We start from the raw sequence: 461,373 nt of genomic DNA, 5'->3' as shown, positions 1-461,373 counted from the left end.
GTCGGCGTTTGCGGCCTTCGGCGCGCGGCCGGAGCCGTTATAGGCGATGATCTTGCCCTCGCCGCGCGGCTGGACCAGTGCGAAGCAGTCACCGCCGATGCCGGTCGATTGCGGCTCGATCACGCCGAGCACGGCCGAGCCGGCCACCGCCGCGTCCACCGCCGTGCCACCCTCGCGCAGCACCTCGATCGCCGCGAGCGAGGCCTGCGGGTGCGAGGTCGCAACCATCGCGTTGGTGGCGTGGACCGTGGACCGGCCGGGAAAATGGAAGTTTCTCATCGAATTTCTTGCTCTCTTGGCCGTGGGCGCAGGTGGCGCGCCATCTCGGAAAAACCGGGTCTACATGACACATTCCCGCCCGCAGGGGCAATGCTGGCATGCCAGTGAAATGGCTGCCATCCGCTGGGCGTATAGACCTTCGGGGCAGGCGGCTCATGCGGGTTTTCCAGGCCGCACGCGCCTGCTAAACGAGCCGCCATGTCTGATCCGAATTCGGTCACCAAGGTCGCCGCCTTCTACCAATTTGCCGCCCTCCCGGATTACCGCGAGCTGCGCCAGCCCCTGCGCGCGTTCTGCGACGGCCTCAAGCTGAAGGGCAGCGTGCTGCTGGCGCAGGAGGGCATCAACGGCACGCTCGCCGGTGCGCCGGGCGCGATCGACGCCCTCGCCCATGAGCTCGTGCACGGCGACATGTTCGGCGGCAGGCTGAACAATCTCGAATTGAAATTCTCGGCTGCCGAAGCGATGCCGTTCGGACGGCTCAAGGTGCGGCTGAAGAAGGAGATCGTCACGCTCGGCGATGCGGCTGCCGATCCGACCCGCCAGGTCGGCACCTATGTCGATGCAAGCGAATGGAACGCCCTGATCTCGGCGCCCGACACGCTGCTGCTCGACACCCGCAACGCCTTCGAGGTGGCGATGGGAACGTTCGAAGGCGCCGTCGACCCCGGCATCGGGAGCTTCGGCCAGTTCAAGGATTTCGCCGCCGAGCGGCTCGATCCGGCCAGGCATCGCAGGATCGCGATGTTCTGCACCGGGGGCATCCGCTGCGAGAAAGCGAGCGCGCATCTGCTCGCGCGCGGCTTTGCCGAGGTCTATCACCTCAAGGGCGGCATTCTCAAATATCTGGAAGAGGTGCCGGAGGCACAGAGCCGCTGGCGCGGCGAATGTTTCGTGTTCGACGAGCGTGTCGCGCTTGGCCATGGCTTGCGCGAACGGAACAAGGACGCAACGCGTGACGAATGACATCAAGACGCTGGGCGAGCGCATCGACACGCTGGAAACACGCATCGCCTATCAGGACGACACGATCGAGACGCTGAACCAGACCATCACGGCGCAGTGGAAGCAGATCGATCTGTTGACGCGGAAGATCGCGGAGCTCGGCGAGCGGCTGCAGGACGCCGAGGCCCATGCGCCGGGACCCGCCAACGAGCCTCCGCCGCATTATTGAGCTGTCCTACTGGCCGGACGCCTTCGGCAGCAGGTTCATGAGCTCGCCGGACATCATCAAGCGGTCGCGGCCGGCGTCCTTGGCGGCGTAGAGCGCCCGGTCGGCCGCTTCAACCAGCGAGGCCACTCCGGCCGTGCGCTCCAGCGCCGGCCGGCAGGTCGCACCGCCGACCGAGACGGTGACGCATCCGGCTCCCTGATTGCTGCTATGACCGAGGCCGGCCTCGTGAATGGCCTGGCGGATCCGTTCGCCGACCTGGGCGCAGCCGGCGGCATCGGTGTTCGGCAGCAGCATGGCGAATTCCTCGCCGCCATAGCGCGCGGCCAGATCGCCGGCGCGCTGCGTCTCGGCGGCGATGATCTTCGCGACCAGGCGCAGGCAGGCATCGCCCGCGGGGTGACCGTATTCGTCGTTATAGGCCTTGAAGTGATCGACATCGATCATCAGCAAAGCGAGGCTGGAGCGGTCGCGATAGGCGCGCGCCCATTCTTCCTTCAACCGATCGTCGAAGCGGCGGCGATTGGCAAGTCCGGTGAGGCTGTCCTCGATCGCCAGCGTCTCGAGCCTGGTTTCCAGCTTCTTGTGCTCGGTGATGTCGCGGGAGATCGCGACCACGCCGTCGACGCGGCCATTGTCCTTGCGCGTCACCCGCATGGTCGATTCCAGCCAGACTTCGCCGTTCTGCCGGTGCGAGTTGCGGTAGATGAGGCGCGCCTCCTCCCGCTCGCCACGCTTCATGGCGTCGACGATGGCCTGGACCTCCGGCAGGTCCTCCGGATTGATGCCTGCCAGCGCCGGCGTGCCGATCAATTGATTGGCGCGCCAGCCGACGACGCGCACGGACGAGGGCGAGACATAGCGCAGCCGCTCGTCGAGCCCGATGCGGGTCACCATGTCGCTGGAGCCTTCGGCGAGCAGGCGGAAATGCGCCTCCTTCTCGACCAGGGCGGCGGCCATGCGCTGGCCGCGCTGCAGTTGCCGCACCAGCACGGCGCCGATGACCGCAATCAGCACCACCAGTGCCATGACGTAGAGCATGCGGGAGATTGCCGCGGCGCGCCAGGGCGCGAGCAGTTCCTCCTTGTCGAGCGTCGCCAGCAGAACCAGCGGATAGCGGCCAGAGCGCTTGAAGGAGCTGACGCGCTCGGCGCCGTCCAGCGGCGACTTGAAATGATAGGCGCCGCTCGGCCGCTGCAGACTGGCGTCGCGGAAGAGCGGAGTGTCGGCGACGCTGCGGCCGACGAACTTATCGTTGCTGGGATTGCGCGCGATGATCAATCCGTCGCCATGCACCAGCGTCGCGGAGCTGTTGCGGCCGATCTCGAACTGCTCGTAGAAGTGCGCGAGATATCCGGAGTTGATGGTCGCGAGCACCACGCCGCCGAAGCTGCCGTCCGGCTTGTTGAAGCGGCGCGACAGCGTGACCACCCATTGGCCCTCGAGGAGGCTCTTCACGGGATGGCCGACATAGGGCTCCCGTTTCGGCGAGAGCTGATGATGGCGGAAGAACGCATCGTCGCTGAGCGTCGAGCCGGTCGTGCCCGGCGAGGTCAGCCAATTGCCTTGGTCGTCGATGATGGCGAGGCTGTGGATGCGCGGGACGGCCTTCTTGCGCGCCTCCAGGACGTTGCCGAGCTTGGCGATGGTGGTGGGACCGGTACCATCCATCTCGAGGCGGCTGACGACGCCGACGACGCCGGAATCGAGGAGATCGAGGCTGTCTTCCGCATGCTGGGTCAGCGAGCGGGCGACGTTCGCCATCTCGGTCTCGGCACCCCTGAGCACCGCATCGCGCGCCGCCCATTCGCGCCAGCCGCTGACGCCGAGGATGGCCACGCAGGTCAGCACGACGAACGCCGCCGCGCGCAGCGGCAGGCGGCTCCATCCAGCTCGTTGGTTAGCAGCGCTCATGCGGCAGAGGTCTCCGATGTTTCGGAACCTCTGCCGCTTCTGTTAGTGAACTCTGAAGTCGCCACCGGGATACCCGGTAATCTGGCCCGGTTCCAGTAGTCCTACGGAGGCCGCAATCGGCGCATTGCTAACAGGATATTAGCAAGCCGATCGGAATCCGGCGTGCCTGCCCGCTAGCTGAAGATCGCCTTGACCTTGTCCCAGAGCGAGGGACTGTCGGCCTCCGCGTCGGCCTTTGAGGGCGTCGGCTGCGCCGCGCTCACGGGATCAGACGCTGGGAAGGTATCCTTCAGCCCGGCGTCGAGCTTGGACTGCCGGTCGGCAGCGAGCGCTTCGTGCAGATCGTCAGCGTGCTTGTCATGCGGCGCGGGATTGAATGTCTCAGCCATGATCTTCCTCCATTGGCTGGTCAACGCGGCCCTGTTGCGCTGGTTCCCCTGTTCCGCTGGGGGCCGAGCCGGTGTATCAGGGGCCATCACCCTGTTCAGGACCGTTCGTGCCCCAATCTGCAAAAATGCCCTTCATCGACGTGCTCTCCGGCCAGCGCCAGAGCATCCCGCCCATGTGGATGATGCGGCAGGCCGGCCGCTATCTGCCGGAATACCGCGAGGTGCGCGCCAAGGCCGGCGGCTTCCTCGATCTCTGCTTCAACCCGGAGCTGGCGGCCGAGGTGACGCTGCAGCCGATCCGCAGGTTCGGCTTCGACGCAGCGATCATCTTCTCGGACATTCTGGTGATCCCCTATGCGCTCGGGCGCTCGGTCCGGTTCGAGGTCGGCGAGGGCCCGCGGCTGGAGCCGCTGGATGATCCCGCCAAGGTCGCAACGCTGGCGCCGCGCGCCGATCTCGGCAAGCTCGCGCCGGTGTTCGAGGCGCTCAAGCTCGTGCGCAGCGCGCTCGACCCCAAGACCGCGCTGATCGGCTTCTGCGGCGCGCCGTGGACGGTCGCGACCTACATGGTCGCCGGCCAGGGCACGCCCGACCAGGGGCCGGCACGGATGATGGCCTACCGGCATCCGGAGGCATTTGCTGAGATCATCGACGTGCTGGTCGAGAGCTCGATCGAGTATCTGCTCGCGCAACTCGCAGCCGGCGCCAATGCCCTGCAGATCTTCGACACCTGGGCCGGCGTGCTGCCGCCGGCCGAATTCGCGCGTTGGTCGGTCGAGCCGACGCGGCGCATCGTCGAGGGCGTGCGGGCCAAGGTGCCGGATGCCAAGATCATCGGCTTCCCGCGTGGCGCCGGCGCGCTGCTGCCGGGTTACGTCGAGGCAACCGGCGTCAATGCGGTCAGCATCGACTGGACCGCGGAGCCGGCCTTCATCCGTGAGCGCGTGCAGAGCAAGGTCGCGGTGCAAGGCAATCTCGATCCGCTGGTGCTGATCACGGGCGGCGCCGCGCTCGATCGCGCGGTCGACGACGTGCTGGCCAATTTTGCGCCAGGGCGCTTCATCTTCAATCTCGGCCACGGCATCCAGCCGGAGACGCCGATCGCCCATGTCGAGCAGATGATCAAGCGCGTGCGGGGCTAGCTCCGCCCCGCCCCCGAGGGGGCGGACTTAAAAACGCGAAAACAACCCCATGCACAGTAGACAAGTCGTTGAAAAGGCTGGGCTGCCATGAGGCGGCTTGGACGCGCTTTTGACGCGTCGGGCAAAACAGGCGCGGCGTTTCGCAGCGAGGCTCAGCGCGGCCGGCTGCGCTCGATGATCTCGGCGGCGCCCTTGGTCAGCAGATCGAGACCCACCGCACGGCCGAGCTCGCGCGGGCGATTGGCCGGGCCTTGGCGCGAAGCCTCGATGATGGTGTTGCCGGAGATGTCGAGCACGGATGCGGTGAGCGACATCTGATCGCCTGATATGGTCGAGAAGCCCGCCACCGGCGAATTGCAGTGGCCGTTCAGCACCCACAACACCTCGCGCTCGGCATCCGCAGAGGCATGCGCGGCGGGATCGTCGATCGATGACAGGATTTGTCGCGTCTGCCAGTCCTGCGCCGCGCATTCGACGGCGACGATGCCCTGCCCCGCGGCGGGCAGCATCTCCGCGGCCGTGAATTCGTAGGCGAGGCGATGAGAAAGGCCGACACGATCGAGTCCGGAACGCGCCATGATCAGTGCATCTGCCGGTCCGACCTCACCGCCGTCAGGCAGCCGCTGCTTCGTCTGATTGTCGAGCTTTCGCACGCGCGTGTCGGCGGCACCGCGGAAATGAATGATCTCCGCTTCTGGAAATAACCGTCGGGCATACGCCGCCCGCCGCACGGCGTTGGTGCCGATCTTGAATCCCTTGCCACCGAATTGGCGGAAGGCATCGAGCGAAACTCCATCACGCAGCACCAGCGCGTCACTGGACGGATCGCGCGACAGCGTGGCACCGATGACGAGGCCCGGCGTGTCCTCGTTGCCCGGCATGTCCTTCAGCGAGTGCATCGCCGCCTGCAATTCGCCCGAGAGCACGGCGGCCCGGATCTGCGCCACGAAGGCGCCGCCCTTGCCGCCATGCGGCAGCAGCTTGCTGATCTGGTCGGTATCGCCCGTGGTGTCGAACTTGACGATCTCGACGTCGAGACCGGGCACGGCGGCGGTCAGGCGGCGCGCGATCTCTTCCGTCTGTGCCAGCGCCATCGCGCTCTTGCGTGTGCCGATCTTCAATCGCGTAGCCAAGTCCTGTCCTTTCGAGAGGCGTTCGTTTTGAGCATGATCTTATCGGAAAACCGGTCCCCACTTTGCGCTAACGCGGCCCTCCGGGTCCGGATCATGCTCTACCGCGCATCCTCCAATATCATGTCGGAGGCCTTTTCGGCGATCATGATGATCGGCGCGTTGGTGTTTCCCGACACGAGGTCCGGCATGATCGAGCCGTCGACGACCCGGATGCCTTCGAGCCCCCTCACCTTCAACCGCTGATCGACCACCGCGAGCGCGTCGTTGCCCATACGACAGGTCGAGGTCGGATGGTAGATGGTGCTGCCGCGCTCGCGGCAATAATCCAGAATTTCGGCATCCGTGGATACCTTCGTGCCGGGATCGTATTCGCTGACCACGAACGGCTTCAGGGCCGGCGCATTCAGGATCCTGCGCAGGATCTTGATGCCCTCGACATTGGTGGTGCGGTCGGTCTCGGTCGACATGTAGTTGATGCGAATTTCCGGCGGCGCCGCAGGGTCGGCACTCCGGATGCGCAGGGAACCGCGACTCTCGGGGCGGAGCTGGCACACCGAGGCCGTAAAACCGGAGAAGTCGTGCAGTTTCTCGCCCATCTTGTCGGTCGAGAACGGCAGGAAGTGCACCTGGATGTCGGGCGAGGCGAGGCGCGGATTGGTCTTGAAGAACGCGCCCGCGGTGCCGGCCGCGATCGTCAGCCAGCCCTTCCGGAACAGCGCATAGCGCGCGCCGGCGAGTGTGCGGCGGAGCGGATGGTTGACCGTGTCGTTCAGCGTGATCTTCTGCGAGCAGCGCATGACGATGCGGACCTGCATGTGGTCCTGGAGATCGTGGCCGACGCCCGGCGCGTCCAGCACGACGTCGATGCCGTGCTTGCGCAGGAGATCGGCGGGACCGACGCCGGAGAGCTGGAGCAGCTGCGGCGAATTGTAGGCGCCGCTCGACAGCACGATCTCTCTTCGCACGCGGGCGCGACGGATTCGCGCGCCTTGCCGATATTCGACGCCAACGGCGCGGCGGCCCTCGAACAGCACGCGCTGGCCGAGCGCCTCGGTCTCAATCCTGAGATTGCCGCGTGCCTTGGCGGGGCCGAGATAAGCGACCGAGGTCGAGGCGCGGCGGCCGTTGCGCGTCGTGGTCTGGAACAGGCCGACGCCTTCCTGCGTGGCACCGTTGAAGTCGGGGTTATAGGGCAGACCGGTCTCGACCGCGGCGTCGATGAAGGCTTTCGACAGCGGGTCAGTCACCACCATGTTGGAGACCGGCAGCGGACCGCCCGTGCCGTGATACTGATCGGCGCCGCGCGACTGTTTCTCGGCCTTCTTGAAGTAGGGCAGCACGTCGTCATAGCCCCAGCCGGTATTGCCGAGCTGGCGCCAGCGATCGTAATCCTCGTGCTGGCCGCGGACATAGAGCAGACCGTTGATCGAGCTCGAGCCGCCCAGCGTCTTGCCGCGCGGCTGGAACACCTGGCGGCCCTTCAGCTCCGGCTCGGGCTCGGTCTGGTACATCCAGTTGACGGTCTTCTCCTTGAAGAGCTTGCCGTAGCCGAGCGGCACATGGATCCAGATGTTGGAATCCTTCGGCCCGGCCTCGAGCAGCAGCACGCTGTGCTTGCCGTTCGCGGAAAGCCGGTTGGCGAGCACGCAGCCGGCGGAGCCTGCGCCGACGATAATGTAGTCGAACTCAGGGTCGGACGGCGTGAGGGAGGAGTTTGCGTTCATGCGCTACGGTTCTTCTTGTTGTGAGGGCGTTTCCATTTCGTCACTAGCACGATCATGGCTTGGCGCGCAGCGCCTCGACCAGCGACTTGAACGCACGGGCATATTCCGCGCCCGCTCTTGCGATATCGGCCCGGCCGGCGCAGGCGACGGCGGCTTCGGTCACCGCGCCGAGCAGCAGCCGCGCCAGTGGCTCGACCGGCTGCTTTGCAATGAGACCGGCCTCCATCGCCGCCGCCAGCGCGCGCGGCATCTTGCCGCCAAAGTGTCTTGCGTCGATCTCGCGCCAGCGCTCCCAGCCGAGCACCGCCGGGCCGTCGCGCAAAATGATCTGGCCGGTCGGTCCCTTCGCGGTGGCGGCGAAGTAATGCTGAGTGCCGGCGACCATCGCGGCCAGCACATCCTTCTCCGCGCGCGCGGCACCGTCGATCTCGACGACGAGGTCGCGCGAGACCTCGTCGAACACGGCTTCGAACACCGCCTCCTTGGTCTTGAAGTGATGATAGACCGCGCCCTTGGCGATGCGGGCTGCCTCAGCGATCTCGTCCATGGTGGTAGCGGCAAAGCCTTGCGTCCCGAACAGGCGGCGTGCCGCCGTCAGGATCGCCTCCGATGTCGCCGCCCGCCGTTCCGCCTGCTTGGCCATGGGTCTCGTCTAATCCAATCGTAGGCGGGCCGCCAGTTGACTTTTCGACCATCGGTCGGTATTTACCGACCATCAGTCGGTTTTATCACAGGATGCATCATGCCGAGCCGTGACATCGTCGAAGCTTTTGCCAAGCGCCTGGAGGACGGAGATTTCGTCGGCGCGATCGAGCACTTTTATACGCCCGACGCCGCGACCTACGAGAACAACGCCGCCCCGACCGTCGGGCGGGAAAATTTGGTCGCGAAGGAGCGCGGCGTGCTGGCCGCGACCAAGGAGGTCAAGGCCGTTCGCGTCGGACCGAGCCTGATCGAGGGAGACCATGTCGCGACCCGCTGGACCTTCAGCTTCACGAATGCCGAAGGCGTCACACGAACGCTGGACGAGATCGCATGGCAGACCTGGCGCGGCGACAAGCTGATCGAGGAGCGGTTCTACTACGATCCGAAGCAGCTGGGGCGCTGAGCAGGATCGGACCTACCGGTACACCAGGACCACGACCATGCCGACCAGAGGCGCAAGAAACCGAACGGCCTGCCACCGAGATCCGTCGATCGACCAGCGTCCGTAGACGATGGTGCCGCAATGCTGGGAGGGCGAGCCCGGTTGATCCCGAAACGCCTTCCAGCGCGCCTCGGCAGGCCCGAGAAAATCTTCCGGCTTGACCGTCATGTCGGCGCTGTTCAGCACCACCTGCATCATCTCGCCTTTCGGCTGGAACATGGCTTCGGCCCCGGGTGGCGCGAAAAAGCTGCGCTTCGGAGCGATGTGCCGCTCATGGAAATCCCGACCGACCGTGACGGCCGCGGCATATGGACTTACGAACGGCACGCCCGAGATGCCGGGAACGACGAGATGGCCCACCCCACGCACCTCCTGCCAGGGAATGAAGAGACCCTTGAGCCACGGCCTATGAAACCGGATGCCCGCGGCAGACATCGAGACGACTGCCCGATCCGCATAGAGGTGCCGGTAAGCTGAGAACAGGATCCATCCGAAACCCAGATAGAGCAACATCCAGCCGAAGACGTTCAGCGATGGATTGACGAGGTGGCTCCAGTAGAGACCGCGCATGACGCCGACATAGCTGGAGCGGCCATTTGGTCCACCGACCAACACGCTGATGAAACCGATCAGGCCGGAAACGACGATCAGGACAAGGACGCCGATCAACAATTCAAGAAGCAATGGCAGGCCGGACCGTCCGATCAGCGTCGTCAGTGCATAGGCTGCGAACGCCAGACCCAGGAGAGCAAGATAGACGGCGGCCAAAACCGCTCCGCTCTGGGCGCGGCTCTCGGCGTGGAGGGCAATCGCAAGCCCGGCGACGCAGGCCCACATGGCCCAGGGAAGGCGGTCCATCCGCCATTTATCCATCGTGTATTCGACCGTCGCCGAAACATCGGCGGAAGGCTCGCTCATGGCCAGGCCCTCGGGATCGCAAATGCATCCGTTGCCGACGCGGCGCACGGGAGCCTCGTCGATGCACGAAACGTATCACGCCGAAAAGCGGCGGCGTACTGGATGCCCCGCTTTCGCGGAGCATGACAGCGGGAATTGGCGCCACCATTCCCCTCCCATCCCGCATTTGTATCGATTTGTTATCGATACCCTCGCTTGAACACGCAGAAGTGGTCACGCCGCCAGCCGCAAACGGGGATAATTCATAGTTCGTCAAAGGTTTGCAGCGAATTCTCCGGACCGAGCTGGACGAACGCCCCCTTGTGCTAGGCTCTGGAATGCGGACTCAACTGACCACCTATTTCGCGCGGCTGTTTGCCGGCGATCTGTCGGCGTTCGGCGGTCCCGTGACGGACGAAGCCGTGGCCGGCCATATCCGTGCCGAACAGATGGCGCTGGTGCTCGGCTATTCGGTCGGCATCATGCTCGCCAATGCCTGCAACGCCCTCGTGCTCGCCATCGCGCTGTGGCAGTCGCCCGACAGGATACCCGCCCTGGTCTGGGCCGCCGCCGTGGCCAGCGCCGCGATCGCGTTCGGTCTGCAATCCCGCGCCGCGCGCCGCATCACCAAGCCGCAATTCGTCTCCCGCCGCACCATGCACCGCCTGGTGCGCAATGCCTTCGTCCTCGGTGCCGCCTGGGGCATCGTCCCCGTCGCCTTCTTCACCGATGCTTCGACCGGCGGCCAGCTCGTCATCACCTGCCTGTGCTCGGGCATGCTGGCCGGCGGTGCGCTCGCCTTTGCCACCATCCCGATCGCGGCCATCGCCTTCACGGCCCCGATCTTCGTCGGGATCGCCATCTGCCTCGGCAGGAACGGCGATCTGGCCTTTCTCCTGATCGCCTTCCTCGTCGTGGTCTATGGCAGCGTGCTGATCCGCGGCGTGTTCGTCAATTCGTTCTCGTTCGCGCGGCGCGTCACGCAGCAGATCGAGGCGGAGCGCACGGTGCGCCTTGATCCCCTGACCCACCTGCCCAACCGCGTCGCCTTCAACGAGACGCTCGAGGCTGCGCTGAAGCGACTGGCGCTCTCCGGCGAGGAGTTTGCGGTGCTCCTGCTCGATCTCGATCGCTTCAAGGAGGTCAATGACAAGTTCGGCCATCCCGCCGGCGACGAATTCCTGGTCCAGGTCGCAAGCCGCCTGCAACGCTGCACCCGCGCCGCCGAGCATGTCGCGCGCATCGGCGGCGACGAATTCGCGCTGGTGATGGCCAATCTGGCGCGCCCCGAAGATGCCCTCGAGATCGCCGAACGCTTCGTCGCGGCCTTCGAGGAGCCGTTCCGCATCGAGGGCCGCCAGGTCGTGGGCGCAACCAGCGTCGGCATCGTGCTGGCGCCGCGCGACGGCACCACGCCGCTCGACATCATGAAGAATGCCGATGCAGCGCTCTACCGCGCCAAGAAGGCTGGCCCCGGCACGATCCGCTTCTTCGAGGAAGCCGACGACAGGGTGTCACGCGATCGCAAGGCACTGCAATCGGACCTCGAGGGCGCGATCGCGCGAAACGAGCTGTTCCTCGTCTTCCAGCCGTTCCTCGATCTCGACCAAAGCCGGATCACCGGCTTCGAGGCGCTGCTGCGCTGGCAACATCCCGAGCGCGGACTGGTGCCGCCGAGCGAATTCATCCCGATCGCGGAAGAGACGGGACTGATCCACGAGATCGGCGAATGGGTCATCCGCCGCGCCTGCGCGACGGTTGCCAAATGGCCTGACGAGATCAGGGTCGCCGTGAACTTCTCCGCGGCGCAGTTTCACAACGCCGGCATCCTCCAGATCATCGTGCAGGCGCTCAGCGACGCCAAGATCGCCCCGCACCGGCTCGAGATCGAGATCACGGAATCGATGCTGCTGTCGAAATACGGCTCGGCCGAGCCCGTGCTGAACGCGCTGCTGCAGCTCGGCGTCACCGTGGCGCTCGACGATTTCGGGACTGGCTTCTCCTCCCTCACCTATTTGCGCAAGCTTCCGTTCAGCCGCATCAAGGTCGACCAGTCCTTCATCCGCGACATGCTGGTGCAGCCCGACTGCGCGGCCATCGTGAAGTCGGTGGTCTCGCTTGCGCGCGACCTCGACATCGGCGTGGTCGCCGAGGGCGTCGAGACCGCCGACCAGCTCGAATATCTCAGGCAGATCAATTGCGACGAGGTTCAGGGCTATTTGATCAGCCGCCCGGTGTCGGCGGACGGCGTGCTGGCGCTGCTGGAGACCAAGAAGTATCGAGCGACGTTCGCGGCGTAGGTTTTCCCGCACGGCCATCCTTTGGGACGAAGTAGCCCGGATGGAGCGAAGCGCAATCCGGGACAGCGCGCGACGGAGCAAGACCGCCCCCGGATTTCGCTTCGCTCCATCCGGGCTACGATCCTTCCTACCTCATATCGCATCCGCCCGCAGCAGCGTATCCACGGTGATGGTGCCCCGCGCACGGGAGACGCAGGCGCAGATCTTCTGGTTGCTCTCTTTCTGATGGTCGCTGAAGAAGACGTCGCGATGGTCGATCTCGCCGTCGACCTCGACCACGTCGATCGCGCACAGGCCGCATTCGCCGCGCTTGCAGTCGTACATCACGTCGTGACCGCCGGCATTGAGCACATCCAGCATCGAGCGCTCGCGCGGGATCTCCAGCTCCACATTGGAGCCCTTCAGGCGCACACGGAACGTTTCGGTCGGGAGCGCGCCGCTGGAGCCAAAGGTCTCGTAGCGGAGATCGGGCAGCGCATGGCCGGCACCGATCCAGGAATGGCGCGCGGCATCGAGCATGCGCATCGGGCCGCAGAACAGCGCGAGCGCGCTTTTGGGCACCGAGGCGAACAGCGCGTCGAGATCGAGCCGCTTGCCTTCGTCGCCGGCATGAACGACCAGGCGATCGCCGAGCAGCGCTGCGAGGTCATCAAGATAGGCGGCCTCTGCCCGGGAGCGCACCGCATAATGCAGCGCGACGTCGGCGCCGCGGCGCGCCAGCGCCTGCGCGGCGCCGAGGATCGGCGTGATGCCGATGCCGCCGGCGATCAGGCAATAGCTTTCGCGCGACCAGTCCACGGCAAGGAGCGAGGCCGGCTGCGTGATGTCGAGCCGCGCGCCCGGCGCGAGCTGCCACATGTAGCGCGAACCGCCGCGGGAATCCTCGGCGCGGCGCACGGCGATCTTGAAGCCGGCCGGGGAGGCCTCGCCCACCAGCGAATAAGACCGCGTCTCCGGCAGGCCGTCGATGGTCACGCTGACGTTGATGTGGCTGCCGACCGGATAGGCGACGCCGTCATACTGATCCGGCCGGATCAGAAATTCGCGGATGCCGGGAGCGAGATCGCGCGTCGACACGAGCGTTGCCGGAGTCCAGGTTTCGATGAAGCGCATGGTGATGGCCCTCAGTCGGCTGCAGACTTGATCAGCGCGAGCGCCGGCAAGAGGTCCAGATGGGTCCGGTTGCGCAGCGCGAGCCGCAAGTTGCGCACGGCGAGCCGCGCGTGCTCGCGCATGATCGCCTCGGCGCGCGCGCCTTCGCGGTTCTCGATCGCGTCGATCACGACGCGATGGTGGTCCTGCCCGATGATCAGGATCTGCTGCGCCTCGGGCAGCGCGGATTGCGCCATCACGAAGCCGCTGGGCGAGGCAAACGGCAGAGCCGAGGCGCGGTCGATCTGGCGGATCAGCGGCGGACTGCGCGACAGTTCCGTGAGCAGGGCGTGGAAGCGCGCGTTCAGCGTGACGTAGGACGAGAAGGCTTCGATCGAGATCGGCACCTGGCGCAGCAATTCGTCGATCGCGGCCAGGCACTCCTTCAGGGGCTCGAGCTCGCGCGCGGAGACGCCGCGCTCGGCCGCAAAGCGCGCGGCGAGGCCTTCGAGCGTGCCGCGCAGCTCGATGGAGTCGGAGATGTCGCGCTCCGAAAACGCCTTCACCATGAAGCCGCCGGAGGGGATCGCCTCCAGGAGGCCCTCCTCCTCCAGCCGCACCAGCGCCATGCGCACCGGTGTGCGCGAGGCGCCGGTGGTCTCCACCGCCTGGAGTTCGGAGATGCGCTCGCCCGGACGCAAAGTGCCCGACAGGATCTGGTCGCGCAATGCGAGCTGCGCCTTCACGGTTTGCGAGACGGAACGGTCGACCTCACGCTCGGCCATGGCCGGTTACTCCGCGGCCTGGAGGCGCTGCGGCGCGGTTTCCTTCGCCACCATCTTGTCGATCAGCTTGCGCGACCACATCGCGCCGGCGTCGATGTTGAGGTTGTAGAAGATGCGGTCCGGGTTCTCGTCCATGGCGCGCTGCTGCGCTTCGAGGATCAACTCGTCCTCGTGGAAGATGCCGGAGACGCCCTCGCGGATCTCGGAGGTGATGCGCTGCTCACCGAGCTGATAGTTGCGCACGAAGGCCCAGAAATAATGGCAGGTCTTCTCGGTTTCCGGCGTGATGGTGTTGAGCACGAAGCCGTTGACGCCCTGGGAGCGGTCGCCTTCCGGCGCGCCGGTGCCCGTCGGCGCCACGCCGACGTCGATCGCGATGGTGCATGGCGCTTCGAAACGGATGATCTGCCAGCGATCGACGAGACCGGGCTTGCCGAGCTGCTTGGCCCAGAACGGCGGCGGCTCGATGCCGCGCATCCAGCGCGTCACCGTCACCGTCTTCTCGCCATGGGTGACGTCGAACGGCGCTTCGGTGACTGCTTCGTTGCCGATCGAGGAACCGTGCACGAAGGTCTCGTGGGTGAGATCCATGAGATTGTCGAGCACGAGGCGATAGTCGCATTTGACGTGGATGGTCTTGCCGTCGCCGGCCCAGGCCGGATCGTGATTCCAGTGCATGTCCGGAACGAGCGCGGGATCGGCCAGCGCGGGATCGCCCATCCAGAGCCAGATGTAGCGGTGACGCTCGACCACGGGATAGGAGCGCACGCAGGCCGACGGGTTGATGGTCTCCTGCGAGGGCATGAAGGTGCAGCGGCCCTGCGCGTTGAACTTGAGGCCGTGATAGCCGCAAACGACGGTGTCGCCTTCGAGCCGGCCCTTGGACAGCGGCACCAGGCGATGCCAGCAGGCATCCTCCAGCGCAGCCACCGAACCGTCGGCCTTGCGGTACATCACGACATGCTTGCCGCAGATCGTCCGCGGCAACAGCGCCGGCTTGACGTCGGCATCCCAGGCGGCGGCGTACCAGGCATTCATCGGGAAGGGTTTTGTCATCGGTCTCACTCCCACGGATCATGTATGCGTTATGTATACAATAACAGGGAGGTCGCGTCATTCAAGCCTTATTTATGACTACCATAGTACCTATATGACAATTTATGTATACACACCGCGCCCAGGTCGTTTCCTCTCAGATGATGGCGCGCATTACCCTCCCCTAGAGGGGAAGGGCCACTGCGCATGAAGCGAAGCAAGATGCGGAGCGGGTGGGGTGATCCCTCCCCTCGGGCACTGTTAGTCGCGGAGGAACCTTCACCTCCCCCCGCTCGCGCTAACGCGCGATCGACCCTCCCCCTCGAGGGGAGGGTAAGAGAGGCTAGCGGCTACAGCGCAAACACCTTCGCCAGGCCGGCCTGCGCCTCTTGCTGGATCCGCTTCAGGTGCTCGGGGCTGCGGAAGCTTTCGGCGTAGATCTTGTAGACGTCCTCGGTGCCGGACGGCCGAGCCGCGAACCAGCCGAAATCGGTCTCGACCTTGATGCCGCCGAAGGGCTGGCCGTTGCCGGGCGCCTTGCTCAGGGTGGCACGGACGGGATCGCCGGCGAGCTCCTTCAAGCCGAGCTGCTCCGGCGTGACGGACTTCAGGATGGTCTTCTGCGGCCCGGTCGCGGCGACGTCGATGCGGGCGTAATGGGGCATGCCGAACTCGGCGGTGAGATCGCCGAACAGCTGGCTGGGATCGCGGCCGGTCTTCGCCATGATCTCGGCGGCAAGCAGACCGAGGATGATTCCGTCCTTGTCGGTGGTCCAGACCCCGCCGTCGCGGCGCAGGAATGAGGCCCCCGCACTCTCCTCGCCGCCGAAGCCGAAGCCGCCCGTGAGCAGGCCGTCGACGAACCATTTGAAGCCGACCGGCGTCTCGACCAGCTTGCGTCCGAGCTTCTTGGCGACGCGGTCGATGATCGAGCTCGACACCACGGTCTTGCCGATCGCGGCATCCTTGCTCCAGTTCGGGCGGTGCGCGAACAAGTAAGATATCGCGGTCGCCAGATAATGGTTCGGATTCATCAGGCCGCCGGTGCGCGTGACGATGCCGTGCCGGTCGGCGTCGGTGTCGTTGGCAAACGCGACGTCGAAGCGGTCGCGCATCCCGATCAGGCTCGCCATCGCGTAAGGAGACGAGCAGTCCATGCGGATCTTGCCGTCCCAGTCCACCGTCATGAAGCGGAAGGTCGGGTCGATCGCCTCGTTCACCACGGTGGCCTTCAAGCCGTAGCGCTCGATGATCGGATGCCAGTAGTGCACGGCGGCGCCGCCGAGCGGATCGATGCCGATGTTGATGCCGGCGGATTTGACCAGCTCGAGGTCGACGACGTTGCCGAGATCGGCGACGTAGGGCGTGACGAAGTCGGTCGGATGGACGTTCGATGATTTCAGCGCCCTGGCATAGTCCACGCGCTTCACGCCCTCGAGGCCGTCGGCGAGGTAGGCATTGGCGCGCTTCTCGACGACGCCGGTGACATCGGTGTCGGCCGGGCCGCCATGCGGCGGATTATATTTGTAGCCGCCGTCTTCCGGCGGGTTGTGCGATGGCGTGATGACGACGCCGTCGGCAAGGCCGCTCGTGCGCCCTTTGTTGTAGGTGAGGATCGCGTGCGAGATCACGGGCGTCGGCGTATAGCCGCCGTCCTTGTCGATCATGATGTCGATGCCGTTGGCGGCGAACACCTCGACCGCGCTCACCAGCGCCGGCTCGGCCAGCGCGTGGGTGTCGATGCCGATGAAGAGCGGGCCGGTCAGCCCCTTTTCCTTCCGGTAGTCGCAGATCGCCTGGGTGGTCGCGAGGATATGGCCTTCGTTGAACGTGTTCTTGACAGAGGTGCCGCGATGGCCGGAGGTGCCGAACGCCACGCGCTGCGCGGGATCCGCTACATCGGGCTTGCCGGCGAAATAAGCCGTCACCAGCCGCGGAATATTGGTGAGCGCGTCCGGCGAAGCCTGCTTGCCTGCCGCGGGATGAACATCAGCCACTGAACTATCCTCGTCGTTGTCGAATTGAGGCCCTGCCGCACCATAGCATTGGGCTTGCACACGCCAACTCAAAAGCCATCGGCCGACGCCGGCAACAAATGGCCGCATTTGGGTCCATGAATGGGGACATGACCATTCTCGCAACGGCCCTGCTGCTCGCCAGTTCCTTGGTGCTGTCGTCTCCCGGATACGTCGAGCAAACCGGTATCGAACTCAACCCGATGCTGCGCAACGCAGCCGTGGATCATGACCTCGCCAAGGTGAAGCGCCGGTTCGAGCGGGAGCTCCGTAGCGACAGCACGGACAGCCCCGGCGCATCCACCGGGCGCTAGCGCCGCGCGTCGTACTGTCGGCACCGCAATGCAAATTGCGGGATCATGCTATGGTCGAGGTCTTCCGGCTGTTCGAATCGCCTCATGGCTGTCCTGCGCAAGCTGCTCCCCCTGCTGATCGCCTGGCTGATCCCGGCGGGCGGGCCGTCGTCTGCGGTGGCGGCGGAGTTTTACACCGAGGATCTCCGCATCCCCATGGCGGAGGCCGGGCCGCAGGGTCTGGAGGCCTTTCTGGTCCGCCCGGCCGGCGCGAAGCGCTATCCGCTCGCGCTGCTCAGCCACGGTTCGCCGCGCAGCTTCGACGACCGCGCGAGCATGTCCGCGCACCGATATTACGGCATCGCGCTGGAATATGCCCGGCGCGGCTTTGCGGCACTGATTGTGATGCGGCGCGGCTACGGCACCTCGCCCGGCGGACGCGTCGACAGCGTCGGCGGTTGCGCCAAGGCCGCTTACCTCCCCGCCGCCACGGTCGCGGTGGCTGATTTGCGCGCCGCGATCGATGCGATGGCGCGGCGGAGCGACGTCACGACATCAGGCATGATCGCGGCCGGCCATTCCGCCGGCGGGCTCGCGACCATCGCGCTGACGGCGCAGGCGCCGCCTGGTCTCATTGCCGCGATCAATTTCGCCGGCGGCCGCGGCTCGCGCGACGATGACGACGTCTGCAACGAGGATGGGCTGGCGCAGGCTTTCGCCACCTTCGGCAAGACCTCGCGCGTGCCGACACTGTGGGTCTACGCGACCAACGATTCCTATTTCGGCCCTGACCTCGCGCGCCGCCTCCATGACGGGTTTCGCGCCGGTGGCGGCAACGCGACATTCATCGCTGCGCCGCCCTTCGGCGACGACGGTCACTATCTCTATTCGGTGGCGAGCCGTCCGCAATGGACGCCCTATGTCGACGCCTTCCTGCGCGAGCGCGGCCTCCTCGGTCGCGACATCCTGGGCTTGCCCGAGACCTTACCGCCGCCGCGCCAGCTCAACGAGGCCGCCAGGGGCGAGTTCGCGCGCTATCTCGCCAGCATGCTGCCGCACAAGGCTTTCGCGGTCTCGCCGAACGGCGGCTATGGCTGGCGCGCGGGACGCGTCACGGCCGAGGAGGCCCAGCGCGACTCGCTGGCTGCCTGCCTGAAATGGTCGCAGACCTGCACGCTCTATGCGATCGACGACCATCTGGCCGGGCCGTTGCAAGCGCCCCCCACCGATCAGAGCGCCCGCGCGCGGCAGTGACCGCGCGGGAAGCCGGTTGTTAACTCCGGCGATTTATGACGGAGCAATGCTGTGGGATCGGGCACGCTTCAATCTCGGCGCAACGTGGAGACACGTGGCGGTCGTCCTGCTGTTGTCGGCCCCGCTCGGCGCGCACGCCGCAGACGGCGCCACGGAGCTCGGCGCCGGCGAGACGCCGTCATCCCGGGCCCTGATCCGGAAGATCATCGAGCGAGAAACCGCGAAGACCGACTTACCGGCCGACATCGCCGAAGCGGTCGTCTTCGTCGAAAGCGGCTACAATTCGGCCGTCATCGGCAGCGTCGGCGAGATCGGCCTGATGCAGGTGCGGCCCGAGACGGCGGCGATGCTGGGCTTCCGGGGCAGCGATGCGGAACTCGCCGAACCCGACATCAACATCCATTATGGGGTGCTTTATCTCAGCCAGGCCTGGCGTCTGGCCGGCGGGGACATCTGCCGCGCCCTCATGAAATACCGGGCAGGCCATGGCGAGGAAGCCATGACGCCGCGGTCGCAGGTTTATTGCAACCGGGCCCGCAACCGTCTCGCCGCCTTGAACTCGAAGGCGCCCGAGGCCGCGGTCGCGACCGTACCGGAGCCGGCGCCGGCGCCCCGCCCCACTCCCGCCGCGCCCGCAGCGGTCCCGGCAAAACGGGTGAACACATCGAAGGTCGCGGCGCAGCCCAAAACCGTCTATGCCCGCTATCGTCAGGGCACCGCGGCGGCCAGCCGCGCCTATTGGGCTGCTCACGAGGCCAGGGTCAGCCGGATCAAGGCGCGCATCGAGGCGAAATGGAAGCGGGTCGCTTCGCGCTGACGAGGTTGCGTTACAGCCGCTCGCTGAGCGCGAGCTTGTAGCCGACCCCGGTGACGGTCGCGATCACCGGCGTGCCGCTGCCGACGAGCTTGCGGCGCAGCCGCGCCACCAGCGCGTCGACCGTGCGGATGTCGACCTCGGCCTGGCGGTTGCTGACGACTTCGATCAGATAGTCACGGCTGAGCGGCCGTCCGTCGGCGCCGACCAGCGCCGCGAGCAGGTCGAACTCGGCACGCGTCAGCGCCACCGGCTTGCCATCGCTGCCGAGCAGCTCGCGCCGGGTCAGGTCGATGATCCAGTCCCCGAAGGCGATCGAATTGTGGTTGCGCGCCGCCTTGCGGTCGAGCGAGCGCCGCCGCAGCACGCTGCGGGCGCGCGCCAGCAGATCGCGCAGATTGATCGGCTTGGTGACGTAGTGGTCGCCGGCGATCTCGAGGCCGAGGATGCGATCGACGTCGGTGTCGCGGCGCGTCACGAAGATGATGCCCGCGTTGCTGGTCGTCTGGATCTCCTTGGCGAGCTCGAAGCCGTCGCCGTCGGGCAGCTGCAGGTCGAGGAAGACGAGATCGGTGCGCGCGCGCAGCGCCTGACGGCATTCCGCGCAGGAGCCGGCGCCGACCACGTCGAAATTGTTGTCGCTGAAATAGCCGACCAGCATCGTCCGCGTCACCGGATCGTCCTCGACGACGATCAGCCGCTCGCGGCCGGCGGGACGCAATTCCCGAAGTGCGGAATCAACCACGGTCTTGGGTGTCCTGTTTGCCTGCGGCCCGCCTTGCAAATTCAAGCCGCCGCGCAATGCGCTGTCATGTGAACGGACATTCACGACTTGTTCGAGCCCCCGAAATTAGCCGCCGCAATAATAGGCGCGTTGCGACGCGCAAACAATATTGCTCATGGTCTCCACACATTAAGTATGAAGTGGCCCACAATTCTCATCGCGCGCATCAATGTGCAGGGTGGGCCCTGTCGCCGGCATTGCACCCAGCCTCGGCCACCGATCCCGAACATTCGAAACCGGGCTCAACCCCCGGTTAAGGTAAAAAAGGCGTTCGGCTTCGGAAAGCCCGGCGCCGCCACTATGGTCGCGCCAGCACAAAACCACGGAGCAGGCGTGATGCAGGGGCAGGCCCGGTTGGCTGCCGGTCGAACCGAGCAAGGCACAGTGCCGTTCGCTCGTTCACACACGCTCGATGTCCTGCGCGGCCTCGCCATCGCCGGCGTGATGGCGATCCATGTCTCGCAGGCATTTCCGTCGAATATCCGCGCCATCGATTTCGCCTTCATGTGCGGCTGGACCGGCGTCAACGTGTTCTATTTCGTCAGCGCCATGACGATGTGCTTGATGTGGACGCAGCGCACCGAAACCAGTCCGACGCGCAAGTTCTATATCCGCCGCTTCCTGCGTATCGCGCCGCTGTTCTGGCTCGCGATCCCGATCTATCTCATCATCAACGGCACCGGACCAAGCGACAATGCGCCCAATGGTATCGGGCCGCTTCAGGTGATCCTGACCGCGACCTTCCTGCACGGCTTCTGGCCGGACAGCGTCAACAGCGTGGTGCCCGGCGACTGGTCGATCGCAGCGGAGATGACCTTCTATCTCGTCTTCCCGCTTCTGATCACCGCATTCGGGTCGCGCCGTCATCGCTATCTCGCGCTGGCGATCGTGCTGCATCTCGTCAATGTCTTCCTGTTCAAGCCGTGGGCCTTCGCGCTGTTCTCGGCCTATTACGGCCCCGGCCACGGGGCGTTCGTCTGGACCACGCTCCACCTCAGCTTCCTGAACCAGCTTCCGGTCTTTCTGGTCGGATGCGCTCTGTTCTTCTCGCTGCGCGACGGCTTTGCCAAGTCGGACGCCGCGATCTATGCCGTCTTCATCGCGCTGTCCTTCATCGCCGACCGCGTCACGGGCTCACACGAGTTCAACTATCTCATGATCAACCTCGTGCTCGGCGCGCTGGTTGCCGGTTGCATCAAGCTTGCCATCCGCTTCCAGCCGCTCGAGGCGCTCGGCCGCAATTCCTATTCGATGTACCTGTCGCATTTCGCGGTGGTCTACGGCCTGCGTCAGCTCTGGCCGCTCGCGGACGGGCTGGTTTCGCTGCTCATCGCCTATGTCGCCACCGCCGCGCTGAGCTATCTGATCGCACGCGCCACATGGCATCTGGTCGAACGGCGCGCGCAGGACCTGGCGCATCGCCTGACATCAACGGGATCGGACCGGTCAAGCCTCCGGCCAACCGTCGCCGCCACGGCGACCAGCATGCGCTGAACGACCACCACCCGCTCCCCGCCGATCAGGTGCGGCTTGCTTCATTGCCGCCTTCGACTCTACTGTGAAGACTCTTCACACGGGAGTGGGCACCATGGAGGTCATACTGCTCGGCACCGGCGGCCCGCGCCCGGACCCGCGGCGCATGGCGACGACCACGCTGATCAGGCTCGGCGACGAGAACATCCTGTTCGACGCCGGCCGCGGCGTCGTGGTGCAGCTCAGCAAGGCCGGCGTTCCACTCGGCGCGATCAACACGGTCTTTCTCACGCACCATCACTTCGACCACATCGGCGACCTCTACGACGTGATGCTGAATTCATGGATGCACGGACGCAAGGACGCGTTGCGCGTCCATGGTCCCCCGGATACCGAACGGCTCGTCAACACGCTGATCACGCAGGTCTACGACAAGGACATCGCCTGGCGCGATCAGGGCGAGCCGAGCCTCGGCGGCTGGAAACCCGTCGTCGCAGCCGACATCATACCGGGTCCCGTTCTCGACACCGGACGCTGGAAGATCAGCGCCGAGCTGGTCGAGCATGGCGACGGTCTCGACATGCAGCCGGCCTTCCTCGCGCGGTGGATGTGCCTCGGCTACCGCTTCGAAGCCGAGGGCAAGGTCATTGCGATTTCCGGCGACACCGTCCCCTGCCCCGGGCTCGAGCGGCTGGCACAGGGAGCCGACCTGCTCGTCCAGTGCTGTTTCCTCGCAACGCCGGAGATCACCAACGAGCACCTTCGCCGTCTTGCGAAATTCACGATCGCCTGCGGCGACACCGTCGGCAAGGTGGCGGCCAAGGCCGGCGTCAAGAAGCTCGCGTTGACCCATCATCGGCCGCGTACCAACGACGCCATGCTGAACGCACTGCTCGAAGATGTCAGGCAGGACTATTCGGGTCCTGTCGTGCTCGGCGAGGATCTCACGCGGATCGAACTCTGAGGGCCGTCGCCCGGCCCGCAACGGGATGTGCGCGCAGGCCTTCCGGCATCAGGACGATCCGACCTCGATCCGGAACGACAATTGCTCTTCCGCGCCTGCTGCGATGTGCATCAGGCCGGGCTTGTCGCTGAACTCGCCGTCGAACCCGGCTGGACTGGCGTAACCGCGCCAGGGCTCGATGCAGAGGAAGGGTGCGCCGGATGGTTTCGACCAGACGCCAAGCTCGCGAAAGCCGCGCCAGGACATTGTGAGCCAGGGACCGGTGGGCGCGGCATAGCGGACCGCGTTGCTCTCGATCCGGTCGAAGATGACGGCATCGTCGGTGAAAAGGGATTCGGACAAGGGGAGCACCGCACCTTTGACCGGGCTCGGCTCCGTTGCCGGGCGCAGCAATCCGCCATCGAGACGGCGGACGGGAGACGATTCCGCGCTCGCGAAAGTCAGCGAATAGCTCTCCTTGGCAAGCCCCGGCTGGAGCGGCCAGTTGAACGCGGGATGACCGCCGATCGAAGCCGGCAATGTCTCCTTGCCTTTGTTGGCGATCGTGAGAGTCAGATCGAGGCCGGCGCTGTCGAGCGTATAAGTTGCGGTCAGCCGGAATGCGAACGGGTAGAGCGCACGCGTCGTCTCGCTGTCTTCGAGCACCAGCACGCAGCGGCTCTCGCCGCGCTCCCTCCACGCAAAACGGTTGTCGCGCGCAAAGCCGTGCTGGGTCAGCCGGTAGGTCTTGCCCCGGTGCCGCAATTCGTCCCTGGCGAGGCGCCCGACGATCGGAAACAGCAATGGCGCATGGCGCAGCCATTCCGGCCCCGCCTGCCAGACGAATTCGGTGGTGCCGTCCTTCAACGAGCACAGCTCGGCGCCATGCGCCTTGATGGTCGAGACAAGTCCGCCGCTGCGGAGAGTGTGGGTATCGTCACTCATGGCCGACATCTACACTGCGCCTCCAACCGCAGCAAGGCGGGCACCAGCCATGCGCGGAGCGTCGGCACCGTGCAGAGCTGCGTCATATTTCTGTACCTAACGGTTGCTCCTTTACGGGTTCGTCCACCGCCTGCGTCTCGCAGCCCGGGCGAATTCCGATCAACCATTGTGGTAGCCAATTGAAATTCTTCATCAACGGCCGCTTTTTATCGCAAAAACTCACCGGCGTTCAGCGCTACGCTGCCGAGATCGTCAAGGCGATCGACGCGCAGCTGGCATCGGAGCAAACGCCGGCGTCGCTGCGAAATGCAGACTGGCAATTGCTGACGCCCGTGGATGCAAGCGAGGACCTTCACCTCGAGCGAATCAAGGTCCGCAACGTCGGCCGCTTGCGCGGGCACGCCTGGGATCAAATCGATCTGGCGCGGGCCGCGGCGGGAGGCCGCTTGATCAGCCTGGCCAATGCCGGCCCGGTGTTCCATCGCGACCACATTGTCGTGATCCACGACGCGCAGGTTTTTCGCAGGCCCGACTTCTTCAATTGGCGTTATCTGGCCGTTCACCGCACGATGGGCCGGCTGCTGGCCCGACATGCAAGCATCGCAACCGTATCCGCTTTTTCGCGCAAGGAGCTTGCCGAAGTGCTGAATCTGTCGGCAACCGCGATCCCGGTTTTTCCCAACAGCGCAGAGCATTTCGCCAAGACGAAGCCTGATCCGGACATCATTGCCCGACTCGGCCTCCAGCCCCGGAAGTTCTTTCTCTATGTGGGCTCGCGGACCAAGAACAAGAATCTTTCCGTCGCGATCCGAGCGGTCCAGCTGCTCGATCGGGCCGACGTTCCGCTGGTCATCGTCGGAGGCGATAACAGCAAGGTCTTTCAGGACAATTCAGGCGATGGAGCCTCCGGCCTGCTGCTGGCCGGGCGTCTCACGGACAGCGAGATCGCGGCGCTCTATGCGCACGCGTCGGCGTTCGTATTCCCTTCGCTCTATGAGGGTTTTGGCGTGCCGCCACTCGAAGCCATGATCTTCGGTTGCCCGGTCATTGCCTCGACGGCCGATGCCGTCGTGGAGACATGCGGCGACGCCGCTGCGTATTTTAGCGCCAGCGATGCCGAAGCGCTGAAGCAGCTCATGCTCGAAAGACTGGCAACGGGTGCCGTCTCCGATCAGGAACGCATGCGGCAGCACGATCGCGTTGCATTCTATTCGTGGAAGAAATCGGCGAAGGCCCTGCTCGATCATCTCGCAGGCCCGGCAAACGTCGCCAGCGCTGCTTGAAATTCGACACGACTCGCCCGTTGCGCGCAATGGTTCCTGCACAAACCTTTTGCAACTTGCTGCCTGATGCATGGTTCCATGACATTTCTTTCGCTTTTACAGCGATCGCACGCACGCGAATGATCATGGCGCAACATCACCACATCGCTGCCCCATTATCGCTACGTATTCGAGGAACTGTGTTTCGCACTAGCGAACACAGAACAGGGATACACGATGTCCGGCTCTCCGACGCAGCCTTATGCGAGGCAAACGATGAAAGTGCTGCACATCGCCGAGACGATTCGGGGCGGGATTGCGAGCTACCTGAACGAGTTGCATCCCCAGCAACAGGCAAGCTTCGGCGCGGACAATGTGCATTATGTCGTGCCGTCGGATCATCGTCGCGATCTTCCAGGGGTCGATGACAATCACATTACGACGTTCGAACGACCCAGCCGCGGCGTCGCCGGACTCTTCCAGATGCTGCGCGCGAGCATGCAGGCCCTGGATGCCTTCCGTCCTGATGTCGTGCACCTGCATTCCTCGTTCGCGGGCCTCGTGCTCCGCCCTGCGCTTGCGGCCCGCTCGGACGGACCGCGCGTCGTCTATTGTCCGCACGGCTGGGCGTTTTCGCGCCAGACCGGCCGGCTCAGTCACGTGGTGACGAAGGCGGCGGAGAACCTGCTCGCACGAACGTCGGACCGAATCATCTGCATCTCCGGCGACGAGTTCAACGAAGCCGTCCGGGCGGGAATTCCCGCCGACCGCCTCACGCTCGTCCATAACGGCATCTCGAAGACGCGCTCGCCGCAGCCCGTCGCGGCAGACTGGACCTCCAAGAAGGTCAAGGTTCTCTTCATCGGGCGCCTGGACCGTCAGAAGGGCTTCGATCTCCTGATCGAGGCGGCGCGCGAACTCGAAGACGTACTTGATGTCCGTATGATCGGCGCCTCCGTCGTCAACAAATATGAAGGCCCGAGCGTCCCGCCTAACGTGTCCCTGCTGGGCTGGCTCGACCGCCCGACCATCGAGACCCAGCTCGAGGCTGCCGATCTCGTCGTGATCCCGTCACGATGGGAGGCCTTCGGCCTCGTTGCCCTGGAAGCGATGCGCGCAGCAAAACCCATCCTGGCGTTCCGCAGCGGAGCATTGCCCGAGATCGTCGTCGACGGCGTCACCGGCGTGCTTTGCGAGCCCGTCGCCGTTCAGCCGCTCGTCGACGGTTTTCGGCGGGCGCTCGATTTCGATCTCAAGGTGCTGGGACAGCGCGGCTACGACCGGTTCAAGCAACTCTATGACGTTCAGAAGACGCATGGGCAGTTGCAGCAGGTCTATCTCGAGCTGCTCCAGAACGAAGGGACGCCGGTCGCGGCGAAGGCGGGACTGCAATCGGATCTCTCCAAGAATTTCTGATGGCTCGACTATTCGCACGCACCTTGGTTCGCGACAGTCTCCGCCTCGCGAGCCTCATCGCATCCGTTTTCCTGCCGGTCTCCGTCTGCGCACAGCAGGCGCAGCCGCTCGATGCCCGATTCCTGCTGGGGGTCGGCACGCATCAGGGCCTGGGTGGCCCGGTGAGCCCGCGCGGATACGTGCCTGCGGAGAACGTCACCCAGATCAAGCAGCTTGGCCTCAACGCCTTCCGCGACGATTTTCCCTGGTCCGATTTCGAGGTGGGGGGACGCCGGATGGGGTTCACGCCCAGGCTCAGCCGGCTGGAATCGCAAGTCAGGTCCGGCGTCGCCCGCCCCCTTCTGATCCTTGCGTTCGGCCATCATCTGGTCCCGAATTCCACGCCGCCGACGACCGATGAGGCGCGGCAGCGGTTCGCCGATTATGCGGCGGCGGCGGCGCAATCGGTCCTGCCGCAGCACCCACTCTTCGAACTCTGGAACGAATGGAATCTGGCGGCGAAGAAAGACGCCGCGTTCTCGCCGGAGAACTATCTGGCGCTCGCGCAAGTCGCGCGGCCGGCGGTCAAGCGGGTTGCACCGAATGCGCCTTTCCTGGTCGGCGCGCTCGGCGACGATCCGGGCTGGACATGGACGGAGAAGATGCTGCGAACCGGCATCCTTCAATATGCCGACGGCGCTTCGATCCATCTCTACAATTTCTGCATGGGCCCGAGCAAACGCACCTCGGCCGAGATCATCGACCGGCTCACGGCGTTTCACCGCCTCGTCGGCCAGGCAAGCGGAAACCCCAACTTCCCGATCTATGTCACCGAGACGGGCTGGACCACAGCCAGCAACAAATGCGGCGTCAGTGAGCAGGCCCAGGCCGACAATACAGCGCAGCTCATCCTGTGGGCGTCGACCGCGGCCCGCTGGCTCAAGGGCATGTGGCTCTATGAGCTCAAGGACAGTGGAAAGAATCCGTCCGAGCTGGAGGACAATTTCGGGCTCTATCGTTTCGACAATTCGCCAAAGCCGGTCGCCTGCGCGGCTCAAGGCGCCTGGGCCTTCATTCGCTCCAGCCTGAGTGCCGAGCGACGCGAGCTCGCCAGCGGCGTCGTGTCGATCAATGCATCGACGGCCTCCGGCGGCAGAATTGCCGTCTGGTCCGAGGCTCCGGACCGGCGCTACGAAATTCGGCTCAAGGGAGATCAGCAAGGCGCAAGCTTTGCGATGCCATGCGACCAGGCGGCGAAGCCTGCGTCCGGGGTCTGGATTCCCGTCTCGAGCACACCTGTTCTGATTGCAGCCAATGACAGTGCCGTTCCCACCCTGGAGATCAGGCCGGCGCGGTAGAGCCGATTTTGCAGACATGAGGTTGACGCGATGAAAGTTCTTTTGACATCCACGCTTTATCCGACGCCTCAGGCACCCAAGATCGTCGGCGGCGCGGAGATCTTCGCCCGCCGTTTCGCCGAAGGCCTGGTGCAACGCGGTGACGAGGTGGAAGTGATCCGGGCCGCATCCACCCCCGAGCAGGCCCCGGAAACCTGCGACGGCATCAACATCTACTCCGCTCCGGTGCGGAACGTGTATCTGCCCTTCACGGAGCAGAAGAACATCGCATTGCGCAGCATCTGGCACGCAATCGACGACTGGCAGATGCAGGCACCCTTGATCGCGGAACGTATCCGGGCCTTCAAGCCGGACGTGCTGCACTCCAACAATCTGTCGGGCCTCACCACCGCGATCTGGCGCGTCGCCGCCCAGCTCGGCGTTCCCGTGCTTCATACGCTTCACGACTATTACCTGACCTGTCCGCGCTGCTCCCGCTTCGACCACGGACGATCCTGCGAGCACACCTGCACGAGCTGCGGAATTCTGACCTTTCATCGCAAGCGTGCCACGCACTGGCTCAGCGCCGTGGTCGGCGTGAGCGAGCGCGTCCTGTCCATTCATACCGATATGGGCATGTTCGCGGAGACGCCGATCCGCACCGTGATCCGCAATGCCTCGACCGAGCCGCCGCAGTCGCCCTATCCCCGTCCGATTTGCACCACCGAGGTGACGTTCGGATTCATCGGCCGCCTCACCGAGGAAAAAGGCATCGACAATTTGATGCGAGCTCTGGCGCTGCTGCCCCCGGATCGCATCCGCATGATGATCGCCGGCCGAGTCAGCGACGAGGAGCAGCGACGCCTCAGGACGCTCGCGCCGGATGCGCGAATCGAGTTCATGGGCTTCGTGGCGCCGGACGATTTCTACAAGCAGGTCGACGTGGTGGTCGCGCCCTCCATCTGGCACGACCCCGGTCCCCTGGTCGTCGCAGATGCCAAGGCGGCCGGCAGGCCGCTGCTCGGAACGCGCTTCGGCGGCATGCCCGAGGTCATCCAGCACGGGGTGACCGGCTGGCTGACCGAAGCCGATCCGCAATCCCTGGCCAAGAGCATGCTCGCGGTCGCAGCCGACCCGCACAAGATCGACGAGATCAGCCGGCGCCTGATCGCCGATACCAACAAGTGGATCTTCTCGGACGTGCTGTCTTCATACAAGAACCTGTATGAACAATTGCGCGAGCAGCGGATGTCGCAGGTGCGCGCAGCAACGGCCGAAGCGCCGCAGGGAGCGGCGATCGTCGGTAAGGAGCGCCTCATTCCGCGATGACACGCCTGTTCGCGATGGCGGGCTACGTCTATCAGAGCGCCGCGGCGATCATCCTGATCTTCGCGATCAGCCATCTGCTGCCCGCCGCCGACTACACCAACTTTTCCCTCGCGCTGGCCTCGAGCCAATTGCTCTGCGTGCTGATGTTCGAATGGCTGCAGCTGGCCGGACTGCGTTTTCTGGCGGCAGCCAAGGAGGACGAGGCGGCCCGGCTGAGGTGGTCGCTGCTTGCGGCCGGCCTGACGAGCGCGGCCGCGCTCGTCGTGGTCGGGAGCTGCGCGTCGCTGACCAGCGTGCTGCCGAGAGGGATTATCGCGCTGGGCCTGAGCATCTCCGTCCTCCAGGGACTGACGGATCTCTATTTCCTGTCGATCCGCCTGTCCGACCGGCTCGGCATCGCCTCCGTGCTTCTGGCGCTGCGTGCCACCGCCCTTCTGGCCGGTGCCGTCGCCGGAGGCGTGATCTCGGGAACGGCCGAAGCGGCGCTGCTCGGCATCGCGTCGGGGCACGCCCTGGGCCTCCTCGCCGGCCTTGCCGCCTATCGCACGCCGATGGAGCGCGTGTCGTTGCAGAGGATGCTGGCCGACTGGAAGGAATTCTCCCGCTACGGCATGCTTGCGGCGGGCGCGTCCGTCATCCATTTGTCGGTGCCGGTGCTGCTCCGTGTCATCGTCATCGGCCGGCTGGGCGCGACGGGGGCCGGGGCCGGATTTTCGATGGCGCTCGACCTGCTGCAACGTCCCTTCTGGGTTCTCAATGCGGCGATCCACACCGTGAGCTATCCCGAGGTGGTCCACGATTTCGAGCACGCAAGCGGCGCAAAATCGGTGCAGTCGGCGCGGCGGATGTTCGAATTCATGATCTGCACCACCCTGGTGCTGCTCGGCGGACTGATTGGATTCATTCCAGATGCAGCCCATATCCTGGTGCCGCAGGCGAGCCTGGCCGGCTTTCTCGAGACGGCGCCAATGGTCGCCGCCTTCTATTTCCTGCACACCCATCTGCAGGCGACGATCGCGGTCGTCCCCCATCTCGAGAAGCTGGCGACCAGGCTGGTCCTCGTCGCGGCCGGCCAGCTCGCTCTTGTCGTCGCCTTCGCGCTGGTTGCGACCTCGGTCGGCCTGTCCCCGCGCGGCGCAGTCGGCTGCGCTGCGGTCGCCACGCTCGCGACCATGCTGGTCGCACTCGGTCCGACCCTGCGCTTTGAGGCATTCCCGCGCTGGCCGCTCGTCATGCAGGCCCTGGTGGCCGCGATCCTGATCGGATCGCTCGGCTCGATGCCGACGGAGCCCGCGACATGGCTCGCCGGCAAGATCGTGATCGCAGCGATTGCGACCGCGGTCATTGGATGGCGCGGGGACTTTCTGATGCCGGCCCGCCGCGGCTGATCCTCGCACCTCTTGCGATGCAGATCGGGTTCCGGTGCGGAACGGGCCCTCAGCAACGCGCTCCTGCCGCATCCCTGAGCATCCACAACTCCTACGGGTAAATCATGGGGTTTAACCGCCCATGGAAGCGGCATCCACGAACTTCCCGTGCAGGACAGAGTGCGAGCTGCGCGAAAGCACGAGGCGAAGATACTCCGAACGGCGGACACGAGCGCCACATCGCGGCGTCGCAACACCCGTCGTACGAAATCCTTCGCGCCGCCTGCGCATACATTCAGCAGTGCAAATCGCGAAAATCTTGAAAGCGCCTTCCTCGCGCCACGCTGAACCGGCATCGCATCGATATTCTGCTGCTGCCGAGCAAGTCTGTTCCTGCACAAGGAACCGCGTTTCGCTCGCGATTTGCAGCTTCGTTTTTATCTGAAATTCACACTCGACAGAGAAGCTTGAACGCAAATCCTGCGAGCAATTTCGTTCGCGCTGAAATCGAGTGTGCAATGTCCGATCAAACCATCCTGTCCGCCAGCGGCTTCATCAACTCCATTGGCGTCAACACCCACGCCGGCTTCGGGTGGACCGGCTACAACAATCTCGCGCTGATGGTCGACGACCTCGAGTATCTCGGCGTCACCCACCTCCGCGACGCGATGGGGACCAGCCCGGCTGCGCAACCCGTCGTCGATGGCCTGGCCGCCGCCGGCTACAAGTTCGACTTCCTGGTGTCGTCCGCCCTGCCCCAGACCGGCACAACCGGACTGCAGAACTACATCGCCTCGCTCGAGAAGTTCGCGGTGAGCCATCCGGGCAGCATCAGCGCCATCGAAGGGCTCAACGAGGCCAATCACCAGCCCTTCAGCTACAATGGCAGCTCGAGCCTCAGCGCCGCGGCCCAGTTCCAGAGCGCGCTCTACCAGGCCGTCAATGCCAACGCCACGCTCGGCAGCATCCCCGTCTACAATCTGTCACTGGCCTACAACGATCCGCAAGGCTACAGCCAGCTCGGCAACATGTCGGGCTCGGTCGACTACGCCAACGCCCATGCCTATGTCAGCACCAGCCTGACGACCGGCAGCTCGATTTCGGCAACGCTGAGCGCCGTCATGACCGCGGCGCCGGGCAAGCCCGTCGTCATCACCGAGACCGGCTACACCACCCAGGCCAACACCCAATATCTCGGCGTCGACGAGACGGTGCAGGCCAAATCGATCCTCAACACCCTGGTCGATGCCTACAAGGCCGGCGTGAGCGCCACCTATCTCTACGAGCTGTTCGATCGCGACTCGTCCGCCGGCAATACCAATCCCGAGGCCAATTTCGGATTGTTCAATTCCGACGGCTCGCCGAAGCTCGCCGCCACCGCCATCCACAATTTGACGACCATTCTGGCCGACGACGGCAAGGGCAGCCTGCAGCCGACTGATCCGTTGAACTACACCCTGAGCAACATGCCGGCGACCGGCAACAGCATGGTGCTCGGCAAGAGCAACGGCGCCTACGAGCTCGTCGTGTGGGCGGAGCCGAAGCTCTGGAACGATTCCACCGATAGCGAGGTGTCAAACACCGCCCAGACGGTCACCGTGAATCTCGGCGGCGTGCATCATTCGGTGAAGGTGTACGACACCCTGACGGGAACCACGGCGATCGCCAGCTACACCGACGTCAGCTCGATCACGATTCCGGTCAGCGACCACCCGCTGATCATCGAGATCGACGCGCCCCCGGCCACGTCGACTCCGCCGGACACGAGGACCACCGTCAGCGGCTCGGCCGCCGAGATCGTGCCGCAACTGTCCGACCTCAGCGAGTCGACGGCACTGCAGACCATCACGCTGACCGGCTCGCACGTCCTGCCCGTCGCCTCCAAGGCGACCATGGACTACATCATTGCCCATTACGGCAGCGCCCTCTCCAAGATCCAGGGCGGCTACTCGTTCTCGGTGACGAACTCGGCCGCGACCTGGAGCAGCACGAAGACTTATAGTTCCAGCGGAGCGCTCGTGTCGAAGTCGGATACCGGCCTGAATTCGAGCGGGCAGCCGACCTCGACCACCGTGGCCTACACCGACGGCTCCAAGGACCTGATCAGCTACACGGGCGGCGTGAAGACGAAGTTCGTTCACGTCGGCACCGACGCAACCAGGACCACCGACACCTACAACACCGCCGGCACCCTTCTGAGCGAAGTCGTCCAGAAGTCCGACGGCTATTACTCCACCACGCTCTACACGAGCGGCGTGAAGACCGCCGCCTATGTCAAGAATGCCGACGGGACGCAGGACAATTACACCTACGGCATCACGGGCAAGAGCTTCACCACCCAGGTTCAGCATCTCGACGCCTCGGGCAAGGTCACCTCGGTGACCCGCAGCCATGCCGACGGCTCGCTGGACTCGACGCAGGTCTACAACAGCGACGGCAGCAGCGTGATCACCACCTACAGCGCTGCCGGCGTGAAGCTGGTCGAGACGGCCTATCACGCCGACCACAGCAAGGATGTCTGGACCTACAACATCACGGACCAGAACTACACGACCGAGCACGACGTCTACAGCGCCACCGGCTTCCTCACCAGCCTGACGCGCCTGCACAGCGACGGCAGCCTCGCCTTCAAGCTCACTCAGACCACGGACGGCACCAAGACGACCGATTGGTACAATGCCGCCGGCAGCCTCACCAGCGAGGTGGTGCAGAAGGCGGACGGCACTACGTCGACCACGACCTACAGCAACGGCGTCAAGACCAATACCTATGTGAAGAATGCCGACGGCAGCCAGGACAATTACGCCTTTGGCATCACCGGCCAGAGCTACACCACGCTGATCCAGCACGTCGATCCCTCGGGCAAGGTCACGGCCGTGACCCGCAAGCATGCCGACGGCACGCTCGACTACACCCAGATCATCTACGCCGACGGCGGCAGCGTCGTCACCAATTACGACGCTGCGGGGACGCGGACCAAGGAAACCGACTTCCATGCCGATGGCAGCAAGGACGTTTTCCTCTTCAACATCACTGGCCAGAGCTACACGACCGAGCACGACATCTACGATGCGACCGGCTTCCTCACCACGCTGATCCGCAAGCACGCCGACGGCAGCATGGCCTTCAAGCTGGTGCAGACCGCCGATGGGACCAAGACGACCGACTGGTACGACGCCAACGGCGTCCTCACCAGCGAGGTGTTCCAGAAGCCGAGCGGTTACAGCTCGACGACGGTGTACACCAACGGCGTCAAGACAGCGGCCTACATCACCAATGCCGACCAGAGCCACGACAATTACAGCTACAACATCACCGGTCAGAGCTACACCACGCAATACCAGCACCTCGACCCCACAGGCCAGACGACCGAGGTGACCCGCTGGCATGCGGACAACTCGCTCGACTACACCCAGATCATCAACAGCGACGGCAGCAGCGTGGTCACCAACTACGATGCGTCGGGCGTCAAGAAGACGGAGACCGACTACCACGCCGACGGGTCGAAGGACGTCTTCCAGTTCAACGTCGTCGGCCAGACCTACGCGAACGAGCACGACACCTACGATTCGACCGGCTTCCTCACCAACATCGTTCGCACCCACGCCGACAACAGCCTGGCCTTCACACTGGAGCAGAGCGCCAACGGCACCAAGACCTCCGACTGGTACGACGCCCACGGCGTCATCACCAGCGAGGTGACCACGAAGCTCGACGGTTACAGCTCCACGACGGTCTATACCGGCGGCGTGAAGACCGCCGCCTATATCAAGAATGCCGATGGCACGTCGGATAACTGGAACTACAACGTCACCGGGCAGTCCTACACCACCCAGCATCAGCACCTCGATGCCTCCGGCAAGCTGGTCGACCTCACCCGGACCCACGCCGACGGCACCCTGGACTATACCCAGGTCATCCACGACGACGGCAGCAAGCTGACCGATATCTATAGCAGCGCGGGCGTGAAGACCCAGGAGATCGCCAACAACACCGACGGCTCGAAGGACGTCTTCCTGTTCAACTTCAACGGACAGACCGGCACCACGCAGCACGAGAACTACAACAGCGCCAGCGCGCTGCAGTACTTCGATCAGACCAAGACCGACGGTACCCACAATGTCACGGCCGTCGCCAGCGGCGTGACGATCCAGGGCGGGGCCGGCAACGACGTGTTCTCGGCCTCACCGAACGCGACCACCATTGCCTACGACCACGGCCAGGACCAGATCCTCAACTTCCAGGCCGGCGACGGCACGACTCACGACGTGGTCCAGATCTCGAAACTGCTGGCGGCGGACTACAGCCACCTGCAAATCACGCAGTCCGGCACCAACGCGCTCATCACGTTCTCCGCCACCGACTCGATCCTGCTGAAGAACGTCTACGTCTCCAGCCTGACGAGCCACGACTTCCTGTTCGTCTGAGCACGGCGAATTCGAGCCCAGAGGGCCGGGACCATGTCGGTCCCGGCCCCGTCGTTTGTTGGGCGCCTGCCTGATCGATGAGCAGTACGCCGGCTGCCATTCGCAATGGGATGGCTCCCATGAATGCGGGCGAGCTGCCCCGATTGCGCCGCATCGGCCAACGCGCAGCGAACTTGCGTCACAATTCGCCGTTAGAAACGGAGACGAACCGCGCAAGGACTCCGAGGCCCGATGGAAGCCAGTGAAGCAAGACGTTTCGTCGTTCTCGACTTCTACCGCTTCGTCGCCGCGCTCGGGGTCTTCATCTTCCACCTGAAGCTGATCGACACGGGCATCTCGCCGGCGTGGAACGGGTCCTATGGCCTGTTCGTGGACATGTTCTTCATTCTGTCCGGCTTCGTAATCTCCTACTCTTACCCGTCCGACGCGCGCGGTGTGGCCGCCTATTCCCGCTTCATGATCCGGCGTATTGCGCGGATCTATCCGCTGCACCTCTTGAGCCTGCTCGTCTTCGTGGTGCTCATCGGCGTCGGGCTGGAACGCACGGCCCGCTCGACCCCGCTGGACTTCCTGTACAATATCCTGCTGCTACAGGCCTGGGGCGTCACCGATCACCTCAGCTTCAACTCGCCGTCCTGGTCGATCAGCGCGGAGTTCTTCTGCTATCTGGTGTTTCCGCCCTTGATGCTGTTCGCGCGCAAGGTCCAGCCGATCGTGCTCGCTGCGATCGTTGCGGCGCTCTATCTGGTTCTCGCCCACGGCCATCTGCCGATCTGGCAGGAGCGGTCGCAGATGTATGGCGCCAATTTCGACTACGGAATGCTCCGCGCACTGCCGAGCTTCCTGAACGGCATCCTGCTCGCCATACTGTTCCGGATGTCGCATCCTTACCGGAACAAGCGGATGATCTTCGCCGGCATCGGCATGTTCGGCGTCTCGGTGCTCGTCCTCAACGTCTTCGCCAAGCCCGACCTCGCCATCCTGCTGTTCTCCTGCGCCATCCTGCTCACGGCGGTCGGCGAAAGCGCCTTCAAGCAGTTTCCGGGCGCCCGCCTGCTCGGCCGGCTCGGCAACACCTCATATGCGATCTACATGCTGCACGACGCCGTTCTCATTGCCGTGTTCAAGCCGCTCTGGACCTGGCTCGGACTGCGGCCCGATCAGTTCGGCCTGTTCGCCCTGGCGTGCTGCGTGGTCCTGACCGTCATCGCGGACCGCACCTACGCTTATTTCGAGAATCCCGCGCGGCGCCTCATCAATCGCTGGGCCGACACCGGCGCTCCCTCCTCGCGCAAGGTCCAGACGGCCACCGCCGAGACACCCATGCGTTTCGACAACACCGAGCGGGCAGTCAACTGACTGCCCTGCCGATGACGTGAGCGGCGTTCAGGCGACCTTACCGTCGGCCGCCGGCACAATCCGCATCGCGCTCTCGCCCAGCAGCGGCGCGACATTGGCGCGGGACAATTCCATGACGCCAGGCAGAGCCTGACGGACCTGCTGGCCGACGGCTTCGTGCGCGCCGAGGAAATGCTGCAGAAACGTCTCGAAGCTGTCGCCGACGAGAAACTGCGCGGGCGACAGCAACAGCTGTTCGCTGACGCCGAAATGCGCGAACAGGCCCTGGAATTTGTCCTGATAGGTAATCGCTGCGACGGGCGTTCCCTGCCCGAGCGCCGCAATCGCCAGATGCATGCGGCCGGTGATCACGCCATCGACCAGACCGACGACGGCCTTGATCTCGCCAGCCGACAGCACCTGATCGACGTGATGCACGCGGTCGCCCAGCGCGGGCTTGAGACGGGCGGCCAGCGGCCGGAGGCAATTGTCGTCGGCGATCTCCGGGCGGTAGTCGTGCGCCAGCAACAACCAGCTTGCATTGTGCTCGCGAGACAGAAGCTCCATGGCGCCCGCCGCGCGGTCTATCATTTGCCGCAACTTGGCCGGCTCCGGCTTCTTGAACAGCATCGGATGGATGTTGAAGACGAAGACCTTGCGGCCCTGCTCGCGCTGCCGCGCGATCGCGGCCGCGATCTGCTTCACTGCGGCCGTATCCGTCCGCGGCGTCAGCATGAATGCGGCGTCAGCGACCAGATGGGCGCGCTTGCGGGCGAAATCGTCGAAGCGCCGAAGGGAGATCGCATCACGCAGATTCAGGACCACGCCCGGATCGAGCAGCCGGAATACCTCGCGTAGCGCTTTCGCCGGGCGGGAGTTGAAGCTGAAGCCGAGCACGCTGACCTTGGCGCCGAACGCCGCCATCAGATCGGCAACCAGCAGCATGCGCGCGGCATCCACCGGAGAATAGTAGCCGTCGAGCACGTCGGCGCCCAGGACCAGCCCGAAATCCGGCCTGGTGAGCGACAGCTCCTGCGCCACCGTCTCATAGGAGAACGGCTGCCTCCAGAGCTCGAGCGGCTCGAAGCCCATCGCGCGCACGTCCGCGCTCGCCGTTGCGGTCGCTGTGATGATGTAGACCTCGAGGTTGGGATAGGCCCGCCTCATCTCCCCGGCCGCCGCTTCGATCATGGCCTCGTCGCCGCGCGACTGATGAACGCTCCAGGGATCGGAGGGAAGCACGACCAGCCGGCGAGGATTGTTGCGCGGCGCGCCGTTGACGCCGACGTCCTTGCGGGCGATCTGCCACCTGCGCAGCTCGAGCAGATCGAGTGCCAACGGCGTATTCTTCGCGCTGTTGAGCCAGCCTCGGAGCTGCCGGCGTACGGGCACGGGGATCAATTGCTTCACGACATCCTCCTCGTCTTCATCAGGCGGTCGCACCGCGCTTCACGACGAACTCGATCAGGGAAAGGACCTGCTTCCGCCAGAACAGCAGAAGGCCGGTCAGATAGGTCACGCCAAAACAGGACGACAGCAATCCCATCCGCAAATAGGGATTCATGCCGGGCGTCGCCTCGCGGCACAGCGCGACCGCGCCGTAAGCCAGGACGATGGCGCACAGGCAGCCCGCAATCGGACGCAGGAACTGGCCCCAGCTCAAGCCCAGCAGCCGGAGCGCCAGCGTGAACGTCACGGGTGTCACCACGAGCTGGGAGAACGCGAAGATCGTGGCCAATTGGCCGATGTCGCGCGACGGAAGCAGGAACATCGCCGGCACGACCGTACAGAACTTCAGGATGTTGAGTACAAAGACGTAGTTTGGTTTGCCCAGAGCGCCGAAATAAGCGCTGTTGACGAACTGTACCGTCTGCACCGCCCCGATCAGCATCAGCGGCCGCATCACCGCTTCGCTGCCGCCCCACTTGGCACCGAACAACAGCAGGGAAAACTCCGGCGCGATCGCCGCGAGGAGCACGAAGACCGGAGATCCGATCAGCGCACCAAGGCTGACGCTGCGAAGATAGGCGCCTGCGATGCGGTCTCGCTCATGTGCAATCTTGGACAATGCACTGAGCGCGACGTCCATGACCGCCTGGGTGAGCAGCTGCATCAGGATGATGTAGACCCGCGCACCGACCGTGTAGATGCCGAGCGCCGCGACGCCATAGAGCGACAGGATGATCATGTCGATCGTCCGCACGATGGCGAAATCCAGCAGCCTGTTCAGCACGACATGGATGCTGTAGCCCGAGAGCTCGCGAAAACTTGTCATGTCGTGGCCGCGCATCGGCAGCCATCGCGGCTGGCTCCAGAGCCACAAGCCGCTGATCGCGCTCTGGACGACGACCTGGATCACGAGGCTGAGAGCGCCAAACCCGGCATAGGCGCAGGCGATGCCCACGACGCCGGACACGGCGGTTGCCACCATAGTCCTGACCGCGAGCACGCGAAAATCCATCTGGCGCTTGTAGAGCGCCTCCTGGAACAGGGTGGCGGTGCCGATCGGCAGCGCGAGAGAGGCAGCTGTCAACAGCGGCGCGAGCCCCTTCACGTCGAGCCAACGCTCGATGTCGGTTGCGAGCAGCGCAATCAGGACGGCCAGAAGCGCCGAGGCTGCAAACGAGCAGAAAAAAGGCAGCGTCACGTCGGCGGGCTCGAGCGTCCGCCGCTGAATCAGCGCGTCACCGAAGCCGAATTCGGCGATCGAGCTCAGAAGCAGCAGGATGAAGGCGACCAGCGCGGCAAGGCCGAAATCGGCAGGATTGAGCAGCCGCGCCAATACCAGGAACAGCACGAACGACAGTGCGCGGCCGCCCCAATTCTGTGCGAGCGACCAAAACAACGCCACCACGACCTGATGTTGTTTGCCCTGCGTGACGTTCATCAACAATTCGACCCAATTCCGACAGATCCAACCACAATCGCAGACTAGACGACGTGGCACGATGCGGCCGTGACGTCACCATCTCCGATCACGGCGGAGTACTGATTGCTCGCTACGTTACGACGGAGTGATGGCAATCAGATGAGTGCCGTCACGTTTCCGATTTAGAGTGGAAGTGAGTTCAAATCGTGGACTACACTCCAATCAACCTTTGCAAAGTGATGCAAAATGGATGCCTTGATGAATTCGCCTGCCCAGCGTTCTCTCCGCAACTCCAGGCGCTTGCGTGTAGCGATCTACGCACCGCATTTTGCGGAATATTCCTACCGGCTCGCATCGGGATTGGCGCATCATTGCGACGTTCGCCTCGTGCTCAACCGCAAGGATGCCAACCAGCAATGGGAACTGGCCGATATCGCCGTGGCGGCGCCATTTCAGACCCGGATTCGCGACCTGAGCCTGCGCCGTGGTGGCGCGATCGGCATCCCGGCCTCGTTCCTCGACATAATTTCGTTTCGTCCGGACGTGATTCATTGTCACGAAGTTCCGGAGATCTACACGTCCAAGCTGATCCAGTTCCTTCGTCCCCTCGGCATCCCTCTCGTGTTGACGGTTCACGATGCGATTCCGCATTCGGAAGGCGGCTCCGGCACCTCGCCACGCGAGGACAGCTGGCGTGAACGCATGCGCGCCGCCGCGTCGGTCGTTACGACGCACGGCGAGAGCTGCATTGCAGATTTCCGCCGCGCGTCACCCGACTTCAAGGGCGAGACGGTTTCCAGCATGCACGGCGTGCTCATGGTTCCGCCGGCCAGGGGTACGATCACCGCGCCCGAATCCACGCGCATCCTGTTTTTTGGACGGATGTGGGCCTACAAGGGCCTGGACGTCTTCATCGACGCGATCGACATCTTGGCCCGGCGCGGCGTGGCGCACGAGGCGATCGTTGCCGGCCGCGGTCCCGAGATGACGCGGCTCGGCGCGCGGATGGCGGCGATGCCGACGGTCAAGACCATCAATGCCTACATTTCACCTGCCGATACCGGGCGACTGTTTCAATCCGCCGCCGTAGTCGCCTTGCCGTACAAGGATGCGACGCAGAGCGGCGTGCTTGCATCGGCTTACGGCAATGCGCGTCCCGTCGTCGCCAGCGCCACCGGCGGCATTCCCGACGTCGTCACCGACGGTGTCAACGGGCTGCTTGTTCCTCCCGGCGATGCCACGGCACTGGCAGATGCGCTCGAACGCGTGCTGACCTCGAAACCTCTTGCCGCGACATTGACCGACGGCGCGCGGCAGACCGCGGCCGGCATCTTGAACTGGGACCGCATCGCCGAAGGATTGCTGGGCTCCTATCACAAGCTCGCGGGTCGTACCGTGAGCTGACCGCGACGGCACCGCGGTGTCTCAAACCGATTGTCCGACCTTCAGCGGCCGAAAGAACATGCCCCGGATCGCACCGTCGAGCAGGCGCCGCAGCCTGACCTCGATCAGCTCATAGCTGATCGCGCTCGCCACCAACGACATCACCAGCCCAAGCGCGATGAAAGCGGCCCACAACAGCCAGCGATCGACACCGACGGCGACCAGCTTGAGGCCGATCACCTGCAAGGGGAACAGCACGAAGGGATGCACGAGATAGAGGCTGTAGCTGATCTTGCCGACATATTGCAGCGCCGGCGCACTCAGGGCCCTGCCGAGGCCTGACTCCGGGGCAAGCACCATGCCGAACAGCAGGAAGCCGGGAAGCAGCGCCACGAACGGGTGAAACAGCACAAGGCTCGCATACATCGCCACTCCGCAGGCTAGCCCCACGACCAAGCCGAGACGCCCCGGAATCGCGATGCGAAAGCCGGTGGCGCTGAAGAGCATGCCGATGCAGAAGAAGGCCGTGATCGGCCAATGCAGCAGACAGGCGACGCCCAGCAGGATCAGAGGCGCTGCCAACATCTTGCCGCCGATGCGCAGCATCGAGAACGTCGCGGCAAACCAGATGTAGAATGCCCATTCATAGGTCAGCGTCCAGGCGTTCTGCTGGGCAATGGGCAAGCCGAGCGCGTCCTGCACGAAGAACAGGTTGGCCGCGAATATCCCGAGATAGCTCGGCAGATCGATCCCACGGAAGAACTTGTAAGCGACGATCGGACCTATCGCGAACAGCGCGAGATGCAGGACGACGAATACCGGCATGATGCGCAGGACGCGATCGAAGAAGAACCGCGGCAGCGATCCGTGCCGTACCAGGCTGGCCGGGATCAGGAAGCCGCTGATCATGAAGAACAGCTCGACGCCATGCCCGCCGACATTGATCACCGATTGCAGCCAGGTCCAGAGCGGCGGCAGGAATCCGGGATCCGGAATGTCGTACATGCCGCCCTTCGGCATGTCGTAGAAATGATCCATCAGCACGCTCAGCGCCGCAATGCCGCGAAGCCCCTGCACCGACGGAACGAACGATCCGTCATAGGCGACGCCCGGCTGGTGCGGAAGCTTGGTCACTCTGCGGCGCCCTGGGTGCTGAGCGCAGGCTCGAGAACCACTTTCTTTCGTCGCGCCGAGCGGAACCGTTGTCCAAAGGCGATGCTGGGCTTCTCGACGAACGTGAACGTCATCCAGCTGACGATAAGTGACAGCGCCAGGATCAGCGCCAGGAAGATCGACCATCCCAGCGGCCCATCGCCGAACCAGACGAGGCGATGGATGAAGACGATCACGAAGGGCGACATCAGGTAGACCGAATAGCTGATCACGCCGACGAATGCCATCGGGCGCCACGCCATTCGCTCGCCGAACACGGCGAAGCCGATGAAGACCAGCGCGGCGCCGACATAAGCCGATCCGATCGAATAGCTGTAGAAGAAATTCTCGTGATACACGCCGCCGAAGCGCCGGTCGGACAGGGTGATGGCGAAGATCGCATACAGCAGCGTGCAGACCGCCACGTGGGTCCATCGCAGCTTTCCGCCGATGACGGTATCGCGGATGATCTTGCCCAGGAACATCGCCGACAGGTTCAACCCCACCTCCATCACCGAGGAAACGGTCCTGTTCTCCGCCAGAAGTGCAGCGGTCGTTCCGACCAGCGCGGCGGCAATGACGATCGCCACGGCCGTGAAGCGCTGGTTCAGCAGCCCCATCGCAAACAGGATGGTGCATCCGACATAGAACAGCAGCTCGATCGCCAGCGTCCAGTAGAACACCCAGAGGTTCGGGATGTTCACGAAGGTCTGCAGCATCGTCACGTTCGCAGCAACCTGCCCCAGCGGATAGACCTTCGAGTCCATCAGCTGCATCGTCACGAGACCGATCACGAGCGAGGTCCAGTAGGCCGGATAGAGCCGGAAGAAGCGGCTGATCGCGAAATCCCGAACCGGCGTGGCGCTGTCCGGAAAGCTGAACGGAATGACGAAGCCGCTGACGAAGAAGAACAGCACGACGCCGAACCGGCCGAAATTCATATAGTAGCCGAACACGTCATGGAAGGGCCAGTAATAGGCACCCGTCGGATGCTTTTCGACGATGATCTCGAATACGTGCTGGACCAGGACCGACAGCACGGCAATGCCGCGCAGCGTGTCGATGAATGCAAGCCGTTTATGCATCGTTCGTTCTCACCTGCTTCCGCTCGCCGCCGGTATATCCGGGCGGAAGCCTTCCAATGACGGCACCGGCGGCCGCATGACGATTGGCACTGCGTCTCCCGCCCGCGCGGAGGCCGCACGGCGCGAGAACACCTCGCTGAAGCTCAATGCGATGATCAGCAGGCCGGACGCCGGGCCGTAATTCAGCACCGTGATCGTGAACAGATTGACGACGAAGATCAGCGTCAGCTTGTAGACGTCGGTCGCTCCGAATGTCGCCCGGAATACCATCACCATGAATGCGGCGAACGGGAGACCGAACATCAGGTAAGTCCCGATGTAGAAATTGTCGACGGGCACCCAGAAATGCGCGAGCGGCGAGAACAGCTTCTGCGGATAGTTGAAGCAGCCCGCGCCGCAACCGGTCACCAGACCGATCGGCATGAGCTGGTTCATGTAGACGAACGGCAGCTGCCAGCTGTTGTTGATGCGATCGACGATGCTGAACAGGGTCGAGTGCGGCACCGCGGCGGTCCCCGATGCCACCACGATCATGAAGAACGGCACGAAGATCGCGGCGAAGGACCATTGCGCGATCAATCGGATTGCGGGGAAGCGCGATTTCTCCGGCAGCATCCGCACGAAGACCAGCAGAACAAGATAGAGCACGAGGACGATCATGGTCGTCTTGCTCGTGGTCAGCTTGATGGCATAGATCGCGATGGAACCAAATATGAGGCACCAACTGGTGCTCATGCGAATGGACGTGATCGCGAACGACACCAGGATGAAGAAGGCCGCCATGGTGTTGTCGGCGGCAAAGCCCATGAGGCGCTGGTCGTCGCCGCCATAGGCCCACCACAACCGGCCGGCCTCGCGCACCGCGCCGAAGGATTCGTATTTATAGCCCACCCAGGGCATCAAATAGAACTTGGTCAGGAAAACGCCGATCACGGAGAGATAGAAGGTCACCGCGATGACCGACAGCAGCTTTCGGTACGAACCAAGACTGGAATCGCAGAAGCAGAACCCCACGAACACCGGGAGCATCATCTTGAACGACGAGATCGCCGCGTTCATCGTTCCCATGAAGAGGTAGCCGAGCACGAGCGACAGCATGATCTGGACCAGCACCAGCAGCGCGAGGGTGCTACGATTGCGCAGGATGCAATGCACGAAGAACTGGGCCAGGCACAAAAGCGCGACGCCGTCAGGCAGGTACCAGAGCGGATCCACGTGATAGATGCTGGTGTAATAACGGATCACGCCGCCGAAGGCGTCGCGGACCAGATAGACCCCGAGCGCGATCGCCTCGATGTTGAGGCTGATCAGCGTGATCCGGGGACGATGCAGCGCAAGGATCGTCATGCCGGGCTCAGTTCGTCTGCCGCGCGGGGGACGCCGAGAAATCGGGCCGGCTTCCGAGCGCGTTCCGCATGAGCTTTCCGCCTGGGATTTCGACGTAGAGATAGGTGAAGTGGGAGACCGCCAGCACGGCGGCCAACGAGACCACGAGATTCAGCGAGGCCGGCAGACCGGCCCAGACCGAATCCAGCGCGGCGATGCGCCCCGCCCCGACCGCCCGCACAAAATACTCGGCCAGCAGCACCACGAGGGCGTGCACCATATAGATCGAGTAGGAACGTTTCCCGAGCCAGACCAGCGGCTTGGCCACCAGAATCCGCGGCACCAGCAGCGCATCCGGAAAGGCGAGCAGGCTGCCGAGGAAGATCGCAAACGTCACGGGCGCGAGGAAGGTCGACGCAGGACTGGTCTCCGCCAGGGACACCAGCACGATGCTGGCGATCATGGCGACGAATTGCAGCGCGCCCTGCACGGCAGGGCCCGGCTTGGCCGGCAGGCGGTCAACGATCCTGACCGTCAACACGCCCAGAAAGAAGCTCACGAAGCAGCGCAGGATGCCGAAATCGGTCTGAAGCCCGAGGCTCCTCTTGTCGAGCCCGAAGATGATGAAGACCAGGCTTGCGACCGCAAGCGCGCCGCAGAGCACGTAGAACCAGAGCAGGGACCGCATGCGCTGGGCAAAGAGGACGATCAGGCCAAACACCAGATAGGTGTAGAATTCGACGCTGATGCTCCAGCTTGGCGCGTTCCAGCTGAGATAGTCGATGAACCCCATCGAATGCAGCAGCAGGACGTTGAGACCGAAGGAATAGGCATTGTTCACTTCGAAGGCGGCCGGCGCGGCCACGACGACGCCCGCCATGACCAGGCTGATGCGCAGGAGGCGAAACAACAGATTGGCCATCAGCATGACGATGTGCAACGGATAGACCCTCGCCAGGCGCCGCACCATGAACTCACGCAGCGAAAAGCGGCCGAAGTCGCTCTCGACGTAGCTGAGCGACATGACGATCCCGCTGAGAACGAAGAACAAATCGACCAGCAGCCAGGAGCTTCTGAAGAAGGAGCAGTTGATCCACGCATTGTGCGGGAACGCTGCGAGGAACGTCGGCATCAGCAGCAGATGGTGAATCACCACCGACGTCGCAGCGATGCCCCTGATGCTGTCGAGCGGCAGGACATGCGCCTTCTCACGATGAACCAACTCCGTCACATCAACATTCCCAACTATTGCACCGCAGCAGTGTGTATCAGGACTCGCGCGTGTTCAATCTCCGCGATCGCGGACTCGCATTCGACGCATGACGATCGACGATATTTTCAAAGCTCGCAGTCATTCGGACATGCGAGCGCCAAGTTCACGCCATTATTTGCTTGAGATCGCCGCGCGTCGGCGCGCAAATCAATTCGGGCATGATGATTGCGATTTGCGTGCAAAGTGTGCGCGAAATTCGGCGCTGTTGCGATGATGGCGACGACAACGGCGCTGATATCTCGATGCGCACCTGTCGCAAATGTCGCGACGATAATTTTCCGCGGGTCGGGAACCAATGTCGCACGCGGCGACTTGTGTCGGTTTTGCGACGCTGTCTTGCGACTCCTGAACGTGCGAACGCCTCATATGTTTTCAAGTTGCAACATTCCTGGGCGCCAGCATGCCGATCTCGCAGGCATTGCATATCGTCATTTTGCAACCGATCGGAAAACAGGCAATGCATCGGTTGTCATCGACGACGCGCACTCGGCTTTTGCGTCGCACAAAAATTGACACAGTTACCTGTCAGGTTTCGCGTGTTCTCCTAATGCAACAGGAAGCAAGGGACACGGATGGGCTGCGGACCAATGATTCGTCATGCAAGGCTACGATGGCTACCGATCGTCTTGGCAGGCTTTGCCTTGGTCGTGTCGAGCATCGATGTTTGCCGCGCTCAGTGCGTCGAATTTTCGGATCGTGCCTCGCAGCTCGAGCTCGACACGTTCGTCAAGTCGCCCTCCTCGCTTCTGGAACGACTGCGCAATGACAAGGAGAAGCTGAGATACCGGCTCTCCACCCTTATTGCGACCAATCCGTCGGTGTTGCCCTCCGTGCAGACCCTGATTTCGGCCTCGGCGGCAACCGACCGTTCGGCCATCGGCGCCGCGCTGAAGATTGCCGAAGGGCGATGCACCTCGACGAAGCCGGACGCGGCGCGCAAGATCAGGGATTTCACGCAGCGGATCGGCGATCTCAACGTGCAATCAGGCTATGCCGCCGCGGGCGACGACGCCTCCGGCATCCAGGCTCAATCGCAAGCCAAGAGTTCGACGCAGCCGTCCCGAGGCGGGGCGCTGCTCGAAGGCGAATGGAAGACCAAGCTGGCCAATCCTTTCAAACCCGTCCCCCTTCCGAACTGATCAGCCATCGTCAGAGGCAGCGAAGCAACCAATGTACCAACCCAGAGAACATTTCCAGTCGGGACACAGATTCGGCATCGAGTTTGGCGGAGCGGTCCTCAGCTTCGAGCGTGTGGCCGACGTGCTGCGCCGGCAGTGGCCGATCATCGCGGCGTGCACCGGCGCTGCGCTGGCCCTCGTCATGATCTATCTGTTGACGGCGCAACCGATGTATACGGCGAATGCCCGTATCATGATGGATACGCGTCAGGCGCAGGTGCTGGACAAGGACAGCAACGCCAACAGCGCCCTCATCGATACCGGCTACGTCGACAGCCAGGTCGAGGTCATCAATTCGGACGACCTGATTCTCTCGGTCGTCCGTCGCCTGAAGCTAACGGACGATCCGGAATTCAATGGCTCCAGTCCGGGCCTGCTGTCCGTCGTCCTCGGCAAGGTCATGTCGCTGTTCAGCTCCGGCGAAGCTGCGTCCCAGGAGCGTCTCGAGCACGCCGTGGTGGAGCAGGTTCAGAAGAACCTGAGAACGGAACGCGTCCTGACGACGTATGTCTTGTCGATGAACTATCGCTCGCGGAGCCCTGACAAGGCGGCCAAGATCGTCAACGCCATCGCCAATGCCTATCTCGTCGGCGCGCTGGAAGCCAAATATCAGTCCACCAAGCGGGCAACCGAATGGCTGCAGCAGCGCAGCTTCGAGCTGAGCGAGCAGGCAACCGCCAGCGACCGCGCCGTGCAGACCTTCAAGGCCGAAAACAACATCGTCGGGACCAGCCGCGGCCTGATGTCCGAGCAGCAATTGTCGGACCTCAACACCCAGCTGGTTCAAGCGCGGGCATCGACGGCCGAAGCCAAGGCCCGGCTCGACCGGATCAACGCGATTTCAGACCAGGACGTCGCACAATCGACGGTGACCGACGCTCTTAACAACTCGGTCATCACCCGCCTGCGCGCGCAATATCTAGACCTCCAGGCCCAGTATGCCGATTGGTCGAGGCGCTATGGCAAGCAACATCTTGCGGCGGTCAATCTGGCCAACAAGATGGAGGAGCTGCGCAAGAATATCGCCGACGAGCTGCATCGGATCGGCGATGCCTATCGCAGCGACTATGAGATCGCAAAGAGCCGGGAAGCCTCGCTCGAGAAGAACGTGAAAGAGCTCGTCGCCCAGGCCGGCGATACCGGCCAGGCCGCGGTCAAGCTGCGCGACCTCGAAAGCGCCGCGGACACCTACCGAAACCTCTACAACAGCTTCCTCGAGAAGCTGCAGAGCGCGACGCAGAATCAGAGCTTTCCGCTCAGCGAGGCGCGCCTGATCAGCACCGCCACCAAGCCGGATCGCAAGAGCTCGCCGCGCACGGTGCTGGCGCTGGTGGGAGGCCTGGTCGGCGGCCTCTGCCTCGGCTTCGGCGTCGCATTCGGACGCGAACTGCTCAGCGACGTCCTGCGGACCCCCGGCGAGGTCGAGGACGAGCTCGGCGTCAAGTGCCTCGGGGTCCTGCCCGACATTCGCCCGCCAACGACGACCGGCGCGTTGCTTTCGTCGACGTCGGCCAAGACGAGCTCAGCGGATCTGTCGCGCTACGTGGTCGATCATCCGTTCTCGCGGTTTGCCGAGACGTTGCGCAACATCAAGGTGTCGATCGACGTTGCGCGGCTGACCCGCGAGATCAAGGTGATCGGCATCGTATCTTCCCTTCCCAAGGAAGGAAAGACGACGGTGGCGGCCAACTTCGCGCAGCTGATCGCCCTCACCGGGCATCGTACGGTCCTGATCGACGGCGACCTGCACACGCGCTCGCTCACCCGCGAGCTCGCCCCCAATGCCAAGAGCGGATTGGTGGAGGCTCTCAGCGATCCGGCGAGCCTCGGCTACCATGTGCAGCGAAGCAAGGAGACGGGCCTGGACTTCCTGCCCTCCGTGGTGGCGTCCCGCATGGTCAATTCGGCCGACGTCATCGGATCGAAGGCAATGGCCGAGTTGCTCAAGGTGCTGAGAGAGCACTACGAGTACATCGTGATCGACCTTGCCCCGGTAATGCCGGTGGCGGACTCGAAGGCCGTCAGCATGCTGATCGACGCGATGGTCTACGTGATCGAATGGGGGCAGACGACACGAAGCGCGCTCCAGGAATCGATTTCCGGGTCGGAAGTCCTCCAGAAGAAGCTGCTCGGTGCCGTGCTCAACCGCGCCAACCCGAAGATGCTCAAGCGCATCGAGGCGTATAAGGGCAAGCATCACAACAGCTACTACGTCGAGCACGCCTAGGCCGAGGCGCGGCGCAGCGCCCAGCCGAACAGACACGAATTCGGGCCCGTTGCCATTTGGCAGCGGGCCTTTTTCATGCTTTGCGGAACTGTCGTCTGAAGGCGATCACGTGCGCCTTCGCATCGGGCCGGAGATTGCGCCAAGCCGCCCCCAAGCCACACGCAAGCCACACCCCGATGGCTCAGGCCTCCGTATTCGCCCGGAATCCACAACTTGCAGCTATTGCTCTAGCCAAAAGCAAGGATTGACGAGGACGACGATGGCTAGGACAGTGCGCCGATTGGCAACCATCGAGCGATAAGACGAGACAATCCGGTCTTCGACGCCTCAAACAGCCGAAACTTTGGGCATCTTTCTTTCCGGGTTCCCCGAGGCTAAGCTCGGCGCATATTTGTAGTTCTTTTCCGGCGGGCTCGGAATGCTGATCGTCCTGACGATTTTGACTATTTGGGTTCTGCTCAACATCCTGTTCGTGTTGATCGTGGTTCCTCCGCGCAAGGTGCGTCGGCAGCCGATGGCGACCACGCTCTCGCCGGCGCCCATCGACCCGAGCCGACGGGACATCGAGCAGGACGAACCTTTCTCGATCCGCCATGTCATCGTTTCCGTTGCGATGGGGGCATTCTTCGTGCTGGTACCGCCGTTGCTCGCCTTGCGCGCCGCAATCATGCGGCTCTTCGGCAGGTCGTCGCGAGATGGAACCTGACCTCTCGCGCTCGCAATTTCAGATCATCGGGAAATTGGACGGTCAGTAGGCTTCCTGGAACATCACGGCGGACGCCGTGCGGGCCATGATCTTCAGGTCGAGCCAGATACTCCAATTGCTGACGTACCAGACGTCGTACTCGACCCGTTTTTCCATCAGATCGATCGTCGGCGTCTCCCCTCTGAACCCGTTCACCTGGGCCCAGCCCGTCAGCCCCGGCTTCATGTGGTGCCGGTAAACGTACTTGCTGATCAGCTCGTCATAATAATTGTCATGGGCCAGCGCATGCGGCCGCGGGCCGACCAGCGACATATCACCGCGCAGCACGTTCCAGAGCTGCGGCAGCTCGTCGATGCTCGTCATGCGAAGGAAGCGCCCGATCTTGGTGACCCGGGCATCCCGTTTGGTCGCCTGGGCAATCGTTTCGCCGTTCTCGCAAACGGTCATGCTCCGGAACTTCCAGATCTCGAACGGCCTACCGTTGAAGCCGCGGCGCGACTGGCGGAATATGACGGCTCCCGGGGAATCCAGCTTGATCAGCACCGCGACGGTCAGCAGCAGCGGTGTCAGCATCACAAGTGCGAACAGGGCCACGCCAATGTCGAAACAGCGCTTTTGCAGCCGCTCGAGAATGGTGAGAGGCGGCCGCTGGATTTCGACCGCGACGGTTCCACTGACCGGCAGAAACGGACGGGCTACGAGATCTGCGACCGGGTCGTCCGGCAGCAGGCGTATGGGCTGCGGGACGGCGCGTAAGTAAGGCCCCAGCTTGCGGAGCATCGGCAATTCGTTCCAGTCGATCGCAAGCAGATATTCATCGACGTCAGCCGAGCGCGATTGACGGATCACGTCGCGAATCTGCCGCTCCCAGTGGCCGTCATCCCGATCGTCTCCGAGCACGAAATGGCGCATCACGTCGAAGCCATTCCTCCGCAGGTCCTTGAAGCGGCTCGAGGTGAAGTCGAGCGGCTTGAGGCTGAGCAGGATCACCTTGCGATCGACCAGCCGGCTTCTCGCAAAGCTCGTGCCGAACACCGCCTGCCAGACGAAGCGGAGGCTGATCAAGCCAAGTCCGCCGATCACAGCGAACACGATGACGGTGCCGCGGGATAGATTGTCCGTCGATTTCAGCAAGAAGGCCGCAACGGCAAGGATCGTCAGGGACGTCAGCCAGATAAACACCGCCTTACGCAGCTGCCAGACGATGTTGAGCAGACGGTGCGTGGCATAGACGTCCCGGAAATAGGCGACCGCCACGAACACCACACCGACGAACAACCCCGCTCCCACCGAAGCCCCGTCATTGGGCGAAGCGACGGCAGCACCGTACAGCGAGGCCCCGGCGGCATAGCTCAACAAGATCAGCAGAAAGTCAGCCGCCATGACGACGATCTGAAATGGCCTCTGAAGAGCACTACCGCGCGTCGACGACAGCGTGTGAGCGTTTTCAGAACCATAAGTTGCAACAGCCATTCGAACCTCTGCCTATCGAGAGAGTGTCTGACGCTCATCGTGATGCTGAAGACTCGTCACTTCCCCGCGCGGAAGGTGTTGCGTGATCGCAGCGACATTGTGGCGCTGCACGCAAAACTTTTGCGGCGCACGGATCATGCGCCGCGTTGAAATGCGCAGCGAATTTCGTTGCGCTGAAAATGTCGTCACAGTGATGACATATGAGCGAGCGCGTTGCCCTATTTTGAATCAAGTTCCACGTCGAGCGCGATGCGTGATCGTCGCGCGAGCGCTTTGTCGCTCATCTTTCGGGCGACGCGATTGCGCGATGAAGGGTGATGAAATCATTTGCGAGAATTCCGACGGATTTCTATCTGGGCGTGCGTCCGGAAAAATTGACTCAGGCATGCAACTTTGCCGCCCTCCCGCACTCAGCAATGCAATCGTGCGGACCGACCGAGGCGCTGCCAGTCGCACAACCAGGTAGGCAAAAAATGCAGCGCCCTTCTTTTGGCGTGATCGAGCCGGAGAACAAGCACGCTCCCTCGCCGAATTCGCTTTGTTCGTGTTGGATGGAAGCTCTCCGGTGCCGGCGACTTGGGGAAATTTTTCGACCACCCGATCGATTGAGCGCCATGATATCTCTCGCCCGACCCCGCCCACCCATTCCCAAACCGCAATTGCCGGAGGGAGTCCGCATCTATGCGATCTCGGATATTCACGGATGCGCGCATCTGCTCGAGCCCATGTTGCGGGTGATCGACGCCGACGTGACCCGGAGCCGGCCGCGCTATGCGATCGAGGTCTTCATGGGCGATTACATCGATCGCGGCCCGGACACGCGCGCCACCCTCGACGTCCTGGTCGAACGGAGCCGGCGGGGAAACGCGGTCTTCCTCAAGGGAAACCACGAGGCGTTTCTCGTGAGGGTGTTCGAGGACCCCTCATTGTTCGAGGATTGGATTGCCGTCGGCGGAGCCCAGACGTTGATGTCCTACGGGCTCGCCCCGCCGGACCTGAAGCGCGACGAGCCGGCGTCGATCATGCGCGATTTGATTCGGGCAATGCCTACCGAACATCTGGAATTCCTCGACGATTTGCGGCTGAGCTTCAGTTGCGGGGACTTCTTCTTCGTTCACGCCGGCGTTCGCCCGGGCGTTCCACTTGCCGAGCAGACCGAGCGCGATCTGCTCTGGATTCGCGAAGAATTCCTGCGGAGCGAGGAGCAGTTCGGCAAATATATCGTGCATGGTCATACGCCGGTCCGCAGTGCGGAATTCATGGCGAACCGGGTCAACATCGACACCGGCGCCTATGCGACCGGCAACCTTACCCTGATGAGTATCCAGGGCAGCCGCATGCTCGCAGTGTGAGGTGACGACGGCCTGCCGCTGACGCGCGAGTCGGTCGCACTGGCGTAGACTGGTTGTACGCCGCTCCGGGCAAGCCCTAGTTGAGCAATTGCGGATTCTCCGGCCGCGCACGCGTCTGCGCCATCCAGTCGCTCCACGCTCGCTCGTGCTTGACGTAGAGCTCCAGCCAACGCTCTCCGTGCCGGGCCTGACGGACACGCCCCATTTCGCCGATCAAGTCGGCGTCAGGCTTGTCCAACGCTTCGAACTCGATGGTCTCCGAGATCGTCAGACCAACGAGCACGCGCTGTCCGGCGCCATCCGCAATGTAGCGTCGTGGAGCGTCCTTCTTGGGCTCGCTCATGTCATCATGCCCCTTCGTTTCAGCGTGAAGTTGGATGCCGACAGAGAACTAGACGGCATCTAAAACGCTCGTCGGGCGTGGCCGAAGGTTGTGGTGGGAGTCGGCCCGGCCGTTCGACGCGAGGCGCCACGGGATGAGTTCGCAGGACTTCGTTGGACGCGCCAAGCGCGCAACGCGTATCCCGAGATGAGGCCAGCGCTGAAAATCAAAGTGGAGACGAATGCAGAAGTCATGGGAGTTGCCTTGGATAGTCCGCGACCTATCAAGAGCGAGCAGTGTGTCGACATCATGATTCTTTCCGACTGTGGGCGCCGAAAGATTGTTCATGCCTGACCTCTGGCGTGCATGCAGCGCAGTCTCGCGTGCATCGATCGCAGCGATCAGGATTTTTCCATGAGACGCACTCTATATAGAGAAATGTTCTCGCAGATCCGGACCCGCCAAGCCGGTTGCAGTCGGCAAGCCCGACGGCCTTCCCTCACACGAGAAATTTCGGGCAACCGGCCAGCCCACGCCCTTGCAACCGTCCGGCAGCCGTCGCATTATTTCGCATCTCATTTCAGAGGGATTCAAATCCAATGAACTTCCGCGCCCTTATTCCATCCATTGCCCTCGCCGCCATTGGCCTCGGCGTAACGGGCTCCGTCGCGCCGGCCGCCGAGCTCGCGCTTGCTCCGTCACACCGGGCGGCCGCCGTCCAGGGCGGCGTCGTGCTGTGGGATGATGTTTACCCGCCCGCGATCTATGGTCCCCAGCTCCGTCCGGTCGAAGAAGTTGCAGCCATGAAGGCGCAGGCACGGCCCGTATCCCATCGCTGGTGGGGATATTGGTACGTCCGCTGAGTTCGACTGCGCCCCGCTGAGCTAAGCCTAACAACTGCCGCCCCACCGGCCAACGGGGGCGGCGGTTTTGTTTGAGAGAGGCGATCCGCCGCGGCCCTCGAGAGCACCCACGCGTTTGGGCTCCAGGGCTGGAAGCGCCGGCCCCGGAGCCAGATGGACCGGGGCCCTCCAAGGTCGATGGCCGCTAGCTGACCAAGAAGTTCCCATTGTGCAGCGTGCCGCTGGCATTCTGCAGGTTCACGTCCATGTCACTCGTTCCATCGCCATCGATATCGATCTGGAGATAGTCGTTACCCGGCCCGAAGCTCTGCAAATGGGCCGAAGCCTGGTTTCCGCCGAGCAGGGCCGCCCCGTCCACATACTCGATGTGACCGCCGGCGACGCTGATGCCCGAGAACGTAAAGCTGTCATTGCCCGCGTCGAAATTGTGGATGGTGTCGGCAGCACCGGCGGCGGAGTCTGCTGTGCTGACGAAGCGGAAGTTGTCATGGCCCGCGCTGGCGTAAATCTCGTCCGCACCTGCGCCGGCCGTAACCGTCGTGTTGCCCGACGTGTTGCCGATCGTGATCCGGTCGAAATTCGCGGCGGCATTGACGGTTTCGACATTGGTCACGGTGATGTCGTAGACATTCGAATTGAAGTTCAGAGTGTCGTTGCCGTCGCCGAGATCGATCACGTTCGCCGGGCTGCCCTGCAGCGTCAGAACGTCATCCGACGAACTGCCGTTGAGCAGGTTCACGTTCCACAGATTGTCGAACGAATTGCTGCCCTCGGCGAGATTGAGGACGTTGGCCGTCCCTTCTCCGAGATTGACCGTCACGCCGGACACGGTGTTCAGCAGTGTGACCATATCGTCCGACGGATGGAGATTGCCGGTAAAGTCGCTGCCGTTGAGGTTCTCGACGCCATTGATGCTGAGCGAATTGACGCCATTGGCGAGGGACACCAAATCGGTTCCGCCGCCCATATCGATGGCGATGCCGTTGACGTTGTTCGTCAGGCTGACCGAATTGTCGCCTGCATTGCCGATGATGTGCTCGATGCCCATCGCGGCGAAGGACGCGAAGTTTCCGTTGAAGGCGACCGTATCATCGCCATCGCCGAGGTCGATCGCGACGCCGTTGGCCGCGCCGATCGCACCGGTAACGGTCAGGATGTCGTCACCCGCCATGCCGTTCACGTGGTTGACATCGTAGATGTTCACGAACGAATTGGCGCCGGCAGCGAGGTTCATCGTGTTGTCGCCGTTGCCGAGGCTGATGTTCAGGCCCGTGACGGTCGTCGACAGGGTGAGCACGTCGTTGACGCCGGGCGTCGCTCCGAAATCCGTTCCCGCGATTCCGTCGACGCCGATCAGGCTGAGCGTATTTGCCCCGCCCGCGAGATTGAGCTGATCATTGCCGCCGCCGAGGTCGACGACCAGGCCGTTGGCATTCATCGTGAGGTTGACGAACTCGTCGTTGCCGGTGCCGACGAGGTTTTCGACCCCCGCGAGATTGAGCGTGTAACCGTTACCAAAGGTGCCGTTGAGCAGGACGGTGTCTGCAGTCCCCGCTCCCAGATTGAGCTGGTGCCCGAAGATGTTGGCTCCGACGCGAAGATAATCGTCTCCGGCCGTTCCGATCACGGGCGCCGAGTTGGAGAATTGCTGCGCGGAAAGATCGATCGGACTCCCCGATGTGCCCGAGGACAGCAGCACGATGCCATCGCTGAACTGCAGCACTTCGACATTGGTCAAGGTGTCGGTGCCGTCGCGGCCCGCAACTGTATCTTGAACCTGGATGGTTGAGGCCATGGTGACGTTGTATTGCGATTGCGCACCCGAGAAGATCACCATGTCGGTGCCGGCGCCGCCGTCGATCACATCGTCGCCGCCCTGGCCGGTGATGCCGTCGTTTCCACCACCCGCGTTGATGGTGTCGCCACCGCCGCCGCCGAAGAAGAACTCGTTATTTGAGCCACCGACCAGCGTATCGACCTGGTTCGAACCCTGCACGCTGTTGACGCCGCCCGTGATGACGTCGGCGCCAGCCGCACCGCTCACAATTCCGGTCGACAGGTCGACGGAGACGCCGCTGCCACTCGCCTGGGAATACGAGACCCGCGTATTGCCGTTACCGGTGATGGTGTCGTTGCCGAGCAGCCCCTCGAACAGGTTGAAGGTGCCGAACGATCCGGCCGAGGTCACGCCGGTGAAGCCTGTGGCATTGTAAGTGTCGTTCAGGTTGCTACCGGTGGCACTGTTGACGCCGACATAGCTGTCGGTGCCGATCGAGCTGCCGCCGGTCGCCGTCCCCGCCTGCAGGTTGATGGTGACTGCATCGGTCGCGCTGGAATAAATGATACGGGTGTTACCGTTGCCGGTGATCGTATCATTGCCGGCCAAACCTTCGAACTGGTTGAAATTGCCGTTGTTGCCGACGTTGTTGGTCGCGGCATTCTGGAAGCCGACGGCGCCGAAATTCGTGGCCGTGAAGACATCGTTGAAGTTGGTGCCCTGGGCCCCCTCGATCCCGCGGAGCGTATCGTTGCCGATCGAGGCGTCGCCGGTCGCGGTGCCCACCGTGAAGTCGATGGTGACAGGTCCGGTCGAGAAGTAGAGGTTGTTGTAGCTGGCGATGTCGAATCCGCCGCGGCCGTCGATGAAATCGTCGCCGGCAAAGCCGGTGAACGTCTCCGTTGCCGTTGTAATGTTGCTGCCGCGGATGGTGTCGTTGAACATCGACCCCATCACGGCGTTGACGCCGCTGAACGTATCGTTGCCCGTGGAGAGGTCGCCACTCGCGGTGCCTGCCAGCAGATCGACGATCACCCCGCCGGTTGCGTTGGTGAAGGCAATGCGCGTGTTTCCGTTGCCAATAATGTTGTCGTCACCTCCCATGCCGATGAATTCGTTGAAGGTCCCGTTGGACCCGGCATTTGTGCTGCCCGCACCGAAGCCGACGGCATTGAACGTGTCGGCTTTGGTCGAGCCGCGCACGGATTCGACCGATCGCAGCGTGTCGGTGCCGACCGTCGCGGCGTCACCGGTCACAATTCCCAAGGCCAGCTGAACGTTGATCCCGCCCACTGCGTCCGGGTCGAGCGCGTAATCCGCCCGGTCGAAGCCAGCCCTGCCGTCGATGAAGTCGTCGCCGGCGCGGCCTTCGAAGATCTCCACGGTGCCGGGGCCATTGCTGCTGCCGAGCAGCTGGTCGGCAAATCCGGAACCCACAACACCGCCAAAGCCCGAACCGACCAACGTATCGGTGCCGACCGAACCATCTCCGATCGCCGAATGGGCCGCCAGATCGACGGTCACGCTGCCCGTTGCGCTGGCGTAGGAGATGCGCGTCAGCAGAGCACCCAGGCTGTTGGTCGCGCCCGTGATGCTGTCGTTCCCGCCACGGCCCTCGAACTCGTTGAAGCCCACATTGGTGCCGGCAATGCCGGTATCGCCCGCAAAGCCGGTCGCGTTGAACGTGTCGGCATAGTCGCTGCCCACGATGGCCTCGACGTTCACCAGCGTGTCAGTGCCGACGCCTGGTCCGGTCACGGAGCCTGCCGCGAGATTTGCGGTAATGCCTCCGGTTGCCGCGACATAGTCGGCGCGGTCGAAGCCGAGGCCGCCATCGAGCAGATCATTGCCGTCGAGGCCCTTCAGGCGGTCGTTGCCGGCGAGACCACTCAGGTTGTCGGCATAGGCGGTGCCGACCAGCGTATTTGCGCCGGCGTCGCCGGTGAGATGCACGCCCTGGCCGAGGATGAAGTCGGCAGCCGTGAGGTTCGACAGCGTCACGTTCAGCAGCGTGAGGGTGTCGCCATTGCCGAAGTCGATGACCGTATTCGGTCCCTGCTGTGTGGCGAGCGCCTGAATGTCCGCGAGGGTCGAGATGCCGGGCACCCCCGTGAGGTCGATCTTGTCGGCGTCCGCCTGCAGGAAGTCGCCGATGACATCGGCGCCGCCACCGGTGGTATAGACAAAGGTGTCCGCACCAATGCCGCCGTTCAGGGCGTCGTTGCCGGCACCGCCGCTGAGCAGGTCGCTGCCGCCGTTGCCGAACAGCTGATCGTTGCCGCTGGACCCGGTGATCGTGTCGTTGAAGTTCGAGCCGGAAACGTTGGTCACCCCTCCCACGATGGTGTCGTGACCCACCGAAGCGTCACCGTCCGCGGTCCCGTTCGCGAGGTTGACGATCACGCCGGCGGTCGCATTCGCGAAAAGGATCTGCGTGCTGCCGTTGCCGGTGATGGTGTCGTTACCACCCTGGCCCTGGAAGGAATTGAAGCCGATGAAGCCGGTCGCGTCGTAAGTGTCGGCGAAATTGCTGCCATAGACGCTGTTGACGCCTGCGAAGGAGTCATGCCCGACCGACACGTCACCCGTGACCGAGCCGGCATTCAAGCCGACCGTGACGCCGCCGGTGGCGTTCGTATAGAGCAGGCGTGTGCTGCCGTTACCGGTGATCTGATCGTCACCGCCCAGGCCCTCGAACTGGTTGAAGCCACCGTTGTTGCCGATATTGAGCGCACCGGCCTGTCCGTAGCCTGTCGCCACATAGCTGTCGGCATAGCTGGTGCCCTGAATGCCCTCGATCGAGCGCAGCGTGTCGGTCCCGATCGAGGCATCGCCGGTTGCCGTGCCCGCCGCCATGTCGATGGTGACGCCACCCGTGACCGTGCTGAGGCTGTTGTAGATCGCGGTGTCGAAGCCGCCGCGGCCGTCGATGTAGTCGTCGCCGCCAAGACCCGTGAAGTTGTTGCTGAAGCTGCTGCCGAGCAGCGTGTCGGAGAAGGTCGAGCCCTGCACCGCATTGACGCCGGTGAAGCTGTCGGTGCCCTCGGTCGCGCCGACCGCACTGCCGGCAACGGTGAGCGCCGTGGTGGTTCCCACGACGCTGGTCTCGAGGTCGACGCTGACGCTCGAGGCCGCGATCTGGTAGTTCAGGCGGGTGGAGCCGTTGCCGATGATGGTGTCGTTGCCGCCGGCCCCGGCGAAGTCGTTGAAGCCGCCGGACGAGCCGACATTGGTCGCCCCGGCCAGACCGAATCCGGTCGCGTCGAACGTGTCGTCGAAATTGGTGCCGCGGGCGGCCTCGACGTTGCGGATCGTGTCGGTGCCGACGGTCGCATCGCCGTTCACGGTGCCCGCGGCGAGGTGAACATAGATGCCTGAGGTGGTCGTCGTATCGGAGTTATAGGTGACCTGGTCGTAGCCGCCCCGGCCATCGATATAGTCGTCGCCGCCGCGCCCCTCATAGGTCTCGTAGGTGAAGGCAGCATTGTCGCTGCCGTAGAACGTGTCGTTGGAGGCCGAGCCCCAGATCGTCGAGACGTTGGAGAAGGTGTCGTGACCGACGGAGGCATCGCCATCCGCGGTCCCCGCGCCGATGTCGACACTGACCGCACCGGTTGCGCTCAGATAGGACAGCCGGGTTACCGCCTGCCCCAGAGGGTTGAGATCGCCGACGACGACGTCATCACCGCCGCGCCCTTCGAACTCGCTCTGGCCGGCGGCGACGCCCGGCAGGCCGGTCGAGCCGGTGAACCCGGCCGCGTTGAACATGTCGGCATAGTTGCTGCCGAGGATACCCTCGATATTCGTCAACGCGTCGGTTCCAACACCCGGGCCGGTCACCGAACCGGCCGCGAGATTGGCAGTAATGCCTCCCGTCGCATCACCATAATCGGCGCGATCGAAGCCTTGGCCGCCGTCGAGCAGGTCGTTGCCGCCGAGGCCTTGCAGGACGTCGTTGCCGCCAAGGCCGCTCAAATTGTCGGCATAGACCGTGCCGACCAGCGTGTTCGCATTGGCATCGCCGATCAAGTGAACGCCGGGCGCGAAGATGAAATCCGCAGCCGTGAGGTTCGCCAGATTGACGTTCTGCAGCGTCAGGCTATCACCATTGCCGAAATTGATGAAGGTGTTCGACCCCTGCTGCGAGGCGATCGCCTGAACGTCGGCGAGATTGTAGATGCCAGCGCCCGAAAGGTCGATCTTGTCGGCTTGCCCATGCGAGAAGTCGCCGATGAAATCCGCACCGCCGCCGCTCACATACACGAAGGTGTCGGCGCCGCCGTTGCCGAGCAGATTGTCGGCGCCGCTGCCGCCCTTCAGCGTGTCGTTGAAGCCCGAGCCGGACACGCTGTTCACGCCACCGGTGATGGTGTCATGTCCGACCGAGGCATCCCCGCTAACAGTGCCGCTGGCGAGATCGACGACAACGCCACCGGTGGCGTTGGCGAACAGCAGCTGCGTGCTGCCGTTGCCGGTGATGGTGTCGTTACCACCCTGGCCCTGGAAGGAATTGAAGCCGATGAAGCCGGTCGCGTCGTAAGTGTCGGCGAAATTGCTGCCATAGACGCTGTTGACGCCTGCGAAGGAGTCATGCCCGACCGACACGTCCCCCGTGACCGAGCCGGCATTCAAGCTGACCGTGACGCCGCCGGTGGCGTTCGTGTAGAGCAGGCGTGTGCTGCCGTTACCGGTGATCTGATCGTCGCCGCCGAGGCCCTCGAACTGGTTGAAGCCGCCGTTGTTGCCGATATTGAGCGCACCGGCCTGTCCGTAGCCTGTCGCCACATAGCTGTCGGCGTAGGCCGTGCCCTGAATGCCCTCGATCGAGCGCAGCGTGTCGGTGCCGATCGAAGCATCGCCGCTCGCCGTGCCCGCCGCCATGTCGATGGTGACGCCACCCGTGACCGTGCTGAGGCTGTTGTAGATCGCGGTGTCAAACCCTCCGCGGCCGTCGATATAATCGTCGCCGCCGAGCCCCGTGAAGTTGTTGCTGAAGCTGCTGCCCAGCAGCGTGTCGGAGAAGGTCGAGCCCTGCACCGCATTGACGCCGGTGAAGCTGTCGGTGCCTTCGGTCGCACCGCTCGCGCTGCCGGCAACGGTGAGCGCCGTGGTGGTTCCCACGGGGCTGGTCTCGAGGTCGACGCTGACGCTCGAGGCGGCGATCTGGTAGTTCAGGCGGGTGGAGCCGTTGCCGATGATGGTGTCGTTGCCGCCGGCGCCGGCGAAGTCGTTGAAGGCGCCGGACGAGCCGACATTGGTCGCCCCGGCCAGACCGAATCCGGTCGCGTCGAACGTGTCGTCGAAATTGGTGCCGCGGGCGGCCTCGACGTTGCGGATCGTGTCGGTGCCGACGGTCGCATCGCCGTTCACGGTGCCCGCGGCGAGGTGAACATAGATGCCTGAGGTGGTCGTCGTGTCGGAGTTATAGGTGACCTGGTCGTAGCCGCCCCGGCCATCGATATAGTCGTCGCCGCCGCGACCCTCATAGGTCTCGTAGGTGAAGGCCGCATTGTCGCTGCCGTAGAACGTGTCGTTGGAGGCCGAGCCCCAGATCGTCGAGACGTTGGAGAAGCTGTCATGACCGACGGAGGCATCGCCATCTGCGGTCCCCGCGCCGATGTCGACCGTGACTGCGCTGCTCGCGCTCAGATAGGACAGCCGCGTGACCGCCTGCCCCAGGGCATTGAGATCACCGACGACGACGTCATCACCGCCGCGCCCTTCGAACTCGCTCTGCCCGGCGGCGACGCCGGGCAGACCGGTCGAGCCGGTGAATCCGGCCGCGCTGAACGTGTCTGCAAAATTGCTGCCGACAGCGCCCTCGATGTTGACGAGCGTATCCGTGCCGACCCCCGGTCCCGAGGCGGTGCCAGCCGCGAGGTTGACGGCGATGCCGCCGGTCGCGTCAGTATAGATGGCACGGTCGAAGCCTGAGCCGCCATCGAGGAGATCGCTGCCGCCGAGGCCCTGGAGGCGGTCGTTGCCGCCGAGACCGCTGATGGTTTCGGCATTGGCGGTGCCGACGAGGTCGTTCGCGTTGCCGTCGCCGACGATCGGCGCGGCCGGCGTGCCGAACAGGAAGTCGCTCGCCGTCAGGCTGCTCAGATTGACGTTCTGAAGCGTGAGGCGATCGACCGAGCTGAACGTGATGACCGTGTTGGGACCGCTCTGAACTGCATGTGATTGCAAATCGGTAAGGCTGAAGATGCCGTAGACGCCGGTCAGATCGATCTTGTCCTGGCCATGGACGAAGTCCTGGACGAAATCGAAGCCGCCGCCGGTCGCGTAGACGAAGATGTCCGCGCCGGCGCCGCCGCTGAGGAAGTCGTTGCCGGCACGGCCGTCCAGGGTGTCATTGCCGTTGCTGCCGGAGAGACTGTCGTTGCTGCCGCTGCCGATAATGGTGTCGTTGAAGTTGGACCCGAGGACGTTGAACACGCCTCCGGTGATGGTGTCATGGCCGACCGAGCCGTCGCCGTCGACCGTGCCTGCAGTGAGGTTGACGCTCACACCGCCGGTCGCGTTGCCAAACTGGATCTGCGTATTGCCGTTGCCGGAGATGACGTCGTTGCCGCCGTTGCCCTGGAATGAATTGAAGTTCGCGTTGGGGCCGGTGAACCCCGTCGCGTCGTAAACGTCGGCAAAATTGCCGCCGAGCGCGCTGTTGACACCCGTGAAGGTGTCCTGACCGGTCGAGCCGTCGCCGGTCGCGGTGCCGCCCGCGAGGTTGATGGTCACCCCGCCGGTCGCATTGGCGAAGATGAGGCGCGTGTTGCCGTTACCGGTGATGACGTCGTCCCCACCGAGGCCTTCGAACTGGTTGAAGGTTCCGTTGTTGCCGGTATTGGCGCCGGTCACGCCGTAACCGGTCGCATCGTAGGTATCGTTGAAGTTGGTGCCCTGAATGCCCTCGATCGACCGAAGTGTATCCGTGCCGTTCGACGCATCTCCGGTGACGATACCGGCCGCCATATCGACGGTGATGCTTCCCGTGATGAAGAAGATGTTGTTGTAGGACGAGACGTCGAAGCCACCACGGCCGTCAATGTAATCGTTGCCCGCAAGGCCGGTGAACGTGTCGTTGGTCGCACCGCCCAGCAGCGTGTCGTCGAACATCGACGCCTGGACGGCGTTGACGCCGGTGAATTGGTCGGTGCCGACGGATGAATCGCCGGTGGCAATGCCGGTGACGAAGTCGACCTGGACCCCGGCGGTCGCGTTGTTGAACCCGAGCCGCGTGAAGCCGTTGCCGGTGATGGTGTCGTCACCGCCGTTGCCGGTGAACTCGTTGAACGTCCCGCTCGAGCCGGCATTGATGCTGCCTGAGCCGAAGCCGGTGGCATTGTAGGTATCAGCAAAGTTGGTGCCGCGGATCGCCTCGATCCCGCGCAACGTATCGGATCCGATGGTCGCATCGCCGGTCACCGATCCGGCGGCGAGATTGACCGTAATTCCCGTCGTGGTGTTCGGATCGACGTTGTAATCCACGCGGTCATAGCCGCCGCGGCCGTCGATGTAGTCGTTGCCCGCAAGGCCCGCGTAGACCTCAGCGGTGAACATCGGATTGTTGCTGCCCAGAATCGTGTCGTTGTAGGCGGATCCCCAGGCGCCGTTGAAGCCGGACCCGACCAAGGTGTCGTGGCCCACCGACGCATCACCTTGCGCATAACCGGCGGCGAGATCCACCGTTACCGCCCCGGTGGCGCTGACATAGGAGACGCGCGTCAGCTCCGCTCCCTGGCTGTTGGTGTTGCTGATGATGGTGTCATCGCCGCCTTTGCCTTCGAACTCGTTGTAGCCGACGGGGCTACCCGGGACATGGGCGTCGCCGGTGAAGCCGGCTCCGTTGAACGTATCGTCAAAATTGCTGCCGATGGCTGCTTCGATGTTGACGAGTGTGTCTGTGCCCACGCCTGCGCCGGACGCTGTTCCCGCTGCGAGATCGATCGTGACGCCGCCGGTTGCGTCGGTATAGACGGCGCGGTCGAAGCCCGGGCCGCCGTCGAGAATATCGTCACCCGAGCCGCCGCTGAGATAGTCCCTGCCGGCGCCGCCGAAGAGGATGTCGTTTCCGTCACCGCCGTTGAGACGATCGTTTCCGTCCTGCCCGTCGATCAGATCGTTGCCGATTCCGCCCGAAAGGACGTCGTCGCCGAGCGAGCCGAACACGGCGTTCCCAACCGGGGTCAGCACGGCATTCGAAACCTCCGTGTCGAGATTGTCGACAAAGCGGTCCGTCAGCAGATCGATGGAACCTTGATCCGAAAAATTGGTCGCAGCCAGTTGGTCGGCGGCAGCGCCTTGGGCGACCTGGCCGGCTTGCGCCAGCTCGGTGACGTTGGTGGCCGACTGAATGCTGTCGTTCGCGGCAGCAACGACCTCCACAACCGTCGCGGCGGCGGCCGCACTGACGCCGGCCGACGAGACGACGCTCTCCACCGTTTCCTGCGAGCTGAGATTGAAGGGCAGCGGATTGTCCGGATCGGCCTGAGCGGTCGCAACGGCGTCCGCGATCGCGGCGATCACCGCGTCCGGCGCGACCCCGACAGCCGCGATCTGCGCCACCGTGCTCTGGACCTGGATGGCCGCCGCAAGCACCGCGGTCGCGGTCGCATCGCCCCCCACCGCGGCGGGCACCGGGTCGTACGACAGCAAGTCAATGGGATTTTGGGGATCAGCGGCGAGATCGACGTTGAACGCGGCCGCAATGGCGTTGATGGCCTGGTCCACCGTCAGCGGGTGCTCATCATTTGCCGTGCTGTCGACCAGTGCGACGATCAAGGTCGTGAGCGGCGTGATGACGGTGGACCCTTCCGGCGCCCTCAGCACGCCGGCGACCTGCAATCCCGTCGAAATGTCGACACCGCCGATACTCACGAGCGGACCGGATCCGCCCGCCAAAGTAAAGCTGCCGTCAGCCCGCGTCGTCGTGAACGCCTCGCCCGCGTCGAGTATTCCATTGTTGTTGGCGTCGGCAAACACGGTCGCGCCGCCGATATAGCCGTCGATATCCAGCGCGTTGATCTCGTTGGCACCGGGTGTCACGCTCAGCGAGAGCTCGGCCGAGCTCACCGCCTGATGAACGCCGTCGTCGGAGATGGCGGTGACGTGCAGGGTGAACGGATCGGGGCTGCCGACGGCATGGCTCGGGATCAGGACGACGTTCTGAATCGAATCGCCGGTCAACAGCCAGGTGCCGTCGCCGAGCGCTGCGCCGTTCTGAACCGCAAAGCTCGACGGCACACCCTCGATCTTCAGCGACAAGGTGCTGCTTTGGTCGATCTTGGCCGCCGCGATATTCAGCGTGATGTTGCCGTCCGCAGCGCCCGATGAGTCCTGAACGTTCAGAACCGGCGCGTCCTGCGCGCCGTGGATGTCGAAGCTGATGTTCTTGGTCGTGCCGTCGACGGAGGTGACCGTGAAAGTCTCCGTCTTGACGTCGTTGGCGCCGAGATACTGGATCACGGAATTGTCGACGGAATAACTGTAGTGGCCATCGGCCTGCAGCGTCACCTTGCCGAGGTTGCCGGCTGCCGTGATCTCATCGGCCTGGAACGCGGCCTGGTTCTGGTCGGCATCGCTGATAGATAGCTGGCCGGATGCGGTTAGCTGGCCGTCCTCAGTGACGTCATGCTGGGTCGGGCCACCGATGGCCGCCGCATCGTTCACGCCGTGGATCGTGAACGTCACGTTCTTGGTCGTGCCGTCCAGAGCCTTGACTGTGAAGGTCTCGTCGCGGGTCTCGCCCTGGCCGAGATATTGAACGGAGCCGTTGGCGACCGAATAGCTGTAGTCCCCGTTGGCGCCGATCATCAGCGACCCGAGATTGCCGGGCCCCGAAGCGACAACGGTTTGGAACGAATTCTGGTTCTGATCGACATCGTTGATCGACAGCGTGCCGGACGCCGTCAGGACGCCGTCCTCAGTGACATCGTGTTGAACGAGATTGCCTATCACGGCGGCATCGTTGGTGCCCGTGATGTTCACCACGATGTCGCGGGTGGCGGTGCCGTCGGCGGAGACGACCGTCAGGGTGTCGGTGACCTGCTGCCCTGCGGTCAGCGGGTTCGACTTCACGGGATCGAGCGTATAGGTCCACGCGCCCGTCGCCGCATTGAATGTGAAATTGCCATAGGTGCCGGCGAGCGAGGCCGGGACCGCGAAATGGGCTTGGCCGCTGTCGACATCGTTCACCGCAAGCTGGCCCGACGCGTTGGGATCGCCGACACCGCTCCCGGCCTCGGTCACTGAAATATCCTGGCTCCCCGATACTGTGATCGTGGCCGCGTCGTTGCTGCCCGTGATGGCCACCGTGAGCGTCGACGAGCCCGTTCCACCGTGATTGTCGGCATTCGTGTAGGTGAACTGCTCCATCGCCTGCTGGCCCGCAGCGAGCGCTTGCACGGCGGCGCTGGAATTGTTCAGCGTGTAGGTGTAGGCGCCGGTCGCCTTGGTGACCACCAGCGTTCCATAGGTACCGGCGACGGTGATCGTGGTGCCGTTGTCCGTGCCCCCTGCTACGGCCGACACGGTGTGGGTATCACCGGCATCGGCGTCCGTGTCGTTTGCGAGCAGATTGCCGCTGGCAACCGTCGTCACGTCCTCCTTGACGGAGGCGGTGTCCGCGACTGCGACCGGCACGTGATTGGTCGGGCCCTCGATGACGATTTCGACCTTTTCGATCGAGGCGACGGCGAGGTCGAAGCTCCTGAACGCATAGTCCGCGCTGCCATAGCGCGCGATGAGGGCCTGGATGGCCGCAAGATCGGACCTGAACGAAGCCGAGTTCGCCATCGCTTGCGTGACAACGAGGCGGAGCGTGTCCTGGCCCTTGCCGCCATCGTAGATGTCGACAGAGCCCACGTTTTCCGACACGCGGTAGATCAGGATGTCGTTGCCATTGCCGCCGCTGATGATGTCGGTGCCGGCGCCGCCGTCGATGATATCGTCGCCGTTGTCGCCGGAGATCAGATCGTTGCCCGCCCCACCGAGCAGCGTATCGTTGCCGTTGCCGCCGAAAATGATGTCGTTACCGGTGCCGCCATCCACGGTGTCGTTGCCATTTCCGGCGTCGACGATGTCGTTGCCCGCACCGGCATTGATGTTGTCATTGCCGTTGCCGCCCTGAACGAGATCATTCCCTGCCCCAGCGCCGACGGTATCGTCGCCGTTCTTCGCATTGATGATATCGGTCGAGCTGGTGCCGGCGATCTGATCGTTTGCATTGGTGCCGTTAATGATCATGGCAATTCATCTTTCTCGATATGGCAACAGGCATTGTTCGCGAGCGCGCGGAAGCGGCGTCGCGTTGTGCGGATGGAGAGATCTTCAATCGTCGAAAGCAGAACGCGATATGGACCAGACGCGTGACGTCGTGCGGTCGCTCATGGTGAGCCCCCTCCCGTAACCTTTTTGATTTCTTGGGTTCGCCGTCAGCCCAACGGCGTGAGTTTGAAATGACGTGGTCTTGTTATCGTTCGACGCTTCGCTCCGTTGCTCGGCGTCGCCTGAATTCTCGAAATTGCTATTTCCGAACGTCGAAAAAGCTTTTCTGATAATTGCAAATTGTTTCCACTGTTGCGTGACTGCGTCAAGACAGCACAGCGGCTAACCTTAAGAGGAGTGTGGACTGGACAGCGCAGCTTGGAATGCGCGCGCACCCTACCGGCGGTCGCGCCCGATTTCAGCAAAACGGGGAATCGAAGCTTTCCCGGACTACAGCACAATAAGGGCTGGAACGAAGCGATCGCCCTTCGCGTCGCGACCGGCGCGAGGAGATCGCCCAAGATGCCGAGCAAATGAGCTACCACCGCTGATGGCGCCGGGATGCGAGGCTCGCCCTGTCCCCCTGCGGTGCCTGCGACACTCTGCCGCACCCAGATCTCACTGCGGATCGACGCTGCAGGCGGAGAACCTGCACCGAAATAAATCTGGTTCGAGCAGAGCAACGTCATTCTCAATTCCCGGGACGAAAGCTTTCCTGCTCCATGGAATACCCCCGCACGTCTTGGCGCATGACCCGAATGGGTCATCCCGGTGCAGGGGGACAGCGCCTCGGCAGACATTATCCGCTAGACTTTGGTCGGACGCCGTTTTCAGGAAAAACAAGCAAAGGGGCTTGCGTCGGGCCGCCTCCTCACGAAGCATGACGCGGGGTGTCTGCACGGAATGCAGCAAGAAAGGATGCGCGCCGGCTCGCAGCGAATGCCCCGGGGCTCAGCGGAGGGGGGACCGCTCGTGAAGACCAATGGAATCGACAATGAGGAGCTGTCGAAGGTCCTCAATCGACTTGGCGAGGCTGCCGTGAATCCGGAAGCCTGGCGCGGCATCATGGATGACATCTGCAAGGCCGTCGGAGCGTCGGCGGCCCTGCTTCTTCAGAGCGATATCAGAACCCCGGACGTTCCCCGCACGGATTCGATTGCCGAAGCCACCGATCTCTACTTCAGGAACAACTGGCATTTGAGAGACCCGCGCGCCAGGGGCTTTCCCCGCATGATGGCGGGCGAGGTCGTGACCGACTTCGATGTGATGACGCCTGAGCAGATTCGTGCCGATCCCATGTACAACGAGGTACTGTTCCCGTTCGGATACCGGTGGTTTGCCGGCATCGGCTTCTGGGCCGACAGCGCGGCGTGGGCATTGACGCTCCAACGGACCGGCCGCGAAGGCACGTTCGAAGCGCGCGACAAGCAACTGCTTGCCCAATTGGCGCCGCGCCTGACCGAGACCGCCACGCTCGCGACGGCGGTTGGACGAGCCGCGTTGAGCTCGATGACCGACGTCCTGGACCGGGTTCGACAACCCGCCCTGGTCCTCAATCGGGAAGGCATGGTTCTGCGCACGAACCAGATGGCCGATCACGGCTTCGACGCCGAGATCCGCATCAGGGGGCGGCGCCTCCTTCTTCGCGACAAGCATGCGATGACGCGATTCGATCAGCTGGTCAGCATGATCCGATCAACGCCGGATGCCGCCGCCATCGCCGCCTCGCCAATCCTTGTCCGCCGGACGACCAAGCCACCGGTCGTGTTACGGCTCCTGCCAGTGGACGGCGCGGCGCGCTCCGTTTTCCTCGGAGCGCGCGCCCTGCTCATCCTGTCCAATCTCTCCCCGCGCCCTGCGCCGGACCCCGCGCTGATCGGCCAGGCCTTCGATCTCACCCCGGCGGAATCCCGACTGGCTGCCCTGCTCGCGACCGGCACATCGATCGCCGACGCCGCCGACCATCTGCGCATCTCGCGCGAAACCGCCCGCAACCACCTGAAGTCGATCTTCTCGAAAACAGGTATCCACCGCCAGTCGGAGCTGGTCACGCTGGTTTCGCAGTTGGGGTGACATCCGGCTTGTGTCCATCGGCACCCCCAAATTTCCTCCGAGCACGAAGCAGCACTTCAGCGCCTTATGCGCGCGCCCCCCTCACTTCCGGCTCCGAGCCGCCACGGACACGTTCATCAGCAAGAGAAACAACGCGCTTGTCGCCTGATATCTCGCCACCACGCGTTTCCTCGCTCGTCCTCGCATGATGGCCTTTCCGTCGCGTGAGCCAATACGCCACGCCCAGCCCCGTGACCGCTTGCGCATCTCGAGCTCGAAGAACGAAAAGTCATCGAGATCCACCAGATTGTCTCCCAACGGTTTGACGTCGCTTCGCGACTTGACGACCGGCCCGCACGCATCCCAAACCAACGCAAAAACGCTGCCGAGAAACGGACCGTCGCGTAAGGCGATAGGCCACCCGCTTCGGGTGCGCCTCCCCCAAATGGGCTATGTCGGGAGAAAACATGCCCCCCAAGGAGGCGAGGCGTCCATCGCTGGCCGCAGGGAATTTTCGAAGATCGTGCCGAAGAACAGGCATGGCTTGCCGGTTCTGGAAGCTGCCAATGAAAATAGAGCCCTGTTTGCCGCGGGTCATGCATCGAGAAGGACACTTTCCTGATCGTGCAAAAAACAGGCAGCGAACAGGGAAATTGCTTGCCCCATACCTGCACGGAGCCAGCAAAGAACAGGCGACAGATTGAGTGAGGGCTCTTCCCACCGGCCGCTCGTAGTCGGCAACGGCTGCCATGCAGAGCTTCGCAGCTGTGCAGAAGCCGTTTGCGGTGTCTTTTTCCTGACTTTCGGTCCGCAAGGTGAACGGCATGAGACCAGACAGTTGACCGGCTGCGCTATCGCAGCTCTCCATCGCTTACCGCCTGGCCAACGACCTTACGCCCGATCCCCGCAACGCTCGGACTCATTCGAAACGTCAGATCGAGCAGGGCGAAACACGACCCTTCGGAAAGCGACGCAACCGTAGGAGCCGCTCTCGCTGTAGATTAATTTGACTCTGCCTGAAGTTAAATTTATATATTATTTGTTATTTAATTTTTATTTTGACTGCCTAACTCTTCGAAAGAGGCGTGACTATGCGCCCAATCGATACTGCGCCAAGGGATGGTGAATTCATCTGGGTTGAAGGTGCGGCGGGGGCTGTTGAGGCCGTCCGGTGGTCGTCAGACATGGACGGATGGGTTTGGAAAGACGGCACGCCAATCGATATTGCTCCGACTCATTGGTATCCAGCAGCCGAGTATGGCGATCCGGACGACGAACCATCAGGCAGCTCGGCCGCAGCCGCCCTCATCCTGATCCCTGCAATTTTCCTTGGAGCAGTCCTGCTCGCCGCGTTCGACCCATTTAGTTCGGGAGCGGGTCAAGACGCGGTCTGGAGCGATGGCAGAACTATTTTTGGCCTCCATCGACAAGCCGAGATCGAAACCGGCTCTCAAGCGGCACTTCAGCAGGAAACGACCGCAGCGTCGATGTTGGCGGTGCCGCCAGGCTTTGGGCGGCAGCAATTCGATGAAGAGCAAGCACTCGCCAGCGGGTTGGCTGGCGCCCGGAACGAGTTCGATATCACGGTCCCGCGCGCGCAGGCGGCAGAAGCGGCCGCGGAACGGCTGCGGCAGTCGCTTCGACAGGAGCAAGCAGGCAAGGACGCGCTCACGGTAGAACTTGCCAGATCTCGCCGCGAGCTCGAGACCCGTGACGAAGACTCGCGCAATGCCGCCGATGTCGCCGAGCAGCAGAGGAAGGCAATGGCTCACGAAATCGCGGAATTGCAGCAGTCTCTCCAAGAGGAGCGAGACAAGAACGCCGAGCTCGTCGCAGAGGCCAAAGCTGCGCGGGCTGAAACGGCGAATGCCGAACAACAAAGTCGTGCGGTACAAGATACCCGAGCGCATGCGGCCGCGTTGGCCTCGGAACTTGCGGAAGCGCGGCGTGAGATCGAAGCCCGGAACATTCAATTGCGCGATGCGAATGATGCGATCGCGCAGCAAAAACAGGCGGCGAGCCGAGAAATAGCCGAACTGCGACAGGCGCTGCGACAGCAGCGGAGCGGGACGGAGGCTCAGGCAGGAGACCGTAAAGCGTCCTCAAGCCTCACTGAGGACGTTTCGACCGCTCCGGCCACTGAACGCTTGGTCCCGCCAACGACGCAGAACGGGGGGACGATGGTAGCGGAAGGACCCGTAGCCGCACGTCAAAGCGAGGCAGAGACTCGACTCATTCCGCGGGCCAGGGCCTTGCTCGATCAGGGGGATATTGGAGCAGCGCGGATTGTGCTTGAGCTCGCGGCTGAGAAGGACGTCCCGCAGGCAAGTTTCATGCTCGCCGAGACCTACGATCCGGCCGTGCTGTCCGCCTTAGGAACCTACGGAACGCGCAGTGAAGTGGCGAGGGCGCGCGAGCTGTATGCCAAGGCTCAAAAGGGCGGCATTCGCGGCGCCCAGGAACGGCTTGATGCACTGCCTCGCTGAAAAGGGACTCGTCGCAGTCCTGCTCGAGAAGGGATCGACATGAAGAAGGTGCCAAGGTCACACTCGTTGCTGCTGCTCGCTGGATTCATGCCAGTCGCGATGATGCTGCAGACGGCCTGCCTTGAGGCCCAAAGCGCGAAGAGCACCAAAGCTGATGTCCAGGTGATCCGACGGTCGCTCCCTCAGGAGAGTGAGAAGGACCGCGTCAATGCCTGGACCGTCGGGCTCGCCGGCGGCCTGCTTGAAGGCGCACCGATCCGTCTCGCCTCGGAAATGGCACGCGTCGTCGATGACGGCGCAGATCTGCATCTCCTACCGATTGTCACGCGCGGGGCCACCGACAATTTGAACGCGTTGCTCTATTTGCGCGGCGTCGACACGGCGATCATCAATTCCGACGCGTTCGAGGAATACAAAATTCAGGCACCTCAGGTCCGAAGCCGCATCACATATCTGCTCAACCTCTTCCCGTCCGAGCTGCATGTTTTCGTGCGGCCGGAGATCACAAATCTGCAAGATCTTGCCGGTAAGAGAGTCAACTTCAACACCTTGGGCACCGCAGCCGCCTACTCCGGACCGCTGATCTTCAGCCGCCTCGGCATCGAGGCCGACAAGACATTTATTCCGCATCAGGTTGCCTTGGAACAGATGCGCAAAGGGGAGATATCGGCCGTCGTATTCATTACGTCAAAGCCGGTCGACGCCTTCGTCCGCGGTCGCTGGGAGGCGGGCTTCAAATTTCTTCCGGTTCACTATGACAGTAGATTCGAGGACTATTACCTACCGGCGACATTGGAGCCAAATGAGTACCCAAACCTCATCAAGCCGGGTGAGCGAGTTTCAACGATCGCGGTTTCGACAGCGTTGGTTGCTTTCAATTGGCCGCCACGCTCAAACCGCTATCAACGCGTGGCTCGCCTCGTCGAGTATCTGTTCTCGCGTATTGATCGGCTTCAGGCGCCGGGCTTTGACGCGAAGTGGAGGTCGATCAATCTAGCAGCCACCGTTCCTGGTCTCACCCGTTTTCACGCCGCCCAGGAATGGCTAGATCGCAACTCGCGGAGAGCAGAGTCACCATGAATCATGCGGCCGCTCCTCTGGTCGTAGCCGTCAGCTTCGCCTGCCAAATCGCGCACGCGCAAAGTGCGAAGGACCCCATGGGGATAGCTCGAGCGTGTTCGGTGGCGGAGGGGTCAGGGCGGCGAGACTGCCTGCATAATTCGCCACGCGAGGCTCCATCGCTCGGCCGACAAGCATCAGACAACCGATGGCTTGTGAGCGAGACTACGTCACCGATCGACTATTCCCCAGTCGTCGCCGCTACCACCTCCTCGGTCAGCGCTGCCGATGGCGCCGCCATGCAACTCTCGATTCACTGCCGAGCCGGTCGCACAGAAGTTACGGTCGCAGGAGCTTTGCTCTCACGCAGCGCCAAGGAATATGTAATTTCGTATCAAGTCAACGCGGATCCGCCAGTTCAACTCGCGGCCGCCTCGCCGTCGTTCGGGTCCGGCGTCTCTTTCGGCGGCGATGCCATTCAATGGCTGAAGGCACTACCGGACGACGGCAATATTGTTGTGCGTCTTTCGCCTCGCATCGGCGCGGTACAGGAAGGACATTTCCAGCTCGATGGATTCGGGCACGTGCGCGAGAAACTGGCGGCGGCATGCAAATGGCCACATAGCGTCGCCAGACCAGGAGGGTGATGGTCATAGAAACGGGCAAGGAACAAGATGAGCAAATTGAAGTCGGCAATGGCAGCCATCATCAGCGGCCTGGCGATGATAGCCCTGGTTAGCGCGAACGTCCGTGCCGAGATAGACAACCATGTGATCTCACAAGCGAATGATAGCTCAGCAAATTCTCAGACGCAGAGCAGATTGAAGCCGGCGAGAAAGCAGGGCCAGCACCAAACAAGGCACCCCGCCGCTCGGGCTGAGCCGATGCTGGCTCAGGCGACAAAAGCCGCCTCCGCCGCGAAGTCGCATAGGCTGATCCTACAGGTGAACTCCAATGAGCCTGCCATGATGAATCTGGTGCTCAACAATGCGACCAACGTCGCGCAATATTACAACGATCGGGGCGAGCCCGTGTCCATCGAGGTTGTCACCTTCGGCCCTGGCCTTCACATGTTGCGCGACGACACCTCGCCGGTAAAGCCTCGCATCGAGGTGCTCGCGATGAGCCATCCGGAAATATCTTTCAGGGCCTGCGCGAACACCCAGGAAAACATGCGTAAGGCGGAAAGCAAGGACATTAAGTTGATTCCGCAGGCCACGGTTGTTGAATCCGGCGTCGTCCGCGTTATGGAGCTGCAAGAGCAGGGCTGGAGTTACGTAAAACCCTGACTTCGTGGGCGGCTAGATCATCAATGGACCGTAGCTCGGCGCGGCGCGAATTACCGATGACATTCGTGCGGTCGCCCCCAAGAGCCGTTATTGGAGTAGCAAGCTTGACACACTAGGGGCCTATCGCGGCGCCGGACTGAGCAAGCCATCCAAAGCCCGACTTACGATAATGGCGGTCCATGCGCAGGTCGCCACGGTCCAAAACGGGGGACTGAAAGCGCCGATCTCCACGTCATGCTCGTACTTTCGAAGTGCAAAACGTTCTTGGACGTCCGCCGACCCTCACCAAGCGCAGCAGCCTTTTACGTTTGTGCGGCACGATTGTGCAGCACGATGCGCCGATCGTGGAGACGACCTACTCCAATACTAACACCTAAGAGGCGGCCCCGGCTTTGGGGCGGCTGTTGAGGTGGCCGGGGCCGCTCTGCCAGCTCCGCGGTAAGCTGGCGACTCTCAAGCTAAGAAAGCCCGCCTTGTTCCTCCAGCGGCTCCGCCTTGGCAAAAGAAAGCGAACGATGCAATAACGGCACAGATGGTATATTCTCCACCATCCAGGCTTCGTTTGGATGCCGGGTCATCGCGGTCACTCCGTTAAGCGACGCAAATGCCTTCATAGTCGGCGAAACTCGGCTACCCGCTGCTTCAGCGAAACTCTGGCCTCAAAGCCTGCGAGCAGCCAGGCCATAGACTGCGTGTGACCTTTGCGCGATGTCTGATTTCCCCACCACGCGCTGAACCTGGAGGCTGACGGCGGCAATGGTCGACGAAGAATGTCTTCGATTTCCGAGAAGCTGAGGCGGATCGTTTCTGCCTTGCGGCGCTGCAGCTCCTTCCGCAGGGGGTCGTAAACGGACATCAAATCCAGCTCGTCACGGCATCACGGGAAAACACAGGTTTCCCATTTCAATCTTCTCAAAACGAAATATGATTACGACATAATCATTTTAATTCCTCATTCGGGAAAAAGCTAGTTTAAATTGCCATCGCGTCCGTCAATGCACGGGCAGCTGAGGCACGGTCCGCAAATTATCTTCGAAGTCCTATGTCTATTCTAGGTCAAAAGCTTTGAAGGCCTCTCAAGTTCAGTACCACTCTTGCGGGTGCGAGCGTGTACATTGGGGAGAATAGACGGTTGTGATTGTGCTCAGCGCGCTTGAGCGCGAAAGGCGCGAAATTGTGTCTGTCCGAAGCGAGCTTCAACTAACGCCAGTCGGATTTCTTTCAACCATTTGGAGCGTCTTACCATGGCGATGGGGACGGTTAAGTGGTTCAACGTGACGAAGGGTTACGGTTTCATCCAGCCTGACGCTGGCGGGCCGGATGTATTTGTGCATATTAGCGCGGTGCAAAAGGCCGGTCATGATGTATTGCGCGAAGGAGCGCGTGTCAGCTACGAGCTTAGAACGGGTCGATCCGGGAAAATGGCTGCCGAGGATCTGCGCGTTGATTGAAACGCTACATGCAAAGCCCGGCCTGTGCCTAGCAGAACGAAAGAAGCCGCCCTTAGGCGGCTAGTTTCAGTGGTCTCTTCCTCTACTTATTCTCGCGAGCGCGTCGGCAGTGTCTCGCGCGGCGTCCTTCACGTCTCCTTTCCTTAAAGATTGGCCGTAGCAGCAACGGATTCGGCTCTCAAATCGGTGGCAAACAGGTGTGCTGAGGCGCTCCAACGGGCAAAATGCCGCCCTAGAGGACAAGCCTCGATGCAAACCAGAGGACGACACAAAAGCAGATGCCGATTCCCACATAGGGCAAAACAAGGCGCATCGCTCCCTCCTTAGCTCTGAGACGCTACGACCATCGAACTGTGACGAGCAATCGCGGGCTAGCCGCGGGACGGTTGCGATTCTCTGCGTTACGCACGACGCTGGGCTGAGATGGGACGGGGACGAGAATCCTCCTTAGGCCGCGGCAGAGCTGAGAAGTGCTGCGGCCGTTCAGGCCGCATCGTCAGATTAGCAGGCTCATCGCTAAACTCCTCAGAACATCGATTTAAAATATTAATTCCCTTGATTTAAAACGTGATTTATATATGGCAACGAAGCGTTGTAGATGTTCACCGCGCATCTTCACGTGAAGCATAATAAACGGAGGGGCCCATGGCGGTTCTATTCGGCGATACGACTGGGTCGCTCACGGGACGACAGCATGGCGGAAGCCAAACTCTGATTGGTTCTGAACCGATGAACCTATTATTCGGGGACGCGGGTTTGAACTTACTCGACCACGCAATTGGCGGTAACGACACATTGGTAACTTCCGGCGCAGGAAGTCTGTTCGGCGACGCAGGCGGTAATATTTCCGATCATGCACGGGGCGGCGACGATACGTTGTCAGCGCAGGTGCTCGCGTCTGTTGTCACCATTGGTGAGGCTTTCATCCTGAATATGTACGGCGATGCTGGCGGTGATATCTCGGCTTGGGCTATTGCCGGCGATGACACCCTTAATCTCGAACTGCCCCCGACCTTTACACCCGGGGTGAAGGTGAATGCCTACGGCGATGCCGGCGGAATCTTGTCCGGTCACGCCCGTGGTGGCGACGACCATTTTAGCGTTTCCGGTGGTGGGCATCAGACCGTCACCGTATACGGAGACGCTGGCGGCAACTTAATCAATTGGGCGGCGGGGGGCAACGACACGTTCGTTGGCCACGTCGGACCGGACAGTAATGTAGTGTTCTTTGGCGACACGGGCGGTAGCTTGCTCGGGCTTAGCCGTGGCGGTGATGACAGCTTCACTGTGAGCGGATCTGAGTACAACAGTTGTCTCTATGGCGATGCCGGCGGCGACATGGCTGGTCATGCGGCTGGCGGCAACGATAGCTTCGCCGTGAGCGGAGCCAATCCGTTCAATTTTGTCTTTGGCGATGCCGGTGGAAACATGTCCGCCTTCGCCGCCGGTGGGAATGACACCTTCAATGACTCAAGCGATGTAACCCTGACCGATCGAAATGTCTTCGCCGGCGACGCTGGCGGGAACATGTCCGGTTCCGCCCGAGGCGGGGATGACACCTTCAACAAGACCGGCCTAGGGGGAAGTACATTCTATGGCGACGCCGCAGGCGATATGTCCGACCGTGCCCACGGCGGCGACGACATTTTCCAGGCCTCAAACACCCAAGACCAAGATATCTTTTATGGCGATGCCGGCGGCAATATGGGTGATCGAGCTGTTGGCGGCGACGACATCTATATCGGTGGCAACGTATTCCCCGGGCTGGTCAATCAGGCGTATGGGGATGCGTCGGTCATGTCCGGCCACGCCGACGGCGGTAATGACACGCTGGTTGGTGGCGATGATCCGAATCCGCATCCGGCGGGCAGCTACGAGACCATTCTCGTCGGCGATGCCCGATCCATGTCCGACCACGCATGCGGCGGCGACGATAAACTAGTAAGCGGCACCGGAAATGATGATATCTGGGGCGATGCCCAGGTGATGCTTGGCTTGGCCAAAGGTGGCAACGACACGTTTGTGTTCAATTTCGACAACGGCCACGATAAGGTCGAGGATTTCGGGCAGAGCCTCTCGAATTTGGGAGCCGATCACATCGATGTCTCCGCGCTTCACATAGCGACCTTCGGTGATCTGAGTATCTCGCTATTTGATCCTGTAACACACGAGAGCACGATCACGTTTGGTCTGGGAAACGACGTGGTGGTGCATAGCGAGGAAGCCCTCAGCCCTCAGGATTTTATCTTCACGCCCCATCAGGAGGGTTTGTTGGTCTGAGCCGACGCTCACGGCCACCCGCGCACGCGACAAATAACCTCGTGCTCAGGGCGACGAGGTCATCGAGTAGTCTTCGGCTGCCCCGGACGCGCGGGGGAACTATCCGGGCCGTATTACACTTCGGAAGCTGTGGAGGCCCCTCGTGAGTAAAGAGTGGAATAGCCACCGCACCTCAGTCGTACTTTTCGCTAGTGCGGTAATCGTTGCGATCCTCGCGGCGCTCGTCACGACACTCGATGGGGTCGACACAAGGACGGCGAGCAACGAAACGCGGCCCGGTACGACGGGCCTCGCAAGGCCACATCCGCCACTGGACCTAGCACCAGGCGAGCCGGTACTTGGCAACAGGAAGCTGCCGCATATCCCGCCTACCCGATGATCGGATTGAACCGGCAGCTCGTAAGAGATCAGCGCTCCGTCTGCCGCAGGCTGAAGGTTGGCGAGTTGCGCAGTCGGAGATGCGTTCAAACGGTTTTCCAGTACGCGAGCCGAGCTTTCGCAACACGATCGCTTTCATGCCGCCGCATCCGCAGCGAATCACAGCCTGCTTCTGCGTTTCGAAGGGCAGTCGAGCCAACCAAGCGGTACAGCCAACGCCTCAAAGGACAAATCGTCACTCACGTGCCCGGAAGGCGGCGCGGGAGGTCCCCCAACCAATGAATACCAACTGAAGGCGACACCTAACTTGCCTCGGGTCGCATTCTCGTGATCACACCATCAGTGAACTTATTTAATTTGATTTAATTCTATTTAGGCGCTTTAATCCTTCAGCCGGCGCGGAGGACATCATGCCCGAGGAAGATGACGACCGTCGCGAGTTTCTGAAGACCTGCGGAAAGTTCGCGGTGGTGACGCCACCCGCGATCACAGCCTTGCTTTCGACCTCTCTGACCAGCACAGCCATCGCCCATTCCGGCGGCGGCTTGGTGCACCACCGCGGCAACAATGGTTGGGGCAATGGTGGCGGAGATGGCAGCCCTAACGGCAAGGACGACAGGGGCCGTTGAGGTTCTACTAGTTCGACCGCGGGCGTGGACCGATTGGCCGATGGGCTAGGTTCGCATGCTCTTCGGCGAAGTCTGATCAAGCTGCCTTGGCCCCCCGGCCAGCTGGATCAGGCCCCAGCTCCAGGCCGCCCTGGAGCTGGGGCTTTTGTAGTGATGCCTTGACGGCAGTGTGCCTCTGCCCTGAAGGGAGCAAACTTCGCTGGTCCGCTTACGCAATGCAGCTTGAGCAACAGAGCGGCTGTTCATTCGGCATTTTCGTTGGTGGCCTAACCAACCAAATCCTGCGTCATCACCTTATCGCCTGTGGAGACCAGGCCGGCCATAGTGTCACAGCCAGAGTGGCCATCGTCGCCCTTCCGGCGATCTACGAACGGGCTCCGCGTGACTGTCCTGAAAATTGAAGCCTGCTGCAATCAAAGCATGCGATCTCGAAACAGGGAAATTTCCGCGCAGCGTTAGCAGGCAACTGGCAAGTGTTCGTCTCGTCACCTGCTTGTGCTCTCGTAAGCACCGCGAAAAGAGGCGCGCCCTCCGCCTATAAACCTAATTTTGGCCGACCCGGAACGCGTCGGGGGGAGACAATTGTCCGTCGCCCGACCTGCGCCTTGGCGTCCAGCACCTTGTCTCCAGCTCGTGCAGCGCGCGGAAGGCTGATCTGGTCCGAAAGGCTCGTGCCTCTCCCTGAGAGACCTTCTGAATCAACATTGGTGTTTCCTTGGGCCTGTGTTGCTGGCCCGGATCTATTTCGGGAAGACGCTAGGCCGATGGCCATTTGGTCCTCCTTGCTCGTGCCGCTCCCGACCGCACCGATCGGCAGGCCATTTTGCGCGTGGCCAGCCCCTGCATTTCGTGCGGCCTGGGCTGCCGCCCGCGACCTCGCCCGCGTGGCGGGCTGAACGTTCGAATTGCTCGGCTCGGCGTTGATGCCTGGATTTCCGCTGGTGACAGTATCTTTCGTTCCCATTCCCGGAGTTGCTGACGAACCAGCGTTACCTGCACCCGTCCCCATTCCAGAGGGTGCCGACGGGCCAGCGCTGGCGCTACTCGGGCCTGTCCCGGTGCCTGCGCCTCCGGACCCGGCATTAGCCATGCCGTCTGACGCGAGGACCACTAGAAATGAGCTTGCGACGATGGCGGCAATTAATTGCGGCTTGGCGGGCATCTGACGATCTCCTTCGCCAAATTTGCATTAACCCCCACGCCGCAATCCAGTTCCTGTTGATGCAACACACACTCGTCCTCGAGCCACGCACTTCTCCACCGGTAATTGACCTAGTTCGCCGAGACGAGCGGTATATGCTGACTCGTCAGCGCAGCTGGGCCAAGACCAGCCTTTTTCTCAAGACCACTCTTTTAAAGGCGGATGCCCATTTCGGTTGAGGTCGCCCACGAGGGCGCGTACTCATTAATTTCGACCTGTCTGCTTCGCTCCGAAAGCGGCCGAGATCATGCGGTGGCGCAATATGTCGCACATCGCATGCGCAGACATTAACTGCAATTAGCGAGCTCGCTCCACGCCTGTGCCATTGGATCGAAAACGGCAGGGTTTTTCCGTACGGTGACTGACCATACTGGCATCGTGAACGTGGGGTCTAGGTTCGAGACACGTTCGGCGGCCGATCTCGCCTCTTCGATTCGACCGAGCCGGACCAGGGCAATCGTTTGAAGGACGTGCGGCACACTGAATGAAGGATTGGCTTCGACTGCGCGAGCCGCTGCCTTCAGAGCTTCATCAAACCGATTGGCATAGAGCTCAGTCACCGCGATCGCCATATGAGCAATCAGTGTATCGAAAGGACTTACCTCGAGCGCGTGTTGCGCCAGTTCAAGCGCACTTTGGCGGTCGCCCATGAACGCATGCGCGAATGCACTATTCCCCAAGGCAACGACATTTGAAGGACTGATCGACAGAGCCCGGCGAAACACCTCGAACGCGTCACTGAAGTCAGGGTCAGCGAACCAGATCACCAGACCGGCAGCACCGAGTGCGGTCGCGTCATCACTTCTCGTCGCAGCGCGAGCATAGCGGACGGCGGTGGCGCGATCGGCCTCGCTCAGTCCACCGCGGCTGAATCTGATCTGAAAACATCGCGCCAGCTGTGCCTGAGCAGCCGAATAATCGGGCTCCAGCTCCAATGCCTTCTGCAAAAGTGGAATGGCTTCCCCAGCGCCCGTCGGCATGGTCGTGCGCATTGATGAGATCGCCCGCAAGACGAGATCATAGGCATCGAGACTGTTGGGACGCTCTCGTCGGACGCGGCCGATTTCGACCTTGCGCAGATTCGGTTCGAGTGCCCCGATCAGGCTCATCGCAATGGCGTCTTGAACTTCGAAAATATCGTCAAACCGGCGATCGTACCGCTCGGCCCACAATGCAGCACCCGTGTCAGATTCAACCAGCCTCGCCGTGATCCTTATGCGATTGTCGGCCTTGCGCACGCTCCCCTGCACGAGATAGCGGCACCCCAGCTTCCGCCCGATACTTGCCAGGTCGCCGGTGCCGGCTTCGAACAGCAAACTCGACGTGCTGCCGACCACCGATAGACCGGTGATACGGGATAGTCCCGTGATGATGTCCTCTACGATACCATCGGCGAAGTAATCCTGGCTGGAATCCCCACTAAGATTGGCGAACCGCAGCACGGCGACCGTAGTCCCGCGCGCCGGGATGTCTCCAGAGCCCGAATACGCCAGCATGTCTGGACCATTCTTGACTCCCACGAGGCGATAGCCTCGTCCCGGAACGGTAACGACGTAGCTCTGACCGTCACTTCCGAGTTCAAGTGCCTTGCGCAAGGCGGACACGTGCACCTGGATCGCGTTCTCCTCCACCACGCGGCCCGCCCCAGATTTTTTCCATCAGGCGATCCTTGCTCACAACCTCGCCTTGGACCGAAGCCAATTCGCAGAGGATATCGAGCGCGCGGCTTGGGAGCTTGACGGGCTGTCCCGAAAAGGTCAGCCGCCGCTCGACAAGATCCAGCACAAACTTTCCAAATCGAACAGTGTCTCGATCCGGTTTCGGATTGACCGCCATGCCTGTTCAGAACTCTTCAGACCCTGAAACAAGGACCTTAAGGGTATCGCTCCGTAGTGTCCATCGAGCCCGACAAACCGCCGTGCCGGCGATCGGGACGAGGAGATTCCGTCATGCGCACCACGCATTTAGCTTTGGGACTGCTGACAACGATCGCTCTTTCGTTTGCCGCGCTTCCGGGCAACGCCCAGTCGTGGCCAACCCAAGTCGTGAAGATCATCACGCCATTTCCGCCTGGCAGCGGTGGCGACGTCACGGCGCGTCCGTTCGCCGAAAAGCTTGCGGAGCGGTGGGGGAAGCCCGTCATCGTCGAAAATCGTCCAGGCGCCGACGGCATCATCGCCGCGACCGCGGTGCTCAACTCGAACGATGGTCATACTCTCCTCTATACGAACGGGGGACCGCTCACGAGCAACCTGCTCGCGCACGCGGGCAGCCTTCCGTACAATCCCGATGATCTGCTGCCGGTTGCGGCGGCCGCTGAAGTCTACGTAGCGATAGGGGTGCCTGCTTCCCTGGCGACAAGCTCGCTGTCCGAATTTGTGGCGCAGGCACGCCTCAAGCGGGGCCAGTTCAATTGGAGCGGAACTCCCGGCAGTCTGGACTATCTAGTGCCGGGGTTTTTGAAGCGCGCCGGCATCGATCTCCCGCGTGTCCCATACCGAGAGGTGAGCATGGCGATGCAGGACCTCTCGGAAGATCGACTCCAATTCTATGCTGCTGCCCTCGCGACCCAGTTGCCGATGGCGCAAACCGGTAAGATCAAGATTATCGCGATCACGAATAGTCAACGATCCCCCTTCTTACCGGACGTTCCCACGGCGCGCGAGTCGAGTTTTCCGGAGCTTGAGTACGAAGCGTTCCTGGGCTTTTTCGCGCCCCGCGGGATGTCGGCGGAGCTGCGTGAACGCATCGGTGCCGACCTGCACGCGATCGGCGCAGGCGCGGACTTGGCGGGACGCTTCAATGCGATCGGCATGCGGGTACGAGTCACCTCTCCGGCAGAACTGCAAAAGATCGTCATGGACGAGCGCGACGCGCTCGCCCGTTACACCCAGGCGCCGCCGAAATAGGGACGCGCAAAGCACCGAGACAGGAGAAATGTCCCATGACCCGCGAACATCCGCGTACCGATCGGCTTTTCGAGATCGGCAGCGCCTATCGACAGGCGAAAGTTCTATTGAGCGCGGTCGAACTCGGAGTTTTTTCCGAGCTCGCAGCCGGCCCGCTCGATGCGAGGGATCTCGCCAGCCGCATTCGGGTCCACGGTCGCTCAGCTCGCGACTTCTTCGATGCACTCGTCGCCACTGGTCTTCTGACGCGAGATGACGAAGGGCGATATCGCAACACCGAGGAGAGCGATTTTTATCTAGACCGAGCGAAGCCGACGTATCTCGGCGCCAGCTTCGATCAGTACAACCGCCGCGAATACGTCTTATGGGGGTCGCTGACGCAGTCGCTGCAGACCGGCAACCCGGCGGCCGAAACGCATGGCCATGATCATTTTGGGTCTTTGTACAACGACGCAGCGAGATTCCGGACCTTCGTCACCGCGATGACGTCCGGCAGCTTGCTCGCCGCTCAAGGTATCGCTCACCAGTTCCCCTGGGAGAACTATCAGACACTTTGCGACGTAGGCACCGCTCAAGGTTGCCTACCGGTCCAGGTTGCTTTGGTTCATCCTCACGTCCGCGCGATCGGATTCGATCTCCCGATGCTGTGCTCGGCATTCGAGGAGTACGCGGTCAAACGCAACGTCGCTGATAGGGTGAGTTTCGCGGGAGGCGATTTCTTCAAGGATCCGTTGCCTCAGGCCGAGGTCATCGTGTTGGGTCGCGTCCTCCACAATTGGGACCTTGAAGCCAAGAAGATGTTGCTGGACAAGGCGTATCGATCGATCCAGACCGGCGGGGCTGTCATCGTCTATGATATGCTGATCGATGACGACCGGCGCACAAGCACAACTGGCTTGCTCTCCTCTCTCAACATGCTCCTTTGGACGGCGGGTGGGTTTGGATATACGGCAACGGATTGCACCGGTTGGATGCGTTCGGCCGGGTTCACAAAGACGATGGTTCGCCACCTTCCAGGTGGAAACTCCATGATCATCGGCGAAAAATAGACGGCGCCATATCTTCCGGTGCGGACACAGGATCATTTTGACTGATCCAGCCGGACAGTCCCTTGGTTGATGTCCGCTCCGCTCAAAAAGCAGCAGTGACGGTGGACAAATTAGGCGCATTATGTTTGGTCGGATGCCTGTGATTCAAGCTGTCAAAATGGAGCTTCGAATCATGCGCTATGAACTTGCCGATTTTGAATGGGCGGCCCTCAAGCCGATGTTGCCCAACAAGCCGCGTGGCGTTCCTCGGGTAAACGATCGTCGTGTCCTAAACGGCATCTTTTGGGTCTTGAGATCGTGAGCACCCTGGCGCGATCTGCCTGAGGCGTTCGGCCCGTACACCACTTGATATAACCGCTTCGTTCGCTGGCGGAGGGCTGGGGTCTGGAGCCGTATCATAGACGCACTTGCCGCTGCTCATGATGCCGCTGTCCAAATGATCGACACCTCGATTGTCCGCGTGCATCAGCATGGAGCCTGCATCATGCGAAACCAGCGCCAATCGATGGGGCGGTCACGCGGCGGCTTGACGAGTAAACTTCATGCGGTGGTCGATAGCAATGGTCTGCCGGTACGGCTGGCGTTGAGTCCTGGCGAGGCCCACGACGTTCGACTTGCGGGAAAACTGCTGTCTCGTCTGAAGTCCGGGTCAATGTTGCTTGCCGACCGTGGCTATGACGCCGGCTGGATCAGAGCGCTTGCCATGAAGAAGGGCGCGTGGGCCAACATCCCGCCGAAAAGCAATCGCAGCGATCCTATCTGCTTCAGTCCCTACCTCTACCGGGCTCGTAACCGGGTCGAGCGGCTCTTCAACAGGATCAAACAACGTCGCCGGGTGGCGACGCGCTACGACAGGCTCGCCGCCAACTACCTTGCCTTCGTTCAACCCACGTCAATCAGGCTATGGCTGCGCCTTTAATGAGTCCGCGTACGAGATGCGGCTCGAGGCAGCCGATCCTTCCGAGATCCGCATCGTGCAGCTCGTGTCGGCAGCGAGCCCTGCTTCACGAGCCTGCGGCTGCTTCCGCCAGACCACTGCGCCGGCCCCGGTCTTGAGACGATCCAAGCAGATTGCAACAACCCCTCTTAAAGGGCTGGCCACCCGTAAATTTCCCAAGTGTCAACCACCAAGCTCGCTGGTTTACTGGTTCGAGCCGAGTGCTCGCAGCATGAAAACACCGAAGCCAAAGCAATGGGCTAAAGAGGAGACCCAACGATTGGGAAGGCTTGCCCGGCAGGGAGTTGGCGCCGGCAGGATCGCCGCCGAACTCGGCCGCTACGCGGGGTCCGTGAGGCGAATGGCCCGGAAGTTGGGGCTGTTACTGAAGAAATAGCATCGAGCGAGAACCGGTCTGCCACGCCAATGTGTCGCGCGGCCGAAAGTTACAGCTCAACGGTTCAGCCGATTTCCCGCAACAAACGCGGCCTCGATGTGGCGACCACAGAAGACCGCGCGGTCCAGCCGAGAAAAGATGGTCATTTCAAATAGCGGGATGACAATCCCTCCAAGCACGGTTCTAGACCGGAATTCGATGAGGCTTTGAAGCAATGATCCCAGCCGCAGGATGGATCACCGCCGTCGCCAGCATACTCATTCCAGATGTCGCAACCGCCGTTGAATTCGCCTAGCGCTTTTGCACTGAAGCCCGCTCGATTAGGAAATCGTCTAACTTCCGACCGCCTCGGAGCTGCGGCTGCAGCCACCGCGGCAGCCTGCCACGACCGGACCATGTCTCCGACGGGTTCGTGGGATTGCGGTATTTGGGACGAACGGGCGGGTATGGACGGCGTTTACGATCGAACCGTGTAGCATTCTCGGCTAGCCCAATCCTGTGAAGTCGTTCCTCCAAATGTGCTTTTTGCACCAAGAGTTTCTGAGTAAGCCTGGCAGTGACCTGCTGGTGAAACATCCAGAGCTCATCAAGGGAGAGCGAATTGAAATGCGCGGTGTCCATGGCGAGATCCGAGGTTTAGGGACGAAAGCCTAGGCACAAAAGTCTGAGATGAAGAAGCAGGCAAGGCATCAGACCGATGATAATCGCACAATCCACATTTAAATGCGGGATGCGGCGCGGAGAATGGCATGACAGCGGTAACATCATGGCAGGGCATTTAATTGATCATCGACGCAACGCTCGCTCGCCGCAACCAAAGCGAGATTATCCAAGAAACTCGCTCGTCAGCTTCGCCCCCAGCTTGGCCAATTGAGCTAACCCTGATGCAACCGACGCGAGCTGGATAGGTATTTTAATTCCACTGACCAGGAACACATTTAATTCATTGCCCTGCCGGATTTTAGTCGTATCGGGGCCAATATCGCCGCGAAGTCTCGGGTGGGGCACATCACCGAGAGTTTTCGATGTCCGATCATTTGCGATGTCGTTTCGCCAGCTTGGTTCTCCTTGGAGATCTTGCGGCGACACCTGCGCTCTCCGCCCCGTTTACTGACTTGTTTCATCCTGCACCTCGCGAACCTGCTACAAGCTCGTCAGCGCGACCGGAATGCTTGGCACAGCCCGGCAACCCGCCCGGCACCAGCCAGCGCTGGGTGTATCGGCGGGAAGGCCGCAGCAAATGCTGGTTCTTGGCCGAGGGAGTCGCGACGGCGCGACAACCGGGTCATCGTCGCATCGCTACCCGCACCGTCAGGCCCGACGAGAACGAGAACATGCGGCAAAGGCGGAGCCCGGTAAGCGATGCGCACGCGGAGTTACCAAGCTCTGCGAAGGCTGACGAGCCTCAACCGATGCCGCCGGCACGCGAAATGAAGGTGGCGAATGCTGCTTCTGTGTTCGATTCCGGCACGTCGACCCCAATTACGGCGGCTCCCCTCTCTGATCTTCCCAGCGGCCAGCTCACGGCCGAGCATTCCGTGCCGTCCCAAGCTGAGGTTGAGAAGCTTTCCGCTGCCGCGCGAGGCGACTTATCTCTTGTTATGCCGACGGCTGCGCGCGACGAACAGGCGCCGGGCGAGGTGCGCAGCCGAGCGGTAACCTGGCTCGGTGCGGCATTGATGATGCTGGGAGGCTTCTCGATACTAAGCGCGACTCGGGCACTTCGGCACGCGGTGAGATTTCGCCACTGAAAACATGCTGGTAGATCACCCAAAGGCTCGGTGAGTTTCTGGCGCGCTGGATCTACCGGATTGCAACACTTATAATGTTCCACGCGCCTGCACTTCATCTCATACTGCCTCAGCCCAACATTCGATTATGATGCAGTCCTCTCTTGAGTTTGGGACTGCCATCGTGCGGTACAGAGTGTTCATGGTGGACGGGAATCGGCGAGTGATCTGCGCTGCAAAGCTCGATTGCATTGACGAGCAAGCGGCGAGACGTCGAGCCCAGCAGATGAACGGCCAGCACGACGTGGAGCTTTGGGAACGCGATCGACTTGTTGCAGTGTTCCGAAGTGTAACGAATGAGACTCTGGGGCGAGCCCGCAATCCTGAATAGAGGCCCGGGCTTCGCCGCTGAGTGTTCTAAAGAATAGCGAGGTACGTCGCAGTGGCTGGCGGGCTGTGCGTCGCAGAGACATACTCGCGGAGGTTATTCCCCCGCGGGACGAACGGCGACCTCCCCACTTAGTTGGGGATTCGAATATCAAGCTTCGGACCAGGCGAGTCTCGAGCCTAAAGGGCTCTCGCTTTGCCGTCCGCCCTGATCCGACGTCTTCGGCTGATTGCTCTCGCTTCTACATGGCGGAGCTTACTTCGGAGCTTCTCCACCTCTCTAAGCTCCGTCACCAGCGCCTGCAGCCGCGCTCTCAGAACGGCACAAGTATAAGTCTGGGTACGCAACATCACATGCCTCGGAAAATGAATTGAACTAAAAAACCGCCGAAAAAGAGAAACACGAACAATCACTCGACCGAAGCTCAATGAGCTAAAGCCGCAGCCGCCAGATGCTCCCAGTACTCCGCCTCTGCAAGCAGCTGCCAGCTTCTGCCCGGTTGAAGCGCGGCAGTCTGTCGACAAAGCAATGCCATGGCGCGAAAGCGGCGAGCAGCTTCCATTGCAACCTCCCATTTTCTCCAAGCATATTTTTCATTTTTGCGATGGAGTCATCATAATTATATATTATAACAAAATTTGTCATTAAATCGCGAGCTTTTAAAGTTCCATTCGCGCTTATGAGCAACGGCTTTCGGTTTAGGCTTCGCAAGGGTTTCGAATGCTGGTCGTCGGCGCTCTATTGCGCGTCAAAACGCACGAAGAACGTGCGGCACACCACACGAGACGCGAAGCTCGGATATCGCGCTCCCAGCTTCTCGACCGCCTGGCTGCACAAGGGGCTCTTGGTCGTCGCGCTCCGGGGCCACCTGCGCCGGCTAAGCAGCGGCAATCACCGGAGCCCGAACCAGTTTGAGCTAGCCACACCTCGTTTTAAATAGATGAACTAAATATTTTGGTCGCGACAAAGTCTCGACAGGACCGTCGAAGGCAACCAATACAATCCGCGGCGCTCTTGGCTTAGGGCTGAGTAGATTACGAGCATTGACCTAGGTGAACGAAAGTAATTTTTGCAACTTTTTCCCGTGCGAAGTCGGCAACCTAGATCTTATTGGGATTTTATTTTCAGGGATATTGCGATGGGAAAACCTGTCGTTCCCGTGAGGCATTCCGCGGGTTATTCGCATTTTTCGCAGCGAAAGCTCATCACGACCATGAGTCGGCGGGCGAACAGTGCTTGCTCAGACTGTTCGAATCCGTGAAAGACATTCCCGATCGTCTACTGCAGCAGCGGTCGGACAGAGTTGAACTTCTGGGCCCCGAAACCGTGGGCCGGATAATGGAGCCGCAAGCCCACCAGGTCAGAAGCGGCAACGCGCAATACGACCATGCCAGCGATTTTCTTCACGCGGTGCTGAAAGATCTCGGACGGAAAGTCCCGTAATCAAAATTGCCCGTTGTGCCGGTGCAACCATCCGAGATGTAAATATTCTGGGCTGCTAGCTCACTCCTAGATGGCCCCTGCAGGAGCTTATGGGTAGCCATAGCAAGACCACTCCGCAGTACACGGTTGTGTGTACGAAGCCATATTGGCGCCAAAGCGAAACAATACTGAAACACTTCCGTCCGATGCTGAGGCGAGTGAGGAAGGTTCAAATGGCCAGCGTATTTTCCGGAGTTGTGTTCATAGCACTCGCAGTGATCGGCTTTTCCTCGTTCATTTCGACCGCCCTTTCAGCATCGCGGGATGCGAGGTCCGCAACGTTATCAGTGCGGTCCGCGCCCGCACCCAACGTTCCCACCTGCACTTTGCCCCTACGCCGCGGCCCGTCTCGAGTGTGAGTTCATAACCGGCTGCCTTCCGTACCAATCAGTATTCCGCTGTTCGAACAGGTGCGGCTCGCGCGGCCGACATGGAGAAACTGCACGCGGGATAAATCCGGACTGGCTGTTGTTGGGATGCCCTGCCTTTAGGTCAACGGATCTGTATTTTCCGAATCAACGTTTCATGGCCCTCACTCATGCGTCGATTTGCGGGTATAGGTGTGAGTCAGTTTCTATCGATGCACCGTTAACAACAGCAGTAATTTTAACTGTTTGCTCGGAGTGCGGCCTGGCGTCTCTCTGACGAGAGGGACGACGCCACTGGCCAGATCGCACACCAGGCCTATGGGTGGAGAGGGACGCCGGCCAAATAATTGCGGTTGCACTCACTGGCATGGTTCTTGCGCCTCAAGCCACATCTCCGTCGGTCCTGGCAGGGAGCCGTTTCGCGATGAGGCAGAAATCTCGAGTCCGAAAACTGCGCAAACCCACTCTGGCACACATCGTCTCCGAATTGACGAGATTGCTTAAAGCAATGGAAGACCTAGAGAGGCTTAGAGAGAAGGTCTGGCTGGCTGAGAACAACCAGAGACGCCGTTGACTCGAAACGGTGTATGAGTTCGAAGCAGGCTAGTGATGTCCCCGGCCCCGGCTATGGAGGAAGGCTGGGCAGGGGTGCCGCGGCGGCCACTCGGTCCGTTCCGGAAGAACCACGCATCACCAATTTTACCGTGGAGACCGACGTCTTAGCCCGCTCGCTTCAGCGCAAGCTTCCCCTGACCAGTATCGAACGGAGCTCGCTTCATACACTGCTGTGTCATCCGCCCGAGTGAGGCTGTTCGTTTGTCGCTCCTCCTAGGTGTTACCTTCAACTCCAGTCCCATCGCGGTCAGCACGGCCAGGACTGTCGAAAAATCGGAAAGCGCGGTGGAAGCTTGTATACGCTGACTGAGGGAGCTTGGCTCAAAAGTTGGTGGGCCGACGGCGCGCCTCCTGAGCAAGTTGGAGGCGTCAAGTCCTTGATAAACGCAACGCCGCTTCCAAAGACTGACGGGACTCGTCGATGCGGATAGACGCAATCAACCGTCATTCCCGCTGCTAATCATTCGTGAATTGCCGCCGTGATGCGCTTGCGAATACTACCAGGGTATGGTGGTAGGGCTTTTGATTACTGGCTGCGTCGGCATCTTAGCCGTGGGGGCCACATTCGCGGCGATCATCTACTACGATGCTCGGTCTGAGCGCCGGCGATAGCAGATAGCTACGAAAGCGCAACGGGTTTGCGATGCTATGCGGGCGATCTACCAATCGAACGAAGCCTTCGTTGGTCCCCAGCTCCATTTGCCCGGCAGGTAAGGATCAGCGTCCCCCTCCGCCTTGATAGCTTCCGCGAAATGCACGCCGGACGGATGAGGAGTCGCCTGAGAATTGACCTTTGAGTGGTCTTCGTCTCGTTCTGGTCTGTGAGCGATATCGGCTGACATGCTGCGCCTCCGTTGCCCCAGAACTGCTTAGCAACGCTCTTCGGCAAATGCTGTAACCGAAGTGTTACATCCCAGATCGATGTTCCGAAGTGGCGCAGGTGGACGCCGCTCCGCATTAGCTGCCCGAGCAAACGGCCCCCCTGGATGACATATTCACGCCCGGATGTAACCTATTGCACGGGCGGAGCTTGATTCGTCATGCTGGAAGCTATTCTCATGCTGTTGGGAATTGGAGCCGTGGCCCTTCTGCTAATAGCGTTTTGGGGGCTGCATAAGCATGTGTAAGCGGGTCGGCGCCTTGTAAGGGCAGCCCGAGGGTCATACGGGCCCACGCACGAAGGCCGCAGCGGAGGTTCATTTCGCTGCGGCCCGCGCCGTGCCAAAAAATCCGGGTGAAAAGTTCTAGGGGAAATATGAAGCCAGCCCCGGTGAGCAGGAGCCTATTCGGGACAAATCGGTAAAGCGAATCATTTTTCGTAAGTTCCGAAAATGAAACCGGGCTCGCGCTGGCGCCGTCACACCGGGCCGCCGCCGTCCGGGGCGGCGTTGTGCTGTGGGATGACGTTTATTCGCCCGCGATCTATGGTCCCCAGCTTCGCCCGGTCGAGGAAGTCGCCGCCCTGAAGGCGCAGGCGCGGCCGGTGTCACAGCGCTGGTGGGGATATTGGTACGTGCCGTGACGAACTGAAGCGCTTCACTAACCACTCAAATCGACGACAGCCCGCCGCAATGCTGAGCAATCAGCAGCGGCGGTTTTTCTATGAGTCGATGAGACGATTCTCACCAGGCAGCAAGAGGGCTTAGAGGGTGAGGTCACGTCCTCATGCACCTGATCTGCCTGATAAATATGCGCGATATCGTCGCTGGCGGGCAACATGCAGGAGAAAATGCCCAAATCTGAGCAGTTTATGAGCCACCTGCACCGCCAAGGGGACGCCAGTAACAGGATCAAGAACAGGAGATGATCAGGGTCGTTACAGGGATCGAACAGGGCTGCTTCAGGTCCACCGTCTAGCGGGGGGCGACATGGAGATGCAGAAAAGGGGTGCATCGCACTCGAGCGGCGAGGATGCTTGAGAGCATCGACTAGGCCTCGTGTACAGAAGCCTGACTAGCCCGCGCCGTGGCGGAGCCTTGCCCGTTCAGTCTTCATAAGCGGCCCTCAGCAGGCATCGCCGTGAAGGTCAGCTACGGGCCGATTCTGTTGAAAAAGGCGGCGGTTGCGACGCAGAGGGATCAATGATTCAGTCAGTCTAATTGGCAGGACTGAAGATCATGATGGGACATCGGCAAGTCGAGCAGGCCGCGTTGTTCTATGAGTTCTCGCTGGAAAGGCATATCCCGGCCGACCACTTGCTCCGGTCGATCGATAGATTTGTCGACCTTGAAGAGGTCAGACAGGACCTGGCGCCTTTCTACAGTAGTATCGGTCGACCTTCGATCGATCCCGAGCTGATGATCCGGATGCTGCTGATCGGTTACTGCTTCGGCATTCGATCGGAGCGGCGCCTGTGCGATGAGGTCCACCTTAACTTGGCCTACCGATGGTTCTGCCGGCTTGGTCTAGATGGCGCAGTACCTGATCACTCGACGTTCTCCAAGAACAGGCATGGCCGCTTCCGACAGAGCGACCTCTTCCGGTGCGTGTTCGAGAGCGTTTTGCGTCGCTGTATCGAGGAGCGGCTGGTCGGTGGTGAAGGATTCGCCGTCGATGCGAGCCTGATCAAGGCCGATGCCAATCGGCAGAAGGGGATCGAAGGCGACAAGGGACTTCCACCGGAGGCGGCCGGCCGAGCGATCGACGAGTATCTGGCTGTCCTCGATGATGCCGCGTTCGGAGCAGCCACCGAAGTGACCCCGAAGTTCGTGTCGCCCTCCGACCCAGCGGCGCGCTGGACGGGAGCGCACGGCGGCCAAGCCTTCTTTGCCTACTCGACGAACTACCTGATCGACATCGAGAACGCGATCATCGTCGATGTTGAGGCGACGACGGCAATCCGGCAGGCGGAGGTATTGGCTGCCAAGCGCATGATTGAGCGCTCGCTGGAGCGGTTTGATCTCTATCCGAGCCGGCTCCTCGGCGACAGCGGCTATGGCTCGGCCGAGATGCTCGCCTGGCTGGTCTATGAGCATGGCATCGAGCCGAACGTTACAGTCTTCGACAAGTCGGCTCGCACAGACGGGATCTTCTCGCGCGACGACTTCACCTATGACCACGCCGGGGACGTTTATCGTTGCCCCGGCGGCAAAGTTCTTACCACGACCGGAACGCTGGTGAATGATGGCGCCACCATGCTTTACCTCGCCAGCAAGCGTGACTGTGATCGCTGCGCATTGAAGTCCCGATGCTGCCCCAAGCAGCCATCACGGAGGGTGCCACGCTCGATCTACGAGGGCGCTCGCGACATGGCGCGCCAGATCGCAAGATCATGGGAGGGCCGCACCTCGCGTCGGCTCCGCAAGAAGATCGAGATGCTGTTCGCGCACCTCAAGCGCATCCTCAAACTCGACCGTCTACGCTTACGAGGTCCAAACGGTGCGCGTGACGAGTTCATCCTGGCGGCCACCGCCCAGAACCTAAGAAAGATGGCCAAGCTGATCCCGATGTCCACCCCGAGGCTCGCATAGCGATCGGTAGAGCAGTTCGGCCACATCGCGACCGAGCCATTACAAGGAAATACTGCCCGCCTTTTTCAACGGAATCGGCCAAAACCGGAAATAGCCGCGCGTCCTACTGGGGTCTTCGCGGGTCTTCAGAAGGGTTGAGATAGTCAATACCGGTTGGTCCCACGCCTGTAATCTGAAACACGACCTCTTCTCCCCTCGTTTCCGCAAACTGCCAAACCTTTGGCGGCACATGAGAGAAGGTACCAGCGGGAAACGCCATCAACGCAGAATTATCGACCTTGTCACCAATGGCTGAATAGTAAGTACCGGCAATGATTGTGCGCACACGTTCATCTGGATGAGAATGCACGGGGAGCTTAAAATTCGCAGGCAATTTGACCCGGATCGTAAAAAGGCCGGGCTTCCCGGGACTGCCATGTAGCACCGCAACCTGTGCCCCTTTTGGCATCGAGGGTAATGGCGTCCACATCAAATCGTCGGGCAGAACGCGGGCATACGCTGGCGATTGTGCATGCGCCGTTGGTGATGCAAAGAAAACAATGAATGAAACGAAACCAGTCATCAGCTTCAAGGGCGACATCGTTGTGCTCCCGCCGGATGTGGTGACGTGATGTTATGCCAAGCTGCTCGAGTTCGCTAGGGGTCAAACGCCGCCCTCGGGAGCTCCGACGACAGAGTTCCGCTCAGCCCCTAGAAGCGGACTGTGCAAGGCCAAGAGGGGAAGTCAGCCACGGCCCATGAGGATGGGCCTATTTTGGTCAGTGTTCTAAAGTTTGCCGTCGAACCCCAGACTGGCATGGGTAAACTCGCGCCCATCAGGCATGGCTGTACCTCTATGAGTGCGCATCCCAACATTCGGCAGTGAGAAGAAACAGAGGAAAAAGAGGAGTACGATGATTTACTCCTCCTTCTCGTCAGCCCGAAAAACGGCTGTTGGCGTTAGAACCGGCTAAAGCGGATAGTAGTGCTTATCTATGCTCTGCTTCAGCAACCTCAGCGCCTTCTTGAATTCATCTGTTACGTCTTCCGGAAACTGGCGCAAGCGGTCTTCACTTTCGACAATGACACGCAGATTCTCGAGCTGCCGGTTAACGTATTCGAATACAAATCGATCCTTGCGCTTATAGTACTGGGCCATGGCGCGCGGATCGCCGGACGCTGCCTTAGAAATCAGCTGCCTGTCTATCACGACACGCGCTGGGACCATCTCGCGCCTATTTCCAATAACAATGGGGACCAACATTTCGTCGGCTTCGAAGAAGTCGCGGCGAACCTGATCATCGCAGATCGGATGCGGCTGCTTCCGCGGGCGTCCCTTTGGATTGCCCGACGTGCCCTTTGGAAACTGTCCCTTTGGATTGCGGTTCATAACTCTACTCCTCGAAAGTGGGTTCAAGGAGGTCACCCAAAATGAGAATGGCGTGGCCTCCGGGTTCGCCAAATCCCTGCAAGCAGAGATTCAGACCCATCAGGCGTCACGCCATCATTTCCGTACTACATGCCAGGTTTGTGCATCACGCAAAGTCCCAAACAGGACCCAACCCGGCTCTCGCACGAGGCAAGAGCTTTCTACCGCAAACTGCAATCTCGAACAAGCTCAGCGTGCCTACACGGCGATCGTCTCATTGCCTGCTTCAATCCCACCGAATGCCGACGTCACCGGCGGTCGAGTGTGCACGACGCGACCTTGAAGTAACGACTATCAAGTACCGCTGGCAACAACGACATCCGTATGGACGAAATCATCGCCCTTAAACAGCAAAGGCTCACCAGTGCTCTTGGCGAGTGCGTAGGCAAAGCAGTCACCGAAATTCAGCTTAGCAGCATGACCGCTGCCCTTGCCGAAATCCCGATAGGCCTCTCGGGCAATTTGCGCCTGGATTTCAGTTACGGGCTCGATCGAAATCTGCGCTTCCTTCATCAACTCATCGAAACGGCGGCTGGCGATTGGATCCCGGCTAGCATCGATCACAACAGCGGCCTCGACGAAATTTGCAGCGGACATCCGTCGAATGGGATGAGTTTCAATCGCAAGCGCGCAACGCTGTGCCTCTGGCTCGTTCCGCAGGATCGCAATGAGCGCGGATGTATCGACAATCATCGAGGCAGTCCGCGTTCATCGTAGAGCAGATCGCCGTGATCAGCCGATCGGTAGGGCTCTTTCAAGTGTTTGGCGCAGTCCTCACCGATCTTCAGCAAACGATCCGATAGACGTGCGCCCTGTTCGCGGCGAACCCGCTCGAGCCGCTCACGAACGGCAGTCGTAACCGCCGCAGTCAACGACTCCCCGGTCCGCTTTGCTAGCTCGCTCGCCAATTCATGGGCTTCGGAATTCTTGATGTTTAAACTCATTTTCTACCTCTCTACCTTATAGTTATACCGTTCTACCATATCGCTCAAGCCCTCCATATGACCGAATTTTTCGAGCGCTCTACTGCAACGGATCAGCCCGGCGCTGCTCGACTTCCGCAAAAGTCTCACCCGTTAGCGCCATAGTCGCGGCCTGCCCGGAATAAGTCTGCCAGCGGCGGATCGCGACGTCGACATAGAGCGGATCCAGCTCAATGGCGCGCGCCCGCCTGCGGGACTTCTGGGCGGCCATGATGGTCGTCCCCGATCCAGAGAAGGGGTCGAGCACGATATCGCCACGGCGCGAACAATCCTTGATGGCGTCGATCACAAGCGAGGTCGGCTTCACCGTCGGGTGCATCTCGAGCTCGCTCGCACGGCTCGCGCCAAAGCTGTTGATGCCGGCATAGTCCCAGACATTGGTGCGGTAGCGGCCGTGCTTGCCGAGCTCGATCGTGTTCACGTGCGGCCCCTGCCCCACCTTGTAGACGAACACAAGCTCATGCTTGGAGCGGTAGAACGAGCCCATGCCGCCGTTGCTCTTGTTCCAGACGCACAAATTCTTCAACTCGGAATACACCCCGCCGGCTGCCTTCAAGACCTCGTCCATATGCCGCCAATCCATGCACACGAAATGGATCGCCCCATCCACGCTCATCTGAGCCATGTTGCCGAAAACCACACTCAAGAAGCCGGCGAACTCCAAGGAGCTCATCTCGCCGGAGGCCATCTTGAACTCGCGGTGCTTGACGGCGCCCAGCCCGCTGACATGTCCGTCGATCGGCACGTTGTAGGGCGGGTCGGTGAACACTAGGCGCGCCTGTTCGCCATCCATCACATCGGCGAAAGAGGCGGCATCGCAGGCGTCCCCGCAGAGCAGGCGATGCTCCCCCAGCACCCAGAGGTCACCGAGCCGCGAGACCGGATCTGCCCCCACCGTCGGAACCAGATCGCTCTTGTCAGGCTTCTCGCGCGCCGCTTCGCCATCGACCAACAGATCAATTTCGGCGGTCTCAAAGCCGGTCACCTCCACATCGAAATTGATCTCGACGCCCATAAGCTCGCGCCAAAGCTCGCGCAGCTGGTCCATGTCCCAGTCCGAGTTCAGCGCGATCTTGTTGTCGGCGAGCGAGAACGCGATCTTCTGCGCCGCCGTGAGATGGCCCACCCGCAGCACCGGCACTCGCTCCAATCCCGCCATCCGCGCGCCCTCGACACGGCCATGACCGACCAGGATCATGCCGTCCTCATCGATCACAACGATGCTGTTGAAGCCGAACTCGCGGATCGAGGCGGCGATCTGATGCAGCTGCTTGCGCGAATGCCGCCTGGCATTGGCTGGATTCGGTTTCAACTCGGCAATGGGCAGGTGGTCAACGCGGAAATCACTCATCAGACCTCTCCAGCAGGACAGGCCAAAACTATATCATGATCTATGGATATAGTTCAAAGATACTCGCTCGATAGACGGCTGCAATCGCGCCATTGGTTAATCCGTCACCCCTTGATCGTGATCTCGATATCTTCCGGCCGCACGCCGAAAGTGACCGCCAACGCCTTCTTCGCCTCGGCGATGGTTAGCCCTCCCCTCGACGCATGGGAGCCGGTCGGCCGCGCCTCCGCCACCGGTTGAAACGTCAGCCGCTTGAGTGGGATCCCGAGCTGCTTCAGACCAGCATAGGCGACAGGGTTGCGCAGCTCCTTGCGCCAGACCTCCGCAACGGCGATGTCGGCGAAGTCCGAGATTCCGATGTGAAATCGAGCTTGCCCTCGCGAGTTCTTGGTCTCATCGAGCGGCGTGAGCGATAAAATCCGGCCGACCAGGAATGCAGCCCGGGGAGGAATGCCCTCCGCCTTGTTGTTCCAGTCCTGCCGCCTGCAGCAAACAAGGTAATGGGAGTGCTCGACGCTCTTGCGACTGAGGACCCAGCCCCGCGATCCCCCGAGCGACAGAATCTGCTGCCGTGTCTCGGAGGTAAAGACGACCACTGCGGCGTCATCTGTCGTGCTCATGGTCAATCTCAATCCAGATCGGGGGCTTCGTCGATCGCGGGCCTGGCAGCGGCCCCATGCGCAAGAATAAGCTCTAGTCCAGTCTTCTTTAGCACACGACTCGGAGTTAAGCGCCCGTAAGCCCCCCGTTCGTTGCGCGCGCCGTGCACCAGTAAAAGCAGCTTGTCCGCGAGCTCGAGAGGATCGCGCAAGCCCGCAGCCCGACACAGTCCAACCACGCGACGCCTCTCCGCCTGCCAATATTCCTCGATCTCCCGCAGAAGCGGCTGCTGCTGCCTGCGAGGCTCAAACAATTCCGCCGCCGTGCGCGAGAGCAACACGCGCGGCTGGATCATGTAGCCGTCTTGATCCTCTTCGAATGCTAGCCACCACCGCAGCTGCGCCTCAGGATCGTTCGGATACTCTGCAGCAAGAGAGCGCCAATAGTCCTCGCACTGCTCAATCAGCGTCTTGATGAAACGACCCACCAAGGAATCACCATGACCGAAATATTTAGCGAAGGTGTCCATGCTCGTATGCGCCTCGTGAGCGATCGAGATTGGAGCAACCCTGACCCCGAGCAAACGAAACAGCTCATCCGCCTTTTCGATCAAGCGCTCCCTGGCGGGCTTCTCGAACTGGGAAGGAGGCTGTACCTTTTTGGGAAGCTGCTGCATCGAATTGGCTCCGCGATGATGTATGAGCCAACTATAGCATGACTTGTGCCACTTGGGGCATCGCGGCAGGCGGCAACGAGGCTCCTATTTGACGATTACCTCCGCTGAACAGAGCCGTGACCACCTTTGCGGCAGCAATTTAAGCTATTGTTTTTGCTAGAGATTATTCACAAGGGCAAGCGACGGCCGCGGCTCAAAAAGCTGGAATTTGAAGGATTCCGGACCTGTCGGAGTGCGGACAGGAGGCAAATCTCCTCCACGGCCTTCCCTGGGCCTTGGAGAGCCTATCGACTTTTTCGCTCTTGTTTGCCCTCCGTGGCTCGAAGAGCTCTGGCCTAGTCTCAGGGCCCGAGCCGTCCCTTCAGAGCACGAGCGGCCGCTCCCACAAACCGCGGATGGCTGGCCGCTCCTCTCTCTCGGCTCCCTACCCGAACAACCTGGTCAGCAGCTCTTCCGCGCTATCGAGCTGCTGGAAGCAGGCCTTGCCGAGGTCCCGGTGCATGGGGCGCTCGAGCTTCTGCCCACTGCTGTCCGCGCGCGTATGCCGGCTGACCTTCACGCCCAGGTCGGGCAGCCGCGCTCCGGGCTCGCCGCCGAACCAGAAGAAGCGTTCGAGGGCAAGCGTGCGCTGGTCGACCTCCAGCCAAATGACACAGCCGCTGGGCTTTTCCAGCAACCGGGTACTGACGGTGACGTGGCGGACGCTGGATCCGGAAAACGTCGACTTCAGCTGGACGTGCCGGAGGATGCCGTTGGCCTCGAGCACGATGTCGTAGCCGCGCCGGTCCACCTCGCTCGTCAGCACCTCGATGTCGTGACGGCCCTGCTGCCAGCGCGCCGCCATGAGCTGGCCGAGAAGGAGATGGAGAAGCGCCTGCTCCCGAATATTGGAGGCGCGGGAGTGGGATGTAAGCGGGTCCTGGTGCAGTTCAACGAGCATTGTAAGTCTCCTTTTGGGGTTGGTCATACCCCGCCATTGCGCTCCGCTGGCCGCACAAGTCCAGCACAACCGAGCGCCTCACCAGCCAGCTTCGCACATGAGAGTTAATTCGATCCTATTTTGGGATAATCCCGATTCAGGATCAGATTGGCTGCCGTCGATTCGAAACTCGCCCGGCGGCAATGGAAAAATCCCTCAAATCCGCCGAATATGCCCGCCTCATTGCCCTTCTCGTTGCAACCCGACAGAAGGCAGGCATTCGCCAGCAGGAACTCGCCCAAAAGCTCCGTAAACCGCAATCGTTCGTTGCCAAGTACGAAGGTGGCGAGCGGCGCCTTGACGTTATCGAATTCATCGCTATTGCCGAGGCCCTTGGAGCCGATCCGCTGAAATTGCTTCGGCGGTTCGTGCGTGAAAGAGGGTAATAGCGCCGGTCCTTTTAGCGAAACTCGGCCCTGGCAAGGCCATGACTGCGTTCATAGCCTTGCCGCTCTATCCGGTTCGGTGGTCCCGGGCTCCCGCAAGTTTAGAGTGAGGCGCTTTCAGGCGGGCAGGCCCTCTCACGAGGGCGTTCTGCACCGAGCAGCCGCGCCCCCAACCCCGTAAGCTCGGTCGTGGACCCTACGCATGCCATGACGCCGCCACCGCGTTTTGGAGCGTGGTGTCGTTCGGCAAAGCCTGGATACTCGGATTCGACGGGTCGAACCCTGTGTTGTTCGCCGAATACGTAGCCATGGCCTGCACAAGCTGCGAGATCTGGCCGTCGATCTTGAGGCCTCCGGCCGTGATCTCCTGCAACGCAGCCGCGCTGCCGGAGAACCAGTTGCTGATCGTCGTGCTGGTGCTGGTCCCAAGGAGGTCGATCTTCAGATCGTTGCCGGCCTGCTCGAACCACAGGTTCTGGTCGGTGATGCCACTGAGGAAATCGACCTCATTCTTCGAGCCGGTCGCAGACGATAGATTGATCTGAGATTGGCCGGTACTCGTGGTGATCTGGTACACATTGCTTCTGGCGCCGCCGTAGGCCGACTCCGCCCCCGAGCCGAGCTGGAAGATGTTCGCGCCGTAGTCGTTGCCGGTGAGCGTGGCGTTCGTGGCACTCCCAACCCAGGTGAAGGTCGACGTGGCATCGGTCAGATTTGATCTGTTCCAACTGCTTCCATCGGCAAAGATCAGCGTCTCGATGCCCCAATTCGCGGTTTGCGAGTAGAACTGTTCGTCGAACGTAATCGTTTGGCCATTGGCGTTGACGGTAGCGACCAGATGCACTCCCACCCGGCTGAAGGTTAGATCGCTAGCGTTCAAGTCAGTCAGGCGCAACACGTCCACATCCACCGTCGAGCCGGACTCGTCGTCGATATAGTCGTTGCCATCGCCCCGCGCATAGACGTAGGTATCGCTCCCCGCGCCGCTGTTGAAACGGTCATCTCCAAGACCTCCCCAGAAGACGTCGTTCCAATCTGAGCCGCCAATCGTATCGTTCGCGCTGGTGCCGCGGATCCACGCATGGGAGTTGATCGTGGCCAAGTCCCAGTTCGTGCCATCTGCAAACTCGATCCGTTCAATTCCCCAGTTCGCCGTTTTTGAATAGAACTGCTCGTCGAACGTAATCGTTTGGCCATTGGCGTTGACGGTAGCAACCAGGTTCGCCCCCACCCGGCTGAAGGTTAAATCGCTAGCGTTCAAGTCAATCAGGCGCAACACGTCCACATCCACCGTCGAGCCGGACTCGTCGTCGATGTAGTCGTTGCCATCGCCCCGCGCATAGACGTAGGTATCACTCCCCGCGCCGCTGTTGAAACGATCGTCTCCAAGACCTCCCCAGAAGACGTCGTTCCCATTTGAGCCGCCGATCGTATCATTGCCGCTGGTGCCACGAATCCAGGCGTTCGCCCAGATCGTCGGCAGGTCCCAGCTATCGCCGTTGGCGAACAGCAACTTCTCGATGCCCCAATTCGCGGTCTGAGAGTAGAATTGATCGTCGATCGTAATCACCGCGCCCGTCGCATTGATCGTGACGCGCAGGGCATTGCCCGATCGGCCGACGGTCACGTCGCTTGCGTTGAGATCAGCGAACTTCAACGTATCGATGTCGGTCACCGAGCCCGACCGGTCGGCGATCTCGTCGTTTCCGTCGCCCAATCGGTAGATGTACGTGTCGGAGCCATCGTTGCCCTGCAGGTAGTCATTACCTTGGTCGCCGAAGAGGGTATCCGCCGAGGAACTCGCAGACAGCGAATCATTGCCCGACGTCCCGCGGAACCAGGCATTCGCCCAGATCGTCGGCAGGTCCCAGCTGTCACCATTGGCGAACAGCAGTTTCTCGACGCCCCAATTCGCGGTCTGCGAGTAAAACTGATCGTCGACCGTGATCACCGCGCCCGCCGCATTGACTTTGACCAGCAGCGCGTTGCCGGACCGGCTGAGCGTAACATCGCTGGCGTTCAGATCGGCTAACTTCAGCGTATCGACATCGGTCACGGAGTCCGACCGATCAGCGATCTCATCGTTACCATCGCCCGATCTGTAGAGGTACGTATCTGAGCCACCGTTGCCCTGCAGGTAGTCGTTGCCGAGCCCGCCGAAAAGAATATCTGCCGAAGAAGCCCCATACAGCGACTCGTTGCCCGACGTGCCGCGGATCCAGGCGTTTGCGTTGATGGTCGGGAGATCCCAGGTCTCGCCGTTGGCGAACTCCAGCTTCTCGATGCCCCAGTTGGCGGTCTGCGAGTAGAATTGGTAGTCAATCTTGATCGTCTGCCCCGTCGAGTTGACCCCAACAAGCAGATCGTTGCCTGACCGACTGAGCGTCACATCGCTGGCGTTCAGATCGGTCAGCTTCAGCGTATCGACCTCGACAGTGGAGTTCGATTCATCATCGATCTCGTCATTACCATCGCCAGATCGGTAGACGTAGGTGTCCGATCCGCCATTGCCGCGAAGATAGTCGTTGCCTTGAAGGCCGAAAAGGTAGTCGTTAGATGCCGCCCCAGAGAGCGAGTCGTTGACCGCCGTGCCGCGGATCCAGGCGTTTGACGCAATAGCGGATCGGTCCCATACCGTTCCGTCAGCAAACTGAATATGCGTCAGGCCCTGGATTTGGCTACCGTCCCCCCAGAATTGGAAGTTCACGGTAAAGCTGTCGCCCGTTGCCGACACCTTGAGGATCATGGCGTCGCCAACGCGGCTCAACTCGACATCTGACGGATTCAGGTCCTTCAGAACCAAAGTATCGTCGCGGTTATAGCCCGAACCGGGGTTGGTGAGGACATCGTGCCCATAGCCGCTGCCAAAAATGATGCGGTCCGATCCGTTGCCGGAGACCGAGATCGTGTCATCGCCAGCGCCCGCATCGACCGTAACGCCTGTGGCCGGAAGCCCGATAGAGTCGTTTCCTGAGCTTCCACGGAGAAACGCGTTCGCGGTGATCGCCGTGCGGTCCCAGATGGTGCCGTCCGCAAAATGGATACTACCGAGCCCGTAGCTATTACCGTTGAACTGCAGGAGGACGGTGAAACTGTCTCCGGTTGACGGCACACTGACGACGAGCTGATTGCCTGATCTCGTGAGCTGCACTTCCGATGGAAGAATATCCGTGAGATCGAGAACGTCGGCCCTCACGTATCCTGTGCCCGGGTTGTTGAGCGTGTCGTGGCCTGCGCCTTTATAGAAGACGATCCGATCGGCGCCATTCCCGCTGACGCTGAGGGTGTCGTCGCCTACGCCTGGATCGATGGTCGCGCCATCGGCCGGCAGCGTGATAATATCGTTGCCGCCCGTTCCCACTAATTGGGATGCATTAGCAATCTGCGCGCGATCCCACCGCGTCCCGTCAGCGAACAGAACTTGCTCAATACCATTTGTCCCGTTGAACTGCCCCTGAATCCTCAGAACTTCGGCCGAAGATTTAATCTGGATGAATAAATCATCGCCGCCCTGGCCAAAGCTCACGTCGGAAGCGTTGAGGCCCACGAGCTTCACCACGTCCGTGCCAGAGTCCGTACCGCTCTCCTGGATGACGTCGTTGCCAGAGCCCGCACGGTAGATGTAAGTGTCATCACCGTCGCCGCCAACAAGCACGTCCGCACCAGCCCCGCCGTCCAGCGTATCGGCAGTCGCAAAACCGTTCAGCGTCTCCGCCGCACTGGTGCCGCGGATCCATGCTGCAGCGACAATCGCGCTGCGGTCCCATACCGTGCCGTCGGAGAATTGGATCTGCTCGAGGCCCCAGTAATCGCTTGTCGACGTGAACTGCCCCTGTACGGTGATGACGTCGCCGCTTCCCGGAATCGCGATCGAGAGATCTGATCCCTGTCGCGAGAAGATGACGTCGCCGGGCCTGAGATCGACGAGCTTGAGGACATCGATCTGAGAAGCGGAATTGTATCCGTCGTTGATGGTGTCGCTGCCATCGCCGAGAGCATAGATGACGGTGTCGCTACCGGCCCCGCCCTGGATCAAGTCGTTTCCTGCTCCGGGCTGGAAGGTATCGTCCTCCGAGGTCCCCTGGATCGTATAGTTTCCGGCGGCGTTCGGCAGCACGGCGTGTGCTGCGATCTGGGTCTTGTCCCACACGGTTCCGTCAGCGAATGCGACCTGCTCGACACCGGTTGGTGCATAGCTGAACTCGTTGGTGATCGTCGTGGTGTGACCGTTTGCCTTGTTCTTGACGATGAGGTCGGCGCCGCGCCGGATGAGCGTAACATCGGCGGCATTGAGGCCAACGAGCTCCAGCCGATCCGTGCCGTCCTCCGCATCCTCGGAGATGATCACGTTGCCGGCGCCGGCGCCCACCCGGTAGGTGTCGTTGCCGCCGTACCCGACCAAGGTTTCGGCGTCACTTCCGGCAATGAAGACGTCGGATGTGCCCGAGCCCGCCGCAGTCTGGTTGCTTGCGCTGCCAATGAACAGGTGGCTGTCCAGCCGAGCGAGCAGATCGGATCGGCTCCACACCGCGCCATTGGCGAAGACGATCTGCTCGACGCCTGCCCCGGCCGATGCCGAGAGCTGATCCTGCAGCACGATGGTGTCGCCGCTCGCGAGCTGCAGCACGATGTCGGAATTATCGATCGACGACCGGCCTACCGTGATCGCGGCGGGATCGATTCCACTCCCGAGCACGAGGCGATCTGTATCGGCATTGCCGCCGCTGTCGGCGATGCGGTCTCCGCCATCGCCAAGATTGTAACGATATTCGTCCGAGCCGCTGCCGCCATTGAGACGATCATTGCCGGCGCCGCCGATCAAGATATCGGAGCCCGCTCCGCCGGCAAGAACGTCGTTACCCGCCGTACCCGCAACCGTCTCGACCTGGTCCGTGATGCCGATCACGATCGTCGAAGTGACGGACATGCCGTCATCGTCGACCGCCTTGACGGTCAGCGTGTGCTGCGGCCGCGTCTCGAAGTCGAGGACGGCGCCGTTCTTGACGCGGATCTCGTTGCCGACGATCTCGAACAAATCATCCGTGCCGACGATGCTGAAGCTATGCGCGCCGGCGTCCCCGGCATCAACCGCCGCCAGCGTCGCCACGACCGTTCCGCCTGCGGCGTTCTCCTGCACGGAGCCGCCGGTCGCTGTAATCCCGGTAGGAGCCTCGTTGTCGAGCCGCCGGAGCTCGAAATTGTCCGCGGTCAGCGCCGCACGATCGACATTCTGCAGGGTGAGGCTGTCGCCGTTCCCGAGGGAGATGACGACATCGCTGCCGACCTGCGCGGCGGCCGCCATCACCGAGGCGAAATCGGCAAACATGGTGCGGTCGAACCGCACGATGTCGTGGTCCGTTCCGCTTCCTGCGGTGAAATCCGTGACCGCGTCCGACCCATCGCCGACGCCGACCACAAATATGTCGCCGCCAGTGCCGCCCGTTGCGACATCATTGCCGGCTCCGCCGATCAAGATATCGCTGTCGAGCCCACCATTCAGGATATCGGCGCCGATGCCGCCGTCGAGCTTGTCCTTGCCCATGCCGCCGGTCAGTGTGTCGTCACCGCTGCCGCCGGAGACGACGTCGTCGCCGGAGCGCGCATCGATCAAGTCGTTCCCCGCGCCACCGACAATCAGATTGTTGCCGGCGTCGCCGGCGATCTGATCGGAGAACGCGGTACCGATCATGTTTTCAACCCGCTCGACCTGGGCCATGTCACGCCAGGTCCCGCTGGCGAGATCGCTCTGGTCGGTCGTACGCACCTCGGCACCGTTGGTGACGAGATCGACCCACACCGCAGACCCGAACCCGCTGAGGTCCAGCGTATCGGTTCCCGCGCCGCCATTGATGGTGGCGACATCACCGGGGGCGGCGACGCTCAGCACAAGCGTATCATTGCCAAGCCCGCCATAGAGGAGATCGTTGCCGCCCTGGCCTTCGATCCGGTCGTCGCCGGCCTCACCGTAAAAGTTCTGATTGGCGCTCGAACCAACCAGCACGTCGTCGCCTCGCGTGCCCGCGAAAAAAGGCGCGTTGCTGGTCGCGATCCCATAAATGGTTGAGCGGCCCCACTGGTCGCCGTTGGCGAAGCGAATGTATTCGATGCCGGAATCCGGGGTGTCCGTAGCATCGCCGAACTGGCCGACGATCGTGATCGTCTCGTTGGTCGGCAGGATGTGAATCAGGAGATTATCGCCAGAGCGGGTCAGGTTCACCTCGGTGGCCTGGATGTCCTTGAGCAAAAGGACGTCGGTGTCGGTCGAGGTGAACGAGCGCCAGGTGTTCTCGTAGATGGTGTCGTTGCCGTCGCCCTTCGAGTAGATGAAGGTGTCGTTGCCGCTGACGCTCTGCAGGCCGGAATAGATGATGTCGTCGCCCTTGCCGGCTTCGATCGTATCGTCCCAACGGCTGATCCGGGCGTCGATGACATCGCGCCCGTCGGTTCCACGGAACCAGGCGTTCTGCTGAATATCGGCTCGATTCCAGACCTCGCCGTTCGCAAACTGGATGGTTTCGAGACCCATGCCCGGGGCGTCCACGGTCTCGCCGAACTGTCTCACGACCGTGATCGTCTCGTTCGTCGAGATGATCTTGATCAGCAGGTCCTCGCCAGACCGGGTCAGCCGGACGTCTGAGCTGCCAATGTCCGTAAACTTCAGAACGTCGGTCTCGGTTGGACCGGAGGAGCGCCAACTCTGTTCACTGATGGTATCGTTGCCATCTCCCCTCGCGTAGACGAACGTGTCGCTGCCACTCCCGCTTTGATAGCCGGAATAGATGACATCGTCGCCCTTGCCGCCTTGAAACGTTTGACCGAGAAAATGATCCGAAAGCGTCTGGGTGCCGTCCAGGATATCCCGGCCGTCCGTGCCACGTATCCAGGACGCCTGCTGAATTTGATCGCGGCCCCACTGAACATCCGCAAACCGGATATATTCGAGCCCCGCACCAGGCGCGTTGAGACCGACGAAATGACTCGCGACGATGATGACCTCGCCGGTCGCCTTGATTTTGATCAGGAGGTCATCGGCAGATTGCGACAGCTCGACGTCATATGAATTGATATCTGCAAGGATCAGGACGTCCGTTTCCGCCGTACTTCCCTCGACGATGAGATCGTTACCGTCTCCCTTGGCGTAAAGATAGGTATCATTGCCGCTGCCGGCGCCATTGTTGTTATAGATGATATCGTCACCCTTGCCGCCGATGATGATGTCATCACCATCGTTCGCCAAGATGTAATCCTTCCCGTCCCCACCCGAGATGAAATCGTTGCCGAGCCAGCCATCGAGGTAGTCCGAGCCGCCGCCGCCGTAGAGGACATCATTGCCACCTCCTCCGAGGAGGACGTCATTGCCGCCTACCGTGTCCGACCCGACTTCATCTCCGTAGAGGACGTCGTCGCCGCCGAAGCCGTCCAGGACGTCAGCGCCAAGGCCACCTGCCATGATGTCGACGCGACCGCTACCATTCAGTCTGTTGTTGCCGCCGCCGTGGAATGGATTCGGCTGCAATGCATCCGGGACACCCAGCGTTCCACCCAAACCGCCATAGCTCGAGGCGTTCCAGATATCGTCGATGCCTGGAGACGCACCGGCAACGATGTTTCCTTCATGACCGAACTCGTCCCAGTAGGTCTGCCAGATGATCAACCCCTGCTCGACCATGGTGACGACCACGGGATCCCAGCCGAGATAGTCGCGGCCGGCATTGTAGGTGATCTGTGCCCGGTCGATCACCGAGCCATCCTGAAACTTGATCTGGTCGATGCCGACCCAGTTGCCGGCATTGCCGTCGAGCAGACTTGTGACGCCCGAGAAGAAGTCGTTGACCCTGATGATCTCGCCGGTCGGGTTGATCGTGATCAGGAGCGTGCCACCCTGATAGGAATAGCTCACCTCTCCCGCTGAGACGTCCTGCAGCCACAGCGTATCGATGTCGTTGTTGCTTGGATTGCCGATCTTCGAAGAGAAATCGGAGATCTCGTCGTTGCCGTCGCCCTTCTTCCAGACGTAGGTATCGCTGCCGTTCCAGCCCTGAAGGAAATCGTCGCCCTTGCCGCCGTAGATCGTCTCGTTGAGATCGGAACCAATAGCGAGGGTGTCCATCCCGTCCGTGCCGCGAACCCAGGCCTGCTGCATGATCTGCGCACGGTCCCAACTCGTTCCATCCGCGAACTTGATGATGTCGACGTTCTTGGTCGTCCAGTCGGCGCTGTTGTTTGGGAAGAAATTGTCAAAGTCGATATATTCCCCGGTCGACTTGACCTTCAGCAGAAGGTGACCACCCACCCGCGAGAGCTCGATGTCGCTGGCGTTCAGATCGGTCAGGACAAGGGTATCGTGCTCGCTGATACGATCCAGCGTGTCGTGCACGATGTCATATCCGTCCCCTTTGCTATAGAGGATCGTGTCATTGCCTCCGCTGATCCTGATATAATCGTCGCCCTTGCCGCCGCGAATGACGTCATGCGAGCCCGAGTCGGAGATGACGTTGTTGTGCCCATCTCCACGAAACACGCTGGCGCCTGCAAGCTGCGAACGGTCCCACTCGGTGCCATCGGCGAAGCGCAGGACATCGATGCCCTGATTGGCGAAGAAGCTATCGATGACGACAGTTTTGCCCGTTGCCGTGACGCGCATCAGAAGATCGTCACCGATTCGGTCGAAGGAGACATCGGTGGAATTCAGATCGGTGAGGACGAGCCGATCGGTATCGGCCGCAGCACCGTCATCCCTGATCCAGAGATCGCCGTCCTGCTTGTTGTAGACGTAGATATCGCTGCCGCTGCCGCCGCTGAGCAGATCGCCGCCGCCCCCGCCGATGAAGACGTCCTGCGCGGACGTGCCGTTGATGCCTTCACTGCCAGTAGAACCGAAACGAGCCACCCCGGCGACAATTTGAGCCGCAATCTCTCGAGTAGTATAGTCGGGAATACGGGAAAGATAAGGAGCTATCTCGATTTGATATCCCGAGCGAATACCTTCAAAGGCGATATCGATCATGCCCTCTAGGCCACTCAGCGCCTTGACCAAATAGCTTACGGCATCACCATCGGACGAGGGCATCGCCTTGATGATCAAGTCTAAGACTACCCCAAGATTTCCAGGACTCTCTTCAGGAAGCGCGTCCGGCCCTCTTGGAATGAAGTCCAACAAACCGTAGAAGAAATATGGATTATTCTGTGCGCTCGCGAGCTGATCTATCCCTCGCATGAGTCCGCTTGTCGTTACTTGCGCAAGGAAGGCCGTCCTGTATATCGCCAGAATTTGCTGAAATGATGCCTCGACTCTGTCGCCGAACTGTTGAGTGCTGGGAAAAGTCCTCAATTCTTGGTCGACCTGTACCTCCCGATAGGTTTGTCCAAAGAACTTCTCTACGAACGCAAGGTGACGTCCATCGACGAACGGTCCGCGCGAATCAATATCTACGCTGTCTACCCCTGCCCAACGCAAAAGGAGATCTTCGAAGTTCTCCTGAAACTCCGCGGGACTTAAGGCGAGGACATTATCGGTTAAGTCCCTCCAGTCGGCCCGAAACAGCGCATTGTTTGTCGCTTCATACGAGATACTATGAATCAATCCCGAGCCTGGCAACTGAGGCAACCAGTGTACCTCGGGATCTTCCGTAAAAGTCGGCGTTGAGTCCGAGATAGAGTTCTGGCCGTCCGTCTGGAAGTATATTGTTTGAGCGACACCTGCGCTTCCGTCCGTACGCAAGAATCCAGCCTGATAGCCGAGATTGTGCCCGGAATTGCTTCCAGTGAGCTTGTCTCTCACGAGAGAGATGGAGACTATTCCGGCTTCGGCGAGTGTCTGCAGCTCACCAGCGTCTGTTACACCATTCTGATTTAGGTCGCGCCATACCCTCAGTTTTCCAAAATCCGCGTCCTGGGCATCAATCTTGCCATCTCCATTTGTATCCAGCGTCTCGAGGACCGAGAATCCATCTTGAGCAGATGAACCGAACAGCTCCAGTCCATTGTCGATCAGACCATTTCCATTTTTGTCGATCGCTAAGATACCGTCGTTCGGAGAGACCCATCCCGTCAGCTCCGCGAACCCGTCGCCCGCAAAGTCAAAATGAACGCTTGAATCTTCAATACTCGTCAGTTGTATACCGTTCCCATCGAGGTCAAGCACAATGGGATCTTTGAACCAATTTATGAGCGGCATGATAATGTGCTTATCCAGCCAGCTTCCGGTGTCCCAATAGAGTTGATTGATCCGCTCATGCAGGTCGGGAACGAGATCTTTCAGAAGGTCGACGACTTTCCCACGAACGAACTTACCCACAAAAGGCGCCAGGGCGCCTAATAGAGGCCCAAGAAGCACCCCGAGACGGACAGCGACGAAAGCCCCAAGAACGGTTGGAGCACCGATGACCGTGATAGGCAAAAGCCAGTATATGGTGCTCACGCCAATCGCAAGCCCCAGCCCGAGGAGGCCATCCGAAACGACCTCCACACCCGCCGCGGCTGCAGCTTGAGTAGAGAGATTTGGCGGAGGACTGGCCCACTCTCCATCCTTAAGTGATTGACCAAGCCAAACTAGAGCAGCATCCACCAATGCTGATTGAGGATCACCAGTCCCGGGAGTCGCGGACCCGCCGCTACCTAGTTGAAGTAAAAGATCTCCCAAAGCGGCACGCGCTTCGGATGGAAGAGAATTGGCGTAATTGGTGAAAGCTGCGGCGACGTCCTCGAACGGAACCTGATCAGGAAACCTAAGCGAGGCTGCATCCAACATTTTGGCCTTCCTTCGTGTTGTAATCGTCGTGAGCTTCGCCGAAATTAGGACGTGATATCGGGAGGACGACGACGTATCGCCTGCCTTGCACGTCTACCAAGAATGATGCTGTGCCAAACAAACGCAGCGACAGTAATCGCGACGACGCACAGCCCGATCACCCATCGTCCGCCAGCAAAGAGAGCAATGCACAATATCCAGATCACAAACGCGACGATCGTCCATAAGAGTGCAAAGCCCATATAGGTCTTTCCTGTCGGAACCGTAGACTTCACGTTTGAATCTCCGTTTAGCGCTGCCTCACGAACCGAGCCGCGATTCACGTGCCAGCGCCTTCAACCTTGCTCGACACTACCGCTCTCTCAAACTCTCCTGCCGATACCTCAACAACGGCGACATCACATACTCGATGATCCTTCGCCGCCCCGTCTTGATCTCCACCGTCACGGCCATGCCCGGCGCAAGGTTCACCATCTTGTCCTCGACCTGCATCTGCGTGCCGTCGAGCGACACGCGCGCGGCGTAGAGAAGCTCCTGTCCTGCAGGCTCGCTTGATTCTGCGAGTGCGCCGCCCTGCTTCGCTGCGGCCGGCCCGCCCGGCGGCTTGTCCTTGATGATCGCGTCGCGCGACACGCTGATGACCTTGCCGTGTAGCAGGCCGTAGCGCGTGAAATTGAACGTATCGATCTTGATCTCGGCGTCCTGGCCGTGCTCGACGAAGCCGATGTCGCGATTGGAGATCATCGCCTCGACCTCGATGCTGGAGCCGCGCGGCACGATCATCATCAGCTGCTGCGCCGGAGAGACCACGCCGCCGACGGTGTGGATCGCGAGCTGCTGCACCGTGCCGTCGATCGGCGCGCGCAGCAGCTGCTCGTCGGTCTTCCGCTGCGTCTTGATGGCGTCCTGCTGGAACTCGTCGGCCTTCTTCTGGGCATCGGAGAGGTCGCTCAGGACCTGACGTTCGAAGCCGGATCGGGTCTGGGCCAGCTGCTGCTCGAGCGCGCGGCGCGCGGCCTCGATCTCGATCAGCTTGCGCTCCTGCACGATGCGCTCGTTCTGCTGGTCGATCAGCCGGGTCTGAGCGTCGATCCAGGCGATGCGGTTGCCATACTGGATGTCCATCGCCTTCTTGCGGATGGTGAGGGTCTCCTCCAGCAGCGGCAGCGTGGCGTCGATCTTGGCGATCGCGGCCGTCACCGACTGGGCCTCGGCACGCTTCTGGTCGATCTGCTGCATGACGGCGGCAAGCTTGGCGTGCTGCTCGGCGGCCTGTGCCAACATGGCGGACCGGGCCCGCGCAATCTCCACCTCGGATGCGCCGGCGGGTTCCTCGATGTCGAGGGGTGCCGCGAGGTCGCCAAAGCTTCGGCGCAGCGCGGAGAGGCGCGCGACGTCGAGCAGGCTCGCGATCAGGTCCTGCCCCACCCGCTTGCGCTCGGCCTGCGTCACCGTGCGGTCGAGCTCGATCAGCACCTGGCCGGCGGTCACCCTGTCGCCGTCGTGGACGTGGATCGCCGAGACGATACCCGTCTCCAGCGGCTGGATCGTCTTGGTGCGGCCGGTCGGCACCACCTTGCCGGTGGCGGTCGCTATGATGTCGACATGGCCGAAGGTCGCCCAGCCGATCGCGAGCGCAAAGAAGAGGATGATGGTGAGGCCGACCGCCCTCCCGACGGGCGAGGCCGGCGTCTCCAGGATCTCCAGGGCGGCGGGCAGGAACTCGCGTGCGTCGCGCTGGCGGCGCCAGAACGCGCGGCTCTTGCGCTCGATCAATTCAGCCGACGACATGGAGCCCCGCCTGGATCTGGTGCAGCATGGCGTAGCGCCCGGCCTTCTTGATCAGCTCGTCATGGCTGCCGTCCTCGACCAGACGGCCGGCCTCGATGGTGATGATGCGATCGGCGTGACGCACGGCCGACAGCCGGTGCGCAATGATGAAGACGGTCCGGCCGGCGCAGATCTTGCGCATGTTGCGCTGGATGATGTTCTCGCTCTCATAGTCGAGCGCGCTGGTGGCCTCGTCGAAGATCAGGACGCGGGGGTTGGTGACGAGCGCCCGCGCGATCGCAATGCGCTGGCGCTGGCCGCCGGACAGGCTGGCGCCGCGCTCGCCGACGACGGTGTTGTAGCCGTCGGGCAGCGCCAGGATGAACTCGTGCGCGCCGGCGAGCTCGGCCGCAGCGATCACCCGCTCCATCGCCATGCCGGGATCGGCGAGCGCGATGTTCTCGCGGATGGTGCGGTTGAACAGCACGTTCTCCTGCAGCACCGTGCCGATCTGGCGCCGCAGCCAGGCGACGTCCGCCACGGTGAGGTCGATGCCGTCGATCAGGATGCGGCCGGCCTCCGGCACGTAGAGCCGCTGGATCAGCTTCGTGAGCGTCGACTTGCCGGAGCCGGAGGGACCGACGATGCCGATCACCTGCCCCGGCAGCACCTTCAGCGAGACGTCCTGCAGCGCCAGCGACATGTCGGGACGGTAGCGGAAGTTGACATGGTCGAAAGTCACCTCGCCCTTGATCGGCGGCAGCGTCGCCCGCGAGGGGTCGAACATCGGCTCGGGCGCGGTGTTCAGGATATCGCCCAGCCGGGCGATCGAGACCCGCGCCTGGTGGAAATCCTGCCAGAGCTGGGCAAGCCGCAGCACGGGTTGCGCCACACGCCCGGCCAGCATGTTGAAGGCGATCAGCTCGCCGACCGAGAGGTTGCCCTCGATGACGAGGTGCGCACCGAAATAGAGCGTCAGCGCCGTGACGAGCTTGCTGATGAACTGCACCGACTGGCTCGCCCAATTCCCGAGCGAGAGCACGTCGAAGCTGGCGCTGACGTAGCCGGCGAGCTGCTCCTCCCAGCGCCGCTGCATCTGCGGCTCGATCGCCATCGCCTTCAGGGTCTGGATCGCGCCGACGCTCTCGACCAGGAAGGCCTGGTTCTCCGCGCCGCGGTCGAACTTCTTGTCCAGCCGCTCGCGGAAGATCGGGGTGACACCGGCGGAGATCGCGATGTAGAACGGGAACGAGCCCACCACGATCCAGCTCAGGAACGGCGAGTAGTAGAACATCACGGCGAGGAAGACGAAGGTGAAGCCGAGGTCGATCACCAGCGTCAGGGCCGAGCTGGTGAGGAAATTGCGGATATTTTCCAGCTCGCGCACACGCGCCACGGAGTCGCCGGCCCGCCGCGCCTCGAAATAGGCGATCGGCAGTGCGATCAGGTGCCGGAACAGGCGCGCGCCAAGCTCGACGTCGATTCGGTTGGTGGTGTGGGAAAAGACGTAGGTGCGGAGTGCGCCGAGAACGGTCTCGAAGATCGACACGACGATGAGGCCGAACACCAGCACGTCGAGCGTCGTGTAGCCGCGATGCGCCAGCACTTTGTCGGTTACCACCTGGAAGAACAGAGGTGTAACAAGCGCAAAAATTTGCAGGAAAAACGATGCAACAAGCACTTCGCCGAGCAGTCGGCGGTACTTGTGCATGGCCTGGAGAAACCAGGTGATGTCAAACTTGCGCGCCAGATCGGAAAGAGACGCCCGCCGCGTCATCAGCACGACCCGGCCCGTCCAGCCCTGCTCAAATTCGGCGCGCTTGATCACCTGCGGACGGTTGACCGCGGGATCATGAATGAGCACGTCTTCGGTACCGGCCTTACCCAGAATCGCGAAGGACCCGTCTCGCCGCTCGACGATGGCGGGAAGTGAAAGCTTCGCAATGCCGGACCAGCTTTCGCGGATCGCTCGCGTTTTCAACTTGAGCTGCTTGGCGCAACGGAGCATCTCCTCAACGCCGACCGGTGAGCCGGCGAACTGGTGCGCAATCTGTGCGGGATCAACAGCGATCTGATGAAATCGCAGCAACAGCGCAAGGCACTGCAGCCCCGTATCCTGACGTACGGCTTCCAAAGTCGCCCCTGCCACTACTTCCGGTCGTCATCTTGTGTATTGCACGTTTGTTTCTGGGACGCAAAACGAAATCTCGCTGAGGTTGTGGAGGAACTTTCATCAAATTGTTATTGAACCGGCAAAAATGGGAATTGGCAGAATCTTCCAGCGAGCCATCGAGGACAATCTGTGAGCCGCCGGCAGGAAGCCGGGCGAAATCCCCCGAACTCACAACGTGCCCCGATGGGTCCACGATCAGCCGGAAGATTGTTCGAAAATGACTGGACTTCATCATTGATTAGAGCGTGCATCCCGGCGCTCAAATGTCCCAACAGGAAACCGCGACTGTGGAAGCACAAGCCATCGAACTTGTTATCAAAGCCTGCATCGCAGAATTAATACCAAGCTGAAAGCTGCCGAACAGATCGCCAAGGCGGCCCAGGCGTGCGCGGAAGCAGGCGGTGTGACGGAAGCGGTTCGGGTCTCAATGGATATTGAGCAGCTGATCTACGAAGCTGGACGGCTTCATGGCGCCGCCACGCTGCTTGCTCGACTGGCGCAGGATGTGAAAGCCTGAGAGGCCCACTTTCGCAAGCCCAGAAACTCCGGAATCGCAACCCATCCGGCCGGCTCTTTGTCAGCCCTGCTTTACCCAGCGCTTCAGGAAACGCCGCTGCGCGGTCCGGGCCGGCCTCTCATAGCGCTCCAACCCCACGAGGCGACGGGCCAGCTTCGGGCTCGGGTGTTCCAGCAGGGCGACCAGCAACTCGTAGCGGGCTTGCCGAATCCGACCCAACCTTCGATTAGCTCGGACAAGATCATCTACTTCGACCCAGTTCTGTTGCTGCTTGCATTTCCCCGCGATCGCGGAGTGGCCATGTGAGCTGGATAAGCTGACCTCGTCCATACCAGGACTCGAGAGCCCGTGTTGACGAGCATTGCGGCTCGACTTTACCTTTCCCACTTCTGTTTTGGGCCCAGTGCTTCGCTTGGCGTTCCGACGATTCGCTCCGATCTTCCGTTCTGAGGCCATACACTGCGCTCTAAGTTTAAGCCCCGCACGATTCCTCCATCCGGCAAAGCACGCAACTGTCGCAGCCCTGCGCGGCCCGCGGATCAGAAATGCCGGCGGTGTCGCTACACAACTGCTCATCCCGCAGGCTCGTATGATTGGCTTCGATTTGTCACTTTGTGGGAGCGAGGCATGCTGAGCGGCCGACGGCCGAAAGTCCCGCAACAAGCAACAAGATTGCTGCAGAAAGGACTGGCATTCCCCTGCAATTGGAGCGTTACTGAGTCGGCCGGGCGCTAGGGGCGGCGCCGGTATCTCACCTCGCGGATGCGGGGTTTCAGGCAGTGCGGCGAAGACCGCCGCTGATCTTGAAGTGGGAGATACCAGTGCGTAGCGTACAGAGTGACGGCCATGTCGAGCCACAGCATCAAATCATCAGGTTCAATGCGAACGACCGCCGCCATTTCATCGGCGGTTCAGACGCCCGCATCATCATGGGGGATGACCAGGAGAGCCTCATCCGACTTTGGCGCGAAAAGCGCGGTCAAGCGGAGCCGCAGGATCTCTCGGACAATCTTATTGTTCAGCTCGGCACGGTGACAGAGGTCCTGAACCGCGCCTGGTATCAGCGGGCAAGCGGTCACACCGTCAAAGACATCCAGAAGCGTGTTCGCCACCCGGTGCACAAATGGATGGCGGCAACGCTGGACGGGGTCGTCGAGCAGACCGGGGCGGTGTTCGAGGCCAAGTTCATGCTGCCCTGGGCCTTCTCCGAAGAAGCCGCGGCCGACAAACACATGGCGCAACTGCAGCACAATATGTGGGTAACCGCATCGCGCAGCGCAGTTCTCTCGATCATCACCGGCGGCGGCAAATGGGTCGAGATCGATCTCCACGCCGATCCGCTCTACCAGCACCTCCTCCTCACCGCCGAGAAGAAGTTCTGGCGCTGCGTCCAGAGCGGCGAGCCGCCTGTTCTATTCAACATCGAGACGCCGCGCCCGCGGCTGGAAGCCGTGAAAATCGTCGACATGTCGTCGTCCAATCAGTGGGCGGAGCTTGCGGCCACTTACTTACAAACCCGAGACGCGCACGGGCAACATGAGGCAGCAAAGGTCGATCTGAAGGCGCTCATGCCCGAAGACGCCAAGGAGGCGACGGGCCACGGCCTCCGGGCCAAGCGCTCCAAGTCTGGCGCGATCAGCTTCGAGGCTCAGGCGACGGAGGAGCCCCATGCACCGGTCCAGTGAGCGCATCGGCATCATCGCAGCCGCCCTCGCCCGGGCCCAGGCCGAGCTGACCAACCCCGAGAAGACCCAGACGGCCGTGATCCGCTCGCCGTTCCCGCGGGAGGATGACCGAACCTTTCGCTACGCGTCCCTCGCCTCTGGCCTCGATATCGTCCGCAAGTCCCTTAGCCAGCAGGAGATCGCCACCATCCAGACCACCCGGATTGAGCAGGTCACGGGTCAGATTTATCTCACCACCCTGCTTGCCCACGCCTCCGGGGAATGGATCTCCTCGGACCTGCCGGTCTGCGCCTCCAAGGAGGTCGAAGCCCCGCACCGGATGGGGGCGGCCCTCACCTACGTGCGTCGGTACGCCCTGTTTGCACTGGTCGGGATAGCCGGAGAGGACGATCTGGACGCGCCTGACGTCGTTGCAGGGCCTCCCGCCGCCACCGAGCCGCAAGCCGCCCCAGGGCCAAAAGGAAAGTCCCCTAAGGGCCTCCTGAACCGGCCACCGGTCCTGCCTCCCGAGCGCTCCGCCGAGCTTCTCGATAGGCTCTTGGGCGAGCTCGCTAGTAAGCAGGGCGGCGAGGAGCTGCTTGCGTGGACCAAGATCAGTCTCCCGCTCAAGAACACCCTTCTGGAGGCAGACGCCCGTGTTCTCGAGGCCGCCTACCAGAAGAGGTTCGAGGAAGCCGCCCTTCCAGATATCAATGTAGCAGACCAACAGCCTATGTCAGCGGCTGGACGGTCTCTACTTGAGGAACATCCTTCGCAGATCTCCGGCGACGCTCACGCACTTGCCAATGCCTCTCCCGGAGAGCAGACCGGTCTTGCTTTTCCGAAAGAGCCGCCTAGGCGACGGAGCAAGGATCACCTCGCTTTTATCCGCAGCCAGGGCTGTCTGGTTTGTCAGAAGACACCTGCTGATGCGCATCACCTGAAATTTGCTCAACCGCGCACCTTGGGACGCAAAGTTAGCGACGAGTTCACTGTGCCGCTCTGCCGATCGCATCATCAATCCCTTCACCGACACGGAGACGAAAGAGCTTGGTGGACCGATCTGCAAATTTCCCCGCTGCCGATCGCAAAGCAGCTTTGGGATGACAGCCCCGTCCATCTGCCGGACGGAGCGACACTTACTGCACCGCGTTTGCGTCCGTTATCCAAGGCGCAAGGTCAATGAATGGTCCGGTCAGCCTACCTCAGCCGCGGTTTGCAAGCGCGCTACCGTCCGAGTTCGAGGCGCTCTGTCCTCCGCCGCAACTTCTGCCCGGGGAGAATATCGACCATTATCACGCGATCCAGGCCGCAATCTTCCGCGACCTTGCTCCTCAATCAGCGATCGAATGGCTACTCGCCATCGACATCGCCGAGCTCTCATGGGAGATGCAGCGCTACAGGGTACTGCGGCATAGAGTCCTGAACACCTTCCGGCAAAAGGCTATCGAGATGACGCTCCGCCGCGTCGACCTTGCCGGCATTGCCCCGGACTTTCAGGATGTAGGCGAAATCTATACCATCAATAACGCCCTGGACTGGCAACTCGATGCTTCCGCTGCGCTCGATATCGAAGTGCGTCTTCAATCATACGGCTTCGATCAACACGCTATCAGCATGGAAGTTTACGTTCAGGCTCGCGATATCCTTGCCCTGTTTGAATCGCTCCTGAATGCGGCACAGCTTCGACGACTAATGTTGCTGAAGGAGATCAACAACTTTCGACGTTCAAAGGTGGCAGACCTTGCCAAGGTTGCTGGGGCGTAAAAGTCAGCCAAGGCCGCCGAATTCCACCAATAACTCTGAGAGATGAACCTCCGCATGCCCGATGGAGAACGACTTGCCGATAGCCTACCTCAGAACGTCGCACTGACTCTTTTGAGCTGCGATGGGTACCGCTTCGATTAAATTGCGACCCGTCCCATTGTCTCATTGGTGTTACTCAAGGCGGTCGTATTGATCAAGATCACTGGTAACATGATGCATCTTCGACAAAGCGGGACCCTGCTTCTCGTTCGAGATTCGCTCGATCTTTGTGCCTAGCCGCTTACGCCGCGGCCCGCGCTTCATTTTATATTGAAAGCGAGGCTATTCTGATTGAGGGCTGGAACTTGATGGGCACGACATGGCTGGACGCGGACCGGACTTTCAAGCCGTCACGAACGAAACGAGTTCAGCGAAACATCGGACCGGACGGCTGACCATTGCACAGCTGCGATCCTCGGGATGTGCTCCTCGTGGACTCTTGGCTAGAAGGCATTCAATGCCCATAGACGGCTGGACCACGGGGGTAGATCGGATCGCAGCCAGCACAGAGTTTTGGTGCTGATCACCCGTTGGTTTAACCATCCATTAACCAATTTCCATCAAGTTCCCCTAGCGGAACCGGGTGCCTTGTGCCGCTTGCATTGGGGCCCGAATGTCTCGGCGATTTCTCATGACGGCTATTGGTGCCGCCTGTTTGCTCACAGGCTGCGCAACTGCGCCATTAAAGCCGAACTGTGCGATTGCCTGGGACGGATTGGGCCGCAATCCCAATCTACCTTACACGGCGCGGCGCGTGACCAGTTCTCCGATTGCATACGAACACAACAAGGAACGAGAGACAGTATTACTCGCCCTTCGTCCTCATTCGGAGGCGTGGTGGGCCGTGCACGACGAGATTGAAGCGGAAAACGATCGGCGGCTCAGCAGGAAGTTGGTGATCTGTCATGGCTGTCTTACTCCATCCGATTCAACCGGATCTGTTTCCAAGCAACAATCGACCAAGTGAGGCGGCACGCTACCAATTCGGCCTGCTCGAGCGATCCCACTCGGGGGCCGCCGAACCGAAGAACGACATTTCGACAAAGCCCTGACAACTGACGCACCTAGTCGTCGAGCGTGCGCCCTTGCCGCTAACCTTCAGGCATCTTCCTCGTTGAGCCAAATTGAGAGGTCAAGCCATGCAACAAGTGATGAACCGTGTCGACACCTTCGCCCGGGTTTTCGATGATTTTGGTACTTGCAGCACCGACGACATAGGTGTCGTCCGCGGAGCCGCCGACAAGGGTGTTACCCGCCGGCCTTGGGATTGTCGACCATGGCGGTGCCATAGGCGTACTGATCAGCGGCGGTGCCGCTCCAACGCGTCCTGTTTGAATCGCTCATGAACTAAGCACAGCTTCGACGCCTGACGCTACTAAAGGAGATCAGCAACGTCCGACGTTCAAGAGTTCCAAAAGCTGGCAATATTGCTGGGCGCACAAATCGGCCAAGCCACAGTCATCTTTAAACAGACAGGCTTAGGGATAGATCTCGCAAAAACTAAGGGCTGCGGAGACGCAAGCGGCCCATCGAGATCGAGCGTATCGCTGCTTCCCGATTGTGCATCGATTGCCTCACAATTGTCGTAGCGCTTCCGCTGCATCGCAATATACTTCGCCTAGCAATCAAGAAATTTCAGGCGAACTTTCGATGATCCGACATGCGGCCCGCATGCTGGCCATAGTGTATTACGTTTGCGGCCAACCCGCCTATTCGAACTACGAATCCAAAGCGGTGACGCCACCGCTGTCATTTTCACAGTTCTGCATTCAATATCCTGAGGATTGCCAGCATCGCGATGATCGCAGAATCCGAGATTTCCGCTCCTCAATTCAACGTTGGCGAGAGCTTGCGCAGGTCAATTCAACGGTCAATTTCGGCATAGCGCCCAAAGATCCGCTCGCAAGCCGGCGTGACGCGGAGTGGCAGATATTTCCTTACGAAGGCAATTGCGGCGACTACGCCGTCACCAAGCGCCATCTGCTCCTACGGTCCGGCTGGCCCAGCTCGGCTCTCCTTCTCGCTGAGGTCGTCATCCGAGCAACCGGAGAGCATCACCTTGTGCTGCTCGTGCGCGAGGGACGAGCGGTTCTCGTGCTCGATAATTTGAGCCCGGTGGTGACGCCGCTTGTCGATGCCTTGGATCGATTCACAATCGTGCGGGCAGAGTCAGGTACTGATCCTCAGCGCTGGACGCGGGAAGTCAGCGCCTTTTAGCTCTGACGGCATGCTCACGTCAGTTGATTGGGTTGAAGATAGCCGCTGGTGTGGCGCGGCGCTTACGGATATGAAATTCAACAAAATCAGCTAGTTAAAGCTCGATTGCCGCGCTATTCTTAATTCTCTATATCCCTCAACTAGAGGCACGCCCTTAGGGACTCGGCAAGTCCAGGAGCGGCGAAGGACCTTTTATTCCCAATCTGAGGCCAAATTGACCGACCATCGACTTAAGCAGCGGATCGCCCTCATAACGGGCGTAACGGGCCAGGACGGGGCCTATCTGGCCGAACATTTGCTATCCCTTGGCTACATCGTGCACGGCATCAAGCGGCGCTCGTCCTCGTTCAACACCGCGCGCGTCGATCATCTCTACCAGGATCCGCATCTCGGGAACGTGCCGTTCCTGATGCACTATGGCGACATGACGGATTCGACCAACCTGATCCGCCTGGTGCAGCAGATCCGACCGACGGAGATCTATAATCTCGCAGCCCAAAGCCATGTCGCGGTCAGCTTCGAGAGCCCGGAATACACCGCCAACGCCGACGCACTGGGCGTGCTGCGCCTCCTGGAGGCGATCCGAATCCTCGGCATGGAGAAGGAGACCCGGTTCTACCAAGCCTCGACCTCCGAACTCTACGGACTGGTGCAGGAGATCCCGCAAAAGGAGACCACGCCGTTCTACCCTCGCTCGCCTTACGGCGTCGCCAAGCTCTACGGCTATTGGATCACGGTGAACTATCGCGAAGCCTATGGCATGTTCGCCAGCAACGGCATCCTTTTCAACCATGAGAGTCCGATCCGCGGCGAAACCTTTGTCACTCGCAAGATCACCCGCGGCGTCGCGCGCATCGAGGTCGGGCTTGAGGACACGCTCTATCTCGGAAATCTGTCGGCGAAACGCGACTGGGGGCATGCACGGGATTACGTCGAGGGAATGCACATGATCCTCCAGGCGGACAAGCCTGGCGACTTCGTGCTCGCCACCGGCGAGACGCGCTCGGTGCGGGAGATGGTCGAGCTCGCCTTCGCGCAGGTCGGCCGCCGCATCGAATGGCGCGGCGAGGGGGTCGAGGAAATCGGGGTCGATGCGAAGAGCGGCAAGACTATGGTGAAGGTTGATCCCACCTATTTTCGGCCGACAGAGGTTGACCTCCTCGTGGGAGATGCCAGCAAGGCGCGTGAGAAGCTCGGCTGGAGGCCAAAGCGGACCTTCGCCCAACTTGTCGAGGAAATGGTAACGAGCGATTTGAGCGAGGCGAAACGGGACGTGGCACATGGCACGCGTGCCGTTTGAGCTTAAGGGTAAGAGCGTTTACGTCGCAGGCCATCGCGGGATGGTCGGCAGCGCGCTCGTGCGCCGCTTGGCGCGTGAGGACGTGAAGATCGTCACGGTGGAGCGGAACGAGGTTGATCTCCGCAACCAGGCTGCCGTATTGGACTGGTTCTCCAGAACGCGACCGCAGGTCGTGTTTCTCGCCGCCGCAAAAGTCGGCGGCATCGTCGCCAACGACACGTTGCGCGCTGAGTTCATCTACGACAACATTGCGATAGCCACCAATGTGATCCATGCTGCGCATCTGAGCGGCGCAGAGAAACTGATGTTTCTAGGCTCCTCCTGCATCTATCCGAAGCTGGCGCCGCAGCCGCTGCGTGAGGACACAGTGTTATCGGGCCCGCTGGAACCCACCAATGAGCCGTACGCGATCGCCAAGATCGCAGGCATCAAGATGGCGGAGGCCTATCGCAACCAGTACGGATGCGACTTCATTAGCGTGATGCCGACCAATCTCTACGGTCCCGGCGACAATTATCATCCCGAGCATAGTCACGTGGTTGCCGCCCTGATCCGCCGCTTCCACGAGGCGAAGATCACGGGCGCAACGAGCGTGGCCGTTTGGGGCACCGGCGCACCGCGGCGCGAATTCCTTTATGTCGATGACATGGCGGATGCTTGCGTGCATCTGATGAGGAGCTATTCAAGCCCGGAGCTAATCAACATCGGCACCGGGGAGGACATCACCATCGCCGAGTTTGCACAAGTTGTGGCCGATACGGTCGGATACGTTGGAAGGATCACCTTCGACACTTCGCGTCCGGATGGAACGCCCCGCAAGCTGCTCGAGGTCAGCCGACTTGCTCGCCTGGGCTGGCGGGCGGCAACGCCACTCAGAGACGGAATAAGGTCAGCATATAATAGTTACTTAGTAGGTCCATAAAACGCACTGACCAGGATAGGCGTGATCGGCGAGAAGCCTGCGAAGCAGCAGCCTCCATAAACGCGACGCGAAGCACTACCTAGCGAGAATCTAGTACATTTAGAGGTACGTGTTGCGCACAACGTAGCAGCGTAAATCTGCCTTGCGCAAATCGAGCATCGCTTAGCCGCGGGATACTCCGAGAAATTTCGAAGAACCGATCATCGACGGCAGGTCAGTAGGCCCGCCTCAGGACGGGGCCAGTCGGCGCACAAACCCGGTCCATGTACCAGCCATAAGGCGTCTCGACTCGCACCAATGGGCAACGGCGCCACGGCACATAGCGATATGGATACGGCTGCGCCCAGAACGTAGCAGGCGTCACTTGGCTCTCGCCCATGAGCAGGGCGGCCGGCGCGGGCATCTGCATTGTGGCGCTGGCTCCGCTCGCTGCGCATAGGGAAACCGTCGCAGCCAACAGTCCAACTCGCATCGATGTCTTAAGCATCCCATAAGCTCCTCGCCCGGCGGACTTGGGCCGTCGTCAAATCCCACAGCGCCAACGTCACGGAGCCACCCCGCGACTGACCGGAATTGTGAAGCGATTTTACCAAGGCGACGGGCGGAAAAGCAACTGATGCCGGCGGGTGACCGCCCAGTCTGAGTTAATATGGCGCACGAGTGTGGCTTCTCGGTCCTATTTCTCAACGCCCAAGACGCCGGGGGCGGAAAGGTCAGGTGAACGGCGGTACACATCCCGTAAGAATCGGTAGTTGACCGTCTGAGCTATAGGCACATCTTCCTGGCCGAGCTTCGCAAAAATGAGGATATCCCGCAGCGTGCGCCAGCGACTTTCGTCGTAGTCACCAATGCGGCCGCCCGTTGGCAACACAAGCTCGCGCTGCTGCTGTAAGTCGTATCTCAGCCGCCCGGAGTTCAGCCCGGCCGGGCTGGCGCCAGCGAGAACGGGCACGCTCTTTTCATAGTCAGCGTAAACGAATTGCCAACCTCGAATGAGGCCCTGGAGGACATCGGCAATCAAGGACGGCTGGTCGAGGATGAGATCATTGCTCGCAAAATAGACCTGACCTGGGACATGGATGCCGTAGTCCTGCGGTTTGATGACGTTCAGCTTCAAGGTCCAGCTGGAGGCATCGGGCTGCTCATCAATCGCAGCAACGATCGCATCCACTTCCCCGGCCCGCAGTGCTTCGAAGCTATTGCGGTCGTGGACCTCGGTTATCTGACTTCGGGGAAGCCCGAGCTGCGCCATCATGGCGTCCAAAACGACGCCCCCCTCAGTCGCTCTGCGGTATCCAATTCGCTTTCCGATCAGATCCCCCGGCTGCCGCAGTCCCGAGCTTTCGAGCGTGAAGATCGCGACCGAGGTATCAAGGAAGCTTGCAGCGAAGGCAGTTACGGGCACGCCGCGCCAGCTTGCCAGCAGGAAGTTTTGGCCGCTCGTCACGCCGATGGCATGTCGGCGTGCAATGGTTTGGACGAACTCAGGCTCGTCGGGCTGAGCCGACACCTCAATACGGGGGGAGAAATAGCCCTGCCTCGATGCAGCGAGTTCGCCGGCAAACCGAGCACTATATCGCCCGTCAAGGAGGAGCTTGACTGACCCAGCTTTGGAAGGTGTCGGCGATCGCATGGGGGTCGCTTCAGGACGAAGAAGGACAAGCAGGGTACCCACTAAAGCGATGGCGGCAAGGCCAGTAGCAAGGTACCGCCTCCCCCTCCGTCGGGTCCGCCTCCGGGCCTGGGTTGACAACAAGAACTTCCTGACGGGCTGAAAATTTGACATATCACTCGCGGCGAGATGAGCTACAATCCGCCTTGGAGATTAGGGTTAATTTTTCGTTCACCTTGTTTTAGCAGCGCTTTTGACCGATAGCACAGCTTGTTCGGGTAAATAAATTTGGCGTCAATGGGTTTTGCAGGATGACAAATATTACTACTCGACCCGTGCGCGTTCTTGATTCTGCGACGGGATCTCCCGCGGTCGAGCAGACCGCTTTCGCATCTACAAGCTTTTCGTCGAACTGGCTGCGCCCTATGGTTGTTGAACGTTCAATGGCCGCGGTTGATGCGATCTTGATCTTGGTCAGTGGGATTGGCTGCGCGGTCGGTTATCTCTTGTCCACTACGAGCTTCGTCGGCAAAGCAGACGTCTATGCGGCGGCTAGTGTCCTCGTCGCAATCAATTTTGTCCTACTGACCGTAGTGCAGCAGGGCTATCGACTCCGAACCATCACGGACCTGCCACGCACATTGCGAATGACAACCGCAACTTGGACCGGCCTGTTCGGTGCGCTGCTAGCGATCGCCTTCACCATGAAGGTCACCGAGGAGTTCTCCCGAGGAACCACGATCTCGTTCTACCTGGTCGGCCTTGCCGCCCTGCTCGCCTGGAAGACCGTGGCGGCGCGGTGGACTGCGAATTCCTTGCGCACCGGCGCCTTCGCCAACGGAAGAGCGATCATGATCGCCGAGTTCGGCCTTGCCACTTCGTCCAATGCGGTCGACGAGCTCGGCCAGCACGGCTATCGCCTGATGCGTATCATGGAGATCCCTGCAAGGCAGCTGGCTTCGCCGCTATTGCTCTCCTCGCTCGCACCGCGCTTCGAAGAGCTGATCGCCTACGCGCGCGAGAACCGGGTCGAGCACATCTTTCTGCTTATGAATTGGAGCCGGCAGCATGCGATCGAGAGCATTCTGGACGTGCTGCAGATCCTGCCGCTCCCCGTGCATCTGGTGCCGGACGCCACCACGGCCCGCTTTTTGCGCTATCCGCTCTCCGGCACCGGCAACACCTTCACCGCCGAACTGCGCCGCGCCCCGCTGGCCCCCAGCGAGCGCGCGCTCAAGCGCACGCTCGACGTCCTTGGCGCGAGCCTGGGGCTGTTGGTTTTCGCGCCGGTGATGCTGGTGACCGCACTCCTCATCAAGCTAACCTCGCAGGGGCCGGTGTTCTTCCTCCAGACCCGCCACGGTTTCGGCGGCCGCGCGTTCAAGATCTTCAAATTCCGCACCATGCGCGTGCTCGAGGACGGCCCGACAATCGCGCAAGCGCAGAAGAACGACCCTCGCGTCACGCCGATCGGCAAATGGCTGCGCAAGACCTCGATCGACGAGCTGCCGCAGCTCCTCAACGTGCTCAAGGGCGACATGTCGCTGGTCGGCCCGCGACCGCACGCCGCCGCCCACAACACCGAATATGAGCAGATCATCGGCAACTACTCCTTCCGCCATCACGTCAAGCCCGGCATCACCGGTTGGGCGCAAGTTAATGGTTACCGCGGAGAAATCCGCGCGATCGAGTTGATGCAGAAGAGAGTCGAGCTCGACATCTGGTATATCAATAACTGGGCCGTCAGACTTGATCTTAAGATCCTACTTCTGACGGCTGTTACGAGCTTGCGCGATCCAAACGCATATTGAAAAGCAATTGATGCTGCGGCTGAGGGGCCAATGGAAAGAAGCATTCTAGTCTTTGGTGGATCCGGTTTTGTCGGAACCCATCTGTTACGTCGATTGCGAAAGACCGTCGCAGCCAAGATTGTGAGTGTTGATTTGCGCGCGCCCACCGCACCTATTTCTGGTGTCGAGTACAAGATCGGTGATGTGCGCGCTCTCGGCAACTTTGATGTGCCCGACGCAATAGAAACCATCTACAACCTTGCCGCGGTACACCGCACGCCTGGACATCCTGACCACGAGTACTATGAGACCAACGTCGGCGGAGCCATCGAGATCGCGGCGCTGGCAAGACGCAAGCATGTGCCGCAAATCGTCTTCACGAGTTCGATCTCCGTGTACGGCCCTGGCGAAGATACGAAGCTGGAAGAGACGCCCCCTGCGCCCAGCTCTAGTTACGGCAGATCGAAGCTCTTGGCCGAACAGGTGTTTCGAGACTGGGCGACGGAGAATCAAGAACGCAAGTTAGTCATCACGCGCCCCGCGGTTGTTTTCGGGCCTGGAGAAAACGGAAATTTCACTCGGCTAGCTACTCTACTGCAAAAAGGCTTCTTTATTTATCCGGGTCGGCGCGACACGATCAAGGGCTGCTTCTATGTCGAAGACCTGATCAATGCCATCGAATTTGCTCGTTCGTGCCCGGAGCGTTTCGTCTTGTTCAATGCGTGTTACCCAGATCGCTATACGATTGAGGACATCGTTACCGCGTTCCGGGCGAGTTACTTTCCCAATGCGCGAGAGCTTCTGCTTCCTGAATCTGCGGTGAAAGCGGCAGCAACTATTCTCAAGCCGTTCTCGGCGGTCGGCGTTGGCATTCATCCGGATCGCGTTATGAAGCTCGTCAAGTCTACCAATGTCGTTCCTGGTTGGCTACAATCCAAGGGTCAAGCGCCACTCGGGCAACTCCAATCGGCCCTGTTGCGCTGGCGAAACGATTCGTCTGGATGCTTCACCTAATGCCGCGACATGGGTCTGTGTGAATTGTTCGGGCAGGTGAACAGCCCGGCCAAGCTTTTGATGATCGAGAGGTCGGTTGATGGGGGCGCATCTTTTGTGTTTAGCGCGTTCGGAGTTTACGTTTGCGACTAGTAATTTGACAGAGGCAGGTGTTTGAGCGTTGCTGACGCATTCTCGTCGTTAGGCGCAGCGGCTCTTTGAAAGCGGGCGGAGCAAGCTATTCGTGGACGAATTGCGGTCGATCGACCCGGACTCCACTTATCCATAGGCCGAAGGCCATGCTTCACGATGACGAAAACATTCATCCTGATACTTCACATAGTGCTTGGAACATCACAACACAAAGAGCAACGACACTTAGCCTGCGAAACCCGATTATACGGTGAGTTGCGCCTCTGATATCGACCGAAGGTTACCGCATCCTCTCTTCTCGCATGAGGAACGAAGCGTGAGTAACGAGCTTATTGAGGCGAGCCGCATCGATGGCCTCTTCCGGTTGCTAAAGAAACTCGGATAATCATTTGCAAATCGACGACAGTATTGACGTTATCCAGGCCGGCCGGTGGGACTGCTCATCTGTTTGTTGCCACGACGAGCATCTCACTCGTTTCGAACGTCTGCTTGCCCAGGCAGATTCTATCAAACCGAGGATCGTGCGATCTGCGTTGGCCGAGAGTGCGCGCGCGGCCAGATTAAGGAGCTACCCCGTCACCTCGCATCAACGTACTATTGCCGAAATATCCGCGGGTGTTAGCGCCGTGATGCTTCTCGCATACGTGGTTTGGATATTAGCGCGTGCACGAGCGAGCGGCGTCAAAAGTCTGTATTTTCTTGCGCGGGACGGCCAGATCTTACTGAAGATGGCTCGTAAGATCATAAGGCACTCTGGATTGGATCTAGACGCAAGATATTTGTTTGTTTCTCGTCAAAGCTTGCACCTTCCCGGAATCCAGGACCTTTCCGAGGACGACATCAAGTCACTGGGGTTTCACACCGATCAAACCGTCGGCGAAATCTTAACGAGGCTTGATCTGAGCGATGATTCTACTGCTCTGAAGCTGCTGGCCGATGCTGGCTTCAAATCCCCCTTGGCCAAGCTAACGGCTCAACAATTCTCCGATCTAACATCCACATTGCGGTCCCGCCATCTGGAACATGTGATCGAGAACGCAGCACGGCAACGAGCGGTGCTCGTCGATTATCTAAGGCAGGAAGGATTCTTCTGCGAGGAAAAGATCGGCATCGTCGATTTGGGCTGGAAAGGCGGCCTACAGCGGTCTCTGTACGCTGCAGTCCAGTCGCATGATCCAACTTTCGTCAACCGCGTTCACGGGTTCTATTATCGGCTGCTCAGCCGCCCCGTCGGCGTGGGCACTCTTGAGTCCTACGTCAACGAGGGGCGCGCAGCGTCGCTGGCTCCCTTTATACGCGCCTCACTGTTCGAAGCGATCTGCGCCGCGCAGCACGGGACGACCATTTCCCATGAGAGAGAAGCAAATGGCACCGCCCGGCCAGTCCGTGCTCCGTACGCGGAGAATGATCCGGCGAGAGTCTGGGGAGTTGGGCTACAGCAGGATACCATTAAGGCGTTCACAGACGAAGTATTAGCTAATTTGGGCACAGCGGGTCAGAACATCTTGGAATTGGGCCCAGACCTGACAGAAGCCTCCTTTCTCGTTCTTCGTGCCTTGGTTAGTCGCCCGACTTTGAAAGAAGCCGAGGCGATGGGCTCATTCCCCCACGCAGCCAGCCAGTTTCATCGTGAGTTTTCGGAAATCGCCCCTCGTCTTCGACTCGACCAGTTGCTCTTGGCCCTCACCAGCAACAAAAACTCAGTTGTATCTGAGTGGCTCGAAGGATCGATAGCCCGCAGCTTTCCAGGCCCGATTGCTTCGCTTCTACTTGCGGTTCTTGCACCGATCAGGCGATCGCCCCTTTATCCAAGCAACAAACGCCTTTGAACGAACCTAGCAGTCCCTCAGCTAAGAACGTTAGTTCTGAGGAGTAGGTGACTTTGGCTTTGCCTCCGTTCGCCCCGCCCGATCTAGCCGCCGGGCGCACCGCCGATCGCCGAAAGCGTCAGATGAAGCTGAAGTCGGACGCATGAAGGTTCGACAATGCGACGTGACTCAAGGTCACGCTGTCCGCCTTGTCGACGGTAATGATCACGTCGCTTCCCACCTGACGGGCGTCGGCGAGCAGCTGAGCGAAGTCCGCCACCATCGCGCGGCTGAAAACGATGTGATCGCCCTGCGTCGTCGCAGTGCTGGGGGCAAAGTCGGTGATCACCTCCGTGCCAAAGCCCTTGTTGAAGACGAAAACGTCCGAGCCGGCCCCGCCGGTCAGCTTGTCCCCGCTGCCGCCGATGAGCACGTCCGAGCCCGCTCCGCCCGTCAGAGTCTGCTTGCTCTGGTTGGAGTAGAGGGTGACCCCAAGAGCGCTCCCTGTGTTTCCGGCGGCGTCCGTCGCGGTCTCGGTTAGGGTGTGTGTGGCTGAACCCGACAATTTGGTGGTCAGGCTCCACGAGCCGTTCGTGGAGGACGCCGTCCCAATCAGCTTGCCATTGTCGTATACTGAAACGCTCGAGTCGGTTGTGCTGATGCCGCTGATCGTGACCGAGTTCGACCCGGTCGGCACGACGTTGACGATACCCGGGACCGGTGCAATGGTGTCGACTATGAAGTTGAGAGCGGCGCTGGCCGCGCTCATTTGGCCGGATGCATTCGAGGCGACGGCTGTCATTTGGTGAGAACCGTCCGACAATGCGCCCAAGACGAAGCTCCAGGCACCATTGGCATCCGCAGCGGTAGAACCCAAGGCGAACGAATTGTCGTAAACTGTCACTATAGCGCCGGCTTGGGCGATCCCAGTAATAGCTTGTTGCGCCGTGTTGTGCACCGCATTGACGTAACCGTTCACGATGTTGGGATCACTCAGGGCCTGGGGCGCAGCCGGCGGAGCGGGCGGCGTCGTGCTAGATTGCTCGATCTCGATGATGATCGGATCTGCCGATAAGCCAACGGTTATGCTGCTCACGTTGGAAACGGTCTGAATGGCGGTAGTCCCTTTAATGGGGTCGAAAATCTTGATGCTTGAGACCGCGCTGGGCAAGCTGATCGTTACTTCCGATGTTGGCGGCGTCACGACGCTGGTGCCGTTGTAAAGTGTCGCATTGCCATTCCAGAGAACGATGTCGAAAGCACCGCTCGACTTTTCCAAGAGCATCGAAGACGCGGTGCTTGGCAGACCGGTGATGTTGTAGGCCAGTGTTCCGGGCGATGTGAGTGCCGGACCATTGTCCTGCAAAATATGCGTGAGGTTGCTGATGTCGACCGCGGCTGGCTTCGGGGTCCCGTCAGCGTTGAAGAGGCCGAAGTGCTGCTCCTGGACATTCGACGCACCAGGCTCGTCCATCAACTCATACAGGAACGTGATAGCGGCTCCCGCCTTGTAACCGTCCAACAGAGCATTGGTGTCGATGATGCCCTGGGTGTAGGCGTCTGCCACGCCCCCGCCCCAGGTCGAGGTGTTGAAGCCCGAGCTGGAGATGCCGGTTTCCGTTATATAGACCGGTTTGCCGGGATTTGACGCCTGAGCAGCTGCGACCCAGGCATTGATACCATCCTGCAATTGCTGGCCGATGCCTCCATAGACATGGACGTTAGAAGCATCGGCAAATGTCCCAAAGGAGGGAATCGCGGTTGTGCTGCACTCGGAGGCCGCGATCAAGCTGACACCGGCCATTAGCGGGTCTGCTCGCATCGCCGCCTGCAACGCGGCGTCGTCGGCCGCGCCCCAGCTCAGATTCCCGTGAGAGGAAATTCCGTTGAGATAGTAGGTGTTGGTCGTGTATTCATTCGATCCTTCCAGCGCGATGATGCTGCCGGGCACGGCTATTTCGAGAGCATCTGCGCGCAAAACGTCGGCTGTCGCATTCACCTGCCCCGCCGTGCTCGGGTAAAAGGCGTTCGACTCGAGAAGAACAAAATGGACTCCGGCCTCGGCCGCCGCGACATACGTAGAAAGCGCGTCAGCGGACGGGATACCGTCCCGGACGTTCCAAATCCCAAGATATGAGAGCTCGCTCAGGATGTACGTCGGACCGTAAGATGCAAGGTGAGTGGCGACACCAATGGAATCGATAAAGCTTGTCGTGCTCGTTGCGGTGTTGATCGTATAGCCTGCAGTTGAAGTGGACACCGTGGGCGCTCCTCAAAGTGGATGCGCACACCGTAGACGGCAGGAATGCAATTCCGCTTAAGGACACCGAGCACTCTTTAATTGATGTGCTTAATTTGACGTTTAGCCAATTTAGCTCGCCGGGGGCCTCTCAATTTTCCTTGCGCCGAGCGCGCCGACCCGCTCCATGATGAAGGCAGTGCGGGGGGCCCGAGTTTTTCGGTAACCTTGCTCTGCGCTTAATCCATTTTGAGGTTCTGCCTGGGTCGGACGAGTAGCGCGGAGCCGGCGCGCGCGAGCTTGAGCTTTCTACGGGCTGCTGTCCGCGCCATCGATGGAGCGCTGCAGGGTGCTTCCTGAGCGTTCCGCCTTACTTCGAGATGTAGTCACGGCTTCTTTCGAGTAAGAATCACGAGCTCCCAGGAGATCCAAATAGAGCTGCTTTGTCCGGTCAGCCATTGATCGGGCCGTGTAGTGCATTTTAAACCGTCGATGAGCGTTTTGAGCGAAGCTTCGCAATTCCTCAGTGCTAGTGGCACGTATCGCATTCGCGATATCCCGCGGTTGCAAGCTCTTCAGGAGGCGTCCGGTCGCTCCATCTTCAACAAGCTCCGGAAGCCCTCCTACTGAGGAGGAGAATATCGGAAGACCAGCTCGCATCGCTTCGATCGCGATCATGGGCAATCCCTCCCAGCGAGAAGGCATCAGGAGCAGGTCAGCCGAAACCAAGCTCTCCTCGACCTGTGACCGAGTCCTCCAACCGAGGAGCTCGACATTCTCGGGAATTTCTAGAGCGGTAGTGGCATCGGTAACGAAGTCACCGATCGCAAAGCCCTGAGCCAAGTCGCCAAGCACGGACATGACCTCGAGAAACACGTCAAATCCCTTTTGTCGATCGAAACGACCTACGAAAAGAATTTTGAGAGGCCTCCCAAGGCCTGACGCCGAGTTCGCTGACGGCACCGCCTCGTCTGCGATGCCATTTAGAATCACAACACATTTCGAAACAGGAATGCCGGCTGAAGCAGCCGCTTCGCGCTCGGAGGAAGATACGCATACGACACCGTCGCACAAGCGCGACAATGCCGCCTCAAGCCACGCATATAGCCGGTTCGCCTTTGTGTCCCGCAGGAATGCCCAACCATGAGGACAATACACAATGATTGGGCGGCGCTTCGGCAGGAAAGCAACTGGACGCACAAGAAGTCCAGCAAACGTAGAGTGGACATGAACGACATCGGGCTCAAAGCGTTGGATCAGCGCCCCGGCGGCAAAGGGGACTCTGATCAGGGACCGTATCGATCGCCCAACGTATGGATACGACTTGATGACAAGCTTTGGATGAGCCAGCTTTGATAGAGCCTCGTCATTTATATCGGGACCGAAAACCACAATTTGGGAGATTGCAGAATCTTTGATTTGCTCCGCAATCAATTCCTGCAAATGCGCAAGGACCCCTCCCAACGGCGCTTCCGTGAAGTGCGCGACCTTCAAGTTAAGATTGTCTGATTTTGACACTTTAACCGCCTTTACGCCGTTGCATCCTGAGAAGGTCGCGCGCGATAACAAAAGAAGCAGGAACTATAAAAAAGGCACACAGGCCGAAGCTATTTCCCCAGAACAGCCCAACTCCCCCCAACGCTTTTGCCAAAGCGACCTTAGCTGCAAAACAGCATATCCCAGACAAACTCGCCAGTTTCAGTTGCATAGGTAGCAGCGATGGCACGCTCATGAGTGACGTGAGCACCGCGTTCACGGCGAAAACCGGAATCCAGATCGCAACACCAATGATCAGGTCATTTGGAAGCGATATCCTGCCACGGGTCCAAAGACGCGTGACATCATCTCCAAACAGGAGAGTCGCCGTCGAGACAGAACCCGCAATAAGCAAGGCCAATGAAAAAGCGGAGACCAAAAGTCCACACGCGCCGCGCGCATTTTGCTCCGCGGTTGCAGCTCGAAACTGAGGCCAAAACGGAGTCAGGCCAATCGAAAGCAACGTCTGGACCGCGATGGCCATTTTCTGCGCAACCCCGAATCGCGCCGCCTGTTCGGCATCCAAGAGATGTAGTGCCAAGACAGAATCGAAGGAAAAGCTGATGGCGCTGATCGCGTTTACGAGCAGGAACGGAGCGCCGGCTTTCAGCACTGTTGCCAGCTTCCCCGCACTTGCTAGCGAAAGACGCGGCTTCAGGTCGGGGCGCCGCCGAAGCAATAGAGTGCCGTTGAGGCAATGAACGACTAGAGGCACCGCGCAGAAAGAAGCTACTACGGCGACGATACCTGCATTGAACTGGAGGCTGACAACGATCGCGCAAAACGTGGCGAGGGAGGCAAATGCGTCCCAAATGCTTTGAATTGCGGTTTCACCTAGACCAAGTCTGGTTTTCCAAACAAGGCTCAGGGGCGACACGATACAAAGTGTCAGACACGTCACAAAAAATGCTTCCCAAGCTCCAGTACCTTGAAAATGAACGAAGCTACTACCCGTCCGATTCAAAAAGAACGTCAGACATACCACCGTCGTACTGACGACTGAGAACAACGTAAGAGCCACAAGCGCATTTGAAAGGTATGTTCGCGCGGTACTGTAGGCTCCCTTCGAGACTGCGATGTGATTGACTAGACCCGATCCAATTCCCAAATCGATGAACGAAAAAGCGCCCATCAAGGAACTCGCGGCGAGCCACACGGCGAATTGCTCGGAGCCCAGGTGACTCAGCAGGATAGGCACGAGAGCCAGCGTGGATCCCATTTGAATGACCCGCGCTGCCAACCCAGCCGCGGCGCCAAACAATGGATGCGATCGCAATCTGCTCCAAACTTCCGCGCGCTCATTCACGGGAGTTGCAACCGAATACAAGGCATAATCCGACTACCGCCCTGAGCCAGCTTACCCGCATCAGGTTCAGACCATGCGTCAGCCCAACGTGTCTCAGATCCTCGACGGAATCGGTTACTGTGATAGGCCATTTTCCCGATCAGCTGCGCGAGGACGTGAGATAGGTCTGGCTCGGAATTGGACGGGTGGATGGTCTGAGGGCGCCGCCAGCAAGTTGCCCCACCCGTGCACTAAAGGCTGCGCCTGCGCCCAGGGTGATCCAGATCATCGGGGTTCGAAAGGTATCCGTGGTCAGCCCGGTTACGATAACATCGGCACAGTTCATGATGATCGGGTATGCAACCACCGGCACATTCCGACCCAAATTCGCGTAGATCAACCCCGCCGCGCGCACCGAAACGATGAGCGCGATCCAGATTGAGATCCATCCGAAAAGGCCGATCAAGCCGAGTTCAGCGGCAAGCCTGGCGTAAAGCGAGTACGTGTTAGGCCAGGGCGCGTCGTTAAATCGGAGGGACGCCTTGACCTCCGAACTTAGGAACCCCCAGTCCGGCATATATGACATAGCCTTGAAGGCGAACTGACCCAACCCAACCCCCAATATCGGGTACTCAGAAAACATTCTAATCGATGTAACTTGATAGGCCAAACGCGACAGATCGGAAACAGAAGTCCCCACAACGGCCTCGCGAATAACCTCGTCGAAGCTCGCCGCGTAAAATATGATCACTGCAACCACTGCAAACAGCAGTAGTGCCCCAATGGAGGTCGCCGACTTCGATACGCGTCCATCCGGGGGCAGAAACAGAAATTTCAGTAGACCGAAAGCGGCAACGTTGGTTGCCAAGAGCAACCATCCCGTCCGGGCCTGAGAACCAACAATCAAGGCTGTGAAAGCCAAAAGCAAGAAAATATGGAGGGCCTTCCTAATGCCCCGGGTTATGAATATGGCAGCGAAAAGCCAAGGCCATGCAAGTCCGGCAAAGTTCCCGAACGATGGAGGCTCGAACGAAACGGTACGAAGGCGTTTATCCCATCCCTCGATAAGCCTCAAATTCAAGGTGCCGTCCCACGATTGAACAGTGTGATCCGAGCCCGCGTGCAGCAAGGAGTTCACAGTCTGATAGAGTGGAAGACTCATCCCAGCTCGATCGAGAGCCTCGAGCATGCCGAAGCCGACGCACAGTGCCGCGCTGACACAAATGGGCAGTATTAGGTACGCATACCATCGCCCCAAAACCACTGCACGAGTCAACAATGCGAGGGCTAAGCCGTAGATTACCACGGTCGCGGAGGTGACCAATTTCGCGAGCCCATCGCGACCATGAAACGTCGCCGCGCTGATTTCAGCCGCATTCCAGAGGGCCGAAATCGCTATAACGATTACGATGGCGGCACCGGTTCGCCAGACAAGGGTCCCGCCTGGCCGCTCGTCAAGCTCACCAGCTACGCTAGCGCCGGCAGCGTTGATCCCATACAGCCCCATGGCCAACGCAAAGAGGTAGAAAGAACTCTCGTTGCCGAGTTCTCCGAAGGATTTAAGTCCTGCGATCGCGTCGAAGGGAATCGCGATCACGGCCAACGCGAATATCGAGTCAATCAGTTTAACGCGCATGACCATGTCCGTCATCTTCAGCCCCGTCGCCAGGGACGATCACAGGGTAGTTGCTTAGGACGACCGCCTTTCCGGCTATCTTGGCAACGGCGGTTCGAGCAGAGTCGGACCTTAGCCAGGCAACGATCTGACTTGTTTTCCCTTCCTCGAACAAAAGGAGTTGCACCTGAGGGTCCACGGCTCGCAGTCGGCGAACGAACCTCATATTCGTTAATCGCCGAATTAATCCGTCATCCGGCTCAACCTTGAAAATACCCTGCGCCGTCTGAAGTCCAAAATGAGACTCGGGATTGGCAGGCTCGTCCCTTGAGTCCTTCCATTCGTACCATACCATTGCCTGAACGCCACTGGCGACGTTCGCAAGATAGGCGCGAGCCAAATATGCTCGCTGGGTTGCACGGCCAACGGTCGAACTGGGATATCCCCATTCAGTGCACAGCATGGGCACGTCACGCCATCGACCGGACAGGCGCTCAAGTAGTGCGCGACTGGCCAGGTTCTCAGCTTCCACGCTCTCCGGATCCGGCCGTCGCCCGCCGCTTATGCGATAACTATGCATACTCAAGCCATCGAGACACCCTGCCGCATCGGTCTTCGCCAGAGCCCCATAGAGTGCGGGCGCCCGGATCGGCAGGCTGGCAGTTGCCGGCGCAAGCACCATTGCCTTTGGAGCAGCCATCTTGATTGCGCTGCAAGTCATTGCGGCGAGTTGCGCATAGGCATCTGGCTTTGGTTTGGGCGGCCAGAATATGGGCAAGTCCGGCTCATTCCAGACCTCCCAGGTAACTGACTCGTCAGCGTACCGCTTCGCGGCAGCGGCAGCGAAGCGGCTAAAGGCCGCCATCGCAGCCTCACTCTCTGGTGGTGCCGCAACTTTCCTCTCTCGCACGCCCGGATCTGCCGGCAGTTCTAGCCAGCGGCTATAAAAATGGTTTCCAGTCGCCAGAATCACAATGGAGGAAAGACCCGAATGTCTGACTTTCGTGAAAAATGCGTCTGTCGTTGCCCAGTCGAACTCTCCTGGATTTTTCTCGATTGCTTCCCACGACATACCCCATCGTACAAAGCTGAAGCCAAAATTTCGGATACGTTCCAAGTCGCCAGTGTCAATCTGCCATACCTGCACGTGAACACCCAAGCCTGAGGGGAGGCCATTGGCCATCACACCCCGATTCGGCGTCACTAACTGAAAGAGCAGCAGAAAAAGCTGCAGCGGCCATCTGCTCCTGCGGAACAACCTCTTATGTGGGGCGAAGCGGCTTTTGTGAGGAGTTTCGACCATTATCGGATGCTCGGCTAGCGACGAATGTTGACAACCTCAAACGATCGACATCCAACGACCGTCTGTGCGGATCAAGCCGCTGTCAACCAACCCACGACTTGAGGTGTAACGGACACTTTCCGCGCCTAGCAGCGACAAATTAGGATTTGCTGCCAGGAGTTCACCGTACCGGCGGTATTCTATTGCGCCGCCGTAGTGTTCTCCGTGTGCAAGAGAATCTTCGATGCGTTTGCCGAAGTCCTGAAAATACTTGAAGTGCAGCAGAGCGCCTGTAACGGGCGAAAGCTTAACGGCGTTAAGCCGATGGCTATTAACAAACGCGTTTCCGCTTCGCCATTTGACCAACGGAACCTTATATGCCTGCGTTGCGACGACCTGAGCTCGTTTTTGACGGAAAAATCCAGCCTTGTGCGCGATCGCTAAGGCTCGCCTCGCCAATTTTGGCTTCAGACGAGGCCAGATCGCAGGCGTATTCTGATCTCCAAAACAAAGGCGCAGACGAGGCCCACCAATGTGCTCGAAGGGCGGGAAAGCAGACGGGAAGCCGTATCGGCGCACGACAACATAGCTGCTGTCATGGTAGGGGCATGTCGCTCTAAAGTCTTCGCCTTGCCGATAGTTGACCTCTCGGATAGGGAGCGAGCTGTACATGTCGAGCAGAAGAGCGTACACCGCCTCATAACCGAGCTGATCCAGCCAGTTGCAAAATTTCGGCAGTTCTACATTTTCACAACCGGGAAAGACAAACAATTCGTCGGCGTCCGCGAGAAGAATCCAGTGTGATGTGCCATAAGCATCCAGCAACGAGTTCAGCCAACTAACACCGGCGCGACTCTTTCCGTACGACCCTTCCGTGAAAAACACGTGACAATCTGATTGATCGAGCAAAAACTGCCCCGACCCATCGTTGGATCCATTGTCGATTACAAAGAATCGGGATACGCCGAGTTGGCGATAATAGTTTAGAAAGTAGGGCAGGCGTAACATTTCATCGCGCAGCACCGCGAAGAGGCGGATTTCACTTCTATCGTCGGGGATGTCTCTTCGATCTCGCCGAACGAGTTCAGGATGGAGCTTGTTCATATGATCCCGTTAAAATCGGTAAACTGTAGGGTTGAGGACCCGCTAGGCAAATCATCTGCTGGCCAATTACGATTCTACAAGCACTACCCGACCGTTAAGCGCGCGCTCACGGTGACGAGAATACCCGAACTTCCCTCTGATCACGAAGCATGTGATATCAATTGAGCTTCCAGTATTCGCCGCGTTGCCTATCCCGCCTCGCCGGTAGTTGTCCATAGGTCGACCTAAATGCATTCGTTTAATCATTAATGCTGGCGCACTGGACCAGACTGACCATTCGGCAAGTGCGCGTGAATGAATGTCGAAACGTACTGATCCTTAGCGCCAGTATCTCTCGTCCTGCTCAATCCCAGGTATACTCACCCTCACTCCGTCGCTCGCCAATCTCTTGGCGAAGATTTCGCGCGACGCAACATCCAATTTCTTCAGGTTCTCCAACAAACGCTCGCGCTCAACCCAACCTACGCCGGTCAAGTTGATCGCGGCTTCCTCAATGAAGCCGCTATTGATGAGAGCTGCAAATTCAGCGACGACTTCGTCTTGACGAGATTTGCTTAGCAGCGAGAAGATCGCAAGCGCCAATTGGTTGCGTCGGAGCACCACCCAGCCTTCGTTCGGTCCCAAGGCATAGGACCGTTCCAGATAGCCGATATTGTCAAAGTCGAATCCGCTGCGCCTCGTCACAACCGAATAGAGCATCAGCCAAAGAAATGAGTCGGTTGGGATGACCTGGAGCGCCGACCGCAATTCGCCCTCGCTCGCTTCCATTGCGCGATCACCCTCGTCGGAGTTCTTACGATGCATCGCTTCTTCGGCGGTTCGCAGCGTCACTAGCGCGAGTGCATATTGAAGCTCAGGTTGGACTACAACCGGTCGGTCATTCGCTTTCAAGCGGACCAGCATGTCTGCCAAAACACCAGGCCTAAACAGGCCATCGGCCATGATCCGTAGCGACGCCTCGCGGATAGGTGCCGTCAACCAGAAGGAGGGAACGGCAGCCATCGGCCATAGCGTGCCGAACAGCGCCACAAACAGCAGCATCACACGCACAAATGCCTTCGGCATTGGGCGAGCTAGTCCACGTATCCATACCTTGCGTAATATTTCTCGTAATATTGGCGACCATAGTAGGCTTCGTAGCGTGCAATTAGCCTTGTCTCGGCCTTGTTCAGGACGGCTCCCAACAGCTTGCCTTGGATTTCCGGCGCCCCGCGCAGATTGTGGCGCGCCACGTCCGTGTTCGTCTTTCCCCACTCTACCACAAATAAGTAAGAATCGACGAAGGGCGCGGTGACGCGCGCGTCGACTACAGGCGCCATTGGCGGCAAGTCCAGCACAACGTACTCGAATTTCGAGCGCAACAACGTGACAAGATTGTGCATCGCTTTAGACGCAAGGATCTCGTTCGTGTGTAGGAGCTTCGAGGACGTAGTCGCCGGCAGTATCGAGAGCTTGGTCTCAGGATCGACTACTAACGTATCCTCCAGCCGCGCACTCTGCGCGACAACATCGACCAGACCGACGCGCGCGTCCGGCACCAGCGCGCGCGACAGTGAGGGGTTACGCAGGTCAGCATCGATCAGAATCACCCGGGCGCCACCGTGTGCCATAAGCTGAGCGAGGTTGGCGGAAAGCGTGCTCTTTCCCTCGTTCGGAAGAGTAGAAGTGACCGCCAGCACACGATTCTCACGCACCATTGAGTTGAGATCCATGGCCACCTTCAGGGTTCGCACGGCCTCGGAGTAGCGGGACAGAGGATTTTCGACGACATAGCGCAAGAGGTCCGGATCGGGGCTGCCTGACTTGTCGGTAAACCTGTCCGCAACCGAGCCAGGAAGCAGCGACAGCGGCCGTGTGGCGGAGCTGCCCACCGTGGGGAGGATCGCGAGGCAGCTTGTGCCCAGGACTTCTTCAACTTGCTGGGTCGTACGGAAGACGCGGTCGGTAAGCTCGCGAGCCATGGCGACACCAAAGCTCAGCATGAGGCCACTGAAGAGCCCTACTGCCAAAACGATCAGAGACTTCGGAGAGCTCTTCTTCAGCGGCATCGTCGCCGCGCTGATGACACGCGCTTCAGTGATCGGAAAGGACTGCTGCTGCACGCTTTCCATATAGCGTTGCAGAAAATTGTCGTACATCGCTTGGTAGGATTGGGCGGTGCTCTCGAGCTCGCGCAACTGGATCTGCGCCTGGTTGGTGAGCTGCGATTCAGAGACAGCCGCATTCAGGCTCGTCTTGATGCTCTCCTCGCGGGTGGCTGCGATATCATAGTCGCTCTTGTACGATTCCTGGATGCGCTTGAGCTCGTCGGTGATGTTCTTTCTGATCTCGTCCATCTGCCGCCGAAGGTTTACAGCGGCTAGATGGTCGTGGCCATACTTCGACGCCCAAATGGCCTCTTTGGAGGCCATGTCGACATATTGAGCGCGCAACTTTACGATCGTCTCGTTCTTCAGCGCATCAGCAACAGAGGCATCCGGGATCTCCTGCTTGAGGATGCTGGTCATGCGGTCAAGCCGCGCCTTAGCTTCTGCGGTCGCCGCATGCGCCAGCACGAGCTGGCTGTTCACTTCGGCGAGTTGCTGCTCGTTCATCAGCCGTCCGCCGGTATTGATGATGTGGTTCGCAATCTTGAAATCGACCACCGCCTTCTGCGCACCGGTCGCCTGGGCGCGCAGCTCCTTTATGCGATCCTGCAGCCAGACACTGGCGCGGCGGGTCGCCTGATACTTCGCCTCGAGCTGGTCCACGATATAGGCGTCCGCGATAGCATTGGCGATCTTCGCCGCTTTCGCGGGATCGCGCGAGGTGAAGCCAATCTCCATCACGTAGGTGGTGCCAAGACGCTTGATGACTCGATTCCTAGCGAACTCCTCCAGCGCCTTTCGGGTCAATTCGAATTCGGAAGCTGGGCTGCTCGAGGAAACCAGCCTAGCAACGGCGCCAAGCAGGGCGCCACCAGTACCGGTGAATTCGGGATCGTCGATCAGGTGAAGGTCGCGGATGACCGCAAGGCTGATGTTTTCGGATTTCAGGATTTCGACCTGCGTTTCGACGGTCGCGGAATCGACTGCGACGTCCCCAAGCACCGACTGCTGCTGGAACAGTTGCACTTTCCGCGTGTCGATCACCATCGACGCGGTCGAGGTGTATTGCGGGGCAGCAGTAAAGAGATACAACAGCGCAACGATCACGCAGGCCGAGAGGATTGCGATCATCGTCGGGAACTGCCGGCGGATAATGCTGAGATACGAGGCGAGCGATTCGGACTGTGAGCCTTGCATCTCGACGAATTCGCGATTGATCTCCGCGGCCGGCTTGTTCACCTGTAACATCTATAGATTCCTGAAAATGGATCGATGTGTGTTCTTGGGATCAATGCTGGCCAAAAGCCTAATGGCATCCGGAGCAAACCCGATGCCAAAACCCGCGCTGCTTTGAAAACTAACACAAACCCGCCTGCAATTGAACGCAGTGAATGCAGTGCACAGGGCGCCTGGTGCGACTTTTTACAGAAAGCTTAACGGCGCAAACGCAAAGCGGCGCCCGGTGGCGCCGCTGCCGTGAGGTCTGATGGGCCCGGCCGAAGGGCCGATTTCGGTCAGCGCGCGCTGACGCTGTTGCCGGCGCTGCCGACGCCGCCGTTGCCGCCGTTGGGCGCGTTGTTGTTCGTGGTGTTGTTGCCGAACCTGACGGCCCCTCCGCCACCGCCGCCGTTGGCAAAGCCGCTATTACCGGTCGGCCCGCCTGCGCCGGTACCGCCGCCACCCGCGCCGCCCCCGGTCGCAGCGATTGCGACGTCACCGGTGGCGGCCTGATAGGCGGTAATCACCTCGGGATTGCCGGTGCCGGCGATCGCGGCCTGAATCTCATTGGCATAAGCTTGATCCTGCTGCGCGGCCATGCGGGCGACCTGGGCGAGGCCAGCGATGATCGCGCGCATCTGATCCTTGGTGGTCGCGGGGTCCTTCAGCAGCGCGATCAGGCCCGGCAGCGTGGTCGGGTCGGAGGCGCCGAGGTCGCGCACGCGCGAGATCAGCTGCGGGCCGGCAGTCGGATATTGCTGCAACAGGCTGTTGGGAGCGGCCTTGAACTCGGAAATAACGGTGGCCGGCAGCTGGCGCTGCGGGGGGTAAATGGCAGCGCTGGCGGCCGAATTGATGGTCGCGGCCAGGGCCGCCGCAGCAGCCATGCGAAGCGCGATTCTGATAACGCTCATAAATCAACCTCCAAAAAAAATCAGCTGCCTCGATTGCTTCCTCGGCCCGGGCAATGGCTGTGCAGGAACCTAACCGAAGAGAAAAGGACTGTCCATTTATTCTAAAGGCTTCGTAAACGGCGCAACTGCTTCAAATCTAGACACTTTTGTAAGCTCTGGCTTCAGGCGCGGGGTTGTGGCGCCGGTTGCCGAGCGGCCTTCGCTTCGCGGCGCGGTGGTGACGGCATCCGCCGCGGGCCGCCCCTCCCGGCTGGAGAACGACTGCGCCAGGCCCGCGCCAAAAAGCGCAAAGAACGGAATGCTGTAGCCGGGCACCTGCAGCGTGAAATCCAGACTTGAGTGCAGCAGCGACAGCATCGCGGTCGCCGCGGCCGCCAACGGGATGATGACGTCGCGCCGGCGGCTGAACACGCCCCGCGCCAACACCACCAGCATGACGGCCCAGCCGAGCGCCACCAGCAGCGCCATTGGGATGCCTACCTCGGAGGCAAGCTCCAGCGGCGTGGAATGCGCCGCATCCCAAACGCCGCGAATCGAGATGTTGGGGCTCCGGTATGGCGGGAAGGCCCATTGGAAGGTGCCCATGCCGGTGCCGAACCACGGGCTGTCGCCGATGATCCGAAGCGTCGATTTCCAGGCCTCGATGCGGCCCTCGTCAACCAGGCCCTGGCTGTCGAAGCGGCTGGAGACGCGGCCGCCGAGCAGTTGCAACAGCCCCAGCGAAACGGCGATGCCCGAACCGAGCGAGATCCAGATGCCGGTGCGCGGCGGCAGGTCCTTGCGCAGGAAGAGCGTGAACGCGACGATCATCGCGAGCAACGACAGGCCGACGCCAGCGCGTGAGATCGTCATGAACATCGCCATCAGGCAGATCAGGAGGCATGCGAGCTGCGGTAGGATCTCTCTTGGCGGGATTGCGCGCAGGTCGAGCGACAGCCGCCGCCATTCGATGTGCCGCTCCGGCAGGCGGCGGCGCACGTCCTCCAGGATCAGCAGCATCCAGATCACCGCCGCCGAGCCGAAATAGGCCGCCGCCGTGTTGCGGTTGATGAAGGTGCCGGTGACGCTGCCGAGATAGGCCGTTTTGTCCCGCCACAGGATCATGGTTGGCTCGATCAGGAACGAGGCGACGCCATAGAGTGCGTAAGCCGCGCCCGAGATCGCGATCACCCAGAGCAGCCGGCGAGCACGCAGCCGATCGGCGCCGACGGTGATGCCCAGCACGATGGCGAGGATGTTGGCGAGCGGCGCGCCGAGCGCGAAGAACGCCTCGTTCTTGACGATCGAGGCAGATGGGGCGATCGGCACGCCCAGGAGATCCGATGCCTGCTTCCAGATCGGCTGGAACGGCGCGACCCAGGGGTGGTCGGACAGCTGCTCATGCAGCACGAAGGCATAACCGGCAACGATCACGCCGATGCCCGCAAGCAGCCACAGATGCGGCGGGCGCAGATCGCGCGTCGGGGCGAAGATCACCGCGATTCCGAGACACAGGCACCAGAACGCGATCGACAGATCATTGGTCGAGCCGAACGGAAACGGCGCGCCGGCAGCCACGAAGAACAGGATGAAGACAGCCGGAAGACTCCACGACCAGCGAAAGTTGGACCAGCTTATGGTGGGAGGCCAAAGGCGCATCGTCGTTCTGGAGCAGGCTTTCTTCGCGCGAGCTTTGCTTGAAGCTTAGAGGAAGCAATCGATCGGATAGATCTTCAGATCCACGTTGAGGCGGCTGTTCCGGCTCTGCGCCCGGAACGCGTAGAATAGCCCAAAGCTATCACTTCCCTGCTCGAGTTTTATTCCGGGGGTTAATTCGTCCGGCGGGACCAGAACGCCGATGTGCCGGTTGATGGCGGAAATCTCGATCCGCCCCTCGCCTTCGGCAAAATGCCCACTGAGCTGGGTCACTGTGACCTTCGGCAGGCCGCGGCGCTGATGGCAGACGTCCTCCTCCCACAGCTTGGTCTGCTGCACCAGCGGCTTGCCCGGGCCATCGGGCACGACGATGTCGAGGAAGGACGGGCGCAACATGCCGAAGAACTTGTTCTCCCTGGAGTTCGCCGAGAGGCGGACGGTGAAGGACAGCTCGCCCTTGGCGCCCTTGAGGCGCGACAGGACGGGAGCGTCGGGCTCGGCGGAAACCATCACGTCGATGCGGTGGCGGACGCCCATCTCCGCGCCGAAGACCGGCCCGCCCGGTGTAAGGACCAAGGCGAGCGGGACGAGAGCCAGAGGACGGCAAAATCTTCGAAAGCGCATGAAGCCCCTTGGGAGATGAATGGCTGGCGCGTCCTGCACGGTGACGCCTTAATCCGAAGCTTCCCGCCGGCCTGGCGACAATAGCGATTGGATCGCTAAACGAAAATGGCACCGGGACAAAGCCCCGGTGCCATCGTATTTGGTCGATCAAGTCGGCCTTTACGGCGCCAGCTTGACGTTGTTGCGGAAGATCAGGGCGTCGTTGGATAGATTCACCGCATCCGAGCCGGTGGCCATGATCACGCGCAGGAACTGCAGGAATTTCGTAACTTCGACGTTGCGCGAGTTCGAGACGTAGATCACGTCGCCGTTCTTCATCATGACCTTGGTGGTCAGGAAGAAGCCACCGGGATCGCGAAGGTTCACGTTGAAGATGACCGGGATCGTCTCCGAGGTGTACTTGCTCACGTCGATGCCGAGCTGGGCCGCAACCTCGCGCGGCTCGCGGCGATAAAGATACACGGCAGCCGGATCGGCCTGGCCGTCCAGGAGACCGCCGGCCTTGCCGACCGCTTCGCCGAGGTTGATGCGCCAGGCATCGAAGTTGAACTCGCCGCTCTGGCCGCTGGCGCCGAACGCCAGGAACTTCTGCTGCTCGCGATAGACGTAGATGCTATCGTCAGGCCTCACATAGACGTTGTTCTCGGGCGCCATCACGAGATTTTCGAACGGCACGGTGGCCCGCCGTCCGCCGCGCTCAAGCATGACCCAGGTCTCGAAACCCTGGCCCTTGATGCCGCCGGCGCGGGTGATCGCATCGAGCACGCGATCCTTCGCACCCGCCGCGCTCGCCGGATAACGCGCCGGCGAATTGACCTCGCCGAGCACGCTGATCAGCTGGGTACGCTGCGAGGACATCGCCACGATCGCCTGCGGCTCGATGGCGCGGTTGCCGATCTTTTCGATGATCGAGCGCTGAATCTCGACCGCCGTGCGGCCCGCGGCCTTGATTTGGCCGGCATAGGGCACGGTGATGAAGCCGTCATTGTCGACCGACTGATCCGGGATCGTCACATAGTTACCCGGACGGACGCCGGCTTCGGCCGGGATGAACAGACCGCCTGCCGCGGCTTCGAAGATGGTGACGCTCACGACGTCGCCGATGCCGAACACGATGCTGGCCGGCGGGCGGCGGTCGGTGAAGACGCCGGCGAGGCCCTTGGGCTCGTGGGTGTGCAGGATTTTTACGGTGGCCGGATTGAGCGGCACCAGCTCGTAGGCGGGTGCGTTTTCGGTCTGGATCTTGTTGTTGACGTCGTCGGTGAGCGGTCCCGACCCCGGATTGGTCGAGCAGGCCCCCAGCGCCAAAGCGATCGCCAGAAACGCCGGCTTCAACACATAGGTCTTGGCAATATAGGTCTTGGCAATAGATGACATGAATCGCGCCCGAGGGTCCCCAATTGACGTAAATTGGTACGGCCTAGGGGGTGGTGCGACAAGTGTTCCCGGTAGTTAACGGAGCAATCGGTCGGCCACTGTTGCGTGTGGGCCACTCTTTGGGGCTTAGTTTAACCCTTTGTGACCATTTGTTGTATTTCGTGTGCCCGGTTGGTGAGCAGATCGCCCCAGCCGTGGGGGCGGTGTGTCGAGCGCAGGGCTTCTTGACCTCTCGGCCGTCTGCTAAGTCTGGGCTGTTAAGGATAGGAACTCCCCGTGTCTGGCCTCCTTCTGATCCCGCTATTGGCGGGCTCCCTCCTTGGCGCCGCCGATCGCGGATGGGGCCCCGCCGTCGCTTGCCCTGGCAGCGCCGGGGGGTGGTGTCGCGGTGCGGCCGTGGTCGCGGTTGCCGGGTCTGTGTCCACGTCCGTTTGGAAATTCACCCGGACGCAAGGGGCCAAGGACGGCGAGAGCTTCGCCGCGATCATGAAGACCGCGGACACGACCCAATCGGACCCGGACTTCGCCGGCCTGATCGTCCGCTGCGCCCCGAAGGGCAAGATCGACGTGCTGGTGGCCTTGATCCGGCCCTTCCCGCCTAGGAGCCGCCCCAAGGTGACCCTTGCGGCGAGCGGCGGCGGCACCTTGAGCTTCGAGGGCAGCATGGCGGCCGCGGGTGCCGCGGTGCTGTTGCCCGACGAGGTCTCGGCCTTTGCCGCGGGGAAGTGGCAGACCACGGCCTCATTGTCGGTGGTGGTCAAGGAAAGCGACAGCGAGATCAAGGGTATGGTGGCATTGAACGGCTTGCGCGAAGCCTACCATTCGCTGCTGGCAAATTGCGGCCAATAGGCCAAATTTAGCCATACAACTTAAGGGTCTTTTTAAGGTCGGGAACCTAGGGTCCGAAGCACGGGGGAGTGTTTCGGATGACCGCCTTTTTGATTTTCAGCTTTCTCACAGGTGCCGTGCTGGGCCAGCGCTTTCGCGTGTTCGTGCTCCTGCCGATCACATTTGCGCTGGTGCTCACCATGCTGCCGGTCAGCATGATGACCAGCCTTGGCTTCCTTGAAGGCATGAAGGCTGCGGCCTTCGCGGCTATCGCCCTCCAGGGCGGTTACCTCTTCGGTTCAGGGGCCCGCTTTGCCCTTGCCGCCGCACGCGCCACCCGCGTCTTCGGTCGAGCGGTTAAGGCCACGCGCTGATCACGGCGTAGGCCTCTGTTTGAAAACCACCCGCTCGCTTGTATGGTGACCTGATCGTTTCAGGAATCCGTATCGAGCGCGCCGTTTGTCCCTCGCTTATTTTGCCCTCATCGTTTCCATCGTTTCCGCATCCGCTCTCGAAATCGCCGGCGCCAAGTTCGGTGCGCAGCTCGGGATGATGGCTGCCGCGCTGAGCTTGCTGGCAGCCACGCTCAGCGCGCGAAAAGCCGACTACGACCACTATGTCCGCGCGACCTCCTGGGCCCGCTGGATCCTGATCGCCATTCCGCTGCTGATCGCCGCGCAACTGATGCCGCTTCCGCTGGGCTTCGGGCATCCGATCTGGGCGAGCGCTCGCGACGCACTTGGTGGCCTCCCGTTCGGGCCGGTCACCGCCGATCTTGGCTTGACCCTGAACGCGCTGATGCTGGCGCTGGCAGCAACCGCGCTGCTCGGCGTAACCATTGTGGTCGTCCGCGATCGCGGCCGCGCCGAGCTTGTCCTGTTTGTCCTCGCTGGCATCACAGCGGTCTCCGCCTTGACCCTGGATCTGCACCGGCTCTTGCCGGCCATTGCGGGGGCGACCGCAACGTCCGAGTTCGCGACGACCCTGGCAGGGTTCGGCCTCGTCCTGAATCTTGCCGTGATGCAGCTTGCCGCGGAGCGGGCCGAAACGCATCACTCGCTGCTTCGCTCGATCATGCTTGGCCTGCTCGGCCTTGCCGGAGCCCTGATCAGCGCAGCCGCGGTGTTCGGCCTTTCCGGGACCAACGACGCGATCGCCGCGGGCTTCGGCGTCGTATTGATCCTTCTGATCCTCGTCATCCGCCGGCTTGATCTGTCGCCCTTGGCGGCGAGCGCGCTCGCCGCCGCCGCGCTGATCGGATCGGCCATTGTCTTGACCTTCCTGTTCGAACAGAGCTCCGGGCCGATCCTCCTGCGGCTCAATCCCGACATCGGCGCGGAAACGCGGGCTGCGCTGGAGCGGATGTTGGCGGACACACGCTGGTTCGGCGCGGGCGCAGGGACGTTTTCGGCGGTCGGCAGGATCTATCAGAGCGATGCCGGAGCGGCCTTGGCGGCGCCGTCGACGGCAACAGCGATCTTCGCCGGCATGGGAGCGATCGGTCTTGCTCTTGCGGTGCTGGCAGCCCTGATCGCTTTGGTACGGCTGTTCTTCGGTGCTTTGCAGCGCGGACGTGACTCGTTCTTCCCTGCGGCCGCCGCGGCCTGTGTTCTGTTTGCGCTGGTTCAGAGCTTCGCAGGTCCCGGATTGCTGCGGCCCGCAGCAATCCTGTGTCTTGCGGTGATCGTGGGACTGGGCCTGTCGCAGAGCGTCGGCCAGTCCGGATCACGATAGAGCGCGGGTGATCAGACCGCGCGATCGCCGAGGGACGCCCAGTAGTTCGGGTTCTTGGGCGACTGAATGCGGACCCAGCGATAGGGCTTCTTCGACCACGGCAGGATGTGACCGGAGAGATTGTCGAGCACGAGATCGCCGGAGAAAGTCCGCACCACGACCACGAGATGATGCTCGCCCCAGGTGGTCACGACCTCGCTGAGCAGCACGGAGCGCGCCGGAAAGCCCATGGCGATCAACTCGTGGCGTTTTGTCACAGCGTAGTCGTTGCAGTCGCCGCTGGTCGGATGCAGCAGCCATTTCTCGCCGCGCAACCCTTCGAGATTGGCCTCCGGACGAATGGCGGTATTGACCTGCCGGTTGACCTCTTGCATTTGCGCCATCCGCTCCGCCGTGAGCTTCAGCCGGCCGCCACGGAACACGATCTGCTGCGGCCGCGGCTTGCACTCGTCCTTGTACTTCAGGCAAAACAGCGTGTAGGCCATCGGCGCCAGCGTCGGCTGGTCGAACTTGATGTACTGGATGGCGCCGCGCAGCCCCAAGGGCGCACCGACGAAAGCGGCTTCAGCACGCTGCTGCACCCCTGCAGCACCGACGATCGCGGCCACGGCCGCCAGGAACTTTACAATCTTGCGCATGTCGCGCTCCCCGTTCTTGTTGAGGAGACGCTACGCGAGACGTCTTGAAATACGGCTCAAAGGCCGCACGATCCTTTAATCAAAATGCGGATGACTTGGTCGGAAACAATTAAGAATACCGATGTGTAACTTGTTCTGCTAAGAGCGGTCACGACGTTCCGCTCGTGACGCTGGATGCGATTCGACCGACCTGATGGGCCTTTCCTCGCGCTTTCGAAAGAAAACCAAGCCTCGGCTCCCCGATGGCATTCGCGTCTATGCAATCGGCGACGTGCACGGCCGCGCCGATCTGCTTCAATCGCTGTTAACCGTCATCGACGCCGATCTTGCCCGCTCCGCCCCCGAGCGGGCCATTCAGGTCTTTCTCGGCGACTATGTCGACCGCGGCCCGGACTCCCGCGCCGTTCTCGATCTATTGATCGCGCGCTCGAAATCGCACGAGACGGTTTGCCTGAAGGGCAACCACGAGGTCTTCCTGCTCGAGGTCCTCAAGGACCCCGCCCGCCTCCAAGAGTGGCGCCACTATGGCGGCCTGCTGACGCTGGTCTCTTACGGCATCACGCCGACCATGAACCCGTCCGCGGAGCAGCAGGTCGAGTTGATCGACGGACTGAAGCGCGCGCTGCCGCCGGAGCACCTGACCTTCCTGCAGCAACTGCCCTCGTCCTTTACCTGCGGCGACTTCTTCTTCGTCCATGCCGGCGTCAAGCCCGGCGTCGCGCTCGAGCGCCAGAAGGATGAAGACATGCTCTGGATCCGCGAGGAGTTCCTGGCGTCCGAGGAGCGCTTCGGCAAATATATCGTCCACGGTCATACGCCGGTCAGCGTGCCCGACATTCGCCCGAACCGCATCAACATCGACACCGGCGCCTACGCGACCGGCAACTTGACGCTGTTGACGATCCAGGGCGATAGTCTGATGGCAATTTAAGGTCCCCGCTTTCCCTTGAATCCCGTATTTGCTTTGCCCTCACAGGCCGCGTCGATTCCACCATGAACCGCATGATCCTGCTTCGCGTCATCGGCATTTGCGCCGCGATCCTGCTGGCGCTTCATGCCGCCATGGCCTTCTACGGCGATTTCGTCCGACCGGATTTTCGCGCCAGCGATTTGTTCTCGGGCGAGATCCCGCCCGAGAAGGCGAAGCTGGCGGCCGGCGGTGCTTTGGCATCGTTTTCGCTGGATGGGGACCTGCTCGCGAACTACGCGGCCGCGAAGGCTGCTGACGTTCTTCATCGGCCCGCAGTCGATGCGGACGGACGAGCCCGCGAGAACAAGGCCGCCCAGGCCGCCGTGGTCTCGGCCTTGAAGGTCTCGCCGATCAGGCCCGCGCTCTGGCTCACGCTCGGCACGCTGCAGGCCCAAGCCGGCGAAGCGGCAACGCCGGCGGTGAAGATGTCCTATTTGACCGGATCGGTGCCGATCGACGTCGCCTTCGCCCGCGTCCGGACCGTGACCTCGGGCGCCGCCGCGACGGATGAGGAGATCAAGCTGCTGGCGCAATCCGACATCCGCTCCGCGCTGGCCAATCGCTCCCGTTACGAGCCGCTGCTGATCGCGGCCTATGTGCAGGCCACGCCGCAAGGCAAGTCGCTGCTGCTCGACACCACGAAAATGACCGATCCCAAGTTCAACGAGATCCTGCGGCGGTACTGAAGTTCAGCGCACCGATTTCGGGTTGACCGGCACAAAATCCTGATCGCGGCGCGGCTGATCGGATCGCCCCTGGTAGACGAACATGCCCTTCTTGGTCGTGACGATGTCGCCTCGCTGCAGGCTGTCGTCGCGGAGCAGACGTTCGGTCGCGACGAGGTCCTGATCTTCCGGGACAGGCTTGTAGAGCTCCGGATGCTCCCGCCGCTCGCGCGAGACCTCCCTGGCGCGGCGGCGTGCGTCCTCAATGCGTTGCCGCCACTCGTCGCGCGTCACTTCCGGCTCGCTTGGCGGAAGATAGTCGTTGACCGACGGCTCCGGCTCGCTCTGTGCCTGACACGAGAGCGGACAGGCAACTTGCACGGCAAGTCCAACAGCGGTGGCCACGATCGCCTTGAGCGGCGCTTTCTCCAGCAGCCGGCGATGGGATACGGACTTGCGGCGAATCGATTGCACTCCGAAGACTCCACAGAAGGACCACAATGGTCAAAGGCCGCGACAGCTTCAGCTCATCGGGCTCCCGATTGCAAGAATGTGGATTCGCAAAGTCAGCCGCATGAGCCCTTGGGAGCTTCGGCGGCCCCCTCCCTCAAAATCGAAAAATAACCCCATGCACGGTAGCCCGGCGCCAGCCATTTCAATCAGCTACGTCTTTCCCGAATCCGGTTTGATCCTTCGGGCAAAACTGAGGTAGGATGGCGTGATCTGGAGAGAGCCGACCGGATGACCGCGCTTTCTGAACGTATGATGAGCGGCTCGAAGGCAAACAGCTGCGTTTCAAGACCTCGTTAAATCGCGCCGGATCTCGGCACAAGCTGGTGGAGTTGCTGAGAATGCGTACACGACCGGTAGTGCTGTCAGGTGTTGTCGTCGCGGCGTCCGCCATGTCTGGCCTCGCGGTGCAGGCAAGCCCACTCTGCATCAAGGAACGGACGCCGTTTGCCTTGTCGCACGATACGGTGAGGTGGACGATGTCGATCGCGCCCGGCGCGGAGTGCATCCAGGGCCTGCGCTGGTCTTACATGCAGATTTTCAAGGTATCGGTCGTCAGCGGGCCATCACGGGGTCAATTGGCGGTGGTGGGATCCGGCTTCCGCTATTCGGCAGAAGCCGAGGCGCCCGGCAGCGACAAGTTCACGCTGCTGATCTCGGGCAAGAACCGACAGGTTGCAGGAACATCGACACTCGAGGTCGAGGTCAATCCGCAATAGCCGGCCCTGCGTCTTGGCGGGTGTTCAGCGCGACTAACGGCGGCTCGAGCCACTGCCCCGGGTTCTATTCCCATGATAGGGTCGGGCGTATCCGCCCCTGGTCACAGGCGGCTCGATACGGCTCGGGATATTCGGCGTCGCGTTGGGGGGCGCCGGCTGCGACGGATTGACGATGGTCACGTTGCGGTTGGGCGTCGACGGGTCATTGACGCCCTGGGCCCAGGCAGCGGCGGGCACAAGCAACGCAATGGCGATCAGAACTGGTCGTTTCATATGATATCTCCCGAGCGTGAACGTCAGGGAGGCGATCACCGTTCCTTCACGCTTCGTTGGGTCGCAGCCTCAGCGGGGAACGGCGACCAGCTTGCCGTCGCGCCAGACGCCTTGCGCCGACTTTCCGGCCGGAAGCCCCGTCACATGCCGGACCGCGGTCGGCCGGGACGCCGCCTGGGTGGTTTGCGCCTTCTTCGTCGGCGTCGTGATGATGCTGGAGCTCGTGGTGTTGGCCTGATCCTTGATCCCCTGCGCAACGGCAGGCGAGGCCAGGAAGGTCAAGACCGAGAGGACTGTCAGAACGCCGCGCATGGTTGAACACCGGAAAGAGGAGCTTGGCGAAATGTCACAGGTTTTCCCCTAAAAGCAAGCGCCTTCAAGGGACCGAGAGGGACGTCGGCAGACCCGTTCATCCGCGGGAGAGCTGCCTCGATCGCGAGGTTTCAGGCGGAAAAACCTAGCGAAATGGCCTTATCCGGGCTACTTGATCGCCTTGATGACCGACTCCGGTGAAACTGCGGCCAACGCCCCCTCGGCGCAACAGATCAAAGCCGGGTTTATCCGTCTCCTGTCGAGCCGCATCCGCGCCGTATCCGACGATCCCCAGCAGATGCGGGAGATCGTCTATGAGTTGGCGCGCGTCAAGCTGCTGGAGCAATTCACCCACACCGAGGCGCGGGAATCCCGCGAGCTCCAGCAGGTCCTCGAACGTGCCATCAAGGAGGTCGAACGTTCCTTCGAGCGCAGCGCCGCGGCGGAACAGCAGAAACTGGTCGCGGCAACCACCGCTCCGGTGACCCCGGCGGTCCAAACTTCGACTCCCCCACCCGTTCCGGTGCCGTCACCGGTTTCGGCTGCGCCGTCCAGCCCGAAGGACACGGGAGCACCGCGCCGTCCTGCGGATTCGCTCGACCGACCCAAACGAAGCGGCGCCTTCAAGTCTCTGGTTCGACTGGCAATCATCCTCCTGCTCATTGGCGGGGGCGCGACCGCGGCTGTCTATTGGCCTCGGCTGAAGTCACAACTGACCAACTTGTCGCAGACGGTGCCGCCGCCCGAGCGAGCACCGAACGGCCCGCAATCTCAGCCGGGCGCCAGTCCGCCTCCCGCCGTGAGCGAGGCTGTTGAACGGACCCCGGATAGTCAGAAGGAGCCGGCGCAGGCTGCACAACCTTCGATGCCTCTGCCGACGACGTTCGGCGTCTACGCCTTGAGCGAGGGCCAGCTCCATGAGCTCAAGTCGGTACCGGGCAAGATTCCGGACCGCCGCGTCGCGATCTCGGCGGCCATCAACACGCCGAGCGCGACCACGCTGATGGACGGCGACGTCAAGTTCATCGTGTTCAGGCCCGACGGTGGTGTCGATGCAAGCGGGACCGAAGTTCGGGTCGTGGCGAAAGTCTCACGCGCCATGGGGGTCGATGCCACCGGGAAAGCCGCGATGGTCAGCGCGGGCGATTCCTGGGTCATTCGCAGCATGTCCTATCCCTACAAGGTGGGACCGGTCGAGGATCAGCAGAGGATGCTGTTGCTGCAACCGGAGCAGGACGGCTTTACGCTCACTCCCGGCCGCTACGTCGTGGTGATCAAGGGCATGGGCTACGACTTCACGGTGGCTGGAACGGTCACCGATCCCAATCAATGTGTCGAACGCATCAATGCTGCGAACGGCGCGTTCTACTCGCCCTGTCCGCCACCGCGGCGCTAGCCGAACCCTGATTTCTCACTTTGACGGCTTGCTGTCCTTGGGCGCGTCCGCCGGAGCGTCATCGACCTTGCCGTTGTTCGCGACGCATTTCTCAAAATATTGGCGCCGGTCCTTGGAGGTACCCTTGGTGCTGCCGGCCGCCGGGTTGCCAATTTGCTTGGGCGGAAAGGCCTTGGCCACCGCCGCATCGCATGCGCGCGCCACTTCCGCGGTGATGGCCGATGCCGTTGCCGGCGCAGCCAGGGTCAACACGCACGCCAATCCAACCAACCTCTGTATATTTCTGACCGGCACCTTGTTGCTCCCATGAACCGTGAACGTTTGCCGGAACCATAGCAAAAAGGATCGAGGCGCCAAGCGGCAAAGCGGCGCCGAATTGTCACGCGGTCAACTTTGCTTGCGGAGACATCGCATACAGCAGCACCGCGGACAGCGTCGAGATACTTGAGACACCCCAACATGGGTGCGCTGGTTCGACACCGCAGAGGGTTTGGTCCGATGACGAACTATTGCAGCTAGGGGACTACGATGAAAGTGCGACTGCCGGAAAATGCCTCGATCTGAGAAGCAATGGTCAAATCAACACTTTTCACCCCGTCCTGGATGTAGACGTCGAAATCCAGAAATGTGTTGGTGGGCGCGGGCGCGAATCGAACAATATAGTTTGTGACGATCGTCTTCGACGTCATGTCTGCCGGGTTGATCTGCCAGAACTGCGGATCGAAGCTTGATGCCAGCGACTGTTCCCGGTCAACAAACGCGTGCCATGGTCGAATGAGGCCCGGGATATTTCGAAGCTCTTTCGGACCAGAACCGTTTGCATGCGCGCTATTCCACTGTTCAATGGTCCCCCGGAAGGGATCTCCCCTTGTCTCGGGGACCGGCTGGACCTCTGTGTCTGAAGTTGTCGGATAGCCAAACCATCCCGGCGTTCGCACCAGCGAGACATGAGTGGTTTGATCCAGAGAAAGCGTACGCTTCGATTTTACCGAGTAGAAAGCTGCGGCCGTGTCAGCATTCCGGAAATTGTTCATGAAGCCAAGCTTGAGCCTCGAGCCGAACTGACGTCGGCTAATCCTCACACAGGGATCAAGGACGTAATAGCGTCCAGAGGCACTCAGTAACAACGTCCCCAGGTTTACCGTTCTCGCATCCTCGATCGGCTTGGGCGACGAAAAACATTCGCCCCACGCTTCAGAACACAAAGCGAAGAGGAGCGACGCAAGAATCACGTACTTCTTCATGCTGACGCTCCCGGGTCCACAGCCTTGTCGCTCAAGGCGCTCAGCGCAATTTGCGAGATGATGAGGGTCCAAAGAATGGGAAGAACGGCCGACATCGCCGACACGATCGGATTCACGTTTTCGGTAGGAATGTGGAGGGCGCCAATCGCGTCGATCAAGACTGATGCCAGCTGGGCATTGGCAAGCGAAATCGCGAACACGGCGGAGGTGCCCACTAAAAAATAGCGATGCCAGCGATTTGCTATCTTGGTCACGTGCCGAAAATAGAGGGGGCTGAGGCAAAGAATGACGAGGAAGCTAATGACGACCGGGTAATTCTGCTGCTCAGGAGCCTGGAAGGCACTCCCCAAACTAGCCTTGGTGCTGATGAATGCCGCTGTCACGTCGGCAGGCAACATTTTGCTAAATCGATCTAACCCGGTATCGGACGACTGAATTGGGGCCGGCATCAATATCTCCTACGCGAGCGCCAGACCAATGGCTCGTTGAATGATGTCGGCAATCGCTGCTGCCGCCTCGACGTTCTCCTGGAACTCTTTCGCGGAATTGATCTCGCTTTGGATATCCGCATTTGCTGATTTGAGGTCGGCAATTGCCCGTTTGAGTTCTTCCGATTCATCAGCGGCCTGAAGTTGGGCGTTCTGCAGTCCGAACAAATATTCGCGGAGCCGCCTTATGGCGGTTGCCATTGCCGCCCTTGTCTCGGGCGGCGCCACGTTTTGGTTTTGGTAGTCCGCCTCGAGCAGATTGATGTAGTTTTGGAGGCTCGGAATGATTAGAGTTCCGGCTTGAGCGAATTGCTGGCTGTTTGCCATCATCAAGCGCCCTTCTTCACGGCCGCATCCAGCGCCTGTGCCTTCTCAAGGAAGTCGAGCAGCAGACCGGCAGCATCGGTAAACGAATAGGTCGGATCCTTAGCCGCGCGGACGACGGCTCTGTGAGCCAAAAGAAGGGCTCTGAACGGGACGCGCGAATCCGCCGTTGCCAGTTCGTTCAGGCTTTTCTCTTGAAGGCTTAGCTCGTTGGTCAATCGCGCCTGCTCGGCAGGATCCGTGGACCTCCTAAGGGCTTCAGCCTGCTCTTGAAGATATCCCCTCTCAACACCGATAACGATGCCTTGAAGCTGATAGGACGTAGCCCCCAAGGACGTTATCGCATTCTCGATACGATATCGGTTTCTGATGATCGCCGCTCTTAGAGCCTCGACACGCTGCGCCTCAATAACCTCGCTTGCTACAAATCCTACAAGATCTAGCGCCGCAAGCACTGTAGCGGACTGCCGGACTTGCGATCCGAATGATTTGACGCCCGCGCGCGCCGCGGAGTCGATTTTTCCGACGGCTTTCTGGATCGCTTCGGTATCTTTGGCAGCGGCCAGCTCTGCAAGCCCGTTGCTGTAAGCAGTTACTTGCGCCATGTAGAGAAGAGCATTTGGTATGGTCGACTTCGGTGGCGGAAGCCCTTCGAACGTGCAGCCTCTTCCTATTTCGCAAGTCCCAATTCTAAGATTCTTGAGCTGCGCTCGGATCTGGATTCTGCGCTTTATCTCATTGTTGCGTTCATCAAGCTTAGCGAGTGCCGACTGGCTCGCGACGACCCCCTTCGCGAAAGTACTGATCGATTCTTTGTAAGGCTCTGTGGTGCAAGCTCCGAGCCACAGCGTGCAAACAACGGCTACCGCGCAACGCACGGAACGCATCGGCCCCTCTCCCCATCCAGCTCCTGAATCGAGTTGATCACGCAAATTTCTGACAATCAATCAGATTGTGCTGTGAGATAAACACCACCACCAATGTCGGGCGACCGCACCAAGTGGTCAGGGTAAGGCGCCTGCACCCTCGGTCATTTGTGCGGCGCATTATTTCGTCCGATGAAAACGTCGAGTGAAACGCCCACCTGAAAAATCCAGGGCTGGATCCGCTAGTTTCGTGAGGACTGATAGGCCGAGGCGGTTGCGCCAACTGCTAGGACTGTCTCCGAAAAACCTGGGACGGGCTCGGAATAGCCTCGTTATGAACTGCCGCGGGTTTGCCGAGGCTCCAACTCTTGGGCGGATGGAGCCATGATAAGCAAGACGACGAACAATTTTGTCTGAAGGTCTGGGCCGGATAATTCTGGATCGCGCCAACAAGCTCCCGTCGCGGTGGGCGGCGGCGACCTCGCGGCCAAGATCCGCTGCGCGCCGCAGACGCTGCGTGACTGGGCCAAGAAGGTCGAGTGGTTCAGGCCTCTCGACTTTGACCGATCGACTCCAAAAGCCAATCCGCTCTAGCTATTGAGCTGCGGCGGCTTGAAGTCCGGGAAGCGCGTCAGCATTGCGGTCTTGACGAACTTCAGGTGCGCAATGCTGGTCGCCAATTCCTTGAGCCGGCGCTGGCCGTTCGAGATGTCGGCCGCAAAAAGGTCCTGGTGGTGATTGTCGAGCGCCTCGCGCTCGAGATACTCGTCGGTGCCGTTTCCGAAGGTGACGGATGCACGCGCAAGTGCGTCGTCGACACGCCGGTTGAGGCCGGCCTGCTCTCTCTCCGCTTCCTGCAACGCCGTTTCGATCGCCGCCATGACCGCACCGATCCGCGTGCGGTCGGTCTCCGCGTCACGCTCCGCGGAGCGGGCCTTGAAACCCTTGTCCTCGCGGCGGGAGCCGAGAAGATTGTGTGCGCGCGCTCTCAGGAACAGCTGAAACATTTGGGCCATCCCCACATTCGAGATTTAGGCGGCTACCATCGGTCAGACATAGTTAACAAAGCCTAAATCAGGCGTCCGCTCCGCCTGGCTCCGTGCGATCCACACCCGCCAGGCGCCTTCGTGCTTGGAGTAGAGCTCAAGCCATCGAACGTCGTCAACCGCGGCGGCAGCCTTGCCCATGCCGGTCTCGGTCACGATTTGCGGCCTCTCTGCTGCGACATCCAGCGCTTCGAATTCCGCCGTCTCCTGCAGCGACAGGCCGATCAGAACACGATGCCCTTGCGCGTCGACGAAATACCTGCGGGGGGCGTTGTGCCGTTGATCAATCATTTGAATGACCCTCGTTCATGATCCACGGACCCGGAAGATCTTTCAGACGCCGGCCATAGCTGCAAACAAACGCAATCGAAATGAGGACGCAGATCGTCGCGCCCAGCAACGCAATGAGATACGTCATCTATGCCCACCTGCGCGCCCCGGAAAAATGGAGCGGCCAAACTTTCGCTATCAATTGTTCCGTCTTAGGCTGCCTTTCCAAAGCGCTCAAGGACGGCGACGGATTAACCTAACCGCCCATGGTTATTTCGGCGTCGTCCCGACGTCCATTCATCGGGGTGGCATGCCCTGATTACGATGGCCTCTGAGCTCGACCGGCCTCCATCGAGGCCGGAGTATAGGGTGCGTAAAGACGATATCGTGCCGATCGCCTCCACGAGCGCCACGCCCGCACACCATAGCCGCAGCAAAAGCCCGCTGCGAAAATCGAAATCAAAACCAAGACAGCCAACATCTGGAATGTTCCCACGTTTGCCGGAACGCTCCTCCCGCGCTCATTTCATCTTTTCGGTGTGTCGACTTCAAGCTCAGCACCGCTGAAACTTTTGTCAGACGAACATGAAGTTTGTGCAACGTGGTGCTTGAAGATTGGTCGGCACGCGAGGGCACCAAGCGCGGAGAAGAGGCTCTCTTTCTTCTTTTTACCAGAACTCGACGCGGCGACGCCATGAACCCTCGTTCATGACGCACATGATGACGACCGTCTTCAGCGGGCTCCAGACAGCCCGCGGCGACTGACGGAAAGCCTCCGTCGTCGGTGCGACTTCGTCGGCTCCAACCATCGCCACCGGCAGCGCAGTGCATCGGATTCGCCACGAAATACCGTGGTTATACGGGGCGTCCCGTGCCGACTTCATCGCAGTAAGGTTGAGCAGTTAGCTTAATCCGCGTTGCTTGTTGCGAAGTCTCGCCGATCGCATATCCATCTTCGCACCAGGCTCCCCCAAGCCTGGCCCCACCCAAGCAAAGCCGTCGAGCGAACATGGGTCGCTTGGCGGCTTTGTCATTGTGTCGAAGAGGATGGTTTCGGTTATGGCGCGCAAGCCCTGGTCGTTCAAGGAAGACCGCCGGCTCATGGAGCTGGCCAAGTCTTCAGCCTCGCTGGAGGAGGCGGCGAAACTTCTCGGCCGTTCGCCGGATGCGATTAAGCGCATGGCCTTGCGGCTTGGTCTTTCGTTAAAGTCGAAGACGGGAAAGAAGACGTAGGCCTCGGCAATGCGGCCACGCTCGCCGTGAGCCTTGCAGAACGATTTCCCGCGTGGCGGTGATGACGAACGACCTCAACGACAAGACCGGCAGGTCACCCCGGAGGCCTACGGTCACCTCGCAGATGCAACAATACTTTCCGGCGCCGTTACCTCGGCGGGACGGAACCAAACCCACGCTTGGAGGTTGATTCCGGTCCCACAGCGAGGTCTGGCAGTGCTCCACTTTGCCATTTCCGCGGTCCTGGTCTGGCTGGCGATCAACATCGCCTTCGTGGTGCTCCGGTTGCGGGCCACCCACCGCCCCGGCCCCTACATCCACAATTCCAGCGCCACCTATCCGGAGGCGATCCCCCTGAGCCACCGGCCCGGACGGTGAGACTCGATCGGCCGCTTTGCAGCCGATCAGCCGGCGCCTCAGGCTAGTTGCGCGTCTTCTTCTGGGACCCCATCCCGGGGCTGGTTCCATAGTTGGGGGTCCCTGTCCCCTTGAAAGCACCACCCATGCTGTCCGAACCGGAATTCGTCGCCGTGCCGCTGCGTGTGGTGGGCTGATTGCCCGCGGGCTGGTCTTTGGTCCCCTGCGCCAAGGCCACGGAGCTTCCGACGACCAACGACAGGAGGAGGAGGCTTAACGTCCTGATCATACTGCTCAACTTTCATGCTCGGGCCGCGTGACCATTGGTCAGGCAACCACTCGGTCGCCCATCCGCGCCGGTCGGCCCGTTAAACCCTATCTTAGCCCCCGCTGGCTAGGATCAATTCCCAAGATAGCGCTCAAGATAGTTCTCAAGATAATTCGCTAGCCTAGTCCCCTGCCTCTCCTGAATTCCGCCCGGACCGGATGAGACACCAGCGACCGAACCTTCCGTTTGTAGCGCTCGTGCTTGCGAGCATGATGGCGTTTGGGCTGGCGGGCCATTTTGCGGCAGAGGCAGTCATTCGCCACCAGCAGGCGCACCAGCTGAACGAGCTGACCGAGGTGGTTCTGCGCCGCTCCGAACTCGCTGTCGATTTTGCAGCGGCGAGCCTCGACGAACTCGCCAAGCGCGATCTTGCCAGCTGCGCACCGGCAGCGCTGCAAGCCATCCGGCTCCACGTCTACCAGCGCTCGGCGATCAAGGACGTCCGTCTCGTCAATCCGGACGGATCGGTGATCTGTTCGGCCTATTCCGAGACGCTCGAGTTCGACAAGGGATGGGCGGATCGTCGCGACATGCTGCCCTCGCAGGACAAGAAGCTTTCCCTGTTTCGCGTGGAGCAGTTCGGCGGCGACGCCTTGGGCGTGCTCAGGGACGTCAATCGCAGCTCCGCGCTGGTTGCCATCGTCGGCATCAACGCCAATCTGTTCGATCTCATGCCCGCCGAGCTGCGCGCGCACAGCGAGGTGATCCTCGCCTTGAGCAATGGCGAGAAGCTCGGTGAATTCCGGCTCGATGCCGACAGGCCCCTGCCAGGGCCGATCAGCTTCGAGCGGCATTCCACGCGGTTGCCGCTTCATGCCACGATCCGGCTCGAGCACGCAGTGCTCTCGAGCTGGAACAACGAGGCTTACTGGCCGGCACTCGCGGTGGCCCTTGGACTTGGTGCACTCTTCGGCATCCTGCTGGCACGCAGCCGCCGGATGGAGGGGCCGGTCGCCGATCTCGACCGCGCTCTCGCAGCCGGCGAATTCAGACCCTATTACCAGCCCATCTTCGATCTCAGGACGGGCCGGATCACGGGCTGCGAGATTCTGGCGCGCTGGGTTCGTCGAGACGGCTCGGTGGTGCCGTCCATGAATTTCATTCCGCTGGCCGAATCCAGCGGGCGCATCCAGGTGATGACCTGGCAGATCCTGGGATCCGCGCTCTCCGACCTGAAGGCCGTGCTGAGGGCGGACAAGACCTTCAAGATGTCCGTGAACGTCGTGCCCAAGCACCTGCTGAGTGCCGGCTTCATCGAAACGCTGCGCCGCACGGTCCTGGCGGCGAGAATCTCCACGCGCCAGATCGTGGTCGAAGTGACCGAACGCGACGAGCTCGACGATCTCGCACGCGCCGCTTCCGTCGTGGCCGAGCTGCGTGACCACGGCTTCCGCGTCGCCATCGACGACGTCGGTGTGGGTCATAGCGGACTGTCGCGGCTGAAGGGGCTCGGCGCCAACACGATCAAGATCGACAAGTTCTTCGTCGACACCATCACCGTGGATGCATCGACCACGACGATCGTCGAGATGCTGGTCGCGCTCGCCAAGGACTTCCGGATGACGGTCGTCGCCGAAGGCATCGAAACCGACGAGCAGCGCCGTGCGCTGATCGCCTCCGGCGTCGAAGAAGGACAAGGCTATCTCGTCGCCGCACCGCTTCCCTTCGCCAAATTCAACGAGCTCGTCGCGTCACGCCGCCATACCGCGTCCGCGGCGCCGGCCGGCGATGTCCTGGTCGCCTGACCGGATCCCGCCGGGGATGCTTTAACGATATTCTCGTCTTTCAAAGCGGGATCGCAGCCGAGGGGCTATGCTGGGCCATGCGCCGAAATCACCTCATCGCAGCCGCGGGAATCTGCCTCGCCCTTATCGTCTATGCCACCCTGGCAAGACTGGCGGGACGGCCGGCGCTGATGGGGCATAGCGAAGCCTACTGGATCGTCGTGATCGAGCGCTTCAGCGCCTATGGCCTGCTCGGCTTCCTGCTGTCCTTCCTGTTGCCCGGCCGGCTCGCTTTGGCCTGCTCGCTCGTCGTGGCCGTCGCAATGGGGCTGGAAGTCCTGCAAGCGCTGACCCCCGATCGCGATCCGGGCTTCCTCGACGTGCTGCAAAAGGCGGCGGGCGGGACCGTCGGCGTCATCCTCGCCCAGACGATCCTGGCCTTCCTGCCCCGGCCGCCAGCCTGACAATCACGGCGCTGACAATTTGTTCAGCGCCGCGGGGACATCATCCCTACTTCATCATCTGCCCGCGCAGCTCGCCGCCCGGGTTCGCAGCCGTATGGATGTTCGCGTACCATTTCCCGGCCAACAGATCGGCTGCCTGAGCGTCGGTCAGCGTGGCGCTGCCCTGGATCGGGCTTTGGACCGTCTTGAACGGCAAAGCGATGCCGGCGTTCTTGCCCGCTTCGCTCGGACCATGGAAATGAGCTCCCATCGCCGGACCAGAGAGATCGGCATAGGTGACCGTGTAGGTCAGGACTTTCGTCTGGGTATCGAATGCGGCCTCGGCCTTGCCTGAACCCGTGGAGTTGTTCGGAGGCACTTCATTGCTGCCCTTGAGGTCGGCCTGCAGCTTGACGACATCCGCATGTGACGGCGCGGCTGTGACGATCAGCAGCCCACCGAGCATCGCCATTCCCAACGAAGTCACGCCGATCCGATACTTGGCTTTCCTCATGGCATTCTCCTGCGGGCACCAAGACCCGTCTCGGTTGAAACCCCGGCTCCGGCGATATCTTCCGGAAGACGAGACTATGCCTGATTCGCGATGAGCTATCGGAGTTCCGAGCGCGAAGCGCTTATGCCGCCCCGCGCTCGCGGAACCCGGTCGGTGCCAGCAGCTCGGCCATCTGCCGGTGTGTGCTCTGGAGCGCGGCGATGGCACCGTCGAGATCGAAATCCGCGTCGCGGATCGATGCGAAGAACTTCGCCGTCAGCGCCAGGTCGAGCTTGACGCGCGTTGCGCCGTCGCGGCTCTTGCGGCGGTCGAGCGACAAATGCAGGGCGCGCATCCTGGCTTCTGCCGGCGTGCAGCCGCTGAGTGTCGCCAGCTCGTCGTAGGTCATCCAGATCTGAGGCATGTTTTCGTCCGTCCTTTACAGCGGCCTCATGCTAGCCTCGTGCACCTGAATGCTACGTTGCCGCGCCGCACGCACGGCCCGTTTCACGCGACAGCGTCAACGCAAGACTAAGATGCGGAAGGCTTCGAAGGTGCCGGGAACTGGCGCGGCCGCGAACGGCTGTCGAGGCCCTTGGGCAATTTGTCGTTGAGCTTCACGACGGCGCCGCGAGCCTCCGCGGCCGGCACCTCGTCCTGGCTGTAGATCAGCGTCACCTCGAACATCACGTCGGGCGCCTGCCTGGCCGTTCCGGAACAGGTCGCCATCGCACCGCTGCACACGCCCGCGAGCTCGACCTCGACCTCGTCCAGACCGAACACGGTCGGCGGACCATCAGCGTGGCGCCGCGTGGTCAGAACCGCCGTGAAGCGCTGCTCGTCATCGAACCGATAGGAGCCGCCATAGGTGAAGAAGCTGTCGCTGCCGGAGATCCGCCCTTCCGTCAGATGCACGATGCCCGTGCCCTGCGCGCGCGGGGTCCTGAACCAGGCCGCGTATTTGCCGTCTCTCATCATGGAAACATCCACCGTAGAATTGACCGGTATTTGCAGCCAACTGTGCGGCGCGACAATGACCGATGCGGCGAGCATTCCGCCACGGTTAACGCCCTGCAAAACCAACACATCAAATTGCCGCCGCCGCGCGAGGCGGTGCCGGCGGCGCCGTCAGAACAATTCTATGCCGTCGTCCGCAGTCTCGACGGCCTCGACCCGGCGCGAGGCGGCGGCCGATACCAGTCCGAGCGCGTGCAGGAATTCGCGATGAACGTCACGCTCGCGCTCCATCGTGTAGCGCGCGAAGAGATCGTCCAGGATCGCCTGATCCTGCAGCTCCACCTGGAGCCGCTGCGCACCCGCACTCGCCGTCTCGAGCCGCGCGGCGACCGCAGGCAAGGCCGCCGAGCTTTCGCCGAGCGTGGTCATCTGCCCTTGCGCCGAATTCATCAGCCGCTCGAATTCCGCCCCTTCGTTCACGAGCCGGCTCATCAGCTTGCCGAGCCGTTCATTGCCGGCCTCGACCTCGCGCAGCGCCACAAGGATCTGCGGCTCGAGCTTGGCAAGCTGCGTGGGGTCACCCTGCACGCGCAGCTCCTTCAGCTCATTGGCCGAGCGCTCGATGCCGTCGAGCACCGGCCGCAGGCGCCCGGCGCCCGCCGAGACCTGGTCGGCGGTCGCCTTGAGCTCGTTGGCGATAACGACGAAGGCGCTGCCACGACTGCCGAGATGGCTCGCCTTGAGGCCGGCATTCATTCCGATCAGCGTGATGTCGACCGTCGCCTCGGCAAGCCCGGCGATGGCCTGGCGAAATTTTGCCAGCGTGTCCTCGACGATCGCGAGCGCCTCGTCGACCGAGCGGCCCGCACTTTCGCAGGTGGCGATCAGGTTCGAGGCGTGCGCCAGCGTCTGCTTGATGCGCGTCAGGAACGACGAGCCGTCCTCCTCGCCGCCGAACAGCGTGCGGCCGTGGCCGGCGACGCTGCCCGCGTCGCGCAGGATGGCGGTCAGCGCGCCGACGATCCGGCCGATGTCGCCGCCGAACTCGCGCTGGGCATCCCTCAGCTGCGCGGCCTGCAAATGGCAGATCACGCGCATGCCGTGATCGCTCGTCACGGGTTCGGGGACGAGGCTCGGCGCGGTGGCCGACGCGAGGCCGAGACCGTGAGACACGTGTTCGAGACGCTGACGCGTGCTGTCGCCGGCCTGCAGCGAGATGATCGCGCTGCCGACCGCCTCGGCGATCTTCCTGGTGCTGGAGCTGGCGCGATCGGCCAGATGGCTGCTCTTGCTGCGCTGGTCGCGCAGCCCGGAATAGGCCGCGCCGAGTTCGTCGCTCTCCGACATCAATTGGGCCCGGTAGCGGCTCTCGAAGTCCTTCTGCCGGCCGGAGGCGGTGGCGACCGCTTCCGACAGGCGCTGCTGGTCGCGCGCGCAGCCTTCGATCGAGCGCTGCACCGCCTTGCCGAGATCATAGGCTTCCTGCGTGAAGGCGAGAAAGCCTTCGCGGTCGCCGTCGAGCGAGGCCGCCTCGATCCTCGCGCTGCGCGCGATGATGGTGATCATCTGGATGTGCTTGAACAGCGGCTTGAGCAGCGAAGACGCTTCCGCCGTGCTCTTGCCGATCGTCTGCAGCAGCGCGCTTTCCGCCGGCAACGCCCGCTCCAGCTCGCTCAGCCGCGCGGCGATCTCCTGCAGCGCGGTCGCGGCGCCTTCGATCTCGGCGCCAGAGAGCTCGCCCGAGAGCGTCGCCAAGCCCTGGTTCAGCTCCTGGAAGATGAGGTGACCGCGCCCGAGTTCGTGACCGACGCGCGCGAAGACGTCCTCGATGCGCGAGGAGACGTCCTCGATCGCCGCGGTCGCCTCAGCGAGCATGTTGGCCGGAACGGTGGACATGGCCATCAACCCGCCACCGCGGCGTGGCCGGCCTGATACCAGAGCATGATCTCGCGCGGGATCTGATGCAGCGAGACGACCTTTTCGACGCCGCCATGGGCGATGGCTTCCTTGGGCATGCCGAACACCACGCAGCTCTCTTCGTCCTGGGCCCGCGTCGAGGCGCCGAGCTTGCGCATCTCCAGCATCCCGCGCGCGCCGTCATCGCCCATGCCGGTCATGATGACACCGAGCGCGTTGGCGCCGGCGTGCTGGGCCGCCGAGCGGAACAACACGTCGACGGAGGGGCGATGCCGCGACACCGGCGGGCCGTCCTTGATCGCGATCTGGTAGCGCAGACCGATGCGCTGGAGCAGCATGTGCCGGGCGCCGGGCGCGATATAGGCGCAGCCCGGCAGCACCGGCTCGCCATCCTCGGCCTCCTTGACCCTGATCTGGCAGAGGCCGTCGAGCCGTTTGGCGAACGCGGCGGTGAAGCCTGCCGGCATGTGCTGGACGATGACGATCGGCGGGGAATGCGCCGGCAGCATCTCCAGAACGTCGTTGAGCGCTTCGGTCCCGCCGGTCGACGCGCCGATGCAAACGATGCGCTCCGTCGTCGGCCGGACCCTGCCCTGCACCGGCGGCGGGATGATGGCGTCGGCGGTCAGCTTCTTCTCGATGGCGCGACGTTCCGCGCGTGGGCGCACCCGCGCGCGCGCCGCCGACTTCACGGCCTCGCGCAGCCGCGTCGAGCATTCGAGCAGCGCCTGCCGCGTGTCGATCTTCGGCTTCGGCACGATGTCGACCGCACCGGCTTCGAACGCCTCGAACATCACGTTCGAGCCTTCCTCGGTCAGCGACGAGCAGATGATCACCGGGATCGGTCGCTGCGCCATGATCTTGCGCAGGAACGTCATGCCGTCCATGCGCGGCATCTCGAGGTCGAGGATGATGACGTCGGGAATCTCGTCCTGGAGACGACGCGCCGCCACGAACGGATCGGAGGCCGTCGCCATCACCTCGATATCAGGGTCGTCGTTGAGGATCGTCTGCAGGATTTGGCGCACCGACGCCGAATCGTCCACGATCAGTACGCGAACTTTCTCCTTCGGCATCTGGTGTGGCTCCAATCAGACCTGGAAAATCGTCGGCTGAACTTGCTTCAGATCCGGGACGGAACTGTGAATCATCGATTCCGAATGCCCGACCAGCAAATATCCACCCGGCCGCAAATGGCTGCAGAGCTGCTGGACGACCTTGCGCTGGGTCGGCTTGTCGAAATAGATCAGGACATTGCGGCAGAAGATGATGTCGACGTCACGATCGACGGGATAGGACGCGTCCATGAGGTTCATCCTCATGAAATGAGTCATGCGCCGCAATTCCGGCACCACCCTCACCTCGCCGCGCGACTTGTCCCGCGACGACAGGAAATATCGCTTCACGAAGGGCTCCGGCACCGGGGCGACCACGTCCCTTGTGTAGATGGCAGTCTTGGCGAGGCGCAGCACGGCGGTCGAGATGTCGGTGCCGAGGACGCGGTACTGAAAGCGCGAGCCGTTCCGCGTCATGTCGTCCAGCACCATCGCGGTCGTGTAGGCTTCCATGCCGGTGGAGCTTGCCGAGCTCCAGATCTTCAGGTTCGCATTCTTGCGTCCATGGGACTTGAGCAAGGCGGGGATCGCGACATCGCGCAAGAAGGTGAAGTGCTGCGGCTCCCGGAAGAAGTCGGTCTTGTTGGTCGTCACCACATCGATGAGATGCGTGAGCTCGGTGTCGAAATGATCGGCCTCAAACAGGTTCTCGACATATTCGTTGAGGTCGGAGAAATTCAGCGCGCGCACGCGCTTGTGCAGCCGCCCCTCCAGCATCAGCCGCTTGCCCTGCGGCAGCTTGATGCCGACCTGCCCCTCGATGAGCTCGGCGATGGTCCGGAAGTGCCGGTCCGACAGATGGACGGCGGTATCCTGCACGGCGGGCATCATGGATGCCGGCTCCAGTCACCAACGGTCGCTTGCACTGAATGTCGGGCCATCCTGGCCATCTGCAATCCTACGCTTCTACTGGAAGAACGGGGGCGGATCGGCAGGCTCTTGGCTGCGCGCCGATCCGCCGCGACACGTCAGCGCTGGAAGTCGGCGTCCCGATCGTCCTCGCCGTCGTTCATGTCGAAGGCAAAGCCACCGCCGCCGGCGACCTTCACGGCGCGCGCCGGCTTGGCCGGCACGACCTTCTTCGCCGGACGCTCGGCAGCCGCCATGGTCACCGCCTTGGCGCGCAGCTGGCTCACCGCCCGGTCGATCTGCGCCGGCGCCTGGCTCCTCGCGCCCTGCTCGATGCGGAAATAGGCGATCGTGGACTGCAGCTGCTCGGCCTGCGAGGCGAGCTCTTCCGAGGTCGAGGACACCTGCTCGGACGCGCTGGCGTTCTGCTGGCCGACCTTGTCGAGCTGCTGGATCGCCTGGTTGATCTGAGCCGAGCCGACGTCCTGCTCGCGGCAGGCCGCGGTGATCTCCTCGACGAGCTCGGCGGTCTTCTTGATGTCGGGAACCAGCTTGGAGAGCATCGCGCCGGCCTCCTGCGCCACCTTGACGGTGTCGGTCGACAGCGTGCCGATCTCGGCCGCCGCAGCCTGGCTGCGTTCGGCGAGCTTGCGCACCTCCGAGGCAACCACGGCAAAGCCCTTGCCATGCTCGCCGGCACGCGCGGCCTCGACCGCCGCGTTGAGCGCCAGCAGGTCGGTCTGGCGCGCGATCTCCTGCACGATCGTGATCTTCTCGGCGATGGTCTGCATCGCGTTGACGGCCCGGCCGACGGCTGCGCCGGAGGCTTCGGCATCCTTGGCCGATTGCGCGGCGATCTTCTCGGTCTGGTTGGCGTTGTCGGCGTTCTGCTTCACGTTGGAAGCCATCTCCTCCATCGAGGAGGACGCTTCTTCGGCGGACGAAGCCTGCTCGGTCGCGCCTTGCGAGAGCTGCTCGGCGCTGGCGGAGAGCTCCTGGCTGCCGGCCGAGACGTTCTGCGCCGCCGTCAGCGCTTCCGACACGATCTGGCGGAGCTTCACAACCATGCTCTCGAGCGCAAGGCCGAGCGTGTCCTTGTCCGAGAGCGGCTTGGCTTCAACCGTGAGGTTGCCCTGCGCGATCTCGTTGGCGAGGGCCGCGGTTTGATTGAGGTTCACCGTCATCGCATTCAGCGACTTGATCAGATCTCCGATCTCGTCATTGCTGGATGAATCGATCTTCTTGCTGAGATCGCCGATCGCGACGGCATCGGCCAGCCCGACAGCGTGCGCCAGCGCCCGGCTGATATTGAGGGCGATCCAGACCGCGGCGACCACGGCGATGACCAGAGATGCGGCCACCAGCGCCAGCAGCATGGTGATCGCCTTGCTGCCTTCGTGCCGCGCCTCGGCGCTCTCCTCGGCCATCGCCTTCTTGACGTAGTTGATGTAGTCGTTCGCCGCGTTCAGGGCCAGCGTCGTCGACTTCAGCCCCTCGTTCATCGAGTGCTCGGCGGCCTTGACCTTATCCTGCTTGACCATCCTGATGGTTTCGTCCTGCACCTTGTTCGACGCGGCATAGGTGCTGGCGAAGGTATCGATCATCTTCCTGCCGGCCTCGCTCGCGCCGGCATAGACCTCATCCTTGATCTTCAAGGCAGTCTCGCGAAGCTGCGCGATCTGGCTGACGAACTTTTCCTGGTCCGCTTCGGTCGCCGCGAGGATCGTGTTCTTCTCCGCGCGGACCTGAAGAAGCACGCTCTGCTGCAGGTCGCCGACCTTGGCGAGACGGGCTGCCCGCGCCGACAGGTGCTCGGTTGTATTGACCGTATCGTTGAGCTTCAGATAGGCGACCGCGCCGGCGATCATCGAGAGCAGGATGACGACGCCGAATGCGCTTGCGAGCTTGGCCTTGACAGTGAATCTCATGGTCTATCTCATCGGTTCTAATCGGGTTTATTCACTTGGCAACGCATTACGCTCTTCAATTCACGCGGCGCGGAATGCATCCGCATCGCTTCCTTCCGGGATCTCGTCATGTGCCATCAACTTGGCGAGATCGAAAATGATGACGAACTTTTCACCCTTGCGTCCGATGCCGGCCGCATAGTCGGACTGCCACTTGCCACCGACCTCCGGCACGGGCTCGATCGCCTGCTCGTCGATGTCGGTGACTTCGAAGACGCAATCGGCGACGAAACCGACGCCAACCAGACGGCCCTTCATCGGCACATCGAGAATGATGATGCGGGTCGCCTCGGTGGCCGACACGCTGGGCAGGCCGAGCTTGGTCCTGAGATCGACGATCGGATAGCCGCTGCCGCGGACGTCGATCATGCCGAGCAGGAAATCCGGCGCGTGCGGCAGCCGTGAGATCGGCCGCATGTCCAGGATTTCCCGGACATTGCGAATGCTGATGCCGAACGTCTCGCCGGCGAGACCGAGCGTCAGGTATTGCGAGGTTGCGGCCATGGTGCGTTCCACTCGGTCGGGTGTGTCCGGGACGTTGGTCCGGCGTCGGCCGGACCAGCTGGTTAGCGCTGGAATTCGGCGTCGCGATCGTCGTCGGCTTCGTCCATATCGAAAGCGAAACCGCCCCCACCACCCGCGACCTTCAGACCGCGCGCCGGCTTGGATGCGGGCCTTCTGTTGCCGTGGTCGGCCGCTGCCATCTTCGCCGCCTTGGCGCGGAGCTGGCCGACAGCGTGGTCGACCTGCTGCGGCGCGGCCTTGGCGCTGCGCGAGGCCTGCTCGATCCGGAAGTACGAGATGGTCGATTGGAGCTGCTCGGCCTGCGAGGCGAGTTCCTCGGAGGTCGAGGACACCTGCTCGGAGGCGCTGGCATTCTGCTGGCCGACCTTGTCGAGCTGCTGGATCGCCTGGTTGATCTGGGCCGCACCGACATCCTGCTCGCGGCAGGCCGCGGTAATCTCCTGAACGAGGTCGGCGGTCTTCTTGATATCGGGCACCAGCTTGGAGAGCATGCCGCCCGCTTCCTGGGCGACCTTCACGGTCTCGGCCGACAACGTGCCGATTTCGGCCGCTGCCGCCTGGCTGCGCTCGGCAAGCTTCCGCACTTCGGAAGCCACGACGGCAAAGCCCTTGCCATGCTCGCCGGCGCGCGCGGCTTCGACCGCGGCGTTGAGAGCGAGCAGGTCGGTCTGGCGCGCGATCTCCTGGACGATGGTGATCTTCTCGGCGATCGTCTGCATCGCCTGGACCGCACGGCCGACGGCAGCGCCGCTGGCCTCGGCGTCCTTGGCCGACTGCGCCGCGATCTGCTCGGTCTGATTGGCGTTGTCAGCATTCTGCTTCACATTGGAAGCCATCTCCTCCATCGACGAGGAGGCCTCCTCCGCGGACGAAGCCTGCTCGGTCGCCCCTTGCGAGAGCTGCTCGGCGCTGGCGGAGAGCTCCTGGCTCCCGGCCGAGACGTTCTGCGCCGCGGTCAGGGCCTCGGAAACGATCTGCCGGAGCCTCTGCACCATGGTTTCGAGGGCAATGCCGAGCTTGTCCTTGTCGGAGAGGCGCTTGGCCTCGACCGTGAGATTGCCGCGCGCGATCTCGTTGGCAACTTCTGCGCTGGCGTTCAGGCTCGCGATCATGCGCTCGAGGGCGATTCCCAAAGTGTCCTTGTCGGAAAGCGGCTTGGCCTCGACGGCCAGATTGCCTTGCGCGACCTCGTTGGCGATCGCCGCAGTCGCGTTGAGATTCGCGGTCATTGCATTCAGCGACTTGACGAGGTCGCCGACCTCGTCGTTGCTCTGGACCTCGATGGTCTGGCTGAGGTCGCCGATCGCGACCGCGTTGGAAAGACCCACCGCGCGGCCGAGCGAACGGCTGATCGAGATCGAAATCCAGACGGCAGCTCCGACCGCGATGACCAGCGACACGCCGATCAGCGTCATCAGCATGAACTGTGCCTGGTGCCCTTCCTCTTTCGAATGAGCGGCCTGCTCGGCCATCTGCGTCTTGGTGTTCTCGACATAGACGCCCATCGACTCCATGGCGTCCGCGACCACCTTGCGACCCTCGTTCATCGAACGCTCGGTCGCTTTCGCCTTGTCGGTCTTCGCGAGCCGGATGGTCTCTTCCTGATACGCGTTCATCTTGGCGTAGACGCCGGCGAAGCTATCGAGCAGCTTTCTGCCGGCCTCGCTCGCCAGAGCATGGACTTCATCCCGCGTCTTCGTCGCGTGCTCGCGACGCTTGGCGGCGTCGGCGGCGAACTGTTCCGCTTCGGCCTCGGTCCCCAGAATGGCATTCTTCTCCGCCCGGAGCTGGAGCAGGATGTCCTTCTCGATCTGGGTGGCCTTTTCCATGCGCTTGGCGCGCAGGACCATGCTATCGGCCGTCGCCATCATGTCGCCGAGCTTCATGTACGCAACGCCGCCGGCGATCATGGACAGGACGATGACCAGACCGAATGCGCTGGCCAGCTTTGCTTTAACTGTGAATCTCATCCTCGAAGTCCTTCGCGTTCGGCCCGGCGTGATCTCGGGAGAAGCGCTTCACTGCGCTTCTCCCCAGGAAGAATGTTAGCGTTGAAACTCGGCGTCGCGGTCGTCGCCGCTGTCATCCATATCGAAGGCGAAGCCGCCGCCGCCGGCGGCCTTCAGGGCCCGTGCCGGCTTCGCTACCGGCGCTTTGCCGCGACGATCGACCGTGGCCATCCTGGCCGCCTTGGCGCGAAGCTGAACAACGGCCCGATCGACTTCCTGGGGAGCGGCCACCGACTTGCGTGCGGCCTCGTCGATACGGAAGAAGGAGATCGTCGACTGCAGCTGCTCGGCCTGGGAGGCCAGCTCCTCGGAGGTCGAGGAGACCTGCTCGGATGCGCTGGCGTTCTGCTGGCCGACCTTGTCGAGCTGCTGGATCGCCTGGTTGATCTGCGCGGAACCCACGTCCTGCTCGCGGCAGGCCGCCGTGATCTCCTGAACCAGCTCCGCCGTCTTCTTGATGTCCGGCACCAGCTTGGAGAGCATCTCTCCGGCTTCCTGAGCTACCTTGACGGTCTCGGTCGACAGCGTGCCGATTTCGGCGGCGGCGGCCTGGCTGCGCTCGGCGAGCTTGCGCACTTCGGAGGCGACCACCGCAAAGCCCTTGCCATGCTCGCCGGCGCGGGCGGCTTCGACGGCCGCGTTGAGCGCGAGCAGGTCGGTCTGCCGCGCGATCTCCTGCACGATCGTGATCTTCTCGGCGATGGTCTGCATCGCGTGAACGGCACGCCCGACGGCGCTGCCGCTGGATTCGGCGTCGCGCGCCGACTGCGCGGCAATCTTCTCGGTCTGGTTGGCGTTGTCGGCGTTCTGCTTCACGTTGGACGCCATCTCTTCCATGGACGACGAGGCTTCTTCCGCCGAGGAAGCCTGCTCCGTCGCGCCTTGTGACAGCTGTTCGGCGCTGGCGGACAGCTCCTGGCTGCCGGCAGATACGTTCTGGGCGGCGGTAAGCGCTTCCGACACCACCTGACGGAGCTTCTCGACCATTGCATTCAGCGAGCGAACGAGGTCGCCGATCTCGTCGTTGCTCTTGACGGCGATCGTCTGGCTCAGATCGCCATTTGCGACGGAACCGGCAAGATTGACCGCGCGAGACAGGCCGCGGCTGATGCTGAGGGCCATCATGATCGCCGACGTCGCGCCAAGCAGCAGCGACAATCCGATGACGCTGATCAGCAGGATCTTGGCCCGACCGGCTTCCTGCACGGAGGCCGCCGACATCTCCGTCATCTGCTTCTTCACGAGCGAGATGTACTCGCCCGAGGTCGCGATGGCCTCCGCAGCGTTCGCCTTTCCTTCGGTTGCCGCCATCGCCGTCGCTTTGATATTGCCGCCGTCCTTGACGATCTCGACCGCACGCGAGACGACATTGAAGAGACGGTCCGTCTGAGTGACAATGCTCGTCGGCGATAGGCCGACCGCGGAAAGGGGAGCGACAGCCTGCTTGACCGCGGCCTTGAGCGCGTCGTCCTCCTGCGCGATCGCCTTGATCGCGGCGTTCAGCTCTTCCATGCTCGAGGCCGAAAACGACAAGGCGACCTGCCGCTGCAGGCGGACACCTTCCAGCCTGATGGCGTTGTTCGCCAGAAGCGCGCTGCTCTTCTCGGTCGATGGCGGCAAACGGTTCAACTCGACGAGGGACGCATCGAGAGCGTCGTTCCACTGCTTCAGAACCGGCACGCCGTCGGACGACCACAATTGGGCGCCGCGATAGTTCGAGTTCTTCAGGGCATGGACGAGCATCGCATCCTCGCCGGCGTTCATCTTGTCGTAGGCCGCCGAAAACTTGTCCAGCAACTGCCTGCCGAAATCGGACGCGGTGGCCTTGATCTCGCTGAGGAGACGATTGGCATCGGAGCGATATTTCTTGATGTCGTCGACCAGCTTCAGCATTTCCGCGTCAGTGGAGGCGAGGATGATGTCGCGCTCCGCCCTGGTCTGATAGAGCACGTTGTTCTGCAGCTCGCCGGCCTTGTCGATGCGCGCGGCGCGCACGACGAAATCCGCGGACACCTCGACCTGATCCGCGAGTTTCAGATAGGCCAGCCCGCCCGTAAAACCCGACAACACGATGATCGCGCCGAACGCGCACGCCAGCTTCGCCTTGATCGTAAATCGCATTTGAGCCCCCAAGCCCACGGTCCTCGAGACCGATTTTCAGTTCAAGATGCGTTCCATGTTCGGAACGATGACAAACTCTTCACGCCACTTCGCAATGAAGCGAATGAACTCCGGCTTCCAGTGCATGCCGACGCGCGGCGTCTGCTGTACGTCGGTCTGCGAGATTTCGGTGACCTCGTAGACCTTGTCGGCGGTGACCCCGACCAGAACCGGCTCACCGTCCAGCTCGAGCTCGATGACGACGATGCGCGTGTCGGCGGAGTCGTCGAGCTGCGGCATGCCGAAGCGGATGCGCAGGTCCGCGAGCGGAATGACGTTGCCGCGCACGTTGATCACGCTGGGAACGAAGGCCCGCGCGCCGGCGACCTTGGTCACGGGAACGGGGTCGATGATCTCGCGGACGAGGCCGGCATCGAGAGCGAATTTTTCCTCGCCGAGACCGATCATCACGACCTGCATCGCGCCCGTCTGACGCTCGCCAGTCAAACCATCGTTCATCACGCCGCCTCGCTGATGTGCTGCTTTTCGACCTTCGACTGCGCCAACGCGACGAGCTGGGCGACGTCGAGGATCAGCGCCGCCGTGCCGTCACCCAGGATCGTCGCGCCGGAGAAGATCGTGACGTCCGAGTGCAGCTTGGAGAGCGACTTGATCACGGTCTGGTGGTTGCCGATGATCTGGTCGACGACGAGACCGACGTGGGTCTCGCCGGTCGAGATGATGATGGTCTTCTGGTGCTGGTCGGGCGCACCGGAGGCGGTCATGATCTCGCGCAGCCGGAGGAAGGGCACGAGATTGCCGCGCACGTTGAGGAAATTGCGGCCGCGCGAGCGTTCGTCCTCGGCGGTCAGCTCGATGCATTCCTCGACCGCGGACAGCGGGATGATGTAGCGGCCCTCGCCGACGCGGATCAGGAGGCCCTCGATGATCGCGAGCGTCAACGGCAGGCGCAGCGTCACCGTGGTGCCCTGGCCGGGCCTCGTCGAGAGGTCGATCGAACCGCGCATGTTCTCGATGGTGCGCTTGACCACGTCCATGCCGACGCCGCGGCCGGACAAGGCCGAGATGGTTTGCGCCGTCGAGAAGCCGGGGTGGAACAGGAATTGATGGATCTCGTGATCGGTGAGCACGGCGCCAGCGGCGATCAGCCCCTGCTCTTCCGCTTTCGCACGGATGCGCGCGGTATTGAGGCCGCCGCCATTGTCCTTCACGGTGACGAGCACCTGCGCGCCGGAGTGAACGGCGGCCAGCTCGATGCGGCCCTGCTCGGTCTTGCCGTTGGCGGAGCGCGTGGCCGTATCCTCGATGCCGTGATCGATGGCGTTGCGGATCAGGTGGACCAGGGGATCGGCGAGACACTCGATCATGGTCTTGTCGAGCTCGGTGTCCTCGCCCGTGGTGACGAATTCGACCGGCTTCGAAAGATCGCGCGACAGGTCGTGCACCAGGCGGCGGAAGCGGCCGAACAGCGAGCCGATCGGCACCATGCGCGCACCCATCGTGGTATCGCGCAGGGACGAGGCGAGACGTTCGATTTCCTCGGCGATCATCTTGATCGAGAGGTCGGAGCCGGACGAAGCGAGCTGGCTCAGGCGCGCCTGCGCGATGACAAGCTCGCCCACGCGGTCCATCAACTCGTCGAGGCGCTCGGCCTGGACGCGGACGGTGGCAATGCCGCGATCCTGCTTGGCCTCCTCGCGGCGCGCGGGCGCCGCCTCACGCTTGATCTCGGGTTTCGATTCGGATGCGGCTTCGGATTCCGTCTTTGCGGCGGGCTGTTCGACGACGGGCGCGGGCTCGACCACCGGCGCAGCCATCTCGGAGACGAGCGGCTCCTCGTCGAGCAACTGGAACAGCGGCGTAGGCGCGGGCGCCTCGGCCTGCGCGAGCGGCGAGAGCGTCAGCTTCATCTCGTCCTGGACGAACATGAAGACGTCGTCGATCGCGTCCTTGTCGCAGACCGCGTGCAGCTTGACGTCCCACTTCAGATAGCAGTCTTCCGGCTCCATCTCGTCGAGCAGCGGAATGCCGTCGGTGACGGGCACGACGAAACAGGGACCGAGCTTGCAGAGATCTTCCAGCAGGTCGAGCGGGTTCGAGCCGTTGCGCAGGATGTGTGATTCGAATTCCAGGTACAGGTGCCAGCCGGCCTGCTTGCTCTCGGCCGGGGCCAGCGGCGGCGCCTCGGCGATCGCGACGACCGCAGCGGCAGGCTGGTCGGCCGTGACGAAGCGCTTGAGGTCGTCGAGGATGGCCTCGCCGATGACGTCGTCGGTCGACTGGGGATCCTCGATCAGCGCGCGGATATAGTCCTTGGCGGCGAGCGCGACCGAGATCAGCTCCTGCGTCGGCTTGATCTCGCCCTTGCGGACGCGGTCGAACGCGGTCTCGAATTCGTGGGTGAAGGAGGCGACCTTGTCGAAGCCGAACATGGCGCCCGAGCCCTTGATCGTATGCAGGGCGCGGAATGCGGAATCGACCAGTTCGCGGTCGTCGGGACGCAGGCCGAGATCGAGCAGGGCTCCTTCAAGAACTTCGAAGAGCTCGGCGGCTTCCTGACGGAAGATCTCGGTCGGGTCCATCGCGCTCATGCGCGCACCAGCTTGCCGACCACGGCCAGCAATTGCTCGGGCTTGAAGGGCTTGGTGATCCAGCCGGTGGCGCCGGCGCTCTTGGCTTCCTGCTTCACCGTGTCGTTGGATTCGGTCGTCAGGAACACGATGGGCATGCCGACCGCGCTCGGCAGCTTGCGCAGCGCCCGGATCAGCTCCAGCCCGTTCATGACGGGCATGTTGAGGTCGGTGATCACGAGATCGAGCTTGCCGGCCTGCGCCTTGGCGAGCCCTTGCGCACCGTCGCCGGCCTCGATCACGCTATGACCGGCCGGCTCGAGCACGACCTTGATCATTTGCCGGATGCTTGGGGAATCGTCGACCGTGAGAATCGTGGCCATTAGGTGCCATCTTTCTTTTGCGGGAAATGCTGATCGATCATCGCCTCGCTGGCGAAGCCGGCGCGGCGAAGGGTGTTACGCAGAGACTGGGAGAAGGAGGTGAGGACCACCGGGCGGCCTTGGGCCTCGCCCGTCTTGGCGGTCGACAGCAGAAGCTGGATCGAGGTGACGTCGGCCTTGTCGACGTTCGAGCAGTCGATCTCGAGCCGCTGCTGGCGGCCGAACGCCTCGCGAATGAGATCATAGACACTGCGAATGGCCGCTATGCTGCAATCGGCGGGCAACCGCAACGACCACTTCGGCTCCGTCGGATTGAGCGCCATCGCTGCCCCGCCTCTGCTAAATTCCGATACACGTTTGACGTGAATCAAATGAGCAAACTCCTAACGGAGTGGTCCGTACAACTACGGGTCACATTCTCTCGGAATTCGCGCAAGTGCATGCAGACGTGCACAGCTCCGTGAAACTACGTGCGCGCTGTGGCGAGTGATGCGCCGCGTGCCGCGCATTTGCTTCGCGTTAAATTGGCACGCGTATGCATGAGTTCCTGCCTTTGCCAGCGAAGAGAGCCCGGCCCCTTCATGCTGACCCAAGCGCTCCTGGTTGACGACAGCCGCTCCGTCCTCAACTTCCTGAAACGTCACATCGAGGCCGAAGGTCTGGTCGAAGCCACGACCTTCCTCGATCCCGTGGAAGCGCTGACCTGCGCGCGTGAGCGCGTTTTCGACCTCGTGCTGGTCGACTACGAGATGCCGCATATGGACGGCATCAGCTTCATCCGCGTCTTCCGGTCCCTGCCCGGCTGTGCCGACATCCCGATCGCGATGATCACCTCGCGACAGACCGACGACGTCAAGATGGAAGCGCTGCAGGCCGGTGCAACCGATTTCCTGCCCAAGGCGCCGCAAAGCGTCGAGATGACGGTGCGCCTGCGGAATTTGGTTCAGCTTGGTGCAGCCGTACGCAAGCTCAGCGATCGTGCCGCGCACCTGGCGAGTGAAGTCGCAGCAGCGACACGAAAGCTCGGCGAGCGCGAGGAGGAGATCATCCTGCGGCTCGCGCTCGCGGTCGAATACCGCGACAACGACACCGGCGAGCACACGCTGCGGGTCGCCCGCTACAGCCGCATCATCGCCGAGCAGCTCGGCCTGCCGGCCCGGCTCTGCCGCGACATCTATCTCGCCGCGCCGCTGCACGACGTCGGCAAGGTCGCGATTCCCGACAATATCCTGCTCAAGCCCGGCAAGCTCACCGACGCGGAGATGGCGGTGATCCGGACGCATGCGACGATCGGCGAACGGATTTTGGCGGATTCCGGCTGCGAGCTGATCCAGCTCGGTGCGCAAATTGCCGCAGGTCATCATGAACGCTGGGACGGCGCGGGCTATCCGAACGGCCTCAAGGCGAACGAGATCCCGGTTGCCGCACGTGTCGTCGCGGTCGCCGACGTGTTCGACGCCCTGACGACGCGACGCCCCTACAAGGAGCCGATGCCGCTCGAGACGGCGCGCCATTACCTGATCGAGAATCAGGGGCGGCAATTCGACCCGGCCTGCGTGGATGCGTTCCTGTCGCGCTGGAGCGAGGTGGTGGAGATCGCCGCGGGGCAACGGGCGACGCCGTTTCAGACGGCGGAAGCCGCGCCCGTTGCCGATATAGAGAGGGCAGCGGAGAGCGATCCGGCCGAAGCCGTCCCGGCCGCCTGACTGTTCGACCAACGGCTTGCCGCGGCTCCGGTTTCTCCGGTCGCCGGGTTGAACCTGTTCCTGCTAGAGTGGCACCAACGAAAAAGAGTGATTCTGGTCACACTTGCCTGGACGCCGTGCTGCTAAGCATCGAACCAGGACGGGGACCGGTCATACGTCGGTCGAACTGGATGAGAATTCCCATGAAGAGCCTGATCGGCGCCGCTGTCGGCGCATTCTGTGTTGCGGCCCCCGCCCTGGCGGAGACCCCTGCGGCGATCGTCGAGGATGTGCAAGGCAAGGTCGACGGCATCGAATTCATGGACTATGTCGCGGCGGGCAAGATCATCAAGCTCGGACCCAAGGCCAGCATTACGCTCAGCTATCTCAAATCCTGCCTGCGCGAGACGATCAGCGAAGGCGTCGTACTGGTCGGCGCCGAGCAAAGCACCGTGCAGCTCGGCGACGTGCAACGCGCCAAGGTGCCCTGCGACACCAAGGCGGCCCAGCTCTCCGAACGCGAAGCGAATCAGAGTGCCGCAACCACGTTCCGGACCATGCGGTCCGACGCCAAGGCCGCTCCGTCCAAATTGCCGACGATCTACGGCGTTGCGCCGATCGTTCAGGCCAAGAGCGGCAGCACCCTGGTGATCGAGCGCACCGACGGCAAGGAGCCCACGATCAGCGTACCGCTCAAGAGCGACGTCATGACCCGTGGCAAGTTCTATGATTTCGCCAAGGCCGGGAAATCACTGACCCCGGGCGGCAGCTATCTCGCAAGCCTCGGCGCCAAGCGCTACACCTTCCAGGTCGACGCCAGCGCCACGGCATCGCCGACCCCGATCATCGGCCGCCTGCTGCGGCTCGAATAGCGGCCTAGCGACGGGGCGATGCGGCGGATCGGGGGACGGGACATCGTTGCAGCGGTTCTGATTGCGCTCGTTGCGGGCGCGATCTTCACGTCCCCGCCGCTTCAGGTCCTGCAAGGCCTCTCGCTCGACATCCTCACGGCGCTGCGCGGCAGGATCATCGGCGACCGCCGCGATCCCGCGACATCGCCCGTCGTCGTCGTCGCAATCGACAATGAGACCTACGAGACACCGCCCTTTCAGGGATCGCCGACGCAGACCTGGACCCGCGAGATCGGCCGGGTGCTCAACAGCATCACCGAAGGCGGCGCCAAGGTGATCGGCTTCGACGTCATCTTCAAGAACTCGATCGAGCAGTCGGAGATTCCCTTTGGCGACACCGCCCTCGGCGGCCGCATGAAAGGTTTCGATCGGGATTATCTGATCGCGCTGCGGCAAATCTCCGACGGCGGCAAATTGGTGCTCGGCGAAATCCTCAGCAACGACCATCCGGAAGTGCCCTACCGCGCCCAGCAAGTGGCCGTGCGCAACACCGTCCGGGCGCTCAACGTCCACACCGACCACGACGACGTCATCCGGCGCATGCCGCTGAGCTTTGCCATCGAAGGGCGGCCGGTCCCCGCGATGGCGGTCGAGCTCGCTGCGCGCGCCACCGGTGCAAAGCCCGAGATTGCGCCTTCCGGCGCGACGGAATTGTCCGGCTACGCGATCCCGAGCGCAGTGCCGAATACGATGGCGCTCAATTTCCGAGGGCTGGGACGCGACATCCCGACCTTCTCCTTCGCTGACCTGCGCGCCTGCGTTGAAAAGGGCGACCGCGATTTCTTCCGCCGCGCGTTCGACGGCAAGGTCGTGCTGCTTGGGACGGTGCTGAATTTCGAGGACCGCAAGCTCACTTCGATGCGCCTGTCCGGCGGCTATGATGGAACGCCGGCCGCACGATGCGCCCTGCCCGCGCCGGCAAGCGCGCCGCAGAAAGCCCGCAGCGACGTCGCAGGCGTGTTCGTCCACGCGACCGCGGTCCGGAACCTGATGGAGCACGACGCCGTCACCGAGCTCGGCTTTCCGATGCGGACCATTCTCACGATCGTGTTCGCCGCACTCATTGCCTGCGCAGCCTCGATTCTCGTGCCGACCGGTGCGCTGGCCGTCTGGCTCGTCCTCACCGCCGTTTACACCGCAATGGCCGTTGGCGTCTTCGTTCATGCGACGGCGCTGCCGCTCGCCGAGCCTGCGCTCGCGAGCCTTGCAGCCCTCGCCTCGATGATCGGCTACCGCTTCGTGCTGGCCGATCGCGACGAGCGCTTCCTGCGCAGGAGCTTTGCCTATTATCTCGCGCCCGAAGTCATCGAGACCATGGTCGCATCCGGCAAGATGCCGGCGCTCGGCGGCGAGATGCGCAGCGTCACCATGTTCTTCTCCGACCTCAGCGGCTTCTCGTCCATCGCCGAGGCGATGACGCCGGTCGAACTGGTGACGCTGATGAACGAATATCTGTCGGCCATGACCGACGTCATCCAAAGCCACGGCGGCTATGTCGACAAATATATCGGCGATTCCATCGTCGCCATGTTCGGCGCGCCGGCCGACGATCCCGCCCACGCCACGAACGCGGTTCGTGCTGCGCTGAGGTGCCACGAGACGCTGGCGGAGCTCAATGCCGGCCACCCTGCCTTCGCCGGCCACGGCTTGTCGCATCGCATCGGGCTGAACAGCGGCGAGGCCGTCGTCGGCAATATCGGCTCGCGCCGCCGCTTCAATTATACCGTGATGAGCGACACCGTGAACGTCGCCTCGCGGCTCGAGGGCGCCAACAAATATTACGGCACCGCGATCATGGCCTCCGAAACGACGATGGTGCAGACCGGCGATACATTCGCCTGGCGCGAGCTCGACGCGATCAGGGTGCTCGGCCGCGGCGAGGCGATCAAGGTGTTCGAGCCGTTGGCGGCCAGGGGCGCGGAGAGCACCGATCAGACGAAGCTGGCCGCCGCCTATGCCGAGGGGCTCGCCTGCTGGCGCGCGCGGGATTTTGCGAAAGCGGCTGACGCATTCGGGCGGATGGCGGAGACCGATCCGGCGTCGGCGCTGTTTGCCAGGCGCGCGCAGGCGTTCGCCGCTAGTCCGCCGCCAACAGATTGGACACCGGTCAATACGCTGGAAGGGAAGTGACGTAGCCAGCCAAGCGCGCCGACGCCATTACCCTAGAACGGCAGCCCCACATAGTTCTCCGCGAGCAGACGCTGCGCCGTCTCGGAGGAGAGCAGATAGTCCAGCTCGGTCTGCTGCAGCCGATCGTCGTAGTCGAGCCGGTCGGGAAAGCGGTGCAGGAGCATCGTCATCCACCAGGAGAAGCGCTGCGCCTTCCAGATCCGCGCCAGCGCCTTGGCCGAATAGCCTTTGAGGCCGGCATCATCGCCGCTCTGATAATGTGCGAGCAGAGCATGATAGAGATAGTAGATGTCGGACGCGGCGCTGTTCAGCCCGCGTGCGCCTGTCGGCGGCACGATGTGGGCGGCATCGCCGGCGAGGAACAGCCGGCCATAGCTCATCGGCTCGGCGACGAAGCTGCGCAGCGGTGCGATGCTCTTCTCGATCGACGGCCCCGTGATCAGATTGCCGGCGACCTCGCCCGGCAGGCGGCGCTTCAGCTCGGTCCAGAATGCATCGTCGCTCCAGTCCTCGACCTTGTCGGTCAAAGGCACCTGGATGTAGTAGCGGCTGAGCACCTGGGAGCGCAGCGAACACAGCGCAAAGCCGCGCTCGTGCTTCGCATAGATCAGCTCGGGCGACACCGGCTTGGTGCGTGACAGCACGCCCAGCCAGCCGAACGGATAGACCTTCTCATATTCGCGCAGAACGTCCTTCGGGATCGACTTGCGGCTGACGCCGTGAAATCCGTCGGCGCCGACGATGTAGTCGCAATCGATGCGGATCGTCGCGCCGTTCGACTGGTAGGTTACGTAGGGCCGGTCCGACGTCAGATCGTGCGGCATCACGTCTTCCGCATTGTGCACGACCTTGCCGCCGAGGCGGTCCCGCGCCTCGTAGAGGTCGCGCGTCAGCTCGGTCTGGCCGTAGACCAGCACCGAATTGCCGCCGGAATGCTTGTGCAGGTCGATCTTGGACAGCACGCCGTCATGGGCGATCTCGAAGCCGGTATGAATCTCGCCCTCGCGGTCCATCCGCTCGCCGCACTGCGCCTCGCGCATCAACTTTGCGAAGCCATGCTCGAGCACGCCGGCGCGGATCCGGGCGAGCACATGGTCGCGGCTGTATTTCTCCAGCACGATCGTGTCGATGCCCTTGAGGTGCAGGAGCTGGGACAACAATAGCCCGGACGGCCCGCCGCCGATGATACAGACCTGAACCTTCATTTTTGCGTCCTCCCGTCGGCACTTTTTTGCAGATTTGGTGCCGCGGACCGATGGAGGGTTTCGCCATTGTCTTGTACTATTCGAACATGAGAGCCGCAGCCCCCGCGATCCGAATCTACAACCTGTTCGGCGAGTCCGGCGATTTGCCCGACGTCGTGCATTGCGAGACCATCGCGTCCCGCTCGGTGCTGCACGATTGGACCCTGGCCGTGCATCGGCATGCCCGGCTGCACCAGGTGCTGCTGATCGAGCGCGGCGGCGGCGAGGCGACGCTGGATGGACACGTGGTGCCGTTGAAGCCGATGCAGATCGTCAACGTGCCCGTCGGCCACGTCCACGGCTTCCGCTTCGTGCCCGATACGCAAGGATGGGTGCTGACCATCGCCGCGGAAATTCTGGACGAGGCGCTGCTCGCCGCTGAGGGCCTGCGCGCCGCGCTGTCGCGCTCGGCCGTGGTCCGCGGCACGCCGCAGATCCGCACCACCATGAAGCAGATCTTCGCCGAACATGCCGCGCGCGATTTCGGCCGCGCGCATGTGCTGCGCGCGCTGTCGTCCGCCATGATCGGGCTGGTGGCGCGCGCGCTCACCAGCGAGAGCGGCGGCAATGGCACGGTCGAATCAAGTCTGTTCCGCCGCTTCGAGGCGCTGCTGGAGCAGCATCATCTGGAGCGCTGGAGCGTGGCGGACTACGCCGAGGCGCTGGCGGTGACACCGACGCATCTCAATCGGATCACGCGGGCAGCGACCGGCGACACCGCCTCGCACCTCATCCTCAACCGGCTGATCCGCGAGGCGCGGCGCAACCTCGTCTATACCAATCTGCCAGTGTCGACGATCGCCTACACGCTCGGCTTCGAGGACCCCGCCTATTTCAGCCGGGTCTACACTGCCGCTACGGGCGTGTCGCCGCGCGCCTTCCGCGCGCACCTCCATGGCGAAGAGACCTAGCGGCCTCACACGTCGAAGAACACCGTCTCCTCCGGCCCCTGCAGATTGATCGTGAACGAATACACGATCTTGCCGCCGCGCTCGGTCCGTTTTGCGATCAGGGTCTGGCGCCGGGACGGCTGTTCGATCAAATTGAGTACGGGGTCGGCGGCGTTGGCCGCCTCTTCATCCGAGAAATAGAGCCGCGTGTTGAGACCGATATTGATGCCGCGTGCGACGATCCAGACATTGACATGCGGCGCGCATTTGCGTCCCGCTCTGTCGGTGATCGCGCCCGGCTTGATGGTCTCGAACGTCACGAGGCCGCTCTCGAAATCGGAGCCGGCGCGGCCCCAGCCGCGAAACTCCTCACTCAGCGCGCCGGCCGAACGATCGGCCGGATGATTGTAGCGGCCGCTCGCATTGGCCTGCCAGATCTCGAGCAGCACGTCGCGCAGCGGCGTGCCGGTGCCGTCGAGCACCCTGCCTTCCAGCGTGATGCGCTCACCTTCGGTGCTCGGCGTCGTCAGCACGTTCGAGAAGTTCTTCTCGAAAATGTCGAAGCCGGCCATCGCCGGGATCAGTCCGATATGGACATAGGGACCCGCGGTCTGCGAGGCGGTTTCCTTGAGATAGTTGAGCGGCTGCGGCATGGCTCAGTTCCCCGCGGTGCGATTTTCAAAATAGGTGGAGCGCTGGCCGCGCAGCACGATGTCGAAGCGGTAGGCGAGCGAGTCGAACGGCGTCGAGGCGTTGAGATCGAGCGGCGCCACGAGACGGTCGAGCGCATCCTTGTCCGGTATCGTCGTCAGGATCGGACAGATCGGGATCAGGGGATCGCCCTCGAAATACATCTGGGTGATCAGCCGCTGCGCAAAGCCCGAACCGAATACGGAGAAATGGATGTGGGCGGGGCGCCAGCTGTTGACGTAGTTGCGCCAGGGATAGGGCCCCGGCTTCACGGTGCGGAAATAGTAATAGCCGGTGTCGTCGGTCAGTGCGCGGCCGCAGCCGCCGAAATTCGGATCGATCGGCGCCAGATAGGTGTCCTTCTTGTGCCGGTAGCGGCCGCCGGCATTGGCCTGCCAGAACTCGACCAGCGTGTTCGGCACGCCGCGGCCGGTCTCGTCGACCACGCGGCCGTGCACGACGATGCGCTCGCCGACGGGATCGCCGTCCTTGGCGTAGTTGCGGATCAAATCGTTGTCGAGCGGACCGAGATCGTTGTGGCCGAACACCGGCCCGGTGATCTCCGAGACCGAGTTTTCGAGCGACAGCAGCGCCTGGCGCGGCGAGCGCAGCACCGAGGATTTGTAGCCCGGCGCGTGCGCGGGCGGATGGATGGAACGGTCGCGCTGGAAGAAGCCGCCGTCCCCGAGCGGCGGGGTCAGGGGCTCGGGACGGTTGAGGCGGGGATCCCGCAAGGCTGGCGCCTGGGCATTCATCGTGTCTCTCCCTTAGGCGCCCAATCCGGACGCGCGGCTTATCGGGAGATCATGGTCCGGTCTATTCCCCGGATAAATAGATCGATTATAATATATTGCATGAAAGAAATCGATCATTTGGCGCTCGACGGCCACGCGCTCGAACTGTTCCTCGCCGTGCTGGAGGAGGGATCGGTCACCGCGGCGGCAACGCGGCTCGGCCTGACACAATCGGCGGTCAGCCACGCCCTGAACAAGCTGCGGCGGATCGCAGGCGATCCGCTGTTCGCGAAATCCGGCCGCGGCATCGTCGCCACCGCGCATGCGCAGGCCCTCGCCGCAAAGGCACGCGCGCTGATCGACGAGATGCGGAGCTTTGCCGGCGGCGTCACGTTCGAGCCGCCACGCGCCCAGCTTTCGCTGACGATCGCCGCCAACGACTTCCAGCGCGACCTGCTGCTGCCACGGTTCTTCGACCATGTCGCCGCACAGGTGAAGAGCCTGAACCTGCGCGTGATCCCCTCGCAATCGCCCTCGCCCGCGATGCTGCGCGAGAACCGCTGTGATCTCCTGATCACCCCGCTGCCGCCATCCGGCGTCGACATCGTGCAGAAGCGCCTCTTGAGCGATCATTACGTCTGCTACTACGATCCCAAATCGCGCGCCGCGCCCACCAGCCGCGGCGCCTATCTCGCGGCGCGCCACATTACCGTCGTCTATACCGACAATGAGCGGCTCGACTTCGACCGCCGGCTGGCGGCTGGCGGCCTTCACCGCGACATCGCGATCTCGGTGCCGAGCTTTTCCGGCGTGCCGTCCTTCCTGCGCGGCTCGCAGATGCTGGCGAGCATGCCGAGCCTGCTGGCGTCCGGGATCATGCGCGATTTCGCGCAAACACGCATTCCGCTGGCGTCCCGCACGCGCACGCTGGCCGAGCTGCCGATGTTCATGGTGTGGCACCAGCGCTATCAGAAAGATCCGGCCCATCGCTGGGTCAGGAGCCAGCTCGAGACGGTCGCAGCAACAGCCGCCAGGGCCTGATAACGATACCGTCTTTCGGAAGACCAGCCTTCGCCAAATCCACTGGTTGCGCGCGGGCCGCCACGCTAGAATTCCCCCATGACAGTGACCGACATTGCGAGCCGGACCTACAATCACAGCTGGCGGCTGGATCCCATCATCCGCAGCCTGCTTGATACCGACTTCTACAAACTATTGATGTTGCAAATGATTCGGGAAGACTACCCGGATCAGCAGGTGACCTTCTCGGTCATCAACCGCTCGCGCCATGTGCGGCTCGCCGAGATCATCGACGAGGGCGAGCTGCGCGCCCAGCTCGACCATGCCCGCACCATCCGCTTCAGCAAGAAGGAGCTGATCTGGCTGGCCGGTAACACCTTCTACGGCAAGACCCACATGTTCTCGGCGGATTTCATCCGCTGGCTGGCCGAATTCCGCCTTCCCGAATACGAACTGCGCAAGGTCGAAGGCCAGTACGAATTGCACTTCCACGGACCGTGGACCCACACCTCGATGTGGGAGATTCCGGCGCTCGCGATCCTCAACGAGCTGCGCTCGCGCGCCGCGATCAAGGGCCGCGGCCGCTTCGAGCTCGACGTGCTCTATGCCCGCGCCAAGGCCAAGCTCTGGACCAAGGTGGAGCGTCTTCGCAAGCTGGAGAACCTCCGGCTCTCGGACTTCGGCACCCGCCGCCGTCACGGCTTCCTCTGGCAGCGCTGGTGCGTCGAGGCGGTGAAGGAAGGGCTGGGGTCGTCCTTCATCGGCACCTCCAACGTGCTGCTGGCGATGGACAATGATCTCGAGGCCATCGGCACAAATGCGCATGAGCTGCCGATGGTCGCGGCCGCGCTCGCCAAGGACGACGAGGAACTGCGCTGGGCGCCCTATCGCATTCTCGACCAATGGCGCCAGACCTATGGCGGCAACCTCCTGATCGCACTGCCCGATGCCTTCGGCACAAAAGCCTTCCTGCGCGATGCACCGGAATGGGTCGCCGATTGGACCGGCTTCCGGCCCGACAGCGCGCCGCCGATCCAGGCCGGCGAGGAGATCATCGCCTGGTGGGAAAAGAAGGGTCGCAACCCCAGGGACAAGCTGCTGGTCTTTTCCGATGCGATGGATGTCGGCTCGATCGAGGAGACCTATCATCACTTCACCGGTCGCGTCAGGCTCTCCTTCGGCTGGGGCACCAACCTCACCAACGACTTCGTCGGCTGCACGCCGGACGGCTCGTTCAACCTCGATCCGATCTCGTTGGTCTGCAAGGTGTCGTCGGTCGACGGCCGCCCCGCGGTCAAGCTCTCCGACAATCCGGAGAAGGCGACCGGCATGCCCTCGGAGATCGAGCGATATCTGCGCGTGTTCGGCGACGCCGGCCGCGTGCGCAAGCCGGTGCTGGTCTAGTCGCGGCCCCCGCTCTTGATCGAGTAAACCGGGCACGACGAATGCGAGGTATTGGTTTTCCGATACCGCGCCAGTTCCGGTTTACCGGCATTTGAAGCGATCTGCAGGCATTCATTTCACGACGCCTTCACCCTGCGATTCAGACTTTCGCGCTTTTCAGGTCGAGTTAAGCAACCGTCGCTTCTACTTCGCGTTGCAGGCGTAGCGCTCCGCTGGGGGCTTTGCGCGATTTGGGGAACGGCAGGGTGTTTCGCAAAACAGCGACGTCGAGGAAGGGAGGCAGCTTCCTTCACGTCATCAAGCTCGTCTCGCCTTTCGTGATGGTCGTCGTGCTCCAGGCGGCGATCGCGGGATTCAGCCTCGAGGTGATGTCTTCGGTCCGCGCCTATGTCGCGGGCGAAGCGCTGTGGTCGCGTTCGCAAAAGAACGCCGTCTATTTCCTCAATCTCTATCTGCATTCCGGCGACGCCAGCCAGTTCACGCAGTATCAGGCCTCGCTCGCCGTTCCCATCGGCGACGAGTTCGCACGCTGGGCCCTCGAGCGCGATCCGGTCGACCTCGAGGCCGCGCGCATCGGCTTCCTGCAAGGCGGCAATCATCCCGACGACGTTCCGGGATTGATCTGGCTGTTTCGCTATTTCAACCGCGTCAGCTTCCTGCAGGAAGCGATCCGCGAGTGGACGGCGACCGATCCCATGCTGCTGGAGCTCAGCGTCTTCGGCGAGGTCATCCGGTCCGAGTGGAAGAACGGTCCGGTTCGGGACGCGGGCCGCCTGCAAGTGCTGTCGTCACGCCTCTCCGAGCTCAACGCCCAGTTCACGGTGCATGCCAACCGGTTCTCGACCGTCCTCGGCGAAGGCTCCCGCGCCATCAAGCTGACGCTGACCGGCATCAACATCGTCACCGCGGCGACGCTGATCCTGCTCCTGGTCTGGCACACAAGACGGTTGGTGCTGCAACGACAAGCATTCGAAGACGCATTGCATCAAGAGAAGGAACGCCTGGCGTGGCAGGCGTCGCACGACTGGCTGACCGGCCTGTCCAACCGCCGCGCCTTCGAGGCGCGGCTGCAAAGCGAGCTCGACGTTGCCGCGGCCGATTCGCTCAGCCTGATCCTGCTCGACCTCGACCAGTTCAAGAACGTCAACGACAGCTGCGGTCACCTTGCCGGCGACCGCCTGCTCTGCCAGATCTCGTGTCTCCTGCAACAGGACCGGCGTCCGCACGATTTGGTGGCGCGCCTGGGCGGCGACGAATTCGGCCTGATCCTGCCGCAGTGCCCGCCCGCGAGCGCGGTCGATATCGCCGAACGGCTGCGGCGAGCGCTGGAGCTGTTCACCTTCGCCTGGGACGATCGTTGCTTTGCGGTGACCGCCAGCATCGGTGTCGCCTGCATCGCCGACAGCGCCACCACGCTCGAGGACGCAATGCGCCGCGCGGATGCCTCGTGTTATCGCGCCAAGGAGAAGGGACGCAACCGCGTTCAGGTCGACGGCGGAAAACCGGACGTCGTCCTCGTTGCAGCCCGGCCGCGCGAAGCGGCTCGGGCCTGAGGCTGGCCGCCCCTCACCGCACAGACGGAATCCCGAGACCCGCGAGATGCACGTCGATGAACTGCTCGACCTGCTGACGAAGCATTTGCGGCGGCACGGCCACCATGCGCTCCTCGAGGCCGAGCGAGATGATGCCGTGCACGGCGGAGAACAGCGTGCGCGACAGCAGCGCGATCTTCACGTCGTCCGCATCCGGCAATAGCCGCACCAGGGGCGGATGCATCAGCGCGAAAGCATCCATCACCATCTGCAGGATGTCGTCGGGATAAGGACGATCGTCCTCCATCCGGTGCTCGAACAATGAGCGCAGCAGATTGGCGTGCTCGGCGAAGAACTCGAGATAGGTGCCGGCAAGTCCGTACAATTGCCGCACCGGGTCCTCGTCCGGAACCTCGCGGAGCCGGGCCGTGAGCGCCTGAACGGTCTCCCGATTGACGGTCAGGATCACGCCGTCGAAGTCGCCGAACTCGTTATAGACGCTGCCGACGGAACAGCCGGCGGCCTCCGCAACATCGCGAACCTTTAATGATCTCAGGCCTTTAGTCGCGATGATGCCGCGGGCGATCTCCAGTATCTGGAGCCGCCGCCGATTCTTTTTGCGGTCTCGCAGCGATTCTTCTTGAACATTGTTCATTTTCAAGCTACTCATGTGAACATTGTTCAAATTAACCCGGAGACCTGCAAAATGCAAACCCTTGCTGTTGATATCGCCACCACCTTCGTCGATGACGCTGCCGCCCTCGTGACTGGCTCCGGCCGGGCCCTGCTGCGGTTCGCCATGGGCCCGATCAATCGCATCGCCAACGCCTGCGACGTCGCCGGCGTGCTCGCGGAACGTCGGGCAGCCTTCCGGATGTGGCGGGCCAGCCGCGATCGTACGCGTCTCGAAGGGCGCAAGTTCAGCCTTCTTGGCCGCTGCTCGCCGTTTCGCCGCCTCTCCCATCTGACCTGAGACGCGTGCAGCCAGGAACCCTAGGTTCAGCCCGAATCCCGGATCAGGTCGCAAGGAAGGACTCACCATGTCCCGACATTCGCGGTCGATCCCGCTGGCCACCGTGATGCGGTTCAGGTTTTCATCATGGCCCGGGCCATATCCGGCCCAGCGCGGCCGACGCGGCCGCGATCAGATAATTGCGAACCTAACGAGACCAATTGGAGACCAACAGGATCGGAGGAACCGAGGGGACAAAGCCGGCCGGCGACATCCTCGCCGTGCAATTTGCTTAACCCCATGCGCTTCCGGTCGTGACGCCTCACCGGCAACGTAACAACCTCAGGCTGCCTTTCCAAAACAGGACTAGTCATGATCAGGGAATTGATGTCGTCACGCCGCTTTGCGCCGCTGTTCTGGGCGCAATTCTTCTCGGCGCTCAATGACAATGTGCTCAAGAACGCGCTTGTCATCATTCTGCTCTACAGTGCCGCGACCGGCCACGGCGATGCGCTGGTGACGGTGGCCGGCGCCGTCTTCATCTTCCCCTATTTCATCCTGTCCGGGCTCGGCGGCCAGCTCGCCGACAAATATGTCAAATCCGTCGTCGCAAGGCGGCTCAAATTCGCCGAGATCTTCGCAGCGGGCTTTGCCGCCGCCGGCTTCTTCATGCACTCGGTGCCGCTCCTGTTCGCGGCACTCGCCCTGTTCGGCGTCATCGCCGCGCTGTTCGGGCCGGTGAAATACGCCATGCTGCCGGACCAGCTCGATCTCGGCGAGCTCGCGACCGGCAACGCGCTGGTCGAGGGCGCGACCTTCATGGCCATCCTGCTCGGCACCGTCGCCGGCGGCCAGTTCGTCGCCGGCTCCGCGCATATGGGCTGGGTCGCATCGGCCGTGGTCGTGCTGGCCCTGCTGTCCTGGGCGTTCGCGTCCCGCATTCCGCAGACCACGCCCTCCGCGCCCGATCTGCCCGTCGATGCCAATCCCTGGACCTCGACGGTGAGCCTGCTCAGGACATTGCACGCCGACCATCGGCTGTGGGACGGCACCGTGATCGTCTCCTGGTTCTGGCTGGTCGGCGCCATCGTGCTGTCGCTGCTGCCGGCGCTGGTCAAGGAGGTCGTCGGCGGCACCGAGGGCGTGGTGACGCTGTGCCTTGCGATCTTCGCGATCGGCATCGCCATCGGCTCGCTGTTCGCAGCCAGCCTCAGCCACGTTCGCCCGAACCTCGCGCTGGTGCCGATCGGCGCGATCATCATGGGCTTTGCCGGCCTCGACCTCGCCTTCGCGATCGCCGTGACCGCCAAGGGCCAGGACATCACCGCGTCCGGTTTCGCGACCTCGTTCGCGGGCCTGCGCATGCTGGCCGATTTCGTCGCCTTCGCATTCGGCGGCGGCCTGTTCGTCGTCCCCTCCTTCGCCGCCGTGCAGGCCTGGTCGGCGCCCAACGAGCGCGCCCGTATCATCGCCGCCGGCAATGTGCTGCAGGCTGCGTTCATGGTGGTCGGCTCGCTGTTCGTCGCGCTGCTGCAGGCGGCCGGCCTTCATGTCGGCTGGATCTTCTTCGGCCTCGGCGTCGCCAGCTTCGGCGCGGTGTGGTTCGTGCTGACCAAATGGGGCAAGGAAGGCGTGCGCGATTTCGGCGGCCTCCTGTTCCGCGCGCTGTTCCGCACCGAGGTCCGCGGCCTCGAAAACCTGCCGCCCCCGGGCACGCGGATGCTGATCGCGCCGAACCATGTCAGCCTGATCGATGGTCCGCTGCTGCACGCCGTGCTGCCGATCGATGCCAGCTTCGCGGTCGATACCGGCATCGCCAAGGCCTGGTGGGCCAAGCCATTCCTGCGCGTCGTCAAGCACTACACCATGGATCCGACCAAGCCGCTGGCCGCCCGCGACCTGATCAAGCTCGTCGCCGCCGGCGAGCCCGTGGTGATCTTCCCGGAAGGACGCATCACCGTCTCGGGCTCGCTGATGAAGGTCTATGACGGCACCGCGATGATCGCGGACAAGGCCGACGCCGTGGTCGTGCCGGTGCGCATCGAAGGCGCGCAGCGCTCGCATCTCAGCTACCTCAATTCCAGCCAGATCAAGCGCTCGTGGTTTCCGCGGGTGACGGTGACGATCCTGCCGCCGGTCAAGCTTCCGGTCGATGCCGCGCTGAAGGGCAAGGCGCGCCGCAATGCCGCCGGTGCCGCGCTCCAGGACGTGATGATCGATGCCATGGTGAAGAACGCCATGCTCGACCACTCGCTGTTCGAGGCGCTCGGTCACGCCTATCGCGACCGCGACACCGGCAAGGTCATCATCGAGGATGCGCTCGGCACCAAGCTGACCTATCGCAAGCTGATCCTCGGCGCGCAGGTCCTCGGCCGCAAGCTGGACAACGGGACTGCCGTCGGCGAGAATGTCGGCGTGCTGCTGCCGAATTCCGCCGGCGTCGCCGTCGTCTTCATGGCGCTGCAGAACATCGGCCGGGTGCCGGCGATGCTCAACTTCTCCGCCGGCCCGGTCAACGTGCTCGCCGCCATGAAGGCCGCGCAGGTCAAGACCGTGCTGACCTCGAAGGCGTTTATCGAGAAGGGCAAGCTCGACAAGCTGATGGCCGCGATCTCCGCGGAAGCGCGGGTGGTCTATCTCGAAGACGTCCGCGCCTCGATCGGCCTGGCCGACAAGATCAAGGGCCTGCTCGCCGGCACGACGCCCCGCGTCGTCCGCCAGGCCAACGATCCCGCCGTCGTGCTGTTCACGTCGGGTTCGGAAGGCACGCCCAAGGGCGTGGTGCTGTCCCACCGCAACATCCTCGCCAACGCGGCGCAGGCGCTGGCGCGGGTCGATGCCAACGCCAATGACAAGGTGTTCAACGTGCTGCCCGTGTTCCACTCGTTCGGCCTCACGGGCGGAATGATGATGCCGATGCTCGCGGGCATTCCGATCTACATGTACCCTTCGCCGCTGCACTACCGGATCGTGCCCGAGCTGATTTACCAGACCGGCGCCACCATCCTGTTCGGCACCGATACGTTCCTTACCGGCTATGCCCGCTCGGCGCATGCCTACGACTTCCGCACGCTGCGCCTCGTGATCGCCGGCGCCGAAGCGGTCAAGGATCGCACCCGGCAAGTGTTCATGGAGCGCTACGGCATCCGCATCCTCGAAGGCTATGGCGTCACCGAGACGGCGCCGGTGCTGGCGATGAACACGCCGTTGGCCAATCGCCCCGGTACCGTCGGTCGCCTCTCGCCGCTGATGGAAAGCCGCCTCGATCCGGTCCCCGGCATCGAGGAAGGCGGCCGCCTCTCGGTGCGCGGGCCGAACGTTATGCTTGGTTACCTCAGGGCCGAGAATCCCGGCGTGCTCGAAAAGCTTCCCGAGGGCTGGCACGACACCGGCGACATCGTGGCGATCGACGCCGCCGGCTTTATCACCATCAAGGGCCGCGCCAAGCGCTTTGCCAAGATCGCAGGCGAGATGGTCTCGCTGTCCGCGGTCGAAGCCATCGCGGCCACGCTGTGGCCGCAGGCCGGATCGGTCGCCGTGTCGATCCCCGACCAGCGCAAGGGCGAGCGCATCGTGCTGCTGACGACGGAGAAGGGTGCCGAGCGCAGCGCGATGCAGGGCCAGGCCAAGGCGATCGGCGCGTCCGAGCTGACCGTGCCCGCGGCGATCATGGTGGTCGACAAGGTGCCGCTGCTCGGCACGGGCAAGACCGACTATGTCACCGCAACGACGATGGCACGCGAGCAAGCCTCCGCGCCGGAGCGGGAGGTGGCGTAGGAGAGATGCACGAGGCGCCGCGATCAGGCGATGCGCGATGCCCGGGAGTGGTTCTGCTTCACGGCATCGCGCGGACCTCGGCATCCCTGAAGAGGCTGGAACGGGCGCTCCGTGCAACCGGCTTCGCAACGCTGAATATCGACTATTCCAGCCGCAAGAAGCCGATCGCGGCGCTTGCTGACGACATCCACCCGGCGATCGCCCGCTTCGCCGAGCGCGACGCACCGCTGCACTTCGTCGCGCATTCGATGGGCGGCCTCGTGGCGCGCGCCTATATCGCAAGACACCGGCCGGCCCAGCTTGCCGGCGTCGTGATGCTGGGTACGCCGAACGGCGGCAGCGAGGTCGCCGATGTCCTCAGCGGATCCCGGCTCTACCGCGCATTCTATGGGCCCGCCGGGCTCGAGCTCACGACAGCGACCCGGCCGGACGCCCTGCCAGCCGTGGACTATCCCGTCGGCGTGATTGCGGGGAGCCGTTTCATCGATCCCGTCGCCGGACTGTTGATTCTGCCGAGGCCGAATGACGGGCGGGTGTCGGTCCAGAGCTCAATGCTGGCCGGCATGGCCGATCATATCGTCATCAGGGCATCGCATACCCGGCTTCCACGTGACGCCGGCGCGATCGAACAGACCATCGCCTTCCTGCGCGACGGCCGCTTCCGGGCCCGCTAACCGTCACGCCGCCGTCCGTCGCTCCTGCGCATAGCGCACCAGCGCAGCGAAGCGATAGATGCCGTGCACGAATTTGCCGTAGGGCATGGTGACGAACAGCGCGAACACCGCGCCGAGATGCAGGGCGAGCAGCGGGCCCATGGCGGCGGTCTCGCGCAGGACGAGGAGCAGCATGCCGGTGAGCCCGGTCAGGAACAGCATGGCGATGAAGCCGACATCCATGCCGTAACTGAACTCGTCGAGCAACGCTGGATCGCGCTGCATCTTGGCCGTGAACAGACCGATCGGGCCAACGATCAATCCGATGCCGCCGAGCGTGCCCAGCACCACCGGCAGGTCCCACCACGGATACGGCGCCTCGCGGCCGAGCAGATAGTGATAAAGCGTCGCCGCCGACGTCGCGGCAAAGCACAGGATGAAGCCGTAGAACGTCAGGTGGTGATAGAGCTTGCGCCGGTCGGTCGGCTTGTCGTCCTCGTTGTAGCAGCCGACGCCGCCGCCATGGAGATAGCGCAGCTCACCGGCGTCGCGGATCGCCTGGAAGATCGAGCCGCCGTCGGCGCGGCCGCCGATAGGCGGACCGATATCGCGCCAGAAGGCGCGCACGCTCATGCCCAGGGCAAGAACAGCATAGAGGAAGGCAGCGCTGAACAATGCGGCCATCGCGTTGTGCGGCATCAGTCTGTAGAACGCACCGGGACCGGTGTGCACACCGAACAGCACGTTGCGATCATTCAGGGCAGCGAAGCCGAGGATGAAGGCCGCCATGCTGAGCGCAGCGATGATGCTGATAACGAGCCCGTTGCGGGCGAAAGCGCCGGACAGCGCGCCCGGCCAGGCATAGGCCGCATAGGATTCGGCGCGCGCGACCGCGAGCGTCATCGGCACGTTGACATTGAATTCGTGCGGCGGGGAGAACTGGCAGTCGACATAGCAGGCGCCGCAGCCATGGCAGAGATTGGCGAGATAATTGAGGTCGCCGTCGGAGAAGGCGCGGCGCATCTCCATGGCGGGAAACACAGCGCAAAGTCCCTCGCAATAGCGGCAGGAATTGCAGACCGTCATCAGGCGGTCGGTTTCGTCCAGAATTCTGGTTCCGTGCATGGCGCTACTTCGTCAGGCCTTTGCCCTCGAGCCATTTCTGGATCAGGGCGGCGACCTCGAGGTTGTTCTTGTCCATCATCACCATGTGCGAATTGCCCTTGATGCCGGCCTGCGGGAGGTCGACGACGTCGATGCTGCCGCCGGCCGCCTTGATGGCATCGGCAAAGGCGATACCGTTGCCGCGGATCTTAGGCCAGCGCGAATCGCGCTCGATATAGTCGCCGTAGATGATGAGGGTCGGAATGGACTTCAGCACATCCGCCTTGGCGGGATCGCCGATGCCGGCCGGCTCGATCGCGATCAGCGCCTTGACCTTGTCGGGCCGGGCCTGCGCCACCTTGAAGCCGAAGCTGCCGGCCTGGCTGTGGAACAGGATCACCGAGGGGCCGACACGATCGAGCTCGGCGATATAGGCGGCGACGGTCGCGTCATCCGTCGTGGTCCAGCGCGGCACGTTCTGCTTGACGAAGTTCTCATAGCCCTCGACCGGAAACTGGTTGCCCGGCAACAGCTTTCGCTTGGCGGGATCGGGATCGTAGGAGCCCGGACCCTCGCCGATGCGGAAGCGCTCGAATGGATTGGCCGTGGTGAGGAAGACCGGCTCGCCCTTGAAGATGTCAGGGTATTGCGCCCAGCCCGCGCGTCCCCGCTCCACCGCGTCGGAATTGTAGACCGCCCAGCCCTTGCGCAAGAAGTAGTTCAGCCAACCCTCGCGCCCGTCCGGCGTGGTCTCGTAGGTGACGCCGGTCAGTCCGCCGCCGTGCCACATCAGCAGCGGATAGGCGCCCTTCTCGTTGGCCGGCAGGAAATATTGCACGTAAATCTGCTCGACCTGGTAGGTGCCGTTTGGATCGACCTTGGCCGGCACGCCGCCGGGCGTGAACACGACCTCCCTCACGGGCTTGCCGGAGATTTCGACAAGCCGCCCGCCGACATGGAACGAACCCATGTCGCGCAGGGTAATCGGCTCGGCGGCGTGGGCGTGACCTGCGATCAGCAGCGCCGAGAGCGAAGCGATGACAATGCGCGACATGGTTCCTCCCTGACTTTTCTTCGTTCTAGTTTTTCGCATGACGTGCCGCTTCCCGGCCTGCGATCCGTCCGAACACACTGCCGATGGTCATGCCCATGCCGGCGGCATAGCCCTTGCCGAGCACGTTGCCGGCCATGATCTCACCGGCAGCGAACATGTTGGCGGAGGGCTTGCCGTCAGCCATCAGCATCCGCGCTTCTTTGGTTACGCGCGTGCCGAGATAGGTGAAGGTGATGCCAGGCCGCACCGGATAAGCGAGATAAGGCGGCGTCTCGATCTTGCGCGCCCAGTGGGTCTTGGGTGGCGTGATGCCCTCGGTCACGCAATCATCCAGGATGGTGTGGTCGAAGGTGCCGGGCCGCACCGCGGCGTTGAATTCTGTGATGGTCTTTTCCAGCGCAGCCGGATCGAGCTCGAGCTTGCCGGCAAGCTCGGCAATTGTTTGCCCGGCGATCGGCGGGAACAAGGTCGGCATGAAACTGGTGACGACCGTGGAATCGAAGATGATGTAGGCGATCTGATCGGGCTGCGCCGCGACCAGCCGGCCCCAGATCGCATAGCGCTTCGGCCAGATGTCCTCGCCTTCGTCGTAGAATCGCTGCGCGTGCTTGTTGACGACGATGCCGAACACGACGGAGTCGTGCCGCGTGATGATGCCGCCGTCGAATTTCGGCGCGCGGGCATCGATCGCGACCGCATGACACTGGGTGGGATCGCCAACCTCCTGCACGCCCTTGTCGAGCAGCATCTTCAGGATCGAGCCGCGGTTATAGGGCGTGCCGCGGATCAGGAAATTGTCGGCGGCCTCGCCCCAATATTGCTTCAGCCATTCGATGTTGGCTTCGAACCCGCCGGCGGCAGCGACCAACGAAGTCGCGCGGATCTCGGTCGCACCCTTGACCGGCCGCTTGAGGCGCGCGGCCAGGAACATGCCGTCCTCGATCACGAGATCGGTGACCTCGGCATCGTATTCGACGTCGACACCGAGCCGCTCCGCGGTCAGGTACAGCGCGTTCAGCATCGCGCGGCCGCCGCCGAGGAAGAAGGAGTTGGTCCGGCCGAGGCTCAGCGTGCCGCCGAGTGAGGGCTGCCAACGCACACCTTGCTCCACGATCCAGTTCAGGATGTCCTTGGACTCCCGGATCATGTGGCGGGCGAGCACCTCGTCGGTCTGCCCGCCGGTGACGCGCAGCAGATCCTCCCAAAACTCCTCTTCGGTGTAAGGGCCGGTCAGGATTTCGGTGGCGGCGTCGTGGGCGCAGCGCATATTGCGGGTATGGCGCGTGTTGCCGCCACGGTAGAACTTTGGCGCGCCTTCGAGCACCAGCACGGACGCGCCGCCGCGCCGCGCCGCGATCGCCGCGCACAGCGCCGCGTTGCCGCCGCCGATCACCAGCACGTCGTATTTGCTGTTCATGCCGTCTGCCCGATGCGACGAAGTTGGAAATATTCTGCGCGCCGGCGGCCGCGGTCAACCAGGCCGCCATTGCGTACTTTTGTATACAAAGATATACATTGGCGGGACAAGCGCCATCTTCGCATGGGCAGGATGCACTTTGCGTTCCGAGGACAAATGGCCAGACGACCGGCAAAGGCAGGCGGATCAATCACGCGTGGCGGGGGCGTCGCGCTGGGTGAAGCCGTGTTCCGCTCGCTCTGCGAGGCTCTCCAGGCCGGCAGCTACCGTGCCGGCGACCGATTGCGCGAGGAAGAGGTCGCCCAGCGGCTGAAGGTCAGCCGCACGCCGGTTCGCGAAGCGTTGGGCCGGCTCGCCGCACGCGGCTTTGTCGAGCCCGCCGGCGGCCGCGGCGTGATCGTCCGCAACCTGGACATCTCGGAGGTGCTCGAGCTCTACGCCATGCGCGAGATCATGGAAGGCGCCGCCGCGCGCCTCGCCGCCGAACATGCCTCAACGCCGGAGATCGACGCGCTCAGCGATATCGAGCAGGCTTTCGTCGAGGCCTCCGCGACCGACGCCGCGGAGATGGCAGGAGACATGGCAAGGCTGAACCGCGCCTTACACGAGGCGATCTGCCGCGCCGCGCGCAACCGCTATCTCGACAACGCCTCGCGCGAATTACAGGACTGGATCGCCCTGCTCGGTCCGACCACCTTCACCGTATCGGGCCGTCCCTCGACCAGCCATGGCGAGCACCAGGCGATCATCGACGCCATCGCAGCACGCGACGGCGACAAGGCGGAGCAGCTCGCACGCGCCCATATCCGCGAGGCGCTGCGCTGCCGGCTAAAACTGTTGCAGAAGCAGTAGGCGCGAGCCGCCTCAGGCCAGCACGTCCGCGACGACCGCTTTGACAACGTCCCTTACATCGGCAGGCTTGAGCCGCACCTGCAGGCTGCGCTGGCCACCATTGAGATAGACGAGATCATGCGCGAGCGCGCTCTGCTCCATCACGGTCAGTACCTGCTTGCGCTGCCCGAACGGGCTGATGCCGCCGACCTTGTAGCCGGTGACACGTTCGGCCTCGGCCGGCTTCATCATCTGCGCCGACTTGCCGCCCGCGGCCCCCGCGAGCTTCTTCATCGAGACTTCCTGGTCGGACGGAACGACGACGCAGACCGGCTTGCCGTCGACCAGCGCCATCAGCGTCTTGAGGACGCGCCGCGGGTCTTCACCGAGCGCGGCGGCGGCCTGGAGGCCGATGCTCTCGGCGTCAGGATCGTAGTCGTAGGCGTGGACGGTGAAGGCGACACCGGCAGCGGTGAGCGCGCGGGTGGCTGGAGTAACTTTGGACATAGCTGATGTCTACCATCGTCATCGCGGGGAGCGAAGCGGCGAAGCAATCCAGACTGTCTCCGCGGAGGGATTCTGGATTGCTTCGCTGCGAAGCAATGACGACGTGGGCACATTTGCCCACCGCGCCCTCGGCGTCGTCCCCGCGCACGCGGGGACCCATAACTACAGGAAGTAGTTTTGCGAAGACCAATTGTTCGGGACCAAGACCGTCCACAACCGCGAGATCACGCAGTATGGGTCCCGGCGTTCGCCGGGACGACACCAGTTGTTTGGCGGCACCGAGCCGCCAACTAACGCCTTCCCCTACTCCGCCGCGTCCCGCATCTCCGCCCGCTCGGCTCTCGCCGCGCAGAACTTGAACTCCGGAATCTTGCCGAACGGATCTAGCGCCGGGTTGGTGAGCAGGTTCGCCGCTGCCTCCGCGTAGCAGAACGGCATGAACACCATGTTCTCGGGCACGTCGCGGTCGGAGCGCACCTTGACCTCGACCGCGCCGCGGCGGGTCTCCAGGCGAATGAAATCGCCGGGCGCGAGCTTCTTCTTGCGCATGTCCTTCGGCGACATGAAGGCCACCGCCTCGGGCTCGATCTGGTCGAGCACCTGGGCGCGGCGCGTCATCGAGCCGGTGTGCCAGTGCTCCAGCACGCGGCCGGTCGACAGCACCATGGGATATTCGTCGTCCGGAATCTCGTCCGGCGGGATCACCTTGGCCGGCACGATCTTGCCGCGGCCGCTCGCGGTGGGGAAGCCCGTGGTGAAGATGATCTCGTTGCCGGGCTTGTCCAGAGCATCGACCGGATAGGTGACCGCGCCTTCGCGCACCAACCGCTCCCAAGTGATGTTCTTCAGCGACGGCATCAGCTGTGCCATTTCGGTGAAGACGTCGCCGGGGCCGGCATAATTCCACGGCAGGCCCATGCGCTTGCCGATCTCCTGGATGATCCAGAGATCCTGCCGCGCATCGCCCGGCGGCTTGATCACCTGGCGCGCGAGCTGCACGCGGCGATCGGTGTTGGTGAAGGAGCCCTCCTTCTCTGCGAACGCCGAGGCCGGCAGGATCACGTCGGCGTGGAACGCGGTCTCGGTGACGAAGAGATCCTGCACCACGAGATGATCGAGCATGGCGAGCGCGTGTCGCGCGTGCTGCAGATCCGGATCGGACATCGCGGGGTTCTCGCCCTCGATATACATGCCCTTGATCTCGCCGGCATGGATCGCGTTCATGATCTCGACCACGGTCAGGCCGCGGACGGGATCGAGATCCTGCTGCCAGAGTTTTTCGAAGCTGCCGCGCAGATCGTCGCGGCCGACGGGCTGATAATCCGGCAGGAACATCGGGATCAGGCCGGCGTCGGACGCTCCTTGCACGTTGTTCTGGCCACGCAGCGGATGCAGGCCGGTGCCGGGACGGCCGACCTGGCCGGTGATCAGCGCCAGCGCGATCAGGCAGCGCGCGTTGTCGGTGCCGTGGACATGCTGGCTGATGCCCATGCCCCAGAAGATGATCGACGACTTCGCGCGCGCATAGGTGCGCGCCACTTCGCGCAGCGTCTGCGCCGGGATGCCGCAGATCGCCTCCATCTTCTCCGGCGTGAACTCCTTGATCTTCTCCTTGAGGTCCTCGAAGCCTTCGGTGTAGCCGGCGATGTACTGGTCGTCGGTCAGGCCTTCGGTGATGATCGTGTTGATCATCGCGTTCAGCATGGCGACGTCGGAGCCGGGCTTGAACTGCAGATGCTTGGTCGCGTGCCGCGACAGCGTCTGCCGGCGCGGATCCATCACGAACAGTTTTGCGCCGTTTTGCTTCACGGCGTTCTTGATGAAGGTCGCGGCCACCGGGTGGTTCACGGTCGGATTGGCGCCGATCACGATGATCACTTCGGCATCCATCGCAGCTGCGAACGGCGCCGACACCGCGCCCGAGCTCAGGCCTTCGAACAGCGCCGCCACCGAAGAGGCGTGGCACAGACGGGTGCAATGATCGACATTGTTCGAGCCGAAGCCGGTGCGCACCAGCTTCTGGAACAAATAAGCCTCTTCGTTCGAGCCCTTGGCCGAACCGAAGCCGGCCAGCGCCTTCACGCCCTTCTCGTCGCGGATCTTGACGAGGCCCTTGGCGGCGATGTCGAGCGCTTCTTCCCAGCTCGCTTCGCGGAAATGGGTGAAGGGATTGGCCGGATCGACCTGGTCGTTGGCATCCTTCTTCGCATTCGGCAGCCGCACCAGCGGCTTCGTCAGGCGATGCGGATGGTGGATGTAGTCGAAGCCGAAGCGGCCCTTGACGCAAAGACGGTTGTGATTGGCGGGGCCGTCCCGGCCTTCCGCATAGATCACCTTCTCGTCCTTGACCTCGTAGGTCACCTGGCAGCCGACGCCGCAGAACGGGCAGAGCGAGTCCACCTTCTTGTCCGCGTAAGTCACGCGGGTCTGCTTGTCGTCCAGCATCACGGCCGGCATCAGGGCGCCGGTCGGGCAGGCCTGCACGCATTCACCGCAAGCGACGCACGTGGACTCGCCCATGGGATCGTCGAAATCGAACACGATCTTCGAGCCGTGGCTGCGATAGGCCATGCCGATGACGTCGTTGACCTGGACCTCGCGGCAGGCGCGCACGCACAGGCCGCACTGGATGCAGGCATCGAGGTTGACGCGCATCGCCGGATGGCTGGCGTCGGTCGCCCAGCGCTCGGCGGCGGGGAAGCGGCTCTCGGTGACGCCGGTCGCCTCGGCCCAGTGCCAGAACTTCGAATCCGGATCGTGCGAGGTCTCGCGCGCCGGCTGGTCGGCGACGAGCAGCTCCATCACCATCTTCTGCGCAGCCGTCGCCCGCGCGCTCTCGGTCTTGACCTTCATGCCGACCGACGGCGTACGCTTGCAGGATGCAGCGAGCACGCGTTCGCCCTCGATCTCGACCATGCAGGCGCGGCAATTGCCGTCCGGGCGATAGTCGGGCGCCGGCGAATAACAGAGATGCGGAATGTCCCGCCCCTGCCGCTTGGCGACTTGCCAGATGGTCTCGCCGGGTTTGGCTTCGACCTGCTTGCCGTCGAGCTCGAACGTAATCTTGGTCATTCGGCCGCTTCCTTGAACTCGTCAGGGAAATATTTGATCACGGTGGCCAGCGGATTCGATGCCGCCTGTCCAAGCCCGCAGATCGAGGCATCGCGCATCGCCTGGCTCAATTCCTCCAGGAGAGCGCGGTTCCAGACCGGCTTCTGCATCAGCTGCGCCGCTTTCTGGGTTCCGACGCGGCACGGCGTGCACTGGCCGCAACTCTCGTCCTCGAAGAATTTCATCAGGTTCAGCGCCGCCGCGCGCACGCTATCCTTCTGCGACAGGACCACGATCGCGGCCGATCCGATGAAGCAGCCGTATTTCTCCAGCGTGCCGAAATCGAGCGGAATGTCGTCCATCGACGCCGGCAGGATGCCGCCGGAGGCGCCGCCTGGCAGGTAAGCATAGAACTGATGGCCGTCGGCCATGCCGCCGCAATATTCGTCGATCAGCTCGCGAATGGTGATTCCGGCTGGCGCCAGCTTCATGCCGGGATTTTTCACGCGGCCCGAGACCGAGAAGCTGCGCAGCCCATGCCGTTCATGACGGCCATGGCCCTTCCACCACTCGGCGCCCTTCTCGACGATGTCGCGCACCCACCACAGCGTCTCGATGTTGTTGATCAGCGTCGGCAGGCCGAACAGGCCGACCTGGAACGGGTAAGGCGGCTTGTGCCGGGGCAGGCCGCGCTTGCCCTCGATGCTTTCCAGCAGCGAGGATTCCTCGCCGCAGATATAGGCGCCGGCGCCGCGGCGCATGTGCAACGTCGGACCGCCCGGCGGGAGCTTCGCGATCTCGCGCTCCAGGATCTCGCGCGAGGCCGGATATTCGTCGCGCAGATAGATGTAGACATCGGAGGCCTGCACCACATGCGCGCCGATCAGCATGCCTTCGATGAAGCGGTGCGGATCGCTTTCGAGATAGACCCGGTCCTTGAACGTGCCGGGCTCGCCCTCGTCGCCGTTGATCGCCATCAGCCGCGGACCGGGCTCGCCGAGCACGGCGCGCCATTTACGGCCCGTGGGGAAGCCGGCGCCGCCGAGGCCGCGCAGCGAAGCGTTGTCGAGCGCCTTCAGGAGATCGTCGGTCGACAGTTCTCCCGAGCGCAGGCGACCCAGCAACTTGTAGCCCCCATCGGCGAGATAGGCGTCGTAGCCGATATATTTGGGCAGATGGGCGTGGGTATCACCGGCCTTCGCGGCCGCCATCACGTTGGAGACGGTCGCGTGATCGACGAAATTGTGCCCGACTTCCGCGGCAGGCGCAGTGTCGCAGCGGCCGACGCAGGGTGCCCGGACGACACGGATGCCGGGACCGCCAGCACTTTGCAGATCCTCGAGCAGCTTCTCGCCGCCGAGCATCGCACAGGTCAGGGAGTCGCAGACGCGGATCGTCAGCGGCGCGATGTCGGGCTCGCCCTCCTTCACCACGTCGAAATGCGCGTAGAACGTCGCGGTCTCGAACACTTCGGCGAAGGCGAGCTTCATCTCGTCGGCGAGCGCGGCGAGATGCGCGGCCGAGATCTGGTGATATTTGTCCTGGATCAGGTGCAGATATTCGATCAGCAGATCGCGCCGCCGCGGCCTGTCGCCGAGCAGTTGTTCGATCTCGTGCGCGGCGGTGGGGTCGACCTGGCGCCCCTTGGGCGTGGCCTTGGCTCGCTTGCGTCCCTCGCCCGGGTGTTCGAACGAGCGGACCTGATGCACGTCATGGCTCATCGATGAATCTCGTAGCCCTTCTTTAGAACAAGTCCAACCTTAGCCTTTGGCATACCAGATGCCAAGAAAATTCTGGCGTTCCAATAAGCGTTTAAGGGGCACGCGGCCAACGAGCCCCATGCCCCCATCGAACGGGATAGTGCCCCTTCTCAGCTCTTGTTCATGCACTCTTCGATGTAGAACCAGCGGTCGTCGCCAGCGAGGCCCTTGGACTTCACCTCGGCGCGGCAGGCCTTCAGCTTCGGCTTGTTGGCCGCCCACTTGGCCTTCATGTCCTTCAGCTTTTGCATGGAGAGCTTGATCTTTCCCGGCTTGGCCTCGGTCGTAGCAGCGGGTGCAGCGGGCGCGGTCTGTGCAGATGCGGTGTGGAGGCCCGCGGCCAGCAGCATGGCGGCGAGGCAGATACGAGTGCGAAACATGAAAATCCCCCTAGGTCCCATTCTCGATGATTCTTGAAAGACGAATGTCGCGGGACGCCGACCATCGGCATCCCGCGACCGTGTCGACTGCGATCAGAAAATCTTGACCGCGCTCTCCAGCGTCTTCCAGACTCCCCAAGCCAGGGGAATGCCGACGAAGGCCCAGAACATCGCCGCCTTTGCGTCGAGGCCGCCAAAGCCGATACCGTAAGAGCCGTGCGGCCCCGCGGCTGCAGCGCTGGCGCTCGCCGCCTGCAGCTTGGCGACATCGGCCTCCTTCATGTGCCACTTCGAATCGACCGGCTTGATCAGGTAGTTGCAGATCAGGCCCGCGATCAGCATCGCGCAGAGGATGTACATGGTGGTGTTGTAGAGCTGGTCGCGCGGCACGCCGGCCGCGAGCTGGAACTCGCGGATGTAGTTCACCACGACGGGGCCGATGATGCCCGCCGTCGACCACGCCGTCAGCAGCCGCCCGTGGATGGCGCCGACGAACTGGGTACCGAACATGTCGGCGAGATAGGCCGGCACGGTGGCGAAGCCGCCGCCATACATCGACAGGATGATGCCGAAGCCGAGCACGAACAGCAGCTTCGAGCCCATCGCCGCGAAGGTCGGCGCCAGCGCGTAGAGCGCGATGCCGAGGATGAAGAACGTGTAGTAGGTGTTCTTCCGTCCGATCTTGTCCGACAACGAAGCCCAGAAGAAGCGGCCGCCGATGTTGAACAGCGACAGCAATCCAGCGAAGCCCGCGGCGATCGCGGCGATCTGCGCCTTCTGTCCGGCATCGAGCGCGTTGAAGCCGACATCAGGCAGGCCGATCAGCTTGCCCGCGAAGATCTCCTGCAGCATCGGCGAGGCCATACCGATCACGCCGATACCCGCCGAGACGTTCAGGCAGAGCACCCACCAGATCAGCCAGAACTGCGGCGTCTTGTGCGCGTCGTTGAGATGGACGTTGTTCTTCGAAATCATCGCGTTGGCCTTGACCGGCGGGGTCCAGCCCTCGGGCTGCCAGCCGGGCGGCGGCAGGCGATAGCGGAACGCGCCGATCATCATGAACACGAAGTAGATGACGCCCATCGCGACGAAGGTTTCCCAGACGCCGACCGAGGTCGGGCTCTTGAAGTAGTTCATCAGCAGGTTCGCCAGCGGCGCGCCGATCATGGCGCCACCGCCGAAGCCCATGATCGCCATGCCGGTCGCCATGCCGCGACGATCGGGGAACCATTTGACGAGCGTCGACACCGGGGAGATGTAGCCGAGGCCGAGACCGATACCGCCGATCACGCCCGAACCCAGCCACAACAGCCAAAGCTGATGGGTGTAGACGCCGATCGCACCGAGGAAGAGACCGCCGCACCAGCAGAGCGCCGAGACGAAGCCCGCCTTGCGCGGCCCGACGCGCTCCAGCCAGCCGCCCCAGACCGCAGCCGCGATACCGAGCAGCACGAAGAACAGGGTGTACATCCATCCCATGCTGGCGACCTTCCAGTCGCAGCTGGTCGTGAACAGTTCCTGCCACAGCGACATGTCCGGACAGGCCTTCGGCGCAGTCAAACCGATCGCGCGCGACAGCGGCAGCCAGAACACCGAGAAGCCGTAGGCCATGCCGATGCAGAGATGGATGCACAGCGCCGCCGGCGGCACCAGCCAGCGATTGAAGCCGGCGGTCGCGATGGTCCGCTCGCGATCAAGAAAACCCGCGCCAGCACCTGAAAGTGTCCCAGCGCCTTCGATTGCAGTCATGCATTCCTCCCCTCAGCCACCCTTCTGAGCAGCCTGCCGCTACTATCCTGTTCCTCAGCTCGCTGCGGTGCAGACAATTGCCCCTGCTGCCCCGCACCATCATCCGACGCGCGCCAGGATCGTCACGCGCATCCTTAGTGTTAAACCCCTCGCGCGGGGCGCTATGCCCGATACGACGTGCAGGCTTCGTGAGCGGCCCGTTGATCCGCGTATCGCAGACAAGACTCAACCTCCGCGCCTGCACGGAGAAAGTCAATTTGGGCAGAAGCCATGATCGATGTCGATAGACAAAAGGTCGGTATCAGTGAGGTAACGCTCACGAATGCGGTGCACCATTGGCGCCACCTATCGAGCCATTTGCTTTTTCTATCAAGAACACGATGCGCGCGTCGTTGCGCTCGGTGATCTCCACCGTGTCGCCGGTCTCGCGAATCAGGTTCGGAATGTCAATCACCGACAAGGGATCGGTGCAGTGAACCTCGAGCTGATCGCCCGGTTGCAACGGCTTGAGCGCCTTGCGCGTCTTCAGCGCAGGCAGCGGGCATTTCAGTCCGGTGAGGTCGAGCGTCGTTCTGGTCATGGGCGCAACATGGCGAGGTGAGGCAACGACGTCAACGCAGCCGCTCAGAGCAGATCGGCATAGGACAAGAAACCTACGCTGTGCCCCGGCTCAACGCCCGTGACGCTCTCACCGAGCTCGACCAGGCCATCAGTCTCGACCAGCGAGGACAGCAGCCCCGCCCCTTCGCGTGGAAACTTGATGGCCTCGAGCCGGCCGTCCTGCGCACGCCGCAGGGATACACGAACGTATTCGCGCCGACCTGCCTTCTTCTTGTAGGTAAACGCCGCGCGCAACGGGATCGGTGTCAACGGCTCCGGCAGGCCGCCCGCCAGCGCCAGCACCGTCGGCCGCACCACGTGGACGAACGTCACGAAGCTCGCGACGGGATTGCCGGGCAGTCCGATCAGCGGCGTGCCGTCGATGATGCCCATCGCCACCGGCCGGCCGGGCTTGATCGCCATCCGCCACAGCACCAGCGAGCCGATGCTCTCGACCGCGGCCTTGACGTGGTCCTCCTCGCCGGTCGAGACGCCGCCGGTGGTGAGGACCAGATCGTGGCGCCCTGCAACCTGCTTCAAGCCGTTCGCGAGCGAAGTCCGCTCGTCGCGGAGAATGCCGAGATCGCTGACCTCGCAGCCGAGACGGCGCAGCATCGCCATCAGCATGAAGCGGTTGGAATCGAACAGCTGCGCGGCGGCGCGTGTCTCGCCGGGGGACGCCAGCTCGTCACCGGTCGAGAACACGGCGACACGGATGCGCCGGACGACGTCCAGTCTTGTGAGGCCGAACGCGGCGGCGAGAGCAACATGCTGCGGCCGCAGGCGCTGGCCGGCGTGCAGCGCGATCTGTCCCTGAGGGATGTCCTCGCCGGCGGGGCGCACATTCGCGCCCGGCTTCAGCCCCGGCGGCAGCACGATCCGACCGGAATCGTCGATGCGGACGTCCTCCTGCATGAAGACGGTTTCGGCCTCCGGCGGCATCGGCGCGCCCGTGAAGATGCGCGCGGTGTGGCCGGGCTTGATCGGTGCCTGCGCGAGCCCGCCGGCCGGGATGCGACCGTCAAGCGGGAGCGCTTGCTCGGCGCGATCGGGAACATCGGCATTGCGCACGGCATAGCCGTCGACGGCCGAGTTGGTGAAGGGCGGCAGCGGCAGCGGCGCCGCGACATCGCGCGCCAGCACGCGACCGTCTGCATCGACGAGAGACACCGTCTCCAGATCGGCGATCGCGTTGACGCGCGTCGTGATGAGACCAACGGCCTCGTCGACCGACATCATCGGGCCGCCGAAGGCAAAGCAATCGTCCGAGAGTTGCGCCATGGTGCCTCGTCAGCGTATCGCGGCGCTCTTCGCAACCGCTTCCTCGACCGGCATCGCCGCGCGCAGCAGCAACGCCGCGGCCGCCTCGATGTCGTCGAGATGGACAGTCGGCAGCCGGGTGTCAATGGCGGTGTCGGCCGCGATGCCGGCAATGCCGGGATCGTCGGGAAACAGCAGCGGTTTGCCGTTCGCCGCGCGATGCACCTCGATCTTGCGATGCGGCTCGCGCTTGAAACCCTCGACCACGACGAGATCGACCGCGGACAGCTTGCCCAACAGTTCCGGCAGCCGCGGCTCCGCCGCCCCGCGCAATTCGTGCATCAGGGCCCAGCGGTTCGACGACGCCACCAGCACCTCGGAGGCGCCGGCCTCGCGATGGCGCCAGGAATCCTTGCCGGGCACGTCGACGTCGAACTGGTGGTGCGCATGCTTGATCACCGAGACGCGCAGGCCTTGCGCGTTGAAATGCGGGATCAGCCGCGCCAACAGCGTGGTCTTGCCCGCACCGCTCCAGCCTGCAAGGCCGATGACTTTCATTCCAGCTCTCTTTTCGCAACCAACGACCGCTGACGGAACCTCCGGCTCCACCCCGTCATTGCGAGTGCGGCGAAGTAATCCAGACCATCTCCGCGGATGTATTTCTGGATTGCTTCGCTGCGCTCGCAATGACGCCGAGGCAGCATTTCGCTCTTTCGCCGCCATGCTTATATCGGCTTGGCCCGAATGTCATGCTAACCTCGCCGCCATGATGCAAATGGACAAAGCCCCGGTGCCCCTGATCATCCCTGACCCGGACGACCCGCGCCTGACCCAGAGCGTGACCGGGACCGACCAGACCGGCGCCAGGGTCGAGATCAAGGTGCCGATGGAGCGGCCGCTGACGCTCTATTTGAATTCCCAGGAGATCGTCACCATGATGACGATCGGCGACTACCCCGAATATCTGGCGCTCGGCTATCTGCTGAACCAGAACATGCTGAAATATAATGACGCCGTCACCGAGGTCGAATACGACGACGATCTCCAAGTGGTCGTGGTGCGCACCGAGCATCACACCAATTTCGAAGCCAAGCTGAAGAAGCGCACGCAGACTTCGGGCTGCGCGCAGGGCACGGCTTTCGGCGACCTGCTGGAGGCAGTCGAGAGCGTCGCGCTGCCGAAGGCGGAGCTGCGCACATCCTGGCTGTACCAGATGACGCAGACCATCAACACCATGCCCTCGCTCTATCTCGAGGCCGGCGCGATCCACGGCTGCGTGCTGTGCAAGGAGGGCACTCCGCTCTGCTACACCGAGGACGTCGGGCGTCACAACGCCGTCGACAAGATCGCGGGCTGGATGTATCGCCACCGCGTCGATGCTTCCGACAAGATCCTCTACACCACGGGGCGCCTCACCTCGGAGATGGTGATCAAGACGGTTCGCATGGGCATTCCGATCCTGGTGTCGCGCTCCGGCTTCACCGCCTGGGGCGTCGATCTCGCGCGTCAGGTCGGGCTGACGCTGGTCGGCCGCACCCGCGGCAAGCGCTTCATCGTCCTCGCGGGCGAAGAGCGCATCGTCTACGACCAGGACCTCGCTTACGTCGAGGAGGAATCGGCCAAGCACAAGCGCAAGGGTGAAGGTGGTGACGACTGAATTTCCAGCCACGACTATTCCGCCAACTCTTGGCGTGCTGCTCGCCGGCGGCCTCGCGCGGCGCATGGGTGGCGGCGACAAGCCGATGCGCACCATCGGCGGCCGCACCATTTTGGAGCGCGTGATCGCGCGCCTGAAACCTCAATGCACCGGACTGATCCTGAATGCCAACGGAGAGCCCGCGCGCTTCGCTTCCTTCGGCCTGCAGGTCGTCCCCGACGACGTGCCCGGCTTTCCCGGCCCGCTCGCCGGCATTTTGGCCGCGCTCGATTGGACCGCGGCGAACCGGCCGGACGTCGACTGGGTGCTCAGCGCCGCCGGCGATTGCCCGTTCCTGCCGCGCGATCTGGTGGCCCGGCTGCATGACGCACGCGAACGCCAGAACGCGCAGCTCGCGGTCGCCGCATCCGGCGAGCAGTCGCATCCCGTGATCGGCCTGTGGCGGGTCGCCTTGCGCGGCGAGCTGCGTCACGCGCTGGTCGTCGAAGACCTCCGCAAGATCGACCGCTGGACCGCACGCTATCCACTCGCGACCGTGACGTGGCCGGCCGAGCCGCTCGATCCGTTCTTCAACGCCAACACGGTCGAGGACATCGCCGAAGCCGAGCGGTTGGCCGCGCTGGACGACGCGGCCTGAGGGTCTCTCCTGGCCGGTGAACCGGACCAAGGAAGGCAGCGACCAATATTGGGACGCTGCCCCGGATGAGCCATGGCCGACTCTCTCTTGGACATCATTTTCGATGTCGTCGACGTCGCGTTCGATGTCTCGGACGTGATCGATCGCACGAAGCAGCTGAGCAAGCCTGACACCGTCGAGGTCCCGCAGGATCCAAAGCCGTTGCCACCCGCCGCACAGCGCGCGCTGGCGGAAGCCGAAGAGCGGCAGCGCAGGCGCGAGCAGGTCGATCAAGCCGCCATCGGCACTGACCCGGTATCGTAGCGGAAAGCCCGGTGCGCGCGCTCGAACGGCGCGAGGACATTCTAAGCAGGTCGAAATCCAGCCCGCTCCAGCGCTGTGCGCGCCTCGTCCGAACCAAGGGCATCGAGAAAAGCCTGCACGGCCGGACGCTGTTTGCGCGCCGTCACCAGCGCAAAATCATAATGCTCTTCCGCGAACGGAATGAAACCGAGGCCGACCGCGTGGGCGACCGGCGCAATGGTCATGCCCCAGTCGGCGCGGTGCTGCGCGACGGCCGCCGCGACTGCGTTGTGCGACCGCGGCTGGTTCCAATAGCCTTCCGGCCGCGCCCCGCCGAGCAGCCGGTCGATCAGGATGCGCGTGCCGGCACCCTGATTGCGGTTGACCATGATGCAGGCGGAATCAGCGAGCGCGGCAGCGACGGCCTGCTTCGCATCGAGGCCGTCGAAACGCCTGTCGCCTTTGCGGAAGACGATGCCCTGCATCCGCCGCCAGCCGGGCACGAGTTCGAGCCCCTCGACGAGATAGGGCGAATTGTAGGTCTCGCTCTTGTCGTCGAACAGATGGATCGGCGCGAGATCGCATTCGCCGCGCTTCGCCGCGGCAAGCCCACCGAGGCTGCCGACCGCGATCGAGCGCACGGCGAGGCCGGCATGCGCAAGCTGCGCCGTGACGAGATCCAGACCTGTGCAATGGCTGCCGACGATGACGACATCGGGGACCCGCACATGAGGTGTGAACAGCGTCACCTCGGCTTCGGTCCCGGCCGGCATCTGGTCGGCGAGCGCATCGATGCGCAGGAAACCATCGGCCTGCGCGAAGGACGTAATCGCGCCAGACCCCTTGCCGGAGGGATAGGCGATCAGGCCATCCCTGCCCTCGACCAGCGAGACCATGACGAATTCGGTGCGACCGAGCTCGGACGCAATGCGCACCGGCACGGTCGCGTTGACCCTGGCATCGGCGCGCGGCGGCAGGCCGGCCAGCTTGCGCAGCACCGGCACGATCATGTCGTGGAAGGTGAACATCGCCGAGGTCGGAAAGCCCGGCAGGATCACCACCGGCTTGCCGTCGCACACCGCAAGACACAGCGGCTTGCCGGGCTTGAGCGCAACGCCATGCGCGATGATGCCGGGCGCGCCGAGCCGGCCGATGATGCGATGGGACAGGTCGCCCGCGCCTTTGGACGTGCCGCCTGACAGCACCAGCATGTCGGCATCGGCGAGCGCGGCACGCATGGCAGCTTCGAGCTTGGCTTCATCGTCGGGAATCGCGCCCAGGAAGATCGCCTCGCCGCCGTTCTCGTCGATCGCGGCCGCGACGATGGCGCCGTTGGTGTCGTAGATCCCGGCAGGCGCGAGCCTCTGGCCCGGCTGCACCAATTCATCGCCGGTCGAGATCACGGCCACACGTGGCTTGCGCGCGACCTTCACCTCGGCGATGCCGCACGCGGCCAGCATGCCGATCTCGCGCGAGCCGATGACGGTGCCGGCACGCAGCAGCGCCTCGCCGCGCGCGATGTCGGATCCGGCATAGGAGACGAATTGCCCGGGAGACGTGGCGCGACGAACCTCGATGGCATCCGCCCCCGCCGGCTGGGTGTGCTCGACCATGACGACGGCATCGGCGCCACGCGGCAGCGGGCCGCCGGTGGCAATCGCCGTTGCGGTTCCAGCCGCCACTTGCAGCGCCGGCGCGGTGCCGCAGTGGATGGTTTCGCCGTTCAGCCCAAGACGCACCGGCTTGCCTTCGCCGGCCGCAACGAGATCCCCCGAACGCACGGCAAAGCCGTCGACATTGGAACGGTCGAACGGGGGAACATCGATCGGCGCCGTGACGTCTTCGGCGAGCGCCGCGCCAAGCGCAGCACCAAGCTTGCGCGTTTCGCACGGCAGCGCGCGCGGGAACAGCGCCGCCTCGAAGCGCGCCAGCGCCTCCTCGCGCGAGAGGATCTTGAGGAACTGCTCCTGTTCGAGCGCGCTGCGGTCTGGTGGCTTCGGGATCATCGTCATGCCGGAACCCATATCACTCCCGCATCAGATAGGCATCGACAGGCTCACCTGCCGCAAATCCCTCGTGATTGCCTGATATGAGCAACCAGGCATCCGCGCCGGCCATCGCCTGAAACGGCCATTCGCCCACGGCAAGCGGCCTCCACGCCTTGTGTTCCTCAGCCAGCAGCGCGATCTCGGCGATGCCGACGCTGGAGGCAATCTTGCGTGATAGCGGCAAGGTGATCTGACGTCGCCGTTGTCGCGCCGACAGGCGATCGACGAGCGGCAGCACGAGCGCGAGCCAGGCCGCGAGCGCTGCATCGGGCGAGCCGGGCAAGGCGACGGCGGGAACATTGCCGAGGCGCGCAACCGCGGCGGTGAGCCCGGGCCGAAGCGCGAGACCATGAGCAAGCACCTCGCCGCGCTCGGCCAGCGCCGTGACGGCTGCGTCGTGGCGGCCGACACCGCTGCCGCCGATCGTCACGACGAGATCGCAGGCGTCATCGGTGACGGCCTCCGCGATCGATGCAGCAGCACGCGCACCGGCTTCATGCATCTCAACATGCAGTCCCGCGGCACGCGCGATCTCGGCAATCAAATGCGTCGTCGCCGTCGCACCGGGCACGTTGACGAGACGCAGCCGCGGTCGGCGCACGCTCAGCTTCCCGACACCTGCAACGCGCGCGAGCAACAGAGTGGCGGGGGTGACCGGGCGCCCCGCGACCACAACGGCCGTATGTTCTCCGATGTCGCCGCCGGCGCGCCTGACGCCCTGCCCCGGCACGCCCTCCGCCAGCACCTGCACGAGCGGGCCCGATACCTCCACCGCGTCGGCATCGAGCACACAGTCGCATCCTGCCGGCATCGCTTCGCCGGCCTCGACCCATTGCGGCTCTTTCGTCAGAGGCGGCGGCGAATAAGAGGACGCGCCGACGAGATCATTGGCACAGAGCGCCCAGCCGTCCGCGGCGGCAATGTCGTGCGGCGGATGGGCGGTAAATAGCGCAGTGCCCGCCGCGATGCAGCCGGCCGCGTCGGACAGCGGCAACTCCACCGGTGCAAGCGGCTCGAGCCCGTTCAGCAACGCGGCGAGCGCGATCTCGAGCGGCGTGAGCGAGGATGGCAGGCGCTGGGTCATGCGCCATGGTGGACCATGCATCGGCTGCTTTGGCAACCGCCGGGACTGCGGGCCGTCAGCCGCCGGACCTGTCCGAGTTCGGAAAGAACAGCTGCTGCCCATCGACCTTGTAGCCGGCGATCGCCGCCTGCCCCTCCGGCGAGGTCAGCCAATCGATGAAGATCTGCGCGAGATCCTTCTTCACGTTCGGAAACTTCTCGGGATTCACCAGCATCACGCCATACTGATTGAGCAGCCGCCGGTCGCCTTCGACGACGATGTCGAGATCGCCGCGGTCCCTGAACGAAATCCAGCTGCCGCGATCCGACAGCACATAGGCATTCGCGGCGCGCGCGGCGTCGAGAGCCGAGGCCATGCCGCGCTCCGCCTCGCGATACCAGGCGCCCTTGGCGCTCGCGATGTCGATGCCGGCGACGATCCAGAGCGCGAGCTCCGCGGCGTGGGTGCCCGAGCGATCGCCCCGCGTCACGAACGGCGCGCCCTTGGCTTCGATCGCCTTCAGCGCAGTCACGATATCCTTGCCCTTCACGCCCGCCGGATCGCTCTTCGGCCCGATCAGCACATAGTCGTTGTACATCACGTCGAAACGCTTCACGCCAAATCCGTCGGCGACGAATTTCTCCTCCTGCGGCCGCGCATGCATCAGCACGACGTCGGCCTCGCCTCTTCGCGGCCCATTGAGCACCTCGTCGGCGCGCCGCGCGATCACGGTCACCTCGATGCCGGTCTTGTCGCGGAAGATCGGCAGCAGATTGTCGAGCAGGCCGGACTCCTGTGTCGCTGTGGTCGAGGCCAGCACGATCGCGTGGTCCTCCGCGGATGACGCCACAACGCCCGCGGTGAGACCGCAGAGGAGCGCGAATGCAACGGACAGGCGGCGCATGGATCAGGTTCCCATTGGCTATGACGCGATCATGATGATCGATTGCGCCGCACTCGTGACGCGCTTGCATCGATGCGTCCTCCAAATCGGGAAATTTCGGCAAGGCTCAGCACCCGTTGAGATCGTTCACCAAAGCAGGAATCGCCTGCGAGGATGTGTTGCAAAGCAGCGAGATGATCGGGCATGGTTCCCGCTCACACGACAATTGAAGTGCAGATTCCACCTGCGTCGAACGTCAAAAAGAAGCAAGAATTTGCATAGGAATGCAGGATGGAATTCCTGACGACCAGCGAAGCCGCCGACTATCTTCGGCTCGGCGAACGCAAGCTCTACGAACTCGTCACCACCGGCGCGATCCCCTGCACCAAGGTGACGGGGAAATGGCTCTTCCCTCGGCACGAGCTCGATCTCTGGGTGCTGTCGGGCCTCGCGCGTCCGGCCGGCATGCTGATCGCGGAGCCGCCGCCGGTGGTGGGCGGCAGCCAGGACGAGCTGCTGGATTGGAGCCTGCGCGAATCCGGCTCGGGCCTGGGATCGATGAGCGAGGGCAGCATGCGCGGGCTCGAGCGCCTGCAGCGCAACGAGGTGATGGCGGCGGCGGTGCACTTCCACGGCCTGGATGCTGCCGGCGATCTCGCGGGCGATGCCAGCGTCGAAGCGCTGCGCGCGGCGCCCGACCTGCATGATGCGGTGCTGGTCGCATTCGTGCGCCGCGAGCAGGGGCTCGTGCTGCCGCAGGGCAATCCCAAGCAGCTGCACGGCCTGACCGACGTGCTCGCGCTCGGCGCCAGGATGGCGATGCGGCAGCAGGGCACCGGCGCGCAGATGCTGCTCGACGTGCTGTTGAAGCGTGCCGGCGCCTCGACGCGCGATCTGCGCCGGGTCGAGCCGCCGGCTTTGACCGGGCCGGATCTCGCCGAGATCGTCCGCGCCGGCCAGGCCGATTGCGGCATCGCGACGCGCGCCGCCGCGCGCTCGGCGGGTCTGGATTTCGTGCCGCTGGTCTGGGAGAATTTCGACCTTGCGATGCGGCAGCGCAGCTATTTCCGCCCCGCCATGCAGGCCCTGCTGCGGTTTCTCAGCGAAAGGCGGCTGCGCCAGCGCGCCGAGGAGCTGACCGGCTATGATCCCTCGGCCGCGGGGCAGATCCGGTTCGCAGCCTGACATTGACGCCCGCCCCCAAATAGTTGCAAAAGAAACCAATTCAGCCGGGGGCACACCCGGGGCAACACCGGCCAACGCGCCGGATCAGGGGAGGACAAGCGTGAATCCAACGAGATTTGGACTGCCGGTCGCGGCCGGCTTTGCGGCAACCGTCTTGGCGGCGACGCTGACGTCGGGTGCCGCCATGGCGCAGCTTTCCGACGACGTCGTCAAGATCGGCGTGCTCACCGACATGAACGGCCCGGCCTCCGCGCCGACCGGCCAGGGCTCGGTGACGGCGGCGCAGATGGCGATCGACGATTTCGGCGGCACGGTGCTCGGCAAGCCGATCAGCGTCGTGGTCGGCGATCATCAGCTCAAGGCCGACATCGGCGCCTCGCTCGCGCGGCGCTGGTTCGACGTCGAGCAGGTCGACCTGATCGTCGACGTTCCGGTCTCGGCGGTCGGGCTCGCGGTGCAGAACATCGCCAACGAGAAGAAGCGGCTGTTCATCACCCACTCGACCGGCACCGCGGATTTCCACGGCAAGTTCTGCTCGCCTTACGCGATCCAGTGGGTGTTCGACACCCGCGCGCTCGCGGTCGGTACCGCGGACGCGGTGGTCAAGCGTGGCGGCGACAGCTGGTTCTTCATCACCGACGACTACGCCTTCGGCCATTCGCTGGAGCGCGACGCCTCCGCGGTCGTCACCGCCAATGGCGGCAAGGTGCTGGGCTCGGTGCGGCCGCCGCTGGCAACGCCCGATCTCTCCTCCTTCGTGCTGCAGGCGCAGGCCTCCAAGGCCAAGATCATCGGCATCGCAGCCGGCCCGCCCAACAACATGAACGAGATCAAGACCGGCTCGGAGTTCGGCGTGTTCAAGGGCGGCCAGCAGATGGCTGCATTGCTGGCGCTGATCACCGACATCCACGGCCTCGGCCTGCAGGCCGCGCAAGGCCTGCTCCTGACGACCTCGTTCTATTGGGACATGGACGACAAGACCCGCGAATGGTCGAAGCGCTACTTCGCCAAGATGAACAAGATGCCCTCGATGTGGCAGGCCGGCGTCTATTCGAGCGTGATGCACTATCTCAACGCCATCAAGGAAGCCGGCACCGACGACCCGCTCAAGGTCGCCGCCAAGATGCGGGAGAAGCCGATCGAGGATTTCTTCGCCCGCAACGGCAAACTGCGCGAGGACAATCTGATGGTGCACGACCTCTGGCTGGTGCAGGTGAAGACGCCGGAGGAGAGCAAATATCCGTGGGACTATTACAAGATCCTCACCACGATCTCCGGCGACAAGGCGTTCGGCCCGCCGGACCAGGCGTGCCCGCTGGTGAAGAAGTGACGATGTAGCTGCGCTGACGATCCACCCTCGCCCCTTGTGGGAGAGGGTGGCTGCGCGAAGCGCAGCCGGGTGAGGGGTTCTCTCCGCGAGTCGAACTCTCAATTTGTACGCGCGGAGAGAACCCCTCATCCGGCGCTTCGCGCCACCTTCTTCCACAAGGGAGAAGGAAGAAAGCGCATTCGCTACTTCACCACCCCGATCTCGCGAAAATACTTCATCACGCCGGGATGGATCAGTTCCGGCCTCGGCGCCGCGGCGACCGTGTTCGACGCGGTGGTCTCGCAGGCCTGGGCGAGCTTCTTGCAGAAATTCGCTTCAACGCCGTGCAGCGCCTTCGCCAGCCGATAGGCGACGTCGTCAGGCAGATCCTCGCGTGTCAGCACGAAGCTCCACGAGCCCAGCGAAGCGATCGGCGCGTCCTGTTTCGGATAGCTGTTCGCGGGCACCAGCAGCGGCTTCAGGAAGGTATGCTTGGCGCGGATGCGCGTCATCTCGTCCACGCTGGGGGCAATGAAGCGCGCACCGGACGCGCTCGATGCCACCGCGGCAAAGCCGGGCCAGCCGATGCCGGCCCCCCACAGCGCGGCGACGCGGCCGTCCTCGACCATCGCGGGGCCGTCGCCGGCGCGGTCGAGATAGATCGCCTTGAAATCCTCGTCCTGCTTGAGCCCGAGCCCATCGAGCACATAGCGCGCCAGGATCGGCAGGCCCGAGCCCTTGGCGCCGAACGCGACGGGCTGGCCGACGAGATCGCGGATGGTCCTGTAGGGACTGTCTGCGCGCACCACGAACATGCCGGGATTGGAATAGATCGCCGTCAGGATCTTCAGCGATACCTTCGCGCGGCCGATGCCGGCGAAGGCCTCATAGGCCGGCTCGCCCGCGACCAGCGCGAGATCGAGCTCGCACTTCTCCAGCAGCGGAATGTTCTCATTGCTGCCCTTGGTGTTGCGCGGCGCGATCGTGACTTGCGGATCGGCCGCATTCATCACCTCGGCAAAGGCGTTGCCATAGAGCGGAAAGCCGCCGCCGGGCGTCGCGGTGCCGAGACTGATAGTATGGCTGATCGTATGTGGCGTGGTCGGAATGGCGTTGCCTCCGGTTTGAGCCGCAGCGGGGCTCAGGAGCAGCGCTGCGCCGAGAACGATGATCGCGAATCTCATGGTCATTTCCAACAGGCCTGCGTCAACACCGACTTGCGGCGATGTAGGCAGCCGTCCGTTTTTGTGAAAGCATGCCCGCAACGACAATAATGCAATGGGAGGCGTCATGTTGCGAATTTTGCGGTGCGGTGTGTTCGGGCTCGCAGTCCTCACAGGTCTGTTCAGCGCCACGCCTCGCGCCTCCGCCGCCTATCCCGACCGTCCCGTGCACTGGCTGATCGGCTTTGCCGCGGGCGGCCCGGTCGACATCGTCGCGCGGATCATGGCGCAGTGGCTGTCGGACCGGCTCGGCCAGCAATTCATCGTCGAGAACCGCACCGGCTCCGGCGGCAACATCGCCGCCGCCGCCGCGATCAACTCACCGCCGGACGGCTACACGCTGCTGTTCGTCGCGCCCAACAACGCGATCTCGACCTCGCTCTACAAGAAGCTGCCGTTCGACTTCATCCGCGACACCACCCCGGTCGCGAGCATCATGCAGCTCACCAACATGCTGGTCGTCTCCAACGCGTTTCCGGCGAAGACGGTCCAGGAGTTCGTCGACTATTGCAAGGCCAACCCCGGCAAGATCTCCTTTGCTTCGTCCGGCAACGGCACCTCGGTGCACATGTCGGCCGAGCTGTTCAAGGTGCTGACCAAATGCGACATGGTGCACGTGCCCTATCGCGGCTCGGCGATCGCCTTCCCGGACATCATCTCCAACAAGGTGCAGCTGATCTTCGACAACCTCCCCTCGGCCATGGAGCAGGCCAAGGGCGGCAATGTCCGCGCGCTGGGCGTGACCTCGCCGCAGCGCTGGCCGACCGTGCCTGACGTGCCCGCGATCGCCGAGACCGTGCCTGGCTTCGAATCGGTCGGCTTCTACGGCATCTCCGCGCCGAAGGGCACGCCGCCCGAAGTGGTCGAGACGCTCAACAAGGCCGTCGGCGAAGCGCTGAAGGACCCCAAGCTGGTGGCCAGGCTCACGGAGACCGGCGGCATCCCCAAGCCGATGACGCCGGCCGAGTTCGGCAAGCTGGTCGCTGACGAGACCGAGAAGTGGCGCAAGGTGGTGGAGTTCGCCGGGGTCTCGGTGGATTAGCGGGGCTCGGCCACACGGCGGTTACGGCATTGGAGGGGGCGGTTGGTCCCCCTCCATACCCAAAAGTCGCAAAACAACCCCATGCACAGTAGACGAGGCTAGCAAATTCAATGGGTTACGGGAGCCGAAAACCGGGCCTCCGCAGCTCCGCTGCTTCCCAAGGCGGTTTGCTTCGTCGGGCAAAACAGGGTATACATGCATCATCGGAAAATTCGGTTATTCGAAATGACGGGCGTTGCCGCGCCGACGTTCCCGCCCGCCCGCGCCAGCATTGCACCCCCGCCGCCATCCCTGTAAACGAACCGCGCACCGTTGCCGGCCGCGTTCCCGCGAGCTGCCTCGCGGCGGGGCCTGTAGCTCAATGGTTAGAGCCGGCCGCTCATAACGGTCTGGTTGCAGGTTCGAGTCCTGCCGGGCCCACCACGCTTCGCCCTGCGGGCTACGCGTGGCGCTGCCAAGCGGAGAACGCAGGGCGAAGCGTGGTGTCCGGCGTAGCTGGAACAAAGTGAAAGCGAAGACGGACTGCTTCGCGAACTTCGGCGAGCAAGCCAGTGCCATGAACTCCATGAACTCCCAGCGAGGTCAGTGAGGTCTCCCGCCCCGAAGCGCAGCGCCAAGGCGGGCTGCAGCCGACCGCTGCGCATCGCTTAGCCACGCATGCCTGAAGAGCGAAGTATTTCCAACTTAGCTTGAACACGCCGGATGCGAAGAGAAATTGCACACGCCGAGACTCACTACCGAGTCCCTGCTCAGCCCACCTGAGTTTTGTGCACTGTCACCGCAATCCCCAAAAAATTGTATGCTGGGAGCGACTCGCTTATAGGAAAACAATGGCCGACTGGATGCCGGTTTTCCTAATCCCGAACCTCCGTGTAGCTCATGAGGTTATCTCGGAGGAGGTGGCGATTGTGCCTTGCACAGACGACCGCCTCAAAGCCTATGAATCCATCCACCCTGAATTCAAAAAATTCGTTCAGAAATTCACCGACCCGTTCGGGGCACGTGTCTCTCCGGGCGTTCTTTTGCTTCGGTCTGACGCTCCTAAGACCTTTAGATCGATCGAAGCCGTCTCAAGCTTTCGGGACCTCCTCGCGCTGTCTGTCATTCCGCTTCAGCGCGCCAGAGGCATCGTGCATGACGGCTCTCACTACATCCAATATTCGGATTACTTTGATTTCTACCCATGGGTATATCACGAGAAGCATAAGCACCTAGTCTGCCACACGCCGGGCCAGGTCGCACTACATGAGGTTTGCGTTTTTCGTGGTCAGACTTCCCCGATTCTGTCGGCGCTAGACTTCGACCATATGGATACGGACAATCCTCTCCTGACGGCCCTGATTCAGCGCTGGCGGCAGCGATACAGTACCAAGCGTCCCCTGTGGACTGACCGGGCCCTCTTCCGGTCTCTCAACATGGCAGCGGCGGCGTCAAAGATGCCCGCGGGCGCGGACCTCACGACCTTCTCACTCGGTCGCAATATCGGACTTTGGGTCAGCGCGTTCGAAATCTTGACCCACACCGGTCAGGACAAGGTCCGCTTGTGGGACGTGTACGACCGCCTTGGTGCTGCGCCATGGAGGCACAAGAAAATGAAGGCTCGGAGGTTCAAGCCGACAAGCTCGAAGACGAAGCGCAACCTCGGCTGCTGGATTTATGGCGAAATCTACCGAGTTCGAAACGATTTCCTGCACGGGAATCCAGTCGACGAAAAAAGCCTGATCGTGAAGCGCTCCGGCCGTAACCTCTTCTCGTACGCCAGCATCCTTTATCGAATGGCTCTAACAGGCTTCCTCGACCTGAAGCCGCCGGACCCGACAACCCCTTCTGAATGGTCACGTGCAAGGTTCGACTTCTACTCCAACCAAGGAGATGTTGAAGAAGCCCTGTTGTCCGTTCTTGTATCTGATGCAGCGTTCAAGGCCGAACGCGCCGCCAGGCTGGCGCGGGTGCGCATGGTATCGCGTCGAGCTATCCGTGAAGGTTGATCGTGCACATCTTCATTGACGAGACTGGTACCTTTACGGGGGTAGGCCAACCGCTCAGCATATCCATGATCGGCGCGTTGATCGTGCCCAACGCTCGCAAGCGAAGCCTAGAGCGGGAATACGGGAAGCTCCGAAAATACCTCCCCATTGAGAAAGGCGAAGTCAAAGGCAAGCGCCTGTCAGAAAGTGACATCGCAAAGCTGATGCCGATCCTTAGGCATCACGACGTTATCTTCGAAGTGGCGGCCATCGATCTAGGAATTCATACCGAGGAAGGCATTCGGCGCAACCAGGCCGCCCGAGCCGAGGGAATGACTTCGAGCCTAACGGACAAGCACCACCAGTCTCTGATCGATGCCATTTGGAAGGCCCGGAGAGAGCTGGAGGCTTACAGCTTACAGCTCAACATCCAGAGTGCCGTGATCTTCGAATTGATCGACCGCGTCATCGAGCATGGGACAATGTATTATTCCCAGCGTCGCCCGGAGGAGCTTGCCAACTTCCATTGGGTCATCGACGCCAAAGGCGACAATTCGATTCCAACACCTTGGGAGACCTGGTGGACGATTTTCATCAAGCCAGCCCTCCAAAGCAAGATGGCCCGCGATCCCATGCGATCCATCAAGATTGGTGATTACTCGCACATGAGGCGCTTTGAGTTCGACGAAATTTCCGACTTTATGAAGAACCTGCTCAAACCAAAACCTGACGGGCCGAAACCCATGAACCTCGGTCTCGTGCTTTCGGAGAGCCTGAGATTTTCTACCGCCCCCGAGCCGGGACTGGAACTCGTCGACATACTGACCAATGCCACACGCCGAGCTTTGCGGGGAAACCTCCAGGCCGAGGGTTGGCGAGAGATTCCGTCGATTATGATCGCTCGAAATCCAAACACCATCCAGATGCTGTCGCTAGATACCAACATCCCAGAAAGTATGAAACTGCCCTACGGAAAAACGGTCATGGCGTTTCACAAGGGAGCCAAGTCAATGCTCACGGCGAAGAACCGTAAGGCAGATTGGTGACCGACGAGACTCAGTGTGTTGCTAGTGTTGCGGTGACTGTGCACTCAATTCTGCGTCCGCCCTGCGGATACCGAATGAATTAAGCACACTGTTACCGCAGCGCTCCACCTGCCACGGTTGTGATTTCACTCGCAGCGAGTGCCATGCCGGTTATACTACGCATATTGCAATTACCTGCGCGTTCAGACCATGAAACCGATTACACCGATGCAATGGAGCTTTCTTAAGCGCTATCAAGGCGCCCTAGATAGCAAAGAGTGTCTGTCCAAGCGTTTTGGTGGGGACGGCTGCGATGGAAGAATCGTTCACGCACACATGATCCCTCGCTCGCAGCTCGCACAAATTGCCGTGCAAGGTCACGTCCACGCCGTTCCTACTCGCCTTTCACCTATTGCGCAGATGAAACGATCCGGCTTTCAAGCGGAAGATATCGGTATCGGCAATTTCTCAACATTGCAGTGCTTCTGCGCACGTCATGATAAGAATCTCTTTGCGCCTTTGGAGGACGCAGCCCTCACCTTCACACGAGAACAACTTACCTTGCTGCATTATAGAGCGATGGCAGCAGAAGTTTATATTCGAGGAAACGCGGAGGATGCAGCCGCGAACGAGGCAAGAAAGTACCTAAGCAGTGATCCACGACGCGAACCATTTTACCAAGCGTTTCAGATCCATTCACTCGCCGCGATTGCAGCGGAAGAAAACTTCAAACGCACCGAGAACATGATCAACCTGTCCGGGTATGACGAAATCCGGGCCGCGATTATCCGATTTGATGCGACGCCTGTTCTGCTGTCTGTTGGCGCCTTTCGTCCACTTTACAACGTTGTCGGAACGAAGCTTCAGAATTTCTCTGAAGAAGCTGCCTACATCGGAATGCATATTCTGACCGCCGACAAAATGCCAGTCGCTATATTCACATGGCTGAAGGGCGAAAGGCCAAGCAAGCGTTTTGCCAAATCATTTTGCTTGCAACCATACAAGGAGCTCACAACGCTCGCGGTTCAAATCGCGTTTGAATACGCAGAGCACACCTGTATGCGCCGTGATTGGTGGATGTCGATCTCGAAAAGATGGCGAGCGCTCCTGCTGAATCGAGTTGAGACGGCCAACAGAGCGGCTTGGGTGCCCGATGAGGACTTCTTATCGTTTGAATCTCTGCTCGATGATTGGAAATGCCGGAGTATTGATTTCGTTAACTAGCGCAGTGGCACAGGAGAGCATCCAAAAACCGCTACCGTTGTCCCCAGCGAGCAGCGATACCCAAGTTCGCAAAGACTTCCATGAGATTTGGCTCGAATCCAGCGTTCTCCGCCAAGCGTCACAACACGCAGACCCCTCCGCCCATCCCTCGCACTCTCCACAGCCCCCGGGAACACGGGGACAAGCCCGGCCCTGCCGTTTGGGAATCCCTGCCCCGTGCTAAGCGCTGGGAACAAGCGGGGGCGGCGCGGATTCGTCCCGGCGAGGAGCGATCTCGATGCTGATGACGAAGGACAGGCGGCCGGCGATCCGCACGCTGCGTGGATGGGCGCTCCACGTGCTGCAGGAGGCTGGCGCCATCCACGAATGCGAGGAGCATGGCTGGGCCAGGGATCGGGCCGACCCGCACGCGCGCGATCACGCGCTCGCGCTTGCGCGGCAGCATCCGCCGGAGGGCGTCTCCGCCGATCAGGCGGACGCGGAGATCAACGACGTCCTCGATTCGATCGGCGAGACGTGTCCGGAGTGTCCTGACGAGGGCCTTTGACGCTTGCGGCAAACACCTTCGCGTACCAGGCGGCATAAGGCGTGTTCTTCGCCATATGGCGATTGAGGTCCGGCGCGCCGTCTTTCCACCAGACCGGCCCCCGCTCGCCCAGCGCGCGCTTGATCTCGTCCACTTCGCGATGCGCGGCAGCCTCTAGCTCCGGGGCCTGGTCCGCCTTGGCGTCGCGGACCGCGCGCCGTGCCGCCATCAGCCGCTTCACCAGGCTTGCGCGCTCGTCGTCCGAGAGATCAGGATTGGCCATCCGCCACAGGCGACCGCGGACGACGAAGTAGCGGCCGTCCGCCGTCACCGGATGCTTCATGCCGATTTCCGCCGCGCCCCTGACGCCTGCTTCTTCGCGGACGTCTCCTTGGCCGCCTTCTTGCCCGCGATCGGCATCAGCATCTCCTTCTGTCCGGCCGCCGCCTTCTTCGGCTTCCTGGCGGGTTTGCCGGCCTTCGCAGGCGCGGCCTCCTTCCTGGCCTCCTTGCCGACGCTGCGGCGCAGCGCCTCCATGAGGTCGACGACGTTCTCGCCCTTCGGCCGCTCCTTCGACTGGATGACCTTGCCGGCGCGCTTTTCGTTGATCAGCTCGATCAGCGCGGTCTCGTAATGGTCCTCGAACTTCTCGGGCTCGAAGCGGCCGGCCTTCTGGTTGACGATGTGCCGGGCGAGATCGAGCATGTCCTTGGTGACCTTCACGTCCTGGATATCGTCGAAATAGTCCTGCTCGCTGCGCACCTCGTAGGGGTAGCGCAGAAGCGTGCCGACGAGGCCCTTGTCCATCGGCTCCAGCGCGATGATGTGCTCGCGGCTGGTCAGCACCACGCGCCCGATCGCGACCTTGTCCATCTCGCGGATGGTCTCGCGGATCACCGCGAACGCGTCGTGGCCGACCTTGCCGTCGGGGCGGATGTAGTAGGGGCGGATCAGGTAGCGCGGGTCGATGTCCGACCGGGCGACAAACTCGTCGATCTCGATGGTGCGCGTGGACTCCAGCGCGATCTCCTCAAGCTCTTCCTTGGACACCTCGATGTACTGGCCCTTGTCCAGCTCAAAGCCCTTGACGATGTCCTCGTTTGGCACCTCGTCGCCGGTCTCGGCGTCCACCTTCAGATATTTGACGCGGTGGCCGGTCTGCCGGTTGAGCTGGTTGAACGAGATCTTCTCGCTCTCGGACGTGGCCGGATAGAGCGCCACGGGACAGGTGACGAGGGACAGTCTCAGGAAGCCTTTCCAGTTGGCGCGGGGGGCCATTTACGCAGAACTCCGGTTCGAGGCGGCTCGGATTCAAGACGAACGGCGGCCCTGGGTTCCGACATGGCTTGTGGAGAAAAAGGCAGCGTAAGTGTAGGATTAATGTCGCATCGCTCCGCCCCTTCGCCGAGCACCCCCTTCGGGGCCGCCGTTGGGCGGCAGGAGAATGTCATGACCAGTGAAAAAGGCCCGAATATCAAGAAGAAGCAGAAATGCAAGAATTGTGAGGGCAAAGGCTTGGTCAAGAAAGGCGACAAGGTGCTGAAGTGCCAGCGCTGCAAAGGCACGGGCGTGCGCTGACCTTGCGCTGATGACCCTGCCGCATGCGGTTTCTCGGCAACGAGAAGGCTGCAAGCGGCATCAATCGGGAGAAAGCAACCATCCGTCGATGAGCTCGCGGACGAGCCGGCGGTCGTGATCGAGGTCCGTCGAGCGATACTGCTTGGCATCCCTGCTGACCAGGGAATCGGCCACGCGCGCACCGGATGGTGTTCGCTCCAGGCGAAGCGCAAATATCATGAACCTGGTCCAGCTCCGGCAGAAATACACCCAGTCGCCGTCGCAGCAGACGGACCATTTCTGCTCCATCTCGTCTGGCTGGAAGCCGCGCAGGATCAATTCATGCTCGGCCGCGGTGAAGTCGGCCTGGAAGCCGAGCGGCTCGATCTCTGCGGGCGGACGACAGTGCTTGCACGGCCGACCGGTCGATATGGCGCAAGTCATCGTCATCTCCTGCCGCGGATTGCGGGCAATTTGAGCGCGCTACGGGACAGGTCGCGTCAGCATCATTCATCGACGGCGGCCGACCAACATGACCCAAAGGGGTCATTCAACGCTCGCTTCGGCGTGATATATTGCCCGCCGCCTCGCGGGCCCCGCAAGCGTCATGTCGGCTGCGAGTCGAGATCGATCCCCCCCGATGGCCGAGGGGTGGTGCTCGAGGGCGAACGAACCATCGCGGCAGTCCCCTTTGCCTCACCCACCTTGTCTGTCCAAACAGCCCCGCTATTCTGGCGGCATTGCCCCACTGAAGGACATTTGCATGCGTGCCCGCGCCCTCTGCCTCTTACTCGCCCTTGCCGCCAATCTCGCCCCGGCCGCGGCGCGCGACACCAAGCGCTGTCCGCCGGACTTCAGTGTGGAGCACCGCCTGGACGCCGAGCAGAAGGCGGCCCTCAATCTCAATGCCCGCGAGCGCGCCGCCATCGAGGACCTCAAATACGCCACCATGGCGCCGATCAGGGAGAAGTACGACAAGCGGGAGATCGATCGCGACGAGTACAACCGCATCACCAAGCAGCGCGACGACGCGCTGCGCTGCATCGACGCCGACAACAACCTGAAGGACCAGCAGTCCTACTACACCGAGCAGACCAAGCTGATCGAGGCCGGCTGCAGCAAAGCTCCGGTCGACAAGATGTATGTCGGCTGGCTGAAGGAGGGCGAAGAGCGCAAGGCCAAGGCCTGCGCCAAGGCCGATCTCGAATATCTGGCCCAGATGGTCAAGCAGCTCAAGGAGATCCAGGCCGACAAGCTCGCCAAGGAGGAGAAGTCGACCCCCGCCGTCAAGACCGTCGATGCCAGCCAGAAGAACGCGCCGTTCTGCGAACAGATTCGCGCCGTGGCGGGCCACGCGGCCGACCTGTTCGCCGGCATCACGAAGGAAAAGAAAGAGAAGTGGTTCATCGAGCCGGGCACCCTCGGCAGCAAGGGCGTCAAGATCAGCGACATGGCGGCGATCGACGAATACGCCACCCCGATCACCGTCTCGCAGGACTTTCTTGCATCCAAGCCGGAATGCGCCATCGAAGTCGGCACCGAAAAGGACATCACGCTCCGCATCGTTCCGACCTATGAATGCGATTGGCGATACGACAAGACCAACCGCCGCGAGCTCGAGCAGCGCACCGACCGCCTGCTCAATCTCGTCCGCGGCTGCTTCGGATCGATCAAGGAGGACGGCGAGTTCTACCGGCACCAGTTCGTCGGCGACGAGATGGTCGCCGTGTCGGGGGATCTTCATTTTGGCGAGGGCAAGCCGTCCCGCATCTATCTGAAGATCGCCAAGCACACGCCGGCCGAGGACCGGGCCTGCATCAACTACGGCTTCCAGCACAAGGAGCAGGACAAGAAGCTCTGCATGTCCCGGCTGAAGCCCTGAAAGCGGGCGAACGATTGAAGGCATCGGACAGAGGATGAGCGGGTGAAGTCGATCATTTCGCTCGCGACGGTCCTCCAACAGGAGGAGGCGCGGCGCGAGCGATGTGCTATCGTCCGCACAGCCCCTCACCGGAGACCCCCCCATGCCCACCAGCGTCAAGCAAATGCTCGAAGCCGCCAACGCGGCGGTGCCCAAGATCACGTCGGAGCAGGCCGCCGAGATGATCAGGAACGGCAACACGCTCGTCGTCGACGTTCGCGACGCGCCGGAGGTCGCCGCCAGCGGCAAGATCGAAGGCGCAGTGCACGTCTCGCGCGGGATGCTGGAGTTTCGCGCGGATCCGGAATTGCCCTCTCATGACAAGGCGTTCGACAAGAGCAAGAGCGTCATTCTCTATTGCGCGTCCGGCGGACGGTCTGCGCTGGCCGGCAAGCTGCTGAAGGATCTGGGCTACGAGAAGGTCTACAACCTCGGAGGCTTCAAGGACTGGACGGGGCCGGTCGAGAAATAGCGGATCACGCGCCGCGGTTCGTGGCAACGATTGGCCTTCAGGCGTGTTGTTCCCCAGGAGAGAGGGACGCAGCGAGGCGCGCCATGACCAAACCTACCATGACCAAGCCTATCGCCAAGGATACCGGACTGACACCCGACGACTTCCCGATCGAAGCCGACAAGGACAAGCTCAGGACGCACAAGGGCGATCCGGTCGCCTCGGCCGAGTCGGAGGAGATCGCCGACCAGATCGCCGAACGGCTCAACGAGCACGCGCACCGGGAAGAGCAGGACCGCTGGTCGGCGTAAAGCGCGCCGAGGGCAACGGACAAGAATAGGAACAGAGCCGCGCGCCAGGCATTGAGCCGCGCCGGGTTTTTGGAATCCCGGTAAACGGCAGCCTCGGCGCGAAGTCCCGCCCCCTAACCAGCCGCCGAGGCCGCCTGATCCCAGGCACAGGAGCGGAGCGGCAGACGCAAGGCGGCCCACAGGCCGTGCCGGGCTCCGGTTCGACGGGCGCAAACCGCAAATAGGAGATTCGGTCGGCCTGCGCGTTGCGCCCAGCCGCGCCCTACTCCATCGACATCGTCTGCCGCCGGCGCAGCTCGGACGGGCTGTGGCCGAACTTCCGGCGAAACACCGTGCTGAAATGCGACGAGCTGCTGAAGCCGAGGCGATAGGCGATCTCGGTCACCGACAGCGCGCGCAGCTCCGGGCGCATCAGCGCGTCGTAGCAGCGCTGCAGGCGGCGGTTCAAAATCCATTCCGACACCGACATCTCGGTCGATCGAAACAGATAATGCAGATGTCGGAGCGAGACGCCGTTGGCCCTGGCGATCTTCTCCAGCGACAGGTCAGGCTCGGTCAGGTGCTCCTCGATCCAGGCCTTGACGGAACGCAGCCGCGCGTTCCGCGCCGTCGCATCTTCCGAGAACTCGTCCTTGTCGCCCATGTCGAGCGCGAGCGCCAGAACGTCCATCAGCTCGTGACCGAGCCGGCCTCGCGCAGCCTCCTCCAGGCTTGAAGCCTCCGCGGCAAGCAGCGCGCAGAACTCGGCGGCGATCCGCCCCAGGCCCCGCCCCGTCGCGATCGTCGCCACGAGCGGCATCTTGCCTTCGGCGAAGCGCGACGAAAATTCCTTGCGCGGGATTTCCAGGTACAGCGACCGAAACTGGTTCGAGCATTCGAGATCGTAGGCATCGGACGCCGAAAAGATCGCGCCGATGCCCGGGCTGGTCACGAGGGTCTGGCCGGCCTGGAGCACGTCCATGCTGCCCTGTTGCAGAAACTGGACGTAGTAACAATCCTTGTCGAGCTTGGCGATGTGCCGCTCGCGCCGCGAGATGCGCTGCTCCGACAGGAAGACGTCGCTCATCGTAACCGGGCCAAATTGCGCCTCGCGGATAAAGCCCTGGTAGTCGGCCGGCTTCACCGCGTTCACGTCGACATGAACGTAGTGGTCGCAGATGGCATCCTGCCAGGCGGCGAAGCGCTTGGCGGGGTCCAGCTCCTCGGTCGTGAACACGAGATCCATCGGCGGCCCGTCGCAGCGAGGTTTACCTGTGCAGCGCACAAAAGCTTGTTGGCCTCGATCTTAGGTTCCCGTCAGCTTCACGCAAGACTCTTTGCGCGCCAGCGCAAAAGGTTTGCGCGTTCAAGCAAGCCGCGCTGAGGCCTCTCGCCTATCAAGCGCAAAACAAATCTTGGACGGGGGGAGGCACGCGCGCGGGAAGACGGCGGTCCCGCACGCGCGATGCCGATCCCTAGGGGATGGCAAGCGATGACGCGCGTTCGGATCAGCCAGCAGGAGATCGTGTTTGCGGTCTTCGCCGTCCTCTTCCTGAGCTTCTCGATCTTCCTCAACGGCTTTCTCTCCGCCGACAACATGCTGACATTGCTGCAGAACGTGGCAGTGCTCGGCATCCTTGGCCTTGCCATGGCGATCGTGGTGATCGGCCGCGGCATCGACCTGTCGCTGATCGCGGCGCTCGCGGTCCCCGGCGGCCTCGTTCTGCAGATGGTGCAGAATGGCCATTCGCTGCCGGCCTCGCTGCTGTCGGCCGGCCTGCTGTCGATCGCGATCGGTCTCGTCAACGGCTGGCTGATCGCCTATGCGGAAGTGCCGCCTCTGTTCGCGACGCTGGCAACCGGCCTGTTCGTCGCGGGTCTCGGCCAGGCCGCGCTCTTCCAGCTCGACGTCGTGCAATGGAGCGACCAGATGGCCGGGTTCGAGCGGCTCGGCCAGGGCAGCATCCTCGGCATCCCCACATCGATCGTCATGTTCGCGATCGCCTGCGTGGTGGTTTTCATCCTGCTGCGCAAGACGCGCTGGGGCGCCTATATCTACGCGATCGGCGACAACCCGTTCGCGGCGCGCGTCACCGGCATCCCGACGCGGCCGATCATCGTGCTGCAATACGTCCTTGCGGCGCTGATCGGCTGCTTTGCCGGCCTCGTGATGGCGGCGTCCGTCAACTCCATGCCGACGCGCATCTTCAACTCGACGCTGATCTACGACGTCATCCTCGTCGTCGTGCTCGGCGGCATCGGCCTGTCGGGCGGACGCGGCGGTGTCGTCAACGTCATCATCGGCACGCTCTTGATCGGCACGATGCTGAACGGAATGACGATCCTGAACATTCCCTATGCCGGCCAGAATCTCATCAAGGGCCTCGTGCTCCTGATCGCTGTCATCACCGACACGTTCCTCAACCCACGCAACGAAGAAACGGCCCAACAGGGCGACATCTGATCTGCCCCAACAAGGAGGAAGACAATGGCCTGCATGAATAAGTTCGCGCTTGGAAGTCTCGCCGCATTGGCGCTTGCAGCCGGCACGGTCCCGGCCCTCGCCCAACAGGGGCTCGACGAGCCGTTTCAGAAGACCTTCCGGGAAGCGCTGGCCGGCAAGACCGTCGCCTACGTTCCGGTCGCGATGAACTTCGACCTGACGGAAGGCTGGTACGCGGGGCTCAAGAAGGAGCTCGAGCCGTTCGGCGTCAAGTTCGTGATCCGCGATCCCAACTGGAATACCAATGCGGGCGCACAGGCCGTCACCTCGCTGATCTCGGAGAAGCCGGCGGTGATGGTGATCCACAATCCCGACGTCCAGACCTACGCAAAACTGCTGCAGCGCGCGGAGAACGAGGGCATCTACGTCATCCAGATCAACATGGGCTCGGCCTATCGCAGCTCGGCCTTCGTCGGCGCCAACTGGATCGAGATCGGCGAGCGGCAGACCGAAGGCGTGGTGAAGGCCTGCCAGGGCAAGTCGAACAAGATCGCCATCATCCAGGGCGCGCTCTCCGCGGCGGCCAGCGCCTATACGCTCAAGGGCGTCGAGAACATCCTCGCCAAGCACCCCGAAATCAAGGTCGTCTCCAGCCAGGCCGCCGATTGGGATGCCGCGAAAGCCAAGGCGATCACCCAGACGGTGCTGAAGCAGAACCCTGATCTCTGCGGCATCGTCGGCTTCTGGGACGGCATGGACATCGGCACCGCCGCGGCAATCAAGGAAGCCGGCCTGACCGGCAAGGTGTTCCTGGCGACTTCAGGCGGCGGCGAGCGCAAGGGCGCGTGCGAACTCGTGAAGAACGGCTCGTTCGATCTCAACATGAGCTACGACGTGCCGACGCAGGCAGCGCAGATGGCCGGCACGATCAAATGGCTGTTGTCCTCGGGCGCCAAGCCGGGTTCGGTCAAGGGCTCCGAGTACACCACGCTGATTCCGATCACCAAGGAGAACGCCGACACCCAGACGGCGTGCTGGAATCTCTCCGACCTCAAGAAGTGATCGCAACCGACGGCGCGCGTTCCGCCCCTTCGGGCGCGGAGCGCGCAACCCTGCTCATGGAATCATCGGAAGGCAGATGCGCGAGACACTGACGAGGCTCCGATATCGCTACTGGCCGGACCATCTCCTCGGCGAGATCCTGTCCAAGCGATGGACCGAAACCGCCATTCCAGTGATCCTGCTGCTGATCGTCGGCTTCGCGCTCAGCCGTTCGCTCGAGCACTTCCTGTCGCCGTCGAGCCTCGCCGACACCGCGCGGCAGGCCGGCGAGATCGGCTTCATCGGGCTCGGCATGGCGCTGGTCGTCATCGTCGGCGGCATCGATCTGTCGGTCGGATCGATCTTCGCACTGACGGATTTTTGCGCGCTGTATTTGCTCGACGTGCTCAATTGGCCGGTCCCCGCCGTGGTGGTCGTCACCATGATCGTCGGCGGGCTGCTCGGCGCCGTGAACGGCGTGCTGATCGGCTATCTCAGGCTGCGCGCCTTCATCACCACGCTGATCACGCTGATCATCTACCGCTCGGCCTACGATCTGCTGATCCAGCGCTATTCCAACGCCATCGCCTCCGCCTTCCCCGACATTCCGACATGGGACTTCATCGGCGGCGGAACCGTGGTCGGCATCCCCAGCGTCGCGCTGGTCTACATCGTGATCGCGATCTTCGGCCACGTCTTCCTGACGCGGTTGCGGCCGGGCTGGCACATCACCGCGATCGGCGGCTCGCGGCGTTCGGCCTATAATTCCGGAATTCCCGTCCGCCGCACCATCGCGCTCTGCTATGTCGCGAGCGGCGTGCTGACCAGCATCGGCGCGCTGTTCTTCGCCGCCCGGCTCGGCACCGTCGGCGGCGACATCGGCGTCGGCCTCGAGGTGATCGTGCTGACCGCGACGGTGCTCGGCGGCATCACGCTCGGCGGCGGCAAGGGGTCGGTGGTCAAGTCGATGGCCGGCGTGCTCGTCGTCCTCCTCGTCACCAACGGCCTGACCGCCATGAACGCGCGCGGCGGCGTCAACCGCATGGCGCTCGCGACGATCCTGCTGGCGGCCGCGATGGTCGACATCCGCTGGCAGAAGAACCGCACCCGCATCATCAGCAAGGTCTATGTCGCCCCGACCTACCATGCGCTGCCGCCACCGCCGCCGACCGAGATCGGCAAGGGCGGACCGTTCGAGCAGAACGACAGGCTGCGCGACGTCTCGCTGATCGGGCTCGGCCGGATCGAGGCGCCCGAGGACGTCATCCTCGATCGCAACGACGTGCTCTACGCCGGATCGCGGCACGGCGACATCATCCGTTTCTTTCCGCCGGACTACGAGCGGATGGAGGTGTTCGCGCATATCGGCGGCCAGCCGCTCGGCATGGCCTTCGACAAGCACGACAATCTCTATGTCTGCATCGGCGGCATGGGCCTCTACCGCATCAAGCCCGACGGTACCGTGGAGAAGGCCACCGACGAGACCAACCGCAGCCTCTATTCCGTGAACGACGACAGCCGGCTGCGGCTCGCCGACGATCTGGACATCACCGACGACGGGCTGATCTTCTTCTCAGAGGCCACCGTTCGCTACGAGATGGACGAGTGGCCGGTCGACGGGCTGGAAGCGCGCGGCAACGGCCGCATCATCTGCTACGACACCAAGACCGGTGCGACCCATACCGCGCTGCGCGGCCTCAAATTCCCGAACGGCGTCGCGGTCGCGAGCGACGGGCAATCCATCCTGTTCGCGGAGACGTTCGGCTGCTCGATCAAGCGCTACTGGTTCGCAGGCCCGAAGAAGGGCGACGTCGAAATCGTCATGGACAACCTGCCCGGCTATCCCGACAACATCAACCTTGCCTCGGACGGCAATTATTGGCTGGCGCTGGTCGGCATGCGCAGCCCGTCGCTCGACCTTGCCTGGAAGATGCCGGGCTTCCGCCGGCGCATGGCCAAGCGGGTGCCGGTCGACGAATGGCTATTCCCGAACATCAACACCGGCTGCGTCGTCAAGTTCAACGAGCAGGGCAAGATCCTGGAATCGTTCTGGGACCTTAGGGGTCTCAACCATCCCATGATCACCTCGATGCGCGAGCATCGCGGCTATCTCTATCTCGGCGGCATCGCCAACAACCGGATCGGCCGCTTCAAGCTCGACAACGCCGATCCGAACTTCGTGCAATATGACAAGCGCTGGGGGACGTCATCGTGATCGCCGCACTCAGCGAATTCGCCAACCGATTCCTCGGCCGCGGCGAGGCGGCCATCACCGTCCCGTCGTTCGACGGGGCGTTGAAACCCAACCAAGCGCTCGAGCATGCGGAGACCCTGCTCGAATGCGAAGCGCCGGAGGATCTCGCCACCGACGGCACCTCGGTGCTGCTTGCCGATGGCGTGCGGCTGACACGCCTTTCCGGCAACGCGGCAACGACGGTTCGGACCTTTGAGCGGCCAATCTCTGCGCTGGTATCCTTGCCCGGGGGACGCCTCGCCGTCGCGCTCGGCGGCACGGAAGTCCGGCTCTACGACAATGTCGCGGCGGAGACGCCCACGGCCACATTCTCGCAAGGGCTGCACGCCGTCAACGCGCTCGCGCCCGCGGCCGACGGGACGTTGATCGCAACGGACGGATCGTCGTTGCGCGGTGTCGGCGACTGGGCGCGCGACCTGATGGAGCTCGGCAAGACGGGCCGCGTGCTGCGGCTCGATTCGAAGTCGGGCGCGATCACGCAGCTTGCCGGCGGATTGGGCTACGCTTTCGGCGCGGTGGCGAGCGACGGCAACATCCTCGTCAGTGAAAGCTGGCGGCATCGCCTGGTCTCGATCGCGCCGGACGGAACCCGCGAAGATCTGCTGCGGCACCTGCCCGTCTATCCGTCCCGGCTTTCGCCGGCGCCCGGCGGCGGTTTCTGGCTCACCGCCTTCACCGCACGCACCCAGCTGGTCGAGTTCGTGCTGCGCGAGCCCGCCTATCGCCGCCGCATGATCGCGGAGATCGACCCGGAGTTCTGGGTGGCGCCGCGCCTGCGCTCCGGCCATTCCTTCAAAGAGCCGCTGCAGGGCGCACACATCAAGACCATGGGCGTGATGAAGCCATGGGCGCCGCCGCGGTCATACGGCCTCGTCATCCGCCTCGCAGCCGACGGCTCGCCGCGCACCTCGCTGCATAGCCGCGCCGACGGCGTCAACCACGGCATCGTCGCCGCCGTCGAATGCGGCAGCGATCTCGTGATGATCGCAAAGGGACCCGGGCGCGTCATCAGGCTGCCGCTGGCCTCGCTCGGCGAGGAGGCCCGCTCATGAACGACCTGGTCCTGTCGCTGTCGAAGGCGACCAAGCTTTACGCCGGCGTGCCCGCCATCGACGGCGTCGATTTCGACCTGCGGCGCGGCGAGATCCATGCGCTGGTCGGCGAGAACGGTGCGGGCAAGTCGACGCTGACGAAAGTCATGGCCGGCGTCGTGACGCTGACATCTGGCGGCATGAGCGTCGACGGCGTCGAGGTCACCCCGAGGACTCCGTTGGAGGCGCGCAATCTCGGCATCGCCATGGTGTTCCAGGAGAACAGCCTGGTGCCGACGATGACGGTGGCGCAGAACCTGTTCCTCGGCCAGGAGAAGTTCTACAACCGCCTGCGCGGCATCTACATCGCGGCCCAGCAATTCCTGCAATCGCTCAATTTCGACGTGACGCCGACGGCGACGGTCGGCGGCCTGGGGGCGGCCAAGAAGCAGATGGTCGAGATCGCGCGCGCCGTCCTGCACAAGGCCAAGGTGATCATCTTCGACGAGCCGACGGCGACGCTGACGCCGGAGGAGAAGAAATACTTCTTCGACCTGGTCAAGGACCTGAAGCGGCGCGGGGTCTCCATCATCTTCATCTCGCATGCGCTCGAAGAGGCGCTGTTGCTTGCCGACCGCATCACGGTGCTGCGCGACGGCAAGCATGTGGTGACCGACGATGCCTCCCGCTTCGACCGGGCGCGCATCGTCCAGGCGATGGTGGGGCGGAATCTCTCCAACACGCTCTACGGCGCGCGCAAGACGCAAATCCGCCCTTCGGGCAAGCGGGTGCTGACGGTGCAGAACCTGAAGATGGCGCCGATGGTGAAGAACAATTCGCTGTCGGTGTTCGCGGGCCAGATCACCGGCGTGTTCGGCCTCGTCGGCGCCGGGCGCACCGAGACCTTCAAGATCGTCGCAGGCGTCATGAAGCGAGACTTCTTCCATGGCGGCGAGGTGATCCTCGGAGACAAGCCGGTGCGCTACCGCGTTCCCGCCCCGGCGGTGCAGGCGGGCATTGCCTACGTGACCGAGGACCGCAAGGTCGAAGGGTTCTTCGAGACCGCATCGATTGCGCGCAACATCTATCTCGGCCTGCTTGCCAAGTTTCCCAGGGGACGCGCCTGGCTGTCGCGACGCGAGAGCACGGCGACCGGAAAATCGTGGATCGAGCGCCTCAAGGTGCGCGCCATCGGCGACGAGGCCAAGGTCGTCGAGTTGTCCGGCGGCAACCAGCAGAAGGTCGTGATCGCCAAATCGCTGATCCAGGATCCGGAGCTGATCATATTCGACGAGCCGACGCGGGGCGTCGATGTCGGGGCCATCGTCGAGATTCACGAGCTGATCAACTCACTGGCCGACAAGGGCAAGGCGGTGGTCGTGATTTCGTCCTACCTGCCGGAGATCATGGCGCTGTCGGACCGCATCCTGGTGTGCCGGCAAGGCAAGGTCGTCGAGGAGTTCTCCGCGCTGGAGGCGACGGAGGAAGCCATCATGTACGCGGCGATCCATTGACGGTTTCCCGCGCGGGCGTCGCGACGCGACCGGATCAGGCGGAACGCGGCCTCGCGGCGGGCTGCGCATGTCGCTCGTTCAGCAGCCTGCCGGTTGCGCTGTTGACGAAGTGCAGCGACATGCAGGCCGGGCATCGCACGGGCACATAACTGTCGGCCGACGCCGAACTCTCGGATCGCTCGTCATCGATCCGATGCTGGACGTTTATGCCGGTGCGCGGGCACCTGAAGAGGATCTGGCGGTGCATGCTCCTCTTATCCTCCGGAACCGCCGTCGGCGAAATTCCGGACGATTCCCTACGGAGCTTTCCCAGGTTTGCGATGGGTCAATGCGAGCCATCCGGCCGCGCCTATGATCAAGGTGGTTTCGGGCGCGCTGTCGCCCGGTGCCGCACGAAGCGGGGCCCGGACTCCTAGGCACTCCGGGCGCCGCTTCGGAAGAAGGGGTGCGGGCAATCGCGATCAGGAATCCGGCTCCGAAAGGAGCGGCTTTGCCGGCGGGTGCGATGGAACGAGAGCTGGGACCGCGGGTTGAATGGCCCAGCCGCTGGACAGAGCAGGCACGCCCGCAAGCAACAGGCCACCATCGGGACCGCCTCGACCAGGAGAGCAGCCATGATGTCCGCCAATCTCGACGATCTCTCAGCGGCCGTGCGCTACGCGCTCGAGACGACGCGTGCGACCACAGCCTGCCCTTTTCATGATGAGGTGGTCATCCGCGTCGGCGACGACGCCGCCGAGAGCCATGCCTACGAACGCGCCAAGCGAATCCTGAAGAGCGACGGGACGCCGTTCGAGGCCGACGCCCTCAGGGAAGAAATCGGCCACCAGCTCGCGAGCGCCGCGGACGGCCGATGCCCGAAATGCGACCGGACCGGTCCGGCCGGCTAGAGCGCTCTGCGCCGCGTTCGCCGTTCAGGATGCCGCTCGCCTTCGCGCGTTCTTGCCGGGCCTGGACGGCACGAGGCTGCCGGGCCGCCCGATCAGATATCCCTGCATCTCGTCGCAGCCTTCCTGGATCAGGAGCGACATCTGCGTGTCGGTCTCGATACCTTCCGCCAGGACCGGCACGCCGAGCCCGTGGGCGAGGCCGATCACGGCCCGTACGATGGCCAGCGATCGCTCGCCCTGGCCGAGCGAGGCGACGAAGGATCGATCGATCTTGATGCGATCCAGCGGGAACGCTTCGAGGTACGACAGCGACGAATATCCGGTTCCGAAATCGTCGAGCGCGATCAGGATGCCCAGCGCCTTGAGCGATTGCATCGTCCTCTTGGCCCGCGGCATGTCCTCGATCAGGACGCCTTCGGTGATTTCGAGCTCGAGACGCGCGGCCGGAAGCCCGCTGTCCCGCAGCGCCCTGCGGACCTGGCCGTCGAGGTTTTCCCGACGAAACTGCGCCGCGGAGACGTTGACGGCCACCCGGAGCGGCTGATCCCATGACGCCGCCTCCCGGCACGCTTCCATCAGGACCCAGTCGTCGATCTGCGCGATGGAGCCGCTCTGCTCCGCGATCGGAATGAACGCGCCGGGAGGAATGCTCCCGCGCACCGGATGCCGCCAGCGCACCAGCGCCTCATAGGCCATGAGCGTGCCGTCCCGATGCTGCTGCGGCTGATACTCCAGATAGAGCTCGCCGCGCTCGACGGCATTGCGCAAATCGTGCTCCAGCGCGCGGCGATCCCGCAGCTGCTGGTCCATCGCGCTGGTGAACAGGCGGATGGCTCCCCGGCCGTCGTGCTTGGCGCGATACAGCGCGGCATCCGCGTTCGCAAGCAGGGAAGCGGAATTGTCGGCGTCTCTCGGATACAGCGCGATGCCGACGCAGAGATCGATCTTCAGCGCATGGCCGTCGACCTCGATCGGATGCTCGAACTGAGCGCGCATCCTGGTGGCAAGCAGCTCTGCCGTTGCCGGCAGCGGCGACCGGTCGATGATGCCGATGAACTCGTCGCCGCCGACGCGCGCGACGTAGGAGCCTTGCGCGGCGTCCTGCAGGCGCCGCGAGGCCTCGCAGAGCACGGCGTCGCCGACGGCATGGCCGAAACGGTCGTTGATCGCCTTGAAGTGATCGAGATCGATGCAGAGCACGGCGAAGGGGCTGTCGGTGATCTCCGCGCGTTCGATCGCCGCGCCGAGATGCTGGTCCAGAGCGGCCCTGTTGGGCAGTTCCGTCAGCGCATCGTGACACGCGAGATAACTCACCCTCTGCTGCGCCCGATTGCGCTCCGTCACGTCGAAGGCGACGCAGACATGGGCGGACTGTCCCTCATAGGCGAGCGGCCGGGATTCGATCACGACCTCGATCGCCTCGCCGCCGGCGGTCCTGTGCAATTCGCAGTCGCGCTCGGCTCCGGCTTGCTGCTCGCCATAGGCGAGCTGATGCTCGGACAGCGCGAGGAGATCCTGGCGGGAATAGCCGTAATGCCGGCACATCGCACCATTCACGGCAATGAGCCGGCGCGTCTTCGCATCGACCACCCACATCGGAAGCGGGTTCTCTTCGAAGAGCAGGCGGAAAGAGGCTTCCGCCTCAGCGAGTGCTCTCTCGGTGCGATGGCGCTCCGTGATGTCCTCGTGGGTCGCGACCCAGCCCTTCCCCTCCATCGGGCGATGCCGGATCCGCACGATCCGTCCGTTGGTCAATTCCACGGTCGTGTCCGAATTCGCAGCGATCACCGGATCGCTGTTGCGCCAGGCCAGATAGTCCTGCTTCGACATCTTCGGTGCGCTGCCGGCCGAATAGCGGAGATCGACGATGTCGTTCAGCTTCATGCCCGGCCGGACCCGTTTCGGGTCGAGATCGTAGACCTCGAGATATTGCCGGTTGCAGACGATCAGGCGCTGGTCGTCGTCGAAGAAGCAGAGGCCCTGGGACATGTTGTTGAGCGCCCTGTCGAAGCGCTCCGCGAACGCGGTCGCAATCTGCTCTGCGGCCCGGGCGCGGTCACCCTCTTCGGACAGCCGTCCGTGCGTCTCGACCAGATTCACGAAGGAGCGGAAATTGGTGTTGATCATCCGGGCGAGCAGGACGAGCAGCGCCAGCAGATTGATTCCGACCGAGACCAGCATCCCGTCGCCGGAGAGCAGCAGCAGCGTCGCGATCGGTGCACCCGCGATCAGCATCGTCAGCCGGGACGATGGCGGGAAGCTGCCGAGGCAGTAAGCCGTTCCGACGCAGCCCATGAAGAGAAGCAGGGAGACCGACACGCGCAGGCCGGGATCGACCACCATGAACAGCGCCAGGATCCAGATCACGAAGCTGGAGCTGAGCACCACCGTGGCGAGACGAACCTTTGCGAGCTCCCGGTACGCTTCCTCGGCGGTGAAATCGGCCTTCTTCAGCCGGAGCCACTGGGCCAGCCGAAACAGACAGGCCGCCAGCAGAGCGGCTGGCAAGGCAAATCGCAGCCACGCCGAGACCGTGTCCGGAAGCAGCAGCCCTACGCTGATGCTGTTGACCAGAAGCGCGGCATAAAGCACCGGCACCTGCTCGCGGAGCACGCGGAACTGCTCGACGAGCAGCGAACGGCCGAGCGGATCGGTCGTATCACCGATCGCGAAAGCGTCACCAAGCCGCGCGAAGAAACCCATCGAGATTGTCCCAGCCACATCAAAGGCTAGAACAGAGAGGCGAAGGACCCGTAAAGGCGCTTGGTGTCTCCGACCTTAACGCGGCGATCGCGAATCCGAAGAAGCCAGTCGCGTCAACGAGTTCCGCGCGCGGCGCGAGGGCTTCGTCGGTTCCACTCAATCCTCGACCCGGTACAGCCGCCACCGCGCCGGAACGCCCTTGAGCTGGTGCACGCCGTGGTCCCTGAAGCGGATCTCGGATCGCGCCATCAGGTCCTTGACCGCGCTCGAGACCAGGACCTCGCCGGCGCGCGCCTTGGCGGCGACGCGCGTGCCGATGTGAAACGCGAGACCGACCATCTCGCCCCCGCTCATGCTATACTCGCCCGCATGCAGCCCGACCCTGATGTCGAGCCCCAGCGTGCGCACGGCCTTCTGGATCGCGGTCGCGCAACGGATGCCGGATGCCGGCGCCTTGAATGTCGCCAGCACGCCGTCACCGGTCGTCACCACTTCCTTGCCGCGCGTGCTCTTCAACTCCTTGCGGACCGCCGCGTAATAGTGGCCCATGATTTTCGTCCAGCGCGCATCGCCGAGCTTTGCGGCCTTTTCGGTGGAGCGGACGATATCGACGATCAGGATGGTGGCGAGCGCCTGCTTGAGCTCGGCGCTGCGCTCGGCTGATCGGCGCCGAGGCGCGATCGGTCCGGCCAGCGGTTCGTAGCGATGACTGCGGCGCCGGGCGATCGCGGCCTTGGCATAGTCCTGGGCGCGCTGCACCGTGCCGCAGCGAACCGTCTTCTCCTGCGGCAGGCGCGTCCAATAGACCCTTCGCCCGTCGCCGGCGCCATGGACCTCGACGGCTCCCCACTTCAGGAAGACCACCGAGCCAGCGCGCCGGACGCACCACGCCTTCGACGTGTATCCCGACACGTTCGACTGAAGGACTCCGATGCGTAGGAATTTGGGCATGTCGGTGCGGACAATCGAAGGACCATGGGCACTAGCTGGGCCAAAGCGTAGTTGCACATGTCCGCGTTGGCAACAGACGAGCCGCCGTGTGCCCTCGCCGGGGCAGCGGCTCGCAGCCTGACGAGGGGCTCTTCGATCATCGACTTCGCGTCGTCGCAATCGTCAGGCGGATTCCGGTCGCGGTCAGAGCCACCCCTGCGACGAGAGACGCATTGATCGGCTCGTTCAGCACCCAAGCGGAAATCACGAGCCCGACGCTGGGTGTCGCCAGCAGCGCCATCGACATGGTGCTCGCGGCGAAGCGACGCCCGGCCTCGACCACGGCCCAGTAGGCGAATGCGGTTGCGACCGGCGCCACGTAGACGAGCGTGGCCGCACCAAGCGGCGATATCGCCGGGGTCGCTCCTTCGGCGAAGATCGCGATCGGCAGCAGCAGGATGGCGGCGATCAGCATCTGCCAGGGCGCGAGGCTCAACGCCGAAGAGGTGAAGCGATGCGCCCGCACGGTCACGATGGTGACGGCCCAGGCCGTGGCGGCGCCCATCAGCATGGCATAGGCCAGCGTCTGCCTGCCGACGACGGCAAAGGAGGGCGAGGCGATCACGGCGGTTCCTGCACATCCGATCAACACGCCCGCCAGCATCTTCGGTCCAAGATCTTCGCCCAGCCGCTAGGCCGCGAGCGGCGCGACCACGATGGGCGTCGAAAAGGCCAGCACGGACGCACGCCCCGGCGGCAAGATCGTCAGGGCAAGACCCGTGAGCGCCGAATACGCCGCCATCTGAAGCGTACCCGATATGACGACGACCGTGACATCAGCAAGCGGCGGCAGGGCAAGCTCACCGCGCGCAACAAGAACTGCGAACAGGATGAGCGCCGCGATCGCATAGCGAAGGCAGCCATACCAGATCGGCGATATCTGGCCGACACCGATCTTGATGACCGGCCAGCTCACGGCCCAGATCAACACCAGTGACGCCAGCAGCAGCCAGTCGCGCGGCCTGGGGTGGGCGGCTCGGACCGAGGCGGCGGCCGGCAAGCTAGAATCTTTCACTTGACGGCCGCAGGTCGAGCTCATGGGTCCAGGCGCTGCTGGCCTGCCGGTACAAATGATAATAGCTCTCCGCGATCGCCGCCGGCTGAAGCAGCGTCTCCGAGGGATCGTCGTCCCGCGCGATCATGCCGTCGAGTATGACATGCGCCACGTGAATGTTCTTCGGCCCCAGCTCGCGAGCCATCGATTGTGCCAGCGCCCGCAGGGCGAATTTCGGAGAGGCAAAGGCGGCAAACCCGCCGCCGCCCCGGATTGATCCGGTTGCACCGGAGAAGATGATCGTCCCGCCTCCGCTTTCCAGCATGGAAGCTGCAGCGGCCCGGCCGACCAGAAACCCCGCAAGGCAACCGGTGCGCCAGGCCTGCTCGAACAGTGCCGCGGAGATGTCGAGGATTCCTCCCCGGTCCCAGATGCCGACATTGAACACCACGAGGGATGGCGCCCCGATTTCCGTTTCGACGCGGGCGAACACGTCCTCGACCTGCTCCGCGATCGTCGCATCGCAGGAGTAACGACGAACCAGATCGCGGTGGGGCTCACCTGCGCCGCCGCTGCGCGAGATCGCAGCAACATGCATGCCTTCATCCGCAAAGCGCGCAACGAGCGCGTTGCCCAATCCGGGACCCGCGCCAACGACGACGGCAACCTCATGTGAGTTCACGTCCGTACCTCCGGGGGTTCAGCTGGCCTCACCTGGATTTCACGTAACGGACGAAGCCGATCACGTCCTCAACGACCAGCCGGCCGATCGCGCCGCTGGAATAGACCGCCGTGATCACCCTTCCGCCTGGGTCGAGAACGAAGCCGGTGGATTGCAGATAGCGCGGGCCCTCGTTGATGTAAGCGCCGGTCGTCGCGGCGATCGCCTCTGCATCGACGCGATAGCCGACCGGAAAATTCAGCCGATGCTTTTCCACCAGCGTGCTTGCGTCGATCTTGTCGTCGACGGACATGGCGACGACCCTGATCCCGAGCTCATCAAGCTTCTCCTTTGCCCGTGCAAAGGCCGCGAGCTGCGCATTGCAATACGGGCACCACGACCCGCGATACATCAGGACCACGCCGTAGTGACCGGCCAGGTGGTGGGAGACGGAAACCGTACCGTCGGCGACCGTGTCGAGAGTCAGGGCCGGAAAGGCATCACCATTGTCGAGACGAGGCATTCTTGTCTTCTCCAAAAACTGGACTATTTAGTCCAATTACTTGCCAGCATCATCCCTGTCAAGTACGGTGACGGCGATGAACAAAAACGTGACTGCATTGTCCAGGACTCCGGTGCCAAAGACCTCAGCGCCCAACACCTCAGTGCCAAAGACGGCACGGGGCGCGGCAACACGCGCGCGCATCGTCGATGCGGCAACCGAGCTCGTGCGCGAGCGAGGCGCCGCGAACACGACGATCGATGCGGTGATCGAGGCCAGCAAGGCCAGCAAGTCGCAGGTGTATCACTACTTCGCCGACAAGGATGAGCTCGTGCTGGCGGTGATCCAGCGACAGGCCGAGTGCGTGCTCGGAACGCACGAGGGTCTGCTGCGAAAGCTCAATTCCATCGCCGGACTTCGCCGATGGCGCGACGCGGTGGTCGAGCTGACGGACCAGACCAATTGCGCTGGCGGCTGCCCTCTCGGCTCACTGGCTGCCGAACTCTCGGAGACGCCGCGCACGCGCGCGGCGTTGGCGGAGAGCTTTGCACGCTGGGCAGGCTATTTCGAAGCGGCATTCGCCAGAATGCAGTCACGGGCGGGGAGAGCCCCTGCCGGCGATTTGAGGGAGCTTTCGGAGGCAATGCTCGCCAGCCTGCAAGGAGGCCTGTTGCTGGCGCAAACCTTGCGTTCGACACGACCGCTGGAGCTGGCGCTGGACATGGCGATCGATCACGTCGCGGCCCGACTTGGGCTCTAGCTTCACCGGCGCGTCCGGCGCAGCCTGCCTCAGCCGTGATAGGCAAACAGCTCGATTGGATCGCTGAAGCCGCGCACCTCATGCTGACCGACGTGCTCCAGCTCGAACTTCGGCTGCACCAGCTCCGCAAAGTCGCGTGACAGCAGCACCGTTCGTCCCAACTTCTTGGTGAGGGCTTCGAGCCGGGAGGCCATGTTGACGGCCGGGCCGATCACGGTGAAGTCGAGCCGGCTGCTCGATCCGATATTGCCGTACATGACGTCGCCGACATGGACGCCGATGCCGTAGTTCAGCGGCGCGCGGCTGGTCATCTTGTTTCGCTCGTTCAGGGCGGCCATGGCCTGCCGGGCCTCGGTCACGGCATGCAGCAGGTTGGCGCAGGCATTGGGCTGGCTCAGCGGGAAGATGGCGAGCAGGCCGTCGCCGATGAATTTCAGGATCTCGCCGCCGTGCCGTGCGATCGGCTCCGACATCGCGTCGAAATAGTCGTTGAGCAGATCGATGACGTCGTCGCGCGGCCAGTTGTCGGAAATCTTGGTGAAATCCCTGAGGTCGCAGATCATGATCGCGGCGCGCACCGTCGTGCCCGTGCCGCGCCGGGTCGCCCCGGCCAGGATGAGCTCGCCGGCATGGGAGCCGACATAGGTCTCGAGCAGCGTCCGCGCCAGGCGATTCTTGACGCGGATCTCGCTGACCAGCGCCAGCACCGGCAACACGTTCTTGAGGGCGGCGACATGCGCATCGTCGAAACCGCCGGGCCGGTCGGTCGCGAAGGTGACGAGATGCCGCTTGCCGAGCGTGTGATGCAGCGGCCAGGCCACATAGTCGGTCAGGCCTTTCGCGCGCATCTCGTCATAGAGCGCATGCTTGCGGCCGAGCGACGGGTCACGTTCGAGATTCTCGCGCACTTCGGCCGCCCCCTCGAATATCTCGTGGGCGGCGCTGCCGATATATTCGGAGCGCTGCTGCACATCGAAGTCGACCCGCGAAATCTCGGCCTCGCGCTTGCCGTCGGACCACATGATGCGGGCCCCCAGCCATTGCGGGTGCTGGATGCGGACATGGAGCGTCGACCGCGCGAGCGGAATGCCGGCCTGCTGGAGACGGATGCACATCTCGGCAAAAATGTTGTCGATGAAGCGCTCGTCGCGCGTGCCATTGGTCAGCCAATCAACGACGCCGTCGGACAATGTGGCGGGGAGATTGTGGTCTGGCGCGGTCATATCCTGCCCGTTCATATCGTATCTTGCGCGGCGGTCTGCATCAGGACAGATATCGTGCTCCGGCCTCGCCCCGTCAACCTAGCCAGTTGCATGGATTATGCGCATCGGATGGCCGGGGCCATCGCCGGCTAGCCGATGAGCCGAATCGATCCCAGCACCGCCAGCCCTGACACAAGCGCGAGCTTCGACGCCGCAGTGAGCTCCACTTTCAGCGTGTCCTCGTGCGAAAGCGAGAATTCCTCGTCATCGATGCGGACGCGGCAATCGCCGCGCGCTGCGTAAACCAAATGTGTGCCGGCGACAAGCTGCCGCGTGCCCGGCTCGCGAAGCGCCACGAGCTCGATCTCCGCCGCGCCGCGCCGGGCCATCAGGTTCACGACCTCGACCGGTCCCTCTTCGAGCGCGGTCACAATCTCCATCTCTCCGGTGAAGCGCACCGTCGTAAAAGGTTCACGCTCGTCGAACTCCTGCGTGGGTGACTTCAGCACCAGCCCACGCCCGTTGACGACCATCTGGAGCCGGTCGATGCCGGGCATATGGGAGAACGGGCCGGGCGCCACGATCGGCGTGGAGGCAAGGCGCCAGAGCAGGCTGCTCCAATCCTTCGCCACCGCGTCAGCGCGCCAGGCGCCCGCAATGTCGGTGAAGATGCCGCCGCCGTTCTTCCAGGGCGAGCGGGTGTAGTCTTTCGGTCTCAGCAACGTGATCTTCATGTCTGTTCGGGAATCTCAGGTGGGCCGTGTTATCCAGCCCATCATGCGCGCGATCAAGCGACTTTGCCAACTGCTTCGCAGGCGCCATGGGATGCCGGCCGATACTGACGCTGCTATTTCGACGTCAGTGTCGCCACCGCCCGCCAGGCGGCGTCCGGCGCAGCCGACATGAGCTGCCGGCAGCGCTCGCGCATCAGCTCGGCGGGGCGATCGTGGCCGCGCCGCTTCAACACGGCCTCGAAATCTGCGAGCGCCTCGGCAAAGTGCCGCGTGCGATAGGCTTCAAGGCCACGCTCGTAATCCGCGATCCAGCCGATTGTCTCGCCGTCGATGGTGCCCTCGTTCGCGATCCCGATCAGTTCGTGGACGGAGAGTCCCTCCTCCCGTCCGTAGACCGCGATGCTGTCGACCTCGCGCGTGATGACGGCGCCGCGCGCCAGACGTTCGGTCGTCTCGCCGATCAGGATCTGCGTGCCGTAGGATTTGTTGGCGCCTTCGAGCCGGCTTGCGACGTTCACGGCATCGCCGATCACGGTGTAGTTCAGCCGCAGCTCCGAGCCGATATTGCCGACCAGCATGCGGCCCGAATTGATGCCGATGCGGATCTGGAGCGGCTGGCCGAGATCGTCGGCGAGGCCGGACTCCTCCATCGCCCTGCGGCAGGCGAGCGCCGCGCGGCAGCAGCGCGCGGCGTGATCGTCCTGCGGCTGCGGCGCGCCCCAGAACGCCATCACGGCGTCGCCGATGAACTTGTCGATGGTGCCGCCATTGGCAACGATGATCTCCGAGGTGACGTCGAGATAGCGCGACAGCAGCGGCACCACGCGGTCGCCCAACCGCTCGGACAGCCCGGTGAAGCCGGCAATGTCGATGAACATCACGCTGAGCTCCTGGACGCTGCCGCCGGGCCTCGCCTCGACGCCCTGGCGCAGCAGATCGCGCACCAGATCGGCCGGAATAAACTTGCGGAATGCGGACAAGCCGGACGCCATCTCGGCGATCGCGCCGGACAGGCTCGCGATCTCCTTGAGCCGCGAGGGGTGGCGGCGGACCTGCTCCAGCGCGAAGGCTTCGACATGGCGGAGCTCGCCGACGACGCGCGACAGCGGCGCAGCAATGACGGACCGCGCCAGCATCGCCGAGGCCAGCGCCGCGAGCACGGCGCCGACGGCGAGGCCGAGGATCAGTCGCCGCAGCGTCGTCTCGACCGGCCCGAGAAATTCGGCCTCCGGGATCACGGTCGCGAGCGACCAGCCGGCAAACGGCAGCGGTGTCAGTGCAATCTCATAGGCTGCGCCGCCGGACGTCAGCCGGTTTCGCCAGGCCTCCTTGCGGCCGGCCTCCCCCGCCTTGTCGAGCGCCAGCCGCGCCAGCGGCAGCAGCGTCGTGTCGCCACGCGCCGGATGGAGCTCGTCGGCCTCCTTGTCCGGCGCCGCGATCAATTCGCCGCTGTCATCGACGATGAAGGCGGTCCCCGTGCGCCCGACCTCGAGCTGCGAGAGAAAACGCGCAAGCCTGGTGTATTCGATGATGACGGCCAGAACGCCTTGCCGCTCCTGATAGACGTCGATCGGCCCCGCGAAGGCGATCGAGGGCCGCTCGCCGGTGGCATGGTCCATCACCCTGAACCATTGCGGATCGTTCGCGTCGAGTCCGGCCTTGAACCAGGCCTGATCGGCGACATGGAATGCGGTCGGCTCGAAGCGGCGATTGGCGAACTCGATGTCGCCGGGCACCACGTCGTATTCATCGACGCGGCGCTGGCCGGGATGATCGGTCAGCGAGATCTCCATCATCTCCAGGCGGCGATCGCCAAGCTTGTGCGCGGCGAAGAAGGAGCCGTCGGGCCAGCCGAAGGCGACCCAAGAGATCGTCGCCTGCGACTGCAATTGCGAGAGAAACACGAACTCGCGCTTGTCGGCCTCGCGGGTGTCGAGCACATTCTGCAGGAACAGCGTGCGGATCGCGGTGTGCGCGGCGCGCGCCTCGTCGACGATGGCCGAGACCTCCTTGCGCACCGCCGCCACGATCTGCTCGTTGATGGTCGAGGCGAGCTGCCGGCTGGTCGCCTCCGCCGTGCGCCACCAGAGCAGGCTGGAGAGCGCGGCCGTCAGCAGGATCGCAGCCAGGACCAGCGCGGACACCGCGAGGCGGATGCTGACCGTCAACCTTGCGATCGCACGAAGCCGTCGTTCGGGATCAAGCTTCATCGCCCTCTTCGCCTGCCGGTCCACGCGAGCCACTGACATTGCTCTACGCCGCCGGCGCTCGCCCGTTACATCTGGCAGAAAACGGGGCGGCGCCGCCAATGCCCGGTGGCTACCGTGTCGATAGACCCCAGGCATTGGCTTTGGGCGGACGATTGCCCGCTAATGCCAGCCCAAGCGCACCGGCGGTGCGCCCGATCCAATCGGTCTCACGGGTTCGTGAGCGGCCCGCGGTAACGCCGGCTGCGCGCGCAGCGAAGGAGACCATGCGCGCATCGCCTGCCAGGCGATGCCATCTCGAACAGGAGAATCCCGATGTCTGCCAAACACGTCGTCACCTCGCTCGTCCTCGCCGGCGCCGTCTCGACCGCGCTCGCGACCCTCGCTGCCGCCGGCCCGCTGACCAAGGCCGAGGCCGAGGCCGCCGTCGCCGCCAAGAAGGAGAAGTGCTTCGGCGTCGCGCTGAAGGGCCAGAACGATTGCGCGGCGGGACCGGGCACGACCTGCCAGGGCACTTCGACGGTCGACTTCCAGGGCAACGCCTGGAAATTCGTGCAGGGCGGCACCTGCACCAGCATCGACCTGCCGGGCGGCAAGAAGGGCTCGCTCAAGCCGGTCTAACGGCCGGCGCGACCTCGCCGGCAAGGATGAACGGAGCAGCACGATGAGCACGGTGATCAACCCCGCCCGACGAGCAGCCATGCCGCTCCGCTATCCAACGCCCATCGGCGGCGTTGCCGGGACGAGCTTCAAGCCCGAGCATCTCTCCAATATCCTCGAGGCCGGACCTCGGCGTGGCTTCTTCGAAGTCCACGCCGAGAACTACATGGGCGATGGCGGCCCGCCGCATCGCGCGCTGGAAGCGATCCGCCGCGACCATCCGCTGTCGCTGCATGGCGTCTGCATGTCGATCGGCGGGCCGCGGCCACTCGACAAGGCGCATCTGGCGCGCTTCCGCGGCCTCGTCGCGCGTTATCAGCCGGCGCTGGTGTCCGAGCATCTGGCCTGGTCGACACATGAGGCCAGCTTCTTCAACGATCTGTTGCCGCTGCCCTATACCGAGGCGACGCTCGCTTGCGTCTGCGACCACATCGACCAGGTGCAGGAGGCGATCCGTCGTCCGCTGCTGCTGGAAAACCCGTCGACCTACGTCGCCTTCCGCGAATCCTCGATGCGCGAGACCGAGTTCATTCGCGCCATCGCCGAGCGCACCGGCTGCGGGCTGCTGCTCGACGTCAACAACGTATTCGTCTCCGCCACCAATCACGGCACTTCCGCGCTCGACTATCTCGCGGATTTCCCGCTGTCGCGCGTCGAGGAAATTCACCTTGCCGGCCATGCCGAGCAGGCTGACGACGAAGGCGGTCTGCTGTTGATCGACAGCCATGACGGCCCGGTCGCGGACGCCGTCTGGAGGCTTTACGAGCTGGTGATCGGACGCTGCGGCGCGGTGCCGACGCTGATCGAATGGGACAGCAAGATTCCGGACTGGCCGGTGCTGCAGGCGGAAGCCCTTGCCGCACAGGCGATCCTCGATCGTCATCAGACCACAGCAATGGCAGGAGAGCGTCATGCAGCCTGAGACCGGCTTGTCGTTCGCCGCTGCGTTCGCGCCGGCGCTGCTGGACCCAGCGCGCAAGACGCCGGGGATCGTGACCGGACCAAACGGCAAGGCCGCCGCCCGGCGCTACGACGTCTATCGCAACAACGTCACCGTCAGCCTGATCGAGGCGCTGGCCGCGATCTATCCGGCGGTGCAGCGCATCACCGGCACCGACTTCTTCCGGGCCATGGCGCGCTTTCATGTGCGCAGCCATCCGCCGAGCTCGCCGCTGCTGTTCCAGTATGGCCGCGACTTTCCGGATTTCATCGACGCCTATGAGCATGCCCAAGATATGCCCTGGCTCGCCGACGTCGCCCGCATCGAGCGGGCCTGGCTCGACGCCTATCATGCGCGCGACGCCGCGCCGCTGTCCCCGGCCCGGCTGTCGGCGATTGCCCCGGAGCGTCTGGCGGATACCGTCTTCATCCCGCACCCGGCGATGCGGATCGTTCGTTCGCAATTCTCCGCGGTGACGATTTTCGCCGCCAATCGCGGCAGCACTCCTACCGCGCGCATCGATGCGTCGAGGCCGGAGGACGCATTGATCACGCGGCCCGAATTCGACGTCGTGGTGCGGCACCTTTCGCCCGCCAGCGCCGTCTTTGCCGTTTGCCTCGCATCCGGCCAACCGCTCGGCGAAGCTGCCGCGACGGCACTGGATGCATCGCCCGACTTCGACATCGCCTCGAACATCACCGGCCTGATCGAAGCCGGTGCATTCACCTCTGCTGCTGGAGACGCATGATGATCACGGACCAACGCATGGCGAGCGGCGGCCTGCCGTCGCCCTGGCTGCTCATCGACCGGGCCAATCACCTGATCCAGACGCTTGCCACCCCCTCGCTCGTCCTGCTCGTGCTGCGCCTCGCGCTCGCGGTGCCGTTCTGGCGTTCCGGCATGCTCAAATGGGGCGGATTCCTCAGGCTCAACGACACCGCCGTAACGCTGTTCAGCGAGGAGTTCATGCTGCATCTGCCGGGCGGGCCTTATCACTTTCCCGCGCCGACGCTGATGGCGTTCCTGTCAGGCTGCGGCGAGATCATGTTTCCGATCCTGCTCGTGCTCGGGCTCGGCACACGATTCGCGGGGCTTGGACTTCTGTTCATGACCGTCATCGTCGAGCTCACGGTGCCCGACGGCTGGCCGATCCACCTCACCTGGGCCGCGATGGCACTCGCCCTCATGGCGTACGGACCCGGCAACGTCTCGCTCGATCATTTGCTCTGCCGAATTCGTAGCCCGGATGGAGCGCAGCGCAATCCGGGGCAGCTCGTGGGATGATGCTGCGGTCCCGGATTACGCTTGCGCTCCATCCGGGCTACAGGCCTCACATCCCGCTCAATCCGCTATCCACCGCGAGCGTTTGCGCGGTGACGTAGACGCTTTCGTCGGACAGGAAGAACAGCACGGCATAGGCGATCTCCCACGCCGTCGCTTGCCGGCCGAACGGAACGTGGCCCTTGCCGCGATTCGGCCGTCCGGCGCCGGCTTCGCGGCCGTTGGGGGTGTCGACGAGACCTGGATAGACGAGGTTGGCCCGGATGCCCCGGCGCGCGCCGAGATGGGCGATGTTGCGCATCAGGCCGCCGAGCGCGGCTTTCGACGAATCATACACCGCCATCTGCGATCCCGCCTTCAGCGCGGCGATCGAGGAGATGAAGACGATGGCGCCGCCATCATCGAATTTCGGCAAGCCTGCGCGGCAGCACAGCATGGGGCCGCGGACATTGACGTCGTAGATCCTGTTCCACTCCTCGGGGCTGACGGCATCGAGGCCGGTCTTGCCGAAGGTGCCGATGTTCAGCACCATACCGTCGAGGCCGCCCATGGCGCGGTGAGCTTCTTCGATCATGCGGACGACATCCGCTTCCGACGTGACATCGGCGGCAATGGCAAAGGCCTCGCCGCCTTCGTCGGTGATGCGCTTCACCGTCTCTTCCGCCGAAGTGCGATTGAGGTCGGCGACCGCGACCTTCGCACCCTCGCGTGCACACAGAATGCTCATGGCGCGGCCATTGCCGATCGGATCGGTGGCGGCATCGAACACGCGCTGGCCGCCGCCGACGACGAGGATACGGCGCCCCTTCAGTCGCCCCCTGCCCGGCGCGTCGCCTGATGACTCGGCGCTCGGAGGGCGAACATAGCGCTCCGGCTTGCTCTCGGTGTCAGCCATCTCAACCGCCTGATTTCTTGCCGCCGTCATAGACCTTCATGCCGGCTGCCGGATCGAGATCGGTTTCGGTTGCCTCGGTGACGCGCGCCATCATCATGTAGAAGCCGAGCGCGACGATGGACTCCACGATCTCCTGGTCGCTGAAGTGTTTTCGGGCGGCAGCAAAGATGGCCTCGGGGACGCGGACGTTCTCGACGACCTCGCGGCCGAATGTCAGCAGCGCGCGCTCCGCCTCATTCAGCGCGGCAGCATTGTAGTCGCCGCGCTCCACCGCATCGACCTGCGCCTGCGTGCAGCCGACGCCGAGCGCGATCGGCACGTGCTGGCGCCACTCATAGGCGCCGCCCTCCAGCTGGGCGGCTTGCAGGATCAGCAGCTCGCGGTTGACGGCAGAGAGCTTCTGCTTGTGCAGGATCGAATTGCCGAGCCGCATCGCCGGGATCATGTTGGCCTCGGCATGGGCCATCATGCGGAAGATATTGAGCTTGACCGGCATGCGGTCGAACGAGGCGCGGATGTCGCCGCTCGTCGTCTCCGGATCAATCAGAGGCAGCCTTGCCACGCGTCTCTCCCTTTGGCTTTCGCTTCTTGTTGTCGGTGTCATTGCCTGCCGCGATCAGCGACAGGAAGAAGGACAGATAGCGGTCGATCGCCTCGATCACCTTGGCCCGCGGCGAAGGCGCCGCGCCCATCACGTAATGCTCGAGACGGATATAGATCAGCCCTGCCGCGAACAGCCGCGCGGTCTCGCGCGGATCCGGCGTCGATACGAGGCCGGCGAGCGCGAAGCCGCGGAAATAGTCGGTCATCAGGCTCTGCTCGCGCGCATAGAAATGATCGGCGAATTTGGCGCGGATGCCGGGGACGCGGTTGCGCTCGGCGGTGATGACTTTCTGGAACTGGTGCTCGCGCGGATCGGACCATTGCGCGACGAGGTCGAGTGCGAACTGACGGCAGAACGCGGCGGGCTGGCGCGCGAGCTGCCTGTAGCGCGGCTCCTCCAGCCGACTCGCCGAACTCGCCGGGCCATGCTCGCTGACGATCGCTTCCAGGATCGCGGCCTTGCCGGGAAAGTGGTTGTAGAGGCTGCTCTCGCGGATGCCGACGCGACGCGCCAGCTCGCGCATCGAGGCGCCGCCATAGCCGCTCTGCGCGAACAGATTGAGCGCCTCGGTGAGGATGCGCTCCCGCGTCGTGGGCGGGGCCGCTTCCGCCGCGCTGGAAGTGTGGACAGCCATGATGGCTTGACTAACGAACGATCGTTCGCTAGTCAACCGTACGAACGATCGTTCGTCTTTAATGTCGTATGCGACGATCCTCGGCCGCGATGCAGCGACAGCGCTACATGAGCGGATAGCATTCAACTCCGCTCGATAAACGGAGAGCAATTGGGAGACAACGCCATGGCACGCCTCGCCCGCTTTTTGCCCGCGTGGCAAATCACCATGACGCTTCGCTTCGTCGCATCCTCACTGCTGATCGCGTCTGCGGGAATGCCTGCATACGCCGAGGATCCCGCCGCCTATCCCACGCACAAGATCCGGATGCTGCTACCCTATGCGGCCGGTGGCGGCGGCGACGTGGTCGGCCGGCTGCTCGCGGACAGGATGGGCAAGACGCTCGGACAGAGCATCTATATCGAGAACCACACCGGTGCGGCCGGCACGCTCGGCACGCAGATGGTCGCGACATCGCCAAATGACGGCTACACCATCACCGTCGGCGGCATGACCACGCATGTGCTGGCCCCCGCGATCTATCCAAAGCTGCCTTACGATCCGATCAAGGATTTCACCACCATCGGCCGCGTCGGCACCTCGTCGATCATGCTGGTCGCGACCAGGAACTTTGCCGCCAACGACATCAAGGAGTTGGTCGCGCTGGCCAAGAAGGGCGAGCCGATCCAGCACGGCAGCTGGGGCGTCGGCTCGACCGGGCAATTCTGTGCCGAGATCCTGATGCAGCAGACCGGCATCAAGATGGACCACGTGCCGTTCAACGGCATCGCGAAGCTGGCCGGCGATTTGCTCGGCGGCCACATCTCGCTCGCGACGCTCGATGTCGCGACCGCGACGCCGCTCGTCAAGGACGGCTCGATCAAGGCGCTGGCCGCCTGCGGCGAGCGCTCGCCGAGCATGCCTGATGTCGCCAGCTACAAGGAGCAGGGCGTGCCGTTCGACCGCAGCCTGTCCTGGGCGATGTATGCGCCCGCGGGCCTGGCTGCGCCGATCGCGCAGAGGCTGTCGGCGGCGCTGAAGGAGGCGCTCGGCGATGATCTGGTGAAGGGAAAGCTGCTCGCACTCGGCATCACGCCGCAATTCGTGCCCGGCGAGGAGCAGCGCGACATCAACGCCCACGACATCGCTGCCTGGAAGCAGGTTGCCAAGGACGCCGGCATCGAGGTGAAGTGAGGAAGTGGCGGGCAGCTCGCGTGCGTCCATCCTTCGAGACGCCCGCCTGCGGCGGGCCCTCAGGATGAGGTCCGTTGTGAATCGGCAGAGAACGGGAGCGCGGGCATGAGCCGCATCTTCGGCGCGGTGCGCCAGAACGGATATGTGGTGCGGGACATCCACGCCGCGATGAAGCACTGGATCGAGGTGATGGGCGTCGGTCCCTGGTACTACATGGACCGCGTCAAGACCGACTGGTTTCGCCATCGCGGCCAGGACTCTGCCGTCGAGATGAGCATTGCGCTCGCCAATTCCGGCGACCTCCAGATCGAGCTGATCCAGCAGCGCAACGACGCGCCTTCGCTGTACAGGGAGTTTTTGAACGCCGGCCACGAAGGCCTGCAGCACATGTCCTACTGGAGCCACGACTACCAGGCGCTCTACGATAAGGCGATCGGGCTCGGTTACCGGATCGGCCATGAGGGTCAGATCGGCGGCGAGAAGGGACGCTTTGCCTATTTCGACACGCAGGCCCATCCGGGCACGGTGATCGAGATTTCGGACATCAGCGGCACCAAGGGTCCGTTCTTCGAGAAGGTCCGGCAGGCGGCTCTGACCTGGGACGGCACGCGGCCGATCCGTGAGGTCGTCACGAAGCCGTAGGAGCCCTCGCCGCTGGCGCGATTGCCGGCAATCCGTGTAACATGCACCCCGCATCCGAACCTGCAGCGAGGCAGACATGTCCGACACTGACAAGGTTTTCGCCGGCTCGATTCCGAAAATCTACGACGAGTATCTCGTCCCGATGATCTTCTCCGTCTACGCGGAGGACATCGCAAGACGCGTCGCCGCGCGCTCGCCGTCCGTGCTGCTCGAGATCGCCGCGGGCACCGGCGCCGTGACGCGCGCCGTGGCGGCTGCGCTGCCCTCTGGCATCCGTTACGTTGCGACCGATCTCAACGAACCGATGCTTGGCGTCGCCGCGCAGCGGCAGGCGGACGACGATCGCATCAGCTGGCGGCAGGCGGACGCAATGGCCCTGCCCTTTGGCGATGCCGGGTTCGACGTCGTCTGCTGCCAGTTCGGCGCGATGTTCTTTCCGGACCGGGTCAAGGCTTACGGCGAGGTGAAACGAGTCCTGAAAGGCGATGGCACGTTCGTGTTCAACGTCTGGGATCGCATCGAGGACAATGTGCTGACGCACGAGGCGACGATCGCGCTCGCAAAACTGTTTCCCGACGACCCGCCGCGCTTCATGGTCCGCACGCCGCACGGCTATTACGACAAGGCCGTCATCAGAACCGACCTCGAACGTGCCGGCTTCCGCGACATCGCGATCGAGACGCGATCTGAAATCAGCCGGGCACCATCGCCCGAATACGTCGCGCTCGCGCTCTGCCAGGGCACGCCGCTGCGCAGCGAGATCGAGGCAAGGGACGCCGGCAAGCTGCAGGCCGCAACCGACATCGTCGCCGAGACGATCCGCACGCGTCACGGCTCCGGAGCGGTGGAAGGCAAGATTCAGGCTATCGTGATCGAAGCGCGACTGTAGGGGCTGGAGCGGAAGCGCCGCGGCTCGTTCACCTCTCCCGCTCGCGGGAGAGGTCGCGCCCCGCGCGCTACCACCAGTTTCGCTGCATCGGCTGCGTCGATTGATAGTACTGGTACTGGCCGCGCTGCCGGCGCGGATTGGCCGGCTGCACGTAGGGATCGCGCTGGTAGAAGAAACCAAAACCGTTGCCGCCGTTGTCCCAGCCGTCGTCGCTGGCGATCATGGCCGGCGCGGTCGGCTTGCGCGTGATGAAGCCGCCTTGCGGCTGGTCGCTCAGCACCGCGACGAACTCGGTTCGGTAATTGGTCTCGGCGCTCAGCGGCTCGTCCGAGATGATGATCGAGGAGCGCGGCAAGGCGGTCGGCCCGATGCGATCCCACACGTCCTGCGGGATGGTGATGCGGTCGAGTGCATTGCGGGCCTCGTCGCCGTTTTCGATCGTGACCACGCTCCAGCGCAGGCCCGTATCTGTCTTCGCCATCGCCGTGAAGATGTGGGTGCCAAGCGGCTGCTCGGGATTGCGGATCGTGACGGGAACCTCGATGCTGGTGTCGAACACCTCGCCGCCGCCGTCGGGCGCCGGCTTGTGGGTGTTTCGCCGCACATAGAGCTTCTGCGTCGAGCGGCTGATGTAGACCGAGACAGGCTCGCCCGCGAGCTTGGCGTCGGTCGCGGCCTTCACCGCCTCCGTCTTTCTTGCCGCCGCGGCCTTCGCGGCGTCCTTGGTCGCGGCCACGGCATCGCGCTTCGGCTGCGCGGCGGCCTTGGCGGTGTCGAGCAGCGTTGTCGCGTCGGCAGCCTTGGTCGCGGCCTTCTGCTTCAACTCCTCGGCCTTGGCGCGGGCCTGATCGGTCTTGGCGTTCGCGAGCATCTTGTCGGCAAAAGCGAGCTCGGCATCGGCGCGGGACTTCTGCTGCTCCAGCTTGCGCAGGGCTGCAGGAAGCGAGGCAGCTTCCTTTGCAGCGATGGACGCAGCCTTCTTGGCCTCGTCGGCGGCCCTCGTCGCCTCCTCGGCCTCGAGGGAGAGCTTGTCGGCCTGCCGCGGCACGGCCGCGATCGCTTCCGGCTTCGGCACGAACAGCGAAGGATGAGAGATCTCGGTCGGGACCGAATCGTGGGGCGAGATGATCACACGCATCCCGATATAGGTCTTGTCGAACAGGTTCTCGGCGAAGCCGAACGGCATGCGCACGCAGCCGTGCGATGCGGCATAGCCGGGCAGCGGTCCGCCATGCAGCGCGATGCCGTTCCAGGTGATGCGCTGCATGTTCGGCATCCAGGCATCGTCGTACATGGTCGAGCGATGGTCCTTGTCCTTCTCGACGATGGCGAAGACGCCCGCCGGGGTCTCGCGTCCCGTGGTGCCCGTCGAGACCGGCGCGCGCAGGATCCAGCCGTCGGCATCGTAGAACGTGACCTGCTGGCTCTTGATCGACACGATCGCCATGATCGGCTCGCCGGCCTGCCGCTGCGCCACCGCCTCGGCCGGCTGGCGCGCCTGCTTGGCCGCGCTCGCCGGCGCGACCGCCGCAAGGACGGCCATTGCCGCCAATGTCACAATTCCGGGAGGCCCCCGACGCCGCATCGCCTTGGTGGGTTGCGCCATCGTCATCAGGTGTTTCATGCCATCCTCGGTCGAAATGCCGGCCCGCTCATGCCGATCATGCATCAGATTGCGATCATTGAATTAAGAAACCGCAGCCGCCTTACGTTCCGTCTGTGGCGATATTCGGCACGTCCGGGCGACAAATCCCTCTTATACGACGGCCGGAGCCGGCGGAAGGTCGGTTACCCCCGGGCCGCTCCGAAGCCGGTGGCGGCCGCTGCGGCAGAATGTCCGCCTGGTGCCGGCGAAGACGCGCCCGTCAGACGCCCAGGGCCTTGCGGTTGAAGGTCCGCAGGAAACGCAGCGAGAGGGTCCGGACATTGGCGACGTTGAGGAGCCAGGCCGCCGCGGCATAGGCCAGGCCGCCGGCCAGGCTGACGATGATGAGCGCCACGAGGCCGGTGCCGCCGGCCTGCGAACGCGCAATGAGGATGGCGGCGGCCATCGCCGCGGCCGAAACCGCGACCCCGGCGAGCCGGTTGAGATCGAACGGGACCGGGTGGGCGCGATGCATCAGGACGACGGCAACGAGGAAACCGATCGCCTCGGTGGCGAGCGTTGCCCACGCCGCGCCGTAGATGCCGTAACCGGCGACCAGCGCGACCATCAGCACCACGCTGACCGCCAGCGTGAGAAAGGATTGCGCCGCCAGCATGAAGGGGCGCTCGGCGAGCTGGAAGCTGATCTGAACGTAGAACTGATTGGCGATCCCGAAGAAGCGGGCAAGCACCAGGATCGGCAACAATGCCGACACGCCGGCGCGGAAGTCGACGCCGACGAGCGTGCCGGCAACCTGATCCGCCGCGAGCGCGAGCCAGACGGCGACGGGCGCGACCACGACGAGCAGGAGCTCGAGGCTTTCGGTCAGCCGCTCCCGCGTCGTCTCCCTGTTGTTCTCGGACGAGGAACGGAAGACCAAGGGCACGGTCGCCGCGGCGACGCTGGAGGCGATCATCACCATGAACTGGCGCGGCAAATCGGCGGCGACGCCGAAGATGCCGGCAGCGTCCTTGCCGAGCAGATAGGCGACGATGAGCCGGTCGCAGGCCGAATAGACCGCAACGGAGAGTCCGGCCAGCGTCAGCGGCAGGCCATAGCGCGCCAGCTGCATGAACTGGCTGCGCTGGAAGCGCGCGATTTTGCTGCGGTCGCCGACGAGATTGAGAATGATGCCGGTGAGCGAGCCCAGGCCGAACGCCGCGAGCAGCCCCAGTCCGCCCCAGCCGAACCAGATAGCGACGAGGCCGAATCCGACGCTCGACACGCTGCGCACGATCGAGATCGCGGCGAACCGGTAGGGACGCAATTTCGCGCGCTCGAACTCCTGACCGACATCGACGGCATTGGCCATGATCGCGACGAACATGCTGGCAAGCAACAGCTCGACGCTGACGTCGCTGCGGAACAGGAAGACCAAAGGCGTCGTGGCGCAGAGCACCGCGACCGTGAGTCCGAAGGCGACCATCGCCGTGCCGCGGAAATCCACCTCCGCCGACATCGCCTGATAGCGCGACACCGACAGCTTGATCCAGGCGAAGAAGATCGCGCCCAGAATGCCGGCGAGGCTGAGGCCGACGACATAGACGCCGTACTCCGCCGGCGTCAGCAGCCGCGTATAGGCCGTGACGGCGAAGAAGCCCACCGCCGCGGGCAGGATGTAGGCGACCAGATAAATCGAGAAATGGCGGTTCAGCATGCGAGCACGGGACCGGCAGCGGTCTTGCGAATATGACGGCTGTTAATCAATGGGACCTTGGCGGGGCGAACGAACTGCGCCGCAGCATCGCGCAAGAGTGTCACATAAGTCTGCAGATCGGGCGGCAAATGAGGCTTTGCAGCCGCTTTCACGCGTTAGCGTTAAATTTGCCCTTCCGGGAATGACGAGGCGCGATCATGGAAGGAAACCATGACGAGCGGACGGCAGAGGTTAACCCAACGAGGTGAAACCCGGGCGTTGCAGGGCATCGCTTGGTACGATGCTGCGTTGGTTCGAAAAGGACTGCCGTGACCAGGCTCGATAGACGCGAATTTCTTCTCGGCGGCGCCGCAGCCCTCGCGGCGGGCGCTTCTGCGTCGGCGGCACCGGCATCAAAGCTTTCGCAGCGCCGCCCCGGCTTTGGCGCGGCCGCCACGCTCTGGGACCTGCAAGCCGACCCCAGGCTCGGCGAAGCCATCAGCACCTATTGCACGCAGGTCGTGCCGGTGCTCGAGCTGAAATGGCCGATGCTGCGACCGAACGCGCACACGTTCAATTTCGAGCGCGCCGACGCGATCCTGGATTTCGCGCGGGACAATGATTTGACGATGCGCGGCCACGCGCTCGCCTGGTATCACGACATTCCGGACTGGACCAAAGAGATCAAGAACACGCGCGGCGTCGAGCGCGCCTATGTCGACCACATCGGCACCGTCGTCTCCTACTACAAGGACAAGCTGACCTCGTGGGACGTCGTCAACGAGCCGATCCCGGACAATCCGCGCAGCCCCAAGGACCGGCGCGACACGTTCTGGACCCAGCATCTGGGCCAGGGCTGGATCCCGCTGGCGTTCCGCACGGCGGCCGCGGCCGATCCCTTCGTCAAGTTCGCGATCAACGAATATGACATCGAGTCGGCCAAGGACTCGTTCATTGCCAAGCGCGCGGCGTATCGCAACCTGATCATGGACCTGCTCGACCAGGGCGTCCCGCTGCACGCCGTCGGACTGCAATCGCATCTGCATGCCGAACTCGAGATCGACACCCATGGCCTCGCCGAATTCGTCACCGAGCTGCGCTCCTGGGGGCTCGAGGTGCTGGTCACCGAGCTCGACGTCGACGATCAGAAGCTGACGGGAAATCCGGCACAGCGAGACGCCATCGTCGCCAAGCGCGTCGACGATCTCCTCACCGCGATCTCGACCAGCGGACCGGTGCGTTCGATCCTGACCTGGGGACTCTCGGATCGCTATAGCTGGATCAACGGCGTCTTTGCGCGCGCCGACAAGCAGCCGAACCGCCCGCTGCCGCTCGACGGCGAATTCAAGCCGAAGCCGTTCATGGACGTGATCAGCAAGTTCACGAAGGATGCCTGACGGCGCCGGATCTCAGCGCGCCTTCGGAACCACGAATTCGACCGCATCGTCCATGTGGTCGGGTGCGAGGCTCGGAGCCCGGCGATCGCGCGAAGAGAGGCGGAACACGTCGCGGATGTCGTCGACCGAGGTCGAGGAATAGGACTGGATGCAGAGCGCGACCTGCCCGGGCGACGCGGCGCGCATCATCGCTTCGATGGCCGGTCGGTCGAGCGGGGTGTCGTCCCAATGCGAGACCGCGATGCTGTCTTCCGTGACCCGGTGGGTGGCCAGGTGCGCGGGCGAGTTCGCGACGAAATGGCCGTACATCAGATATTCCGAGAACTTCTTCTTCCGGCACAGCGCCAGGACCCAGTTCAATCCCGTCGCCGATTTGATGGCGTCGGTCATGGCGCGCGCGGTGTCCTTGTCCCAGACCAGCGCGTTGCCGACGTAATCGTCGGCGGGGAAGGAGCGATCCTTGATGCCGAGCAGCTGATCGACGGTGCGCAGCCACAACCCATGCAGCGGGTGATCAGCGCCGATGTCGGCCGGCGTGACGAACAGCGGCGTCTTCTCGGCGCCGGCATATTGGCCGACGTCGAATTCGCGGAAGAACAGATTGTCCGAATCCAGGATGCAGACGCGCTGCTCGGGCGCGTTGAGGACGCCGGCGATCTTCAGGATCTGCTGGATGTGCCAGCCGTGCACCGGCGAGGACAGCAGCGACAGCCAGACACGCCGCTTGCTGATGAACTGAAGTGCCGGCGGCAGGGCGAACAGCCATTTCGGCAGGTAGCGCGAGGCCGGAATGATCACGCGCTTGTCGGAGGCGAAGCGCTCGAACAGCGGCACGTCCTCATCGTTAACGAGAACATAATGCTTGGTGTATCCCGTCAGCCAGGTGTCGATGCTCTCGCTGAGCAGCGAAAAGCGCTCGATATCCTTGGCATAGCTGGCAGTCAGCAGGGCAACGGAATGCATGGCGCGCGCTCGGATGGCAATCAGGCCGCACTCATAGCCCCACCGGAAGACGGGGGAAACTCACAAACGGAATCAAGGTAAAATGAAACGAAGTGTTAGCGATCCGGCGGCAGGTCCCGCCCGGTCCCGCGAAAGCGCAGCGGCGAGGTCGGCGGTGGGTTGCCACCAAACGGCGACGCAGTCGTCGAGGACGGACTGCGGTCAGATCACGGATGACTACGGGTTCACCCGCCAAAACTATGAATGATCAAGTTGCGGCTTGATTATTCGACGTCACCGCGCAAGATATTCGCACGTTTTGATTTGGACGATTTTTTTCAAGGGGGGAGTGTTATGGGTTTGAGCAAATTTACCAAGGGTACCTCGTCGGGCGACAGGGACCGCGAGGCTCTCCAGAAGCCGCTGGGGACCAGGAAGAAGTAGAATTCACCGGCCGGGACGCCGTACGAATCCTCAGGCTTCACTTTTCGGAAGATCGGTCGCTTGCGTGTCGAGTTGGGGTCTCGCACAAGCTTGCGCCTGTAAGCCGGCCTGCAAATCGACAAGAATTCGCCCGGGTGGGCCGCTAGAAGCGGCTGCTTGGTTGATTCTTGCTCAGTTGTTTCTTCCGTCGGGACGAGGGATTTGCCCTGCCTGACGCAAAAGGCCCAATTGATGGCGAACGACAGAATTGAACTCTTCGTCGGACTGATCGAGTCCATTGACGCGCCGGGCGCGGTCGAGACGTGCCGGCGGCTGCTCTCGGTCGACGAACGGATCCGGGCCGATCGCTTCATGTTCGAGCGGCATCGGCGGCAGTATATTTTCGCGCATGCCATGCTGCGCCTGGCACTGTCGCAGGTCGCCACCAACGTCGCGCCGTCCGACTGGTCCTTCGGGGCCGGCCGCTACGGGCGGCCGTTTGTCGCAGCGCCTGCAACCTCGACCGCGCTGCATTTCAGCCTGTCTCATGCCGACGGCTGCGTCGCCTGTGTCGTGTCGCGGCATGAGACCGTCGGCATCGACGTCGAGACCGTCTCGCGGCGGGTGGCGCCGCTGTCCACCGCGCATCGCTTCTTTGCGCCGGAGGAAGTTGAGACGCTGCGCGGACTGCCGGAGCCCGCCGCGATCGAGCGCTTCTTCGATTACTGGACGCTCAAGGAAGCCTATCTGAAGGCCAGGGGCTTTGGCCTCAATCTGCCGCTCGACGCCTTCGCGATGCAGGTGTCGCGCGAGGCCATCGAGATCAGCTTCAAGCCCGATATCGCCGACGATCCCGACGGCTGGCGCTTCTCGCTGTGCTCGCCATCGCCCTCGCATCGCCTTGCGATCGCCGACGGCTCCCGCGCGAACGGCGGCCTTCCCATCAGCCGCAATGCCTGGCCGCTGCAGCAAGCGGCCGAATGACGCGCGCGGAGGCGGGTCTCACCTCGCCTCTTCGAATCCCGCCAGCACCGAGGTCAGGTTCGCACCCAGAATATCCGAGAGATAGCCGCCCTCCTGCACGAGCACGGTCGGCAGGCCCATCCTGGCGATGGCCTGGCCGATCCGGCGGAAGCCGGGCGTGGTGACGGCGAGGCCCTTGAGCGGATCGTGTTCGGAGGCATCGAGGCCGAGCGCGACGACGAGCGCGCCGGGGGCAAAGGATTCGATCGCCTTGCGCGCGGCGTCCAGCGACTGCATGTAGCCGTCATCGCCGGTGCCGATCGGAAGCGGAATGTTGAGATTGGTGCCGAGGCCCGGCCCTTCGCCGCGCTCATGGCCATAGCCCCACACATAGGGATAGTACGCAACGGGATCGGCATGGATGGAGATCGTGTAGACGTCGGGCCGGGCGTAGAAGATGCCTTGCGTGCCATTGCCATGATGGACGTCGACGTCGAGGATCACGACGCGCTCGTGCTTCTGCCGCAGATGCGCCGCCGCGATCGCGCTGTTGTTGAGGAAGCAGAAGCCGCCGGCCATGTCGCGATAGGCGTGATGCCCGGGCGGACGGCAGAGCGCGTAAACCGCGCCCTCGCCGTCCATCACCATCTGCGCGGCGGTAACGGCGACGTCGGTCGCGGCACAGGCCGCAGCCCAGGTGCCCGGACCGATCGGCGCGGCGGTGTCGGCGGTGTGCCAGCCGAGCTTGCCGACGATGTGGGTCGGGTAGGTCGCGGGATGCCGCACCGGGTGGATGTTGCCGATCATCTCCGGGCCGGAATCGCCGAGCGCGGTCCATGCGTCCCAAGCCTCGCTCAGGAACGACAGATATTCCGGGCTGTGGATGCGTGCGCGAGGTCCCTGCCCGAATGCGGTCGGCTCGACCAGCTGGTGCTTGCCGTCCTTCAATCCCTTGAGCAGGCGGTCGGCGCGCTCCGGCTGCTCGGTGGTGCGCTTGACGACACCGCGGACCAGGAAGAATTGCGGATCATGGCTGCGGTGCAGTTCGGTATGGACGGCTTTCACTCAAACACTCCGTGCTCGCATGCGCTTCAGGGGCAGCAGATGTCTTGATCCCCGTGGCGGCCAGATGCAAGCAAGAACAATGCCGTCTCGACCGCCCTGCGCCGGAAGCAGGGCGCCGCAGGGCTCAGCAGCGCCCGCGCTGCAGACAGTGCTCGCGGCCCTGCTGATCGGTGCGGAAGGACTCGATGAAGCCGCCCTGGCGCTGGGTGACGAAGACGGTCTTGCCGTCGCTGCCGCCGAAGGCGAGGTTGGTCGGCTCCTTGGCCTTGAGCGCGATCTCGCGCTCGACCGCGCCATTGGGCCTCATCAGCGCAACCGTGCCCTTGAGAATGCGCGCGACATAGAGGCGACCGGCAACGTCGGTGCGCAAGCCATCGACGGTGTCGGGCTGGAATGTCTTGACGAGCTTAGCCGCCGTCAGCTCATTGCCATTGATCGCATAGGACCAGATCTGGCCGCTGCTGGATTCCCCGACATAGAGCGTCTTGCCGTCTGGGCTGAGATCGATGCCGTTGGTGGTGCCCATCGCGCGCGGTGACGCCATCACTTGTCCCTGCACCGTGCCGTCGGCGGCTTTCGCAATCCGCCAGATATAGCCTTCCCTGCCCTTCCAGTTCGGATCGCTCGCATAGATCGTGCCGTCGTGCGCGACCGTGATGTCGTTGGGCTGGTTCATCTCGTCGGAGTGAAACCAGATGCCCGGCTCCGTCGTCCCCTTCGGGATCGCGAAGATGTTGTGCTTCTTGTAGTCGGCGACGAACATGGTGCCGCTGCGGTCGAAGCGGATGGCGTTGCCGACGCTGCCCTCGGGCAGTGCCGTGAACGGCTCCGACGCCGCACCGCCCGCAGGCAGCCGGCCGATGGTGCCGGGCTTGCCGAGATTGACCACGAACAGATTGCCGTCGAGGTCGGCTGCCGGGCCCTCGATGCCGAAGGTGTACTCGCCGGCGGGCGTCACCTGCGCGCTTTCGAACAGCTTCGTCTCCGCTTGCGCGGACGTCGTCGCAACGACGAACAGGACGCTACTGCACAGGCACCAGAAATTCCTGCCGGATGTAATAGCCATCGCCGTCGCTGCACTCGCCATTCAAATAGGGATCGGCCGGCCGGAAGAATCGGCTGAACCCGGGTTTGTCTACAGCGCTGCTTTGTGTCACGACGACGACCTTCCCAGCCGGTATTTCGCCGCATTCCTTGTTGGTCTTGCCAAAGAACTTGCGCTGCGGCGGACCGGGCTTGATGCGCATCCGCGTGCCCGGAACCATTTTGGCAACGAGCAGTTCCATTGTGTCGAGCAGGCGCGCATAACCGGGCTCGGTCTTCGGCAGGCTCTCGCCGCCCGGCGGCATCAGCTTCTCCGCGCCGATACCGCGCAGGCGCGTACGCAGCTTGCCGGACGCGGGATCGCCCGGATAGATCCAGCCGTCCTGCGCCAGCATGAAGCCGAGCACCGCCCTGTCCTTCTCGGCCTCCGATTGACCGCTCTTCAAACCGAAATCCGAATGACAGCCGACACAGTGCCGCTCGACGAGGCCCTTGCGCAGATTGGTCAGCCGGGCGCTGTTCGGCGCGTCCCGGGCGACGAAGGCCGCGAGCTGGTCGATCATCGCCTGGCTGCGCGTGTCGCAGGGCAGCGGCGGCGGGGCTTCGCCTGCGGCCCGATCGATGCGGATCACGCTCTGGTTCTTGTCCTCGACCAGCCAGATCGCGCCGTCCTCCGCGACCGTCATGCCGACGGGCGCGCCTTGCGGCCGCGCGCCGTTGACGCGGTGCCAGCCTGCGATCAATTCCTCGAACGGCGCGGCGGCGACTTCGCCGGCGTCGGTGTGAAAGCTGCGGGTCGGGTCGGCCGCGCAGCTGACGTGATAGCGCACCGGCGCCGGGCTCGGCTTGGGGAAGCCGTGGTCATTGACGTCGTAGACCAGCAGCCGGCTGCCGGTCGGGCGATAGCCGTGCAGGCCGACCAGCAGCTTGCCCTCCAACTCCGGGAATTTGCCGCCGTGATAATAGAGCATCCCAAGCGGCGCCCCGTGCGGAGGCAACAGCGAGAGCGGCGGCTTGTAGAGCGCGCCTGCCGTGCAGAACGATTTGTAGGCACCGGATTGCAGCACGCCCCTGAATTCGGGACTCGGCGTCGACAGATCGTAGCAATAGGGCCAGCCGTAATGCCTGCCCTGCTCGATCGCGTTGATCTCCTCGTTCGGCTTGAAGATGTCGGGCAAGTCGCGGGCGTTCTCGGCCTGCAGGAAGGCGTAGCCGGCCTCGGGGAAATTCGGATGCAGCGCCAGCGCCATCGAGTTGCGCAGGCCGCGCGCATAGACGGTGTGCGGCGGATCGGGATCGCCGGGCTTCAGCACCGGGAAGACGCCGCCCGCAGGCGGGGTGAACAGCCAGATCGAGGCCATGGCGGAAGCGCCCTCGGCCGCCGCGCAAGGCTTCGTGATCGGAGCCGGCGTGATGCAGTCGTCGCTGTGCGAGCCGACATTGACGAACAGCCGCCCGTTCCTGTCGAACACGAACTGCTTGAGCGGGTGCGCGCTCTCCTCGACCCTTGTGCCGTCGGGCAAATTGGCCCGGCGGCCGGGCATGTGACGGATGATGGTTTCGACCGTACTGCGCGGATTGTCGGCGAGCGGATCGAACCGGAAGATCGTCTCGGCGGTCGAGGCGTAGAGCTTCCTGTCCGGGCCGATCGCGAGGCCAAAGGGATATTCGAGCCCCGCAAGCAGCTCCTTGAGCCGCTGCCCTTGCGGCGCGCGCGGATCGAGCAGCAACAGCCGGCCGTCCGCGTGGCCCCAGCCGCCCATATCGGCCACCACGAACAGGCCCTGGCCCGGCAACTGGGCGATCGACCGCGGGAATTTGAGGCGATCCTCCTCGCTGGCGACGAGCCCGGCGCAAAATCCGGCCTTCATGTCGATCTGGATCCTGGGAAAAGCGAGATCGCCGTGGCCGCAGGTGTCCGCGCCGATGGCATAGCCGCTGCGGCGAAGCGGCTGCGATGACGCCACCGAGACAAACCCAAGCAGGGCCGCCAAAACGCCCGCCAGGCCGCCCGCATATGCGCGCAGCCTTCCGCCCTCGCGCCCGGATGTGAAGTAGCTCACGGCGGCCCCCCGGACTTCCAGCGAAAACGTCTTCCATGCCGTCCGAACGCAGTCCAGTCGAACATCACTCGCCTGTGATTAAACCTGTAACGATCTTCGTGCCGACCAATATCCGTACATTCCCTTACCGGGTTCGACCCGAATGTTTCGCGAAGGCTCCGGGTGGTATCGATTTGCCATCCCAGTTGCTCCATCAGGAGGCGCATATGGTCCAGGTCTATTTTCACTGCTCGAATACCGAGGGCACCCTGATCGACCGCTACGGCGCCGCCGTGTCCAATCTCACCGAGGCGCGCGACCGGGCCTCCCAGATCATGCGCTCGATGATCCTGACGCCCAGCAACGAAGACTGGCGCGACTGGGTGATCCACGTCAGCGACGACGACGGCGAGGAGATTTTCGATCTCCCCTTCACCGCCATGCTCGGCAAGCCGCATTGAGGTGATGCCATGTTGATCGCTTCCCTGAGCCTCCTCCGCCAGCCCCTGAGCTTCGTCGCCACCAAATGGCAGACGCTGATCCGGGTCGCGGGTGACCCCTACCGTCCCGAGCTTCACTATATGCGCGGGCCCGGCCCCAAATGGCGCGCCAAGTATCAGGCCAGCCGGCTGAACCGCTCGCTCTGAGCGGCTCTGTTTTCCAACCAGCAGTCTCTCCACTCGTCATGCCCGGGCTCGTCCCGGGCATCGACGTATTTGGATCTGTCTGCAGAACGTGGATGGCCGGGACATAGGCGAGCGCAAGCGACGCCGTCCTTCGGACGGCTATGCCCGGCCATGACGGCGAGGTAGCGAGCCCCTTCTCACCTCCCCGTAAACCTTGCCTTGCGCTTCTCGACAAAGGCGTTGCGGCCTTCGACGGCGTCGGCGCTCTTGCGGATCACCGCCTGGAGCTCGATCTCGCGGCGGAACTGCGCCTCGTAGGTGGCGTGCTCGCTCTCCTCGACCAGCAGCCGTGTTGCCACCAAAGCGCGCGTCGGGCCCTCGGCGAGACGGCGCGCCAGCGTCAGCGCCTCGTCCATCAGCTTCGAATCATCGACGACCTGCCGCACCAGGCCGATCTCCTGGGCGCGCTCGGCCGTCAGCGGCTCGGTCAGCAGCATCAGCTCGAGCGCACGCTGCCTGCCGATCAGTCGCGGCAGCAGCCAGGTCGAGCCGAGATCGGGCACCAGCGCGATGCGGCTGAACACCTGGATGAAGCTCGCCGATCGCGCCGCGACGATGATGTCGCCGGCCATGGCGAGGCTGAAGCCGCCGCCGGCGGCCACCCCGTTGACGGCGACGACGACGGGCACGCAGCATTCGCGCAGGGCCTTGAAGGCCGGCCAGTAGAACCGCATGACGCCGGCCGCGATGTCTTCGCCGAGCGCCTCCGAGGCCTTCAAATTCTGTCCTGAGCAAAATCCGCGCCCGGCGCCGGTGAGGATCAGCGCGCGGATACCTTCGTCACCCGCCATCTCAGCGACGGAGGTGGCCAGCGCGCCGAGCAGGTCCGGCGTCATGGCATTCAGGCTCGCGGGCTCGTCGAGTGTCAGGATTCCGACCGCGCCATCCCGCGCCTGTTTCACACCAGCCATGTTGCGCCTCCCTTTGGATGTTCTCGTTGGCTGCAATGTGCCATTGTCCGCGCGCTCCGCCAAATGCGGGGCCTCGACGTCAACGCAGCACACAAGACGACATCATGCCTCATCAGTTCAGCCTCAACCAAACCGTCCGCAAGCCCGCCGTCACGTCCAAGGGCGGCATCGTCGCCTCGCAATCGCGGCGGGCGGCCGAGGTCGGGGCAGAGGTGCTGGCGGCGGGCGGCGACTGCGTGGACGCGATCGTGGCGACGACCATGGCGCTGAACGTGCTGGAGCCCTGGAACAGCGGCGTCGGCGGCGGCGGCGCGATGGTGCTCTACCGCGCCAAGGAAAATCGTACCGAGGTGATCGATTACGGCATGTGCGCGCCGCAAAGCCTGCGCGTCGCCGATTATCCGCTCAGCGGCGAAGGCGCCGCGTCCGATCTCTTTCCCTGGCCGCGGGTGAAGGACGATCGCAACATCCACGGCCCCGGTTCGATCGCCGTGCCCGGCGTCGTCGCGGGAATGGAAGAGGCGCATCGCCGCTACGCCAGGATGCCGTGGAAGGATCTGGTCGCGCCGGCAGCCAGGCTCGCCGGCGAAGGCCTGCTGGTCGATTGGTGGACCACGGTGACGATCTCGGGCTCGGCAGCCGATCTCAGGCGCTATCCCGCGAGCGCTGCGGCGTTCCTGAAGGACGGCCTGCCACCGAGCGCGCCGTGGGGCATCAAGGCCGAGACCCGGCTGCCGCAGGACACGCTGAAAGCGACGCTGTCGCATCTCGCCGAGGCCGGGCCGCGCGACTTCTACCAGGGCGACCTCGCCAAAAGCATCGCTTCCGACGTCAAGGCCGATGGCGGATCGCTGTCGGTCGAGGACCTCGCCGCCTTCCGCGCGCATCTGCGCGAGCCCTTGGCGATCCCGTATCGCGGCGGCAAGGTGTATGCGACGCCCGAACTCACGGCCGGCCCCACCATGGCCCACGCGCTGCGGCTGTTGCAGCAAAGCTTCAAGCCCGGACGCGCGCCGGACGCGGCCGCCTATGCCGAATATGCACTCGCGCTGCAGGCGGCCTTCCGCGAGCGGCTGAAGGACATGGGCGATGCCGACGGCAAGCGCTCGCTCGGTGCCGAATATCTGGCGCCCGCCTGCACTACGCATTTCTCCGTGGTCGACCGGCACGGCAACATCGCCGCGGTGACGCAGACACTGCTCTCGTCCTTTGGCTCGCGCTATGTGACGCCGCACACCGGCATCGCCATGAACAACGGCATCATGTGGTTCGACCCGACGCCGGGCACGACCAATTCGCTCGCGCCCGGCAAGCGCTGCCTCTGCAACTACACGCCCGTGATCGCCGAGACCAAGGACGGCAAGCGTCTCGCGGTCGGCGCCTCGGGCGGCCGCCGCATCCTGCCGTCGGTGATGCAGCTCGTGTCATTCGCGATGGATTTCGGCATGGATCTCGACGCCGCCATCCATCAGCCGCGCATCGACGCCAGTGAAGGCGCGGTGGTGATTGGCGACGCCCGCTTGCCGGAGGACGTGCGCAAGGCGCTGGCCGCGCGCTTCGACTATGAAGAGACCCGCGTGCAGGCCTTGCCGCAAAAATTCGCCTGTCCGAGCGTGGTGATGCGTGAGGGCGACGTCAATTCCGGCGCGGTCGAGATCTTCCAGCCCTGGGCCGACGCGGTGGCGGAGGGTTGAGCGCGAGCATCGCTGCTTCGATTCTGCCAGCGCGCGTTGAGCGCTCGCGCGATTACGCGTCGAGGCGAGCATCACGCCCCCTCCACATTTGCAGGGAACTTAGCTGCGCACCGTTCGTTCGTTGAACGGACAAATGCGCTTATTCCGGTGGAGGACATGATGAAGAAACTTGCGCTCGCTGCGTCGCTGGTCATTGCGGCCGGCTTTACATTGACCGGCCCTGCACTGGCCAAGGGCGGCCATGGCGGCGGTCATGGACACGGTCATGGTCATGGTCATGGGCATTCGATGGGCCATCATCACCATGGCACGCCGCCTGGATGGTCGCGCGGGCGCAAGGTCGGCTGGCGCGGTCACGGCTGCCCGCCCGGCCTGTGGAAGCAGGGCCGCTGCTGACGCCCAATATCGACCGATGATGCAAGGCGCCGCTCCTCGCCGGGCGGCGCCTTCTCATATGCCGAGCCGGTCCCGCACGCGCCCCGCGATCACGGCGGTCGTCACGCCCACCGGCCAGAACGCGTGCATCGGGATCGGCTTGATGCCCGTGATGGGCATGTCGATCTCGGCCTTCGGGCCGCCGATCAGCCGCCGCGCGAGCTGAGCCCCCATCGCGGTCGCGAGCGCAACGCCGCGGCCGTTGCAGCCGAGCGAGATCAGGACGCCCTCGGCGGGCTCATGCACATGCGGGTAGTGGTCGCTCGTGATGGCGAGCCGGCTGTTCCAGCCGTGTGTCCAGGACACGCCTTTGAGCTGCGGCCATAGCCGCTCGGCATAGCGCATGAGATAGGCGACGTCGTTCGGCGACTTGATCCAGCGCATCGGCCCGCGGCCGCCCATCAAGAGGCGATTGTGCTGATCGATGCGGTAATAGACCGTGATGTGACCGCTCTCGTACAGCACGGGCCGCGTCGGCATGATCGCGCGCGCAACGTGGTCCGAGAGCGGCGCAGTGGCGGCGATCGAGGAGAACACCGGCACGATGGTGCGGCGGAGCGCCGGCCAGAGATTGTCGGTGAAACCGTTGGTGGCGAGCAGGACCTTGTCGGCATGAACGACCGCCCGCGGCGTTTCGATGCGCCAGCGCGAGCCGTCGCGCCGGAGCGACAATGCCGGCGTCTCGCCATGCACCTTCGCGCCGGCCGAGACCGCGGCGCGCGCGAGGCCGCGGGCATAGCTGAGCGGATGCAGATCGCCGCCGCGGGTATCCAGCATGGCCCCGATGTAGCGGTCGGTGCCGGTCATCTCGCGGAGCTGCTCGCGGTTCAGATACGACACCGGCATGCCGCGGCGGATGCATTGCTGCGCGGTCTTCTCGATCGCGGCGGCGCTGGCCTCGTTATAGGCCGCACGCAGCGTGCCGTTCTGCCGCGCCTCGCACGGGATCTGGTAGCGGCGGATCAGGTCGTGGGTGAAGTTCGTGGTGCCGTAGGCGAACGCGATCATGCGGCGGCCGAGTTCGGCACCGAAGTCCGCCTCGATCTGGTCGGGGTCGTGCTTCAAGCCGGGGTTGGTGTGGCCGCCATTGTTGCCGGATGCGCCCCAGCCGGGCTCCTGCGCCTCCAGCACCAGGGCATCGACGCCCTGCTCCGCCAGGTGCAGCGCGGTGGAAAGGCCGGTATAGCCGCCACCGACGATCGCGACCGGGACGGTCTTGTCCGTATCGAGCGGCGGCGTGGCAACCGGCGCGACGGCGGTGTCGGCGTAGAGCGAGGGCGGCAGCGGCAGACGCGTCATGGCGAAGACCGGTCAGAGCGGATGCAGCACGCGGCGCAGGAAGTCCTGCGTCCGGGGGTGCTGGGGTTGATTGAGGACGGTCTTGGCTGCCCCTTGCTCGACGATGACGCCGCCGTCGATGAACAGCACGCGATCGGCCACGTCGCGGGCAAAGCCCATCTCGTGGGTGACGACGACCATCGTCATGCCGTCGTCGGCGAGCTTGCGCATCACGCCGAGCACATCGCCGACGAGCTCGGGATCGAGCGCCGAGGTCGGCTCGTCGAACAGGATCGCCTTGGGCTGCATCGCCAGCGCCCGCGCGATCGCAACGCGTTGCTGCTGGCCGCCGGACAGTTGCGGCGGGTGTGCGTCAGCCTTCTCGGCGAGCCCGACCTGGGCGAGCAGCGCGCGGCCGCGCTCCAGCGCCTGCGCACGCGGCTCCTTCTTCACATAGAGCGGCCCTTCGATCACGTTCTCCAGCGCGGTGCGATGCGGGAACAGGTTGAAGCGCTGGAACACCATCGAGACCTGGGTGCGGATGTTCACGATCGACGGCGCGTCACGATCGACCTTGAGGCCCTCGACGCTGATCTCGCCGCGGTCGTAGCTTTCCAGCCCGTTGATGCAGCGCAGAATGGTGGATTTGCCGGAGCCCGAGGGACCGACGATGCAGACCACCTCGCCCTTCTCGACCGAGGCCGTGATGCCCTTGAGCACCTCGACCTTGCCAAAGCTCTTGTGGATGTCGTTCAGCTCGATCATCGCTTGCCGGCCCGCTTCTCGAAGTGACGGACCAGCAGGATCAGCGGAATGCTCATGGTGAGATACATCAGCGCCACCAGCGTGAACACATTGGTGTTCTTGAAGGTCGAGGACGCGATCAGCTTGCCCTGCAGGGCGAGCTCGGCGACCGTGATGGTCGAGGCTTGCGAGGAATCCTTCAGCATCATGATCATGACGTTGCCGTAGGGCGGCAGCACGATGCGCACGGCCTGCGGCAGCACCACGCGGCGCATGGTCAGCCACCAACCCATACCGATCGACTGCGCCGCCTCGATCTGCCCCTTGTCGATCGCCTCGATGCCGGCGCGGAAGTTTTCAGCCTGGTAGGCCGAATAGGCGATGCCGAGCCCGAGGATCGCGGCCTGCAAAGCACTGAGCGTGACGCCGAGATCGGGCATCACGAAGTAGAGATAGAACAGCAGCACGATGATCGGGATGCCGCGGATCACATTGATCAGGCTGGCGCTGAGCATCGACAGCGCCTTGATGCCGGAGACCCGCATCATCGCCCAGATCAGGCCGAGCACCGTCGAGAGCAGCAGCGAGCCGATCGTCACGATGATCGTCAGCGCGACGCCGTTCATCAGGATCGGGAAGAACTCGGCGGCGTCGTGCCAGAAACCCTTCATCGAACAGCCTTCATCGATCCAACTAGCCCTGTGCCTTCAGGCCCCATTTATCCAGGATCTTGGCGATGGTGCCGTTGGCCTTCAGCTTCGTGAGCGAGGCGTTGATCTTGCCGAGCAGCGCGGTCTCGCCCTTGCGCACGCCGATGCCGACCGAGCCGACGGTAACTGGCTTGTAGCCCTCGACGAGGCGCACCTCGGGGAAGCCGCCCTGCTTCAGATTGTAGGCGAGGATCGGATAATCGGCGTAGCCGGCCTTGAGGCGGCCGGTGTTCACGTCGCGCAGGATGTCCGGAATGGTGTCGTAGGCCTTCACGTCGGCGAACAGGCCGGTCTTCTTCAGCGCGTCGACGAAGGCGGTGCCGACCTGTGCACCGACCGTCTCGCCCTTCAGATCGTCCTGCGTGGCATAGGCCTTGGTATCGCCCTTCGGCACCACCAGGCCCTCGCCATAGGTGTAGATCGGGTCGGAGAAGTCGACGACCTCCTTGCGCGGCGGCGTGATGAACATCGCGGCGGCGATGATGTCGATCTTGCTCGAGGTCAGCGAGGGGATCAGGGCCGAGAACTGCATCGGCTCGATCTGCACGTTGAAGCCGGCATCCTTGCCGACCTCGGTGATGAGATCGACCATGATGCCCTGGATGGTGTTGGTCTTGGTGTCGAGGAAGGTGAAGGGAATGCCTGTCGGGGTCGAGCCGACTTTCAGCACCTGCTGCGCCGACGCGGGCGCTGCGGCTGCAATTGCGAGTGCCGCGACCGCGGCCAGACCAAAACGCTTCATCGCATCCCCCTGTTGGGCTCGGCCGATGACGGCGCTCCGGGCAAGTCGTGATCAGACGTTGCGGGCCGCGCCGTTTCAGCCTATTTTCACCAATATGAAAATTTGGTCACACTTTCGCGGCCGATGCAAGCGGTTTTCATGCACATGAAGGAAGCGGTTTGACGTGAGCGGTGGCAAAAGAATGCGCAAACCGGCCGCCGCAAAGCCGGCGAAGCGGGCGAGGACCAAGGCCGTGACCAAACCGGCGGAGCCTGCGATGGACGTCGCGGTCGGCCGCCGCATCCGGGATCTCCGGCGCATCAGGCAATTCTCGCTGGAGACGGTCGCGGCGCGCACCTCACTGTCGATCGGCTTTCTCAGCCAGATCGAGCGCGGGCTGTCGTCACCCTCGCTGCGTGTGCTGGCCACACTCGCCGACGTGCTCGGCGTTGGCATCGCCGCCTTGTTCGGCGCCAGCCCTAGCGCGGACGACACGTCCGACCAGGTGGTGACGCGTGGGTTGCAGCGGCCGGAGTTGAAGCTGTGGCGCACCGGGGTGTCGAAGCAGTTGCTGAGCCCGGCGAGCGCCGACAACAAGCTCAACCTGTTCCTGGTCCATCTGGAGCCCGGCGGCTCCACCGGCGACGAGCTCTACACCCATGACGGCGAAGAGGCCGGCCTCGTGCTCGAAGGCGAGATGATGCTGACGGTGGACAGCGAGACCTGGTCGCTGAAGACAGGCGACAGCTTTCGCTTCGCCAGCCGCCGGCCGCACCGGTTTTCCAATCCGGCGCAGGATGCGAAGGCCGTGGTGCTCTGGGTGAATTGCGTGACGGGCGGGAGCTGATCGTCATTCCGGGGCGATGCGCAGCATCGAACCCGGAATGACAGCGTCAATCATCCAAACCGGTGATTATACCGGTCCACCGTCAACGCACTGACATCGATGTCCGGGTTCCTGCCCGACAGCAAATCCGCGAGCACGCGGCCCGAGCCGCAGGACATGGTCCAGCCGAGCGTGCCGTGGCCGGTGTTGAGGTGCAGGTTGGCATATTGCGTCGGGCCGATCACGGGCGGCCCGTCCGGGGTCATCGGACGCAAGCCGCTCCAGAACGTCGCCTTGGCGAGATCGCCGCCGCGCGGGAACAGATCGGTCAGCGAGTGATCCAGCGTGGCGCGGCGCGCATCGTAGAGCTTGTCCGAATAGCCGGAGATTTCCGCGGTGCCGCCCACGCGGATGCGATCGCCCAATCGCGTGATCGCGACCTTGTAGCTCTCGTCCATCACGGTCGATTCCGGCGCGCCGGAGGCGTCCTTGATCGGCACCGTGATCGAATAGCCCTTCACCGGATAGACCGGCAGCGAAATGCCGAGCGGCGCTGCGAGCCGCGACGACCAGCTGCCGAGCGCGAGCACGTAAGAATCCGCCTGCAACGTGCCGGCGCTGGTCACGACACCACTGACGCGCGCGCCGTCGGTGACGATGCGGTCGATCGAGGTGTTGAACATGAAGCGCACGCCGAGCGCCTGGGCATGCTTGGCCAGCGCCTGCGTGAACATGTGGCAATCGCCGGTCTCGTCCTGCGGCAAGCGAAGCCCGCCGACGAACTTCTCCTTCACGCCTGATAGCGCCGGCTCGACCGCGATGCAGCCCTCGCGGCTCAGCACTTCGAAGGGCACGCCATATTGCTTGAGCACGGCGATGTCCTCGGCCGTGCCGTCGAGCTGCGCCTGGTAGCGGAACAGCTGCAGCGTGCCCTGCGAGCGCTCGTCATACTGGATGCCGATGTCGCGGCGCAGATCGCGCAAGGAATCGCGGCTGTATTCCGCGATCGGAATCATCCGGCTCTTGTTGACCGCGTAGCGCGCGCTGGTGCAGTTGCGCAGCATCTTGAGCAGCCAGACCCACATGACGGGATCGAGCTTCGGCCGGACCACCAGCGGGCCGTGCTTCATCAGGAGCCACTTGACGGCCTTCACCGGCACGCCGGGGCCGGCCCAGGGCGAAGAATAGCCGGGCGAGACTTCGCCGGCATTGGCAAAGGAGGTTTCCAGCGCCGGCTCGGGCTGACGGTCGACGACCGTCACCTCGTGGCCGGCACGGGCGAGGTAGTAGGCAGAGGTGACACCGATGACACCGCTGCCGAGGATCAGGACTTTCACGCTTCGTCAAACTCCCGCGGCATCGCGCTCGCCGCTGCAAGGACACGAACTCGCAACGGCGAGAGCAATTATCAGGCCACCTTCTTGATGGCGTCGCCGAGGATCGAGACCATCTGGTCGATGTGGCTCTTCTCGACGATGAGCGGAGGCGACATCGCGAAGGAGTCGCCGCTCATGCGCAGGTAAAGGCCGGTGTTGAAGCAGTCGACCATCACGTCATAGCCGCGCGCGCCGACAACGCCCTCGCGCGGCGCCAGCTCGACCGCGCCCATCAGGCCGCAATTGCGGATGTCGACGACGTTCGGCAGACCTTTCAGCGAATGCAGCGCATCGCGCCAATATTCGGCGATCGAGGCACCGCGCGTCAGCAGGCCTTCGTCCTTGTAGATGTCGAGCGTCGCGATGCCCGCGGCGCAGGCGGTCGGATGCGCCGAATAGGTGTAGCCGTGGAACAGCTCCATCTGGTTCTCGGGGCCGACCATCATGCCGTCATGCACCTTGCGGCTCGCAAACACCGCGCCGCAGGGAATGGTGCCGTTGGTGATGCCCTTGGCCGTCGTCATCAGGTCAGGCGTGACGCCGAAGAACTGGGCGGCGAACGGCGTGCCGAGACGGCCAAAGCCGGTGATGACCTCGTCGAAGATCAGGAGGATGCCGTGCTTGTCGCAGATCTCGCGCAGGCGCTGCAGATAGCCCTTCGGCGGCGGCAGCACCGCGGTCGAGCCGGGCACCGGCTCGACGATGACGGCGGCGATCGTCTCGGCGCCGTGCAGGCCGACCAGACGCTCGAGATCGTCGGCGAGCTCGGCGCCATATTCCGGCTGATCCTTGGCGAAGGCGTTGCGGCTGAGATCATGGGTATGGCGGATGTGGTCGACGCCCGGCAGCAGGGTGGTGAAGGCGCGGCGGTTGGCGACCATGCCGCCGACCGAGGTGCCGCCGAAGCCGACGCCGTGATAGCCGCGCTCGCGGCCGATCAGGCGGGTGCGGCTCGCCTGGCCGTTGGCACGGTGATAGGCCAGCGCGATCTTCAGCGCGGTGTCGACCGACTCGGAGCCGGAATTGGTGAAGAAGATGCGATCGAGGCCCTTCGGCGCGATCTCGGCGAGCCGCTCGGCGAAGTCGAACGCCAGCGGGTGGCCCATCTGGAACGAGGGCGCGAAATCCAGCGTCATCAGCTGGCGCTCGACGGCGGCGGCGATCTGCTTGCGGCCGTGGCCGGCATTGACGCACCAGAGGCCGGCCGAGCCGTCGATCACCTGGCGGCCGTCGACGGTGGTGTAGTGCATGCCCTCGGCCGAGGAGAACAGGCGGGGCGCCTTCTTGAACTGCCGGTTGGCCGTGAACGGCATCCAGAACGAGTCGGTCTTGATAGTGTTCGGAATCTGATGAAGGGTCACGGCCGCGCTCCTTTGCTGACCCCATAGCAGAGGCACGGCTTGGAATGCGCAACAAGTCCTTTTCTACCCTGCCGCAACCCATTGATTTAACTGGGGCCGCCGGTCCATATTTGCCCGATCCGCAACACCTGCAACACGAGACTTGGGCATGAGCGTCGACATCGGTGGACGGCTGCGATTCATCCGGGCGCGCCACAAGCTGTCGCAGCGCGAGCTGGCCAAGCGCGCCGGGGTCACCAATTCGACGATCTCGCTGATCGAGTCCAACCAGATGAACCCGTCGGTGGGCGCCCTCAAGCGCATCCTCGACGGCATCCCGATGGGACTCGCCGAATTCTTCGCGCTTGAACCGGAGTCACGACGCAAGATCTTCTATCGCGCCGAGGAACTGACCGAGGTCGGCAAGAAGCCGATCTCCTATCGACAGGTCGGCGACAATCTGTTCGGCCGCAGCCTGCAGATCCTGAAGGAGCGCTATGAGCCCGGCAGCGACACCGGTCGCGTCCACCTCGTCCATGACGGTGAGGAAGGCGGTATCGTGATCTCGGGCAAGCTCGAAGTCACCGTCGAGGACGAGCGCCGCATCCTCAACCCCGGCGATGCCTATTATTTCGAGAGCCGCCGCCCGCACCGCTTCCGCTGCGTCGGCGGCAAGCCCTGCGAGGTGATCTCGGCCTGCACGCCACCGACGTTCTGATGCAAGATCGGCCGCCCATCGCATGTCCTGCGCAGACACCGATATTTACGGAGCTTGAGCCATCTCAATTTCCGCAACGCCCAGGCGCGATATATTACGAAACGTAGCCGGCAGCCTGGCTTAGAGGTGCTGAGGTTATGGCCTCGGACTCCTAGGCTCTCCGGGGCCGCTTCGTAGACGGAGCTCGCGCATGAAGACCACCCCAGCCAATGCCCAAGCTGAAGCCTTGCGCAGCGTACCTCTGCGTGATGCCGACAAGCTCCACTCGCGCGAGCTGCGCAAGGCGATCGCCGAGTACATCGAGCTGCAGAAAGAAGCGGTGAAGGCGCTTCGCAGGAAGCTGAACTAACCCCCCGGCACGACGGCCTTTTCTGAACCTCAGTAACGCCGCGGACGACCAACGGGCAGGCACGATTCCGCTCCAGCCAAGGGCCGTCAATGTTCGCCCCCTTTCGCCTCGCGCTCGTCACTGCGACGGTCCTGCTCGCTCCCCTCACCTGCCACGCCATGGACGATTACCTCCGCGCCGCCAGCAGCGCGCCGACCGCGATCACGCTATGCGGCGAGACCAACGGCAACGGTACCGGGATCAAGCCAGCCATTTGCAGGGAAAAGGGCTACGACAAGCTCGTCGCCGCGATCGACAAATCGTTCGACACGGCGCTCGCTAAAGCGCCCGCAAGCATCCGGCCGCTCCTCAAGCGCGACGAGGCCTGGTTCAAAGAGATGATCGCGCAGGCCGGCGAGACCGTGCAGGAGGTCGATGAGGCCGAGCTCAGCGACAACTTCGTCGCGACGCTGCGCCGGCGCAAGGAAGCGCTCGACGAGATCGCCGGCGGCTTCGGCCACTACGGGCTCTCCGGCAAATGGGGCAATGCATTCGGAAACCTCACCATCTCACCGGATGCGAACGGCGCGCGGCGCATTGCGGTCGACATGAGCGCCTATTACGGCAGTGACAAGCATCGCCAATGCAAGCTGAGAGCGACGGTGACCAAGGCCGGCAGCTGGCTGAGCGGGACGATCCCACCGCCGGATGCCGGCCCAGCGAAGACCGCATCACCAGCAAGCCAGGAGCATGCCAAACCGGCAAAACTCCCGACGATCAAGCTCCGTCGCCAGGGCGAAACCCTGCGTGTCGTCATGACCGATGGCGACGATACGATCGGGGATCGTGACGAATGCGATGATCCCTCGCAGATCACCGGCACTTATTTCGCGAGCGGCAGCGGCGATATGGCCGACAAGGTCGAGACCTCCTTCGTCGCGCCGACCTTCGACTGTACGCGTCCGGAGACGGCGACGGACGAGGAAATCTGCGCCGACCCCGATCTCGCCGAGAACGATCAACGCTTGAACCGCGCCTGGAAGGCGCTGCTGCCGCGGCTCGACGATCCGACACGGCGCGCCTTGATGGAGGACCAGCGCAACTGGGTCCGCACGCAGACCGAGGAATTCGCCGAATTTCTCCATCCGGCCTGGGAGAAGCGGACCTCGGAGATGCACTTTACGGCCAGCGCGCGTGATCATGTCGGAGCCCTTCAGCGTGAGCGAATCGCGCTGCTGGAAGGTTTTGACGACAAGCGCGCAGGCCTCGCCGGCATCTGGCTTGCCTACAACGCGATACTCGAGATCACCGTCGACAAGGACGGCCGGCTGACCGCGCATGGCTGGAAATGGGAGCAGGGCGACTGGAAGGCCGGCTGCGACTACGACATGACCGGCAAGATGGCCGGCGCCACGTTCCGCGCCGACGAACAGCGCAAGAATCCTGACACGCTGGAGCGCGACCACGCCATGCTGATCGTCAACCGCCTCGACGATGCTTTTGCGAAGAAGCGCAGCGGCAAGGATGAGGACGACGAGGCGAAGTGCAAGCGACGGCTCGACAACTCCTCGACTGCACGGCTGTTTCCGGCGCGGCCCTCAGCCGACATCGACAACTTCTCCGGCTCGATCCGCTGAACCGAATGGCTTTTGGCCGAATCGGTGCCGCGGGTCGTCGACCTCTCCCGCTTACGGGAGAGGTCGCGCCAAAGGCGCGGGTGAGGGCTTTCTCCTCTAGGGGACCCCAATGCGGATACACCCTCTCCCCAACCCTCTCCCGCAGGCGGGAGCGCACCTCCGTCGTCGCGACGATCAAACTTCAACCCTTCAAGACGACGTCAGCAATTCCTCGATCCGGATCGGGAATTTGCGAACCCGTACGCCGGTCGCATGCCAGACGGCATTGGCGACGGCGCCGGCGCTGCCGGTGATGCCGATCTCGCCGACGCCCTTGATGCCGAGCGCATTCACATGCGGATCGTGCTCCTCGACCGTGATGACGTCGAGCGGCGGAACGTCGGCATTCACGGGGACGTGGTACTCGCCGAGATTGGCGTTCATGATGCGGCCGGTCCGGCGATCAGTAATTGCCTCTTCGTGCAGCGCGAAGGACAGGCCCCAGATCATGCCGCCGAACAGCTGGCTCTGCACCATCCTCGGATTGACGATCCGCCCGGCAGCGAAGGCGCCGACCATGCGGCTGACGCGGACCTGACCGAGCTCGGGATCGACCTTCACCTCCGCGAATACCGCGCCGTGGGCATGCATCGCGTACTCCTCCATCGCCGCCGGGTTCGGTGCGCCGGTGCCCCGCGCCTCGACCTCGGTGACGCCGGCACGCGCGAGGATCTCGGCGTAGCTCTCGCCGCGACGCTCGTCATCACGCCGGATCAACCGGCCGTCGCGCGCGATCACGCCGGCATTGCCGGCCCCGAACAGCGGCGAGCGCTCATCGCCGGTGGCGAGATCGGCGAGCTTGGCGATCACGGCCGCGCCCGCACTGTGGATTGCCGCGCCCGCCGTTGCCGTGTGCGCCGAGCCGCCGGCGATGCCGGCATCGGGCAGATCGGACGTCCCCGCCTTGAACTCGACGCGATCGATATCGAGCCCGAGTTCGTCGGCTGCGATCTGCGCCAGCGCGGTCCAGGCGCCCTGCCCCATGTCGTGCGCGCCGATCTCCATCACGCCTGAGCCGTCGCGCCGGATCGCCGCGCGGGCTTCCGCCTGAAACATCAGCGCCGGGAAGGTCGCGGTGCCCATGCCCCAACCGACCAGAAGCCCGGCATCGTCGCGCATCTGCCGCGGCTGCAGCGACCGCTTGGCCCAGCCGAAGCGCGCCGCGCCCTGCTCGTAGCATGCAAGCAACGCCTTCGACGAGAACGGCTTGCCGCTGATCGGCTCGACCTCGGCGTAGTTCTTCAGGCGGAAGGCGAGCGGATCCATGCCGCAGGCCCAGGCCATTTCGTCGATCGCACTCTCCAGCGCGATCGAGCCTGTCGCCTCGCCGGGCGCGCGCATGAACAGCGGCGTTCCCGTGTTGACGCGCACGGCGTCATGCGAGGTGCGGATGGCCGGCGCCGCATAGAGCGTGTGCGAGGCATCGGCCGCGGGCTCGTAGAAATCGTCGAACGTGCTCGACACCGTCCGCGCATGGTGATCGAGCGCGGTCAGGCGCCCCTCGCCGTCGGCGCCGAGGCGCAGGCGTTGGCGCGTCGGCGCGCGATGGCCGACCGGGCCGTACATCTGCTCGCGGCGCAGCACCAGCTTGATGGGCCTGCCGACCAGCTTGGCCGCCATGATGCCGAGCACCGGCGGACCGCCCATCAACCCCTTCGAGCCGAAGCCGCCGCCGAGGAAAGGACTGCGAATGTGGATCTTGTCGTGCGCGATGCCGAACAGTTCGGCAATACGCGCGAGCGACAGCATCAGGCCCTGGGTCGGCATGTCCACGGAGAGCCTGTCGCCGTCCCATTGAACCACGATCCCATGCGGCTCCATCGCGTTATGATATTGCGGCGGCGTCTCGTAAGTCGCATCGATCTGTTTCTCCGCCGAGGCAAGGCCCGCCTCGACATCGCCGCGGTGGTTCTCGGTGGGGTTGCCGACGCCGACGACGGGCGGCACGAAACTCTTGCCGGCGTCGAGCCCGACCAGCGGCGGCAACGTCTCGTAGCGCGGCGCCAGCAGCACCGCGCCTTCCGTCGCCGCTTCCAGCGTTTCCGCGATGACGACCGCGATGGGCTGGTTGGCGTAGCGGACTTCGTTGCTCTGCAACGCTTCCATCCGGAACACGAACGGGTTGGTCTTGATCTCCGGATCGATCGCGAGCTGTGGCTTGTGGTCCGGCGTCATGACGTCGACGACGCAGGGATGCCGCTTGGCGGCGGCGACATCGAGGAAGGTCACGCGGCCGCGCGCGATGCTGGAGACGGCGATCACCGCGTACAGCATGCCGGGCGGGTGATTGTCGGCGGCATAGGTCGCCTGTCCCGTGACCTTGAGGACGCCGTCACGGCGGGTCAGCGGCTGGCCGACGTTCGAGCCGTGCCGCAGATGCGCGGGGGTGCTGGTGAGATTGAGCTCAGGCATGGATGGCTCCGGAGGTCGAGGCAAAGGGAGAGGCCGGCAGCGCCGGCAGGCGCGCGGGCGTGCCCGCGGCGGCAAGTCGCAGCGCGCGCACGACGATGCGGCGCGCGAGCTCGATCTTGAAGGCGTTGTCGCCGGACGGTTTTGCATCGGTGAGCGCGCGCCAGGCAGCTTCCTGAAAGGCATCCGCCGTCGGCGCGACGCCCTTGAGTACATCTTCCGCCGCGCGGGCGCGCCAGGGCTTTGCGGCAACGCCGCCGAGCGCAAGCCGCGTCTCCGCGATCTTGCCGTTCTCGATCCGCAATGCAGCGGCGGCGGACACCACGGCGAAAGCGTAGGAGGTGCGTTCGCGGACCTTGAGGTAGCGCGCATGCGTCGCAAAGCCGCGCGCTGCCGGCGGCAGACGCACCGCGACGATGAGGTCGCCGGGCTCGAGCACGGATTCGCGCGCGGGCGCGTCGCCGGGCAAACGATGCAGCTCCTCGAGGGCGATCTCACGCCGGCCGCCTTTGCCCTCGATCTCGACGACGGCCTCGAGCGCGACGAGCGGCACGCAGAAATCCGAGGGGTGCGTGGCGATGCAGCTCTCGCTCCAGCCGAGCACGGCGTGGCCGCGGTTCTCGCCCTCGCGGGCGTCGCAACCGCTGCCGGCCTCGCGCTTGTTGCAGCGGCTGGCGGTGTCGTAGAAATATGCACAGCGCGTCCGCTGCAGCAGATTGCCGCCGACCGTCGCGGCATTGCGCAATTGCGCGGACGCACCGGAGAGCAGCGCCTCGGCGACGGCGGGATAAGTCTTTGCAAAGGCCGGGTCATGCGCGAGATCGGCATTGCTCACCAGCGCGCCGATGCGCAAGCTACCGTCGGCGAGAGTCTCGATGGCATCGAGCCCGTCGAGATGGGTGACGTCGACGAGGCGATCCGGCCGGCTGATATTGCCCTTCATCAGATCGAGCAGATTGGTGCCGGCGGCGAGATAGACCGCGCCCGGCTGGGACGCGGCGGCGACGGCCTCAGCAACCGTGGCGGGCCTGACATAATCGAACGGTTTCATGCCGAACGCCTCTGGTTGGTTTCGTCCATACGTCCTTGCGCGTCGAGCACGGCATCGACGATGCCCGCATAGGCGCCGCAGCGGCAAAGGTTGCCGCTCATGCATTCGCGGATGCGCTCGGGGTCGTTGCCGGCCTGCGCTTCCTGCATCATGCCGATCGCGCTCATGATCTGGCCGGGCGTGCAGAAGCCGCATTGAAAGCCGTCATGGGCAATGAAGGCGGCCTGCACCGGGTGCAGCTGGTCGCCCCGTGCGAGGCCTTCGATGGTGAGGATGTCGGCGCCGTCATGGCTGATGGCGAGCGCGAGGCAGGAGTTGATGCGCTTGCCGTCGACCAGAATGGTGCAGGCGCCGCACTGGCCGCGGTCGCATCCCTTCTTGGTTCCGGTGAGATGGAGGCGCTCACGCAGGAGATCGAGCAGCGTGACGCGCGGATCGTCGAGGACGAAATCGCGCCGCGCACCGTTCACGGTGAGGCTGATGGAGTGGTTCATAAAAGGCTCCGATCAGATTTGGACATGAGTCATCGCGCAGTGCGCCACCGCCGTGGCCGCTGTCAATATGCGCCAGCCAGGCGGAAGCCGGCCAACATCAGGACGAAGATACGGAGGCACCCTCCGCTTAACAAGGGCCGCCGAAAAATATTTGGAATTCGTCAAAAGCCCGTGCGCCGACAACGCGATGCAGCCCTGCGGGGGTCCGACAAGGGTTCAATCTAACCAATTCGTGATCTACATTGGCCGCATGGACGACCACACCGACCCCATTCGAAAGCCCCGTGCCGACGCCGTGCGCAATCGCGAGCGCGTGTTAGAGGCGGCCAAGCTGGTGTTCAATGCCGGCGGCCCGGAGGCCAGCCTGGAAGCCGTGGCCAAACGCGCCGGCGTCGGCATCGGCACGCTCTATCGGCATTTTCCGACGCGCGAGGATCTGTTCGAGGCGGTGTATCGGCGCGAGGTCGAGCAGCTCAGCGAGCTCGCCGAACATTTACGAACCGCCAAGGACCCGGTCGACGCGCTTCGCCGCTGGCTGCGCTCAGGTGTCGAATTCGTCGCCACCAAAAAGGGGATGGTGGCAGCCCTGGCGCTTGCGGTGCAAAGCGGGTCCGAGCTGCACGCCTTCTCGTTCGATCGCCTGACCAAGGCGACCGGCTCGCTGCTCGACCGCGCAGTTTCGGCCGGCGAGTTGCGCGCCGACATCGGTCCGGAGGACCTGCTGCGCGCGTTCTTCGGCATGTGCTACATCCACGACCAGCCGGGCTGGCAGTCAACCGCACTGCGGCTCCTCGACGTGTTCGTCGACGGCTTGCGGGTGCAGCCGGCGGGCAAGGCCAGGACAGGGCTCAGCAAGGCGCGCACCGCCAGGCCCGCCAAACCCGCGGTGAAACCCAAGCTATAGCGCCGCCGTATTTCCCTGAGGTCATGCTAGGATCAGCATCGCCGGGATTTCAACGCGGAGCCTGTCATGCGCATTGCCGCCTTGCTCGTCGCCATCAGCCTTGTCTTCGGCTCTACCGCAACCCTCGCCGACGATGTCGCCGCTGCACAGGGCGTCATCCGTGCCCAGGAGCAGGCTCTTGCGCGAGACGATGCGGCCGCGGCCTATTCCCATGCCGCACCGGCGATCAAGGAGATTTTCTCCGCGCCCGACGTCTTCATGTCGATGGTGCGAAGCGGCTACGCGCCGATCTACCGGCACAAGAGCTTCGAGTTCGGCGAGAGCAAGATCGAAGGCGGCTGGATCGCGCAGCGCGTTCATATCATCGACGCCAATGGCGAAGCCTGGATCGCGCTGTACACGCTCGAGCAACAGCCGGACGGCAGCTACAAGATCACCGGCTGTTCGCTGCTGAAGGCGGGACAGGCGGTCTAGGTCGCGAAACCCGGGCCGGTTCTGACCGAGCCCATCCGTGAGCGGATCAAGAGCAGCACGACGATGGCGATGTTCAGCGCGTTCCAGGCCACGCCGTTGGTGAACGCCGCGGCATACGAGCCGGTGGCATCGAAGATCACGCCCGACACCCAGCCGCCGAAGGACATGCCGAACACGGAGGCGAAGATCACGATGCCGACGCGCGTCGCCGCCTCGCTCGCCGGCATCGCCTCGCGCACGATGATGGCATAGCTCGGCACGATGCCGCCCTGGAACAGGCCGAACATCGCGGAGATGAGATAGAGCGAGGTGAGACTGTCGAAGAACAGATAGAACACCAGCGCGAAGCCCTGCGCCAGCGATCCGACCAGCAGCGTGCGGATGCCGCCGATCTTGTCGGCGAGATAGCCGGAGCCGATCCGGCTGATGATGCCGCAAGCCATCATCAAGGACAGCATCTCGGCGCCGCGCGCCACGCCGTAGCCGAGATCGCCGCAATAGGCGACGATATGCACCTGTGGCATCGCCATGGCGACGCAGCAGGAGATGCTGGCGATCGAGAGCAGCACCGTCAGCGTGTTGGTCGAAAGCTTGAGATCGACGCGGGGCGGCGGCGCATTGGCGTGATCGCGGACATGGTCGTCGCCCATCTGCGCGCGCAGCACGAGGACCAGGAGCGCCATCGTGCTGGCGCAGACGATGCCGATGCCGATATGGGTGTAACGCCAGCCGATCGTTTCCGTCCCCCAGCTCACGATCGGCGGCCACATCGTCCCGGCGACATAATTGCCGCTGGCGACGATGGTCACGGCAAGGCCGCGATAGCGCTCGAACCAGTGCGAAGCTTCCGCCATCAGCGGCGCGAAGGTCGCGGAGGTGCCGAGGCCGATCAGGAAATAGGCGGCGACGAACTGCCAAAGCTGGGTCGACAAGCCTGCGAGCACATTGGCGATGCCGAGAAAGGCGATGCTGATCGCCATCGCGAGCACGATGCCGAACCTATCGGTGATCTTGCCGGCGATCACGCCGCCGAGCCCGAAGCCGAACATCATCAGGGTGAAGGCCAGCGACACCGCGCCGCGCGTGGCACCGAATTCGGCCTGCACCACGGGAATCACGACCACGACCGCCCACATGCCGACGGCACCGATCGAGCCGATCACAAGCGCAAGGACGAGACGCACCCAGGCCTGACGCGAGTCAGGGGTGAAGGACGCAGGTGTTTGTCCTGAATGATTTGGTGCGTGCACGGGGCGGACCATGACCCTCAGAATGTCGCATGGTCAAGCATCGTGGCGCGATATTGGGCATGCGCGGTGCACTGCGGTAATAAGCTCTTGGCGAATGCGTCTTTTGCCATTAGTTTGCAATCAGCGTGTGCAATTGCCGCGCGGAACACTTGTCGGCCGAATGTTGCTGCGATTGACACGATCGATGCGGATCAGGGTGGGGCGGATCATCGCCCTCGCCTATCTGTTCTGCGTGCTCGCGCCGGCGGCAAGCCTTGCCTGGGGCAGCAGCCCGGCGCCGTGTCTTGATGAATCCTTGCTGGCGGATGCCATGCCGGTGCATCACCAGATGGCGGCGGCTCACACGCATGGCGGCGCGATACACGACCATGCACACGCCCAGCAGCAGACCGCCGCGCAGGATGCACCCGCCTCGCATCATCACGGCGGCAAGGGAGCCGTCGGGCCCTGCTGCGCGATGATGTGCGTGAGCGCGTTGCCGGCCGATCTTCCCACCGTCGCCAAGCCGCTTCTGCCCGTCTCCGCCTGCGCACCCGAGATCGTGGCCAGCCTGCACAGTGCGGCGCCGCCCCTGCACTACCGCCCTCCCATCGCCTGATCTGACGCGTCGATTTCGGGCCGTTGCGCGCGTTTGCGCGCGCGGACCTGTGGTCTTTCAGATCAGGGATAAATCATGCTTACGCTTTCCGGGGCGGAGTCCGCCGCATCATCTGCGGTGCGTGGACGACACTTTCGATTCCATTGGCCGCTGCTGGCCGCAACTGCGCTGGCGCTGTCCGGCTGCATGCCGGCGACCACGCAGGTCGCGGCCGCCGATCCCGCTGATCCCGCGGCGAAGGTCGCGCCTGTCGGCTATCGGTCGACCATTTCGCCCTACACCGGCCTGCGGCCTGCGGCGCCGGCCCCGTGGCGCGGCCGCAACGACGCGGTGACGCGGCAGCCGAAGCAAGACAAGTAGGAGCGCGCCATGACACGCCATCTTGCGCGAGGCCTGCTTGTCCTCACCGCGTTCAGCGTCTCCGGCTGCGCCGCCTTCTCGCCCGACAGCGGGATGAACGCGGTCTCCGAGCTGACGAGCCAGACCATCAACAAGGACGTCGCCTTCGTGCGAACGGCGGAGGGCGCCGGCGCGGTCGACGCGCGCGTACACCAATTGCTGGCGCGCACGCTGAGCGTCGACAGCGCCGTGCAGATCGCGCTGCTCAACAACAAGGGACTGCAGGCCGCCTATAACGAGCTTGCCTTGGCGGAGACTGATCTGGTCGAGCAGAGCCTGCCGCCCAACCCGGTATTCTCGATCTCGCGCATCACAGGCAATGGCGCCAGCGAGATCGAGCGCCAGGTGGTCGGTGACATCCTCGCGCTCGCCACCCTGCCGTTCCGCTCCGACATTGCCCGCGAACGCTTCCGCCAGGCCCAATTGCGCGCCGCGCTGGCGACGCTGCGGCTCGCCGCCGACGTCCGCCGCACCTATGTACGCGCCGTCTCAGGCAACGAGATGGTGGTGCTGCTGACGGACGCGAAGGCGACGGCGGAATCGACCGCACAGCTCGCCGTCAAGCTCGGCGAGACCGGCTCCCTCAACAAGCTGGACCAGGCCCGCGAGCAGGTGTTTTACGCCGAGACCACCGCCGACCTCGCCACCGCGCGACAGACGGCGGCGAGCGCACGCGAAAGGCTGGCGCGCCTGATGGGGCTGTGGGACGGCGGCCTCGACTTCCGCCTGCCAAACCAATTGCCGCCGCTGCCGCGCCGGCCGCAGGCCCTGCCTGGAATCGAAGCCGACGCGGTCGGCCATCGCGTCGACCTGCAGATCGCGCGGCTCGAGCTGAACGCGCTGGCGAAAGCGCTTGATCTCACCGAGGCAACGCGTTTCGTCACCCTGCTCGATCTCGCCGGCATCTCCCGTCGCACCCAGGACCCGGAAGGAGCGCCATTCCGCGAGCGCGGCTTCGACGTCCAATTCCAGATCCCGATCTTCGACGGCGGCGAGGTGCGGGTGCGGCAGGCGGCGGAGACCTATAATCTCGCCTTCAACCGCCTCACCGAGCGCGCCGTCAACGTGCGCTCCGAGGCGCGCGATGCCTATCGCGTCTATCGCTCGACCTACGACATCGCCAGCCACTACCAGCGCGAGATCATCCCCTTGCGCAAGATCATCACCGAGGAGATGCAGCTGCGCTTCTCCAGCATGCAGGTCGACATCTTCGCGCTGCTCACCGAGGCGCGGCAGCGCCTCGCGTCGCTGCGCGGCGCGATCGACGCCAGGCAACGATTCTTCCTCGCCCAGGCCGACTTGCAGACCGCCGTCAACGGCGGCGGGGCGCCGGCCGCCGGCGGCGACAATCCAACCACCATCGCCGCGGCAGCACCTGCCGATGGCGGCGGCCACTGAGATGGAGACCAGGATGTTTTCCCGCCGAGGATTTTTGGGGACTGCCGCGCTGGTCGGCGCATCCGCGGTTCAAGGCCGCGTGCAGGCCGCGTCGATTCCGGAAGCCCCAACCATGGACAAGGTGGTGATGCAGCCGCCGCTGCACCCGATCAGCGGGCCCGACTATCGCCCCGTCGTCACGCTGAACGGCTGGTCGCTGCCGTTCCGCATGAACGGCGACTGGAAGGAATTCCATCTCGTCGCCGAGCCCGTGGTGCGCGAATTCGCGGAAGGAATGAAGGTGAATTTGTGGGGCTATAACGGCCAGTCGCCGGGCCCGACGATCGAGGCGGTAGAGGGCGACAAGGTCCGCATCTTCGTGACCAACCGCCTGCCCGAATACACCACCGTGCACTGGCACGGCATGATCATCCCGAGCGGCATGGACGGCGTCGGCGGCCTGAACCAGCCGCACATCGATCCCGGCAAGACCTTCGTCTACGAGTTCGAGATGGGGAAGAGCGGGACCTTCATGTACCACCCGCATTCCGACGAGATGGTACAGATGGCGATGGGCATGATGGGCATGGTCGTCGTGCATCCGCGCGACCCCGGCTTCCGGCCCGTCGACCGCGACTTCGTCTTCGTGATGAGCACCTATCGCGTCGATCCCGGCACCTATCTGCCGCACGTCAACGAGATGACCGACTTCAACATGTGGACCTGGAACGCGCGGGTGTTTCCCGGCATCGATCCCCTGGCCGTGCGACTCGGCGACAAGGTGCGCGTGCGCATCGGCAATCTCAGCATGACCAACCATCCGATCCACCTGCACGGCCACAGCTTCGCGGTGACCTGCACCGACGGCGGCTGGGTGCCGGAGAGCGCGCAATATCCGGAGACGACGACGGACGTGCCGGTCGGCGCCGTCAGGGTGTTCGACGTGCTCGCCGACAATCCCGGCGACTGGGCGTTCCACTGCCACAAGTCGCATCACACCATGAACGCGATGGGACACGACGTGCGCAATTTGATCGGCGTGTCGCGCAAGGATCTCGCCAAGGCCGTCGGCAAGCTCGCGCCTGACGGCATGGCGATGGGCTCGACCGGCATGGCGATGGGCAACATGGAGATGCCCGCGCCCGACAACACGCTGCCGATGATGACGGGCACCGGCCAGTTCGGCCCGATCGAGATGGGCGGCATGTTCACGGTGATGAAGATCCGCGAGAACCTTGCGCGCGACGATTACCGCGATCCCGGCCCGTACAAATTCCCGCAAGGCACCGTCGCCTACGAGGTCGCGGCGCCGGCCGCGGAGCCGGCACGGCAGCGGCCGGACAGCCCGCCGATGAAACACAAGATGTGAGCGTTTCGATGAACCACCAACTGGAGATGACGATGAAGACGATCAAACTTGGCCTCGCGCTGCTTGCGCTGTCCGCTGCGCCGGCCCTTGCGCACGACAAGCACACTCATGCGAATTTTTCGGCCGGCGAGCCCGGCGATCCCAACAAGCCCGCGCGCACGATCGAGATCCTGCTCAACGAGATGGACTACGCACCCGCCCGGATCGAGGTCAAGCGCGGCGAGCAGATCCGCTTCGTGCTGCGCAATGTCGGCAAGGAGGACCACGAATTCCTGCTCGCCACCACCAATGAGAATCTCGCGCATGCGGTGGAGATGAAGAAGCATCCGCACATGGAGCACGACGATCCCAATGGGGTCAGGCTCGCGCCGCAAAAGACGGCCGAGGTCCTCTGGAAATTCAGTAAGCCCGGGACGTTCGAATATTCGTGCCTCATTCCCGACCACCGCGACAACGGCATGGTCGGCCACGTCACCGTCAAGTAACGACAAGGAGCTCCCATGAACCGCATCATCAATATTACCGCCGCGCTGGCGTTGACGCTGAGCATTGCCACCGCAGCTTTGGCGGCCGGGGCTGCTGCGATCAGCGGCGAGGTCAAGAAGATCGACGAGGGCGCCGGCAAGATCACACTCAAGCACGGGCCGGCCAAGAGCCTCGGCATGGATGACCCCATGACCATGGTCTATCGCGTCAAGGACCCCGCCATGCTCAAGCAGGTCAAGGTCGGCGACAAGGTGACCTTCGAGGCCGAGGAAGCGGCGTCGGGGTATACGGTGACCAAGATGGAGAGGGCAAAGTAGGGCCCTCCTCCCATTGTCATTCCGGGCGCGCAGCGCGAACCCGGAATCCATTCATCGACCACCTCTGCGCCCCGATGGATTCCGGGTTCGCCCTTTGGGCGCCCCCGGAATAACGGGCTAAATCGGCCCGGTCCGCTCCTCTTCCCGCCCCTCCGTTAACCCTTTGCTAACCATACACCCGGCAAGAATTGCCGGGTGAAGTCGAGTGTCGTCGGCCGCGTAGAACGGGAGGAACCCCGTGGACGCCAGTGCGGTGCCTCACTTTCGAAACGGCGGCCCATCGGCCGCCGCGCAGACGTTTGGGGCGCGCGGACGGCAGTCGCGCGGGGAGGCAGCTACCATGGTCGACGTCACCGCGGGACAGGGCGTAGGCACCGCAAGACCTGGCATCCCCTCCCTCAACGAGATCGTCACCATCCTCAAGCGCGGCGATATCGCGCTGGCGCTCGGCATCCTCACCATCCTGGTGGTGCTGATCCTGCCGCTGCCGGCGATCGTGCTGGACCTGTTCCTGGCGATCTCGATCACGCTCTCGATCCTGATCCTGATGACGTCGCTGTTCATCCAGACGCCACTGGAATTCTCGGCCTTCCCGACCGTGCTGCTGATCTCGACCATGCTGCGGCTGTCGCTCAACATGGCTTCGACCCGCCTGATCCTGTCGCACGGGCACGAGGGCACGGCGGCCGCCGGTCACGTCATCGAGGCCTTCGGCAGCTTCGTGATGGGCGGCAATTTCGTCATCGGCATCATCGTCTTCGCCATCCTGATCATCGTCAATTTCGTCGTCATCACCAAGGGTTCGGGCCGTATCGCGGAAGTCGCCGCCCGCTTCCACCTCGATGCCATGCCCGGCAAGCAGATGGCGATCGACGCCGACCTGTCCGCCGGACTGATCGACGAGAACGTCGCCAAGCACCGCCGCAAGGAGCTGGAGGACGAGAGCGGCTTCTTCGGCGCCATGGACGGTGCCTCCAAATTCGTCCGGGGCGATGCCATCGCCGGCCTTTTGATCGTCTTCATCAACGTCGTCGGCGGCATGATCATCGGGGTGGCGCAGCAGGGCATGTCGTTCGCCGACGCGGGGCGCAGCTACACGCTGCTGACGGTCGGTGACGGCCTCGTCACCCAGGTGCCGGCGCTGATCGTCTCGACCGCGGCCGGCCTGCTCGTCTCCAAGGCCGGCGTCTCGGGCGCTGCCGACAAGGCGCTGATGAAGCAGTTCTCCGGCTATCCGCAGGCGCTCGCGATGTCCTCCGCGGTCATGCTGGTGCTGGCGGCGCTGCCGGGCATTCCGACCCTCCCGTTCCTGGCGCTCGGCGCCGGCGCCGGCGCGCTGGCCTGGAATGCCCGCAACCGCAACCGCGTCACCGCCAAGGCCGAGGAAGCCGCCAAGGCCGCACCTGCGGCCGGCCAGCCCGGCGCACCAGGCGCTGCCGCGACCGAGGAGCCGATCTCCGCCGCGCTCAAGATCGACGACCTCAAGATCGAGCTCGGCTATGCGCTGCTGCCGCTCGTCAACGGTCCCGACGGCACCGACCGCCTCACCGAGCAGATCAAGGCGCTGCGCCGCTCGCTCGCGATCGAGATGGGCTTCGTGATGCCGGCGGTGCGCATCCTCGACAACGTCCAGCTCGAGGCCAACACCTACATCATCAAGATCAAGGAGGTCGACGCCGGCACCGGCAAGATCTGGCCGAACCAGTTCATGGTCATGGACCCCGGCGGCAGCCAGGTGCAGGTGCCCGGAATCCACACCACCGAGCCGACCTTCGGCCTGCCCGCGACCTGGGTCGATGCCAGCCTCAAGGAGGAGGCCTCGCTCAAGGGCTACACCGTGGTCGACGCCGCGACCGTGCTCTCGACCCACCTCACCGAGCTGCTCAAGGCCAACATGTCGGACCTGTTGTCCTATGGCGAGGTGCAAAAGCTGCTCAAGGAGCTGCCGAAGGAGCAGAGCGAGCTGGTCAAGGACATCGTGCCCGGCCAGGTCACGGTCTCCGGCATCCAGCGCGTGCTGCAGCTCTTGCTCGCCGAGCGCATCTCGATCCGCGACCTCTCGACCATCCTCGAAGGCATCGCCGACTCGCTGGCCTTCTCGCGCAATCCCGCGACCATGGTCGAGCACGTCCGCGCCCGCCTCGCCCGCCAGATCTGCGCGCAAAACACCTCCTATGCCGGCTACCTGCCGCTGATCGCGCTGTCGGCTAAATGGGAGCAGGCCTTCGCCGAATCCATCATCGGCCAGGGCGAGGAGCGCAGCCTTGCGATGCAGCCCTCGAAACTGTCGGAATTCATGACCGCCGTGCGCGAAGCCTTCGAGCGCGCCGCGCGCGAGGGCGAGGCGCCGGTGCTGGTCACCTCCGCTGCAATTCGCCCGTTCGTCCGGTCCCTGGTGGAGCGGTTCCGGGCCCAGACCACGGTGCTGTCGCAGGCCGAGATCCACCCCAGGGCGAGGTTGAAAACGGTCGGAAGCGTCTGATTTGCCTTAAGAAGCCGTGTGTTTTTCGGCCACAGGCAAATGGTTTTTGAGTTCCAGGTGCCTTGTGGACCAAACGACGACAAGGCGCCCCACCGGCACATTACAGCTCTGAAATAATTGCCGAAATGCGCGATCAAGGGTCTCGCTTGATCGCGATCTTTCACGTCCTGTCACGCTCTTGTGATGGCCACTTGGGAACGAATCCCCCCAATACTAGGTTGTTGGGCACCGGAAGCATGAACCTGCCCAACGACGCAGGCGACTACTTCGGGTAGATGGCGGCAGGAGCCTTCCATGAACCACTCGATTTACAGCGCAGATCGCTCGACCCATTTGAAGATCGTGGTCGTTGCCCTTGTTGCCGGTATCGCGGTTGCGGGCCTTGGCATCACTGCGCGCACGACGAGTTCGGACGAAGGCCTCACCCAGACCGCACGCGTCATGAAGGCCGGCAAGCCGGTCACCATCACCAGCGCGAACACCTCGCTCGTTCGCTGAGGAGACACGAGTTTTTTGAATTCACGCGGCTCTTTACCAGCCCCCCAAAGTCGCCACGTGGATATGTAGACGACCCCAACCCCAAGTCGACTACAGAAAGCGCCCGCCCCCCACGGGCGCTTTCTCATGTCTGGGGTGCCGATCCATTTCCGTTGCGCACCTCTTAACCCCATCATTGTGAGCGTCCCTCTCGTGTCCCGGACGCGCTGCAACGCCCTTTGCGTTGCTGCGCAGAGCCGGACCCAGGAAGCTGCACGGTTCGCTGCCGCATGGGCCCCGGCTCTGCAGCGCACCGTCGAAGGGACGCTCCACTGCGTCCGGGGCACGAGATCCGGGAGTCTCGCCCAGACGCACAAAGGTCCCGGATTGCGCTGCGCTTCATCCGGGCTACGCGCGCAGAACTCGTCCGCTCACGCCTCGCGCAATTCCGACGGTGTCGCGCCAAAGCGCTTGCGGAAGGCGCGATTGAAATAGGAGAGATCGGCGAAGCCCGAGGAATGCGCGATGTCGCTGATCTTGCGCGCCCGGGCGCGGGGGTCGCCGAGCAGCTTGCGGGCCTGCAGGAGGCGCTGCTCCAGCACAAATTCGGTGAAGGTGGTGCCGGCCTGCTCGAACAGGCGCTGGGCCTGGCGCGGGCTGAGGCCCGAGCGCGTCGCGATCTCGGACAGGCAGAGATCGTTGCGGCCGAGCGCGGCCATCACGTCGGCGCGCATGAGGTCGAGGCGCGCCGCCGCATGGCCGCGGCCGCGGGCAAGGCTTGCATGCTCGGCATCGGTGCCGAGCAGGAGGCCGACGAGATCGACCATGTGCTGCGCGGTGAGACGCTGGCCCACCGCATCGAGATGCGGCGCGTGATTGGCGGCGAGCGCGTGGTAGCGAAAGATGGTCTCGGCGACGGCGCCGTCGACGAGCAGCTGCGAGAGCTTGTCCTCGGCGCGCGGATTGATCTCGAGCAGCGCGCGGCGCGGCATGCGGATGGTGGTGAAGCGGTCTTCAATGGTGTGGCCGACGGTGCCGGTGATGCTCATGTCGACGAGCACCATCTGGGCGGGCGCAAGCTCCACGGTGTGGCCATTCTGCCCGACGCGGACGAGGCCCGCATGGGCGGCGATCAGGACGAGGTCGTCGCTGCCGTCGGCGAGGTGGCTCTGGGTGCGGGAATATTGCGCGGAGGCGCCTTCCGGAATGGCGAGCGTGATGTTGTCGACCACGCTGACCTGAAGCCGGCAATCGATGCTGTCGCCCTGGCTCGGCCCGATATCGAGGCCGCAGGCACCGAAGGCCCGCTCGCGCCAATGCTCGAACGCCGGGCCGTGCGGCAGGCCGGTGTAGTGGTGAACGAAGATGCCGGGCGTTTTCGCTGCATCCATCTGATTTCCAGCCCCTCTTTCGGCTCCGCGATCGGCGGCGCCGACTGCAATTTCCGGGGATTTGACGCCGCAAATTGCCGCGAGGTTCAAATCAGGGACGGTTTCGGGGGGAGTTGTCGGGATACGACGGCGGGATGGACCGTGGCGACAGGACGAACCTGGTCGCTTGTCGTTCCGCAGGCTCCATCCGGGCTACGGCACCTACTGCTTCGCGGGGGCCTGCGGCTGCGACGGCGGCACGGTCTCGATCAGCTTGCCCGAGAACACCGGGGCGGAGGTCGGCCGGCCGTCGGGCGAGCCGCCTGATTGCTCGACGGTGACGGCGTAGGTCGCGCCGTTGACGACCTCGGCATCATAGGCGGCGAGCAGCGGACGCGCGGTGAAATCGCTGGAGCCGATCACGCCGAGCGAGCGCGGGCGCGGCAGCTTGTCGGAGATCAGCCAGAGCTCGAAGCTCTTGCCGGGCTCCGGCGTCGCGCCGACCTTGCGCACCGTGAAGTTCTTGGTCGCACCGTCGACGGTGAGAATGAAGGCGGGGCCGCCGGCCTGGCCCTGCAATAGCGCGACATATTGCGCCGACGCAGTGAGCGGCGCGCCCGGCGTCTTCACTTCCACGGTCTGGATGCGCGGCGCGGGACGCAAGACGCCCGGCAGCGCATCGGGCAGGAAGATCTGAAGCGACAGGGTGACGAGCAACGCCGCGGCGAGCGCGCCGGCGACGGATGCGATGGAGCGCCAGCGCTTCACGCGGCCCTCGAGGCGGATCACGTTGCCATCGTCGACGACGGTCGCCTGCGGCGCGCGGACCAATGCGAGATCCGGCGCATGGACTTGCGGGATGAATTGCGGCGCGACGTCGGCAAGCGCGTCGGATTCGGGGCGCGGAATTTCCGGCGGCGCGGCTTCGGCAGGCGGCACCGCCGGGGCCTGAGCGGCCTCGATCGCAGGCTCCGCCCTCTCCGAAGCGGGCAGCTCCAGTGCAGGCGGAGGCGGCGGCGAAGTCTCCGCAAGCGCCGGCGGCTGCTGTGCCGGCGCCGTGCGCGCGATCTCGGACCTGATGTTCTCCCATACGATCGGACGCGGCTCGACCGAGCCGACCATCTGGTTGAGGACGCCGAGCCGATAGGACCACGCCTGCACGATCGCGGCGAACGCCTCGTCCACCGCCATCATGGTCTCGACCTGCGCGCGCTCGTCGGCGTCGAGCGTGCCGAGCGCATATTCCGCGGCGAGCGCGATATGGTCCTCCGAATAGGCCATCACATGCAGTCCAGAACCACCCTCACAATGAACACCCTCATAGTCCGAGGCATTCGCGAATATCCAACATGCTGCGCCGCAGCCACGTCTTCACCGTGTTGACCGGGGCTGAGAATTTCTCCGCCAATTGCTCGCGGCTCCAGCCGTTGTAATAGGCAAGAAGCACGAGCCGCTGACGGTCCGGCTCGAGCCGGCCGACGCATTCCAAGAGCCGCTTCAGCTCTTCGGTCATCTCCCGGCGCGCCAGCGGGTCGGGGCTGTCGGCCGCGACCTCCATCGCCTGAGGCTCTTCCTCGATGGAGACCTCGGACTTCTTGCGCACGATGTCGATCGCACGGTTGCGCGCAATCGAGGCCATCCACGTGATCGGCGACGACAGCGCCGGATCGAACCGGCCGGCGCTGTTCCAGATCTTGACGTAGGTCTCCTGAATGACCTCCTCTGCGAGATCCTGTCGGCGCAAGATACGGAGCACGACGCCAAAGAGTTTCGCGCGCGTGGCGGCGTAAAGGCGCTCGAACGCGGCCTGATCGCCCTTCGCCACCGCCTCGATCAACCCGACCAGCTCTGCTGGCGTCAGCATTCAGCCCCCCGACACGCGGCCCGTCGCGTTCCGCGAAAGCCCGGGCACCGCACCACCATAGCGCGCGACAAAGCCGACCACCAAGGGGCGCGGCGCCACGCTGTGGACAGCGCAAGCGAAAACCCGGACCTTGCGGGTCCGGGTTTGGCAAATTCCAGGATGATCTGGCGGATGGTGCCGTTAGGCGACGGCGCCGATGCGGGCGCGCATCAGGCCGATGCTGTCGAGGTCGGCCTGCTCGCGGGCGTTCTCTTCAGCGCGCTCGCGGGCCTGGTCGCGCTCGTCGAGCAGCTCGACCTTCTTCAGCTCCTCGAAGGCCTCGGCCAGCGCGGCCTTGGCTTCGTCGAGCTGGCCCTTGAGCTCGTCGGCCGAGCGGGTCAGGTTCTCGCGGCGCTGGATCGCCGCCTTGGCATAGGTCGGGTAGGCGAAGTGCGAGGGATCGTTGATCCCGGCACGCTCTTGCTCGGTCTGGATCTCGCGCTCGAGATCGACCGACATCCGCTGGAAATCGGCAATCATGGTCTCGATCTGGGTGACCCGGCGGCGCTTCTCGTCGACCTGAAATTTCTTCAGGCGAATGAGGGTATCTCGTGACTTCATCGACTCATACTCCCCAGAAGTCCCCCCGCTGCACGTGGGACGATACCGGTCACCCCACGGGCCCAATGGGGGCCCAGACCGGTTCTGCTACTCTGTGGGATCGGATGATGACCGGACAAAGTTAGCGTTCCGTTTCCAAATTACCGAGGATGTGAGCCAACTGGCGATAGCCGTCCGCCAGTGATGCATTTTCGTCCTTGCGCTGGCGCAGGAAGGCCTCCAGCGGCTCGTGCAGGCGGATCGCCTCGTCAACCTCGGGGCTGGAGCCGGCCCGATAGGCGCCGAGCCGGATCAATTCCTCCATGTCGGCATAGGTCGCCATGACCTGGCGCGCCCGCTGGATGACGGGCCAGAATTCCGGATCGGCCGATTTCGGCATGGTCCGGGAGACGGATTTGAGGATGTTGATCGCGGGGTAGCGGCCGCGCTCGGCGATCGAGCGCTGCATCACGATGTGGCCGTCCAGGATGCCGCGGACGGCGTCCGCGATCGGCTCGTTGTGGTCGTCGCCGTCGACCAGCACCGTGAAGATCGCGGTGATGGCGCCCTCCCCGAGGCCGGGACCGGCGCGCTCGAGCAGCTTCGGCAGCTCGGTGAAGACGGTCGGCGTGTAGCCCTTCGCGGTCGGCGGCTCGCCGGCGGACAGGCCGATCTCGCGCTGGGCCATGGCAAAGCGCGTCACCGAATCCATCAGGCAGAGAACGTCCTGGCCCTCGTCGCGAAAATATTCGGCGACCGCAAGCGTCAGATACGCCGCCTGGCGGCGCATCAGCGCCGGCTCGTCCGAGGTCGCGACCACCACGACGGAGCGTGCGAGGCCCTCCTCGCCGAGGTCGTCCTGCAGGAATTCCTGCACCTCGCGGCCGCGTTCGCCGATCAGCCCGATGACGCTGACCGCGGCATCGACGTTGCGCGCCAGCATCGACAACAGCACCGATTTGCCGACGCCGGAGCCGGCGAAGATGCCCATGCGCTGCCCGCGGCAACAGGTGAGGAAGGTGTTCATCGCGCGCACGCCGAGATCGAGCGGGCTGCCTACCCGCTTGCGCGAATGCGCCGGCGGCGGCGTGTTGCGGAACGGCATCGGGGACGCGCCTTGCGGCAGCGGGCCCTTGCCGTCGATTGGCTCGCCCAGCGCGTTGACGACGCGGCCGAGCCAGGCGGACGAGGGTCGCACCAGATTGGCGGCGTTGGCGATCACGGCCTTGCAGCCGCGGCGCACGCCATCGAGGCCGGCGAACGGCATCACGACAGCATTGTTGCCGGAGAAGCCGATGACCTCGCAGGGAATGGAACGGTTGGCGCCGGTCTCGATCACCAGCCGCGCGCCGACCGACATCGCGTGGATGGGACCGGCCACCTCGACCATCAGGCCGCGCACGCCGACCACACGGCCATAGATATTGATGCCGTCGATATCGCCGATCTGTTCGGCAAGCGCCTTCATAGCGGGGCCTTCATTAAGGGGCGCACCTTCGTAATCCCCGGGGTCGCCATGCGCGATCCCGGGACTTCACGGTGAAAACCTTAAGTTTCGCCATATTTCTGAACGGCGCTTAACTTCGTGTTTACCCGCATCATTAATCATTGCGTCACTGTCTTTGAGACTGAGCGTGACTCCCCTTCAGAAGAAGGCCGAGTCGCGGGAGTCGGTTAGGCCCGTCTCTTAAAGTGGAACTTGAACGGAGCTGGGTGACGAAAGCTGCTTCTCACGCAAGACCTTAGGGCGATTCGATAAAAATTGCACCCGGGGGACTTGCGTTCCAGAATCAGGATTTGTTAACCATCTGTTGTCAGGATCCGAATCAGTTGTTCAAAGGCGTTTTGTTGAGTGCCGCGAATGCGGCCGACCTGACGCCCAGGAGCGGCGACTATGGGGAACTGGCATGCGCGTTTTGCTGATTGAAGATGACAGCGCCGTCGCGCAGTCGATCGAGCTGATGTTGAAGTCTGAGAGCTTCAACGTCTACACGACCGATTTGGGGGAAGAAGGCGTCGATCTCGGTAAATTATACGATTACGACATTATCCTTCTCGACCTCAACCTGCCCGACATGTCCGGCTACGACGTGCTCAAGCAGCTTCGGGTCTCCAAGATCAAGACACCGATCCTGATCCTCTCCGGCCTCGCCGGCATCGAGGACAAGGTCAAGGGTCTCGGCGTCGGCGCCGACGACTACATGACCAAGCCCTTCCACAAGGACGAGCTGGTGGCCCGCATCCACGCGATAGTGCGCCGCTCCAAGGGCCATGCCCAGTCGGTCATCCAGACCGGCGACCTCGTCGTCAACCTCGACACCAAGACGGTGGAAGTCGGCGGCCAGCGCGTGCATCTGACCGGCAAGGAATATCAGATGCTGGAGCTGCTCTCGCTCCGCAAGGGCACGACCCTCACCAAGGAAATGTTCCTCAACCACCTCTATGGCGGCATGGACGAGCCCGAGCTGAAGATCATCGACGTCTTCATCTGCAAGCTCCGCAAGAAGCTCGCCAACGCCTCCGAAGGCCGCAATTTCATCGAGACCGTGTGGGGCCGCGGCTACGTGCTGCGCGAGCCGCACGAGCACGAAGAGCGCATTCCCGCCTGATCTCCTTTCGTTTACGTCGCGAGCCCGACAGGGCTCGCTCCTCCCAGCCTGGACCCCGCCGCAAATGGCGGGGTTTTGTTTTTTGGGGCATCGCCTCATCTCTGGCTTAACATTTGAACCGCTATGCTTCCCCCGCCGACGAATGGTCGCTGCACGATGGGGGAATGATGATCCTGCAATCACTGGCCGGCCTGCCCGCCTTCCTGGTCTATTTCTGCACCGGGCTGATCGCGATCGTGGCGTATCTGTTCGTCTACACCCGCATCACCGCGCATAACGAGTTCCAGCTGATCCGCGACAACGAGCCGGCCGCAGCGATCGCGCTCGGCCTTAGCCTCCTCGGCTTCGTGGCGCCGCTGGTCAGCGCCATCGCGCATTCGGCCAATGTGCTGGACTGCCTGATCTGGGCCATGATCGCGCTGATCGTGCAGGTCATCGTGTTCTTTCTCGTACGCGTGCCGGTGCCGAACCTGTCCGAACGGATTGCCGCCGGCGAGCTTGCGCCGGCAATCTGGCTCGGCCTGTCCTCGCTCGCGGCCGGCCTGCTCAACGCCGCCAGCATGATCTATTGAGATGGTCGACAAACCCTCCAAAAAGGACTTCGGCAAGCGCCGGCCACGCCTGCCACAGCCATTGCCGCTGCCGACCAAGCCGCCGGTGAAGCGCTCCGGCCATGTCGCGCTGTTGGTGATGGGCACGCTCGCGGTCGGCACCACCGCCTACACGATGATGCCGCGGCAGACCTGCGAGCCGACGCCCGGCGCCGTGCCGGGACAGACCACCACGACCTGCACCAGCAGCAGTTCATCGGGCAGCGGCAGCAGTTCGCACTCGTCGCGATCGAGCTTCTTCAGCAGCGACTCGTCGAGCCATTCCTCGTCGGGGACGTCGTCCGATTCCGGCCACAGCAGCGTCAGCCGCGGCGGCTTCGGCTCGTTCGGCCACGGTTTTTCGGGCGGCGGCTAGCGCATGATCCGGAAAAGTGGCCACCGGTTTTCCGACAAGATCATGCGCAGGAAATAATATGCAGCGCATCACCTGCCTGGAGCGCGACGACTGGCGAGAGACCGCTGCGCAATGCGGCTTCGTCTTCCACACCATCGACGGCGAACGCTATTGGGACGAGCGTGCCTATTACGGCTTCACGCTGGACGAGATCGAGCGCGGCATCGAGACGCCGACCGGCGAGATCGACGCGATGTGCCTGGAGCTTGCCGGCCGTGTCATCGGCGAGGAACGCTATTTGCGGCGCCTGCAGATTCCGGAAGCGTTCTGGAGCCTGATCGCCGAGAGCTGGAAGCGCGACGACCGCAGCCTCTACGGCCGCCTCGACCTGAAATACGACGGCAAGGGGCCGGCGAAGCTGCTCGAATACAACGCGGATACGCCGACCTCGATCTTCGAGGCCGCGGTGTTTCAATGGACCTGGCTCGAACAGGCGATCGAGCGCCGCATCGTCCCGGTGCGGGCCGATCAGTTCAACTCCATCCATGAACGCCTGATCGAGGCATGGAAGACGATCGCCGCGGGCCGTCACCTGCACCTCGCCGGCGCAATTGAAAATGCCGAGGACGCCGGCACGCTCGCTTATCTCGAAGACACGGCACGGCAGGCCGGACTCTCGACCACGCTGCTCGACATCGGGCAGGTCGGCTGGCGCGACGAGGGCGGCGGCTTCGTCGATCTCGACGATGCCGACATCGCGCTCGCCTTCAAGCTCTACCCCTGGGAATGGATGTTCCAGGACGCGTTCGGCGCCAAGCTGAAGGGCGCAGCGACGCGCTGGATCGAACCGCCATGGAAGGCGGTGCTCTCCAACAAGGGCATCCTGCCGTTGCTCTGGGAGATGTTTCCGAACCATCCCAACCTGCTGCCGGCCTTCTTCGAGGACGACGCGCGGGCCGCGGAGCTCGGAACGTCCTATGTCCGCAAGCCGCTGCTGTCGCGCGAAGGCGCCAATGTCACGCTGGTCTCGGGCGGCACGCCGCTCGACGAGCAGGCGGGCCCTTATGGCGCTGAAGGCTTCATACGGCAGGCGCTGTCGCCGCTGCCGAATTTTTCCGGCAACTACGTGGTTGTTGGAAGCTGGCTGGTGAACCACGAGCCGTGCGGCCTGTCGATCCGCGAAGACGAGAGCCCGATCACGGGCAACGGCTCTCGGTTCCTGCCGCATGCGATCTTGTAGGAAGAGCTATCTCATGAAAGTGCCCCCGAAGCAGATGGCGGCGGTGATTGCACTGCCTGGCGCGAAACGCTTCGAGCATTTCATCAAAGTTGTTGCAGATCAGCAGCTCGTGTGGGGTCTGCACCGGGACGGATGGGCTCTTGCAGCGACGGATGATGGAAAGACCGTGTTCCCGCTATGGCCCGCAAAGGAATACGCCGACGTGTGCGCCTCAGGCGAGTGGAGTGGGTATGTACCTCGCTCGATATCCTTGAGCGACCTCCTCGAGGTACTCCTACCGAAGTTGCAGATAGATGGTGTCTTGCCAGGCGTCTTCTTCACGCCTGCGAGCAAGGGCGTTACGCCATCGGCAGAAGAAGTGAAGTCCGCCCTCGAGACCGAACTGCAAAAATACTGATGCACGGCCTATGCCTCTCCCCGCAAGCGGGGCGAGGCAAGAGAGCTCACCTCGCCGCGGCGACCTTCAGCGACGGCGGCATCAACCCGCCCATGGGGCAGCCGGAGCGTGCGGGGTTGAGCTGGTAGAGACCGCGACGCTCGGTGATGGGACGGAACGCATCGGTGATGCCGACGACGGATTCGGCGGCCCCGAGCAGCAGCGTGCCGTCGGCTTCCAGGCCCTTCGCCATCCGCTCGAAGATCACGGCCTTGGTGTCCTGGTCGAAATAGATCAGGACGTTGCGGCAGAAGATCACGTCGAACGTGCCGAGATGGGAGAAGTCCTGCAGCAGATTGAGCTGGCGGAACTGGACCATCGCGCGAATGTCGGCGTTGAGCTGCCACAGCTCGCCGGTTTGCGTGAAATACTTCATCAGGTGCTGGATCGGCAGGCCGCGCTGCACCTCGAACTGGCTGTAGATTCCGGCCTTCGACTTCTCCAGCACCTCCTGCGACAGGTCGGTCGCGACGATCTCGATGCGCCAGCCGGCGAGGGCCGCGCCCATCTCCTTGATACACATCGCGATCGAATAGGGCTCCTGCCCCGTCGACGACGCCGCCGACCAGATGCGCAAGGATTTGCGCGCCGCGCGGGCCCGGATCAGTCCCGGCAGGATGGTCTCGCGCAGATGATCGAACGGAATCTTGTCGCGGTAGAAGAAGGTCTCGTTGGTGGTCATGGCTTCGACCACGTCGGTGGCAAGCCGGCCGTCACCGTTCCTGATCTTCAGCACGAGATCGGGAATGCCGGGAAGGTTGGCCTTGCGCGCCAGCGGCAACAGCCGGCTCTCGACCAGATATTGCTTGTCGGGCGACAGATCGAGGCCGGAGCGCTCTTTCAGGAACTTGCGCAGATAGTCGTAATCGACCGGCGTCACGAGCGGTCTCCCGCGAACAGGCGGTTGACCTTGGCGCCGATCTGGTTGAGCGGCAGGACCGCCGCGCAGATGCCGGCATTGGCCGCCGCGCCCGGCATGCCCCAGACCACGCTGGAGGCTTCGTCCTGCGCGATCACGCTGCCGCCGGCGGCTACGATGTCCTTGCCGCCGCGCATGCCGTCCGAGCCCATGCCCGTCAGGATCACGGAGAGGATGCTGCCGTGCCAGATGTCGATGGCGGAGGTGAAGAGCGGATCGACCGCCGGCTTGCAGAAATTGACGGCGGGGCCGTCGTCGAGCGCGATCACGGTGTCCACGCCGCTGCGCGCGACGCGCATGTGCTTGCCGCCGGGCGCGAGATAGATCCGTCCCGGCTTCACCGGCTCGCCGTCGACCGCCTCGGCCGCCGGCTTGCGGCTCGAACGCGCCAGATGCTCGGCAAGGATGGTCGTGAAGGTCGGCGGCATGTGCTGGGTGATCAGCACGGGGACGCGGTCGATCACGGGGCCGAGCTCGGTGACCAGCGCCATCAGCGCCTGCGGACCGCCGGTCGAGGAGCCGATCAGCAGCACCTTGGGGGCCTGATTGGAGAACGGGCGCAGGCTCAGCGCCCCTGACGATGCAGCCGGCGCGGCGGAAGCCGATGCGGGCGCGACCGGCCGTGCAATCGGACTGCGCAGGGCCGGAGCCGGGCTCGCAGGCACGAGCGGCGGACTTGCAACCGCGGGCTTGCGGCGCAGCCGCGCGCCGAGATGACGGATCTTCTGGATCAGGTCGTGATGAAAGATGTCCGCGGCCGACGCCTCGCGCGTCGATTCCGGCTTCGGAATGTAATCAGCCGCGCCGAGCGACAGCGCCTTGAAGCTGATCTCCGCGTTGCGGCGGGTCAGCGTCGAGGCCATGATGATGACGAGATCGCGCTTCTTCGCCAGGAGTTGCGGCAGCGCCGAGATGCCGTCGAGCTCGGGCATTTCGATGTCGAGCACGGCAACGTCGGGATTGATGCGTTCGAGCTGGTTGACCGCCTCGAGCCCGGTGCGCAGCGAGGCTGCGACTTCCATGTCGTGCTCGGCGCCGACCCAGCGCGAGATCAGACCGCGGATGACGACGGAGTCGTCGACGATCATCACCCGCAGCGGCCCCGCTTCGCGCGAGCCGGTCGTGGTCGAATTACCTGCGAACGCAACACTCATTACTCACCAACTCAGACTGAAAGGAGACAGTTGAAAACAGGCGCCGGAGGATCCGTTCGGCCTCCGGCCGATCGCTTAGATAAGGCCGACTTCCTGGAATTTCGCCGTCACGATGTCCTTGTCGAACGGCTTCATGATGTACTCGTTGGCGCCGGCATGCAGCGCGCGCGCGATATGCGCGACGTCGTTCTCGGTGGTGCAGAACACCACCTTGGGCTGGTCGCCGCCGGGCATGCGCCTGAGATGGCCGAGGAACTCGTAACCATCCATCACGGGCATGTTCCAGTCGAGCAGCACCGCATCGGGCAAGCCGCGCTTGCAGGCCTCCAGCGCCTTCTCACCGTCCTCGGCTTCGAGAATCTGGAAGTCGAGGCCCTCCAGGATGCGGCGCGCAACTTTGCGGATGACGCTGGAATCATCAACGACGAGACAAGTGCGCATGTGAACCTCTGCTTCCTCCCCCTTTTGCGGGGGCACTTCCAATTACCAGCACGTCGGCGGCGAGGCCGTGCTATCAGGCCGCCATCATCTCGGGCGCGAGCTCGAGGACGCGATCGACATCGAGGACGACCATGAGCTGACCGTCGAGGCGGTGGACGCCGCCGGCGAGCTTGGCCATGCGGGGATCGAGGTTGACGGGGTTCTCTTCCATGCCGGCCTCGGGCAGGCGCAGCACCTCGCCGATCTGGTCGATCAAGAGGCCATAGGATTCGCCGCGCAGGTCGACGCCGACCGCCATCGGCACCTTGCCGTCCTCAGGCTGCGGCAGGCCGAGACGGGCGCGCATGTCGACCACGGTGACGATGCGGCCGCGCAGGTTCAGCACGCCCGCGATCTCGCGCGAGGACAGCGGCACGCGGGTGACGCGCTCCGGCATGAACACGTCCTGGACGCGGGAGATCGGCAGGCCGAACAGCTGGCCGCCGATCATCGCGGTGACGTATTCGACCATGGCGCCTTCGGCGGACTGGGTTTTGTTGGTGGCCATAAGCGTATCTCCTGATCCCGTTGGTTACGCCGCTGCCCGGCTCAGCTCGGAGGCGCCGGCGGCGCCCGCGGTCTGCTCCTTCAGCGCCGCGATCAGACCGGGACGGTCGAACTTGGCGACATAGTCGTGGAAGCCGGCCTGACGGCCGCGCTCGATCGCCGCCGGCGACACCAGCGCGGAGAGGCCGATGATCGGCATCGAGCCGAGATTGTTGTCCGAGCGGATCACCTCGGCGAACTCGAACCCGTTCATGTCGGGCATCTCGATGTCGGTCAGCACCACGTCGAAGCTCTGCGCGCGCAGGGCAGCCAGGCCCTCCTGCGCGGTCGGCGCGGTGCGGACGCGGTAGCCGGCGGCTTTCAGGACCGGGGCCAGCATGTTGCGGAAGAACGCAGAGTCGTCGACCAAGAGCACCGACTGCGAGTGCAGCGACGGCTTCATCTCCTTGCGGGTGAACCAGTCGGAGAACGCCATGGGCAGGAAGTGGCCGACGTCGATCACCTCGGTGGCCTGGCCCTTGATCACGGCCGAGCCGAGGATGCCGGAGGAGGAGCCGCCGACCTCGATGTTGAGGCGTTCCTCGACGATGTCGATGATCTCGTCGACGACGAGGCCCATGGAGCGGCCGTCGTCGGCGAACACCAGGATCGGCTGGGCGCCCTGGCTCGCAATGGTGACGCCGTCCATGGCGACGAGCGGCATCAGCTGCTCGCGGTACTGCACCATGTAGCGGCCGTTACTGAACTCGATCTTGTCGGCGGGCAGCTCTTCGAGGCGCGTGACGAGCCCGAGCGGGACCGCCTTGGGCTGCGCCGAGCCGGCGCGGAAGACGAGGAGCGAGGTGGTCTGCTCGCCCGAGCCGATGTGGTGCGCGCCGTTCTCGTCGCCCATGTCATGGGCCGAGGAGCCGGCGGCGCCGAGCGCCTTGGCAATGCCGTTGGGGTCGATGATCATGATCACAGCGCCATCGCCCAGGATGGTGTTGCCGGAGAACATGTCGATGTGACGCAGTTTTGTCGACATCGGCTTGACCACGATTTCTTCGGTGTGGAACACGCCGTCGACCACGATGCCGAAAGTCTGGCTGCCGACCTGGGTGACCACGATGAAGCCGTTCTCGGGATCGGAGGCCGCGCCGTCGTCGATCTTCAGGAGCTTCTTCAGGTGGATCAGCGGCAGGAGCTTGTTGCGCAGACGAAGGACCGCGGTGTCCTTGATGCGCTCGATGCGGTGCTCGGAGTTGGCGCGGGCACGGACCAGCTCGACCACCGAGAGCTGCGGGATCGCGAAGCGGTCGCCGGCGGCTTCCACGATCAGGGCGGAGACGATCGCCAGCGTCAGCGGGATCTTGATGGTGACGGAAGAACCTTCACCGGCCACCGACTTGATGTCGATGGTGCCGCCGATCTGGTCGATATTGGTACGCACCACGTCCATGCCGACGCCGCGGCCGGAGACCGAGGTGATGGCGGCCGCGGTCGAGAAGCCCGGCGCGAAGATGAACTTGTGGATCTGGGCTTCGCTCATCTTCTCGAGCTCGGCCTCGGTGACGAGGCCTGAGGAGATCGCCTTGGCCTTGATCTTCTCGGTGTTGAGGCCGCGGCCGTTGTCGGCGATGCAGATGATGATGTGGCCGCCCTCGTGATAGGCGGACAGGCGGATGGTGCCCTGCTCGCCCTTGCCGCTGGCGAGGCGCTCGGCGGGGGTCTCCAGGCCATGATCGGCGGAGTTGCGCACCATGTGGGTGAGCGGGTCCTTGATCAGGTCGAGCACCTGGCGGTCGAGCTCGGTGTCGGCGCCATGCATCTCGAGTTCGATCTGCTTGCCGAGTTCGCTCGAGAGGTCGCGGACGATGCGCGGCAGCTTCTGCCAGGCATTGCCGATCGGCTGCATGCGCGTCTTCATGACGCCCTCCTGCAGCTCGGCGGTGACGTTGGACAGGCGCTGCAGCGGCACCTTGAACTCGGTGTCCTCGTTGCGGCGGGATATCTCCAGAAGCTGGTTGCGGGTCAGGACCAGCTCGGAGACCATGGTCATCAAATGCTCCAGCGTATCCACGTTGACGCGGATCGACTGGTTGGCGATGCGGTCGCCTTCGGAGGCGCCCTCGTCGGCCATCGACTTCTTCGGGGCGGCCTTCTCCTTGGCGGGCTTGGCCGCTTCCTTCGCAGCGGGTGCAGGAGCCGGGGCTTCAGCGGCCGGCGCCGGCGCAGCCTCGACCTTGGCAACGGGCGCGGGCGCTTCGATCGCGGTCTCGCGGAAGGCGCGCTCAAGCTCGTCGAGCGAGACTTCGCCGGGGCGCAGCGGACGCTCCAGGGTCTGGTCGATCAGCGTGCCCATGGTCAGGTCCTTGGCGGGCGCGGCAGCAGCAACAGGTGCCTCCGGCGCCAGCGGCGGGGCCTCGGTGACAGGAGCAGCAGCACCCGCCGCCATTGCGGCCATACCCTGCTCGACCATCGCTTCCAGCTTGTCGATGAGATCGCGGTCGTTCCCCTCGGGCTCGGCCTCGGTCGCCTCCAGGCCTGCCAAAATCTCCTTGATGCGGTCGATCGAGGACAGGATCACCGTGACCGCCTGGCCCGTCACCGGCATGCCGTCGCGGAATTTGCCCATCAAGGTCTCGCCGGCATGCGCCAGCGCTTCGAGCCGGGGCAGTCCGAGGAAGCCGCACGTGCCCTTGATGGTGTGGACCAGGCGGAAGATGTTATCCAGGATCTTGGCGTTGTTCGGCTCCTGCTCGAACTTCACCAATTGATTGTCCACGGTGTCCAGGCTCTCGCTGGTCTCCGTCAGAAACTCCCGCAACAGATCATCCATGAAAACAGGCCTTCATACAGCGAGGGCGCGCACGAGGCGTGGTGCGCCATTTCGGAATGAGGCCAGCTTCACCGCAAAGCGTTTAATATTGGTTGAGTATGTGCAAAAGAACGGAACCAACAAAGAGATAAGGCGCTCCGGACAAGCCGAAGCGCCTTGTAAAGATTCGATTAAGAGGCCGGACGCGACGCGTCGTTTACGAAGCGGTAACGGTGATGGCTTCGCCTTCCGGCGCAAGCTTCACGGTGAGCCCGCAGGCCTGGGCCAGCAGACGCGTATAATAAGGCTGGATCGCGTGCGCATCCGCGGCGGGGCCGCGCTCGCCGCTCAGCAGCTCGGAGATGTTCTGCGGCAGGCGCGCATTGTGGCCGGTCGCGGTGATGCGAAAGCTCATCGTCTCGCCCTCGCCGATCGGGTCGATCGTCAGCATGCCGCCGCGCGGGATCGTGTGCTGGGCGACGACCAGCATGTTGAGCAGCAGCTTGACGCGGTTCTTCGGCAGGAGGAGCCGCGGCAGATTCCAGGTGATCGAGCACTTGCCGTCCTCGATGTGGCCTTTCGCCATGGTCTGGGCATCGCCGAGATCGATCTGCGCGCCGGAGGAGCCGGCCGCGCCGAAGGCGAGACGGCAGAACTGCAGCCGGGCGGAGGCGGTCTTGGCGCTCTTGCGGATCAGGTCGAGCGCGAACTCGCGGTCTTCGGGCTTGGGATCGTCGTCGAGCACTTCGAGGCCGTTGACGATGGCGCCGACAGGGCTGATGAGATCGTGGCAGACCCGCGAGCACAACAGCGCGGCGAGTTCGAGCATATCGGGAGCAGTTGCGGTCGCGGGCGACGAGGCGTCAGACATATAAAGGGGTCCTGGAGGGTTCCTGGAATTGCACGGCGCTGGACGCCGCGAATCACGCATGCTTGACGGATGCTGCGGGTTCTAACATTCGCCAGCCCGCGGCAGCTAGCTTGCGATCACGTCCGGGCGGTCATAAGCCCAATCGAATCGTTCGGGGGCGAATCAGTCGAGAAGGAACGAATTGCCGATGATTGAGGCATCCAGGTGAAGCGGATCATCGACAGCGCGGCCGCATCCGGCCTGATGGAGCCGCTGACGGCCCTGGTGGTGAAGGCGGGCGAGGCGATCCTTGCCGTCAACCGCGCGGCGATGCGGGTCGACGGCAAGCAGGACGGCTCGCCGGTAACCGAGGCCGACCTTGCCGCCGACCGCATCATCGCGGAGGGCCTGGCGCAGCTCGCAGGCGACGTGCCGACGCTCTCGGAAGAGCGGACCGAGCTCGCTTCTGCGCCGTTCGAGGGCAGCTTCTTCCTGATCGATCCGCTCGACGGCACCAAGGAGTTCGTCGCCGGCCGCGACGAGTTCACCGTCAACCTCGCCCTCGTGACATCGGGCGCGCCGCTGCTGGGCATCGTCAGTGCGCCCGCGCTCGGGGTGCTCTGGCGCGGCATCGTCGGCCGCGGCGCCGAGCGCGTGAGGTTTGACGGTGCGACCATCGGCGCGGCCGAGCCGATCCGCACCCGCAAGCTGCCGGCGCGGGGCGAGCCCTGGGTTGCAGCAGTGAGCCGCTCGCATGGCGATCCCAGGAGTGAGGCGTTCATCGACGACAGGCCCAATGCCGTGAGAAAGACCTGCGGCTCGGCCGTGAAATTCGGCCGGATCGCCGAGGGCAGCGCCGACATCTACCCCCGCTTCGGGCCGACCTGTGAATGGGATGTCGGGGCCGGTTCCGCGGTCGTGACCGCGGCCGGCGGCAGGGTGACCGACAGCAAGGGCGGCGAGCTCCGCTTCGGCCAGCGGCCGGCCAGTGGCTTCATCATCCCGGAGTTCATCGCCTGGGGCGATCCGCAGGCGGCGGAACTCTGAGGTAAGCCGCTACTGACCGAGCTGCTCCAGAAGCGCCGGCCAGCGCTTGCCCACCTCATAGAGGAACCGTTCGGGGTCGGCGGCGAAGGCGTCACGATTGGCTTCCCGGCTGAACAAATAAAGCCGCTGCGCCGCGATCACGAAGAAACGGGGATTGCCGGCGACGGTGACGCCGCGGGCGATATCGGCGGGATCGTAGCCGCCGAACTGCGGCCCATAGACCTCGGGATGCGCCAGGAAGGAGGCCCGGTTGCCCTCGTTTCGGAAGCGCCAGACCGCGCCCCAGAGGTTCGCCTCGAATTCCGCCGTCCCCTGCACCGCCTCGCCATCGACGAAATAGGCAACGGGGTCGAAGCCCTGGATGGCGACGCCGGTGAAGCGGTTGACGACGACCCGCTCGGTGGTGGCAGCCTCGGTCGGCAACCCCGAGCCCGTGATCCATATGCCCGCCAGCAGGCCGACGAGGAGGCGGATCAAGGCAATTCCGGGGCGCAAAGGGCTATCTTCCTGCCGTTGTGCCGTCATAGTTGCTGCGGATAACATCCGAGTCGAGGGGACATCCGGCGCAACCTAGAGCCATGCCTGTTGGCGTCAGGTTAAGGAAGCGACCGGATTCGGTACCAGGGGTTCTTTCATGACTTTCGCATCACGCCTTGCTGCGCTCGCGCTTGCCGCGATGGTCGGCTGGATCGTGCCGGCTTCAGCGCAGACCGCGCCGCCGCCGGACCTGCCGCCGCCGCAGCGGACCCCAACGCCCAACACCTACGGGCCGGACGAGCTCGTCGGTGCCGGACACCGCTTCTTCGGCAACGTCTCGCGCGGGCTTGCCTCCATCATCGAGAAGGCGATCAGCCAATGGGGCCTGCCCAACGGCTACATCCTGGGTGAGGAAGGTTCCGGCGCGTTCGTTGCCGGCCTGCGTTACGGCGAAGGCACGCTCTACACCAAGAACGCCGGCGATCTCAGAGTCTACTGGCAGGGCCCCTCGCTCGGCTTCGACTGGGGCGGCGACGGCGCGCGCACCATGACGCTGGTTTACAATTTGCCCGCCACCAACGCGATCTACCAGCGCTTCGCCGGCCTCGACGGCTCGGCCTACATCATCGGCGGCTTCGGCATGACGGCGCTCACCGCCAACAACATCGTGCTGGTGCCGATCCGCTCGGGCTTGGGCTTACGGCTGGGCGCCAATATCGGCTATCTCAAATACACGCCGCGCGCGACCTGGAACCCGTTCTAGGTCTCCTCCTCCCATCCTGTTAGGGATCAAGGTTAACGACAGGCCGGGGCTGGCTTTTTGCCGGCCCGCCATGGCATGGTCGTTGGTGAATTTTTCCTTAAGCTTGGGAGTTCTGCCCCATGGTCGAACCGATCATGTACCTGGCGATCGGTTTCCTGCTCTCGATGCTGTGCGGGCTCGCCATCGTGCCGCTGGTGCATAACCGCGCCGTGCGCCTGACCACGCGCCGGCTCGAAGCCGCAACGCCGCTGTCGATGGCGGAGATCCAGGCCGACAAGGACCAGCTCCGCGCCGAATTCGCCATGTCGGCGCGGCGGCTCGAGATGAGCGTCGACCAGCTCAAGAACAAGACCACGAGCCAGCTCGCCGAGCTCGGCAAGAAGAGCGACGCCATCAACCGCATGAAGATCGAGCTCGGCGAGAAGAACGCCACGATCTTCGCACTCGAGGCGCGCGAGAAGGCGGTGAAGGAGCAGCTCCGCGCCACCGAAGAGGAATTCAACGCCAAGACCCAAGCGTTGCGCGAAGCCGAGATCGCGCTGACCGACAAGCAGGCCGAGCTCGCCAAGATCAACTCCGAACTGTCCGACCGCTCGATGATGGCGGAGAGCCGCCAGGTCGAGCTGGTCGCCGTGCGCGCGCAGATCGAGGAATTGAAGAATCGCGTCGGCGATGCCGAGAAGGAGTTCGCGGCGACGCAGGCGCGGCTCGCGCAGGAGCGTCTGGAATCGGAGACCGCCTCGCGCGAGCTCGGCGATGCCCGCGGCCGGGTCGAGAATCTGAGCCAGCGCGTCACCGAGCTCGATCGCCAGCTGCTGGTGCAGGTCAAGGAAGCCGAGATGCTGTCAGGCCGCGTCGCCGACCTCGAAGGACGCCTCGCGACGCAGGGCAAGCTGCTTGCCGAGCGCGACTATGAGAACAACCAGCTCCGCCAGGCCAATGAGGCCAATGAGCGCACCGTCAAGGAGCTGCGCGTCGAGATCGCGGGCCTCAGCGGCGGCAAATCGTCGGCGGCTGCGGAGGCGCTGCGCGCGGAAAAGACCGCGCTGGAAGAGCAGCTTCGCACCGCGCGCGACGAGCGCGCAAAACTGCAGCGCGACCTCAACGCGATCCAGCAGCAGGCCGAGAGCTCATGGGCGACCGAGCGCATGGAGAATGCGCTGTTGCGCGAGCGCATCAACGACATTGCCGCCGAGGTGGCCAAGCTCGCGATGCAGCTCGAAGGTCCGAACTCGCCGATCGAGGCGCTGCTGGCGGCCGAGGCCGGCCAGCCGCCGAAGCCGGCGCCGCGCCCGGCCAACGACGCCGCCACCAACGGCACGCCGAGCCTGCCCGAAGGCGGCGGAACGCTGGCCGAGCGGATCCGGGCGCTGCAGGCCCACGCCTCCCGCGCCCGCCAGCAGGGCGCGTAAGCGGCCCGAAACCGCCCTTTCCGCCGCGCATGGCGCGGTTGCCGCAAGCTTTTCCGGCTTCGAGCCACCTGGAAACTTGACACCTCAAGCCCGCACTTCTAAATCGCGGGCTCCGATGCGCCGGCCGGCCGACAAGGTCCGGCCGTTGGCATGATGGTCCCGGGCGCATAGCTCAGCGGGAGAGCGTTCCCTTCACACGGGAGAGGTCCAAGGTTCGATCCCTTGTGCGCCCACCATCCATTGTCCTGCTTGATCTGCCAATTGCCGACGATCTCGCCCGACGGCTGTCGGCGACCGCCCGAACAAGAATCTCGAAAACAACCCCATGCACAGTAGCCGACGTCAGTCGGATCAAGGGGTTACGGCTTTGCCGAAGTCATCGGAATCAGGGCCGGCCCATCATTGACGCGCGGCCTAATCCTCGGCCGGTTCGCTCCTCCGTCGGCGCAATCGTCGCGCGACGACTTCGCCCAGGGGACGGTCCGGCGATTTGCGAAAGGCGCTGAGCTTCTTGATCCGGCCTTTGCGCAAGACATCCGACTGCGCTTCGTCGGCGACTTCGTCCCGAACATCGCCCTGCGCAGGGATCAAGGCCTGGCGCACTGCCCGGCGCTCGTCCCGGTGCGAGAGCTGCTTGCTGCGCGGAATGTTCTTCCGGCTGCTTTTCTGATTCTCTCCATAGGTATTGCGCCGGTCGTGCTCATAGCTCAAGCGCTTCTTGTCCTGTGGAGTTTTGACCTTGCTCAAACATGCCTCCAGATTGACCTGCCGCTGCGGGCGTTTCGCGGAACGCAGCTCAAGACTAAGTGTTGAGCGCGGTGACCTTGGGTCGATCGCCCAAGGATCGGAAGAGAAAAGCGGCACCAGAGAGCGCGTGCCGAGACATTCGCAAGGAGCAGCCCATGGCGACCATCTTCATCACCGGCAGCACGGATGGGCTCGGCCGGGCGGCGGCTCAATCGCTGCTTGATCAGGGACACCGCGTGGTGCTGCACGCGCGCTCGGCCGATCGTGCCAAAGCGCTCGGCGAGGTGAGGTCACGAGCCCAGGGGATCGTGGTCGGCGATCTCAAGAGCGCGGCCGAGACCAAGGACATCGCCGACCAGGTCAACGCGATCGGGCGCATGGACGCGATCATCCACAACGCCGGCGTCTACACGCGGCCCGGCCGCGGCACAACGCCGGAAGGCCATGCCGAGACGTTCGCCATCAACACGCTTGCACCGTACATGCTCACCGCGCTGATCGAGCGGCCCGGCCGGATGGTGTATCTCAGCAGCGGATTGCACAGGGGTGGCGAGGGCTCGCTCGACGATCTCGACTGGACCAGGCGTCCCTGGGATGCCGCCAAGGCCTACGCCGAGAGCAAGCTGCACGCCGTCGCGCTGGCCTTCGCGCTGGCGCGGCGCTGGCCCAACGTCCTCTGCAACGCCGTCGATCCCGGATGGGTGCGCACCAGGATGGGCGGCGCGGGCGCGCCTGTCGATATCGACACCGGGCAACGGACGCAAACCTGGCTGGCCGCGAGCGAGGAGCCCGCCGCCCTGGTGACGGGGCGCTACCGGCATCACCTCGCGCAGGAGCAGCCGGCGCGTGAAGCGACCGATCCGACATTTCAGGAGGCGCTCATCGGTCAATTGAGCAAGCTGACGGGCGTTGCGCTGCCGGAGGCGTAAGGGCCGATGACGAAGTTTCACGCCGCCCGCTGTGGCCACCAGGCCGCGTAAAGACCGACCAACGTTCCGATGGCGACCAGGGCTGCCGCGAGCAGCACCTGCAATTCGCCGTCATCGGTGGGGCCGACGGACGACACGAGCCTGGTCACGATGACGAACAGGATGCCGACGGCGGCCGCTGCACCCACGCAGAGATAAGCGAGCTCTCGCGTCAGATTGCGGCCGAGCAGTCCGAGCGCCGTGAAATACATGGCGCAGGCGTTGGGATGCACGAACAAGGCAATACGCGCGTAAGGGCCGTAGGCGTCGAACAGAGACTCGCATCGGCGCAAGGCCGCCTTCGAGGCAACACGCTGCAGGAACGGCCTGAAGAAACGCGCCTGTCCGTAGCTGAGAACGGCGCCGAGGATGATGGCGAGCCACGCCACGGTGAAGACGGAGCCATCCACCGCCTTCGGATTGAGCGCCACCGACATCAGGATCAGGGCGGTGCCGGGAAAATAGCCGAAATACGGGAACACCGCTTCCAGCAGCACGCAGACGAACATGAAGGCCGGAAACCACGATGAACCGGTCGCGCCCTGAACGATCGCGTTCAGGTCGAACAGGCTCGTCCTGTAGAGAACGAGGTACATGCACATGGCAAGTCCCGCCAGCGCGTAGAACGGCAGCGCTCCCGACAGAAATCGTTTCATTCAACCATCAAGGTTTGTTCGGCGGAGACGACGGCCTCGCGCTGCTGCGGATCATGCTTTAGGCGAATGGGATTGCTCCTGTCGATAGCGCCCTTTGCCACGCGATTCTCGATGCGGCCCTGCGCCTTGCTACGCGATCGACAGGATCTCGATCTCCTGCGCGCCCGTCCCGACGACATCGCCGACCGCCTTGCCCATCAGCGACTTCGCGACCGGCGCGACGAACGAGATCGTCCCCGCCTTCGGGTCGGCTTCGTCCTCGCCGACGATGCGATAGGTCTGCACGCGGCCGTCAGCGCGGCTGAATGTTACCGTGCTGCCGAAGGCGACGACATCATTTGAGGCCGGATCGGGAACGAGCTGCGCGGTGCGCAAGCGCTCCGTCAGATAGCGGGCGTCGCGCAAGGGCACGGCCGATTGCCGGCGCTTCTCGTTGACGTCCTCGATGGCTTGCGCGGCTTCATAGGCCTTGCGGGCCTCTGCAAGCTGCGTTTGCAGCGCCTGCAGGCCGGCTTCCGTCACGAGGTTGGGATGCGGCGAGATCGGGCGATCCGGCAACAACGTCTCGGACGCGGTCTCGGCGCTTTCTTCCTTGGTAAAGGCGACGCTCAATGCAGGAATCCTGTCGAACTGTTCCGGTTGGCGACGCCAGGCGCCGCCGCTTGTCCCGGATTATATCTCAAGTTCGACGAAACGACGGAGCTTGAAGACAATATCCGGCAGGGCCTGGCGGAACCGCGTTGCGTTCTGGAAATTGGTCGAGAACGGCGCGAAGGTGATCATCGCGTTCCAATGCCGGTAGCCATAGACCGTGACCGAGACGCCGGTTGCCGGAAAATCCTCCAGCTTGCGCAGCTCGCCCAGCACGAGATCGGCAATCGCTTCGGCCGGCAGCAGCTGTTTGCCGTCCCGCGTCGTGACAATCTTTGCGGGCTGCTCGACCGGCTCCGCGGTGGCCGGTGCAGCGTCGGACGCATCCTCCTGCTCTTGCCTGATCGGCGCTGTCTCGGCGGTCGGCGCCGAAACCGCATCCGCTCCATTCGAGGGCACTGTCGGCGGCCCCTCGGTGAGCGGCGGCGGTGCAACATTCTCTGCGCGCTTGTTGCCACCGAGGATGCTGCTGATCATGGCCACGAGGCCAGCATCCTTCACGTCGTCACTCATCATTCCCCCCACGCTTCGGCCTACTCTAGCATTGCGCTGGCAGACCGCCATCGGGGATCTCTGGCCGGACTCCGTCCGGCAGAGACGGTTCGTCGCAGGCGTTGGACGGAGGGCGCTTCGAGAGCCCGCTCCTCGAAAGCAGCAGCGGCGCGAAGCGGGGCGTCCCGCGCCGCCATGCGATCCGTCACTGCTTATCGAACGGAATATATTGCTGGTACTGCTTGGGCACGGAGCTGCGATAGCGCGCGGGCACGGTGCCGGTGTCGACGGAGTGATCGATTTCCTGCTGCCGCGTCATCTTCTTCTTCGCCGGTTTCTTCGAGGCACTCTTCTTGGAGTCGGTCGGCTGACTGGAACTGTCGGTGGTCGCAGCCGGCACCGCCGTCGTTGCCGGCGCGGTGGTTGTCGCCGCAGGCGCAGCGGTTCCGCCGGCAGCGGGCGCCGTCTGGGCCAGCGCGAGCGGTGTTTGCATGATGAACGCCAGCGCCGCTGTCGCGGCCAGCAAGTATGACTTTTGCATCAGAACCTCCAAAATTGCCTGATCCGAACGAGGCCAACCTAGGCCCGCGGCATCGACGCGTGCAAGTCTGTCGACATTAGGTCCGATCCCACGCGAGAACTGTGGCCGAGATCACATTGCTCGCCACCGGCTGCGTCACGATATACCTCGCCTCGAACGCATCCGGTATCGCGAAAGACCAACACAACATGACCATGCGTCAGACAGGCCACGGGAACGCCAAGGCCCGGCGTTCCACCCCACAATCGAAGGAGACTGAAATGCGTCGCACCATCCTCACGTTTGCATCATTCGCAACCTTGATCGCCGCGTCGTTGTCGGCCGCCCCGGCCCAGGCGGGCAGCGACCGGTATTGCCTGCAAGGCCGCAGCTGGGGCTATCCCGGCAATTGCCAGTTCGCCAGCTATCAGCAATGTGCGGCGACGGCATCCGGCACCTCGGCCTATTGCGGCATCAACCCGCGCTACGCGTATTCGCAGCCGTACTCCTACTGACGACATCGCGGCTGAAGGTATGGCGGCGTGCGCAATGATCGCGCACGCCGCATTGTTCTAGACGGGGCTTCCGAGGCCGATCTCCTCGAGCCGCGACGAGAACCAGCGCGACAGCGCATCGTCGACGGAGCCGCTGACATAGACTTCGGACGTCGTCACCCGCTCCTTGTCCAGCACCAGCAGCACGCCGAGCCAGTAGGGAAACCAGACGTGGACGTCGGTCAGCGCCCGCAGCTTGTGCTGGTCGTGCTCCAGCGGCGTGTGATTGCTCGCCTTGCGGATCTCGACACTGAGCAGATTGTTCGGGATCTCGCGCTGATGCACGACGACATCGGGATAGATCGACTTCCCCAGATGATCGTCGGTCGAGATGATGGTGCCGTGCGGCAGATGCAGCGTGCGCTCGCCGAGCCGGTCGTAATTGCAGTCGACCGACCAGCCGGAGAACTGCTTTTCCAGATGCACGGCGAAGCGGTGCGTGACCGCGCGCTCGCCGATGTCCTTCTCGAACAGGAAGCCTTCGTGGGCGTAGAAGTCCCGGAGCGCCGCAATCACCTTGTTCAGCTCGGTCTGCATCGTGCCTCCGGGCTCTCGGCGCTCCGCGTTGCGTAAACCCTTACATCACGACTTCGATCAGCCGCGGGCCGGGCTCGGCGACGGCTTCGGCCAGCGCCTTGTTGAACTCGTCGGCATTGGTGACGGCGCGGCCGGGCACGCCCATGCCCTTGGCCAGCGCCACGAAATCCAGCGTCGGTCGGTCGAGCCTGAGCATGTCGTTGGCGCGCTGGCCGGGCTCGCCGGCGCCGACATTGTCGAACTCGCCGCGCAGGATCTGGTAGATGCGGTTGGCGAACACGATGGTGACGATGTTGAGGTTCTCGCGCGCCTGCGTCCACAGCGACTGGATCGTGTACATCGCGCTGCCGTCGCCGACCATGGTGATCACCTTGCGGTCCGGACAGGCGATCGCGGCACCGATCGACAGCGGCGTCGAGAAGCCGATCGAGCCGCCCATGTTCTGCAGCCAGTCGTGCGGCGCGGCGGCCGCCGTCGGCGGGAAGAAGCCGCGGCCGGTGGTCAGCGACTCGTCGACCATGATCGCATTCTCGGGGATCGCACAGGCGATCGCCTGCGCAATCGAGGCGAAGGTGAGCGCGCCGGTCGGCTTGACCAGTTCCTGCACCGCCTGCGGCTTGACGTCCTTGGCGCTGGCCTTCACCGCGCCGGCGAGCGCTTCCAGCGCTGCGACCGAGTTCTCGCCCCAGGAGGTCATGCGATGGACGTCGCAGCCCTCGGGCTTGAGCATGCTCGGCTTGTTCGGATAGGCGAAGAACGCCACGGGATCGTCGGACTCGACCAGCACGATGTGACGGAACTTGGCCAGCATCGGCAGCGCGTTCTCGATCACGTAATGGATGCGGTCGATCGAGAAGCGGCCGCGGCCTCGCGCCATCTTGGGGCGGAAGGTCGGGCCCATCACGGTGCAGCCGGTCCTGGCGGCGATGCGCTCGGCCAGCGCCAAGCCCTGCTCGCTGAGGGCGCTGCCGGTCATCAGGAGCAGCGTGCCCTCGCCGTCGCCATGCAGGATTTTTGCGGCCTGCTCGACCGCCTGCGGCGAATAGCTCGCGCGCTGCTGCTCGGCCGGAACCTCGGCGATGCCGTCGGCCTCGTTCCAGGCGGTGTCGGCAGGCAGGATCAGCGTCGCGATCTGCCCCGGTGCACTTTTGGCGGCGGCGATCGCCGCGGCGCCGTCAGCGGCAACCGACTTGGAATTCGGTGAGGTCCGGACCCAGGACGACATCGGCCGGGCCAGGCCCTCGATGTCGGAGGTCAGCGGCGCGTTGTAGTCGATGTGGTAGACGGCATGCTGGCCGACGATGTTGACGATGCCGGAATTGGCCTTCTTTGCGTTGTGCAGGTTGGCAAGGCCATTGGCGAGGCCGGGACCGAGATGCAGCAGGGTCGAGGCCGGCGTGCCCTTCATGCGGTAATAGCCGTCGGCGGCACCGGTCACCACGCCCTCGAACAGGCCGAGCACGCAGCGCATGCCGGGGACGCGGTCGAGCGCTGCGACAAAATGCATCTCGGAGGTGCCCGGGTTGGAGAAGCAGATGTCCACTCCGCCCTTGACCATCGTCCGCACCAGGCTTTCCGCACCGTTCATCCCAAGCTCCCGCAGCATATCCAGAGTTCCGACCGATCAATCATTGTTCGCGCGTCCGGTCAAAGCAATAGCCGCCATCGCGGCCCTGCCCCGCGCGATGATGCGCCGATTTGGCTAACGCTTTTCGGCAAGCCGGCATGGTTGCCGATTTGATAACGCCTGTGCGGGATGATGTCCCTCACGGGCCCGTGGCTTGCGAAAAGCCCGCAAATATGGCCTGTGGCCTATGTTGAAGCGATTGTTTGCTGGGGGAAACAATGATCCGGTTTTTTGCCGCGCCGATTGCCGCCATCGCATTGCTGTCGGCCGTTGCGGGCGGCGCGCTTGCCGAAGAGTTCGACTCGCGCGACATCATGGGCGGCGGCCCGAACTTCTTCCGTTCCGGCGCCAATCCCGTCCCCCGCACCACCGTCATGTATAACGGCAATTACGCCCCCGGCACGATCGTGGTGAACACCTCGGAGCGGCGGCTGTATCTGGTGCTCCAGAACGGCCAGGCGCTGCGCTACGGCATCGGCGTCGGCCGCGACGGCTTCCGCTGGGGCGGGGTGCACAGGATCACCGCCAAGAAGGAATGGCCGGACTGGACGCCGCCCTCGCAAATGCTGGCCCGCCGCCCCGATCTGCCGCGCCACATGAAGGGCGGCGTCGACAATCCGCTCGGCGCGCGCGCGATGTATCTCGGCTCGACGCTCTACCGCATCCACGGCTCCAACGAGCCGGAGACGATCGGTCAGGCAGTCTCCTCGGGCTGCTTCCGCATGACCAATGACGACGTCACGGACCTCTATAGCCGCGTTGCGGTCGGTACCACTGTGGTGGTGCTGAACAACTAGGGCGCGACTGCCGTAAGGTAGGCAAAGTCGGAGGATCGCGCGAAGGCGCGGTCCGCAGGCGTGCCCACGATCTTGAGATGGTGGGCACGCTCCGCTTTGCCTACCCTACGATACTGTCGCTCTCCTGCGACAGACAACGCAGGAACCCGCACGCCGCGTGAATCTGCGGCCTTGTGCGCGCCACGTGAATACGGCAGCGTCGCACGACGATGAGCGCATTGAATCCGTCCTCGACTGCCCTTCGCTCCGCCTTGCTGGCGCTCGCCGCGCTCACATGCGTGCCTGACACCGCACCCATCGCCGCCGCGGGCGAACTGCCCGCGATCTCCTCGCGCCAGCGCGCCGAGAAGAAGAGCTTTACCGACGGCGAGATCGTCGACGGCTTCCTGAAGACGGCGTTCGGCGCCGAATACCACCTTGCCGGCCGCGTCGACCGCATCCGCAAGTTCGACGGACCCGTGCGCGTGTACGCCGAGAGCGACCGCGCCGACCGCAAGGCGCAGCTCGCCAAGGTCGTGGCCGACATCGGCAAGCGCGTGCAGCATCTCGACATCGCCATGATCGACAGCAACGAGGCGGCGAATGTGCGCGTGAAGCTGGTGCGCGACCGCGATCTGTTCCGCACCATCTCGAGCTTCTATGGCGCGGAAAAAGCCCGCGAGATCCGCACCTCGCTCGACCCGCAATGCCTGTCCGGCTTCCGCAAGAACGACAATTTCGAGATCGAGCATTCCGACGTGATCCTCACCGTCGACAACGGCGATTTCACCTTCCTCGACTGCGCCTATGAGGAGCTCTTGCAATCGCTCGGGCCCATCAACGACACCGCGAGCGTGCCGTGGACCATGTTCAACGACAACGTCTCCATGGGCTATTTCGACGTCTACGACCAGTACATCCTCAACCTGCTGTACGATCCCCGCATCAGGGCCGGCATGACCGTCCAAGAGGTCAAGGCGGTACTGCCCGAAGTGCTCGCCGACGTGCGGGCGTGGGTGAAGCAGGTGAATGATTTGAAGGAGTGAAGGCCTTCCTTCTCCCCTTGTGGGAGAAGGAAGAAGCAGTGGCGATTATGCCTTCCTCGCCTTCGTCATCAGGAATTGCTGGCGCATCACGTTGTTGCTTCCGTCTAAATATTCGGAGATCAGCGCCTCGAGCTCACTGCGAAGACTCCGCAGTCTGTCCGGTTCGTCCTTGTACTGGGCGACGAGCTTGATCAAAGGCCCGATCGTGGTTTCCATGGTGCGGCGGAAATGCTGCGGGCTGAGCGCGGACGGCGTCATGATGTCCATCTCGAAGGAGATGTCCTTCGCCTTCCCTGCGAGACGTTCGGCGACGATCTTCGGATCGCCCCACGACACCGGCGATGCCACGCCCTCGGGCGGCGGCAGATGGCGGCCGATCAACGCGAACATCCGTCCGACATAGAGATGCGGCGGCCAGGTGGAGAAGGCGATGGTGCCGCCGGGCTTCAGCACGCGCAGCATCTCGCCGATGGCGACCTCCGGACGCGGCGCGAACATGTGGCCGAACTGGCTGAGCACCAGGTCGAACTCGTTGTCGCCATAGGGCAGGCTTTCGGCGTCGCCTTCGACGAAGTCGACATCGAGGTTCGCCAACTGCGCGTGCTCGCGGGCTCGTTCGATCAGGACCGGAGACAGGTCGAGACCTCTGACCTTCGCACCACGGCGCGCCGCCGTGATCGCAGCGACGCCGGTACCGCATCCGACGTCGAGCAGCGCTTGGCCGGTAGCGACCCCGGCGAAACTCACGAGCTTGGCGGCCGAGGGTGTCGTGAACACCTCCATCGGCGTGAACAGCGACCAGGCTTCCTTCTGGACTGCCTTGAAACCAGCAAACGGGTCCTGCAACGGGGCTTGCGCGGTCATGGAACTCTCCCTTCGCTCGACGTCAGTTTTCATGAGGCTGACGACGAATGCCAAAGGTTCAACGCGGGCTCACGACGGCCACGGCAGCTTCGCAATCCTGGCGGCCCTACTGCACGAGATCGGCCACCGTGGTCGCCGCCTTCAGGCCCGTGCCGGTGAGAACCGCGACCGTGGTCTCATTTGCCTTGATCGCACCGGTCGCGGAGAGCTTGTCCAGCGCCGCGGCCGCGCCGGCGCTGGTCGGCTCGGCGAACAGGCCCTGGCGCGCGAGACGGCGCAAGGCAGTGACGATCTCGTCCTCGGTGAGCGCGACCGTGCCGCCGCCGCTCTCGCGCAATGCGGCGATGATCTCGCGCAGGCGCAGCGGATGCTTGATCGCGGTGCCTTCGGCGATGGTCTTGCTCACCTCGCGCGCAACAGGCGTGTCGACGCCGGCCTGAAAACTCGCATCGATCGGCGAGCAGTTCAGCGGCTGCGCCGCGAACAGGCGCGGCAGCTTCGATATCTGTCCGGCTCTCAACAACTCGCGGAAGCCGAAGGCACAGCCGAGCAGGCTCGAGCCGGCGCCGACGGGAACGATGACGTTGTCGGGCGCGCGGAAGCCGAGGTCCTCCCAGATCTCGTAGGCCAGCGATTTTGTCCCCTCGAGGAAGAACGGCTGCCAATTGTGGCTGGCATAGAAGGTCTGGCTCGACTGCCGGATAGCCTCGGCCTCCGATTCCTCGCGCGGGCCCTCGACGAGCTGCACGGTGGCACCGTAAGCGCGCACCTGCGCGATCTTGGCCGGCGAGGTCGAGGCAGGCGCCAGGATCTTCACGCGCATGCCGCCGGCAGCACCGAGCCCCGCCATCGACGAGCCGCCATTGCCGGAGGAGTCTTCGAGAATGGCGTCGACACCGATCTGGCGCAGGAAGGACAGCATCACGGCCGAGCCGCGGTCCTTGAAGCTGCCGGTCGGGTTGAACCATTCGAGCTTGAACAACGGGCGCAGCTCGCCCCAGTCCTGCTGGAGCAGCGGCGTGCAGCCTTCGCCGAGCGTGATCGGATCCTTGATCTCCACCGGCAGCGCGGCCCGATAGCGCCAGAGCGAGCGCGTGCGCGCATCGATATCGTCGCGCGAGATCCCTGCCCCCGGCGTCACCAGCAGCGGCGTGCGCTCGTCCGAGCACCAGCGCGGCTGGTCGAGGGGATAGAGCTGTCCGTTGCGGGGATCGATGTAGCTGGCGGGCATGGGGGTCTCCGGGACAGGCCGATCCGGTCGATATGTCCGAATATGCAGGTTTTATCCAGTCACCTGTCCGGACAGCGGCGCCGCCGCCCACCCCTTCAAAAATCATAACAATTACATAGATATAGGGAACATTCTGGCATCGTCCCCCGATCGGGACAAGCTTGGGAATGGGCCGCGGCGGCCGCGCACGATTAACTTGTCTGTCGCGCGCCGGGGTTACAATATGTTGGATTGAGCTTGCGTCGCCGGCGTTTCGAAAGAGTGCCGCAAGCGAGCCAGGCCCGTCCGAGCGGCGGGCCGTTGGCGTTTTGGGAGCCTGGACATGAGCCGCGCGAACCGTACCGACCACATCCGCCTCACCTCGCATCCGGAGCCGGGCAAGAAGTCCGCTTTCCCGATCCATTGGGGCGCGGCCGATGCGCGCGCGCGCGGGCCGATCATCGGCACGGTGTCGCGCGCGGGCGACCGCAACGTGATCGGCAGCCATGGCGGCTCCTACGCGATGTACCGCGCGCTTGCGGTGTCCGCCGGCGCGCTCGACCCGATTCGCAGGCCCGACCTCACCAACACGTTTCCGGCCGCGACCATCGGCCCGTTCGAGCAGTGGACCGATCCCACCAAGATCGTCGCGCTCGATCCCTGGGGGCATCTGGTCGCCGAGAACTTTGGCAAGGACATCGCCGAGGGCGTCGACATCCGCCCGAGCATCGCGGTGACGCGGGCGCGGCTGGACCTGCCGGAGATCCGCGAGGCGCTGGCGGCAAAGCGGCTGCGCGCCGACGGCGAGGTCGTGCATGCCAATGGCAGCGTCTCCGTGGTGAAGATCGCGATCGATCCGGTCTGGTACCTGCCCGGCCTCGCGGCACGCTTCGGCGCCGGCGAGACCGAGCTGCGCCGCACGCTGTTCGAGCAGACCGCCGGCATGTTCCCCGAGCTGGTCACGCGTCCGGACATGAAGGTGTTTTTGCCGCCGATCGGCGGCACCACCGTCTACATGTTCGGGGATGTGACGAAGCTGCCTGATCATCGCACCAGGATCACCTGCCGCGTACATGACGAGTGCAACGGCTCCGACGTGTTCGGCTCCGATATCTGCACCTGCCGCCCCTATCTGATCCACGGCATCGAGGAATCCGCGCGCGGCGCGCAGGAAGGCGGGCTCGGGCTCGTGGTCTACAACCGGAAAGAGGGCCGCGCGCTCGGCGAGGTCACCAAATTCCTGGTCTACAATGCGCGCAAGCGCCAGGAGGACGGCGACGCGGCCGCGGCCTATTTCGAGCGCACCGAATGCGTCGCCGGCGTGCAGGATGCCCGCTTCCAGCAATTGATGCCGGATACGATCCACTGGCTCGGCCTCAAGCGGATCGACCGCTTCCTGTCGATGAGCGACATGAAATACGACGCACTGACTTCGCAGGGCATCGACATCGTCGAGCGCGTGCCGATCCCGCCGGAGCTGATCCCGGCCGACGCCTATGTCGAGATCGCCGCCAAGAAGGCCGCCGGCTATTACTCGACCGACATCGCGCCCGAGAAGGACGTCGACGGGGTGGTCGGCCGCTCGCTGGAAAAATACTGATCGCGCGATGGCGGACGCTTTGGAACAACAGGCCCGCTCCCTGCTCAGCGCAGGAGCGGTTCGCGCGCGGGCCGACAAGATGCTCGCACTCGGCCTTGCCGGCGGGTTGAGCCACTTCACTGTCGATCTCGACCGCATGGACGGCGTCGCCGAGGCCGTGCTTGCGGTCACGCGAAAAGCCTATCCGACGCTGGAGATTCCCTTCCATGCGCGCTGGCGGCATTTTGTGATCGGCGGCGTCGATCGCTGGGCGCGGCTTGCAGACGCGACATCATGGCCGGATCGCGCGGCACGGGCGCGCGCCGAGTTCGACCTCGCCATCGTCAGCGTGCTGCTCGATGCTGGCGCTGGCGCTGCGTGGCGATATCGGGACGCGGTGACGGGCGAAAGCATCGGTCGGTCCGAAGGACTTGCGATCGCGAGCCTCGACATGTTCGCGAGCGGGCTGTTCTCGGGCGATGCACGCGCGCCGTTCAGGGCCGATGCCGAGGTTCTGGCAGAATTGCCGCTCGCCGCGCTCACATCGGCGTTCCAGGTGAATGATGCCAATCCGCTGCTCGGACTTGAGGGGCGCACCGATCTGCTGCGGCGCCTGGGCAAACTGGTTGCCGGGCGTGCGGAGGTTTTCGGCCTGCGTGACACGCCGCGGCCGGGCGGCCTGTTCGAGCATATCGCGGCGCAGGCGAAGGGCGGGGCTGTCGCTGCGCCCGTCATCCTGTCGGCGGTGCTAAACCAGCTCGGACCGATCTGGCCCTCGCGGCTCGAGCTTGCCGGCATCCCGCTCGGCGATTGCTGGCGCCATCCCGCGCTCAAGACGGACGACGCAACGACAGGCCTCGTGCCGCTGCACAAGCTGTCGCAATGGCTGAGCTATTCGCTGATCGAGCCGCTGCAGCGCGCCGGCATCGATGTCACGGACATCGACGGCCTCACGGGCCTTGCCGAATATCGCAATGGCGGCCTGTTCGTCGATCACGAGGTGCTGCGCCTGCGCGATCCCGCCGATGGCGAGCGCGCGCATGCGGTGGATTCACAGCTGGTCGTGGAATGGCGCGCGCTGACGGTGGCGCTGCTGGACCGGCTCGCCGAACAGGTTCGTGTCAAGCTCGGCCGCACGCCTGAGACCTTGCCGCTCGCCAGCATTCTGGAAGGCGGCAGCTGGGCCGCGGGCCGCGCCATTGCCTTTGCGCGCCGCCCCGACGGCTCGCCGCCGCTCAAGGTGATCAGCGACGGCACGGTGTTCTAACCCTCTCCCCTTGTGGGAGAGGGTGGCTTCGCGAAAGCGAAGCCGGGTGAGGGGTTGTCTCCGCGGGCATATCTCTCGCTTGAGTTCGTTGAAGCAGACCCCTCATCCGGCGCTTCGCGCCACCTTCTCCCACAAAGGGAGAAGGAAGAAAGGCATCCCATGGAAGGCGTCACGATCGTCGATCATCCGCTGGTGCAGCACAAGCTGACGCTGGTGCGGGACAAGTCCATCTCGACAAAGTCGTTCCGCGAGCTGATCAAGGAGATCGGCATGCTACTCTGTTACGAGGTGACGCGCGATCTGCCGCTCGCCGACACCGTGATCGAGACGCCGCTGGCGACGATGCATTCGGCCAAGATCGCCGGCAAGAAGCTAGTGTTCGTGCCGATGCTGCGCGCCGGCACCACCTTCGTCGACGGCATGATGGATCTGGTGCCGACTGCGCGCGTCGCCCATATCGGGCTCTATCGCGAGCCGCACAGTTTTGCCGCCGTCGAATATTTCTTTAAATCGCCGTCCGATCTCAGCGAGCGACTCGCCATCGTGGTGACGCCTGTGGTCGCGACCGCCAACACGGCGGTGGCCGCCATCGACCGGCTGAAGGAGCGCGGCGCGAAGGACATCCGCCTCGCCTGCCTGATCGCGGCGCCGGACGGATTGGAACGGCTGCGCGGCTTGCACCCGGACGTGCCGATCTGGACCGCGGCGGTGGACGAAGGTCTCGACGACAACGGCTTCATCCTGCCCGGCCTCGGCGATGCCGGCGACCGCGCCTACGGGACGCGGTAGGTGAGGCGCGCGCTTTTAGGAACAGGCGCCATCGCACAAGGTTCTCCTGCTCTAACATGGAGAGCACGATGACCTATCCGAATGATGACCGCAGGACTGACCGTGCGCGCCGCAACAGCCCGGTGGGCTGGGCGATCGGCGCGATCTTCGTGATCGCCGTGGTGGCGGCCGTCTTCTTCTACAATGGGCGCGACATCGGCCCGCAGGCGACCTCGACCAGTCCGAACAATGCGCCGAGCGTCACCACCGGCTCGAACGCGCCGGCTGCGCCCGCGAAGTGAAGCGGTTCGCCGTCAGGTTGGCGGCCGCGGCGGCAAATCCTTCGCATCAGACGGCGCCGGGTGCGCCTTCAGGTCGGCGATCAGACGTTCCATCTCGCCGATCTCCCGCACCTGCGCCTCGATGATGTCGTCGGCCAATTTGCGGACGCGGGGATCCCGGATGTGTGCACGCTCGCTCGTGAGCACCGCGATCGAATGATGCGGGATCATCGCTTTCATGTAGGCGACGTCGGAGACGGTCTCCTGGCTGCGAACGAGCCAGAGAGAGGCTGCGAACACGGCGGCACCGGCCACCAATATGGCGATGTTCGCCGCGCGGTTCCGGTACATGCCCCACATGAAACCCAGCATCACGACAGCCATGACGGCACCCATCAGCAGCGCCATCCAGGTCCGGGTCTGGCTGTACCAGACATGGTCCAGGGCGAACGTGTTGAGATACATCAATCCGAACATGATCAGCGTGGAGACCGCGATCATCGCGGCGAAGCGACCATAAGACATGACTACATCCTGTCGTTGCTCGAGAGGATATGCCTGTTCAGGGCAATTGTTCCTTTTCCGCCGGCCCCTTACACCTTCCCGCTGCCGCAGATCAGCTTCAGCGACTGCCACTCCTTGTCCGTCAGCAGCGGCGGGCCGCCCACCGGGCGATCTTCCCGGGTCATGCGGGCGAGGCGGTCTTCGGTCAGCGGGTGGCTGGCGAGGATCGTCGTGAGCTTCGAGCCGCCTTCCTTGCCGGTGATGCGGAACATCAGCTCGAAAGCGGGCTTTGGCGAGCGGCCGAGCTTGTGCATGACCTCGATCGCGAACGTATCGGCGGCGGTCTCCGCCTCGCGCGAATAGGAGGCTTCGACAACGCTGCGAGAGGCGAAGATCACCGCGGATGAGCCGGTGACGTCGCCGAACAACAGGCCGATCAGGAACGAGGTGCCGCCGTTGTAGATCAGCCCGCGCATGCTGTCGTAATGCTTGAGGTGGCCGAGCTCGTGCGCGAGGATGCCGGCGAGCTCGTCGGGACTTTCGGCCTTGTCGAGCAGGCCCTTCAACACGAACACCTTGCCGCCCGGCAGTGCAAAGGCGTTCGGCACCGAGGTCGGCAGCACGCCCGCCATCATGGAATCGTCGTCGAGGCCGGCGGCATCGCGCAGGCGGTTGACGAGCTTGGTGAAGGCGGCCTTGCCCGCTGGATCTTCGCACACATTGCGGCCGAAGATGGTCTTCATCTGCACTTCGGCAGCGTCGCCGATGCGCCGTTCGACGGGTTTCGGCACCAGCGGCGCGAGACGGTCGGCGGCGAGCGGCACGCCGAACAGCACGACGCAGACGATGGAGATTGCGGCCGCCGCCGACCAGCCGACGATTTTTACGACACCGCGGCGCGAGGTCCGGTGCTCGTCGAGCCGCAGGCAACGTGCGGTCACGTCGGCCGCAAGCGCTGCGTCGCGGATTTCCAGCCGCGCCAATGGCGGTGCGGTGATGCTCGAAAGGCGCAGGATCCCTGGCGGACTGTCGGCGCGGCGGATATCGGCATAGGACCAACGAACCGGCGCCCCGCCCTCCTCCGCGATCTCGAGCGCATCAGCGAGCGTCAGCGTGACCTGCCGCCGGCGGCTTGAGGTGCCGTCGAAGAAGATGGTCGGCTTGGTGGACTGCGCCGGCGCGTAGGCAGATATGTCACTCACAGCTTAGAATCCCGCGACATCGAGCCCATCGGCAAAACCTTCGCCGAGCGCGCTGGCAAGCTGGCCGCTGCCGCGCACATCCGCCGCCGCCGCGATGTCGTGCACCTCGACGGTTTCCAGCACCTTGGCCCAGAGATCGCGCTGAAGATAGACGCGCATCACGATGTTGATCGCGAGCGCCAGGGCGAGATAGCCGATGACCATCATCACCACCATCGGGATGCTCGTGACGGCATTGTCGGAGCCGAGCATCTGCTCAGCCGGAACGCCGCTCAGCTGGACCAGCAACAGCGCGCCGCCGCCCATATAGGCCGAGAAGGCCATCGTGAGCAGCATCCACCAGCCGATCATCTTCCAGTACAGGCCGTAGAAGGCGTCATGAGGCAGGTTCGAGGACAGGCTGACGCCGCCGATGCGGATGCCGTTGAGCCACCAGCGCCATTCGCGCGCCTTGAACTCGGCATAGAAGAACGGCGCGAGCGGAAAGATGAAGAGCGCGATCGGGCTGAGCAGCCACAGCCACCAGGCACGCTTGAAGAAGGTCCAGCCGTCGCCCTCGAAATCGCCGCGGAGATCGCCGTAATGGCTGTGCTGCATCTTGTAGCGCTCGAGCGCGGCCTCGCGCCACGGCAGCGCCAGGCCGAGCGTCAGCAACACCAGCAAGCCCCACGCCATGGCGCGGAACGAATAGGCCCAGCCGGAGCCGTCCATCCAGAATCGCACGCCGCGCCAGACCGTGCGCGTCAGCCGATAGCGCCGCGCGCGAAAGATCGCGAACTGGCCGAAGGCGTAGAAGCCGATGAACAGCGGTGTCGAGGCAAAGCCCTGCCAGCGCTCGAACTCGATACCAACAAGGAAGTAGGCGAGGTAGATCGGCACCAGGATCGCGAGCGCAAACAGGAAGCCGACCAGAAGCTCCTTGGCCCGGCCGGTATATTCGGCGGCATCGCCGTCGATCGCGGTGTTCGCCCACAAATGGCGGCGGATGTCGGTGACGAGCCAGAACCGGTAGAAGCCGAAGGTGACGAGCTCCAACATGGCACCCTTGGTGACCATTCTCCGGAACTCGGAGCGATTGCCGGAAAAATCGACGCGCGTGGGCGGCAGCGGCGGCGGAAGCGGCTCGGAGCCGATCGGGGTCCATTGCATGTCGTTCACGGCGGCAACCTCGGGGTGTCGGTCTGTTGCAATCAAACTATAGATCAGAGGCTTGGTCGACCCCCGGGCCGGCTGGGTTCGATTTACCTCGATTCCAGTCGGTTTCTGTCACGATTTCACGACAAGCGATGTGCGGGGGATCACGCTCGCGGACGGCCCGCAGCCCTCTCGCGAAAGTTGGATGTGGCAAAACTCTCCCTTGCTCCGGCGCAGACAACCGGCTGTAATTGCAAATCAAATACCGCAGCGCAGAATTCAACGAGAACGCGCGGTTCATGCCCAGGGAGAACGGTCATGCATGGGACCATCGAGAGCGCGGCCAAGCTCGACGCACTGCGCGAGCGCGCCAAGTCACTGCCGCTGGAGCAGTTCGATCCGGGTGACCCCGAGCTGTTCAGGACCGATACGTTCTGGCCGTATTTCGATCGGCTGCGCCGGGAAGACCCCGTGCATTATTGCAAGGACTCGATGTTCGGGCCGTATTGGTCGGTGACGCGCTACAACGACATCATGGAGATCGAGACCAACCACGCGGTGTTCTCCTCGGCCTCCTCGCTCGGCGGCATCACCATCCGCGATATCGACCCGGACCTGCGCCGCGAGAGCTTCATCTCGATGGACCCGCCGCGCCATGCGGCGCAGCGCAAGACCGTGGCGCCGATGTTCACGCCGACGCACCTGGACAATCTCGCGCTCAACATCCGCAAGCGCTCGGCCGAGTGCCTCGACAATCTGCCGCGCGGGAAGGTGTTCGACTGGGTCGACCGCGTCTCGATCGAGCTGACCACGCAGATGCTGGCGGTGCTGTTCGACTTCCCCTGGGAAGACCGCCGCAAGCTGACACGCTGGTCCGACATTGCCACCACGATTCCCGGGCCCGACGGCCTCGTCGCCACCGAGGACGAGCGGCAGGCCGAGCTGACGGAATGCGCGGCCTATTTCTCCCGCCTCTGGAAGGAGCGCATCGAGCAGCCGCCGAAGAGCGACCTGCTCTCGATGATGGCGCATGGCGCCGCGACGCGCGACATGGATGCCAAGAACTTCCTCGGCAATCTCGTGCTTTTGATCGTCGGCGGCAACGACACCACGCGCAACACCATGTCGGGCTCGCTGCACGCGCTGAGCCAGCATCCCGAGCAATATCGCAAGCTGCGCGAGAACCCCGCGCTGCTCGACAGTTTCGTCCCCGAAGTGATCCGCTGGCAGACGCCGCTGGCGCATATGCGCCGCACCGCGCTCTCTGATTTCGAGTTCCGCGGCAAGCAGATCAAGAAGGGTGACAAGGTCGTGATGTGGTACGTCTCGGGCAACCGCGACGAGGAGGCGATCGACAAGCCCTACGATTTCATCATCGACCGCGCCCGCCCGCGCACCCACCTGTCCTTCGGCTTCGGCATCCACCGCTGCGTGGGCTTGCGCCTTGCCGAACTCCAGCTCAAGATTATCTGGGAAGAGATCCTGAAGCGGTTCGACCATATCGATGTGGTCGGCGAGCCGAAGCGGGTGTACTCGAGTTTCGTGAAGGGTCTCGAAGAGCTGCCGGTGAAGATTGCGGCGTGAGTTACTTCGCCTTTCCCCGCACGCGGGGCAGAGGCGAAGAAAGAACAAACGGAGCCACGACGATGAACATCCAAGCGCCGGTTAAGGTGGACAAGGCCGAACGCATCCGTCGGGCCAGCGAGGAGGCCTATGCGACGCCGCTGTCGCAATTCCACCCCGGCGCGCCCCGGCTGTTCCAGGACGACACGCTGTGGCCGTGGTTCGAGCGGCTGCGCAAGGAAGAGCCGGTGCATTACTGCACCAACGCGCCGATCGAGCCCTATTGGTCGGTGGTGAAGTACAACGACATCATGCATGTCGACACCAATCACGGCATCTTCTCGTCGGACTCGACGCTCGGCGGCATCTCGATTCGCGACGTGCCCGAGGGTTACGACTGGCCGAGCTTCATCGCGATGGACCAGCCCAAGCACTCGTCACAGCGCAAGACGGTGTCGCCGATGTTCACGCCGACGCATCTGGACGAGCTCGCGAAGCTGATCCGCCAGCGCTCGCAGACCGTGCTGGACAATCTGCCGCGCAACGAGACCTTCAACTTCGTCGAGCGCGTCTCGATCGAGCTGACGACGCAGATGCTGGCAACCCTGTTCGACTTCCCCTGGGAGGAGCGGCGCAAGCTGACGCGCTGGTCGGACGTCTCGACCGCGCTGCCCAAGAGCGGCATCGTCGCCTCGGCCGAAGAGCGCCGCCGCGAGATGGACGAATGCTACGCCTACATGTCCAAGCTGTGGAACGAGCGCGTCAACTCGGCGCCGCGCAACGATCTGCTGTCGCTGATGGCCCATAACGACGCCACGCGCCACATGGACCCTGACAATCTCATGGGCAACATCATCCTGCTCATCGTCGGCGGCAACGACACCACGCGGAACACCATGACCGGCTCGGTGCTGGCGCTGAACGAGAACCCGGAGCAATACGACAAGCTCCGCGCCAATCCGGAGCTGATCGATTCCATGGTGCCGGAGGTGATCCGCTGGCAGACCCCGCTGGCGCACATGCGGCGCACCGCCTTGCAGGACACCGAGATCGGCGGCAAGCACATCAGGAAGGGCGACCGCGTCGTGATGTGGTACGTCTCGGGCAATCGCGACGATGAGATGTTCGACAGGCCGAACGAGTTCATCATCGACCGCCCCCGGCCGCGCACGCATCTTTCCTTCGGCTTCGGCATCCACCGCTGCGTCGGCATGCGCCTCGCCGAGCTGCAGCTCAAGATCATCTGGGAGGAGATGCTGAAGCGCTTCGACCGCATCGAGGTGGTCGGCGAGCCCAAGCGGATCTATTCGAGCTTCATCAAGGGCTACGAGACGCTGCCGGTGAGGATACCGGGCTGAGCTCTCATTGCCGGTGACAGCATCTTGTTCGCTCGTGTCCCGAACGCGCCGCAGCGCGTAGCGGTGCGGCGCAGAGCCGGGACCCAGCAAGCAACGGCCTCGCAACGACATGGGCCCCGGATCTGCAGCGCATCACACCGGACGATGCTTCGCATCGCCGGGCGTGCTGCGCTGCGTCCGGGGTACGAGACCGGTAGATCACCGACCCAGCTATAAAATTCCGGCATGTCAGCTCGCGCCAGATGCGAAGGCAAGTCGGCGCCCGACTGTTCTACCACACGACATCTAACTCAACTTGATGTCCCATACGCCGTCCTTGCGGCAGGCGGCGACCTCCTCGCGCAGGAGGGTCGTGACGGCCAGGGACGCCGTCGAGACCGGGCGGTCGATCGGAGAAGCGAAAATGAGCTCGCGCGTCATCGGCTTCGAGACGGCCGTCGTCTCCAGCCGCCCCTCCGCGACCTCGCCATGGACCGACGAGGGCGGCAGCAGCGCGAAGCCGAGGCCTTCCTCGACGAGACTGGTGAGCACGCGGAACGAATCCGCCTCGAGCTGGACGTTGAGCTTGATCTTGCGCTGGGCGGCCGCGTGCTCGATCAGCGCGCGGAGGCCGTGGGAATGAGAGGGCAGCACCAGCCGCTGCCGCAGCAGCCAGCCGATATCGACGCTCTTCTTGCGCGCGAGGCCGCAGCCGCGCGGACCGACGGCGACGATGTTGTCGCGCCCGAGGCTCTCGACGTTGAGATGCAGATCTGCAGAACGGCCGTAGAGGATGGCAAGGTCCATCTCGCCGCGATGCAGCCATTCGACGAGATGGCCGCTGTAGCTCTCGACGATGCGCAGCGAGATGCCGGGACATTTTTCGACGCAGCGCCGCGCAAAGCGCGCCGACAGCACGCAGCTCACCGTCGGAACGAGGCCGAGCACGACCTGGCCGGACGGCGGTCCCTGAGACGACTGGATGTCGTCGCGGATCTGGTCGATCTGCCGCACGATGCCGGAGGTGCGCGCCAGCAGCAGCCGGCCGGCTTCGGTCAGCACCATGCCGCGGCCGTTGCGGGTGAAGAGTTCGGTGCGCAGCTCGTGTTCCAGCAGCTTGATCTGCCTGGAGAGCGCGGGCTGCGCCACGCGCAACGTGTCGGACGCCTTGGACAGGCTGCCGAGCTCCGCCACGCAACTGAAGGTCCTGAGCTGCCGGAAATCCATGCTTGCCAACCCTGGAAGGCTACTTCATACGCTATAACAAATGAGCATAGGGGGCTGGCGTTGTTTTCACAACGCCGGAGGATTGACCGGCGTTATCTTAACTGCCGCCAAGAACTGGAAACGCCATGAGTCAAGAACACCACACCGAAGATTACGCCGACATCCGCGACGCCGTCGCAAAACTCTGCGCGCAGTTCCCCGGCGAATATTGGCGCAAGCTTGATCGCGAGATGGCCTACCCCAAGGCCTTCGTCGACGCCTTGACCCAGGCCGGCTATCTCTCGGTGCTGATTCCCGAGGAATATGGCGGTGCGGGCCTGAAGCTGTCGGCCGCGGCGGCGATCCTGGAAGAGATCCAGCGCGCGGGCTGCAACGGCGGCGGCTGTCATGCCCAGATGTACACGATGGGCACCGTGCTCAGGCACGGCAATGCCGAGCAGAAGGCAAAATATCTGCCGAAGATCGCGAGCGGCGAGTTGCGCCTGCAGGCCTTCGGCGTCACCGAGCCGACCAGCGGCACCGACACCTCCTCGCTGAAGACCTTCGCGCGCAAGGAAGGCAACGACAGCTACATCGTCAACGGCCAGAAGATCTGGACCAGCCGCGCCGAGCATTCCGATTTGATGGTGCTGCTGGCACGCACCACGCCGAAAGAGCAGGCCAAGAAGCGCACCGATGGCCTGTCGGTCTTCATCGTCGACATGCGCGAGGCCAAGAACAATGGCCTCGAGATCCGCCCGATCCGCACCATGATGAATCACGCCACCACCGAAGTGTTCTTCACCGACATGAAGGTGCCGGCGGAGAATCTGATCGGCGAGGAAGGCAAGGGCTTCCGCTATATCCTCTCAGGCATGAATGCCGAGCGCATCCTGATCGCAGCCGAATGCGTCGGCGATGCCAAATGGTTCATTGCGAAGGCCACCAATTACGCCAAGGACCGCGCCGTGTTCGGTCGTCCGATCGGCCAGAATCAAGGCATCCAGTTCCCGATCGCCAAGGCCTACGCCTCGATGCGCGCGGCCGAGCTGATGGTGAAGGAAGCCACGCGCAAATACGAGGCCGGGCTCGATTGCGGCGCGGAGGCCAACATGGCCAAGATGCTGGCGGCGGACGCATCCTGGGAAGCGGCAAATGCCTGCATCCAGACCCATGGCGGCTTCGGCTTTGCCGAGGAATACGACGTCGAGCGCAAATTCCGCGAGACGCGGCTCTATCAGGTCGCGCCGATCTCGACCAACCTCGTGCTGTCCTTTGTCGCCGAGCACGTGCTCGGCATGCCGCGCTCATACTGAGGCCACGTCATGGGAGCACTGGACGGGATCAGGGTGATTGCGGTCGAGCAGGCGGTGGCGGCGCCGTTCTGCTCCTCGCGGCTGGCGGACGCCGGCGCTGAGGTGATCAAGATCGAGCGGCCCGAGGGCGATTTCGCCCGCGGCTATGACGCGGCGGCCAAGGGCCAGAGCAGCTATTTCGTCTGGCTCAACCGCGGCAAGCAATCCGCCGTGGTCGATCTCACGACCAAGGAAGGCCGCGCCGAGCTGGAAACGCTGATCGCAAATGCCGACGTGCTGATCCAGAACCTGAAGCCGGGCTCGATGGACAAGCTGGGATTCTCGCGCGAGCGGCTGCTGAAGGACTATCCGAAGCTGATCTCCTGCACCATCACCGGCTACGGCGACGAAGGCCCCTACGCGCACCGCAAGGCCTATGATCTGCTGATCCAGGCCGAGAGCGGGCTTGCCTCGATCACCGGCAACCCCGATGGCGCCTCGCGCGTCGGCATGTCGATCGTGGACGTCGCGACCGGCGCCACCGCGCATGCAGCGATTTTGGAGGCGCTGATCGCGCGCGGACGCACCGGCAAGGGCGCCGACATCCGCATCTCCATGTTCGACGTGATGGCGGACTGGTGCACTGTTCCGCTGCTCAACTCCGAGGCCGGCAACCCGCCGAAGCGCATGGGCCTGCGCCATCCCTCGATCGCACCCTATGGCGTGTTCACCTCCAGGGACGGCAAGGACATCCTGATCTCGATCCAGAGCGAGCGCGAGTGGAAGACGCTCTGCGCCAAGGTGCTCGATCAGCCCGACCTGCCCGCCGATCCCCGTGTCGCCAACATGGTCGAGCGCGTGCGCAACCGCGACTTCACGGACACGACGGTCGCAAATATCTTCGGCAAGATGACGCGCGACGAGCTCTTGAAGCGGCTGTCGGACGCCGACATCGCCTTTGCCGAGGTCAACACCATGGCCGACCTCACCAACCATCCGCATCTGCGCCGCATCGAGGTCGACACGCCGAACGGGCGCGTCAGCTATCCTGCGCCGGCGCCGATCATCGTCGGCGAGACGCGCAGCTATGGCGCCGTGCCGGCGATCGGCGATAAGCCAAAGTTCAAGAAGTAACAGAGCGAGGCGTCATGACCGAGAAGCTCGATATCGATCACTTGCGGCAATGGATCGGCCGCAGCACGGAGGCGACCGACATCGTCACCGCGCAGCTCGTCATGGGTTTGCGCGCGACGCTGTTCCAGGACGTCGGCGAACCCCGGAAGGGCGATGCCGCCCCGTTCACCGTGCATTGGTGCCTGGCCCAGCCGGTGTTTCCGATGTCGATGCTCGGGCCCGACGGCCACCCCACCCGCGGCGGCTTCCTGCCGCCGGTGCCGCTGCCGCGCCGGATGTGGGCCGGCGGCGAGATCGAGTTCCTGCAGCCGCTGCAGGTCGGCGATGAATCGACGCGGACCTCGCGCATCGCCGACGTACAGGTGAAATCAGGCTCGACCGGCACGCTGTGCTTCGTCTCGGTCGAGCACAGCATTTCCTCGCCGCGCGGCATCGCGATCCGCGAACGGCAGGACATCGTCTATCGCGAGATGACGAGCAGCGCACCCGCGAGCGGCAAGGCTCCACCTCCGCCGCCGAAGGCGCAGCACCGCGAGACCCATGTCTCCGATCCCGTGCTGCTGTTCCGCTATTCCGCCCTGACCTTCAACGGCCATCGCATTCATTACGACCGCGACTACGTCACCAAGGTCGAGGGCTATCCGGGCCTGATCTTCCACGGACCGTTGCAGGCCGCGCTGATCATCGAGATGGCGGCAAAGCTGCGCGGCGGCAAGGCGCCGAAGAAGTTCACCTATCGCGGGCTGCAGCCGCTGTTCGAGGGCGGCGAGTTCTCGGTGAATGCCAACGAGACCGAGGCTGGCATGGAGCTGTGGACTGCGAACGCGGAGGGGCAGCCGACGATGAAGGGGACGGCGGTTTGGTGATAAATACACCGTCATTCCGCGGTGATGCGAAGCATCGCGCCGGAATGACGGCTCAATAAAAGCATTCGGGGACGGAAACCATGGCCAAGAACGGCAAGACCGGCAGCAAGTCCGTCACCGTCAAGCAGGCGACGCTCGACCTGCTGCGTGCCTTCGGCATCACAAAAGTGTTCGGCAATCCCGGCTCGACCGAGCTGCCGTTCCTGTCCGACTGGCCCGGCGACATCGACTATGTGCTGGCGTTGCAGGAAGCCTCCGCCGTCGGCATGGCCGACGGCTACGCGCAGGCGACGCGCAATGCGGGCTTCGTCAATCTGCATTCGGCGGCCGGCGTCGGCAACGCGCTCGGCAACATCTACACCGCGCATCGCAACCAGACTCCGCTCGTGATCACCGCGGGCCAGCAGGCGCGCTCGATCCTGCCGCTGCAGGCGTTCCTCTATGCCGAGCGCGCCTCCGAGTTTCCGCGGCCTTATGTCAAATACAGCGTCGAGCCGGCGCGGCCCGAGGACGTGCCGGCCGCGATCGCGCGGGCCTATTACACCGCGATGCAGCCACCGTGCGGGCCGACCTTCGTGTCCATCCCGATCGACGACTGGGCGCATGCGACCGCGCCGGTGGATGCGCGCAAGGTCAGCCGCGAGATCGGGCCCGAGCCTGACGCCATGAAGGCGCTGGTCGCCGCGCTCGCCGGCGCAAAGCACCCTGCCCTCGTCGTCGGCCCCGGCGTGGATCGCGCCGGCGCTGTGGACCTGATGGTGCGCGTCGCAGAGAAGGCCAAGGCCAGCGTCTGGGTCAGCCCGTTCTCGGCGCGCTGCTCGTTCCCCGAGCGGCATCCGCAGTTCGCAGGGTTCTTGCACGCCTCGCCCGCGCAGCTCTCCGACGCGCTGCGCGAACACGATCTCGTCGTCGTGATCGGCGCGCCGGTGTTCACCTTCCATGTCGAGGGCCATGCCGCGATCTTCGACGGCGGCGCGACCATCTTCCAGATCACGGATGATGCGGATGCCGCCGCGGTAACCCCGGTCGGCACTAGCATCATCACCACGATGAAGCCGGCGCTGAGCCTGCTGCTCGAGCTGCTGCCCGAGAGCAAGCGCGCCGCGCCCAAGGGCCGCACGCTGCCGCCGGCGCCGCCAGCGGCCGATCCGCTGCCGGTCGAGTTCCTGCTGCACTCTCTGTCGCAGGCGATGCCGGAGGGTACGTCGGTCGTCGAGGAGGTTCCCTCGCATCGGCCGGCGATGCAAAAATTCATGCCGATGCCGGGCCAGGATTCCTTCTACACGATGGCCAGCGGCGGCCTCGGATATTCGCTGCCCGCTGCGGTCGGCATGGCGCTCGGCAAGCCGAAGCAGCGCACAATCTGTCTGATCGGCGACGGCTCGGCGATGTATTCGATCCAGGCGGTGTGGACCGCCGCACAGCGCAAGCTGCCGCTCACCATCGTCGTCATCAACAATTCCGGCTACGGCGCGATGCGCTCCTTCAGCCAGGTGATGCAGGTGCGCAACGTGCCCGGGCTGGAGCTGCCGGGCATCGATTTCGTGCGGCTCGCGGAGGGCATGGGCTGCCATGCAGTTCGGGTGACGAAGGCCGCGGAGCTCGGCGAAGCCCTCAAGCGCGGCTTGGCGCATGAAGGGACGAGCCTCGTCGAGGTCGTCGTGGATTCGGCGGTGCCGGTACTGTACGGGCAGAAGCATTGATCATGTCGTCGCGCTACGACGCCAGGAATCCCCCGTCCGCCGCCAGCACGTGCCCGACCACATAGGATGACGCATCCGAGGACAGCCACACCACGGCTTCCGCCACCTCCTCCGGGCTGCCCATGCGCCGTAGCGGCAATCCCGCGCTGACCGTTGCGACGTCGCCGACGCCGGCGCGCAGCATCATGTCGGTGACGACGCGGCCGGGCGCGATGGCGTTGATGCGGATGCCGCGCGGGGCGTTCTCCAGCGCCGCCGAGCGCGTCAGCGAGATCGCGGCCGCCTTCGAGGCCGAATAGAGCGAGAAGCCGGGATTGGGATTGCGCACGCCGCTCACCGAGGCATTGACCACGATGCTGCCGCGCCCCTGCGCGAGCATGACCGGCAATTGGTGGCGCAGGCACAGGAACAGCGCGCGGACATTGGTGTCGAACACGCTGTCGTAGATATCCGTGCCCTGCTCCTCCAGCGGTGCGCGGCGCTCCTGGAAGCCGGCATTGTTGAAGGCGACGTCGAGACGACCGCAACGTTCGATAGCGGTGCCGACGAGGCGTACGACCTCGTCCTCTCGGGTGATGTCGGTCTGACACGCGATTGCCTCCGCGCCAAGCTCGCGGCACGCTGCGGCGGTCGCCTCGATCTCGGCCTCGCGCCGGCCGGCGACGATGATCGCCGCGGCGCCCTCGGCGGCCATCCGCAGCGCGGTGGCGCGGCCGATGCCGCTGCCGCCGCCGGTGACCAGGCAGACCTTGCCCGTCATCCGCATTCCCGTCGGCAAGGCTCCGCTCATGGTCCACTCCAAAACCCTTGCGCGCACTGTTGCGCACATATAGTTGTATGATACAACTATATGCCGGGAGTCAAGGGATGGCCGAGCTTGCGCTGATCGACGACATTCGCGCCGCCTCGCGCCTGATGGTGCGCGAGCTCGGCTTCATGGATGCGACGGTGGCGGCATCGGACTATCCGCCGTCGGCCGTGCACACCATTTTGGAGATCGGCATCCGCGGCTCTATGACCTCGGGAGAGCTCGGCGATTTCCTGCGTCTGGAGAAGTCCAGCGTCAGCCGTCTGGTGCGCAAGCTGATCGACTGCGGCGAGCTGCGCGAGACGCCGGATGAGAATGATGCCCGCAGCAAGCGGCTGTCGCTGACGACGAAAGGCCGGCGCACGCTGGAGGCGCTGCACGCCTTCGGCCGCCAGCAGGTGCGCGGCGCGCTGGCGGCGCTGACGGAGGCGGAGCAGCGCAAGGTGCGCGAGGGGATGATGCTCTATGCGCGGGCGCTGCGGGCGAGCCGGATGGAGGATGAGGCGATCGCCTAACCACCGGTGCCGTCCCCGCGAACGCGGGGACCCATACCGCGTGATCTATCGATAAGCGGAGGTGCGTGTACCGCGGGAAGTAACACTACCAGTCTTCGCCCAACTTCTCTCTGGGGTTATGGGTCCCCGCGTTCGCGGGGACGACACCTGTTATGGGGCGACAGTGTGCCGGCAACTCCCCTATGCTACTTCCCGAACTCTTCCCGCATCCTGGCCTGGATCTTGGCCATGCCGCCGATCCAGCGGTCGTAATTCTCGGTCTTCTTGCGCATGTAGCCGAGCACCTGGGGGTGCGGCAGGATCAGGAAGGTCTCCTGCTCGAGGCCGGCGAGCACGTCCCTGGCGACCTGCTCGGGGGTGAGATCGCCGTCGCCGGATTGCGGGCCCTTCGGGATCGAGCGCAGCATGTTGGTGTCGACGCCCTGCGGGCAGAGGATCGAGACCTTGATGTTGTCCGCCTTGTGCGAGATCGCGAGATTCTCGGCAAAGCCGACCGCGGCGTGCTTGGTCGTCGAATAAGCGGGGCTGCCGACCTGCGACAACAGGCCCGCGGCCGAGATGGTGTTGAGGAAATAGCCGCCGCCGCGCGCCTTCATGCGGGGGACGAGATGCCGCGCCGCGTAGACGTGGGCCATGACGTGGATCGCCCAGCTGCGCTGCCACGGCTCGTCGGAGGCGCCGCCGGCATTGACCGACATCGGATCGAAGCCGCCGCCGATGCCGGCGTTCGAACAAAACAGATCAATGGGCCCGAACTGCCGCTCGGTCTCCTCGATGACGTGCACAATGTCCTTTTCCTGCGCGACGTCGCATTTGAAGGCCGCGCCATCCACCATGGCTGCGACCGCCCGCGCATTGGCGGCGTCCATGTCCGCGACGACGACCTTGGCCGCGCCCGCGTTGTAAAACGCCTCGCACAGCGCCTTGCCGATGCCGTTTGCGCCGCCCGTGACGACCACGACCTTGCCGGTCACCTGCATGCGACGTCTCCTCTCGTCTTATACCGCTTGAGACCGCGCCCGCTTGTTCCGCGGCGCGGAGCCTGCTCAGCTCAACACGAGGTCGAGCACCGCGGTATAATGGCACGCCGCGCCGGCCAAGACAAAGCCGTGCCAGATCGCGTTCTGGAAGCGCAGCCGCCGCCAGGCGTGGAAGATCACGCCAAAACTGTAGAGCAGCCCGCCAGCCAGGATGAGGCCCAGCACCACCGCGGGCAACGCCTGGACCACGGCGTCGTAGAGCATCACGCCGCTCCAACCCATCGCAAGGTAAATGCCGACCGAGACGCGGTCGAACCGGCCGGGATAGAACAGCTTCAGCACGATGCCTGTGATGGCGACGCACCAGACGCCGGCGAGCAGCACCAGCGCGAACCCGCTGTCCTTCACCTCCAGGATGAACGGCGTGTAGGTCGCCGCGATCAACAGATAGATCGCGGAATGATCGAACCGCCGCAGCAGCCATTTGGCCGGCGACACCGGCCAGAGATTATAGGTCGCCGACAGCACCAGCATCGAGAGCAGGCCGGCGACGTAGATCGAGACACCGACGACGTCGGTCGCATCGGCATAGATCGCCGTCAGCACCACCAGCACCGTCGCGGCAATGAGGCCGGAGAGCACGCCGATCGCGTGAATGATGCCGTCGGCAATGAGCTCGGCGCGGTCGTAGTGCCAGCCGATCACGTCGGCCGCGGCGTGGACAGAATTGGACGCAAGCTGTTTCAGTTGGAAGACGGTCATGGCAATCCGCAAAATGAGGTAATGCCCTCTTCTATGGGCGTTTCGGGACCGGCGCGTCGTTCAAACGGCTGATTTTCCGATAAAGACGGTGGAAGTATGGAGCTTGATTTTCCTCACGCAATTGCCACTTTTGTGATCGGTCTCACACATTTCCGCCCGCCCACGGTCCTTCAACGTTCACATGGCATTCAGTTTCCAGGATATGGTCGAAGAAGCGCGCTTGTCCGCGCAGGCGCTGATCGACTATGGCGAGCACTTCTTCAACCCGACGGTGCGGCTCGGGGTGACCGGCCTGTCGCGCGCCGGCAAGACCGTGTTCATCACTGCGCTGATCCACGGCCTCACACGCGGCGGCCGGTTTCCGGTGTTCGAGGCCTATGCCTCGGGCCGGATCGCGCGAGCGCATTTGGCGCCGCAGCCCGACGATGCCGTGCCGCGCTTTGCCTATGAGAGCCATCTGCGCGCACTGGTCGAGGAACGGCGCTGGCCGAACTCGACCGTCGACATCAGCGAGCTCCGCCTCGTCATCGACTATCAGCGCCCGAACGGCGCCGACCGCACGCTGACGCTCGACATCGTCGACTATCCCGGCGAATGGCTGCTCGACCTGCCGCTGCTGCAGAAGAGTTTCGAGCAATGGTCGGCGGAAAGTCTTGCGCTGTCGCGCGAGGCGCCGCGCGCGCATCTTGCGGGCGAATGGCACGCGCATCTCGCAACGCTCAAGCCCGACGCGCGCGAGGACGAGCAGGCAACGCTCACCGCCGCGAAGCTGTTCACCGATTATCTGCGCGCCTGCCGCGACGAGCGCTTCGCGATGAGCCTGCTGCCGCCCGGCCGCTTCCTGATGCCCGGCAATCTCGCAGGCTCCCCCGCGCTGACCTTTGCACCGCTCGACGTGCCCATCGGCAGGCAGGCGGGCGAGGGATCGCTGTGGGCGATGATGGTGCGCCGCTTCGAGGCCTACAAGGACGTCGTGGTGCGGCCGTTCTTCCGCGATCATTTCGCCCGGCTCGATCGCCAGATCGTGCTGGCAGACGCGCTGTCCGCGTTCAACTCCGGTCCCGAAGCGCTGCATGATCTCGAAGCCGCGCTCGCCGGCATTCTCGATTGCTTCAACATCGGCCGCAGCACGATCCTCTCCAGCCTGTTCCGGCCGCGCATCGACCGCATCCTGTTCGCGGCGACCAAGGCGGACCATCTGCATCATTCCAGCCACGACCGGCTCGAGGCCGTGCTGCGCCGCGCCGTCTCCGGCGCCGTCGCGCGCGCGGAGACGACCGGCGCTTCCATCGACGTGGTGGCGCTGGCCGCGGTGCGTGCCACGCGGGAGGCGCAGGTCGCGCGCGGCCGCGACAAACTACCGTCGATCCTGGGAACGCCGGCCGCGGGCGAAAGTGCCGGCGGCGAGTTCTTCGACGGCAATACGGAAGTGGCGACCTTTCCGGGCGACCTGCCGCTCGATCCCGAGCCGCTGTTCAACGGCCGTGATGCGTTCCGCGGCCTCTCCACCGAGACTGCCGGCAAGAGCGATTTCCGCTTCCTGCGCTTCCGTCCGCCAAGGCTCGAGCGCGAGGGACATAGCGAGCCCGCGCTGCCACACATCCGCCTCGACCGCGCCTTGCAGTTCCTGATCGGAGACAAGCTCGCATGAACGACCGATCCCCGCCGCGGCGGCCGGCGACGTTCCGGCTCGACGATCCAGGCGTCGTCGTCACCGAAGCCGACGAGACCAGCCGGCTCAGCCGCGCCACCATCCAGATCACGCCGGAGCACGATCCGCAGGCGCTTCCGGTGCCGATCGCGGCCGCGCTGCCGGCGCGGCGTGGCTTTCCCTGGGGCACGCTGTTCTGGTCTGGACTTGCCGGTCTGACGCTGCTCGGCACCGGGCTCGGCGTGGTCCATCTGGTCGAGGATCTGTTCGCCCGCAGCGAGACGCTTGGCTTCGTCGGCCTCGCCTTCGCCTCCGTCACCGCGCTGGCGCTGGCCGTCGTGATCGGGCGCGAGGCGTTCGGGCTCGCGCGCCTCGCAACGATCGAGAAGCTGCATGCGCGCGCAGCCGCCGTGCTAGTCAACGACGACCGCAAGGAGAGCCGCGTCATCGTGCAGGATCTGCTCAAGATCGCGCACCAGAACCCGCAGCTGGCGCGCGCCCGCGCCACGCTTGAGAGCCACACCGGCGAGATCATCGACGGCGCCGACATGATCCGGCTCGCCGAGCGCGAGCTGATGTCGCCGCTGGATGCAGAGGCGCGGCGTCTGGTGTCGTCTGCCGCGCAGAAAGTTTCGATCGTCACCGCCGTGAGCCCGCGTGCGGCGATCGACGTGCTGTTCGTGTTCGTCGCCGCGCTGCGCCTGATCCGCCAGCTCGCCTATCTCTACGGCGGCCGTCCCGGCGCGCTCGGCATGATCCGCCTGCTGCGCCACGTCATCGCCCATCTCGCCATCACCGGCGGCATGGCCGCGAGCGACAGCCTGGTGCAGCAGATGCTCGGCCATGGCATCGCGGCGAAGCTGTCGCAACGGCTCGGCGAAGGCGTGCTGAATGGATTGCTGACGGCGCGGCTGGGGCTGGCCGCGATCGACGTCACGCGGCCGTTGCCGTTCGCGGCGCTGCCGCCGCCGAAGCTGTCGGATCTGGCGAGCGATCTGCTGCGGAAGAAGGATGGGGAGGAGTAGCATCTCGCCACGCGCTCGCTGTCCCCTTTCTCCTTGTGGGAGAAGGGAAAGCGGAGTGTGCCGCTCTATCCGAGCGAACGCTCTTCAAACTCGCCCGCCAGCACCTTCCACTGGAACAGCGGCGAGTCCTTTGGCGGTGACAAGTCCGGGGTCCAGCCGGAAAGCTTTTCAATCGCGTAGGTGTCCATCACGAGGCCGCGCCACCGCCGTTCGACCTTACCGAGCTGTTCGCGTTTCGCCGGGATGTTCTCCCACAGCGACGACCGGTTGTCCGGCTCACGGCCGACATAGATGCCGGCGCGGCCCTTGATCCGGTCCATGCCGGGATCGGCAAAATCCTGGAAGCGGCCGCGCTCGTTGATCTCGATGACGGGCACGCGCCCCCTGAACAGCCAGCGCATCATGGCATAGGTGCGATAATCCGTGGTGGCGATCCAGGTCGCGCCGGTTTCGTCGAGTGCCGCCTGCGCGCGCGCGGCGACCTGCTCATAGCCGGCCTCGGCGCCGATCGGATCCATCTTGCCGAGGAGATTCCACGGCGCGACGACGTAATAGAGGAACACGATGACGACGAAGGCGATGCCGGTGGTGACGGCCGTCCTCGCCCAGAACAGCGACGATCTCAGCATGCGCGCCGACCAATTCTCCTTCATCATCGCTGCGAGGTTCACGGCGTCAGCGGCGAAGCCGACCGGCCACATGAACATCGGCCAGGTATCGCCGACCCGCAGCGTGGTCGACTTGAAGAGAAAATAGAGGAATGGCACCAGCACCGCCGTCGACAGCAGGATCGCGGCCGGCTCACGCGTGCGAGCACCTCGCCATGCCGTCAGCACCAGTCCGGTCAGCACCACCGGCAGCATGACGAAGCCGACCAGGCCAAATTGCAGGCCGATGTAGTCGCCAATCGTCCGCAGAGAGATTCCGTAATTGGCGGTGGCGCGCACGCCCTGGAAACGGAACGAGGCCCAATCGTGCTGCACGTTCCAGATCAGCACGGGCGAGAACACCAGGATTGCGACCAGCACGGCGAGATAAGGATACGGACTGCGCAGCCAGCGCCAGCGCCAATCCGGTACCAGCAGAAAGGCGGTAACCGCCGGCGCGAACATGATCGCCGTGAATTTCGACAGCATCGAGAGGCCGGCGAACAGGCCGGCTGCCAGCCACCAGCGTCCGTCGCCGCTCTGCGCCAGCCGTACCAGCGACCACATCATCGCCACCGCGAACGGGATCATGGCGACATCGGGCGCGACCTTGGCCATCAGCAGGCCGTAATAGAGCGCGGCCTCCGGCATCAGCACCGCGAGCACGATCGCGCGCACATCGTGGGCGAGGCGGCGGACGATGTCGGCCAGCAGCAGCTGCGTCAGCAGCATCGCGACGATCCCGCCGAAGCGGACCCCGAGCGGCGTGTCGCCGAAGATCGCGGTGCCGAAGCGGATCAGCCAGGCAATGCCCGGGGGGTGATCGAGGAAGCTGAGCGCGCCCTCCTTGGACCAGGTCCAGTAATAGGCTTCGTCTGTGCGCAACTCGATCGCGGAGGCGTAGACAATGCGCAGCAGCGTCATCGCGGCGATGACGAGCACGGCCATCAGGATGAGACGGCGGTCGGAGCCGCCGGGCTTCACGGAGATATCGGGAGCGATCGTCACGGCCGCGCTTTTCGCCAACCTGGGAGGGGGAGTCAATGCGGGGGCAGCACAGCGATGGGTATGGCGGGCGCCTTCACCCCCTACGGTTTCGTAACCTTGCGCGCATGTGATCCCGCCAGCTGTCCACCCCGGGAATTTAGCGCTACGCTGGCTGTTCTCCTTGGTGAACTGATACAACCGAATCATGGCCGCCACCGCATCTTCACGATTTTCCGAGCTTTCCCGCGCGACCAGCGTGCGGCAGGTGCGGCTCGTCTGCGGCTTGATCCTGTTCTCTTATGTGATCAGCCATTTCCTCAACCATGCGCTCGGCAACATCTCGGTCGAGGCCATGGAGGCCGGGGTCTATTACCACACCGCCTTCTGGCAGTTCCTGCCCGTCTCGATCGTGTTCTACTCCGCCGCGCTCACGCATATGGGCCTCGGCATCTACGCGCTGTACCAGCGCCGCCAGTTCCGCTGGCGGACGGTCGAGCCGCTGCAGCTCGTGCTGGGCTTGAGCATCCCTGCGCTGGTCATGGCGCACGTGGTCGGGGTGCGGCTCGGCTACACGCTGTACGATCACCAGAAGCTCTATCCGCAGGAGCTGTATCTGTTCTTCGTCGCCGCGCCCGGCCGGCTCTGGCAGATGACGATCCTGCTGCTCGTTGCCTGGGTGCACGGCTGCATCGGCATTTTCTTCTGGCTGCGCCTCAAGCCGTTCTTCACGCGCGCGGCGCCCTATCTGCTCGCCGCCGCCGTGCTGATCCCGACGCTGTCGCTGCTCGGCATCTATCAGGGCGGCCGCAACGTCGCGTACGAAGCCGATGACGGGGAATGGCGCACGCACAATCTCACGCGCCGCCAGGTCGGCACCACGGCCGAGGCCGCGACGCTCGATCGCATCACCGGCGCCTTCACCATGACCTATATCGGGCTGCTGGGCCTGGCGCTGGCAGCGCGCGGCGTGCGCGCCTGGCGCGAGCGGCGCGGCGGCATGATCGCGCTGTCCTATGGCAACGGCAAGACCGTGCGGGTCCCCAGGGGCCTTTCCGTGCTCGAAGCGAGCCTGCGCCACAATATGCCCCATGCCAGCGTCTGCGGCGGCCGCGCCCGCTGCTCGACCTGCCGCATCCGCGTCATCGGCGATCATGCCACCCTACCCGAGCCGTCGCAGCGGGAGGCCTTCGTGCTGACCCGCGTCGGCACCAACGATCCCTCGATCCGGCTGGCCTGCCAGTTGCGGCCGACGTCGGATCTCTCCTTCTTCCAGCTCTTCACCCCGCAAACGTCGTCGGCGAGCGCGCACGCCTCGGCCCCGGCGAGCATCGGCCAGGAGCGCTATCTCGTCAGCCTTTTCGTGGACATGCGCGGCTCGACGCAGCTTGCCGAAAAGCGGCTGCCGTTCGACACCGTGTTCATCGTCAACCGCTTCCTCGGCGCGGTGTCGCAGGCCGTGATCGAGAATGGCGGCCAGCCGAACCAGTTCGTCGGCGACGGCATGCTGGCGCTGTTCGGGCTGACGGCCGACCCGCAAACCGCCTGCCGGCAGGCGCTGAAGGCGGCAAGCGGCATCGCCATCCATATCGACGAGCTGAACCAGCTCCTGAGCCATGATCTGCGCCAGCCGATCCGCTTCGGCATCGGCATTCACGGCGGCGAGGTCATCATCGGCGACATCGGCTATCGCGATCACATCGTCTTCACGGCGCTCGGCGACGCCGTCAACGTCGCCGCCCGCCTACAGGACATGACCAAGACGCTGGCCTGCGAGGCGATCGTCTCGGACGAAATCCGAAGCACGGCGGGCCTCGCCGACGATGCGTTGCCGCACCAGGAGGTCGCGATCCGCGGCCGCGACGAGCCGATGGCGGTGCGCGTGGTGGCGGATGCGCGGGAGCTGGCGGCGCTGGTCGACCGCAGCGAGCGCGTCGCGGCGTGATGTCCGCCTCTCCCCGCCTGCGGAGAGAGGCCGACGCGCGCAGCGCGGCGGGTGGGGAGGACTCTCCGCGAGTCCAACTGCTTACTCCCTTGCGGAGACCCCCCTCACCCCAACCCTCTCCCCGCAAGCGGGGCGAGGGAGCACACTGCCGTCGCGGCTACGCTTTCGTTCTGTCTCGTCACGGGCGTAACACCGGCCTGCTGCAACGCAGCGGCATGGGCCTGCTGCGAAAGCACGAATTGACTTCGCCGGGATCGTTGCGACAGATGAGCGTGGGTCGGCGGTGATGACCGCAGGCCGAAGAAAAGCTCCGGGAGGGGACGAGAATGTTCGACCGACGCGACCTGCTCAAAGGAGCGGGGCTTGCCGCCATGGCGGCCGCACTGAATTCAACCAAGGCATTGGCCCTCGACACCGTCACGTTGCCCTTTGCCAATGGCGAACGACCGCTGGTGAAATATCCGCAGAAGCGGCCGATGATCGGCCTGACCAGCCGGCCGCCGCAGCTCGAGACGCCGTTTGCGATCTTCAACGACGGCCCGATCACGCCGAACAACGCCTTCTTCGTGCGCTATCACCTCTCCGACCTGCCCTACAATCTCGATCCCGACAAATTCACGCTCGAGGTCAAGGGCAAGGTCGGCAAGCCGCTCAAGCTGTCGCTGAAGGACATCCGGAAGATGAAGGCGACGGAGATCGTCGCCGTCGCGCAGTGCTCCGGCAACAGCCGCGGCTTCTTCGAGCCGCGCGTCGCGGGCGGCCAGCTCGCCAACGGCGCCATGGGCTGCGCGCGCTGGCGCGGCGTGCCGCTGAAGGCAGTGCTGGAGATGGCCGGCGTGCAGAGCGGCGCCAAGCAGGTCACGTTCAACGGCATGGACGGCCCGGTCAGCGACAAGACGCCTGACTTCATCAAGGCGCTCGACATCGACCACGCCCGGGACGGCGAGGTGATGCTGGCCTACGGCATGAACGGCGAGGACTTGCCGTTCCTCAACGGCTTTCCGCTGCGCCTGATCGTGCCCGGCTATTACGGCACCTACTGGGTCAAGCATCTCAACGAGATCAACGTCGTCGACAACGTCTATGACGGCTTCTGGATGAAGTCGGCCTATCGCATTCCCGATACACCCGACCATTCGATCGAGCCGGGCACCGCGCCGAAGGCGACGATCCCGATCAATCGCTTCACCATCCGCTCCTTCATCACCAGCGTGCCTGACGGCGCCAGGCTGAAGGCCGGCGCTGTGACCCTGCGTGGCATCGCCTTCGACGGCGGCAAGGGCATCAAGGAGGTCCAGGTCTCCACCGACGGCGGCAAGAGCTGGGTGAACGCCAAGCTCGGCAAGGATCTCGGCAAATACGCCTTCCGCGAATGGAAGCTGCCGGTGAAGCTCGCGGCGGGCAGCGTTGAGCTCAAGGTGCGCGCCACCGGCAATGGCGGCGAGACGCAGCCGGACACGCCACGCTGGAACCCGGCGGGTTATCTACGCAACGTCGTTGAAACCACCCGCGTGACCGTGGCCTGAGGGAGAATGATCATGCAGCGCACCGTTCTCCTCGCCGTCTCGCTCGGCCTCGCCGCTTGGGTGGGTTCGGCACTGGCCGCGCCGGTCAATTACAAGACCCCTGACGAGGTCGCGGCATTCAAGCCGGGCCCCGATCTCGAAGTCGTCAAAGGCAATTGCAGCGCCTGCCACTCGGCGGACTACATCAAGACGCAGCCGCCAATGAAGGACAAGAAGGGCTTCTGGCAGGCCGAGGTGACCAAGATGATCAAGGTCTATGGCGCGCCGATCGACGATGCCGATGTCGGCAAGATCGTCGATTACCTGGCCGCGACGTATTGACCGACGGCGCGCGGCCTTCCGGCCAATTGACCGCGAAACGGGCAAAACCGGCAAAAGCGCCGCGAAGTTGAGCGGAATTCGGCGAAATGCCGATGTGGTTAGAGCTACCAAGCCCGCCACATTCCGCGTATCCTGTTAGGACCGAACCGGCCGGTTGGCGGGGACTGGCGGTTCGCGATCTCGGAGGAAGACCCGCGGAGAAGTCGTGATGGCTAAAGGTACGGTCAAGTGGTTCAACCCGACGAAGGGTTATGGATTTATCCAGCCTGCGTCGGGTGGCAAGGATGTGTTCGTGCATATCTCGGCAGTGCAGAAAGCCGGTCTGTCGACCCTGAACGAGGGACAGACGGTGGAATACGAAGAGATCGCAAACCGGGGCAAGACTTCCGCAGAGAACCTCAAAGTATAAGCCCGCCAGCCTTTGCTGCCTCCCGGAGCACATTCCGGGAGCGGGCCAAGAAAATTTCAGAAGACGGCCAGTGCATTCGACGACAGGCGTTGCGATTGCACGAGGATAGCTATTTTTCCTGAGAAGACCGCTTGTTCAACGCCGCAGCAATGACAATCGCGACGACATGTCGTCAGCCCACCGGAAACGGTGCGTCGCGCTTGATCTCTTCCATCACCGCATAGGTCCGCGTCTCGCGCACGCCCGGCATCGACAGCAGAGTCTCGCCGAGAAAGCGTCGATACGCCGCCATGTCGGCAAGCCGCGCCTTCACAAGATAGTCGAAGCCGCCGGCAACCATGTGACACTCCAGCACCTCGGGCGCGAGTTTCACCGCACGCGCAAACCGCTCGAAATTGTCGGGCGTGGTCTTGTCCAGCAGCACTTCGACGAACACGAGCAGGCCGAGGCCCAGGCGATGCGGGTTGAGCCGCGCGCCATAGCCTTCGACAAAACCCTCGCGCTGCAGGCGCTTCAGCCGCTCGCCGATCGAGGTCGGCGACAGCCCGATGCGCTCGGCGAGCTCGACATTGGCGATCCGCCCATCCTCCTGCAAAATCGAGAGGATTTTCCGGTCGATTCGATCGAGTTCCATATCTTATGAGGCCAATCGATGCTTGAGCTTCATTTTCTAAGGCAAATTTGCTAGATTGTCTATCGAACTGCGGTAACGCGGGCCTTATCCTGGATTTCAGCCACAGGACACGCCATGCCGAACATCCCGCCTGCCTTCACTGCCCCCTACGCGCCAGACGATGCCGAGATCGCAGCCAAGCTGTTGCCGGCATCGCATCTCAGTCCGCCGCAGGAGGCGCGGATCGACCGCACCGCGACGCGGCTGATCGAGGCGGTCCGCAAGCGCGACGACCGGCTCGGTGGGGTCGAGGACATGCTGCGGGAGTTCGCGCTCTCGACCAAGGAGGGCCTCGCCTTGATGGTGCTGGCCGAGGCGCTGCTGCGCGTGCCCGATGCGCACACGGCCGACCAGTTCATCGAAGACAAGCTCGGCGAGGGCGATTTCATCCATCACGAGACCAAGTCCACCGCCTTCCTGGTCAACGCCTCGGCCTGGGCGCTCGGCCTGTCGGCGCGGGTGATCCAGCCCGGCGAGACGCCCGACGGCACCATCGGCCGCCTTGTCAAGCGGCTCGGCGCGCCGGCGGTGCGCACCGCGACGCGCCAGGCGATGCGGCTGATGGGCAACCATTTCGTGCTGGGCGAGACCATCGAGCAGGCGCTGGAGCGGGGCCGGCCGCGCTCCGGCCAGAAGCCGCGTTATTCCTTCGACATGCTCGGCGAAGGCGCGCGCACGGCGGCGGACGCGAAGCGCTATTTCGACGCCTATGCCAGCGCGATCGAGACCATCGGCAAGGCGGCCGGCGATCGCCCCCTGCCCGACCGGCCCGGCATCTCCGTCAAACTCTCGGCGCTGCATCCGCGCTTCGAAGCGATCAGCCGCGACCGCGTGATGGCCGAGCTGGTGCCGCTGCTGCTGGACCTTGCGCAGCGCGCCAAGGCCCACGACCTCAACTTCACCGTCGACGCCGAAGAGGCCGACCGGCTGGAGCTGTCGCTCGACGTGATCGCCGCGACGCTCGCCGATCCCTCGCTTCAGGGGTGGGACGGATTTGGCCTCGCGATCCAGGCCTATCAGAAGCGCGCCAGCGCGGTGATCGACTATGTCGATGCACTCGCGCGCGCGCATGACCGCAAGCTGATGGTACGCCTCGTCAAGGGCGCCTATTGGGACACCGAGATCAAGCGCGCGCAGGAGCGCGGGCTCATTGGCTATCCCGTCTTCACGCGCAAGGCGATGACGGACCTGAACTACGTCGCCTGCGCGACGAAGCTGCTGGCGCTGCGGCCGCGCATCTTCCCGCAATTCGCCACCCACAACGCGCTGACCGTCGCGACCGTGCTGGAGCTCGCGAAAGACGGCGGCGGCTTCGAATTCCAGCGCTTGCACGGCATGGGCGAAGCGCTTTACGAGCAGCTCGCCAAGGATCATCCTGAGATCGCCTACCGCACCTATGCGCCTGTCGGCAGCCATCGCGACCTGCTCGCCTATCTGGTGCGGCGGCTGCTGGAGAACGGCGCGAACTCGTCGTTCGTGGCGCAGGCCGCCGATTATCGCGTGCCGGTGATGGCGCTGCTGCAACGTCCGGCGGATGCTGTTCTCCGGCCGCAAGCGGCGGCCCATCCCAAGATTCCGCTGCCCGGCGATCTCTTTGCGCCGGAGCGGCGCAATTCACGCGGCGTCGAATTCGGCTCACGCCTCGCGCTCGACCAATTGCTGGCAAGTGTCAGAGCCGAGCCGGCCGACCTCAAGCCGATCACCGACGCCACGCCGGATCAGGCCAACGCAGCGGTCGCCGCGGCGCGCGCCGGCTTTGCCGCCTGGAGCCGGACGCCCGCAGGCACACGCGCGGCGGCGCTGGAGCAGGCCGCGCATCTGCTGGAGAGCCGCAGCGCCCATTTCATCGCGCTCTTGCAACGAGAAGGCGGCAAGACGCTCGACGATGCGCTGTCGGAGCTGCGCGAAGCGGCCGATTTCTGCCGCTATTATGCCGCACACGGCCGCAAGCTGTTCGGCAACGATACCGCGATGCCCGGCCCGACCGGCGAGAGCAATGCGCTCGCGATGCGCGGCCGCGGCGTCTTCGTCGCGATCTCGCCGTGGAATTTTCCGCTCGCGATCTTCCTCGGCCAGGTCACGGCGGCCCTGATGGCCGGCAACGGCGTGGTGGCGAAGCCGGCCGAGCAGACGCCGCGCATTGCGCGCGAAGCCGTCGCCCTGCTGCACGAGGCCGGCATTCCCAGGAGCGCGCTGCACCTCGTCACGGGCGACGGCAAGATCGGTGCGCTGCTGACGGCACACCCTGGCATCGCCGGCGTCGTCTTCACCGGCTCGACCGAGGTCGCACGCCTGATCAACCGGACCCTCGCCGCCAAGGATGGACCGATCGTGCCGCTCATCGCCGAGACCGGCGGCATCAACGCCATGATCGCGGATGCCACTGCGCTGCCCGAGCAGGTCGCCGACGACGTCGTGACCTCCGCCTTCCGCTCCGCCGGCCAGCGCTGCTCGGCGCTGCGGCTGCTGTTCGTGCAGGAGGACGTCGCCGACCGCATGATCGAGATGATCGCGGGCGCCGCGCGCGAATTGAAGATCGGCGATCCCTCCGACATCGCGACCCATGTCGGCCCTGTCATCGACATGGAAGCCAAGCAGCGCCTTGATGCGCATGTCGCGCGAATGAAGAGCGAGGCAAAGCTGCACTTTGCAGGCCACGCGCCGGACGGCTGCTTCGTCGCGCCGCACATCTTCGAGCTCCGAGAGGCCGGCGAGCTCACCGAGGAGGTCTTCGGTCCGATCCTGCACGTCGTGCGCTATCGTGCGGAGAACCTCGAGCGTGTGTTGCAGGCCATCGAACGCACCGGCTACGGCTTGACCCTCGGCATTCACTCCCGCATCGATGACACGATCGAAGCCATCATCGACCGCGCCGAGATCGGCAACATCTACGTCAACCGCAACATGATCGGCGCCGTGGTCGGCGTGCAGCCGTTCGGCGGCAACGGCCTGTCCGGAACCGGCCCCAAGGCCGGCGGCCCGCACTACCTCGCGCGGTTCGCGACCGAGCAGACGGTGACGATCAACACGGCGGCCGCTGGCGGCAATGCGGCCCTGCTTGCGGGGGAGGAGTGAGGCCTTGCGCCAGGCGCCGTTGCATCCCGGCAAAACATCGGTCTAATGCTCATAACACCAGCCCCGCGGCAATTCCAGCGCGCGGGAAACGACCGAAGCCAAGGGAGCGACGCCGCGATGGATAAGGGCATTTTTGCCGGCCTGAAGGTTCTGGACTGCGCGAGCTTCATCGCAGCGCCCGCAGCCGCGACCGTGCTGTCGGATTTCGGCGCCGATGTCATCAAGATCGAGCCGCCCGGCGCCGGCGACCCCTATCGCAACCTGCCGAACCTGCCGGGCTATCCCACCGGCGAGCACAATTTCGCCTGGCTGCTGGAAGCCCGCAACAAGAAGAGCATCGCGCTCGACCTCGCCAAGCCCGAGGCACAGGCGGTGCTCTACAAGCTCGTGGAAGAGGCCGACGTCTTCATCACCAACATGCCGCCGCCGGTGCGCGCCAAGCTCGGCATCACCTACGACCATCTCGCCCATCTCAACGACCGGCTGATCTACGCCTCCTTCACCGGCTACGGCGAAAAGGGCGAGGAGGCCAACAAGCCCGGCTTCGACAGCAACGCCTATTGGGCGCGCTCCGGCCTGATGGATTTGGTCCGGGCCGACACCGACACCACGCCGGCCCGCTCGGTGGCCGGCATGGGCGACCATCCCTGCGCCATGGCGTTCTATGGCGCCATCGTCACCGCGCTGTATCAGCGCGAGAAGACCGGCAAGGGCTCGCATGTCGCCTCCAATCTGATGGCGAACGGCGTGTGGGCCGCGAGCGTGCTGGCCCAGGCAAAACTCTGCGGCGCCAAGTTCGGCGAGCGGCGCCCGCGCGAGCGCGCGCTCAACGCGGTCGCCAACCATTACCAGTGCAAAGACGGCCGCTGGCTGATCCTGTCGCTGCTGAGCGAGGAGAAGCAGTTTCCGACGCTGGCCAAGTGCCTTGGGCGCGAGGACCTGATCAACGACCCGCGTTTCGCCACCAAGGCCGACCGCCACGCCCGCTCGGTGGAGCTGATCAAGATTTTGGACGAGACGTTTGCCACCAGGGATCTTTCCGAATGGCGAAAGATCCTCGACGGCAATGGCCTCGTGTTCGGCGTCGTCGCCATTCTCGACGACATCCCGAACGACAAGCAGATGCTCGACAACGAGGTGCTGGTGCCGTTCGAGAATGACACCATGCTGACCATCAACAGCCCGATCTGGATCGACGGCGCCAAGAAGGTGCAGCCGCGCAAGCCGCCTGCGGTCGGCGAGCACAGTGACGAGATTTTGCGTGCCGCGGGATACGACGAGGCGGCGATCAAGCAGCTGCGATCGAAGGGGGCGGTGGGGTAAGGGCGAAACGCGCCAAAAACTCCGCTGTCGTCCCGGCGAACGCCGGGACCCATAGCCACAGGGAGTGGTTTGGCGAAGATACGTCGTTCGGTACGCCTACCGACCACAATCGATAGATCACGCGGTATGGGTCCCTGCGTTCGCAGGGACGACACTGAGCAAGATGCATTGCTGGATTGCTTCGCTGCGCTCGCAATGACGATGCAGGACCATCCCGCTATAACAATTCGCAGAACATCAATGCCGCGAGTTCCATGCCCATCTACCGCCTGCACTACTTCCCCGAATCCGGCAACAGCTACAAGCTGGCGCTGATGCTGACGCTGTGCGGCGAGAGGTTCGAGCCGGTGTGGACCGATTTTGCCGGCGGAGTCACGCGCACGGCGGAGTGGCGCAAGGCGGTCAACGAGATGGGCGAGATTCCCGTGCTCGAGATCGACGGCGTGAAGATGACGCAGACCGCACCGCTGCTGCTCAAGCTCGCCGAGCGATATGGCCGCTTCGGCGCCGAGACCGAGGAAGAGAAGTTCGAGCTGCTGCGCTGGCTGTTCTGGGACAACCACAAGCTCACCGGCTACATGGCAACCTACCGCTTCATGCGGGCCTTCACCGAGAACTGCGACCCGCAGGTGCTGAAGCATTTCCGCCGCCGGCTCGAGGACTTCCTCGGCATTCTCGACGGGCATCTCCAGCACAACGCCTTCGCGATCGGCGCAAAGCCGACGGTCGCCGATATCTCGATGATGGCCTATCTACACTATCCGAGCGATGAGCACGGCTTTGACTTCGCCACGAGCCATCCCTCCATCCACGCCTGGCTCGGCCGCATGGCCGCGCTGCCCGGCTGGAGGCCGGCGTACGAGTTGCTGCCGGGCAAGCGGATGACGAATTACGCGAAGTGAAAGCTACCGGAGCGACAGCCAGCCCAGCGTGAACAGGACACCGCCGACGATGACGGCCATCGCGATCGCCCAGATGCTGACGCGGGCGCTGCCGGTGACCTGCTTGGCTTCCTCATTCTGCGCGATCTCGCGATTGCGCGCTTTGTTGGCGTTGCCCGTGTCCGTCATGGATCATCCAAATGTTGGTTAGGTCTAACGCGTCTTGATGAAGCACATGCCGATGCGGCGCGAGGCCGCGGCGGCCTGACAGGTGAGACCGTTAGCACAGGTCCATGACGTAAAACTCGCATCTCGCGTTCCCGATCCCGCATCGGCCAAGGAACAATGCGCGCCCCAGCCATCCTGATACTCGCTTCCGGCGAGCTCGCTGCTGCCGCGGGTCTGCGGCCGGCTGGCAAATCCGCGTGAGAAATCAGGGCGTTTGCTCGTGGCGAAGGCGGTCAGGATGTCGCGGCGGCGGAGCTGATCGCCCAGGAAATGCGGCGAGGCCGGCACGATGGTCGAATTGGACGGCTTGTCCGCCAGCCAGTCGACACCAGGGAAATGGAAGCCGCCGATGCCGCGGGTCTGGTGGCAGCCTGAGCAGGTGACGTCGTTGAGACGGCGCTGGAAGCCTGCGACCGAACGGATGTTCTGGGGGTCCCCGCGCGCGGCGGCCTGCTTCAACGCGCCGATCACGTCGTTGTCGGCGAAGACGGAATCGTTGCTGTCCTCGCCTTTTCCCTCTCCTTGCATCATGCCGTACTCCGGCTGCAGCGCGGAGGCATCGAGGCCGGCGGGCGTCGGCACCACCGCGGCCCTGGCCAGGAATCTTTCCGGGATCAGCACCGTGCCGCGGTCGAATTCGCGCAGATTCTCGGGTGCGAGCAGCCAATCCCTAAAATCGCGCCGCAGCGCTTCGCTGGCGAGGATGCGATCGCGGTCGATCTGATTTTCCAGCGTCCCTTCCGCGAACGTCTTCGTCGCGGCGTCGTATTTGAACACTTTGAGCAGATAGTCGGAGCGGAAATCGTGCAGCGGCGATTTCGGCGCGATCGAGATCTGGATGTTGGTCTCGATGCGATCGAGCGTGGCATCGTCCTGGCCGCCGATCAGCTCCTGCCAATTGCCGTTGTCGAGCCAGCGCCGCGCGATCTCGGCGCAGCTGATCGGCTTGCCGTTCCCATCCCTCTGGCGCGGATCGCGCGCTTTCATCACCAGGTTGAGCGTCATCGGCAGCCGCGTTGCGGTCTTGCCGCCGTCCGGCTTGTTGTCGAAACGCGCGAGACGATAGATCAGCCGGATCTCGCCGCAGGCTTCTTCGGCGGCGTAGGCGCGGTCCATGCGGTTGACGATGCCGACCAGCACGAAACGCGCGTCGGGGGAATTCAGGTTGGCTCGATCGAACAGCTGCACGTCAAAGCCTTCGCCGACGCCGATCGTCTCGGTCGGCCAGGCCGCCTTCTGCTTGGCGACATAGCGCTCGAATTCTGCCTCGATCGCCGGCGGAATGTCCTTGAGCTGCGACAGCCCCGAAAACAACAGGTCCGTCGTCAGCGGACGATCCGCCTTGCGCTCCGGCGCCACCAGGCGCGAGATCGTGAGAACGTCGCTCTCATCGAGCCGGCGCAGCAGATCGGGATCGGTGATCGCCGTGCCGCGCATCAGCTGCGTCGTCTCCGCGGCCCGAAGCGAAGGAGCACCGCCGAACAACACGGCGGCAGCAACAAGAATTCGCAATGCGCGGCTCATGCCTTAGGTAACACCGCGCCGGCATGCCTATTCAAGCAAAAAGGCGCCTCACATCGTGGTGAAGCGCCTCTTCGAAAGTCGGATATCGAACGCTCAGCGCGAGACGATCAGCCCCTTGCTGGTGACGACGACCCAGCGGCCATCCTGGCGACGGATCGCATCGACGCGACCAACGCCAGGGATGGGATCGCCGGGATAGACCTCGTAGAGCCCGTCGCGGCCCTCGATCAGCGCGCCGCCATTGGCGGCGTTGCGCAGCCGCCAGCCTTCGACCGTCGGCAGACGGCCGACCTCGGTCTTGGGCGCGGCGGCCACCGGGGCCGGTGCGGCGGCAGCGGTCGCAACCTGGGTCGGCGCGATCGAGCCGGTGGTTTCCTTCGCGGGCGCAGCAGCGGCCTGCGCGGGAGCGGCGGGCGGCGTGGCGCGAAGCTTGTCGACAGTCTCCGACAGCTTGGCGATCTTGGCGAGCGGCTCGCCTTGCGCCTTCTCGAGCTTGTCGAGGCGGTCATTGGCCCGGTTGAACTGGCTGACGCCCGTCTTGGCGCTGTGCTCGACATTGGCCTTGAGCGCGACGAGATCGGCGTCGATCCGCGCGACCGACGCATCGAGCGCGCTGGTGTCGGCGACCTGGACCGGCGCCTGCGCCGGGCTTGCGAAATGCATCATGCCGGCGGTTGCGAGCGCGCCGCTGATGGCGCCGACGCTGGCGGCGATCGCCACCACCGCGGCCATCGCCGACAGGCGGCGCTTGCCAGCGGCTTCGCGCGGCTCGTCCGCCTTCACATGCGGGGCGAAATTCTCGCGGTCCCAGTTGCGCTCCGAGGGCGCCATGACGATGAGCTTGCCGGGCTTCGGCTCGGGCTGGGTTTCAACCTTGGGCTCAACCCTGGCTTCGATCTTCGGCGGCTCGACCTTCACCGGGTCGGGTTTGGGCGGCGCCTCGTGGTCGGGCGCGATCGAGGGGGCGTCGATCCCGGCAGCCTCGACAGCCTGCGGCGCGGTCGTCCCGGCTTCGACGACGCTCTTGTCCTGGGCAGCCTGCTCAGCCATTGGTTCGCTCACAGTTCAAATACTCCGCTCTGGATTGACCTTTTGGTAACTTTCATTGCTTGCGAAATCCTTACCTTGGGACCCGCTTACCGAAATTTTAGGAAGTCATCCGGGGCTGAATTGAGCCGGGAAGATGGAACCGGTGTGGCGGGCGTGAAACAATTTGTAATCGGGGCAAGATGAACGGCGGCGGAATGCGAGCCAGGCGCCTTCACACATCACACTCCGTCACATCACGACCGGCGCATCCGGCAGCTCGTTCGGATGCGACGTGCCCGGCGGGAAATGCCGCGCCAGCTCGCGCGACACCGCTTCGATGCCGGTGATGACGCCGCGCTCGAACTGGCCGGCAGCGAACTCGGCCTCCATGGCGCGGCAGATGCTTTCCCAGCCCGCAGCGCCGACCTTCGCGTCGATGCCGCGATCGGCGACGATCTCGACATCGCGGTCGGCGAGCAGGAGATAGATCAGGACGCCATTGTTGTGCGTGGTGTCCCAGATGCGCAAATGCGAGAACACATCGAGCGCACGCGCGCGCGCCGGCTGGTTGCGGAACAAGGGGCGGCCGTCGAGTGCGCCTTCGACGACGAAGCGGACCTGGCCGGAATGGGTGGCTTCGCCAAGCTCGATCGCCTGCTCGATGCGGGCGAGCACGGCTGGCGGAAAGATCTGTTTGGCCTGCCAACGATGCTGCACGAGATGCCTAGCGATGCGTTTGATGCTCATGACCGCTACCAGCTCCCCGAGGCGCCGCCGCCGCCAAAACTGCCTCCGCCACCGCTGAAGCTGCCGCTGTCACTGCTGCTCGACGAACCGCTGCTCCAGCCGCCTCCCGAGCTCCCGCTCGACCAGGCGCCGCCGCGCGAGCGGCCCGTGCCCGGCGTGATCGCCGAAAACAGATCGGCGATGAAGCCGATGATGAAGCCGAGACCGCCCAGCGCGAGGGCCAGACCGAAAGATCCGAGAATGAACCAGGTCAGCGTCGCAATGATGCCCCCGGTCACCAGCGATCCGAGCAGCCGTCCCAGCATGGCGCGGAACGCGCCCCCGATGCCCACCGAGACGAACAGCGTGACGATAGCGAGCGGTGCGAGATCGTCGAGGTTGCCGAAGTTCACGGTCGGCGAGGGAACGGGCAAGGGTTCGCCGTCGATCACCCGGATCATCCGCTCGACGCCATCCGAGATGCCGCCGGCGAAATCGCCGTTCCTGAATTTCGGCGTGATGATCTCGTCGATGATCCGCCGCGAGGTGACGTCGGTGAGCGCACCTTCCAGGCCGTAGCCGACCTCGATACGCAAATGCCGGTCGTTCTTGGCGACGACGAGGATGGCGCCGTCGTCGATTTTCTTGCGGCCGATCTTCCAGGCCTCCGCGACGCGGATCGAGAACTGCTCGATCGTCTCCGGCTGCGTGGTCGGCACGATCAGGACCGCGATCTGGCTGCCCTTGCGCGTCTCGAAATCGCGCAGCTTTTGCGTGAGCAAGGCGACGTCGCTGCCGGAGAGCGTGCCGGTCTGGTCGACGACGCGGCCGGTGAGCTGGGGAACGGCGACGTCGGCGAAGACGGGGAACGCGAGGGCGAGGAGGAGTGCGAGAGTGAGGACGCACGAGGCGAGCACCGAATACGCCCGCCACAATCTCGCTGTCGTCGCCCGGCTTGACCGGGCGATCCCGTATTCCGGAGACGCCAGCGGGATACGGAGAAGCCGTGGCGTACTTGATTCCCCGCCTTCGCGGGGAATGACAGCAGTGGGTGAGGCCTGGCGCATTCGTGAAGCGGCGCGCTTACTTCGACGGCGCCGGCGCCGGATTGAAATCCACCTTCGGCGCGGTCGAGATCTCCTTCTCGTTCGCCACCGAAAAATTCGGCTTCTCCTTGTAGCCGAACATCATCGCGGTGAGGTTGCTCGGGAACGAGCGGATGGTGACGTTATAGTCCTGCACCGACTTGATGTAGCGGTTGCGCGCCACCGTGATGCGGTTCTCGGTGCCTTCGAGCTGCGACATCAAATCCTTGAACAGCGCGTCGGACTTGAGCTGCGGATAGTTCTCGGTGACAACCAGCAGCCGCGACAGCGCGCTCGACAACTCGCCCTGGGCAGCCTGGAACTTCTGGAAAGCGGCGGGGTCGTTCAGCACCTCGGGCGTTGCCTGGATGCTGCCGACCTTGGCGCGCGCATTGGTGACGCCGAGCAGCACGTCCTTTTCCTGCTGCGCAAAGCCCTTCACCGAATTGACGAGGTTGGGCACGAGGTCGGCGCGGCGCTGATACTGGTTCACGACCTCGGACCAGTTGGCCTTGATCTGCTCGTCCTCGCTCTGGATCGCGTTGTAGCCGCAATTGGTGAGGCTCAGCGAGGCCAGGGCCGCCAGCACGGTCAGGATCTTGCGCATCAAATTTCTCCCGGTGGAATCCGGCGCAAACTACCAGATGCGACCCGCAAGGCGCCAGACATCTTGCATCCCTCCCAAGGCGCGAAAAGCAGCCGACTGACGCAAGCCTCTTGCCTATCCCTGACCGACATAGTCAACTTGACGAAACAATTAAGACAGAACTGGGGGAAGCGCGATGACCTCGTTCGAGACCATCCTCGTGGAGCGGCCCGAGCCCGCTATCACAAGGGTCGTGATGAACCGGCCCGAGGCGCGCAATGCGCAGAACCTGCAAATGACCTACGACCTCAACGCCGCCTTCGACGCGGCGGTGCAGGATGATGCGGTCAAGGTGATCATTCTCGCCGGCAGCGGTCCGCACTTCTCCTCCGGCCACGATCTGCGTCCCGGGGGCAAGAACACCGCCGGGGTCGATTTCCCGCCGATCGGAAATTGGGGCGGCTTTGCCGAGCCGAATGCCCATGGCCGCTTCGCGCGCGAGCAGGAAATTTATCTCCAGATCACGCGGCGCTGGCGCAATCTCGCCAAGCCCACCGTCGCCGAGGTGCACGGCAAATGCATCGCCGGCGGGCTGATGCTGGCCTGGGCCTGCGACCTCATCGTGGCCAGCGACGACGCGCAGTTCTGCGACCCCGTCGTCACCATGGGCGTCTGCGGCGTCGAATGGTTCGTGCACCCCTGGGAGCTCGGCCCGCGCAAGGCCAAGGAGTTCCTGTTCACCGCCGACAGCTGGAGCGCGCAGGAGGCGCACCAGCTCGGCATGGTCAACCAGGTCGTGCCGCGCGCGGAGCTATCGTCGCGCGTGCTGGAGCTGGCGCGCCGGATCGCGGCGAAGCCGTCCTTCGCGCTGAAGATGACCAAGGAAGCCGTGAACCGTTCGGTCGACGTGATGGGCCAGCCCGCAGCGATCGATCAGGCCTTTGCTCTGCATCAGCTCTGTCACGCGCATAATCTTCAGGAGTTCGGCATGATCGTCGATCCTTCCGGCTTGCATCCCTCCGTGCGCAAGCCGCCGGCGGCGGAGTAAGAACATGGACCTCAATCTCAGTGACGAGCAGAAGCTGCTGCGCGACAGCGCGGAGCGCTTCGTGGCCGGCAGCTACCATGCCGATCACCGCCGCAAGATGGCGAACGATCCGCTCGGCTTCAGCCCTGCGGTGTGGAAACAGTTCGCCGAGCTCGGCTGGCTGGCGCTGCCGATCCCCGAGGAGTTCGATGGGCTCGGCGGCGGCGCGGTCGAGATCGGCATCCTGATGGAAGCGTTCGGCCGGGGGCTGGTGTCGGAGCCCTATGTCGCGACGGTGGTGCTGGGAGCCGGGCTGCTTGAAAGATGCGGTACGGCCGAGCAGAAGCAGGCGAGCCTGCCCAAGGTCGCCGACGGATCGCTGAAGCTTGCGTTCGCGCATTCCGAGCGCGCCGCACGGTTCGATCTCGCCAAGGTCGCGACATCGGCGACCAAGACCGCGCAAGGCTGGCGCCTGTCCGGCAGCAAGATTGCGGTGCTCGACGGCCATGCCGCCGACGAGATCATCGTCTCGGCGCTCGTCCACGACCATCACGGTCCTTCGGGGCGGATCGGCCTGTTCGTGCTGCCGGCGACGGCGCCGGGCCTTGCGATCTCCGACTACGCGCGCCTCGGCGGCGGACGGGCCTGCAACATCGAATTGTCGGACGTGCACCTGCCGGAAGACGCGCTGCTCGGCGACGGTCACGATGCGCTGCCGGCGATCGAATGGGCGGCCGATCGCGCCATGGCCGCGCTGGGCGCGGAAGCCGTCGGCATCATGCAGACGCTGCTAGAGACCACGCTCGACTACACCAAGATCCGAAAGCAGTTTGGCCGGCCGCTCTCCGCCAACCAGGTCATCCGCCACCGCCTCGCCGACATGGCCATGCAGGTGGACGAGGCGCGCTCGATGGCATTGCGGGCCGCGCTAAAGGTGGATGCTGCGCCGACCGAGCGCGCCCGCGCGGCTTCCGGCGCGAAGGCGAAGATCGGCAAATGCGCGCGCTTCGTCGGCGAACAATCGATCCAGCTTCACGGCGGCATGGGCGTCACCGAGGAGCTCGAGGTCGGCGCCTATTTCAAGCGTCTCGTCGCCTTCGACACGCTGTTCGGCGGCAGCGCGCATCACTATGCCCGCCACGCCGGGCTCGGCCGCAAAGCCTGACCCTGGGAGAGCCTCATGGACCTCACCTTCAATGCCGACGAGCGCGCCTTCCAGAGCGAGGTGCGCGGCTTCATCGCAAAGAATCTCACCGAGGAGATGAAGCGCGCGACCGCGCTGACGCCGTCGGTGTTCTCCGACCCCGATATCGGCATGGCCTGGCAACGCGCGTTGCACGCCAACGGATGGGGCGCGCCGGGCTGGCCGGTCGAATACGGCGGGCCGGCCTGGACCCCGGCGCAGCGCTGGATCTTCGAGACCGAATGCGCGCGGGCCGGCGTGCCCAATGTCAACGTGATGGGCGTGAAGATGGTCGGGCCCGTCATCATCGGCTTCGGCTCGCCGGAGCAGAAGAATTTTTACCTGCCACGAATCCTCTCCGGCGAAGACTACTGGTGCCAGGGTTATTCCGAGCCAGGCTCCGGCTCCGATCTCTCCTCGCTGAAGACGCGCGCGGTGCGCGACGGCGACGACTACATCATCAACGGCACCAAGATCTGGACCACGCATGCCCACCACGCCAACCGCATGTTCGCGCTGGTGCGCACCAGCGACGGCGAGCGTCAGCAGGACGGCATCAGCTTCATCCTGATCGACATGAAGACACCGGGCATCACCACGCGCCCCATCCTCACCATCGGCGGCGACCACGAGGTCAACCAGGTGTTTTTCGACGACGTCCGCGTGCCCGTGGCCAACCGCGTCGGCGACGAGGGCAAGGGCTGGACCTACGGCAAATACCTGCTCGAGTTCGAGCGCGGCTCGGGCATCGCATCGGCGAAGCTGCGCGAGGGGTTGAAGGCGATCGCGGACCTCGCCGAGTCTGATCTCACCGGCCGCGCCATCGACAGTCCCGATATCGCCAGCCGCATCTCCGAGGTCGAAATCGACATCGACGCGCTGGAGATGACCGAGCTGCGCGTGCTCTCGGCGCTGCAGACCGGGCAAAATCCCGGCGCGGTGTCGTCGATCCTGAAGCTGTGCAACAGCGAGATCAGGCAAGCCGTGACGCGGTTAGGCGTCGATGTGATCGGCCACGACGCCCTCGCCGTCGAGCCGATGCGTCCGCTCTACAGGCTCAATCACGAGCCGGCGACGCCTGAGGAGATGCTAACGGTGGTGCCCGAATATCTCAACGGCCGCGCCTACACCATCTTCGGCGGCACCTCGGAGATCCAGCGCGACATCATTGCGAAGATGATGCTGGGGATTTGAAGGCGGGCTACGCCGCGGAGTATTTTGCGAACTCTCGCGCTCCGATCTCCGCTGTCGTCCCCGCGAAGGCGGGGACCCATAACCACAGGGCGATGTGGTTAGGGGGACTCGGAATTACCAGCCACACGCCAAACGCCGCCCTGTGGTTATGGGTCCCGGGTTCGCGCTACGCGCGCCCCGGGACGACAGCTGCGTTTTGGGGCCACGGCGAAAGCTAACCAGCCTTCGCATCCCTGATCGCCTGCCACACCTTCTGCGGCGTCAGCGGCGTGTTCAGCTGGGTGATGCCGAGCTCGGCGAGCGCGTCCATTACGCCGTTGGTGACGCAAGGAGGGCCACCGATGGCGCCGGATTCGCCGCAGCCCTTGGCGCCGAGCGGATTGGTGCGGCAGGGCGCGGTGTCGTCCAGCGTCACCACGATCGGCGGCACGTCGTCGGCGCGCGGGATGCAATAGTCCTGGTAGCTCGCGGTGAGGAGTTGGCCGTCGGCATCGTAGGACACGCCTTCGTACAGCGCCTGACCGATGCCCTGCGCGACGCCGCCATGGATCTGCCCTGTCACCAGCATCGGGTTCACCGCGACGCCGACGTCGTCGACCGTGGTGTAGCGCACGACCTTGGAGACGCCGGTCTCCGGGTCGATCTCGACCTCGCAGATATGCGTGCCGTTCGGCCAGCTCGGGCCGTCCACTTCCCCTTCGGAATCGACGCTGAGCTTGGCGCCGCCCTCCTTCTCGGCGAGATCGAACAGGCTGATGCGGCGGTCGGTGCCGACCACGGTGAGCATGCCGCCCTGATACTCGATGTCCTCGATCGAAGTCTCCAGCACGTTGGCAGCCTTCTCGCGCGCCTTCTGGATCAGATCGTTGGAAGACACCGCGACCGCCGTGCCGCCGACGAACAGCGAGCGCGAGCCGACGCTGCCGAAGCCCATGGCGAGATCCGTGTCGCCTTGCACGACGTCAATCTTGTCCATGGCGATGCCGAGCGTGTCGGAGATCATCTGGGTGTAGGTGGTCTGCAGCCCCTGCCCCATCGCCATGGTGCCGGAATGAAGCACGATGCGCCCCTGAGAGGTCGCGTGCAGGCTGACCTTCTCGGTGTGGGCGCGGCCGCCGGTCCATTCGATGTAGGAGGTGAGCCCGCGCCCGTAGAGCAGGCCCTTCTTCTTCGCCGCCTTCTTGCGCGCGGCAAAGCCGTCCCAGTCGGCGAGCTTCACAGCGCGGTCGAGCATGTGCGCGAAGGCGCCGGAATCGTAGACCTGGCCGGCCGCGTTGGTGTAGGGCAGCTGCGCCGGCTTGATGTAGTTCGCTTTGCGGATCGCACGTGGGTCCATGCCGATCTTTCGCGCGGCGGCGTCGAACAGGCGCTCGACGATGAAGACGGCCTCCGGGCGGCCCGCACCGCGATAGGCCCCGACGGGCGCGGTGTGGGTCATCACCGACTGCACCTCGAAATGCACCAGCGGCAGGTCGTAAACGCCGGTCTGCACGAACGGCCCGAGCACCAGCGGGATGATGTTGGCCGCGCCCGAGGAATAGGCGCCGGTGCAGCCGATCGATTTGACGCGATAGGCCAGCACCTTGCCCTTTTCGTCGAGCGCGAAGGAGGCGGTCGAGGTCAGATCGCGGCCATGGGTGCCGCCGACGAATTCGTCGGTGCGATCGCCGCGCCAGCGGATTTTCTTGTTCAGCTTGGTCGCGGCATAGGCGACGATGCCGTCCTCGGGATAGAGATTGGTCTTCTGGCCGAAGCCGCCCCCGATGTCGCCGACCAGCACGCGCACGCTGTCCTTCGGGCGCTTGAGCACGGCCTCCGCCAACACGTCGCGGGTCGAGGCCGGCGTCTGCGACTGCACGTGCAGCAGGAGACGACCGCTCTTCTTGTCGATCTCGGCAATGGTCGAGCGCGGCTCCATCGCGGACGGAACGAGGCGCTGGCTGACGAGATCGAGCTCGACCGTATGCGCGGCCTTGGCGAAGGCCTCGTCGACCTTGGCGGCATCGCCGTAAGACATCGCGCCGACGATGTTGTCGGGCGCCTCAGGCCACACCACGGGCGCGCCGGGCTTGACGGCCTCGACCGGATCGACCACCGCGGGCTGCACGTCGTATTCGACCACGATCGCTTCGGCAGCGGTCTGCGCTTCGGCGCGCGAGGACGCCACCACGGCCGCGACAGCCTCGCCGGCGTAGCGCACGACCTCGTGGGCGAGCAGCCGGCGCGGCGGCACCGTCATCGGCTTGCCGTCGGGGCGCTTGAAGATGCTCAAGGTCGGGATGCTGCCGATATCGTCCTTGACGAGGTCGGCGCCGGTGTAGATCGCGGCAACGCCCGGCAGCGACGCTGCGGCGCTGGTGTCGATCGAGACGATCCTGGCGTGGGCATGCGGCGAGCGCAGCACATACAGCCACAGCGCACCGTCCTCTGGCTTGTCGTCGATGAACTGTCCCTTCCCGGTCAGCAGCCGCTGGTCTTCCAAACGCTTGACGGGCTGGCCCGCTCCGAAACGCAAATTGCCGGGAAGAATGTTCATTCCGTGAGGTCCTCAGGGTCTTTTCGAAACTGCGGGCAGCCTTTTAGCGGATCGATCAAAGGCATGCCAGCCGCGGTTTTGGGCGGCGAACCCACGGATTTGTCATGCCGGGGTAGCGGCTATGCCAGCTCCTTCAACGCCGCCTCGACGACCTTGCGCGCCTCTGCTGTCAGGGGGGCCTGCGGCGGGACGGGATCGCCGACATCGTAGCCCTGGATGGCGAGGCCCGCCTTGATGCAGGCGGCGAGGTTGAAGCGGGCGAAGGCCTCGTTGATGCGCCACAGCCGCCGCTGCAGCGCCATGGCCTCGTCCCAGCGGCCGGCCTTGCCGAGCTCGTAGAGCTCAACGCTCTGGCGCGGGATGATGCAGGCCGGGCCCGCCATCCAGCCGAGCCCGCCGATCAGCATCACCGCGGCCGGGATATGGGCGGAGGCCGAGAACACCCGCAAGGCATCGCCGCAGCGATTCATGATCGAGAGCAGCCGGCCGGTGTTGGTCGAGGCGTCCTTGATGTAGCCGATGCGCGGATGCTCGGCGAGGCGCGCGATGACGTCGAGGGTCAGGTCTGAACGCTGGAATTGCGGGTTGGTGTAGATGACGACGGGAATGTCGACGGCATCCGCAATGGCTCGGAAGTAGGATTCGACCTGGGCATCGGCAAGCGGGAAATACGCCTCCAGGATCGCCAGAATGCCGTCGGCGCCGAGCTTCTGATAGGCCTTCGCCTGCGCCACCGCGTCCGCCGTCGAGGTCGAGGCGACGCCGGCGATGACAGGCACCCGGCCTTTCGCGGCCTCGATCGTGGTCTGCACGACGGCCATCCGCTGCGCGGCACTGAGGTAGGCGAATTCGCCGGTCGAGCCCAGCGGCGTCAAGCCGTGCACGCCGGCGCCGATCAGATCGTCGCAGAGCTTGGCGAGCACTTCGGTGCGCACGCTGCCGTCGGCATCGACGGGAGAAACGAGGTAGGGGAAGACGCCGTGGAATTCGGACATGTCGGGGGCTCCGGAAGCTGGCACCCGACGGCTATTAGCAATGCCCGCCCCGGCGATCAAACCTTGAGCAAGCGCACTCGCGTGCCCCAGGGATCGACGGCCTCGAGGCCGCCCGCCAGCGCCGTGACCTTCACGCCCCCCTTGCGCAGGCGCTCTTCCTGGGCGGCGAGCAGCTCCTGCTTCGCCATCACCAGCGAGAACCAGGCGAGGCCGGTCGTGGACTCGTCGCGCTGGCCGGCACCCTGGCTCTGCCAGACATTCATGCCGAGGTGATGGTGATAGCGGCCCGACGACAGGAACGCCGCCCCGCTGCGGCTGCGGGTCGGATCGAGGCCAATCGTACCATGATAGAAATTGCCGGCCTGCGCGAGATCGCCGACCCGCAGATGCATGTGGCCGATGCGCAAGCCCTCCGGCGCCCCGGCATAATCGGGCACGCGCGTATTGGTCAGCGACAGCAGGTCGGGGATGTTGAGCTCGTCGGTCGCCATCTTGACGCTGCCTTCGCTCCATTGCCATTGCGAGGGATCGCGGTCGGCATAGACCTCGATGCCGTTGCCTTCGGGGTCGTCGAGATAGACGGACTCAGAGACGAGGTGATCGGCGAAGCCCGACAGCTTCACACGGTGCGAGGCGGCATGGACCAGCCAGCGCGCCAGATCCTTGCGGGTCGGCATCAGGAAGGCGGTGTGGTAGAGGCCGGCGGCGTTGCGCGGCTCGATGGCCGCATCGGGACGGGCCTCCAGTACCAAGAGCGTGATGCCAGATGTGCCGAGCTTCGCCGCGGTCGCCGAGCGCTCCATCACGGTGAGACCGATGACGTCGCGATAGTAGTCCGCGACCGTGTCGAGGTTCTTCACCCGCAGCGTCACCATGCCGACCCGCATCGGCGTGCGGCTGGCATAGGTCGGCCCGCCCTGCGGCGTGCCCTCGGCGAGCGCCGCCGCCGCGGCCGCCATGGCAAGCGAGGTGGCGCCGGCGAGTTGCAGCAGGGTACGGCGGGTGAGGTCGACGGTCATGAGGGCTCGCTGAAAACGTTTGAGGCCATGGGCGCAATTTTCGGATTGCTACACGTTCCCGTGAGGCGCTCCCAATCACATATTCGTCGGCAATGGTCTTGAAGAGGCCCGTCCGGTCCTGGCCACCCGGCCAGTTTCGCAATCGCCCGCGACATCCCAGATTGAGGACAACTTACAGGAGCCCACCATGACTGATCCTAGTCCCCTGTCCTCGCTATCGTCCGCCCTCGTGGACGTCGTGGCGCGCACTGCGCCCTCGATCGTCTCTGTGCATTCCTACCGCTCCCGCGCCACCGGCTTTGTCTGGAAGCGCGGCCTGATCATCACCGCCGACGAGGCGCTCGCCGACGAGGGCGAGGTCGAGATCGGCCTTGCCGACGGCAGCCGGGTCGCCGCCACCATCGTCGGGCGCGACCACACCACAGATATCGCGCTGCTCCGCGCCGACGTCGCGACGGTGGCGGTCAAGCTCGCCGCAACCGTCCCGCCACTGGGCGCGTTGGCGGTCGTGGTCGCCACCAACCGCGAGACGCCGAGCGCGGCGCTGGCGATGGTGTCGGCGTCCGGCAATGGCTGGCGCTCCTTGCGCGGCGGCGAGATCGATGCGCGGATCGAGCTCGACGTTCGCCTGCGTCCAGCCCAGCAGGGCGGCCTGGCGCTCGATGCATCGGGGCAAGCCTTCGGCATGGCCGTGCTCGGCCCGCGGCGCGTACTGGTGATCCCGGCCGCGACGATCGAGCGCGTCGCGGCACAGCTCGAGACGCGCGGCCGTATCGCGCGCGGCTATCTCGGCCTCGGGCTGCAGCCGGTGCGGCTCGACGACGGCGTCGGCGCGATGGTGATGAATGTCGACAAGGCCGGACCTTCGGCCGCAGCCGGCATCCGTCAGGGCGACGTCATCGTCGCGGTCAACGACCAGAAACTATCAGGCGTGCGCGCACTGTCGCGAACACTCGGTCCTTCGAGCGTCGGCGCGGTGGTCGATGTCGCGGCGCGCCGCGGCGGCGAGCCGGTCAGCTTCAAGGTAACGGTCGGCGAGAGGCCGGAGGCGTGAGCGAGGACAAGGCGCCGGAGATCGTGCTCGCCCTGGAGATCGACGACCCCGCCCTCGCCGATCGCCTGGCGGCCTTGCTCGGCAATGTCGCCGAGCTGCGCCTTGCCGTGCCCGGCGAGCAAGCCGCGGCAACGATCGTCGCGCGCCATCCCCGCGTCATGCCCGACGACATCGCGCTGACGCAGCGCGAGCTCGACGTGCTGGCGCTGATGGCCGAGGGCGCCTCCAACAAGATGATCGCGCGCCGGCTCGGCATCTCCGTGCACACCGTCAAATTCCATGTCGGCTCGCTGCTCGACAAGCTCGATGCCACCGGCCGCACCGATGCGGTGGCGCATGCGGCGCGTCGCGGCGTGATCGAGCTGTGACGGACTCTATGGTGCTGATGCCTTGGGGAAGCCGAGCTCGACAGCGAGCCCCGGTGCATTGTCGCGCAAGGCGATTTCGGCGCCATGAAGACGCGCGACCGCGGCGACGAGGCTGAGGCCGAGCCCGTTGCCCGGCGTGTAGCGGCTCTGTTCGAGCCGGTAGAAGCGTTTGAAGACGTGATCGCGCTGCTCGGCGGGAACGCCCGGGCCATCGTCGGCGATGGCGATCATCGCGCCGCCGCCGGTGCTCCGGCAGGTCACGGTCACCTGCCCGCCTTTGCAGCCATGCTTGATCGCATTGTCGACGAGATTGGCGATGGCATCGAACAGCAGGTCGCGATCGCCGGTGATCGGTACCTGGCGGTCTCCGGCCAGGCTGAGCTTGGTCGCAACCTGCTCGGCGGCGGCATCGTAGAGCTCGACCACCTCGCCTGCGATCTCGGCGAGGTCGAGCACGCGGAAAGCCCCTCGGCGGGCGCGGGTCTCGATCTCGGAGATCCGGGTGATGGACGCGAACATGCCGAGCACGGCATCGAGATCGGCGATGGTGTCGCCGATCAGCGCGGCATCGGCCTCGCTGTTGCGCGGCCCGTGATAAGCCTTTTCCAGCCGGCCGCGCATCCGCGTCAGCGGCGTGCGCAGATCGTGGGCGACGTTGTCGCTGACCTGCTTGACCTCGCCCATCAGCGTCTCGATGCGGTCCAGCATCTGGTTGAGGTTCTCGGCGACGCGGTCCCATTCATCGTTGCTGCCGCGCAAGGGGATGCGCTGGTCGAGGCCGGACAGCATGATGGCGCGGCTGGTGGCATTGATCTGTTCGATCCGCCCCACCGTGCGCCGTGTCACCAGCACGGCCGCGAGACCCGCGAGCACCAGCAGCAGCACGGCAACCGCCGCCATTGCGAGCTCGATCATCCCGGTGAAGCCGTCATGATCGACGGCGTGGCCGATCCGGCCCTCCACATAGGCGAGCGTGCCGAAATAGACATAGGCCATGATCGCTGCGACGATCAGCCCGAATGCCGCGATCGCGATCAGCGCCAGACGGAAGGTCGAGGAGCGGAGCGTCTTAGCCAGGAGCACGGAGGCAATATCCGATGCCGCGGATGGTGTGGATCAACGGATAGGCCTGGGCATCGTCGACCTTGCGGCGGACGCGTCCGACATAGACGTCGATGATGTTGGTGGAGGGATCGAAATGCAGGTCCCAGACGTGCTGGAGCAGCATCGCGCGGGAGATCACCCTGCCCTCGTTGCGCGCGAGATATTCGAGCAGCTGGAATTCGCGCGGCAGCAGCGAGATCGTGCGGCCACGGCGGCTCGCGCTGCGCGCGATCAGGTCGATGGCGAGATCGCCGACCCGCAGCAGCGTCTCCTTGGCGATGGTCTCGCTGCGGCGGCCGAGCGCCTCGAGCCGCGCCAGCAATTCGATGAAGGAGAACGGCTTGACGAGATAGTCGTCGCCGCCGGCGCGCAAGCCCCGCACGCGGTCGTCGACTTCGCCGAGCGCCGAAATAATCAGGAACGGCGCGGCGACGCCGTCATCGCGCAATTGCCGCATCACGCTGATGCCGTCGATGTCGGGCAGCATCCGGTCGATCGTGATCACGGCATAATCGCGCGCGGCGCCGTGGCTCAGGGCTTCGCGCCCCGTCGCTGCAAGATCGACGTCGTAGCCGGAGGTCGTCAATTCCTCGACGAGCTGGCCTGCGGTTTCCGGATCGTCCTCGACGACCAGGATGCGACGGTGACCTCCGGTCATGCAAAACTCCGCGCGACGATCGCCACCAGACTATCCCGTTCCGGGGCTGGACGGAACCGCCCGGTGGCGACCGCGACAATGGTGCGGTACGGCAATGCGACTACCAATAGTCTCCGCACACATTGACCCATTGCCATCCATAGGGTGTCCAGCTCCGGCGCCAGCAACCATCATTGTAGCCCGCGTAGAAATAGGGAGCGCCGAAGACGGCGAAATGGCGGAAGTGATGATGGCGGAAGGCGTGATGTCCGTGCCAGCCGGCACCAGCGAAGCGCGGCCCGATCGCGGCATGCGCAAAGCGTGCGCCGCCGAAAGCCGGACCGCCGGCATGGGCGAAGCGCGCGCCGCCCATCCCGCCGACATGCATGCCGCCGGCGAAATGGCCACCGCCACCGAAATGTCCGCCGCCGAAGCCGCCATGCCCGCCGCGTGCGAACACGGGTGAAGCGACCGCCATCACCGCGGTGATCGCCGCCGCCGTGAGACCCGTGAGAAGCCTGTTGTTCATCGAACCATCCTCCTTGCGGTGCGGCGGTCTTGACGCCGCACGAGGACAATCAGATGAAAGAAAGGGACTGGCCGCTTCAACTTACAAACGCGCCAGATTCTGACGCGGATGTCAGGGAGAGAGCGCGCTCCGACCTCTTCCCGCAGAAGGGCGGGGAGAGTTAAGAAGCTACACCCTTTTCCCGCCGTTCTTCTCGGCTGCGCGGCGCAGCGCTTCGGCGAGGGCGCCGCCGCCACCGGACGACTCCTGCTTGCGCGGCGCAGACGAAGTCATCCGGCTCGCATTTCGCGAGCTGTTGTCGCGCTGCATGCCGGGGGCGTCCTTCTTGGCGCCGACTTCGTCGTCGAGGCGCAGCGTCAGCGAGATGCGCTTGCGGGCGACCTCGAAGTCCAGCACCTTCACCTTGACGATGTCGCCGGGCTTCACCACCTCGCGCGGATCCTTGATGTAGGTCTTGGACATCGCCGAGATGTGCACGAGGCCGTCCTGGTGCACGCCGATGTCGACGAAGGCGCCGAACGCGGCGACGTTGGTCACGGTGCCCTCGAGGATCATGCCCTTCTTGAGGTCCTTGATCTCCTCGACGCCCTCCTTGAACACGGCCGCCTTGAACGCGGGACGCGGATCGCGGCCCGGCTTCTCCAATTCCTTCAAGATGTCGGTGACGGTCGGCAGGCCGAAGGTCTCGTCGACGAAATCCTTCGGCTTCAGCGTGCGCACGATCTCGCTGGAGCCGATCAGCGCCTTGATGTCGCTCTTGGTGGCCGCGAGGATGCGGCGCACCACCGGATAAGCCTCCGGATGCACGCCCGAGGCATCGAGCGGGTCCTCGCCGCCGAGGATGCGCAGGAAGCCCGCGCACTGCTCGAACGCCTTCGGCCCGAGCCGCGGCACCTCCTTCAGCGCCTTGCGCGACTTGAACGGGCCGTTGGCGTCGCGGTGCGCCACGATGCTCTGGGCCAGACCTGAGCCGACGCCCGACACGCGCGCCAGCAGCGGAGCGGAGGCGGTGTTGACGTCGACGCCGACGGCGTTCACGCAATCCTCGACGACGGCATCGAGCGACTTGGCGAGCTTGGCCTGGCCGAGGTCGTGCTGGTACTGGCCGACGCCGATCGCCTTGGGCTCGATCTTGACGAGTTCGGCCAGCGGATCCTGGAGCCGGCGCGCAATCGAGACCGCACCGCGCAGGGTGACGTCGAGGCCCGGCAACTCTTCCGAGGCGAAGGCCGAGGCCGAATAGACCGACGCACCGGCTTCCGACACCACGATCTTGGTCATCTTCAGCTCAGCGAGGCCCTTGACGAGATCGCCTGCGAGCTTGTCGGTCTCGCGCGAGGCGGTGCCGTTGCCGATCGCGATCAGCTCGACTTTATGCTTCATCGCGAGTCGCCCAAGCGTCGCGAGCGACTCGTTCCATTGCCGCTGCGGCTCGTGCGGATAGATCACGGCGGTATCGACCACCTTGCCGGTCGCGTCGGTGACGGCGACCTTGACGCCGGTGCGGTAGCCGGGATCGAGCCCCATGGTGACACGGGTGCCGGCCGGCGCGGCCAGCAGGAGGTCGCGCAGATTGGAGGCGAACACCCGCACCGCCTCGGTCTCGGCGGCGTTCCACAGCCGCATGCGCAGGTCGATGTTGAGATGCACCTGGATCTTGGTGCGCCAGGCCCAGCGCACGGTGTCGATCAGCCAGCGATCCCCGGCGCGCTTGAGATCGGCGATGCCGAAACGCTTCATGATCTTCAGTTCATAGGCGCTCGGCACGCCCGGTGGCGGCGCCTCGGCCTCGGCCTGGATTTGCAGGTCGAGGATCTCTTCCTTCTCGCCGCGGAACATCGCGAGGATGCGGTGCGAGGGGAGTTTCGTCAGCGGCTCGGAGAAGTCGAAATAATCGGCGAACTTTTCGCCCTCGGTCTTCTTGCCGTCGCGCACCTTGGAGGCCATGCGCGCATTGGTCCACATCTCCTCGCGAAGCGCGCCGATCAAATCGGCGTCCTCGTCGAAGCGCTCGACCAGGATGGCGCGGGCGCCGTCGAGCGCAGCGGCGGCATCGGCCACGCCCTTCTCGGCATTGACGAAGCCTTCGGCCACGACCTTCGGATCGTTGGTCGGCTCCGCCATCAGCTGGTTGGCGAGCGGCTCGAGCCCGGCCTCCTTGGCGATCTCCGCCTTGGTCCGGCGCTTCGGCTTGAACGGCAGATAGATGTCCTCGAGGCGCGCCTTGCTGTCGGCGGCCATGATCGAGGCTTCCAGCGCGGCATCGAGCTTGCCCTGCTCGCGGACTGATTCGAGGATGGCCTTGCGGCGGTCTTCGAGCTCGCGCAGGTAACCCAGGCGCTCCTCCAGGGTGCGCAATTGCGCGTCGTCGAGCGCACCGGTCGCTTCCTTGCGGTAGCGCGCGATGAAGGGAACCGTGGCGCCGCCGTCGAGCAGCGTCACCGCCGCCTCGACCTGCTCCGCCCGAACCCCAAGCTCCTGCGCAATTTTCTGGTTGATATTTGCCACGCGAGAATCCCTCTATCCAAGCCCCCCGTGCGGCGGCGAACCACCGGCCACGGGACGCCGCTTATGGACCAACCGGGGTTGATTCATCAAGGTACGGCGGAGGGCCGTCGACAAGGGATTTTTTGTCGAGATGATGCGATCTCGCCACATTCGTGGGGACGGCGGCGCAAGCGTTGCTGTGCTCGCGTGTCCCGGACGCGCTGCAACGCCCTTGGCGTTGCGGCGCAGAGCCGGACCCAGAAAGCGGCCCGGCACGGCGACATGGGCCCCGGCTCTGCAGCGCACCGCACCGGACGATGCTTCACATCGCCGGCACGCTGCGCTGCGTCCGGGGCACGAGAGAGGATCTGGCACTCGCTCTGTCCACGCCGTCATTGCGAGCGCAGCGAAGCAATTCTCCCGTCGTGAAGGATCGTAGACAGCCCTGCGCTTTGCCCACCCTGCGATGCCCGCAGTTGTGACACGCAGACACGGCCTCCTCGTGGCCCTTCCGACGCCGGCCGGGTTGCAACGATCGCACCACTGCCGGATCGAGACGCAGTCTCGCGACCCCTCCGCCCTGCGCAACCCTGCCCCTCGCGCCCGCTCAGTTGATTCAGGCGGTCCCTTGCGAAGAAGGTGGCGCCGCACCTTGAGGAGATCAGGACTTCATGACCTTGCCGATGAGCTGGACGGAATGGGCACAGCACGATGGCGTCGCGCTGGCGGGGCGCGTCCGCAAGGGTGAGCTGACGGCGCAGGAGCTGGCGCGCCAGGCCGCCGCGGGGGTCGCCAAGGTCAATCCGGCGCTGTCGGGCGTGGTCGAGCTGTTCGAGGACGTGATCGCCGATCCCGCGAAGGACGGCGCCAATCTCGCAGGTCCCTTCGCCGGCCTGCCCTTCCTGATGAAGGACCTCGGGCCGACCATGAAGGGCCGGCTGCAGGAAATGGGCTCGCTGTTGATGCGCGGCAATCGCGCCGCGGCCGATACCTTCCTCACCGGTAAATTCCGTCAGGCCGGACTCAACCTGATCGGGCGCACCACCACGCCGGAATTCGGCGTGTGCTCTTCGGCCGATAATCCCGCCGTTTACGTCACGCGCAATCCCTGGAATACCGATTACACCACCTGCGGCTCGTCGGCGGGCAGCGCGGCGATGGTTGCCGCTGGCGTGGTGCCGATCGCGCATGCGACCGACGGCGGCGGCTCGATCCGGATTCCCGCCGGCGTCAACGGCAATATCGGATTGAAGGTCTCGCGCGGCGTGTTCTCGCTTGCGCCGCACATGTCCGATCTCACCGGCCTCGTCTCGATCCAGGGCTGCCAGTCGCGCAGCGTGCGCGACACCGCCGCCTTCGTCGATCACGCGCGAGGACCCGCGCCCGGCGAGTTCATGCCGTTCTGGACCACGGCGCAGCCTTATACCGAGATGATCAAGCGTGATCCGTCGAAGCTGCGCATCGCGCTGTCGCACACTTGGGGCGACTACAAAGCGACGCCGGAGCTCGCGGCCGAGCTGGAGAAAGCCGGCCGCTTCCTCGAAGGCCTCGGCCATCACGTCGACCATGCGCTGCCGGAGATCGACCTTCCCGCCGCCTTCGCCGCGCAGACCACCTGCTACATCAGCAATTTCGCCGTGGTGATCTCCAACATGCTGGCCGCACGCGGGCTGGAGAAGCCGCCGGAAGATCTGATCGAGCCCATGAACATCCGGATCTGGGAAGCCGGCCGGCACACGACCTTCGCCGAGCGCGCGAAGATGCAGGGCGTGTTCAACACGACCTCGCGCGGCTTCGGCGCCTTCTTCGAGCAGTGGGACGTGATCCTGACTCCGATCACCGCGCTGCCGACGCCGAAGGTCGGCACGAAGGAATATCTCACCATCTCCGACAATCCCGATGTGCGCGACTGGTTCGACAATCTCTGGCGCTTCTTCGCCTTTACCCCGCTCGCCAATCTCTGTGGCATGCCGGCGATCTCGATGCCGATGGCAGCCCAGGAGCACGGCCTGCCGCTCGGCATCCAGGCCATCGCCAAGCAGGCCAATGACGGCCTGCTGCTGCAGCTCGCCGCCCAGATCGAGCGCGCACTCGACGGCAAGTGGAACGGCGGCAAGAAGCCGAAGGTGCATGTGGGCTGAGGCGGAGCCGGTCCACCTCGCGTCGTAGCCCTGATGGAGCATGCTCCATCAGGGCTACGCCCCATCAAAAACGCCGATCTCAGTTCTTCACCGCCGGAATCTCCTCCGCTGCCGGCTGCTGCTGGCCCTGCTTGTACATCGCCAGCGCTTTTTCGAGGGCCTCACGCAGCGCCAGCGCCGCGGCGACGCTGCAACGCAAGTGAGCGGTCTGGACCACGTCGACCCTGACGGCGGCGCCGACCGGCATCAGGAGGTTTGCGGCGAGCTCGATCTGGATCGCACCGTTGTGATGGCCGAAGCAGGACGCGCCGTCGAAATAGATGATCGGCGCCCGCTCCGAGCTGGAGGTCGAAATGGTGACGGGCCCCTGATTGGCGGCGGGCGTTTCGGGGTCGGCCATGGGCACTCCTTGCAGCTAACGACGAACGAAGCACCCACCATCGGCGCTTCGGTCCGCTCTGTCGAGGCCCATTCGGGGTTTTGCGCGGCGGCCGACACTGGTCTAGAACGTTCCCATGAGCACCATATCGACCACGCTCCCATTCGACGAACTCGCCGAGGCGATCAAGGGCCGCCGCTCCGATTACGGCCACATCAGCGGGCTGCAGCTCGACCGCTTCGCGCCAGCCGAGGCTTGGTCCAGCCTGCCCTATCGTCCCGTCTTCGTCGGCGACACCGAGACCGGCGTGCTGCACGGAGGCGTCGTCACCGCGATGCTGGACGAGAGCTGCGGCATGGCGGTGCAGCTCGCGCTCGACGGCACGCGCGCGATCGCGACGCTCGATCTGCGCATCGACTACCAGAAGCCGGCGACACCCGGCCTCGACATCAAGGCGCATTCGGTGTGCTACCGCACCACGCGCTCGATCGCCTTCGTGCGCTCCACCGCCTATCAGGAATCGGAAGACGATCCGGTGGCGACCGCGACCGCCTGCTTCATGATCGGCGCCAACCGGACCAACATGCTCGCCGATCGCAGGATGAACGCGCTGGACATACCGGCGCTGGAGACGCCGGAGGATCCGGACGGGCCGTTCGCGCGCAGCCCGTTCGCGCGTTGGCTCGGCATCCGCGTCAACGCCGACGGCACGCTGACGATGCCGTTCTCGCCAAAGATCATCGGCAACCCGATCCTGCCCGCGATCCATGGCGGCATGACCGGCGCCTTTCTCGAGACCACGGCCGTCATCGGCGTCGGGCGCGAGCTCGGCACCGCCGCGCCGCCCAAGCCGATCGGGCTCACCGTCAACTACCTGCGCTCCGGCCGCGCGCTCGATACGTTCGCCAACGTCTCGATCGTGAAGCAGGGCCGTCGCATCGTCGCCTTCGAGGCGCGCGCCTGGCAGGACGATGCGGACAAGCCGATCGCCACCGCCTTCGGTCATTTCATGCTGCGCCCGACGCCGGGAAGTGACGAGGAATAAGCGCCTTTTGACTTGACGTCTGCGGCTGCGGCCACAACGATAGCGCGTCCCCGCGAGAGGTATTGAATTGCGGCATCCGCTCGACATCGTCGCCATGTTCGCCGCACTCTGGCTGCTGGCCTCGATGATGCTCGATGCGTTGACGCCGAAGGAGCTGACCGCGATCATGATCGCCGTCGCGATCGGCCCCGCGATCATCATCACCGCCGTATTCTACTACTTGCGCTGCCCGCGAACCGACTTCGCGGTGATATTCGCCGCGCTCTGGCTGATCTCGGACATCGCCATCGCCTTCATCTCGCCGAAGGAGCTGCCGCATCTCCTGATCGTGCTCGGCTTCGTGCCGGCCCTGCTGATCGGCAGCGTGCTGCACTGGCAGCGCTTCCAGCGCCGCCACGAGCAGCTGCCCGCGCCGTCGGTGAAGCGGGGCTAGCGCGGCAAGAGGTTCGTCTTCGCAAGATCAAGCACCTCGTCGCCGCGGCCGTTCATCACCGCGCGCAGCACCCAGAGGCTGAAGCCCTTGATCTGCTCGGTGGTGATGGTCGGCGGCATCGACAGCTCCTGCTTGGCGGTGACGACGTCGAGCAGGGCCGGCCCGTCATGCGCCAGCATCTCCTTGACCGCGCCGGGAAGCTCGCCCGGGTCCTCGACGCGTTTCGCAAAAATGCCCATCGCGCGCGCCATCGCGGCGAAGTCCGGATTCTTGAGATCGACATTGGTGTCGACGAAGCCCGCCGCCTTCATCTCCAGCGCGACGAAGCCGAGCACGCCGTTGTTGAAGACGACCACCTTCACCGGCAGCCTCTCCTGCGTCAGCGTGATCAGATCGCCCATCAGCATGGTGAAGCCGCCGTCGCCGGAGAGCGAGATCACCTGCCGGCCGGGCTGCGCCGCCTGCGCGCCGATCGCCTGCGGCATCGCGTTGGCCATCGAGCCGTGCACGAACGAGCCGATCAGCCGGCGACGGCCGTTCATGCCGAGATAGCGCGCGGCCCATACCGTCGGCGTGCCGACATCGGCGGTGAACACGGCGTCGTCGCCCGCGTGGTCGCTGACGACCTTGGCGAGATATTGCGGATGGATCGGCTTGCTTCCCGGCGTGCCCCTGGCGAGCGAGTCCAGCCCCTCGCGCGCCTTCTTGTAATGGGCGACGGCATCGTCGAGATGCTTGCGCAGCGTCTTTGATGTCAGCAGCGGCAGCAGCGCCTCGATAGTCAGCTTGACGTCGCCGACGAGGCCGAGATCGATCCTGCAGCGTCGCCCCAGATTTTCCGGGCGGATGTCGATCTGCGCGACCTTTGCATCATCGGGGAAGAACTGCTTGTAGGGAAAATCGGTGCCGAGCATTACCAGCGCGTCGCAGGCGTGCATGGCGGCATAGCCCGAGGAGAAGCCGATGAAGCCGGTCATGCCGACGTCGTAGGGGTTGTCGTATTCGACATGCTCCTTGCCGCCAAGCGCATGCACGATCGGGCTCTTCAGCGTCTCGGCGAGCTGCATCAAGGGCGCATGCGCGCCGGCGCAGCCGCGCCCGCAGAACAGGGTGATGCGCTCGGCACTGTTCAGGAGATCGGCCAGCGCCTGCAGCTCATCCGCCTGCGGCACCACTTTCGGCGCCGCCACGCTGAGGCCGCGCGTCGTCGACGGCGCGCGCTTGGGTGGGCTGCGGAACGCAACGTCGCCGGGCATGGCAACGACGGCGACACCGCGCAGTCCTACCGCCGCGCGGATTGCATTCTCCAACACGAAAGGAAGCTGGCTGGGATCGGAGACCAGCTCGCAATAATGGCTGCATTCGCGGAACAGATTTTGCGGATGGGTCTCCTGGAAATAGCCGCCGCCGATCTCGGCCGTCGGGATCTGCGCCGCGATCGCCAGCACGGGGAGGCGGCTGCGATGCGCGTCGAACAGCCCGTTGATCAGATGCAGATTGCCGGGACCGCAGGAGCCCGCGCACACCGCAAGGCTCCCGGTCACCTCGGCTTCGCCGGCGGCGGCGAACGCTGCGACCTCCTCGTGGCGGACGTGGATCCATTCGATGGTGCCGCGGCGGCGCAGCGCCTCGGTCAGGGCGTTCAGGCTGTCGCCGACGATGCCGTAGATGCGCTTGACGCCGGCCTGTTCGAGCGTTGCCACGAACAGATCGGCTACGTTGTTGATCGCCATGTCGGTCTCCTGCTTCGGCCGGTCACATACCACGACGCGCGAATGTCAGCATCGCGGCACGATGTGGCACAATAGGCCATGTCAGGATCACAGCTAGTTTATTGCCGGCTCAGTCTTTCGCAATCGCCCGATCGTAGGCTTCGGTCGTCGCCTTCGCGCGGGCAGCGACTTCGGCTGCCGTCATGCCGGGCTTGTAGAGGCTGGAGCCGAGCCCGAACGCGGTCACCCCGCCCTTGATGTACTCGGCAAAATTCTGGTCTGACACCCCGCCGACGGCGGCGATCATCACGCCTGACGGCAGCACGACGCGGATCGCGGCGATGCCGGCGACCCCTAGCACGCTTGCCGGAAAGAATTTGAGGCCCGATGCGCCGGAGCGCGCGGCCACCAGAGCCTCGGTCGGCGAGAACACGCCGGGCAGCGTCACCATGGCGTATTGATGCGCGCGCACGAGCACCTGCGTGTCGACATTGGGCGAGACCATCAACTTGCCGCCGACGTCGTTGAGGCGATCGACATCCGCGGTGGTCAGCACCGTGCCGGCGCCGATCAACACGCCTGGCGGGGCCTGCTTCACGGCCGTTGCGATGGAACGGAACGGATCGGGTGAATTCAGGGGAATCTCGATCGCGGTCATGCCGGCTTCGATCAGCACGCCGACGATGGCCTCGGTCTCCCCGGGCTTGACGCCGCGCAGGATCGCGACCAGAGGCCGCTGCATCGGCGGAAAGGGAATGGTCATCTCAAAATCCTTCTACCTGGTCCAGATCGTGGCAGCCGCCATCGACAGTCCGCGGCGGACCGCTTCATCCGCATCGACCGGCTGCACGGTGACCGACAAGGCGTCGAAGGCGTGCCGATACAGCGTCGCGAGCCGGCCCGACGCAATCAACGCAACACCCGCCTGCGGCACGGCGCCGGACAGCCCTGCCGCGAGCTCGACGCCAATCAACGTGCCCGACAGCGTCTCGCGCGCGGCGGCCGGCGTGCCGCCGAACAGCAGCTGACGCGAGCGCGCACCGAACAACAGATTGGCGGCGAAGGCCGGCGCCGCATACGCGGCCTTGACCGCCGCCTTGAAGCTCGCGACATCCTCGGCCTCATCGGCGCCCGCGACCGCGAACGACAGGATGGTCTCGCGCGAGACCACGCTGAAGAGCTCGCCGGTCATGAAGGTGGAGAAGCGTTCGACGATGCCGCCCCTGACACGCACCCATTTCGAATGCGTGCCGGGCATGCAGACCAGCGCCTCGCCGGCGGCTTCGAAGCCCAGCGCGCCGAGCAGTTGCGTTTCCTCGCCGCGCATCACGTCCGGCGCGCTGGCGTCGCGCTGCGCGATGCCCGGCAGGATGCGGATGTCGCGCGCCTCGCCGGGGACGCGCACGGCCTGTTTCAGGACGGCCGCGAGCGGCGCCGGCGTGTCGACATAGCCGGCTTCGACCCAGCCGGTCTTGGCACCGGCCATGCCGCAGACGAGAACCGGCAGATGATCCGGCGCCTCGACCGCCGCGAGATGCGATTGCAGCACCGCGGGAAAGCCGGTCTTCGCCGCGGCCAACATGCCTTCATCGCTGCGGCGTTCAGCCAGCACCTGGCCGGCATGATCGACCAGCCACAGCCGAAAACTGCTGGTGCCCCAGTCCACCGCGACATAAGCGGGTTCGGTCATGCGAAACTGTCCTCGTCTCACGGCCAAGTTCACGTCTCACCTGCAAGACGCCGTCTCGCGACAATGAGACGGTCTCCTGCGGGTGTTCGTCGAGATACCGGCTATTGCGCGGGCAAACCAGCCCTTTCTCGCCAATTTCAGGCTGCAAGGCGCTGGCACAGCGCTTGCTGAACCCTTCCCCACTCAACGCCGTCAACGCGCGCCAAGACGCGTCAACATCAGATGAGGAAACCCATGGAGATCGGCTATTTCACGATGCCTTCGCATCCGCCGGAGTGCGGCCTGAAGGAAGGGAACGACTGGGACCTGCAGGTCATGCGCTGGCTCGACGAGCTCGGCTACCAGGAGGCCTGGGTCGGCGAGCACCACACCGCGCCGTGGGAACCCAATCCCACGCCGGACCTGTTGATCGCGCAGGCCTTGATGCAGACCAAGAGACTTCGCATCGGACCGGGCGGCTTCCTCTTGCCCTATCATCACCCGGCCGAGCTCGCCAACCGCGTCGCGATGCTGGACCATCTCTCCGAGGGCCGGCTCAATTTCGGCGTGGCCGCGTCGGGGCTGCCGAGCGACTGGGCGATGTTCAACGTCGACGGCATGAGCGGACAGAACCGCGACATGACGCGCGAGGCGCTGGAGATCATCCTGAAGATGTGGAGCGATCCCGCGCCCTGGACCTACAAGGGCAAGTTCTGGACGGTGACCAAGCCGGACACGATGTTCGACTTCCTCAAGCCGCACATCAAGCCGCTGCAGGCGCCGCATCCGCCGATCGGTGTCGCGGGCCTCTCGAAGAACTCGGACACGCTGAAGCTCGCCGGCGAACGCGGCTTCATCCCGATGAGCCTCAACCTCAACCCGGCCTATGTGGGCAGCCACTGGGATTCGGTCGAGATCGGCGCGGCCAAGACCGGACGCAAGCCGAACCGGGCGGACTGGCGCCTCGTGCGCGAGGTGTTCGTCGCCGACACCGACGAGGAGGCCTGGAGGCTCTCGACCGGCGACATGATGGGCCGGATGATGGGCGAGTACTTCCTGCCGCTGCTCGGCCATTTCGGCTTCAAGGACTATCTGAAGCACGCGCCCGACGTGCCCGATAGCGACGTCACCGTCGAATATTGCGCCAAGCGGAACTGGATCGTCGGCTCGCCGACGACGGTCGCCGAGAAGATCGAGAAGATCTATGACGAGGTCGGCGGCTTCGGCGTGCTCTGCGTGTTCGGCTTCGACTACAAGCACAAGGCCGAAGCCTGGCACCACTCGCTCTCGCTCTTGAAGAACGAGGTGATGCCGCGTCTTGCGCATCTCGGCTCCGCGAAGAAGGCGGCTTGACGCATCGCGGGTGCGGCGCAATCGTGCCGCACCCGCTTCCATTTTCGGAGATGTCCGCGTGAGCGTCGACACGAAGGATTTCAAGCAGGCGATGCGCCAATGCGCCGGCGCCGTGGCGCTGGTGACGGTGGGGGCCGAGCACGGCAAGCGCACCGGCCTGACGGTGACCTCGGCCTGTTCGCTGTCGGACAGCCCGCCCTCGCTGATCGTCTGCGTCAACCGCAACGCCAGCGCCCATGCGCGCATCCGCGAGGAAGGCGCGTTCGCGATCAACTTCCTGCACGAGGATCACGCCCTGCTCGCGCTCACCTTCAGCGGCCAGAAGGGCGTCAACGGCGACGACCGCTTTGCCTTCGGGCAGTGGACGCGCGGGGTCACAGGCGCGCCGGTGCTGACGGACGCAGTCGCCGCGTTCGACTGCGTGCTGACGCGGGAGTTCGAGACGACGACGCATTCGATCTTCATCGGCGAGGTCCGCGGCGCAACGCATTCCGACCGAGCCGCGCCGCTGGTGTACTTGCGCAGCAGCTTCCACGCGCCTCGCGAGATCCGCGGCACCGTGACAGTGGGCGACCTTGATTCACGGCATCTGAGCTGGAGTGATTTTTCCTGAACTTCACCCTATCGCGCGACGAAGCAATTTGTCTGAGGCTCCCATGAGCGCGGACGCGTAGGTCGGCTCCTTCGACGACGGGCTCGACAAGATGGCCTTCGCCTTGTTGTTGAACATCGCGCCGCTGCGGCCATTGAGATCGTGCGACACCAGCAGCGGTACCAGCCGCTCGGCATAAATGTCGGGCTCAACCATCATGAAGCTGGTCAGCCGCTCCACGACGGCGAACAACATGCGCGACCCGAGCAGATTGGCGCGGCCACAACACTGATGACAATAGACGCCCGCACCGCGGACGCTGTGCGGGCCGATGAATGTGATGACCGCCGTCCTCAAACGGCAGCCGTCGCGCCCAATGCGGGATAGTCGGTGTAGCCCCGCGCGGCACCGCCGAAGAACGTGGTCCGATCGGCCTCGTTCAGGGGCGCACCGGATTTCAGGCGTGCGATGAGGTCTGGATTGGCCAGGATCATCTGGCCGTAGGCCTCCAGATCGGCCAGTCCCGCGCCGACGTCTGAGCCGATACGATCGCGCGGACGCCCGGGCCTATTCACGATCAGCTTGCCGCTCCACAGCTTGCGGAGATCGGCCAAAAGACCGTCGTCGCCCTGATGCATGATGTGCAGATAGGCGAGCGAGAGCTTGTCGAGCTCGCCGACCAGATAGCGATAGAGGTCCGGTCCTTCGGCGCCTTCGTTGATGCCCCACATCGTGATACCCGGTGACAGGCGGATCGCCGTCTTGTCCGCACCGATCTCCCTGGCGATGGCGGCCGCAACCTCGATGGCGAAACGTGCGCGGTTTTCGATTGAACCGCCATACGCATCAGTGCGGGTATTGGCGCTCGGCGCGATGAACTGCTGCACCAGATAACCATTCGCTCCATGGATTTCGACGCCATCAGCGCCTGCCGCAATGGCGAGACGCCCGGCGTCGCGGAAGTCGGCGACGCTTCGGCGCACTTCGTCGGTCGTGAGCGACCGCGGCTGCGGAATGTCCTGCATGCCCTTCGGCGTGAACATCGGCACGCCCGGTGCGATCGCAGACGGGGCCACGCCCTGCCGGTGATGCAGCGTGTTGTCGGGATGCGACATGCGGCCGGCATGCATGAGTTGAATGAAGATGTGCCCGCCCTTGTCGTGCACGGCATCAGTGACCTTGCGCCAGCCGGCGACATGCGCGGCTGTGTAGATGCCGGGTGTGTTCATATAGCCCTGACCGTCGTCGGATGGCTGCGTGCCCTCCGTGACGATCAGACCGACGCCGGCGCGCTGCGCGTAATATTCGGCGGCAAGCTCGCCGGGAACGCCATTCGCGTCGGCGCGCGAACGCGTCATGGGCGCCATAACCAGGCGGTTCGGAAGCTCAAGGCCGCCGAGGCGGACCGGACCGAATAACGGGTTCATAGAGTGTTCCTTCTCGATGATATCGAGAAGGGTAGATGGATCTTCTATTTGATGGAATAAATGCCATATGATGGGAATGATTGATCTATCTATGGAATAATTGAATGGAATTGTTGAACGACATGGCGCTCTTCGTGGAGGTCGTGAAAGCCCGAAGCTTCCGGGGCGCCGCCACGACGCTCGATATGCCAAACTCGACCCTGTCGCGACGGATCAGCCTGCTCGAGAAGGAGATCGGTCTTCGCCTGCTGAACCGGACCACACGCAAGATCGAATTGACGGAAGCCGGCCAGCTGTATTTCGAACGTTGCAAGCGTATCGTCGACGAAGCGCGCCTCGCCCATGAGCAACTCGGCGAGATGCTGACCCACCCGACCGGACTGTTGCGCGTTTCACTGCCGGTGGACTTCGCGAATACTTATCTGGCGCCGGTCATCACCGAGTTCGCACAGCACTACCCCGGCGTCGATTTCGAGTTTGACCTCACGCCGCGACGCGTCGACCTGGTCGCGGAACCATACGATCTGGCGATCCGCAATGGAGAATCCCAGGCCTCCCACATGATCGCCCGGCCGCTTGCCCGCCTGCATGGCTATCTCTACGCCTCGCCGCGCTATCTCGAACTCAATGGTGAGCCACGCGAACCCACAGATCTCGCGCGCCATCAATGCCTTTGCCAGACGAGGGTGAGCAGTTGGACGCTGCACAACGGAGTGGAATCGGTGGAGGCGCCCGTCAGCGGCCGTTTCCACCTCAACAGCATCGGCATGCTCCGCCGCCTCGCGACGCTCGACATGGGCATCACCTTCGTGCCGCAGGAAATCGTCGCCGACGAAGTCGCAGCCGGCCGGCTGCGCCGCATCATGCCGCAATGGCAGGGCTTGCCCATGACCATCTATGCTGTCACCGAGACCAGACTGCTTCCAGCAAAGACGCAGCGCTTCATTGAATTTCTGCGCGAACGGTTGAACCGGGGATAGATCGGGCTGAACGCTACTGCGCCGTCTCGATCTTCAGCTGCTTGATCTTGCGATACAGCGTCGCACGGCTCAGCTTCAGCGCGCGTGCCGCTTCCGTCACGCGGCCACCATGCTTGCGCAGCGCGTCGACGATCGTGGCGCGCTCGGCTGCTTCGAGATCAGGCTCCGCGCATCCCCCGAACGGCGGTAGATCGAGATCGGCATCGGTGATCACGCCGCTCTCCGCGGTGCAGCCTGCGAGCCGCAGCACGTGGCGAAGCTGGCGCATGTTGCCGGGAAACGGGTAGCCCGCCAACTGCGACCTCGCCTCGTCCGAGAGCCTGCAGCCCGGCGCCTCCTCGCGCGCGATCTGGCGGATGATGTCGTCCCGATCCGCCCGCTCGCGCAAGGGCGGCAGCCGCACCTCCATGCCGCGCAGGCGGAAGTAGAGGTCGGCGCGGAAGGCGCCCTCTTCCGCCAGGCGGCCGAGATCGCGGTGGGTGGCGCTGATCAGGCGGATGTCGACGGCGACGGGCTTGAGCGCACCGAGCGGCCAGACTTCGCGGTTCTCCAGGACGCGGAGCAGTCGCGTCTGCAGCGCGATCGGCATGTCGCCGATCTCGTCGAGGAACAGCGTGCCGCCGTCGGCCTGCACGATCAGGCCCTTCGAGCCGTCGCGGCGCGCGCCCGTGAAGGCGCCGGCCTCGTAGCCGAACAGCTCGGCGTCGATCAGGCTCTCCGGCATCGCCGCGCAATTCAGCGCGACATAATTGTTGCGTGCCCGGTGGCTCGCCGCATGAATGGCGCGCGCGAACACATCCTTGCCAACGCCGGTCTCGCCCTGCAGCAGCACCGGCAGGTCGTGATCGACGACGGCCCCGAGCCGCTTCACGCTTCTGATCAGCCCGGGATCGCGGCCCGCGAGCCGATGCAGCGCATCGAAACGATCGACGGGCGGATCGCGGCGCCTGATGAGCGGCCGCGCGCGCTGCGGCGGCGCGATCCGGCCCTGCCCCAACGGCCTGCCGTCGGCGCGGCGCAGCTGGACGATGTCGTCCGCACCGCGCACAGCGTGGTGATCGAACTTGACGTAGCGGGACAGGTCGATGCCGGACGCGATCAAACCGTCGGTGAGGCCCAGCAGGGCGCGCGCGGACCGGCATGCGCCGACAACGCGACGATCATCGTCATAGGCGACGAGGCCGCTGCCGCCATCGCCCGGCACGGTGGCGATCCAGGCATTGCGGAAATGCTCGCGAAAGATCGCGCCTTCGATGCGGCGCGTGGCCTGCATCGCGACCGCGAGCGCAAGCTGGTGCGCGGCGCGGCTGAGGTCGTCACGACACGAGGTGATGTTGACGGCGCCGGCGATGCGGCCGGCAGGATCGAACAGCGGCGTCACCGCACAGGAGAAGATGCCCCACTGCTCGCGAAAGTGCTCGTCGCGATGAACCAGGATCGGCTTTTGCTCGGCAAGGCAGGTGCCGAGCCCGTTGGTGCCTTCCTGGGCCTCCGAAAAATTCGAGCCGGTATAGACCTTCCAGCGCAGGAAGATCTCGGTGTCGGCCTCGCCCGGCAAGCGGCTGAACAGCATGGTCGCGTTGGCATCGGCGAGATTGACGCAATAGCCGGCGTCCCGCAGCACGCGCGCGAGATCCTCGAGCTCGGAGGTGGCGAGCCGGATCGTCTCCTCCATCGGTTCGGCGACATGCCGAACCTCGGCTTCGGTGAGGGTCTGCGGCGGTCCCCGGCGGGCGGGATCGAGCTTGTGGCTGATCAGGGAGCGCCGCCAGGAATTGGCAATGCGCGAGGAGGCGTCGACGTCGGCCACATGATTGGCGACGGACAAGACACGGGCGACATGGTTCGAGGCCGAAAGGCTGGCCATCGCGGACGTCTCCACCCTGTATTATTGTGCAAAGTCTGGCACCACAGGCTGGGATGTCAATCGGGAACCGGAAAGGAGCTATTGCTGCACCGCCCTCACCACGTATCGATACACGGCCGCTTTTTCCCCGCCCTGGCCGGCGGCTTCGGCACGGACCGCAAGCCTGCCATGATCCAGCGCCGCGTCTCGGCGGGGTCGATGACGTTGTCGATCTCGAACACCGAGGCGATCGAGACCGCCTTGCCGTTGGCATAGAGCTCGGCGACCTTGTTGCGGTAATACGTCTCGCGCTCTTCGGGATCGGCGATCGCCTCCATCTCCTTGCGGAAGCCGAGGCGGACATAGCCCTCCAGGCCCATGCCGCCGAACTCGCCGGTCGGCCAGGCCGCGGTGAAGAACGAGGCGTGGAAACCGCCGCCGATCATCGACTGCGCGCCGAGACCATAGCCCTTGCGTAGCACGATGCCGAACAGCGGCACGGTGAGGCTCGCGCCTGTCACGAACATGCGCGAGACGTGGCGGACGATCGCGGTCTTTTCGGCCTCGGGGCCGACCATGAAGCCGGGCGTATCGCAGAGCGAGACGATGGGAAGATCGAAGGCGTCGCAAAGCTGCAGGAAGCGCGCGGCCTTGTCGCCGGCATCGGCATCGATTGCGCCGCCGAGATGGCGCGGATTGTTGGCGATCAGGCCGAACGGCTTGCCCTCGATGCGGATCAGCGCGGTGATCATGCCGACGCCGTAGTCGCGGCGCAGCTCCAGCACGCTGTCCTTGTCGGCGACCAGACCGATCACGCTGCGGATATCGTAGACGCGTAAGCGATTCTCGGGGATCGCGCGGCGCAGCAGACGCTGGTCGGTCGCTTCCCAATCCGTCACCGCGCCCTGGAAATAGGACAGGTATTTTTGCGCGACGCGCGTTGCCTCTTCCTCGTCCTCGACCAGGATGTCGATGACGCCGTTCGGCGATTGGAACGAGACCGGGCCGACCTCGGCCGGATGATAGACGCCGAGCCCGCCGCCTTCGATCATGGCGGGACCGCCCATGCCGATCGAGGCGTTCCTGGTCGCAATGATGACGTCGCAGCAGCCGAGCATCGCAGCGTTGCCGGCGAAACAATAGCCGGAGACCACGCCCACGACCGGGACGAGGCCGGACAGCCTTGCGAATTGCACGAAGGACGGGCCGTCGAGCCCGGTCATGCCGAGCCGGTCGGTGTCGCCGGGCCGGCCGCCGCCGCCCTCGGCGTAGAACACCAGCGGCACGCTCCAGTCTTCCGCCAGCGTCAGCATGCGGTCAATCTTCTTGTGGTTCATATGGCCCTGCGTGCCCGCGAGCACGGTGTAGTCGTAGGCCACGACGATGCAGCGCGCGCCTTCGGGCCCGAACTTCTCGCCATTCACTGTGGCGACACCCATGACGAGGCCGTCGGCCGGTGTGTTCTTGATGAGGTCGTCGAGCTTGCGCCGGCGCCGCTGCGCCGCGATCGCGAGGCTGCCATACTCCATGAACGAGCCTTCGTCGACGAGTTGCGCGACGTTCTCGCGCGCGGTGCGCTGGTTGGTGTTGCGGCGACGCTCGACCGAGGCCGGGCGATTTTCGTCAAGCGTGTTGGCCTGACGGGCGATCAGCTCGGCGAGGTCGGGGCGGATGTGGTCGAGATCGACGTCGGCCTCCGCAGCCGTGTGGTCGGCCGCAACGTCGAGCGGCTCCAGATACATGATGGCTTCGCCATGCAGCAGCGTGACGCCATCGCCGGCCACGAGCTTCATGACACGACCGCCCTGCTCGGCCATGACGAGATGCTCCATCTTCATGGATTCGATCACGGCGAGCTGTTGGCCGGGGCGCACGATCTCGCCCTCCTTGACCTGGATGGTGACGATGGTGCCCTGCAGGGGAGCTGCGACCATCACCGTGCCTTCGGGCACGACCTGTGCGACATGCGCTTCGATACCGTGACCGCCGCTTTGCTCGGTCGCGGCGAAGTAAAGCGGCTTGGCCGCCCCATCGGCGGCATCGACGAGCTTTGCGATGTTGCGATCGATGAAGTCGGTCGCGATGCGGTTGGTCTTGAAATCTGGATGCGCGAGCACCGCCTGGAGGAAGGCGATGTTGGTGACGACGCCGTCGATCCGGAATTCGCGCAGGGCGCGCGACGCCTTGGCGACGACGTCGTGCCAGGCTTCGCCCGGCGTATGCACGATGACTTTTGCCAGCAGCGAGTCGAAGGCCGCGCTGGTCTTGTAGCCGGCATAGCCGAAACTGTCGACGCGGACGCCGGGCCCCGACGGCGGCTCGAACACGGCGAGCACGCCGCCGGTCGGATGCGTCGCGCCGCCGGCGTCCAGCGTCTCCATGTTGACGCGGAGCTGCATGGCATGGCCGCGCGGCTTCGGGATCGCCCCTTGCGCGAGGCCGAGCGAAGCCAGCGTCGCGCCCGCGGCGACCGCGAACTGGGCGCGGACAAGATCGAGCCCGAGCACCTCTTCAGTCACGGTGTGCTCAACCTGCAGCCGGGGATTGGCCTCGATGAAGGCAAAACTGTCCTCGGCGGTGCCGTCGACCAGGAATTCGAACGTGCCGAGATTGTCGTAAGAGGCCGCCGTCGCAAGCTGCCTCGCCGCCTCGATGATGCGGCCACGCAGGGAATCGCTCAGCGAGGGGCTCGGGGCGACCTCGACCAGCTTTTGGTGCCGGCGCTGGATGGTGCATTCACGCTCCCAGAGATGCGAGATCGCGCCATGCTTGTCGCCGATGATCTGCACCTCGATATGGCGCGCCTGCCGGATCAGGCGCTCGGCATAGACGCCGTCGAAGCCGAAGGCGGCCTTGGCTTCCGACTGGCAGCGCGCATGGGCCTCCGCGAGATCGGCCGCGCTCTCCACCACGCGCATGCCGCGCCCACCGCCGCCGGCCATCGCCTTGATGACAATGGCCGCGCTGCTGCCGAGCGAGGTGAAGAACGCCGTGATCTCTTCGAGACTCGATGGCCCGCTGGTGCCGGCGATGATGGGGACGCCGCAACGTTTTGCGAGTTGCCGTGCCGCGACCTTGTCGCCGAACAATTCGAGTGCAGCCGGTTTCGGTCCGACGAAAGTGAGGCCCGCGTCGGCGCAGGCCTTAGCAAACGCCGCGTTCTCGCTGAGGAAGCCATAGCCGGGATGGACGGCATCGCAGCCGGCGCTCTTCGCCGCCGTCACCACCGCCTCGATGTCGAGATAGGCCCGGGCGCCGCGGCCGGGGATTTCGATCGCGTCGTCGGCAACACGCACGTGCAGCGACAGCGCGTCGTCGGCCGGATGGATCGCGACCGTCGCGATGCCGGCATCGGCGGCGGCGCGCGCGATGCGGATGGCGATCTCGCCGCGATTGGCGATCAGGAGCTTTTTGAACGACATCGTCTCTCTCATTCAGACGGCAGGAGGCACATTGGGATTGAGGTCCTGCTTCTTCACCTTGCCCGTCGCCGTCAGCGGCAGGGCATCGATCATACGCACTTCCGGAACCTTGTAGACGGCCATGCGTTCGGCGCACCAGGCGCGCAGGTCTTCCGCGGAGATGGTGCCGACCGCCTCCGGCTTGAGCTGGATATAAGCCACCGGCACCTGGCCCTTGTCGGGATCGTCCCGCCCGACCACGCCCGAGCCCAACACCTTCGGATGCTGGCCGAGCAGGGCCTCGATCTCCGGCGGAAACACGCTCATGCCCTTGACCTTCAGCATCTCCTTGCGGCGGCCGAGGAAGTGCAGAAAGCCGTCCTTGTCGATGGCGCCGATATCGCCGGTGCGCAGCCAGCCGTCGACAAGCGACTCGGCGGTCGCCTCCGGCTTGTTCCAGTAGCTCTTGAGCAGCGAGGGCGTCCGCACGCGGATCTCGCCTTCGGCGCCAAGCGGCAGCAGCGCGCCGGTCTCGAAATCCGTGATCTTGAACTCTGCGCCGGGAACCGGCAGGCCGACGAAGATCGGCTGGTTGTTGAGATCGAAATCGTCGTCCTGGAAGCCTGCCGTGAAGGTGTTGGAGGTGTGGGTCTCCGTCATGCCCCAGGCCGCCTCCATCAGGATCGTGCCGGTGAGATCCTTCCAGCGCTTGCGGTAGTCGGCATTGAGCTTCTTGACGAAGGAGACGACGCGGACCTGCGTCAAGGACGACAGATCGAACTCGCGAAAGCGTGGATGGTCCATCAGTTCGACCGCGCTGTCGACCGGCATCGCGGTCATGGTCACCTTGTACTTGTCGATCGCGGCCATCGCGCCGACGGCGTCCCAGCGCGCGAGCAGGACCAGCGTGGCGCCGGAGAACAGCGGGAAGATCAGTCCAGAGTTCTCGCCCGCAATCCAGAACTCCGGGAAGAACGACAGGAACACGCTGCTCTCGCCGGGCGGCATCGAGATGCCGTAATTGGCCGCGGCCGTGTAGACCATGTCGCCATGGGTATGGACGCAGCCCTTGGGCATGCCGGTGGTGCCGCCGGTGTAGTTGAGCGCGGCAACATCATCGAGTCCGGGCGGCGGCAGCGGCGGTGACGCGGGCATCGCCGCAAGCGCGGGCAACAGATCGGTCGAGCCCGGCACCGCAACGCGCGGCGTGCGGATCGAGTCCGGAACGGGGAACGCGGGCGTTGTCGGCACGACGTCGGCAAAGCTGGTGACGATGATTTCGCGCAGACGTACCTCGCCCCTGACCTGCTCGATGACGGGCATGAGTTGGTCCAGCGACACGATCACCTCAGCCTGGCTGTCGTTGAGCGCGTAAGACAGCTCGAACGCGCGCGACAGCGGGCTGACCGGAACGTGGATCGCACCGAGCTTCAAAATGCCGAAGAACACGATGTGGAATTGCGGACAGTTCGGCAGGAAGACGGCGACGCGATCGCCCTTGCGCACGCCCTTGGCCGCCAGCAGCGCCGCGAAGCGGTCGCTCTGCCGGTCGAGATCCGCATAGGTCGTGACGTGGCCGTAGAAGATCACCGCGGGACGTTCGGGGCTGCGCTTCGCCCAGGCGCGCAGATATTCCGTCAAGGGAACTTCGCCGTGCAGATAGTTCGGCGTACGCGGCAGGCCCTTCGGCCAGGCTTTGTCCCACAGGCCGCGCAGGGTGGCGAGGTAGTCCTGTTCGTTGAGGCCTGCGCTCATGACGTCTTCCCGTGCTGCTTTTTTTCTTCGCGCAGGCACGCACGTGCCGTCGCTCGCCGTCATTACACGTCGAGCACGGCAGAGGTCATGTCAAGGAAAACAACATCCGCGCCGCAGCCGATGCCGCGACGCGGAAATACCAGGAAAGTGCAGCGCGTTTCGTTACGCGGCGCGGACGCCCGCGACGAAGACGCTGACCTCGTTCTCGAGGGTTTGCAGTTTCTGCGTCAGGCGGCCGCTCGACTGCAGCACGAGGCCGGCGGCCTGCCCTGTCTCTGCGGTCGCATCGGTCACGCCGGAGATGTTTTGCGAGACCTGGTCGGTGCCGGAGGCCGCTTCCTGCACGCTGTGGGCGATCGCCTGCGTCGCGGCGCCCTGCTCCTCGACCGCCGCGGCGATCGACGAGGAAATCTCGTTGACCTCCATGATGGTGGCGCGGATGCTCTCGATGTTGCCGACGACCTGATTGGTCTCGGCCTGGATCGCGGTGATCTGCGCACCGATCTCGTCGGTCGCCTTTGCGGTCTGGCTCGCCAGCGACTTCACTTCGCTCGCGACCACCGCAAAGCCCTTGCCGGCTTCGCCGGCCCGCGCCGCCTCGATGGTGGCGTTGAGCGCGAGCAGATTGGTCTGCGAGGCGATCTGGTTGATGAGGTCGATGACCTCGCCGATCTTGTGCGCAGCCGCAGCCAGCCCCTGCACGGTGTCGTTGGTGCGCTGACCGTCGGCAGCGGCCTTGTCGGCCACGGTCGCGGCCTGCGCGACCCGCTGGCTGATCTCCGAGATCGAGGACGACAGCTCGCCGGCCGCGGAAGCGACCGTCTGCACGTTGCTCGAAGCCTGCTGGCACGCCGTGGCGACGAAGCTCGCGCGGTCGCTCGCCTTGTTCGCGGTCTCCGACATGCCCTGCGCGGCCTGCTGCATCGCGCGCGCCTCGTTGAAGACGTCGCGGACGACGGCCTGGACGCTCGCCTCGAACTTGCCGGCGAGATCGGCCATCGCCTTGCGCTTCTCGTCGTCGGCCTTGTGCTTCATCTCTTCCTGCTCGGCATGCATCCGGCCCACGGCCGACGCATTGTCCTTGAACACGGCGAGTGCCTTGGCAAGCGCACCGACTTCGTTGCTGCGGTCGGTGTAGGGCACCTCGAAAGCGCTGTCGCCGGCGGCGAGGCGCTCGGTCAGCGCCGTGATCGTGGCCAGCGGCCGGGTGACGCTGCGTCCGATCAGGAACGAGGCGCCGAGAACCAGAACCAGCACGGCGAGGCAGACGTAGCCGAACGTCATCGCGTTCTGGCGGAACACGGCGTCGACGTCGTCGAGATAGATGCCGGTGCCGATGATCCAGCCCCAGGGCGCAAAGCCCTTCACATAGGAGATTTTCCCGACCGGCTGGTCGAAGCCGGGCTTGGGCCAGAGATAGCCATAGAAGCCGGCGCCCTGCTTCTTGACGACGTCAACGAAGCCCATGAACAATGCATTGCCGGCGGGATCCTTCATGCCGGACAGATCCTTGCCGTCGAGCTCCGGCTTGATCGGATGCATGACCATCTTGGGGGTCATGTCATTGATCCAGAAATACTCGACCTTGTCGTAGCGCAGGCTCTTGATCTCGGCCATGGCGGCGGCCTGGGCCTGCTCGCGCGGCAGTTTCCCCTCGTTCTCGAGCTTCTGATAGTGGGCGAGAATGCCGTAGCCGACATCGACCATGTGCTGCGTCTTGGCCTGACGGTCGGCGACCATCTGGCTACGCACGGTCGACAGGGCGATCGGCGCCAGCGCGATCATGCCGAGCAGGCTGATGCCGACAATGAGGACCAGCTTGAAACTGATGCGGGAGAAAATCATCGGAGCTCGCAAAATTGGCGGTACAGACATGCCAATTTATCCCGATCCCCTTAGCAAAGCCTTAAGCATTCCGGTTCCCGGAATTCAGGCCTCCCTCAGGCCGCGCGGACAGAGGTGAGGAAGGAGCTGACCTTCTGCTTCAGGCTTGCGCTGTCGGCGGCGAGCGAGCGTGCTGCGGACAGAACCTGGGACGATGCTGCCCCGGTCTCGGACGCCCCACGCTGCACGTCGGCGACGCCCGTGGACACCTGTTGCGTTCCGTGCGCGGCCTGCTGGACGTTGCGCGAAATCTCCTGCGTCGCCGTGCCCTGCTCCTCCACCGCCGCGGCGATGGCGGAGGCGATTTCCGAAAGGCCGCCGATGGTGTCGCCGATCTCCTTGATTGCCGCGACGGACTCGCCGGTCGCCGCCTGCATCCCGCTGACCTGCTCGCTGATCTCGCCGGTGGCCTTGGCGGTCTGCTCCGCCAGCAGCTTCACCTCCGAGGCGACCACGGCGAAGCCGCGACCGGCTTCGCCGGCGCGCGCAGCCTCGATGGTGGCGTTGAGCGCCAGTAGATTGGTCTGTGCCGCGATCCCGTTGATGAGCGCGACGATGTCGCCGATGCTGCTGGCAGCCCGCGCCAGCTCGTTGACCCGCTCGTTGGTTTTGTGCGCCTGCGCGACGGCATCGCCGGCCATGCGGGCCGACGTCTGCACCTGCCGGCTGATCTCCGTGATCGAGGAGCTGAGCTCCTCGGTCGCCGCCGCGACCGACTGGACGTTGGTCGAGGCTTCGCCGGAGGCGGCGGTCACCGTCCTGGCAAGGTCCTGCGACCTGTCGGCGGTCGAGGTCAGGGTGCCCGCGGAGCTCTCGAGGTTGCCGGCGGCCTGCGACACCGTCTCGATGATCGCACCGATCGCGTGCTCGAAATCGTCGGCGAGACGATACATGTCCTGCTTGCGCTGGGCTGCGGTGTCCAAGCGCAATCTCTCCTGCTCGGTGCGCAATTTTTCGCTCTCCGCCATCCGGTCGCGGAAATATGTCGTCGCGCGCGCCATCTGCCCGACTTCGTCGGCCCGCTTCGCTTCGGGCAGGTCGATCGACAGATCGCCGTCGGCCAGCGCCTGCATCGCGGCGCTGACGCCGCGGATGCTGCGGCTGACAGCAAAGCCGACGAGGCCGACGAGCCCGATCGCCGGAAGCGCGAGCAGCGCAATGATGCCGACGATCTTCCAGACCATCGCCATGAAGTCGGTCCAGATGTCGTTCACGAACACGCCCGTTCCGATGAAGACCTTCCAGGGCGCGAAACCCTTGACGTAGGACAGCTTCACCGCCGTCTTCGGATCGTCCTGCCGCAACGGCCAGTCATAGGCGTAGGTGCCTTCGTTCTGCTTGCGCACGATGTCGAGCAGAGCCGGGATGACGGGAACACCGTTGCTGTCCTTGATGCCGAAGACGTCCTTGCCCATCAGCTTGGGGCTTGGATGAGCGAAGCCGACCTGATCGTAGGTATGGGCAAACAGATATTCGTCGCCGGAATAGCGAATCTTCAGCAACGCGTCCTTGAAGCGCGCCTGTGCGTCCTCGCGGGTCAGCTGGCCCGCCACGGCCGCGGCCTCGAACTTTTCCGCAAGGCTGTAGCCGGCGTCGACCATGGCCTTCAGGACGTTCACCCTGTCCTGGTACATCCGCTGGTACATCGACCACAGCGCAATACCGGTCACGCAGCAGATCGCCACCGCCATCGCCAGGACGGCACTCAAGAGCTTGGTACGGATCGAGATCTGGTTCAGCACAGTCGTTCTCTCTGGAGACGGGGCGCAGCAACACGCGAGCGCCGCATGAAATCAATGTCTGAGGCAATTCGACCATCGCCCGAATAGGCCCGGTATGACTTGATCGGCTTAAGGCGTCGTAAATCGAACCCCGCGCCGCGCCTTTCCATGGCATCTTCGGCAACATGGTACGGTTCGAAGGATTCAAGATTGGATTCGTTCAACGTGTTTTTACGGGCGTTCGTCACTCGGCTCTGATGCGAAATCCTGATTGCAATTCTAGAACACCTCGATATCGCGCCCGCGAGCGTTGACTTGCGAGACGCTCTGGCGGAACGATCGCGCAGATCAAAGGCGGCGTGCGCGCTGCAGACGCCAGAGGCTCCATGCATCAATCGATACAACACCGGTCGTTGGACCTGCCGGCGCTGAGCGCGGCCGAACGGCTCTTCATCTGGGGCTTCCGCGCCAAGGCCCGCAGCGGAGGCGCGGTTCCTACCGCAGCCGACATCAAAGAGGTGTACGACCATTTTCGCGTGGGCGATGCCGTGCACTCGCTGGAATCCATCATCGAGATCTTCGCCTGCACGGCCCACACCGCCATCGAGGTGCACTGCCCGACCTGTCCGCGCGTGTCGGACAGCGAGCAGGGCATTTTGCACGCCGTCGCCGCGGCACAACAGGATCGCATCGACATCGCGCGTGAACAATTCGAGAGCTGGCTGCCTCCGGTCGGCGCCGATTGGGCGCTCGCGCCTGTGCGCGGGCTCGCGACGATCTTCCGCATGGCGGGTCTCATCCTGCCCGACCGGCAGCTGCGGTCTTTCGACCACGACCGCACCATGGCGATGAAGAGCTGGCTGGTCGGAAGCCCGACATTGCACTGACGAGATCGTTCATGCCCCCGGATATTTGCGGTTCTGTCACGATTCCGAACGCCGGCCAGCCGCGGCTCTGTCCGCTTCAGGCCGCGCTTGCGGCGCGTCCCTGCGTCGAAAGCTACGATGACTTCTGCCGCGTTGCGCTGTCGTTGTTCCGGTTCATCGGGGCGGCCTATACCACCGGCGCGTCGGATTGCTGGGAAGCGGCCTATCGCTTTGCCGACGAGGCGCCGGGCATTTCCGACAGCCCGCTGCTGGTGGCGCGGGCTGCCGCACTCGTCAGAATCCTGCGCAGTGGCCGGCCGTGCGATCTGTGCTTCATGCCGCCGTCCTGCCGTCGCCTGTCGAAGGACGAGGCCGAATTGATGCAGCTGCTGGCGGTCGCGCGCCGCAAGCAGCCGGGCGAGCTCGAATCCATCGTCGGCCAGCTGGTCGGCTCCGGCAAGGAAGATGCGGCGACACGCGCGGTCAACGCGCTTGCACTGTGCTGAGGCTTAGGCGCCCTTCCTGCTTAGCACGAGATCGATCGTGTGCGCGGCGATCTTGCGCAGCTGCGGCTCGTCGCCGAAGGCACGTTCGAGCACCGCGAGGCCGCGCGTCACGGTGATGATGTGCAGCGCCGCGGCCGCGGGATCGCCGTTGAACTCGCCCCGCGCCGCGCCTGCCGACAACGTGTCCTCAACTAGTGCGGTGATGCGCGCAATGAGGCTCGCAAAGGCCTGGCGCGCTTCTTCGTCGAGCCCTTCGCTTTCGGCCGAGCCGAGCTCCATCAAGCCGCGCGTGGTCGGACATCCCCGCGACGGCTTGCCTGCGCGAAAATTGCTGATGGTCAGATCGAAGAACGCGGTGAGGCGCTTGCGCAACGAGCCCGTCGCGAGCGCCTTCTGCAGCGCCGCAAGATAATCCCCGGCATAGCGTTCATACGCCTGCAGAAACAATGCCTCCTTGCTGCCGAAAGCATTGTAGAGGCTGCCGCGCTGGACGCCGGCATCGCGCGCGATGTCCGACAGCGAAGTGCCGCGCACGCCGTTGCGCCAGAACTGGTCGAACGCGATGCGCAGGACCTCGTCATGATCGAATTCACGTGGCCGCAAACTCTGCTCCTGCAGTATTTGACACGATGTCAAGAACGTGCTTTCTAGACACCGTGTCAAAAACTGATCGGAATTGATAGCCCATTTCGTCAATGGGCCGAGCCGGCGGCGTACATTCGCCTTGCCGGATCGGCCCGCATGCAAAGGGACCAACCATGCCTCTGCTTCATATCGCCATGCGCGCCGGCAAGTCTGAAGCCTACCGGCAGGCGATTCTCGACGGGCTTTATGGCGCCATGCGGGAAGCGCTTGACGTGCCCGACGGCGACGCCTTCATGGCCATCACCGAGCATGAGCGCGCGAACTTCCGCTGCGGCAACGCCTACGGCGTCGTGCGCAGCGACGATGCGGTGCTGATCCAGATCACCGTATTCGCTTCGCGGACCGCCGAGCAGAAGAAGGCGCTCTATCGCTGCGTCGCGGATCGTCTCGGCGAAAGCCCCGGCATCCGGCCCGAGGACGTGTTCGTGAACGTGCTCGATGCGCCCAAGGAGAACTGGTCGGTCGGACATGGGCTGGCGCAATTTGCGTGAGTTGGCTCCGGTTTCAATCCGCAACGCACGCCGCCATGACGCTGTCGAGCTCGGCGAGCGAGAGCAGCCCGAGCTCGGCGATGAACACGATCCGCGCGCGTGGCACCCCCGGTGCGGACACATCGCCCGGGGCGAGCGTGGCGCGGCCGGCGGCAAATTGAAACACCATCTGGCGGCCCGGCTGCTCGACCGTCTCGAACAGGCCTTTTGCACGCGCCAGCTTCGGCGCCAGCTTGCCGATCGCCTGCTGCAAGCGCGGTAGCGAGAGCGGGCGCTCCGAGGTCCAGCTCAGCGTCTCGAAGCGGTCCTCTGCCGGCCGTTTCGGGCCGAGCTCGCGCCGCGCCGGCGCGCGAGCGACATGCGCGGGGAATAGCAGCGCGGACGGAATTTCGCCATGCTTCGCATCGACCACCACAGCGGGAACGCGCTGGGCGCGAATGGCCGCGCGCATTCGCGCACCCGCGCCCTCGTCCGCCAGATCGAGCTTGCTGAGCGCCACGATGTCGGCGACGCGGAGCTGCGAGCGCTGGAGCGCGTCGTCCAGAGCTGACGGCGGCGTGCCAGCGTCCAGCACGCAGAGCACGGTCTCCAGCGGAGCCTCGCGCAGGATCACGGGGTCCATGAGATTGCGGACGATATCGGAGGGGTCGGCGACACCGCTGGTCTCGATCACGATATAGTCGGGCCTCGGATCGCGGCGCAGCAGCGTCGAGAGCGTGCGCAGGAGATCGCCTTCGAGCGAGCAGCAGATGCAGCCATTGGCGAGGCTGACCACGCCGTCGCTCGCGCCCGCGATCAACTCCGCATCGATGTTGATGGCGCCGAAATCGTTGACGATTGCGGCGATGCGCCGTCCCTCCGCATGCGCCAGCAGATGATTGACGACCGTGGTCTTGCCCGCCCCCAGAAAGCCCGCCACCAGGAGAATGGGGACCGGCATGGCTCAGCCCTCGACGACGGGACGGCGCACGGGTTTGCCCGGCCGCGCGGCGACATCGAGAATGCCGTCGCTGATCAGCGGCTGGCCGCTGACGACCAGATGCCGCACGCCTTCGGACGGGCGGTTCATCGCCGTGAAGGTCGCACGGTCCGAGAGCTTTTCGTAATCGAACACCACGATATCGGCATCGGCGTCCTTAGCAAGCCTGCCCTTGGCGCGCATCGCGGGCGTGCTCTGCGACAGGATTTCCGCCGGGATCAGCGCACATTTGCGCACGCCTTCCAGCAGCGAGACGGTCTTGCGCTCGCGCACCCATTCGCGGATGAATTTCGTGAAGCAGCCCGCCGAGCGCGGATGCGAGGTGGCATCGTCGGGCAGCGGCCAGGCGTCGCCGGTGTAGGTCTTGCCGTCCGACGTCGTCCACGGCATCGCGTCGGAGGCGATCGCGCCGCCGGGATACAGCACCGACATGTCGAGCAGGTCGCGGTGATGCGCGTTGTGCTCGGTGTCGAGGATGTGCCAAAGCACCAGCGAGGACGGCTCTTCCGCCTGCGCCTTCAACAGCTCCTCGCGGTCGTGGAAGCGATAGCCGTCGGTGACGCGCTGCACGGAATCGTAACCGGTGCCGTTGCGCTCGACGAATTCGGGGTCGCTGAAGAAGGCGGCGGCCAGCACGGTCGAGCCGGTGCCGTAGGGGTAGGCTTCGACCGTGATCGGCAGGCCCTGTGCTTGCGCTTTCGCGATCAGCACGCGGCAGCGTTCGACATCGGTCTTGCTCGACGAGTTGAAATGGCAGATGTGCATGTGCGCGCCGGTCGCGCCGGCATAGCCGATCAGGCGGATATAGGCTTCCACCGCGCTTTCGGGGTCGATCCGCGACATGAAGGCGACATGGGTGAAGGTCGGCACGTCCTTGGCTGCGGCGAGCTGGCAGACCGCGGTCAGCTCCTGCACGCCGGCGCCCGGCGCGTAAGCATTGAGAATGCCGATGCCGATACCGCCTTCGTTCAGCCCGCGCGAAAGACGTTCGAGAATGCCCGAGACCTCGGCGTCGGTCGCGACATTGTCCATCCAGCGGCGGTCGCGCATGGCGTTGCCGAACGCCTCCAGCGAGCTCTCGGCGTTGGAGCCCGTCATCGCGCCGATGCGCGCGAACGCCCAGTTGGTGGCGGCGCCGTAATTCAGCACGCGGCCTTTTCTCGCCTGGCGCTCGTACCAGGACCCGACCGGCAGCACGCCGGCCTCGAGATCGAGCGTGGTCGTGACGCCGTCGAACGCCTGCATGCGGTCGGCGGGAATCGACTGGCCGTGCGCGTGCAGATCGATGAAGCCGGGGGCAACCACGAGCCCGGTGGCGTCGATCACCCGCTCGGCGCCGCCGAGCGACGAGCCGACCGCGGCAATCTTGCCATCCACCACCGCCACGTCGCCGATCGCATCCATCCCGCTCGCGGGATCCACCACCCGGCCGCCAGAGATCACCAAGCCGCTCATATCGTCACTCCCTCCACCTCGAAATCGCATCAAGGCAGATTCCGGAAGCGACCACCACCTCCACTGAAGCCGACGCAGCATGCTCATAGGGAAGATCATCCGGCGGGCAGATCGCGGACAAGCGCGCGCATCCTCGCGGCATGATTTACCCGAGTGATGCTTTTCTTCTCACCCTCTCGAAGGAAAGGGCGCAGGGAAGGCCGGGCGCCGCCTGGCACCCGTAAAGACCCCCGTGCTGAACAGATGCGCACGCAATGCCCAGGGGAGACACAGGGCAGCCGAAACCAGGCCTTCCCTGCGCGATGGTTTGACGGCCTATGCCGCGCTCTCCCGGGAGCCGACCTTTCCTTTGGCCTCCCTCGCCCCGCGAATTGGATGATGCAGTCTGCCCGGTCGGGCTCGCTGGCATCTCCGCAAGAGGCTTGACCGTAGCAACGACGGCCAGGACCACGCGGTTTCGCCGTACGCGAGAGGCGCCGTTCGTCTTTGCGGGTCACGCATGCTCACGAGGTGATCTCGCCCTGCACGCGCTAGCTCCGCCTTTAAGGCCGCCCGCGTCCATCGCAACTCCCAGCCCGCGCTCGAAACGACGTACGACCGCCCCTTTGGTGGGCTGGGATGGCCGACAAGTACGATAAATCCGAATTTCGGTAAAGTGGAATATTTTTGGCGAAAGGGGTTGACAATGGCCCTGGGTGTTTTGCTCGCGGCGAAACTCGGCTCTACTCCCACATTGAACGTAGGAGGAAGAGATCAGCATCGAGGACTAGACGGCCCTCTCTTTCGCCATCGCGTGGAAGGCTGGCGATGGTTTCGCCGGGACCTCAACCTATTCTGCGCGCCGCCGTCATCTCGCCCCCATTGTCATTCAGGGAGCTGACGGGGCAGCGCAATCGGGGGCAAAGTTCCAAGGTTCCCAGTGATAGGCCGAAATCCACTTCAAGCAAATTCATCGATGTCGCGTCGAGCTCTGCTCGGCGGGCTCATGTCGGCCGGCAGCGCGCTCGCGCTCGGCGGATGCGCCGGGCTGGGTGCGACAGGCGCGCGCTATGACGCATCGTCGCTCTCGGTCGATCCCACAGTTCTCGTCGCCACCACGCGCAAGCCCGTGAGCGGCGGTCGCGCAAAACCCTGGTTCGGGCCGGAGCGTGCGACGCGCATGACGATCGCGCGCGCCAGGCTGGTGGCGCCGGACGAGAGCCGCCTTTCTCTCGCCTCGGTCGGAATCGGCGACTGGCGCCTCGACCGGCTCGAGCCGGTGTCGGCCGATGCCGGCGATCTCGCTGCCGAGGCCGGCGGAGGGGACGTGCTGATCTATGTGCACGGCTTCAAGCAGACATTCGAGACGGCCGTATTGGACGCCGCCCATCTCTCGGAACGGATCCGGTTCCGCGGACGGACAATCGCGTTCTCATGGCCGTCCAGGGACGGACTGTTCGACTACGCCTATGACCGCGACAGCGCGATGTGGTCGCGCGACGAATTTGAGCGCGTGCTCTCCGCCCTGGTGTCGGCACCCGGGGCGGGGCGCGTGCACATCGTCGCGCACAGCATGGGAACGATGCTAACGCTCGAAAGCCTGCGTCAGCTCTATGCGAAATACGGCGACACCGTCACGGGCAAGATCGGCGCCGTGGTGTTTGCCGCGCCCGACATCGACATGGACGTGTTCTCGTCGGCGGTCCAGCGCATCGGCCCGCTCGCCGGCAAGATCACCGTGATCGCCTCGACCAACGATCGCGCCTTGGCGCTGTCTGGGCAGCTCGCCGGCGGCATGACACGGGTCGGCGCAGCCGAGAAGGCCGCCATCGCCCGGCTCGGCGTGCGCGTGGTCGATGCGTCGGCGGAAGGCTGGGGCATCGTCAACCACGACCTGTTCCTGTCGAATGCGGATGTGCAGAAGGTGATCCGGCGGTCGATTGATGGGACGACGGCGTGAAGAGGGCGCGTGCTCGGCCTCGGTCCACGCAGATCAAACGCCGAGTCATTTGGCTACACCCCGGATGGCAATACGTCCGCAGGGATAAATCCATCGATGACCTCGCCGGGACAGAAGAGAAAGGCCGACTTGCTGAGCGAGTTAAAGAGCTTGGGTCCTCCGAAAGGATCCGCTCGCTGGTCCATGGTGGATCGATAGCAAGCAAAGCCCCTCCATGCAGATACTAGCTTCCTTTTAATAACTCGAGCAACAACGCCTCGGTGGCCCTGGCGGCTACAGACGATCCGTAGTGGTGTAGATCATCGTCCTTGTCTGAATCAGCTAGATCAACGACACACTTAGCCGAGAAATAGTGCTGCAATCCTGCGGGAGCCTCATGAGCAACAAAGTATAACCCGAACGTCTCCATGTCCAACGCGGCCACCTTTCGGTGCTGCTTTTCGATATGTTCTAGTCTCTTTGCGTCCGCCATTACTGCCGAGCCAGTCACAAATGGAGCCAAGGTCGGCTTCGATTGCAAAGAGGGTCTCCGGTGGCCTGCATCAATGCGAGACTCGAGCTGCTGCACAAAGCCATCTCTCGAAAATACATGATCAATGATTGCCCGTGTTTGGGACTTTAGCGGAATCTGAGTCGGCGCGATTTCAAAACCATTCTTGGACCATTTTCCAGCCTGATACTCCCAAGCCGGAGAGCCAACAACTATCTGACCTAAGTTTACTTCCTTGCTGAAGCCTGCACAGATGCCACTCATGCAAAGGACTTTTACGCGGAACACATTCAAAGCCCATGCAGTCTCGTAAGTTGAAGCAACCAGTCCCATTTGACTAAGACGAACTATTCCGCCGAAGTACTCACGTTCTCCCGGAAGTCGAACATAATGGACATTCAGCCCGCCGACCACAACTTCGGAAATCTTGTTTAAGCTTGTGAACTCAAATCCCTGTCTCTCCTCTTCGAGGGCGCAGATAACAAGAAAATCCAGATCCGTCCTTGGATCACCTTTTGCGCTAACATTCTCAAGAACACGCAATAGCGCGCGGCTCCAAGCACCTTTATCATCAAAAGTTGTAATTAGAACTCCCAGCTCATCAAACTTATCTCGATAAGCTGCCACTTCTTCAGGAAACGCCGATATACCAATAACCGACGTTGTCCGATTCTTGCCTTCCACGGAACGCAACTGCCGAAGTAATTCGAGGCCTGCACGACTATCGGCGGCTCCGTCGGGCAGATAAGGAAGCATCAAATCGAGAATAATGAGATCGAATGAGATCTCACCAAGAACGCGCATTGCGTTCGACAAGGTATTCGCAACGGTTATTCCCCGCTCCCGCACCCCACCTAAAGACGATTCAATGGCCGTGACAATCGCCGCCGTCTTAGCCGCATCATCATCGACAACCAAAACTCTCATCGACCATCCTCCCGCGTCTCTATGGCCAACTGACGGAGATGCTCACGAAGAGGCGCCCGCCAGTTATCGCGATCAAACTCATAGAGCAAGCAAGCCCTAACGTTCACGCCGAACCGGGTGCGTAACGCCTTGGCTGCGGTTGACAGAGGTATATCGCTTCCGTCCAACTCAATATCTGGATATTGAGTTACAACGATAAAGGGGGACAAGTGTTGAAGCCGCCGCGCCAAACGGAGCACCTCGAGTCCGCCTTGACCTTGTGGAGAACCGCCTCCTCCCGGACCAGACATCTCAAAGGTCGGCAGCGACATATCCAGAACAACTAATGCGAATGTCTCACTGTTGATCGCCTTCATGGCAGACGTTACGGACATGGCGCGAAGCACTTCCGCCTCTGCAAGCGATTCTTCGAGAACCTTTAGAATGTCCGTTGCCTTGAATTCGTCATCCTCAACTAACAAGACCTTCATTTAGCCTCGCATTCTTGTAACCGTAATCTCAGATGGGAGGATTAGTGAAAAATTGATCTTGAGGCTCTCTTCATCGCCGGTCACCTGAAGCTGTACATCGGGAGATCGAACGCGTCTCATGACTCCGGCCAACTTCATCAAGCCGCTGAATCCCTCTTGGACAGCTGCCTGTGCAATCGCCTGATAATCATTGGTGAGTGCAGTATCAATTCTAGCGCGAGCGTCTAGATACCGCTCCCTACTATCTACTTCAGAGGTAATATCGAGCTTAACGACATTCTTTTTCCCGGGTAAAATCTGCGCATCAACATGTATGTTTCCGTCTCGCTTCCCATGCCTAGCCGCATTTCCGAGTAACACGAACAAAGCGTCTCCAAAGACATCGAAACTTCCTCGGTTCAGTGAAATGTCGTCGGAAACCACTACATCTTCTGTAAACGCGTATTCGTAGTCCAACTCTCTAACAATAGAGAGTGTCGTAGAGATAAGCATCTTAAGGTTGTAGCGATCGCGCCGGAAGACAGGTCGAATAAACCATCCACACACCTCCTGCACTCTAGCCTCAAGGGTGTCTCGACATTCGTGTAGATATGGAAAGACTAAAGCTCTGTCAGCGGAGGAAAGATGCTCGTACAGTTCAGAAAGCTTGCGGGTCGCCGCAGGCGCAAACTCTCTCAACATGTACAAGCGCAATTGGGCCAAGTCTGACTCTAAGCAATCCCAACAGAACGAATAGATATCGGGAAAGATATCATATGAACCACCCGTCTCGATGACCCTTCCTCGAACTCTGGCTATCATCGCGTCTAGGTGCTGGATATTTCCAGCAGTACGCCATTGCGCCTGAATTAATCCCTGCGGGTGTTCGGGGCTTCGAATTTGAATCACATCTTTTCGAGCGTGATCAAGTTCAGAACTCAAGAATTCACGAAACTCCTGCGCAAATACCAAAGCTCCCGAGTGATCGCTCGAGTCGTGAGCTCGGCCATGAAGCTTCACGTGATCCGTCAATTGCCCCAACACCCGGGTTATTGGAGTCATGACGTGACCGTTCAGAGTGCCATGTCGTATCCGGCGGCTTAGATATGCGTCTAAACCAAATGTGCGATCCGATACAAATGCCTTCAATGTCGCGTCTACGATTGCGACGAGCAGAAATTCTGAGCCTATTTGTGTTTCTGCTGTAAAGTCATCAACTGCTTTCTCTACCGTTGAAAAAAAGGTAAGCAAGCTTCCAAAGGAAGTGACAGGCCCCTCTGCTAAAGCAGTCTGCTTGTACCTCGTCACGCTTGTCGCATGCAAAGTTTCGAACCATTCCCTAATCGACTCCTCGTCAACGTGGACTCGCGTGCTATCAAGGTCCGACCTTGCCTCAAGATTAGCCAACTCTCGAACGAGAGCCTCCGACTCCTCTTGCAGATTGTCTGAAGATGGATCTTTACGGTCTATGAGCCAGCGACAGATTGAAAGTCTAGCTTCGAGAACATCCTTTACCGAAGACATCATCATGAACAGTCGCTCGAGAAAGGTTCGCGAGCATGTCTTCGCTAAAAGAGTTGCGGCAGAGGGATTTGCTACGGCGATCTGGCCCAAGACCTCTACTAAAGGTGAATTACCAGCGAAGAGCCTCATGAATGCAAGGCGACGGTCTAATTCGTTGTCTTGCGTTCTGTCCCGTCGGTAAATTAGCTCCCACAATACAAAAGTTAGAAGGAGCGAATTGCACGCCAAATCCGAGTCACGCAACTGCTTCAACGTTCCGCTCGAAGTGAAGAATTGGATATCATCTGTGTCCGCAAGCAGTTCAGCGATTTCGCTCGGATCGCCTTGCGGGTTGCGGCTTAAGCGGCGAACACTTTCGGCAACCACTACCGCCAACAGAAAGGAGCGACGCTCGACGTCCGGATTGTCACCAAGGAAGCCGTTTTCCCAATCGGCTAGGCCTTCGATGATGCGGTTCATTCGAGTTGGATCCGCTGCAATCTGATCCGCGGCATCGCTCAACCGACGACCGTTGGAATCGATATTTACTGGTACTCCTTCGTATCTTTCGGCAAATATCAGACCGTGGAATTCGGAGCGCCACTGAACAACAGAAGCGATATCGTCGAAGAAAAAGCTAGTTCTGTAAATCTCGACATCAGGGAGCCTCGCCTTCCGGCTATACATTCGAGATACTTGGATAGGTTGGGCGGTAAATCGGTCCTCCAGTATGCTCTTTAATGGGCTCGCTAAATTGGAGTAGGCGTCCTGGACGGCTTGCTCCCTTGAATGAATGTTCCGTTTTCGCCAAACCAGAATGGCTAGATCTAGCAGAGAGGTTGCGCTGTATCGCAATAGTGAGCACGACATAGCGGGCGCGCCCTCAATCCGCGTCAGAACTTCGTCTTGCAGAATGCGCGCAAACCAAGGGTGTTCCGCAACTCTCCTCTCTGCGAGCCGGAGCCACCGCTGCACGGCCCGAGTGGGATTGTACGTCGGATCGATCAGGTCATAGACGTAGTGGGCCAAGAGTGCCCAGGCGGTACTTTGTGCGTGCGCAGTTAGAACCTTGTATCTTCGGGACAAGCCAGGAAGGCCACTGCGCTCCAACGCAGCCAAGAGATCTTTCTTAAGAACAATCAGCGAAAGTCCATGACTTTTCTTGTGAGCAGCTAAAGCTGCTTCAACTTCCATCAGTCGTCCTGCGATCAAGTGATCGTTGATGGCCGCCAGGCTTTCGAGCGCGGGCTTCACCCTAGAGGCATGATGGTTGAGACGGGCGACCTGTAGTCCAAGCTCGTTCGCGAGTTTAAGCGGCCTTAGGTGCCCAAATTGCGGATTCGGAGTCTTACTTTCTTCCGTCGGAAACGTATTTCCCAAGCCAGGAAACGGATACGCTCGGTTATCCTCAACTATGCTGAGAATAGCAGAGTAGTCATTTTTTCCCGCTTCTTGCCTGACGGCCTGTATCTGCTTCCAGAATGTTGGTGTTGTGCGTGACCGAAAGGTCTGCTCCTGGCGCATGTTGTAGAACGGTCGCAGGCTGTTTCTCACCCTGCTGATCGCCGACGGCAGTTTTGCGCGCGACACTGAAATCTCTCCGGAAGCCGAAACGAACTTATGATAACTACCATCAAGTGAAGTGACAGCAATTACCACTTTTAGTATGGGGACTTAGAGGAGGAAAGCCTCGATGATCGGGTATTACAGGCCGACCACTCCTCAGAGCGGCTTCCTTACCGAGCATAGAATTTCTGTGCTGAATGCACGGAAGTGATGACTGAGCGATCGGAAGAAGATGTGAGTGTCGGCGCTTCCAAAACAGCGAACATGCAGCTGTTTCCCGGCTAACCCGGCAAGACAAATGGCGCTCCCTAGGGGAATCGAACCCCTGTTTCAGCCTTGAGAGGGCCGCGTCCTAACCGCTAGACGAAGGGAGCGTGAGGGCTAGCCAATAACCTCGAAATTTGTCCGCCGCAAGGACCCCGACGGGCCTTTTACGGCTCATTGGCGAATTTCAGCCGTCCGGCGGGCTTCAGGGTGTGGGCGTCGAAGGTCCTGACCTCGATGACCCCGCCGAGATCCAGGGTGATCACGAGGCGGTCGCCGGCGACCCCGGTCGAGACGATCCTGGCGCCCTTGGGCAGGGTGGCGGTGACGTCGCCGGCGGGTTCGGCCGCCCTTCCCTCCGACTTGAAAAGGCGGTAGCCCACCGCGATCAGCACGGCGCAGATCGCCAGCGCCGTGGTCAACCCCGCGATCAGCATCATCCGCCGCACCCGCGCGAACAGCGCGGCCTGCTCGGGGCTCGGTTCGGGAACAGCGGTATCAGACGTCGTCATGGAAAATTCTGGCTCTGCGCAAAGGTTGGAGGTTGTCGTCGGCGGTGACGAGGGCTCGGCCCGGCTCGACCGCGTGCTGGCGGCGCGCCTCACCGAGCTGTCACGATCGCGGCTGAAAGCCCTGATCCTGGCGGGCGCAGTCCAGCTGAAGGCCGCCGCGGTCCGCGACCCCGCTTATCACGTAAGTCCCGGCGATACGATCACAATCGACGTGCCGGAGGCAGCGCCCGCCGAGCCCAAGGGCGAGGAGATCGCCCTCGACATCGTGTTCGAGGACGACGACATCGTGGTCCTCAACAAGCCGAAGGGGCTGGTGGTGCATCCCGCGGCCGGCCACGAGACCGGCACGCTGGTGAATGCGCTGATCGCCCATTGCGGCGCTTCGCTGTCGGGCATCGGCGGGGTGCGCCGGCCCGGCATCGTGCACCGGCTCGACAAGGACACCACAGGGTTGATGGTGGTCGCCAAGAACGACATGGCCCACGCGTCGCTGTCGGCCCAGTTCGCCGATCACGGCCGCACCGGCGAGATGCGGCGCGGCTACATGGCCTTTGCCTGGGGCGTGCCCGGCCGGCACCGCGGCACCGTCGATGCGCCGATCGACCGCCATCCGCATGCACGCGAGAAGATGGCGGTGCGCCAGGGCGGTCGCGAGGCGGTGACGCATTGGGAGATTCTGGAGAGTTTTAACGGCCGCGACGGCAAGCCGATCGCGACGCTGCTCGCCTGCGAGCTCGAGACCGGGCGCACCCACCAGATCCGCGTCCACCTCGCCCATATCGGCCATCCCCTGATGGGGGATGCCGTCTATGGCCCGCATTTCAAGACCAAGGCGAACCAGCTCGGCCCCGAGTCGCAAGCCGCCCTGACCGCGCTGGGGCGGCAGGCCTTGCACGCTTACTTGCTGGTATTGGAGCACCCGAGAACTGGAGAATTACTGCACTGGGAGGCGCCCTTGCCGGAGGATTTGCTTCTCCTTCAGGGCGCCCTGAAAGCGGCGCTATGACGCAGAGGCTTTAAGAAAAGCGTTACATTACAAAAGATTATAGCTGCCACACGGGGACGTGACGTCAGCAATCCTTCCCTTTTTGCCCCCCCATGGGGTATATTGCGCCTGCGTTGGAAATGACCGACGCGGAACATCGCAGCCCGACCGGCTTTGACACAGCGGTCGTCTGCCTGGCCCGCCGCTATCGGGGGCCTGAACCTTTGGAGGGCGCACTATGGCCCGTACCGCTGCTTTGCCGGTCCTCAATGGAGAATCCGGCCTATCTCGCTACCTCGCCGAGATCCGCAAATTCCCGATGCTGGAACCCCAGCAGGAATACATGCTCGCCAAGCGTTGGCGCGAGCATGACGATCGCGACGCGGCGCACCAACTCGTCACCAGCCATCTCCGGCTCGTCGCCAAGATCGCCATGGGCTATCGCGGCTACGGCTTGCCGATCTCCGAGGTCGTCTCGGAAGGCAATGTCGGCCTGATGCAGGCGGTGAAGCGTTTCGAACCCGAGAAGGGATTCCGTCTCGCCACCTACGCCATGTGGTGGATCAAGGCGTCGATTCAAGAGTACATCCTGCGTTCCTGGTCGCTCGTGAAAATGGGCACCACCGCGAACCAGAAGAAGCTGTTCTTCAACCTGCGCAAGGCGAAGAGCAAGATCAACGCACTGGACGAAGGCGATCTGCGTCCCGACCAGGTGAAGATCATTGCCAAGCGCCTCGGCGTCACCGATCAGGACGTGATCGACATGAACCGCCGCCTCGGTGGCGACGCGTCGCTCAACGCACCGATCCGCGACGACGGCGAGGCCGGCGAATGGCAAGACTGGCTGGTCGACAACACGCCCAACCAGGAAGCCATGATGGCGGAGCACGAGGAGTATGATCATCGCCGTGACGCGCTGAACGGCGCCATGGGCGTGCTCAACCCGCGCGAACGCCGCATCTTCGAGGCGCGCCGCCTCGCCGATGAGCCGATGACGCTGGAAGACCTTGCCGCCGAGTTCGGCGTGTCGCGCGAGCGCGTCCGCCAGATCGAGGTCCGCGCCTTCGAGAAGGTGCAGTCCGCGGTCAAGGGCACGATCGCAAGAGCCGAACAGGCCGCGCTGGAAGCCGCGCACTGAGCGGGGCTTCGCCGCGAAGAGAGATTGGCGGATCGAAAGAGACAGAAAGCCGGCGGCGACGCCGGCTTTTTTGTTTGTCTGGTGCAAAGCGCGACCCGACGCCCGCGATCACAGCGGTGATTGTGCTGGAGTGCGAGACATCACAGTCGCCTCCCCTCGTCCGACGTAGCATCAAACCCGGACTTGACCCGCGCTGCCGGTCGACCGGCCGACGGCATCGCTAGGACGGACGCCATGTCGATCATTCTGCAATCCACCGTCGGCGGTTTCTCAACGCAGTTCATGCGCAGGCTGCCGCTGGTCGAGCAGGCGATGCGCGAGCACGGATTGGAGCCGTCCGAATTCGTGATCTCCAAGGACTATGCAAGCACGGCGACGATCCCCATCATGGGCCCGTTCTTCTATGCCTACAGCGTGTTCTTCGGCGAGGAGACATTCACCGTCACCGAGCCGAACGACATGGTGTTCCTGGACTATTTCTACAAACGCGTGCTGGCCGCGGACGAGCCGCCGGAATTGCCGGGGCGGCCGGGACCGATGCAACGGTTCTTCCGCTGGATGTCGCAGCCGGTGTGACGCCGGCCGTCTACTCTCCCCACATCCGCGCCAGGGTTGCGAGCCAGCAGCCTTCGCAATAGCGCGCGTCCTTGTAGTCGATCCAGTTGTGCGCATAGACGTGATCAAGCGGGATGTCGTAGCGCGTGCGCAGCACCTTGACGAGGATCTGCCACGCCGCGACCTGCGCCTCGGTCGGGCCCGTCGTCACGTCGGGATAATTGCCGGCGAATTCGACGCCGATCGAATTGTCGCGCACGACCTGGCGGTAGGTCGGGCGATTGTCGATGTACTTGTTGTCGTTGCGGTTGGCGCCGTCGCCATGGGTCGGCACCAAGTTCTCCGCGACCGCCCAATAGACCGTGCCGTCGGTCTCGACCCACACCGTGACGCCGCGGCGCGTCGGCGCCTTTGCCTGCGCCTGCGCGCCGCCGCGCGCCGAGCCTGCGGGTCCTTCGGTCTGGTGCACGATGATGTTGCGCCAGGGCCTTGCGTTGGCGACGTCGCCCCATGGTGCGAGCCAAACGATCTTCAGGCCGGGAATCTCGGGCGTGCCGGAGGCGCGCGCCAGCTTGGCGAGTTCGGCATCCTCGGCGATGGCGGGGACGATTAAGAGAAGAGCGGCCAGGGCGGCTGCGAGCAGGCGGGCAATCATCAGGCGGGATCCAATCACGGACCCCCGATGTAGCACGGCCTTACGCGAAGGTGCGCTGGCTGTGGTCCGGGCCGATCGCTGCGGGCGACAGCGGAGGCACCGGGTCGTAGACGGCAAAGTCGTTCTTGCCGTTCTTCTTGGCGGCATAGAGGGCGTGGTCGGCATTGGCCATCAGGCGGTCCGGGAATGCGCCGATGCCGCGATCCCACTGCGCGACGCCGATCGAGATCGCGATCGGGATGTCGCTGCCGGTGCAGGCCTCGGCATCCTGGCGGCAGACCTCGAGCACGCGGCGGGCGATCGCGGCGGCCTCGCGCAAGGACGAGGACGGCAGCACGACGCAGAACTCGTCGCCGCCGGTGCGGGCGAGCATATCGCCGGGCCGCAGGCGCGTCTGCGCCATCAGCGTGAAGTGCTTCAGGCAGGCATCGCCGGCGGCATGGCCGTGGGTGTCGTTGATGGTCTTGAAGCCGTCGAGATCGATCACCAGCAGCGAGAACGGCGCGCCGCTGCGCTCGGAGCGGGCGCATTCCTCGGTCAGCCGCTGCAACAGATGCCGCCGGTTGGCGACGCCGGTGAGATCATCGAGCAGCGCGAGGTCGGCGACCTCGCCCCGCAGCCGGTCCATCGCCATCAGCAGGAAGCCGAAATTGAGCGTCATCGACAGGAACAGCAGCCCCAGCACCATGACGGCATGGGTCTGGCCGCCGGCCTTCGCCGACAGATCGTGGCCGAGCAGGTTGCCCACCGTGCGGGCCACGAGAATCGCGATGATTGTGAGAATGACGATGCCGGACAGCCGTGCGCCCGGGCTGGCGCGGCCTTCGGGCGGCCACAGCAGCAGGCGCAGCGCCAGCACCAGCGGCAAGGCTTGACCCAGCGTGTAGCTGAGCATGCGCAGCTGCATGTGCTCGAAGCCGACCATGAAGACCACGACACCGGCAAGGCTCAGGCATCCCGCAACCGTCATGAGGCGCCAAGAGACCGGCCGGTCATAGAAGCGCTGAATGCCCATGGCGGCGAAGCAGCTCGCGGCGATGACGCCGGCGGCGCCGAGCAGCAGCGGCAAGGGCGAGGCGACGAACAGGCGGACCAGCGCCGTCATTGCACCGGTGGCGCCGACGAAGGACGATGCCATCCAGAACCGCGCGGCGGCGAATTTCGGATAGGACCGCGTCACGTAGGCCCAGATCACGCCGAGCGCCAGGAAGTTGACGACGAAGACGGTCCACAATGTCGGGACGTTCAGCATGACGCGTGCAGCACGCGCAGCGTCCCGCCTCCCGTCCCTGGCAACCGTCCGTCCATGACCCATCCCCGTTTTCTTGCGGTGATCATGCGCGCGACGCGCTTAATGGAGTCTCACTGCGACCTTCGAAAGTTCCGCCTTTGGTTTTGGATTCATGAATGCCGGGGCCGTTGGCGGATCGTTAAGTCTGTCGCGGGCGATGGCATCGCCGACAGGGCGATGCGGATTCGCGGACCAAAATCACCTGAAAATGCATCTGAGCTGTGGATAACGCGATGACACGTATGTGACAGTGCGGGGCAGAGCGCTGCGAATCTGCTGAGTTTGTCGTCGAGGATGTTGCGAGGCTGGCCCTCCGCCTAGCATCCCTCGTGTCGCGTTTCACCATTAACCCTGAAGAGGATCCTATGGCTAAGAAAGCGAAGAAGGCGACGAAGAAGAAGGCGAAAAAGGCCAAGAAGGCGAAGAAGAAGTAACGAGGCTTGTTCTTTGCCCGGGTGGAGCCTCGCTCCGCCCGGGCGTCGGGTAAGAGGTGGCGGGCGCGAGGCCCGCTTTTTTATTGGCCGGAGAAGACTACCGCTCCGCAAACGCCAGCTTGGCGCCGAGCGCGGCGAAGCCGGCCGCAAAGCTGCGGCGCAGCCAGGCCATGACGCGCGGGCGGGAGATGACGTGCTCGCGCACCGAGGCGGCGCACAGGCCGTAGACGGCGAACACCGCGAAGGTCATCGCCATGAAGGCGCCGCTCAATTCCAGCATGCGCGCCAGCACATGGGCCTCGTCCACGGCGATGAACTGCGGCAGGAAGGCGAGGAAGAAGATCGACAGCTTCGGATTGAGGATGTTGATCAGGAAGCCTGTCACGATGACGCGGCCACTCGAACGCTCGCTGATGTCACCCTCGACCGAAAGCGCCCCGCTCTCGCGCAGCGCCTGCCAGGACATGTAGAGCAGATAGGCGACCCCGCCCCATTTCAGCGCGGCAAAGGCGAGCGCGCTGGTGTGGAGCACCGCGGCGAGCCCCAGCATCGCGGCACACATATGCGGCACGATCCCGAGCGTGCAGCCGAAGGCGGCGGCGAGGCTGGCGCGCGAGCCGCGCGTCAGCGCGGCGGCCAGCGTGTAGAGGACGCCAGTGCCGGGCGAGGCGACGACGATGAGCGAGGTGAGCAGGAAGGACCAGGACATGGGCGGACGCTATCACCGCCCATCGCGGCAGGGAAGTCACGCCTCAGCAGGGCCTTCAGTCTCTCTCCATCACCCCCGCGCAACGGCGAAGCGAGGCCTCACGACAGCTGTGCGATCTCGGCTTCGCGCAGCACGTCGAGCGGCGCCCAGGGCTTGGCCCAGAATTTTGCGCCCTCGGGCAAAGGCTGCATCAACGGTCGGCCGGAGGTGACCACGACGTCGAGGCCGGGATTGCGATCCTTGGCGACATGAGCGAGCTCGACCCCGTTCATGCGGCCGGCCAATTGCACGTCGGTCAACATCAGGCAAAGCGCGCCGGCGCTCTTCTCGAGCACGAGCTCGGCGGCCTCGGCGCTTTCGCACTGGATGACCTGGTAGCCGCTCTCTTCGAGCAGGAGGCACAACATCTCACGCTGCATGACATCGTCTTCCACGATCAGCGCGGTGGCACGAAATGGTTGCGCTTGTCCCATCTGCGTCTCCAATGCTCGCTTGCGTAACGTACGTTAAGGAGCAAATTCCCATGTGGTTCGGTTCCATTCTGAAAAAATGTAAAGCATAGTTCCATCGATCGGGCCTTGACGGGGGACATCATGACAGCGATTCGCGGCGCGGCCGCCATTACGGGAGCGGCCAGTGGCATCGGCCGGGCGCTGGCCATCGAGCTGGCGGGGCGCGGCTGCGATCTCGCGCTCGCCGATCGCGACGAGGCCGGGCTGAAGACGCTCGCGGCCGAGATCGGACGAGGCCGCAAGGTCAGCGTGCATCGCGTCGACGTCGGCGAGCCCGCCGACATCGCGCGGTTCGCGAGCGAGGCGACGGCCGCGCATCCGGAGCTCGGCATCGTCGTCAACAATGCGGGCGTGGCGCTGATGGGCTCGTTCGAGGAGATCGACCAGGCGCAGATGGACTGGCTGTTCGACATCAATTTCTGGGGCGTGGTGCACGGCACGCGCGCCTTCCTGCCGCATCTGAAGACGAGGCCTGAGGCGCATATCGTCAACCTCTCCTCGATCTTCGGCATCATCGCGCCGCCGGGACAGTCGGCCTATGCGGCGGCGAAGTTCGCGGTGCGTGGCTTTTCAGAGAGCGTGCGGCATGAGCTCGTGGTTGCAGGAAGCCCCGTGAAGCTGTCGGTCGTGCATCCCGGCGGGGTCGCCACAGCGATCGCGCGCAACTCGCGCACCGGTGTCGGCGTCACCGACAATGCCCGTCGCGCGCAGTCGATCGAGCGGTTCGAGAACGCGGCCAAGACCACGCCGAAGGACGCTGCGCTGCGCATCATCAAGGGCATCGAGAAGAACGAGCCGCGCATCCTGATCGGCAACGACGCCCGCTTCATGGACCTGCTGCAGCGCTTTCGCCCGGGCACCTATTGGGCGCCGTTGCAACGGAAGCTGGAGAAGATGGCGAAGGGGACGTGACGCCGGGGGCGTGACGGCGTCACTGCCCCGCCAGCCGATCGGCGAAATAGCCGATGGTCTTGCGGTAGACCACCGCCCTGTTCCACTCGCGCATCGCTTCGAAATTGGCGGTGCCTTCGCCATAGGGCTGGCCCATCTTGAAGCCGTTGGTGTGGAGCAAATTGGCGGTCGAGGCCAGCACGTCGGGGACGCTGTGGCGGAGGTCGACATGGCCGTCGCCGTCGAAATCGACGCCGTATTTGATGTAGGACGACGGCAGGAACTGGGTCTGGCCGATCTCGCCGGCAAAGGCGCCGATGAGGTCGCGCAGCGGCAGGTCGCCACGCTGCACGATCTTCAAGGCGGCGAGCAGCTCGCCCTGGAACAGATCGGTGCGGCGGCAATCATGCGCAAGCGTCGCCAGCGTGCGGACCACCGGCATCTTGCCGATGTCGCCCTTGCCGAAATCGCTTTCCAGGCCCCAGATCGCGACCAGGATATACCGTGGCACGCCGAACTGCTGCTCGATGCGCGAGAGCAGCGCGGCGTGGCGCTGCAGCAGCGCGCGGCCGCCATTGATGCGGCCCGGGCCGACGCGGGTCGAGACGTACTGCTCAAAGCTCTTGTTGAAGGTGTGGCGCTGGCGGCGGTCGAAGGCGAGCACCGCGCCATCGGGGGTCACGCCGCTGAGCGCCGCGCTGGTCACGCTCGCCGAGACGCCGGCGGCCTGTGCCTCCTGCGCCATGGTGGCGACGAAGCTGTTGAAGTCGCCGCCGCAGCGCGCGGCCTGCGCCGAGCCACCGGCCAGACACAGGACGGACGCGGCGGCGAGAAGCAGTCTCAGCATATGGAAAAATCCCTTGGAGAAAAGCGCGAAGCAGCGCGCGGATCATGCCCGGGAAAGCCGCAAGGGTCAAAGCGCAAAGCCTGAAAGCGCAATGCTTGATCCGCATCAAACTGTCTCACGCCCTTCTTCCTAGATTGCAGGCGACCAGGAAAGCCTCCGAGGAGACGCGTTCATGACCGGAATTACCTTGACCGCCGAGCAGATCCGCAATGCGCCCGCAGCGGTGCGGCAATGGATCGAGCAGGAGGTGATCTCTTCGCTCGGCCTCAGCCCCGCGCGCCTGTGACCATGCCGCCGCAAGCCTCCCATCTCGTCGCCTGCAGCGTGGAGGACGTCGCCGGCGTGCTCGAGCACATCAGGGGCGTGCTGCCAGCGGTCAACGTGCTGCTCGAGCTCGGCCGTCCCGGCATCAGCTTCGGCCAGCCCGCGGTGATGACGTTCCGCCTGATGGACATCCTGCATCACACCCGCCTGCCTGATATCAACGCGGTCATCACGTGCCTCGAGATGATCAACCAGGCGCTGATCGAGGTGAAGAAGGATCCTCTCGTGCGGTTCTGCAGCTTCGACAATGAAGGCCATTGCCTGATCGCGCCGCAGACGCAAGTGAGCATCGCAGCGCTGTGGCAGACCATGATGGAGCGCCAGCAGGCCGCGCAGGAGCGCACGGCCGCCGGCCGGGCCGCGCCGGCCGCGTAGGCAGACGGCAAGTTCCGGCGCAATGGAAGCGGAAACGGTCCGTCGGTTAGAACCGGCAGGGCGGCGCGCGAGACTAACGTCTTGCGCCCCAGCCCCCGCAACCGACAGAGAGTGCCGATGCCCGCACCGCAAACCGTCCCGGGAATGCTCGTCCTTGCCGCCCTGCTCTGCCTGTCCACCATCCCCGCCTCCGCGCAGACGCGCGACGTGGCGGGCGCGCGCGACTATCCCGGCATCGGCCGGTTCGCCGGCAGCGTCGTCACCGGCTATGTGGTGAAGGATTTCGATGCGACGCGGATCCAGGCGGCGGTCTTCAGGGACGGCCAGCCGACCGACGCGCGGCGGCTCGAGGGCCGCATCGTCCGTATCGCCTACCGCACCAACCCCGGTCCCTCGATCCTCGAAGTGTCGCGCAATTTCGAGACGCAGCTTGCCAAAGCGGGCTTCGAGACCCTGCTGGCCTGCGACACCGAAGCCTGCGGCGCCATTCCCTTCACCGAAAGCATCGACACGCTGCCGGTGCCGCAGATGTGGGTCGACGGCTTCAACTATCGCTATTTCGCCGGCCGCAAGGTCGAAGGCGGACGCGAGACCTATGCCAGCGTCATCGTCAGCCAGAACAACCAGGACATCACCGCGCAGGTCACCGTCGCCGAGCTCGGCGCCATCGCGAACAAGATGGTCGACGCCGCCGCGATGGCGAAGGGCCTTGGCGAGACCGGCCACATCGCGCTCTACGGCATCTATTTCGACACCGACAAGGCCGTGCTGAAACCGGAAAGCCGTCCGACGCTGGAGCAGATCGCAAAGCTGCTGGCGAGCCAGCCGCAGCTCAATGTCTTCATCGTCGGCCACACCGACAGCCAGGGCGCCTATGAATACAATCTCGATCTGTCGAAGCGCCGCGCGGAAGCGGTCGCGGCCGAGCTTACGAAGAGCTTCCGGATCGCCCCGCAACGCCTGCGCACCGCCGGTGTCGGCCTGCTGGCACCGGTCGGCCCGAACGCGACGGATGCCGGCCGCGCGCTGAACCGGCGGGTGGAGCTGGTGGCGCCGTAAAGCATTGCGTGCGAGTTTGATGCGGGTCAATATCGCGGTATGCACGACGTGAGAGGGATGGACGCACACATCCTCTCTCGGCGTCATTCCGGGCTCGACAAAGTCTGAGGCAACAGGCCATGCCCGACCATCAGCACAAGCCAACGCGCGCCCTCCTCCGCATCCCCCTGCTCCGCCTGCTCGCCATCAACCTCGCGATCGGCGCCTGCGCCGCCGCGCTTCTCGTCGGCGGGCTGCTCTGGCTCAATCCAGGACATCTGCGCGAGTTGATCTTCGCCGACAGCTCTCCCGGCATCGCGCTCGCGCTGCTGCTGGCCTCCTTCCTCATCACCTTCGGCTCGGCCGCGATGGGCAGCGCGATCATGGCGCAAGGGCGCAAGGAGAATAACGACGAGGGCGGCGGGCACGGATCGCGGCTCGCCGTGCAGGAGGTGGCGCAGCGCCCGCGCATGCAATGAGAACCGCGCGGCGATGGAACTCGCCTCACACGCTGATCACATCATCTGCACGCAGGCGGGAGCATGTGCAGGCCGGCGCACCCGTCCGGCAATGGCGCGCTCCACATGCGCTGCATCGCGCGCCCGCGAAGATGAACAAAGTGGTTTGCCAATCCGAATAATTGCTTCGATGTGGCGACACATCACACATCGTAGCCAACGCATATCTGATGCGCTCGCTGCGACATCGGCATCATCTGATTTGCCTTGCCATCGCAGCGCGCTTTCTATAACATTCTATTTTAGGTTGTCGCCCCGCCAGCCCCGGGCGACACTGAAGACCAAAAATAGACGGCGGGCTTCGGCCCGCCGTTTATTGAGGCGAGCGCCTCTCGATCCCGGGTTTGTGACACGGCGGGTCCGCGGCCACGGCTTCCCACCGCCCCCGGGGCCCTGCGCAAAGTCATTTGACTATGGCGCCTCTATCGACGACAAGCCGCCATGGCCAAGAAACCCGGAACCAATCCCAAAGGCGAATTCGCTTTTTTCAACGTCTTCTATGAAGACGATTCCCAACGCTCCAACCGCCGCGTGCCCTCCGAGCTGCTCGGCGGCCTCGACGGCGACGAACCCGCGCGCGGCTTCATCATGGAGCAGGACCGCGAGATCGCGGAGAAGAGCGGCCGGCCCGCGTTGGAGATCAAGCGGATCGAGCGGGTTGGGGTGAAGAAGAAGTAGGGCGACCCTTTGTTTGAGCATGATCTCATCGGAAAACCGCTTCACACTTTTCCGGATCATGCTCCAGCCGGCGCTCACCAGCGCCCGCACCATCTATTCCAGGCAAACAGCAGATCGGCAAACCGATCGTAGCAGAACCGCGTGACCGGCAGCGCCACGCGATTGCCGAACAGCGCCGCAAGCCACTCCTCCCCCGGCGTTAGCCGCCACAACGCAACCGCGACATCCGCACCGACGATGAGCCGGCCGGCTTCATCGGTCGCCTGCAGACGACGCCTGATGTCGTCGAGCGAGGCGCCGAAATGCGCCAGCGCATCAGGCTGCTCGTTGATGTCCCTGAACTCGACAGTCCCCGCGCGCACCAGCGCCGGCAGCTTGTTGCGCTGCGGGTCGATGCCAGCGTCGCAGACAGGGCAGCGGGTGTTGTAGTAGACGGTGAGACGGGTAGGCATCAGTGGGCCTTTCACGTCGGAAGATTTGTTAGAGAGAGCCAGATGCGAGTGAGCATACCGAACGGGTTGGGGCGAAGCCGTCGGTGAGGTAGCAGCTTACTTCCGCCTGTGAAAAAGTTGGAAAACCCAACCAATTTTGCGTCGGCTTCCGTTCAACTCTTGCGCGAATCGGATCTCGATCCTAGCTCTCACAATGTTGGCAATCGCTTCTTTTCCGAAAGCGGCCTCACGACGGTGATCTGTCAAGAGCCGAGCGTGTCGCGCGCAAGCGTGGCAGCTGCAAAGCTCCAAGACCCAGCAGATGCGTCTTTGACCATCTGGTGGCACGGCAGAACAACGGAGGTGTCAATGTCCGTGGTGCGTAACGCTAAGAGGCGGACTATTGATAATTGTGACGGAGCGCCGAAAGAGCGGGGACGGTGGGCCGATACCGTTCGTACATGGTTTGTTCTTTCGCTGCTCGCGGGAACTTGCCTGGCGAACAACCTAATTACCGGATCTGGTGGCGGCTTCACTGTCGCCATTGACCAGACGACGGTGATCTGTCACGAGCCGAGCGTGTCGCGCGCAAGCGTGGCAGCTGCAAAGCTCCAAGACCCAGCAGATGCGTCTTTGACCATCTGGTGGTGCCAGTTCTAGCAAGCTTAGGTGCACCAACATCCTCGATCCTGAGCTTGTGCGAACGGCATGACGCCGAGACCAACAAGAATCCTTTCAAAGTCCAAGCTGCGGTTGGCTTGGAACGAGTCTCGAGATTCCTCTCCGAGTGCTGGTCGACCGGGAGTCGACAACATAACCGCCTCAGCGTTCGCTGCGAACCTAGACAACAATCTCGCCATACTCGCTCGCAGATTGAAGCAGGGCCAATATGGGCCATCACAGTTAAAGGCTGTCTTTATTCCGAAGCCGAACTCGGAAAAAGAAAGAATGATCTGCATCCCTACGGTGTGCGATCGTCTCGTCCAACGAGCGATCATCTTCTATCTCGATAAGAACCGAAAATTCCCAATATACAATTCATCGTCGTTCGGCTTTTTGCGCGACCTAGGAACGGAAGCCGCCATTAAAGCGACTGTAGGATATCGGCAATCTTACGATTGGTGCCTCAAGACTGATATCGAGTCCTTCTTTGACAGAATACCGCGCCAATATCTCAAAGCTCGCGTGGGCAAAGCACTCGGCAAGCACAGTCTCGTTCCCATAATCTCCAAGTTCATTGATTGTGAGGTGAAGCCCACGATCTGGAATCGCGCCAAAATTTCAAAGCACGGCATACAGCTTGGGCATGGCATAAGACAAGGAATGCCGCTGTCGCCAATCTTGGCGAACTTAGTACTTTCAGAATTTGACAGTCGTATGGAGTATCTTGGCGTGAGAATGGTCCGCTACGCGGATGACATAGCGGCATTTTTTGAAACCAAACAAGAAGCCCAAAAAGGCCATAAGATAATCAGCGACGCTCTGGCTCGCATTAGCTTGTCAATCCCTGGCATGAGCGATGTGTCCAAGACGCAGCTTCTCGGCCCAGACGATCCAATCGATTTCCTTGGCAGAGAAATTGTCAGAGTCGGAGATGATAAGCAGGCTGTCTGGCGAGTTGCCACCAAACAGATTCAAAAAATCGCGCGCAAGCTAGAGGACGAATACACCATCCAGGCCCGCATGAAAGCAGACAGCAATTTTCAAGAGACGATCATCGACGTTTGGGATTCGATTTCAGCATACTTCTCGATTTACAAAGGTGCTCACAACTTCGTCTCACTTGATTCCGCGCTCCGGGGGACATCGCGAAAGATAATTGGTGATATTTTTCTCGATCTTTTCGGAGAAAAGGCTCTCTCTCGTTTAACCGACGACCAACGAAAATTTCTTGGTATGAGCCATGTCGATTTCGACGAAACTAATAGCGATCTTTTCGCTTAGTTCGAGCTAGGCAAATTCCCCATCCAGAAACAAAAGCGGCGGGCTTACCCCCGCCGCTTTCGTTTGGATGAATGGCCGAGTCGAGCCCGGGCTGAATCCCAATTAGTTATCCAAGAAGCTCCGCAGCTTCCGCGACCGAGACGGATGCTTCAGCTTCCGCAGCGCCTTCGCTTCGATCTGGCGGATACGTTCGCGGGTCACCGAGAACTGCTGGCCGACTTCTTCCAGCGTGTGGTCGGTGTTCATGCCGATGCCGAAGCGCATGCGCAGGACGCGTTCTTCGCGCGGGGTGAGCGAGGCGAGCACGCGCGTCGTGGTCTCGCGCAGGTTCGACTGGATCGCGGCGTCGATCGGCAGGATCGCATTCTTGTCCTCGATGAAATCGCCGAGATGCGAATCCTCCTCGTCACCGACCGGCGTCTCCAGCGACAGCGGCTCCTTGGCGATCTTGAGAACTTTTCGCACCTTCTCCAAGGGCATGCCGAGCTTCTCGGCGAGCTCTTCCGGGGTCGGCTCGCGGCCGATCTCGTTGAGCATCTGGCGCGAGGTGCGCACGATCTTGTTGATCGTCTCGATCATGTGCACGGGGATGCGGATGGTGCGCGCCTGGTCGGCGATCGAGCGCGTGATCGCCTGGCGGATCCACCACGTGGCGTAGGTCGAGAACTTGTAGCCGCGGCGATACTCGAACTTGTCGACCGCCTTCATCAGGCCGATGTTGCCTTCCTGGATCAGGTCGAGGAACTGCAGGCCGCGGTTGGTGTACTTCTTGGCGATCGAGATCACGAGACGGAGGTTGGCTTCCACCATCTCCTTCTTGGCCTGGCGGGCTTCGCGCTCGCCCTTCTGCACGGAGTGCACGATCTTGCGGAATTCGACGATCTCGAGCCCGGTGAGGGCGGCGAGCTGATGCACCTCGTGGCGAAGGTCCTTGATGCGGTCCTTCTCGTGGTGGACGAAGTTCTTCCAGCCCTTGGCCGAGAGTTTTGACACCCGGTTGAGCCAGCGCGGGTCCAATTCAGAACCGGTATAGTTGCGCAGGAAGTCCTCGCGCGCGACGCCGTGGCTGTCGGCAAGGCGCATCAGGCGGCCCTCATGCGAGACGAGGCGCTTGTTGATGTCGTAGAGCTGCTCGACCAGTGAATCGATACGCGCCTGGTTGAGGCGCAGCGACTTCACCTCGACGATGATCTCGTCCTTGAGCTTGCGGTATTTGCGCTCCTGGTGCGGCGAGAGCGAGGGCCCATGCGAGGTGCTCTCGAGCTGGTTCTGGATGTCCTGCTCTTGCAGCTTGCGCAGCTTCTTGTAGCTCTCGGCGATCTTGTCGAAGATCTCGACGACCTTCGGCTTGAGCTCGGCCTCGATCGCCGCCAGCGACATCTGGTTCTCGAACTCGTCGTCCTCGTCCATGTCGGCTTCGGCGGCGGATTCACCGGGATCCTTGCCTTCGCCGACATTGCCGGCGGCGGGCGCGGCGCGGAACGGGGTCGGCGACGGCGGCGCGGCGGGCGGGGCGACATGCGCAGGCGCGCCGACGGCCTGGCCGCCCTCGGCGGGAGCTTCGCCGTTCTCTCCGGTGGGACCTGATATCATCGCGTTGTTCATGCCGCCCTTGGCGTCGGGGCCGGCATAGGTGGCTTCGAGATCGATGATGTCGCGGAGGAAGATCTTGCCTTCGTTGAGCTCGTCGCGCCAGATGATGATGGCCTGGAAGGTCAGCGGGCTTTCGCAGAGCCCTGCGATCATCGCCTCGCGGCCGGCCTCGATGCGCTTGGCGATGGCGATTTCGCCTTCGCGGGAGAGCAGCTCGACCGTGCCCATCTCGCGCAGATACATGCGCACGGGATCGTCGGTGCGCTCGCCCGGCTCGCTCTTCTTGACCTCGGTGACGGCCTTCTGGGTGACTTCGACGAGCTCGTTGTCGGTCTCGTCCTCGCCGCCCTCGTCCTTCTCTTCCTCGCCTTCGCTATCGTCGGCTTCGGTGACGTTGATGCCCATGTCCGAGAGCATCGACATGATGTCCTCGATCTGTTCGGGCGAGGTCTGGTCGGACGGCAAGACTTCGTTGAGCTGATCGAAGGTCACGAAGCCGCGCTTCTTGGCCTGCTTGATCATCTTCTTCACGGCGGCGTCGGACAGGTCGAGCAAGGGCGAGGGCGCGTCCTGGGAATCCTTCTCCGGCGCGTCCGCTGCCTTGTCGTCTTTTTCCTTGTCCTTCGCCTGCAGCGTCTTTGCCTTGGTGGCCATCCATTGCTCCTAAACGCGCTTCATGCAGGACGCTGCGCCGCGTCCGCGTGAATTCACATGAACCTGTTGCCCGACGCTCTCGCTTCGGCAGCTCTCGACACGGAAAGGGCGGCGCGCATGTCTATCGCCACCCCCAACCTTCTCTCGCCGGAATTGCCTAACGCTTCGTCAGCCTCTTTGTCGCAGCGGATGCAGGTGAAGTGCCAACAGCGATTGCGCGGATTCATTCCTGACGCGTCTGTTCTGCCTGCGGCCGCCTGATGGCCAAAGTGCTACAAGACCGTTAAGCCTCGATTAACCCTGTTTTTGCCGCCAAACCCAAGATTTGGCGAGTCTTTTAGCGGTTCCGGCCCCGGCCGTCCGCATGATTCTTTTCTTCACACGCTCTTCTGGAACCGGCCCGACAGCTCGCCAAAACCCTCGATCAGGGCTTCGGTGCCATCGACCTCGGCCATCCGGGCCTTGACGTCACGCAGCCACGCCAAATTGGCCTCGCTGGGGTCCTCCCCCAAGGCCAGCTCGGCGTCCTTCAACTCCCTAAGTAGTGAATGCCATTGCCGATGCAAGGCAACGAGCTGATGCCAGGTGGAGAGAACGTCGTCCCGTGCCGCGCCCTCGCGCGCGCCCCACACCGCCGCGGTGGTGATGCCGCTCTCAACCCTTTGAAGAACTTGCGCAAATCCGCCCTTTTCGAGATCGGACCGCATCTTCTCGGCCTGCTCTTCGGGATCAGGCGAATGGTGGTGGTCGTTGGCGAAGGCGGCGATGATGCCGGCCCGGAGCTTGTGGACTTCGGGATGGGCGAGCTCCAGGGCCGCGACTTCCTCAAGATGATCGTGCAGCAGCCAGGGGTGGTTGATCAGAATTTGCAGGATCAGGGCCTCCCGGCGCGAGATGGCGCTGCGCTGTCCCCTCATGATCGGGCTGGCCGCCAGCTGGGGGCTGGCCGCCTGATAGGGGCCTGACGGTAGCGGGGTGGGGCCGGCCGGCCCCCGGCGGCCTCCACCGAATCCCTGACCGCCGAATCGATTCGCGCCGCCGCCCCTGGGCTGGAAGGCGCGGCCGCCGCCCTGGCCTTGGCGGAAATTGCCCCGGCCGCCGAAGCCGCCGCGCCCGCCTTCGGGGGCAAAGGCGCGCTGCAGCCGCTCGACGAATTCGTCGCGGTAATAGCGCCGCACCACCTCGTCGCGGATGCCGTTGGTCAGCTCCTTGATGCGCGCTTCCAGCGCGGCGCGGCGTTCAGGGGTAGCGAAATTGCCGCCTTCGAGCTCGCGCGACCAGATCATGTCGGCGAGCGGGCGGGCCGCTCCAATCACCTCCTCGATCGCGCCGCGCCCGCCGGAGCGTGCGAGATCGTCGGGGTCCTGCCCTTCCGGCAGCAGCGCGAAACGAAGACTCTTCCCGGGCGCGAGATAGGGCAAGGCAAGATCCGCAGCGCGATACGCCGCCTTCTGGCCGGCGCGGTCGCCGTCGAAGCAGAGGATCGGCTCGTCCGCCATCTTCCAGAGCAGCGCGAGCTGGCTTTCGGTGAGCGCGGTGCCGAGCGGCGCGACGGCGCCGGGAAAACCGGTGGTGACCATCGCGATGACGTCGACATAGCCTTCGACCACGATCAGCGATGCGCCGTCATGGGTCGCCTTGCGTGCGGTCTGGTGGTTGTAGAGATTGTCGCCCTTGTGGAAGAGCGGCGTCTCCGGCGAATTCAGGTATTTTGCCGGTACGTCCTTCTCCAGCGCACGCCCGCCGAAGGCGATGACGCGGCCGCGCAAATCCGTGATCGGAAACATCACGCGATCGCGGAAGCGGTCGTAAGGCACGGGGATGTCGTCGCCGGCGACCAGCAAGCCGGTCTCGACCATGTCGTCGACGGACACGCCGAGCTTGCCGAGATGCTCCTTCAGCGCGAAGCGATCCGGCGGGGCATAGCCGAGGCGGAACTGCAATTGCGTCGCCGGCGAGATGGCGCGGTCGGCGAGATAGCCGCGCGCCTTGGCACCCAGGCGCGAGGCCAGCGTCTCCGCGAAATAGGTCGCGGCGAGGTCCATGACGTCATGCAGCGTGCGGCGCCGCTGCTCCTGCCGCGCCGCATCCGGCGTCACCGCCGGCAGCGCCAGGCCCGCCATGCCCGCGAGCCGCTCCACGGCTTCGGCGAACGGCACGCCGTCGGTCTCCATCACGAAGGAGATGATGTCGCCGTGCTTGCCGGAGGAGAAGTCGTGGTAAAAGCCCTTCTGGTCGTTGACGTAGAAGGACGGCGTCTTTTCCTGCTGGAACGGCGACAGCCCCTTCCACTCCCGCCCCGCCTTCTTCAACTTCACGCGCTTGCCCACGACTTCGGAGACCGAAAGCCGGGCACGAAGCTCGTCGAGGAATTGGGGCGTGAAGCGCATTATGCTGATTTCTGGGCTGAGTCGGACGTTATGGCCAACCGGATAGGCATATAGGGACGGCCCCGGGAAATACGAAGCATGTGTGGCTTCTCCCGGCTATTCACAGGTGAAAGTTTCGACGGAAAGCTTGAACCGCGCCCGGTTCCACGCTTCCATGGGCCATGTTCAGGACGTTTCGCGGCGGCCAGAGCGGGGGCTGGCGGGTGACCTCGGTCGCAGCAGTGACGGGCGAGCCCCTGCCCTTCGTACCGGCGCTGTCGGTCACCGACAGCGAGGCGGTCTCGTTGCCGCTGGTGCCCTCGCGCAATGCCTGGCGGCTGGTCGGCGTCGCCAGCAGCCTGCGCTACACCGAAAGGCCTGAGAAGCAGCAGCTCGTGGCCGTGCAGGCCGGGCTCGGCCGGGTAGAGGCCACCAGCGCGGCACTGATCCCGATCCGCAAGTCGCAGGCCTGGTGGGATCTGACACAGGACGAGCGGCGCCAGATCTTCGAGGACAGATCGCACCACATCGCGAGCAGTCTTCGTTTCCTGCCCGCCATCGCGCGCCAGCTCTATCATTGCCGCGACCTCGGCGGCCCCTTCGACTTCCTCACATGGTTCGAATTCGCCCCGGCGCACGCCTCGCTGTTCGAGGAGCTGGTCGCGATGCTCCGGCAGACCGAGGAGTGGCGCTACGTCGAGCACGAGGTCGACGTGCGCATGGTGAAGGAAGCGCTGTCGGCTTAATGCTCCAGGAATCGCCCGGATTCGATGCGCGGCAGATCGGTGACCGGCCAGTTGTAGACGTAGGTCCAGGCCTTCTCCGTGGCACCATCCGGCAGCGTCACGTCGACCAGCCGGCGCAGATATTCGGTCGGCTCGGGAAAGCCCTCGCCGCAGGCCTCATACATGTCGAGCTCGGCCAACAGCTCCTCAGGCACGCGCATCCGGAAGAGCTCGCCATGGACGATGTCGGTGGCCGTCTCCGACAGCAGCAATCCCGGATAGTGCTTCACCAGAACCAGCCGGCCGCGGCAGGTCGCCTCGCCCAGAAAATCCGCGTGCCCCGCCAGCAGCCGCGCCATCGGATGGTCGAAGCCCCGCATCAGGGTGCCGTAGACGAAGAGGCGATCGGAGGTCATGCTGTTCTAACGTTGCGACGTCGGTGCAATATCGTTACTCGTTTCAACACGCAATCGTTTCATAGGCAATCAGGATGGACCTGCATACGGCCGAGGCGACCGATCAACTGCTCGGCGAGGGCGACATTGCGCCCGTGCATGAGGTGAATGCGGAGGGACGATCGCCCTTCCTGCTCACCTCGGATCATTACGGTCGGGTGCTGCCGCGCGCGCTCGGAGACCTCGGCATCGCGGAAAGCGAGCTCGTCAGGCACATCGGCTGGGACATCGGCATTGCCGGCGTCGCCGACGGGCTTGCCAAGTTACTCGACGCCCATCTGATCGCGCAGCGCTATTCGCGGCTCGTGATCGACTGTAACCGCCCCCCTGCCGCGGCAAGCTCGATCCCGGTCATCTCCGAGGCGACGGCGATTCCGCGCAACGAAGGCATCTCGGATGACGAGCGCGAGGCGCGGCGGCGCGAGATCTTCGAGCCCTATCATGATCGCATCGATGCCGCGATCGACGCCCGCCTGCACGCCAAGCGGCCGACCGTGCTGGTGTCGCTGCACAGCTTCACGCCAGTCTATGCCGGCGTCGCGCGGCCCTGGCACATCGCCGCGCTCTACAACCGCGACACCGTGCTGCCGCAGCTCCTGCTCAGGCATCTGCGCGCGGAAGGCGATCTCGTCGTCGGCGACAACGAGCCTTATGCGGTCAGCGACCTCACCGACTACACCATCCCGGTCCACGGCGAAGGACGCGGCCTCGTCAACACCGGCATCGAGATCCGGCAGGATCTGATCACGGACCCCTCCGGCCAGCGGCAATGGGCCGAACGGCTGGCGCGGATCCTTGGCGAGATCGAGGCGGAGCTGCGGCCGGAGCTGCTGGTCGGTTAGCCGCCTCGCGTTGCGACGAACAGCGCGAGCGCGGCGAAGATCGCGGCGATGCCCCACAGCAGCCAGGCGATGCGGCTCGCACCGTTTGCATCGAGCGTTGCCTCGACCGGGTTGTCGGGATTGACGCGGACCTCGACGGTCGCGCCGTCCTGGTAGCGCGCCATGAGCTTCTTTAACATCTTCTCGGACCCCGACGGGGTGCCGGCCGCAACGCGCGCGCATTCATTGGTGTAGCTGACGTTCTGGTAGCGATAGGTGTAGGTCACGCGCCTGCCGAACATCTCGGTACCGCGGCGCTCGCCCGGCTCGCTGGCCTCGTAATAATGCTCGGGCGCCGACAGCTTGATCGTGCCCTGCACGACCGGCCAGCGTGCGGCCATCGACGCCTGACGTCGCACCCCATATCCCATCAGTGCGATAACGAGGCCGAACGCGCCGAGGCCGACGACGAGGCCCGCGAGATCGGGCCGGGCGATGTGGTGCGCGAGGTATGCATAAGTCTGGTTGAGCCCGAACGCCGAGCCGAACACGATGCCAAACACGATCGCCGTGCCGATGCCGAGGCAGCCCCACAGTCCCTTGGGCAGGTCGCGCTCCAGCACGGCCTGCTCGGGATGGCGCGGATTGTAGTAGACGGTGACGATGCTTCCGGCGGGATACTTTGCGAGCTTCTCGGCGACCTCGAAATTGCCGAGATCCTCTCCGATCGAGATGCGGCCACCGCGCAGCTTGCGGCCGCCGACCGCATATTCGTAAGTCACGTTCGCAAAATTGCGTTTCTCGAGGCGATAGCCGTCCTCGCGGTCGCTGTCGGAGACCCTGACCTCGCGCACCTCTGCAGCCGAGACAACGACCTTACCCGGCGCCAATAGCCAGCTTCGTGCCTCGCGCACCTGCCAGGTCTTGACGATGGCGGCAACCAGGAGGAGTCCAAGTGGCGCGAGCAGCATCGCATAGACGGTCCAGGGCAGATCGGGCACGGCAAAACCTTCGTCAGCGGCAATGTCCGATTGGACGCATCGCCGCTGCAAATGGTTCAAGCCGAGACGTGTCCGCGGAGGTTATTTCGCCCGGGTCAGCGCCAGCCAGATGCCGCCGCCGATCATGAAGCCGCCGGAGATGCGCGACATCATCCGCGTGCGGCGCGCCGAGAAGAATTTTCGCGCGCGGCCGGCGGCGATGGCGTAGAGCGCATCCGTCATCACGGCGGTGACCATGAAGGTCGCACCCAGGAGCGCGACTTGCGGAAAGTGCGGCTGGTTCAAGTCCATGAACTGCGGGATGAAGGCGCCGAAGAACACCAGCACCTTCGGGTTCGACAGCAGCACCAGAAACCCTTGCAGGAAGAAGCCGCCGCGTGGCGGCGGAGGCGGCGTATCGACATCGACGCCCTCGACCGGCGCCCAGATCAGCTTGATGCCGAGCCAGACGAGGTAAGCGGCGCCGGCAAAGCGCACCCAGTCGAACCAATAGCCCATGGTCGCCATCAGTGATGTCAGGCCGATCGCGACGATGCCGATGACGATGGCAAGCCCGGCTTGCGCACCGGCCACGTTGGTGAGCGCGGCCCGCGTGCCGTGGCGCAGGCCGTTGGCGATGACGAGAGTGACGATCGGCCCCGGCAGCAGCGCAAGCGCAATGCAGGCGGCGAGGAAGGCGAGATAGGCTTGCATGGACATCATGGGAGGGACTCGGCTGAAAGCGGTTTGAAGGTATTAATGCATGGGACGAGCGGGAACGGAAGCTCACTCATCCATTCTTCGCCAGGCCGGCAGCCGCGCGCGCCGCTCCGGTCAGCTCGAGGATGTGCAGGCCGGTATTGGCGCGGTCGACGATGTAGATGTAGCCGCGGTCGTCGGTCTCGACATTGTTGGTCTGGATCGCCACCTTGCAACGCTCGCCGCCTTCGATGGGAATGCAGCGCTTGTCGGTCGCAGCCGTGATCGCGGGAATGAAATAGCCGACTTCCCGGGGATGATAGGGGTCGCGGATGTCGAGAGCGCGCACGCCGGCATTGAAGAAGGCGATGAAGGCCATCTTCTTGTAGTAGACCGGCGCCATGCTCTCGTTCGATGAATGCGCGCCGAACCGGCCGCCGCGCTGGCAGAACTGCCCGCTCGCCTCCGGCACGGTGTAGCTCGAGATCATCATCGGCCGTGTCTCGGTGGTGACGTCGGCGAACCACACCATCTGCCTGGCTTCACCGCATTCGTTGAGGATCGCCTCGTCCACGATCATGACGATATCGCGGGTCTTGCCGTCCTTGTCCTCGGAAAATTCGGCGATGGGCATGTCGAGCATCGGAAATGTCGTGTGCGCGCCGTTGAAGGCGGACATCGGCAGGCGCGCAATCTCGGGATAGCGCAGATTGTCCGGCGTCGGCTGCTTCGGTCCGCTCAGCAGCTTGTCGCGGTCGACGATCTGCAAGATGCCGCCCTTGTTGGTGCCGTAGCCGAAATAGACGCGGTTGCCATCGGGCCCGGTCGAGATCGGCCCGTGCAGCTCGGTCGGCACCGCGCCGGTCGAGCCCGGCTCCTGACCCGGCAGGCCGAAGTCGCGGATTTTCTGCGGACGCGCGGGATCGGAGAGATCGTAGACTTGCGTCATACGCCGGGTGCGCCAGTCGGGCGCGCCCGAGACGAGATAGGCGATGCCGGTGTCGCACTCCCACCAGCTCTTGTGCGTGTCCTTCAGGCCGCCAATGCGCGTGATGAGCACCGGACTGGCGGGATCGCTGACGTTCCAGATCTCATGCGCCTCGCTGCCGAAAGTCCTGAGCATGTAGACCGCGTTGGGATCGCCCTTCGGCAACGCCTTGCCGTCGCAGACCCGCACCATCTGCGCGCCGCCGGATTCGTACTTGCCCTCCTGCCCCGGCAGATGCCGCAGATATTTCGGGCGCGCGGGATCGGTGACGTCGACGATCGAGGTGCCGTTCGGCTCGGCCTTGCCCGTCATCGGGTTGACGGGAGCGGGCACGTCGTCGGTGCCGCCGTGATGGCCGATATAAGCGATCCAGCGATCGCCTTGATGATGGATGGTCGGCTGATAAGCGCTGCGCGCCTGCAGGTCGCTGGTGCCCACGAGCTTCATGTTGGACGCTTCGGGCGGCGCGCCGATGGTTTGCTTCTGGGCGTGGACCGCCGTGCTGCAAGCAAAAAGGACGAGGCTTGCAGCAGTCAGGACGCAACGAAACATCAAAGTCCTCCCGGAACCAATCTGTGTTGGCTGAGATCAAAGGCTAACACAGCCGAATGCGGGCGACCAAAACACGATTTCGCGGCTCGCGCTTGACATGCAACCATTTGGTTGCGTATTGTCGTCGCCATGGATGAGGTCTTCAAAGCGCTCGCCGATGCATCACGACGCTCGCTCTTGGACCGGCTTCACGCCAGGAACGGCCAGACGCTGAAAGAGCTCTGCGAGGGCCTCGCGATGACGCGGCAGGCCGTGACCAAGCACCTTTCGATTCTGGAGGAGGCCAGTCTCGTCACGACCATCAGGCATGGCCGCGAGAAGCTGCACTACCTCAACCCGGTGCCGATCCATCAGATCGGCGAACGCTGGATCAAGAAATTCGAGCGCGGCAAGTTAGCTGCGCTCAGCGAGTTGAAACGCCAGTTGGAGAAGCGCGATGAGTAAGCCGGAATTCGTCTACGTGACCTATATCGAGACCACGCCGGAAAAGCTGTGGGAGGCGCTGACGTCGAGCGCGTTCACGCGCCAGTACTGGTTCGACACCGAGGTCAGGTCCGACTGGAAGGTCGGCTCGCCCTTTGCCCTCGTGATGGGCGGCAAGGTCACGGACACCGGCGAGATCCTCGAGGCCGACCGGCCGCGGCGACTATCCTACACGTTCAAGCACGAATTGATGGAGGAGATGCGGAACGAAGCGGCGACGAAAGTCGTCTTCACTCTGGCGCCCTTTGGCAATCTCGTGAAGCTGACGGTGACGCACGAAGGATTCGCCGCGGGCAGCAAGCTACTCGACGGCATCTCCAAGGGCTGGCCGGCCATCCTGTCCGGACTCAAGAGCCTGCTGGAAACCGGCAAGGCGCCGACGATCCCGCCCGCCGCGCTCGGCATCGAAGGATTTGCGTGATGAATATCGAACAATTCAAGCCGCTGACCGTCTACACCATCTACATCGCCTCCACGCCGGAGAAGGTGTGGGAGGCGCTGACCTCGGCGGAGTTCAGCCGAAAGTATTTCTCCGGCTTTGCGGTCGAGATGGAGCCGAAGCTCGGCGGCCGTTTCATCGTGCGCGCACCCGACGGCTCCGAGCACATCAGCGGCGAAGTGTTCGAATACGATCCGCCGAGGAAGCTCACGGTGAGCTGGAACGTCAATTGGCCGGGCCTCGTCGCCAAGCTCGGCTCCACGCTCGTCACCTACGAGATCGAGGCAGCCGGTGAAGCCGTCCGTCTCACCATGAGCGAGCGCCACGACCGCGAACTCAGCGACGACATCCTGTCCGGCGGCCGCACCGGCTGGCCCGCGATCCTCTCCGGATTGAAGAGCCTGCTGGAGACAGGCAAGGCACCGCAGATCAAGATGTCCCCGCCGGCGAAGATGCTGGACGCGCTGAAGGCGATGGGGATCAAGACGCCGTAGGTGCGGAGTCATTCCGGGGCGCGCGTAGCGCGAGCCCGGAATCCACCTCGCAGCAGGGTTGGTGGATGAATGGATTCCGGGCTCGCCCTTCGGGCGCCCCGGAATGACGACTAGGCGGGCACCGGCGCCACCAGCCGCCGGTAGAGATGCCAGGTCGCGTGACCGAGCACCGGAAGCGTCACGATCAGCCCGAGAAAGTAAGGCAGCGCCGAGACGATCAGCAGCATCACGATCACGGCGGCCCAGGAGATCATCGGCAACGGGCTCATCACCACCGCGCGCACGCTCGTCACCATCGCTGTGACGAAATCGACCTCGCGGTCGAGCAGCAGCGGAAACGACACCACGGTCAGCGAGAACAGGATCAGCGACAGCACGGCGCCGACCGCGTTGCCGATGCCGAGGAACAGCAGGCCCTCATTGGTCGTCAGCACCACCGTCATGAATTCCTGAAGGCTGGAGAACGAGGCGTGCAGGCCGAGCAACAGCGCGATCAGGAGCCGCACCTGGTACATCCAGACCACGAACACGAACAGCGTGACGAACGCCATCCAGCCGATCTCGCTGCGCGAGCGCACGGCGGACCAGACCGCGCCGAAGGAGACCGGCTCGCCGCGCTCGCGGCGGCGGCTGACCTCGTAGAGGCCGATGGCCACGAACGGTCCGATCAGCGCGAAACCTGCCGCCAGGGGATAGACCAGATAGACCATGCCGAAGGCGGTGAAGCACAGCATGATGGCGATGCCGCCAGCCGCGTAGAGGACGCCGAAGCAGAGACCGTACAGCGGCAGCGCCTGGAAATCGCGCAGGCCCTCGACCAGCGCCTCGGCGATGTCGGTCACCGCGACGGGACGGACCACCGGATCGACCTTGCCCGAGATGGACATCAGCTTTCCTCCCCACATCGGCGCGATCTTTCGTCGCGCGCAGATTGAACGCGATATTAGCGTTGCCGCCCGCGGGCGCAACTTGACGGCTGATGGCGGGGCGAGAACGGCGCCGGCCTGCGGAGGTGACGCGGCGGCGGCTCGAATTCTTTAGTCTTCTGTGCGATTTTCGAGCAGATTCCTATGGACTGCGTAGACAATCGTCCGCAAATTTTACCTTCAAGCCGCGCGCGTGACGATCAAAACGGACCGCCCAACAGATGAGCCTGCGTACCCGGTTACTGATCCTTGTCATCGCGGCCATGCTCGTGCCGGCGATCCTGGTCGGGCTGCGGTTCATGCAGAACCGGGCCAGCGAGATCGACGCCGCGCTGGCCAATCTGGCCGCATCCGCCGACGACATCGCAAGTGATCTCGGCGAGAAGATCCAGGGCACCGCCCAGCTCCATTACGGGCTCGCCCGGGCCCGCGACCTCGACACGCGCGACAAGGCGGCGTGCTCGGCATTCCTGTCGGATGTCCGCGAGGAATATCCGCAGTTCACGGGTATCCTGACCATCGATCCCGACGGCCACCTGTTCTGCGACTCGCTGCGGACCAACCGCACGCTCGACCTGAACGACCGCGGCTATTTCAAAGAGGTCAAGACCCTTCAAGGCGTCGTCGCAGTCGAGCCGGTGTTCGGCCGCCTCACCGGCCTGTCCGTGCTCCAGATCGCCTATCCTGTGCGATCGGAGACGGGCGCGTTGAAGTTCGTGCTGCTCGCGTCCTTCAACCTGAACAAGTTCGCCGAGTTTCACGACAAGCGGCTGCTCGCCGAGAAGGACATCCTGTTCGTCGACGCCAAGGGAACGGTGCTGGCCGCCCCCAAGGGCGGCGGTTGGAGCGTGCCCGTCGGCGGATCCATCGCCGGCTCCGACCTGTTCCGCTTCGCTGCAGCGCCCGATGGCGAGCCATTTCGAGAGGTCACCGCCGGCGGGGGCCGTACGCGGATATGGGGCGTTGCCCGCTCGCCGGCGATCCGCAAGGCCGGCCTCTACATCCTGGTCGGGCGATCCAAGGACGTCCTGGTCGCGGCGGCGAACCGCAGACTTTACGAGGACATGGCGATTCTCGCGGTGGCCTCGCTGCTGCTCCTCGGCGGCCTCTGGATCCTCACGACCGTGAGCATCGGACGTCAGGTCGGGCGGCTCGCTGCCATGGCGAAGCGCCTCGGGCGCGGTGATCTCAGCGCGCGCATTCCAGAGCCTCACCCGGGCGGAGAGCTCGGCGGGTTGATGACCCTGCTCAACAGCACGGCCGAATCGCTCGAGCAGCAGCGTGCCGCAATCGCCGATCTCAGCCACAAGCTCAGCCAGTCTCAGAAGATGGAAGCGATGGGTCAGCTCACCGGCGGCGTGGCGCATGATTTCAACAATCTCCTGACCGTCATTCTCGGCAATTCGGAACATCTCGCCGACAGGCTGGCGGGCAACAAGGAATTGCACCGGATCGCCAACGATATTGCGACCGCCGCCGAGCGCGGCTCCGACCTGACACGAAGCCTTCTCGCCTTCGCGCGCAAGCAGCCGCTGAGACCGCGAGAGATCGACATCGCCGAGCAGGTCACCGGCATGAAGCAGCTTCTTCGGAGGACGCTGGGCGAGCACATCGAATCGAGCTTCACATTCGCGCCCGATCTGTGGCTCGCCAGCGTCGATCCCGGCCAATTGGCCACCGCCGTGCTCAACCTCGTGCTCAACGCGCGCGATGCGATGCCTGACGGCGGCAAGCTGATGGTCGAGGTGAGCAACGCATCGCTCGGTGAGACCGACATCGACGTCAACGGCGAAGCGCGTCCGGGCGATTACGTCATGCTGTCCGTGAAGGATACCGGAAGCGGCATGAGCAGCGAAGTGTTGGGACGCGCATTCGAGCCGTTCTTCACGACCAAGGAGGTCGGCAAGGGGACCGGCCTCGGCCTGAGCATGGTCTACGGGTTTGCACGACAATCCGGCGGACTCGTGCAGATGCAGTCCGAGCCGGGACAAGGCAGCGTCGTCAGGCTGTTCTTTCCCCGTCTCGCAACACCGCCGAGCGAAGATCCGCCTCCCGCGGAGCAGACCGTCACGCAAGCGGACCACGAGACCATTCTCCTCGTCGAAGACGACGACATGGTGCGCGCCTATATCGAGAACGAGCTCAGGACGCTCGGCTACCGCGTCATCACGGCTTCGAACGGGCCCGCGGCGCTGGAATTGCTGCGGCAGAGCGACGACGTCCGGTTGCTGTTCACCGACGTGGTGATGCCCGGCGGCATGTTCGGGCCGGAGCTCGCAAGACAAGCCACCATGCTGCGGCCCGATCTCAAGGTGCTCTTCACCTCGGGCTACAGCCAGGATCCCGTCAAGACGCCGGACGGGATCGACGCCCGCATTCTGACAAAGCCGTTCCGAAGGCAGGATCTTGCCGCGATGCTGCGGTCCGCCCTGGCGGCGCGGCCGCGATAGTCAGAAGCGCGACGCGAGCAGAATCCCCACGGCGAGATTGGCCGCAAACAGACCCGCGTCGATGACGAAGATCCGCAGCATCGGACCCTTCAGCACCGGCCAGTAGGCCACCCCGACGCGGCCGCCGCGCATCAGCACCGGAACGTTGTAGACGAACTGGCTGAAATGGCAGGCGGCAAAGAACAGGAATAGCACGATCTGCGCCTCGACCGGCTGGAAGAAGGACGGACGCGCCGCCAGAAGGTAGAACGACAGCAGACCGATCGGCAGGTTCATGCCGCCGAGGAACGCAACGCTCGCCGCCAGGGTCGGCGCGATCGGATTGCTGCGCTCCTCCCGCGGCAGCAGGATCTTCAGCGTGTTGGTTTGCGCGATGCTGAACTGGACAAAGGCACCGACGAACCAGAGCGTGTTGAGGAGCAGGACGATATCGGAAAGACGCATGGTTATTTCCCGTAAAAGGCTTCGCTGCGTACGACGCGGCCGGCATCGTCGAAATCCATGAACTCGCTTGCGCGGGTGTCGCCGAGCTGCCACCAGACGACCAACCGCGCGATCGTATCGTCCCAGCTCCAGCTCAATACCTTGAGGTCGGCGCTTTCGATGTGGCCATAGGCTTTCCGCCAATAGGCGCGGATGTTTTCGGCACCGCTCACGACCGGCGAGCCGGTCAGCGTCAACGCCAGAGGACTGCGCATCTGCGCGTCCTCGGCGAAATGCGCGACGACGGCGTCGATATCGACCTTGCGCCAGCTCGCGCACCATGCCGCGACAAAGGCTTCGGCGGCCGCGCGATTCATCGTCTGTCCGCCCATGACGCGGCCCTCCCCTCGCTCGATGGCGCGGAGAATGGCAAAGCACGATCTTCATGTCAACTACGTTGACTTGAGACTGTCAGTTATGGTCGGCAATCGCCTCCATGACGGCCATCCATGCCGCCTTACTGGTCGAACCGGCGCGATCGAACGCCTTGCGCATGACATTGCGCTCGTGGTCGGAGGCGCGCTGCTCGATACGCTGGCCGGCGGCCGTCAGGCGCAGCAGCTTCGAGCGATGCTGCTCGGGCGAGCGCTTCGACGTCACGAGCTTGCGCTCCAAGAGCAGATTGAGCGGCCGGTTGAGGGCCTGCTTGGAAATGCCGAGGACCTCGAGCAGCGAGCCGATCGCGATGTCGGGCCGGCGCGCCACCACGTAGAGGATGCGATGGTGCGGACGCGACAGGCCCTGCTTCGCGAGGTATTCGTCGGCTTCCAGCGTCATGCCGCGCCAGCCGTAATACATGAGCTCGAGCGCCGCATCGAGATCGTGCAGCTTGTCGAGCGAGGCGCGATGAAGTCCCGCGGCTTGAGAAGTCTTTGCCATCGTGGACGTCAGCCCTTGGCTCGCAGCTCGCGCCGCAGCACCTTGCCCGTCGCCGTCATCGGCAGCGTCTCGGCGAATGCGACGAAGCGCGGATATTCGTGTGCGGCAAGCTGCACCTTGACGAACTCCTGAATCTCGCGCGCCAGCGCGTCGCCGGCGCTGAAGCCGGGCCGCAAGACGATCCACGCCTTGATCGATTCGGTGCGGATCGGATCGGGAATGCCGACCACGGCGGCCATGGCCACCGATGGATGCTTCATCAGCGTGTGCTCGATCTCGGACGGGCCGACGCGATAGCCCGCGGTGGTGATGACGTCGTCCTCGCGGCTGACGTACCAGAAATAGCCGTCCTCGTCCTGCACGCCGAGATCGCCGGTGAGCAGGAACGCGCCGGCATATTTCTTCGCCGTCGCATCCGGATTGCGCCAGTATTCGAGCATGGTGACGGGGCACGGCTGGCGCACGCCGATGACGCCGCGCTGGCCGCGCGGCAATTCCTCGCCCTTGTCGTTGACGATGCGGACGTCGAAGCCCGGCGTCGCCTTGCCCATCGCGCCGGGGCGGATCGGAAACAGATTGGAGTTGCTGCCGATCACGAGATTGCACTCGGTCTGGCCGAACACCTCATGCGCGTCGATGCCGAAGGTCTCGCGCACCCAGCCGAGCAGTTCGCCGCCGAGCGATTCCCCGCCGGTGAAGATGCTGCGCAGCTTGACGCCCGGATGCTTCGCGCCGGCCTGCCGCACCAGCTTGAGTGCCGTCGGCGGCAGGAAGACGTTGCGGACGCCGAGATCGGCCATCATCTGCATCGCCGCCTGCGGCTCGAACTTGCGTGCGCGATGGCCGACGAGGGGGATGCCGTGGTACCAGAACGCGAGCAGGCCGTTGACGAGGCCGCCGATCCACGCCCAATCCGCCGGCGTCCACATGAGATCGCCGGGCCTCGGCAAGAAGTTGTGACACATCTCGACGTTGGGGAGGTGACCGAGCACGACGCGGTGCGCGTGCAGCGCGCCCTTCGGGTTGCCCGTCGTGCCCGAGGTGTAGATGATCAGCGCGGGATCATCCGCGGAGGTATCGACCCGCGCGAAGTCGGGCGAAGCGGCCTTGATTGCACCCCAGAACGACGTCGTGCCCGCAGGTGCACGCTCGCCGACGACATAGACGGTCCTCAATTGCGGCAGGCGATCGCGGATCTTCGCAAGCTTCTCCCAGCCGCCCTCGTCGGTGATGATAGCCTTTGCCTCGGAATTCGACAGGCGAAACTCGAGCGCATCCTCGCCGAACAGCGCGAACAGCGGGATCGAGATCAGGCCGGAGCGGAATGCCGCCATATGCGCGACCGGCAATTCCAGCGACTGCGACAGGAACACCGCGACGCGATCGCCGCGCGACAGCCCGTCCGCTTTCAGCACATTGGCAAAGCGGCGCGACATCTCGGCGACCTCGTCGAAGGAGGTGCGGCTGGTCGCGCCATTGTCGTCGACATAGACCAGCGCGAGGCGGCCCGAGCCGTCAGCATGGCGGTCGCAGCACGCCTCCGCCATGTTGAAGCGCTCAGGGATGCCCCAGCGGAAATTGCGGACGAGTTCGTCGTAGGTTGCGGCTTCGGTCAGCATGGGCCGGATCGTTTCCCGATGTCTTGTTGTTGTGTAGTCTAGAGCCACAGGGGCGCGGAACAAAGTCCCGTCATTCCGGGGCGTCCGCAGGGCGAGCCCGGAATCCATCGAGCCACAGGAAACGCCGCCTGATGGATTCCGGGTTCGACGCCAGCGCGTCGCCCCGGGATGCCGTTACCGCACCGACGCGAAAAACTTCCTGACCTCCCGTACGAACAGCTCCGGCTGCTCGAACGCGGCGAAATGGCCACCCTTCTCCATCTCGCTCCAATGCGTGATGTCAGGAAAGTTCGGCTCCATCCAGCGCCGCACCGGCGTGATGATCTCCTTGGGAAAGGTGGCCACGCCCGTCGGCACCTTGACGACCGGCGTGGTGCGGCGCTTGCCAAAACTTTCCCAATAGAGCCGCGCCGAGGAGGTCGCCGTCTCCGTCGCCCAATAGAGCATGACGTTGTCGAGCAGCTCGTCCTTGGTGAAGATGTTCTCGGGGTGGCCGTTGCAATCAGTCCAGGCCCAGAATTTTTCCAGGATCCAGGCCGCCTGCCCGCTCGGCGAATCCGTCAGGCCATAGCCGAGCGTCTGCGGGCGCGTCGATTGCTGCTTGGAATAACCGGAGTCGAGATCGACATAATGCTTGAGGCCGGCGAGCGCCCGCTTCTCTTCCGCCGTCGGCTCGCCCTCGATGCGCGGTGGCGAGTTGAAGGACAGCGTGATGTGGATGCCGGCGCAATGCGCCGCGTCCTGCGCGCCGAGCGACGTCGTCACCGCCGAGCCCCAGTCGCCGCCTTGCGCGCCGTAGCGCGCATAGCCCAACCGCTCCATCAGCCTGGCCCAGGTCGCGGCAATGCGGTCGACGCCCCAGCCGGTCTCTTTGGGTTTGGCCGAGAAGCCGAAACCCGGCAGCGAGGGACAGATCACGTGAAACGCGTCGGCGGGATTGCCGCCATGCGCGGCGGGATCGGTCAGCGGCGCGATCACCTTCTGGAATTCCACGATCGAGCCGGGCCAGCCATGGGTGATGATCAGCGGCAGCGCGGCCGGCTCCTTGGAGCGTGCGTGAATGAAATGGATGTCGAGCCCGTCGATCTCGGTGGTGAACTGCTCGAAGCGGTTGAGCTTGGCCTCACGCGCCCGCCAGTCATAGTCATTCCCCCAATAGGTGCAGATCTCCCGGATCCATTTCAGCGGCGCGCCCTGGCTCCAGTCGTCGACCAGCTCCGCCTCCGGCCAGCGCGTACGCGCGAGGCGCGATTTGAGATCGGTGAGGATGTCGTCGCTGATGGCGATGCGGAACGGTTTGATCGCGGTCATCGTGCCTCCCAGTTTCTTTTTGTCATTCCGGGGCGTGCGAAGCACGAACCCGGAATCCATTGAGCAACAGGGCTGGCGGCCTGATGGAGTCCGGGCTCGACGCTTCGCGTCGCCCCGGAATGACGGCCTAGCCCGACAACGCCGCCTTCACCAAACCGCTGGCCTTCCCAAAATCCATCTGGCCGGCGTATTTCGCGCGCAGCACGGCAATCACCTTGCCCATGTCTTTCATGCCGGCTGCGCCCGTCTCGGCGATCGCATCCGCGATCGCCTTCTTCACCTCGTCGTCGGCCATCTGCCTCGGCAGGTATGCCGAGATCACCGCGATCTCCTCGCGCTCCTGGGCTGCGAGCTCGGCGCGGCCGCCCTTGTCGTAGAGCTCGACCGATTCCTGGCGCTGCTTGATCATCTTCTGAAAGACGCCGAGCAGATCGGCATCTGACAGCGGCGGCTTGCCCTGGCCGCGGGCCTCGATGTCGGCGTTCTTGATGGTCGAGTTGACCATGCGCAGCGTGGACAGCTTGCGCTCGTCCTTGGCCTTCATGGCCTCCTTGACCGCATTGTTGATCTCGTCGCGCAGCATGATCGTGATCCCTTCGAATATCTGAGGCCTGATCTAGGCCGTTCGTGGCCCCTAGACAACCTCGGTTCCGAGCCATTCGGTGAGCGCACGCACTGTCGCGTCCGGCTGCTCGGCTTGCGGCAGGTGTCCGCAGCGCTCGAGAACCTTGAGCCTTGCGCCGGCGATGCCCTCGGCCATCTCCTTGGAGAACGCGTTGGGAATGGTGTTGTCGACATCGCCCGTCAGCACCAATGTCGGACAGCTGATGGCGGAAAGCGTCGGGCGCGAATCCACCCGCGCGATGATCGCGGTCTGCTGCCGCAGATATCCCGCGACGCCGACATCCTCGTCGTGCGCATGGACGAGCTCGAGAATCTCGGCATCGTCGCGTCGCGACGGATGCACAAGCTCCGCAAAGCTCTCCTCGCGGATGGCGCGGAGCTCGCCGCGCCTGGCGCGCTCCATCAGGCCGCGGCGGCGTGCGGTCGCCTCGGCGGTGTCGGGCCGGGCCTGGGTGTTGATCAGTGCGAGTTTCACAACCCGCTCGGGTGCCTGACGCATGATCTCGAGCGCGATGTAGCCGCCCATGGAATGGCCGGCGAGCGCGAAGCGCTGCGGCGCCTCGCTCAGCACCCGGGCCGCGATCGCCGCCATGCTGTCATCGCGGATATGGTTGGCGATCATCACCGGGCCGAACCGCCACAGGGCCGGGACGACGGGGGCATAGATCCGGGCCGAGGAGGCCAGCCCCGGAACCAGCACGATCGGGGTGGTCTGGTCCATTATTGCCTCGCAAGCCCCTCAAATTGCCGGAAATTATGCGACCGAGCTTAAGCGGCCGAGGAGGCCTGTCAAATATGCAAAAACGCATGTGAATCGGGCCTCTCCCGCTTTGACGGCGGCGCCTTCGGAGACTATGAAACGCGCTCATGACACAACATGACAACGATCCCGCCTGGCCGGACCAAAAACCGACCGCGCTGTTGGTGCTTGCTGACGGCACGGTGCTCGAAGGCTTTGGTCTCGGCGCCGAAGGCCACGCCGTCGGTGAAGTCTGCTTCAACACCGCGATGACCGGCTATGAGGAGATCCTCACCGATCCCTCCTATGCCGGCCAGCTCATCACCTTCACCTTCCCGCATATCGGCAATGTCGGTACCAACGAGGAAGACATCGAGACGGTGAACATGGCGGCAACGCCGGGCGCGCGCGGCGTGATCCTGCGCACCGCGATCACCGATCCCTCGAACTACCGCGCCACCAAGCATCTCGACCAGTGGCTGAAGGCACGCGGCATCATCGGCCTCTCCGGCATCGACACCCGCGCGCTGACCGCACTGATCCGCAGCAAGGGCATGCCCAACGCCGTGATCGCGCACGCCAAAAACGGCGAGTTCGACCTGCATGGCCTCAAGGAAGAAGCGCGCGAATGGCCCGGCCTCGAAGGCATGGACCTCGTGCCGATGGTCACGAGCGGCCAGCGTTTCACCTGGGACGAGACGCCCTGGCTGTGGGACAAGGGCTTTGGCCGCCAGGACAAGCCGGAGTTCAACGTCGTCGCCATCGACTACGGCATCAAGCGCAACATCCTGCGCCTGCTCGCCGGCGTCGGCTGCAAGGTGACGGTGGTGCCGGCGACGACCTCGTCCGAAGACATCCTGGCGATGAAGCCGGACGGCGTGTTCCTGTCCAACGGTCCGGGCGATCCGGCTGCAACCGGCAAATATGCCGTGCCTGTCATCCAGGACGTCATCAAGTCGGGCACGCCGACCTTCGGCATCTGTCTCGGCCACCAGATGCTGGGCCTGGCCGTCGGCGCCAAGACCAAGAAGATGCATCAGGGCCATCACGGCGCCAACCACCCCGTGAAGGACGAGACCACCGGCAAGGTCGAGATCACCTCGATGAACCACGGCTTTGCGGTGGACGAGGCCACGCTGCCGAAGGGTGCGACGCAGACCCACATCTCGCTGTTCGATGGGTCCAACTGCGGCATCCAGCTCGACGGCAAGCCGGTGTTCTCGGTGCAGTACCATCCCGAGGCCTCACCAGGTCCACGCGACTCGCACTATCTGTTCCAGCGCTTTGCGGACCTGATGCGGCAGAAGAAGAGCGCGTAGGGCGCGCTCTTCCGCAACTGCCTTGACGACATCGAGCCCGGGCCTTGTCCCGGGCTCTTGTCATTCCGGGCTCACGCGTCGCCCCGGATTGACGGAGGACCGAGGAACGCCGCCTCACGCCCCTCGTTGATCCCTGCTAGATTCGCGCAGGAGCCCCGCCATGTCCGTCGTCCGCGACAACGCCGAGCCACTCGCCATCGTGTTCGAGGACGACGGCCTTACGCCGAACAACATCCGTCCGTTCCTGGTCTACCAAGCCGCGGTGAAGCTTGATCCGAAGCAGCCGGAAGCGACCATCGAAGATCTGTTCGAGGCGAACGGCTGGGGCGGCACCTGGCGCAACGGCGTCTACGATTATCTGCATTATCACGCGACGGTGCACGAGGTGCTCGGCGTCGCGCGCGGCAGCGCACGGGTCCGCTTCGGCGGCGACCACGGCCAAGAGCTGGACATCAAGGCCGGCGACGTCGCGATCCTGCCTGCCGGCACCGGGCATCAATGCATCAAGGCGAGCAACGATTTCTGCGTGATCGGCGCCTATCCGCCAGGCAGCAAGATGGAGATCACGAGGGCGACGCCGGAGAACCACGCCAAGGCGCTGAAGACGATTCCGCAAGTCGCGCTGCCGCCGGCGGATCCCGTCACGGGGAAGGATGGCGCGTTGATGAGGCTGTGGCGATAGCCAGGAGAAGGGTGCCGTAGGGCGGGCAGAGCGGCTTGTCCGCCGTAGCTCGAAGAGCGAAGGCGGAAGCGTGCCCACGCATTTTTGCGATCGAGAGAGATGGTGGGCAGGCGCGCGAACAGCGTGCCTTTGCCCACCCTCCGACAGCTCGGCCTACGCCTCGTTGCCACCTTCCTGCCGCGTCGCCTCGAACAGGAACCACGTCCGCCGCTCGGTCTCGTCGATGAAGACTTCGAGGATGCTGGCACTGGCGACGTCGCCGGCATCGTCGCAGACCTCATGGGCTTTGCGCATCGCGGCGGCGACATGCTTGTTGTCCTGCATCAGCTCGCGCAGCATCTCGCGCGGCGGGACGTAGTCCTCGTTGTTGTCCTTGATGGTCTGCAGCTTTGCGACCTGGCCAATCGACTTCAGCGTGGTGCCGCCGATCTTGCGGACACGCTCGGCGAGCTGGTCGGTGGTGGCGAAGATTTGGTCCGACTGCTCGTCGAGCAGCAGATGGTAGTCGCGGAAATGCCGACCGCTGATGTGCCAGTGGAAGTTCTTGGTCTTCAGATACAGCGCGAAGGCGTCGGCCAGAAGCACGTTGAGCGCCTCCGAGACCTTCTTGACCCCGTCGGGCGACAGATCGGTGGGAGTATCGAGATCGGGCGAGACCTTGTTGGTTTTGCTCACGGGAGACCTTCCTGTTAGGACGCGGACATTGACGGCGCGCCGTCGCACCCCTAACGCAAGGCGGGCAGCGCGGTTCCCAGACAGGAACCGCTGGGCGGGATACCATGGACGATTGGATCGATTATTACGACTCGACGCATACGATCTATGTCAGCAAGCTGCATCGCGACTTGCACTTCCAGATCATCGCGCGGGACATTATCGGCTACATCGCCTCGCCCGAGGCGACCGTGCTCGACTACGCCTGCGGCGAGGCGTTGTCGGCGAACCAGGTCGCGGCCGCATGCGGCAAGCTGATCCTGGCCGAGCCAGCGCCCGGGGTGCGCGGCCGGCTGATCGCGCGCTTTGCACCGAACACCAAGATCCGCGTCCGCTCGCTCGACGACGTCCGCAATATGCAGGACCAGTCCATCGACCTCGTGGTGATGAACTCGGTCGCGCAATACATGGCGCCGGAAGAGCTCGATGCCGCGTTCCTCAACATCCGCAGGATCCTGCGGCCCTCCGGCAAGCTGGTGCTGGGGGACATCCTGCAGCCCAATGTCGGCATGTTCAGGGATGTCATGGCGCTGCTCGGCTTCGGCCTGCGCCACGGCTTTCTGAAGGACGCGCTGATCGGGCTGATCAGCACCGCGCTGTCGGATTACCGCCAACTGCGCACGCGCATCGGGCTGCAGCGCTACAGCGAGGACGAGATCACCGCCAAGCTGAGCGCAGCCGGCTTCGCGGTCCAGCGCGCCCACACCAATATCGGCCACAATCGCTGGCGCATGACCTTCATCGCGCGGCCGCCCCTGGTTCGTTAAGCATAACAATTAGCCGTTGTGGCTTGTGGCACCGCAATCGGACATGATCGCTGCGGCCCGGTGGCGGAAGCGTCTACGCGAGGGCGGTGCAACGCTCTTCATCCTGGTTCAAATCCAGGCCGGGTCTCCACGCTTCGCCCCTACGGGCTGCGCGTGGCGCAGTCACGCCAGTCCCGAATGGACGAAGCGTGTACGGCGTAGCTGGAGCGAAGCGCAAGCGAAGACGGACTGCCCGCCCGAACCTCAATCCGCCTCGACCACATCCCCCTCCGACAACAAGTGCAGCCGCTCGGCATCCTTCGCCGCGGAGCCAATCACCGCGTCCAGCAGGCCCGGAAAGCGTGCATCCAGATCCTCGCGGCGCAATCGCATGAAGCGGTTGGTGCCGGCCACGCGCGTCTGCATCAGGCCGCATTCGCGCAGCTTGGCGAAGTGATAGGCCAGGTTCGACTTGGCCCCGAGCCCATTGAAATCGCCGCAGCAGAGTTCGCTGCTGACACGTTCCTGCGCTGCGAGCTGGTACACGATCGCCAACCGGATCGGATCGCTGAGGCAATCCAGAACCATCGGCAGCTCGATCTGCTCGCGGGTGGGGTGGAGAGGCGTGCGGCTCATGACCAGGAAATCATAGCGATGCGGCAGCAATGTTCAATAGTTCTTGAACCGATTGACATCGCCACCTTTGTACATTCAATTGTTCAATAAGCGTTGAACATAGGATGTGGTCCAATGAGCGTGTTCTGGCTGGCCTTGGGAGCCTTTGCGATCGGTACTGAAGGCTTTGTGATTGCTGGGCTTTTGCCTGCAATCGCGGGTGATCTGTCAATTTCGGTCCCGGCCGCCGGCCAGCTCGTCACCGCCTACGCCCTTACCTATGCCGTGGGCTCCCCGATCCTGGCGGTGGCGCTGAACAATATCGACCGCCGAACCGTGCTGGCCCTGGCGCTGGCGACCTTCATCGCCGGAAACCTCGCAGCGATGGTGGCTTCGAATTATGCCCTGCTGCTCGCCTCCCGGATGCTGATGGCGCTGGGCTCGGGCCTGTGCATGCCGACGGCCCTCGCCGTGTCGATCGCCATCGCATCGCCCGAACGGCGGGGCCGCGCGGTGGCGCTGGTCACCTCCGGACTCACGGTCGCGACTGTCATTGGCGTTCCCCTCGGCAATCTCGTCGGCAGCCTGCTCGGCTGGCGCGCGACCTTTGCCATGGTTGCCCTGATCGGCGCCGTCGCGCTCGCGGGCCTCCTGCTCGGCCTGCCCCGCGGCCTGCCGCGCAACACGGCTTCGCTCAGCGAGCGGCTCGCGGTGGCGCGCCACGGCAATGTCGTGGTCGCACTTTTGATCACGATATTATGGGCGCTCGGCGGCTTCACCGTCTTCACCTATTTCGCGGTTCCACTGCGCAATCTCGGCTTCGACGCCTCGCAGATCAGCCTGGCATTGCTGGTGTTTGGCGGCGCGGCGGCGATCGGCAACATGATCGGTGGCGTCCTGGCCGACCGGCTCGGCACGCTCACCACCGCAGCGCTCGGGCTCGCCGGCATGGCGAGCGCCCTCATCCTGCATTCACTGGTCCTGAAGCTGATGCCCGGCCAGGCCCATTACGCCGTGCTGGGCGCGATCTTCCTCTGGGGCATCTCGGGCTGGGCGTTCTATCCGGCCCAGATCGCCAGCATCATCCGGATCGAGCCGCAGGCCTCGATGATCGCCCTCTCGCTCAACGCCTCCGCCATGTATCTCGGCTTCGCCATAGGCGGGGCCCTCGGCGGCGCGGTGCTGGCCACCCTGTCGCCCAACGACCTCGGCTGGATCGGCGGTGTGAGCGTAGCGGCCTCGCTTCTGGTGCATCTCGCCCGCGGCTGGCAGGCCCGGCCAAAACCAGTCAAAATTGCCGGTTGATGGGCGTTTTTCGGGGTTTCGCCGCCCCAAAAACTGGTCTAAGACCCACCCGCGCGCGAGGGAGACCACCGCGCTCTCGGCCACAGGGACGCGCAGCAGCGCGCCCTTTTTTTGTGCCCAAATTCCAGTCCGGCGAGAGTTGATGCCCAAACGTACAGACATCACCACCATCCTGATCATCGGCGCCGGTCCCATCGTGATCGGCCAGGCCTGCGAGTTCGACTATTCGGGCACCCAGGCGGTGAAGACGCTGAAGGAGGAGGGCTATCGCATCGTCCTCGTCAATTCCAACCCGGCCACCATCATGACCGACCCGGAATTGGCCGATGCGACCTATATCGAGCCGATCACGCCCGAGATCGTCGCCAAGATCATTGAGAAGGAACGTCACGTCATCCCCGGCGGCTTCGCCCTGTTGCCGACCATGGGCGGACAGACCGCGCTGAACTGCGCGCTGTCGCTGCGACGGCAAGGCACGCTGGAGAAGTTCGACGTCGAGATGATCGGCGCCACCGCCGACGCCATCGACAAGGCCGAGGACCGCCAGCTGTTCCGCGAGGCCATGACCAAGATCGGGCTGGAGACGCCGAAGTCGCGGCTCGCCAATGCTTCCGACCTGAAGAAGTCTTTCCGCGACAAGTACCAGGCGGCGCGCGAGAAGGCGTCCGGCGCGGCGCTCGAAGAGCTCGAGCGGCAATGGACGCTGGGCGAAGGCGACCGTCGCAAGCGCTATCAGGAATATGCGATGGGACAGGCGATGATGGCGCTGTCCGAGATCGGCCTGCCCGCGATCATCCGCCCCTCCTTCACCATGGGCGGCACCGGCGGCGGCATCGCCTACAACAAGGAAGAGTTCCTCGACATCATCGAGCGCGGCCTCGATGCGTCTCCCACCAACGAAGTGCTGATCGAAGAATCCGTGCTCGGCTGGAAAGAGTACGAGATGGAGGTGGTGCGCGACAAGAATGACAATTGCATCATCGTCTGCTCGATCGAGAACCTCGATCCGATGGGCGTGCACACCGGCGATTCCATCACGGTGGCGCCGGCGCTGACGCTGACCGACAAGGAATACCAGATCATGCGCGACGCCTCGCTGGCGGTGCTGCGCGAGATCGGCGTCGAGACCGGCGGCTCCAACGTGCAGTTCGGCGTCAATCCCGAAGACGGCCGCATGGTCGTCATCGAGATGAATCCGCGCGTGTCGCGCTCCTCCGCGCTTGCGTCCAAGGCCACCGGCTTTCCGATCGCCAAGGTCGCCGCCAAGCTCGCGGTCGGCTACACCCTGGACGAGATCGCCAACGACATCACCGGCGGCGCCACGCCGGCCTCGTTCGAGCCGACCATCGACTACGTCGTCACCAAGGTGCCGCGCTTCGCCTTCGAGAAATTCCCGGGCGCCTCGACCACATTGACCACGTCGATGAAATCGGTCGGCGAGGTCATGGCGATCGGCCGCACCTTCCAGGAAAGCCTGCAAAAGGCCCTGCGCGGGCTCGAGACCGGTCTCACGGGCCTCGACGAGATCGAGATCGAGGGTCTCGGCCGCGACGACGACAAGAACGCGATCCGTGCCGCACTGGGCACGCCGACGCCGAACCGGCTGCTCCAGGTCGCCCAGGCCATGCGGCTCGGCTGGTCGAACGAGGACATCTTCAACTCTTGCAAGATCGACCCGTGGTTCCTCAGCGAGATGCGCGGCATCGTCGACATGGAGGAGAAAGTCCGGAAGAACGGCCTGCCCGGCAACGCCTTCGGCATGCGCACACTGAAGAGCATGGGCTTCTCCGACGCGCGGCTCGCGGTGCTCGCCCAGACGACGGAGGCCGAGGTCACCGCGAAGCGCCATGCGCTCGGCGTTCGACCCGTCTACAAGCGCATCGACACTTGCGCGGCCGAATTCGCCTCGCCCACCGCCTACATGTATTCGACCTATGAGGCGTTGTTTGCAGGTGCGCCGGCGGACGAGAGCACCCCGTCAGACAAGAAGAAGGTCATCATTCTCGGCGGCGGGCCCAACCGTATCGGCCAGGGCATCGAGTTCGATTATTGCTGCTGTCACGCCTGCTTCGCGCTGCATGATGCCGGCTACGAATCCATCATGGTCAACTGCAATCCGGAGACGGTGTCGACCGACTATGACACGGCCGACCGGCTCTATTTCGAGCCGCTCACCGCCGAGGACGTGCTGGAGATCATCGCCAAGGAGCGCTCGAACGGCACGCTGCACGGCGTGATCGTGCAGTTCGGCGGCCAGACGCCGCTGAAGCTGGCACGCGCGCTGGAAGCTGCCGAAGTGCCGATCCTCGGCACCTCGCCCGACGCCATCGACCTTGCCGAGGACCGTGACCGCTTCAAGCGCGTGCTCGACAAGCTTCGCCTCAAGCAGCCGAAGAACGGCATCGCCTATTCGGTCGAGCAGGCAAGGCTCGTCTCCGCAGATCTCGGCCTGCCGCTGGTGGTGCGCCCGTCCTACGTGCTCGGCGGCCGCGCGATGCAGATCATCCGCGAGGAGAATCAGCTCAACGACTATCTGCTCGGCACGCTGCCGGAGCTGGTGCCGGCGGACGTCAAGGCGCGCTATCCGAACGACAAGACCGGGCAGATCAACACCGTGCTCGGCAAGAACCCGCTGCTGTTCGACCGCTATCTGTCCGACGCCACCGAGATCGACGTCGACTGCCTCTGCGACGGCAAGGACACCTTCATCGTCGGCATCATGGAGCACATCGAGGAAGCCGGCATCCATTCCGGCGACAGCGCCTGCTCGCTGCCGCCGCACTCGCTCGATGGGAAGATGATCGAGGAGCTGGAGCGGCAGACCCGCGAGCTCGCGCTCGGCCTCGACGTCGTCGGCCTGATGAACGTGCAATATGCCATCAAGGACGGCGAGATCTACGTGCTCGAGGTCAACCCGCGCGCCTCGCGCACCGTGCCCTTCGTCGCCAAGGTGGTCGGCACGCCGGTCGCCAAGATCGCCGCGCGCGTCATGGCCGGTGAGAAGCTCGCCGATTTCAAGCTGAAGAAGGCGAAGCTCAAGCACGTCGGCGTCAAGGAATCGGTCTTCCCCTTCGCGCGCTTCCCCGGCGTCGACACGGTGCTCGGCCCCGAGATGCGCTCGACCGGCGAGGTCATGGGCATCGACCGCAACTTCGAGGTGGCCTTCGCCAAGAGCCAGCTCGGAGGCGGCACGCGAGTACCGCGCAAGGGCACGGTGTTCGTCTCGGTGCGTGAAAGCGACAAGACGCGTATCGCGGAAGCCGTGCGCGAACTGCATTCGCTCGGCTTCAAGGTGCTGGCGACCTCCGGCACGCAGCGCTTCCTGACCGATCAGGGCATCCCGACCGAGAAGGTGAACAAGGTGCTGGAAGGACGGCCGCACATCGTCGACGCCATCACCAATGGCGACGTTCAGCTCGTCTTCAACACCACGGAAGGCCCGCAGGCGCTGGCCGACAGCCGTTCGCTGCGGCGCGCGGCCCTCTTGCATAAAGTGCCGTATTACACCACTCTTTCCGGGGCCGTGGCGGCCGCGCAGGGCATCCGCGCCTATCTGGGCGGGGACCTTGAGGTTCGTACCCTGCAGAGCTACTTTTCGGAAACCTGATCGCTAGCGGCGGTGAAACCGCCGCTAAGTGATTGGCAATGAAGCCACAATGGCCGGAGGAACTGATCCGGCCATGCGGTTGTTCTGTTCCGGCGCCAGACCCACATAAACTCCCGGCGGGCGCGTGTTCAGCCCCGGGAATATCGACGAATCAAGGTTGCCGCGCCCCGCGGTCTTTGTGAGGCGCGCAGCTGAAGGACGAGAGAAGAGATGGAAAAGGTTCCGATGACCCAGGCCGGCTTTGTCGCGCTCGGGGAAGAATTGAAGAAGCGCCAGTCGGAAGATCGTCCGCGGATCATCGAGCATATCGCGGAAGCGCGCTCGCACGGAGACCTGTCGGAGAACGCGGAATATCATGCCGCGAAGGAAGAGCAGTCCCACAATGAGGGCCGCATCGCCGAGCTCGAGGACAAGCTCGCGCGCGCCGACATCATCGACATCTCGAAGCTCTCCGGCGACACCATCAAGTTCGGCGCCACCGTGACTTTGGTCGACGAGGACACCGAGAAGAAGGCGGTGTGGCAGATCGTCGGCGAGGTCGAGGCCGACGCCAAGAAAGGCCGCATCTCCATCACCTCGCCGCTGGCCCGCGCGCTGATCGGCAAGAAGAAGGGCTCGACCGTCGAGGTCAACGCCCCCGGCGGCGCCAAGGCCTATGAGATCACCAAGGTGGAGTGGCGGTAAGGATTTGCCGCCTGCCCTGATGTTTCGAAAAGGCCGCGCAGTGCGTAGCCTTTTTGTTTCGGCAGATGACCTGCGGGAGTGGACACGCGCTCTTACCGCACGTCATTGCAAGGAGCAAAGCAACGAAGCAATCCGCACTGCCGCTGCGGAAAGACTCTGGATTGCTTCGCTACGCTCGCAATAACGGAGTGCGCAGCAGCGACATCCACCACCCTCGTGTCTCGGCTCTGCAGCGCACCGCCGAAGTGGCGCTGCGCTGCGTCAGGCGCACGAGAGCGGCGCTCTACCTCCGCCCCTTCACCTCGAGCGGCACGGCGGCCTCGTATTTCGAATTATGCAGCACCAGCGAGGTCCGCACATTCCGCACATGCGGCGCGGCGGTGAGATGGGTGACGAAATCCTGAAAGGTCGCCATGTCGGGGGCGACACATTTGAGGATGAAATCGACCTCGCCCGACAGCATCCAGCATTCGCGAACCAGCGGCTCGGCGCGGACGAATTCCTCAAAGGCGCGCAAATCGGCCTCGGCCTGGCTGGACAGGTGCACGGCGGCAAACACGGTCACGTCGAAGCCAAGCTTGCGGGCGTCGAGCAGGCCGCGATAGCCGTGGATATAGCCCTCCTCCTCCAGCGCCCGGACGCGGCGCAGGCAGGGCGGCGGCGAGATGCCGACGCGCTTGGCCAGCTCGACATTCGTGATTCGACCGTCGGCCTGAATCTCGGTGAGAATCTTCAGGTCGATCTCGTCTAGGTTCCGCGACACGTGATTGGAACTCCTGGCCTTTAACGGCGGTATTGGTGGGCTTATCGCAATCCTCATACCCAGTCTGCACGGCCAGCGCAATTTTATTGCGCGTGCACCGCAATCGACTTTTGTTCCCTGTTGGAAAAATCCGCCGACAGGGAATGCAATTCTTGCATAGCTCACCAGAACGCTTAGATTAGCTCTGATATTTCAGCGCCTCCGCGACGCCTCCCGGCATGTTCCGCGCCCGCGCTGCAGATCCCCCGTGAAAGGCGTCCATCGAAATGTCCGCTCCTGTTCATGCAAAGGTCGTCATTATCGGCTCCGGCCCCGCCGGTTACACCGCCGCGATCTACGCCGCGCGCGCGATGCTCGAGCCGATCCTGATTCAGGGCATCCAGCCTGGCGGCCAGCTCACCATCACGACCGATGTCGAGAACTATCCGGGCTTTGCCGACGTGATCCAAGGCCCCTGGCTGATGGAGCAGATGGAGAAGCAGGCGGTCCATGTCGGCACCAGGATCGTCACCGACCTGGTCATCAAGCTGGATACGGCGCAACGGCCGTTCCGCCTCACCTGCGACTCCGGCGACGTCTATCTCGCCGACGCCGTCATTCTCGCCACCGGCGCGCAGGCGCGCTGGCTCGGGCTTCCGTCGGAAGTAAAATTCCAGGGCGGCGGTGTGTCGGCCTGCGCCACTTGCGACGGCTTCTTCTACCGCAACAAGGAGGTCGTGGTGGTCGGCGGCGGCAATACCGCGGTCGAGGAAGCCCTGTACCTCACCAACCATGCCTCGCAGGTCACCATCGTGCATCGCCGCGATCATTTCCGCGCCGAGCGGATCCTGCAGGAGCGCCTGTTCAAGCATCCGAAGATCAGGGTGATCTGGGACTCGGCCGTGGACGAGATCTGCGGCACCGAGAACCCGAACAAGGTCACCCATGTGCGCCTCAAGAACGTCAAGACCGGCGCGCTGACGGACGTGAAGACCGACGGCGTCTTCATCGCCATCGGCCATGCGCCGGCGACCGAGCTCGTGAAAGACCAGATCAAGCTGAAACCGTCGGGTTACGTCGAGACCGCCCCGAACTCGACCGCCACCTCGGTGCCCGGCCTGTTCGCCGCCGGCGATGTCGCCGACGAGACTTATCGCCAGGCCGTGACGGCCGCAGGCCTCGGCTGCATGGCAGCGCTCGAGGCCGAACGTTTCTTGGCCCTGCGCGCCAGCGAGCGCGCGGCAGCGGAATAACGATCATGCCTCGAACACGCGACGGATTTACGGATATGGACTGGGACAAGCTGAAGGTGTTTCACGCAGCGGCGGAAGCGGGCAGCTTCACGCATGCCGGCGAGCAGCTCGGCCTGTCGCAATCGGCGGTGTCACGCCAGGTCTCGGCGCTGGAGCAGGAGCTTTCGGTCTCGCTGTTCCACCGCCACGCCCGCGGCCTGATCCTCACCGAGCAGGGCGACCTGTTGTTCCGCACCGCGCATGACGTGTTCATGCAGCTGCAGGCGGCGCGCGCGAAGCTCACCGACAGCCGCGAGCGGCCGAGCGGCGACCTCAAGATCACCACCACGCCCGGCGTCGGCATCAACTGGCTGATCCCGCGGCTCGGCGAGTTCACCGCGCTCTATCCCGAGATCCGGATCTCCCTGATCGTCACCGACGAGGAGCTCGACCTGTCGATGCGCGAGGCGGATGTCGCGATCCGCACCCGCAAGCCGACGCAGCCGGATCTGATCCAGCGCAAGCTGTTCGCGATGGGCTTCCACGCCTATTGCTCGCCGGAATACATCAAGCGCTTCGGCACGCCGCGCACGCTGGAGGAGCTCGACTCCCACCGCATCATCACGCTCTCGGACGGCAACTTCGCGCCGCACCTGCAGAACCGCAACTGGCTGGTCGAAGCCGGCCGCAACGGCTCCGGTCCGCGCGAAGCCTATTTCCGAGTGAACAACATCCTCGGACTCGTGCGCGCCTGTCAGCAGGGTCTCGGCATCGCCGCGCTGCCCGACTACCTCGTCGAGGAACAGAGCAAACTCGTGCAGCTGTTCGGCGAGTCCGATTCGATCCAGCTCGACACCTACTTCGTCTATCCCGAGGAGTTGAAGACCGTCGCGCGCGTGCAGGTGTTCCGCGACTTCGTGGTCAGCAAGGCGCAGCGCTGGCCGTCCTGATTTCCGCATGACTGACATGCGGCCTCGGCTGTTGCTGCAGGCCGCTCGTCAAGCCCATACTGTTTGCACGCTGAGCCTTCGCGTTGCGCATTTGTCCCCCTCCTCCAGTGGCGCGGGAGTTCAGTAATCCCTCTTGGAAGGTGATTGTGTCGGCCTCACGTGGCCAATACCTTAAGCCGGGCTCTTTGGGCCCGGCTTTTTTTCTGCCAAATCGGCGTTCGCCCTCCGCGTGTATTGACAGTTCCGCGCATACCCCGCATCATTTGCAAATGATCACGAAGTCGTGCGCAATCTCGTTCAAGGCGATCGCCTCGAAAAAAGGCCCCCATCCCGGGGCCTCGGATGTTTGCGCGCGCTAGCTAAGCTTCGTCATCGCTGCAAATCTTCGAAAACCCCGCCGCCTGGACGGGGTTTTTTCATGTGCCCTCCGTCTCAGGTTTTTCCCGAGAAGGAGATGGAAACATGACTGGTCTACAGGAACAATTGCACGGGCTGTGGCTGCCGCTGGTGACGCCGTTTCGCGATGGAGCGCTCGACGAGCGCTCGCTGCAGCGGCTGACGCGGCACTACGCCGGGCAAGGCATCGACGGCCTTATTTTGGGGGCGACCTCCGGTGAAGGCATGACGCTGCGCGAGGCCGAGCTCGAACGTCTGGTCGCCATCGTGCGCGACGAGATGGCAGCCGGCCGGCGGACCGTGCCGATCTGCCTCGGGCTGTCGGGCGCCGACACCGCGCGGCTGCAGGAGCGTCTCGACGAGACCGCGGACTGGCCGATCGACGGCTATCTGATCGCGAGCCCCTATTATGTGCGGCCCTCGCAGCGCGGCCTCCTGGCGCATTTCGAGACGCTCGCCGATCACGCCGCCTGGCCGCTCGCGCTCTACAACATTCCCTATCGCACCTCGGTGAACATCACCAACCAGACCATGCTGCGGCTCGCCGAGCACAGGAACATCGTCGGCCTGAAGGATTGCGGCGCGAGCCGCGAGCAATCCATCGCGCTGCTGCGCGATCGCCCGAAGCAGTTTCGCGTGCTCACCGGCGAGGACGCGAACTATTTCGAGGCGCTCACCGACGGCGCCGACGGCGGCATCGTGCTGTCCGCCCATGTCGAGACCGCGACCTTTGCGGCCGTCCATGACGAACTGAAGCGCGGCCATCACGACGCGGCACTGGCACGCTGGCATGAGGTCGCCGAGCTGACGCGCCTGTTGTTCACCGAACCGAGCCCGGCGCCGGCGAAGTACTGGCTGTGGCGCTGCGGCCTGATCGACAGCCCCGAAGTGCGCCTGCCGATGGTGGAGGTCAGCAGCGAGCTCGCGGCGACGATCGATCGCGAGATCGAGCGGCGGACGAAGGTCGCGGCGTAGCGGCTCGTCACTGCTTCCGCATGTCATTCCGGGCGCGACGAGGTCGCGAACCCGGAATGACCGTGGTGAGAGACCGCCCCGTGGTTAACATCGCGCGAACAGCCTTCGCATCCGCGGCATTGCGCATCCACGCCTCGTTTACGCTCTGGTGCCTATCGTAGGCCTCGAAAGGCTTCTCACAGGGGGAATGACCATGGGGCATCGCACACGGCCGACGGCCGCGAGCCAGTTCGCGCCGGCCGATCTTTTGCAGGGAATTCTCGTCGTATCGTCGTTCGGGTTCTGGGCGGTGATGCTCGGCCTGATGCCGGCGCTGCTGTTTCGGGTCTGGCTGGTCGGCTGACACAGACGAGCCCGGATGGTTAATCCGAAGGGCAGAGCTGTGTTCAAATACGCTGCAGCCTGCAAGCCGGAATTTTAAAACATCCCGGGTATCGTCCACGCCCATAAGCGAAGAAATCGCGGGGGCGTTTGTGAATAGTCATAATGAAATGGCGTCGCATTTCGACGCTGATTACGAGAAGCTGTCCACCGAGCAGGGTTTTACCACCGAGGACATTCTCTGGGCCGTCGGCATCTGGTCGGTGATCCTGACGCTGTCGCCGGTCATCGTGTTCTACATGCTGATGGTGGCGTAAGCTTCGGCTTGCAGGTCAGCTCTCCTTCCTCGTCGCCATGGCCGGGCTTGTCCCGGCATGACGGACCATCATCCAGAAACGCAAAACGCGCGGGCGTCCGCGCGTTTGTCGTCCGGGGAATGATTTATGAAAAATTAGGCTGCCTGCTTGTGCATTGCGCCGGATGCCGACGCCGTGCCGCGAATGGCCTTCACTGAACGCTCGATTGCCGCCCACAGCCTTGCGATTTCCTGGGCCGCACGGCTCTCGGCCTGATACTCCCGCGCGCCCTCGCCATGGCTCAACGCCATCAGGAGATCCGAACGGTTGGTGATCTGGCCGCCCCACACCGGCGCACGGAATTTCGCCAGGGCTTCGCGGGCGATGGTGACGATCGGGCTTTCGGCTTCGTCGCGCTTGGCCGGCGCACCGTTGAGCACGACCGCATAGGGCTTGCGCGCGGCGCGGCACATCTGGATGGTCTCCTGCACCGCGTTGACGTCGAACACGCCGGGACGGGCGGGAATCACCACCATGGTGGCGTTCTTGATCGCGTCGTCGACGACGGCCGACAGGTTCGGCGGCGTGTCGATCAGCACCCATTCATAACCGTCGCGCTTGGCGGCGGAGACGATGCCGCTGACGGAGTTCACGGCCGCCTTGATCGGCGGTTCGTTGGTGCCGCGCAGCTTGTGCCACAGCGTCAGCGAGCCCTGCGGGTCCGCGTCCACAAGCATGACCTGCTTGCTCGCCTTGATCTGTGCGGCAAGATGTGCGGCGAGGGTACTCTTGCCCGAGCCGCCTTTACGCGATGCAAAAACAATAACGTTCATACCTTCGGCCTCCAGATTGACCCCAGGCTGCGAAAATGAATCACCGCGCTGATTCGTGAAAGATAAATTTATCGAGAGTTGCGCGGCGGTCACGAAATAACAAGGCGTGCTGGCTTTTGAGTCACACTGCGATGTGCGAGGCGCGACACGAACTGCAATGAAACGCAGTGCATCCAGGCTTGTGTGCGTTTTTTGAGCAGTCGTTCGGGAAAAACAGGATGCAACCTCGCCGCGCAG

General features: G+C 63.7%; 401 protein-coding genes, 4 tRNA genes and 2 pseudogenes (1 of these 407 running past the window's edge). 192 read left to right on the top strand and 215 right to left on the bottom strand.

What is annotated here, in order from left to right; translation table 11 throughout:
• Positions 1-279, bottom strand: the start of a protein-coding gene (gene ggt / locus XH83_RS08265; protein WP_194406525.1) for a gamma-glutamyltransferase. Its footprint begins 1,308 nt before the window's first position; 279 of the gene's 1,587 nt are visible here — the first part of the coding sequence; the start codon lies at positions 277-279; the stop codon falls past the left edge of the window.
• A gap of 198 nt (positions 280-477) precedes the next feature.
• On the opposite strand from ggt, the gene XH83_RS08260 reads away from it, so the two are divergent.
• Positions 478-1,245, top strand: coding sequence for a rhodanese-related sulfurtransferase (locus tag XH83_RS08260; RefSeq protein ID WP_194406524.1), 768 nt, complete (start codon positions 478-480; stop codon positions 1,243-1,245).
• Positions 1,235-1,453 (top strand): SlyX family protein, encoded by a 219-nt coding sequence (locus tag XH83_RS08255; RefSeq protein ID WP_194406523.1) that lies wholly within the window; start codon positions 1,235-1,237, stop codon positions 1,451-1,453. Before XH83_RS08260 ends, XH83_RS08255 begins: the two co-directional genes overlap by 11 nt.
• A 6-nt stretch (positions 1,454-1,459) precedes the next feature.
• On the opposite strand, the gene XH83_RS08250 is transcribed toward XH83_RS08255, so the two are convergent.
• Both XH83_RS08250 and XH83_RS08245 read right to left on the bottom strand, forming a co-directional pair.
• Entirely contained in the window at positions 1,460-3,364 is a 1,905-nt protein-coding gene (locus tag XH83_RS08250; RefSeq protein WP_194406522.1) for a diguanylate cyclase, read from the bottom strand.
• Between the two features lie 173 nt (positions 3,365-3,537).
• Positions 3,538-3,753: a hypothetical protein gene (locus XH83_RS08245; protein ID WP_194406521.1), complete on the bottom strand. Its 216-nt coding sequence runs from the start codon at positions 3,751-3,753 to the stop codon at positions 3,538-3,540.
• A gap of 107 nt (positions 3,754-3,860) precedes the next feature.
• On the opposite strand from XH83_RS08245, the gene hemE reads away from it, so the two are divergent.
• On the top strand, positions 3,861-4,895 hold the full coding sequence (hemE, locus tag XH83_RS08240) for a uroporphyrinogen decarboxylase (protein WP_194406520.1): 1,035 nt from the start codon (positions 3,861-3,863) through the stop codon (positions 4,893-4,895).
• A 152-nt stretch (positions 4,896-5,047) separates the two neighbouring features.
• On the opposite strand, the gene hemC is transcribed toward hemE, so the two are convergent.
• The 3 genes from hemC to XH83_RS08225 form a co-directional block, all read right to left on the bottom strand.
• Entirely contained in the window at positions 5,048-6,028 is a 981-nt protein-coding gene (gene hemC, locus XH83_RS08235) for a hydroxymethylbilane synthase (protein WP_194406519.1), read from the bottom strand.
• Positions 6,029-6,126: 98 nt separating this feature from the next.
• Entirely contained in the window at positions 6,127-7,752 is a 1,626-nt protein-coding gene (locus tag XH83_RS08230) for a GMC family oxidoreductase (RefSeq protein ID WP_194406518.1), read from the bottom strand.
• Positions 7,753-7,804: 52 nt separating this feature from the next.
• A complete protein-coding gene (locus XH83_RS08225; RefSeq protein WP_194406517.1) occupies positions 7,805-8,395 on the bottom strand; it encodes a TetR/AcrR family transcriptional regulator in 591 nt (196 codons plus the stop codon).
• 99 nt (positions 8,396-8,494) lie between these two features.
• Between XH83_RS08225 and XH83_RS08220 the strand changes: the two genes are divergently transcribed.
• Positions 8,495-8,860: a nuclear transport factor 2 family protein gene (locus tag XH83_RS08220; RefSeq protein WP_194406516.1), complete on the top strand. Its 366-nt coding sequence runs from the start codon at positions 8,495-8,497 to the stop codon at positions 8,858-8,860.
• 12 nt (positions 8,861-8,872) lie between these two features.
• Here XH83_RS08220 and XH83_RS08215 read toward each other — a convergent pair whose 3' ends face one another.
• The gene (locus XH83_RS08215; protein WP_194406515.1) at positions 8,873-9,817 is read right to left on the bottom strand and encodes a hypothetical protein; all 945 of its coding nucleotides are present in this window, start codon (positions 9,815-9,817) and stop codon (positions 8,873-8,875) included.
• A gap of 317 nt (positions 9,818-10,134) precedes the next feature.
• On the opposite strand from XH83_RS08215, the gene XH83_RS08210 reads away from it, so the two are divergent.
• A complete protein-coding gene (locus XH83_RS08210; protein ID WP_194406514.1) occupies positions 10,135-12,096 on the top strand; it encodes a bifunctional diguanylate cyclase/phosphodiesterase in 1,962 nt (653 codons plus the stop codon).
• Positions 12,097-12,228: 132 nt separating this feature from the next.
• Here XH83_RS08210 and XH83_RS08205 read toward each other — a convergent pair whose 3' ends face one another.
• The 4 genes from XH83_RS08205 to pgm all read right to left on the bottom strand — a co-directional run bounded on the left by XH83_RS08205 (position 12,229) and on the right by pgm (position 17,005).
• Complete coding sequence (locus XH83_RS08205) at positions 12,229-13,209, bottom strand: PDR/VanB family oxidoreductase (protein WP_194406513.1); 981 nt, start codon at positions 13,207-13,209, stop codon at positions 12,229-12,231.
• Positions 13,210-13,220: 11 nt separating this feature from the next.
• A complete protein-coding gene (locus XH83_RS08200) occupies positions 13,221-13,973 on the bottom strand; it encodes a GntR family transcriptional regulator (RefSeq protein ID WP_194406512.1) in 753 nt (250 codons plus the stop codon).
• Between the two features lie 6 nt (positions 13,974-13,979).
• Entirely contained in the window at positions 13,980-15,029 is a 1,050-nt protein-coding gene (locus tag XH83_RS08195) for an aromatic ring-hydroxylating dioxygenase subunit alpha (RefSeq protein ID WP_194406511.1), read from the bottom strand.
• 329 nt (positions 15,030-15,358) lie between these two features.
• Positions 15,359-17,005, bottom strand: a complete 1,647-nt coding sequence (gene pgm, locus XH83_RS08190; RefSeq protein ID WP_194406510.1) for a phosphoglucomutase (alpha-D-glucose-1,6-bisphosphate-dependent) — start codon at positions 17,003-17,005, stop codon at positions 15,359-15,361.
• 128 nt (positions 17,006-17,133) lie between these two features.
• Here pgm and XH83_RS08185 point away from each other — a divergent pair, with 128 nt between their 5' ends.
• The 3 genes from XH83_RS08185 to XH83_RS08175 all read left to right on the top strand — a co-directional run bounded on the left by XH83_RS08185 (position 17,134) and on the right by XH83_RS08175 (position 19,387).
• The gene (locus XH83_RS08185) at positions 17,134-17,337 is read left to right on the top strand and encodes a hypothetical protein (RefSeq protein WP_194406509.1); all 204 of its coding nucleotides are present in this window, start codon (positions 17,134-17,136) and stop codon (positions 17,335-17,337) included.
• A gap of 84 nt (positions 17,338-17,421) precedes the next feature.
• Positions 17,422-18,570, top strand: coding sequence for a S9 family peptidase (locus XH83_RS08180; protein WP_194406508.1), 1,149 nt, complete (start codon positions 17,422-17,424; stop codon positions 18,568-18,570).
• Positions 18,571-18,616: 46 nt separating this feature from the next.
• Positions 18,617-19,387 (top strand): transglycosylase SLT domain-containing protein, encoded by a 771-nt coding sequence (locus XH83_RS08175; RefSeq protein WP_194406507.1) that lies wholly within the window; start codon positions 18,617-18,619, stop codon positions 19,385-19,387.
• 10 nt (positions 19,388-19,397) lie between these two features.
• On the opposite strand, the gene XH83_RS08170 is transcribed toward XH83_RS08175, so the two are convergent.
• Positions 19,398-20,213 (bottom strand): response regulator transcription factor, encoded by an 816-nt coding sequence (locus tag XH83_RS08170; RefSeq protein WP_194406506.1) that lies wholly within the window; start codon positions 20,211-20,213, stop codon positions 19,398-19,400.
• A 291-nt stretch (positions 20,214-20,504) separates the two neighbouring features.
• Between XH83_RS08170 and XH83_RS08165 the strand changes: the two genes are divergently transcribed.
• Positions 20,505-21,662: an acyltransferase gene (locus XH83_RS08165; RefSeq protein WP_194406505.1), complete on the top strand. Its 1,158-nt coding sequence runs from the start codon at positions 20,505-20,507 to the stop codon at positions 21,660-21,662.
• A 94-nt stretch (positions 21,663-21,756) separates the two neighbouring features.
• On the top strand, positions 21,757-22,605 hold the full coding sequence (locus XH83_RS08160) for an MBL fold metallo-hydrolase (RefSeq protein ID WP_194406504.1): 849 nt from the start codon (positions 21,757-21,759) through the stop codon (positions 22,603-22,605).
• Between the two features lie 48 nt (positions 22,606-22,653).
• On the opposite strand, the gene XH83_RS08155 is transcribed toward XH83_RS08160, so the two are convergent.
• The gene (locus XH83_RS08155; RefSeq protein WP_194406503.1) at positions 22,654-23,529 is read right to left on the bottom strand and encodes an aldose 1-epimerase family protein; all 876 of its coding nucleotides are present in this window, start codon (positions 23,527-23,529) and stop codon (positions 22,654-22,656) included.
• A gap of 179 nt (positions 23,530-23,708) precedes the next feature.
• Between XH83_RS08155 and XH83_RS08150 the strand changes: the two genes are divergently transcribed.
• The 7 genes from XH83_RS08150 to XH83_RS08120 all read left to right on the top strand — a co-directional run bounded on the left by XH83_RS08150 (position 23,709) and on the right by XH83_RS08120 (position 36,005).
• Positions 23,709-24,812: a glycosyltransferase family 1 protein gene (locus tag XH83_RS08150; RefSeq protein ID WP_194406502.1), complete on the top strand. Its 1,104-nt coding sequence runs from the start codon at positions 23,709-23,711 to the stop codon at positions 24,810-24,812.
• A 255-nt stretch (positions 24,813-25,067) separates the two neighbouring features.
• Positions 25,068-26,207 carry a glycosyltransferase gene (locus XH83_RS08145; RefSeq protein WP_194406501.1) on the top strand — a complete coding sequence of 380 codons (1,140 nt, stop codon included), beginning with the start codon at positions 25,068-25,070 and terminating at the stop codon, positions 26,205-26,207.
• On the top strand, positions 26,207-27,544 hold the full coding sequence (locus XH83_RS08140) for a hypothetical protein (protein WP_194406500.1): 1,338 nt from the start codon (positions 26,207-26,209) through the stop codon (positions 27,542-27,544). The genes XH83_RS08145 and XH83_RS08140 overlap by 1 nt, the downstream gene beginning before the upstream one ends.
• A gap of 30 nt (positions 27,545-27,574) precedes the next feature.
• Positions 27,575-28,852 (top strand): glycosyltransferase family 4 protein, encoded by a 1,278-nt coding sequence (locus XH83_RS08135; protein ID WP_194406499.1) that lies wholly within the window; start codon positions 27,575-27,577, stop codon positions 28,850-28,852.
• Positions 28,849-30,240: a hypothetical protein gene (locus tag XH83_RS08130; RefSeq protein ID WP_194406498.1), complete on the top strand. Its 1,392-nt coding sequence runs from the start codon at positions 28,849-28,851 to the stop codon at positions 30,238-30,240. The genes XH83_RS08135 and XH83_RS08130 overlap by 4 nt, the downstream gene beginning before the upstream one ends.
• 497 nt (positions 30,241-30,737) lie before the next feature.
• Positions 30,738-34,646 (top strand): RHS repeat protein, encoded by a 3,909-nt coding sequence (locus tag XH83_RS08125; RefSeq protein WP_194406497.1) that lies wholly within the window; start codon positions 30,738-30,740, stop codon positions 34,644-34,646.
• Between the two features lie 231 nt (positions 34,647-34,877).
• Positions 34,878-36,005: an acyltransferase gene (locus tag XH83_RS08120; RefSeq protein WP_194406496.1), complete on the top strand. Its 1,128-nt coding sequence runs from the start codon at positions 34,878-34,880 to the stop codon at positions 36,003-36,005.
• 27 nt (positions 36,006-36,032) lie between these two features.
• Here XH83_RS08120 and XH83_RS08115 read toward each other — a convergent pair whose 3' ends face one another.
• Positions 36,033-37,394 carry a polysaccharide pyruvyl transferase family protein gene (locus XH83_RS08115; protein ID WP_246776438.1) on the bottom strand — a complete coding sequence of 454 codons (1,362 nt, stop codon included), beginning with the start codon at positions 37,392-37,394 and terminating at the stop codon, positions 36,033-36,035.
• 19 nt (positions 37,395-37,413) lie between these two features.
• Positions 37,414-38,871: a lipopolysaccharide biosynthesis protein gene (locus tag XH83_RS08110; protein WP_194406494.1), complete on the bottom strand. Its 1,458-nt coding sequence runs from the start codon at positions 38,869-38,871 to the stop codon at positions 37,414-37,416.
• A gap of 240 nt (positions 38,872-39,111) precedes the next feature.
• Between XH83_RS08110 and XH83_RS08105 the strand changes: the two genes are divergently transcribed.
• The gene (locus XH83_RS08105; RefSeq protein ID WP_246776437.1) at positions 39,112-40,257 is read left to right on the top strand and encodes a glycosyltransferase family 4 protein; all 1,146 of its coding nucleotides are present in this window, start codon (positions 39,112-39,114) and stop codon (positions 40,255-40,257) included.
• A gap of 21 nt (positions 40,258-40,278) precedes the next feature.
• Here the strand turns inward: XH83_RS08105 and XH83_RS08100 are convergent, their stop codons facing one another.
• The 4 genes from XH83_RS08100 to XH83_RS08085 are packed head-to-tail and all read right to left on the bottom strand — an operon-like array spanning position 40,279 to position 45,030.
• Positions 40,279-41,370 carry an acyltransferase gene (locus XH83_RS08100; RefSeq protein WP_194406492.1) on the bottom strand — a complete coding sequence of 364 codons (1,092 nt, stop codon included), beginning with the start codon at positions 41,368-41,370 and terminating at the stop codon, positions 40,279-40,281.
• A complete protein-coding gene (locus XH83_RS08095) occupies positions 41,367-42,473 on the bottom strand; it encodes an acyltransferase (protein WP_194406491.1) in 1,107 nt (368 codons plus the stop codon). Before XH83_RS08095 ends, XH83_RS08100 begins: the two co-directional genes overlap by 4 nt.
• A 9-nt stretch (positions 42,474-42,482) precedes the next feature.
• Entirely contained in the window at positions 42,483-43,820 is a 1,338-nt protein-coding gene (locus XH83_RS08090; RefSeq protein ID WP_194406490.1) for a hypothetical protein, read from the bottom strand.
• 7 nt (positions 43,821-43,827) lie between these two features.
• The gene (locus XH83_RS08085; RefSeq protein ID WP_246776436.1) at positions 43,828-45,030 is read right to left on the bottom strand and encodes an acyltransferase; all 1,203 of its coding nucleotides are present in this window, start codon (positions 45,028-45,030) and stop codon (positions 43,828-43,830) included.
• 689 nt (positions 45,031-45,719) lie between these two features.
• Between XH83_RS08085 and XH83_RS08080 the strand changes: the two genes are divergently transcribed.
• The 3 genes from XH83_RS08080 to XH83_RS08070 all read left to right on the top strand — a co-directional run bounded on the left by XH83_RS08080 (position 45,720) and on the right by XH83_RS08070 (position 49,183).
• Positions 45,720-46,211, top strand: coding sequence for a hypothetical protein (locus XH83_RS08080; protein ID WP_246776435.1), 492 nt, complete (start codon positions 45,720-45,722; stop codon positions 46,209-46,211).
• Positions 46,212-46,242: 31 nt separating this feature from the next.
• Positions 46,243-48,477 (top strand): Wzz/FepE/Etk N-terminal domain-containing protein, encoded by a 2,235-nt coding sequence (locus XH83_RS08075; RefSeq protein WP_194406488.1) that lies wholly within the window; start codon positions 46,243-46,245, stop codon positions 48,475-48,477.
• Between the two features lie 418 nt (positions 48,478-48,895).
• A complete protein-coding gene (locus XH83_RS08070; RefSeq protein WP_194406487.1) occupies positions 48,896-49,183 on the top strand; it encodes a hypothetical protein in 288 nt (95 codons plus the stop codon).
• Positions 49,184-49,225: 42 nt separating this feature from the next.
• On the opposite strand, the gene XH83_RS08065 is transcribed toward XH83_RS08070, so the two are convergent.
• Positions 49,226-50,656, bottom strand: a complete 1,431-nt coding sequence (locus tag XH83_RS08065) for an undecaprenyl-phosphate glucose phosphotransferase (RefSeq protein WP_194406486.1) — start codon at positions 50,654-50,656, stop codon at positions 49,226-49,228.
• A gap of 614 nt (positions 50,657-51,270) precedes the next feature.
• Here XH83_RS08065 and XH83_RS08060 point away from each other — a divergent pair.
• Positions 51,271-52,008, top strand: coding sequence for a metallophosphoesterase family protein (locus tag XH83_RS08060; protein ID WP_194408198.1), 738 nt, complete (start codon positions 51,271-51,273; stop codon positions 52,006-52,008).
• Between the two features lie 76 nt (positions 52,009-52,084).
• Here XH83_RS08060 and XH83_RS08055 read toward each other — a convergent pair whose 3' ends face one another.
• Positions 52,085-52,351: a hypothetical protein gene (locus XH83_RS08055; RefSeq protein WP_194406485.1), complete on the bottom strand. Its 267-nt coding sequence runs from the start codon at positions 52,349-52,351 to the stop codon at positions 52,085-52,087.
• Positions 52,352-52,929: 578 nt separating this feature from the next.
• Between XH83_RS08055 and XH83_RS08050 the strand changes: the two genes are divergently transcribed.
• Positions 52,930-53,193 carry a hypothetical protein gene (locus XH83_RS08050; RefSeq protein ID WP_194406484.1) on the top strand — a complete coding sequence of 88 codons (264 nt, stop codon included), beginning with the start codon at positions 52,930-52,932 and terminating at the stop codon, positions 53,191-53,193.
• Positions 53,194-53,377: 184 nt separating this feature from the next.
• Here the strand turns inward: XH83_RS08050 and XH83_RS08045 are convergent, their stop codons facing one another.
• Positions 53,378-66,214 (bottom strand): VCBS domain-containing protein, encoded by a 12,837-nt coding sequence (locus XH83_RS08045; RefSeq protein ID WP_194406483.1) that lies wholly within the window; start codon positions 66,212-66,214, stop codon positions 53,378-53,380.
• A gap of 993 nt (positions 66,215-67,207) precedes the next feature.
• On the opposite strand from XH83_RS08045, the gene XH83_RS08040 reads away from it, so the two are divergent.
• The 5 genes from XH83_RS08040 to XH83_RS08020 all read left to right on the top strand — a co-directional run bounded on the left by XH83_RS08040 (position 67,208) and on the right by XH83_RS08020 (position 73,121).
• Complete coding sequence (locus XH83_RS08040; RefSeq protein WP_194406482.1) at positions 67,208-68,308, top strand: helix-turn-helix transcriptional regulator; 1,101 nt, start codon at positions 67,208-67,210, stop codon at positions 68,306-68,308.
• A 1,070-nt stretch (positions 68,309-69,378) separates the two neighbouring features.
• Complete coding sequence (locus XH83_RS08035; protein ID WP_194406481.1) at positions 69,379-70,773, top strand: hypothetical protein; 1,395 nt, start codon at positions 69,379-69,381, stop codon at positions 70,771-70,773.
• Between the two features lie 39 nt (positions 70,774-70,812).
• Positions 70,813-71,853, top strand: coding sequence for a TAXI family TRAP transporter solute-binding subunit (locus tag XH83_RS08030; RefSeq protein WP_194406480.1), 1,041 nt, complete (start codon positions 70,813-70,815; stop codon positions 71,851-71,853).
• A 278-nt stretch (positions 71,854-72,131) separates the two neighbouring features.
• Positions 72,132-72,479, top strand: coding sequence for a hypothetical protein (locus tag XH83_RS39680; RefSeq protein ID WP_246776433.1), 348 nt, complete (start codon positions 72,132-72,134; stop codon positions 72,477-72,479).
• 27 nt (positions 72,480-72,506) lie between these two features.
• Entirely contained in the window at positions 72,507-73,121 is a 615-nt protein-coding gene (locus XH83_RS08020; protein WP_194406478.1) for a hypothetical protein, read from the top strand.
• A gap of 610 nt (positions 73,122-73,731) precedes the next feature.
• Here XH83_RS08020 and XH83_RS08015 read toward each other — a convergent pair.
• Positions 73,732-73,977: a hypothetical protein gene (locus tag XH83_RS08015; RefSeq protein ID WP_194406477.1), complete on the bottom strand. Its 246-nt coding sequence runs from the start codon at positions 73,975-73,977 to the stop codon at positions 73,732-73,734.
• A gap of 388 nt (positions 73,978-74,365) precedes the next feature.
• Here XH83_RS08015 and XH83_RS08010 point away from each other — a divergent pair, with 388 nt between their 5' ends.
• The 3 genes from XH83_RS08010 to XH83_RS08000 all read left to right on the top strand — a co-directional run bounded on the left by XH83_RS08010 (position 74,366) and on the right by XH83_RS08000 (position 77,859).
• Entirely contained in the window at positions 74,366-74,572 is a 207-nt protein-coding gene (locus XH83_RS08010) for a cold-shock protein (RefSeq protein ID WP_194406476.1), read from the top strand.
• 645 nt (positions 74,573-75,217) lie between these two features.
• Positions 75,218-76,852, top strand: coding sequence for a calcium-binding protein (locus XH83_RS08005; RefSeq protein ID WP_194406475.1), 1,635 nt, complete (start codon positions 75,218-75,220; stop codon positions 76,850-76,852).
• A 788-nt stretch (positions 76,853-77,640) separates the two neighbouring features.
• A complete protein-coding gene (locus tag XH83_RS08000; protein ID WP_194406474.1) occupies positions 77,641-77,859 on the top strand; it encodes a hypothetical protein in 219 nt (72 codons plus the stop codon).
• Positions 77,860-79,347: 1,488 nt separating this feature from the next.
• On the opposite strand, the pseudogene XH83_RS07995 reads toward XH83_RS08000, so the two are convergent.
• Positions 79,348-80,896 (bottom strand): annotated as a pseudogene (locus XH83_RS07995) (winged helix-turn-helix domain-containing protein).
• Positions 80,897-81,009: 113 nt separating this feature from the next.
• Here XH83_RS07995 and XH83_RS07985 point away from each other — a divergent pair.
• From XH83_RS07985 to XH83_RS07975, 3 genes and pseudogenes are all read left to right on the top strand, one after another.
• Complete coding sequence (locus XH83_RS07985; RefSeq protein WP_194406471.1) at positions 81,010-81,969, top strand: tripartite tricarboxylate transporter substrate binding protein; 960 nt, start codon at positions 81,010-81,012, stop codon at positions 81,967-81,969.
• A 35-nt stretch (positions 81,970-82,004) separates the two neighbouring features.
• Positions 82,005-83,018, top strand: a complete 1,014-nt coding sequence (locus XH83_RS07980; protein ID WP_194406470.1) for a methyltransferase — start codon at positions 82,005-82,007, stop codon at positions 83,016-83,018.
• 172 nt (positions 83,019-83,190) lie between these two features.
• Positions 83,191-83,937: pseudogene (locus tag XH83_RS07975) on the top strand (IS5 family transposase).
• Positions 83,938-84,643: 706 nt separating this feature from the next.
• Here XH83_RS07975 and XH83_RS07970 read toward each other — a convergent pair.
• Together XH83_RS07970 and XH83_RS07965 are read right to left on the bottom strand one after the other, a co-directional pair.
• The gene (locus XH83_RS07970; RefSeq protein WP_371746354.1) at positions 84,644-84,928 is read right to left on the bottom strand and encodes an H-NS family nucleoid-associated regulatory protein; all 285 of its coding nucleotides are present in this window, start codon (positions 84,926-84,928) and stop codon (positions 84,644-84,646) included.
• A gap of 249 nt (positions 84,929-85,177) precedes the next feature.
• Positions 85,178-85,441 (bottom strand): hypothetical protein, encoded by a 264-nt coding sequence (locus XH83_RS07965; RefSeq protein WP_194408513.1) that lies wholly within the window; start codon positions 85,439-85,441, stop codon positions 85,178-85,180.
• A gap of 323 nt (positions 85,442-85,764) precedes the next feature.
• On the opposite strand from XH83_RS07965, the gene XH83_RS39675 reads away from it, so the two are divergent.
• From XH83_RS39675 to XH83_RS07955, 3 genes are all read left to right on the top strand, one after another.
• Entirely contained in the window at positions 85,765-86,103 is a 339-nt protein-coding gene (locus tag XH83_RS39675; RefSeq protein ID WP_246776432.1) for a hypothetical protein, read from the top strand.
• A 4,222-nt stretch (positions 86,104-90,325) separates the two neighbouring features.
• Positions 90,326-90,457: a hypothetical protein gene (locus tag XH83_RS40195; protein WP_256438919.1), complete on the top strand. Its 132-nt coding sequence runs from the start codon at positions 90,326-90,328 to the stop codon at positions 90,455-90,457.
• A 595-nt stretch (positions 90,458-91,052) separates the two neighbouring features.
• Positions 91,053-92,405: a transposase gene (locus XH83_RS07955; RefSeq protein ID WP_194406467.1), complete on the top strand. Its 1,353-nt coding sequence runs from the start codon at positions 91,053-91,055 to the stop codon at positions 92,403-92,405.
• Between the two features lie 103 nt (positions 92,406-92,508).
• Here XH83_RS07955 and XH83_RS07950 read toward each other — a convergent pair whose 3' ends face one another.
• The 8 genes from XH83_RS07950 to XH83_RS07915 form a co-directional block, all read right to left on the bottom strand.
• Positions 92,509-92,985 (bottom strand): cupin domain-containing protein, encoded by a 477-nt coding sequence (locus XH83_RS07950; RefSeq protein WP_194406466.1) that lies wholly within the window; start codon positions 92,983-92,985, stop codon positions 92,509-92,511.
• A 369-nt stretch (positions 92,986-93,354) separates the two neighbouring features.
• Positions 93,355-93,774 (bottom strand): DUF5681 domain-containing protein, encoded by a 420-nt coding sequence (locus XH83_RS07945; RefSeq protein WP_194406465.1) that lies wholly within the window; start codon positions 93,772-93,774, stop codon positions 93,355-93,357.
• A gap of 333 nt (positions 93,775-94,107) precedes the next feature.
• Positions 94,108-94,506: a type II toxin-antitoxin system VapC family toxin gene (locus XH83_RS07940; protein WP_194406464.1), complete on the bottom strand. Its 399-nt coding sequence runs from the start codon at positions 94,504-94,506 to the stop codon at positions 94,108-94,110.
• Complete coding sequence (locus XH83_RS07935; protein WP_194406463.1) at positions 94,503-94,757, bottom strand: type II toxin-antitoxin system VapB family antitoxin; 255 nt, start codon at positions 94,755-94,757, stop codon at positions 94,503-94,505. Before XH83_RS07935 ends, XH83_RS07940 begins: the two co-directional genes overlap by 4 nt.
• A gap of 79 nt (positions 94,758-94,836) precedes the next feature.
• Positions 94,837-96,147, bottom strand: a complete 1,311-nt coding sequence (locus XH83_RS07930) for a DNA methyltransferase (protein WP_194406462.1) — start codon at positions 96,145-96,147, stop codon at positions 94,837-94,839.
• A gap of 104 nt (positions 96,148-96,251) precedes the next feature.
• Positions 96,252-96,767, bottom strand: a complete 516-nt coding sequence (locus XH83_RS07925) for a hypothetical protein (protein WP_194406461.1) — start codon at positions 96,765-96,767, stop codon at positions 96,252-96,254.
• An 8-nt stretch (positions 96,768-96,775) separates the two neighbouring features.
• The gene (locus XH83_RS07920; protein WP_194406460.1) at positions 96,776-97,423 is read right to left on the bottom strand and encodes a hypothetical protein; all 648 of its coding nucleotides are present in this window, start codon (positions 97,421-97,423) and stop codon (positions 96,776-96,778) included.
• A 424-nt stretch (positions 97,424-97,847) separates the two neighbouring features.
• The gene (locus XH83_RS07915) at positions 97,848-98,363 is read right to left on the bottom strand and encodes a hypothetical protein (RefSeq protein WP_194406459.1); all 516 of its coding nucleotides are present in this window, start codon (positions 98,361-98,363) and stop codon (positions 97,848-97,850) included.
• A 182-nt stretch (positions 98,364-98,545) separates the two neighbouring features.
• Here XH83_RS07915 and XH83_RS07910 point away from each other — a divergent pair, with 182 nt between their 5' ends.
• On the top strand, positions 98,546-98,788 hold the full coding sequence (locus XH83_RS07910) for a helix-turn-helix domain-containing protein (RefSeq protein WP_194406458.1): 243 nt from the start codon (positions 98,546-98,548) through the stop codon (positions 98,786-98,788).
• Positions 98,789-98,984: 196 nt separating this feature from the next.
• On the opposite strand, the gene XH83_RS40300 is transcribed toward XH83_RS07910, so the two are convergent.
• The 4 genes from XH83_RS40300 to XH83_RS07890 form a co-directional block, all read right to left on the bottom strand.
• Positions 98,985-109,538 (bottom strand): calcium-binding protein, encoded by a 10,554-nt coding sequence (locus XH83_RS40300; protein WP_194406457.1) that lies wholly within the window; start codon positions 109,536-109,538, stop codon positions 98,985-98,987.
• A gap of 351 nt (positions 109,539-109,889) precedes the next feature.
• The gene (locus XH83_RS07900) at positions 109,890-111,329 is read right to left on the bottom strand and encodes an HlyD family type I secretion periplasmic adaptor subunit (RefSeq protein ID WP_194406456.1); all 1,440 of its coding nucleotides are present in this window, start codon (positions 111,327-111,329) and stop codon (positions 109,890-109,892) included.
• Positions 111,316-113,442, bottom strand: a complete 2,127-nt coding sequence (locus tag XH83_RS07895; RefSeq protein WP_194406455.1) for a type I secretion system permease/ATPase — start codon at positions 113,440-113,442, stop codon at positions 111,316-111,318. Before XH83_RS07895 ends, XH83_RS07900 begins: the two co-directional genes overlap by 14 nt.
• A gap of 616 nt (positions 113,443-114,058) precedes the next feature.
• Complete coding sequence (locus XH83_RS07890) at positions 114,059-114,328, bottom strand: hypothetical protein (protein ID WP_194406454.1); 270 nt, start codon at positions 114,326-114,328, stop codon at positions 114,059-114,061.
• Between the two features lie 536 nt (positions 114,329-114,864).
• Here XH83_RS07890 and XH83_RS07885 point away from each other — a divergent pair.
• The 6 genes from XH83_RS07885 (at position 114,865) to XH83_RS07855 (ending at position 121,907) form a co-directional block, all read left to right on the top strand.
• On the top strand, positions 114,865-115,683 hold the full coding sequence (locus XH83_RS07885; RefSeq protein ID WP_371746353.1) for a YqaJ viral recombinase family protein: 819 nt from the start codon (positions 114,865-114,867) through the stop codon (positions 115,681-115,683).
• Positions 115,667-116,848 (top strand): ERF family protein, encoded by a 1,182-nt coding sequence (locus tag XH83_RS07880; protein WP_194406452.1) that lies wholly within the window; start codon positions 115,667-115,669, stop codon positions 116,846-116,848. The genes XH83_RS07885 and XH83_RS07880 overlap by 17 nt, the downstream gene beginning before the upstream one ends.
• Positions 116,845-117,429 (top strand): hypothetical protein, encoded by a 585-nt coding sequence (locus tag XH83_RS07875; protein WP_194406451.1) that lies wholly within the window; start codon positions 116,845-116,847, stop codon positions 117,427-117,429. The genes XH83_RS07880 and XH83_RS07875 overlap by 4 nt, the downstream gene beginning before the upstream one ends.
• Before the next feature lie 1,689 nt (positions 117,430-119,118).
• Entirely contained in the window at positions 119,119-119,685 is a 567-nt protein-coding gene (locus XH83_RS07865; RefSeq protein WP_194406449.1) for a transglutaminase-like cysteine peptidase, read from the top strand.
• A gap of 214 nt (positions 119,686-119,899) precedes the next feature.
• Entirely contained in the window at positions 119,900-120,985 is a 1,086-nt protein-coding gene (gene gmd, locus XH83_RS07860; protein ID WP_194406448.1) for a GDP-mannose 4,6-dehydratase, read from the top strand.
• Positions 120,966-121,907, top strand: a complete 942-nt coding sequence (locus tag XH83_RS07855) for a GDP-L-fucose synthase (RefSeq protein WP_194406447.1) — start codon at positions 120,966-120,968, stop codon at positions 121,905-121,907. The genes gmd and XH83_RS07855 overlap by 20 nt, the downstream gene beginning before the upstream one ends.
• Positions 121,908-122,583: 676 nt before the next feature.
• Here the strand turns inward: XH83_RS07855 and XH83_RS07850 are convergent.
• Positions 122,584-123,540, bottom strand: a complete 957-nt coding sequence (locus XH83_RS07850) for an ABC transporter substrate-binding protein (protein ID WP_194406446.1) — start codon at positions 123,538-123,540, stop codon at positions 122,584-122,586.
• Between the two features lie 404 nt (positions 123,541-123,944).
• Here XH83_RS07850 and XH83_RS07845 point away from each other — a divergent pair, with 404 nt between their 5' ends.
• The 3 genes from XH83_RS07845 (at position 123,945) to XH83_RS07835 (ending at position 128,284) form a co-directional block, all read left to right on the top strand.
• The gene (locus tag XH83_RS07845; protein ID WP_371746298.1) at positions 123,945-125,330 is read left to right on the top strand and encodes an undecaprenyl-phosphate glucose phosphotransferase; all 1,386 of its coding nucleotides are present in this window, start codon (positions 123,945-123,947) and stop codon (positions 125,328-125,330) included.
• 30 nt (positions 125,331-125,360) lie between these two features.
• Positions 125,361-126,323, top strand: coding sequence for an NAD(P)-dependent oxidoreductase (locus tag XH83_RS07840; protein ID WP_194406444.1), 963 nt, complete (start codon positions 125,361-125,363; stop codon positions 126,321-126,323).
• A 521-nt stretch (positions 126,324-126,844) separates the two neighbouring features.
• On the top strand, positions 126,845-128,284 hold the full coding sequence (locus XH83_RS07835) for a hypothetical protein (RefSeq protein ID WP_194406443.1): 1,440 nt from the start codon (positions 126,845-126,847) through the stop codon (positions 128,282-128,284).
• A gap of 118 nt (positions 128,285-128,402) precedes the next feature.
• Here XH83_RS07835 and XH83_RS07830 read toward each other — a convergent pair whose 3' ends face one another.
• The 12 genes from XH83_RS07830 to XH83_RS07775 form a co-directional block, all read right to left on the bottom strand.
• Positions 128,403-130,523 carry an Ig-like domain-containing protein gene (locus XH83_RS07830; RefSeq protein ID WP_194406442.1) on the bottom strand — a complete coding sequence of 707 codons (2,121 nt, stop codon included), beginning with the start codon at positions 130,521-130,523 and terminating at the stop codon, positions 128,403-128,405.
• A 288-nt stretch (positions 130,524-130,811) separates the two neighbouring features.
• Complete coding sequence (locus XH83_RS07825; RefSeq protein WP_194406441.1) at positions 130,812-132,020, bottom strand: glycosyltransferase; 1,209 nt, start codon at positions 132,018-132,020, stop codon at positions 130,812-130,814.
• Position 132,021: 1 nt separating this feature from the next.
• The gene (locus XH83_RS07820) at positions 132,022-133,365 is read right to left on the bottom strand and encodes a lipopolysaccharide biosynthesis protein (RefSeq protein ID WP_194406440.1); all 1,344 of its coding nucleotides are present in this window, start codon (positions 133,363-133,365) and stop codon (positions 132,022-132,024) included.
• 118 nt (positions 133,366-133,483) lie between these two features.
• Positions 133,484-134,974: an O-antigen ligase gene (locus XH83_RS07815; RefSeq protein ID WP_194406439.1), complete on the bottom strand. Its 1,491-nt coding sequence runs from the start codon at positions 134,972-134,974 to the stop codon at positions 133,484-133,486.
• The gene (locus XH83_RS07810; RefSeq protein ID WP_194406438.1) at positions 134,949-136,121 is read right to left on the bottom strand and encodes a cellulase family glycosylhydrolase; all 1,173 of its coding nucleotides are present in this window, start codon (positions 136,119-136,121) and stop codon (positions 134,949-134,951) included. The genes XH83_RS07815 and XH83_RS07810 overlap by 26 nt, the downstream gene beginning before the upstream one ends.
• Positions 136,122-136,277: 156 nt before the next feature.
• Entirely contained in the window at positions 136,278-137,324 is a 1,047-nt protein-coding gene (locus XH83_RS07805) for a glycosyltransferase family 2 protein (protein ID WP_194406437.1), read from the bottom strand.
• 318 nt (positions 137,325-137,642) lie between these two features.
• On the bottom strand, positions 137,643-138,389 hold the full coding sequence (locus tag XH83_RS07800) for a hypothetical protein (protein WP_194406436.1): 747 nt from the start codon (positions 138,387-138,389) through the stop codon (positions 137,643-137,645).
• A gap of 8 nt (positions 138,390-138,397) precedes the next feature.
• Positions 138,398-140,659, bottom strand: coding sequence for a polysaccharide biosynthesis tyrosine autokinase (locus XH83_RS07795; protein WP_194406435.1), 2,262 nt, complete (start codon positions 140,657-140,659; stop codon positions 138,398-138,400).
• Positions 140,660-140,925: 266 nt separating this feature from the next.
• Positions 140,926-141,543 carry a hypothetical protein gene (locus XH83_RS07790; RefSeq protein ID WP_194406434.1) on the bottom strand — a complete coding sequence of 206 codons (618 nt, stop codon included), beginning with the start codon at positions 141,541-141,543 and terminating at the stop codon, positions 140,926-140,928.
• Positions 141,544-141,639: 96 nt separating this feature from the next.
• Positions 141,640-143,181, bottom strand: a complete 1,542-nt coding sequence (locus tag XH83_RS07785; RefSeq protein ID WP_194406433.1) for an O-antigen ligase — start codon at positions 143,179-143,181, stop codon at positions 141,640-141,642.
• A 45-nt stretch (positions 143,182-143,226) separates the two neighbouring features.
• Entirely contained in the window at positions 143,227-143,754 is a 528-nt protein-coding gene (locus XH83_RS07780; RefSeq protein WP_246776431.1) for a hypothetical protein, read from the bottom strand.
• A gap of 207 nt (positions 143,755-143,961) precedes the next feature.
• Entirely contained in the window at positions 143,962-145,179 is a 1,218-nt protein-coding gene (locus XH83_RS07775; RefSeq protein ID WP_194406432.1) for a polysaccharide biosynthesis/export family protein, read from the bottom strand.
• 417 nt (positions 145,180-145,596) lie between these two features.
• Between XH83_RS07775 and XH83_RS07770 the strand changes: the two genes are divergently transcribed.
• The 3 genes from XH83_RS07770 to XH83_RS07760 all read left to right on the top strand — a co-directional run bounded on the left by XH83_RS07770 (position 145,597) and on the right by XH83_RS07760 (position 147,741).
• Positions 145,597-146,028 (top strand): hypothetical protein, encoded by a 432-nt coding sequence (locus XH83_RS07770; protein WP_194406431.1) that lies wholly within the window; start codon positions 145,597-145,599, stop codon positions 146,026-146,028.
• Positions 146,029-146,105: 77 nt separating this feature from the next.
• Positions 146,106-146,381 carry a hypothetical protein gene (locus XH83_RS07765; RefSeq protein ID WP_194406430.1) on the top strand — a complete coding sequence of 92 codons (276 nt, stop codon included), beginning with the start codon at positions 146,106-146,108 and terminating at the stop codon, positions 146,379-146,381.
• Positions 146,382-146,466: 85 nt separating this feature from the next.
• A complete protein-coding gene (locus tag XH83_RS07760) occupies positions 146,467-147,741 on the top strand; it encodes a hypothetical protein (protein ID WP_194406429.1) in 1,275 nt (424 codons plus the stop codon).
• Positions 147,742-147,752: 11 nt separating this feature from the next.
• Here the strand turns inward: XH83_RS07760 and XH83_RS07755 are convergent, their stop codons facing one another.
• Positions 147,753-148,379: a transglutaminase-like cysteine peptidase gene (locus XH83_RS07755; RefSeq protein ID WP_194406428.1), complete on the bottom strand. Its 627-nt coding sequence runs from the start codon at positions 148,377-148,379 to the stop codon at positions 147,753-147,755.
• A gap of 193 nt (positions 148,380-148,572) precedes the next feature.
• On the opposite strand from XH83_RS07755, the gene XH83_RS07750 reads away from it, so the two are divergent.
• Entirely contained in the window at positions 148,573-149,310 is a 738-nt protein-coding gene (locus tag XH83_RS07750; RefSeq protein ID WP_194406427.1) for a metallophosphoesterase family protein, read from the top strand.
• Positions 149,311-149,372: 62 nt separating this feature from the next.
• Positions 149,373-150,035 carry a hypothetical protein gene (locus XH83_RS07745; protein WP_194406426.1) on the top strand — a complete coding sequence of 221 codons (663 nt, stop codon included), beginning with the start codon at positions 149,373-149,375 and terminating at the stop codon, positions 150,033-150,035.
• 3 nt (positions 150,036-150,038) lie between these two features.
• On the opposite strand, the gene XH83_RS07740 is transcribed toward XH83_RS07745, so the two are convergent.
• On the bottom strand, positions 150,039-150,488 hold the full coding sequence (locus tag XH83_RS07740; RefSeq protein WP_246776430.1) for a hypothetical protein: 450 nt from the start codon (positions 150,486-150,488) through the stop codon (positions 150,039-150,041).
• 377 nt (positions 150,489-150,865) lie between these two features.
• Between XH83_RS07740 and XH83_RS07735 the strand changes: the two genes are divergently transcribed.
• Entirely contained in the window at positions 150,866-151,243 is a 378-nt protein-coding gene (locus tag XH83_RS07735) for a hypothetical protein (RefSeq protein ID WP_194406425.1), read from the top strand.
• Between the two features lie 342 nt (positions 151,244-151,585).
• Here the strand turns inward: XH83_RS07735 and XH83_RS07730 are convergent, their stop codons facing one another.
• Complete coding sequence (locus XH83_RS07730) at positions 151,586-151,828, bottom strand: hypothetical protein (protein WP_194406424.1); 243 nt, start codon at positions 151,826-151,828, stop codon at positions 151,586-151,588.
• Positions 151,829-152,012: 184 nt separating this feature from the next.
• On the opposite strand from XH83_RS07730, the gene XH83_RS07725 reads away from it, so the two are divergent.
• A complete protein-coding gene (locus XH83_RS07725) occupies positions 152,013-153,224 on the top strand; it encodes a hypothetical protein (RefSeq protein ID WP_194406423.1) in 1,212 nt (403 codons plus the stop codon).
• A gap of 15 nt (positions 153,225-153,239) precedes the next feature.
• Here XH83_RS07725 and XH83_RS07720 read toward each other — a convergent pair whose 3' ends face one another.
• The 7 genes from XH83_RS07720 to XH83_RS07690 form a co-directional block, all read right to left on the bottom strand.
• Positions 153,240-153,476 (bottom strand): hypothetical protein, encoded by a 237-nt coding sequence (locus XH83_RS07720; protein ID WP_246776488.1) that lies wholly within the window; start codon positions 153,474-153,476, stop codon positions 153,240-153,242.
• A gap of 263 nt (positions 153,477-153,739) precedes the next feature.
• On the bottom strand, positions 153,740-154,468 hold the full coding sequence (locus tag XH83_RS07715) for a hypothetical protein (RefSeq protein WP_194406422.1): 729 nt from the start codon (positions 154,466-154,468) through the stop codon (positions 153,740-153,742).
• Positions 154,465-154,917, bottom strand: a complete 453-nt coding sequence (locus XH83_RS07710) for a hypothetical protein (RefSeq protein ID WP_194406421.1) — start codon at positions 154,915-154,917, stop codon at positions 154,465-154,467. Before XH83_RS07710 ends, XH83_RS07715 begins: the two co-directional genes overlap by 4 nt.
• Positions 154,918-154,926: 9 nt before the next feature.
• On the bottom strand, positions 154,927-155,286 hold the full coding sequence (locus XH83_RS07705) for a hypothetical protein (RefSeq protein WP_194406420.1): 360 nt from the start codon (positions 155,284-155,286) through the stop codon (positions 154,927-154,929).
• Positions 155,286-156,167: a hypothetical protein gene (locus tag XH83_RS07700; protein ID WP_194406419.1), complete on the bottom strand. Its 882-nt coding sequence runs from the start codon at positions 156,165-156,167 to the stop codon at positions 155,286-155,288. Before XH83_RS07700 ends, XH83_RS07705 begins: the two co-directional genes overlap by 1 nt.
• A 569-nt stretch (positions 156,168-156,736) precedes the next feature.
• A complete protein-coding gene (locus tag XH83_RS07695; protein ID WP_194406418.1) occupies positions 156,737-157,153 on the bottom strand; it encodes a hypothetical protein in 417 nt (138 codons plus the stop codon).
• A 42-nt stretch (positions 157,154-157,195) separates the two neighbouring features.
• Positions 157,196-157,483: a hypothetical protein gene (locus XH83_RS07690; protein ID WP_194406417.1), complete on the bottom strand. Its 288-nt coding sequence runs from the start codon at positions 157,481-157,483 to the stop codon at positions 157,196-157,198.
• A gap of 1,038 nt (positions 157,484-158,521) precedes the next feature.
• Here XH83_RS07690 and XH83_RS07685 point away from each other — a divergent pair.
• From XH83_RS07685 to XH83_RS07670, 4 genes are all read left to right on the top strand, one after another.
• Positions 158,522-158,695 (top strand): hypothetical protein, encoded by a 174-nt coding sequence (locus XH83_RS07685; protein ID WP_194406416.1) that lies wholly within the window; start codon positions 158,522-158,524, stop codon positions 158,693-158,695.
• 216 nt (positions 158,696-158,911) lie between these two features.
• Positions 158,912-159,073: a hypothetical protein gene (locus tag XH83_RS07680; RefSeq protein ID WP_194406415.1), complete on the top strand. Its 162-nt coding sequence runs from the start codon at positions 158,912-158,914 to the stop codon at positions 159,071-159,073.
• Positions 159,074-159,538: 465 nt separating this feature from the next.
• Positions 159,539-161,125 carry an EAL domain-containing protein gene (locus tag XH83_RS07675; RefSeq protein ID WP_194406414.1) on the top strand — a complete coding sequence of 529 codons (1,587 nt, stop codon included), beginning with the start codon at positions 159,539-159,541 and terminating at the stop codon, positions 161,123-161,125.
• Between the two features lie 77 nt (positions 161,126-161,202).
• Entirely contained in the window at positions 161,203-161,568 is a 366-nt protein-coding gene (locus tag XH83_RS07670; protein ID WP_194406413.1) for a VanZ family protein, read from the top strand.
• Positions 161,569-161,614: 46 nt separating this feature from the next.
• Here XH83_RS07670 and XH83_RS07665 read toward each other — a convergent pair whose 3' ends face one another.
• From XH83_RS07665 to XH83_RS07600, 14 genes are all read right to left on the bottom strand, one after another.
• Complete coding sequence (locus tag XH83_RS07665) at positions 161,615-162,061, bottom strand: CHRD domain-containing protein (RefSeq protein ID WP_194406412.1); 447 nt, start codon at positions 162,059-162,061, stop codon at positions 161,615-161,617.
• A gap of 121 nt (positions 162,062-162,182) precedes the next feature.
• On the bottom strand, positions 162,183-162,464 hold the full coding sequence (locus XH83_RS07660; RefSeq protein ID WP_194406411.1) for a hypothetical protein: 282 nt from the start codon (positions 162,462-162,464) through the stop codon (positions 162,183-162,185).
• Between the two features lie 107 nt (positions 162,465-162,571).
• The gene (locus XH83_RS07655; RefSeq protein WP_194406410.1) at positions 162,572-163,018 is read right to left on the bottom strand and encodes a hypothetical protein; all 447 of its coding nucleotides are present in this window, start codon (positions 163,016-163,018) and stop codon (positions 162,572-162,574) included.
• Between the two features lie 150 nt (positions 163,019-163,168).
• Positions 163,169-164,893 (bottom strand): chemotaxis protein, encoded by a 1,725-nt coding sequence (locus XH83_RS07650; RefSeq protein WP_194406409.1) that lies wholly within the window; start codon positions 164,891-164,893, stop codon positions 163,169-163,171.
• 5 nt (positions 164,894-164,898) lie between these two features.
• Positions 164,899-165,990 carry a chemotaxis response regulator protein-glutamate methylesterase gene (locus tag XH83_RS07645; protein WP_194406408.1) on the bottom strand — a complete coding sequence of 364 codons (1,092 nt, stop codon included), beginning with the start codon at positions 165,988-165,990 and terminating at the stop codon, positions 164,899-164,901.
• Positions 165,991-166,005: 15 nt separating this feature from the next.
• Positions 166,006-166,860 carry a protein-glutamate O-methyltransferase CheR gene (locus tag XH83_RS07640; RefSeq protein WP_194406407.1) on the bottom strand — a complete coding sequence of 285 codons (855 nt, stop codon included), beginning with the start codon at positions 166,858-166,860 and terminating at the stop codon, positions 166,006-166,008.
• A 137-nt stretch (positions 166,861-166,997) separates the two neighbouring features.
• Positions 166,998-168,806 (bottom strand): methyl-accepting chemotaxis protein, encoded by a 1,809-nt coding sequence (locus XH83_RS07635; protein WP_194406406.1) that lies wholly within the window; start codon positions 168,804-168,806, stop codon positions 166,998-167,000.
• A gap of 60 nt (positions 168,807-168,866) precedes the next feature.
• The gene (locus tag XH83_RS07630) at positions 168,867-169,349 is read right to left on the bottom strand and encodes a chemotaxis protein CheW (RefSeq protein WP_194406405.1); all 483 of its coding nucleotides are present in this window, start codon (positions 169,347-169,349) and stop codon (positions 168,867-168,869) included.
• A gap of 62 nt (positions 169,350-169,411) precedes the next feature.
• Positions 169,412-171,340 (bottom strand): methyl-accepting chemotaxis protein, encoded by a 1,929-nt coding sequence (locus XH83_RS07625; protein WP_194406404.1) that lies wholly within the window; start codon positions 171,338-171,340, stop codon positions 169,412-169,414.
• A gap of 75 nt (positions 171,341-171,415) precedes the next feature.
• Entirely contained in the window at positions 171,416-173,500 is a 2,085-nt protein-coding gene (locus tag XH83_RS07620) for a methyl-accepting chemotaxis protein (RefSeq protein ID WP_194406403.1), read from the bottom strand.
• 36 nt (positions 173,501-173,536) lie between these two features.
• Positions 173,537-173,998, bottom strand: coding sequence for a chemotaxis protein CheW (locus XH83_RS07615; protein ID WP_194406402.1), 462 nt, complete (start codon positions 173,996-173,998; stop codon positions 173,537-173,539).
• Positions 173,998-176,091, bottom strand: coding sequence for a chemotaxis protein CheA (locus XH83_RS07610; protein ID WP_194406401.1), 2,094 nt, complete (start codon positions 176,089-176,091; stop codon positions 173,998-174,000). The genes XH83_RS07615 and XH83_RS07610 overlap by 1 nt, the downstream gene beginning before the upstream one ends.
• Positions 176,088-176,453: a response regulator gene (locus tag XH83_RS07605; RefSeq protein WP_018317043.1), complete on the bottom strand. Its 366-nt coding sequence runs from the start codon at positions 176,451-176,453 to the stop codon at positions 176,088-176,090. Before XH83_RS07605 ends, XH83_RS07610 begins: the two co-directional genes overlap by 4 nt.
• Complete coding sequence (locus tag XH83_RS07600) at positions 176,453-176,776, bottom strand: lipid asymmetry maintenance protein MlaB (RefSeq protein WP_194406400.1); 324 nt, start codon at positions 176,774-176,776, stop codon at positions 176,453-176,455. Before XH83_RS07600 ends, XH83_RS07605 begins: the two co-directional genes overlap by 1 nt.
• 258 nt (positions 176,777-177,034) lie before the next feature.
• Between XH83_RS07600 and XH83_RS07595 the strand changes: the two genes are divergently transcribed.
• From XH83_RS07595 to XH83_RS07585, 3 genes are all read left to right on the top strand, one after another.
• Positions 177,035-178,159 carry an HD domain-containing phosphohydrolase gene (locus XH83_RS07595; protein WP_194406399.1) on the top strand — a complete coding sequence of 375 codons (1,125 nt, stop codon included), beginning with the start codon at positions 177,035-177,037 and terminating at the stop codon, positions 178,157-178,159.
• A gap of 182 nt (positions 178,160-178,341) precedes the next feature.
• The gene (locus tag XH83_RS07590) at positions 178,342-179,010 is read left to right on the top strand and encodes a hypothetical protein (RefSeq protein WP_194406398.1); all 669 of its coding nucleotides are present in this window, start codon (positions 178,342-178,344) and stop codon (positions 179,008-179,010) included.
• A gap of 18 nt (positions 179,011-179,028) precedes the next feature.
• Positions 179,029-181,179, top strand: coding sequence for an adenylate/guanylate cyclase domain-containing protein (locus tag XH83_RS07585; RefSeq protein ID WP_194406397.1), 2,151 nt, complete (start codon positions 179,029-179,031; stop codon positions 181,177-181,179).
• 32 nt (positions 181,180-181,211) lie between these two features.
• On the opposite strand, the gene pobA is transcribed toward XH83_RS07585, so the two are convergent.
• Complete coding sequence (pobA, locus tag XH83_RS07580) at positions 181,212-182,384, bottom strand: 4-hydroxybenzoate 3-monooxygenase (protein WP_194406396.1); 1,173 nt, start codon at positions 182,382-182,384, stop codon at positions 181,212-181,214.
• 50 nt (positions 182,385-182,434) lie between these two features.
• Between pobA and XH83_RS07575 the strand changes: the two genes are divergently transcribed.
• A complete protein-coding gene (locus XH83_RS07575; RefSeq protein WP_194406395.1) occupies positions 182,435-183,334 on the top strand; it encodes a helix-turn-helix domain-containing protein in 900 nt (299 codons plus the stop codon).
• 5 nt (positions 183,335-183,339) lie between these two features.
• Here XH83_RS07575 and pcaG read toward each other — a convergent pair whose 3' ends face one another.
• Together pcaG and pcaH are read right to left on the bottom strand one after the other, a co-directional pair.
• Complete coding sequence (gene pcaG, locus XH83_RS07570) at positions 183,340-183,966, bottom strand: protocatechuate 3,4-dioxygenase subunit alpha (RefSeq protein WP_194406394.1); 627 nt, start codon at positions 183,964-183,966, stop codon at positions 183,340-183,342.
• Positions 183,967-183,969: 3 nt separating this feature from the next.
• Entirely contained in the window at positions 183,970-184,758 is a 789-nt protein-coding gene (gene pcaH, locus XH83_RS07565; RefSeq protein WP_194406393.1) for a protocatechuate 3,4-dioxygenase subunit beta, read from the bottom strand.
• 99 nt (positions 184,759-184,857) lie between these two features.
• Here pcaH and XH83_RS07560 point away from each other — a divergent pair, with 99 nt between their 5' ends.
• The 3 genes from XH83_RS07560 to XH83_RS07550 all read left to right on the top strand — a co-directional run bounded on the left by XH83_RS07560 (position 184,858) and on the right by XH83_RS07550 (position 188,714).
• The gene (locus tag XH83_RS07560; protein ID WP_194406392.1) at positions 184,858-185,778 is read left to right on the top strand and encodes a LysR family transcriptional regulator; all 921 of its coding nucleotides are present in this window, start codon (positions 184,858-184,860) and stop codon (positions 185,776-185,778) included.
• A gap of 78 nt (positions 185,779-185,856) precedes the next feature.
• Positions 185,857-187,161 carry a nicotinate phosphoribosyltransferase gene (pncB, locus tag XH83_RS07555; protein WP_194406391.1) on the top strand — a complete coding sequence of 435 codons (1,305 nt, stop codon included), beginning with the start codon at positions 185,857-185,859 and terminating at the stop codon, positions 187,159-187,161.
• A 245-nt stretch (positions 187,162-187,406) separates the two neighbouring features.
• Positions 187,407-188,714: a GGDEF domain-containing protein gene (locus XH83_RS07550; RefSeq protein WP_194406390.1), complete on the top strand. Its 1,308-nt coding sequence runs from the start codon at positions 187,407-187,409 to the stop codon at positions 188,712-188,714.
• Positions 188,715-188,727: 13 nt separating this feature from the next.
• On the opposite strand, the gene XH83_RS07545 is transcribed toward XH83_RS07550, so the two are convergent.
• Positions 188,728-189,348 carry a TetR/AcrR family transcriptional regulator gene (locus XH83_RS07545; RefSeq protein WP_194408194.1) on the bottom strand — a complete coding sequence of 207 codons (621 nt, stop codon included), beginning with the start codon at positions 189,346-189,348 and terminating at the stop codon, positions 188,728-188,730.
• A gap of 669 nt (positions 189,349-190,017) precedes the next feature.
• Here XH83_RS07545 and XH83_RS07540 point away from each other — a divergent pair.
• Positions 190,018-193,422, top strand: a complete 3,405-nt coding sequence (locus tag XH83_RS07540) for an acyl-[ACP]--phospholipid O-acyltransferase (RefSeq protein ID WP_194406389.1) — start codon at positions 190,018-190,020, stop codon at positions 193,420-193,422.
• Between the two features lie 5 nt (positions 193,423-193,427).
• Positions 193,428-194,096 (top strand): alpha/beta hydrolase family protein, encoded by a 669-nt coding sequence (locus XH83_RS07535; protein WP_194406388.1) that lies wholly within the window; start codon positions 193,428-193,430, stop codon positions 194,094-194,096.
• Between the two features lie 3 nt (positions 194,097-194,099).
• On the opposite strand, the gene tcuB is transcribed toward XH83_RS07535, so the two are convergent.
• From tcuB to tcuA, 3 genes are read right to left on the bottom strand one after another with little or no spacing between them, the layout of a single operon-like run.
• The gene (gene tcuB, locus XH83_RS07530) at positions 194,100-195,200 is read right to left on the bottom strand and encodes a tricarballylate utilization 4Fe-4S protein TcuB (protein WP_194406387.1); all 1,101 of its coding nucleotides are present in this window, start codon (positions 195,198-195,200) and stop codon (positions 194,100-194,102) included.
• Positions 195,201-195,204: 4 nt separating this feature from the next.
• Positions 195,205-196,233 (bottom strand): esterase, encoded by a 1,029-nt coding sequence (locus tag XH83_RS07525; protein WP_194406386.1) that lies wholly within the window; start codon positions 196,231-196,233, stop codon positions 195,205-195,207.
• Between the two features lie 25 nt (positions 196,234-196,258).
• Positions 196,259-197,650 (bottom strand): FAD-dependent tricarballylate dehydrogenase TcuA, encoded by a 1,392-nt coding sequence (gene tcuA, locus XH83_RS07520; protein WP_194406385.1) that lies wholly within the window; start codon positions 197,648-197,650, stop codon positions 196,259-196,261.
• 156 nt (positions 197,651-197,806) lie between these two features.
• Here tcuA and XH83_RS07515 point away from each other — a divergent pair, with 156 nt between their 5' ends.
• Positions 197,807-198,502 carry a GntR family transcriptional regulator gene (locus XH83_RS07515; protein ID WP_194406384.1) on the top strand — a complete coding sequence of 232 codons (696 nt, stop codon included), beginning with the start codon at positions 197,807-197,809 and terminating at the stop codon, positions 198,500-198,502.
• Between the two features lie 12 nt (positions 198,503-198,514).
• Here the strand turns inward: XH83_RS07515 and ybaK are convergent, their stop codons facing one another.
• From ybaK to mobB, 8 genes are all read right to left on the bottom strand, one after another.
• Entirely contained in the window at positions 198,515-198,988 is a 474-nt protein-coding gene (gene ybaK / locus XH83_RS07510) for a Cys-tRNA(Pro) deacylase (protein ID WP_194406383.1), read from the bottom strand.
• A gap of 303 nt (positions 198,989-199,291) precedes the next feature.
• Positions 199,292-202,060: a formate dehydrogenase subunit alpha gene (gene fdhF / locus XH83_RS07505; RefSeq protein WP_194406382.1), complete on the bottom strand. Its 2,769-nt coding sequence runs from the start codon at positions 202,058-202,060 to the stop codon at positions 199,292-199,294.
• Entirely contained in the window at positions 202,057-203,760 is a 1,704-nt protein-coding gene (locus tag XH83_RS07500; protein ID WP_194406381.1) for an NADH-ubiquinone oxidoreductase-F iron-sulfur binding region domain-containing protein, read from the bottom strand. Before XH83_RS07500 ends, fdhF begins: the two co-directional genes overlap by 4 nt.
• Positions 203,761-203,909: 149 nt before the next feature.
• Positions 203,910-204,179, bottom strand: coding sequence for a hypothetical protein (locus tag XH83_RS07495; protein WP_194406380.1), 270 nt, complete (start codon positions 204,177-204,179; stop codon positions 203,910-203,912).
• A 93-nt stretch (positions 204,180-204,272) separates the two neighbouring features.
• Positions 204,273-205,928: an OFA family MFS transporter gene (locus tag XH83_RS07490; protein ID WP_194406379.1), complete on the bottom strand. Its 1,656-nt coding sequence runs from the start codon at positions 205,926-205,928 to the stop codon at positions 204,273-204,275.
• 316 nt (positions 205,929-206,244) lie between these two features.
• Positions 206,245-206,508 carry a sulfurtransferase TusA family protein gene (locus XH83_RS07485; protein ID WP_194406378.1) on the bottom strand — a complete coding sequence of 88 codons (264 nt, stop codon included), beginning with the start codon at positions 206,506-206,508 and terminating at the stop codon, positions 206,245-206,247.
• 44 nt (positions 206,509-206,552) lie between these two features.
• Positions 206,553-207,809 carry a gephyrin-like molybdotransferase Glp gene (glp, locus tag XH83_RS07480; RefSeq protein ID WP_194406377.1) on the bottom strand — a complete coding sequence of 419 codons (1,257 nt, stop codon included), beginning with the start codon at positions 207,807-207,809 and terminating at the stop codon, positions 206,553-206,555.
• A 9-nt stretch (positions 207,810-207,818) separates the two neighbouring features.
• On the bottom strand, positions 207,819-208,346 hold the full coding sequence (gene mobB / locus XH83_RS07475; protein WP_194406376.1) for a molybdopterin-guanine dinucleotide biosynthesis protein B: 528 nt from the start codon (positions 208,344-208,346) through the stop codon (positions 207,819-207,821).
• Between the two features lie 208 nt (positions 208,347-208,554).
• Between mobB and fdhD the strand changes: the two genes are divergently transcribed.
• The 3 genes from fdhD to XH83_RS07460 all read left to right on the top strand — a co-directional run bounded on the left by fdhD (position 208,555) and on the right by XH83_RS07460 (position 210,385).
• Positions 208,555-209,445, top strand: coding sequence for a formate dehydrogenase accessory sulfurtransferase FdhD (gene fdhD / locus XH83_RS07470; protein ID WP_194406375.1), 891 nt, complete (start codon positions 208,555-208,557; stop codon positions 209,443-209,445).
• Positions 209,432-210,082: a molybdenum cofactor guanylyltransferase MobA gene (mobA, locus tag XH83_RS07465; protein ID WP_371746286.1), complete on the top strand. Its 651-nt coding sequence runs from the start codon at positions 209,432-209,434 to the stop codon at positions 210,080-210,082. Before fdhD ends, mobA begins: the two co-directional genes overlap by 14 nt.
• 72 nt (positions 210,083-210,154) lie before the next feature.
• Positions 210,155-210,385 carry a hypothetical protein gene (locus tag XH83_RS07460; protein ID WP_194406373.1) on the top strand — a complete coding sequence of 77 codons (231 nt, stop codon included), beginning with the start codon at positions 210,155-210,157 and terminating at the stop codon, positions 210,383-210,385.
• A 41-nt stretch (positions 210,386-210,426) separates the two neighbouring features.
• Here XH83_RS07460 and XH83_RS07455 read toward each other — a convergent pair whose 3' ends face one another.
• The 3 genes from XH83_RS07455 to XH83_RS07445 are packed head-to-tail and all read right to left on the bottom strand — an operon-like array spanning position 210,427 to position 214,379.
• Positions 210,427-212,376, bottom strand: coding sequence for a molybdopterin biosynthesis protein (locus XH83_RS07455; protein WP_246776427.1), 1,950 nt, complete (start codon positions 212,374-212,376; stop codon positions 210,427-210,429).
• 13 nt (positions 212,377-212,389) lie between these two features.
• Entirely contained in the window at positions 212,390-213,496 is a 1,107-nt protein-coding gene (locus XH83_RS07450) for a molybdopterin-binding protein (protein ID WP_194406371.1), read from the bottom strand.
• Between the two features lie 55 nt (positions 213,497-213,551).
• The gene (locus XH83_RS07445) at positions 213,552-214,379 is read right to left on the bottom strand and encodes a substrate-binding domain-containing protein (RefSeq protein ID WP_194406370.1); all 828 of its coding nucleotides are present in this window, start codon (positions 214,377-214,379) and stop codon (positions 213,552-213,554) included.
• 270 nt (positions 214,380-214,649) lie between these two features.
• Between XH83_RS07445 and XH83_RS07440 the strand changes: the two genes are divergently transcribed.
• Together XH83_RS07440 and XH83_RS07435 are read left to right on the top strand one after the other, a co-directional pair.
• On the top strand, positions 214,650-215,543 hold the full coding sequence (locus XH83_RS07440) for a helix-turn-helix transcriptional regulator (protein ID WP_194406369.1): 894 nt from the start codon (positions 214,650-214,652) through the stop codon (positions 215,541-215,543).
• Positions 215,544-215,643: 100 nt separating this feature from the next.
• Positions 215,644-216,873, top strand: coding sequence for an ABC transporter substrate-binding protein (locus tag XH83_RS07435; RefSeq protein ID WP_194406368.1), 1,230 nt, complete (start codon positions 215,644-215,646; stop codon positions 216,871-216,873).
• A 182-nt stretch (positions 216,874-217,055) separates the two neighbouring features.
• Here the strand turns inward: XH83_RS07435 and XH83_RS07430 are convergent, their stop codons facing one another.
• Positions 217,056-218,036, bottom strand: a complete 981-nt coding sequence (locus XH83_RS07430) for a TAXI family TRAP transporter solute-binding subunit (protein ID WP_194406367.1) — start codon at positions 218,034-218,036, stop codon at positions 217,056-217,058.
• 106 nt (positions 218,037-218,142) lie between these two features.
• Between XH83_RS07430 and XH83_RS07425 the strand changes: the two genes are divergently transcribed.
• The 6 genes from XH83_RS07425 (at position 218,143) to XH83_RS07400 (ending at position 223,880) form a co-directional block, all read left to right on the top strand.
• Positions 218,143-219,117 carry a tripartite tricarboxylate transporter substrate binding protein gene (locus XH83_RS07425; RefSeq protein ID WP_194406366.1) on the top strand — a complete coding sequence of 325 codons (975 nt, stop codon included), beginning with the start codon at positions 218,143-218,145 and terminating at the stop codon, positions 219,115-219,117.
• A gap of 347 nt (positions 219,118-219,464) precedes the next feature.
• Positions 219,465-219,540: transfer RNA gene (locus XH83_RS07420), tRNA-Ile, on the top strand.
• Positions 219,541-219,947: 407 nt separating this feature from the next.
• Positions 219,948-221,105, top strand: coding sequence for a hypothetical protein (locus XH83_RS07415; RefSeq protein WP_194406365.1), 1,158 nt, complete (start codon positions 219,948-219,950; stop codon positions 221,103-221,105).
• 2 nt (positions 221,106-221,107) lie between these two features.
• On the top strand, positions 221,108-222,130 hold the full coding sequence (locus XH83_RS07410; RefSeq protein WP_194406364.1) for a hypothetical protein: 1,023 nt from the start codon (positions 221,108-221,110) through the stop codon (positions 222,128-222,130).
• A gap of 189 nt (positions 222,131-222,319) precedes the next feature.
• Positions 222,320-223,333, top strand: coding sequence for a hypothetical protein (locus XH83_RS07405; RefSeq protein WP_194406363.1), 1,014 nt, complete (start codon positions 222,320-222,322; stop codon positions 223,331-223,333).
• A gap of 277 nt (positions 223,334-223,610) precedes the next feature.
• On the top strand, positions 223,611-223,880 hold the full coding sequence (locus XH83_RS07400; RefSeq protein WP_194406362.1) for a hypothetical protein: 270 nt from the start codon (positions 223,611-223,613) through the stop codon (positions 223,878-223,880).
• On the opposite strand, the gene XH83_RS07395 is transcribed toward XH83_RS07400, so the two are convergent.
• Positions 223,819-224,202, bottom strand: a complete 384-nt coding sequence (locus XH83_RS07395) for a hypothetical protein (RefSeq protein WP_194406361.1) — start codon at positions 224,200-224,202, stop codon at positions 223,819-223,821. The genes XH83_RS07400 and XH83_RS07395 overlap by 62 nt on opposite strands.
• A complete protein-coding gene (locus XH83_RS07390) occupies positions 224,199-225,137 on the bottom strand; it encodes a Ku protein (RefSeq protein WP_194406360.1) in 939 nt (312 codons plus the stop codon). Before XH83_RS07390 ends, XH83_RS07395 begins: the two co-directional genes overlap by 4 nt.
• Before the next feature lie 171 nt (positions 225,138-225,308).
• Between XH83_RS07390 and XH83_RS40190 the strand changes: the two genes are divergently transcribed.
• Positions 225,309-225,437: a hypothetical protein gene (locus XH83_RS40190; RefSeq protein ID WP_256438918.1), complete on the top strand. Its 129-nt coding sequence runs from the start codon at positions 225,309-225,311 to the stop codon at positions 225,435-225,437.
• A gap of 60 nt (positions 225,438-225,497) precedes the next feature.
• Here XH83_RS40190 and XH83_RS07385 read toward each other — a convergent pair whose 3' ends face one another.
• On the bottom strand, positions 225,498-225,860 hold the full coding sequence (locus XH83_RS07385) for a hypothetical protein (RefSeq protein ID WP_210346999.1): 363 nt from the start codon (positions 225,858-225,860) through the stop codon (positions 225,498-225,500).
• A 319-nt stretch (positions 225,861-226,179) separates the two neighbouring features.
• Here XH83_RS07385 and XH83_RS07380 point away from each other — a divergent pair, with 319 nt between their 5' ends.
• The 3 genes from XH83_RS07380 to XH83_RS07370 all read left to right on the top strand — a co-directional run bounded on the left by XH83_RS07380 (position 226,180) and on the right by XH83_RS07370 (position 228,099).
• Complete coding sequence (locus tag XH83_RS07380) at positions 226,180-227,298, top strand: hypothetical protein (protein ID WP_194406359.1); 1,119 nt, start codon at positions 226,180-226,182, stop codon at positions 227,296-227,298.
• A 142-nt stretch (positions 227,299-227,440) separates the two neighbouring features.
• Positions 227,441-227,809 (top strand): rhodanese-like domain-containing protein, encoded by a 369-nt coding sequence (locus XH83_RS07375; protein WP_194406358.1) that lies wholly within the window; start codon positions 227,441-227,443, stop codon positions 227,807-227,809.
• 83 nt (positions 227,810-227,892) lie between these two features.
• The gene (locus XH83_RS07370) at positions 227,893-228,099 is read left to right on the top strand and encodes a hypothetical protein (protein WP_246776426.1); all 207 of its coding nucleotides are present in this window, start codon (positions 227,893-227,895) and stop codon (positions 228,097-228,099) included.
• Between the two features lie 262 nt (positions 228,100-228,361).
• Here XH83_RS07370 and XH83_RS07365 read toward each other — a convergent pair whose 3' ends face one another.
• Positions 228,362-229,324 carry a helix-turn-helix domain-containing protein gene (locus XH83_RS07365; protein ID WP_194406357.1) on the bottom strand — a complete coding sequence of 321 codons (963 nt, stop codon included), beginning with the start codon at positions 229,322-229,324 and terminating at the stop codon, positions 228,362-228,364.
• 246 nt (positions 229,325-229,570) lie between these two features.
• Between XH83_RS07365 and XH83_RS07360 the strand changes: the two genes are divergently transcribed.
• The 5 genes from XH83_RS07360 (at position 229,571) to XH83_RS07340 (ending at position 236,361) form a co-directional block, all read left to right on the top strand.
• Entirely contained in the window at positions 229,571-230,542 is a 972-nt protein-coding gene (locus XH83_RS07360) for an ABC transporter permease (RefSeq protein ID WP_194406356.1), read from the top strand.
• A 24-nt stretch (positions 230,543-230,566) separates the two neighbouring features.
• Positions 230,567-231,583, top strand: coding sequence for a sugar ABC transporter substrate-binding protein (locus tag XH83_RS07355; protein WP_194406355.1), 1,017 nt, complete (start codon positions 230,567-230,569; stop codon positions 231,581-231,583).
• 76 nt (positions 231,584-231,659) lie between these two features.
• On the top strand, positions 231,660-233,777 hold the full coding sequence (locus XH83_RS07350) for an SMP-30/gluconolactonase/LRE family protein (RefSeq protein WP_194406354.1): 2,118 nt from the start codon (positions 231,660-231,662) through the stop codon (positions 233,775-233,777).
• The gene (locus tag XH83_RS07345) at positions 233,774-234,868 is read left to right on the top strand and encodes a hypothetical protein (RefSeq protein WP_194406353.1); all 1,095 of its coding nucleotides are present in this window, start codon (positions 233,774-233,776) and stop codon (positions 234,866-234,868) included. The genes XH83_RS07350 and XH83_RS07345 overlap by 4 nt, the downstream gene beginning before the upstream one ends.
• Positions 234,865-236,361, top strand: coding sequence for a sugar ABC transporter ATP-binding protein (locus XH83_RS07340; RefSeq protein WP_194406352.1), 1,497 nt, complete (start codon positions 234,865-234,867; stop codon positions 236,359-236,361). The genes XH83_RS07345 and XH83_RS07340 overlap by 4 nt, the downstream gene beginning before the upstream one ends.
• A gap of 34 nt (positions 236,362-236,395) precedes the next feature.
• On the opposite strand, the gene XH83_RS07335 is transcribed toward XH83_RS07340, so the two are convergent.
• Complete coding sequence (locus XH83_RS07335; protein WP_194406351.1) at positions 236,396-236,608, bottom strand: hypothetical protein; 213 nt, start codon at positions 236,606-236,608, stop codon at positions 236,396-236,398.
• A gap of 367 nt (positions 236,609-236,975) precedes the next feature.
• Here XH83_RS07335 and XH83_RS07330 point away from each other — a divergent pair, with 367 nt between their 5' ends.
• The gene (locus tag XH83_RS07330; RefSeq protein ID WP_194406350.1) at positions 236,976-237,251 is read left to right on the top strand and encodes a hypothetical protein; all 276 of its coding nucleotides are present in this window, start codon (positions 236,976-236,978) and stop codon (positions 237,249-237,251) included.
• Between the two features lie 24 nt (positions 237,252-237,275).
• Here the strand turns inward: XH83_RS07330 and XH83_RS07325 are convergent, their stop codons facing one another.
• The 7 genes from XH83_RS07325 to XH83_RS39650 form a co-directional block, all read right to left on the bottom strand.
• Positions 237,276-239,954: an EAL domain-containing protein gene (locus XH83_RS07325; RefSeq protein WP_194406349.1), complete on the bottom strand. Its 2,679-nt coding sequence runs from the start codon at positions 239,952-239,954 to the stop codon at positions 237,276-237,278.
• A 156-nt stretch (positions 239,955-240,110) separates the two neighbouring features.
• Positions 240,111-240,905 (bottom strand): adenylate/guanylate cyclase domain-containing protein, encoded by a 795-nt coding sequence (locus XH83_RS07320; RefSeq protein ID WP_194406348.1) that lies wholly within the window; start codon positions 240,903-240,905, stop codon positions 240,111-240,113.
• 136 nt (positions 240,906-241,041) lie between these two features.
• Positions 241,042-241,509, bottom strand: a complete 468-nt coding sequence (locus tag XH83_RS07315; RefSeq protein ID WP_194406347.1) for a DMT family transporter — start codon at positions 241,507-241,509, stop codon at positions 241,042-241,044.
• 66 nt (positions 241,510-241,575) lie between these two features.
• Positions 241,576-241,944 carry a DMT family transporter gene (locus XH83_RS07310; RefSeq protein WP_194406346.1) on the bottom strand — a complete coding sequence of 123 codons (369 nt, stop codon included), beginning with the start codon at positions 241,942-241,944 and terminating at the stop codon, positions 241,576-241,578.
• A 1-nt stretch (position 241,945) separates the two neighbouring features.
• A complete protein-coding gene (locus tag XH83_RS07305) occupies positions 241,946-242,620 on the bottom strand; it encodes an SDR family NAD(P)-dependent oxidoreductase (RefSeq protein ID WP_194406345.1) in 675 nt (224 codons plus the stop codon).
• Between the two features lie 28 nt (positions 242,621-242,648).
• Positions 242,649-243,122 carry a peroxiredoxin family protein gene (locus tag XH83_RS07300; protein WP_194406344.1) on the bottom strand — a complete coding sequence of 158 codons (474 nt, stop codon included), beginning with the start codon at positions 243,120-243,122 and terminating at the stop codon, positions 242,649-242,651.
• Between the two features lie 36 nt (positions 243,123-243,158).
• Positions 243,159-243,383, bottom strand: coding sequence for a hypothetical protein (locus XH83_RS39650; protein ID WP_246776538.1), 225 nt, complete (start codon positions 243,381-243,383; stop codon positions 243,159-243,161).
• Here XH83_RS39650 and XH83_RS07295 point away from each other — a divergent pair.
• Positions 243,328-243,861, top strand: a complete 534-nt coding sequence (locus XH83_RS07295) for a TetR/AcrR family transcriptional regulator (RefSeq protein ID WP_246776487.1) — start codon at positions 243,328-243,330, stop codon at positions 243,859-243,861. The two genes, XH83_RS39650 and XH83_RS07295, sit on opposite strands and share 56 nt — an antisense overlap.
• 29 nt (positions 243,862-243,890) lie before the next feature.
• Here the strand turns inward: XH83_RS07295 and XH83_RS07290 are convergent, their stop codons facing one another.
• From XH83_RS07290 to XH83_RS07280, 3 genes are all read right to left on the bottom strand, one after another.
• Positions 243,891-245,084, bottom strand: a complete 1,194-nt coding sequence (locus XH83_RS07290) for an adenylate/guanylate cyclase domain-containing protein (RefSeq protein ID WP_194408191.1) — start codon at positions 245,082-245,084, stop codon at positions 243,891-243,893.
• 128 nt (positions 245,085-245,212) lie between these two features.
• Positions 245,213-245,797: a HutD family protein gene (locus XH83_RS07285; RefSeq protein ID WP_194406342.1), complete on the bottom strand. Its 585-nt coding sequence runs from the start codon at positions 245,795-245,797 to the stop codon at positions 245,213-245,215.
• Positions 245,798-245,910: 113 nt separating this feature from the next.
• Positions 245,911-248,007 carry an adenylate/guanylate cyclase domain-containing protein gene (locus tag XH83_RS07280; RefSeq protein ID WP_194406341.1) on the bottom strand — a complete coding sequence of 699 codons (2,097 nt, stop codon included), beginning with the start codon at positions 248,005-248,007 and terminating at the stop codon, positions 245,911-245,913.
• A gap of 312 nt (positions 248,008-248,319) precedes the next feature.
• On the opposite strand from XH83_RS07280, the gene XH83_RS07275 reads away from it, so the two are divergent.
• Genes XH83_RS07275 through XH83_RS07260 form a run of 4 tightly spaced genes read left to right on the top strand, consistent with a single transcriptional unit; the run spans position 248,320 to position 250,888 of the window.
• On the top strand, positions 248,320-248,625 hold the full coding sequence (locus XH83_RS07275; protein WP_194406340.1) for a DUF2282 domain-containing protein: 306 nt from the start codon (positions 248,320-248,322) through the stop codon (positions 248,623-248,625).
• Positions 248,626-248,668: 43 nt separating this feature from the next.
• A complete protein-coding gene (locus XH83_RS07270; protein ID WP_194406339.1) occupies positions 248,669-249,586 on the top strand; it encodes a DUF692 domain-containing protein in 918 nt (305 codons plus the stop codon).
• Positions 249,576-250,352 (top strand): DUF2063 domain-containing protein, encoded by a 777-nt coding sequence (locus tag XH83_RS07265; protein WP_194406338.1) that lies wholly within the window; start codon positions 249,576-249,578, stop codon positions 250,350-250,352. The genes XH83_RS07270 and XH83_RS07265 overlap by 11 nt, the downstream gene beginning before the upstream one ends.
• On the top strand, positions 250,352-250,888 hold the full coding sequence (locus tag XH83_RS07260) for a DoxX family protein (RefSeq protein WP_194406337.1): 537 nt from the start codon (positions 250,352-250,354) through the stop codon (positions 250,886-250,888). Before XH83_RS07265 ends, XH83_RS07260 begins: the two co-directional genes overlap by 1 nt.
• 46 nt (positions 250,889-250,934) lie before the next feature.
• Here XH83_RS07260 and XH83_RS07255 read toward each other — a convergent pair whose 3' ends face one another.
• Genes XH83_RS07255 through XH83_RS07245 form a run of 3 tightly spaced genes read right to left on the bottom strand, consistent with a single transcriptional unit; the run spans position 250,935 to position 253,018 of the window.
• Positions 250,935-251,780 carry an SDR family NAD(P)-dependent oxidoreductase gene (locus tag XH83_RS07255; RefSeq protein ID WP_194406336.1) on the bottom strand — a complete coding sequence of 282 codons (846 nt, stop codon included), beginning with the start codon at positions 251,778-251,780 and terminating at the stop codon, positions 250,935-250,937.
• A 1-nt stretch (position 251,781) separates the two neighbouring features.
• A complete protein-coding gene (locus XH83_RS07250) occupies positions 251,782-252,342 on the bottom strand; it encodes a carboxymuconolactone decarboxylase family protein (protein WP_194406335.1) in 561 nt (186 codons plus the stop codon).
• Complete coding sequence (locus tag XH83_RS07245; protein WP_194406334.1) at positions 252,320-253,018, bottom strand: TetR/AcrR family transcriptional regulator; 699 nt, start codon at positions 253,016-253,018, stop codon at positions 252,320-252,322. Before XH83_RS07245 ends, XH83_RS07250 begins: the two co-directional genes overlap by 23 nt.
• A 165-nt stretch (positions 253,019-253,183) precedes the next feature.
• Here XH83_RS07245 and XH83_RS07240 point away from each other — a divergent pair, with 165 nt between their 5' ends.
• The 3 genes from XH83_RS07240 to XH83_RS07230 all read left to right on the top strand — a co-directional run bounded on the left by XH83_RS07240 (position 253,184) and on the right by XH83_RS07230 (position 255,722).
• Complete coding sequence (locus XH83_RS07240; protein WP_246776425.1) at positions 253,184-254,191, top strand: tripartite tricarboxylate transporter substrate binding protein; 1,008 nt, start codon at positions 253,184-253,186, stop codon at positions 254,189-254,191.
• 105 nt (positions 254,192-254,296) lie between these two features.
• Positions 254,297-254,833, top strand: coding sequence for a VOC family protein (locus XH83_RS07235; RefSeq protein WP_194406333.1), 537 nt, complete (start codon positions 254,297-254,299; stop codon positions 254,831-254,833).
• Positions 254,834-254,909: 76 nt separating this feature from the next.
• Positions 254,910-255,722 (top strand): class I SAM-dependent methyltransferase, encoded by an 813-nt coding sequence (locus tag XH83_RS07230; RefSeq protein ID WP_194406332.1) that lies wholly within the window; start codon positions 254,910-254,912, stop codon positions 255,720-255,722.
• 67 nt (positions 255,723-255,789) lie between these two features.
• On the opposite strand, the gene XH83_RS07225 is transcribed toward XH83_RS07230, so the two are convergent.
• Both XH83_RS07225 and XH83_RS07220 read right to left on the bottom strand, forming a co-directional pair.
• Entirely contained in the window at positions 255,790-257,346 is a 1,557-nt protein-coding gene (locus XH83_RS07225) for a L,D-transpeptidase (protein ID WP_194406331.1), read from the bottom strand.
• 241 nt (positions 257,347-257,587) lie between these two features.
• Complete coding sequence (locus XH83_RS07220; RefSeq protein WP_194406330.1) at positions 257,588-259,024, bottom strand: oligosaccharide flippase family protein; 1,437 nt, start codon at positions 259,022-259,024, stop codon at positions 257,588-257,590.
• A 308-nt stretch (positions 259,025-259,332) separates the two neighbouring features.
• Here XH83_RS07220 and XH83_RS07215 point away from each other — a divergent pair, with 308 nt between their 5' ends.
• Complete coding sequence (locus XH83_RS07215) at positions 259,333-260,400, top strand: endo-1,4-beta-xylanase (RefSeq protein WP_194406329.1); 1,068 nt, start codon at positions 259,333-259,335, stop codon at positions 260,398-260,400.
• 12 nt (positions 260,401-260,412) lie between these two features.
• Here XH83_RS07215 and XH83_RS07210 read toward each other — a convergent pair whose 3' ends face one another.
• Positions 260,413-261,363, bottom strand: coding sequence for a DUF6492 family protein (locus XH83_RS07210; RefSeq protein WP_194406328.1), 951 nt, complete (start codon positions 261,361-261,363; stop codon positions 260,413-260,415).
• Positions 261,364-262,017: 654 nt separating this feature from the next.
• Between XH83_RS07210 and XH83_RS07205 the strand changes: the two genes are divergently transcribed.
• On the top strand, positions 262,018-262,749 hold the full coding sequence (locus XH83_RS07205) for a 4'-phosphopantetheinyl transferase superfamily protein (protein WP_194406327.1): 732 nt from the start codon (positions 262,018-262,020) through the stop codon (positions 262,747-262,749).
• Between the two features lie 18 nt (positions 262,750-262,767).
• Here XH83_RS07205 and XH83_RS07200 read toward each other — a convergent pair whose 3' ends face one another.
• From XH83_RS07200 to XH83_RS07190, 3 genes are all read right to left on the bottom strand, one after another.
• A complete protein-coding gene (locus tag XH83_RS07200; RefSeq protein ID WP_194406326.1) occupies positions 262,768-263,793 on the bottom strand; it encodes a histone deacetylase family protein in 1,026 nt (341 codons plus the stop codon).
• 124 nt (positions 263,794-263,917) lie between these two features.
• The gene (locus tag XH83_RS07195) at positions 263,918-264,859 is read right to left on the bottom strand and encodes an SMP-30/gluconolactonase/LRE family protein (protein ID WP_194406325.1); all 942 of its coding nucleotides are present in this window, start codon (positions 264,857-264,859) and stop codon (positions 263,918-263,920) included.
• Positions 264,816-266,900 carry a sorbosone dehydrogenase family protein gene (locus XH83_RS07190; RefSeq protein WP_194406324.1) on the bottom strand — a complete coding sequence of 695 codons (2,085 nt, stop codon included), beginning with the start codon at positions 266,898-266,900 and terminating at the stop codon, positions 264,816-264,818. The genes XH83_RS07195 and XH83_RS07190 overlap by 44 nt, the downstream gene beginning before the upstream one ends.
• Before the next feature lie 206 nt (positions 266,901-267,106).
• Here XH83_RS07190 and XH83_RS07185 point away from each other — a divergent pair, with 206 nt between their 5' ends.
• Positions 267,107-267,340: a hypothetical protein gene (locus XH83_RS07185; RefSeq protein WP_094973683.1), complete on the top strand. Its 234-nt coding sequence runs from the start codon at positions 267,107-267,109 to the stop codon at positions 267,338-267,340.
• A 9-nt stretch (positions 267,341-267,349) separates the two neighbouring features.
• Positions 267,350-267,526, top strand: coding sequence for a hypothetical protein (locus XH83_RS07180; protein WP_194406323.1), 177 nt, complete (start codon positions 267,350-267,352; stop codon positions 267,524-267,526).
• A gap of 176 nt (positions 267,527-267,702) precedes the next feature.
• Here XH83_RS07180 and XH83_RS07175 read toward each other — a convergent pair whose 3' ends face one another.
• Positions 267,703-268,476 (bottom strand): enoyl-CoA hydratase-related protein, encoded by a 774-nt coding sequence (locus tag XH83_RS07175; protein WP_194406322.1) that lies wholly within the window; start codon positions 268,474-268,476, stop codon positions 267,703-267,705.
• Positions 268,477-268,580: 104 nt separating this feature from the next.
• Between XH83_RS07175 and XH83_RS07170 the strand changes: the two genes are divergently transcribed.
• Positions 268,581-270,170 (top strand): gamma-glutamyltransferase family protein, encoded by a 1,590-nt coding sequence (locus XH83_RS07170; protein WP_194406321.1) that lies wholly within the window; start codon positions 268,581-268,583, stop codon positions 270,168-270,170.
• 156 nt (positions 270,171-270,326) lie between these two features.
• Positions 270,327-270,566 carry a hypothetical protein gene (locus tag XH83_RS07165; protein ID WP_194406320.1) on the top strand — a complete coding sequence of 80 codons (240 nt, stop codon included), beginning with the start codon at positions 270,327-270,329 and terminating at the stop codon, positions 270,564-270,566.
• A 54-nt stretch (positions 270,567-270,620) separates the two neighbouring features.
• Here XH83_RS07165 and XH83_RS07160 read toward each other — a convergent pair whose 3' ends face one another.
• The 4 genes from XH83_RS07160 to XH83_RS07145 are packed head-to-tail and all read right to left on the bottom strand — an operon-like array spanning position 270,621 to position 274,079.
• Complete coding sequence (locus tag XH83_RS07160) at positions 270,621-271,904, bottom strand: FAD-binding oxidoreductase (RefSeq protein ID WP_194406319.1); 1,284 nt, start codon at positions 271,902-271,904, stop codon at positions 270,621-270,623.
• A gap of 12 nt (positions 271,905-271,916) precedes the next feature.
• A complete protein-coding gene (locus XH83_RS07155; protein WP_194406318.1) occupies positions 271,917-272,648 on the bottom strand; it encodes an amino acid ABC transporter ATP-binding protein in 732 nt (243 codons plus the stop codon).
• Positions 272,645-273,298, bottom strand: a complete 654-nt coding sequence (locus tag XH83_RS07150) for an amino acid ABC transporter permease (RefSeq protein ID WP_194406317.1) — start codon at positions 273,296-273,298, stop codon at positions 272,645-272,647. Before XH83_RS07150 ends, XH83_RS07155 begins: the two co-directional genes overlap by 4 nt.
• Positions 273,299-273,320: 22 nt before the next feature.
• Positions 273,321-274,079, bottom strand: a complete 759-nt coding sequence (locus XH83_RS07145) for an ABC transporter substrate-binding protein (protein WP_194406316.1) — start codon at positions 274,077-274,079, stop codon at positions 273,321-273,323.
• Between the two features lie 181 nt (positions 274,080-274,260).
• On the opposite strand from XH83_RS07145, the gene XH83_RS07140 reads away from it, so the two are divergent.
• Positions 274,261-274,905: a helix-turn-helix domain-containing protein gene (locus tag XH83_RS07140; protein ID WP_194406315.1), complete on the top strand. Its 645-nt coding sequence runs from the start codon at positions 274,261-274,263 to the stop codon at positions 274,903-274,905.
• A 50-nt stretch (positions 274,906-274,955) separates the two neighbouring features.
• Here the strand turns inward: XH83_RS07140 and XH83_RS07135 are convergent, their stop codons facing one another.
• Complete coding sequence (locus tag XH83_RS07135) at positions 274,956-276,221, bottom strand: D-amino acid dehydrogenase (RefSeq protein WP_194406314.1); 1,266 nt, start codon at positions 276,219-276,221, stop codon at positions 274,956-274,958.
• A 71-nt stretch (positions 276,222-276,292) separates the two neighbouring features.
• The gene (locus XH83_RS07130; protein ID WP_194406313.1) at positions 276,293-277,621 is read right to left on the bottom strand and encodes an aspartate aminotransferase family protein; all 1,329 of its coding nucleotides are present in this window, start codon (positions 277,619-277,621) and stop codon (positions 276,293-276,295) included.
• A 148-nt stretch (positions 277,622-277,769) separates the two neighbouring features.
• Here XH83_RS07130 and XH83_RS07125 point away from each other — a divergent pair, with 148 nt between their 5' ends.
• The 3 genes from XH83_RS07125 (at position 277,770) to XH83_RS07115 (ending at position 280,283) form a co-directional block, all read left to right on the top strand.
• Positions 277,770-278,318 carry a cupin domain-containing protein gene (locus tag XH83_RS07125; RefSeq protein ID WP_018646206.1) on the top strand — a complete coding sequence of 183 codons (549 nt, stop codon included), beginning with the start codon at positions 277,770-277,772 and terminating at the stop codon, positions 278,316-278,318.
• 190 nt (positions 278,319-278,508) lie between these two features.
• The gene (locus XH83_RS07120) at positions 278,509-278,667 is read left to right on the top strand and encodes a hypothetical protein (RefSeq protein WP_194406312.1); all 159 of its coding nucleotides are present in this window, start codon (positions 278,509-278,511) and stop codon (positions 278,665-278,667) included.
• 89 nt (positions 278,668-278,756) lie between these two features.
• Positions 278,757-280,283, top strand: a complete 1,527-nt coding sequence (locus XH83_RS07115) for a lysozyme inhibitor LprI family protein (protein WP_194406311.1) — start codon at positions 278,757-278,759, stop codon at positions 280,281-280,283.
• Positions 280,284-280,472: 189 nt separating this feature from the next.
• Here the strand turns inward: XH83_RS07115 and XH83_RS07110 are convergent, their stop codons facing one another.
• From XH83_RS07110 to XH83_RS07100, 3 genes are read right to left on the bottom strand one after another with little or no spacing between them, the layout of a single operon-like run.
• Positions 280,473-282,734, bottom strand: coding sequence for a xanthine dehydrogenase family protein molybdopterin-binding subunit (locus XH83_RS07110; protein WP_194406310.1), 2,262 nt, complete (start codon positions 282,732-282,734; stop codon positions 280,473-280,475).
• Positions 282,727-283,782 carry a xanthine dehydrogenase family protein subunit M gene (locus XH83_RS07105; RefSeq protein ID WP_194406309.1) on the bottom strand — a complete coding sequence of 352 codons (1,056 nt, stop codon included), beginning with the start codon at positions 283,780-283,782 and terminating at the stop codon, positions 282,727-282,729. Before XH83_RS07105 ends, XH83_RS07110 begins: the two co-directional genes overlap by 8 nt.
• Positions 283,779-284,276, bottom strand: coding sequence for a (2Fe-2S)-binding protein (locus tag XH83_RS07100; RefSeq protein ID WP_194406308.1), 498 nt, complete (start codon positions 284,274-284,276; stop codon positions 283,779-283,781). The genes XH83_RS07105 and XH83_RS07100 overlap by 4 nt, the downstream gene beginning before the upstream one ends.
• Positions 284,277-284,526: 250 nt before the next feature.
• Between XH83_RS07100 and XH83_RS07095 the strand changes: the two genes are divergently transcribed.
• Entirely contained in the window at positions 284,527-285,180 is a 654-nt protein-coding gene (locus tag XH83_RS07095) for a TetR/AcrR family transcriptional regulator (protein WP_194406307.1), read from the top strand.
• Between the two features lie 66 nt (positions 285,181-285,246).
• Entirely contained in the window at positions 285,247-285,654 is a 408-nt protein-coding gene (locus XH83_RS07090; RefSeq protein ID WP_194406306.1) for a DUF4864 domain-containing protein, read from the top strand.
• Here XH83_RS07090 and XH83_RS07085 read toward each other — a convergent pair.
• Positions 285,651-286,916, bottom strand: a complete 1,266-nt coding sequence (locus XH83_RS07085) for an MFS transporter (RefSeq protein ID WP_194406305.1) — start codon at positions 286,914-286,916, stop codon at positions 285,651-285,653. The two genes, XH83_RS07090 and XH83_RS07085, sit on opposite strands and share 4 nt — an antisense overlap.
• A gap of 172 nt (positions 286,917-287,088) precedes the next feature.
• Here XH83_RS07085 and XH83_RS07080 point away from each other — a divergent pair, with 172 nt between their 5' ends.
• From XH83_RS07080 to XH83_RS07045, 8 genes are all read left to right on the top strand, one after another.
• Entirely contained in the window at positions 287,089-287,502 is a 414-nt protein-coding gene (locus tag XH83_RS07080; RefSeq protein ID WP_246776424.1) for a hypothetical protein, read from the top strand.
• A gap of 75 nt (positions 287,503-287,577) precedes the next feature.
• Positions 287,578-287,862: a hypothetical protein gene (locus XH83_RS07075; protein WP_194406303.1), complete on the top strand. Its 285-nt coding sequence runs from the start codon at positions 287,578-287,580 to the stop codon at positions 287,860-287,862.
• Positions 287,863-287,871: 9 nt separating this feature from the next.
• On the top strand, positions 287,872-289,299 hold the full coding sequence (locus XH83_RS07070) for a TolC family protein (protein ID WP_194406302.1): 1,428 nt from the start codon (positions 287,872-287,874) through the stop codon (positions 289,297-289,299).
• Positions 289,300-289,312: 13 nt separating this feature from the next.
• On the top strand, positions 289,313-290,647 hold the full coding sequence (locus XH83_RS07065; RefSeq protein ID WP_194406301.1) for a copper oxidase: 1,335 nt from the start codon (positions 289,313-289,315) through the stop codon (positions 290,645-290,647).
• A gap of 32 nt (positions 290,648-290,679) precedes the next feature.
• Positions 290,680-291,132, top strand: coding sequence for a cupredoxin domain-containing protein (locus XH83_RS07060; RefSeq protein ID WP_194406300.1), 453 nt, complete (start codon positions 290,680-290,682; stop codon positions 291,130-291,132).
• A gap of 15 nt (positions 291,133-291,147) precedes the next feature.
• A complete protein-coding gene (locus tag XH83_RS07055; RefSeq protein WP_194406299.1) occupies positions 291,148-291,450 on the top strand; it encodes a copper-binding protein in 303 nt (100 codons plus the stop codon).
• Between the two features lie 340 nt (positions 291,451-291,790).
• Positions 291,791-293,932 (top strand): flagellar biosynthesis protein FlhA, encoded by a 2,142-nt coding sequence (gene flhA, locus XH83_RS07050; RefSeq protein ID WP_194406298.1) that lies wholly within the window; start codon positions 291,791-291,793, stop codon positions 293,930-293,932.
• Between the two features lie 294 nt (positions 293,933-294,226).
• The gene (locus XH83_RS07045; RefSeq protein ID WP_106951440.1) at positions 294,227-294,430 is read left to right on the top strand and encodes a hypothetical protein; all 204 of its coding nucleotides are present in this window, start codon (positions 294,227-294,229) and stop codon (positions 294,428-294,430) included.
• A 410-nt stretch (positions 294,431-294,840) separates the two neighbouring features.
• Here XH83_RS07045 and XH83_RS07040 read toward each other — a convergent pair whose 3' ends face one another.
• The 5 genes from XH83_RS07040 to fliI form a co-directional block, all read right to left on the bottom strand.
• A complete protein-coding gene (locus XH83_RS07040) occupies positions 294,841-295,800 on the bottom strand; it encodes an AraC family transcriptional regulator (protein ID WP_194406297.1) in 960 nt (319 codons plus the stop codon).
• Positions 295,801-296,001: 201 nt separating this feature from the next.
• Entirely contained in the window at positions 296,002-297,060 is a 1,059-nt protein-coding gene (locus XH83_RS07035; RefSeq protein ID WP_194406296.1) for an anti-sigma factor domain-containing protein, read from the bottom strand.
• A 37-nt stretch (positions 297,061-297,097) separates the two neighbouring features.
• Complete coding sequence (locus XH83_RS07030) at positions 297,098-297,643, bottom strand: sigma-70 family RNA polymerase sigma factor (RefSeq protein ID WP_194406295.1); 546 nt, start codon at positions 297,641-297,643, stop codon at positions 297,098-297,100.
• Between the two features lie 180 nt (positions 297,644-297,823).
• On the bottom strand, positions 297,824-298,243 hold the full coding sequence (fliJ, locus tag XH83_RS07025; RefSeq protein ID WP_011084990.1) for a flagellar export protein FliJ: 420 nt from the start codon (positions 298,241-298,243) through the stop codon (positions 297,824-297,826).
• A gap of 121 nt (positions 298,244-298,364) precedes the next feature.
• Entirely contained in the window at positions 298,365-299,690 is a 1,326-nt protein-coding gene (gene fliI, locus XH83_RS07020; protein ID WP_194406294.1) for a flagellar protein export ATPase FliI, read from the bottom strand.
• 439 nt (positions 299,691-300,129) lie between these two features.
• On the opposite strand from fliI, the gene ctrA reads away from it, so the two are divergent.
• The 5 genes from ctrA to XH83_RS06995 all read left to right on the top strand — a co-directional run bounded on the left by ctrA (position 300,130) and on the right by XH83_RS06995 (position 303,413).
• The gene (gene ctrA, locus XH83_RS07015; protein ID WP_008138878.1) at positions 300,130-300,831 is read left to right on the top strand and encodes a response regulator transcription factor CtrA; all 702 of its coding nucleotides are present in this window, start codon (positions 300,130-300,132) and stop codon (positions 300,829-300,831) included.
• Between the two features lie 167 nt (positions 300,832-300,998).
• Entirely contained in the window at positions 300,999-301,403 is a 405-nt protein-coding gene (locus XH83_RS07010) for a DUF350 domain-containing protein (RefSeq protein ID WP_194408189.1), read from the top strand.
• Between the two features lies 1 nt (position 301,404).
• A complete protein-coding gene (locus XH83_RS07005; RefSeq protein WP_194406293.1) occupies positions 301,405-301,797 on the top strand; it encodes a hypothetical protein in 393 nt (130 codons plus the stop codon).
• A 58-nt stretch (positions 301,798-301,855) separates the two neighbouring features.
• Positions 301,856-303,016 carry a glutathionylspermidine synthase family protein gene (locus XH83_RS07000; protein ID WP_194406292.1) on the top strand — a complete coding sequence of 387 codons (1,161 nt, stop codon included), beginning with the start codon at positions 301,856-301,858 and terminating at the stop codon, positions 303,014-303,016.
• Positions 303,017-303,029: 13 nt separating this feature from the next.
• Positions 303,030-303,413, top strand: coding sequence for a DUF2750 domain-containing protein (locus XH83_RS06995; RefSeq protein WP_194406291.1), 384 nt, complete (start codon positions 303,030-303,032; stop codon positions 303,411-303,413).
• A gap of 46 nt (positions 303,414-303,459) precedes the next feature.
• On the opposite strand, the gene XH83_RS06990 is transcribed toward XH83_RS06995, so the two are convergent.
• The 6 genes from XH83_RS06990 to chpT form a co-directional block, all read right to left on the bottom strand.
• The gene (locus XH83_RS06990) at positions 303,460-304,332 is read right to left on the bottom strand and encodes a protein-glutamate O-methyltransferase CheR (protein ID WP_194406290.1); all 873 of its coding nucleotides are present in this window, start codon (positions 304,330-304,332) and stop codon (positions 303,460-303,462) included.
• Positions 304,329-305,525: a chemotaxis response regulator protein-glutamate methylesterase gene (locus tag XH83_RS06985; RefSeq protein WP_194406289.1), complete on the bottom strand. Its 1,197-nt coding sequence runs from the start codon at positions 305,523-305,525 to the stop codon at positions 304,329-304,331. The genes XH83_RS06990 and XH83_RS06985 overlap by 4 nt, the downstream gene beginning before the upstream one ends.
• A gap of 75 nt (positions 305,526-305,600) precedes the next feature.
• Complete coding sequence (locus tag XH83_RS06980; protein ID WP_007600538.1) at positions 305,601-305,966, bottom strand: PleD family two-component system response regulator; 366 nt, start codon at positions 305,964-305,966, stop codon at positions 305,601-305,603.
• 73 nt (positions 305,967-306,039) lie between these two features.
• Entirely contained in the window at positions 306,040-306,513 is a 474-nt protein-coding gene (locus XH83_RS06975) for a chemotaxis protein CheW (RefSeq protein ID WP_194406288.1), read from the bottom strand.
• A 24-nt stretch (positions 306,514-306,537) separates the two neighbouring features.
• Positions 306,538-309,330 carry a hybrid sensor histidine kinase/response regulator gene (locus tag XH83_RS06970; RefSeq protein WP_194406287.1) on the bottom strand — a complete coding sequence of 931 codons (2,793 nt, stop codon included), beginning with the start codon at positions 309,328-309,330 and terminating at the stop codon, positions 306,538-306,540.
• Positions 309,331-309,526: 196 nt separating this feature from the next.
• Positions 309,527-310,180, bottom strand: a complete 654-nt coding sequence (gene chpT / locus XH83_RS06965) for a histidine phosphotransferase ChpT (RefSeq protein ID WP_028134580.1) — start codon at positions 310,178-310,180, stop codon at positions 309,527-309,529.
• Positions 310,181-310,384: 204 nt separating this feature from the next.
• On the opposite strand from chpT, the gene XH83_RS06960 reads away from it, so the two are divergent.
• Positions 310,385-311,206, top strand: a complete 822-nt coding sequence (locus XH83_RS06960; protein WP_246776423.1) for a 3'(2'),5'-bisphosphate nucleotidase CysQ — start codon at positions 310,385-310,387, stop codon at positions 311,204-311,206.
• Between the two features lie 9 nt (positions 311,207-311,215).
• Here the strand turns inward: XH83_RS06960 and XH83_RS06955 are convergent, their stop codons facing one another.
• Positions 311,216-311,701, bottom strand: a complete 486-nt coding sequence (locus XH83_RS06955; RefSeq protein ID WP_194406286.1) for a YHS domain-containing (seleno)protein — start codon at positions 311,699-311,701, stop codon at positions 311,216-311,218.
• Between the two features lie 139 nt (positions 311,702-311,840).
• Here XH83_RS06955 and XH83_RS06950 point away from each other — a divergent pair, with 139 nt between their 5' ends.
• The 3 genes from XH83_RS06950 to XH83_RS06940 all read left to right on the top strand — a co-directional run bounded on the left by XH83_RS06950 (position 311,841) and on the right by XH83_RS06940 (position 314,094).
• Positions 311,841-312,446, top strand: a complete 606-nt coding sequence (locus XH83_RS06950; protein WP_194406285.1) for a DUF1134 domain-containing protein — start codon at positions 311,841-311,843, stop codon at positions 312,444-312,446.
• Between the two features lie 119 nt (positions 312,447-312,565).
• Complete coding sequence (locus XH83_RS06945) at positions 312,566-313,858, top strand: hypothetical protein (protein WP_194406284.1); 1,293 nt, start codon at positions 312,566-312,568, stop codon at positions 313,856-313,858.
• A gap of 161 nt (positions 313,859-314,019) precedes the next feature.
• Positions 314,020-314,094: transfer RNA gene (locus tag XH83_RS06940), tRNA-Val, on the top strand.
• Positions 314,095-314,272: 178 nt separating this feature from the next.
• On the opposite strand, the gene XH83_RS06935 is transcribed toward XH83_RS06940, so the two are convergent.
• Entirely contained in the window at positions 314,273-314,605 is a 333-nt protein-coding gene (locus XH83_RS06935) for a hypothetical protein (protein WP_194406283.1), read from the bottom strand.
• Between the two features lie 155 nt (positions 314,606-314,760).
• On the opposite strand from XH83_RS06935, the gene XH83_RS06930 reads away from it, so the two are divergent.
• Entirely contained in the window at positions 314,761-315,534 is a 774-nt protein-coding gene (locus tag XH83_RS06930; RefSeq protein ID WP_194406282.1) for an SDR family NAD(P)-dependent oxidoreductase, read from the top strand.
• A 17-nt stretch (positions 315,535-315,551) separates the two neighbouring features.
• Here the strand turns inward: XH83_RS06930 and XH83_RS06925 are convergent, their stop codons facing one another.
• From XH83_RS06925 to XH83_RS06910, 4 genes are all read right to left on the bottom strand, one after another.
• Positions 315,552-316,229, bottom strand: coding sequence for a hypothetical protein (locus tag XH83_RS06925; protein ID WP_194406281.1), 678 nt, complete (start codon positions 316,227-316,229; stop codon positions 315,552-315,554).
• Between the two features lie 129 nt (positions 316,230-316,358).
• Entirely contained in the window at positions 316,359-316,841 is a 483-nt protein-coding gene (gene greA / locus XH83_RS06920) for a transcription elongation factor GreA (protein ID WP_194406280.1), read from the bottom strand.
• 60 nt (positions 316,842-316,901) lie between these two features.
• Positions 316,902-317,393 carry a hypothetical protein gene (locus XH83_RS06915; RefSeq protein ID WP_194408187.1) on the bottom strand — a complete coding sequence of 164 codons (492 nt, stop codon included), beginning with the start codon at positions 317,391-317,393 and terminating at the stop codon, positions 316,902-316,904.
• Between the two features lie 184 nt (positions 317,394-317,577).
• Positions 317,578-317,913, bottom strand: a complete 336-nt coding sequence (locus tag XH83_RS06910) for a hypothetical protein (protein ID WP_194406279.1) — start codon at positions 317,911-317,913, stop codon at positions 317,578-317,580.
• A 260-nt stretch (positions 317,914-318,173) separates the two neighbouring features.
• On the opposite strand from XH83_RS06910, the gene XH83_RS06905 reads away from it, so the two are divergent.
• Complete coding sequence (locus XH83_RS06905) at positions 318,174-318,407, top strand: DUF3551 domain-containing protein (RefSeq protein ID WP_194408186.1); 234 nt, start codon at positions 318,174-318,176, stop codon at positions 318,405-318,407.
• 57 nt (positions 318,408-318,464) lie between these two features.
• Here XH83_RS06905 and XH83_RS06900 read toward each other — a convergent pair whose 3' ends face one another.
• Positions 318,465-318,983: a hypothetical protein gene (locus tag XH83_RS06900; protein ID WP_194406278.1), complete on the bottom strand. Its 519-nt coding sequence runs from the start codon at positions 318,981-318,983 to the stop codon at positions 318,465-318,467.
• Between the two features lie 40 nt (positions 318,984-319,023).
• The gene (locus XH83_RS06895) at positions 319,024-320,571 is read right to left on the bottom strand and encodes an acetolactate synthase large subunit (RefSeq protein ID WP_194406277.1); all 1,548 of its coding nucleotides are present in this window, start codon (positions 320,569-320,571) and stop codon (positions 319,024-319,026) included.
• 257 nt (positions 320,572-320,828) lie between these two features.
• Between XH83_RS06895 and XH83_RS06890 the strand changes: the two genes are divergently transcribed.
• Together XH83_RS06890 and XH83_RS06885 are read left to right on the top strand one after the other, a co-directional pair.
• On the top strand, positions 320,829-321,407 hold the full coding sequence (locus tag XH83_RS06890; RefSeq protein WP_194406276.1) for a L,D-transpeptidase: 579 nt from the start codon (positions 320,829-320,831) through the stop codon (positions 321,405-321,407).
• Between the two features lie 209 nt (positions 321,408-321,616).
• Positions 321,617-322,432: a DUF2927 domain-containing protein gene (locus XH83_RS06885; RefSeq protein WP_194406275.1), complete on the top strand. Its 816-nt coding sequence runs from the start codon at positions 321,617-321,619 to the stop codon at positions 322,430-322,432.
• Between the two features lie 45 nt (positions 322,433-322,477).
• Here XH83_RS06885 and XH83_RS06880 read toward each other — a convergent pair whose 3' ends face one another.
• Together XH83_RS06880 and XH83_RS06875 are read right to left on the bottom strand one after the other, a co-directional pair.
• Positions 322,478-323,296 carry a class I SAM-dependent methyltransferase gene (locus tag XH83_RS06880; RefSeq protein ID WP_194406274.1) on the bottom strand — a complete coding sequence of 273 codons (819 nt, stop codon included), beginning with the start codon at positions 323,294-323,296 and terminating at the stop codon, positions 322,478-322,480.
• Positions 323,297-323,402: 106 nt separating this feature from the next.
• On the bottom strand, positions 323,403-324,527 hold the full coding sequence (locus XH83_RS06875; RefSeq protein WP_194406273.1) for a threonine synthase: 1,125 nt from the start codon (positions 324,525-324,527) through the stop codon (positions 323,403-323,405).
• A gap of 322 nt (positions 324,528-324,849) precedes the next feature.
• On the opposite strand from XH83_RS06875, the gene XH83_RS06870 reads away from it, so the two are divergent.
• The 4 genes from XH83_RS06870 to XH83_RS06855 all read left to right on the top strand — a co-directional run bounded on the left by XH83_RS06870 (position 324,850) and on the right by XH83_RS06855 (position 328,422).
• Positions 324,850-326,106, top strand: a complete 1,257-nt coding sequence (locus XH83_RS06870) for a GTP cyclohydrolase II (RefSeq protein WP_194406272.1) — start codon at positions 324,850-324,852, stop codon at positions 326,104-326,106.
• Between the two features lie 7 nt (positions 326,107-326,113).
• Complete coding sequence (locus tag XH83_RS06865; RefSeq protein WP_194406271.1) at positions 326,114-327,352, top strand: URC4/urg3 family protein; 1,239 nt, start codon at positions 326,114-326,116, stop codon at positions 327,350-327,352.
• 159 nt (positions 327,353-327,511) lie between these two features.
• On the top strand, positions 327,512-328,141 hold the full coding sequence (gene upp / locus XH83_RS06860; RefSeq protein WP_194406270.1) for a uracil phosphoribosyltransferase: 630 nt from the start codon (positions 327,512-327,514) through the stop codon (positions 328,139-328,141).
• 68 nt (positions 328,142-328,209) lie between these two features.
• Positions 328,210-328,422 carry a hypothetical protein gene (locus XH83_RS06855; RefSeq protein WP_194406269.1) on the top strand — a complete coding sequence of 71 codons (213 nt, stop codon included), beginning with the start codon at positions 328,210-328,212 and terminating at the stop codon, positions 328,420-328,422.
• Between the two features lie 12 nt (positions 328,423-328,434).
• On the opposite strand, the gene XH83_RS06850 is transcribed toward XH83_RS06855, so the two are convergent.
• The 3 genes from XH83_RS06850 to XH83_RS06840 form a co-directional block, all read right to left on the bottom strand.
• Positions 328,435-328,926, bottom strand: a complete 492-nt coding sequence (locus XH83_RS06850; RefSeq protein WP_194406268.1) for a DUF305 domain-containing protein — start codon at positions 328,924-328,926, stop codon at positions 328,435-328,437.
• Positions 328,927-328,994: 68 nt separating this feature from the next.
• Positions 328,995-330,107, bottom strand: coding sequence for a M48 family metallopeptidase (locus XH83_RS06845; protein WP_194406267.1), 1,113 nt, complete (start codon positions 330,105-330,107; stop codon positions 328,995-328,997).
• A gap of 3 nt (positions 330,108-330,110) precedes the next feature.
• Positions 330,111-331,265, bottom strand: a complete 1,155-nt coding sequence (locus XH83_RS06840; RefSeq protein ID WP_371746282.1) for a DUF898 family protein — start codon at positions 331,263-331,265, stop codon at positions 330,111-330,113.
• Positions 331,266-331,559: 294 nt separating this feature from the next.
• On the opposite strand from XH83_RS06840, the gene XH83_RS06835 reads away from it, so the two are divergent.
• Positions 331,560-332,825, top strand: coding sequence for a cytochrome P450 (locus tag XH83_RS06835; protein ID WP_194406266.1), 1,266 nt, complete (start codon positions 331,560-331,562; stop codon positions 332,823-332,825).
• 62 nt (positions 332,826-332,887) lie between these two features.
• Positions 332,888-334,162: a cytochrome P450 gene (locus XH83_RS06830; protein WP_194406265.1), complete on the top strand. Its 1,275-nt coding sequence runs from the start codon at positions 332,888-332,890 to the stop codon at positions 334,160-334,162.
• Between the two features lie 285 nt (positions 334,163-334,447).
• On the opposite strand, the gene XH83_RS06825 is transcribed toward XH83_RS06830, so the two are convergent.
• Positions 334,448-335,368, bottom strand: coding sequence for a LysR substrate-binding domain-containing protein (locus tag XH83_RS06825; RefSeq protein ID WP_194406264.1), 921 nt, complete (start codon positions 335,366-335,368; stop codon positions 334,448-334,450).
• 125 nt (positions 335,369-335,493) lie between these two features.
• On the opposite strand from XH83_RS06825, the gene XH83_RS06820 reads away from it, so the two are divergent.
• From XH83_RS06820 to mdlC, 4 genes are all read left to right on the top strand, one after another.
• Entirely contained in the window at positions 335,494-336,663 is a 1,170-nt protein-coding gene (locus XH83_RS06820; protein WP_194406263.1) for an acyl-CoA dehydrogenase family protein, read from the top strand.
• 9 nt (positions 336,664-336,672) lie between these two features.
• Positions 336,673-337,776, top strand: coding sequence for a CaiB/BaiF CoA-transferase family protein (locus XH83_RS06815; protein WP_194406262.1), 1,104 nt, complete (start codon positions 336,673-336,675; stop codon positions 337,774-337,776).
• 14 nt (positions 337,777-337,790) lie between these two features.
• Positions 337,791-338,642, top strand: coding sequence for a MaoC family dehydratase N-terminal domain-containing protein (locus XH83_RS06810; RefSeq protein WP_194406261.1), 852 nt, complete (start codon positions 337,791-337,793; stop codon positions 338,640-338,642).
• An 80-nt stretch (positions 338,643-338,722) separates the two neighbouring features.
• On the top strand, positions 338,723-340,345 hold the full coding sequence (gene mdlC / locus XH83_RS06805) for a benzoylformate decarboxylase (protein WP_194406260.1): 1,623 nt from the start codon (positions 338,723-338,725) through the stop codon (positions 340,343-340,345).
• A 13-nt stretch (positions 340,346-340,358) separates the two neighbouring features.
• Here the strand turns inward: mdlC and XH83_RS06800 are convergent, their stop codons facing one another.
• The gene (locus tag XH83_RS06800) at positions 340,359-341,135 is read right to left on the bottom strand and encodes an SDR family NAD(P)-dependent oxidoreductase (RefSeq protein ID WP_194406259.1); all 777 of its coding nucleotides are present in this window, start codon (positions 341,133-341,135) and stop codon (positions 340,359-340,361) included.
• A 77-nt stretch (positions 341,136-341,212) separates the two neighbouring features.
• Here XH83_RS06800 and XH83_RS06795 point away from each other — a divergent pair, with 77 nt between their 5' ends.
• A complete protein-coding gene (locus XH83_RS06795; RefSeq protein WP_194406258.1) occupies positions 341,213-341,668 on the top strand; it encodes a MarR family winged helix-turn-helix transcriptional regulator in 456 nt (151 codons plus the stop codon).
• 185 nt (positions 341,669-341,853) lie between these two features.
• Here XH83_RS06795 and XH83_RS06790 read toward each other — a convergent pair whose 3' ends face one another.
• Entirely contained in the window at positions 341,854-342,648 is a 795-nt protein-coding gene (locus XH83_RS06790) for an SDR family oxidoreductase (protein ID WP_194406257.1), read from the bottom strand.
• Between the two features lie 66 nt (positions 342,649-342,714).
• Positions 342,715-343,410, bottom strand: coding sequence for a hemolysin III family protein (locus XH83_RS06785; RefSeq protein WP_194406256.1), 696 nt, complete (start codon positions 343,408-343,410; stop codon positions 342,715-342,717).
• A gap of 181 nt (positions 343,411-343,591) precedes the next feature.
• Between XH83_RS06785 and XH83_RS06780 the strand changes: the two genes are divergently transcribed.
• Both XH83_RS06780 and XH83_RS06775 read left to right on the top strand, forming a co-directional pair.
• Positions 343,592-345,061, top strand: coding sequence for a YcjX family protein (locus XH83_RS06780; RefSeq protein WP_194406255.1), 1,470 nt, complete (start codon positions 343,592-343,594; stop codon positions 345,059-345,061).
• Positions 345,058-346,086: a YcjF family protein gene (locus XH83_RS06775; protein WP_194406254.1), complete on the top strand. Its 1,029-nt coding sequence runs from the start codon at positions 345,058-345,060 to the stop codon at positions 346,084-346,086. Before XH83_RS06780 ends, XH83_RS06775 begins: the two co-directional genes overlap by 4 nt.
• Before the next feature lie 65 nt (positions 346,087-346,151).
• On the opposite strand, the gene XH83_RS06770 is transcribed toward XH83_RS06775, so the two are convergent.
• Entirely contained in the window at positions 346,152-347,681 is a 1,530-nt protein-coding gene (locus XH83_RS06770) for a glycosyltransferase family 39 protein (RefSeq protein ID WP_194408184.1), read from the bottom strand.
• A 244-nt stretch (positions 347,682-347,925) separates the two neighbouring features.
• On the opposite strand from XH83_RS06770, the gene XH83_RS06765 reads away from it, so the two are divergent.
• From XH83_RS06765 to XH83_RS06750, 4 genes are all read left to right on the top strand, one after another.
• On the top strand, positions 347,926-349,662 hold the full coding sequence (locus XH83_RS06765; protein WP_194406253.1) for an adenylate/guanylate cyclase domain-containing protein: 1,737 nt from the start codon (positions 347,926-347,928) through the stop codon (positions 349,660-349,662).
• A 326-nt stretch (positions 349,663-349,988) separates the two neighbouring features.
• On the top strand, positions 349,989-351,188 hold the full coding sequence (locus XH83_RS06760) for a molybdopterin-dependent oxidoreductase (RefSeq protein WP_194406252.1): 1,200 nt from the start codon (positions 349,989-349,991) through the stop codon (positions 351,186-351,188).
• A gap of 12 nt (positions 351,189-351,200) precedes the next feature.
• The gene (locus tag XH83_RS06755) at positions 351,201-351,509 is read left to right on the top strand and encodes a cytochrome c (protein WP_194406251.1); all 309 of its coding nucleotides are present in this window, start codon (positions 351,201-351,203) and stop codon (positions 351,507-351,509) included.
• Positions 351,510-351,717: 208 nt separating this feature from the next.
• Positions 351,718-351,918, top strand: a complete 201-nt coding sequence (locus tag XH83_RS06750; protein ID WP_008563500.1) for a cold-shock protein — start codon at positions 351,718-351,720, stop codon at positions 351,916-351,918.
• 172 nt (positions 351,919-352,090) lie between these two features.
• Here the strand turns inward: XH83_RS06750 and XH83_RS06745 are convergent, their stop codons facing one another.
• Positions 352,091-352,552, bottom strand: coding sequence for an Lrp/AsnC ligand binding domain-containing protein (locus tag XH83_RS06745; RefSeq protein WP_194406250.1), 462 nt, complete (start codon positions 352,550-352,552; stop codon positions 352,091-352,093).
• Positions 352,553-352,666: 114 nt separating this feature from the next.
• On the opposite strand from XH83_RS06745, the gene putA reads away from it, so the two are divergent.
• The 3 genes from putA to XH83_RS06730 all read left to right on the top strand — a co-directional run bounded on the left by putA (position 352,667) and on the right by XH83_RS06730 (position 357,891).
• Complete coding sequence (putA, locus tag XH83_RS06740) at positions 352,667-355,666, top strand: bifunctional proline dehydrogenase/L-glutamate gamma-semialdehyde dehydrogenase PutA (RefSeq protein WP_194406249.1); 3,000 nt, start codon at positions 352,667-352,669, stop codon at positions 355,664-355,666.
• Positions 355,667-355,783: 117 nt separating this feature from the next.
• Complete coding sequence (locus XH83_RS06735) at positions 355,784-356,989, top strand: CaiB/BaiF CoA-transferase family protein (protein WP_194406248.1); 1,206 nt, start codon at positions 355,784-355,786, stop codon at positions 356,987-356,989.
• Positions 356,990-357,243: 254 nt separating this feature from the next.
• Entirely contained in the window at positions 357,244-357,891 is a 648-nt protein-coding gene (locus tag XH83_RS06730) for a glutathione S-transferase family protein (protein ID WP_194406247.1), read from the top strand.
• 3 nt (positions 357,892-357,894) lie between these two features.
• Here the strand turns inward: XH83_RS06730 and XH83_RS06725 are convergent, their stop codons facing one another.
• From XH83_RS06725 to XH83_RS06700, 6 genes are all read right to left on the bottom strand, one after another.
• On the bottom strand, positions 357,895-358,059 hold the full coding sequence (locus tag XH83_RS06725) for a hypothetical protein (protein ID WP_194406246.1): 165 nt from the start codon (positions 358,057-358,059) through the stop codon (positions 357,895-357,897).
• A gap of 24 nt (positions 358,060-358,083) precedes the next feature.
• A complete protein-coding gene (locus tag XH83_RS06720; protein ID WP_194406245.1) occupies positions 358,084-359,622 on the bottom strand; it encodes a hypothetical protein in 1,539 nt (512 codons plus the stop codon).
• A 93-nt stretch (positions 359,623-359,715) separates the two neighbouring features.
• Complete coding sequence (locus XH83_RS06715) at positions 359,716-360,672, bottom strand: hypothetical protein (RefSeq protein WP_194406244.1); 957 nt, start codon at positions 360,670-360,672, stop codon at positions 359,716-359,718.
• A 228-nt stretch (positions 360,673-360,900) separates the two neighbouring features.
• Positions 360,901-361,398: a TPM domain-containing protein gene (locus XH83_RS06710; RefSeq protein ID WP_194406243.1), complete on the bottom strand. Its 498-nt coding sequence runs from the start codon at positions 361,396-361,398 to the stop codon at positions 360,901-360,903.
• Between the two features lie 5 nt (positions 361,399-361,403).
• Complete coding sequence (locus XH83_RS06705; RefSeq protein ID WP_246776422.1) at positions 361,404-362,294, bottom strand: YgcG family protein; 891 nt, start codon at positions 362,292-362,294, stop codon at positions 361,404-361,406.
• A gap of 166 nt (positions 362,295-362,460) precedes the next feature.
• Positions 362,461-363,069: a LemA family protein gene (locus tag XH83_RS06700; RefSeq protein ID WP_063197001.1), complete on the bottom strand. Its 609-nt coding sequence runs from the start codon at positions 363,067-363,069 to the stop codon at positions 362,461-362,463.
• A 175-nt stretch (positions 363,070-363,244) separates the two neighbouring features.
• Here XH83_RS06700 and XH83_RS06695 point away from each other — a divergent pair, with 175 nt between their 5' ends.
• Genes XH83_RS06695 through XH83_RS06685 form a run of 3 tightly spaced genes read left to right on the top strand, consistent with a single transcriptional unit; the run spans position 363,245 to position 366,452 of the window.
• A complete protein-coding gene (locus tag XH83_RS06695; protein WP_194406241.1) occupies positions 363,245-364,096 on the top strand; it encodes an enoyl-CoA hydratase in 852 nt (283 codons plus the stop codon).
• Between the two features lie 4 nt (positions 364,097-364,100).
• A complete protein-coding gene (locus tag XH83_RS06690) occupies positions 364,101-365,240 on the top strand; it encodes an acyl-CoA dehydrogenase family protein (protein ID WP_194406240.1) in 1,140 nt (379 codons plus the stop codon).
• Positions 365,241-365,255: 15 nt separating this feature from the next.
• A complete protein-coding gene (locus XH83_RS06685; protein ID WP_194406239.1) occupies positions 365,256-366,452 on the top strand; it encodes an acyl-CoA dehydrogenase family protein in 1,197 nt (398 codons plus the stop codon).
• 214 nt (positions 366,453-366,666) lie between these two features.
• On the opposite strand, the gene XH83_RS06680 is transcribed toward XH83_RS06685, so the two are convergent.
• The 3 genes from XH83_RS06680 to XH83_RS06670 form a co-directional block, all read right to left on the bottom strand.
• Positions 366,667-368,988, bottom strand: coding sequence for a xanthine dehydrogenase family protein molybdopterin-binding subunit (locus XH83_RS06680; RefSeq protein WP_194406238.1), 2,322 nt, complete (start codon positions 368,986-368,988; stop codon positions 366,667-366,669).
• 119 nt (positions 368,989-369,107) lie between these two features.
• Positions 369,108-369,983 (bottom strand): dihydrodipicolinate synthase family protein, encoded by an 876-nt coding sequence (locus XH83_RS06675; RefSeq protein ID WP_194406237.1) that lies wholly within the window; start codon positions 369,981-369,983, stop codon positions 369,108-369,110.
• Between the two features lie 56 nt (positions 369,984-370,039).
• On the bottom strand, positions 370,040-371,002 hold the full coding sequence (locus XH83_RS06670; RefSeq protein ID WP_194406236.1) for a VOC family protein: 963 nt from the start codon (positions 371,000-371,002) through the stop codon (positions 370,040-370,042).
• 187 nt (positions 371,003-371,189) lie between these two features.
• Here XH83_RS06670 and XH83_RS06665 point away from each other — a divergent pair, with 187 nt between their 5' ends.
• Together XH83_RS06665 and XH83_RS06660 are read left to right on the top strand one after the other, a co-directional pair.
• On the top strand, positions 371,190-372,056 hold the full coding sequence (locus XH83_RS06665; protein WP_194406235.1) for a S1C family serine protease: 867 nt from the start codon (positions 371,190-371,192) through the stop codon (positions 372,054-372,056).
• Entirely contained in the window at positions 372,053-372,424 is a 372-nt protein-coding gene (locus tag XH83_RS06660; RefSeq protein ID WP_194406234.1) for a response regulator transcription factor, read from the top strand. Before XH83_RS06665 ends, XH83_RS06660 begins: the two co-directional genes overlap by 4 nt.
• Before the next feature lie 6 nt (positions 372,425-372,430).
• Here the strand turns inward: XH83_RS06660 and XH83_RS06655 are convergent, their stop codons facing one another.
• The 4 genes from XH83_RS06655 to XH83_RS06640 form a co-directional block, all read right to left on the bottom strand.
• Positions 372,431-373,507, bottom strand: coding sequence for a HAMP domain-containing sensor histidine kinase (locus XH83_RS06655; protein WP_194406233.1), 1,077 nt, complete (start codon positions 373,505-373,507; stop codon positions 372,431-372,433).
• Positions 373,494-374,186 (bottom strand): response regulator transcription factor, encoded by a 693-nt coding sequence (locus tag XH83_RS06650; protein WP_194406232.1) that lies wholly within the window; start codon positions 374,184-374,186, stop codon positions 373,494-373,496. Before XH83_RS06650 ends, XH83_RS06655 begins: the two co-directional genes overlap by 14 nt.
• Positions 374,187-374,286: 100 nt before the next feature.
• Positions 374,287-374,694 (bottom strand): hypothetical protein, encoded by a 408-nt coding sequence (locus XH83_RS06645; RefSeq protein ID WP_194406231.1) that lies wholly within the window; start codon positions 374,692-374,694, stop codon positions 374,287-374,289.
• A 168-nt stretch (positions 374,695-374,862) separates the two neighbouring features.
• Positions 374,863-377,202, bottom strand: coding sequence for a Tex family protein (locus tag XH83_RS06640; protein ID WP_194406230.1), 2,340 nt, complete (start codon positions 377,200-377,202; stop codon positions 374,863-374,865).
• Between the two features lie 650 nt (positions 377,203-377,852).
• Here XH83_RS06640 and XH83_RS06635 point away from each other — a divergent pair.
• A complete protein-coding gene (locus XH83_RS06635) occupies positions 377,853-379,322 on the top strand; it encodes an amidase (protein WP_194406229.1) in 1,470 nt (489 codons plus the stop codon).
• A gap of 79 nt (positions 379,323-379,401) precedes the next feature.
• Here the strand turns inward: XH83_RS06635 and XH83_RS06630 are convergent, their stop codons facing one another.
• A complete protein-coding gene (locus XH83_RS06630; protein WP_194406228.1) occupies positions 379,402-379,722 on the bottom strand; it encodes a hypothetical protein in 321 nt (106 codons plus the stop codon).
• A 115-nt stretch (positions 379,723-379,837) separates the two neighbouring features.
• Between XH83_RS06630 and XH83_RS06625 the strand changes: the two genes are divergently transcribed.
• Positions 379,838-380,746 carry a PaaI family thioesterase gene (locus XH83_RS06625; RefSeq protein WP_194406227.1) on the top strand — a complete coding sequence of 303 codons (909 nt, stop codon included), beginning with the start codon at positions 379,838-379,840 and terminating at the stop codon, positions 380,744-380,746.
• 67 nt (positions 380,747-380,813) lie between these two features.
• Positions 380,814-381,179 (top strand): hypothetical protein, encoded by a 366-nt coding sequence (locus XH83_RS06620; protein WP_194406226.1) that lies wholly within the window; start codon positions 380,814-380,816, stop codon positions 381,177-381,179.
• Here the strand turns inward: XH83_RS06620 and poxB are convergent.
• The 3 genes from poxB to XH83_RS06605 form a co-directional block, all read right to left on the bottom strand.
• Positions 381,176-382,912 (bottom strand): ubiquinone-dependent pyruvate dehydrogenase, encoded by a 1,737-nt coding sequence (gene poxB, locus XH83_RS06615; protein WP_194406225.1) that lies wholly within the window; start codon positions 382,910-382,912, stop codon positions 381,176-381,178. The genes XH83_RS06620 and poxB overlap by 4 nt on opposite strands.
• A gap of 109 nt (positions 382,913-383,021) precedes the next feature.
• Entirely contained in the window at positions 383,022-383,654 is a 633-nt protein-coding gene (locus XH83_RS06610; RefSeq protein WP_194406224.1) for a 2-dehydro-3-deoxy-6-phosphogalactonate aldolase, read from the bottom strand.
• A gap of 12 nt (positions 383,655-383,666) precedes the next feature.
• Positions 383,667-384,581 carry a 2-dehydro-3-deoxygalactonokinase gene (locus XH83_RS06605; RefSeq protein ID WP_194406223.1) on the bottom strand — a complete coding sequence of 305 codons (915 nt, stop codon included), beginning with the start codon at positions 384,579-384,581 and terminating at the stop codon, positions 383,667-383,669.
• 234 nt (positions 384,582-384,815) lie between these two features.
• Here XH83_RS06605 and XH83_RS06600 point away from each other — a divergent pair, with 234 nt between their 5' ends.
• Entirely contained in the window at positions 384,816-385,913 is a 1,098-nt protein-coding gene (locus tag XH83_RS06600) for an LLM class flavin-dependent oxidoreductase (RefSeq protein WP_194408183.1), read from the top strand.
• A 58-nt stretch (positions 385,914-385,971) separates the two neighbouring features.
• Complete coding sequence (locus XH83_RS06595) at positions 385,972-386,526, top strand: flavin reductase family protein (protein ID WP_194406222.1); 555 nt, start codon at positions 385,972-385,974, stop codon at positions 386,524-386,526.
• Positions 386,527-386,529: 3 nt separating this feature from the next.
• On the opposite strand, the gene XH83_RS06590 is transcribed toward XH83_RS06595, so the two are convergent.
• Both XH83_RS06590 and XH83_RS06585 read right to left on the bottom strand, forming a co-directional pair.
• A complete protein-coding gene (locus XH83_RS06590; protein WP_194406221.1) occupies positions 386,530-386,760 on the bottom strand; it encodes a hypothetical protein in 231 nt (76 codons plus the stop codon).
• 98 nt (positions 386,761-386,858) lie between these two features.
• Positions 386,859-387,932 carry an alkene reductase gene (locus XH83_RS06585; protein ID WP_194406220.1) on the bottom strand — a complete coding sequence of 358 codons (1,074 nt, stop codon included), beginning with the start codon at positions 387,930-387,932 and terminating at the stop codon, positions 386,859-386,861.
• Positions 387,933-388,036: 104 nt separating this feature from the next.
• Between XH83_RS06585 and XH83_RS06580 the strand changes: the two genes are divergently transcribed.
• Entirely contained in the window at positions 388,037-388,912 is an 876-nt protein-coding gene (locus XH83_RS06580) for a LysR family transcriptional regulator (protein WP_194406219.1), read from the top strand.
• A 13-nt stretch (positions 388,913-388,925) separates the two neighbouring features.
• Here the strand turns inward: XH83_RS06580 and XH83_RS06575 are convergent, their stop codons facing one another.
• The 5 genes from XH83_RS06575 to XH83_RS06555 all read right to left on the bottom strand — a co-directional run bounded on the left by XH83_RS06575 (position 388,926) and on the right by XH83_RS06555 (position 399,540).
• Positions 388,926-390,779 carry a sigma-54-dependent Fis family transcriptional regulator gene (locus XH83_RS06575; protein WP_194406218.1) on the bottom strand — a complete coding sequence of 618 codons (1,854 nt, stop codon included), beginning with the start codon at positions 390,777-390,779 and terminating at the stop codon, positions 388,926-388,928.
• A gap of 95 nt (positions 390,780-390,874) precedes the next feature.
• On the bottom strand, positions 390,875-394,180 hold the full coding sequence (locus XH83_RS06570) for a carboxyl transferase domain-containing protein (protein WP_194406217.1): 3,306 nt from the start codon (positions 394,178-394,180) through the stop codon (positions 390,875-390,877).
• A 12-nt stretch (positions 394,181-394,192) separates the two neighbouring features.
• Positions 394,193-395,914, bottom strand: a complete 1,722-nt coding sequence (locus XH83_RS06565) for an AMP-binding protein (protein WP_194406216.1) — start codon at positions 395,912-395,914, stop codon at positions 394,193-394,195.
• 162 nt (positions 395,915-396,076) lie between these two features.
• Entirely contained in the window at positions 396,077-397,759 is a 1,683-nt protein-coding gene (locus XH83_RS06560) for a methyl-accepting chemotaxis protein (RefSeq protein ID WP_194406215.1), read from the bottom strand.
• 95 nt (positions 397,760-397,854) lie between these two features.
• Positions 397,855-399,540 (bottom strand): methyl-accepting chemotaxis protein, encoded by a 1,686-nt coding sequence (locus XH83_RS06555; RefSeq protein WP_194406214.1) that lies wholly within the window; start codon positions 399,538-399,540, stop codon positions 397,855-397,857.
• 365 nt (positions 399,541-399,905) lie between these two features.
• Here XH83_RS06555 and XH83_RS06550 point away from each other — a divergent pair, with 365 nt between their 5' ends.
• Complete coding sequence (locus XH83_RS06550) at positions 399,906-400,406, top strand: hypothetical protein (RefSeq protein WP_194406213.1); 501 nt, start codon at positions 399,906-399,908, stop codon at positions 400,404-400,406.
• Positions 400,407-400,417: 11 nt separating this feature from the next.
• Positions 400,418-400,891: a hypothetical protein gene (locus XH83_RS06545; RefSeq protein WP_194406212.1), complete on the top strand. Its 474-nt coding sequence runs from the start codon at positions 400,418-400,420 to the stop codon at positions 400,889-400,891.
• A gap of 3 nt (positions 400,892-400,894) precedes the next feature.
• Here XH83_RS06545 and XH83_RS06540 read toward each other — a convergent pair whose 3' ends face one another.
• Positions 400,895-401,494, bottom strand: a complete 600-nt coding sequence (locus tag XH83_RS06540) for a TetR/AcrR family transcriptional regulator (protein WP_194406211.1) — start codon at positions 401,492-401,494, stop codon at positions 400,895-400,897.
• A 155-nt stretch (positions 401,495-401,649) separates the two neighbouring features.
• On the opposite strand from XH83_RS06540, the gene XH83_RS06535 reads away from it, so the two are divergent.
• On the top strand, positions 401,650-402,027 hold the full coding sequence (locus XH83_RS06535; RefSeq protein ID WP_194406210.1) for a tautomerase family protein: 378 nt from the start codon (positions 401,650-401,652) through the stop codon (positions 402,025-402,027).
• Between the two features lie 13 nt (positions 402,028-402,040).
• On the opposite strand, the gene XH83_RS06530 is transcribed toward XH83_RS06535, so the two are convergent.
• Together XH83_RS06530 and XH83_RS06525 are read right to left on the bottom strand one after the other, a co-directional pair.
• On the bottom strand, positions 402,041-402,967 hold the full coding sequence (locus XH83_RS06530) for a GTP-binding protein (protein ID WP_194406209.1): 927 nt from the start codon (positions 402,965-402,967) through the stop codon (positions 402,041-402,043).
• A gap of 3 nt (positions 402,968-402,970) precedes the next feature.
• Positions 402,971-404,461, bottom strand: coding sequence for an amidohydrolase family protein (locus tag XH83_RS06525; RefSeq protein ID WP_194406208.1), 1,491 nt, complete (start codon positions 404,459-404,461; stop codon positions 402,971-402,973).
• A gap of 955 nt (positions 404,462-405,416) precedes the next feature.
• Between XH83_RS06525 and XH83_RS06520 the strand changes: the two genes are divergently transcribed.
• Positions 405,417-406,400 (top strand): alpha/beta hydrolase, encoded by a 984-nt coding sequence (locus XH83_RS06520; RefSeq protein WP_194406207.1) that lies wholly within the window; start codon positions 405,417-405,419, stop codon positions 406,398-406,400.
• Positions 406,401-406,623: 223 nt separating this feature from the next.
• On the opposite strand, the gene XH83_RS06515 is transcribed toward XH83_RS06520, so the two are convergent.
• From XH83_RS06515 to XH83_RS06495, 5 genes are all read right to left on the bottom strand, one after another.
• Positions 406,624-407,817 carry a hypothetical protein gene (locus XH83_RS06515; RefSeq protein ID WP_194406206.1) on the bottom strand — a complete coding sequence of 398 codons (1,194 nt, stop codon included), beginning with the start codon at positions 407,815-407,817 and terminating at the stop codon, positions 406,624-406,626.
• Positions 407,814-408,287 (bottom strand): hypothetical protein, encoded by a 474-nt coding sequence (locus XH83_RS06510; RefSeq protein WP_194406205.1) that lies wholly within the window; start codon positions 408,285-408,287, stop codon positions 407,814-407,816. Before XH83_RS06510 ends, XH83_RS06515 begins: the two co-directional genes overlap by 4 nt.
• A complete protein-coding gene (locus XH83_RS06505) occupies positions 408,288-411,359 on the bottom strand; it encodes a hypothetical protein (protein WP_194406204.1) in 3,072 nt (1,023 codons plus the stop codon).
• 275 nt (positions 411,360-411,634) lie between these two features.
• Positions 411,635-411,709, bottom strand: a tRNA-Glu gene (locus XH83_RS06500).
• Between the two features lie 57 nt (positions 411,710-411,766).
• Positions 411,767-412,111, bottom strand: a complete 345-nt coding sequence (locus tag XH83_RS06495) for a hypothetical protein (RefSeq protein WP_194406203.1) — start codon at positions 412,109-412,111, stop codon at positions 411,767-411,769.
• Here XH83_RS06495 and XH83_RS06490 point away from each other — a divergent pair.
• From XH83_RS06490 to XH83_RS06480, 3 genes are all read left to right on the top strand, one after another.
• Positions 412,110-413,117, top strand: a complete 1,008-nt coding sequence (locus tag XH83_RS06490) for an RluA family pseudouridine synthase (protein WP_194406202.1) — start codon at positions 412,110-412,112, stop codon at positions 413,115-413,117. The genes XH83_RS06495 and XH83_RS06490 overlap by 2 nt on opposite strands.
• Before the next feature lie 217 nt (positions 413,118-413,334).
• Entirely contained in the window at positions 413,335-414,234 is a 900-nt protein-coding gene (rpoH, locus tag XH83_RS06485) for an RNA polymerase sigma factor RpoH (protein WP_100178250.1), read from the top strand.
• Between the two features lie 234 nt (positions 414,235-414,468).
• Positions 414,469-414,810 (top strand): hypothetical protein, encoded by a 342-nt coding sequence (locus XH83_RS06480; protein WP_194406201.1) that lies wholly within the window; start codon positions 414,469-414,471, stop codon positions 414,808-414,810.
• A gap of 10 nt (positions 414,811-414,820) precedes the next feature.
• On the opposite strand, the gene XH83_RS06475 is transcribed toward XH83_RS06480, so the two are convergent.
• The 4 genes from XH83_RS06475 to XH83_RS06460 all read right to left on the bottom strand — a co-directional run bounded on the left by XH83_RS06475 (position 414,821) and on the right by XH83_RS06460 (position 418,351).
• Positions 414,821-415,444: an N-acetylmuramoyl-L-alanine amidase gene (locus XH83_RS06475; RefSeq protein WP_194406200.1), complete on the bottom strand. Its 624-nt coding sequence runs from the start codon at positions 415,442-415,444 to the stop codon at positions 414,821-414,823.
• A gap of 40 nt (positions 415,445-415,484) precedes the next feature.
• Positions 415,485-416,696, bottom strand: coding sequence for a GGDEF domain-containing protein (locus XH83_RS06470; RefSeq protein ID WP_194406199.1), 1,212 nt, complete (start codon positions 416,694-416,696; stop codon positions 415,485-415,487).
• A gap of 570 nt (positions 416,697-417,266) precedes the next feature.
• Positions 417,267-417,878, bottom strand: coding sequence for a LysE family translocator (locus tag XH83_RS06465; protein WP_194406198.1), 612 nt, complete (start codon positions 417,876-417,878; stop codon positions 417,267-417,269).
• Positions 417,879-417,976: 98 nt separating this feature from the next.
• Positions 417,977-418,351: a response regulator gene (locus tag XH83_RS06460; protein ID WP_194406197.1), complete on the bottom strand. Its 375-nt coding sequence runs from the start codon at positions 418,349-418,351 to the stop codon at positions 417,977-417,979.
• 120 nt (positions 418,352-418,471) lie between these two features.
• Between XH83_RS06460 and XH83_RS06455 the strand changes: the two genes are divergently transcribed.
• Positions 418,472-419,302, top strand: a complete 831-nt coding sequence (locus XH83_RS06455; RefSeq protein ID WP_194406196.1) for an SDR family oxidoreductase — start codon at positions 418,472-418,474, stop codon at positions 419,300-419,302.
• Between the two features lie 19 nt (positions 419,303-419,321).
• Here XH83_RS06455 and XH83_RS06450 read toward each other — a convergent pair whose 3' ends face one another.
• The gene (locus tag XH83_RS06450; protein ID WP_194406195.1) at positions 419,322-420,128 is read right to left on the bottom strand and encodes a lytic transglycosylase domain-containing protein; all 807 of its coding nucleotides are present in this window, start codon (positions 420,126-420,128) and stop codon (positions 419,322-419,324) included.
• Positions 420,129-420,416: 288 nt separating this feature from the next.
• On the opposite strand from XH83_RS06450, the gene XH83_RS06445 reads away from it, so the two are divergent.
• The 4 genes from XH83_RS06445 (at position 420,417) to XH83_RS06430 (ending at position 423,061) form a co-directional block, all read left to right on the top strand.
• On the top strand, positions 420,417-420,827 hold the full coding sequence (locus XH83_RS06445; RefSeq protein ID WP_246776421.1) for a hypothetical protein: 411 nt from the start codon (positions 420,417-420,419) through the stop codon (positions 420,825-420,827).
• Positions 420,828-420,944: 117 nt separating this feature from the next.
• Entirely contained in the window at positions 420,945-421,886 is a 942-nt protein-coding gene (locus XH83_RS06440; RefSeq protein ID WP_194406194.1) for an OmpA family protein, read from the top strand.
• 119 nt (positions 421,887-422,005) lie between these two features.
• The gene (locus tag XH83_RS06435) at positions 422,006-422,344 is read left to right on the top strand and encodes a hypothetical protein (RefSeq protein WP_194406193.1); all 339 of its coding nucleotides are present in this window, start codon (positions 422,006-422,008) and stop codon (positions 422,342-422,344) included.
• Between the two features lie 480 nt (positions 422,345-422,824).
• On the top strand, positions 422,825-423,061 hold the full coding sequence (locus XH83_RS06430; RefSeq protein WP_014492112.1) for a hypothetical protein: 237 nt from the start codon (positions 422,825-422,827) through the stop codon (positions 423,059-423,061).
• A gap of 74 nt (positions 423,062-423,135) precedes the next feature.
• Here the strand turns inward: XH83_RS06430 and XH83_RS06425 are convergent, their stop codons facing one another.
• Positions 423,136-423,513 carry a DUF393 domain-containing protein gene (locus XH83_RS06425; protein WP_194406192.1) on the bottom strand — a complete coding sequence of 126 codons (378 nt, stop codon included), beginning with the start codon at positions 423,511-423,513 and terminating at the stop codon, positions 423,136-423,138.
• Between the two features lie 852 nt (positions 423,514-424,365).
• On the opposite strand from XH83_RS06425, the gene XH83_RS06420 reads away from it, so the two are divergent.
• Positions 424,366-425,436, top strand: coding sequence for a reverse transcriptase domain-containing protein (locus tag XH83_RS06420; protein ID WP_194406191.1), 1,071 nt, complete (start codon positions 424,366-424,368; stop codon positions 425,434-425,436).
• A 102-nt stretch (positions 425,437-425,538) separates the two neighbouring features.
• On the opposite strand, the gene rpoD is transcribed toward XH83_RS06420, so the two are convergent.
• Positions 425,539-427,683 carry an RNA polymerase sigma factor RpoD gene (gene rpoD, locus XH83_RS06415; RefSeq protein ID WP_194406190.1) on the bottom strand — a complete coding sequence of 715 codons (2,145 nt, stop codon included), beginning with the start codon at positions 427,681-427,683 and terminating at the stop codon, positions 425,539-425,541.
• A gap of 377 nt (positions 427,684-428,060) precedes the next feature.
• Positions 428,061-430,073: a DNA primase gene (gene dnaG, locus XH83_RS06410; protein ID WP_194406189.1), complete on the bottom strand. Its 2,013-nt coding sequence runs from the start codon at positions 430,071-430,073 to the stop codon at positions 428,061-428,063.
• 161 nt (positions 430,074-430,234) lie between these two features.
• On the opposite strand from dnaG, the gene XH83_RS06405 reads away from it, so the two are divergent.
• Positions 430,235-430,798 carry a chlorite dismutase family protein gene (locus XH83_RS06405; protein WP_194406188.1) on the top strand — a complete coding sequence of 188 codons (564 nt, stop codon included), beginning with the start codon at positions 430,235-430,237 and terminating at the stop codon, positions 430,796-430,798.
• Here XH83_RS06405 and XH83_RS06400 read toward each other — a convergent pair.
• Entirely contained in the window at positions 430,795-431,193 is a 399-nt protein-coding gene (locus tag XH83_RS06400) for a gamma-glutamylcyclotransferase (protein ID WP_194406187.1), read from the bottom strand. The two genes, XH83_RS06405 and XH83_RS06400, sit on opposite strands and share 4 nt — an antisense overlap.
• A 74-nt stretch (positions 431,194-431,267) precedes the next feature.
• Between XH83_RS06400 and XH83_RS06395 the strand changes: the two genes are divergently transcribed.
• Positions 431,268-432,074, top strand: a complete 807-nt coding sequence (locus XH83_RS06395) for an N-formylglutamate amidohydrolase (RefSeq protein ID WP_194406186.1) — start codon at positions 431,268-431,270, stop codon at positions 432,072-432,074.
• Here the strand turns inward: XH83_RS06395 and XH83_RS06390 are convergent.
• The 3 genes from XH83_RS06390 to XH83_RS06380 form a co-directional block, all read right to left on the bottom strand.
• Positions 432,071-433,054 (bottom strand): DUF3592 domain-containing protein, encoded by a 984-nt coding sequence (locus tag XH83_RS06390; RefSeq protein WP_194406185.1) that lies wholly within the window; start codon positions 433,052-433,054, stop codon positions 432,071-432,073. The two genes, XH83_RS06395 and XH83_RS06390, sit on opposite strands and share 4 nt — an antisense overlap.
• Positions 433,055-433,135: 81 nt before the next feature.
• Entirely contained in the window at positions 433,136-433,756 is a 621-nt protein-coding gene (locus XH83_RS06385) for a LysE family translocator (RefSeq protein ID WP_194406184.1), read from the bottom strand.
• 67 nt (positions 433,757-433,823) lie between these two features.
• Positions 433,824-435,272: an LVIVD repeat-containing protein gene (locus tag XH83_RS06380; protein WP_194406183.1), complete on the bottom strand. Its 1,449-nt coding sequence runs from the start codon at positions 435,270-435,272 to the stop codon at positions 433,824-433,826.
• Positions 435,273-435,401: 129 nt separating this feature from the next.
• Here XH83_RS06380 and XH83_RS06375 point away from each other — a divergent pair, with 129 nt between their 5' ends.
• From XH83_RS06375 to XH83_RS06365, 3 genes are read left to right on the top strand one after another with little or no spacing between them, the layout of a single operon-like run.
• Positions 435,402-435,716 (top strand): helix-turn-helix transcriptional regulator, encoded by a 315-nt coding sequence (locus XH83_RS06375; protein WP_194406182.1) that lies wholly within the window; start codon positions 435,402-435,404, stop codon positions 435,714-435,716.
• On the top strand, positions 435,709-436,176 hold the full coding sequence (locus tag XH83_RS06370; RefSeq protein WP_194406181.1) for an SRPBCC family protein: 468 nt from the start codon (positions 435,709-435,711) through the stop codon (positions 436,174-436,176). Before XH83_RS06375 ends, XH83_RS06370 begins: the two co-directional genes overlap by 8 nt.
• Positions 436,176-436,688: an SRPBCC family protein gene (locus tag XH83_RS06365; RefSeq protein WP_194406180.1), complete on the top strand. Its 513-nt coding sequence runs from the start codon at positions 436,176-436,178 to the stop codon at positions 436,686-436,688. Before XH83_RS06370 ends, XH83_RS06365 begins: the two co-directional genes overlap by 1 nt.
• Before the next feature lie 110 nt (positions 436,689-436,798).
• Here XH83_RS06365 and XH83_RS06360 read toward each other — a convergent pair whose 3' ends face one another.
• Positions 436,799-437,575, bottom strand: coding sequence for a DUF2189 domain-containing protein (locus tag XH83_RS06360; RefSeq protein ID WP_194406179.1), 777 nt, complete (start codon positions 437,573-437,575; stop codon positions 436,799-436,801).
• A 260-nt stretch (positions 437,576-437,835) separates the two neighbouring features.
• Here XH83_RS06360 and XH83_RS06355 point away from each other — a divergent pair, with 260 nt between their 5' ends.
• Positions 437,836-440,064, top strand: a complete 2,229-nt coding sequence (locus XH83_RS06355; protein WP_194406178.1) for an ATP-binding protein — start codon at positions 437,836-437,838, stop codon at positions 440,062-440,064.
• Here the strand turns inward: XH83_RS06355 and XH83_RS06350 are convergent, their stop codons facing one another.
• The 7 genes from XH83_RS06350 to XH83_RS06320 all read right to left on the bottom strand — a co-directional run bounded on the left by XH83_RS06350 (position 440,065) and on the right by XH83_RS06320 (position 445,701).
• Positions 440,065-440,508 carry a hypothetical protein gene (locus XH83_RS06350; RefSeq protein WP_194406177.1) on the bottom strand — a complete coding sequence of 148 codons (444 nt, stop codon included), beginning with the start codon at positions 440,506-440,508 and terminating at the stop codon, positions 440,065-440,067.
• Positions 440,509-440,510: 2 nt separating this feature from the next.
• Positions 440,511-440,879 (bottom strand): nuclear transport factor 2 family protein, encoded by a 369-nt coding sequence (locus XH83_RS06345; protein ID WP_194406176.1) that lies wholly within the window; start codon positions 440,877-440,879, stop codon positions 440,511-440,513.
• A 79-nt stretch (positions 440,880-440,958) separates the two neighbouring features.
• On the bottom strand, positions 440,959-441,426 hold the full coding sequence (locus XH83_RS06340) for a MarR family winged helix-turn-helix transcriptional regulator (protein WP_194406175.1): 468 nt from the start codon (positions 441,424-441,426) through the stop codon (positions 440,959-440,961).
• Positions 441,427-441,434: 8 nt separating this feature from the next.
• Positions 441,435-443,045, bottom strand: a complete 1,611-nt coding sequence (locus tag XH83_RS06335; RefSeq protein WP_194406174.1) for an acyl-CoA synthetase — start codon at positions 443,043-443,045, stop codon at positions 441,435-441,437.
• 174 nt (positions 443,046-443,219) lie between these two features.
• Complete coding sequence (locus XH83_RS06330) at positions 443,220-444,356, bottom strand: epoxide hydrolase family protein (protein ID WP_194406173.1); 1,137 nt, start codon at positions 444,354-444,356, stop codon at positions 443,220-443,222.
• Positions 444,357-444,483: 127 nt separating this feature from the next.
• Positions 444,484-444,939 carry a GatB/YqeY domain-containing protein gene (locus tag XH83_RS06325; RefSeq protein ID WP_194406172.1) on the bottom strand — a complete coding sequence of 152 codons (456 nt, stop codon included), beginning with the start codon at positions 444,937-444,939 and terminating at the stop codon, positions 444,484-444,486.
• A 51-nt stretch (positions 444,940-444,990) separates the two neighbouring features.
• On the bottom strand, positions 444,991-445,701 hold the full coding sequence (locus XH83_RS06320; protein WP_194406171.1) for an alpha/beta fold hydrolase: 711 nt from the start codon (positions 445,699-445,701) through the stop codon (positions 444,991-444,993).
• Positions 445,702-445,847: 146 nt separating this feature from the next.
• Here XH83_RS06320 and carA point away from each other — a divergent pair, with 146 nt between their 5' ends.
• Both carA and XH83_RS06310 read left to right on the top strand, forming a co-directional pair.
• Positions 445,848-447,038, top strand: coding sequence for a glutamine-hydrolyzing carbamoyl-phosphate synthase small subunit (gene carA, locus XH83_RS06315; RefSeq protein ID WP_194406170.1), 1,191 nt, complete (start codon positions 445,848-445,850; stop codon positions 447,036-447,038).
• Positions 447,039-447,198: 160 nt separating this feature from the next.
• Positions 447,199-447,720 carry a cupin domain-containing protein gene (locus XH83_RS06310; protein ID WP_194406169.1) on the top strand — a complete coding sequence of 174 codons (522 nt, stop codon included), beginning with the start codon at positions 447,199-447,201 and terminating at the stop codon, positions 447,718-447,720.
• A gap of 153 nt (positions 447,721-447,873) precedes the next feature.
• Here the strand turns inward: XH83_RS06310 and XH83_RS06305 are convergent, their stop codons facing one another.
• Positions 447,874-448,395, bottom strand: coding sequence for a Dps family protein (locus XH83_RS06305; protein WP_194406168.1), 522 nt, complete (start codon positions 448,393-448,395; stop codon positions 447,874-447,876).
• Positions 448,396-448,499: 104 nt separating this feature from the next.
• Here XH83_RS06305 and XH83_RS06300 point away from each other — a divergent pair, with 104 nt between their 5' ends.
• Both XH83_RS06300 and XH83_RS06295 read left to right on the top strand, forming a co-directional pair.
• A complete protein-coding gene (locus tag XH83_RS06300) occupies positions 448,500-449,201 on the top strand; it encodes a class I SAM-dependent methyltransferase (RefSeq protein WP_194406167.1) in 702 nt (233 codons plus the stop codon).
• A gap of 54 nt (positions 449,202-449,255) precedes the next feature.
• Positions 449,256-449,331: transfer RNA gene (locus XH83_RS06295), tRNA-OTHER, on the top strand.
• Between the two features lie 113 nt (positions 449,332-449,444).
• On the opposite strand, the gene XH83_RS06290 is transcribed toward XH83_RS06295, so the two are convergent.
• Complete coding sequence (locus XH83_RS06290; protein WP_194408182.1) at positions 449,445-449,816, bottom strand: helix-turn-helix transcriptional regulator; 372 nt, start codon at positions 449,814-449,816, stop codon at positions 449,445-449,447.
• A 114-nt stretch (positions 449,817-449,930) separates the two neighbouring features.
• Here XH83_RS06290 and XH83_RS06285 point away from each other — a divergent pair, with 114 nt between their 5' ends.
• The 3 genes from XH83_RS06285 (at position 449,931) to greA (XH83_RS06275) (ending at position 455,391) form a co-directional block, all read left to right on the top strand.
• The gene (locus tag XH83_RS06285; RefSeq protein WP_194406166.1) at positions 449,931-451,100 is read left to right on the top strand and encodes an MFS transporter; all 1,170 of its coding nucleotides are present in this window, start codon (positions 449,931-449,933) and stop codon (positions 451,098-451,100) included.
• Positions 451,101-451,242: 142 nt separating this feature from the next.
• A complete protein-coding gene (gene carB, locus XH83_RS06280) occupies positions 451,243-454,707 on the top strand; it encodes a carbamoyl-phosphate synthase large subunit (RefSeq protein ID WP_194406165.1) in 3,465 nt (1,154 codons plus the stop codon).
• Positions 454,708-454,917: 210 nt separating this feature from the next.
• On the top strand, positions 454,918-455,391 hold the full coding sequence (gene greA, locus XH83_RS06275; RefSeq protein WP_097657627.1) for a transcription elongation factor GreA: 474 nt from the start codon (positions 454,918-454,920) through the stop codon (positions 455,389-455,391).
• Positions 455,392-455,674: 283 nt separating this feature from the next.
• Here the strand turns inward: greA (XH83_RS06275) and XH83_RS06270 are convergent, their stop codons facing one another.
• Positions 455,675-456,154, bottom strand: coding sequence for an Lrp/AsnC family transcriptional regulator (locus tag XH83_RS06270; protein WP_008135853.1), 480 nt, complete (start codon positions 456,152-456,154; stop codon positions 455,675-455,677).
• Positions 456,155-456,420: 266 nt separating this feature from the next.
• Here XH83_RS06270 and trxB point away from each other — a divergent pair, with 266 nt between their 5' ends.
• The 5 genes from trxB (at position 456,421) to XH83_RS06245 (ending at position 460,324) form a co-directional block, all read left to right on the top strand.
• Complete coding sequence (trxB, locus tag XH83_RS06265; RefSeq protein ID WP_194406164.1) at positions 456,421-457,386, top strand: thioredoxin-disulfide reductase; 966 nt, start codon at positions 456,421-456,423, stop codon at positions 457,384-457,386.
• A 5-nt stretch (positions 457,387-457,391) separates the two neighbouring features.
• Positions 457,392-458,315 (top strand): LysR family transcriptional regulator, encoded by a 924-nt coding sequence (locus XH83_RS06260; RefSeq protein WP_026201990.1) that lies wholly within the window; start codon positions 457,392-457,394, stop codon positions 458,313-458,315.
• Positions 458,316-458,777: 462 nt separating this feature from the next.
• On the top strand, positions 458,778-459,686 hold the full coding sequence (locus XH83_RS06255; RefSeq protein ID WP_194406163.1) for a 4-hydroxy-tetrahydrodipicolinate synthase: 909 nt from the start codon (positions 458,778-458,780) through the stop codon (positions 459,684-459,686).
• A gap of 193 nt (positions 459,687-459,879) precedes the next feature.
• On the top strand, positions 459,880-460,029 hold the full coding sequence (locus tag XH83_RS06250) for a hypothetical protein (protein WP_194406162.1): 150 nt from the start codon (positions 459,880-459,882) through the stop codon (positions 460,027-460,029).
• Between the two features lie 148 nt (positions 460,030-460,177).
• Positions 460,178-460,324, top strand: a complete 147-nt coding sequence (locus XH83_RS06245; protein ID WP_194406161.1) for a hypothetical protein — start codon at positions 460,178-460,180, stop codon at positions 460,322-460,324.
• A gap of 134 nt (positions 460,325-460,458) precedes the next feature.
• Here the strand turns inward: XH83_RS06245 and XH83_RS06240 are convergent, their stop codons facing one another.
• Positions 460,459-461,136: a ParA family protein gene (locus XH83_RS06240; protein WP_025032179.1), complete on the bottom strand. Its 678-nt coding sequence runs from the start codon at positions 461,134-461,136 to the stop codon at positions 460,459-460,461.
• Between the last annotated feature and the right edge of the window lie 237 nt (positions 461,137-461,373).

It is taken from the genome of Bradyrhizobium sp. CCBAU 53351 (genome assembly GCF_015291745.1).
GTDB lineage: Bacteria > Pseudomonadota > Alphaproteobacteria > Rhizobiales > Xanthobacteraceae > Bradyrhizobium.
Note: the sequence above shows the minus strand (reverse complement) of the source record. Positions and strands in the feature narration are given on the sequence as shown.

Bases quoted from the DNA above. Each gene is read 5' to 3' on its own strand.
- XH83_RS08260 (WP_194406524.1), top strand. From the start codon at position 478: ATGTCTGATCCGAATTCGGTCACCAAGGTCGCCGCCTTCTACCAATTT.
- XH83_RS08250 (WP_194406522.1), bottom strand. From the start codon at position 3,364: ATGAGCGCTGCTAACCAACGAGCTGGATGGAGCCGCCTGCCGCTGCGC.
- XH83_RS08245 (WP_194406521.1), bottom strand. From the start codon at position 3,753: ATGGCTGAGACATTCAATCCCGCGCCGCATGACAAGCACGCTGACGAT.
- XH83_RS08230 (WP_194406518.1), bottom strand. From the start codon at position 7,752: ATGAACGCAAACTCCTCCCTCACGCCGTCCGACCCTGAGTTCGACTAC.
- XH83_RS08225 (WP_194406517.1), bottom strand. From the start codon at position 8,395: ATGGCCAAGCAGGCGGAACGGCGGGCGGCGACATCGGAGGCGATCCTG.
- XH83_RS08220 (WP_194406516.1), top strand. From the start codon at position 8,495: ATGCCGAGCCGTGACATCGTCGAAGCTTTTGCCAAGCGCCTGGAGGAC.
- XH83_RS08215 (WP_194406515.1), bottom strand. From the start codon at position 9,817: ATGAGCGAGCCTTCCGCCGATGTTTCGGCGACGGTCGAATACACGATG.
- XH83_RS08210 (WP_194406514.1), top strand. From the start codon at position 10,135: ATGCGGACTCAACTGACCACCTATTTCGCGCGGCTGTTTGCCGGCGAT.
- XH83_RS08205 (WP_194406513.1), bottom strand. From the start codon at position 13,209: ATGCGCTTCATCGAAACCTGGACTCCGGCAACGCTCGTGTCGACGCGC.
- XH83_RS08200 (WP_194406512.1), bottom strand. From the start codon at position 13,973: ATGGCCGAGCGTGAGGTCGACCGTTCCGTCTCGCAAACCGTGAAGGCG.
- XH83_RS08195 (WP_194406511.1), bottom strand. From the start codon at position 15,029: ATGACAAAACCCTTCCCGATGAATGCCTGGTACGCCGCCGCCTGGGAT.
- XH83_RS08185 (WP_194406509.1), top strand. From the start codon at position 17,134: ATGACCATTCTCGCAACGGCCCTGCTGCTCGCCAGTTCCTTGGTGCTG.
- XH83_RS08180 (WP_194406508.1), top strand. From the start codon at position 17,422: ATGGCTGTCCTGCGCAAGCTGCTCCCCCTGCTGATCGCCTGGCTGATC.
- XH83_RS08175 (WP_194406507.1), top strand. From the start codon at position 18,617: ATGCTGTGGGATCGGGCACGCTTCAATCTCGGCGCAACGTGGAGACAC.
- XH83_RS08165 (WP_194406505.1), top strand. From the start codon at position 20,505: ATGCAGGGGCAGGCCCGGTTGGCTGCCGGTCGAACCGAGCAAGGCACA.
- XH83_RS08160 (WP_194406504.1), top strand. From the start codon at position 21,757: ATGGAGGTCATACTGCTCGGCACCGGCGGCCCGCGCCCGGACCCGCGG.
- XH83_RS08155 (WP_194406503.1), bottom strand. From the start codon at position 23,529: ATGAGTGACGATACCCACACTCTCCGCAGCGGCGGACTTGTCTCGACC.
- XH83_RS08145 (WP_194406501.1), top strand. From the start codon at position 25,068: ATGAAAGTGCTGCACATCGCCGAGACGATTCGGGGCGGGATTGCGAGC.
- XH83_RS08140 (WP_194406500.1), top strand. From the start codon at position 26,207: ATGGCTCGACTATTCGCACGCACCTTGGTTCGCGACAGTCTCCGCCTC.
- XH83_RS08135 (WP_194406499.1), top strand. From the start codon at position 27,575: ATGAAAGTTCTTTTGACATCCACGCTTTATCCGACGCCTCAGGCACCC.
- XH83_RS08130 (WP_194406498.1), top strand. From the start codon at position 28,849: ATGACACGCCTGTTCGCGATGGCGGGCTACGTCTATCAGAGCGCCGCG.
- XH83_RS08125 (WP_194406497.1), top strand. From the start codon at position 30,738: ATGTCCGATCAAACCATCCTGTCCGCCAGCGGCTTCATCAACTCCATT.
- XH83_RS08120 (WP_194406496.1), top strand. From the start codon at position 34,878: ATGGAAGCCAGTGAAGCAAGACGTTTCGTCGTTCTCGACTTCTACCGC.
- XH83_RS08110 (WP_194406494.1), bottom strand. From the start codon at position 38,871: ATGAACGTCACGCAGGGCAAACAACATCAGGTCGTGGTGGCGTTGTTT.
- XH83_RS08105 (WP_246776437.1), top strand. From the start codon at position 39,112: ATGAATTCGCCTGCCCAGCGTTCTCTCCGCAACTCCAGGCGCTTGCGT.
- XH83_RS08095 (WP_194406491.1), bottom strand. From the start codon at position 42,473: ATGCATAAACGGCTTGCATTCATCGACACGCTGCGCGGCATTGCCGTG.
- XH83_RS08090 (WP_194406490.1), bottom strand. From the start codon at position 43,820: ATGACGATCCTTGCGCTGCATCGTCCCCGGATCACGCTGATCAGCCTC.
- XH83_RS08075 (WP_194406488.1), top strand. From the start codon at position 46,243: ATGTACCAACCCAGAGAACATTTCCAGTCGGGACACAGATTCGGCATC.
- XH83_RS08070 (WP_194406487.1), top strand. From the start codon at position 48,896: ATGCTGATCGTCCTGACGATTTTGACTATTTGGGTTCTGCTCAACATC.
- XH83_RS08065 (WP_194406486.1), bottom strand. From the start codon at position 50,656: ATGGCTGTTGCAACTTATGGTTCTGAAAACGCTCACACGCTGTCGTCG.
- XH83_RS08060 (WP_194408198.1), top strand. From the start codon at position 51,271: ATGATATCTCTCGCCCGACCCCGCCCACCCATTCCCAAACCGCAATTG.
- XH83_RS08055 (WP_194406485.1), bottom strand. From the start codon at position 52,351: ATGAGCGAGCCCAAGAAGGACGCTCCACGACGCTACATTGCGGATGGC.
- XH83_RS08050 (WP_194406484.1), top strand. From the start codon at position 52,930: ATGAACTTCCGCGCCCTTATTCCATCCATTGCCCTCGCCGCCATTGGC.
- XH83_RS08045 (WP_194406483.1), bottom strand. From the start codon at position 66,214: ATGATCATTAACGGCACCAATGCAAACGATCAGATCGCCGGCACCAGC.
- XH83_RS08035 (WP_194406481.1), top strand. From the start codon at position 69,379: ATGCGCCCAATCGATACTGCGCCAAGGGATGGTGAATTCATCTGGGTT.
- XH83_RS08030 (WP_194406480.1), top strand. From the start codon at position 70,813: ATGAAGAAGGTGCCAAGGTCACACTCGTTGCTGCTGCTCGCTGGATTC.
- XH83_RS39680 (WP_246776433.1), top strand. From the start codon at position 72,132: ATGCAACTCTCGATTCACTGCCGAGCCGGTCGCACAGAAGTTACGGTC.
- XH83_RS08020 (WP_194406478.1), top strand. From the start codon at position 72,507: ATGAGCAAATTGAAGTCGGCAATGGCAGCCATCATCAGCGGCCTGGCG.
- XH83_RS08015 (WP_194406477.1), bottom strand. From the start codon at position 73,977: ATGTCCGTTTACGACCCCCTGCGGAAGGAGCTGCAGCGCCGCAAGGCA.
- XH83_RS08010 (WP_194406476.1), top strand. From the start codon at position 74,366: ATGGCGATGGGGACGGTTAAGTGGTTCAACGTGACGAAGGGTTACGGT.
- XH83_RS08005 (WP_194406475.1), top strand. From the start codon at position 75,218: ATGGCGGTTCTATTCGGCGATACGACTGGGTCGCTCACGGGACGACAG.
- XH83_RS08000 (WP_194406474.1), top strand. From the start codon at position 77,641: ATGCCCGAGGAAGATGACGACCGTCGCGAGTTTCTGAAGACCTGCGGA.
- XH83_RS07985 (WP_194406471.1), top strand. From the start codon at position 81,010: ATGCGCACCACGCATTTAGCTTTGGGACTGCTGACAACGATCGCTCTT.
- XH83_RS07980 (WP_194406470.1), top strand. From the start codon at position 82,005: ATGACCCGCGAACATCCGCGTACCGATCGGCTTTTCGAGATCGGCAGC.
- XH83_RS07970 (WP_371746354.1), bottom strand. From the start codon at position 84,928: ATGTTTCACCAGCAGGTCACTGCCAGGCTTACTCAGAAACTCTTGGTG.
- XH83_RS39675 (WP_246776432.1), top strand. From the start codon at position 85,765: ATGCCGCCGGCACGCGAAATGAAGGTGGCGAATGCTGCTTCTGTGTTC.
- XH83_RS07955 (WP_194406467.1), top strand. From the start codon at position 91,053: ATGATGGGACATCGGCAAGTCGAGCAGGCCGCGTTGTTCTATGAGTTC.
- XH83_RS07950 (WP_194406466.1), bottom strand. From the start codon at position 92,985: ATGTCGCCCTTGAAGCTGATGACTGGTTTCGTTTCATTCATTGTTTTC.
- XH83_RS07945 (WP_194406465.1), bottom strand. From the start codon at position 93,774: ATGAACCGCAATCCAAAGGGACAGTTTCCAAAGGGCACGTCGGGCAAT.
- XH83_RS07940 (WP_194406464.1), bottom strand. From the start codon at position 94,506: ATGATTGTCGATACATCCGCGCTCATTGCGATCCTGCGGAACGAGCCA.
- XH83_RS07935 (WP_194406463.1), bottom strand. From the start codon at position 94,757: ATGAGTTTAAACATCAAGAATTCCGAAGCCCATGAATTGGCGAGCGAG.
- XH83_RS07930 (WP_194406462.1), bottom strand. From the start codon at position 96,147: ATGAGTGATTTCCGCGTTGACCACCTGCCCATTGCCGAGTTGAAACCG.
- XH83_RS07925 (WP_194406461.1), bottom strand. From the start codon at position 96,767: ATGAGCACGACAGATGACGCCGCAGTGGTCGTCTTTACCTCCGAGACA.
- XH83_RS07920 (WP_194406460.1), bottom strand. From the start codon at position 97,423: ATGCAGCAGCTTCCCAAAAAGGTACAGCCTCCTTCCCAGTTCGAGAAG.
- XH83_RS07915 (WP_194406459.1), bottom strand. From the start codon at position 98,363: ATGCTCGTTGAACTGCACCAGGACCCGCTTACATCCCACTCCCGCGCC.
- XH83_RS07910 (WP_194406458.1), top strand. From the start codon at position 98,546: ATGGAAAAATCCCTCAAATCCGCCGAATATGCCCGCCTCATTGCCCTT.
- XH83_RS40300 (WP_194406457.1), bottom strand. From the start codon at position 109,538: ATGTTGGATGCAGCCTCGCTTAGGTTTCCTGATCAGGTTCCGTTCGAG.
- XH83_RS07900 (WP_194406456.1), bottom strand. From the start codon at position 111,329: ATGTCGTCGGCTGAATTGATCGAGCGCAAGAGCCGCGCGTTCTGGCGC.
- XH83_RS07890 (WP_194406454.1), bottom strand. From the start codon at position 114,328: ATGGACGAGGTCAGCTTATCCAGCTCACATGGCCACTCCGCGATCGCG.
- XH83_RS07880 (WP_194406452.1), top strand. From the start codon at position 115,667: ATGCACCGGTCCAGTGAGCGCATCGGCATCATCGCAGCCGCCCTCGCC.
- XH83_RS07875 (WP_194406451.1), top strand. From the start codon at position 116,845: ATGAATGGTCCGGTCAGCCTACCTCAGCCGCGGTTTGCAAGCGCGCTA.
- XH83_RS07865 (WP_194406449.1), top strand. From the start codon at position 119,119: ATGATCCGACATGCGGCCCGCATGCTGGCCATAGTGTATTACGTTTGC.
- XH83_RS07855 (WP_194406447.1), top strand. From the start codon at position 120,966: ATGGCACGCGTGCCGTTTGAGCTTAAGGGTAAGAGCGTTTACGTCGCA.
- XH83_RS07850 (WP_194406446.1), bottom strand. From the start codon at position 123,540: ATGCGATCGCCGACACCTTCCAAAGCTGGGTCAGTCAAGCTCCTCCTT.
- XH83_RS07845 (WP_371746298.1), top strand. From the start codon at position 123,945: ATGGTTGTTGAACGTTCAATGGCCGCGGTTGATGCGATCTTGATCTTG.
- XH83_RS07840 (WP_194406444.1), top strand. From the start codon at position 125,361: ATGGAAAGAAGCATTCTAGTCTTTGGTGGATCCGGTTTTGTCGGAACC.
- XH83_RS07815 (WP_194406439.1), bottom strand. From the start codon at position 134,974: ATGACGGACATGGTCATGCGCGTTAAACTGATTGACTCGATATTCGCG.
- XH83_RS07810 (WP_194406438.1), bottom strand. From the start codon at position 136,121: ATGGCCAATGGCCTCCCCTCAGGCTTGGGTGTTCACGTGCAGGTATGG.
- XH83_RS07805 (WP_194406437.1), bottom strand. From the start codon at position 137,324: ATGAACAAGCTCCATCCTGAACTCGTTCGGCGAGATCGAAGAGACATC.
- XH83_RS07800 (WP_194406436.1), bottom strand. From the start codon at position 138,389: ATGCCGAAGGCATTTGTGCGTGTGATGCTGCTGTTTGTGGCGCTGTTC.
- XH83_RS07795 (WP_194406435.1), bottom strand. From the start codon at position 140,659: ATGTTACAGGTGAACAAGCCGGCCGCGGAGATCAATCGCGAATTCGTC.
- XH83_RS07790 (WP_194406434.1), bottom strand. From the start codon at position 141,543: ATGAGCGTTATCAGAATCGCGCTTCGCATGGCTGCTGCGGCGGCCCTG.
- XH83_RS07785 (WP_194406433.1), bottom strand. From the start codon at position 143,181: ATGCGCCTTTGGCCTCCCACCATAAGCTGGTCCAACTTTCGCTGGTCG.
- XH83_RS07775 (WP_194406432.1), bottom strand. From the start codon at position 145,179: ATGTCATCTATTGCCAAGACCTATATTGCCAAGACCTATGTGTTGAAG.
- XH83_RS07765 (WP_194406430.1), top strand. From the start codon at position 146,106: ATGACCGCCTTTTTGATTTTCAGCTTTCTCACAGGTGCCGTGCTGGGC.
- XH83_RS07755 (WP_194406428.1), bottom strand. From the start codon at position 148,379: ATGCGCAAGATTGTAAAGTTCCTGGCGGCCGTGGCCGCGATCGTCGGT.
- XH83_RS07750 (WP_194406427.1), top strand. From the start codon at position 148,573: ATGGGCCTTTCCTCGCGCTTTCGAAAGAAAACCAAGCCTCGGCTCCCC.
- XH83_RS07745 (WP_194406426.1), top strand. From the start codon at position 149,373: ATGAACCGCATGATCCTGCTTCGCGTCATCGGCATTTGCGCCGCGATC.
- XH83_RS07735 (WP_194406425.1), top strand. From the start codon at position 150,866: ATGCGTACACGACCGGTAGTGCTGTCAGGTGTTGTCGTCGCGGCGTCC.
- XH83_RS07730 (WP_194406424.1), bottom strand. From the start codon at position 151,828: ATGCGCGGCGTTCTGACAGTCCTCTCGGTCTTGACCTTCCTGGCCTCG.
- XH83_RS07725 (WP_194406423.1), top strand. From the start codon at position 152,013: ATGACCGACTCCGGTGAAACTGCGGCCAACGCCCCCTCGGCGCAACAG.
- XH83_RS07715 (WP_194406422.1), bottom strand. From the start codon at position 154,468: ATGAAGAAGTACGTGATTCTTGCGTCGCTCCTCTTCGCTTTGTGTTCT.
- XH83_RS07710 (WP_194406421.1), bottom strand. From the start codon at position 154,917: ATGCCGGCCCCAATTCAGTCGTCCGATACCGGGTTAGATCGATTTAGC.
- XH83_RS07705 (WP_194406420.1), bottom strand. From the start codon at position 155,286: ATGATGGCAAACAGCCAGCAATTCGCTCAAGCCGGAACTCTAATCATT.
- XH83_RS07700 (WP_194406419.1), bottom strand. From the start codon at position 156,167: ATGCGTTCCGTGCGTTGCGCGGTAGCCGTTGTTTGCACGCTGTGGCTC.
- XH83_RS07695 (WP_194406418.1), bottom strand. From the start codon at position 157,153: ATGTTTCAGCTGTTCCTGAGAGCGCGCGCACACAATCTTCTCGGCTCC.
- XH83_RS07690 (WP_194406417.1), bottom strand. From the start codon at position 157,483: ATGATTGATCAACGGCACAACGCCCCCCGCAGGTATTTCGTCGACGCG.
- XH83_RS07685 (WP_194406416.1), top strand. From the start codon at position 158,522: ATGGCGCGCAAGCCCTGGTCGTTCAAGGAAGACCGCCGGCTCATGGAG.
- XH83_RS07675 (WP_194406414.1), top strand. From the start codon at position 159,539: ATGAGACACCAGCGACCGAACCTTCCGTTTGTAGCGCTCGTGCTTGCG.
- XH83_RS07670 (WP_194406413.1), top strand. From the start codon at position 161,203: ATGCGCCGAAATCACCTCATCGCAGCCGCGGGAATCTGCCTCGCCCTT.
- XH83_RS07665 (WP_194406412.1), bottom strand. From the start codon at position 162,061: ATGAGGAAAGCCAAGTATCGGATCGGCGTGACTTCGTTGGGAATGGCG.
- XH83_RS07660 (WP_194406411.1), bottom strand. From the start codon at position 162,464: ATGCCTCAGATCTGGATGACCTACGACGAGCTGGCGACACTCAGCGGC.
- XH83_RS07655 (WP_194406410.1), bottom strand. From the start codon at position 163,018: ATGATGAGAGACGGCAAATACGCGGCCTGGTTCAGGACCCCGCGCGCG.
- XH83_RS07650 (WP_194406409.1), bottom strand. From the start codon at position 164,893: ATGTCCACCGTTCCGGCCAACATGCTCGCTGAGGCGACCGCGGCGATC.
- XH83_RS07645 (WP_194406408.1), bottom strand. From the start codon at position 165,990: ATGCCGAAGGAGAAAGTTCGCGTACTGATCGTGGACGATTCGGCGTCG.
- XH83_RS07640 (WP_194406407.1), bottom strand. From the start codon at position 166,860: ATGATGCCCGCCGTGCAGGATACCGCCGTCCATCTGTCGGACCGGCAC.
- XH83_RS07635 (WP_194406406.1), bottom strand. From the start codon at position 168,806: ATGAGATTCACTGTCAAGGCCAAGCTCGCAAGCGCATTCGGCGTCGTC.
- XH83_RS07630 (WP_194406405.1), bottom strand. From the start codon at position 169,349: ATGGCCGCAACCTCGCAATACCTGACGCTCGGTCTCGCCGGCGAGACG.
- XH83_RS07625 (WP_194406404.1), bottom strand. From the start codon at position 171,340: ATGAGATTCACAGTTAAAGCAAAGCTGGCCAGCGCATTCGGTCTGGTC.
- XH83_RS07620 (WP_194406403.1), bottom strand. From the start codon at position 173,500: ATGCGATTTACGATCAAGGCGAAGCTGGCGTGCGCGTTCGGCGCGATC.
- XH83_RS07615 (WP_194406402.1), bottom strand. From the start codon at position 173,998: ATGAACGATGGTTTGACTGGCGAGCGTCAGACGGGCGCGATGCAGGTC.
- XH83_RS07610 (WP_194406401.1), bottom strand. From the start codon at position 176,091: ATGAGCGCGATGGACCCGACCGAGATCTTCCGTCAGGAAGCCGCCGAG.
- XH83_RS07605 (WP_018317043.1), bottom strand. From the start codon at position 176,453: ATGGCCACGATTCTCACGGTCGACGATTCCCCAAGCATCCGGCAAATG.
- XH83_RS07600 (WP_194406400.1), bottom strand. From the start codon at position 176,776: ATGGCGCTCAATCCGACGGAGCCGAAGTGGTCGTTGCGGTTGCCCGCC.
- XH83_RS07595 (WP_194406399.1), top strand. From the start codon at position 177,035: ATGCTGACCCAAGCGCTCCTGGTTGACGACAGCCGCTCCGTCCTCAAC.
- XH83_RS07590 (WP_194406398.1), top strand. From the start codon at position 178,342: ATGAAGAGCCTGATCGGCGCCGCTGTCGGCGCATTCTGTGTTGCGGCC.
- XH83_RS07585 (WP_194406397.1), top strand. From the start codon at position 179,029: ATGCGGCGGATCGGGGGACGGGACATCGTTGCAGCGGTTCTGATTGCG.
- pobA (WP_194406396.1), bottom strand. From the start codon at position 182,384: ATGAAGGTTCAGGTCTGTATCATCGGCGGCGGGCCGTCCGGGCTATTG.
- XH83_RS07575 (WP_194406395.1), top strand. From the start codon at position 182,435: ATGGAGGGTTTCGCCATTGTCTTGTACTATTCGAACATGAGAGCCGCA.
- pcaG (WP_194406394.1), bottom strand. From the start codon at position 183,966: ATGCCGCAGCCGCTCAACTATCTCAAGGAAACCGCCTCGCAGACCGCG.
- pcaH (WP_194406393.1), bottom strand. From the start codon at position 184,758: ATGAATGCCCAGGCGCCAGCCTTGCGGGATCCCCGCCTCAACCGTCCC.
- XH83_RS07560 (WP_194406392.1), top strand. From the start codon at position 184,858: ATGAAAGAAATCGATCATTTGGCGCTCGACGGCCACGCGCTCGAACTG.
- pncB (WP_194406391.1), top strand. From the start codon at position 185,857: ATGACAGTGACCGACATTGCGAGCCGGACCTACAATCACAGCTGGCGG.
- XH83_RS07545 (WP_194408194.1), bottom strand. From the start codon at position 189,348: ATGAACAATGTTCAAGAAGAATCGCTGCGAGACCGCAAAAAGAATCGG.
- XH83_RS07540 (WP_194406389.1), top strand. From the start codon at position 190,018: ATGATCAGGGAATTGATGTCGTCACGCCGCTTTGCGCCGCTGTTCTGG.
- XH83_RS07535 (WP_194406388.1), top strand. From the start codon at position 193,428: ATGCACGAGGCGCCGCGATCAGGCGATGCGCGATGCCCGGGAGTGGTT.
- tcuB (WP_194406387.1), bottom strand. From the start codon at position 195,200: ATGCACGGAACCAGAATTCTGGACGAAACCGACCGCCTGATGACGGTC.
- XH83_RS07525 (WP_194406386.1), bottom strand. From the start codon at position 196,233: ATGTCGCGCATTGTCATCGCTTCGCTCTCGGCGCTGCTGATCGCAGGT.
- tcuA (WP_194406385.1), bottom strand. From the start codon at position 197,650: ATGAACAGCAAATACGACGTGCTGGTGATCGGCGGCGGCAACGCGGCG.
- XH83_RS07515 (WP_194406384.1), top strand. From the start codon at position 197,807: ATGGCCAGACGACCGGCAAAGGCAGGCGGATCAATCACGCGTGGCGGG.
- ybaK (WP_194406383.1), bottom strand. From the start codon at position 198,988: ATGTCCAAAGTTACTCCAGCCACCCGCGCGCTCACCGCTGCCGGTGTC.
- fdhF (WP_194406382.1), bottom strand. From the start codon at position 202,060: ATGACCAAGATTACGTTCGAGCTCGACGGCAAGCAGGTCGAAGCCAAA.
- XH83_RS07500 (WP_194406381.1), bottom strand. From the start codon at position 203,760: ATGAGCCATGACGTGCATCAGGTCCGCTCGTTCGAACACCCGGGCGAG.
- XH83_RS07495 (WP_194406380.1), bottom strand. From the start codon at position 204,179: ATGTTTCGCACTCGTATCTGCCTCGCCGCCATGCTGCTGGCCGCGGGC.
- XH83_RS07490 (WP_194406379.1), bottom strand. From the start codon at position 205,928: ATGACTGCAATCGAAGGCGCTGGGACACTTTCAGGTGCTGGCGCGGGT.
- XH83_RS07485 (WP_194406378.1), bottom strand. From the start codon at position 206,508: ATGACCAGAACGACGCTCGACCTCACCGGACTGAAATGCCCGCTGCCT.
- glp (WP_194406377.1), bottom strand. From the start codon at position 207,809: ATGGCGCAACTCTCGGACGATTGCTTTGCCTTCGGCGGCCCGATGATG.
- mobB (WP_194406376.1), bottom strand. From the start codon at position 208,346: ATGAAAGTCATCGGCCTTGCAGGCTGGAGCGGTGCGGGCAAGACCACG.
- fdhD (WP_194406375.1), top strand. From the start codon at position 208,555: ATGATGCAAATGGACAAAGCCCCGGTGCCCCTGATCATCCCTGACCCG.
- XH83_RS07460 (WP_194406373.1), top strand. From the start codon at position 210,155: ATGGCCGACTCTCTCTTGGACATCATTTTCGATGTCGTCGACGTCGCG.
- XH83_RS07455 (WP_246776427.1), bottom strand. From the start codon at position 212,376: ATGACGATGATCCCGAAGCCACCAGACCGCAGCGCGCTCGAACAGGAG.
- XH83_RS07450 (WP_194406371.1), bottom strand. From the start codon at position 213,496: ATGACCCAGCGCCTGCCATCCTCGCTCACGCCGCTCGAGATCGCGCTC.
- XH83_RS07445 (WP_194406370.1), bottom strand. From the start codon at position 214,379: ATGCGCCGCCTGTCCGTTGCATTCGCGCTCCTCTGCGGTCTCACCGCG.
- XH83_RS07440 (WP_194406369.1), top strand. From the start codon at position 214,650: ATGGAATTCCTGACGACCAGCGAAGCCGCCGACTATCTTCGGCTCGGC.
- XH83_RS07430 (WP_194406367.1), bottom strand. From the start codon at position 218,036: ATGAGATTCGCGATCATCGTTCTCGGCGCAGCGCTGCTCCTGAGCCCC.
- XH83_RS07425 (WP_194406366.1), top strand. From the start codon at position 218,143: ATGTTGCGAATTTTGCGGTGCGGTGTGTTCGGGCTCGCAGTCCTCACA.
- XH83_RS07415 (WP_194406365.1), top strand. From the start codon at position 219,948: ATGGCCGACTGGATGCCGGTTTTCCTAATCCCGAACCTCCGTGTAGCT.
- XH83_RS07405 (WP_194406363.1), top strand. From the start codon at position 222,320: ATGAAACCGATTACACCGATGCAATGGAGCTTTCTTAAGCGCTATCAA.
- XH83_RS07400 (WP_194406362.1), top strand. From the start codon at position 223,611: ATGCTGATGACGAAGGACAGGCGGCCGGCGATCCGCACGCTGCGTGGA.
- XH83_RS07395 (WP_194406361.1), bottom strand. From the start codon at position 224,202: ATGAAGCATCCGGTGACGGCGGACGGCCGCTACTTCGTCGTCCGCGGT.
- XH83_RS07390 (WP_194406360.1), bottom strand. From the start codon at position 225,137: ATGGCCCCCCGCGCCAACTGGAAAGGCTTCCTGAGACTGTCCCTCGTC.
- XH83_RS40190 (WP_256438918.1), top strand. From the start codon at position 225,309: ATGACCAGTGAAAAAGGCCCGAATATCAAGAAGAAGCAGAAATGCAAG.
- XH83_RS07385 (WP_210346999.1), bottom strand. From the start codon at position 225,860: ATGACTTGCGCCATATCGACCGGTCGGCCGTGCAAGCACTGTCGTCCG.
- XH83_RS07380 (WP_194406359.1), top strand. From the start codon at position 226,180: ATGCGTGCCCGCGCCCTCTGCCTCTTACTCGCCCTTGCCGCCAATCTC.
- XH83_RS07375 (WP_194406358.1), top strand. From the start codon at position 227,441: ATGCCCACCAGCGTCAAGCAAATGCTCGAAGCCGCCAACGCGGCGGTG.
- XH83_RS07370 (WP_246776426.1), top strand. From the start codon at position 227,893: ATGACCAAACCTACCATGACCAAGCCTATCGCCAAGGATACCGGACTG.
- XH83_RS07365 (WP_194406357.1), bottom strand. From the start codon at position 229,324: ATGGATCTCGTGTTCACGACCGAGGAGCTGGACCCCGCCAAGCGCTTC.
- XH83_RS07360 (WP_194406356.1), top strand. From the start codon at position 229,571: ATGACGCGCGTTCGGATCAGCCAGCAGGAGATCGTGTTTGCGGTCTTC.
- XH83_RS07355 (WP_194406355.1), top strand. From the start codon at position 230,567: ATGGCCTGCATGAATAAGTTCGCGCTTGGAAGTCTCGCCGCATTGGCG.
- XH83_RS07350 (WP_194406354.1), top strand. From the start codon at position 231,660: ATGCGCGAGACACTGACGAGGCTCCGATATCGCTACTGGCCGGACCAT.
- XH83_RS07340 (WP_194406352.1), top strand. From the start codon at position 234,865: ATGAACGACCTGGTCCTGTCGCTGTCGAAGGCGACCAAGCTTTACGCC.
- XH83_RS07335 (WP_194406351.1), bottom strand. From the start codon at position 236,608: ATGCACCGCCAGATCCTCTTCAGGTGCCCGCGCACCGGCATAAACGTC.
- XH83_RS07330 (WP_194406350.1), top strand. From the start codon at position 236,976: ATGATGTCCGCCAATCTCGACGATCTCTCAGCGGCCGTGCGCTACGCG.
- XH83_RS07325 (WP_194406349.1), bottom strand. From the start codon at position 239,954: ATGGGTTTCTTCGCGCGGCTTGGTGACGCTTTCGCGATCGGTGATACG.
- XH83_RS07320 (WP_194406348.1), bottom strand. From the start codon at position 240,905: ATGCCCAAATTCCTACGCATCGGAGTCCTTCAGTCGAACGTGTCGGGA.
- XH83_RS07300 (WP_194406344.1), bottom strand. From the start codon at position 243,122: ATGCCTCGTCTCGACAATGGTGATGCCTTTCCGGCCCTGACTCTCGAC.
- XH83_RS07290 (WP_194408191.1), bottom strand. From the start codon at position 245,084: ATGACCGCGCCAGACCACAATCTCCCCGCCACATTGTCCGACGGCGTC.
- XH83_RS07285 (WP_194406342.1), bottom strand. From the start codon at position 245,797: ATGAAGATCACGTTGCTGAGACCGAAAGACTACACCCGCTCGCCCTGG.
- XH83_RS07280 (WP_194406341.1), bottom strand. From the start codon at position 248,007: ATGAAGCTTGATCCCGAACGACGGCTTCGTGCGATCGCAAGGTTGACG.
- XH83_RS07275 (WP_194406340.1), top strand. From the start codon at position 248,320: ATGTCTGCCAAACACGTCGTCACCTCGCTCGTCCTCGCCGGCGCCGTC.
- XH83_RS07270 (WP_194406339.1), top strand. From the start codon at position 248,669: ATGAGCACGGTGATCAACCCCGCCCGACGAGCAGCCATGCCGCTCCGC.
- XH83_RS07265 (WP_194406338.1), top strand. From the start codon at position 249,576: ATGCAGCCTGAGACCGGCTTGTCGTTCGCCGCTGCGTTCGCGCCGGCG.
- XH83_RS07260 (WP_194406337.1), top strand. From the start codon at position 250,352: ATGATCACGGACCAACGCATGGCGAGCGGCGGCCTGCCGTCGCCCTGG.
- XH83_RS07255 (WP_194406336.1), bottom strand. From the start codon at position 251,780: ATGGCTGACACCGAGAGCAAGCCGGAGCGCTATGTTCGCCCTCCGAGC.
- XH83_RS07245 (WP_194406334.1), bottom strand. From the start codon at position 253,018: ATGGCTGTCCACACTTCCAGCGCGGCGGAAGCGGCCCCGCCCACGACG.
- XH83_RS07240 (WP_246776425.1), top strand. From the start codon at position 253,184: ATGGCACGCCTCGCCCGCTTTTTGCCCGCGTGGCAAATCACCATGACG.
- XH83_RS07235 (WP_194406333.1), top strand. From the start codon at position 254,297: ATGAGCCGCATCTTCGGCGCGGTGCGCCAGAACGGATATGTGGTGCGG.
- XH83_RS07230 (WP_194406332.1), top strand. From the start codon at position 254,910: ATGTCCGACACTGACAAGGTTTTCGCCGGCTCGATTCCGAAAATCTAC.
- XH83_RS07225 (WP_194406331.1), bottom strand. From the start codon at position 257,346: ATGAAACACCTGATGACGATGGCGCAACCCACCAAGGCGATGCGGCGT.
- XH83_RS07220 (WP_194406330.1), bottom strand. From the start codon at position 259,024: ATGCTGAACCGCCATTTCTCGATTTATCTGGTCGCCTACATCCTGCCC.
- XH83_RS07210 (WP_194406328.1), bottom strand. From the start codon at position 261,363: ATGCATTCCGTTGCCCTGCTGACTGCCAGCTATGCCAAGGATATCGAG.
- XH83_RS07205 (WP_194406327.1), top strand. From the start codon at position 262,018: ATGGCGAACGACAGAATTGAACTCTTCGTCGGACTGATCGAGTCCATT.
- XH83_RS07195 (WP_194406325.1), bottom strand. From the start codon at position 264,859: ATGGCTATTACATCCGGCAGGAATTTCTGGTGCCTGTGCAGTAGCGTC.
- XH83_RS07185 (WP_094973683.1), top strand. From the start codon at position 267,107: ATGGTCCAGGTCTATTTTCACTGCTCGAATACCGAGGGCACCCTGATC.
- XH83_RS07180 (WP_194406323.1), top strand. From the start codon at position 267,350: ATGTTGATCGCTTCCCTGAGCCTCCTCCGCCAGCCCCTGAGCTTCGTC.
- XH83_RS07175 (WP_194406322.1), bottom strand. From the start codon at position 268,476: ATGGCTGGTGTGAAACAGGCGCGGGATGGCGCGGTCGGAATCCTGACA.
- XH83_RS07170 (WP_194406321.1), top strand. From the start codon at position 268,581: ATGCCTCATCAGTTCAGCCTCAACCAAACCGTCCGCAAGCCCGCCGTC.
- XH83_RS07165 (WP_194406320.1), top strand. From the start codon at position 270,327: ATGATGAAGAAACTTGCGCTCGCTGCGTCGCTGGTCATTGCGGCCGGC.
- XH83_RS07160 (WP_194406319.1), bottom strand. From the start codon at position 271,904: ATGACGCGTCTGCCGCTGCCGCCCTCGCTCTACGCCGACACCGCCGTC.
- XH83_RS07155 (WP_194406318.1), bottom strand. From the start codon at position 272,648: ATGATCGAGCTGAACGACATCCACAAGAGCTTTGGCAAGGTCGAGGTG.
- XH83_RS07150 (WP_194406317.1), bottom strand. From the start codon at position 273,298: ATGAAGGGTTTCTGGCACGACGCCGCCGAGTTCTTCCCGATCCTGATG.
- XH83_RS07145 (WP_194406316.1), bottom strand. From the start codon at position 274,079: ATGAAGCGTTTTGGTCTGGCCGCGGTCGCGGCACTCGCAATTGCAGCC.
- XH83_RS07140 (WP_194406315.1), top strand. From the start codon at position 274,261: ATGCGCAAACCGGCCGCCGCAAAGCCGGCGAAGCGGGCGAGGACCAAG.
- XH83_RS07125 (WP_018646206.1), top strand. From the start codon at position 277,770: ATGAGCGTCGACATCGGTGGACGGCTGCGATTCATCCGGGCGCGCCAC.
- XH83_RS07120 (WP_194406312.1), top strand. From the start codon at position 278,509: ATGAAGACCACCCCAGCCAATGCCCAAGCTGAAGCCTTGCGCAGCGTA.
- XH83_RS07115 (WP_194406311.1), top strand. From the start codon at position 278,757: ATGTTCGCCCCCTTTCGCCTCGCGCTCGTCACTGCGACGGTCCTGCTC.
- XH83_RS07110 (WP_194406310.1), bottom strand. From the start codon at position 282,734: ATGCCTGAGCTCAATCTCACCAGCACCCCCGCGCATCTGCGGCACGGC.
- XH83_RS07105 (WP_194406309.1), bottom strand. From the start codon at position 283,782: ATGAAACCGTTCGATTATGTCAGGCCCGCCACGGTTGCTGAGGCCGTC.
- XH83_RS07100 (WP_194406308.1), bottom strand. From the start codon at position 284,276: ATGAACCACTCCATCAGCCTCACCGTGAACGGTGCGCGGCGCGATTTC.
- XH83_RS07095 (WP_194406307.1), top strand. From the start codon at position 284,527: ATGGACGACCACACCGACCCCATTCGAAAGCCCCGTGCCGACGCCGTG.
- XH83_RS07090 (WP_194406306.1), top strand. From the start codon at position 285,247: ATGCGCATTGCCGCCTTGCTCGTCGCCATCAGCCTTGTCTTCGGCTCT.
- XH83_RS07085 (WP_194406305.1), bottom strand. From the start codon at position 286,916: ATGGTCCGCCCCGTGCACGCACCAAATCATTCAGGACAAACACCTGCG.
- XH83_RS07080 (WP_246776424.1), top strand. From the start codon at position 287,089: ATGCGGATCAGGGTGGGGCGGATCATCGCCCTCGCCTATCTGTTCTGC.
- XH83_RS07075 (WP_194406303.1), top strand. From the start codon at position 287,578: ATGCTTACGCTTTCCGGGGCGGAGTCCGCCGCATCATCTGCGGTGCGT.
- XH83_RS07070 (WP_194406302.1), top strand. From the start codon at position 287,872: ATGACACGCCATCTTGCGCGAGGCCTGCTTGTCCTCACCGCGTTCAGC.
- XH83_RS07065 (WP_194406301.1), top strand. From the start codon at position 289,313: ATGTTTTCCCGCCGAGGATTTTTGGGGACTGCCGCGCTGGTCGGCGCA.
- XH83_RS07060 (WP_194406300.1), top strand. From the start codon at position 290,680: ATGAAGACGATCAAACTTGGCCTCGCGCTGCTTGCGCTGTCCGCTGCG.
- XH83_RS07055 (WP_194406299.1), top strand. From the start codon at position 291,148: ATGAACCGCATCATCAATATTACCGCCGCGCTGGCGTTGACGCTGAGC.
- flhA (WP_194406298.1), top strand. From the start codon at position 291,791: ATGGTCGACGTCACCGCGGGACAGGGCGTAGGCACCGCAAGACCTGGC.
- XH83_RS07045 (WP_106951440.1), top strand. From the start codon at position 294,227: ATGAACCACTCGATTTACAGCGCAGATCGCTCGACCCATTTGAAGATC.
- XH83_RS07040 (WP_194406297.1), bottom strand. From the start codon at position 295,800: ATGGATGCAGCGAAAACGCCCGGCATCTTCGTTCACCACTACACCGGC.
- XH83_RS07035 (WP_194406296.1), bottom strand. From the start codon at position 297,060: ATGGCCTATTCGGAGGACCATATCGCGCTCGCCGCGGAATATGCGCTC.
- XH83_RS07030 (WP_194406295.1), bottom strand. From the start codon at position 297,643: ATGCTGACGCCAGCAGAGCTGGTCGGGTTGATCGAGGCGGTGGCGAAG.
- fliJ (WP_011084990.1), bottom strand. From the start codon at position 298,243: ATGAAGTCACGAGATACCCTCATTCGCCTGAAGAAATTTCAGGTCGAC.
- fliI (WP_194406294.1), bottom strand. From the start codon at position 299,690: ATGAAGGCGCTTGCCGAACAGATCGGCGATATCGACGGCATCAATATC.
- ctrA (WP_008138878.1), top strand. From the start codon at position 300,130: ATGCGCGTTTTGCTGATTGAAGATGACAGCGCCGTCGCGCAGTCGATC.
- XH83_RS07010 (WP_194408189.1), top strand. From the start codon at position 300,999: ATGATCCTGCAATCACTGGCCGGCCTGCCCGCCTTCCTGGTCTATTTC.
- XH83_RS07005 (WP_194406293.1), top strand. From the start codon at position 301,405: ATGGTCGACAAACCCTCCAAAAAGGACTTCGGCAAGCGCCGGCCACGC.
- XH83_RS07000 (WP_194406292.1), top strand. From the start codon at position 301,856: ATGCAGCGCATCACCTGCCTGGAGCGCGACGACTGGCGAGAGACCGCT.
- XH83_RS06995 (WP_194406291.1), top strand. From the start codon at position 303,030: ATGAAAGTGCCCCCGAAGCAGATGGCGGCGGTGATTGCACTGCCTGGC.
- XH83_RS06985 (WP_194406289.1), bottom strand. From the start codon at position 305,525: ATGAGTGTTGCGTTCGCAGGTAATTCGACCACGACCGGCTCGCGCGAA.
- XH83_RS06980 (WP_007600538.1), bottom strand. From the start codon at position 305,966: ATGCGCACTTGTCTCGTCGTTGATGATTCCAGCGTCATCCGCAAAGTT.
- XH83_RS06975 (WP_194406288.1), bottom strand. From the start codon at position 306,513: ATGGCCACCAACAAAACCCAGTCCGCCGAAGGCGCCATGGTCGAATAC.
- XH83_RS06970 (WP_194406287.1), bottom strand. From the start codon at position 309,330: ATGGATGATCTGTTGCGGGAGTTTCTGACGGAGACCAGCGAGAGCCTG.
- chpT (WP_028134580.1), bottom strand. From the start codon at position 310,180: ATGTCTGACGCCTCGTCGCCCGCGACCGCAACTGCTCCCGATATGCTC.
- XH83_RS06950 (WP_194406285.1), top strand. From the start codon at position 311,841: ATGACTTTCGCATCACGCCTTGCTGCGCTCGCGCTTGCCGCGATGGTC.
- XH83_RS06945 (WP_194406284.1), top strand. From the start codon at position 312,566: ATGGTCGAACCGATCATGTACCTGGCGATCGGTTTCCTGCTCTCGATG.
- XH83_RS06930 (WP_194406282.1), top strand. From the start codon at position 314,761: ATGGCGACCATCTTCATCACCGGCAGCACGGATGGGCTCGGCCGGGCG.
- XH83_RS06925 (WP_194406281.1), bottom strand. From the start codon at position 316,229: ATGAAACGATTTCTGTCGGGAGCGCTGCCGTTCTACGCGCTGGCGGGA.
- XH83_RS06915 (WP_194408187.1), bottom strand. From the start codon at position 317,393: ATGAGTGACGACGTGAAGGATGCTGGCCTCGTGGCCATGATCAGCAGC.
- XH83_RS06910 (WP_194406279.1), bottom strand. From the start codon at position 317,913: ATGCAAAAGTCATACTTGCTGGCCGCGACAGCGGCGCTGGCGTTCATC.
- XH83_RS06905 (WP_194408186.1), top strand. From the start codon at position 318,174: ATGCGTCGCACCATCCTCACGTTTGCATCATTCGCAACCTTGATCGCC.
- XH83_RS06900 (WP_194406278.1), bottom strand. From the start codon at position 318,983: ATGCAGACCGAGCTGAACAAGGTGATTGCGGCGCTCCGGGACTTCTAC.
- XH83_RS06895 (WP_194406277.1), bottom strand. From the start codon at position 320,571: ATGAACGGTGCGGAAAGCCTGGTGCGGACGATGGTCAAGGGCGGAGTG.
- XH83_RS06890 (WP_194406276.1), top strand. From the start codon at position 320,829: ATGATCCGGTTTTTTGCCGCGCCGATTGCCGCCATCGCATTGCTGTCG.
- XH83_RS06885 (WP_194406275.1), top strand. From the start codon at position 321,617: ATGAGCGCATTGAATCCGTCCTCGACTGCCCTTCGCTCCGCCTTGCTG.
- XH83_RS06880 (WP_194406274.1), bottom strand. From the start codon at position 323,296: ATGACCGCGCAAGCCCCGTTGCAGGACCCGTTTGCTGGTTTCAAGGCA.
- XH83_RS06875 (WP_194406273.1), bottom strand. From the start codon at position 324,527: ATGCCCGCCAGCTACATCGATCCCCGCAACGGACAGCTCTATCCCCTC.
- XH83_RS06870 (WP_194406272.1), top strand. From the start codon at position 324,850: ATGAGCCGCGCGAACCGTACCGACCACATCCGCCTCACCTCGCATCCG.
- XH83_RS06865 (WP_194406271.1), top strand. From the start codon at position 326,114: ATGGCGGACGCTTTGGAACAACAGGCCCGCTCCCTGCTCAGCGCAGGA.
- upp (WP_194406270.1), top strand. From the start codon at position 327,512: ATGGAAGGCGTCACGATCGTCGATCATCCGCTGGTGCAGCACAAGCTG.
- XH83_RS06855 (WP_194406269.1), top strand. From the start codon at position 328,210: ATGACCTATCCGAATGATGACCGCAGGACTGACCGTGCGCGCCGCAAC.
- XH83_RS06850 (WP_194406268.1), bottom strand. From the start codon at position 328,926: ATGTCTTATGGTCGCTTCGCCGCGATGATCGCGGTCTCCACGCTGATC.
- XH83_RS06835 (WP_194406266.1), top strand. From the start codon at position 331,560: ATGCATGGGACCATCGAGAGCGCGGCCAAGCTCGACGCACTGCGCGAG.
- XH83_RS06830 (WP_194406265.1), top strand. From the start codon at position 332,888: ATGAACATCCAAGCGCCGGTTAAGGTGGACAAGGCCGAACGCATCCGT.
- XH83_RS06825 (WP_194406264.1), bottom strand. From the start codon at position 335,368: ATGGATTTCCGGCAGCTCAGGACCTTCAGTTGCGTGGCGGAGCTCGGC.
- XH83_RS06820 (WP_194406263.1), top strand. From the start codon at position 335,494: ATGAGTCAAGAACACCACACCGAAGATTACGCCGACATCCGCGACGCC.
- XH83_RS06815 (WP_194406262.1), top strand. From the start codon at position 336,673: ATGGGAGCACTGGACGGGATCAGGGTGATTGCGGTCGAGCAGGCGGTG.
- XH83_RS06810 (WP_194406261.1), top strand. From the start codon at position 337,791: ATGACCGAGAAGCTCGATATCGATCACTTGCGGCAATGGATCGGCCGC.
- mdlC (WP_194406260.1), top strand. From the start codon at position 338,723: ATGGCCAAGAACGGCAAGACCGGCAGCAAGTCCGTCACCGTCAAGCAG.
- XH83_RS06800 (WP_194406259.1), bottom strand. From the start codon at position 341,135: ATGAGCGGAGCCTTGCCGACGGGAATGCGGATGACGGGCAAGGTCTGC.
- XH83_RS06795 (WP_194406258.1), top strand. From the start codon at position 341,213: ATGGCCGAGCTTGCGCTGATCGACGACATTCGCGCCGCCTCGCGCCTG.
- XH83_RS06790 (WP_194406257.1), bottom strand. From the start codon at position 342,648: ATGCAGGTGACCGGCAAGGTCGTGGTCGTCACGGGCGGCGCAAACGGC.
- XH83_RS06785 (WP_194406256.1), bottom strand. From the start codon at position 343,410: ATGACCGTCTTCCAACTGAAACAGCTTGCGTCCAATTCTGTCCACGCC.
- XH83_RS06780 (WP_194406255.1), top strand. From the start codon at position 343,592: ATGGCATTCAGTTTCCAGGATATGGTCGAAGAAGCGCGCTTGTCCGCG.
- XH83_RS06775 (WP_194406254.1), top strand. From the start codon at position 345,058: ATGAACGACCGATCCCCGCCGCGGCGGCCGGCGACGTTCCGGCTCGAC.
- XH83_RS06770 (WP_194408184.1), bottom strand. From the start codon at position 347,681: ATGGCCGTGCTCGTCATCGCCGCGATGACGCTGCTGCGCATTGTCTAC.
- XH83_RS06765 (WP_194406253.1), top strand. From the start codon at position 347,926: ATGGCCGCCACCGCATCTTCACGATTTTCCGAGCTTTCCCGCGCGACC.
- XH83_RS06760 (WP_194406252.1), top strand. From the start codon at position 349,989: ATGTTCGACCGACGCGACCTGCTCAAAGGAGCGGGGCTTGCCGCCATG.
- XH83_RS06755 (WP_194406251.1), top strand. From the start codon at position 351,201: ATGCAGCGCACCGTTCTCCTCGCCGTCTCGCTCGGCCTCGCCGCTTGG.
- XH83_RS06750 (WP_008563500.1), top strand. From the start codon at position 351,718: ATGGCTAAAGGTACGGTCAAGTGGTTCAACCCGACGAAGGGTTATGGA.
- XH83_RS06745 (WP_194406250.1), bottom strand. From the start codon at position 352,552: ATGGAACTCGATCGAATCGACCGGAAAATCCTCTCGATTTTGCAGGAG.
- putA (WP_194406249.1), top strand. From the start codon at position 352,667: ATGCCGAACATCCCGCCTGCCTTCACTGCCCCCTACGCGCCAGACGAT.
- XH83_RS06735 (WP_194406248.1), top strand. From the start codon at position 355,784: ATGGATAAGGGCATTTTTGCCGGCCTGAAGGTTCTGGACTGCGCGAGC.
- XH83_RS06730 (WP_194406247.1), top strand. From the start codon at position 357,244: ATGCCCATCTACCGCCTGCACTACTTCCCCGAATCCGGCAACAGCTAC.
- XH83_RS06725 (WP_194406246.1), bottom strand. From the start codon at position 358,059: ATGACGGACACGGGCAACGCCAACAAAGCGCGCAATCGCGAGATCGCG.
- XH83_RS06720 (WP_194406245.1), bottom strand. From the start codon at position 359,622: ATGAGCCGCGCATTGCGAATTCTTGTTGCTGCCGCCGTGTTGTTCGGC.
- XH83_RS06715 (WP_194406244.1), bottom strand. From the start codon at position 360,672: ATGGCTGAGCAGGCTGCCCAGGACAAGAGCGTCGTCGAAGCCGGGACG.
- XH83_RS06710 (WP_194406243.1), bottom strand. From the start codon at position 361,398: ATGAGCATCAAACGCATCGCTAGGCATCTCGTGCAGCATCGTTGGCAG.
- XH83_RS06700 (WP_063197001.1), bottom strand. From the start codon at position 363,069: ATGCGCAAGATCCTGACCGTGCTGGCGGCCCTGGCCTCGCTGAGCCTC.
- XH83_RS06695 (WP_194406241.1), top strand. From the start codon at position 363,245: ATGACCTCGTTCGAGACCATCCTCGTGGAGCGGCCCGAGCCCGCTATC.
- XH83_RS06690 (WP_194406240.1), top strand. From the start codon at position 364,101: ATGGACCTCAATCTCAGTGACGAGCAGAAGCTGCTGCGCGACAGCGCG.
- XH83_RS06685 (WP_194406239.1), top strand. From the start codon at position 365,256: ATGGACCTCACCTTCAATGCCGACGAGCGCGCCTTCCAGAGCGAGGTG.
- XH83_RS06680 (WP_194406238.1), bottom strand. From the start codon at position 368,988: ATGAACATTCTTCCCGGCAATTTGCGTTTCGGAGCGGGCCAGCCCGTC.
- XH83_RS06675 (WP_194406237.1), bottom strand. From the start codon at position 369,983: ATGTCCGAATTCCACGGCGTCTTCCCCTACCTCGTTTCTCCCGTCGAT.
- XH83_RS06670 (WP_194406236.1), bottom strand. From the start codon at position 371,002: ATGACCGTCGACCTCACCCGCCGTACCCTGCTGCAACTCGCCGGCGCC.
- XH83_RS06665 (WP_194406235.1), top strand. From the start codon at position 371,190: ATGACTGATCCTAGTCCCCTGTCCTCGCTATCGTCCGCCCTCGTGGAC.
- XH83_RS06650 (WP_194406232.1), bottom strand. From the start codon at position 374,186: ATGACCGGAGGTCACCGTCGCATCCTGGTCGTCGAGGACGATCCGGAA.
- XH83_RS06645 (WP_194406231.1), bottom strand. From the start codon at position 374,694: ATGAACAACAGGCTTCTCACGGGTCTCACGGCGGCGGCGATCACCGCG.
- XH83_RS06635 (WP_194406229.1), top strand. From the start codon at position 377,853: ATGACCTTGCCGATGAGCTGGACGGAATGGGCACAGCACGATGGCGTC.
- XH83_RS06630 (WP_194406228.1), bottom strand. From the start codon at position 379,722: ATGGCCGACCCCGAAACGCCCGCCGCCAATCAGGGGCCCGTCACCATT.
- XH83_RS06625 (WP_194406227.1), top strand. From the start codon at position 379,838: ATGAGCACCATATCGACCACGCTCCCATTCGACGAACTCGCCGAGGCG.
- poxB (WP_194406225.1), bottom strand. From the start codon at position 382,912: ATGGCGATCAACAACGTAGCCGATCTGTTCGTGGCAACGCTCGAACAG.
- XH83_RS06610 (WP_194406224.1), bottom strand. From the start codon at position 383,654: ATGACCATTCCCTTTCCGCCGATGCAGCGGCCTCTGGTCGCGATCCTG.
- XH83_RS06605 (WP_194406223.1), bottom strand. From the start codon at position 384,581: ATGACCGAACCCGCTTATGTCGCGGTGGACTGGGGCACCAGCAGTTTT.
- XH83_RS06600 (WP_194408183.1), top strand. From the start codon at position 384,816: ATGGAGATCGGCTATTTCACGATGCCTTCGCATCCGCCGGAGTGCGGC.
- XH83_RS06590 (WP_194406221.1), bottom strand. From the start codon at position 386,760: ATGTTGTTCGCCGTCGTGGAGCGGCTGACCAGCTTCATGATGGTTGAG.
- XH83_RS06585 (WP_194406220.1), bottom strand. From the start codon at position 387,932: ATGAACCCGTTATTCGGTCCGGTCCGCCTCGGCGGCCTTGAGCTTCCG.
- XH83_RS06580 (WP_194406219.1), top strand. From the start codon at position 388,037: ATGGAATTGTTGAACGACATGGCGCTCTTCGTGGAGGTCGTGAAAGCC.
- XH83_RS06575 (WP_194406218.1), bottom strand. From the start codon at position 390,779: ATGGCCAGCCTTTCGGCCTCGAACCATGTCGCCCGTGTCTTGTCCGTC.
- XH83_RS06570 (WP_194406217.1), bottom strand. From the start codon at position 394,180: ATGTCGTTCAAAAAGCTCCTGATCGCCAATCGCGGCGAGATCGCCATC.
- XH83_RS06565 (WP_194406216.1), bottom strand. From the start codon at position 395,914: ATGAGCGCAGGCCTCAACGAACAGGACTACCTCGCCACCCTGCGCGGC.
- XH83_RS06560 (WP_194406215.1), bottom strand. From the start codon at position 397,759: ATGATTTTCTCCCGCATCAGTTTCAAGCTGGTCCTCATTGTCGGCATC.
- XH83_RS06550 (WP_194406213.1), top strand. From the start codon at position 399,906: ATGCATCAATCGATACAACACCGGTCGTTGGACCTGCCGGCGCTGAGC.
- XH83_RS06545 (WP_194406212.1), top strand. From the start codon at position 400,418: ATGCCCCCGGATATTTGCGGTTCTGTCACGATTCCGAACGCCGGCCAG.
- XH83_RS06535 (WP_194406210.1), top strand. From the start codon at position 401,650: ATGCCTCTGCTTCATATCGCCATGCGCGCCGGCAAGTCTGAAGCCTAC.
- XH83_RS06530 (WP_194406209.1), bottom strand. From the start codon at position 402,967: ATGCCGGTCCCCATTCTCCTGGTGGCGGGCTTTCTGGGGGCGGGCAAG.
- XH83_RS06525 (WP_194406208.1), bottom strand. From the start codon at position 404,461: ATGAGCGGCTTGGTGATCTCTGGCGGCCGGGTGGTGGATCCCGCGAGC.
- XH83_RS06520 (WP_194406207.1), top strand. From the start codon at position 405,417: ATGTCGCGTCGAGCTCTGCTCGGCGGGCTCATGTCGGCCGGCAGCGCG.
- XH83_RS06515 (WP_194406206.1), bottom strand. From the start codon at position 407,817: ATGAGAGTTTTGGTTGTCGATGATGATGCGGCTAAGACGGCGGCGATT.
- XH83_RS06510 (WP_194406205.1), bottom strand. From the start codon at position 408,287: ATGAAGGTCTTGTTAGTTGAGGATGACGAATTCAAGGCAACGGACATT.
- XH83_RS06490 (WP_194406202.1), top strand. From the start codon at position 412,110: ATGGAAAATTCTGGCTCTGCGCAAAGGTTGGAGGTTGTCGTCGGCGGT.
- XH83_RS06495 (WP_194406203.1), bottom strand. From the start codon at position 412,111: ATGACGACGTCTGATACCGCTGTTCCCGAACCGAGCCCCGAGCAGGCC.
- rpoH (WP_100178250.1), top strand. From the start codon at position 413,335: ATGGCCCGTACCGCTGCTTTGCCGGTCCTCAATGGAGAATCCGGCCTA.
- XH83_RS06480 (WP_194406201.1), top strand. From the start codon at position 414,469: ATGTCGATCATTCTGCAATCCACCGTCGGCGGTTTCTCAACGCAGTTC.
- XH83_RS06475 (WP_194406200.1), bottom strand. From the start codon at position 415,444: ATGATTGCCCGCCTGCTCGCAGCCGCCCTGGCCGCTCTTCTCTTAATC.
- XH83_RS06470 (WP_194406199.1), bottom strand. From the start codon at position 416,696: ATGCTGAACGTCCCGACATTGTGGACCGTCTTCGTCGTCAACTTCCTG.
- XH83_RS06465 (WP_194406198.1), bottom strand. From the start codon at position 417,878: ATGTCCTGGTCCTTCCTGCTCACCTCGCTCATCGTCGTCGCCTCGCCC.
- XH83_RS06460 (WP_194406197.1), bottom strand. From the start codon at position 418,351: ATGGGACAAGCGCAACCATTTCGTGCCACCGCGCTGATCGTGGAAGAC.
- XH83_RS06455 (WP_194406196.1), top strand. From the start codon at position 418,472: ATGACAGCGATTCGCGGCGCGGCCGCCATTACGGGAGCGGCCAGTGGC.
- XH83_RS06450 (WP_194406195.1), bottom strand. From the start codon at position 420,128: ATGCTGAGACTGCTTCTCGCCGCCGCGTCCGTCCTGTGTCTGGCCGGT.
- XH83_RS06445 (WP_246776421.1), top strand. From the start codon at position 420,417: ATGCCGCCGCAAGCCTCCCATCTCGTCGCCTGCAGCGTGGAGGACGTC.
- XH83_RS06440 (WP_194406194.1), top strand. From the start codon at position 420,945: ATGCCCGCACCGCAAACCGTCCCGGGAATGCTCGTCCTTGCCGCCCTG.
- XH83_RS06435 (WP_194406193.1), top strand. From the start codon at position 422,006: ATGCCCGACCATCAGCACAAGCCAACGCGCGCCCTCCTCCGCATCCCC.
- XH83_RS06430 (WP_014492112.1), top strand. From the start codon at position 422,825: ATGGCCAAGAAACCCGGAACCAATCCCAAAGGCGAATTCGCTTTTTTC.
- XH83_RS06425 (WP_194406192.1), bottom strand. From the start codon at position 423,513: ATGCCTACCCGTCTCACCGTCTACTACAACACCCGCTGCCCTGTCTGC.
- rpoD (WP_194406190.1), bottom strand. From the start codon at position 427,683: ATGGCCACCAAGGCAAAGACGCTGCAGGCGAAGGACAAGGAAAAAGAC.
- dnaG (WP_194406189.1), bottom strand. From the start codon at position 430,073: ATGCGCTTCACGCCCCAATTCCTCGACGAGCTTCGTGCCCGGCTTTCG.
- XH83_RS06405 (WP_194406188.1), top strand. From the start codon at position 430,235: ATGTTCAGGACGTTTCGCGGCGGCCAGAGCGGGGGCTGGCGGGTGACC.
- XH83_RS06400 (WP_194406187.1), bottom strand. From the start codon at position 431,193: ATGACCTCCGATCGCCTCTTCGTCTACGGCACCCTGATGCGGGGCTTC.
- XH83_RS06395 (WP_194406186.1), top strand. From the start codon at position 431,268: ATGGACCTGCATACGGCCGAGGCGACCGATCAACTGCTCGGCGAGGGC.
- XH83_RS06385 (WP_194406184.1), bottom strand. From the start codon at position 433,756: ATGATGTCCATGCAAGCCTATCTCGCCTTCCTCGCCGCCTGCATTGCG.
- XH83_RS06380 (WP_194406183.1), bottom strand. From the start codon at position 435,272: ATGTTTCGTTGCGTCCTGACTGCTGCAAGCCTCGTCCTTTTTGCTTGC.
- XH83_RS06375 (WP_194406182.1), top strand. From the start codon at position 435,402: ATGGATGAGGTCTTCAAAGCGCTCGCCGATGCATCACGACGCTCGCTC.
- XH83_RS06370 (WP_194406181.1), top strand. From the start codon at position 435,709: ATGAGTAAGCCGGAATTCGTCTACGTGACCTATATCGAGACCACGCCG.
- XH83_RS06365 (WP_194406180.1), top strand. From the start codon at position 436,176: ATGAATATCGAACAATTCAAGCCGCTGACCGTCTACACCATCTACATC.
- XH83_RS06360 (WP_194406179.1), bottom strand. From the start codon at position 437,575: ATGTCCATCTCGGGCAAGGTCGATCCGGTGGTCCGTCCCGTCGCGGTG.
- XH83_RS06355 (WP_194406178.1), top strand. From the start codon at position 437,836: ATGAGCCTGCGTACCCGGTTACTGATCCTTGTCATCGCGGCCATGCTC.
- XH83_RS06350 (WP_194406177.1), bottom strand. From the start codon at position 440,508: ATGCGTCTTTCCGATATCGTCCTGCTCCTCAACACGCTCTGGTTCGTC.
- XH83_RS06345 (WP_194406176.1), bottom strand. From the start codon at position 440,879: ATGGGCGGACAGACGATGAATCGCGCGGCCGCCGAAGCCTTTGTCGCG.
- XH83_RS06340 (WP_194406175.1), bottom strand. From the start codon at position 441,426: ATGGCAAAGACTTCTCAAGCCGCGGGACTTCATCGCGCCTCGCTCGAC.
- XH83_RS06335 (WP_194406174.1), bottom strand. From the start codon at position 443,045: ATGCTGACCGAAGCCGCAACCTACGACGAACTCGTCCGCAATTTCCGC.
- XH83_RS06330 (WP_194406173.1), bottom strand. From the start codon at position 444,356: ATGACCGCGATCAAACCGTTCCGCATCGCCATCAGCGACGACATCCTC.
- XH83_RS06325 (WP_194406172.1), bottom strand. From the start codon at position 444,939: ATGCTGCGCGACGAGATCAACAATGCGGTCAAGGAGGCCATGAAGGCC.
- XH83_RS06320 (WP_194406171.1), bottom strand. From the start codon at position 445,701: ATGGACCAGACCACCCCGATCGTGCTGGTTCCGGGGCTGGCCTCCTCG.
- carA (WP_194406170.1), top strand. From the start codon at position 445,848: ATGACACAACATGACAACGATCCCGCCTGGCCGGACCAAAAACCGACC.
- XH83_RS06310 (WP_194406169.1), top strand. From the start codon at position 447,199: ATGTCCGTCGTCCGCGACAACGCCGAGCCACTCGCCATCGTGTTCGAG.
- XH83_RS06300 (WP_194406167.1), top strand. From the start codon at position 448,500: ATGGACGATTGGATCGATTATTACGACTCGACGCATACGATCTATGTC.
- XH83_RS06290 (WP_194408182.1), bottom strand. From the start codon at position 449,816: ATGAGCCGCACGCCTCTCCACCCCACCCGCGAGCAGATCGAGCTGCCG.
- XH83_RS06285 (WP_194406166.1), top strand. From the start codon at position 449,931: ATGAGCGTGTTCTGGCTGGCCTTGGGAGCCTTTGCGATCGGTACTGAA.
- carB (WP_194406165.1), top strand. From the start codon at position 451,243: ATGCCCAAACGTACAGACATCACCACCATCCTGATCATCGGCGCCGGT.
- greA (WP_097657627.1), top strand. From the start codon at position 454,918: ATGGAAAAGGTTCCGATGACCCAGGCCGGCTTTGTCGCGCTCGGGGAA.
- trxB (WP_194406164.1), top strand. From the start codon at position 456,421: ATGTCCGCTCCTGTTCATGCAAAGGTCGTCATTATCGGCTCCGGCCCC.
- XH83_RS06260 (WP_026201990.1), top strand. From the start codon at position 457,392: ATGCCTCGAACACGCGACGGATTTACGGATATGGACTGGGACAAGCTG.
- XH83_RS06255 (WP_194406163.1), top strand. From the start codon at position 458,778: ATGACTGGTCTACAGGAACAATTGCACGGGCTGTGGCTGCCGCTGGTG.
- XH83_RS06250 (WP_194406162.1), top strand. From the start codon at position 459,880: ATGGGGCATCGCACACGGCCGACGGCCGCGAGCCAGTTCGCGCCGGCC.
- XH83_RS06245 (WP_194406161.1), top strand. From the start codon at position 460,178: ATGGCGTCGCATTTCGACGCTGATTACGAGAAGCTGTCCACCGAGCAG.
- XH83_RS06240 (WP_025032179.1), bottom strand. From the start codon at position 461,136: ATGAACGTTATTGTTTTTGCATCGCGTAAAGGCGGCTCGGGCAAGAGT.